Source organism: Bacillus sp. FSL K6-1560, assembly GCF_038592935.1.
GTDB classification, from domain to species: Bacteria; Bacillota; Bacilli; order Bacillales; family Bacillaceae; genus Bacillus; species Bacillus subtilis.
The window spans coordinates 3,255,955-3,717,327 of sequence record NZ_CP151946.1 but is presented as its reverse complement, the minus strand read 5'-3'; the positions used below and the strand labels follow the sequence as shown (position 1 = coordinate 3,717,327).

Sequence of the window (461,373 nt, the reverse complement as noted above, 5' to 3'; positions counted from 1 at the left end):
AAGAAAACGAAACAAACCGTCAAAACAGACAAAGTGGAAATTCATACAAGCGGTGACGGAACGATTCAGGTGAAAAACGGCGTAAGCCCCATTTACGAGTTTTTCGATCATCACCGGCAAACCCCTCTGGAAAAGGCGTTATGGATTCTCTCCGCTGTTGTGCTCTTATTTGTCATCATGTTTGTCAGTTATACGTTTTACTTGAGAGCCACATTGAAAAAACGAATTTTTAAGGAGAGAAGAAGCCTTGGGTAATACGCTGTTCTTTATCTCGCTAAGTTTAATATGGGTTATGCTTCTCTACCACATGTTCCTCATGCAGGGCGGGTTTCGCCACTATATGACCTTCGAACGGAATATCCCAAAGTGGAGAGAAAACATGAAGGAACTGCCGAAGGTCAGCGTCCTCATCCCGGCGCATAACGAAGAGGTTGTGATTCGGCAGACGCTGAAGGCCATGGTCAACCTTTATTATCCGAAGGACCGGCTGGAGATTATCGTCGTTAACGATAATTCATCAGACCGGACGGGTGATATCGTCAATGAATTTTCAGAGAAATACGATTTCATCAAAATGGTGATTACGAAGCCGCCAAATGCAGGAAAAGGAAAATCCTCTGCACTTAACTCAGGTTTTGCCGAATCAAACGGCGATGTGATCTGTGTGTATGACGCCGACAACACGCCTGAGAAAATGGCCGTGTATTACCTCGTGCTCGGCCTGATGAATGACGAAAAGGCAGGCGCCGTGGTAGGGAAATTCCGCGTCATCAATGCGGCAAAGACGCTGCTGACGAGGTTTATTAATATCGAAACGATCTGTTTTCAGTGGATGGCCCAGGGAGGCAGATGGAAGTGGTTCAAAATCGCCACGATCCCAGGCACCAACTTCGCGATCCGCAGAAGCATTATCGAAAAGCTCGGAGGCTGGGATGACAAAGCGCTCGCTGAGGATACTGAGCTGACCATCAGGGTATATAATCTCGGCTACCACATCCGCTTTTTCCCTGCCGCCATTACGTGGGAGCAGGAACCGGAAACATGGAAGGTATGGTGGCGCCAGCGCAACCGATGGGCGCGCGGCAATCAATATGTCGTGCTTAAATTTTTGGCGCAGTTTTTTAAGCTGAAACGAAAACGGATTATCTTTGATTTGTTTTATTTTTTCTTTACGTACTTCCTGTTTTTCTTTGGCGTGATCATGTCGAATACGATTTTTGTTGTGAATTTGTTTTATGATTTGCATTTATCGGTTGGATTTTTGGCAATGATTCTCTGGATTTTGGCATTTTTCTTATTTATGACAGAGGTCATGATTACGTTGAGCATTGAAAAAACAGAAATGAACAAGCAAAACTTTTTTATCGTATTTCTCATGTACTTCACATACTCGCAGGCATGGATTGTGCTTGTTATCTACTCTTTATTTGTAGAAATCAAGCACCGTTTATTCAAGCAAGAGGTCAAATGGTACAAGACAGAACGATACAATCAACATAAAAGCGGGTGACCTTTTTGAAACAAATAATGATTTTTCTCACAAGCTTCATGCTGCTGGCGATGACTGGACAAACGGCTCTTGCCAAAGACGTACAGGTCAGCGGTTCGCTCCTCGGGAAAAGCAGCCAAGAACAAGCCAAACAGCAGGTGCTGACAAGCGAGCTGATTACACTGTATGGATCAAAAGACAGCGCAGAGCTGACGTATCAGATCCCGGCAGGCGCTTCTTCAGGCAATCAGCAATTGGTAATCGAATACGAGGCATCAAATCTTTTAATTTCTCCATCATCGTTAACGGCTGTCATTGATGATGAACCGGTCAAGACGTTAAAGCTTGATGGTGATTCCAAACGGAAAACAGTGAAGCTGAATCTGAATAAAAGCCAGTCTGCGCAAGGCTATCACAACGTATCGTTGAAATTCTACGGCGTAATGAAAGAGGGCGTGTGCGTCAGACAGGATACATCAGGCAACTGGATCAAAATTTATCCGGACAGCCGGCTGACACTTGCTGACAGCAGTGAAGCGAAGGGAACGTCGCTGGACCATTATCCGTATCCTTTCGCCCAATCTGGAAATACAGCGGAAGAAACAGCTATCATCATTCCGGATCATCCAAGTTCAGCAGAAATAGAAGCTGCTGTTAAAACAGAAGGCTTTTTGAAAACGGTGGACAGCAGTGTCAGTATTGCGTATGTCACGGAATCTGAACTGAAAAAAATCGATAAGCCGACGATTGTTATCGGCGTGGACAAGCATTGGAACGGCAAAGTGAAAAAACTGTTGAAACAAGCTGGGCTACAGGCAAAAGGAGAAAACCTTCTGCTTGCGGAGCGGGTGCTGAAAGCAGAGGGCAAACAGCAGCCGGTTCTGTTTGCGCAAGCGGCGTCCGAGGACGCGCTCACTAAAAAAATCAGCGTGATGACAGATCAGACATATACAGGCCAGCTCAGCGGCGATACACTTTCAATCAGCAAGCTTCAGCAGACTGAAAAAAAAGAAAGCGATAAGCTGACCCTTGAGGATTTTGGAGCGGGCGATATCACAATTGGAGCCGACAAAACATCTTCAGCACATTATTTTTATCCGGCTTCGGCTGTTTTAGATGAAAACCAATTGGCGAAGCTGTCGCTTAAACTGAAAAAGTCTGAAACGATTCAAGCCTCAACGGCTGAAAACGAGTCAGCCTCTCAGGCCGCAGAACTGAAAGTGATGATCAACGGCCAGCCGCACTCGGTCCGGCTTGATGAATTAGGAAAAGAAGATAAAAACGGATTCTATCATGTCACAGTGAAAGTGGACCCTAAGCTGCTGCAAAAAAACCGCTACATTGATATTCAGTTCGTCACGACCGGTTTAAAGGAAAACAACCCTTGCAACACCACTGATGAAGAAAAGTGGGTTTTTATCGATAAAAACAGTACATTATCATACGCCATCAAAGGCATGTCTCCTTCAGCGGATTTTCAAGAGTGGCCGCTACCTTACGCCGGAAACCAGGATCAAACAACGTTAATCGTGCTTCCTGACACCGTAAGCCAATCGAAGCTAGAGGAGCTTTCTCTCGTAACGGAATCCTTTGGCAGCGAAGCACAGCATTCATATACTGTAAAGAAATCATCTGACGTTACAGCAAAGGATGCGAAAGGACGAAACCTCATTTTCATAGGGGGGATCAATCAATTTTCTCTTCTGAAGGAGAAATCATCAGATCTGCTTGTACCGCAGGAAAAGAACGGCTCATTTGATGTATCTGGTTTCGAGATGCTGAATGAGACAACAAAACAAGTGGTATTTACCCAAGCATCGGTTTGGGATTCACGCTATACAATGGCTGTCTTTGCACCGTCAAAAGGAGATGGCACGGCTGTCACAAAAGAGATCATCAGTTATCTGAACAGCAACGATGAGTCGGCAACCGTCCTTAATGAAACAAACAGCCAGCAGGTGTTTACAAACCACCAGCAGCTCAAATCGGAAACAAACAGTTCCGATGCAGAACAACCAACACAGGATCATAGCCAGAAATGGATGTATATTGGTGTGCTGGCACTCATTATGTTGATTGCGGCATTGTTCATTTGGATTGCCGTAAGACGCAGAAAAAGAAAGACAGATACAGAATAAAACAGAGGCGATTTTAGCCTCTGTTTTTTTATTTTTGGTAAGTAAATTCCATTTGTGGAACCTGTCATTTTATTTTTTTCTCTCAGCCAATAAGCCTCTTTACAACGTGCGGGAACGGGAGTATGATCTCTTTTAGAAAACAATTCGCTTAATCTGAAATCAGAGCGGGGGACCCAATAGAACGGCTTTTTGCCGTTGGGGTGAATCCTTTTTAGGTAGGGCTAACTCTCATATGCCCGAATCCGTCAGCTAACCTCGTAAGCGTTCGTGAGAGGAGATGAATGAAACCTGTGTTCGATGTTATGGCACAGGGGCATCCGTTTGCCTCTGTGTTTTTTGTTGTTCATTTTTGAATGCAAATCGCATACAGAGACATCATAGCAGAAAGGACTATCAACAACATGTGAGAGCAAGACACTGATGTTTTATTGTTTTAATTGAAAAATGAGAAATTAAAAGGGGAAGACATCGATGTATCATTCAATCAAACGTTTTTTGATTGGGAAACCACTAAAATCCCAAGCAGCTGGAGAGCAAAAACTGACGAAATTAAAAGCCTTGGCTATGCTTTCCTCAGATGCGCTGTCATCTGTTGCATATGGGACAGAACAAATTCTAATCATTTTGGCAACAATCAGTGCTGCCGCATTTTGGTACTCCATTCCGATTGCGGTTGGCGTTCTCATATTACTGCTCGCACTGATTCTTTCATACAGGCAAATTATTTACGCTTATCCGCAGGGCGGTGGGGCGTATGTCGTTTCTAAAGAAAATCTCGGTGAAAAACCGGGATTGATTGCGGGCGGTTCATTGCTTGTTGATTATATTTTAACAGTAGCGGTAAGTATTTCCGCCGGCACGGACGCCATCACGTCAGCCTTTCCTGCATTGCATGATTATCATGTGCCGATCGCTATTTTTCTCGTGTTAGTGATTATGATTTTGAACCTGCGCGGTCTTTCGGAATCGGCATCCATTCTTGCCTACCCGGTTTATCTGTTTGTGGTGGCGCTTTTGGTTCTCATTGCAGTCGGGTTGTTTAAACTCATGACAGGACAAATAGACCAGCCAGCCCATCATACACCGCTGGGCACACCTGTAGCCGGCATTACGCTGTTTTTGCTGCTTAAGGCTTTTTCCTCCGGATGCTCAGCGTTGACCGGGGTTGAGGCCATTTCTAATGCGATTCCTGCATTCAAAAACCCGCCTGCGCGAAACGCGGCAAGAACGCTTGCGATGATGGGGATTTTGCTGGCGATCTTGTTTTCCGGCATCACGGTGCTCGCGTACGGGTATGGTACGGCGCCGAAGCCTGATGAAACAGTGGTTTCACAAATTGCATCCGAAACCTTCGGGCGAAATGTGTTCTACTATGTCATCCAAGGTGTTACATCGCTTATTTTGGTTCTTGCGGCAAATACGGGATTTTCAGCCTTCCCGCAGCTTGCCTTCAACCTGGCGAGAGACCAGTATATGCCGCGAATGTTTACAGTCAGGGGCGACCGCTTAGGCTTCTCAAATGGGATTATCTTTTTAGGCTTTGCCTCCATTGTTCTCATTATCTTATTCGGAGGACAGACGGAGCACTTAATCCCGTTATATGCTGTGGGCGTATTTATTCCATTTACGCTTTCACAAACCGGCATGTGCATGAAATGGATCAAGCAAAAACCAAAAGGCTGGATCGGAAAAATGCTGATCAACTCCTGCGGTGCTCTGATATCGTTTATGGTTCTATCCATTCTGTTTGTGACGAAGTTTAATGTCGTATGGCCTGTGTTAATCTTTATGCCTATCGTCGTTTTGCTGTTTTTTGCGATTAAAAATCACTATACAGCGGTTGGTGAACAGCTTCGCATCGTAGACAAAGAGCCGGAAGAAATCAAAGGCACCGTTGTGATTGTGCCTGTGGCCGGTGTCACCACCGTCGTGCAAAAATCGATTCACTATGCGAAATCACTGTCCGATCAAGTGATCGCCGTTCACGTGTCATTTGACAGAGAACAGGAAAAGAAATTCGAAAAACGCTGGGAAGAGCTTAATAACGGCGTGCGTCTCGTTACGCTTCACTCCTCGTACAGAAGCCTTGTCCATCCGTTTGATAAGTTTTTGGAAACAGTTGAGGCAAAAGCGAAGAAGGAGCAGTTTTCCGTTATGGTGCTGTTTCCGCAATTTATAACGAAAAAACGCTGGCACACCATCCTTCACAACCAATCGGCCTTCCTCCTCAGAGTCCGGCTGTTCTGGAAAAAGGACATAATGGTTGCCACACTGCCGTATCATTTTAAAAAGTAAAGCTCTAGGACCAAGGGAATCACCTTGGTCCTTTTTTGCGGGAAAAGGAGGTATGGCGGTGTATACACAAGGTGCTTTTGTGATCGTATTGAACGAAAGTCAGCAAATTCTGCTGGTGAAACGAAAAGATGTCCCTCTATGGGATTTGCCGGGCGGCAGGGTTGATCCCGGGGAATCGGCTGAGGAAGCGGCAGTGCGGGAGGTATTGGAAGAAACGGGATACAATGCAGCGCTTTCTGCGAAAATAGGTGTTTACCAAAGGCCAAAGTTTCAAGATGAACAGCATCTGTTTTTCGGAAGCATAACAGGCGGACAAGCAGTGGCTGACGGCACAGAGACAGCGGGATTAAAGTGGGTTTCCCAGGGGCGTTTGCCGCTTTTTATGGTGCCGAATCGAAAAAGGCAGATCAATGATTTCAAGAACGGCGCTCAAGATGTAAATGTCACCGTCAAGGATAGAGGGTTGCTCGCGGCGATCGACCTGTTGAAAAGAAGACTTGGCAAGTGATTCAGGTCTCCGGGTTTTAAAGCCTTTCTCCTGTGGTATTGAAAAAAGGAAAAAGGAGGATACGTTATGGCACATAAAACTGCAGGACAAGTAATGACAGAGCTGCTTGAGCAATGGGGAGTTGATCATGTATACGGCATCCCCGGAGACAGTATAAATGAGTTTATTGAAGAATTAAGACACGAAAGAAATCAACTGAAGTTCATTCAAACCCGCCACGAAGAGGTAGCGGCACTGGCAGCCGCAGCTGAAGCAAAACTCACCGGCAAGATCGGAGTCTGTCTGTCAATCGCAGGGCCGGGAGCGGTGCACTTATTAAATGGTTTATATGATGCAAAAGCGGACGGCGCCCCTGTGCTGGCGATTGCAGGACAGGTTTCTTCTGGCGAAGTCGGACGGGACTATTTCCAGGAGATTAAGCTGGAGCAAATGTTTGAGGACGTGGCTGTGTTCAACAGAGAGGTACATAGCGCAGAATCACTTCCGGATCTCTTAAATCAGGCGATCAGGACCGCCTACAGCAAAAAAGGCGTTGCGGTATTGAGCGTGTCAGATGATTTGTTTGCGGAGAAAATCAAACGGGAGCCCGTGTATACTTCACCGGTGTATATTGAAGGGAACCTTGAACCGAAAAAAGAACAGCTCGTCACCTGCGCCCAATATATTAATAACGCTAAGAAACCGATTATCCTGGCAGGGCAGGGAATGAAAAAGGCGAAACGGGAGCTCTTAGAATTTGCGGACAAAGCCGCCGCTCCGATCGTTGTTACACTCCCGGCAAAAGGTGTCGTTCCCGATAAGCACCCGCATTTTCTCGGCAACCTCGGGCAGATCGGAACAAAGCCGGCTTACGAGGCAATGGAGGAATGTGATTTATTAATCATGCTCGGAACATCATTCCCGTACCGTGATTATTTGCCTGATGACACGCCGGCAATCCAGCTCGATTCAGACCCGGCAAAAATCGGAAAACGGTATCCGGTGACAGCGGGCCTAGTCTGCGATTCGGCTCTCGGTCTGCGCGAATTGACAGAGTATATTGAACGCAAGGAAGACAGAAGATTCCTGAATGCCTGCACAGAACATATGCAGCATTGGTGGAACGAAATTGAAAAAGATGAGACAGAGGCAACAACACCGCTTAAACCTCAGCAGGTCGTGGCCCGTCTTCAGGAAGCGGCAGCTGATGATGCGGTGCTCTCTGTCGATGTCGGCACTGTGACAGTCTGGATGGCGCGTCATTTCAAAATGAACGCGAACCAGGATTTCATCGTCTCCAGCTGGCTTGCGACAATGGGCTGCGGCCTGCCGGGAGCGATCGCCGCAAGCTTGTCCGAACCGGAACGCCAGGCGATCGCCGTTTGTGGTGACGGGGGATTTTCCATGGTCATGCAGGATCTTCCGACCGCTGTCAAATATAAGCTCCCGATCACAGTCGTCATTTTAAACAACGAAAATCTTGGCATGATTGAGTACGAGCAGCAGGTCAAAGGCAATATCGACTATGTCACAAAACTTCAAAATGTCGACTATGCCGCATTTGCAGAAAGCTGCGGAGCAAAAGGCATCAAAGTGACCAAAGCGGAAGAGCTTGCGCCGGCATTCCATGAGGCGCTGCACTCTGACCAACCTGTTGTTGTGGATGTCATGATTGGAAACGAACCGCCGCTGCCTGGCAAAATCACCTACGGGCAGGCGAAAGGCTTTAGCAAGTACATGCTGAAAAACTTCTTCGAAAACCAAAAATTTGAAATGCCGTCACTGAAGAAAAGTTTGAAACGGTTATTCTAAAAAAACAGAGGCCCCAAAAGGCCTCTGTTTTTTTGTTGGAAACAAACGTATTTTCAGCTATAACATGTTTGAATTCATAAAATGATCGGTGTATGTATTAGGAACTGATTTCGCCATACTCGAAACAGACAAAAGGGCAAATGCATCTTGTTTCAAAGGAAGATGCATTTGTCCTTGCATGCTTATTCTTATCAAATCTTACAGAGCTCTTCTCAGTATAGGGTTATTTCTCTTTTTTCTTCAGCCCGAAAAAGAAAGGAAAAGCAGAACCGACCAAGAAGGTGCCGAATAAAAACATGCCGCCGATAAACACGTGAAAATTCGTGTGTCCGGCTGTAAACGCGGTGATCAAGGAAATGACACTGAGCACGATCATGGCAATGCCGGGCGCGACTCTCATTTTTCCCTTGGATTTATGGGCAGCAACAGAACATAAAATGCCGATAACAATAGGAACAATCCACAAATAAAACAGAATAAATACTGACATCATCAAAACTCCGATTTTTCTTCTATCATAACAAATTTCTGTCAAAAAGGGTATCAATGAGCTTTTGCGAAAAAATAAAAACCGGCTTTAGAAGCCGGTTTTTTTATCGAAACGTATCTACAATTAAAAACACATTCAAAGCAACGATCAATACCGCAATCAGCCAAGACACCACTGTGACCCATTTGGCGTTGATCAGAGAACCCATGATCCGTTTATTGCTTGTAAACATAATAAGCGGAATGAGGGCAAAGGCGATCCCGAAGGACAGCACGACTTGGCTCAGTACGAGAGCGGTCGTCGGATTAACACCTGACGCGATGATCAAGATCGGCGGAATGATCGTGATAAAACGCCGTACATACAGCGGAATGCGGTAGTTGATAAATCCTTGCATAATCACGTCGCCTGAAAGTGTGCCGACAGACGAACTGGATAGACCGGCAACGAGCAGCCCGATCCCGAATAAAGCCGCAGACATAGGGCTGACAAGATGTCCGAATTGCTGAAATGCGACGTCGAGATCCTCAACAAACAGGCCGTTTTTGAAGAATAATGCGGCAGCCACAATCAGCATACTTGCATTAATAGCCCCTGCAATCAGCATCGCTATTAAAATATCAATAAATTCAAACCTAAATATTTTTTTCCGTTCTGCATCAGTTTTGCCAACCACCCGCCGCTGTGTAAGGGCAGAGTGTAAATAAATGGCGTGCGGCATAACAGTTGCGCCAAGAATACCCGCTGCAAGAAGCACACTGTCGGTGCCATGAAACGCCGGGACAAAAAGGCCCTTCATCACTGACACGGCATCAGGCTTTGCGAAAAAGGTTTGCAGCGCAAAGGCGATCACGACCACAAACAGCATACCGGCAATACCGGCTTCAAGTGAGCGATAACCGCGGCGCTGAAGCTCCAATATCGCGAAAGAACCGATCGCAGCTATAATAGACGCTTCAAGCATCGGAATGCCGAACAGCAAATACAGTCCCAGAGCCGCTCCGATAAATTCCGCCAGATCAGTAGCGATAATGACCAGCTCGCCCTGAATCCACAATCCGATCGAGACAGGCTTCGGGAATTCTTCACGGGCAACCTCAGGCAAATTTTTGCCTGTCGCAATACCGAGTTTGGCGGATAGGGATTGAATTAAAAGGGCCATGATATTAGAAAATAAGATCACCCATAAGAGCATATATCCGTATTTAGAACCCGCCGAAATATTCGTTGCGAAGTTGCCGGGATCAATATAGGCAATGGCTGCTATAAAAGCAGGGCCGAGAAAAGGGAGCAGCCCTCTGAATCCTCTGATTTTCCCGTCAAGCGCATCTTGGACGGCTTTGGAACGGGGAGATTGTGCTGTGATGTCCTTGTTCATCATGTCTCACCTGAATTCTGTTTGTTTTTGCCGTACAACAAAGAGTTTCCTTGAGGCAAATTATTTTATCTACATCATATGACCATCCCGGTTTCTTGTCAACCGAAAATGTTCAAAATACACTTCTGAATTTTTCCCTGTTATGTAACATGATATGTAGGGATTCGGGATAAGGTCCCATATAAAAAGACATCGTTTCAGTTCGAAACGATGCCTTCTGTATCTAATGAGTCTAGGCTTCCTTCCGCAGCCCGCGGAATATAAGGCCCAGCAAGAATACGAAGATGGCTGCCCCGATGATGGCCGGGAAAATAGCAAAGCCGGCGAGGCTCGGTCCCCATGTGCCAAGAAGTCCGTGCCCGATCCAAGCGCCGATCAGCCCGGCAATCATAGAGCCGAAAATTCCTCCCGGCAGCCGGTTTCCTACAATGGCGCTCCCAATTAATCCGATAACAATAGCAACAACTAATGAAACCAAAAAGCTAAGCATCATGATCACCTCTCATAAATGATTTACCAATCAATAACCGCTTCTGATCATTTCGAAACACCTAAAAGCATATTCCTTTATGACCCTGTTTTAATCTTTCTCTGCACACTGCCGTCAGCTAAATGAACAATGACCTCAGTGCCTTTATGCGCCGCGATTTCCTTTGCCCGTTCAATCGCTTCTTTCTTTGTATCCTTGATTTCAGACACGCGTTTGGCGCCCTCGGCTTTGACTGCCCAGCCTTTTTTATGCTTAATAACATGTTCTGCTTTGTTCATGAGCTCGGGGCCGCTGCCGCTGCTTGGATCAGCATCGCGTTTTGTCTCATCATCATGCGTCAGGAAATCATCAATTTCATCTGTAGAGGCGTTTTCCACCCATTCCTTCGCTTTGCTTGTCGCAATTGGAATCGCGCGCCCTTCCTCATAGCCTTCATCAATCATCGCATTCGCAATGTCTATCGCCTTTTTTCTCACCGGCTTCTCAAGGTTTTTTAATGAAGCAGGATAATCCTTCATCGACCAAGGCATGTCCATCACTCCTTTTCCTTTTATAAAAATGGTACCCGCAGGTGAAAAATAAAAACGCATCCGAAAAAATGAAGGTATACTATATAGTAGAAAAAACGGAAGGGAAGTGCGGATTGGGTGCCAACAGAACGAAAAGAAGACTTACATCAGCAATTAAAAGAGATAGAGAAATGGGAAAAAGATCAGCAAAAAGTCTGGTTTTGGGAAAAGCTCAGCCGTCTCCCGTTTCAGCTGCTGGACAAGCTGACACCGGAATTCATCCAGAAAAAGATCGGCAAGCTCTTGGATGAGGTCGGCAGCTTTGTTCAAACAGGCGGACAGTACCTGACATCTGAAAAACAGATTATCAGGATGTTTCAAAAGAAACTGCCGGGGGAGATCTTTGAATCGCTGGAGGACATCCGGAAAGCTCCTCTTCCTGTCATGGATGAAATTGCGGAAGGAATGGGCAAAAACAGAACCAACGCAGCAACCGTTCAAGGCGCGACAACCGGTGTGGGCGGCGTGTTTACGCTGGCGGCAGACATTCCGGCAGTGCTTGGCTTATCACTAAAAACATTACAGGATATCGCAGTCGCATACGGCTATGACCCAAAGGAGAAAAAAGAACGCGTCTTCATTGTGAAATGCCTGCAGCTGACGTCGGCTGATGTTGTCGGCAAAAGATCGATTTTGCAGGAATTAAAACACTACGATCAAGACCGTACATATAAGAATGTCGCTTCTCAAATCCAAGGCTGGCGAGAAGTCGTTTTGGGCTATCGAGACACGTTTGGCTGGAAAAAACTTTTCCAGATGGTGCCGGTTGCCGGAATGGTTTTTGGCGCCGCTGCCAATCGCTCAACATTAAACGACATTACCGAGACAGGCATGATGCTGTACAAAAAGAGGCGCATTCTTGAACGACTGAAAGAAACAGAACGAGAGATGGAATAGTAGAAAGCAGACGGACACCGCGATCCGCCTGCTTTTTTTAGTGGAAACATACCCAATGTGTTTTGTTTGTTTAAAAGAATTGTGAGCGGGAATACAACAACCAACACCAATTAAAGGAGGAATTCAAAATGGCAGACAATAACAAAATGAGCAGAGAAGAAGCAGGTAGAAAAGGCGGAGAAACAACAAGCAAGAACCATGACAAAGAATTCTATCAAGAGATTGGTCAAAAAGGCGGAGAAGCCACCAGCAAAAACCATGACAAAGAATTCTATCAGGAAATCGGCGAAAAAGGCGGAGAAGCCACTAGCAAGAACCATGACAAAGAGTTCTATCAAGAAATCGGTGAAAAAGGCGGAGAAGCCACTAGCGAAAACCATGACAAAGAATTCTATCAAGAAATCGGCCGAAAAGGCGGAGAGGCAACAAGCAAAAATCATGATAAAGAATTCTACCAAGAAATCGGCTCAAAAGGCGGAAACGCCCGCAACAACGACTAATCAAAAGCATAAAGGCAGACAACCTGTAAATAAAAAAGCGATCCGGCACATCAGCTGGATCGCTTTTTTTTTGGAATCTTCTCAATTTATGCCACTATTGCGATACAATAAGTGAAAAAGGGGTTTTCGCTAATGTCCAAGATGCAAAACTTGCTCGCCATCGCAAATGAAGTCAAAGAAAAGCACGCCAATTTTTCAATCTCAGAGGTCAACGACCACTGCGTGCGCCTTGCGGTGTTTACGGGAGAATATGACTGGCACCATCACCCTGACTCAGACGAATTGTTTATTGTTCTTGAAGGGGAGCTGCTGATCGATTTTAAGGACAAAGAAACCGCGGTGCTCAAAGCAAATGACAGCCTGCTGATCCCTAAAGGCACGGTTCACCGCACACGCTCTTACGTCAGAACGGTAAATCTCTGTGTGGAGCATAAACAAGCCGAAACCGTCATCATAGAGGAGCAGCCATGCTAATCAAAAAGATGATATGTGAAGTGGACGCTGCAAACGCTGAAGCATTTGCAAAAGCGCAGTCACTGTGGGGAGCATTATCGCATATAAGCGGCTTTATCAAACAGGCCGGCGGCTGGCGAAAATCGATAGACGAGCCGCTCACCGCAGAAATCATCAGTGTATGGGAAAACAGAGAAGCCTATGATCATTTTATGGAGAACGAACATGACAGCATATACGAGGAAAACGATCAGAAGGCTGTAATTCTTTCGATAGAGGTGACGGTGTACGAAGAGGATAAACCGTTCGTTCAAGATCTGTTACATAACCCTGATATCCGGTACGAACCAAACTGGACGGTTCTGAAGGCATAATCAAAGCCCAAAACATCATGTTTTGGGCTTGTCTCTTTACTCGCGTCCCGGAAGTGTATTATGAACATAAGGCGGTGCTGGTTTTAACTCCGGTTTTTCTCCAAACGTTTTTGCCTCTTTCACATATTCAAAGGCTTCTCCGTCCGGCGCTTTTTCATTTAGCCAGTTTTGCTTGGCGCTTTCTTCGCCTTCAGAGAAATTGATAAGCTGATGTGAGAACTCTTGTTTTTCGAGCGCTTTCGGGAAGGTACCCGGGACAACCGGACCTTCCTGTGCTTCTAATTCTTTAATGGCGGCAAGCCATTGATTTTGGTGCATTGTGTCACGCGCCAGCAGGAAGCTAAGCATATCTTTGACGCCTTTGTCATCCGTCATTTCAAACAGGCGTGCGACCTGCAGACGGCCCTGAGATTCCGCATTCAGGTTGGCGCGGAAGTCTGCCAGCAGGTTTCCGCTTGCTACGATATAACCGCCGCTCCAAGGTACGCCTGTACTGCTTTCCGGCATGGCGCCAAGTCCTGATACAATCGCATGGTGAGGGTTCATGCCGCCTAGGATGGAGCCGATGACCGGATCTTCAGCAGCTTTTTCCTGCTGATCAAGAGGGGCATCCTCAAGAAGTCTGGCAATCATCGTTGCGATCATTTCAACATGCCCGAGCTCCTCAGTTGCCGTATCCATCAGCAAGTCCTTGTATTTTTCATTTCCTCTTGTGTTCCAGCCTTGAAATAAGTACTGCATGGCAACTGAAATTTCTCCGAATTGCCCGCCTAAAATTTCTTGCATTTTTTTAGCGAATAATGGATCTGGACGATCTGGTTTAGCAGGATGCTGCAGCATTTTTGTGTGCTTAAACATGTACCCATCTCCTTTTTCGTTTATCTCTTTTTATATTTCCGATCGATAGAAAGATAAACGAAAAACAGCGTATCGAGATGGGAACTATGAATCTTTTCGCAGCTCCAACAGTTCCCGGATCAGCTCCCGGCCAAAGATGGGCTCATACTGCCGGTAAACAGGGTCAAGACGCTTCATCCATTCTTGTTTCTCTTTATCTGACAGCTCATAAATATGTATAGCAGAATTCTTTTTGATTTCTTCCAGCTGCTCCTTGTTCATTTGTTCGGCATACGTTTCATTCCACTCCGTCGTCTCCTTCATCGCTTCAGTCAAAATGCGTCTTGTTTCTGGTGTTTGCGCCTTCCAGAAGTGTTCATCAGTCATGACAGCGTAGCCGAGGTAACCGTGGCTGCTTATTGTCAAATAGTCCTGAACATTATAAAATTTTTTAGAATAGATGTTTGAAATTGTATTTTCTTCGCCATCGACTACATTGTTTTCTAACAGCTGAAAGGTAGAATTGAAGGATTCCTGATGAGGTGTTGCGCCAAGCAGCTTGAACTGATCCTCAATCACATCGCTTTGCATAATGCGCAGATCCTGCCCTTTTAAATCATCCGGTGTTTTGACCGGCCCTTGATTTGTTGTGATTTGCTTAAAGCCGTTCGTCCAATAGGCCAGTCCTTTTAATTGGTTTTTCTTTAGAGAATCAAACAGCTGTGTGCCGATGCTTCCGTTCAGCCCTTTTTTGACGGCGTTGTAATCTGTAAATGCATACGGCAGATCAAGCACTCCCCATTCAGGCGAGAGTATGCCGAGCTTCGATGTGGAGGGGGCGATAAATTGAACATCGCCGTTTTGCAATGCTTCAATTTCTTCAATGTCCGAGTACAGGCTTCCATTCGGAAATACTTCTATTTTTATTTTCCCGCCTGATTTTTCGTTCACCAGATCAGCGAATTTATTGGCGGCCAGCCCTTTTGGCGTATTTTCAGCAACCACGTGGCTGAATTTAAACACGATTTGATCCTGCAGGCCTTCCTGGTCGTCATCATAAACAATCTTTTTATTGCCTGTATGATCATGGAATCCGATAAATAAAGCGGTTGCAATTCCAGCGATCATCAGTGCGAGACATGCAAGCAAACTCTTCATGAAAAGCCCTCCCCTATGTTAAGGATAATGGGGGCAATGACATTCGTAAAGACCTGAAAGGAGAAGCTGATGAACAAAAAGAAGCTCTCAATCCGTTGGAAAATCACGATCTTATCCTATATACTCGTCATTTTCTCCTTTTTGATCGGCGGCATTGTGCTCATCGGCAACATTCAGCATACAGAGGAGCGGGAGCTGAAAAAGCGGCTGATGAATACGGCCCGGACGGTGTCAGAGATGACAGAAGTGAAAGAAGCCTTGGCGCGAAAAAAACAAACAGAAGCTGTTCGCCATGCGGTTGAAGAAATCAGGATGATTAATGAAGCAGACTATATTGTCGTCATGGATATGAATCACATCCGATATACGCATCCTGTCAGCACAAGCATCGGCAAGAAATCAGAAGGTGCAGACGAGGAGGCAGCGTTTGCGGAGCACATTTATTTCTCTGAAGCAAAGGGCGAGCTCGGCACGGCGGTTCGCGCTTTTTATCCGGTTAAGGATCAAGACCTGAATCAAATAGGCGTGGTGCTTGTCGGAAAAACGCTGCCGGGGATCGCTGACATCCTGCTTCATTTAAAGCGTGATATCGCCTTCATCGTTGTGCTGACACTCGGCTTTGGCCTTGCTGGTTCCTTTTTGCTGGCCCGCCATATCAAAAAACAAATGTTTCAGCTTGAACCCCATGAGATTGTCCGAATGTATGAAGAACGGACAGCGACGTTTCACTCGATGAATGAAGGGGTGATCGCCATTGACAATCGTCTCATTATTACGATTTTCAATGAAAAAGCGAAACAGATCTTTGAAGTGCAGGGGGATCTGATCGGCAAGGTGATTTGGGAGGTACTCAAGGATTCGCGCCTGCCCGAAATCGTGGAGCGGAACAAAGCGGTTTATAATGAAGAAATTCGTGTCAGCGGAAAAGTCATCATGAGCAGCAGAATTCCGATCGTCATGAAGAAAAAAGTGATCGGCGCCGTTGCGATTTTTCAGGACAGAACGGAAGCGGCCAAGATGGCAGAGGAATTGACTGGTGTCAGAAACTTTGTGGAGGCGCTCCGTGTCCAAAACCATGAGCATATGAATAAGCTGCACACGATCGCCGGCCTCATCCAGCTGGGGAAATCTGAAAAAGCCTTGCAGCTTGCATTCCAGGCGTCAACTGAGCAGGAAAATGTGACTGAATTTCTGCACCGCTCGATTCAAAATGACGCTGCGGCAGGCCTTCTTTTAAGTAAAATCAGAAGGGGAAGAGAGCTCGGCATTGCTGTTCATATAGATGAAAACAGCAGTCTTCAGCAATTTCCCGAGCATGTTGATCAGCATGATATTGTGGTGCTTTTGGGGAATCTGATTGAAAATGCCTTCGGCTCATTTGAAACCGTTCAATCTGAAGACAAACGAATTGACATTAGTATCGAACAAACAGATGATATCCTCGCTATTTTAATAGAAGATAACGGCTGCGGAATTGATCCGGCACATATGCCTCGCCTTTACGACAAAGGTTTTACGGTCAATAAAACTGGCGGCACAGGCTATGGCCTGTATCTAGTGAAACAAATCATAGACAAAGGATCGGGCACGATAGAAGTTGATTCACATGCGGGGCAGGGGACATCTTTTTCTATCGTTTTTCCAATGAAGGGGGAGGAAGCACAGCATGGCTCGTAAAGAATGGAAGGTTCTGCTCATTGAAGACGATCCGATGGTTCAAGAGGTCAATAAGGATTTCATTACAACTGTTAAAGGCGTTACTGTCTGTGCAACGGCAGGAAACGGAGAGGAAGGCATGAAGCTGATTAAAGAAGAACAGCCAGATCTCGTCATTCTCGATGTGTACATGCCGAAAAAAGACGGCATCAAGACCTTGCAGGAGATCAGAAAGCAAAAGCTTGAAGTGGATGTCATTGTCGTCTCCGCTGCAAAAGACAAGGAAACGATCTCACTCATGCTGCAAAACGGGGCGGTTGACTATATCTTAAAGCCGTTTAAGCTTGAGCGAATGAGACAGGCACTCGAAAAGTACAAGCAATATAAACAAAAAATCGAAGCGAATGATACGCTGTCCCAGGAACAGCTCGATGCGATCCTGAATATTCCGCAGCAGGCCGTACAGGATCTGCCGAAAGGGTTGAATCACTTCACGATGAATGAAGTCACTGCTTTTTTGAAACAGCAAACCGCATCCCTTTCTGCTGAAGAGGTTGCCAAGGCGCTCGGCATCGCCAGAGTGACAGCCAGACGATATCTTGATTACTTAGAAAAAACCGGGATCATCAAATTGGACGTTCAATACGGCGGAGTCGGCCGGCCGGTCAACCGCTACGTGTTAAAAGGATAAACCTGAGACCAAAAAGACCAAAATGTCCGTTATGATCATAAACTTCCCCAGACTGTATGAAAACGCTATCATTCTAGTAAGAAAGACACAAAAGGCGAATAGGACAGGGGGATGAAGGATATGAAACTGTTTAAAAATTTAACAGTTCAGGTCATAACCGCGGTCATCATCGGGGTCATTGTCGGGCTGGTCTGGCCGGATGTCGGCAAAGAAATGAAACCGCTTGGTGATACATTTATCAACGCTGTTAAAATGGTGATCGCACCAATCATTTTCTTCACAATCGTTCTCGGGATTGCAAAAATGGGCGATATGAAGAAGGTTGGAAAAGTAGGGGGAAAAGCGTTTATCTATTTCGAGGTTGTCACCACCCTCGCACTCATTATCGGTTTATTTGTCGTCAATATTATGAAGCCGGGTGCGGGTCTTGATTACAGCAAGCTTGAAAAAGGAGATGTATCACAATACACGCAAAATGGCGGTCAGGGAATCGACTGGATTGAATTTATTACACACATTGTTCCGTCCAACATGGTTGATGCCTTCGCAAAAGGGGACATTTTGCAGGTCTTATTCTTTTCTATTCTTTTCGGAGTGGGTCTTGCGGCATTAGGCGAAAAAGGAAAAAGCGTCATTGATTTCTTCGACAAGGTTTCTCACGTTTTTTTCAAAATTATCGGCTACATTATGCGTGCCGCGCCAATCGGGGCATTCGGGGCGATGGCGTATACAATCGGACACTTCGGGCTCGATTCCATCAAACCGCTGGCAAGCTTAATGATGTCTGTTTATATTACGATGTTCCTGTTCGTATTTGTTGCTTTAAATATCATCTGCAAGCTTTACGGATTCAGCCTGTGGAATTACCTTCGCTTCATTAAGGATGAGCTTTTGATCGTGCTTGGCACAAGCTCTTCCGAATCGGTGCTTCCGCGTATGATGGATAAAATGGAGCGCTACGGCTGTTCCAAATCCGTTGTCGGGCTTGTTATTCCGACGGGCTATTCGTTTAACCTCGACGGCACATCCATCTATTTATCAATGGCGACTGTCTTTTTGGCACAGGTGTTTGGAGTAGACCTCAGCATCGGCCAGCAAATTACGATTATCCTCGTTCTGATGCTGACATCGAAGGGAGCGGCAGGTGTGACGGGAAGCGGATTTATCGTCCTTGCCTCAACGCTGTCAGCGCTGCAGGTCATTCCGCTGGAGGGGCTTGCACTCCTGCTCGGGGTCGACCGTTTCATGAGTGAAGGAAGAGCCATTGTGAACCTGATCGGAAACGGAATCGCCACGATCATTGTTGCCAAAAGCGAAAATGAATTTGATGAAGCAAAAAGCATAGAGGCTGTTGAAGGCATGAAAAAAATGAAAACAGCAGTCTGAAAAAAGAACGGCCCATCCATGGGCCGTTTTTTTAATTGTTTAAGAATTATTAAGGTAAGGACAGAGACCTCAGCATTTTTTTGTTATATAATTTACAAATGGATACTATATTGAATGAAGGACGTTTGTCCTAACAGGAGTGTATAAATGGCCGCTTTAGTTAAATTTTTTCAGCACCCGGGAGTAAGGCGTTTCTCCATCTTTGTCGTGTTAACTGGTGTGTTATATCTATTTAAGAGCATGATCAACTTAATATTGCTTACCTTCATTTTCACATTTCTAATGGATCGTTTGGAGCTTGTCGTGCGGCAGTTTGTAAGCCAGTTCTTCCGCGTGAGCCAGCGGGTTGTCATTACGTTTCTTTACATGTTGCTGGCTGTGCTGCTTACAGTCGGGGGCTTTGTGTTTTATCCGGTCGTCGCGGCGCAGATCCAGCAGCTGGTAAAGCAGATTAAACATATTGCGTATCATCCTGACAGCATCCCTTTCTTTGATGAGATCACCAGTGTCTTCGGAGATATTAACATCAGTTCATATGTCAAAGAGGGCTTCAATGTAGTGTATACGTATCTGGCCGATATCAGCACATTCGGCTTGCAGGTCGTGATGGCGCTCATTCTTAGCATGTTTTTCTTATTTGAGAAAAAACGGCTTTCTGAATTCATGGCGAAATTTAAAACGAGCAAACTTAGGGTCTTTTATGAGGAGATTGCTTTTTTCGGAAGCAAATTTGCAAGAACGTTCGGCAAGGTGCTCGAGGCTCAATTTATCATTGCGCTCGTCAACTGTATTCTGACGTTTATCGCGCTTTGGATTATGCATTTTCCGCAGCTGTTTGGGCTTTCGATTATGGTGTTCTTCCTTGGATTGATCCCTGTAGCAGGCGTCGTCATTTCCCTGATTCCGCTCAGCATTATCGCCTACAGCACTGGCGGTGGAATGTATGTGCTCTACATTGTCCTTGTCATATTCGCCATTCATGCGATCGAAACATATTTCTTAAATCCGAAGCTGATGTCGGCGAAAACAGAGCTGCCAATCTTTTTCACCTTCACAGTACTCATTTTCTCTGAACACTTCTTCGGCATTTGGGGTTTAATTATCGGGATTCCGATCTTTGTGTTTCTCCTTGATATTCTGGATGTCACCAACAAGGAAGATAGGTCTAAAGGACCCCGAGAGAATAGCGATAAAAAGTAGTTTAAAATCGAATAATGAGTGTGCCTCGATCTGCCGGCCTGCCTGTTCAGGGCATGGAATTAAGACTCGGAATCGGAGCTTGGCATTGCCTTGCACAGTGGTGAACACAACAGGTGACAATGCTTGTCATCAGTACGGAAACTGAAAAGAACAAACAGTCGGAGCAAACGCTCATCATCGGTTTAACCAAACATTTGGAAGCAACAAATGCTATAATACAAACAGTGCCTAATGTTGGGCACTGTTTATTTTTTGTCGAAAAAGGAGGAAGGCTTTATGGCTGAGCCGATTTTACATATTGAAGGCCTCGATAAAAAAATTGGGTCTAAACAGATTTTAAAACAGATCAGCATGGACGTCATGGAGGGTGAAATCATCGGCCTTCTCGGTCCGAATGGTTCCGGAAAAACAACACTCATCCGTATCATCGTCGGGCTGTTGAAACAAAACAGCGGAAGCGTGACAATCAGCGGATTCCAGCATGATACAGAGTTTGAAAAAGCGATGGAAGCGGTTGGAGCGATTGTTGAGAACCCTGAGTTCTATCCGTACCTGACAGGCTGGGAAAACCTCAAGCACTTTGCGAATATGCACAAAAAAATAGCGGATGAACGGCTTGATGAAGTGGTGGAACGTGTCGGGCTGACGTCAGCGATTCATGATAAGGTGAAAACCTATTCCCTTGGGATGCGCCAGCGTCTGGGAATCGCCCAGGCAATTCTTCACCGGCCGAAGCTTCTCATTCTAGATGAACCGACAAACGGCCTCGATCCTGCGGGGATGAAGGATTTTCGGGATCATATTAAGGAACTCGCAGAAATGGAAGGAACAGCTGTCCTGTTCGCCACTCATTTATTGCGCGAGGTTGAAGACTTGTGCGACCGTGTCATCATCATTCAAAAAGGTGAGATCAAAGCGGAAGTCAGCTTACAAGGAACCGATCAAACCACAGAAAAAGCGATTATAGAAGTGCAGCCGCAAGAAAAAGCGCTCAATTGGCTGACAGGCAATCAATATCAAGCTGAGAGCCAAGACGGGACGATTGTAGTTGAGGTGGCAAAAGAAAACATACCGGAGCTGAACCGATCACTTGTCGGACAAGATCTGAATGTATTTTCCATTACGCCTTACACGCAGTCACTGGAAGACGAATTTATAAAAGCGACAACAGCTCATCAAGAGGAGGGAGAAGAGCTTGTCTAAATTAATTTGGAATGAACATATGAAACTTTTTAATCGGAAGGTCACTTTGGTTTCTCTTATCCTGATGGCTGTCTTTCAATTCTTCATGGCATTGATCATTAAACGGATTGTCATCAGTGCCGGAACAGATGAAAACTTCATCGGCTATTTATCGTATACACCGAGCCTGAACATTTTGCTGCAGGCTTTAACGATCGTAATTGCAGCAACAATTGTTTCGATGGAATTTGATAAAAAGACGATCAAATTTTTGCTCATTCGTCCGGTTAAACGCCAAAAGGTCTTTTGGTCAAAATTAATCACAGTCGTGATGGTCAGCTTCTATTTGTATTTGGCATACTACATTCTGGCATTATTATTCGGTCTCGTGTTTTTTGGCACATCGGTGACTGCGGAATCAAAGACATTGCTGGTCAACACCTTGGCGCTGATCGGGTCAAACTGGCTTGAAGCTGTAATGATGGGATTATTCGGGCTGCTTTGTTCTTCGCTGTTCCGCAATAGCGCGGTAGCAGTTGTTGTTTCTTTTGTCGTTTTATACGGAGCGAGTACACTTGTTCAGCTCATGAAGTTGTTTGAAAACAAGTGGGGCAGCTTTTTGCTTTTTGCGAACACTGACTTTACGCAATACAGAAGCGGAGAGACAGCGTTGTTTTCAGGCATGACGCCATTGTTTTCAATTGGAATTCTCATCATACATGCCATATTCTTCATCGTTGTTGGCTGGTGGTGCTTCTGTAAACGGGATGTTCGGGTCTAAAGGCAAGGAATGACATTTTTGTGAAAAAGCTCACGTAAATCAATATCATTTGATATTTTGGTTTATACTAAAGGTACTGACGGAGGTGTCTCGATTGAGGAACTTTATTACCGCTTTACCGATCGTATTGCTGCTTGGATTCTCATTTGTGTCATTCATGTTTCAGTTTGAACATCTTGTTTATTTCAGGCTCGCGCTTGGGTTGTTTTCTCTCGTGGGACTGTACATGATATATAAAATGAAGACGGGCATCCGCTATTTTATCATCTATCTGTATGCCAGCTGGATTGTGTTGGCCGCAGTGACCGCTTTTGAAGAGCCGATTTTCTCAAGCTTTTTCTTTGGCGGCCTGGTGATGACGATGGGTTACCTGACATATATGCTGATTTATCTCGGCATGAAACAAGACCGGGATGCAAATCCTGTGTAATCGCGCTGTTCCCTTGGGGAACGGCGTGTTTTTCTATACTGGGCAAAAGGTTAACAGTTGCGGAAAAATGGCAGGAAATCTATAATACATATTAAATTTATCGGAATTAAAACTGGGGGGCTGCCGGATGTCATTATTTATACAAAACGATCAACAGCGGCAATGGATGGAGAAAATCGGACGGATTGCGGATGAATTTCAGCAAACAGCTGCTGAAGATGACGAACAGGGACGTTTTCCTGCAGAGAAAATACAAAAACTGCGTGATGCTGGGTATACAGCATTAACATTGCCGGCATCTCATGGCGGAGGGGGCATTTCTGTTTACGATATGCTCTTGTTTCAAGAACGGCTTGCACGGGGAGATGCTCCGACGGCTCTTAGCATCGGCTGGCATTTGAGCGTGATCGGGGAGCTTGGAGAAGGCAACAGCTGGGATGAAGACGTATTTGCATTTGTTGCCAAGGAAGTCCAAAACGGAGCCGTCATTAACAGGGCGGCGACTGAAGCGAAAACCGGAAGCCCGACAAGAGGAGGGCGTCCCGGTACACACGCCGTCAAAAAGGATGGCAAATGGGCAGTGAACGGGAGAAAAACCTTTACGACGATGTCACAAGCTCTGGATTATTTTTTAGTAACCGCATGGATTGAGGACAAACAAACAACAGGCGTGTTTCTCATTCATAAAGATGATCCCGGCTTGTCGATTGAAGAAACGTGGGATATGATGGCGATGCGGGCGACTGGGAGCCATGACCTTGTACTGAACGAAGTAATGCTTGATGAGAATAAGCTGGTGGAACTGCTTCAAGGGCCTCGTGGAGCTAAGCCGAATGGCTGGCTGCTTCACATTCCTGCGATTTATCTTGGTGTGGCTCAAGCTGCTCGTGACTATGCAGTGCAATTTGCATCTGAGTATTCTCCAAACAGCTTGAATGGACCGATCAAGAATGTCCCGGCCGTACAGCAAAGAACAGGCGAAATGGAGCTTGAACTGCTCAATGCCAGACACTTTCTTTTCCATATCGCTCAATTGTATGACGATCCGGTGCGGCGTCCACACTTGACCAGCGAGCTCGGTGCGGCGAAACATATCGTCACAAACGCTGCGCTGTCTGTTGTTGATAAAGCGATGAGAATTGTCGGGGCCAAAAGCCTGGAACGAACCAACCCGCTTCAGCGCTATTACCGTGATGTGCGCGCCGGTCTTCACAACCCGCCGATGGATGACGCCGTGATACACAAGCTGGCAGCTGAAGCGTTTGAGTCATAAAAAAAAGAGCCTTACCGGCTCTTTTTATGTATTGTTTTGCTCTTGCAGATTTTTTTGATGCTTGCGGTCGATCCTGTCATAAATAACGTTCATCAGCTTTGGATTGCCCATAATCGCCTCTTTGTTTTCCTGGATCAGCTGTTGGTAAGTTTTCACTTTACGCTTCGGCATGCTCCGGCGCCCTCCTGACATGTTTGTATTCACTTTCTAACTCCGTCAGCGACAATTCATACAGATGACGCTTTGACTTTTTGTATATACCATTCTGTATTAACAGATGAATGAGCTGTTTTTTTCTGATTTCTGCAGACTGAGGTGTCATTGTGTCACCAACCTCCAATCAAACGATATTGATAATCATTATCAATTAACTTCAGTATACAATGTCCGCAATAGCCTGTAAAGATGAAAAGAGTCCTATTCTTGGCCAATTTACAAACATTCAACAAATCGACAAAAAGTTTCCCGGGCAATAATTTGCTGTCGAAATATTCCGCTTCATTGAACGCACCCTGCTATTTTTCATGTTTTGAACCATACTATGTAATAGAATGGAGGCTGGTATTCAATGGAGCGGACAGAAAATCTGAAAAAGGGAGAAAAAGGGGCGCTCCTCAATATTTTTGCATATGTCATCCTTGCTGTTGTAAAGCTAGTTATCGGGATTCTATATCATTCTGAAGCGCTGAGAGCAGACGGGTTAAATAATGGAACAGATATTGTTGCGTCAGTAGCGGTGCTGATAGGATTGCGGATTTCTCAAAGACCGGCAGACAGCGATCATCCATACGGCCATTATCGGGCTGAAACAATTTCGTCTCTTGTTGCGTCTTTTATTATGATGGCAGTCGGCATTGAAGTGTTAATCGGCGGAGGAAAAGCGATTGCGGGCGGCACAACGGAAACGCCAAATCTTATCGCGGCATGGACGGCGTTAGGCAGTGCTGTGTTTATGTATGGCATCTATTTATATAACAAAAGGCTGGCAGCGTCCATTAAAAGCTCTGCCCTGATGGCAGCGGCAAAGGACAGCAGGTCAGACGCTTTTGTAAGTGCCGGCGCGTTTATCGGTGTTTTTTCGTCCCAGCTGAAGCTGCCGTGGATTGATCCGGTAACGGCTTTTATCATCGGCATCATCATTTGCAAAACTGCGTGGGATATCTTTAAAGACGCTTCACATTCCTTAACAGACGGCTTCCATTTAAAAGATCTTGAGCCTTACAAACAGACCGTCGGCAGGATCGAAAATGTGCATCGCCTAAAGGATGTGAAAGCGAGGTATTTAGGCAGTACAGTTCATATCGAGATGGTGATTACGGTTGATCCGAAGCTTACAGTAGAAGAAGGCCATGGAGTGGCGGATGAAGTAGAAGACAAAATAAAACATGAACACGATGTCACTCATGTTCATGTTCATGTAGAGCCTGACGACATAAAATAAGGCTGTTTAACGAATTAGCTTATATGTTCAGATAAAAATTCAGTCACTTCTTCAGGCGTTTTGGCATTGGCGCTGTGAAGGTGAGCTGTTTTTTCACCGTTTTTGAAGATAAGCAGGCTGGGAATGCCCATTACTTGGTATTTTTCAGCCAGGTCAGGAAGCTCGTCCTTATTCAGCTCATACCAGTCGTTTTGGTTGTATTCTTCCAAAATATCGCCGATGAACATATTCATGCGTGTGCAGTCTGGGCACCAATCAGCATAAAACTTTACAATGATTTCTTTATCGGATTGAATCAGTTCATTAAATTGTTCGTTTGTTGTGATTTTTTTCATATGTCACATCTCCTTTTCAATGCCATTTTAATATAAAATAAAAAGGAATTACATACAAATGCATTCAACATCAGCATGCCCAAAAATAATTAGATCATTTTCCGGTGAAAATGATAAGATAGTAAAGATGAATTGTAGTGGGGGGAGTATCCATTGAAAACAAGTCTAGGATTAGTGTACGGAGGAAAGTCGGCAGAACATAATGTTTCCCTGCAGACAGCTCTGGCTGTAATCAAAGCGCTAAATACTGAGAAGTTTGATATACATCCGATTTATATAACAGAAAAAGGCGAATGGGTTAGAGGCGCCCGTTTAACTGAGCCTGTTTCAAACGTGAAAATGCTTCAATTTGAGCAAGGAGGCAGTGCTTTTTCTCCAGCTGCCCTGAACCAGGAGATGTTTCCGCAGGAAGCGTCACAGCAAAATGAAGCCATCGACGTCGTATTCCCGCTCCTCCACGGACCGAACGGAGAAGACGGTACGATCCAGGGAATGCTCGAACTGTTGAACATTCCTTATGTCGGCAACGGAGTGCTTGCTTCCTCAGCCGGCATGGATAAAGTTGTCATGAAACATTTATTTGCTCAGGCTGGCCTTGCTCAGGCTAAATACGCAGCTTTCCTTAAGAAAGACTGGACTCGTTCTCCGAAAGAAAGCTGTGAGCAGGTTGAACAGGAATTAGGCTACCCTTGCTTCGTAAAACCGGCGAACCTCGGCTCAAGTGTCGGAATCAGCAAATGCCGAAACCGTGAAGAACTGCAAAAAGCGTTTGAGCTTGCTTTCCAATATGATCGTAAAGTCGTCGTTGAAGAAGGAATTAACGGCCGCGAGATTGAGATCGGCGTTCTTGGAAATGATGATCCTAAATGCTCTGTTGTGGGAGAAATCGCACCGAAGACAGATTTCTACGATTACAAAGCGAAATATGAGGATGGAGATACTGATCTGATGATTCCGGCGATTGTGACTGATGAGGAATACGCTACAATCAGTGATATGGCGATCAAGGCGTTTAAAGCGATCGATGGTTCAGGACTCGTCAGAGCGGACTTTTTCCTGACAGCTGACGGCGAAGTTCTGATCAATGAAGTCAACACAATGCCTGGCTTTACGCCTTTCAGCATGTTCCCGCTGCTCTGGAAAGAAGCCGGAGTGGAATATGCTGATCTGATTGAACAGCTTGTGGAGCTTGCAAAAGAACGCCACGCTGAAAAACAATTGATTAAGCATACATTCTAATGAAGAAGGACACTGCCGGTAAAAGGGCAGTGTTTTTTCCCGTATATACAAAGAAAGAGAGGGACCTTACTTGATTAAGCGAACAGTAAAAAACATTGCCGAAATGGTTAATGGCAGACTAACAAATCCGCAATATGAACAAACAGTCATTCATGGAGTGGCAACCGATACAAGAAAACTGGAACAACATCAGCTCTTCATTCCGCTGAAAGGGGAACGTTTTGACGGCCACTCTTTTGTGGAGCAGGCTTTTGAAGCTGGTGTAGCGGCTGTTCTTTGGGATCGGTCAGTACCAAATCCGCCAGAGAATCACGCCGTCATTTTAGTGGATGATACCCTTACTGCACTTCAGCAGCTTGCAAAAGCCTATTTGCAGGAGCTTGGCACGCGTGTCATCGGAGTAACCGGAAGCAATGGCAAAACGACAACAAAAGATATGATTCACGCCGTATTGGGTACCCAGTACCGTGTCCACAAAACTGGAGGAAACTTCAATAATCATATCGGTTTGCCGCTGACAGTTTTAGCGATGCCTGAAAATACGGAGATCGCCGTATTGGAGATGGGAATGAGCGCCAAAGGAGAAATTGACCTCTTGAGCCGCTTGGCAAACCCGGATGCGGCAGTGATTACGAATATCGGCGAATCGCATATGCAAGACCTCGGCTCTAGAGAGGGCATCGCGGAGGCGAAGCTTGAAATCATTAACGGGCTTAAAGAAGATGGAGTGCTGATTTATATCGGGGACGAACCGCTCCTTCAAAATGCATACAGCTGCCAGACGAAAACGTACGGTACGGGAACGCATAATGATTATCAGCTTCAGGATGTCAGCCAGAGTGAGGAAGGAACCCATTTTACAATCAAAGGGATAGAAAAAACGTTTTTTATTCCGATACTCGGCAAGCACAATGTGATGAACGCCATGGCAGCGATTGCTGCAGGGGCGTATTTTGGCATCGCGCCTGAGGATGCGGCAAAAGGACTGAGCGGCCTAAAGGTAACCGGGATGAGACTTGAACTCATCAAAACAGACAGCGGCCTTTCGATAATCAATGACGCTTATAATGCGAGCCCGACTTCCATGAAAGCTGCAATTCAATTGACAGAAAGCCTTGAAGGCTACGGCAAAAAAATGCTCGTGCTCGGTGATATGCTTGAACTCGGCGATCTTGAAGAAACGTTCCATAAAGAGTGCGGCGCTGTGATCAGCCCTGAGAAAATTGACCGCGTCTTTACGTACGGAAAACTGGGAGCTTTTATCGCGGAAGGCGCCCTGAAACACTTTGAGAAAGACCGCGTCAGCCATTACACTGAGAAAAAAGATCTCCTCCAAGCTGTGAAGGAAAACGCATCAAAAGGCGATTTGATTTTATTCAAAGCGTCCAGAGGTATGAAGCTTGAAGAAATCGTTAAAGATTTAATAGAGAGCCCGCTTTCATAAGAAAATATTTTGCGAAAAAACGCATATTGCATCATAAAATAACATGATATGCAAACACTAATGTATGCCGGCCGAAAATTATGTATATCTGGCCGGCTGCGGCTATGATACAATATATATAGGTTATTTCGCGATACGAACATATTCGTCCGGACTTTTCATCGTGACCCGAAGTTCTCCGCTGGATTCTTGGGAGCGGATGGAGCAGCAGCCGGCATATTCGAGATGCCGATCTGCTTCTCATCTTATTGAAAAACAAATAGTGTAATGGTAAGATAAAACTTAAAGTAATTCGGGCTTTGTATACGGATGGATCCTGTCCTTCTTGTCTAAAGGGCAGTTTTATAAGTGGTAAATCACGACATTACTGAAACAGCAATTAGAAGGAGTTTGAATAATTTGACTATAACGTTTCAAGATTTTAATTTAAGTTCTGATCTCATGAAAGCAATTAATCGTATGGGATTTGAAGAAGCAACACCGATTCAGGCACAAACGATACCGCTCGGACTTTCAAATAAAGACGTCATTGGACAAGCGCAAACAGGTACAGGTAAAACAGCTGCGTTTGGTATACCCCTTGTTGAAAAAATTAACCCCGAGTCTCCTAATATTCAAGCAATCGTAATCGCGCCAACCCGTGAATTAGCCATTCAAGTATCTGAAGAATTGTATAAAATCGGACAAGATAAACGTGCGAAGGTTCTTCCTATTTACGGCGGACAGGATATTGGACGGCAAATCCGGGCGTTAAAGAAGAATCCGAATATTATTGTCGGAACACCTGGACGTCTTCTTGACCACATCAACCGCCGCACCATTCGTTTAAACAATGTAAATACCGTTGTAATGGATGAAGCGGATGAAATGCTGAACATGGGATTCATTGATGATATTGAATCTATCCTTTCAAACGTGCCAAGCGAGCATCAGACACTTCTGTTCTCTGCCACAATGCCTGCGCCGATCAAACGCATTGCAGAGCGCTTTATGACTGAGCCGGAACACGTAAAAGTAAAAGCGAAAGAAATGACGGTTTCTAACATTCAGCAGTTCTATTTGGAAGTGCAAGAACGCAAAAAATTCGATACACTGACTCGCCTTCTTGACATTCAGTCTCCTGAGCTTGCGATCGTATTCGGACGTACAAAACGCCGTGTCGATGAGCTGGCTGAAGCCCTGAATCTTCGCGGATATGCAGCTGAAGGAATTCACGGTGACTTAACGCAGGCGAAACGTATGGTTGCGCTTCGTAAATTTAAAGAAGGCGCAATCGAAGTTCTAGTCGCAACTGATGTTGCCGCTCGCGGACTTGATATCTCAGGTGTTACACACGTATACAACTTCGACGTGCCTCAAGATCCTGAAAGCTACGTTCACCGTATCGGAAGAACGGGCCGTGCAGGAAAAACAGGTATGGCGATGACGTTCATTACACCGCGTGAGAAAAGCATGCTTCGCGCAATTGAACAAACAACAAAACGCAAAATGGACCGCATGAAGGAGCCTACACTTGATGAAGCGTTAGAAGGTCAGCAGCAGGTTACTGTTGAACGTCTTCGCACAACAATCAGTGAAAACAACCTGAACTTCTACATGACAGCGGCAGCTGAGCTGCTTGAAGATCATGATGCAGTAACAGTGGTTGCGGCGGCTATCAAAATGGCTACAAAAGAGCCAGACGACACACCGGTTCGCTTAACAGACGAAGCGCCGATGGTCAGCAAACGCTACAAGAACCAGCGCTCTTCTAAACGCAGAGACGGTCAAGGCGGCGGCTACCGCGGCGGAAAAGGGAAAAGCAACAACCGTTCTTCCTACGATAAAAAGCGTTCAAACGATCGCCGTTCTTCAGGTGACAGACGCCAGAAAAAATCTTACTAATTTGATCGATTCAGAGCCCAAAACATGATGTTTTGGGCTTTTTTATGTTCGCGATTTGTTATTCAGCAAACTTTCAGCTGACGGAAGCCATTTTTCTCTGTATGCTTAAGAATGAAACCTTTCTGTAAAAGAGACGTATAAGTAACGACGAAAAAAAGGGAGGTAGGTATTTTTGAGAGAGCAGCCAAAAAACCAAATCAGTCCAGACGGATTAAAGGTTTGGCGACTTCAAGAGATCATCATATCCGCTGTTTGCTTGCTTATTGTCATTGCAGTTGCAGTGTTAAGCTATTATTTTCATTGGCCGTACTGGATCAGCGGCGTGCTCGGCGCAGTTTGGCTGCTGGGATCGATTGTGACGGTCTTTATCATTCCGAAGGTCCGTCATAAGGTGTGGCGATATGAAGTCCATGAACATGAAATAGATATTCAGTCAGGTATTTTTGTGGTGACACGTGTGATTGTTCCGATGGTCAGAGTTCAGCACGTCGATACGTCACAAGGACCATTATTAAAAAAATACAACCTGGCAACGGTGAAAATTTCCACGGCCGCGACCGTTCATTCGATCCCCGCTTTAGAGATGGAGGAAGCGGATCGGCTGAGAGACTCCATTTCCCGTCTGGCGAGGGTGACTGACGATGATGTCTGAACCGAAACGCCTGCACCCGGCAGCAGTCATTTTGAATTTATGCCATACCATTATTCAAACGATAAAAAATATCATTCTGCCATTCTTTTTTGTGTATATTGTCAATTCAAACCATACTGTCCGTTTTTACGGGGCTATTGCGCTCGGTGTGCTGTTCATCTGGCTTGTAGCGGCAAGCATTATCAAATGGAGAAGGTTTACCTATCGAATTGAAGATGATGAATTTAGAATCGAAGAAGGCTTATTTGTTACGAAAAAGCGATACATATCGATTGATCGGATTCAAACAATGAATACGAGCGCGGGCCTTGTCCAGCAAATCTTTAAGCTTGTAAAGCTGCAAATTGAAACAGCAGGAGGAGGCAAAGAGGCAGAAGCCGTCCTTTCTGCTATTTCTGTTGAAGAAGCGGAACGCATCAAAGAAGCTGTCTTTAAGAAAAAAGCGCAAAGACGAGAAAATGAACTTGATGAAGAACGGCTTGAAGCTGAAGAGGAGTTGGATCAGACCGTTGAGGTGCAAGAGCACTATCGCATGAACGCAAAAGAATTGCTCATGGCCGCTTCTACCTCCGGCGGAATCGGAGTCATTATCTCCGCTGTATTTGCACTTATTTCCCAGCTTGATGAAGTGCTGCCGATGGATTGGTTATTCGATAAATTTTCCTTCCTTCAGCACGCCAGTATTGGTATTTACGCGGTACTCATTTTTATCGGTTTATTTATCGCCTGGATTTTCAGCATCGCGGGCATGATGTTTAGATACGCAAACTTTCAAATCATAAAAAAAGAACAGGAACTGGTGATTTCAAGGGGAATTATTGAAAAACATCAAGTCACGATTCCGCTGCGGAAAATACAAGCCATTAAAATCAAAGAAAATATCATTCGCCAGCTTTTCGGCTTTGTAACGGTGTCCATCGTCAGCGCAGGAGGCGGCGACCGGGAAAAAGAAGAAGGCGCTTTGACCATTCTCTTTCCAATGATTCATAAAAAAAAGCTTCCGCACATGCTCCGAACATTTACACCGGAATATACGCTGGAAGAAAACTGCCGCCGCCTGCCGCGGCGCGCGTTGAAACGCTATTTGTTCCGTTCTGTCATTTTTTCACTCTTTTTGATCATCCCGTTATGTATCTTCTTTCAGCCATGGGGCTATCTGTCAGTGATCCTGCTGCCGATAGAATTGCTCTTCGGCTATCTCGCGTATAAAGAGGCTGCATGGACGATCAACGGGGACCGTCTTCAGCTGACGTCTAGATTTATAGGCAGAACAACCGCCATTGTACTGAAAAAACGAATGCAGGTCTGCAAGTTCAGCCAATCCTATTTCCAAAAGAAAGGCCGCTTGTATACCATTTCTACTTCGGTGAAATCATCGAGCCATATGGAAGAATTAACGGTGAGGGATGTAGGTGAAGAGGATGCAGCCTTCATTTTAAAGTGGTACTCATATGAAAAAGCGGACGGTTAATACCGCCGCTCCAGCGTGTCGGCAAACCCTCGCATTCGTTGTCAGGACTGCGATTCGGTGCTCAATGCGAAGTGGATCAACGGCTAAATTCTCAGGCGTCCTGCCTAAACGCCGTCGTCATCACATCCTGTGAAAGTCCGCTCCTATGCTCGTCCTTCCTAGACTTCAAGGGTTTTCAATCACGCTGAAAAGATGACAAAATCCTAAAATGAAAACCATTTTAGGATTTTGTCAACAATCTGAAGCGGCGGTTAATACCGCCGCTCTTTTTTTTGCACGCATAAAAACGAAAGAAGAAACCCGCCGCATAGTCCAAACAAATGGGCCATCATGTTAATATTGGAGTTGATAAACGACATGAGAATGGCAAATGCGAGCAGTGTGATGATCATTTTGGAATGCTCCTGCCCAATTAACTCATTGCGAAAAAGAACCATAAACAGGTATACGCCAAATAGCCCGAAAATGGCGCCTGAAGCCCCGACATGCACGTAATCAAGCGGCTCTGTAACATAAGTGCCGATATTGCCGATGATGCCGGAGCCGGCGTATACAAGAAGGAAACGCGCTTTTCCCAGCATGCGTTCCAAAGCCGGGGCAAATAAAAAGATGGACATGGAATTAAACAGCAGATGTGTGAAACCGGCGTGCAGCAAAATCGGTGTGATAAGCCGCCACCATTCACCGTTTGCGACACCTAGATTATAGCCTGTGACGGTATCCCTCCATAACACGACTGAATGGGCAGGAAGTGAAAAAAACAGCCAGAGAACAGCTTGCAAAGCCAATATAAAGGTAACAACGGGGTAAAGCCTGATAAATGTTTGAAAATTTTCAGTCCGTATAAACATTCCGAGCCCCTTTTCTTCATTTTGGTATATCTATAGTAACACGTTTATGAGACAAACCATTTAAATAGTACGTACGCAAAGGAGGTTATCATACATGATTTACGGCATTGGGCTGGACATTACCGAGCTTAAACGGATCGCCTCTATGGCTGGGCGCCAGAAAAGGTTTGCCGAGCGGATTTTGACGCGAAGCGAGCTTGACCAATACTATGAGCTTTCAGAGAAAAGAAAAATCGAATTTCTCGCGGGCAGATTCGCGGCAAAAGAAGCTTTCTCGAAAGCATTTGGCACCGGCATTGGGAGACAGCTCAGCTTTCAGGACATTGAAATTAGGAAAGACCAAAATGGCAAGCCCTATATCATTTGCACGAAACTGAGCCAGGCTGCCGTTCACGTATCAATCACTCATACAAAAGAATACGCTGCCGCGCAGGTTGTGATTGAAAGGTTGTCAAGCTAGTCTGCATATTAGGGAAACCCCACTCATATATTTGATAGTGCATTAAGGGAGACAAGTTGTTTGAGGCTTTTATGGTACGCATCTGTTCTGCCTAAACGTGTACCGAGCGTACCGTTAAAGTCAAACAAGCGATTTCTTCCTTTTACATCAATTGAGAAAAAGGGGTTGAAAAAGGTGAGAAAAAGCTTTGTTTTGCTTTTAACGGGACTGCTTGCTGTTCTTATTCTTTCTGCCTGCGGGCAAAAAACACAGCAAGATATTGTGGCCGGGTTAGATGAAAAGGCGAAAGAATACACCTCGTACAAAGCAAAAGCGAAAATGACCATCGAGACAGGGAGTGAGCCTCAAGTATACAATGTGGAAATCTGGCACAAAAAGCCGTCTCTGTACAGGGTTTATTTAGAAAATCCGAAAAAGGACCAAAACCAAGTCATTTTACGAAATGAAAACGGAGTATTCGTTCTCACGCCGTCTTTAAATAAGAGCTTCAGATTTCAAAGCGATTGGCCGAACAACAGCAGCCAGGTTTATCTGTTTGAATCGCTCGTAAAGGATGTTCAAAACGATTCGGATGCAGTTTTCACAGCGAAAGAAAAGAAATACGTATTTGAAACAAAAACAAACTATCAGCATAACAAAATGCTGCCCACGCAAGAAATCACATTTAACAAAAAAGATATGAGCCCGTCATCTGTCAAAGTGATGGATACTGACCGGAAAGTGATGGTCAAAGTAGAATTCAGCAGCTTTGAATTTAATAAACAATTTGATAAAGAATCATTTGACGAAAAGAAAAATATGACTCTTTCTCAAATGGATGTCGCCACAAGCGCGAAGCCTTCCGATACATTTGCGGTCAAAACGCCGCTGGAACTGCCGCTTGGCGTCAAGCTGCTTGAAGAAAAAGATGTATCTACTGAAGACGGGAAGCGCATCATCATGACGTACGGAGGAGAAAAATCATTTACGTTAATTCAGGAAAAAGCCCAGATTGCCAAGGCTTCCTCCTCCGTTACGCTGAACGGCGAACCGGTAAATCTCGGCTACACCATCGGCGCCCTGTCGGATGCATCATTATCATGGACATATGACGGCGTAGATTACCTTCTCTCTTCTAAAGATCTTTCTAAAGAGGAAATGGTGACAGTAGCGAAAAGCATGCAGGGACAATCATCGAAATAACCGCCAAAGGCCAAACATGATTTGGCCTTTTTTTCGTTAGACATCGTTTCCCTTTAGCCTTTAATTTTAGTATGATATGTAAATGATATTGAATAAAAGCTAGGAAGTGTCGTAATGAGCACAAAACCTTTTTACAGAGATACGTGGGCGGAAATTGACTTGTCCGCGATAAAGGAAAATGTCAGCAATATGAAAAAACATATCGGTGAACATGTCCACTTGATGGCAGTTGTGAAAGCAAACGCCTACGGGCATGGTGATGCAGAAACAGCAAAGGCTGCTCTTGACGCCGGTGCTTCATGCTTGGCCGTGGCCATTTTGGATGAAGCGATTTCACTGCGCAAAAAGGGATTGAAGGCGCCTATATTGGTGCTTGGCGCGGTTCCCCCGGAGTATGTGGCAATCGCTGCTGAGTATGACGTGACCTTAACAGGTTATTCTGTTGAATGGCTTCAGGAGGCAGCCCGCCACACGAAAAAAGGTTCTCTTCATTTTCATCTGAAGGTCGATACGGGGATGAACAGACTTGGTGTAAAAACAGAGGAAGAAGTTCAGAACGTGATGGCCATTCTTGACCGCAACCCTCGTTTAAAGTGCAAAGGGGTATTTACCCATTTTGCGACAGCGGATGAAAAAGAAAGAGGCTATTTCTTAATGCAGTTTGAGCGTTTTAAAGAGCTGATTGCTCCGCTGCCGTTAAAGAATCTGATGGTCCACTGCGCGAACAGCGCCGCCGGACTCCGGCTGAAAAAAGGCTTTTTTAATGCAGTCAGATTCGGCATCGGCATGTATGGCCTTCGCCCGTCTGCTGACATTTCGGACGAGATACCGTTTCAGCTGCGTCCGGCATTTACCCTGCATTCGACGCTGTCGCATGTCAAACTGATCAGAAAAGGCGAGAGCGTCAGCTACGGAGCCGAGTACACAGCGGAAAAAGACACATGGATCGGGACGGTGCCTGTAGGCTATGCGGACGGCTGGCTCCGAAAATTGAAAGGGACTGACATCCTTGTGAAGGGAAAACGCTTGAAAATTGCCGGCCGAATTTGCATGGACCAATTTATGGTGGAGCTGGATCAGGAATATCCGCCGGGCACAAAAGTCACATTAATAGGCCGGCAGGGGGATGAATATATTTCCATGGATGAGATTGCAGGAAGGCTCGAAACCATTAACTATGAGGTGGCCTGTACAATAAGTTCCCGTGTTCCCCGTATGTTTTTGGAAAATGGGAGTATAATGGAAGTAAGAAATCCTTTATTGCAGGTAAATACAAGTAATTAACTTACCTAAATGGAGAATTCATAAAACAGCTTTGCTTGAAGAGTGAATAATGGTATCATTATCACTGGATGGATAAAAGAGTCGTATCCGTAAGTTTGGTGGAGGTGTATGTTTTTTGTCTGAATCCAGCGCAAGAACCGAAATGAAAATCAGCTTGCCCGAAAACCTAGTAGCTGAATTGGATGGTGTAGCGATGCGGGAGAAACGAAGCAGAAACGAACTGATATCACAAGCAGTGAGAGCGTATGTCAGCGAACGAACAACTCGTCACAACCGTGATTTGATGAGACGCGGCTATATGGAAATGGCGAAAATCAACCTGAATATTTCTTCTGAGGCTCACTTTGCGGAGTGCGAGGCTGAAACGACAGTTGAGCGCTTAGTCAGCGGAGGATAATCATTTGATTGTGAAACGCGGCGATGTTTATTTTGCTGATTTATCTCCTGTTGTTGGCTCAGAGCAAGGCGGGGTGCGCCCGGTTTTAGTGATCCAAAATGACATCGGAAATCGCTTCAGCCCAACTGCTATTGTTGCAGCCATAACAGCACAAATACAGAAAGCGAAATTACCAACCCACGTCGAAATCGATGCAAAACGCTACGGTTTTGAAAGAGATTCCGTTATTTTGCTGGAGCAAATTCGGACGATTGACAAGCAAAGGTTAACGGATAAGATTACTCATCTGGATGATGAAATGATGGATAAGGTTGATGAAGCCTTACAAATCAGTTTGGCACTCATTGATTTTTAGACATATTTGCAGGTTGCTCAAATAGAGCAACTTTTTTTGTTTTCAAAAAACATAAACGATATAATAGTGAAATAACGAAAAAAATATGTTGTTTTTTATTGGGAGGTAAGCGAATTTGATGTCGAATCAGACTGTATACCAGTTCATTGCCGAAAATCAAAATGAACTGCTCCAATTGTGGACTGACACACTAAAAGAATTAAGCGAGCAAGAATCCTATCAGCTGACTGACCAAGTGTATGAAAATATATCTAAAGAATATATCGACATTCTGCTGCTGTCTGTTAAGGACGAAAACGCTGCTGAAAGTCAAATCAGCGAACTGGCGCTTCGAGCGGTCCAAATCGGACTGTCTATGAAGTTTTTGGCTACTGCGCTTGCTGAATTCTGGAAGCGTCTCTATACGAAAATGAATGATAAGAGATTGCCAGATCAAGAGAGCACGGAATTAATCTGGCAGATTGACCGCTTTTTCAGCCCGATTAACACAGAAATTTTTAATCAATACTCAATCTCATGGGAAAAAACAGTATCCCTGCAAAAAATCGCACTGCAAGAGCTGTCAGCCCCGCTTATCCCGGTGTTTGAAAATATCACTGTGATGCCTCTTGTCGGAACAATTGATACCGAACGCGCGAAACGAATTATGGAAAACCTTCTTAATGGCGTCGTCAAACACCGTTCCCAAGTCGTGCTGATTGACATTACAGGTGTCCCTGTCGTCGATACGATGGTTGCCCATCATATTATTCAGGCATCAGAAGCTGTAAGGCTTGTCGGAGCAAAATGCCTGCTGGCCGGAATCCGTCCGGAAATTGCTCAAACAATCGTCAACCTGGGGATTGATTTATCCCAAGTTATAACTAAGAATACCCTGCAAAAAGGAATTCAAACAGCATTGGAAATGACGGATCGAAAAATCGTTTCATTGGGGGAATAACATTTTGAGACATCCGAAAATCCCGATCTTGAAACTGTATAATTGCTTATTAGTATCCATTCAATGGGAACTTGATGACCAGACAGCATTAACTTTTCAAGAAGACTTATTAAATAAAATATACGAAACAGGTGCTAACGGAGTCGTCATTGACCTGACATCTGTGGATATGATTGATTCATTTATCGCGAAAGTGCTGGGCGACGTCATTACAATGTCTAAGTTAATGGGGGCTAAAGTCGTCTTGACCGGCATTCAGCCCGCTGTGGCAGTGACGCTGATTGAACTTGGAATCGCGCTTGAGGAAATCGAAACTGCGCTCGACTTAGAGCAGGGGCTTGAGACATTGAAGCGGGAATTGGGGGAATAGCGAATGAACGACCAATCCTGTGTAAAAATCATGACAGAATGGGATATTGTGGCCGCCAGACAGCTGGGACGAAACGTTGCGAAAGAACTGGGTTTCGGCACGGTAGACCAGGCTAGAATTACAACGGCTATTTCAGAATTAGCCAGGAATATTTATTTATATGCCGGCAAAGGGCAGATTGGAATTGAACAGGTCGCAGACAGAGGAAAAAAAGGCCTGAAAATCATAGCGGAAGACCAAGGGCCGGGAATTCCTGATATCCGAAAAGTCATGGAAGACGGGTTTTCAACGTCTGGAGGACTAGGTGCGGGACTTCCCGGGGTCAAAAGGCTGATGGATGAATTCAGCTTAAATTCCGTAGCGGGGGAAGGAACAGAGATACAAGCCATCAAATGGCTTCGGTAGGAGGTAAGAACGTGGATTTTAGGGAGGTTATTGAGCAGCGGTATCATCAGCTGCTTAGCCGATATATAGCCGAATTAACAGAAACATCTTTATATCAAGCCCAAAAATTCAGCCGAAAAACAATCGAGCACCAAATTCCTCCGGAAGAAATCATCAGCATTCACAGAAAAGTGCTGAAGGAGCTGTATCCAAGTCTCCCGGAAGATGTGTTTCATTCGCTGGATTTTTTAATAGAAGTCATGATTGGTTATGGAATGGCTTATCAGGAGCATCAAACCCTTAGAGGGATACAGCAGGAAATCAAATCAGAAATTGAAATCGCGGCAAATGTCCAGCAGACGCTGCTCGGAACTAAAGTTCCTCAGGAGGAAGCGCTGGATATCGGCGCCATCAGTGTTCCCGCTAAACAGATGAGCGGTGATTACTACCACTTTGTCAAAGACAAGGAATCCATCAATATCGCAATCGCGGACGTGATCGGAAAAGGCATTCCAGCGGCTTTATGCATGTCCATGATTAAATACGCGATGGACTCTTTGCCGGAAACGGGCATACACCCTTCTCAAGTGCTGAAAAATTTGAATCGTGTTGTTGAACAAAACGTTGATGCCAGTATGTTTATTACGATGTTTTATGCGAATTACAATATGGACAATCATCAATTTACATATGCTTCAGCGGGACATGAACCGGGATTCTATTATTCTCAAAAGGACAACACGTTTTACGATTTAGAGGCCAAAGGACTCGTTCTCGGCATCTCACAGGACTATGACTACAAACAATTCGATCAGCATCTGGAAAAGGGCGATATGATTGTTTTATTTTCTGATGGCGTCACAGAATGCAGAACGGAAAACGGTTTCTTGGAGCGTCCTGATCTGCAGAAGCTCATTGAGGAACATATGTGTTCCTCCGCGCAGGAAATGGTCAAAAACATTTATGACAGCCTCCTCAAATTGCAGGATTTTCAGCTTCACGATGATTTTACGTTAATTGTTTTGCGGAGAAAGGTTTAACGTCTGCCAGACGAGGGTATAAAGCAACTAGTGATTAGTGATTTGAAGGAAAATTTGAGGTGATACGAATGAATATAAATGTTGATGTGAAGCAAAACGAGAATGATATACAAGTAAACATTGCAGGAGAAATTGATGTATACTCAGCCCCGGTGCTCAGAGAGAAGCTCGTTCCTCTGGCAGAACAAGGAGCTGACTTAAGAATTTGCCTGAAAGATGTCAGCTACATGGACAGTACCGGATTGGGCGTTTTTGTAGGGACCTTTAAAATGGTGAAAAAACAAGGCGGTTCGCTGAAACTTGAAAATCTTTCTGACCGGCTGATCCGACTGTTTGACATTACAGGCTTGAAGGACATCATTGATATTTCTGCAAAGTCAGAAGGTGGAGTGCAATGAAGAATAATGTTGATTACATCGAAATGAAAGTGCCGGCCCAACCTGAATATGTTGGAATTATAAGACTGACGCTATCAGGGGTCGCAAGCAGAATGGGCTATACGTACGATGAAATTGAAGATTTGAAAATCGCAGTCAGCGAGGCGTGCACAAATGCGGTTCAGCACGCTTACAAAGAAGATAAAACTGGGGAAGTGTCAATACGATTCGGTGTGTTTGAAGACCGTTTAGAGATTATTGTGGCGGATGAAGGAGACAGCTTTGACTTTGATCAAAAGCAGCAGGATCTAGGGCCGTACACACCTTCGCACACAGTTGATCAATTATCAGAAGGAGGGCTCGGTCTATATTTAATGGAAACGCTCATGGATGAAGTCAGAGTGCAAAACCACTCCGGCGTCACCGTAGCGATGACAAAGTATTTAAATGGGGAGCGAGTTGATCATGACACAACCATCAAAAACTACGAAACTAACTAAAGATGAAGTCGATCGGCTCATAAGCGATTACCAAACAAAGCAAGATGAACAGGCGCAGGAAACGCTTGTGCGGGTGTATACAAATCTGGTTGACATGCTTGCGAAAAAATATTCAAAAGGCAAAAGCTTCCACGAGGATCTCCGCCAGGTCGGCATGATCGGGCTGCTAGGCGCGATTAAGCGATACGATCCTGTTGTCGGCAAATCGTTTGAAGCTTTTGCAATTCCGACAATCATCGGTGAAATTAAACGTTTCCTCAGAGATAAAACATGGAGCGTTCATGTGCCGAGACGAATTAAAGAACTGGGTCCAAGAATCAAAATGGCGGTTGATCAGCTGACCACTGAAACACAAAGATCGCCGAAAGTAGAAGAGATTGCCGAATTCCTCGATGTTTCTGAAGAAGAGGTTCTTGAAACGATGGAAATGGGCAAAAGCTACCAAGCCTTATCCGTTGACCACAGCATTGAAGCGGATTCGGACGGAAGCACCGTCACGATTCTTGATATCGTCGGATCACAGGAGGACGGATATGAGCGGGTCAACCAGCAATTGATGCTGCAAAGCGTGCTTCATGTCCTTTCAGATCGTGAAAAACAAATCATAGACCTTACGTATATTCAAAACAAAAGCCAAAAAGAAACTGGGGACATTCTCGGTATATCTCAAATGCACGTCTCGCGCTTGCAGCGCAAAGCTGTGAAGAAGCTCAGAGAGGCCTTGATTGAAGATCCCTCGATGGAGTTAATGTAATGATCCAGGTTGAAGAAAATGAGCATATTCAAACTCTAGTATATCAACTGAATAAAGAAGGGAAATCGATTTGCGGTGACAGCTTTTTTATGAAAGCTGATGATAAGGAGTTAATTTGCGCGGTTGCTGACGGACTGGGAAGCGGATCACTTGCTAACGAATCCTCTGCAGCCATCAAAGACTTAGTGGAAAACTATGCGAGTGAAGACGTAGAAACAATTATCGAACGCTGTAATCAGGCGATGAAAAACAAAAGAGGCGCTACAGCATCTATCCTGAAAATCAATTTTGAGCAAAGGCAGTTTACGTACTGCTCTGTCGGAAATGTACGGTTTATTCTGCATTCCCCGTCTGGTGAAAGCTTTTATCCTCTGCCGATTTCGGGCTATTTATCAGGCAAGCCGCAAAAATACAAAACGCACACCGCCACCTATGAAAAGGGTTCAAAGTTCATTATACATACAGATGGACTCAACGTACCTGATATCCGCTCCCATTTAAAAAAAGGCCAATCGGTAGAAGAAATATCGAATTCGCTGAAAATGTATACGACATCGAGAAAAGATGACCTGACCTATATTCTCGGACAGCTGTCCTAAAAAACCTGAAAAAGAAGCTGGACATCCGGCTTCTTTTTTTTTGCGGTTGACTATTAATAAGTGCGCTTATTATAATTAATAAGTGAACTTATCATTCTGGGAGCTTATGGATGTGGAATTATGAATACACAGCGATAGCTGATGCGGATGTGGGAAAACCTGGAACTGTTATCAGGAAACAGAAACAATGGATCAATGGGAGACGGGTATTGCATCAGATTCTTTGAAAGGACAATTTCAAAATGGAACGGAAGGAACATTGCTTCTGCAAGGAAAAACAATTCTCTTATGGCTTGAGCATGTGGAGAAACATCGGGCGTTTTCTGTCATGGTCAACATGCCCGCATAGCAATGTAAAAATGGAGTTTTTTCACGTGCTTCAAAAGCAAAAAGAAGATTTGTATATCACATATGGAATTGTATTAGAAGGCGCTGAAGCAAAAAAGTGGGGAGAAATCATTGGGACTGAACTGTCTAAAGACATGCCGACGGCTGTCAGCAGGCTTGTTCACCTTTGCGGAGGAGTGATAAAATGAACACAAATTATTGGATCGGCGTTGTGTCAGAGCAGCATGTATTAAAAGGCGCTGCCGGCGGTTTTGCACAGCTGTGCCATGGAAAAAAAGCCCCGCTCGCCAAAATGAAAGAGGGAGATTGGCTGATTTATTATTCTCCGAGAGACGCATATCCAGACGGCAAACTGCTGCGAAGCTTTACTGCGATCGGCAAAGTAAAAAGCGGAAACATCTATCCGTATCAAATGGCTCCGAATTTTATTCCATACCGATTAGATATAGACTATTATCCATGCCATAAAATCGGTTTTTACGACATTAAATCAAAGCTTGAATTCGTTCAGGAAACCAAGCATCTTGGCTTTTTATTTCGCAGAGGACACTTTGAAATAAGCAAAAAAGATTTTTTGACAATAGCACAAGCGATGGGAGTTAACATAAGTGGAATGGCACTCTAAATTTAGCGGTCCGAACACAAGCCCGGGCTTTTTATTATGGCAGGCCACGCAAAGCTGGCAGAGGAAAGTGGGAAAAGCATTGGCTGAGTTTGACCTGACCCACGTTCAATTTGTTCTGCTGACCTCGTGCAAGTATATGATTGCTCACGGAGAAACCGTCACGCAAAAAAAACTTGCAAGCTTCAGCCAGACCAATATCATGATGGTTTCGGAGGTTGTGCGGACGCTTGAGAAAAAAGGATTTATCGAAAGAAGCAAAAATCCCCAAGATAAAAGAGAGGTTCTCCTGTCTCTTACAGAAACAGGAGGAGAAAAAGTAACAGCGGCTTTGCCAATTGTTGAGAAGATTGATCAAGCCTTCTTTGCAGCTGCGATGAAAAAAGAGAATTTTCTGAGCGGATTACAGGAACTATTGAAACATGAGTAAAGATACGGGCAGCGTCAGCTGTCTTTTTTTATGTGTTTTTTTCGGTTTTTGATACACTAGAGACAGAACGACAAAATTGGAGGCTTTGGTTACATGGAAACGTCAGCCCTTTTAAAACAGCAAATTGCGAAAGAAATAAGTTTATCACAAAAACACGTTGAAAGTGTCATCCGCCTGCTTGAGGACGGCAATACAGTCCCGTTTATTGCCCGGTATCGAAAAGAGCAGACGGGTTCAATGGATGAGGTTCAGATTCAGACGATTTCTGAACGCTGGCAATACATACAAAACCTGAATCAGCGAAAAGAAGAAGTCATCAGGCTGATTGCAGAGCAGGATAAACTGACAGATGATCTAAAAGGTAAAATCGAGCAATCGGTGAAGCTTCAGGAAGTGGAAGACCTTTACCGCCCTTATAAACAAAAACGTAAAACAAAGGCGACAGTCGCCAAAAGCAAAGGCCTTGAGCCGCTTGCCGACTATATCCTGACACTTCCCCAAGATGATCGTCTGGCAGCAACTGCAGACCAATACATCAGCGAAGAAAAAGAAGTGTTCACACGAGAAGAAGCGATTGAAGGCGCCAAGCACATTATTGCGGAACAAATTTCAGACGAGCCGACCTTCAGAAAGTGGATTCGCCAGGAAACCTTCAAAAGAGGAACCATTAAGTCTGCAGCCGGAAAGTCGGCAGACACCGATGAGAAAAATGTGTATGAAATGTATTACGAGTATGAAGAGCCAATTGCAAAAGTCGTTCCGCATAGGGTACTGGCAATGAACCGCGGCGAAAAAGAAGATATTTTAAAGGTGTCAATCGAACCGCCTGCGGATCACATTAAGGCGTATTTAGAAAAACAAATCATTAAAAATCGCTCAACATCCGTAAAAGAGATTTTGCAGGAGACAATTGAAGACAGCTATAAAAGGCTGATCCAGCCGGCAATCGAGCGTGAAATCAGGAAAGAGCTCTCAGAAAAAGCTGATGAACAGGCGATTCATATTTTCTCAGAGAACTTGAGAAAACTTCTTTTGCAGCCGCCGATGAAAGGCAAAACCGTTCTCGGTGTTGACCCAGCCTTTCGAACCGGCTGTAAGCTCGCTGTGTCAGATGAGACTGGAAAAGTCTTGAAAATTGATGTGATCTATCCGCATGCGCCAGTCAACAAAACAAAAGAAGCCCATGAAAAAGTGAAAAAGACTCTTGAGCAGTATCAAGTCGAGATGGTGGCGATCGGAAACGGCACAGCATCCAGAGAAACAGAACAATTCATCGTCAATGTACTGAAAGACATGCCGCGCAAAATTTATTATGTGATCGTCAATGAAGCGGGTGCAAGCGTCTATTCGGCTTCAGAGCTGGCCCGAGAAGAATTCCCTGACCTTAAGGTTGAAGAGCGCAGTGCCGTGTCTATTGCGCGAAGACTTCAAGACCCGCTCGCGGAGCTCGTTAAAATCGATCCGAAGTCTGTTGGTGTCGGACAGTATCAGCATGACGTCAGCCAAAAACGCTTAAATGAATCTCTGCGGTTTGTCGTCGAAACGGTCGTAAACCAGGTGGGAGTAAACGTCAACACAGCCTCCGCCGCACTGCTTCAGTATGTAGCGGGATTATCGAAGTCTGTAGCAGGCAACGTTGTCAAAAAACGTGAGGAAATCGGAAAGTTTTCAAATCGAAAAGAACTGAAGGACATCCCAAGGTTAGGTGCGAAAACCTACGAGCAATGTATCGGTTTCTTAAGAGTGCAGGAAGGGACAGAGCCTTTGGATAGAACAGGCATCCACCCGGAAAGCTATAAAGAAACAAAAGCACTTTTGAAAAAACTCGGACTTTCAACAGAACATATCGGCACGGCGGAATTGAAGGACAAAATCAATCAGCTGGCGCTCTCTGAAACGGCAAAAGAGCTGGGAATCGGCGAAATCACTCTGAAAGACATTTGTGAACAGCTGACAAGGCCGGAACGCGATCCACGCGATGAGGTGCCTAAGCCTTTACTGAAAACAGACGTCCTTCAGCTGGAAGATTTGAAAGAGGGAATGGAACTGCAGGGCACCGTGCGCAATGTAGTGGACTTCGGAGCGTTTGTTGATATCGGAGTCAAACAAGACGGGCTTGTGCATATCTCAAAATTGAGCAATCAATTCGTCAAGCATCCTCTTGATGTCGTATCTGTCGGCGATATTGTGACAGTTTGGGTTGACGGCGTAGATGTACAAAAAGGCAGAGTATCGCTGTCTATGGTAAAATAAAAGCACTGCTTACGAGCAGTGTTTTTTCCTATAGAAATACCAGCATTGATTCAGCAGTTTAATTTGGTAATTATCTTTTTCAAGGAACGCTTTTTGCATCTGCTTTTTAAGCCAATTTGGCATAGGCTCATTCCTCCTCAGCTTTTATCATAAGAGGGACGGTGATTACCATATTGTATGCGAACGGTGAATTGTCCCGTTCAATGTTTTTTAAGTGAGGTGCACTATGGATAATATAGAGCTTCAAAAGCTGACAGAGGATATTTCTAAAACATATTTTAAAAAGCCGTTCCGCCATCAGGCGCTTTTTAATGACAGGCTTAAAACCACGGGCGGAAGGTACCTGTTAACCTCTCATAACATTGAATTGAACAGAAAATATCTGATTGAACACGGCAGGGAGGAGCTGATCGGCATCATCAAGCACGAGCTCTGCCATTATCATCTCCACCTTGAAGGAAAAGGGTACAAGCACAGAGACAGAGATTTTAGAATGCTACTGCAGCAGGTCAACGCGCCGAGGTTCTGTACACCCCTTAAGAAAAAAGCGGAAAACAAAAAAACTTATATGTATATCTGTACGGCCTGCGGCCAACAGTATATAAAGAAGCGCGCCATGAACCCTGACAGATACAGATGCGGAAAATGCCGCGGAAAAATAAAAAGAATTTTTTCGTGAAAAAGGTTGACGAATATGGCAAGCCTATGTTACATTATAAAAGTCGTCACGAGAGATAAATAAAAACATTTACCTCTTGACACTGCAAATCAAGGCTGATATAATAAGTCTTGTCTCATTATTCCACAGTAGCTCAGTGGTAGAGCTATCGGCTGTTAACCGATCGGTCGCAGGTTCGAATCCTGCCTGTGGAGCCATATTGGAGAAGTACTCAAGTGGCTGAAGAGGCGCCCCTGCTAAGGGTGTAGGTCGCGTAAGCGGCGCGAGGGTTCAAATCCCTCCTTCTCCGCCATAAGATTTCGATATAAGTTCTCAACCATCGGCCCGTTGGTCAAGCGGTTAAGACACCGCCCTTTCACGGCGGTAACACGGGTTCGAATCCCGTACGGGTCATTCCATTTCGTTGGGCTATAGCCAAGCGGTAAGGCAACGGACTTTGACTCCGTCATGCGTTGGTTCGAATCCAGCTAGCCCAGCCATTTTTATTTTTGAAATCTAATAGTAAGAGCCATTAGCTCAGTTGGTAGAGCATCTGACTTTTAATCAGAGGGTCGAAGGTTCGAGTCCTTCATGGCTCACCATTTGTCTTTTTGCGGGTGTGGCGGAATTGGCAGACGCGCTAGACTTAGGATCTAGTGTCTTACGACGTGGGGGTTCGAGTCCCTTCACCCGCACTTTATTTACAAAGTGCACGCAAATCGGTTTTACTAGGTTAAGAGCCTACTAAACCAGCACAAACACAATTTAATGATCACGCGGTCGTGGCGGAATGGCAGACGCGCTAGGTTGAGGGCCTAGTGGGTGAATAACCCGTGGAGGTTCAAGTCCTCTCGGCCGCATCTCAATAATACCAAGGGTTTAACCACCTTTGGTATTATTTTTTTGTGCGGAAATACGGCTATGAGAGAAGAGTTGCTCACCAAAACTCACCAGTTACTTAAAGTAATCATCCAAACGGTCGGCAGTTCCTTCTGTTTATTAGGAAAAAGATATCCGTTCATTGTAAAAGAAACGAACCATGCCCTATTCGTTCAAAAAAACTAATGGGTGATACATATTATACATGATTAATATGTATCACCCATTTCTTTCTTGTTCAACAATCGCGCTTGAGGAGAACATAAGCTAATACAACTGACTCGATTTCTAAAGTTGCTCCATTCTTTTTTTAAACAACTCATCCACAACCTGTTTTAAAATCTCGTACGACTGAATTTCCTTGCTCAATTCGTAAATATTAGATAACACAATTAATTCATCTGCTTGATACATTTGTTGGAAATCAATTAGTTCGCGACGAATTGTTTCTCGATCACCCATGATTGTATACCCCAGTCGACTGTGGAGAATTTCTAATTCAAACTGTGATAACGATTCTAGGAAGTTTTCAGTGGGTGGAATAAGCTTACTTAAATTATTTGTATAAATATCAATATACACCTGCAAATGACTTGCAGAAATAAAAGATGCCTCGTCCATAGATTCTGCTGCAATCACATTAATGCAAGCGATCACATAAGGTTCTTGTAAATAAGAAGACGGTTGGAAATTTTCTCGATAAATAGAGAGCGCTTCTTCCATCGAATGGGGTGAAAATTGAGCGCCAAATGCATAGGGTAAACCAAGCTTTGCAGCAATTTCCGCTGAATCCGTTGAGGATCCTAACACAAAAACAGGCACATGCGTTCCAATACCCGGATAAGCGCGAACCTCACCCTGTACACTCTTATCCCCGACAAAACGCAAAATATCATTTACTTCTCTTTCAAAGAAAAACACTCCATTATGGTTGGAACGACGAATCACATCGGCCGTTTTTTGATCCGTTCCGGGTGCGCGTCCTAATGCCAAATCTACACGATTTGGATATAATGTTTCAAGTGTTCCAAATTGCTCCGCTACGATTAATGGGGAATGATTTGGCAACATAATACCCCCTGAACCTACGCGAATGTCTTTTGTATTTGCTAATATATGTTGTACAATTGATATGGTTGCTGCACTTGCATAAGCGTCGTGATTATGATGCTCTGCAAACCAAATCCGTTTATAGCCCATATTATCTACAGCTTTAGCTAATGACACTGCAGAATCAACCCCTTGTTTCATTGTTTCTCCTTGTCTTAATGGAGCAACTGATAAAACAGATATATCAAATTTTTTCATAATTTCACCTCTAAAATAATGAACTTATACAAGATCAATGGAAAAAACATTTTGAAAAATTGTTTCATATTAAATGGTGTCCATTCCTCTTTGATTTGCATGCAAATAAATATATACTTTCTCAAACGATCAATACATAGGCAAAATAAAGTTATTTCACAATTTCACTTTATTTTTAAAGTTTTAAGCAAACATAAAAAAATGTTCAGTGAACAAAATATGTAAAATACATCTTATTTTTCAGAAAGGATACAAGAAAATGATTGATGAAATAGATAAAAAAATACTTGATGAGCTGTCTAAAAATAGTCGCCTTACAATGAAAAAATTAGGGGAAAAAGTACATCTCACTGCACCAGCAACTGCATCAAGAGTAGTAAAGTTAATAGACAATGGCATAATAAAAGGATGTAGTATCGAAGTGAATCAAGTGAAATTAGGCTTCTCTATACATGCTTTTCTTAATATTTATATCGAAAAAATCCATCATCAACCCTATTTAGCTTTTATAGAAACACAAGATAACTATGTAATAAACAATTATAAAGTTAGTGGAGACGGTTGCTATTTGCTTGAATGTAAATTTCCTTCAAACGAGGTATTAGATCAATTTTTAAATGACTTAAATAAACATGCAAACTATAAAGTGTCGATTGTTATTGGTAAATAGTTAACTTTATAAAACGGAGATGTGCGGTCATATAACATGATATATATGCTCTAAAAAAGCCCTAGGTTGGATATGGAATTTACCAAGCTGGGGCCTTTTTATACATTATAATAACAAGCGCATTATTCATCAGACATTAATGAAGTATTATAATGCTTTTTTACTTCCTTAATAGACAAATAAAGCTGATAGTTTCCATACTTCAATAAATCATTCAGAAGGTGATTTAAAACTTCTTGTGAATGAACCGTTACCTTCAGAAGATAACATGCATCTCCCGAAACACGATGAGCTTCGCTAATTTCATTACGAGTAGCAATAAATTTCAATAAATCATCATGCGTATATGCATTCATGAAAAAGAAGACAAAGGCTGTAAAAGAAAACCCCATCTTCAATTCATCAACCACAATCGAATATGCTTTAATGATACCGTTATCCTCCATTTTTTTGATGCGATTGCCTACCGCTTGTCCTGTCATATGAATTTTTTCACCGATTTCTTTCCATTGTATCCGAGCATTTTTATTTAATAATTGGAGAATTTGAAAATCAATTGAATCAATTTGCATAGTAACTCCTTTCACAGTGAAAAAGTTTTACAAAATAGTATTTCATGAGACCATCGAAAATTCAATGGAAATTATATATCCTTATACAGTATAAAAATTTTAAGAGGTGAAAAAATGACAACAGCTTTATTAGTGATTGATATTCAAAATGATTACTTTCCAAATGGGAAGATGGCTTTAACAAACCCAGAGAAAGCAGCACAAAATGCGGCTAAACTACTTTCACACTTTAGAAACACAGGCGCACCTGTCTTTCATGTACAGCATATCACAGAAGGTAACATCGCTCATTTTTTCCATCCAAATACAGAAGGTGTCGAAATTCATGAGTCAGTACGTCCATTAGAGAAAGAGACAGTCATTGTAAAACATATGCCGAATAGCTTTTTCAATACAGATTTAAATGGAAAGCTACAAGAAGAAGGGGTTAAAGAATTAGTTGTTTGCGGTATGATGTCCCATATGTGTATTGATGCAACAGTTCGTTCTGCAGTTGAACATGGTTATGTATGCCAAGTGGTAGAAGATGCTTGCGCAACAACAACATTGCAAATTGAAGATAAAATCGTTCCTGCTGAGCATGTCCATTACGCATTTATGGCCGCATTAAATGGTGTCTATGCAACAGTAAAAACCACAGAGGCATTTTTAAAATAAAAGAATTTCCTGCGCGAACATAACGTCTTTCTTTTCACAAGAAAGATGATTCAACAACTTAAAAAAGGATGTTCAGAAAAATACTTCTGGACATCCTTTATTCATTATCTTTTATTGTTTTTCAGTATCATTATTCCCATCTGATAAAAGATCAAGATGTCCTGTTTTTGATCCATAGTAAGACCATATACAGGGATTGTTTTTGCCATAAATATAGATATTGATGAAGGTTTACATAAAGCACCTAATTGCTTGATTTACTTTAATGTTAGATCCCTCAATAACTCCATTCTCTTCTAATTTCTCTACTCTAGCTGTAGCTGCTGGGCATGTTAAATGTACTCTCTCCCAGATCTTTCATTGAATTCGGCTATTATACATAATTTCTCTATAATTTTTTATCTGTTTGATCTATTTGAACGTTAATTCCTTTCGAAAATAAAGTCAAAGAGTTAAAACACTTTTTTTTATCTATGTATTCGAACACTGCTGATATTATACACTTAACTCTGTCGATCTAAGACAAATAAAAAAAGAAAGTGAGTTGTAAATATGAATATTACACAAATTCGAAATGCAACAATTGTTGTAAAATACGCAAATAAAAAATTTTTGATAGATCCTATGTTAGCAGAGAAAGGTACGTACGCTACTTTCCCTGAAACGATCAGACAAGATCTATTTAATCCTTTGGTGAGTTTGCCAACATCAATTGATAACATTCTGGATGGCGTAGATGCGGTAATTGTTACTCATCTACACCTAGATCACTTTGATGATGTGGCAAAAAACGTATTGCCAAAAAACATCAAAATGTTTGTTCAAAATGAAGCAGATGCAAAAGAAGTAAAAGCAAGTGGTTTCAAAAATGTAGAAGTGCTACATCAAGACACTGTTTTTGAAGGGATCCAATTAGTAAAAACAAAAGGTGAACATGGCAGAGGGGAAGAGTTATTAAACTTAATGGGTGATGTTTGTGGATTAGTATTCAAGCACCCAAGTGAAAAAGTTTTATATGTAGCTGGGGATACAGTTTGGTATGATGCTATCGAAGACGAGATTCATACACATCAACCAGAAATCATTGTGGTTAATGGTGGAGACAATCAAAGATTAGATTTAGGTTCACTCATCATGGGAAAAGAAGACATCTATGAAGTTCACAAGGCTGCTCCTCATGCTAAGATTATATCTGTTCATATGGAAGCTGTTAACCATTGGACACTATCTAGAGAAGAATTAAAAAACTTTAGTAAAGAAAAAGGATTCTCAAGTAATATTTTAGTGCCAGAAGATGGCGAGTCTTACACATTTTAATATGAACACCGACAAATAAATAGAAGAAGCTCATAATTATAAAAACTAATCATGAGCTTCTTCTAATAATGAATATTTTAAATTTTAAATATATCGAAAATCCTAAATATACGGAATAACAAAAATGGAATGTTCCAATGATGACAAAAAAACTTGAAAAGCAACAAAGATGTGTCGTTAGGAGGTAGAATTCATGGTAATGACAAAAAAAGATACAAATATATCAACACAGCAGCCTCTTTGGTTACAAGGTTATATTGATTCACCAGAAAAACAAAACCAACTTTATAAAAAAACATTAAAAATCTTGATTTTTTCACAAATATTTGGGGGAGCAGGACTTGGAGCTGGGATAACAGTTGGGGCGCTTCTTGCACAAGATATGATAGGATCGGAAAATGTAGCAGGAATTCCAACTGCCCTCTTTACTTTTGGATCTGCCGTAGCTGCCCTGCTTATAGGAGCATCCTCACAACGTTTTGGTCGCAGAGCTGGACTTGCAGGTGGTTTCCTTATAGGCGGATTAGGTGCTATAGGTGTGATAATCGCGGCTTTAATTAACAGCGTAGCCCTATTATTTGTTTCTCTTCTTATTTATGGAGCAGGTATGGCTTCTAATCTTCAAGTTCGGTATGCTGGGACAGACCTTGCAAATGAGAAACAACGGGCAACTGCTGCAAGTATGGCCTTAGTTTCTACTACTTTAGGAGCTGTAGTAGGTCCTAACTTAGTTAATACAATGGGGGAATTTGCAGATTCAATTGGTGTTCCCAATTTAGCTGGTCCGTTTATTATGTCAGGAGCAGCTTTTATAATTGCTGGAATTATTCTCTTAATTTTTCTTCGTCCAGATCCGCTGTTTGTATCAACAGCTATTGCGAATGCTGAGAAAAAAGACGATAAAGTACAAATAGGAGGAAGTCTAAAAAATCCTGCTATAGACAAAAAAGGAATAATGGTAGGAGCTGTCATTATGATTTTAGCTCAACTAATCATGACAGCTATTATGACAATGACACCGGTTCACATGGGTCATCACGGTCATGGTTTAAGAGAAGTGGGATTAGTTATAGGACTCCATATTGCAGCGATGTATCTTCCTTCACCATTGACTGGTTTATTAGTAGATAAGTTTGGTCGCACAACTATGGCTATTGCTTCAGGTGCCACACTTCTTGCCGCTGGGTTGGTGGCAGCTATTGCACCGGCAGACTCATTATCATTGCTAATCCTAGCACTAGTATTACTAGGGGTAGGTTGGAACTTTGGTTTACTAACGGGAACTGCCCTTATTATAGATTCAACACATCCATCTCTACGTGCAAAAACACAGGGAACATTCGATGTTTTATTAGCACTATCAGGAGCAGCAGGTGGAGCCTTGTCAGGAATGGTTGTTGCACATTCTAGTTATACAATACTATCAATTTCTGGAGCCGTTTTATCATTGTTACTCATTCCAGTAGTTATTTGGTATTTTAGAAGGATTCAGGAAAAAGCATAAGCTTATATAACTGTCTTTGAAGAACCTAAGTAGACATTACTTTACCGGAACCTCCTTTTTCTATTTATTATAGTAAGGAGTTGACATGGCATTAGTGGCATGTGTATAACTACACAATTATTTGGGATTCAGAGAGCATGTAATGAACGGAAGAGATAATTATTTATCACTTTTATTATTGTACGGTGTTCTTTTGGCATTAAGTTCAGTCAATTTTGGTCTAACTGTTTTCTTTTTGTTTTCATCACCTCTCCATATTATCAACAAACACGAAAAGGATTTTAATGAAAATAAAATGATTAGCGTATGTATCTCTAATTCCCAAAATGAATGAATAGTCCTTTTTAAGATTTACACACAGTTATTCTCCAAGGAAAAATGACTCAATTTTTCGATTTTTTATGTAAATCAAAAAAGAATCATGTTAGAGTAGGTGTGCTGAAAATAATTCAAAAAATTATTTTGAGATATGATTAAAGTAATATTGCCAGAGAGTTTCAATTGGACAAAATTGTAAGTGTTTAATACACTGGGGCTGCAATCAAATATGCACCTAGAATCAATTGCTAAACGGGGGAGTTTATATGAACAACAAGAAAAATATCTTTGATATTGTTATGTACATTATTTTCGGTGTGTTAAGTCTTTTTCTAGTTGCAAAAACTGATTATGGCACTGGAGTTTTAGTGTTTGTTGCAATTTTATACCTCGCTGTTATTGCTTATAAAATTAAGCAAGTATTTAGTAATTCAGATTCTTAAGGTGTAACACAAGGAGGATTTCAATTGAGAAAGAAAAGAGTTATTACTTGTGTTATGGCTGCATCATTGACTTTAGGCTCACTTTTACCTGCAGGTTACGCTTCTGCAAAGGAGGACTCTAAGACAACCCCTTCTTACGAAGAACTAGCTCTACATTACAAAATGAAAAGTGAAAAGATTTCATCGAACAGGAAATTAGTTGAAATTGAGTATGTGAGTGGAAATGAAACTCACAAAGTTCAGATGAACGGAAATGATCATACTGTAAAAGTCGATGGCATAGAACAAAAAGGTTTAAACTTTGAGTATGAGGAAAATGTTGCTAAAAGAACAAATTATGAAAACAATAATTTGAAATCAAATGAATTCACAACACAGGCTGCAAAACCTAAAAAGGGATACCATTATGTGGGGACTTTATCTGGGCATACAAAAGCAGCTAAAAATGCGTTATCAGTTACAATGTCATTAGTCGGTATTGTCCCTGGCTTGGGATGGGGGAGTAAGGCTGCCACTATTTTATTCTCTTATTGGGCAAAAGAACAAATCCCTGATGCGTATTATAAATATGATTTATACGAAAAAGGAGCAATGACTGATAGTTGGTATCAGTATGCTACAGTTCAATTTTTTGAAGATAAAGCTCATAAAAAGAAAATGGGCAAACCTTGGACAAGTACTCCTGCAAAAGTAGATTTACCTAATAGCTAATTTAAAAATCACTTTGTCTTTATAAAGGACAAAGTGATTTTTTGTTATACAGAAGTAAAATCCCTCGTCTGAGGAATCTTGGAAAAACTTGGTTCAATTTTGATATAACATGTTTTTTTCTTGCTAATTTAGTTTTTCTATGTATCGCTACACATTCTAAAAAATAAGATATTAGCCGGACGGTTGATGCCAAGCTCAAAAGTTTATATGGAAGTCAAAGCATAAAAAGGGACGTGTAGTCTTCTTTTTATTTTTGCCAACGTAACAAGTGTGAAAGTAATGATTTGTAGGATCAGTTAAGAAAGGTTTAAGATTAGATATTGAAAAATTTTATATATTTTCAATAAAATACTGGTACTATAATAAATGTATATAGATTGTATGGAGATGTAATTAATTAAAAAGGAGTTTTTTAATTGCGTTGGAGTAAATGGTTCAATGTTTTTTGTATAGTAGCATTGGGATCAATATATGGTTATAAATTATTTACTAACCAAGAAGTCAGTACTACTCGTTTAATAATAGCTTCTGTAATTGTGTTGTGGAATATTGTTGGACTTTTTAGCAAAGAATCAGTAAAACAAGCACAGCAAGCAAATTAAAAGTCATAAAGTTGGGAAAGAAGGATGTTACTTATGTAGTATCCTTCTTTATTATTCCTTGAAAAACGAAACAAATTGGAGATTACAGCTTATATAATCAATTGAAGTCGTTGATTATTTTCATAAACAGGAGATTTAATGCTTTCTGATGAATATTATCGTATGAATGTTGAAGCAAGAGGAAACGTTACTCAAAGATTACAGGAATGTGATGAACACTCCTCTTTATCGCACTCACCTGCCCCAAATTGTTGGGGAGGGGCAGGGACGGAAGATAGAGTATTTTTTCTTCGTAACAAATCGAAAAGGTTGGATAATAAAAAACTTATAATCTAAGGCGGTATATAGTTGTGAAAAAGGCGTTATTTCTTATATTAGACCAGTATGCAGATTGGGAAGGTGTTTACTTAGCATCTGCATTAAATCAAAGAGAAGATTGGTCGGTTCACACTGTTTCTTTAGATCCTATTGTAAGCTCAATAGGTGGTTTTAAAACATCTGTCGATTACATAATAGGGTTAGAACCTGCAAATTTTAATTTGCTAGTTATGATTGGCGGGAATTCCTGGAGTAATGATAATAAAAAACTATTACATTTTGTAAAAACTGCATTTCAAAAAAACATTCCAATAGCAGCGATATGCGGTGCAGTGGATTTTTTGGCGAAGAATGGTTTGCTGAATAATCATAGCCATACAGGTAATTTTGTTTACTTATGGAAAGATTACGAACAATATAAACCGATTAGCAGTTTTGTAGAGAAACAAGCAGTAAGAGATAAAAATTTGGTTACCGCTAATGGAACTGCCCCTATTGAATTTACTAGTCTAATTTTAGAGATGATTGATTTTGACACTCCTGAGAACATAGAGAAAATGATGTATATGAATCGTTATGGTTTTTATCATTTTTGTGATAAATATGGAAATCCATTTGTTGATTAATTTGCTGGAAATGATTTTCCCGAATAGGGGGCTTTGCGATTGAGTTGAATTTCCTAATAAAGCAAAGAAAGATGATTTGAGGTCAAGTTTAACAAATAATGCCATGAACGAAACGGAAATATTAATTTGCAGTTATTTCCGATTCCTGATATAATAAAGAAGAATTATTTTTGTTCGGTGTAAAGGATAGTATGAAGATTGACTTTTCGTCTTGATGATACTTTGGGCAAGGATAGTATATACTGTGTGGTTACACACTAGGAGGCAACAAAAATGGAACAAGGTACAGTTAAATGGTTTAATGCAGAAAAAGGTTTTGGCTTTATCGAACGCGAAAATGGAGACGATGTATTCGTACACTTTTCTGCAATCCAAAGTGACGGATTCAAATCTTTAGACGAAGGTCAAAAAGTAACGTTTGACGTTGAGCAAGGTGCTCGTGGAGCTCAAGCTGCTAACGTTCAAAAAGCTTAATCTTCAATCGTTTATACAAACAGGCTCTTTATATAGGGCCTGTTTTTTTATGTCTATCTCATACTCAATAAAAAACCCTACTCAACGTTCGAGTAGGGAGATGCTACAAGGTATAGAAAAAGATTTAAAACTTCAAAGGTTTGTTTACAGTATAACATACTGGATTGACAATATGCGGAATGTATATAAAATATTAAATTTTTTGTTGAAATATAGATAACTCTTTTTTTCACTAACCTGTTCGTTCATTTAAGTAAGATTAGATGAATTATAAAAATGGTTTCATCTAGATGTTACCAACTCGCATATCTCTTGTATGAAAAGAAGATAAACAATTATTATTCAATGTCGCAGTGGATATCAGAAATTCTTAAAGATAATTGAGGAGATCGATTGTTTTTTCTCCTGGAATAATCACTTAGAGATACCTAAAACAATGAAAGCCCTACCTCTCTTCCATCCTTACGGCTCCTTGTCCGTGCCAGTGTGAATCAGGATACTAAAAAAAGTGACTATTTTATTGAGTTTTTTGGTAAAACTTCAATCTTCGCAGAAGAAATGTAAATAATAAAAATGGATTAGAATGTAGGAATAACAAAAGAGGTCGTTAATGTTCTAAACATAAGTTGGAGAAGATTTGCTTTTCATCATAATATTCTGAAAAATTTCTTAGGAAGCAATACACTATCTAACCAAAACTTTTTATTTGATTTTCAGTGATTCCTTTAATTACTTCCAGTTCACTAATCAAAAATTCATATGCATTATCCAGCATTTTTTTTTCGCTTGCATTAAGTGCTTTTTCTTTCTTCATACGCATTAAATCACGTACAACTTCAGCGCCTTCTTGTATTTCACCTGTTTTTATTTTGTCCGTGTTTATTTTATACCTTTGCTTCCATGGCAGTAACCTATCTGATTCTCCATGCTGAAAAATGTGCATAATGTGTTTTAATGCAAGTATATCGGTAACTGGTCGTATATTCGAACTCAATATTTTACTCGTTGGAATCATAACTGTCATATTACTGATTGACATTCTTATGACATAATACTGTTGTTTTTCCTCTAAGAATTCTTTTTCTTCTATGGCTTCAATTATACCTGCTCCGTGCATTGGATAAACAATGTTATCGCCAATTTGAAACATATCATCCACCTCCATATATGGTATCCTTCTTAAGATTACCATATATGGAGGTGTAATATCAAAATTTTAATAATAACATGATCGAATTTTTGATGTCAATAACTTTTTTGAAAAAACAGATCAAGCAAAAACAATAGGGAACGTGTCGGATTTCCAATCAAGGAAAAGGTCAATTGATCCGTGTATATCCTAAAACTTCGACTAATTAACATAGATCAGTTTTTCATTGAAAATGGGTTATTCCATTTCCTTTAGGAATTCATGACTTGGCTCAATGACATCACAGAAATGATTTGAGTAGAAATAAGAAGGAACGATATTTGTGAAATGTCAGCTAAAAATATTTAAAGCACATGATTAAGTTCTAATTTCTTTATCGATCGTTCTCAAATTTGATATGGATAACGGCCCACTTACTTAATGATGCATTTTCACTTATCTTGCGAACAGAAAAAGGTTTGTGGATATTGAACATTTTGCCACAGAGATTGGCATTATTATCAGGGAAATTGACAACCTTCAAATGGGTATTGAGGTGAGAAGAAAAATAAAGAAAGGAGAGATTATAAATGAAGACCAGAACATAAAGAAGTGAAGGGGAAAGAACAAGGTTAATTGAAAAGCAAACTATATAAAATAGTTTGCTTTTTTTTGTTATGAATTCACTTCTTTTTCTTACTCTTTAATGACGAATAAAACACCGCTAAGAATTAAAAACGAACCTATCCAAAATGTCCCGCCTATTTGTTCTCCAAGCAGAATCCATCCGAGTAAGGTTCCAACTAGAGGCTGAAAAAAGAAAAAGAGGCCTCCACTTGAAGCATTTAATAATTGTAAGCCACGGTTCCACAATAAAAAAGCACAAGCAGTTGAAACAATTCCCAAATACAAAAGACCACCTAGAATTTTAGGGTCATGCAGTTGTGGCGTAAAATCGTGCTAGGGGAGTATCATTAACAGGGACTCCATTTATTAATAGAATAAACCTTATGAATTAATGTCTCATATGAATTTTTTTGTAGGATAATGGCGTCATATTCATCGCTTGTTGAAATTTACTTATAAAATAACTGGTACTGTTAAATCCAACTTGATAAGACACTTCTGTCACATTGGATTCAGGGTGTTGCAGTAATAATAAGCTTTTTTGAATTCGATAATCCATTACATAACGTAATGGTGTCTTATTCAGCATTCGTTTAAAATAACGGCAGCACTCAGAACGGCTCAGTTGGCCAGCTTTTGCAATGTCCTCTAATGTGATTTTTTCAGCATAATGGAGATGGATCCAGTTTAACATTTGTTTCATTCGATGACTTTTTATCATTTCAGATTGATCGTACTCTAATTGAAAACCATTAACGACCAGGTTTTTCCACATTAACGTTAATTGCATCGTAATGTCAATCTCATAGAGCGATGTCTTTTGTTGAATCAATTGATTTATTTTTTTAACAGCATTTAGAATATTTTTTGCCCACTGTTGATTTCCATCCAAAAATAAATAGGGCAAATTGGTTGAAAACATATAGGGCTGAACATAGCTTGAATACAGTTCCTGAGATAAAACGAAATGGGGTGACACATTTAAGCAAATATACGTACAATCCGAGCCTTCCTTTTCTTCTGCCATGTGCAGGCAGCCGCTATTGATAAATAATCCATCCCCTTCGTGAACCTCTATTTTTTCTTCATTTATTTGAAAGAGAGCTATTCCTTTTAGTATCAAAACAAATTGGATTTCATCATGCCAATGAAGCGGAATATAGCCATTTATATTTTGATTGATCCTTGTCTTGTAACAGGCAACTGGTAATTCTACCGTTCGGTGCTCTGTTAATTCTTTTAAATTTTGATCGATCGCAAAATTCTTCATTCTGACTTCTCACCTCAATATATTTATATTTTTTCATTCAATTTGAGTATTTTTTATCATGTTTTGCATTTATTATAACACTATTATTATATTTATTAGTGAGGAGTCATGTATGATTACTTCCAATAGAAAAATGGGATTGTTCTATGTTATAACAGGGGCGACATGTTGGGGAATTGGAGGCACAGTAGCCAAAAAACTTTTTCAAGAATATCAAATTGATGTCAATTGGCTTGTAACGACACGTTTGCTTACGGCTGGAATGTTACTTTTAATGCTGCAATTGTTCAGAAAGGATCGGTCTCAGGTTATTGAGGTTTGGAAAAACAAAGCGTCGGCTGGCCAGCTTCTTATTTTTGGCTTATTGGGAATGCTAGCTGTGCAGTACACATATATGGCATCCATTCAACATGGGAATGCTGCCGTTGCTACATTATTGCAATATTTATCCCCAGTAATCGTCATTATCTACACGCTTTTGCGAAAACAAACGGTTCTTACCAAACAAGATATCATTACTGTTGTACTTGCTTTAGTGGGTTGCTTTTTTTTGTTAACAAATGGTTCAATGTCTCAACTTTCAGTGCCGGCAGCTGCAGTAGTATGGGGAGTTTTATCAGGATTCGCGGCAGCTTTTTATACTTTGTATGCCGTTGGTTTATTAAATAAATTTGATTCTCTTGTCGTTGTAGGTTGGGCTATGATTATTGGCGGTTTTGCATTGGGTTTTATCCATCCGCCATGGCAACTGGATTTTCAACGATTAACTGCTGAGGCGTATGCATATATTTTATTTGTGATATTATTTGGAACAATGATTGCGTTCTGGTTCTTCATAAAAAGCTTGGAAAGCCTCTCTCCCAAAGAAACAAGCCTACTAGGCAGTCTAGAGCCTCTATCAGCTGTTGTAACAACTGTCGTTTGGTTAAAAGCGCCATTTGGTTCTTTTCAATGGATTGGTGCTATTTGTATTATAGGGATAACTTTAATATTGGCTTTAAATAAAGAGCCTTCTATGGAGAGTGAAAAATCGATATTAAAGATTAGGAATCATGCAAATCGGGATATATAGGGGCTTTTTTTGCTTACATGACCGGTCCGACAATGAAAAACACTGGTGGAGTTTGAGCCCTCTCGGCAGTATCAAAAATACCAAGGGTTTTGACGCCCTTGGTATTTTTTCTTCAAGAACCTTCAATTTTTCTTCTCTGATCGAAAAACGTATTACTTTTTTGTAATTGGTATCCAAATTTCACTTTTAAAAGATGGTGATGTTACATCCTTATGCTCGTTCCACAATATTTCTGGACCTTCTATTTGTTCGTAATTTGACGATGGAAACCATTCGGAATAAATGCGTCCCCATACTTCTTGCAGTGTATCCGGAAATGGCCCGATTGATTCGAATACAGCCCATGTTGAGGCAGGAACTTCAAGCCGTGAGAAGTTATCTGGACACCGTTTCGTTGTGGCTGCGCCAATATAGTGATCGAGCTCTCCGTTTTCCTCTGTCCGACCTTCAGAAAAATTCGTGGATGCACTAATGAGGCCTGATGGTGCTACATTAGATAGCTCTTTTAGTTTATTTATTGCTTTTTCATCTAAACTTTCCCACATAGATGCAATTTCCGGATTAATTCCTTTGAAAATAATAGGAACTCTTTTTTTAATGCCAACGATGCGAAATGCCTCTTTTTCTTCAATACGGTAGTTCATTTCATTTCCTCCTTTAATTGTTAGCTGGAAGGTCATTCGTGGATAAGCTTTAAGGGAATGGCCATTAAGTCTGGCTTTTGATGGGTTTATGCCATGTAAATTTTGGAATGCCCGTGCAAAAGAATCTGGTGAGTTATAACCGTACTTTATTGCAATATCAATCACTTTTACATTGCTGTCTTTCAGTTCAAAAGCTGCAAGAGTAAGACGTCTGCGACGAATATATTCCGATAATGAAATACCTGAAAGGAAGGAAAACATCCTTTTAAAATGATATTCAGAGCAGAAAGCAAGCTTTGCTGCCTCTTGAAAATCAATATCGTTAGTGAGGTTTTCTTCAATATACTTTAACGCCCTATTCATACTTTTAAGCAAATCCATTTATTTGGCCTCCTTTAACCAAAGAATAACAGGAGTGAAATGTATTTATCCGACATTCTGTGCACAGTTTTGCAGGATGACTTATATGAAATAAAGTAAGTGATTCACTTGTATTTGTACAGGTTTTATTGAAGCATGCTGTTCATAAAAAGGCATCAATAAAAGATAATTATAATTGTCTTATAAGCAGCACATTCATATAATTGAGTGAAAAAGGATGCGTATCATGCCTATCAATTCTTTTGAAAACTATCCGATGAGCTGGAAGCCATCGATTGATAAAGCTGAAAAGCCTATTTATAAAGCACTTGCAGGGCAATTGGAACAGGATATTTTAAACGGAGTTTTATTACCTGGAACAAAACTTCCTCCACAGCGAGAATTGGCCGATTATCTAGATTTAAATGTGAGTACGATTTCAAAAGCATTTAAAGTGTGTGAGTTAAAAGGGCTGCTGAGTGCGACTGTAGGGAGCGGCACATTTGTATCGTATGATGCGTTGTCGAATGCGTATTTACTTGAGGATACTAAGCCGACACATTTAATTGAAATGGGAGCAATACTTCCAGATCACGCTTCATATGAGCCCTTGTTACTCCAACTGAAAAACATGGTTCAGGAGGAGGATTATGAAAAATGGTTTAGCTACGGCCGGGCAGGCGAAAGCTTTTGGCAAAAAGATGCAGCTGTAAAGCTCATCCAAAGAGGCGGGTTTGAAACATCCGTTGATCACATTTTATTTGCAAATGGAGGGCAAAATGCGATTGCAGCGACTTTGGCGAGTCTTTGTAAGCCTGGAGATCGCATCGGTGTTGACCATCATACGTACCCTGGATTAAAAACTGTTGCATCATTGCTTAGTGTGCAAATCGTACCGATAAAATCAGAGAACGATGAAATGAGTCCGGAGTCACTTGAATATGCGTGTAAAAATGAAAATATTAAAGGTTTGTATTTAATCCCGGATTATCATAATCCGACGACTTCCTTTATGTCTGTTGAGAATCGAAGAATGGTTGCAGACATTGCAAAGAAATATAATCTGTTTGTTATTGAGGATGCATCGTACCATCTTCTTAGCAAAAAGCCGCTTCCGGCACTCGCCTCATTCGCACCGCAACAGGTTATTCATATTGCAAGTTTATCAAAATCGTTAGCGCCAGGTCTGCGTTTGGCTTATGTAGCAGTGCCGAGACAATATAAGGAGCCAATATCAAAGGCGCTTTATAATTTAAATATAACCGTTTCCCCGCTATTAGCTGAACTTACTGCTCGCACGATTGTATCAAATCAATTTGAAGTCTTAATTGAGAGTCATCGTGAACAAACCATTCGCAGAAATCAAATCGTAAACCGATATGTTGCGGGATATACATGTTTAGGTGTTGAAACAGGCATTTTTCGTTGGTTGATGTTACCCGGTAAAATAACTGGCGCTCAATTTGAAGAGTTGGCTGCTCGACATGGCGTGCAAGTGTATGCGGCTGAACGCTTTGTAGTAGGCAATAGTTGTCCTGAAAGGGCTGTAAGGGTTTCTGTCTGTGCACCAAAAACACTTGAAGAGCTTGAACAAGGATTAATGATCCTGAGACGTTTGCTAGACGATCTTACCTAATATTGTTTGCCATACAATTATGACATTGTATGGCTTTTTTGTGCGTGTTATGATGATCCACATCTAGAGGGAGGTTTATACAAAATTGGCTTTTAGAAAGGAAGGTCAGATGATGTTAGACAAGGACAGCGTAAAAGCAATAGATGTTCAAACTGCTTCATTACAGAGCTACATCAGTTCACCAGAAAAACAAAAATCGTTATACAAGCGTACACTATTCGTTGTGAGTATCTCACAAATTTTTGGCGGTGCTGGGCTGGCGGCAGGAGTGACTGTCGGTGCACTTATTGCACAGCAAATGCTTGGCACTGATGCGTTTGCTGGTCTGCCTTCTGCATTATTTACTTTAGGGTCAGCAGGATCTGCATTAATTGTTGGAAGACTTTCTCAACGTTATGGCCGTCGAACAGGTCTTTCAGCTGGCTTTATGATTGGCGGACTTGGAGCAATAGGCGTTATTATGGCAGCAATCATAAATAGTATTTTCTTGTTATTTATTTCGTTGCTTATTTACGGTGCAGGTACAGCCACTAATTTACAGGCCCGTTATGCAGGTACAGACTTAGCAAATCATAAGCAGCGAGCGACTGCTGTTAGTATAACCATGGTTTTTACTACATTTGGCGCAGTGGCAGGTCCAAGCTTAGTGAATGTGATGGGGGATTTCGCTCTTTCTATTGGAGTTCCATCACTTGCTGGCCCTTTCATTTTAGCCGCAGCAGCATATATGTTAGCAGGTGTGGTCCTTTTCATTATGCTTCGTCCAGATCCATTAGTTATAGCAAGAACAATAGAAGCGGCAAATGAAGAGCCTGGTGATAAAGGACATTTGGCGGCAACTGAGCATACAGAAAACAAAAAAGGGATAATCGTTGGGGCAACGGTTATGGTTCTTACCCAAATAGTAATGGTAGCTATTATGACAATGACACCGGTTCATATGAGACATCATGGGCATGACTTGGGGGCAGTAGGGCTTGTTATTGGTTTTCATATAGGTGCTATGTATCTCCCTTCACTGGTTACAGGTGTTCTTGTAGATAGGTTGGGACGTACCGCAATGGCTATTTCCTCTGGAACAACGTTGCTTTTGGCAGGTGTAATAGCAGCATTTGCTCCGGGAGATTCTATGGTTCTTCTCGTCATTGCTCTTTCTTTACTGGGATTAGGGTGGAATTTTGGTTTGATAAGCGGGACTGCCCTTATTGTAGATTCAACTGATACTGCCACACGAGCTAAAACGCAGGGGACAGTGGATGTTCTGATTGCGTTGTCAGGAGCTGCTGGCGGAGCATTATCGGGAATGATTGTGGCAGGTTCAAGTTACCTCGCATTATCACTTATTGGAGGGATTTTGTCCTTATTACTCATTCCGGTGGTGGTATGGTCTAGGGGCCGCTAAAGGGTAGGATTGTTTAATTTACATTAATTTGTTATATTGTTAGATAAAGTATATTGCAGCATCTAATATTCTAACGAACTATAGTTGCTCCATTAAATCTATTATAAAGATTTGACCAGGATTCCTTATAGCTGTGTCACTCACTGCATATTCTTTAATTGAATCACATAAAATGGTTATCGGATTTGAAAAAGGCAGGATTACTCGCTTTAGGTAAAGGAGTCATAACGTTGTTAAAAAGGTTTTCTCTTGTTTTTGTTACACTAATGATGTCTATCGTTGTTGTTTTAGCGGCTGCTAAAGAGTCGCCTGGAGATCATGTCATCTCATTTGATGAACCTATTATCTTGATGATCTCAATTGGAATTGTTGTATTTTTATTTATCCCTCCATTAGTCATGTCCTTTTTTGGCAATTTGGTTGTAAGAATAATATCTGGTGTATACCAATGTTTTATCGTTTTCACTTTTCTGGGGCTCATTCCAATTGGATTTCTTATTCCCAATGGCTTTTTGACAATTCTAGTTTCTATTGCAGGAACTTTAGTCAGTATAGCTAGTGTTGCCGTAACCTTATGCATTGGCAAGAATAAAAAAGATATATAATCATCGAATTGTTATTTTTTCAGATTGTCAGTGAAATAATTATACAAAAAGAGAAGGCTTGTGGGCCTTCTTTTTTTTTGTTGCATCATCCCTACTTTAAGCTTAATCTATTGAATAATAAGAGAAGGAACCTAGAGAAGAATAAAATAAATACCGAGATGTCAAAAATAAAACTGGACTTCATTATTGTCAATTCACGTAAATGTAAAAAGCTTGGAAAGAGAGGAATTCCTTCATGACAAATAGCAGAACGAATCCGAAGGTTGATGAATTTTTAAGTAAAGCGAAAAAGTGGAAGGAAGAATTTGAGAAGTTGAGAACCATCATTCTTGACTGTGAGCTGACTGAAGATTTTAAGTGGATGCATCCTTGTTACACATACAATAATAAAAATGTCGTTTTAATACATGGGTTTAAAGAATATTGTGCGCTTCTGTTTCACAAAGGTGCCCTATTACAGGATACCGATGGAATTCTCATTCAACAAACGGAGAATGTACAGGCGGCGCGCCAGATTCGGTTTACAAATGTTCAGGAAATAAATGAGCTAGAAAACATTTTGAAAGCCTATATTCACGAAGCCATTGAAGTTGAAAAAGCCGGTTTGAAAGTGGAAGTTAACAAAAATATTGAATTGAACATTCCTGAAGAACTTCAAAAAAAATTCGATGAAATCCCTGCATTGAAAATTGCTTTTGAAGCTTTGACCCCGGGACGGCAAAGAGCGTACACTCTTTATTTTTCTCAAGCCAAACAATCCAAAACCCGAGAATCGAGAGTCGAAAAATATGTGCAAAAAATTCTCGATGGAAAGGGATTAAAGGATTAGGCACGCCAAGGTTCAGGCTAAAGGAATAGCATCATAGCGTAATAAGATCCTTTCTATAGAAGAAAAACAAGCATAGTAAGATGCTTGTTTTTCTTAGGACAACATTCACTTACTGCTGAAATGCTTCTTTTGATTAACATTGTATGCCACTAGACAGCGTTATAAAATATTAATGCAACACCTAGAAATAGCTCAATGGCACGGCTCATCACATTTAGAATGCCTAGGAGAACTAATAGAACCGGAAGATTTTTAGCAAGTTACTACACTCCAAACTTTGTTTTTTGTATTAATATACCTTATTAACCATTGTTTTTAGTCAGGTGCAGACAAACGAATACTGATTAATGAATCATCATGATATCGATGATCCGCTTGATTTTTTCATTGTCACCTGTATCAACATACACTGTTTTTCTGTTTTTTATGATATTCTCAGTCACTTCTCGCATGACGCCTTTTTCTACATCATCAGCGGAATCCCAGCGTAAAGGCACATTATATACATGAATCGTGCCATCCCCATTGCCATGATAAGTGACTGATCCATCCACTAAACGAGAACCTGCTAACTGGGTTACATCTTCTGGATAGCTGGCACTTGTATCATCATTAGGATTAATTGGCTCGCCAGCCGAAATATGTCGAACTTTTAATTCATCTATCTCTTGATTAGGTCCGAGTTGAAGCCAAACTCTGGCATATTCGATTTTTTCCGAAGAGTATGCTGCCAATACATTGTCTTCTTTGCTTTTCTCTTCTGCTGAAGAGGTATCATTTGCAGCTTTTGTTGCGGATTCTTCTGATTCTGTTATTGGCTCCGCTTCATCCTTGCGTATTTTGGTGCTCTCTTCAGGCTCAGTGTGTTTTTCGTCAGATTGTACAGCAGAAGCTTGATTTGAAGGTTGTTGTGCTTCTCCATCCTTACTGTCCGTACATCCAGCAAGCAAAATCATAAGCAGCAGGGCAGTATTGCAATAACATATCTTTCTGCGTTTCTTCATTTTTTCATTCCTCTCTATTAATTCAGGTCAGCTTCATATATAAGTTTATGTATCTAAATATTACCATGGAATAGATAGGATGATATTGAAAACTGTTTAAGAAGAGGAAACGATCTTGAATAGCATCGCGAAAACCTAAGAATTTTAAGAAGTTTTGCCCCTTTTTCTTCAGGTATTGAATGTAAAGTGGGATATAAATGCAAACAAAAACGAAATGCCTTATCCGCCCCGTGTCATGGCAGAAAAAGTGGGAGATTTATTAGAGAGGATTTGATAATGGCGGCAGGTAAATGGGTGTTGACTTATATGTCTAAGCGGGAGACTCAAGTCTGCTCGATCGCGTGCAAAATACCAAGGGCCAGCAACCCTTGGTATTTTTATACTTTCATGCATTTTTGAAGTTTACGATAAAGGTCTGCCTTACTTTGCAAATCGCCGTGCAGCTGCAACGCACATGATAACGGCGATATTTACTGCTACGAGTGCCCAGCCCACTTTCTCGTGCAGAATCACTGAGGCAAGCAGCAGTCCAAAAAAAGGCTGGAGAAGCTGGAGCTGCCCAACCGCCGCAATTCCCCCTTGGGCAAGACCTCGATACCAGAACACAAAGCCGATCAGCATGCTGAATAAGGATACATATGCAAGACTGAGCAGTGCGGGAACGCCGATCGCCGACCATGAGTCCGGCGTAAAAAAGAATAACAATGGCAGCATAAGAGGAAGCGACAGAACGAGTGCCCATGAGATCACCTGCCAATTCCCCAGACGCCGTGAAAGCCTGGCCCCTTCTGCATAACCAAGACCGCATACGACAATAGAAGCCAGCATGTACGCGTCGCCAAGCGGGGATGAACCTCCCCCCTGAATGAGGGCGAAACCTGCTACTAGCAAGCTGCCGGCAGCTGAGAAAATCCAGAAGACGGGCCGAGGGCGTTCACCCCCGCGCAGTACGCCGAAGACCGCCGTTGCGAGTGGAAGAAGTCCAATGAAGACAATGGCGTGTGCGGATGTGACATGCTGAAGCGCTAAAGCTGTCAGCAACGGGAAACCAATCACTACGCCAAACGCTACCACTAATAATGAAATGAGGTCTCTTTTGGCAGGATGCTGCTGCCGGAAGATGAGAAGGAGACCTCCCGCCAGTACACCAGCTATCGCAGCACGGCATACGGTGAGGAACAGCGGATCGAAGTCCGACACAGCCAAACGGGTCGCAGGCAGCGAGCCGCTGAAAATGAGTACGCCTATAAAACCATTTATCCAGCCATTTTTTCGTTTGTTCATTACAATCACTCCACATATCTTTCTTGTTCATTGTCTGTATTTTCTTAACAAAACCAGCAGCTAAGGATTACAATGACTATAAACTGGAATTGGCCTTTTTTAAACGGCCAGTTTTCATAAAAAAATGCATACCAGTTAGGAGAAAAACGTGCAAATGGATATCACGCCTTTTTTGAATAGAAATCTGGATAGTCCGCTTTATCAGCAGCTTTATCGGTATTTTAAAGAAAATATGCATCGGGGACGTATTCAAAAAGGAATGAAGCTTCCTTCAAAAAGACTCTTGGCGAATCAGCTTTCCATCAGCCAAACGACTGTAGAACGTGCCTATGAACAGCTCGCTGCTGAGGGCTATATTGTGAGCAAGCCAAGAAGCGGGTGGTTTGCTGATTATCATGATTCTGATTTTGCTTATGATAGAATGCCAAGCACAACACCCATTCAACAAGAAGCAGAAGAAAATAAACAATCGATTGATTTTCATTATGGGAATGTAGATTCTTCTTACTTCCCTTTTTCCGCATGGCGAAAAAGCATGGTCAATAGCTTAGACCAATATGGACACGAGCTTTATCGGCCGGGACATGTTTTAGGAGAGTTTGAGCTGAGAACACTCATTGCAGAGTACCTGTATCAATCTCGGGGTGTTCATTGCGGCCCTGAACAAGTGATTATAGGTGCCGGGAACCCTATTCTGCTGCAAATCTTGTGCCAAGTTTTTGAGCCGAATATTTCTATAGGGTATGAGGATCCTGGTTATCCAAGAGCACGCAAAATTTTTGAAGCCAATCGCATGAATATTGTTCCGATACCAGTCGATGATGAAGGAATCTGTATACAGAAGATCAAAGAACAGCAGCCAAACCTTGTATATGTCACACCTTCCCATCAATTTACGCTGGGAACCATAATGACAATAAACAGAAGAATTCAGCTGCTCAAATGGGCGGCCGAACATCAATCCTTTATCATAGAGGATGATTATGACGGGGAATTTAGGTACACAGGACAGCCGGTTCCTTCTCTGCAAGGGCTTGATCAGCATAACCGTGTCATTTATATGGGCACTTTTTCTAAGTCTCTTTTGCCCTCGCTGCGTATCAGCTATATGATTCTTCCTTCGCCTCTTTTAAAAAAGGGGCATGAAATCACGTCCTTATATAAGCAAACAGTGTCCTGCCACAGTCAGCTAACCCTAGCTGAATTTATAAAAAATGGAGAGTGGCAAAAACACATCAACAGAATGAGAAAACTTTACCGCAAAAAAAGAGCCATTGTATTAGAGGCAGTGCAAAGGGAATTAGGAGAGCATGTCAGAATTCGCGGAGAAAACTCTGGGCTTCGTATCTTACTTGACGTTTATTTGCCATTTGGTGAAAAAGAGTTAATTGAGAAGGCGAAAAAACATGGAGTAAAAATTTATCCTGTTTCTCTTTCTTATCAACATCATCCTCCCACAAAAACGGTCTCGCTCGGGTTTGCAGGGGTTTCTGAATCCGACATAAGAGAAGGCATAAAAAAACTGAAGGCTGCCTGGAAGATATGAGGGAGCTTTCAGTTTAGCAAGACGGCCAAGTGACGACTAAGTGTTGAGAGCTGTTCAATATTTTTTAAGTATATGATGTGAGTGCCAGCAGTCCAGCCCACGATATGTCTGTTTAGCGAAAAACAGAATTTTTTATTTGCTCATCACAGTGCTAAAATAAACAAAATAGACAATTGAAAAAATAGAGGTGTAAGAATGAAGTTAGATGAGTTTACAATTGGCCAGGTCTTCAAAACGAAATCATTAAAAGTATCAAAAGATGATATTATGCGGTTTGCGGGTGAATTTGACCCTCAGTATATGCATGTAGATGAAGAAAAAGCGAGTAAAGGCAGATTTAATGGAATTATCGCTTCCGGCATACAAACACTGGCCATATCTTTTAAACTTTGGATTGAAGAAGGTTTCTATGGAGACGATATTATAGCCGGAACAGAGATGAATCATATGACATTCATAAAACCTGTATATCCGGATGATGAATTGTTTACAATTGTTAAGGTTCTTGATAAGCAGCCAAAGAGAAATGAATTGGGAATACTCACAGTATTGCTATCTACTTATAATCAAAAAGAAGTAAAAGTGTTTGAAGGTGAGTTATCTGTATTGATCAAACGATAACTCAGAAAGCCCGCTTTTCGCGGGCTCGATTGAAGCAGATGGGTGAAAGATGTTAGCGAGTTTCCTTTGAAAAATAAGAGGTTAAAACATCATAAACAATAGGCAAAGAAGTAAATCCCTCATCTTCTAGAAAATGACCTCCGTGCTGAACTTCATATAACGCAGCATCAATTTGTTGTGCCAGATCCTTGCTGAATGAAAAAGGCACAATTTGGTCGTCCTTAGAAGCAATGACAGCACGGTGCTTCGCGGACTCAATGATTGTTTGATGATCAAACGATGCCTGTGTAAATTCATCTAGCATCTTTAAAGTGGGCAATGATTTGGCAAAGCCGGAAACAAGTATGATTCCGCCAAGCTGTTTTCGTAATTGAAGATGTTCCAAAAATCTCAAAATGGCGGGGCAACCTAAGCTGTGCGCAACCAAATACGTATTTTCATGTAAAGTGTGCTGATATAAAGAGAGTGTATCCAGCCAATCCTCAAGTCTTGGCTGGAGCGGATTAGGCATGTTTAAAATGTCTGCTTGGACCCCATCTGCGAGCAGGCGTTTTTTCAGCCAAGGGAACCAATGATTTGTTGAGGAGGCTCCGTAGCCATGAATGATATAGACCTGTTTTGTCATTATTTCCTCCTAAGAAATATTTTCATTCAGTATAAAATTCCTCTCATTGGGAAACAAGTACGCACTTTTTTGTAAGTAGCTTTACATATGAGGCATTCCTTGTGCCATTCCCCATTTACACATTTCATCTATGAGGGGGTACAAAGATCGCCCTCTGTCAGATAACGAATACTCTACTTTCAGTGGGGTTTGAGAAACCTCATACCGATGAATAAGGCCGTCAGTTTGCAATTCCTTAAGCTGTGCGCTTAACATTTTATGGGTGATGAAGGGCATAGCCCTTTTCAGCTCGCCGTATCTCATCGTTTTTTCACACCCTAACTCATAGAGAATTCTCATTTTCCATTTGCCCCCTATAAGAGACAAGGTGTATTCAAATGGGGCTTGTTTACTGCGGCACAGGCTATCCATGTAATCGAACCTCCTTTTTAAGGTATCATATCAGAATAATTCAGGATTTTCGGTGTTGAAGTTTGAGGGCGATTCACGATCTGAAGTGAAAGGGGCCGCTTGCTCAACAGGCGGCACGGTACATGAATGTTCTAAGTCAAAGAGGGTTACCTTACTGTTAATTACTTTATTTAAAAAAACGCATGTTTTTAGCTGAAAATATCTATTATGGTATATTTAAATATAACGAAATATTTGAGAAATGAGGAATGGTATGAATACAACCAAAAAACATAAGAAATTTAAAGCGAAAATGATTCTCCAAATCATCATGGTTATCATTGGAGGAATCATTGCGGCATATGGACTAGAAACAGTGCTCATTCCAAACAGTGTATCTGATGGAGGGGTGACGGGTCTTAGCATCGTTGGTTCACAGCTATTCAACTTGCCGCTGGGGATTTTGATTGCTGTGATTAACATTCCATTTGTCTGGTTAGGATATAAGCAAATAGGGAAAAGCTTTGCATTATTATCAATTATCGGAATCGTATCGCTTGCCGCGGGGACAAGCTTTTTCCACCACACACCCGCAATCATAGAAGGAGATACCCTGTTAATTACCGTTGTCGGCGGGATTATCCTTGGATTTGGAATGGGGCTGGCGCTGCGTAATGGCGGCGCATTAGATGGTATTGACATGCTTGCTGTGCTGCTATCCCGAAAACTGCCCTTCGGAACGAGCGATCTCATTCTATTCTTAAACCTATTTGTGTTTATTTTTGTTTCCACAGTATTTGGCTTACAAGGGGCATTGCTTTCAGTCATTGCTTACTACATTGCATCCAAAGTGATTCATGTTGTGGAGGAAGGCTTAAGCGGCTCTAAAACCTTTCAAATTATTACAACCCAACCTGAATTAATGGTAGAGACAATACGTGATCAATTAGGCCGAAGCGCCACATATAAAGAAGCTTACGGGGGTTTTTCCCACGAGAAATTTAAAGAAATCACATGTGTCATCAACCGTTTAGAAGAAACCAAACTAAAGGAAATTATTAATGATATTGATAAATCCGCCTTTGTCACCGTATATGACGTAGCTGAAGTGAAGGGCAGCAATTTTAGAAATCTTAATCATCACTAAAAAATAGAATGACCTTTTTAACCGTAACTGACATGCCGCGGGTAATTTAATCAAAAACACTTTTTTGAGGCTTGTGGGTGAATAACCGGTGAAGGTCTCAATCATAAATACCAAGGGTATCAAAACCCTTGGTATTTTTTGTATTTTGCTGATTGCTTATTGTATTATGCTTTCCTGTCCGATATCCATTTCAGTTACTGATTTGGGAATGAAATGCTTTGTCCGCCATAAGTGTTGTCCTGGCCATCCTTCCTGCCAAAAACCAAAAGCAAACACAAGCTATATTGCCGTACTCGGTTCAATGTACAATGGGTAAAGGAAAATAAAGAGATTGATATTAATTGAATCAAACATATTTGATGTTCCAAATATAAGGGATTGTTTATATAAATAAAAGTTTATATAATGACGGTGGCGCTAAGGTAACGCGGGGAGCTACTCAGGTTTTCGTTTCGAAGTTTTGATCCTTAAGATATACGGAGCGCTACATATGGAAACGTAAAGGGGAATGTAGAATCATTTGGCGTGTATATAATGATTTGCTTATATATTGATTTGGGAAGGAGGAGCTCATATGACGATTGATGTTGCGGCGATGACTCGTTGTTTGAAAACACTTAGTGATCAAACTAGGCTTATAATGATGAGATTATTTCTTGAAAAAGAATATTGTGTCTGTCAATTGGTTGATATGTTCGAAATGAGCCAGCCCGCCATAAGCCAGCATTTGCGGAAATTAAGAAACGCAGGTTTTGTGAATGAGGAAAGAAGAGGCCAATGGCGTTATTATTCAATAAATGGTTCCTGTCCTGAGTTTGATACATTGCAATTGATCTTACATCAAATCGATCAGGAGGATGAATTGTTAAACCATATCAAACAAAAGAAAACTCAAGCGTGTTGCCAGTAAGGAGGCATTAGAATGACATCAATGATTTTGGCAGTATTCATCTTTTTATTAACTCTAGTATTGGTCATATGGCAGCCGAAAAATTTATCTATAGGGTGGTCAGCCTGTGGAGGCGCAGTTTTAGCTCTAATAGCAGGTGTTGTCAATTTTCATGATGTGTTAACTGTGACAGGGATTGTTTGGAATGCGACCTTGGCTTTTGTGGCCATCATACTGATATCGTTAATTCTTGATAATATCGGTTTCTTTGAATGGGCAGCGCTTCATATGGCTAAGGCTGCAAAAGGAAACGGTGTGCGGATGTTCGTTTATGTATCTCTATTAGGAGCTATTGTCGCCGCGTTATTTGCAAATGACGGTGCAGCTCTTATATTGACACCAATCGTATTAGCGATGGTCAGAGCATTACATTTTAATGAAAAATTAGTTTTTCCTTTTATCATTGCCAGCGGATTTATTGCGGATACCACTTCGCTTCCTTTAGTAGTGAGCAATTTGGTCAACATTGTTTCAGCGGACTATTTTCATATTACGTTTATTGATTATGCATCCAGAATGGTTGTCCCGTACTTGTTTTCGCTGCTGGCGAGCATCATTGTACTTTACCTTTTCTTTAGAAAAAGTATACCAAAACGCTATGATCTGACTGAGGTTAAAAAACCTGTTGAAGCAATTAAAGATCAAAACATGTTCAGACTGTCATGGTATATCTTAGGGCTGCTGTTAATTGGATATTTTGCAAGTGAATTTTTTTCTATCCCTGTATCAGTGGTAGCGGGTAGCATTGCGATCATTTTCTTAATCGCTGCGCAAAAGAGTCCGGCCGTCCATACAAAGAAAGTGGTGAAAGAAGCGCCATGGGCTATCGTATTCTTTTCAATTGGCATGTACGTTGTTGTGTATGGTGTCCGAAATGCCGGATTAACGGATATCCTTTCAGATGTGATTCAAGCCGCAGCTGATCAAGGATTGTTTGCTGGGACAATTGGAATGGGCTTTATTGCGGCGATTCTTTCTTCCGTTATGAATAACTTGCCGACTGTTATGATTGACGCATTGGCTATTGCCGGTACAGATACACATGGGATGATGAGAGAAGCGCTTATTTATGCAAATGTGATCGGTTCAGATTTAGGGCCTAAAATAACGCCGATTGGTTCCTTGGCGACATTATTATGGCTTCATGTCCTTTCGCAAAAAGGTTTGAAGATTTCCTGGGGCACGTATTTTAAAACAGGAATTATCCTCACGATACCCACTTTATTGATCACACTTGCCGGCCTGTATATTTGGCTGCTTGTGATCCATTCATGTTTCTAAAAGGAGAAGGTCAATATGTCAAAGAAAACAATTTACTTTTTATGCACTGGTAACTCTTGCCGCAGCCAAATGGCTGAAGGGTGGGGGAGAAAATATCTTGGGGACAAGTGGAATGTGTATAGCGCTGGAATCGAGGCTCATGGATTAAACCCTAATGCTGTCAAAGCAATGAAAGAAGCGGGGATTGATATTTCCAATCAAACTTCAGATATCATTGATCCGGACATTTTAAACAATGCTGATTTCGTTGTTACTCTCTGTGGTGATGCAGCTGACAAATGCCCAATGACGCCGCCGCATGTAAAACGTGAGCATTGGGGATTTGATGATCCGGCAAAAGCACAAGGTACTGACGAAGAAAAATGGGCATTTTTCCAAAGGGTCCGTGATGAAATTGGTGACCGTTTAAAACAGTTTGCTGTAACTGGGGAATAAAGAATCGATATACTCAGCATTGGGTTTATATAAAGCAATGTGCTGTTCAACAGGTGTCTGCGGGCTGAGTGCAGACACCTGTTTTTATTTGTCTGAGATTCGTAACAGGGAAGTTATTTGCTGGTGACAGAGGAAAATTGATTTTGTGAACAGAATCAAGAAGAAGACGGTGTTTTAAAGGAGTTGTCTGTTTTGCAGGAATTAACAAAAGAAAAGTATAGTAGCTTAAAAACAATGTTTGATGACAAATATTGTCCCACATTTGTCTATTCAATATTAGATCAAACCATTCCGGGAGCTGTTTATGCAGATGATCAAACCTTTCCTAAATCGTTTTTTATAGGAGCTGAATCAGGCATTTATTTTATTGCGGGAGACCAAGGGAATCGGGATTTTCATGATTTCATTGCAGGATATTATGAAGAACAAGTGAAATCATCAAAACGATTTACCTTGTTTTCTTCCAGTGATACATGGGATAGCGTACTGAAACCCATACTGAAAGATGACTTAAACCAAATGAGAAGAGCTGCATTTTCTTATCAACCAAAATCTTTCAAAAAGACTTTGCAACTGCCAAAGGGGCTTGTATTGAAAAGAATAGACGAAGACATCATTTCACACAGCACAGCGTTTAACAGCGCGTATTATGAGGAGTATTGGGATTCTGTCTCACAGTTTGCTTCAAAAGGTTTTGGATTTGCCGTATTACATGGCAATCATGTAGTAAGTGAGTGTACTTCTATATTTTTAGGGCATAATCGAGCGGAAATGGATATCTATACACTTGAAGAATATAGAGGACTGGGGTTAGCTTATTGCGTAGCAAATAGGTTTATAGCGTTTTGTATGGAAAATGGGATTGTTCCTAGCTGGGATTGTGATATCTGCAACAATTCGTCCATTGCATTAGCAGCTAAACTAGGGTTTAAGAAAATAATCGAATACTCTCTTTTTTATTCCGGGAAATCATAAAAAAGAGAAGAGGTAAGAACTCTTCTCTTTACATGAGTAAGCGGTTGGTGAATACCGGTTTTTATTTTATTAAGAATCTAGATTTAATTGCTGGCGAAGTTTCTTCGATAAGTCCTTTCTCGTTTTATCAGTTACAACATGATACCATAAGTGATCTATCTTTTTATCCTCACCTTTTATTTCGATCTGTTTGACATGTTGAACGGCTTCTTTATAAGAGCGTTGAATATCAATCATTTTATCAAGTGTTAAGTTTGTTTGTATATTTTTTTCTAAGGCAGCCAAAATTCCTTGATAGTTTTTTAATGATTTTAATTGTGCTCCTTCGTGAATAATTTGGTTAATGATTTCTCGCTGCCGCTTCTGCCGCCCAAAATCACCGCGAGGATCTTCTTTTCTCATCCGTGCGTATTTAAGGGCAACCTTTCCATCCAGGTGCTGTTCCCCTTTTGGTATATGCACCCCTTCAAGGGTAAAAGGGAAATCATTATTCACTGTGATTCCGCCAATCTCATCTACAATATCTTTAAACCCTTCCATATTGACTTTGATATAATAATTGATTGGAATGTTTAAAAATTGTTCAACGGTTTGAACGGCACCTTCAATACCCTCGTAAGTATATGCTGCGTTCATTTTAATATTGGTATTCTTTGATCGCATAAATACTCTGGTATCACGCGGTATACTTACCATCGTCGATGTTTTCGTCTCTGGATTTAAAGTCAGTACGATCATCGAATCAGGTCGTCCTTTATCACCGGGGCGCTCATCTACTCCCAGCAAAAGAATCGATATAGGATCATGTCCAAGACTAGCATCTTGTTGCTTAGAATCTCTTTGCAGAGGTTCATACATATGGTTGACCGATTTTGCTACGTTTCGGTAAATGCTATAGCAGGTCAGGCCTCCAATGGTTAACAAGAGGGCTAGAACAAACAATAAAATACTCTGCATTTTCAGTTTCCTTCTCCCAATTTTCACTATCAAATTCCTTCCTGATCAAGTTGAATATTTATATGTTGTACTGGTTCTTAACGGTTCTCTAATAAATAATTCTTTTATCTTCGTGATATTTTGTAGTTCATAAAAGATACTTTAAATTTATACTTCAATTGAATCTGAATTGTACCGGTTTGATTGAATCATGAATTGCTTTCATTTCGTATCCGCTTTCCCGGAAATATTTTAATAATTGTTCCAAATACGCCGCGGTAGTCGGCTTTTCATGCATTAATACAATAAGCGGCTCTTTTCCTTCAAGGGTTTTGACTTGCTGAATGACACTCTTAACAAACTCTCCATGAGTGTACTTCCAGTCCTCTGAGTCAACTGTCCAATCCCACAGGTTAAAATGATCACGCTCCACAACATCTCTAAAAGGGCCAGTAATGTAAGGCTTTGACCCGTAAGGTGCTCTTATTAAATGCGTGTTGACTTTGGTTGTTTCTTTAATGTAGTCCAATGTATCGTTCATTTCTGCAGCAAAGCTTTCAGGGGATTTATAGATTTCGGAAACCTGGTGCGTCACGCCGTGAGACCCAACAGAATGACCGTTTTCCGCCATTTTTCTCACAATATTAGGATTTCGCTCGATATTTGGTTTTAACATAAAAAACGTTCCCTTTGCATTGTATTTATGAAGCAAATCCATAATTTTCTCTGAAGCAGCAGGGTTTGGTCCGTCATCAAATGTTAAATAAACGACCTTCCCGATTTCAGCAGGTTTTTTTTGTTCTTTTTTCTGTGCTGAATTTTTGTGTGTTTCTATATGCGCCTGCTCAGAAGCGTTTGTACTTTCTTTTATTGGTTCCTGCTTTGGGCCGGCAAGTGCCTTCCAGGAAATGCATAGTAACGTTACACCTAGAATAATCAATATCCCAAAACCTATTTTTCCTATTTGATTCAACTTACGATCCCTTCTTGGTGAATTTGACACTTTTTCCAACTCCTCAATTGTAGATATCAAAACTAGTTTTCTCGCGAACGAGTCACATAAATTAGAAGGACCAATGGAGACAAAGCCCGGTAAAAATGATGCTCTTTTAATATAGATGAGAGTTATCGCAGAAGTTTGATCAACTTGTAAACAAAATGTCAACAAATGAAGGAATCATTGTTATGTAATATCTTGCAGGTATAAGAAAAAACCTTATTTCAATAGAAATAAGGTTTACTTGAAGGATATGATATAAGAGCGATCGTCAAAAAATCGGGCTGATGAGTTTTCCATAGAAATATACCGGTTTTGTTCATAAACGAGCAGGTTGCTGCCATCTGGACTCCAATATATTTCTGATGGGCTGGTGCCGTGGTATATAGGTTCTGCGTAGAGGACATTTTTCCCTTGCAGCTTTCCTGCATAAGTATTGTCCTTGTCATATAAAGAGTAAGCGATCTTCTTTCGATCATTAGATATGGTAAAAACAGCTACATTTTCGAGCAGAACAGAGAGCTCACTGTTTCTGAGGTCGTATTCGTATAAGGTTTCTCCGATACCTAAAAATACAAATTGGTCATTGTTTAACCAAACAGGTTCACCATAGGGGCTAATCTGCCGCTTATTTTGAATAGTGATGCTGTCACCGCTGATGGTCCCCGTCATAATGCGATATTGTTGCCCTTGTAACATGGTTAGCAGCAAACTACGTCCATCATCTGAAATGGAAACTGCCGTAAGCGAATCCTTTTCATCAACATTCTTCAATGGATACGTTTTGAGGGTTCCGGAATCTATGTTGAATACATTGACCGCAGTCTGGTCACTTTTTGCCGTGTCAATGACAAGATAACAAATGTATTTGCTATTATTTGACCATGAAATATCCTGTACAAAGGCATCCTTGCTAGAAGAAAAGCTGGCTACTTCCTTTTTGTTTCTGTTCGTCAGTGATATTAGATTTAGTGTTATCTTATTTGATGACATCGTTAATCCGGCGATACTTTTCCCGTCGGGAGACAACTTAAGGTTGGAAGTATTGCGGTCAATGCTCTGCAGAGTTTCAGGTTTTTCAAAAGGATAGGAGACATTCTGAAGATGCTGCGCTTTACCTTCCGTTGTGTCATTTCCTTTGAAAAAACCAACTACAGAGTTTGATGAAGACCAGCCAAGCAACTGGTCAGCTTGAGGGAGGCGATATATCTTCTTCACCTGAAAGGAGTCCGACTTCTGATCGTCATCAATCTGGCTCTCTTCCTTGTTTGGAATGATAATGGTTTCAGATCGCTTGCCCATATTATAGCTGGATACAAAAATCAAGGAAATCAATAATATCCCTGACAATATAATAAACCGTTTGTTCTTCATGATCATTTCTCAACCTTCATGTAAGCTAGTTCAATAGTGATGATTGTATGGTTTTCTTCGTAGAACATCTTGATTGTTCCTCCATGTTTTTCGACAATTGTTTTAACTATGCTTAACCCCAACCCTAAACTTCCTTCTTCCGTCACCTTTTGGTTTATTGAATAAAAAGGCTGAAACACTTTTGTGTATTGGTTGTCGTCATATGGATCACTTGGATTTTTGAACATAAAAAGAACCTGATCTCCCGTAACTTTAGCCTGAATCATGATTTCAGAATGAGATAAACTGTATTTGATCGCATTGTCCAAAAGATTAATAAAGAGTTGGCGCACTCTATTCTTTTGACCATACACATAGAGACTGTCTTCTATCTCATAGGTGATCTTCTTTTTATATCGTTCTGCACGAAATTTCATAGATTCGCATACATCTTTCAAAATCGTTCCTGCATCAATCCTATCGAATTGTTCTTTAGAGGTTTCTCTAGATACCTCAAGAAGTTTTATAACCAAATTGTGCAGACGCCGGCTTTCTTCAACAATATGATTCATTCCTTTATCAAAAAACGCCTGATCTGATTCCCCTTTTTGTTTTATGATTTCAGCATAGCCTTGAATAGAAGTCAGAGGTGTTTTCAGTTCATGGGTCATATTGTCAAAAAAACGTTTTTCCTGTTCATTAAGTTCCTTTAACCTGTCCCGATCTTTTTCGATAGTTGAAATTTGATCCCTAATTCTGGTGATCATATCATTGAAATTAACCGTAAGCTGGCCAATTTCATCTTTTCTAGAAAAATGGATATCCACATCCAGCTTTCCCTTTTTGACTTCTGAGGTGGCCTCTGTCAGCTTGACGATTGGAATCGTGATGTGTCTGGAGAGTATATAAGAGAAAAGAAACGCCGCCACAAATATCGCAAGAGCGATATAAAAAATAATATTTAAAATCTCTCCGCTTTGTTTGTAAAGCAAATTAAAATCTTTAGAAAAACGCAATATGCCAACTTTTGCACCATCAATGACAACTGGATAAGAAAAAAACACCTGTGCTTGATTTCGATCATAGGTGATATGATAAGCATTTTTTCCGTTAATTGCTTTTGCTAGGTCCTCGTCAATGCCTTGCGAAAACACTGTTTTATTAGAAGAAGACAACAAAGTGCCATCTACGGTATAAACGCCTACATTGCTTCCTGTTGAATGAGTTAAACTATCCACTATTTCATCAGCCATATCGCCGAAGTATAGTTCATTGTTTTTATAATGATTGATTAAAAATGCTTGATTGATATACATGATGCTGTTTTTTTTTAAGTCTATTAAATCTGAGGTGACAATTTTTTCATTGCTTGACCAAATGACGCTTTTGACCGTTTGATTGAGCACTAGGAAAGAGAGAGAAAAAATCAGAAAAAAACCAATAATAAATTTACCCTTGATCGTCCGTAACACTCTCTACTCCTCCTGTTTCTCGAATTTATATCCAATGCCAAACACTGTTTTAATGAGGTCGCTTGCATCCAGTTTTTTACGGAGTCTTTGGATATGAGTATCTACCGTACGTGTATCCCCGGCAAAATCGTAGCCCCAAACGAATTCCAACAGCTCTGAACGTGTAAAGATTTTTCCACGATGGTCAATCAATGTCTTAAGCAGATCAAATTCTTTAGGAGTCAAATCAACAATGATCCCATCTTTTTTTACTATTCTTTCGTCTGGGATCATCACAATATTTTTTAATTGAATGTGATCCTCATTAGACGATCCTCGATCATTCACGTGGTTAGCTTGTTCAAGACGCCTGAGTATTGTACGAATTCTGGCGATAACTTCACGCAAGTCAAATGGCTTTGTAATATAATCGTCAGCCCCAAATTCCAACCCAAGGACTTTATCAGTGATATCTGACTTTGCGGTGATCATAAGTATAGGGATATTATAGCGTTGGGTCACTTTTTTACAGATATCCAATCCGCTGCAATCTGGCAGCATCCAATCAAGCAGCAGAAGATCGGGTTTGAATTGGTCTAGCTGTTTCATCCCTAAAGCTCCGTTAGATTCAGTACACGTTTGAAAACCTTCCTGCGTAAGCCCGTATGAAAGCAGATCTGCTATTGCTTCATCATCTTCAATAATAAGTATTTTCGTTTTATCCATTATTTCATTCATTCCCTGTTTCATGATTAAATTGAATATATCTATCTTAGAGTCTGCAATATCACTCATTATAGCATCCTTTTTAATAGCGGTTATTCAGAACTTCAGATCAAACTATAATTGGATATATTTTCACCATCGTCAACAAAATCGGGGGAATTGAGCTATCGTTGGATTAGAGGACTATGGTAAACAATTTTAATTGATAAATGAGCTTATTAAAAAGAGATGCGGGTATCTTCTTTATTTATGTATAAGAGCGTTTCCATATCGTTTGATTTTATTGGGGTGTTAAATAGGTAAAACATACCCCGCCAACTGTAACCACTCCGCCTAGCAGAGAGATCAATGTGGGTATCTCGCCGATCCAGATCCAAGATATGATCAAGGCTAAAGCCGGTGTAACATAAAGTGAAAGGGTTGCTTCTGAAGCACCGACGAGTGAAGTGACATATGCTAGTGCGAAGTAAGGAATAACCGTCGGCAATAATCCTAAGTAAACGATAGACAAAGTTGCGCTTATTGAAGCGTTCATCATCTCTTCGCCTAAGCCTGGCAGAAACACAAGCATAGGTATTGTTCCGCCCCAAATGGTGAATGTAACGAATGGAATAAAACCATATTTTTTTATATAGCGGGCTTGAAAAACGAAATAAATACTCTCCGAAAATGCTGCCAGCAGGATGACCAAGATACCGCTCATTGAATATGTAAAGTCTCCCGCCCCAAATGCAATCAATAATACACCCAATAAACTGATCATAGAGCCAAGCCATTTCGTAAATCCAAAATGCTCTTTATAAAACAGGCGGGATAGCATGGCTGAGAAGATCGGTGCCGTAGTAACGAGTAAGCTTGCAACTCCGGCACTAACTGTTTTTTCACCGATGTTCAGCAAAATGTGATAGAGTGCAAATCCTAAAAACCCTAAAAGAAAAATGGCAGGAATGTCTTTCAAGTCGGGTAGGCGCATCTGAGTCAAAACAGCAAAAAGCAATAATGCCATAGAGCCGATTAACAAACGAAATAAAGCAAGGTGTTCTGGTGTGTACCCTTCTAGTCCTGCGCGAATTCCCGGAAAAGCAGATGCCCATAAACAGATCATCAGACTGTTTGAGGTTATCAATTGAACTGTTTTCTTTTGCATATTTCCCACTCCTCTTTACAAAAACCAACCAGTTATTTAATGTGTTTTTATATTAATAAAGATTTGGTGATATGGCTTCAACCAGTTAAACGGATTTTGACCCAACCAATTTATTTTAAGGAGACCGATTCTATGAGCTTTCCAGAAGAAAAAAAGATGAAAAAGCTCCCTAAGTACAGACAAATCGTTCATTTTATTAAAGAGAAAATAGGAAATGGCGAGTGGCCGATTGGAAGCAAGATTCCAAGCCAGCGCACGCTTGCAAAAGATTTTCAGGTAAACCGGAGCACAGTGATTACAGCCTTAGAGGAATTGATGGCCGATGGGCTAATAGAAGGCACAATGGGGAAAGGCACAGTTGTTATCAACAACACATGGACACTGATGGCTAAGAATTCTGCTCCCGATTGGGATCAATATGTCACCTCTGGCATTCAGATGCCAAGCCGAAAAATCGTTCAAGAGATCAATCAATCAGAATCAAATACAGACCTTATACAGCTCAGTAAAGGTGAACTTTCAGCTGAGATTTTTCCTTTGGCTGTTATGAAAGAGATGATGGGGAGGGTATCTCATCACATGGAGGCATTCGGTTATGAAGAGCCAAAAGGTTACTTACCTTTGAGGGAGGCATTAAGCAACTATTTAAAAACCATTGGAATCAACGTCTCATCTTCTTCCATTCTGATTGTCTCAGGAGCGTTGCAAGCCTTGCAGCTGATATCAATGGGGCTGTTACAAAGAGGATCAACCGTTTATCTTGATCAGCCCTCCTACCTTTATTCATTACACGTATTTCAATCAGCTGGTATGAAGCTGACTGGACTTCCTATGGATAATGAAGGACTTTTGCCTGAAAATGTTCATTTAACAAGAGGAGAGCGGGGAAGGGCTATCTTATATACAAATCCATGTTTTCACAATCCGACTGGTATTCTTATGTCTAAAAAGCGGCGTGAAGAGATCCTGGCAGTAAGTGAGAATACACAGCTTCCTATTATTGAAGATGACATTTATCGTGAGTTATGGATCGATGAAATTCCGCCATATCCTATTAAAACAATTGATAAAAATGGACACGTACTGTACATAGGAAGTTTATCGAAAACATTAAGCCCAGGTTTGAGGATTGGATGGATCGTCGGGCCGGAACCGGTGATTGAACGTTTATCTGACATTAAAATGCAAACAGATTACGGATCCAGTTCGCTATCCCAGAGAGTAGCGGCAGAGTGGTTTACTTCCGGCCACTACCAGCAGCATGTAGAAAAGGTTAGGCAGCAATTAAAGGTGAGAAGAGAATTGGCCTTGAGTGTTATAGAAACTCATTTGAAAGATGTGGCGACATGGAATATCCCAAAAGGAGGGTTTTTTGTCTGGATAAAAATATTGCCTTCCATATCAATGAAATTACTTTATACTAAAGCCTTATCAAAAGGGATTCTGCTCAATCTCGGCAGTATCTATGCTCAGGAAAAAGGGAATTATATTCGCTTATCATATGCTTATGCATCTCTTGAAGACCTTCAAAAGGGGATTTATGAGTTGGGTTTAATGATAAAAGAATTGGCAAGCAGGTAACTTTTATATCCTTAAATGGATGTTTCACTAAAAAAGAGATCAAGCCTAATGATCGCTTGATCTGATAATAACAAGGGTTACTAGAATAGACCAAATCATGGTTCGGTCTTAAAATGATCATGTCTCTGAACGAAAAGTCTTTCCGACTTCTCTTCCTAAACCAAAGTAGTGTCTGAAATTATAGATAAGCGGGCTCCATTTGGAAGGGTTGATATGGTTTTCGTCCAGAATGATACTTTCCTCGGCATGAAAATGTAGTGCCTGCGTCTCTACAATTGCGAATGACAATTCATATTCTGGAAGCCGAATGTGTTTCACTTCGGCTTCGATTTGGATAGGGCATTCTTTAATTCGTGTTGGTGATACTGTTTTTGATTGTAAAGGCGTTAACCCTGCTGCCTCGTATTTTTCTTTTTTATATGTAAATCCGAGCTGCTTCTTTAAAGGCGGTATACTCTTTTTTCCGCTATAAGATGAAATTCTTTCAATGTTTTCCCATAATTCCGGGCCAGGCAAGTTTATGACACACTCTTTGTGTCTTTCCAAATTGTCGATGGCTTTTCCTCCCAGTCCTACTCCAAGGATTATATAATGTCCAAGAGCCCAAGAAGAAGACATAGGACTAATATTAGTGGTTCCATCCTCATTCAATGTGGTTAGAAGAAATGTCGAGGTACCATAATACATGATCTTGGGTTTGATTTCCTTAAATCGACGAGTGTCTTGTTTTTTGATGTCCAACGTTTTTTCCTCCTTGTCACGCTTACATTTATATTGTAAAGGATTAACATTTCAACTATCATCGAAATATGAATGTAAGGAGGAAAATCATGAATCCTAATATTGCAAAAATCTCTTCGTTGCTATCAGATCCCTCGCGTTCTTCCATTCTTCTCAGTCTGATGGATGGAAGGATACACCCTGCGGGAGAGCTTGCATATCTCGCTAACATTAAACCTCAAACCGCAAGTTTTCACCTGAATAAATTGCTTGAAGCAAAGCTGATTAGCGTAGAGAAGCATGGAAGACATCGGTATTACAGATTGGCTGACTCAGATGCTGCAAATGTGATCGAACAATTGCTTCATATTGCGCCTAAAGCAAAAGTCAAATCTTTAAAAGAGTCAAAAGAGAAAAAGGACTTGCATTTCGCCCGTACCTGTTATGATCATTTGGCAGGTTATGTGGGCGTGCAAATGGCACATTCATTAGTTGAGCAGGGGATGTTAAAAAAAGTTGATTTAAACTTTGAGGTGACTTCAGAGGGTGCTTTATTCTTTTCGAAGTTAGGCATCAATGAAGAGCAACAACGGAATAAGAGGAGAGCCTTTGCCCGCTGCTGTTTGGATTGGAGTGAACGGCAGCATCATATTGCAGGAGCATTAGGAAACGCCCTATTGGTGCGCATGTTAGAAGAAGAATGGATCGTTCGTATGCCTAAAACGAGAGCGATTAGGATTACACAAAGCGGGAAAATCGCGTTTGAAAAGCACCTAAACGTGAAGATTTAGGACTTTGAAGCGGAAACACCAGATGATGAGGCACGATATCTAGGAGGAGTAAGATTTGTTCTAATCTTACTCCTTCTTCTTATTTTGAAGCAGCTCGATTCCCCATTGCAATAGAGATGCGGTTCCAACTGTTTATTTGATTAATGATGAGAACAAGGTCAACATATTGTTTTTCATCATAATGTTCCCGCACCCGATGATATAGCTCATCAGGAACCCTTTTAGATGGAATGAGCGTGATGTGTTCAGATAGTTCGAGAGCCACTTTCTCTTCAGGTGAGTAAAAATCACATTCATTCCAAGCATGTAAACAGTAAATTCGCTGTTCAGTTTCTCCCATTTTGCGGGCATCGGACGTATGCATATCTATGCAGAAGGCACAGCCGTTCATTTGAGAGACTCTGATTTTGATTAGTTCTCTCGTCGTTCGGTTAATTGAGGATTGTTTCGTGTATTTCTCCATATCCATCATGATTTTCATACCTTCAGGTGCAATCTCATAGTAGGACACTCTTTGACTCATAAGGCAAGACTCCTTTCCATAGAATACCTAGATTGTATACCGGTATTGATCATTTTACCAATGTGCGGTTTGAATGACAGCTGTTTCACCGTCTTTTGGAAAGAAGTTTCTTTGAATAAAAATAAGGGTAGCCAGCAATGATGAGTGGAGCTGCTAATGCAAGCAGTATCCATGAGCCTGATTGGCTGTCTCTAGTGACTCTAATGAATATATAAGTACCGATCAGAAAATATAATAAAGCACCTAGAAACCAATACATGTTCAATCCTCTTTTTCCTTGCTTTTTGGTTGCGCATTTTTGTCTGTCATATGGCTTAATCGATCAGGGTTCTGATTTTTTAATACCTTCTCAGTCCGGATTCCTTTTCTCTTTAATGATAAAATTGTGAGATCAATCGATTTCAATGATGATCATTCCTTCAATGAATAGTAAGTTCCTTATGATTTTAAAGGTAAATTTGAAAAGATAAAACGTACATAGAGGCAGAACGTTCATGTACGTTTGGGCAATGATCACTTATTGGAAACTCTAATGTTTCCCTGCACCTGATATTGTTGTGTTCCTTCTCTTCCTATAAAATGATTGGATACATGTATGTTTGCACGTTGAAATATGGGTTCGATTTTCATGAATCTCTATTCGGTGAAACAGGTAAAGGAAGTGGATAAGGTTTGCTTATAAGGAATCCTTTCAAAGATAAATATTACTCACATGATAGGCGGGCATTAAACATGCTTGCACTCAGAGTGCCGGGCCTGGCTTTTATTCTCATGATCTATATAGCCTCTATCGTGCTGCAATTTGTTTCTGGGGGCTGGTCCATTTTATTGCTTTATGCGTTTACCATATTAATCGCCATTTTTGCTTTGCTTCATTGGCACTCATATCGCTGGGTTAAGAAAAGAGTGATTCTGTATTTCGCGGTACAAGGTTTGATCACCTTTGCACTTGCTAATCTCATGACTGGCTTCTTTATACTTGTGATTATCGGCCTTTATGCATTTTTAATTGGACAAATTATAGGAATGGCAGACAGAAGAAGGACGATTCCCATTCTTTATCTATTGCTGCTGCTGGTCATAAATTCGGCGTTTCACCTTCATAAAGGTGAAGTTTTGCATTTTATTGTTATTGCTGCGCCGATCATGATTGTCATCATCACTTATGCTGCAACATTTTTTGCCCAAGTCGATGAAAAAATAAAAGCTCAATTGACTCTTGAAAGGCTGGAGCTGGCTCATCAGCAGGTAGAACAGCTGACGCTGCAGAACGAAAGACAGCGGATGGCCCGAGACTTACACGATACGCTTGCTCAAGGTCTTGTCAGTTTAAATATGCAGCTGGATGCGATTCATGTTCATCTCGCCAAAGGCAACACAGAGAGAGCGAAGGAAATCATACAACAATCGATGAAAAGAGTGAAAAGCACATTAGCTGATGCACGTTCAGCTATTGACGATCTCCGCAGCAAATCAGAAGAAATCGGTGTTTTAAAAGAAAGAATTACCTCGCTAATGGATCATTTTATAGAGTCGACAGGCATGGCTTGTTTATTAGATTACAGATTGCACCTGGTGCTGGATGTGCGTACAGCTGAAAACTGTTATTACATCATTGGAGAATGCATGACGAATGCGGCAAAGCATGCTGAGGCGAAAACAATCTGGATATCCATTTGGGATGATGAAAAGGGAAGGCTCCATTTAACAGTTAAGGATAACGGCAAGGGATTTGATGTTGAAAAAGGAAAGAAAAAGAGAGGACATTATGGGCTTCTTGGCATACAAGAACGCGTCAGGGCAATAAATGGCCAATTCAATATCAAGAGTACAAAATTGAAAGGAACACAAATTGAGATCACTGTACCAATTCAGGGAGAGATGCAAGATGAATAAGGTTTTAATCGTTGATGACCATCTTGTCGTGAGGGAAGGTCTGAAGCTTTTAATTGAAACGAATGATCAATACACCATTATAGGAGAGGCGGAAAATGGAAAAGTCGCAGTCCGTCTTGCAGATGAATTAGAACCGGATATCATTCTGATGGATTTGTATATGCCGGAGATGAGCGGGTTAGAGGCCATTAAACAAATAAAAGAAAAACACGATACCCCCATCATTATTTTGACTACATATAATGAAGATCACTTAATGATCGAAGGGATTGAATTAGGAGCGAAAGGATATCTGTTAAAGGATACGAGTTCAGAAACCCTTTTTCAAACAATGGATGCAGCGATCAGAGGAAATGTGCTGTTGCAGCCTGATATCCTTAAACGTCTGCAAGAAATCCAATTTGAGCGGATGAAAAAGCAGCGCAGTGAGACGCAGCTGACAGAAAAGGAAGTCATTGTTCTAAAAGCAATTGCTAAAGGTCTTAAAAGCAAAGCGATTGCCTTTGATTTGGGCGTCTCTGAGCGAACAGTAAAGTCCAGATTAACGTCCATTTACAATAAATTAGGCGCGAATTCAAGAACTGAGGCAGTAACGATTGCCATGCAAAAAGGTATTCTGACAATAGACAACTAAACTGCATATTTGAAAATTGCCCAAACGTACATGCCCGAATGTACGTTTTTTTCATTTCATTGTCAACTACAATGAGAAAGAATGTGATCAAGCAATGTGTTGAAAGGAGATTATCATGTCTAGAATGTTATATAAATTAGGAGGATGGGTTGCTCGCCATCGCATAAAAGTAATAGGTGCGTGGATCGTTGTGTTAGTTGTTTCGATAGGGCTAGCCATCACGTTAAAACCAAGTTTTTCTGAGGATATGTCCATACCTGACACACCTTCGGAAAAAGCGATGGGTGTGATTCAGAAAGAATTTCCTCACGGTCCTGATAAAGGGAGCATACGGGTTATTTTCGGTGCTGGTGATGGGGAGAAACTTACTGGGAAGCCAGCAAAAAAAGCAATAGAAGATACGCTCAAAGAAATCAGTAAAGATGATTCTGTTGACTCGATTGCAAGTCCTTTTGTGACAGGGACAATCGCGAAAGATGGCACAGTTGCCTATGCTGATATCAAGTATAAATCATCAGCAGATGATATAAAGGATTACTCTATCAAACACTTAAAAGACAGTTTGAAAATGGCTGATGATGAAGGATTGCAAACTGAGCTAAGCGGAGATGTACCGGGAGCCGAGATGGAGATAGGCGGTGTCTCTGAAATTGTCGGCATTATCTTGGCCTTTGTCGTTTTAGCTATTACATTCGGTTCTTTATTAATAGCAGGATTGCCGATTTTAACTGCGCTGCTTGGTTTAGGTGTAAGCATTGGACTGGTTTTGATTGGGACACAAGTATTCGATATTGCTTCCGTCAGTCTTTCATTAGCCGGAATGATTGGTCTTGCTGTTGGTATTGATTATGCTTTATTTATTTTTATGAAACACCGCCAGTTTTTAGGCGAAGGCATACAAAAGAATGAATCAATTGCGAGAGCCGTGGGAACAGCGGGAAGCGCAGTCGTTTTTGCCGGACTTACTGTTATCGTTGCACTTTGCGGATTAACTGTCGTTAACATTCCTTTTATGTCTGCGATGGGGCTGACAGCAGGGCTTAGTGTACTGATGGCTGTTTTGGCTTCCATCACACTTGTGCCTGCGGTCTTATCGATTGCAGGGAAGCGGATGATTCCGAAATCAAACAAGAAAATAGAAAAACAAAGCACTGAAACAAATGTCTGGGGACGCTTTGTCACCAAAAATCCTATCATGCTAAGTGTATGCAGCATTCTGATTTTGATCGTCATTAGTATCCCATCTATGCATTTGGAACTGGGCTTGCCTGATGCTGGGATGAAAGCTAAGGATAATCCGGATCGCCGGGCATATGACTTGCTTGCCGAAGGCTTTGGAGAAGGATTTAATGGCCAATTAACAATCGTAGCGGATGCCACAAATGCTACAGAAAATAAGGCGGAGGCTTTCGCAGATGCAGTGAAAGAAATAAAGGGCTTAGACCATGTAGCAAGTGTCACCCCTGCAATGCCTAATAAAGAAGGGAACTTTGCTATCATTACTGTCGTTCCGGAAACAGGTCCAAATGATGTCACAACGAAAGATTTGGTACACGATGTACGCAGTTTGCCAGATAAAAACGGAGTAGATTTGCTTGTTACTGGATCGACTGCAGTGAATATTGACATTTCAGATCGATTGAATGATGCGATACCGGTGTTTGCTGTACTTATTGTTGGCTTTGCGTTTGTATTGCTGACCATCGTTTTCCGTTCGCTGCTTGTGCCGCTTGTTGCTGTTGCAGGTTTCATGTTGACGATGACAGCCACTCTTGGAATCTGTGTATTTGTCTTGCAAGACGGGAATCTCATCGACTTTTTCAAAATACCTGAAAGAGGGCCGATACTCGCGTTCCTGCCGATTTTATCGATTGGGATTCTGTTCGGGTTAGCCATGGATTATCAAGTATTCCTTGTCAGCAGAATGCGTGAAGAATATGTAAAAACAAAGAATCCAGTACAAGCCATTCAGGCTGGATTAAAACACAGTGGTCCTGTTGTTACAGCAGCCGGCTTGATTATGATCTTCGTTTTTGCAGGATTTATCTTTGCCGGCGAAGCTTCTATTAAAGCCAACGGATTAGCACTTTCCTTTGGTGTGCTCTTTGATGCCTTTATTGTAAGAATGACACTGATTCCAAGTGTCATGAAGCTGATGGGGAATGCAGCCTGGTATTTGCCGAAATGGTTAGACAAGATGATTCCGAACGTGGATATAGAAGGGCATCAACTGACAAAGGAAATACAGCCGGAAATAGATCATGAACAAAAGAAACAAATCAGTGTGTAATAGAAAAAGCAGATCTTTAATGATCTGCTTTTTTGTTAAATAGTTAAAGTAATAGCATTAAAACCGCAATCCAAATGCATGAATCACAAAAATCACAACAGGAGGGATCAAGAGGGAAGGCAGCAAATTCAATGTTTTGAACTTCTTGATTCCAAGAATGCTTAGACCTGAACTGAGGATGAGTATGCCTCCCACAATTGTGATTTCATTAATAAGGTCTGTATTGATTGCGCTCTCCATTACTTTAGCAAATAAATAGATGGAGCCCTGCCAGGCAAATAATACAATGGCTGCAGCCGCTATTCCAAAACCAAAAGTTGAAGCGAGCACAATGGAGGTGATCCCATCTAACATCCCGTTTGTCAGGAGGTATGTATAATCTCCATGCAAAGCGGCTTCAACAGGGCCCAATATTGACAGCGAACCTATACAAAATAATAAGACCGCAGTAGATAAGCCCTCTGCTAAATTGCTTTTAGAAAATTTGTTCACCAGCTTGTTGAATCGTAATTCTAAATTGATGATCTGGCCTAGCAAACCTCCAATGGCTAAACTCACGATGAATAGAATGGGATATTTACTATCAGGCAAATGCTGTGTAATGGCGTTGATCCCCAGCGCGACTGCAGCGAATCCCATTGCCTGCATCAAAATATCCTGGTATTCATCTTTAATGCCTTTTTTGAATATCCCCCCGATTATGCTTCCTGCAATGATCATCACTGTGTTAAAAATCGTTCCAAACATAAGCTTTCTCCTCCAAAAATCATTCCTGCATAAAAAATAAACCCTCTAGTTAGTAGAGAGTCAAGGGAGATCAAAACCTATTCATGAGGTTATTTGATGGGCAGCAGGATTTCAGTCACGTAATTATCTAGGTTATTCGTAATGCCATAATCAATGAGTGTGATTTCGATTGAATCCCCTGCTACCTCATAATGATGTTCTTCCATATACGCCAGTAATGTTTTGTAGTATGGTTCGGCTTCTGGATGTGACCCTTTAAACCTAATTTGCAGATATTCTCTTGAAGGAAAGATGATTTCTGAAGAAGTTTTTTCATTTTCATCTTCTAGAATCATAAATATACTGGAATATTTGTCAAACTGTTTTGCCCTCACATTTGCTGCAGAAATGGATAAACCGATCTTGCCTATGAATATATCTTCGTTTACATTCAGGTGGGTTCTCAATTCAGCTAACGAATGTTCGATATCATGGCCGAGAACATATTCATGCTGCAAGTAAGCCACACGCATTGCGGGAAGTTTGATTTTTGAAATTTGATGTAACGGCATGTTAACGGCATCTTCTATATGCGTGATGCGCCGGGAGATCTTTCGTTCAATGCGTTCCAATTCTTTCTTTTTGCGATCAATTTCAGCCTGCTGGCTTTTTAGTAAATGAAGAAGAGTGTTTGTATTTTGAGAGTTATAAAAATCAAGAAGCTTATTGATTGGCAGGCCTAGGGCCCTCAAATACTTGATGGTATCCAGCCGCTCAAACTGTTGGGTAGAATAATATCTATAGTTCGTTTGCTCATCTTTATATTCCGGTTTCAAAAGGCCGATGTCATCATAATACCGAAGAGCAGAGATTTTCACATTGAATAACTTTGACACTTCTCCAATCGAAAAAAATTCCTTCATTCTAACAACCTTTCTGTCCCTATGATTGATATACATCCACATTATATAGTACGGCGAGTACTAAAGGTAAAGTTTGCAGCATAAAGAAAAAACTCCTTCTAAAAAGGAGCTTTTCATTCTTCGAAATAAGGATTTACATGGATAAGCACTTCTTCTACATCTGAAAACTGTCTTTTGATTTCATTTCGAATTTCGCGGGCGATGTCGTGTCCCTGCTTAATTGTCAAATCATGATCCAAAGATAAACGGACATCAAGCAATTTATAGTGGCCATGTTCTCGCGCGCGGATTCTATCAATTCGTTTTACTTGATCACATTGAAAAATAACAGCTTTATATTCCTCTATCAGCTCGGGGTCAACACTCTTTTCCATGAGCACATCAACAGACGGCCTGATTAATTCCATTGAAATCTTAAAAATGAGGTAAGCAACGATTGCACTGGCAATGGCATCGGCGTACAACAGATAGGGCCATCCGCGGGTGTTTCCGATGATAGCCAACAGGACGCCGATAAAAGCGGCAAGAGAGGCAACGATATCGCCTTTGTGATCGTACGCAATCGCTATAATCGCTTTGCTGTTCCATTTTTCCCCTTGCTTTATAGAATAACGATATAAGATTTCCTTAGCCACGTACGAAATCAGAGCCGCAAACAATGCGCTGTATTGGGGAACGCTTGGCCCTTTAACAAAGGACAGAATCGCTTCTATGAGGATATAAACGGATACGATCACTAAGATAATTCCTACAATCGCCTCACTAATGACTTCAGCTTTTCCGTGACCAAAAGGATGGTCTTGATCGGGCGGTTTATTGGAAATGCCGATCACTGCCAAGACTGCAATCGAAGCAACGACATCTGCCGCGGAATGTATTCCGTCTGCAAACACGGCTTCACTATCGCCTACCAGCCCAAAAAAGACCTTTCCTGCCATTAAGATCAGATTGGCGATCAATGCAATCAAAGCAACTTTTCTGCTTATTTGTTCTCTTTCACTTGCCATTTTTTCCTCCTATAAAACTGCACAAAAAAATAGGAGTGCTCTATATACGCTCTCCGTATCCTTTCCTGTGTAATCACTTTGCTTATCATACCAATTCAATTTCGAGTGGGTCTATAGCAACGTTGTTTCCTGTTTACTAATAAATAAGGTGACAGAAAAAAAGTTGGAGCTATGCTAAAAGGTCATAAAGCAAACAAATGAGTTCTTATGTAACAACAGTGATGATTCGCTATTAAAATGCTGCCGTCAGTGAAAAATTTCCACCTAATTTTCAAAAACCTATTGACATGAGAAGATCTGTATTTTACTATTATCTCATATTCAAGATATTTTAATTTGAGATATTTGGTCGGAAAGATCAGCGATCAAGCGCATCTCTAAGTGTTCAATCCGTTGTCATTTCTTTTAAACAATATTCAATATGGATTTTTTATAATAAAATATCTCGAATTCGAGATAAAAGGGAGTGTATCGTAATGGCTGAATTTATACAGTTAGTCAATGAAAGACGATCTGCAAGCAAGTTTCTTTCAGGTCATCCAATCACAAAAGAAGACCTCAATGAAATGTTTGAATTGGTTGCATTGGCGCCATCGGCTTTTAATTTGCAGCATACAAAATATGTGACGGTTCTTGACCAGGACGTAAAAGAAAAACTGAAGCAGGCCGCAAACGGACAATATAAAGTGGTTAGCTCTTCTGCCGTTCTCTTGGTATTAGGGGATAAGCAGGCATATCAACAAGCGGCTGATATCTATGAAGGTTTAAAGGTATTGGGGATATTAAATAAGCAAGAGTATGACCACATGGTGCACGACACCGTTTCGTTTTATGAAAACAGGGGAGAACAATTTAAAAGAGATGAGGCGATAAGGAATGCTTCACTTTCTGCGATGATGTTTATGCTGAGTGCTAAGGAAAAAGGCTGGGATACCTGCCCGATGATCGGCTTTGATGCGGAAGCCGTAAAACGGATTTTGAACATAGACGACCAATTTGAGGTTGTCATGATGATTACGATTGGAAAAGAAAAAACAGAGAGCAGAAGACCGCGCGGCTACCGGAAGCCTGTGAATGAGTTTGTTGAGTATATGTAAAGGAGCGGATAAAAATGGCTAAAAAAACGATGGGAATTCATCATATTACAGCGATTGTCGGTCACCCTCAAGAGAACACAGATTTCTACGCAGGAGTGCTTGGGCTTCGTTTGGTCAAGCAAACTGTCAATTTTGATGACCCAGGTACGTATCATCTTTATTTTGGGAATGAAGGCGGGAAGCCGGGAACAATCATTACCTTCTTTCCGTGGGCCGGAGCCCGCCAAGGCGTCATTGGAGACGGTCAAGTTGGTGTGACTTCGTATGTCGTGCCGAAAGGGGCTATGGCATTTTGGGAAAAGAGACTAGAAAAGTTCAACGTTCCATACACCAAAATCGAGCGCTTTGGGGAACAATATGTAGAATTTGATGATCCTCATGGACTGCACTTAGAAATCGTGGAAAGAGAAGAAGGAGAGGCTAATACGTGGACTTTCGGAGAAGTAACGCCCGATGTTGCCATTAAAGGTTTTGGGGGTGCAACCCTATTATCAGCGCAGCCTGACAAAACCGCTGACCTTTTAGAAAACATCATGGGGCTGGAGCGAGTCGGCAAAGAAGGGGACTTCGTTCGTTATCGTTCCGCCGGTGATATCGGAAATGTGATTGACCTTAAGTTAACGCCTATTGGCCGCGGACAAATGGGGGCCGGAACGGTGCATCACATCGCTTGGCGGGCTAACGATGATGAAGATCAGTTAGATTGGCAAAGATATATTGCTTCCCACGGATATGGTGTAACTCCTGTTCGGGATAGAAACTATTTTAATGCCATTTACTTCAGGGAACATGGGGAAATCCTGTTTGAAATCGCAACTGATCCCCCGGGCTTTGCACATGATGAAACACAGGATACAATGGGCAAAAAACTGATGCTGCCTGTGCAATATGAACCGCATCGCACACAAATTGAACAAGGGCTGCTGCCGTTTGAAGTAAGAGAGTTAGATTGATTTTGACACATAAAAAATAAAGAAACATATATTCAATTGATGATTGCTGGATACCGTCAGCAAAGAATTAGATAAAATCAAAGATGAGGAGAGATACAAATGGAAGATGCAGGACTGTTGCTTATTCGTATAATGATTGGTGTGGTGTTTTTGTTTTATGGCACACAAAAATTATTTGGCTGGTTTGGCGGATACGGGATTAAAGGAACCGGACAATGGTTCGAGTCAATTGGGGTGAAACCAGGAAACGTTGCGGCCGCTCTATCAGGTCTTGGGGAGTTAGTAAGCGGAATTCTATTTATTTTAGGCGTATTCCTCCCGCTTGGAGCTGCTATCATAACAATCATTATGTTAGGTGCCATCGTAAAAGTCCATGGAGCGAAAGGTTTTGCGAATGGCGCGGGAGGTTTTGAATATAACCTGGTGCTCATTGCAGTTTCCGTAGGGGTTGCACTCATCGGTTCAGGAGCTTACGCTTTGCATTTTTAATAAGAAAGTATGTAAGAACAGTTGCTGCTTGTCAGTAACTGTTCTTTTGTTTTTACATTTTCCGGAAAGATTGCAGGTACTCTGCAAGGCAAAAAAGCTGATATCATAAATAAAAATCTGTATAGTGAATGATACGTATTGATGAGCTTGGTCATGAAAAACAGACCTATTTGAAGGAGTAAATGGATGAAAGAGATGACAGAATTACATTCATTAGATTCTATAGAAAATTTTATCAAACAGCACAAATTCAGTTTTATTTATATATCAAGGCCTGGCTGTACAGTATGTCACGCAGTTCTGCCCCAGCTCAGAATAGTATTGGATCAGTTTCCAAACATCAAATTGGCGCATATCAATGCTGACGATGTAGCAGAGGTCGCCGGCAGATTTTCAGTTTTCACCGTTCCTGTGCTTCTTTTGTTCATTGATGGGACTGAGTTTCTAAGAGAAGCCCGTTTTGTTCATTTTGAACAGCTTGAACAAAAGCTGAAAAGGGTTTATCGATTATATGAAGGCGAATAAAGAAATAAGGCAAAAAAAAGAACTCAAATGAGTTCTTTTTTTTTGCATCAATTTATTCTTCACTAGGCGAAGAAGGGTTATCAACCTGCCCTTGATCACTTGTATCATTATCACAACTTGCTGAAATAATAATTGAATGAGAAGGAGAGTAATCTCCTAATGTGAAATTGACACCGTAATTTTTGCTGTTCGCAGTATGGCTGTTTTGCAAGTTTTGTCCGATATCTGTATTGGCGTTTTGTGTCATTCCATTTATCGTGAGATTTGAGATATTGATTTGAGATCGCATGCTTCAAAAACTCCTTTCACTCAGAAGTAGCCGTCATAGAGGACGCTGGCAGTCTATTTACTTCTATGATATTGCGTTTTTATATCATTGCATCAACATAATGGTAAAAATAATAGCGAGTGAATGAGTCTCTTTTGAAGATGATCAACCTATCAGCAGAAATAAAGCCGCCTGATAAAGAGGCGGCAGATCGTTATATGTCATCTATGAATTTGATGTATCGTTTTTCGTTTGCCTAAAGGATAAGATGGTCGTTTTTAATGATGAGTAGGAGCCTATAGCAGCGTAGCCATAAAACCAGCCCATAAATACGCCAGAAAAGAGGCTGTGTCGATGGCTTATGAAAACAGAAATGCCAAGGCCTGTTATTAAGGCAACTGATGGTACAAAAGTTTTGGGGATTTTCAATAATATTTTGAGGATTTGGGTTATCAGTATGATGATTGGAATAGCTATCACAGCATCCCAAAAGTTTGTGTGAATAATTGGAAAATCCATACGGCACCTCATGAAGTGTTCATTTCTTATGTTTACGCTAAAAGCTTGGAAAGCAGTTCTTGGACCGCATTTGTAACATGTAGGGCTTGATTGGCGGAGCTTGTTTGGCTTAAAGCATTGGATTCAAAAACCAAACCTGTATTATTCCCTCCGGAACCATCTGTCTCTTTAGAAACAGAGAAAGGGCTGATGGAGAATGCAAAACCGTTATTAAAAACGCTGTTTCCGGATATCGAATGAATATAAACTGGGAATTTCATCATTCATCTCTCCTCTCCGTTATGACTGTTTATACAATATGGTGTGAGAGCAGCAATTGCTTAAACAAAACGGCAAAAACATTCAGTGAGAGACAAAAACCTGCAAAATTCTCCAAGTGCCTTTTGTTAATGCAGTTTTTTAGGGATGTTTTTTTTATTCTTTTTGCCAATTTCATCAAAAATATTCTGATTGCTAGACAAATGGGCTTGTCCGTCCTTATTAATGAAATTCGGGTGAATGAGTTTTTTTAGATCCCTGACAGTTAAAGGTTTGGCGTCATCAGTTAATTCTATTCCTAATTGCCCGTTTGCCTCTAATGTCGCAATTTTGACATCTTGTATAGCCGTAACGCCGTGAAGCCTTAGATGCATTTCAAGCTGATCAACTGTAAGTCTCATCTTCTTTAAGTTTTCGATATGAAGCTGTCCGTTTTCAATAACAACTTTTGCTTTTCCGGTCAACATCTTTTCAATGAAGTTCGATCTCATTTGGATCCATTCTATTACGATGAGTGTTATTGTGAAAATTGCCGCCGCAATTAATGTTTTGAAGAGGCTGTACTTGATGATTGGCTGCACGATAATAGTTCCGATTGAAATCATGACAACCGTTTGAGTTGAAGGCATTTGTGCGATTGATTTCATTCCTGAAACTCTCAGCAAAATGACTCCGGCTACAATGAGAACAAGAGAGATTCCCAAGTGAAATTCATGTTACCACCTGACCAATGATGAATTAGCTTTGTCATGGGACTGGCTTTCCTTCCGGGCAATCGCAATTTAATATATCCGAAAGGCAGTTTTTCATTCTGTCCTAAACCGAACAATATTTTTGGTATAGATGGATATATTAAGCCAAACAATGATAGCAGCAGGAGTTTTTTGGGCGAAACAATCTGGGAAGCGGGGAGCGCCATAAGATGATTGAACTTGAAGTTGTCATTAGAACGGTTGCTAGCTTTGGCTTGCTGTTAATCGCAGAACGAATTTTAGGCAAACAGACAATCTCTCAAATGACGATTTTTGATTTTATTGCGGCGATCACACTAGGGGCGATTGCTGCCGGATTAGCTTACAATACTTCAATAAAACCGCACAATATGGCCATTTCGTTTAGTATTTTTGTGCTAACCATTTTTCTAATTTCGTTTCTGTCGATAAAGAACAGGAAGCTGAGGAAATTTTTTGCCGGAGATCCAACAGTGCTGATTCAAAACGGGAAGATACTTGAATCAAATATGAGGAAAATGCGTTACACACTTGATTATTTAAATCAGCAATTACGGGAAAAAGAAATATTTAATATCGAAGAAGTTCTTTTTGCCATTCTTGAAACGAATGGTCAGCTGACTGTGTTAAGAAAACCGCAATTCCGGCATGTGACCAAACAGGATTTAATGATTGCGGTAAACCAAGAACACAGGCTTCCGATAGAGCTTATTATGGACGGAGAAATCATTGAGAATAATTTAAAGCAGAATCGTTTGACGGAATCCTGGCTTTTGGAGGAATTGCGAAAAAGAGACATAAAGGTGAAAGAGACCGTGTACGCAGTGCTGCTGGGTAATGGGGATATTTGCGTGGATCAATATAAAGACCATATATCAGTCCCTATGGATAAGGAATGAAGGTACAATCAATCTTAAAGCCCCTTATTGAACGCAATGGTTTCAACTGGTCTTGGGTACGAAATGTGCAGAAGCCCGTTTAACAGCTGAATCTGTAACAAATGAAATTCAGTGGCCTCGGGAAGCTGAATGATTCGCTCAATTTCTCCGTAATACCGTTCACGCAGCACTTCCATTTCGGCTGGAAAAACAGGCGTGATCGTTCCTTTGATCAGCAGCTGGGTTTTAGATAGTAAGCGGATCGTTAATTCTTCCTCATACACACCGGGCATTTCCACAATGATAAAATTATCTTCTTCATCTTGATAAAAGTCGTAAACGAGCGTATAGGTGTTGGTATTAAAAAATTGTTCCGGGGCTTTATACTTGAGCACATTTGTCCAAAAGTCATTTTGCTTATATTCATTTGTAATCTCAAGCCACTTTCTCATTTTTTCGAGATCCATCTAGGATCCTCCTTAAATTTGGTTTGAAATCGGTGCAGAAGGGTTTCCAATTTGGTCTTGATCACTGATATCAGTATCGAGGTTCCCAGTATTTAAAAGAGAAGAAGAAGGCGAAAAATCCCCTAGAGAAAAGTTTGCCCCAAAGTATTTGCTGTTCGCTGTATGGCTGTTGTGTACGGTTGGACCGACATCAATATTTCCGTTTTGTGTGACGCCGTTCACCTTAATATTTGCGATGTTAATTTGGTATGGCATAGCGAAACTCCTTTTAATCTAAAATTGGCGGTACTGGAAGAGGAGGAGCATTCATATTGGTAGTATCAGAGTTTCCGAGTTCTGTCTGATCGTTGACATCAGGATCATTTAAGAAGTTTTCCATGATCGATTCTGCAGGTGATGTATCACCGAAAGAGGAGTTGATCCCTTGGGATTTATTATTTGCGGTATGGCTGTTATGCGCGGCTTCACCTATTGTAATTGAACCATTGCCCGAAATGCTGTTGATCTTTAAATAATATAGGTTGATTATTGTAGACGGCATCCCATCACACCCTTCCATCATTCTGTACAGTACATTATGCGTTGCTGCACCCAATTGTTCCTTGCATTTGCGGGCAAAACTCTATCTGGCCCTGGAGTGATGCTCATTAGAAAAAAGAATAAAGTTTGTCACAGCCTGAATGTCAATCTATTCAGCAAATACCTATCAGTGAATGAAAAGCCATTGATGTAATGAATTGATTCAGTTATTCGAAATACATGAGACCCTTTAATAAAGGAAGCTGGCAAACAGGATCAGTTTGAAATCATTGACAATGAAACTAATGCCATGAAATAATACTTGTGAGTAACATTACTTGCGAGTATTATTTTTGGGGGTGGTCCTCGTTGAAAAGTAAAAAAGGACGTAAAGGGGAAGAAAGCCGGAAACGGTTACTCAAAGCTGCCGCTAATGAATTTTCGATTCGGGGATTCCATGACGCGAAGGTAAGTGAAATTGTGAAAAAAGCTGGGTTCACGCAGCCTTCATTTTACCTGTACTTTCAAAGCAAAGAAGCCATCTTTGCCGAGTTAATAACCGATTTTCACTCTCGAGTCAGAAAGCTGACAGAGTCACTTCTTCTGGAAAACGGATTAAACACGGAGGATGTGTCAAAACGGGTACTGCTAGCTGTAGAGACTGTTTTTCAATTTTTGGCTGAGGACAAGGATTTAACCAAGATCGGCTTTTTTCTCAACCCGGAAGCAAAACAAATGAAAAAAGACTTGGCGTTGGTTTTGAAAGAGAACTTAGAAGCAGAACAGCGGCTGGGCTATTTTCACTCTGAACTGGATATGGAAACTGTCGCTGAGTGTTTGGTCGGCATGATTGAACATTTAACCGATTCTTTTTTGTTAACCGGAATCAAAGATCCGGCAAGCCTCGCAGCAGAGGTTGTGAATCTTTTAATATACGGGATGCTTCCGAAAGGGAATGACGTAAGATGATATCTATTATGATGAAAGTCAGTTTGACAGTTTTTATGCTTGCGGGAGGCATCATAAAGGTAAGCTGTGTTCCCTTTCAAGTTGAGCATTGGCGGCATTATCAATATCCATTATGGTTTCTGACTGTTACCGGCATTCTCGAAATAGCCGGGGCACTTTCTATGACAGCGGGAATTTGGAATCGGTATGCAGCGATTGGAGCGGGTGTTCTGTTTGTCGTTCTCATGGCGGGAGCCATTCATGCGCATATGTTCCGAGCAAGACAATCGGTCATCATGGCGATACCAGCGATGATCTGTTTGATTGTTTCTATCATGATCATCATGGGGAGTTACACGTAAGCTTTACACTAATGTTTAAGAACAAGCCCATTTGCAGGAAATCTCCTTTTCTTATCGAATAATAGAAAGTCCAGGAATTAACTGAATCAGTAAAATAGAGATCCATTTCTGCATTATTCGTCCGGCATCAGCTGGGCTTTTTTTATAAAGGAGGAATACAGGATGGCATTCACTTTGGAAGACATGACTGAGGAAGAGTTCGAAACCTTTCGCGGGATGTCCGTGCAAAATTATGCGAAACAAAACATAACGTCAGGAACTTGGACGGAAAAAGAGGCATTTGAGAAATCGGAGCAGGCATATGAGAACATGATTCCGAATGGGCGAGACAGCAGCAATCATTATTTTTGGAACATCACAAATGACCAAGGAGAAAGAATGGGCTGGCTCTGGCTGTATGCTGATCCGTTTCATCCGCAAAAGGAAGTGTTTATCTATTCCTTTGGATTGTATGAAGCCTTTCGCGGAAAAGGACTTGCTCAATTGGCGCTTCAAACGCTTGATGAAAAAGCAAGAGAGCTTGGTGCGGAAAGGCTGGCCCTTCATGTGTTTGCACACAACGAGACAGCCGTCTATCTTTATCAGAAGATGGGCTATGCCATGACCAATATACGTATGCGGAAACAGCTATACTGAAAAAATTCGCTTACGTTACCCAAACACAACATGCCTATCTGGAAGCAGTGGCAGGGTACTATAAGTCATCATTAGAAACATTAAGGTCAGGGGAAGGCTTGAAATATAAAGAAAAAAGGACAACAGCTGTTGTCCTTTTCAATGCCGCTTGAACTTTCTCCCTCAGTCTTTTTTGTCTTGATGATCCAGCTCTTTTATTCGTTTCGTAAGCTCATTGAAAGCCTGATCAAGCTCCTTATACCCTTTATCATTTGGCGTCATAAAACTGAGTTTTCCCAGCACTTCTTGTCTTTCTGTCTCAAGCTTTAAGCGAAGCTCCTCCCGCTCATTTCTTTCTGAAGGAGCGGCGTCATTTAACTGCTTTTCGATGCCGTTGTTTGAGATGACGAGTTTACTGTTTGTTGTTTTTTCGAGAAAGTATCGGTCATGTGAAACCGCCAGCAATGTGCCGCTGTATTGTGACAGTGTTTCTTCCAGTTGTTCGCGTGACGGCAGGTCGAGATGGTTTGTCGGCTCATCTAAAATCAGCACGTCTTTTTCCTCCAGAATATAGGCCATCAGTTTGATCTTTACACGCTCACCCATACTCATATGCTTGATCGGTTCAGTCCATTGGGCAGCTGTAAAACCTAAGTGCCTCATCAGATTTTGAACGTGCCCTCTTGCTTTAAATGTTTCATTCTCAAATAACTCTTCCGGTGTTTGTTCTAAAGGCAAGTCAAACACCTCCTGCGTTAAATAGCCGATGTTTGCAGACGGCGACACCCATACGCTTCCTTCTGCTGTTTCCTGTCCAAGAATGATGTTCAGCAATGTCGTTTTTCCGCTGCCATTGGGGCCTATGATCGCAACCTTTTCGCCGTGCTGAATCGTAAAGTTTGCGTTTTTAAAGAGGGTCCTTTCTCCAAACGCTTTTGTTACATTCTGAACTTCTAAAAAACGTTTTCCTGTTTTGTGGGTTGTATCGATTGAAAAGCGGACTGTATATTCTGGGGTAACGGGTTCCGCCTTTGCTTTTTCCAGCTCTTTTTCAAGCCGCTTCTGCTTGGATTTTATCTGGGCATCCGTACGCTTCGCTTTTACCCGGTGATATTCTTTAAACCCTTCCTTTTTCGTCGATTGAGCATGGGCTTTTTCCGACCAAGAAGCGAGCTCATTCATTTGTGCTTCAATCCGTTCAACCATTTTTTGCTGCTTTTCATATTCACGCTGCTGGGTGAGTCTTTTCTTCTCCCGGAACTTCATATACCCGGAGTAATTCCCTTTGAATTCAATCAGCGTCTGATCCTCAAGCGACCATATTTTTGTTGCGGCTTCGTCTAAAAAATATCGATCGTGAGAAACGAGAATCACAGTGCCGCTATAATGTTTCAGCTGTTGGATGAGAAATTGCAAGCTTTTTTCATCAAGGTGGTTTGTCGGTTCATCTAACAGCAGCAGATCTGCATCCTCTGATAGTCCTTTCGCCAGCCGCGCTTTCAGTTTTTCACCGCCGCTTAACTGATGAAAATCACGAAGAGGCACATGCCATTTCTCTAGTAACTTCTTTTCGGCAGGTGTCTGATCCGCAAAGGAATACGCCGCGGTTTCCTGTTCAACCAAAGCCAGTTTTATATCCTTCCGAAGGATTTGACCCTGTGCAGGGGCTAAGTCATTGTGAATGAGGTGCAGCAACGTAGATTTCCCAGCGCCGTTTTTTCCGATAATCCCAATGATATCTCCTTGCTGAACACTGGCGTTTACATGTTTAAAAACAGTTTGATCCTTTACTTCATAGCTAACGTTTGTTAATGTTACGATCTCTTTCATCCATATCCCTCGCTTTAAAGGGAGAATAAAAAAATCCTCCCAAATGTGTTGGAAGGATTAGCCGTGCCTGTGCATGATCAAATAAGCTATTTTTTATAAATAGCAGTGTCGTATATATAGAAAATGGGCAGACTAATCCTATTTTTTGATTTGAAATATTGATTTCAAACGGTAAAAATAAGATTAGTTAATCATTGTCCACCCATCATCCCTTCTTGTTTTGATTACAAACACTATAGCATATCTTCAAATTCAAAAGCAAAGGTCATTTTCATCAAAAAAACCCCTACTCTCATTTTTGAGGCAGGAGTTTCGAGTGTTATTGATGCTTCGCTTTTCTCACTTTATAAATCACAATCAGCAAAATAAACCAAACCGGTGTGACAAATAAGGAAACACGAGTGTCCTGTGCCAGTGCCAGCACAACCAGAACAAACGCCAGGAACGCAAGAATCAGGTAATTTGTAAACGGATAAAGCGGAAGCTTAAACTTGTTTGTTTTCGCTAATTCAGGTCTTGTTTTGCGGTATTTCATATGGCAGATGACCGTAATCCCCCAAATGTAGATAAAGCATACGGTTGAAATGCTTGTGATCAGGGTGAATACGCCTTCTGGCATGATGTAGTTTAACGTAACACCTATTAAAATCACGATAGCCGAAAAGAATAAAGCATTTCTAGGCACTTTACGCTGAGTCAGTTTCGCCATTGACTCAGGCGCATTGTGATCTTTCGCCAGGGAATAGACCATACGGCTTGTACTGAATACAGCGCTGTTGCATGCTGAAGCAGCGGATGTCAACACAACAAAGTTGATAATACTTGCAGCCCCGACGATGCCAACAGCGACAAATACTTGTACGAATGGGCTTTCGCTGGGATTGATGACATCCCAAGGATAGATGCTCATAATTACGAGAAGAGCCCCGATATAAAAAAGCAGCACACGGACAGGGATATTGTTGATCGCCTTAGGGATTACTTTTTCAGGGTTTTCTGTTTCACCGGCTGTAAGCCCGACAAGCTCAATGCCGACAAAAGCAAACACAACCATCTGGAACGAGAGGATAAACCCATGCATGCCATTCGGGAACAGGCCTCCGTGGCTCCAGAGATTTGTGAAGCTGGACACTCCTGAGCTTGTGGAAAAGCCTTTGAAAATCATCACAAGGCCAATGACGATTAACGCCAAAATGGCAATGACTTTAATCAAAGCAAACCAAAATTCTAATTCTCCAAAAAGCTTGACTGTCGCCAGGTTCATAATCAGTAAAATAATAAGAGCGATTAAGCCAGGCACCCATTGCGGCACACCCGGGAGCCAATATTGAGTGTAGAGCCCGACTGCTGTCAGATCAGCCATCGCAATGGAAATCCAGCAGAACCAATATGTCCAGCCAGTGATAAATGCTGCCATATCGCCTAGGTAGTCTTGTACAAAATCCACAAAAGAGTGATAGTTCAAGTTTGATAACAGCAATTCACCCAGCGATCTCATAATTAAGAAGCAAATGATCCCTGTGATCATATAAGCAAATAAAATCGAAGGTCCGGCAAAATGAATCGATTTGCCCGAGCCGAGAAATAAGCCTGTCCCAATGGCTCCGCCGATGGCGATGAGCTGGATATGCCTGTTTTTCAAGCCTCTCTGCAACGTTTGCTGATTTATATTGTCTTTCGTCATGTCGTCTGTCACTTTATGTGTTCCTCCATTGAAAATTGTTTATTGAGTCAGCAATCTATTTTTAATGATTATTATAACACTAAAATTTCTATCTTTTTTACTAAAAAAGGATTGATGAAAAGAATTTTAATGTGATTTGGACTATTTCCCGAAAAAAGCGGCTCCATTTAGGGAGCCGCTTTTTTATGCTTTTTCAGTTTTTTTCATAAACAGGTAGAGCCCGTAATCTGTCGGTGCGGATGCGTAGCCTGCCTGCCGCAGCATTGCTGTGATATTGCCGCGGTGGTATGTCCCGTGGTTGACAACGTGGGGAAGCAGTTCGGAAACAGTTGTTTCCATGATTCCGCTTGAGGGATTTTGAATCTGGAGTGGCTTATTGAGCTGTTCTTTTTGCTGTAAAAATAGTATATAGCGCTCGGATAACCTCAGAAAAAGGTCTTCCATTTCCTCTATTTCTTTAGCCTCTGTCTGTTCTTTAAGCTGTTCAGCTAAAGCCAAAGCATCGCTCAAGTTTTTGCCGGAAAACACTTCAATCCAGCCGAGATCAGAAAGATAAACATGAGACAATACATGGGATATTGACGGAAACACGCTTTGAATTTCTTGATGGTATACCTCTTTTGGAAGCTCTTTTAATCGGTTGAATATTTGTTGATTGGCCCAGACGTTATATTCATACAATTTGAATGCAAAATCTGACATGTTAAAATTCCCCCTTTCGTGTGTATAGCTTCTATTATACACGAACGTGCGTTCTTATGTAGAGTGCTCGTGAATAAAATTTGTTGACATATATAGTTTAGGGGAATAAACTAATTGACATTGAACATAAAGTTTAGCGGGGTAAACTATAATGAGGAGGGGAAGATATTGAATGAACAAAAGCTATGTCAGGCGATAAACCTGTTTGTGGAAGTCCTGCTTGAAGGGACAGAATTTGTGCATCGTGAAATCAATCAGGATGTCTTCAAGCATATCTCAAGGGAACAGGCAGACCTGTTGAAAATTTTAAAAGTCAAGGGCCCAACATCTCCCGGCAGCCTGGCCATGTACCAAAATGTACATAAGAGCGCGATCTCTAACAGACTGAAAAAGCTGCTCGAAAAGGGATTGGTTCAATGGGGCGACTGTCCGGAAAAAAGTGATAGGCGCTCTAAGCTTATTAACATTACACCCAGTGGTGAACACATACTAGAAGAATTAGATTCTGCCATCTTTAACGCGCTCAAACCGCTGATCGATGATATAGATGAGGAACACTTACATTCCATCATCGAGATATTCACCATTTTAAAAAGCAAATTTAAAGGAGGAGATTCTGCCGAATGAGAGCAATCATCAAATTCAAGTGGGCAATTGCAGCCATAGTATTAGCACTTACCGTCGTTTTGAGTTTGTTTTCTCCGAACTTAACGGAGCTGGCCAATCAAAAGGGGCAGGCCCAGCTTCCCGCTGATGCTGTTTCAGAAAGGGCAAACGCCATTTTAAAACAAGCGGGAGAAGACAATAATTCGATCAGTGTCGTCTTTACATTAGACAACGCTTTAAAGAAAGAAACAGAGAATCAGCTTCGGATAATGATCGATAAAATTAAAAAGATCGACGGTGTAGAAGAGGTAACATCTCCTCTGTCAGCGGAAAAAGAAGTCAAAGACCAGTTGATGTCGAAAGACAAGAAAACCGTTCTCATGCCTGTCACGATTACAGGTTCTGATAAAAAGGCGGAAAAAATTGCGGACGAGATTTATCAAATCGTTCCTGATGATTTGACGGCATATATTACGGGAGCTTCCCTTATCAACCAGGATTTCGCTCACAGCTCAGAGGAAGGGCTTAAGAAAACGGAAGTGATCACAGTCTGCCTGATCATCGGTTTACTGTTGATCGTGTTCCGATCTGTTGTGACGCCTTTTATCCCGATTGTGGTTGTCGGTTTTTCTTATCTGATCAGTCAATCCATACTGGGCATCCTTGTATACAATGTTGATTTTCCAATCTCGACGTTTACGCAAACCTTCTTAGTCGCGATCCTGTTCGGCATTGGAACAGATTACTGCATACTGCTTCTTACACGATTCCGTGAAGAATTGGCAAACGGGCATGATAAAAAAGAAGCGGCGCTTATCGCTTACCGCACAGGGGGAAAAACCTTATTTATCAGCGGATTCGCGGTATTAATCGGATTTTCCGCCTTAGGATTTGCGAAGTTTGCGATTTTCCAATCCGCAGTAGGGGTAGCAGTCGGTGTGGGAATTTTAATGATCATCCTCTACACACTGCTGCCATTATTTATGGTGACGCTGGGTGAAAAATTATTCTGGCCTTCTAAGAAAGTGCTGTCACACAGTGATAACAAACTATGGGCGTTTCTCGGCAGACACTCCGTTGCGCGTCCGTTTCTGTTCATTGTCATCACGGTGGTGATTACGCTTCCGTTCATCTTGACCTATGATGACCAGATTTCATTCGACTCAACTGCAGAAATCAGCAGCGATTATAAATCTATAAAAGCTCTCGAGGCCATTAAGGATGGATTCGGGGAAGGAAAAGCGTTCCCGATCAATGTTGTCGTAAAAGGAGACAAAGATCTTACAACAGCTGATACAATCCCCTATCTAGGAAATATCAGCAAAGCGATCGAGAAAGTTGATCATGTTGACTCTGTGATGACCATTACGCAGCCGACTGGTGAAAAAATCAAAGATTTATATATTGATAACCAGCTAGGATCGGTTTCAGACGGGCTGGATAAGACGGTAAAAGGGATTGCCGATGTCCAAAGCGGATTAACGGATATAGAAAACGGACTGAATCAAATGGCAGGGCAAACCGGCTCGGCCTCAAATGGAGGGTCTGGCGGTTCACTGGGCGATGCGGCAGATGGCTTGGGCAAAATCAATCAGCAGCTGCAGCTCGTGAGCAAACAGATTTCCCAAACCGGCAATACCGCACAGACCGTGCAGCAGCTTACGGCAATCAGCGGACAGCTTGGCCAGATTCAAACCGGTCTTGAACAAGCGAACCAGCAGCTCTCAGGCCAGCAGGCACAAGCCGGAACGCTGACAGAAAGCCTAAAGAAGCTGTCCGAAGGCGTGAGGAACGCAAATCAGGGCCTGACGAAAGTCTCTGACGGTATTACAGCTTCCAGTGATATGTTAGAGGACATGAGCAAAAGTCCAACTGTAAGAGATACAGGCATATTCATTCCTGATCAAGTAATGAAGGACAAAGACTTTAAGAAGTCAATTGACCAGTATTCCTTTGCAGATGGCAAAGGTGTTCAATTAAGTGTCGTTCTGGATTCAAATCCGTACTCAGAACAAGCTATTGCGACAATAAACCAAATCAAAAAAGCTGTCGCAAACGAAGTTGACGGCACTCCTTTGGAGGATGCACAGATCGTATACGGAGGGGTCACGAGTATGAATGCGGACTTAAAGGAGCTGTCCACAACGGACTTCTCCAGAACAATGGTGATTATGATTATAGGCCTGTTTATCGTGTTAACCATTTTGTTCCGCTCAATGATCATGCCGATTTATATGATCGCGTCATTGCTGCTGACGTACTATACGTCGATATCCATAACAGAATTAATTTTTGTAAACGGCTTAGGAAACGCGGGTGTCAGCTGGGCAGTGCCATTCTTCAGCTTTGTCATCTTGATCGCGTTAGGGGTAGATTATTCGATCTTCTTGCTGGATCGATTTAAGGAAGAGGAAGAGGTGCACCTTGGCATTGAGCAAGGTGTCGTCAGGTCAATGAGCAAAATGGGATCTGTCATTATTACAGCTGCCATTATATTGGCCGGTACGTTCGCGGCGATGATGCCTTCAGGTGTCAATACACTGATGCAGGTGGCAAGTGTTATCATCATCGGGCTCTTGCTTTACGGCCTTGTCATACTTCCGCTCTTCATCCCGGCAATCATTGCAACCTTTGGAGAAGGAAACTGGTGGCCGTTCGGCAGGAAGAAAGGAAAAGAATATTCGAGAGAAGAGTGATGAATGGTCATCACTCTTTTTTCATGATCTAAACGACTAACTTCAGACGTGTTACCCAAAAAAGGTCAGACGCAAACGGCGGCTGTACTTAAAAAAAAAGAGCCCGGAAAACACTCACGGGCTCTTTTTTTTATTTCCATTCTGCAATTGTATCAATCGGCAGACGGTAGGAAGCATAGCCTTCGTCTGCTGCTTTTCCGATAGAAAGTAGCATAACCGGTACATAACGTTCTTTATCTAATCCGAAGGTTTCTGCGATGTTTTCTTTATCGTATCCGCCGATCGGGTTTGTATCGTAGCCATGCGCGCGTGCAGTCAGCATCAGCTGCATGGAAACGAGACCTCCGTCAATCAGGATCGTTTCACGGTTGACCTGTGCCGGAAGCTTTTCAAAATGTGCGGTCAGCGCAGCGATTTGTCTGTCTTTGACCTCCTGCGGCATGTAACCAAGTTCCACGGCTTTTGAATAGATTTCTTCTAAGTAGTCTGCATTGTTCATGTCTGCAAATACAGCGATGACAGCAGATGATGTTGTGACCTGTGTTTGGTTAAAGCTGGCAAGCGGTGCGAGCTTTTCTTTTCCTTCCGGGCTGTCAATGACAAGAAAACGCCATGGCTGCGCGTTAACAGAAGATGGGGCAGTTGTTGCTTCCTCTAAGATCTCTGTCATTTCTTCTTTGCTGATTTTTACTGCCGGATCATAGTTGCGAATAGAACGGCGGCCTTTCATAATTTCCATAAAATCGTTTGTTTTGATCATGTTGATACACTCCTCTTAAGCTTCGATATTATCTATATTGTTTCGCATGCGCGCCAGCACATCAATGAGCAGGCGGCGTTCTTCTGCGCTTACATTTGCGAGCATTTCCTTCATGAAACGCTCCTTTTCCTTCTTAGAAGACTCAATTCGCTCTCTTCCTTGGTCTGTTAACCGAACAAGGGTGATGCGGTTGTCCTCAGGCTTGCGCCGCCTTGATACCATGCCTTTGGCTTCCAGCTGTTTCAGGTGTCTGGTAACGGCTGCGCTATCGATATTTACTTTCTTTTGAAGGTCGCTTTGACTGATCTCATCTGCATGATAAAGCAATGTCAGCAATTCCAAACGAGATTGGCTGATGCCCGTGCATGCCTCGAACTTCACGCCAATCACCTTGTTCACGCCTTGCAGCTGATATAAAATCTCGGCTTCCTCTGAACAAAATGACGCCAAAACCCATCCCTTCTTTCCTGTCAAAACTATTAATTGATATATCAATGATTGACACGTCAATTAATATACAACGATTGATTTCATCTTGCAAGCCATTTGCACTCTAGAAAAACCTCCCAGCGCATAAAATTCGCTAGGCTAGAACTTAGATAAAAAGCTGGCCGCTTCTTCAGATGATGCTGGTCACGATGATTCCCTGCATCATTCCCATTTATAGGTGTTCGGAATATCACTTTGCCGAGCCCATGCTCAAGCGGCTTTCACAGGCTGAAAGTTATGATACAATATACAAATGTTTCACAGCTTCAATCCATAGTTGGAGTTGACATCCATTATATAAGGGACTAGGTTGAAGGGAAGGTTTGATAACATGCTGCACAATCCAACTGGAAAAGAACGCTTGGCACTAGCGTTTCTGCTCGGCATGCTTGCTATATTGGGCCCGCTTAATATAGATATGTATTTGCCAAGTTTTCCTGAAATCGCGGAAGATTTATCAGCAAGTGCTTCACTTGTTCAGTTAAGTTTAACAGCCTGTCTGGTCGGACTTACGATCGGCCAGCTGATTGTCGGGCCGGTCAGCGATGCGCAGGGAAGACGAAAACCGCTATTAATCTGTATTTTTTTATTTGCGTTATCTTCTCTGTTTTGTGCACTGTCGCCCAATATAACAACTTTAGTGGCTGCGCGTTTTTTACAGGGCTTCACTGCTTCTGCAGGGCTTGTGCTGTCTCGCGCAATCGTCCGCGATGTGTTTACCGGAAGAGAGCTTTCTAAATTTTTCTCGCTGCTAATGGTTATTACCGCGGTGGCGCCAATGGTTGCGCCTATGACAGGCGGTGCCATTTTGCTTTTGCCGTTCGCAACGTGGCATACAATTTTTCACGTTCTCATGATCATCGGATTTTTACTAGTTCTTCTGATTGCATTGAGGTTAAAAGAAACGCTTCCGCCGGAAAAACGGATTCCAAGCTCAATCGGAACATCCGTCAAAACGATGGGCAGCCTGCTGAAGGATCGGTCCTTTATGGGGTACGCGTTAACTGTCGGATTTATTCACGGGGGAAGCTTTGCATATGTGTCTGGTACGCCTTTTGTATACCAGGATATCTACGGGGTGTCTCCGCAGGTATTTAGTATTCTTTTTGGCATTAACGGGCTGGCGATTATATCGGGCAGCTTTATCATCGGGCGCTTTGGCGGAATCATTCATGAAAAAAGCCTGCTTCGTATAGCGGTCATTACGGCTGTGATTGCGACGGCTGTGCTATTAACCATGACCATGATTCACGGTCCTCTTGCTACATTAGTCATATCCATTTTCATTTACATGATTACGATCGGCATGGTTCTGACCAGCACGTTTACCCTGGCCATGGAAAAGCAGGGGCACCGCGCCGGAAGTGCAAGTGCGCTGCTTGGAATGCTTCCGCTGCTCCTCGGTTCAATCGTGTCACCGCTTGTAGGCATTAATGAGACAACAGCTGTTCCGATGGGGGCGATCATGTTTGTGACAGCTGTCATCGGCTCACTGGCGTTTTTTGGATTAACCAAAGAACGAGTAGGGCAGAATTCATAAAAAAACCTGACATGACGTCAGGTTTTTTGTTTTATTTAGAATAACAACAGCAGGCCTGCAATCGCCGGAGTCAAAAAGATGGCTGATTTCAAAACCACCTTTGGCATGAGGTTGGTGAATTTCGCGCCTACATAGGCACCGCACATTGTCCCGACCAGAACTTTGATCAGCAATACATAATCAACAAAACCTTCTGTGATATATCCGATGCCTCCACCTACAGCCAGAGGGATGATCACAAGCATCGTCGTTCCGACAGAATGGCGAATGGACAGATTCAGCATAATCATTAAACCGATTTGAATAAAAGGTGCCGACCCAATGCCGAATGTGCCGGAAAGAACGCCGGCTGCAATTCCTAAGATGACCGCTCTCGTATACGTTGAAAGAGTGCTTTGATTCACTTGAGCCTTCTCTTTTAAAATAAATAATCTGATTAAAATGAGAATTGCTGATAAAAATAACATTCCAGCCGTCAAATAATGAAGCAAATCAGCCGGAATAAAAGATGTCAGCTTGGCGCCGAAAAATGAGCCAACTGCAGCAAAGCCTCCGACTATTAAGCCAATTTTCATTTGAATGTTGCCCTCGCGATAGTGGCTATATGCCCCTGATAAGCTTGTAAAAGCCATGCCGGCAAGCGAAGTGCCTAAAGCCGTATGAATCGGGATATGGAAAAGAAGCGTTAAAAGGGCAATGACAAAGCCGGCTCCACCGGCGCCAATAAAGCCTAAAATAATTCCTAGAAGAAACATAACAAGAATAATGAGCATATTTTTTCCTCCATTGAAAAGATGTAAAAATGTAATCGTGCGCTATTCTGGCGGAGGTATGGTGTCCTATTGACGAAGAAAAACACGCCGTTTTTTCAGTTGCCAGTAGTCCGTCGACTGTCGTTCAGCAAACATATCGTACCTCAAATTCTGGGATCTGACAAGGCAGTTTGTTGCTTCCCATTACCATCTGTTATATGATTTTGATGAAGAAAAGCCCTTGAATATATTCAAAAGAGGTATTATATATGGACGATTTTAAATTAGATAAGCCGACTCCCTACTACCTGCAATTTTATAACCAGCTAAAAAAAATGATCTTCAACGGGACTTTTAAGCCTGGGGAACGGATAAACGAAACACAGCTGGCGAAAAGCTTTGGCGTCAGCCGCTCTCCGATAAGGGAAGCCATGCGATTGCTTGAGAAAGATGGTTTGTTAAAAGCGGATGACCGAAATGGGTTTTCGATCACGTCGTTAACGGCAAAAGATGTAGATGAGATTTATAAAATCAGAATTCCGCTGGAGCAGCTGGCAGTCGAATTAGTCATAGACGAAGCGGACGAAGAAGAGCTGACCATACTCGAAAAACAGCTTGAAGAAACAGAGAAAGCCATTCACAACGGCACGGAAGATACGGAAATCATTCGTTTAAATCAAAAATTTCATGAGCTGCTGGTTGATTTCAGCCATAACAGACATTTGAAAAATTTGCTTGAGCATGTAAATGACCTGATTCATTTTTGCAGAATCCTTAATTATACCGGCGACCACCGTGCAGAAACGATACTGAGTGAGCACCGCAGGATATTTGAAGAAGTGAAAAAGAAAAACAAAGAAGCAGCCAAACAACATGTACTGGCTCATTTCAATCATGACTGTGAGCATTTGAAGCATGTGCTTGAAGAAGGTAAAGAGAATTGATTTCTATGATCCGGTACCAAGGGGGAGCAGAACCCTTGGTATTTTTTTATGTATTCACCACATATCTGAGAGGCCCCGTTAATAAGATTTTATGATGGTTTGACTAACGAATAATGGGGGTTAAACATGTTTATCCATATCGTCGGGCCTGGTGATTCTTTGTTTTCGATAGGCAGAAGATACGGTGCTTCTGTTGATCAAATACGGGGTGTGAATGGTTTAGATGAAACGAATATCGTGCCGGGGCAGGCTCTGCTTATCCCTCTTTATGTATATACAGTCCAGCCTGGAGATACGCTTACCGCCATTGCAGCCAAAGCGTTTGTGCCATTAGAGCGACTGCGAGCCGCCAATCCGGGTATCAGCCCAAATGCTTTACAAGTGGGAGCAAAAATAACGATTCCTTCGATCTCAAATTACATTGCGGGAACGTTAAGTTTTTATGTGCTCCGAAACCCAGACCTCGATCGAGAATTAATCAATGATTATGCGCCATACTCGTCTTCGATTTCAATTTTCGAATACCATATTGCACCGAACGGCGACATTGCAAACCAATTGAATGATGCGGCCGCTATTGAGACAACTTGGCAAAGACGAGTCACGCCGCTGGCAACAATAACGAACCTTACATCAGGAGGCTTCAGTACGGAGATTGTTCACCAAGTGCTAAACAATCCGACAGCGAGAACCAATCTGGTCAACAACATTTATGACTTAGTTTCCACAAGGGGATATGGCGGTGTCACAATCGATTTTGAGCAGGTGAGCGCCGCGGATCGCGATCTTTTCACTGGATTTTTACGCCAGCTGAGAGATCGACTTCAGGCGGGAGGGTATGTGTTGACGATAGCTGTTCCTGCAAAAACAAGTGATAATATTCCATGGCTGAGGGGCTACGATTACGGGGGGATAGGAGCGGTTGTCAATTATATGTTTATCATGGCTTATGATTGGCATCATGCCGGAAGTGAGCCGGGTCCTGTAGCGCCGATTACTGAAATAAGGAGAACCATTGAGTTTACGATTGCGCAGGTGCCGAGCAGAAAAATCATTATCGGAGTCCCGCTCTACGGGTACGACTGGATCATACCGTACCAGCCGGGCACAGTTGCTTCAGCGATTTCAAATCAAAACGCAATCGAAAGAGCGATGAGGTACCAAGCTCCGATACAATATTCAGCCGAATATCAATCACCGTTTTTCCGGTACAGTGATCAGCAGGGACGGACGCATGAGGTATGGTTTGAGGATGTTAGAAGCATGAGCCGGAAGATGCAGATCGTCCGTGAATACAGATTGCAGGCTATTGGCGCTTGGCAGTTAACGCTGGGCTTTACGCCGGGCCCATGGCTTCTGCGGAAATTTTTTACGATCAGAAAAGTGTAAAAAAAGACACCACAGCTGGGGTGTCTTTTTTTTTGATTAAGTCCAGAGCAGCAGAATAGTTCATTCATTTGTACCTTGCATGGGTTGTGTTCCCATTTTACGATTAGTAGTAGTCTGATCAAACAAAGAGTCAGAATACGATTTGAGAGGGAGTTGTCTACATGAAGACAGTATTGATTTTGAATTTTCCTGCGGAAGGCCATGTGAATCCTACTTTAGGCATTACAAAAGCGTTTTCCGATAAGGGATATGATGTCCATTATATATCCACTGAAAAATATAAAAAACGATTAGAAGCAGCGGGAGCAACGGTCCATCTTCACCGGGATCTGCTGCGAACGACACCTATTCATGTCGGTTCGCCCAATGGCATTCTTGATTTCGTGAAAATCCATATCAAAACGTCATTGGACATTTTACAGATTGTCAAAGACTTATCTAAGAGCATTCAATTTGATTTTGTTTATTATGATAAATTCGGCGCGGGGGAATTGGTGAGGGATTACTTAGATATTCCAGGGGTCTCTTCATCGGCGTCTTTCCTGTTTGGCGAGGAGCATCTGAAAATCCTGCCGCTGCATCCGGAGTCTGGAGCGCCGCTTGAATTGGATCAAGAGTGCGAAGACCTTTTGGCAAAAATGAAAGAAACGTACGGTGTTGCCCCGAAAAACCTGGTTCAATTCATGAACAATAAAGGGGAATTGAACGTAGTGTATACAAGCCGTTATTTTCAGCCAGAAAGTGATCGTTTCGGGGATGAATGTCTATTTATCGGGCCGAGCTTTCCAAAGAGAGCGGAAAAAACAGATTTCCCGATTGAACAGCTAAAAGATGAGAAGGTCATTTATATTTCAATGGGGACTGTACTGGATCATACAGAGGATTTCTTCAACCTTTGTATTGATGCATTTTCAGGCTTTAATGGAAAAGTCGTCATCGCTGCCGGAGAAAAAGCGGACCTGACCAAATTAAAGCAGGCGCCGGAAAACTTTATCATTGCTCCGTATGTCCCTCAGCTGGAAGTGCTGGAGCAATCGGATGTTTTCATTACACACGGCGGAATGAACAGCGTAAACGAAGGGATTCATTTCAGCGTGCCACTGGTTGTCATGCCTCATGACAAGGATCAGCCGATGGTGGCGCAGCGTCTCTCTGAACTCCATGCAGGCTATGTCATCTCTAAAGATGAAGTCAATGCCCAAATATTAAAACAAGCCGTAGATGAGGTTTTGCGCAACGATCAGTATACGGCAGGCATTAAAAAAATCAATCAAAGCTTCAAAGAATGTATGGACATGGAAGAAGTGATGGAGCGGATTGATGAGTTGATTCGCCAAAAAAACAAATAAGAAAAAGAACTCCCGTACCTTGTACGGGAGTTCTTGATTTAAAACTTGATTTTGATTTTTTGAGCATCACTGATTTTCTTATGGTTATGGTCAAAGACGTCACTTGTCGTGATTTCGATCCACTTAATCTCTTTTGTTTTCATCTCAGCATCCGCGGCCTTATCATGAGCATGGCCGCTTGATGCGTTCACAATAAAGCCGAGATTTCCGGACTTTTCGGCGCCGCCTTCCAATTCACCGTTTAACTCTTCAAGATAAATATCTTTGTTCCAATCAAAGGTTTCGCCCGTATTTGTTTTCATCAATGCAATCGGCGCAACATTTACTTTTTTTGAAGAGGTGTTCTTGATATCAACGAAAACCTTAATGAAATCAAACTCTTCATCGTGTGTTAACTCATGAAAGTAATCAATCATGCTGTAGTCCGGGCGCAAGTGGATCAGCTTCATTTCTTTTACTGTTAACTCCACGTCGCCAATCTTATAGGTTTTGTTCACTTGTTTGATATCTTTTAAGACAGCTTTTCCTTTATCATCTGAAAACGTTTGGCCGACCTTAAGCAATGACCGGTCATCAGTTACCTGGGAATTAGGCTGATAATCATCTGTGCTGTCCTTCTGGGATGAAGTGCTTTGCGGCTCAGCTTTTACTGTTTTCTCCCCGCCTGCATGCTGTTTTTCAGTACTGGCGTTTGATGAGCAGCCCGCAAGCATGATAGCAAAAACGAAAATTGAAAGAATTCTTCTCATGATGATTCCTCCATTAAAAAGAGATCCCGTTACTTCATACAAGCAACGGGACACCTTGTATTCTTTTACTTATCGTTAATCTTAATGTTGTATTGTAAAGCCTTGAAGACATTTTTGGCGATTTCTGTATTGTCGATTTGGCCGGCAAATGTCTCACTAGACGGACCGTATGCATAGACGGGCACATCTTCACCGGTATGTCCGCCTGTGGTCCATCCAGTGTGAGAGCGTTTGTTAAAGATGTTCTCGATTGCGTTATCGATATCCAGTACTTCCTTCGATTTTGCCGCTTCTTCAACAGATTGAATTTCGGCTTTTGTTAAAGCCAATTTTTTTTGATCGATATATGTTTTCAACGTTTTTTCAACATCCGCGCCGTCAGCGATTTTTTCTGCCATAAAGTCTGGTGTGCGCTTTGCGGCTTTAATGGGTTCACTGAACCAATTGTAGATGCCGTCCGCACCGATGGAATATCCGCCGGTTGAGTGGTCAGCCGTTGCGACAACCAATGTGTGCTTGTCTTTTTTAGCGAAATCAATAGCCGCCTTATAAGCTTGTTCGAAGTCTTCCATCTCGCTCATGGCGCCGACGATATCATTGTCATGGCCCGCCCAGTCAATTTGGCTGCCTTCCACCATGAGGAAGAATCCGTCTTTATCCTTGTTTAATTTTTTTATGGCTGTGTTTGTCATGTCTTTAAGTGATGGAACATCCTTCGTCCGGTCAATCTTTTTAGGCAGGCCGCCGTCAGCGAATAGGCCGAGAACTTGGCTGTCTTTGTTTTTCAGCATGTCCTTGCGGTTATCCACATAGCTGTATCCCGCTTTTTTGAATTCCTTGATCAAATTACGGTCCTTACGGTCAAAATTGCTCTTTCCTCCGCCTAGAAGGACATCAATTTTGTGCTTGCCGTTGACCATCTCATCAAAATAATCATCCGCAATTGAGTTCATATTTTTTCGGCTGTGGTCGTGGGAACCGAAAGAGGCCGGAGTGGCGTGTGTAATTTCTGAAGTGGCCACAAGTCCTGTTGCTTTTCCTTTTTCTTTCGCAGCTTCAAGCACCGTTTTGGCTTCTGATCCGTCGTTATCCACCGCTATGGCATTATTGTATGTTTTAATTCCCGCAGACATAGCCGTTGCCGCCGCTGCAGAATCCGTTACATTTTGTTCAGGATCATCGGGGTAAGTTGTTTGCTGGCCGACAAGATACTGATCAAAAGCCGTAGGCTCCACAACTTTTGTCTTTTTATTATCCTTTAAGTATCGATAAGCAGACGTATAAGACACACCCATACCATCACCAATCAGAACAATAACATTCTTAATTTCGTCGTGGTTCCCCTTTTTCTTTTCCTGGGCGCTGGCTTCAGGCACACTGCCGCTAGCTAAGCTGCTGAACGCAATTGATGATAAAACCGCGATAGGCAGTAATTTCTTCGGGAATTTTTTCAACTGGATAACCTCCTAAATATAGATGAATCTCAATGACAACCCAATTATATTTTTAAACTGTTAAGCTAGTATTAATCGATTTTAAAGATTGGATTTACAAGAATAATGAACTGCTATCAAGAGAAAGGAAAGAGTGATAGTACTAAAGAAATAAATTGGAGGAATAGATACTGGCCGTGGATAGGCGGACTGAAATCTGCTATAGTCGCATAGAAGCAACCCGCTTACATCTTGAACAATTAAGTATTATGTTGGAAGAGGTATTGTGTAAGCACATGTCTGAGCAGTTCATATGGAGTGGCATCATTTTATTTTAGGAGGGAACAACATGGACGTTTTTTCTGAGTATTTAGCGGGGATTGATGACCCGTTCCACCGAGAAAGAACGGAAGAGGTGTTAACTTGGATAAAAAATAAATATCCAAATTTACATACAGAAATAAAATGGAACCAACCGATGTTTACGGATCACGGTACATTTATTATTGGCTTTAGTGTTTCTAAAAAGCATTTAGCTGTCGCTCCTGAAAAAGTAACGATAGCGCACGTAGAGGATGATATTGTGAAGGCAGGATATGACTACACCGAGCAGCTGATACGTATCCCTTGGAACGATCCAGTTGATTACACGCTACTTGAGAAAATGATTGAGTTTAATATTCGGGATAAGGCAGACTGCTCCACTTTTTGGCGAAAATGAAGGAAAAAGGCATAACATATGAGCTGTATAAAATATGTTACACCTTTTCATTTGTCTATTTTTCGTTTTGATCATCTATTGCTGCTTTTCTTCAAACAAGGTCTTTTCATTGAGCGTAAGCTGGCTCGCAGAATAATGATTACCTTGTTTCCATTTCACTTCAATCGTAATATCATGGCCTTCAAGCTCATGTTCATCTAACCGCTCTAAAAAAGAAACGGACTTTTCTTTTGCGCTTCCATCAGAAAAAGTGCCTCCAGCATAATCATGCATCGGGATTTCCGTGTCAGAACTCAGCAGAACTTCATCATCCTTTTTTACAATCAGTGATTCCAAATAAGTGTTGTCTATTTCAATTGTATCACCGATCCAATAAAGTTTGCCGCTGTATTCATTCGGTGCATCTTCATTTTTTGTGAAAATAGCTTCCCAATTCTGGTCTTTGCTTTCTCCCTGCCAATTCGGATACTCCAAACGAACATGATGAATCAGGTGATAGGAAAAAAAGATCAAGCAGAAAGCGATTAATAGGAATGCCATGAAAATGAGAGGGTATTTATAATGACTGGACATAAAAGACTCCTATTCGTTTAATCAATTACCTTCGAAAATAGAATTTCATCCCGAATCAAAATGCCGTTTTTAGCCACCTCGGGAATCTCCGGCTTGAGTCGGCGCGCTTTTTCAACTGCGTTCGGAAACACTGCAGCGAATTGATAGCCTCTCTTTTGATAAAACGCCATCGCATGTACATTATCATTCGTTGTGATAAGCTTTATTCGTTGACAATGTGCATGTTTAGCCGTCTCTTCAACCTGCTGAAGTAAAGCTGTGCCGATTCCTTTATTTTCAATCATACTATCTAATGAAATAATTTCACAATCTTTCCCATCTATCAAGTATGTAATACAGCCAATGATTTCGCCGCTTTCATTTACTGCGGCAAATCCATCTAATTCATCACACCGAAAAATGCCGCTGGAAATCGCCATCTCGGGTGTACCCCATTGCTTGGCAATAAAATCGGTCAACATATGTTTCGCTATCTCATTGTTTGGGATGATGATCATCATAACACTCCTCTATTGAAAGATTGCATATGTACTATCAATATAAACAATATATAACAAAAAAAATAGATATTGAGGTGACGGCATGGAAATCAGCGATGTTATTTACGGGCACCACCATATAGATGGAGTACTGGAAGAGCTTATCAAAAGCGCTCCTGTGCAAAGATTAAAAGGGATCTATCAAGGCGGAGCAAGCTTTTTAGTCAATCGAAGGTGGAATGTGACCAGGTATGAGCACTCCATCGGCGTAATGCTCCTCATCAAAAAGCTCGGAGGAACGATAGAAGAACAGATTGCGGGTCTGCTCCACGACGTATCACACACAGCTTTTTCTCATGTGGTCGACGTTGTCTTTGAAAATCAAGCAGAAGACTATCATGAAAACATCTTTCAACAAGTCATTGTTCACTCTGAAATCCCGGACATTTTACAAAAACACGGCTATCATACTGAAGAACTTTTATCTGACGATTCAAGGTGGACATTGCTCGAACAGCCCGCACCGGAGCTGTGTGCTGATCGGACAGACTATACGCTGCGTGATATGTACCGATATGGACACATTAGCCTGCACGAAGCGCAAACCTTTTTGGATCATCTTATTGTGAGAAACGGAAGGATGTTTCCTGATAGTATTGAAGTTGCCGAATGGTTTGTCAGTGTGTACTACAAGGAAGTGATTGATTTCTTTTTGAATCCCGTGAATGTATATGGATATGAATACTTAGCGCGAGCATTGAAGGCAGCGCTGCGGCATGATGTCATATCCGCAGAGGATCTCCTGAAAACAGACCAAGAGGTACTGAACATCCTGCGTGCATCAAAAAATGAAGAAGTCCTGAGCTTGCTTACATCTATTCATCCCGGCATACAAGTAATAGAAGATGACATCCAGTACGATTTCCATCAAAAGAAGAAAATGCGCCTAATCGATCCATCCATTTTTCTTGATGGCGAATGGATCAAATCCTCAGATGCTTCTGAAAAGGTGAGGAAAATGGGTGAGGCCGCTTATCAAAAAGCAAAAAAAGGTGTGTATATAAAAATCTTAAATCAGTAAATGCCGCCTGACAGCGGCCTTTTTTCATGTTTGGCTTTGCAAACAAAGGGGAATAGGACAAACTGCGGGAACGCTTTATGAGAATATCAGCGTATTTACATACCATTCGGGGGTATAGTATTATCGAGAGGGCATGTTTTCATTATCTGCGGGCAAAAGTTACAGGAAAAAAATGAAGCAAAGGAGAATGAACATGAAAATCTCTAAAAATGCACTGGGAATTCTGATGTTATCTCTTGTTTTAGTTTTATCAGCATGCGGCAATAACAACAGTACGAAACAAAGCACACATGACAATCATTCAGACTCCTCAACACATGAAGAGATGGACCATTCTGGATCAGCTGACGTTCCAGAGGGATTACAGGAATCTAAAAATCCGAAATACAAAGTAGGCAGCCAAGTAATCATCAATACTTCTCATATGAAAGGCATGAAAGGTGCCGAAGCTACGGTAACAGGCGCCTATGATACAACGGCGTATGTTGTTTCTTATACTCCGACTAATGGGGGACAGCGTGTGGATCATCACAAATGGGTGATCCAAGAAGAAATCAAAGATGCTGGAGATAAAACGTTACAGCCCGGAGATCAGGTGATTTTAGAGGCTTCTCATATGAAAGGCATGAAAGGAGCAACAGCCGAGATCGACTCGGCAGAAAAAACAACTGTATACATGGTTGACTATACATCGACAACGAGCGGCGAAAAAGTGAAAAACCACAAATGGGTCACAGAAGATGAGCTTTCAGCTAAATAATAAAAAATCCTCCTTTTACAAGGAGGATTTTTTTGCTGTCTGAACAGGTCTTGTTAAAGAAATTACAGCAAACAGGACAGCGATGATCACAATTGACCCGCCGCACCATGCTGTTGACACCACAGTACCCGTCTGATCCAAAACAACACCGCCAATGGCTGAGCCAAGGGCAATTCCGACTTGGAGGGCCGATGTGTTAAAGCTTTGCTGAATGTCAGACGAATCAGGTGCAATTTCAATTAAATAGCTTTGCTGAGCCGGGGCGAGGCTCCAGCTCAGAAGACCCCAAATCACCATGACAGGCAAAAAGAAAATCATAGACGATGTAGACAGCGGCAGTAAGAACATAATGATAGCAAAGGAACCGGTCACCAGCAAAATGCTCTTAAAGGAACCAAGCCGGTCAGATAGCGCTCCTCCAAAAGGGCCTCCGCATACGGCAGATATCCCGAAAAGGAAATAACAAATGCTGACCCAGAAAGAGCTCAGGTGAAGAGTCTCTTCTAAAAACGGTGCAAAGTAAGCGTAAAGCGTGTAGTGGCCAGCTAATGTAAACATCGTGACGAGGTGTGAACTCGCGATTTTCAGATTACCGATCGTCTTGAGCTGTTCCCGGAAAGGAATCATTTTCTCCGCCGGTATTCTTTCAAAGAAAATTGAAATAATCAGCATGGAGATCAGCGCCAACAGGCCGATGCCAAGGAACAAAATCCGCCACCCGAAGGAATCGCTGATTAAGATTCCGAGCGGCACGCCTAATGCGATAGCAGAGCTGAAACCCATAAAAATAATTCCGATTGCGCGGGCTCTGTATTCAGGCGCTACAATTTTCGGGGCAATTGTTAAAGAAAGCACAACAATCAGCCCTGTACTCATTGCTGCCAATACCCTAGATACCATCAATGTGGCGAAATTAGGGCTGAAATAGGCGACAAGATTGCTAAGGAAGAAAACAAATAAAGCAATTAAATATAAGCGCTTCCGCTCAATCCTTGCAGTCAATGCCAAAAGCAACGGCCCAGATACTGCATATCCCAGCGCAAACACACTGATCAGCTGTCCGGCTGAAACAATGGAAATGTCTAAATCATTTGCGATCTGAGGAAGAATCCCCCCCACAATTAACTCAACCAATCCGACTGCAATCGTAGAAGCTGCAAGCAGGAAAACTTTGAAATTCATAACAAACTCCTTTACTTAAATGTTTTGATAAATAAAAAAAATCCTGATTACAAAAAATGTCATAAACAAATTTTGTAATCAGGATTTTACGGTTCCTGGTAGACACCCTCAAACCATATTATTGAGGTTATACAAGTGATAATAGCTATTTAATTGATTCGTTTCCGTTGATGAGTGTACCACATTATGAATGAATCTTCCATAGAAAAATTTACAAAGTGATGAACCGGACAAGTGTATGATTATATTTATTTTATAAAAGTATAGACATTTAAAAATAAATGACTATAATAATCCATGTAAGCGTTTTAATCTCAAGGGGGGATAGCAGTTGAAAAAAATATTACTCGCGTGCAGCTCAGGAATGTCTACCAGTTTATTGGTGACAAAAATGAAGGAATACGCACAGTCTATCGGTGAGGAAGCAGAGATTTGGGCTGTTGGCCAGGATAAAGCAAAAGAAGACATGAGAAAAGCGGATGCCGTTTTGATCGGTCCGCAAATGAGCTTTCTGAAAAGCGAACTCCAAAAAGAAGCGGATCAATACAACATTCGGGTTGAAGTCATTGACATGATGGCCTACGGAATGGCAGATGGGAAAAAAGCGTATGAGCAGGCATTGTCCTTAATGGAGAATCAATAATGGAACAGGTGAAAATCACGAACTTAACAGACGAACAAATCAGTTTTCAGCTTATCCTGCACAGCGGCAATGCCCGCAGTTGCATCATACAATCACTGCGCGCCTACAAAGAAGGGAACAAGGATGAGGCGGATGCCCTCATTGCCAAGGCTGAGCAGGATTTATCCGCGGCCCATGACATTCACTTTCAAATGATACAGAAGGAATCCGGCGGAGAAGCACAAGCTTTCTCATTGCTGCTTATGCATGCAGAGGATCATCTGATGTCAACATTATCCATGAAAGAATTAGTGAAAGAGATGCTTGATCTCTTTAAAACCAAGAATCTATAAATAATCGGGGTGGATAGGGTGTTCGAGAAAATCAGCCAATTCCTTGTTCCAATTGCAGGGAGGTTAAACAATAACCGCTATTTGCAAGTACTGCGTGATGCATTTATGCTGGCTTTCCCGCTGACGATATTCGGGTCCATTTTTGTCGTGTTAACGAATTTGCCGTTTCTAAACAAAATCATGAACGCCTCAATGCTTACGTCGTTTCAGTCTCATTTCGGCATTGCCTCCACGGCGACAATGGGCATTATGTCTGTCTTTGTTGTGTTCGGGATAGGCTATTACCTGTCAAAAAGCTATCAGGTCGAAGCTGTATTTGGCGGAGCGATCGCTTTGGTTTCCTTTTTGCTCTTAACGCCATTTATCATTCAGCCAGAAACAGGAGATGCCATTACAGGGGTTATCCCGGTCGATCGTCTCGGTGCAAAAGGGATGTTTCTTGGGATGATTACGGCATTTCTTTCTGGAGAAATCTACAGAAGAATCGTTCAAAAAAACCTGACAATCAAAATGCCAGCCGGCGTTCCGCCTGCTGTAGCAAAATCATTCGCCGCACTTATTCCGGCTTTTATCACATTGACCGTATTTTTGCTGATTAACGTAATGGTGACTCTGTTTTTTAAAACAAATATGCACGACGTCATTTATCACGCAATTCAGGCTCCGCTTGTCGGACTTGGAAGCGGTATCATTCCAACGCTTATTGCCGTGTTTTTCATTCAAATTCTTTGGTTTTTCGGACTGCATGGACAGATCATTATCAACTCCGTGATGGACCCGATTTGGAATACACTGCAGGTAGAAAACCTTTCTGCTTACACGGCGGGAAAAGAAATCCCTCATATTATTTCAAAACCGTTTATGGAGATTTATACAGTAGGGATGGGCGGAACCGGGATGACGCTTGCGATTGTGTTTACCATTCTCATATTCATGAAAAGCAGGCAGATGAAGCAAGTATCAAAACTTGGCCTCGCTCCCGGTATTTTTAACGTCAACGAACCGATTATCTTCGGGCTTCCGATTGTCATGAATCCGATCATTATTGTGCCTTGGGTGCTGGCACCGATGGTTGTTACGCTCGTCACCTATCTGGCTATGTCAGCAGGGCTCGTTCCGCCTCCGACTGGTGTGACAGTGCCGTGGACGGTTCCATTATTCATTAATGGTATCATGGCGACGAACTCAATCATGGGGGGCGTGATGCAGCTTATCAATCTGCTGATTGTCTTCGTGATCTGGTTTCCGTTCCTAAAAGCAATGGATAAATTAAATCTGGCAAAAGAAAAAGAACAGGCTGTGCAGGAGACAGCTGCTCAGTAAAATGATAACAGCATAAAAATGTGACATAAGGGGAGAGAGACTTGGCACAAACAGAACAATATCGTTTTCCAAAGGATTTTTGGTGGGGATCATCCGCTTCAGCAACACAAACGGAGGGTGCCGCCGACAGAGACGGAAAAGGCCAGAATATATGGGATTATTGGTTTGAAAAAGAACCGCATCGTTTTTTTAATCATGTCGGACCCGCAGACACATCCCAATTTTACGACAACTATAAAGAAGATATCAGGCTGATGAAGGAGCTTGGCCACAACTCGTTCCGGATGTCGATTTCCTGGTCACGTTTAATACCAAACGGAACGGGCGAGATCAACGATAAAGCCGCAAATTTCTATAACAATGTCATTGATGAGTTGATCGCTAACGGAATTGAACCATTTGTCAATTTGTTTCATTTCGATATGCCGATGGCGCTTCAAAAAATCGGCGGCTGGGTCAACAGAGAGACGGTTGACGCGTATGAAAACTATGCGAGAACGTGCTTCCGTTTGTTTGGCGGCCGGGTGAAAAAATGGTTCACGCATAATGAACCAATCGTTCCCGTAGAAGGCGGATACCTATATGATTTTCATTATCCAAACAAGGTCGATTTTAAAGAGGCCGTCCAGGTTGGATTTCATACGATGCTATCAAGTGCCCGTGCCATTCAGGCATACAGGGAGATGAAGCAGGACGGAAAAATCGGTATCATCTTAAATTTGACCCCTTCATACCCGAGAAGCAGCCATCCGGCGGATGTGAAAGCCGGGGAAATCGCAGACGCGTTTTTTAACAGATCTTTTTTAGATCCATCTGTCAAAGGCGAATTTCCCAAAGAGCTGGTTGACATTTTGAAGCATGAAGGCTTTATGCCAGATTACAACGCTGAAGATCTTGACATCATCAAAAAGAACACGGTTGACCTGTTGGGAGTGAATTATTACCAGCCGAGACGTGTGAAAGCGAAAGAACATCTTCCGAATCCCGACGCTCCTTTTTTGCCGGACAGGTATTTTGATCCCTACGTCATGCCGGGCCGCAAAATGAATCCGCATCGCGGCTGGGAGATCTATGAAAAAGGCGTTTATGATATTTTGATTAATTTAAAAGAAAACTACGGCAACATCGAGTGTTTTATCTCTGAAAACGGTATGGGGGTTGAAGGTGAAGAGCGATTCAGGGATGAACAAGGCATCATTCAAGATGATTACCGGATTGAATTTATAAAAGAGCACCTCAAATGGATTCACCGCGCCATACAGGAAGGATCAAACGTAAAAGGCTATCACTTATGGACGTTCATGGACAACTGGTCTTGGACAAATGCCTATAAAAACCGATACGGATTTGTATCAGTCAATCTTGAGAAAGACGGAGAAAGAACCGTCAAAAAGAGCGGAAAATGGTTCAAAAAGGTTGCTGAGCATAGCGGTTTCTAGGTTTTCCTAAAGGTCAAGATCTTCCGGCAATCATCATAACGAATAGAGATGACGAAAATCCGCAACATTGATGAAATAGGGAAAAGAACTTATGATATCCGTAAAAGCTTATGTGATATCAGACTCTAACAGCTGCCGGAGGATGCCAATGAATAAATACGAAATTATTGCAAATGAAATGAGAAATAGAATTAAAAATAACGTATATCCGATCGATCAGCCCATTCCTGATGAAGTATCTCTTGCAAAAGAATTTAACTCAAGCCGCATGACGATGAAGAGAGCCTTGGATAATTTAGTTGCCGAGGGTCTGCTGTTCAGAAAACGAGGCCATGGCACGTTTATTATTCAATCTGCAATACAGGATGACCATGTACATGTAGTCAGCAATGAGATTCTCGGATTGACCAACTTGCTGAAAGATAAAAAAATCCAAAGCAAGGTCATTCAGTTTGAAGTGCAATTTCCCACTGAGGAAGTGGCCGCCCATTTGTCTATTGATCAGAAAACACCGGTTTATTATGTCGTTCGGCTGCGAATTGTAGAAGGTGAACCCTATGTATTAGAAAAAACATATATGCCGACTCATTTAATACCGGGCATTAATGACGATGTCCTTCATGATTCGATCTACAATCATATTACAAATGTGCTGCAGCTCAAAATCGCCGGCTCACATCGGAAAATCAGAGCCTGCAAATCTGATCATATTGACCAGCAGCATCTGGGCTGTAAAAAGGATGATCCAATTCTTGAAGTTGAACATGTGGGCTTCTTAGATAACGGCATTCCATTTGAATATTCCTTTTCACGTCATCGGCATGACAAGTTTGTTGTGACTTCTGTAAACATACGGCGCTGATTGCGGAGACAACAAGGAGGCCATCTGCATGCTTGGCGGTATTGAAGCAGGCGGCACAAAGATTGTTTGTGCTGTCGGTAAGGAAGATGGAACAATCATTGACCGAATAGAATTCCCCACAAAGATGCCGGATGAAACGATAGAGAAAGTAATTCAATATTTTCGCCAATTTTCATTACAGGCAATCGGCATCGGTTCCTTTGGCCCCGTTGATAACGATAAAACCAGTCAAACATACGGTACCATTATGGCCACGCCGAAAGCGGGCTGGAGACACTACCCCTTTTTGCAAACCGTTAAGAACGAAATGAAGATCCCAGTCGGATTTAGTACAGATGTCAACGCTGCGGCGCTGGGTGAATTCCTTTTCGGTGAAGCGAAGGGTCTTGACAGCTGCCTGTATATAACGATTGGCACTGGCATCGGAGCGGGGGCTATTGTAGAGGGGAGGCTCCTTCAGGGGCTGTCACACCCAGAGATGGGCCATATTTATATCCGGAGGCACCCGGATGACGTATACCAAGGGAAGTGCCCTTATCATGGAGATTGCTTTGAAGGCTTAGCTTCAGGCCCCGCTATCGAAGCCCGCTGGGGAAAAAAAGCCGCGGATTTATCAGATATAGCCCAAGTCTGGGAACTGGAAGGGTACTATATTGCCCAAGCGCTGGCTCAGTATATTTTGATCCTTGCACCTAAAAAAATCATTCTTGGCGGCGGCGTCATGCAACAGAAACAAGTGTTTTCTTATATCTATCAATATGTACCAAAAATCATGAACAGCTACTTAGATTTTTCTGAATTATCAGATGATATAAATGATTATATTGTACCTCCACGTTTAGGCAGTAACGCCGGAATCATCGGCACGCTAGTTTTAGCGCATCAGGCCTTACAAGCAGAGGCAGCATCCGGGGAGGTGCGATCATGACGCATCCTTTATTTTTAGAGCCTGTCTTTAAAGAAAGACTATGGGGAGGGACGAAGCTTCGTGACGCTTTTGGCTACGCAATACCCTCACAAAAAACAGGTGAGTGCTGGGCCGTTTCTGCCCATGCCCATGGCCCGTCGGCTGTAAAGAACGGCCCGCTGGCAGGAAAGACACTAGATCAAGTATGGCAAGATCATCCAGAGATTTTCGGTTTTCCAGATAGGAAGGTGTTTCCGCTGCTGGTAAAGCTGCTGGACGCCAATATGGATCTCTCCGTGCAAGTCCATCCTGATGATGATTATGCAAATCTGCACGAAAATGGCGACCTTGGTAAAACGGAGTGCTGGTATATCATTGATTGCAAAGATGACGCCGAACTAATTTTGGGACATCACGCAAGCACAAAGGAAGAGTTCAAACAACGAATAGAAAGCGGTGATTGGAACGGGCTGCTGAGGCGAATCAAAATCAAGCCCGGAGATTTCTTTTATGTGCCAAGCGGTACACTCCATGCTTTATGTGAGGGAACCCTTGTCCTTGAAATCCAGCAAAACTCTGATACAACGTATCGCGTATACGATTATGACCGCTGTAATGACCAGGGCCAAAAAAGAACTCTTCATATAGAAAAAGCCATGGAAGTCATAACGATACCGCATATCGATAAAGTGCATACACCGGAAGTAAAAGAAGTTGGTAACGCTGAGATCATTGTTTATGTGCAATCAGATTATTTCTCAGTGTACAAATGGAAGATTAGCGGCCGAGCTGCTTTTCCTTCACATCAAACCTATTTGCTGGGGAGTGTTCTGAGCGGATCAGGACGAATCATAAATAATGGTATTCAGTATGAATGCAATGCAGGCTCACACTTTGTCTTGCCTGCGCATTTTGGCGAGTTTTCAATAGAAGGAACATGTGAATTCATGATATCTCATCCTTAATGAATGGGGGAGTTGCATTTGTTTAAGAAACATACGATCTCTTTGCTCATTATATTTTTACTTGCGTCTGCTGTTTTAGCAAAACCAATTGAAGCGCATACTGTGTCGCCTGTGAATCCTAATGCCCAGCAGACAACAAAAGCAGTGATGAACTGGCTTGCACACCTGCCGAACCGAACGGAAAACAGAGTCCTTTCCGGAGCGTTCGGAGGTTACAGTCATGACACTTTTTCTATGGCTGAGGCTGATAGAATCCGAAGCGCCACCGGGCAATCGCCTGCTATTTACGGCTGCGATTATGCCAGAGGGTGGCTTGAAACAGCTAAAATTGAAGATTCAATAGATGTAAGCTGCAACGGTGATTTAATTTCGTATTGGAAAAATGGCGGAATTCCGCAAATCAGTTTGCACCTGGCGAACCCTGCTTTTCAGTCAGGGCATTTTAAAACACCGATTACAAATGATCAGTATAAAAAAATACTAGATTCTTCAACAGCAGAAGGAAAGCGGCTAAATGCCATGCTCAGCAAAATTGCTGACGGACTTCAAGAGCTGGAGAACCAAGGTGTGCCTGTTCTGTTCAGGCCGCTGCATGAAATGAACGGCGAATGGTTTTGGTGGGGACTTACATCATATAACCAAAAGGATAATGAAAGAATCTCTCTATATAAACAGCTCTACAAGAAAATCTATCATTATATGACCGACACAAGAGGACTTGATCATTTGATTTGGGTTTACTCTCCCGACGCCAACCGAGATTTTAAAACTGATTTTTACCCGGGCGCGTCTTACGTGGATATTGTCGGATTAGATGCGTATTTTCAAGATGCCTACTCGATCAATGGATACGATCAGCTAACAACGCTTAATAAACCATTTGCTTTTACAGAAGTCGGCCCGCAACCAGCAAACGGCAGCTTCGATTACAGCCTGTTCATCAATGCTATAAAACAAAAATATCCTAAAACCATTTACTTTCTGGCATGGAATGATGAATGGAGCCCAGCTGTAAACAAGGGTGCTTCGGCTTTATATCATGACAGCTGGACACTCAATAAGGGAGAAATATGGAACGGCGATTCTTTAACGCCAATCGTTGAATGAATCAGTAATGTACAATAAGAAGGTGCTCAAGAAGTTTCTTGAGCACCTTCCCACTGGATTAAGCATTCATATCGCCTAACCCAGGACTGTGTTCATTCGGTATTTCAGGAAGCACTGGTACGGGAAACCCTGCCGGAGGATCTATTACTTGTAACTCTCCGCCATTTCGGCTTGGAGATTTCCCTTGATAGATTTCACCGATTCTCGTTTCATCCAACCTAAAGTTAAACTGTGCATTATGGTAGCCTAATTCGACATACTTTCTGCACTCAGGATATTTATTAATGTCATAATTCGGTACAGGGAGGAGCTTCGCCCACTCAACGCCCAATGTCTCGAGCGCTTTCGCGAATGCATTCTGGTGAGCATTGTCGCGTACAATCAGAAAAGCAAGTGTTTCGCGGAACGTCTGATTAGAGCTCATTTCATAAATTCTTGTTTTTTGCAGCACACCTGTCGACTCAAGAAGCAGGTTATCCAGCAGGTCAGTAATTAAGTTTCCGTGGTTATACACCCACGACCCGTTCCACGGATTGCCCCCTGCATCAACGGGAAGGGAACTTTGCGCACCAATAATATAATGATGAGGATTAGCATGTTTAACGGCTTCATTAAGTGGTGCTTGATCTGCACCTTGACTGCCGACACCTTCACCGCCTGATTCATCTAATAAAGCATTGATTGTGTTTTGAACCAGTTCAACGTGGGCAATCTCCTCTAAAAAAATGCCGCGAAGCAGATCGCGGTACTGTTTCTGCTTTCCTCTGAAATTAGAGCTTTGGAAAAAAAACTGCATCATTGTACGCATTTCTCCGTAATGACCGCCTAATATCTCCTGCAGGACCTTAGCAGCTGCCGGGTCTGGTTTATCCGGTTTAATGATATTAATCAGTTCCTCTTTGTAGTAATACATAACACGCCTCATTTCTTCTTAAGAGATTTTCTTATATTATTTGTAAGATGAGATAAAATATATACATGAGAAGGGGGGAAAGAAGAGAATAAAAAAATACAGAAAAAGTGTTGACCAAATAAAACAGGCATGGTATATTATTAAACGTCGCTGATGAACAGCTTGAAACAAAACGAAAAACAAAAAAAGTTTTTCTAAGGTGTTTACAAGATTTTAAAAATGTGTATAATAAGAAAAGTCGAATTGAAAAAGATTCGAAAAAACATTTTAAAAAACTTCTTGACTTCACCATCAAATGATAGTATGATAGTTAAGTCGCTTGATAAGCGCCCGTAGCTCAATTGGATAGAGCGTTTGACTACGGATCAAAAGGTTAGGGGTTCGACTCCTCTCGGGCGCGCCATTTAAGATACCACGCGGGTGTAGTTTAGTGGTAAAACCTCAGCCTTCCAAGCTGATGTCGTGAGTTCGATTCTCATCACCCGCTCCATTATTGAATGATCTTTGAAAACTAAACAAGACAAAACGTACCTGTTAATTCATTTTTAAAAATCGCACAGCGATGTGCGTAGTCAGTCAAACTAGGGCCTGTACGACGCAGGTCACACAGGTGTCGCCGCAGGATGCGGTGAACTTAACCTGTGATCCATTTATCGGAGAGTTTGATCCTGGCTCAGGACGAACGCTGGCGGCGTGCCTAATACATGCAAGTCGAGCGGACAGATGGGAGCTTGCTCCCTGATGTTAGCGGCGGACGGGTGAGTAACACGTGGGTAACCTGCCTGTAAGACTGGGATAACTCCGGGAAACCGGGGCTAATACCGGATGGTTGTTTGAACCGCATGGTTCAAACATAAAAGGTGGCTTCGGCTACCACTTACAGATGGACCCGCGGCGCATTAGCTAGTTGGTGAGGTAACGGCTCACCAAGGCAACGATGCGTAGCCGACCTGAGAGGGTGATCGGCCACACTGGGACTGAGACACGGCCCAGACTCCTACGGGAGGCAGCAGTAGGGAATCTTCCGCAATGGACGAAAGTCTGACGGAGCAACGCCGCGTGAGTGATGAAGGTTTTCGGATCGTAAAGCTCTGTTGTTAGGGAAGAACAAGTACCGTTCGAATAGGGCGGTACCTTGACGGTACCTAACCAGAAAGCCACGGCTAACTACGTGCCAGCAGCCGCGGTAATACGTAGGTGGCAAGCGTTGTCCGGAATTATTGGGCGTAAAGGGCTCGCAGGCGGTTTCTTAAGTCTGATGTGAAAGCCCCCGGCTCAACCGGGGAGGGTCATTGGAAACTGGGGAACTTGAGTGCAGAAGAGGAGAGTGGAATTCCACGTGTAGCGGTGAAATGCGTAGAGATGTGGAGGAACACCAGTGGCGAAGGCGACTCTCTGGTCTGTAACTGACGCTGAGGAGCGAAAGCGTGGGGAGCGAACAGGATTAGATACCCTGGTAGTCCACGCCGTAAACGATGAGTGCTAAGTGTTAGGGGGTTTCCGCCCCTTAGTGCTGCAGCTAACGCATTAAGCACTCCGCCTGGGGAGTACGGTCGCAAGACTGAAACTCAAAGGAATTGACGGGGGCCCGCACAAGCGGTGGAGCATGTGGTTTAATTCGAAGCAACGCGAAGAACCTTACCAGGTCTTGACATCCTCTGACAATCCTAGAGATAGGACGTCCCCTTCGGGGGCAGAGTGACAGGTGGTGCATGGTTGTCGTCAGCTCGTGTCGTGAGATGTTGGGTTAAGTCCCGCAACGAGCGCAACCCTTGATCTTAGTTGCCAGCATTCAGTTGGGCACTCTAAGGTGACTGCCGGTGACAAACCGGAGGAAGGTGGGGATGACGTCAAATCATCATGCCCCTTATGACCTGGGCTACACACGTGCTACAATGGACAGAACAAAGGGCAGCGAAACCGCGAGGTTAAGCCAATCCCACAAATCTGTTCTCAGTTCGGATCGCAGTCTGCAACTCGACTGCGTGAAGCTGGAATCGCTAGTAATCGCGGATCAGCATGCCGCGGTGAATACGTTCCCGGGCCTTGTACACACCGCCCGTCACACCACGAGAGTTTGTAACACCCGAAGTCGGTGAGGTAACCTTTTAGGAGCCAGCCGCCGAAGGTGGGACAGATGATTGGGGTGAAGTCGTAACAAGGTAGCCGTATCGGAAGGTGCGGCTGGATCACCTCCTTTCTAAGGATATTATACGGAATATAAGACCTTGGGTCTTATAAACAGAACGTTCCCTGTCTTGTTTAGTTTTGAAGGATCATTCCTTCGAAACGTGTTCTTTGAAAACTAGATAACAGTAGACATCACATTCAATTAGTAACACAAGATATCACATAGTGATTCTTTTTAACGGTTAAGTTAGAAAGGGCGCACGGTGGATGCCTTGGCACTAGGAGCCGATGAAGGACGGGACGAACACCGATATGCTTCGGGGAGCTGTAAGCAAGCTTTGATCCGGAGATTTCCGAATGGGGAAACCCACCACTCGTAATGGAGTGGTATCCATATCTGAATTCATAGGATATGAGAAGGCAGACCCGGGGAACTGAAACATCTAAGTACCCGGAGGAAGAGAAAGCAAATGCGATTCCCTGAGTAGCGGCGAGCGAAACGGGATTAGCCCAAACCAAGAGGCTTGCCTCTTGGGGTTGTAGGACACTCTGTACGGAGTTACAAAAGAACGAGGTAGATGAAGAGGTCTGGAAAGGCCCGCCATAGGAGGTAACAGCCCTGTAGTCAAAACTTCGTTCTCTCCTGAGTGGATCCTGAGTACGGCGGAACACGTGAAATTCCGTCGGAATCCGGGAGGACCATCTCCCAAGGCTAAATACTCCCTAGTGACCGATAGTGAACCAGTACCGTGAGGGAAAGGTGAAAAGCACCCCGGAAGGGGAGTGAAAGAGATCCTGAAACCGTGTGCCTACAAGTAGTCAGAGCCCGTTAACGGGTGATGGCGTGCCTTTTGTAGAATGAACCGGCGAGTTACGATCCCGTGCAAGGTTAAGCAGAAGATGCGGAGCCGCAGCGAAAGCGAGTCTGAATAGGGCGCATGAGTACGTGGTCGTAGACCCGAAACCAGGTGATCTACCCATGTCCAGGGTGAAGTTCAGGTAACACTGAATGGAGGCCCGAACCCACGCACGTTGAAAAGTGCGGGGATGAGGTGTGGGTAGGGGTGAAATGCCAATCGAACCTGGAGATAGCTGGTTCTCTCCGAAATAGCTTTAGGGCTAGCCTCAAGGTAAGAGTCTTGGAGGTAGAGCACTGATTGGACTAGGGGCCCCTACCGGGTTACCGAATTCAGTCAAACTCCGAATGCCAATGACTTATCCTTGGGAGTCAGACTGCGAGTGATAAGATCCGTAGTCGAAAGGGAAACAGCCCAGACCGCCAGCTAAGGTCCCAAAGTATACGTTAAGTGGAAAAGGATGTGGAGTTGCTTAGACAACCAGGATGTTGGCTTAGAAGCAGCCACCATTTAAAGAGTGCGTAATAGCTCACTGGTCGAGTGACTCTGCGCCGAAAATGTACCGGGGCTAAACGTATCACCGAAGCTGCGGACTGTTCTTCGAACAGTGGTAGGAGAGCGTTCTAAGGGCTGTGAAGCCAGACCGGAAGGACTGGTGGAGCGCTTAGAAGTGAGAATGCCGGTATGAGTAGCGAAAGAGGGGTGAGAATCCCCTCCACCGAATGCCTAAGGTTTCCTGAGGAAGGCTCGTCCGCTCAGGGTTAGTCGGGACCTAAGCCGAGGCCGAAAGGCGTAGGCGATGGACAACAGGTTGATATTCCTGTACCACCTCCTCACCATTTGAGCAATGGGGGGACGCAGGAGGATAGGGTAAGCGCGGTATTGGATATCCGCGTCCAAGCAGTTAGGCTGGGAAATAGGCAAATCCGTTTCCCATAAGGCTGAGCTGTGATGGCGAGCGAAATATAGTAGCGAAGTTCCTGATTCCACACTGCCAAGAAAAGCCTCTAGCGAGGTGAGAGGTGCCCGTACCGCAAACCGACACAGGTAGGCGAGGAGAGAATCCTAAGGTGATCGAGAGAACTCTCGTTAAGGAACTCGGCAAAATGACCCCGTAACTTCGGGAGAAGGGGTGCTCTGTTAGGGTGCAAGCCCGAGAGAGCCGCAGTGAATAGGCCCAGGCGACTGTTTAGCAAAAACACAGGTCTCTGCGAAGCCGTAAGGCGAAGTATAGGGGCTGACGCCTGCCCGGTGCTGGAAGGTTAAGAGGAGCGCTTAGCGTAAGCGAAGGTGCGAATTGAAGCCCCAGTAAACGGCGGCCGTAACTATAACGGTCCTAAGGTAGCGAAATTCCTTGTCGGGTAAGTTCCGACCCGCACGAAAGGCGCAACGATCTGGGCACTGTCTCAACGAGAGACTCGGTGAAATTATAGTACCTGTGAAGATGCAGGTTACCCGCGACAGGACGGAAAGACCCCGTGGAGCTTTACTGCAGCCTGATATTGAATGTTGGTACAGCTTGTACAGGATAGGTAGGAGCCTTGGAAACCGGAGCGCCAGCTTCGGTGGAGGCATCGGTGGGATACTACCCTGGCTGTATTGACCTTCTAACCCGCCGCCCTTATCGGGCGGGGAGACAGTGTCAGGTGGGCAGTTTGACTGGGGCGGTCGCCTCCTAAAAGGTAACGGAGGCGCCCAAAGGTTCCCTCAGAATGGTTGGAAATCATTCGCAGAGTGTAAAGGCACAAGGGAGCTTGACTGCGAGACCTACAAGTCGAGCAGGGACGAAAGTCGGGCTTAGTGATCCGGTGGTTCCGCATGGAAGGGCCATCGCTCAACGGATAAAAGCTACCCCGGGGATAACAGGCTTATCTCCCCCAAGAGTCCACATCGACGGGGAGGTTTGGCACCTCGATGTCGGCTCATCGCATCCTGGGGCTGTAGTCGGTCCCAAGGGTTGGGCTGTTCGCCCATTAAAGCGGTACGCGAGCTGGGTTCAGAACGTCGTGAGACAGTTCGGTCCCTATCCGTCGCGGGCGCAGGAAATTTGAGAGGAGCTGTCCTTAGTACGAGAGGACCGGGATGGACGCACCGCTGGTGTACCAGTTGTTCTGCCAAGGGCATCGCTGGGTAGCTATGTGCGGACGGGATAAGTGCTGAAAGCATCTAAGCATGAAGCCCCCCTCAAGATGAGATTTCCCATTCCGCAAGGAAGTAAGATCCCTGAAAGATGATCAGGTTGATAGGTCTGAGGTGGAAGTGTGGCGACACATGGAGTTGACAGATACTAATCGATCGAGGACTTAACCACATTTTTGAATGATGTCACACCTGTTATCTAGTTTTGAGAGAACACTCTCAATTTGTTTGGTGGCGATAGCGAAGAGGTCACACCCGTTTCCATACCGAACACGGAAGTTAAGCTCTTCAGCGCCGATGGTAGTCGGGGGTTTCCCCCTGTGAGAGTAGGACGCCGCCAAGCATTACTTTTATCATCGCGGGGTGGAGCAGTTCGGTAGCTCGTCGGGCTCATAACCCGAAGGTCGCAGGTTCAAATCCTGCCCCCGCAACCAAATATATGGTTAAATAAGGAGTGCCCTAAGGGTGCAACCAAAATAATCTTATACTAATATGGTCCGGTAGTTCAGTTGGTTAGAATGCCTGCCTGTCACGCAGGAGGTCGCGGGTTCGAGTCCCGTCCGGACCGCCATTAATGTAAACGAAACGATCATGTTTTCGTTTTTTTTGTGTTTTCTTTTACTGTATCTTCTGCTTGGTGTCATAGCCAAGCTTTCTTTATATCGGGAACAACTTGGATATTTCAGCAAAATTCGATAAACTAGGAAGAGCACATAAAGGCATAAGCAGGGGTGAAAGGAGATTTTGGTTCATGGATGAATTTCATTTGATACATAGCATTACTCCGCGGACCATTCACCATTCTTCCGTTGAGGTAGGAATAGGAGATGATGCAGCGCTCTACACTGCGAAACACGGCGTTCAGGAAATTGTTTGTGTTGATACTATGGTAGAAGATGTGCACTTCAAATTACACTACTCCTCACCTGAAGATATCGGGTATAAGGCGTTAGCCGTTAATATAAGTGATATTGCCGCGATGGGAGGCATTCCTAAGTTTTATCTGGTATCACTTGCGGTACCTTCAAAATGGACTGAATCTGAAATCAAGGCGATGTATGAAGGAATGAATGAACTGGCGAAACTATATCATATGGATCTGATTGGCGGCGATACAGTTTCTACCGCTGACAAATTAGTCGTTACAGTCACTGTGATCGGTGAAATTGAAAAGGGGCAGGCCTGTTTGCGGAGCTTGGCAAAACCGAATGATATTGTGTTTGTAACCGGTGAAATCGGTTCTTCTGCAGCAGGGCTTTCTTTATTGCTGGAAGAGACTAATCCTCAAAACTCATCTGTGGAAACAGATTACTTTATCCACAGGCATAAACGGCCTGAGCCAAGAGTAAGTGTCGGCAGATTATGCTCGAGTTTGAAGCGGGCAGCTTTAAATGATATTAGTGACGGATTGGCTAGTGAACTGAACGAGATTGCAGAAGCCAGCTGTGTTTCAATTGAAATTGATGCAAGCATGCTCCCAATTCATTCTGATTTGCCTAAGCTTCATCCTAACTGGAAAGAATGGGCTTTGTTTGGCGGTGAGGATTTTGAGCTGACAGGGACGGTTTCAAATGAGGAGTGGGAAGTGTTGGAGCAGGAGTGCGCAGCACGTCAACTTCCCATTACAAAGATTGGCCATGTCAGGGAAAAAACAGAATCTAAAGTGATCCTAAAAACAGATCAAACTTCAATGATCTTAGAGAAAAAAGGATATAATCATTTTAAATAAGACGGGTGACTCGTGTGAAGCAATTAAAATGGAGAACTGTAAATCCAGAAGAAACAAAAGCAATTGCCAAGCTGACGGCATCGTTTGCTAAACCGGGAGACGTCCTGACATTAGAGGGCGATTTAGGTGCAGGAAAAACGACTTTTACGAAAGGTTTTGCGGAAGGGCTGGGAATTACGCGTGTTGTAAACAGTCCGACTTTTACAATTATAAAAGAATATAACGATGGCGTACTTCCTCTTTATCATATGGATGTGTATAGAATGGAAGATGAAAGTGAAGATTTGGGACTTGATGAATATTTTCACGGGCAAGGTGTCTGTCTCGTTGAATGGGCTCATTTAATTGAAGAACAGCTGCCGCAGGAGCGACTGCAAATTGTCATCATAAGAGCTGGTGATGAGGAGCGGGAAATTACCTTTACTGCTGTCGGGAATCGGTATGAAATGCTTTGTGAGGAGTTAAGTAGACATGACAATATTAGCAATTGATACATCAAATTATACATTGGGCATTGCGCTGCTTCGAGAAGACACCGTTATAGCAGAATACATTACATACTTGAAAAAGAACCACTCTGTAAGAGCGATGCCTGCTGTTCATTCATTGCTGAGTGATTGTGATATGGCACCGCAGGACCTTTCTAAAATTGTCGTTGCAAAAGGCCCTGGTTCATACACAGGAGTAAGAATAGGTGTGACGCTGGCCAAAACACTTGCTTGGTCATTAGACATTCCAATTACTGCTGTATCAAGTCTTGAGACACTTGCGGCAAATGGCCGGCATTTTGACGGTCTGATCAGCCCAATCTTTGATGCTAGACGGGGACAGGTGTACACAGGTCTGTATCAATATAATAATGGGCTTTTAGAGCAAGTTGTTCCAGATCAAAATGTGATGCTGGCAGATTGGCTGGAGATGCTAAAAGAAAAGGATCGTCCTGTTTTGTTTTTAGGTCACGACACTTCTATTCACAAGCAGATGATAGAGGATGTTCTTAGATCAAAAGGATTCATTGGAACTGCTGCTCAGCATAACCCGCGTCCTTCAGAACTGGCTTTTCTCGGGAAGGAAAAGGAAGCAGCTGATGTTCATAGGCTTGTCCCGGATTACTTGCGGCTGGCAGAAGCTGAAGCGAAATGGATTGAAAGTCAAAAGTAGGGTGATAGGATGAAAACAAAAGCAGCGGTCAGAAACATGCGGCTTGAAGATATAGATCACGTATACGAAATCGAAGCATCCTCCTTTACGTCTCCTTGGACGAAGGATTCGTTTTATCATGAGCTGCTGGAAAATCCATATGCTCATTATCTCGTGATTGAAAAGGACGGCCATGTTGCTGGGTATTGCGGGATTTGGATTGTGATGGACGATGCCCAAATTACAAATATAGCGATAAAACCAGAGTATCGCGGCCAGTCTTTAGGAGAAACGCTTTTTCGTTCAGCTGTTGAACTGTGCAAAGAAAAAGACGCAAGGCGGCTTTCGCTTGAAGTGAGGGTTTCGAATCATCCTGCCCAAGGCTTATATAAGAAATTCGGGATGCAGCCCGGCGGAATAAGAAAGAACTATTATACTGATAACGGGGAAGATGCGTTAATTATGTGGGTGACGATAAATGAGTGAGCAAAAAGACATGTACGTATTAGGAATTGAAACAAGCTGTGATGAGACTGCTGCAGCTATTGTGAAAAACGGGAAAGAGATCATTTCAAACGTAGTAGCCTCTCAAATTGAAAGCCATAAGCGCTTCGGAGGCGTTGTTCCGGAAATTGCTTCAAGACATCATGTTGAACAAATCACTTTGGTTATTGAAGAGGCGTTTCGCAAAGCTGGCATGACGTATAGTGATATTGATGCGATTGCAGTAACGGAAGGTCCGGGACTGGTGGGAGCGCTTCTTATCGGAGTGAATGCCGCTAAAGCACTGAGCTTTGCACATAACATTCCGTTAGTAGGCGTTCATCATATAGCCGGTCATATATACGCGAACCGTCTTGTAGAAGAAATCGTGTTCCCGGCACTGGCATTGGTCGTTTCAGGAGGCCATACAGAACTGGTTTATATGAAGGAACATGGATCATTTGAAGTCATTGGGGAAACCCTTGATGATGCGGCTGGAGAAGCCTACGACAAAGTGGCGCGGACGATGGGGCTGCCGTATCCAGGTGGACCGCAAATTGACAAGCTAGCTGAAAAAGGGAATGACAATATTCCGCTTCCTCGCGCATGGCTTGAAGAAGGCTCTTACAACTTCAGCTTTAGCGGATTGAAGTCTGCGGTGATCAATACGCTTCATAATGCATCCCAAAAAGGGCAAGAGATTGCTCCTGAAGATTTATCTGCAAGCTTTCAAAATAGCGTGATTGATGTCTTGGTTACCAAAACGGCGCGCGCGGCAAAGGAATATGATGTCAAACAGGTCCTTTTAGCCGGAGGAGTAGCTGCAAACAGAGGCCTCAGAGCTGCATTAGAAAAGGAATTTGCCCAGCATGAAGGGATTACGCTTGTCATTCCTCCATTAGCTTTATGCACGGATAATGCTGCGATGATTGCTGCTGCTGGTACAATTGCTTTTGAAAAAGGAATTCGCGGTGCATATGATATGAATGGCCAGCCCGGCCTTGAATTGACTTCTTATCAAAGTCTCACGAGATAATAGCGTGAGACTTTTTATCTGTTTGTTATTAACAGATAATTCACAATTTATCCACATGTCTGTGAGTAATTATAGAGATATAGATGGATAAAGGGCTGAAGTCGCTGTTAATAAAGTGGATAAATTCAGAATATTTTGTGGATATTGTGTATAAAGCGCTTACTTTGTTTTGCTTATTAGGGTATGTTCTGTGGATAAAAAGCACCTCTAAAAAGAGGTGCTTGACTTTTTTAATCTTCTTCTGTGGATAGTTCTTCCCATTCGGACAAAAGAGATTCCAGCTCCTGATTAAGCTTCTCATTGTCTGCATGGATAGCTTGTACTTTTTCATGGTCCTGATAGACTTCAGGGTCACATAGCAATTCATCATTGCGGCTGATGTTCTCTTCAATGGTTTGAACAGTGGTTTCAATTTCTTCAATCCGACGGAGTCGTTGGCGCTCTTTCTTTTTCCATTCTTTTTCTTCCTCGTAGGAACGTTTGGAGTCAGACTTCACTGTAGCTGGCGTTTTATCAGTTTCCTCTTGCTGATTCATTTTCTCCAATTCAAGCTGCTCTGTTTTTTTCTCTGTATAATAATCGTAATCTCCCAGATACTCCTCTATATGGCTTGAAGAAAGCTCCAATACTCTTGTGGCGATTCTGTTAATAAAATATCTGTCATGTGAGACAAATAACAGTGTGCCTGGATAATCAATCAGCGCGTTTTCGAGAACTTCTTTGCTGTCTAAATCCAGATGGTTCGTCGGTTCATCAAGGATGAGAAAGTTGGCTTTTTGAAGCATCAGCTTAGCTAGAGCCAATCTTGCTTTTTCGCCTCCGCTCAGTGAATGAACTGGTTTCAGCACATCATCTCCGGAGAATAAGAAATTTCCGAGACACGTTCTGATTTCTTTTTCTGGGAGCCCGGGGTACTCGTCCCACAGCTCATCAAGGACACGTTTAGAGGAAGTCAACTCAGCCTGTTCCTGATCATAATAGCCGACACTGACATTTGAGCCGTATGAGATCGTTCCTTGATCTGGTTTTAGGGTGTCTATCAATGTTTTCAGTAATGTCGATTTACCAATTCCGTTAGGGCCGACAAGCGCTGCGCTTTCTCCTCTTGTGAGCATGAATGACACTTCTGTTAAAAGCGGCGGCTGGTTTTCATAGCTGATTGTGAGATCCTGAACACGAAGGACTTCGTTTCCGCTCTGTTTTGTAATATCAAAATGAAAGTTTGCGGATTTTTCATCGCCGAGCGGTTTTGACATGACTTCCATTCGCTCCAGCTGCTTTCGGCGGCTTTGCGCCCTTTTGGTGGTAGAGGCTCTCGCCAGATTTCGGTCTACGAAGTCCTGCAGCTTTGCAATCTCGTCCTGCTGCTTTTCATACATTTTCAGATCTTTTTCATACTGCGCGGCTTTTTGGTCGAGATAAGCGCTGTAGTTGCCGTGATACTTTTTGCTTTCTGCTCTTGATACCTCGTATACCTGGTTTACTACTTTGTCCAAAAAGTAGCGGTCATGCGAAACGATGAGGATGGCGCCTGAATAGCCTTGCAAATAATGCTCAAGCCAGGTAAGCGTATCAATATCCAGATGGTTTGTCGGCTCATCGAGAATGAGCAAATCAGGCTGTGTTAACAGAAGCTTACCTAAAGCCAGTCTTGTTTTTTGGCCTCCGCTGAGGCTTTGAACCTGTGTAGAATCGTCAAAATGGCTGAAGCCGAGACCATGCAGCACGGATCTTACATCCGCTTCATATTGATAGCCGCCTTTATCTTTGAATTCCTGCTGAAGGCGGTCGTAGGTTTTCATGATGCTTTCTAATTCACCCGGGTCAGCTGCCGCCATTTTTTCTTCCATAGCCCGCATTTCCTTTTCCATTGCTTTTAAGTGGTCAAAAACAGTCAGCAGCTCTTCTTTTATGGTAAGCTTAGAATCCAAGCCAGTATGCTGGGCGAGATATCCCATTGTAATATCTTTCGGTTTAATAATTTCGCCCTTCTCATACGAAAGCTGGCCTGCGATAATTTTAAGGAGCGTGGATTTTCCGGCGCCATTTCTTCCTACAATGGCGATGCGATCACGATTTCTGACTTCCAGCTTTATATTGTTTAAAATAGTATCAGCACCAAACGATTTGGACAGCTGATTAATTTGTAAGATCATCATATTATTTCACCTCTGCTATAATAAGTTAAGTGTAGCTTATGAACCAGAAGTCAGCAAACAATACATTGGCCATATAAGACATAGAGAAGAAAATAGTGTATGATCTGTTTAAGGAGCGTTTTAATATGAATGGATTTTCTCATTTTAATGAACAGGGCAGAGCCCAGATGGTGGATATTAGCGAAAAATCTTCGACTGTCCGTACTGCGGCGGCTGTTTCAAGCGTACACATGAAGAATGAGGTGTACGAGAAAATACAGAGTCACGATATCGGCAAAGGAGATGTACTGGCTGTCGCACAGGTGGCAGGCATTATGGCCGCAAAGCAAACGTCGAATATCATTCCGATGTGCCATCCGCTTTCATTGAGCGGGGTAGATATATCGTTTGACTGGAAAATAAAAGAAGTAGAAGTTATACTTCATATAAAAGCACAGGTCAAAACGAAAGGGAGTACAGGTGTGGAAATGGAAGCGCTCACTTCTGCATCGGTGTGCGCTCTTACCGTTTACGATATGTGCAAGGCCCTTGATAAGGGGATGGTCATCGGCCCTACTTTCTTGCTGGAGAAGACAGGCGGGAAAAACGGTGACTTTAAAAGAGAACTATCCGAGTATAATTTGGAGGACCAAAAATGAATAAGGATCAATCAAAAATTCCGCAGGCGACGGCGAAACGGCTGCCGCTTTACTATCGCTTTTTAAAGAATCTGCATGCGTCAGGAAAACAGCGTGTATCATCCGCTGAACTCAGTGATGCCGTAAAGGTTGATTCTGCCACGATTCGGAGGGATTTTTCCTATTTTGGAGCTCTTGGCAAAAAAGGATACGGATATAATGTGGATTATTTGCTGTCTTTTTTCCGGAAAACGCTTGATCAGGATGAGATGACAGACGTCATCTTGATTGGTGTCGGGAACTTGGGAACGGCATTTCTTCACTATAATTTCACAAAAAACAATAACACAAAAATTTCTATGGCTTTTGATATAAATGAGAGTAAAATAGGAACTGAGGTAGGCGGCGTGCCCGTCTATAACCTTGATGACCTTGAACAACACGTAAAAGATGAATCAGTTGCCATTCTTACAGTGCCTGCAGTTGCCGCTCAATCCATTACAGACAGATTGGTCGCATTAGGAATCAAGGGAATCCTTAATTTTACGCCGGCCCGTTTGAATGTGCCGGAACACATTCGAATTCATCATATAGATTTAGCAGTTGAGCTTCAGTCACTGGTTTATTTTTTGAAGCATTATTCAGTTTTAGAGGAAATCGAATAGAGGGAAAGGAGGAGCCCAAATATGCCGATCGGTCCTGGAAGCCTTGCTGTTATCGCAATCGTTGCTCTGATTATCTTCGGTCCCAAAAAGCTGCCTGAATTGGGGAAAGCAGCGGGAGACACACTTCGTGAATTCAAAAACGCTACTAAAGGATTAACGAGTGATGAAGAGGAAAAAAAGAAAGAAGATCAGTAAGTTAGGATGACACGAATGAAAGTGAATCAAATGTCGCTGCTGGAGCATATTGCTGAGCTTCGAAAACGGTTGCTGATTGTAGCGCTGGCGTTTGTCGTTTTCTTTATTGCTGGATTTTTTTTAGCAAAGCCGATTATTGTGTACCTGCAAGAAACAGATGAAGCGAAGCAGCTTACGCTTAACGCGTTTAACCTGACAGACCCGCTTTATGTGTTTATGCAATTTGCATTTATCATCGGCATAGTCTTGACCTCGCCGGTTATTCTTTATCAGCTTTGGGCTTTTGTGAGCCCGGGCCTCTATGAGAAAGAGCGCAAAGTAACGCTCAGCTACATTCCGATCTCTATTTTGCTGTTTTTAGCGGGCTTATCTTTTTCATATTATATTTTATTTCCTTTTGTTGTTGATTTTATGAAGCGGATTTCTCAGGACTTGAATGTCAATCAGGTGATCGGAATTAATGAATATTTTCATTTTCTTCTGCAGCTGACGATTCCGTTTGGACTGCTGTTCCAAATGCCGGTCATCCTCATGTTTTTGACCAGGCTCGGAATTGTGACACCGATGTTCTTGGCGAAAATCAGAAAGTATGCGTATTTTACGCTGCTGGTGATCGCAGCCCTGATTACACCGCCTGAGCTTCTGTCCCATATGATGGTCACAGTCCCGCTTTTGATTTTATATGAAATCAGTATCCTTATATCGAAGGCCGCTTATCGGAAAGCACAGAAAAGCAGTGCAGCCGATCAGGACGTGTCTTCCGGGCAATAATAAAAAATCCATTTCTCATGCGAGAAATGGATTTTCTTTATTTCTGGTTCTTTTTGATTTTAAATGAAAAGGCGAACATCTTAAAAGAAATGCTGATGTTGTAAGCGGCGAACACCATCAGCAGGATGGAGTAAAATGACCACATGCTGCCTGGCGAGCTTGCGGCAAGATAAGTAAAGATGCACCCTACGGCAAAGTAGATCATTCCCCAAACTACCGGGTTTCTCATAAAAATAATCCTCCAATAATCAATTGCATTTGTGTGCTCTGCTGTTCAAGGTAATTCCGAACAGGCTCAAGCTGCATGATGACGACGAATGTATTCATCATTAAATGGGCGAAAATCGGCACCCATATCCGTTTTGTTCTCGCATATAAAAAGGCAAAGGTAAAGCCCATTGCTGTATATAGAAGGAGATGCTTCAAATCAGCGTGAACAATACCGAAGATAACCGAGCTGATCAGTCCTGCGAAAAAGAAATTCGTTTTTTCGTACAGCGTGCCGAAAATGATTTTTCTGAAGATGATTTCTTCTAATATAGGCCCGACGATGGAAGAAACGATAATCATGAGCGGGACTGCCTGAATGACATCCAGAATCGCTTGTGTATTTTCTGATTCTCTTCCGATGCCAAAAACATAATATTCAATAGAGCCTGCTATTCCTTGAGAGAAAAGGGCAATGAAAAAACCGGCTATCGCCCAAAGGATAGAAAGTCCGATTGAGTCCTTCTGTCCGTTTCGCAGCGTTTCTTTCGGAACGGTTCTCAGAATGAGCAGAACAACAACGAGACAGGCGATAAAGCTGATAACGGACCATAATCCTTGTGCATGCAGCATATTTTCATCTGTAGGCTGTCCTCCGGCATAACCGAATTTAAATAACAAGGGAATCGCGATTAATGCGGAAAACTGCATGATGATATATGTCAAAATAATAAACCAATACTGTTTTCTCAAATGGTATGTACTCCTTTGTTAAGTGGGTTTCGTTCATCTACAGCTATTGTAACATAATCGGTACGGGGGTGAAAAAGCTAACGGAAAAGGGAGCGGAAAAGAATGATGTAAGCGTGAAAAATTTTTTATCTTATCACTTGAAATTGGAAGGGAGATTCTTTATTATAAGAATTGTGTTAGCACTCTTTAGTGCTGAGTGCTAAAATTACATATTCATACTATTGAGGAGGTTATTACATTGTTAAAGCCATTAGGTGATCGCGTTGTCATTGAACTCGTAGAATCTGAAGAAAAAACTGCCAGCGGAATTGTGTTGCCGGATTCTGCAAAAGAAAAACCGCAAGAAGGCAAAATCGTGGCAGCTGGTTCAGGTCGCGTGTTAGAAAGCGGAGAGCGCGTTGCTTTAGAAGTAAAAGAGGGCGACCGCATTATCTTCTCAAAATACGCAGGTACTGAAGTGAAATACGAAGGTACTGAATACTTAATCTTACGTGAAAGCGACATTTTAGCTGTTATTGGCTAATTCTTAAATAAACAATATTTAAAACATTTGAGGAGGTCTTGTAAACATGGCAAAAGAAATTAAGTTTAGTGAAGAAGCTCGCCGCGCAATGCTTCGCGGTGTCGATGCACTTGCTGATGCTGTTAAAGTAACTTTAGGACCAAAAGGACGCAACGTGGTTCTAGAGAAAAAATTCGGTTCTCCGTTAATCACAAATGACGGTGTAACAATCGCTAAAGAAATCGAGCTGGAAGACGCGTTTGAAAACATGGGTGCTAAGCTTGTTGCTGAAGTAGCCAGCAAAACAAACGACGTTGCCGGTGACGGTACAACAACTGCAACAGTTCTTGCGCAAGCAATGATCCGTGAAGGCCTTAAAAACGTAACAGCAGGCGCTAACCCTGTAGGCGTGCGTAAAGGGATGGAACAAGCTGTATCGGTTGCGATCGAAAACTTAAAAGAAATTTCTAAGCCAATCGAAGGCAAAGAGTCTATCGCTCAGGTTGCTGCGATCTCTGCGGCTGATGAGGAAGTCGGAAGCCTTATCGCTGAAGCAATGGAGCGCGTAGGAAACGACGGCGTTATCACAATCGAAGAGTCTAAAGGCTTCACAACTGAGCTTGAAGTTGTTGAAGGTATGCAATTCGACCGCGGATATGCGTCTCCTTACATGGTAACTGACTCTGATAAGATGGAAGCGGTTCTTGACAATCCTTACATCTTAATCACAGACAAAAAAATCACAAACATTCAAGAAATCCTTCCTGTGCTTGAGCAGGTTGTTCAGCAAGGCAAACCATTGCTTCTGATCGCTGAGGATGTTGAAGGCGAAGCACTTGCTACACTTGTTGTGAACAAACTTCGCGGCACATTCAACGCAGTGGCTGTTAAAGCTCCTGGCTTCGGTGACCGCCGTAAAGCAATGCTTGAAGACATCGCTGTCCTTACTGGCGGAGAAGTCATCACAGAAGATCTTGGCCTTGACCTGAAATCTACTCAAATCGCTCAATTGGGACGCGCTTCTAAAGTTGTCGTTACTAAAGAAAACACAACAATCGTTGAAGGCGCTGGCGAAACAGACAAAATTTCTGCCCGCGTGACTCAAATCCGCGCTCAAGTGGAAGAAACAACTTCTGAATTCGACAGAGAAAAATTACAAGAGCGTCTTGCTAAACTTGCTGGCGGCGTAGCTGTCATCAAAGTCGGCGCTGCGACTGAAACTGAACTGAAAGAGCGTAAACTTCGCATCGAAGACGCCCTGAACTCAACTCGCGCAGCTGTTGAAGAAGGCATCGTATCCGGTGGTGGTACAGCGCTTGTAAACGTATATAACAAAGTCGCTGCAGTTGAAGCTGAAGGCGATGCTCAAACAGGTATCAACATCGTGCTTCGCGCGCTTGAAGAGCCAATCCGTCAAATCGCGCACAATGCTGGTCTTGAAGGATCTGTCATCGTTGAACGCCTCAAAAACGAAGAAATCGGCGTAGGCTTCAACGCTGCAACTGGCGAATGGGTAAACATGATCGAAAAAGGTATCGTTGACCCAACAAAAGTTACACGCTCAGCTCTTCAAAACGCTGCGTCTGTAGCTGCAATGTTCTTAACAACTGAAGCCGTTGTCGCTGACAAGCCAGAAGAAAACGCTGGCGGCGGAATGCCTGATATGGGCGGCATGGGCGGTATGGGCGGCATGATGTAATCATAGCCTCTGAAACCCAATAAAAATGGGATTTCTAGACTCTTATATACTCTGAAAATAACCGAAGAGTAACAAAAGGGTAACATTTTCTTGAATAAGGGTCTAAATTAGAGGTTTTCCATGAGTTCTTTGAACTTTTGGGAAGCCTCTTTTTTCATCTCTTTAGTCACATGCAAATAAACATTTTTTGTTGTGTCTTCATCCTTGTGTCCTAATCGTTCCATTATTTGTGGAAGACTTACTCTTGCTTCAGCTAATAGAGTGTATGGGTATGAAATAATAAATGAGGTGTAAGTTTAGGATTTAATTCTGCTATTTTCAACAAGCGTCTCATACGGTTCTATATTTTAGGACGCCATATTTTATTTAAAAATCCAGGTCAGGTCAAAAATCGAACAAACATACTGCCTGGATTAGATATTAGGGGGGAGGAGGATACATAGTGGTTTCTCCCTCTCTACATGCTTGTAGGAAAAGGTACGAATGGGAGTTATCAAGTAGACGCTTGAAGTACCATTATCTGCTATGTCGGAGTGGTTGTTACAGCTGATTGTCGAGCCTGCAAAAGGTAAAGCTGTAAAGAAACCAGACCAACTATTGGGTAAATATCATTAAAGGAGTTGGTAAGGGAAAAAGGAACATGTCTGTTGCTTCCTTAGCCGGGTACTTGTTAAGACATGGTATAGCTGATCCTATAGTATACGAAAAGAACGTAAAAAATAAGATCTTAAAAGTGTTAGTTATTCTGGTCAGTTCTCTAAATACTAATTACCAATATACTATAAAATGTAGAGAAAGAAATGATCCCTCTATTTATTCAGAGGGATCTCTTTTTGACTACATTTTGATCATGAAGCATATGTAACAGTATATTATCTTATTTTAATTTTTAACAATAAGGGATTAAAAATTTCTTATTCAACAAACGGACCATTTAATGGAATAAGGAAATGATAAAATAGGAGAATTGACTGTTTAAGCTCTAAAAAACGGTCTACTTGTGGCTTTGTAAAAAAGTTGATCATTTAAAACAAAGTTTGTTTAAAAAGCCTGTTTTTCAGGATTCTTCTCTTTAACTATAGGGCAGGTTGTTACTAAGAAGTGCTATAATATTATTAATATGGTTCAAGGGATGATAGATATTAAGGGGGGGGTTATTGTGGATTTATTTAGTATTCAAGTTAATGAGGATAAACTGCATCCTAATTTTTTAAATGTATCTAATGATCCAGATTTAGTAAAAGTGCTAAGTTCCTGGGCAATGGGTTTTCAGGATAGAGATCACAAGTTTGTAAAGGAGTTTCAGACCACATTTAATACTTCTTTCTGGGAGCTTTATCTACATGCTTGCTTCAGTAATTTAGGTTTCAAAATAGACTATTCTTATTCTTCACCTGATTTTGTTATTAAAACTAGAAAGCAAAAGTTAGAGATGGTTATCGAAGCTGTAAGTACTAGACATGCTGAAGATGGTACGCCTGAATACGAAAGAATAAATGCGATAGATAATTTGTATAAAAAAGGAAAAATCGATACTGAATACCATAAAGAAATTGTCCATTTAGCAACAGAACGTTTAGCTAGCAGCATAAGCAACAAGGCTAATAAATATTATAAAACCTATTCTAAACTTGATCATGTTAAAGGAAAGCCATTTATCCTTGCAGTAGGCTCATTTGAACAGCCGTTCTTTTACCTGCAAGGCATAGGCGCAATACAAAGAGTACTATATGGCCTGGTAAATGCTGAGTGGAGAGGGAATGTTCCATATTTTGAATACTCCGATAATATATTAAAAAGAAAGAATGGTAAAAAGATTCCAATAGGCTTATTTAATGATCAGAAATATAGTTATATCAGTGGGATATTATTTAGTTCTGTAGCTTCGATAGGAAAAGTGAGAGCACTTTCTCTAAATAAAAAAAAGAATGTGTTCTTTAATACTTATACTTATAACGATTATGATACAAAAGGGCAAATAAAGACTACTCCTCATAAAAAGTACAAAGAATCTTTGTTAGACGGGCTATCGCTATATCTGAACCCATATGCAGATAACCCCATAGATCCAACAGAATTTGACAGCAATGATATAGCTATAGTACATAGTAATGAATTAGCTAAATTAAAGCACGGTTTCGTTTATTCAAGAACTGTTTATGATATATCGGAGAGATAAATTCGAGGAATAGGATTGTCCATGATGGGGCAGATATCACTCTTGAGGCCATTAAGGAAACATCGAAAGTGATTTCCCTTTTAGAAAAAACATCAAAAGTGTTAATCGGTAAAATAATTGATGACAAATATGATAGGTCTGAATTTGAATACTTTGATTTTTAATTTTTAGCCGTTCAAATTTTGTAAGTATTTATCAAAGAATAGTTATTTCTCATGTATAAGTTGCAAATATTGCGTCAATTTTAAATAAATTCCTGAATTTATTAAATTTATTTTAGAAATCGGGAGTCTGTTTTAAAGAAAAATTCTTTTACTATGATCGATCTTTTTTCAAAATGCGGGTTTCTTCTATTTATCTAAATAAACGTTTGAAACACTTTTTTTATCAAACTTTATTCTAAACCAACACTACGGTTATTATTTTTCATTGAGGGGGATTTAAAAGATGGAATTTAACTTTCTTGAACTACAAGAAAAAAGAAATTTAATATCCCTAGAAATACCAAGTAAAAAAGATTATTTTTTTGATTTGTTTCAGCTTGAAAATAGCTTTGTAAGTAGGGTTGATGTTATTCAAATAGCTAATACCTTTTTTATGGAATCGGTGCAATTAATTACAAATGCTGTATCATTATTTGAGAAAGGATATTTTGATAGTGCTTATTACTCTTTAAGACAATCACTTGAAACTGCACTTACAATGGTCTATTTATCGGATCTTGAAGGAGATAAAAGAGAAAAGGAACTCCTGAAATGGAAGGAAAAGAGTAGATTTCCGATGTATAAGGCTATGATTGAATTATTAGAAAAGCAAATGGCAATATTTTCGGATGTAAAAGAAACAATGACCGATTATTTTGATGAAATGGAACGAACTAAGAAACACCTTAATAAATATGTTCATAAGCAAGGATTTAATACTTTTTATGTTTCTAGAAATCATTTTTTTAATAAAGAAAGAAATAAAACTCTTATCATTGAAGAGTTTGAGTTTTTCATAGAACGATGTATCAGTGCAATAACAGTATTCAGACTGTGTATTGATCCTTTGCCTGTACTATTAATGGATGAAGAGATCTATTCACGAACAGAAGTATTTATGTCAGATGCTTTTTCAAGTGAATTTATTGAAAAATACATTGGTATCAATAACCTAGAAAATTATAAACGAACAAATATTTATAAAGATACTTATGATTATTTTATAAAATTAGAAAAAAGACTACCTGCTGTTTTAGACGTTACGAAAAATAGATATATTGATAAAAGAAAAACAGATGAAATTATATCACAGACTCATTTACTAAGAAATATAGAAATACAAGCAGTTGTTATAGCAATGATGTCGGAAAAGGTCACAAGAATTATGCTTTCTGACTTCACTATAGAGTCTTTTTTTACAAATACGAAGTCAGTTAGAGAAGGTTTGGGGTTATCTTCGGAGAAATACTTGGAGTTACAAAATCGGGATATGACTGTATTAAACTTTCCTATAGATAATGCGTTTATAAGTACAATAAATGTAGGAGGGGATAATTTCTTCATAGAGCATAATCAAGAGTTTGATTTTGAAGAATTTGAGGAATTTAAAACCAAGGCGAGAAATAGATTTAATGAGATTGTAACCCAGTAAAATAAGAGACGTGGTTATGAAACGTGATGGCTTTATATGCTATCCAATTGCACGAACTGGATCAAATGAAAGGAAAGTGGAAAAGATATGTTTCCATTATGTGATTTGTATGGACTATTCATATGTAAGAGAAGCAGCCATTAATTTTTATAATGAGATTAATGGTGAATACTTAAATTTCGATGAAAAATATCATTTCTTTTATGACGAAACCAATAACATAAGAAAGTATAGTATTAAAAATGGAAAACTAAGTTACGATAAATCTGCAGACTTCGTACTTGGTGGAATAGTATTAAGTTCAAGTTTGATAGATATTAATAATAATTTTCGCTTATTTAAGGAACAAGTTGATATTGAAAACGGCACTGAATTGAAGTTAACAAGACTATCTACTGGAAAAAGGGATTTTCTTGGGTATTTATCTTCTACAAAAGTTACTGCATTTTTTGACTTTTTATTAAAAGAAAATATTTATGTGCATTACGCAGTCTTAGATAATTTCTTTTTTTCTTTAGTAGATATAATCGATTCTAGTGTTTTTATAACTGTATTAAATGTTGATCCCAATTTTTTAAAAACCTTATTATATGTTTATGCTTATAAAGATACGAGTGGATTTTTATCTATATTATGGAAATATGGTTATCCTAATATATATAATAAAAATGTTGAGTCATTTTGTTTAGATTTAATTAAATGGTTAGATACTGTAGAAGGAGTACCAGAATTCTATTCAAATTACATTGATTATTTAAAGAAATTCCTGTTCCTTACTAAAGACACAAGGGAGTTAGTTTTTCTTCAGGGCAATCCTGAAAGAATATTAATTGAAAATTACGTTGAATTGTACACTCGACCAATATATATGTTTAAAAACTCTTTCCATACTTTTGATTCAGAAAAAAATATCGAAAAAATAATAAAGATTGACCCTATTGTCTTATACGGGGATAGATTGAGTAATTTTGAGTTTATTAATAAGTCTGAAGATAATATATTTATACAATTATCAGATGTATTCGTTGGATTATTGGGTAAAATGCTTATTTTCTTAAATGAGTTAGACATTGATGATATACTCGAAGTAAAGGGTAAGTTAAATAAGGTTCAGAGTTTTAATTTAGAACTATTATCAGAATTACTATTAAGTTCCTTTCAAAAGAATCCGGTATTTAAAAACTTCCCAACAAATTTAGATATTTATTACAAAACCAACCTATTAATAGGCTATAAAAGTTAACTTTTTTAGAGGAAATATATAAATATATTAATGTTTAATTTAACAATCGGGCGATTTATTGGAATAAGTATGAGTTATTTTTGACCACTAACTGTATATAAGTTAAACATGCTACAAATTAGTGGAAATATGGGCGGTATGATGTAATTAAACTGTGAAAACCCTTGATATACCAAGGGTTTGACCGTTGATGATTTCATCTGAACTGCTCATTGCATTCTATCAGAAAGGCCTTATCAGTTTACTCAGCTGATAAGGCCTTTTTTGTTTATAAATAGAGAAGGTGTGAGAGCGTTTTTCTAAGATGGACCTCACACTTTCCTTACTACAATGTGATTTCACTATTTCCTTGAAGCACCATTGCCAGTTCTTCCACCTCTCCCCGCATCCCAATCGCAGGCTCCCACGAATCAATCAAACGAATCACACTTTGAATAGCTTCAATCGCTTTCGTTTTCTCTCCTTTACTGTACAACAACTGTGCCATCCCATAATAATAATAGATCAACTCAACCTGATTGGCGTTATGTTTGTCATAGAGCATCTGCTCAAAAGCTCCTTCCGCTTTCTCAAATTGACCACACTTCACGTAAGCGACACCCAGATTGAAATAGGCTTCTATCGTTTTTTCGCCGCCGTACGTGGAGCTGATTTCATTTGCCGCTTCGTATAATTGAATGGCTTCTTCATGATGACCTCTCGCAAAGCTTAAGTCACCGCGAACCAATAGAACTCTGTGCTGAATGGTAGGGGAAATCGGTTGATTTTCGATTTCGTTTAAAATGGTCTCTGCTTTTTCATGTTGCCCGTCTTTTAAAAAAAGCCTTGCTTTGAGTGCGTGTCCCCAAACCTTTAGATCATAGGCATCGTGAGCGTCTGATTGTTCCAGAATCCTCAGCCCGGCTTCAATTTGCTGTAAGGCCCTGTCTAAATCATTGACTTCCATCAGAGCCCAGCCTGCTGTGTCGATTCGGAAGTACGCTTCTCGTGTGTGTTGGCCTAAGTGATGGGCGGCGTCGGCCGCTTTGCGTCCGTATTCGATTCGCAGGGGCAGGTTGATTCTGCTTAGAAAGTGGCTAATGCGGGTGATGAGTTCGATTAGGATTTCTTTTTGATCGGTTTCGCTTGCCCATTTGATGACCTTTAAGATGTTTGGCCATTCTCTTTTCATCTGATCTAAGTTCCGTCCCAGCAGGTAGCTCCAATAGATAGAGTTGGGCTGTTCCCGCTTTAAATGGGTTTCGGCATAATCAACATAATAGTGCGCCCAGCGATTGCGGGCTTCTTTTTCATATTCGTGCTGTTCGGACAAGTGCTGTTCTCCGTAAGCGACAACGGTTTGGTGCGCTAAGTATTGTGTCCTGCCTTGGCTTCGTTCCGGCTGAATCAGCGCATAAGACCGCATTTGTTCCATAGCGTAATGAAAACGGCGGGCGTCTAATCCGGCTGCTGCCGCCAGGCTTTTCTCATCTGGCGGCTTGCTGAAAAAGCAAAGCGTCTGCCATAGCTTTCGCGTATCTTCATTGCATCTGTCCCAGGTGCGGCCAAAGAGGAATTCAAACAATTCCAGCAGTGAGTAGCCTGCTTTTCCAAGCTCATGAATCAGCTGCTGAGCGGGGATGTCATCGTCTGACATATAGGCAATGCTGAGTGCCATGGCTTTCGGGTTTCCGGCAGTCGCTGAAATGAATTCGTTTTTCAGGTCAGATGATAGATGTAACAGCTGCTCCAGCTTTTCCCGTTTATTTTGAATGTTGCATGTTTGTAAGCATCGGTGCACTTCTTGCTGAAAAAAATCCAAGGCATCTGTTTGGTCAAGGCCGCTCAGCTGAATAGCTGTCATTTCTCCGAAGCTTTCCCGATAGGTTTGCTTTACGTTTTCCCGCGCTGTGAGGAGAACTTTCACGCCTTGCGGAAGGCTGGTGATAAATTCATGAATGTCACGTTCTGCAGTATCAATGCTGTCAACGATCAGCAGGATCGGTTTTTCTCTAGTGTAATTAGCTAACGCATTGCGGACGACGAACCGTTTTTCATTGATTGATTTATCGATTTGTTCTGTGCGCCCGAGCTGATAGGCGATCGTATTTAAAAAATCGCTAAAGCTCAATCCTTTCCAATCAGCGCTGACCCAGATGATGCTGTTGAATGCGGGCCAATCTGAAGTATCGCCGACACAGGAATAGGCGGCTTCAAGAGCGACTGTGGTTTTTCCCATGCCAGCCCAGCCGGTGATTAAACAGACTGGTGACGGAGAAAGCATCCATTGCCGTATTGCTTCCATATCAAAGCTGCGCCCGATAAAGCGTCCGGACCAGCGTGAGGGTAAATTATGAGTGATAGGCTGTTCTGTAAGCGCATTCGTTTCTTGGCTTGGTTTATCATGAAACAGCCGTTTTACTACATTTTCAATTTCGTCTTCACTCGGAGCCCCGAATAATCCGTCTTTTCGCAGTATTTTCGCTTTTTTCAAACAGGATGCTGCCCATACAGGCAATGCGGGTTTGATGACTGGGATAGTGGTGGCTTCCAGCAAGTCGGTCAACCACTCGATATCCAAGTCGGTCTTTTCGAGAATGATCCAGATCATTCCGAACAGTTTTCCGTCGTCGATTCTTCCGGGAATGTAGTTTGCCCCCATCTGTCCGATCCAGCTTTTGATCGTGTTTGAGGAGACTCCCAGCTGGAGTGCGATTTTATCTATGTAAGACTGTCCTGTTTTTTCATTCTTTTTCCTTCTGACTTTATAATCAGGATGAAGTTTTAGCGTTTTGACGCCAGGTGCCAGCAGTTGTGCAAATTGTTTTCGGTTTTCAAGTTCAGCCATAAGCCTGCACCTCCTATTAGTACTATTTTATCAATCCAGCGTTTTTTGTATATGAAAAAATAAAAGTACAGTGCCGCTGTCCTTTTATACAGCAGGAAAGGCTGTTGAACGTGTTGAAAAGCAGATAAAATGGGGGCAGTAACAGAGAAAACAAAAATGTATGCACTTACATTTTATTTTCTAAAGAAAGGAACTTGCCAAATGACTCACACAGTACCTCAAAACATGAAAGCGGCTGTTATGCACAACACAAGAGAGATCAAAATTGAAACATTGCCTGTGCCTGATATCAATCATGATGAAGTGTTGATTAAGGTGATGGCTGTCGGAATTTGCGGATCTGATCTGCATTACTATACAAATGGCCGAATAGGCAACTATGTTGTGGAAAAACCATTTATCCTTGGGCATGAATGTGCGGGTGAAATTGCCGCTGTCGGATCATCTGTCGATCAATTCAAGGTGGGAGACCGCGTCGCTGTAGAACCGGGTGTTACGTGCGGACGCTGTGAAGCGTGCAAAGAAGGGCGCTATAATCTTTGCCCGGATGTACAGTTTTTGGCTACACCGCCGGTAGACGGCGCGTTTGTCCAATATATTAAAATGCGTCAGGACTTTGTTTTTTTAATCCCAGACTCACTTTCTTATGAAGATGCTGCTTTGATCGAGCCGTTTTCTGTCGGCATCCATGCGGCGGCCAGAACGAAGCTACAGCCCGGATCAACGATTGCGATTATGGGGATGGGCCCTGTTGGGTTAATGGCTGTTGCCGCAGCTAAAGCATTTGGGGCAGGCACAATCATTGTCACCGACTTAGAGCCGCTGCGGTTAGAAGCTGCGAAAAAAATGGGAGCGACTCACATTATTAATATACGTGAACAGGATACACTTGAAGAGATTAAAACGATCACGAATGATAGAGGCGTTGATGTTGCTTGGGAAACAGCAGGGAATCCAGCGGCATTGCAATCCGCACTGGCTTCTGTGCGCCGGGGCGGAAAATTGGCGATTGTCGGTTTGCCTTCACAGAACGAGATTCCGCTCAACGTGCCGTTTATTGCGGATAATGAGATTGATATTTACGGGATCTTCCGTTATGCCAATACGTATCCAAAGGGAATCGAATTTCTTGCTTCAGGCATTGTGGACACGAAGCATCTAGTAACGGACCAATATTCGCTGGAGCAGACGCAAGATGCGATGGAGCGGGCGCTTCAATTTAAGAATGAATGTTTAAAAGTGATGGTGTATCCAAATCGCTGAGTGAACAGGGAGGATCTTCGTATTCTCCCTCTTGTTTACTGGAAATGAAAACGGATTCTTGGGGTGGGAAATGATGATTGAAACAGAAAAAGTAACGGCAATGAAAGTGAAGCATCAGTCAAAATCCAGTACCGGACTGTCCTGGTTTGAACGAATCGGTTATGGATTCGGCGATATGTCGTATAATATTATCTTTCAGTTTGTAAACGCATACTTATTATTCTATTATACAGACGTCGGCGGCATTCAGCCTGCGGTGATCGCAACTTTGTTTCTTGTTGTGCGTGTGCTGGATGCTATTTTTGACCCGATCATGGGATTGATTTTAGATAAAACGAATACAAGGTGGGGAAAAGCAAGGCCATATTTGCTGTGGGTGGCATTTCCTTTTGCGCTATTCACGTTCTTATGCTTCACGACGCCTCATTTCGGAGAGACGGGGAATATGGTATATGCGTACATCACCTATATTTTGCTTGGGATGTCCTTTAGTATGCAAACGATCCCGGTGAACAGCTTAACGGGGCGGATGACGAATTCTGTGGAGGAACGAACGGTTCTGACAACAACCCGGATGATTTTGGTGTATATCGGCATTCTTTTATCCATTTCCTGTGCGACACCGCTTGCAACTGCTATCGGAGGAGAGGATCAGGCGTTTGGATTTCAGATGACGGCGCTCATCTATGCGGCTGTCAGCATCGTTTTGAATCTATTTAGTTTCTTTACTGTACGGGAGCGAATTCAGCCTAAAAAGAGAAAAAAACAAGGGATCAAAAAGACGTTATCCGTTTTATTCCGAAATAAACCCTTGCTTATGTTAATTTCATCATTTTTGGCTTTTGCGATCGGGTTTAATATTAAGCTCAGCACGATGGTGTATTATTTTACGTATAACGTCAACCATAAAGAGTTCGTGTTTATGGGCACCGTTTTATTTTTCGGGGCAGCGCTGATCAGTAATTTGTTTATTCCTTTCTTTTCTGAGAAGTGGGGCAGAAAACAAGTCATGATCATCACGGCAGCTCTATCGCTTATTTCTTATGCCGGCCTGCATTTTACGCCGTATTCTTCAATTCCACTCATTTTCATTTGGCTTTTCGCTTCGGGATTTTTCACAACGCCTTTAAATACGCTTGCTTGGGGAATGGTTGCGGATTGTGTCGATTATGCGGAATGGAAAACCGGAATTCGCGCGGATGGTGTGGTGATTTCGAGCATGAGCTTTATCAATAAGCTGGGTGTGGCGTTGGCCGGGTCATTTTCGGCCATCTATTTAGGAATCGCCGGGTATGTGGCGAATACAGACCAGACAGTTGCGTCATTGAATGCGATTAAAAATATGAATGCTTTGATTCCGGGATTTTTCATTTTGCTATCTATTATTCTTATCGCCTTCTATCCTTTAACGGAAAAAAGATATAAACACATCATCTCTGAGCTGGAGCAAAGGTCTGCGAGATAAATATATGTAAAATTTTTAATATTCAATGTTGTATTTATGGCAGAAAGTAATATACTGAGACTGTAATCTAGACTTTATAAATGAGTGTGATAATATGCGTAGTCATTCTGTAGTTTGTATTGGGGAATTGTTGATTGATTTCTTTTGTACCGATGTTGACGTTGATTTAATGGAAGGGCGCCAATTCCTGAAAAGTGCCGGGGGTGCACCGGCGAATGTGTCAGCAGCGATTGCCAAGCTGGGCGGAGACGCCGCTTTCAGCGGAAAAGTAGGAAAGGATCCGTTTGGGTATTTTCTCAAGCAAACATTGGACGCTGTACATGTCGATACCTCTATGCTGGTGATGGATGAGAAAGCGCCTACAACGCTTGCTTTTGTTTCATTAAAACAAAATGGAGAGCGTGACTTTGTTTTTAATAGAGGCGCGGACGCTTTGTTTACGCTGGAGGATATTGACCAGGAAAAACTAAACGAAGCGAAAATTCTTCATTTCGGCTCTGCGACGGCACTGTTATCGGATCCGTTTTGCTCAGCCTATTTACGGCTGATGTCGATTGCGAAAGACAATGGACAGTTTATTTCGTTTGACCCTAACTACCGTGAAGATTTATGGAGGGGAAGAGTCTCAGAGTTTGTAAGTGTTGCGAAAAAAGCGATCGCTGTAAGTGATTTTGTGAAAGTCAGTGACGAGGAGCTTGAGATTATAAGCGGTGTGAAGGATCATGAAAAGGGAGTTGCGATCCTTCATGAGATCGGAGCCAACATTGTCGCTGTGACACTTGGGAAAAGCGGAACGCTTCTTTCCAATGGAAAAGACCGTGAAATCATTCCAAGCATTCCTGTGACATCAATTGACTCAACAGGGGCGGGAGATGCTTTTGTCGGTGCGGCTTTATATCAATTGGCAAATACGGATCAGATTCAATCTGTAGATGCTGATTTTGTGAAACTGCGTGAGATTGTGGCGTTTGCCAATAAGGTCGGAGCTCTTGTGTGCACTAAAATTGGAGCGATTGATGCACTGCCGAGCTTGGATGAGATCGAAGTTTCTTTGTAAATCATTGAAGATGTTTCTTGAAAGTCTTTGGACTTTTGGAGGCATCTTTTTTTATTGCTTACATTTTTGTTCGGGTAAAAAGTTGTGTATTTTTTGTTTGAAATGTCATTTTTTATTAAAAAAGTGAAACTTTTAACGATAATAAATAGTATATGTAACAAGGGTTACCGAATTAGCTTTAGGAGGAACGATATAATGAGTATAATTGGAAGATTTAAAGATATTATGTCTGCGAATATCAATGCTTTATTGGACAAGGCTGAAAATCCGGAGAAAATGGTAGATCAATATTTAAGAAATATGAATAGCGATTTGGCTAAGGTTAAGGCAGAAACAGCAGCTGTTATGGCCGAGGAGCAGAGAGCAAAAAGAGAATATCACGAATGCCAGGCGGATATGGAAAAGATGGAAAGCTATGCAATGAAGGCGCTGCAAGCCGGGAATGAGAGCGATGCGAGAAAATTTCTTGAAAGAAAAACATCTTTGGAGTCAAAGCTTTCTGAGCTGCAGGCGGCGAATCAAATTGCTGCAACCAATGCCGCACAGATGAGAAAGATGCATGACAAATTGGTATCTGACATTGGAGAGCTGGAAGCACGTAAAAATATGATCAAGGCGAAGTGGGCAGTAGCGAAAACGCAAGAAAGAATGAACAAACTGGGCGCTTCTGTTTCAAGTACAAGCCAATCAATGTCTGCATTCGGCCGAATCGAGGATAAAGTAAATAAGGCACTTGATCAGGCCAATGCAATGGCTGAACTGAACAGCGCTCCGCAGGATGATATGGCTGATCTGACTGCAAAGTATGACACTGGCGGTTCAAGCCAGATTGATGATGAACTTGCGGCGTTAAAAGCGAAAATGATGCTCGATAAGTAATACATAGGAGGCCGCAGCTCTCGGCTGCGGCGTCATTTTATCATAAGATGTGAGAGGGAACGGTAATGATAATATCTTATAAGTGTCCGAACTGCGGCAGTGATATGGCATTTGACAGTGAAACCGGCTCGTTATCCTGCAGCAGCTGCGGAAGACAGGACAATATTGAAAGCCTTCCGAAAGAAAACATTGCGGCACGGTTTTCTGATGATGAAGCAAAAGAATATCAATGTGAAAACTGCGGTGCCGTTTTGATCACGGGAGCTGAAACGACAGCAACGACGTGCAGCTTCTGCGGAGGTGCTGCAATACTTGCCGATCGTTTATCAGGACATTTGGCGCCGGCGAAGGTCATTCCATTTACAATCAGCAAGCAAGAAGCGGAGCAGGCATTTCGAAAGTGGTGCAAAAAAGGCCTTCTGACACCAAGAGGTTTCATGTCTGCCGATCGCATTAAAAGCATCACCGGCATGTATATTCCGTTTTGGATGTTTGATTTAAATAGTGAAGTACAGGTGAGAGCAAACTGTACCAGGGTCCACCGGTATGAAGAAGGGGATTATATTTGCACGGAAACAGAGCACTTTGAAGCGTTTCGTGATATCAATCTCGATTATTTGAAAATCCCTGTCGATGCCTCTGAAAAAATGAAAGACGAATTAATGGACAAATTGGAGCCTTATTCATACGAAGAGCTGAAGGACTTTCAAACGGCATATTTGGCCGGTTATATTGCGGAAAAGTACAATTATACCGATGAGGAGCTTTTTCCGAGGGCAAAAGAGAAAATCAGCAGTTATATAGATTCATACATCCATTCTACTTTTTCCGGATATACGTCAGTCAATGTGAGGGAAAAACATATTCACACGAAAAACGTGAACAGCTTTTACGTTTTGCTTCCTGTTTGGATGGTCAGTTACGATTATGAAAGAGCGGAGCATATCTTTGCGATGAACGGGCAAACAGGAAAGGTTGTTGGAAAGCCGCCGATCAGTCGAGGAAAAGTGGCGGCATGGTTTAGCGGAATAGCAGGCGGGACATTTCTTGCGTTGAAGCTCGTCTCATTGATGATGGGAGGCGGATTTTGATGCGTGGATTTTTTGGAAAAGCGATCTTTGTTGTGCTGGCTGTTTTCATCATGATGCCTTTACTGGGTATCGAAGCGGCAAGAGCCTCTGAATCGCAGCAGCATGTGTACGATCGCGCTCATCTATTGTCAAAAGCGGAGATCGGAAAACTTGAATCTCTCTCGGCAGAGCTGGGTGCAAAGAGAGACACTGATTTCATCATTATTACGACCAAAAGCACAAACGGTGAAGATATTGCAGACTATACCGGCGATTTTTATGATCGTTACGGAAAAGGCAGTACAGCCATTCTGACCATTGATATGACAAACAGAGAAGTGTTTATCGCAGGCTTCAAAAAAGCCGAACAGTATTTGGACAACAGCAGGCTCAATAGCATCAGAAATACGATTTCATCTGATTTATCCAATGAAAATTATTTTAAAGCTTTTGAGACATATATTCAGCTTTCCTATAAAGATATGGGCATAAAACCGGGAGTAAACCCCGACAACATATTCTTTACATGGTGGTTTCAGCTGATTGCTGCCATCGCAGTCGGGGGAATTGCGGTTTCAATCATGCTTTATCATGCAGGCGGCAAAGTAACGGTTAATGGAAATACATATATGGATCAGCGTACGTCTGATGTGATTGATCAATACGACACTTATATTAGAACGACTGTAACAAGAGAAAGAAAACCATCAGATAAAGACAGCGGCAGCGATGGCGGTGTTACGAAAGGCGGCACGTCATACAGTGGAAGCCGGGGCAGTTTTTAAATGTAAGAAATAGAGAAAGGGAGAGGCGTAATGTCGTTTTTCAGAAATCAATTAGCGAATGTAGTAGAGTGGGAAGAATTTAGAGATGATATGATTTTTTATAAATGGAACAATCGTGAAATCAAAAAAGGGAGCCGTTTAATCATTCGTCCCGGACAGGATGCTGTCTTTTTGAACAATGGGCGGGTTGAAGGAGTCTTTCAAGATGATGGCGATTATGATATTGAATCAGAAATTATTCCATTCCTTTCAACGTTAAAGGGCTTTAAGTTTGGCTTTAACAGCGGCATGCGAGCTGAGGTGCTGTTTGTCAATACGAAGGAATTTACCGTAAGATGGGGAACAAAACAGGCGATAAATATTCCGGCAGCGGGAATGCCAGGCGGGATGCCCATTCGCGCAAACGGCACATTTAATTTCAAGGTGCAGGACTATATCAGCCTGATTGATAAAATCGCTGGCGTGAAAGATCAATATTTTGTAGAGGATATTAAAACCCGTATCATTTCTATTCTGGATCAGCTTCTCATGAAGTGGATCACAAGAGAAGGGAAAGATATGTTTAATCTTCAAGCAAACGCTTTTGATATTGCCAAGGGAATTCAAGAGGACTTAGATATGCAATTAATAAGCGACGGGATGACGGTCACTGGTTTTCAAATCATGAGCTTTAATTATCCTCAAGAGGTTCAAGATATGATTACAAAGAACGCTTCCTACGGTATGGTTGGGGATGTGAACAGATACCAGCAAATATCAATGACGGATGGAATGGCATCCGGAAAGATGAGCGGAGGCGGAGCGGCTTCGGATATGGCTGGAATGATGATGGGGATGAATATGGCCAATCAGATGATGAACCAAATGAATCAAAATCAGCAGGCACAGTCATCAGGCCCACAGTCAACTGGCAGCGGAAGCAAACCGAATTTCTGTCCAAACTGCGGAACAAAAACGGGCGAAGCCAATTTTTGTCCGAATTGCGGCCAGAAGCTTGTATAAGAATCATACAGTGAAAAGTCCGGAGTGATCAGCGCTCGGGACTTTTTTATTTAGGAGAATAAGCGTTACCTATTGCTTGCTCCTGAACAGGCCATTTTCGAGCACCCGCTTGGATAATTCCCAGCAGCAATTGACGACGTTCCTTTATTGAATTGACGGCAATTTGAAATGTTTGCTTTGATAAAGCCGGTATGCCTGATTGTTGAAGCTTTGAGATGTCTGGTTCCGGTGGCGCTTGTTCTGCAGGATGGATATAGGCAGTATGAACGGTATCCAGATAGTTTTTGATACTTGAGCGCGCTTCTTTGATATGAAGCTGATTCGGCTGATATTGTTCAGGAATTCCGTATTTGAAAATGGTTAGAGCCTCATCCAATACAGCAACAGCTATAATGGATGATTCCTGATGCTGCGTGCTGTGGTAAAAATGAAGGATGGGGAAGGCGTTATGCTGAGCGGTCAGCTTTCCCAGTTCTGATGAGGCAGCGACAAGAAGAAAATCAATGTCGTGAAAATCTTTGCCATTCCATGCATTATGGACGATTTCTGTTCCGTCATGCCCTAGACTTAATACACTTTGGGCAAAGGAGCGTTTTTGATTAACCGCACTCAAGACGGAAATCAAATACGTGACAGAAAACGTGATGGTAAGCAGTCCTTGAGCTGTTTCAATAATCGTGACAAGCTTCCATAGGCCTCCGTTCGGAGCGAGGTCGCCATTTCCTAATGTAAACATGACATAGCCGGAAAAATAAATTCGGTCTGACCAGGAAGCCGGTTCTTTTGATTGAGTTTCCATAAGTGAGTGAGGGTCACTCGAGTAAATCAAAACCCACCCGCCCCAAAATAGACTGATCCATATCACTAACGTCAGGCATAACAGCAGAGGACCAGCCATACTTAGAACCTTTGCGTGGTCACCGCTGATTCTGCGGCAGCCCTTCCACAGCCAGGCAGACAGGCATCTTGTGATCGGGCCTGCACCGCTCTCTAACCATAACGTGGTCCATAAAAAATCAATCATCCCCGCTGTCAATAATAAAAGGCCTGCAATGATATAACCCTCATTCATTTTGGTTGCCTCCCTTAAGTCAGCCTTCTTTTATTTTCTTCTCTATTTCCTTTTATCCTGAGTCTGAAACAATTGAACGAATGTTTGATTTTACAGAGAAAAATAGGTGAAGTTACCCAACACTTACTCATTTAACGGTATGAACAGAAAATCACAGGATTTTTAACTTGATTCACACATTTTCATGAAGAAAAACGTTCATTTTCCCCTTGAATTGGTGATTTTCCTTTTATAGAGTAAAAAATTTTCAGAAATTTATATTGACTGAAAGCGTTTTTGTAATTATGATAATATCAGATATAACAAAAATATAACTATCATATCACTACAATTGAACTATCAAGTGACTATTAAATGCCAAATGAACAAGGTTATGCACAAAGAAATGACCATTGCTCTTTTAGCGAGAAATGAAATCGCTTCCATTGGGACTGACATGCTAAGAAGAAGGGAAGGTTATGAGGTTATTGGATAAAAACATGAACAACTATTTTCTGAAGCCTGCTTACGAAATGTGAGGAAGGCAGCAGCCCTGGAATGAGTTTTTGACATACGCATTTTGAAAAAGACTGGGGGAAACAGTATGAATAAACAAGGCAATCAAATGTCATTTTTACGTACAATTATTTTAGTCTCCACTTTTGGCGGGCTTCTTTTTGGCTATGATACCGGTGTGCTCAATGGAGCTTTGCCGTATATGGGAGAGCCGAATCAGCTTAATCTCAATGCCTTCACAGAGGGCCTTGTCACCAGTTCACTTCTTTTTGGAGCGGCCCTGGGTGCTGTGTTTGGCGGCAGGATGTCTGATTTTAACGGCCGCCGCAAAAATATTTTGTTCCTCGCTGTTATATTTTTTATTTCAACGATTGGGTGTACGTTTGCACCAAATGTTACGGTCATGATTATTTCCCGTTTTGTGCTCGGTATTGCGGTTGGGGGTGCATCCGTAACGGTGCCTGCCTATTTAGCAGAGATGTCTCCTATGGAAAGCAGGGGACGGATGGTGACGCAGAACGAATTGATGATTGTATCAGGACAGCTTTTGGCCTTTGTTTTTAATGCGATCCTTGGAACAACAATGGGAGACAACTCCCATGTGTGGAGGTTTATGCTGGTCATTGCGTCACTTCCAGCCTTGTTCCTGTTTTTCGGCATGATCAGAATGCCCGAGAGTCCCCGCTGGCTTGTTTCTAAAGGAAGGAAAGAAGATGCTTTGCGTGTATTGAAAAAAATCAGGGATGAAAAACGGGCAGCAGCTGAGCTGCAAGAAATTGAATTCGCTTTCAAAAAAGAAGATCAGCTTGAAAAAGCAACGTTTAAAGATCTTTCAGTCCCATGGGTGCGGCGTATTGTGTTTATTGGATTAGGGATTGCGATTGTACAGCAAATTACAGGTGTGAATTCGATTATGTATTATGGGACTGAAATTCTAAGAAATTCCGGTTTCCAAACGGAAGCCGCTTTAATCGGAAATATTGCGAATGGTGTGATTTCGGTATTGGCAACATTCGTCGGAATCTGGCTGCTGGGAAGAGTGGGGCGCCGGCCGATGCTGATGACAGGCTTGATCGGTACGACAACAGCGTTATTGCTAATCGGGATATTCTCACTTGTACTTGAAGGATCACCGGCACTTCCATATGTAGTCCTGTCATTAACGGTCACATTTCTTGCTTTTCAGCAGGGCGCCATTTCACCAGTGACTTGGCTGATGCTATCTGAAATTTTCCCGCTTCGCCTTCGCGGACTGGGAATGGGTGTTACGGTATTCTGTCTGTGGATGGTGAATTTTGCAGTCAGTTTCACGTTTCCAATATTGCTGGCAGCCATCGGGCTGTCCACAACGTTCTTTATCTTCGTTGGATTAGGAATTTGCTCTGTCTTGTTTGTGAAGAGGTTTTTGCCGGAAACGAAAGGGCTTTCGCTTGAGCAACTGGAGGAAAACTTCCGCGCTTATGATCACAGCGGGGCAAAGAAGGATTCTGGGGCTGAAGTGATTGGATAATTTAAAAAAGAATCCGCACCCGAGTGCGGATTCTTTTTGGTTTCAAATTAGTTAGGTCTGACAAGGATTTTGACTTGGCTTTTCTCTTTAATAAGAGCCCCGAAGCCTTCCTCGATCAAATCATCTAGTACGATTTTTTTCGTTACGAGTTTGTCGGCTGAGAAATAGCCTTCTTTCATTAATGACAATACAGCCGGGAAGATGTCGCGGTATCCGATAATTCCTTTTACTGTACGTTCTTTGATTACGATATCGTTCGGATGGATTTCAGCACCTTTTTCCCAAATGCTGACGATGACGGTTTCACCGGCAATTGTAGTGGACTGGATGGCTTGTCGTAACACCACTGGGACACCAGTGACTTCGAATGCTACGTCAACACCGCCTCCTGTACGTTCTGCAATCTCAGCGACTACATCGTCTGTTTTAGACGGATCAACGATGATCGCGCCAAGCTCCTCAGCTTTTTGCTGGCGTTCAGGAGAAAGCTCAACAGCGTAAATATCAGTTGCACCGGCAGCCTTTAGCGCTTCAATGACAAGAAGTCCGATCGGGCCGCAGCCGAATACAGCCGCTTTGTCGCCTGCTTTGAGTTTGCTTGAGCGGACAGCGTATAGAGCAACTGCAGAAGGTTCAACGAGCGCGCCTTGTTCATATGATAATTCATCAGGAAGTTTGAACAAAAGCTCTTCATCTACAGAGACGTATTCAGAGAAACCACCGCCTCCGCCGGCTAAGCCGAGGAATCCCATTTGTTCATCAAGGTTGTAGGCGCCTTGGTGGCCGTGTGTAGCAAAAATCGGCTCGACTACGACGCGGTCTCCAACTTTATAATTTTCAACGCCTTCTCCGACTTCGACAACTTCACCGGAGAATTCATGCCCCATTGTGACAGGTGCCGTTTCATTTGTTAATGGATGCGGTTTGTCAACCGGAATAAAGATCGGGCCGCCCAGATATTCGTGTAAATCACTTCCGCAGATGCCGCACCATTTGACTTTGATCTTTACTTTTCCCGGCTCCGTTTTTGGCTCTTCGATATGTTCAATACGGATATCCTTTTGGTTATGCCATCTTGCTGCCTTCATGGATTACCACTCCTATAGCTTTTGATGTGAGTAATTCCGCACCGGTCAATATGAACTGTTCACAAAATCGCCATTTTTAAAACCAAAAAAGAAATGAAATTTTTATATAATATAATCTACGTTTTTTTGAAAAAAGAAACTTTGAAGAAAAAAGGGTCTCGCACACTCTTTTTTCTTTATATGAGAGTATCAATCGTTTACATAGCTATGAATTTGGTTTGAACAATACGGTAATGGTTCGTTCATATTGAATGCGACAACTACTCTATCAATAATTATAACGCTAATACTGCTATTATAATAGGATAATCTTCCATGGTTTAATTTAACAGAGGTAACTTTTTTGACTTTGTAACATTACTGTAAGGATATTGAAATAAAAAATAGCTGGTTGATCGTGTATAATCTTCCTAGATGTTAACAAACAGGGGGACGAAATGTTGAAGAAAGTCATTTTAGCCGCTTTTATCTTAGTAGGAAGTACTTTGGGAGCTTTTAGTTTTTCATCAGATGCCAGTGCGAAACATGTGAACGGAAATATTACTTGGTATAATGGAGTCGGGAAAAAAGGCTCTTCAGGTAAGAAACTTGGACATTGGGATTGTGCGACCAAAATCGGATTTGATGTTCCTAGAAACGGGACAAAAATCAGAGCTTATGCAAAAGCGAAGCCTAAAAAAGTGATTACGGTTTATAAAAATGATGTTGGCAGAATGCCTAATGCAGTGCTGGATGTTAGCCCTAAAGCGTTTAAAGCGCTTGGATATCCATTAAGCAAAGGTAAAGTAGCGGGGCATTACAGCTATTAATGTACATATATAATCTGGAAAGCAAGAAGTCACATTCTTGCTTTTTCTATTGGTGGAGATAAAAGATGAAAAAAAGAATCATATTATTGTTAGCAGTGATAATAGCGGCAGCTGCCGCGGGAGTTGCGTTTTATGTTACAAAGGATAAAGGCCATGAGAAGGCTGCTGATGTTTCAGTCAATACCGAAAGCGGTGATGAGCTGCTGGTTTCAATTACAGATACGGATCTGCTGACAAGATATTATGAAAATGACAAGGTGATCCATGAGGAGAAGCTGACCAGCTATCCGGCATTTGCCTTGGATCAAAAACAGCAGGTGCTCTATTATACGGGCAATAATGAACAGAATGAAATGAGGCTTTTTAAACTGGATCTAAAGTCTAATAAAAAGACGGTGCTTTATAAAGGCGCGGAGAGTGCGGACAGTTTGTTTTTATCAAAGGACCGTTCAACCATCTATTTCCGCTTAGGAAAAGCGGACGAAAGCAATTTTCGGATCGCCGCTTTTGATCTGAAAACGAAAAAGTACAAAAATCTTTATCCTGCCGCTAATGATCAGGATAACACCGTTAGCAGCTTCTTTTATAACCAAAAAAACGATTCATTTGCATTGCTTCATTATTCTGTAGAAGAAGACTACAAGAAAACAGATGAAGCAAACGAAAAGGGCATCGACCCTGAACCGACAACGATTCATTTTGCGGAAGGCCGTCAACATAAATTTAATGAGCTGAAAAGCCTGAACCAATTTATCAGCGATATTGCTGTTTCTGATGATGATAAACGTATTTTATTCACATCATATACGCAAAAAGGAACGGAGCAAACCGCTTCTATTCAAATGCTCAATGCGGATACGAAAAAATATGAAAGCATCATCTCAAATCAGAAATCATTTAAGCTGTTAATTGACGCACAGCCTCAGTTTTCTAAGGATGGGAAGAACATTTATTTTCTTGCCGAAGCCAAGGGGGCTAAAAAGCTGAAGGACGAAACAGGGCGTGAAGCTAAGGTGCGGACGATTTATTCCTATAGCCTTGAAAATAAGACCTTCAAAAAAGTATGGGAAAATCCGAACGGCATCATCAACAGCTTTTCTGTGATTAACTAATAAAGACCACTCGGCATGAGCTGAGTGGCTTTTTTAATGGATGAGGTGCAGGGCTAATGATCCGAGCCATTTAAAGATATGAATCATAGGGACCGACAAAAACAGAAGTTCAACATAGAAGTTCATTGCAACATTCAGCTTTTTGAACGCAGCTCTTTTTTTCAAGTCTTTTTGCTGCTGGTTTGAGATCACGTTATCCCTCCTCTTATATCCATATTATACCATTAAAACAGACAAAAAAGCCCTAAACGTTTACAGTTTTGGGCTTCTTTCTTCGTATTTGGCCTCTTGCAATAAGAGGCTTTTATTCTGAAATATAGAATTTTGTCTCCGTTCGGGGTTTGTTTGCTTGCAGGAGACTGCATTTGTTATAGGGAAGAACTAGCTTGTTTTCGTTTGGCTGTTGTTTTGGAGATTCACTAATGAACGGATGCCGTCGACCATTTTACTTCCGCACAAAGGGCACAATGGCGTATCACTGCTGGCGAAGTTTTTTCGGGTCCAGCCATTACAGTCTTCTTTTGTGCATTCCCAAGTACTCACATCTTCTTTTGGCAGCGGTTCTTGATTTCGTTTGTTATAGTAAGACATAAAGTCACTTCTTCCCTCATGTATTTTACTGCACATTTCCTATTGTCTCATACTTTTCCCTAATCTCCTAATTCCTTTTTCTTTATGACTTTCCAATAACCCCATCTAAAAAGGAGAGGAGTGTGCTGTTAAAAGCATCTGGCTCTTCTAAAAACGGGCAATGGCTGCTTTTAGAAAAGGTAACGAGTGTCGCGTTTGGAATATTGCTGCGCAAGTGTTCTCCAGCTGCTGTAGAGAAAAATTTCTTGTCTTCCCCGAAGCACAGCAATGTCGGCACATTGATGTTTTGGAGGGTGCCCCGGTAATCAGCGGCCGTTTGGTTAAATAAAATTGTGCTAGAAATGGCAGCCGGCTGTTTGAGGATTTCTGCCAGCATCCATTCTGTTTCGGTCTCGGCAGGCGGTTCTGCGAACATATTCTGGATGAAGCTTTCGTAGAAAGGCAGCGGGTCAGTTTGAATGGCGTGCATCGCTGTTTTTAAGCCGTCAAAATCAAATGGACCGTGTTCCCAGCCCTCCCATTGATAGTCGGAAGCGGATTGATCGATGATCACAGCGGCTTGAATGTTATCATTCCCAAATTGATTGAGATAATCCCATACGACAAAAGCGCCCATTGACCAGCCGGCAAGAATGACATGGTCAAGCTCCATTGCATTTAGAAATTCCCTTATGTCACGGGCATATTGGGAAATGGTGTGGCCGTGAAGCACTTTGTCAGATTCGCCGTGTCCTCTAAGATCAAGACGAATACATTGATAATTGGCAGAAAGCGCCGAAAATTGTTTGTGGAAAAATTGTCCGCTCATCAGCACCCCATGTATAAACAGGATCGGCGTCCCGCTCCCGTGTGTCTCATAGTAAAGGCGTGTCTGATCTTCTAATATGATGTATGGCATGTTTCTCCTCCTTTAGTTTCCATCATGAGTATGGGTGGCTGCTGTTGAGCTGATGGTGGCAGCTGTCGCGGCTGCCTGCTGCGCTTGAATGACTGTTTCGATAGCGGTGTATAGTCCTGATTCCATCAGCAGATTTTTCTCCATATGCTCACTGAGATAGAGGCTGACAGCAATTTTAAAATTCATTTCCTTTTGCCATTTAAAAGCTTTTTCCTGGTTTAATTCGTCAGTGATGCACAAAACCGTTTTGATATCTGGCTCTTCCAGAAATGTGAGGAGAGCAAGGTCTGGATAATGATAATCCTTTGGTTTTTTGACAGATTCAGTGATCGATTGATATATCTGTTTGCAAGCGGAAACAAGCATTTCGGGCTCTTTTTCACTTTGCAAGGCCAGAATATGGCTGACCTGATGTAAGTATTGTCCTTTTTTAAAGCCGTTGGATGCCAGCAGCTGATAGCATGTTTCCGCCTTCTGTAGCGCCTGCAAACCTTCTCCGTTTTCTCCAAGCAGTACGGCAAGCGGAACATTCTGAGTTGAAGTGAGGAAATAATGATTTTTCTTCATCTGCTGATAAACAGCTAGCCCCATGTTCATCTGTTCTTTTTGGTTTGTCGTTTCAGATTTGCCGGTGAGCAAGATCAGAGCGGAAAGGTATGTGAACATATCCCGCTTATATCCTAGCTTCACCATTTCATTGTATACATCGATGAAAGTATGAAATGTTTGTTTTGCCTTATGCTGAAAATGAATGTCCAGAATAGATGCAACAGTAAAGCGGTGGTGTGAATTGAGTGTTGAGAAGCTGCCGATGTTTGATTTGATATAGCTGCTCAAATCATAAAAGCGCTGAAAATCAAACTCTCTTTTATTCACAATATATGCAGAAGAAATGAGCATTAATATCTGATCGTGTGAAACTTTCCATTTTAATTTTGATTTTAATTCAGCATAAATGGAAATGTATTGCTTTATTTTTTCATGTAGGTTGTGTGTCAGCATAAAAAGCAGCTCCTTTTTGCTGTTTTTACGTAATACGATAAATAGGACCAAAGGTTTCATAAAGAAAAACTTGCCTGCTAGAGGCAAGTTTGTCGGATTATTTATGGGGATCTGTTATATCCATCGGTCTCATCATGTCATAGTCTTCATGCTCTAGAATATGGCAATGCCATACGTATCGTCCGCTGTACGGACCGAATGTCGCCGCGATTCTCAGGACTTCACCTGCATGCGCTTGAATGGTGTCTTTCCAGCCCTTTTCACTTGGCGGCGGCGGGACAGCCGGACCGGTATAGGACAATTCCCCGCTTTCTTGATAACGGGCGATATCAAACGGCCGCCGGTCTAATACACGGAAGGAGACTAGATGCAGGTGAATCGGATGTGTTCCGCGTGTTGGGTTGATAATGGACCATATTTCAGTTGTGCCGACTTTTGGTGCTTCTGTGACGGGATCGTGCCAGCGTTTGTTATTAAGCAGAAGGACGGGTCTGCCGTATTCGTCCTGGGTGCCTGCCAGTTTTAACGTTCTGATGTTTTGTATTCTTTCATGCTGTACCGAAGGGTATGAGGCGAGGTACTTCGGCTTTCTGCTTTCGTCTTTTTGTGCCAATGGTTTTGTGACTCTGAATTGCATGATATTCGCATCTGTTTCAGGATTGACGTCACCGCCGCAGCCCGCGCTGTTTGCCAAAATGATCGATTCTCCTTCATATGCTGTGAAGTCAATGATGATATCATAACGTTCAGCAGGCGCAAGGCTGAAAGAATTCAGTTTAACAGATCGCGGCAGGAGCCCTCCATCTGAACCAACCTGAATAAACTCTCCGCCATTATCGAGTGACAGATTATAGGTTCTTGTATTGGAGGCGTTGATGACACGGAATCGGTATTTCCTTGGCTCGACTTCCAAGTATGGCCATACCTTCCCGTTGACGAGTATGGTTTCTCCGCAAAAAGCCGGAACGATTGAAGGATTAGGCAGTGACGGAGAAGGGTTTTCCGGTGCGCTCGGATAAAACAAAGAACCATCCTCATTGATCGTGCGGTCTGTGATAAGAAGCGGCACATCGTATTCGTCTGAAGGCAGTTTTAAGCGTTTTTCCTTTGGGTCATGAATGATATAAGCACCGACAAGTCCGGCATAGACATTTAGCCTGGTGAGCGCCATGGCGTGATCGTGATACCACAATATAGCCCCGCGCTGCTGGTTTGGATAATGATAAACCTCTCTTTTGAAATAAGGTCCTGTTTGTTCAAAGTCTTTGGAAAACCAAGCCTCCGGATACCCGTCACTATCATCTGGCGTGACGCCGCCGTGTAAATGAACAACAGTCTTTACCTCGGGCTCTTCATGCTGGCTGTCACTGTGATGAATGGTGTGATCAATCGGAAGGAAATGCGTGGAAGGAAGGTTATTCATCCATTTTACATATACGTTTTCATTTCTTTTAACCTCAATGGTCGGCCCCGGAAATAAGCCGTTGTAGCCCCACAGGCGGGTTGGAGGGAGATCGCGATGGAGCTGATGGGTGCATTCCTCCATGGTGACTTCGTAGTATGTTTTTTCTTTTGATTGCTGTACTGGCTTTAGTGTATCTGGGATTGGGAGAGCATCCACAAATTTTTCAAGTGTCATTTTCATCTTTCCTTATCTAAATTTTCCAAATTGGTACTATAGTTAATGACAATAAGGACGTGATGGTTACAAAAAATCTTCGTGCTGCAGACCGCCCGAAGAAGAAAATAACAAAATCCTAAACGGCAGGCCGTTTAGGATTTGATCAGCATTAAGGCAGGATATCGGGCTGCTGCTGTGTGACTGGGTTGGCAGCCGCTTTCTCGCTCACCTTGCGTTTTCTGAACACAAGGTAAGAAATCAGAACGATTCCCGTGATGACGCCTGTCAGCAGCAGCTCGTCTCTCATGGAATCAATAAACGCCATGGACACTAAAATTCCGCAAATGGCGAGGATGGTCAAGTAGGTTAGGAAAGGGAAGAGCCACATTTTGATCTTCAATGCTTCTGGGTTTGTTTTTTCGAGTTTTTTCCGCATTTTCAGCTGGGAAACTGCGATGACAAGATAGACGAGTAAAGCGATTGCGCCTGATGAGTTGACTAAGAATAAAAAGACGGTATCCGGTGAAAAATAGTTCATTACGACCGCGATATAAGAGAAAAATGTCCCGGCCACAATGGCTTGTACGGGAACGCCTTTTTTGCTCAATTTCATAAAACGGCGCGGCGCTTCGTTTCTTTCTGCAAGTGAATACAGCATTCTGGATGTGGTGTACAAACCTGAATTCAGGCAAGAGAGTACGGCTGTGAGGACGATAAAGTTCATAATCTGTGCGGCTGCGGGCACTCCTATATGCTCAAGTACAGCGACGAAAGGGCTTTCTAAAATATTTGCTGAATTCCATGGCAACAGCGCCACGACAATGGCGATTGAGCCCACGTAAAAGACGATGATGCGCCATACAACGGATCTGGTGGCTTTTGTCACAGATTCGATCGGGTTGGATGTTTCCCCTGCTGCAATGGCAACGATTTCAGTTCCCATAAAAGAGAAGATGACAACGACAATGCCGAGCAATACGGAGCTGATGCCCTCCGGGAAAAATCCGCCTTTGCCTGTAAGATTCGAAAAACCGACTGGCTCACTGCCCGGTGCAAAGCCAAAAATAAAGGCAAAACCAACGATTAGAAAAGCAATGATAGTCACAACTTTAATGAGGGAGAACCAATATTCAAACTCACCGAAAGACTTAACGGAGTAGACGTTTGTCAGGGTGAGCACAATGGTCAAGATCAAACTTGTCAGCCACAGCGGAATATCATGGAACCAGTATTGAATAATGCCAGCACCGGCAATGGCTTCGATCGCGATGACGATCACCCAGAAAAACCAGTACAGCCAGCCGATTGTAAATCCTGCCCACGGTCCGATGGCGTCGTGAGCGTATTGAGAAAACGATCCGCTCGTCGGGTTTACGGCAGACATCTCACCGAGCATTCTCATAATAAAAATCACCAATAATCCGGCTAACGCGTAAGAAACAACGGCACCCGGACCGGTCGAGTGAATCACTGAACCGCTGCCTACAAATAGGCCGGCTCCGATTACACCGGCAATCGAAATCATTGTCATATGGCGGGTCTTTAATTCCTTTTTTAATCCTGATTGAGACTGGTTCATAAGTTACCTCCTTTTAAAATGCAATCATTACTGAATATTATGATAATTGAAACTCTATCATAAATATACAGTTTGTCGAAAATTCGTGTAAGAAAATATACCAGCTTATTTCAAATTTGTAGTGTTTTGTTTGCGCTTTCAGCGAATGTGTGGAAAAAATGTTTCGTTTTTTATTTGCTGTGTGATTTTGTGTACTATTTACAATTCGATAGAATGCGAGAAGTGCTGGTATTATTGGATCTGATGGGCTTTTTGGCGGAGCAAATAAATTGGATGAGAGAAAAAGTGTTCCATCGTCACTATTTTTCTGTGGCGGGTGAATCATGTTTCTGTAGACCCACTGCGGATCAGCTTTGTAAGATAATAATAGGAAAATGTGAGCGGGGAGGAGGTTTTGTATGGAGAGATATGATGAACTGAAAAAGGGAGAATCCGGAGCGCTGGTCAGCATTGCCGCGTATCTAGTTCTTTCCGCAATTAAACTGATCATCGGTTATCTTTTTCACTCGGAAGCACTTACGGCAGACGGATTAAATAACACAACTGACATTATTGCTTCTGTTGCTGTGCTGATTGGCCTGCGCATCTCTCAAAAGCCTCCTGACGAAGATCATCCATACGGCCACTTTCGAGCGGAAACGATTGCATCGCTTATCGCATCGTTTATTATGATGGTTGTCGGCCTGCAAGTGCTGTTCAGCGCCGGAGAATCTATTTTTTCTGCTAAACAAGAGACGCCGGATATGATTGCGGCTTGGACGGCAGCGGGCGGGGCAGTCCTGATGCTGATCGTTTACCGGTACAATAAAAGGCTGGCCAAAAAGGTGAAGAGCCAGGCGCTCCTTGCTGCGGCTGCTGATAATAAATCAGACGCATTCGTCAGTATCGGCACATTTATCGGCATTGTAGCTGCTCAATTCCATCTTGCTTGGATTGATACGGTCACTGCGTTTGTGATCGGTCTGCTTATTTGCAAGACCGCATGGGATATCTTTAAAGAGTCATCTCACTCTTTGACAGATGGATTCGACATAAAGGACATTTCCGCTTATAAACAGACAATCGAAAAAATCTCCGGTGTGAGCCGTTTAAAAGACATAAAAGCAAGATACTTGGGCAGTACGGTTCATGTTGATGTGGTGGTTGAGGTATCGGCAGATTTAAATATTACGGAAAGCCACGATATAGCCAATGAAATTGAGCGGAGAATGAAGGAGGAGCATGCGATTGATTATTCGCATGTTCATATGGAGCCTTTAGAACACAAATAATTGAGCTTCCTGCCACAGGAAGCTTTTTTGTGTGTTTTGGCCAGCTTTATTGGAAACAATTTGCTAGAATCGTTTTTTTATACAGATTGCTTTTTGTGGTAAAGTTAGGTTACATTATGATGAATTTTGTAGATGATTAGGAGGAAAAGAATGGCATATCAAGAAGACCTGCATCCTTTGCTGGGGAAAGCAGTTGAACATATTAATAGAGTAATGGTTGGAAAACGAGACATCGCCATACTCAGCTTAGCAGCCCTTCTTGCCAAAGGGCATGTGCTGCTTGAGGATGTACCCGGAGTCGGAAAAACGATGATGGTCCGCGCGCTGGCAAAGTCAATCGGCGCTGATTTCAAAAGAATCCAATTCACTCCGGATTTGCTGCCATCTGATGTAACAGGGGTATCTATCTATAATGCGAAAACGATGGAATTTGAATATCGTCCCGGCCCGATTATGGGAAATATCGTGCTAGCCGATGAAATCAACCGTACCTCTCCGAAGACACAGTCGGCTTTGCTCGAAGCGATGGAAGAGGGGAGCGTCACGGTAGATGGCCATACGATGCAGCTTGCCGATCCGTTTTTTGTGATGGCAACGCAAAACCCGGTCGAATATGAAGGAACCTATCCTTTGCCGGAAGCCCAGCTTGACCGGTTTTTATTCAAACTTCGGATGGGTTATCCGTCCTTTAATGAAGAGCTTGACGTCTTATCTCTTCAGGAAAAAAGCCATCCGATTGAGACGCTTGAGCCGATTATTGCAAAAGAAGACTTCATCCGTTTACAGCGGGAAGTGCAAAATGTCCGTGCTGATGACAGCATTAAGGAATATATCGTTGAAATCGTGCAGAAAACGAGACAGCATCCTTCTGTTCAATTAGGCGTCAGCCCGCGCGGCTCAATCGCCCTCATGAAAGCGGCACAGGCATACGCGCTGCTGCATCATCGCGACTATGTCATACCGGATGATATTCAATATTTAGCTCCTTTCACGCTGCCGCACCGGATGATGCTTCATCCTGAGGCAAAATTTGAAGGGATTCAGGCAGAAGCGATCGTAAGGGAGATCATGTCAGCTGTGAAGGTGCCGGTTCAAAGGTCGTCGGTCCGCTGATGAATAAGAAATGGCAATGGCTCGTATATGGTTGGAAGCTGATTATATTAACTTTATTGACGGCTGCTGTTTTTTCTTATGCGATGTTTCAGGGCGGCTTTGTCAGCTGGTTTTTGTTTTACGCGTTTCTCCCTTTTGTCTTGTATGCCGGGCTGTTGGCCTTGTATCCGCTCCGTTCTTTTCAGGCTTCAAGGCAAATGGATAAAACACAATTGCATGCGGGGGACAGGCTGGGCGTAACGGTTACGCTGAGAAGAAAGCTGCCATTTCCCCTGATGTATATGGTGATTGAAGATTGCCTGCCAGAAGGTATCGAGTCATTAAATCGAGACGGAGCCGCGGCCAAACGGCTCGTTTTTCCTTGGTTTAAACGGAGCATAACGATGTCGTATGAATTAGCTCGGGTACCGCGCGGAGAGCATCACTTTCATTCTGTCAGGGTGCGAACCGGGGATGTTCTTGGCTTGATTGAAAAAACTGCATTTTTTGAGCTGGATGATACCCTGTTTGTTTATCCATTCTATCAGCGTTTTTCCTATCAGGTGAATGAGAGGCATCAGGAAGACGGTGTAAGCGGTTCTTCTCCAATTCATGAGCACCATTCCTCAGTCGCAGCAAGTGTGCGGAATTATCAGCCGGGAGACCGGTTTGCTGCGTTAGATTGGAAGACATCTGCACGGCGGAGCCAGCTGATGACGAAGGAATTTGAGCCTTCTCGCAGCAAAAATCTGTTTCTGCTGATGGACCGTTTTTCCTCAGACGCATTTGAAGAGGTCGTTTCAGTGACAGCTTCGATTCTTCATTCTGTTTTAAAAAACGGCGCGGGCGCTGGCCTGGCTTCCATCGGGAAGGAAAAAAACATTTTCCCTATTCAGGAAGGGGATCAGCATTTTAAGCACATGCTTCGGCATTTAGCCATCGCTCATTGTGATGCGGCAGACCCGATAAGCCGATATGCACGGGAAGAGCTGGGAAAGCCATCTGTTCGCCAAGCTGATCAAGTTGTTGTCACGGGACAGTTAACGGAAGATATGCTGCACCTCGCAGAAATAGGAGGCGGCCGGGTTACGGTGATACTGGCAAAAGAGAAAGATGCTGTGCTCTCTCAAGCTGAAAATGCCATGATTGAACGCATGATGAAACGCCAAATCAGAGTTCGGGTCATGAGGGGCGGGCGAGTTTCGCGTGTTGTTTAGAAAGAGAGGTGACTGGTTCACATGCCGCACGATGATCACAAGGGAAGCCGTTTGAGCTTGCTGTTATTTTATTTTCTGGCTTTTTTATTGCTGTGGGAGTGGCTCAGGCCGCTTGACAGTTTTACTGAAACGAAACATACAGGCTTTTTTAGTGTCTTTATCGGTTTGACGTTTCTGCTGACTTTTTTCAGGATGAGGTGGTTTGTCACAGTTCCTTTTTGTGTCATATTTACATTGATCTCGATACACATCCTGTTTTATCAAGGATCTATATTCGACTTGAGCTGGGTCAGCTCTTTTTTGCAGGATGTCTATCTGAATATCACGCTGATTCAATCAGGGCAATGGAATGACATGATTCCTTCATTTCGGACCCTGCTGTTTTTTGTGCTACTGTGGCTGCTGGTCTATCTCCTGCATTATTGGGTGATTTACCAGAGAAGAATTTTGTTTTTCTTTTTGATGACAGTAGCGTATATTACGATTCTTGATACCTTTACGCCATATGATGCCACTTTTGCCGTCATCCGTATCGTGCTGATCGGCTTCTTTATGCTGGGCCTTTTATACTTGGAACGCATTAAGCTGATGGAAAGAATCACACTGCCAAAAACATCTGTCCTGAAATGGTTTCTTCCTTTATCTGTATTGGTTTTGGCTGCAACGGGATTCGGACTCGCCGCTCCAAAATCAGAGCCGGCCTGGCCTGATCCGGTGCCTTTTCTTAAAAAAATCACTCATCAAGACCGCGTGTCTGCAGGGGAAAGCAAAATCGGATACGGGAATCATGATGAATCACTCGGCGGCCCGTTCCAGCAGGATGCTACACCTGTTTTTACATGGCAGGGAAAAGAGCGTACGTATTTCCGTGTGGAAACGAAGGACACGTATACCGGAAAAGGCTGGATTGAAACAGACACAGGCATGTCGTATCAGCTTAGCAATGGAAAAGTTGAAAATCTGTGGTTTGACCATAAGGTTGCGACAGAGCGCCGCACCGTCCGTGTAAAAGTCGATAAGCACTACGGGTATAACCATTTGATGTATCCGATTGGTGCGGAAACCATTCAGCCAAAGCAGGCTGTCTCACTTGAAATGAACGGCAACACGGAGCAAATTTCTCCGATCAGTGAACAAGCCGGTGAAATCAGAAATATGGGGAATTATACTGTAACGTACAATTCCCCGGTCTATAAGCTGGATGAACTGAGAAAGGTAAAAGTGAGAAAAAACAGTGAGGAGTACACATTCAGCGATCGCTACATGCAGCTTCCAGATTCACTGCCAGAGCGGGTGAGAACCCTTGCGATCAAACTGACTCAGGATCACGACAATATGTTTGATAAGGTGAAAGCGGTTGAGGACTATTTAGGGTCAAATGCGTTCACATATGAAACAGAAAACGTGACCATTCCGAAGAATGATGAAGATTATGTCGATCAATTTCTCTTTGAAACGAAAATGGGTTATTGTGATAACTTTTCTTCCGCCATGGTGGTGCTCTTGCGCTCGGCCGGCATTCCGGCCCGCTGGGTAAAGGGTTATACGTCCGGCGAATACAAAGAAGCAGGGAACAAAAATGGCAGCATTTACGAAGTGACAAATAACAATGCCCATTCCTGGGTAGAGGTGTATTTCCCGGAACAGGGCTGGGTTACATTTGAGCCGACTAAAGGGTTTACAAATCCGGCTCAATTTACTTCTTCTGACACAAAGGACTCCGGCAGTGATAACAGCAGCTCGCCGAAGAAAGCACAAGAGAAACAGAAAGAAGAGAAAAAACAGCCGCAAAAAGAAGAAAAACAAAAGGAAAAACGGGAGCCAGCTGTTTCTAAAAAGCCGTCCGCTTCGCATACTAATGCCGATGCGGGCTTGTATGCAGCGCTTGCGGTTCTTGCAGTCCTCCTGGTGGCAGCTGTATTGCTGTATGTTTTCCGCTCGTTATGGATTCCTGTTTTCGCCGTGAGGAAATTGAAGCGGCGCAGCGATCAGCACGCGTTTTTTGAGGCATATGACGCGCTGCTGAAACAACTGAAGAGAAAAGGGCTGCCGAAACGAGGCAGTGAAACGCTGCGTGATTATGCAAAACGAATCGATGAAAAATACGACATAGAAGACATGTCAAAGCTGACATTAAGCTATGAAAGGGCGCTTTACAGAAATGAAGATTCTTCAGCGCTTTGGAATGATTCCAGAGAGTTATGGGAAAATTTAATTAAAAGAAGATGGTCTTGACCGCTTATCAACGTGTTGTTAGAATTAGTGAATATTATCGGAGTCTGGGAGCGAGTTGGCCTGACTCCGGCAAACGGCCTTGCCAAAGAGGGCGGAGCGAGCTTCATATCTGTCCTCGTTTTTTTCTGTGTCAAAAAACTTAGAGGAGATTAGGTGACAACCATGACAAAGTTAGTGAATGAAATGATTCTTGTCCTTGATTTCGGCAGTCAGTATAACCAGCTGATTACACGCCGTATCCGTGAATTCGGTGTTTACAGCGAGCTGCATCCACATACATTGACGGCTGAAGAAATTAAAAAAATGAATCCAAAAGGAATTATTTTATCCGGCGGTCCAAACAGTGTGTATGATGAAAACTCTTTCCGCTGTGACGAGAAAATCTTCGAGCTTGATATTCCTGTTTTGGGAATTTGCTACGGCATGCAGTTGATGACTCATTACCTTGGCGGTAAAGTTGAAGCAGCAAGCCAGCGTGAATACGGAAAAGCAAATATCCGCATCGAAGGCACACCTGATTTGTTCAAAGATCTTCCAAATGAACAAGTGGTTTGGATGAGCCACGGTGATTTGGTTGTAGAAGTTCCTGAAGGCTTCACTGTTGACGCGACAAGCCATCACTGCCCGAACTCAGCAATGAGCAAAGCGGACAAAAAATGGTACGGCGTTCAGTTCCACCCGGAAGTGCGCCACTCTGAATACGGCAATGATCTTCTGAAAAACTTTGTATTCGGTGTTTGCGAATGCGAAGGCGAATGGTCAATGGAGAACTTTATCGAAGTCGAAATGCAAAAAATCCGTGAAACGGTCGGAGACAAACAGGTTCTTTGCGCGCTAAGCGGCGGCGTTGATTCCTCTGTTGTTGCTGTTTTGATTCATAAAGCGATCGGCGACCAGCTGACTTGTATCTTTGTAGACCATGGTCTTCTCCGTAAAGGCGAAGCTGAGGGTGTTATGAAAACATTCAGCGAAGGCTTTAACATGAATGTGATTAAAGTAGACGCAAAAGATCGATTCTTAAACAAACTAAAAGGCGTTTCTGATCCTGAACAAAAACGCAAAATCATCGGTAATGAATTCATTTACGTGTTTGATGATGAAGCGGACAAGCTCAAAGGCATCGACTACCTTGCACAAGGTACGCTTTACACAGATATCATCGAGAGCGGTACAGCAACGGCGCAAACGATCAAATCTCACCACAATGTCGGCGGACTTCCTGAAGACATGCAGTTTGAGCTGATCGAGCCGTTAAACACGCTCTTCAAAGACGAAGTGCGCGCGCTTGGCACAGAGCTCGGCATTCCAGATGAAATCGTATGGCGTCAGCCGTTCCCAGGACCGGGACTCGGAATCCGTGTTCTTGGCGAAGTAACAGAAGAAAAACTTGAAATCGTTCGTGAATCAGATGCAATCTTGCGTGAAGAAATTGCAAATCACGGCTTAGAGCGTGATATCTGGCAATACTTCACTGTTCTTCCTGACATCCGCAGCGTTGGTGTTATGGGTGACGCAAGAACATATGATTACACAATCGGAATCCGTGCCGTTACATCAATCGACGGCATGACATCTGACTGGGCGCGTATCCCGTGGGATGTGCTTGAAGTCATTTCGACACGTATCGTAAACGAAGTGAAGCACATTAACCGCGTGGTGTACGATATTACAAGTAAGCCACCTGCGACGATTGAGTGGGAATAAGTAAATAACAATGAGAAAAACGTCCCTTTTTCAAAAGGGGCGTTTTTTTTGTTAACTTTTTGAAACCGTTTCGACAATTTTTGTATCTAACAACATAGGAGGTGGATAAGGTGAAGGAAGAAAGATTGATTACAAAGGCGAGAAAAGGAAATGCTCGGGCCTTTGAAAAGCTTATGCTGGCACATCAGGAGACTTTATATAAAACAGCTTATCTCTATTTAAGAAATAAAGAAGATGCACTTGATGCTGTACAGGAAACAGCTTATAAAGCTTTTATCAGTATAGAAAAACTAAAAGAGCCAAAGTATTTTTTAACGTGGCTTACTCGAATATTGATTCATACCATTTTTGCCATGAATAAAAAGAAAGGAGATTTGGTTCCGTTTGAGAAACATCATGATGCTGGAACTAATCAAGCAAATATTGAGGAATACATAGACTTGCGAAATGCGATTGATTTACTTGATGAACATGTTCAGTTAACAATTCAGCTCTATTATTTTCAAGATTATTCGATTTCAATGATAGCTGAACAAACAGGAATGGCAGAAGGCACAATTAAAACCCATTTACATAGAGCGAGAAAAGCATTGAAACAGGAGCTGGAAAAGGAGGATCAAAACAAATGGACAAACACCAAATGAAGCAGATGTATGATGACATAGCAGTGCCAAAGAAAGCACTCAAAAAGGCAATACATCAAGCTGTCGTTCGTGCTGAAAATGAAAGTAACACAAGGCGCCGTTTTAAATGGGCACGAACTATTACAAATGGAATGGCTATTGCTGCTGTGGTATGTATATTGTATTTATCATCTGGTCTTTTTCTTCCCTCTGTAAACAAAGCGATGGGGAGCATACCCATTGTCGGACAAATTTATAAGGATTTTCAAGATAAAGTTGGTCTATCATTGTTTAAAAGCAATTTGGTCACAGCTTTAAATGAAAAAGCAGACTCCAGGGGAATCACTGTTTCTGTAAACAGCTCCTATTACGATGCCGGACAGCTTGTTTATAACTTCACTGTTGATAACTTCCACTCTGATGAAAAAGAGATCATGTATGATGTCGACGAAACGAGTTATAGCGACAACTTTTCAATCAACTACGATTCCTTAATGCTTAAAAAATTAAATAACAAGCAATACGCAGGACAATTAAGGATTTATACAAATGGTACTGAAATAAAAAATGGGGAAACCGTGCCCTTTGTAATTACTCATATCAATGAAATACAGGGAAATTGGAGATTCAAACTGCCTATTACCAAAAAGAATGCGGGTTATTTAGAAAGCTCAAAAATTATATCGGCTTATCATAATCGTTATCAATTTTCCAATATTCAAGTGGAAAACGGGAAACTTGGATCTGTCCTTCAATTTACAATCGATTATCAAGGCATAGCAAAGCATGATACGGTTGAAATTAACGAAGTTAAAGATGATTTAGGAAACACATATGAGATGTCAGCATCAAACATCGAACTTGGAGACCGCATAAAGGTAAACGAGAGAACGGTAAGAGCAAAAGGACAAACACAGTTAGAATCACCAATCAATCCAAAAGCGAAAAAGCTAACATTAATTGCAGATATTAGATCTGAGGCTGAGGGTAGTGAAATCGTCCCGCTTAATGCAGGGATGCCGTATCGTCTTTCGGAAACAAAGCATCAAAACATAGGGATAGAAATCAATAACATTAAACAAGAGGGGAGGGAAGTATTGGTTCATTACCGTTTCACTGGAGTTGATACTTCAAATATGTCAAAAGATGACTTAGTGAATATAGGTGAAATGATTGGCCTTGGTGATATGAAAAAAATGCAATCATGGTCTGATCCAATGGCTTATTATGAAGAAGGTTATTATTTGAAATGGAATAAAGCTGAAGTGAAGAATATGGACACAGCCGAAATGGTATCAACTTTTGAACTGGATGACGCTTATCTTGATAAGCTGTCTTTAAAGCATTTTGAGTTTAATGAATACGGTCTGTATATTGATAAAGGCGTTTTAAATGACCTGATTCAACTAAAGCCATTCTCGTTTACTGTACCAGTGCATCAGGTGAGTCAGCCTTCAAGATAAAATAATCATAAGTTGAAAAGCCGTATGAAGTCATGCATACGGTTTTTATCATTGTTGCCAATTTAGTCAATAGACGAATAAACCAATTTTTTTAATAAGTAATGTTCGTTGTTTATATTGTCAATTCAAAATGAAGTTGGTACAATAGACACAGAAATCAAATAAGATGAATTCGTATAATCGCGGGAATATGGCTCGCAAGTCTCTACCAAGCTACCGTAAATGGCTTGACTACGTAAACATTTCTTTCGTTTGATATAAATAAAACACGTTTATTTATTCAAACTGAAATCCGTCTGTAGTCAAGCGTCCCAAAATGTATTGGGGCGTTTTTTATTTGGCGTTTTCAGGACAGAATAAATAGCAAAGAGTGAAGGGAGTCAAATAGCTTGAAAACGTTTTTTCAGTTTGATGAGCTGGGCACCAGCTATCGCAATGAAATCATTGGCGGATTAACGACTTTTTTATCTATGGCATATATTTTGTTCGTCAATCCGATTACGCTTGCTTTGGAGAGCGTGAAAGATTTTCCGGAGGCGCTGAGAATTGACCAGGGTGCAGTCTTTACGGCGACAGCGCTGGCGTCTGCAGCAGGCTGTATCTTAATGGGATTAATAGCGAGATATCCGATTGCCATCGCGCCGGGTATGGGGCTGAACGCGTTTTTTGCGTTTTCTGTTGTCCTTGGTATGGGTATTTCATGGCAGGCAGCTTTGTCTGGTGTTTTTATTTCAGGTCTTATTTTCGTTGCTCTTTCTTTAACAGGTTTTCGTGAAAAAATCATCAACGCCATTCCGCCTGAGCTGAAATTGGCAGTCGGTGCGGGGATCGGCCTGTTTATTACATTTGTTGGATTACAAGGTTCAGGAATCATTACAGCGAATCCTTCTACGCTCGTCACGATCGGAAACATTCACAGCGGTCCTGTGCTGTTAACGATTTTCGGTGTGATTGTCACGGTTATTTTAATGGTGCTTCGCGTGAACGCAGGCGTGTTTATCGGGATGCTGTTAACAGCGGTAGCCGGCATGATTTTCGGTTTGGTTCCGGTTCCGACTCAAATTGTCGGCAGTGTGCCAAGCCTTGCGCCGACTTTCGGACAAGCGTGGATTCACCTCCCGGATATTTTCTCTGTACAAATGCTGATCGTTATTTTAACATTCTTGTTTGTCGGATTTTTTGATACAGCTGGTACACTTGTTGCTGTGGCGACACAAGCTGGTTTAATGAAGGAAAACAAATTGCCGCGTGCGGGCCGTGCGCTTTTAGCTGATTCATCTTCTATTGTGATCGGTGCCGTGCTTGGTACGTCTACAACAACTTCTTATGTGGAATCAAGCTCAGGTGTCGCTGCGGGTGCCCGGTCAGGGTTTGCCGCAATTGTAACAGGGATTCTCTTTTTACTGGCTACGTTTTTCTCTCCGCTCCTATCAGTCGTTACATCAAATGTAACAGCTCCGGCGCTTATTATTGTTGGTGCATTGATGGTGGCGCCGCTTGGCAAAATCGCTTGGGATAAGTTCGAAGTGGCCGTTCCTGCTTTCCTTACCATGATCATGATGCCGTTAACGTACAGCATTGCGACTGGTATTGCCATCGGGTTTATTTTCTATCCGATTACAATGGTGTGCAAAGGAAAAGCCAAAGAGGTTCATCCAATCATGTACGGGCTGTTTATCGTATTTATCCTGTACTTTATCTTCTTAAAATAAGGAATGAAAAACCAGCTGCACAGGCAGCTGGTTTTTTTGTTGCAAAAGATAAAACCATTTCATACGATATACCGTCATGTAGATGTGCCGCCATGCTTTACTTAAATGGAAATGACTTGACTGTTCAGGAAGGCTTCGGTACCTTATATAAGTGTTTTATTTTCTTGCTGAATGGTATTCCGCCGTATTTTTTTGATAGGAGTTGCTGACATGACGGAAGAAAGAAAAGAAACGTTTGAAGAAGAAATTAACCAGAGTGAAAGAATAGATGCAGATGAAGAACCGCTATCGAGAATGTCCAGAAAGGCGAGCCGGCAAAGCAAGCAGAAGCAAAAACAAAAGCAGAAACCGCGCCAGGAACGCGGTGAATCAACTGTTAAAGACAAGCTTGCGTCTGTTTGGGCAGCCATCAACAGATATTGCGGATTTGCGTTCTCGATTTTAAAATCTCCGGCGAAAACTGTCGTAACGGATTGTTTTTCTCATTATAAATACGGTCTGATTTCAATGCTTATATTCAGTATCATTTTTTCAATTGGGAATTGGTTTCAGTTAAAGGCAAGCTGGAATCGGCCGCTCGGTTTCGGAGAACGCCATCATGCTTTCTATGACGGGTTTTTAGTTGTTCTTGTGTATTTGCTGATCTTTTTCGCGGTAATGGTCTTTGCTATATGGGCTGTCTCCCGCTATATGATGAAGCAGAAGGTGACGTTCAGAGAAGCAGCTGCCGTATTGGGTTCATTGCTTGTACCGGTAATTGCTGTTTCAATCCTTTGGCTGATCTTTGCGATCGTAAATATCCCAATGCTGACAGTACTGTTTACGGTGCTGATCTTGTTTTCCATCTTTTTTATCATCGCGCTGTATGTACAGCGTGTGTACCAGGCGGCACAAGATGCACCAATTGATTATATCTATTGTGTATTTGCAGTGGTTGCGATAGCGCTGCTGTTTACGGCAGTGACTTGGCCGTTTATTTCTGAATATTTTACGGCGTCGCTGATTCCGCTTTAATGAAAAAACCGGCTAATCCTAGCCGGTTTTTTTATGTCACACTTTTTACAAATATATCTAAAAAACATAGTTGATTTGTAGGATTAACCCGTGTATGATGGGGAAAATGCTGAAAACGTCCAGCGCAAAAACCTTTATGTTTAAGGAGGATGATGGACATGGCTGATGTGCTTCGCCGAGCAATTAACCAAAAGAAGCAATTTTTAAAAACCAAATTACTGCTCTCGGAATTTTATCAAGGAAGAGGGGAACAGCTTGCTGACTACACGCTGAGTGAGCTTGAGAAAGAATACAAGTCCCTTCAGAAAATGAAAAAAGAGATCTGACAATAGATATAAAGAGGTGAGTCTGCTGAAAAGCGGGCTTTTTTGTTTTGATTTTGAAAAGGCGAGAAAGAGGGTAAACTACTACTGTTCAACACATAAAAGCATGTCGAAATATTTTGCTTAAACTTACGGGCGAAGCTGATTGTAAACGGCTCATTTCTCTAGTAGAATATGAATGCTTTGTGCAAGCTGAAGAGTAGGGGGATGAATAAAATGATGCAAACCATCTTATCAAATGGGATAGCCATGGTTCTCATAATTCTCATTATTAATATTGTCTATGTGTCATTTTTTACGATAAGAATGATTTTAACGCTGAAAGGACAGCGTTATTTAGCGGCCGGCATCAGTACGATTGAAATACTGGTTTATGTGACAGGGCTGAGTCTGGTGCTCGATAACTTAGACCAGATTCAAAATGTGATCGCGTACGCGCTCGGTTACGGTCTAGGCGTAATTGTCGGCATGAAAATAGAAGAAAAATTGGCGCTTGGCTATATTATGGTCAATGTGATTACGAAGGAGCTCGATCTTGATCTTCCGAAGCAGCTCCGTGAAAAAGGCTACGGCGTGACAAATTGGGTGGCAGGCGGGCTTGAAGGCGACCGCACAGCCCTTCAGATCCTGACGCCGAGAAGATATGAACTCCAGCTATATGATACGATTAAAACACTTGATTCAAAAGCCTTTATTATTGCGTACGAACCAAAAACAATCCACGGCGGCTTCTGGGTCAAAGCGGTGAAGAAGAGGAGAATTAAAGAATAATGGCAAAGCCGAAGAAGAAAAAGTTTGAAGTGACAGAGCAGCAAACGATCGATGCGGTGCTTCAGCAAATGAAAGAAGAAGGATATCTGCCTGTAAGGCGAATGGAAGAGCCTATTTTTATGGAAAAAAAGGAAAATGGGTCAATTCAGATCGTTCCGTGCGGGAAAAAAATCGTATTTGAAGGGAAATTGATCTAAAACACGAACATTAGTAGAATGAATTTTTGTATCGTTCGATAATATCGTTGACATTATCCATGTCCGTTGTTAAGATAAACATGAAATCAAAACACGACCTCATATAATCTTGGGAATATGGCCCATAAGTTTCTACCCGGCAACCGTAAATTGCCGGACTATGCAGGAAAGTGATCGATAAAACTGACATGGATATATCGCAGAAGCGAACGACTGACGATACATGTACCATGCCCGGTTTGTATTGCTTCCTCATAAGTGCAATGCAGAGCGGGTATTTTTTATTTTCTGAAAACAAAAGCATTAGAAGGTGGGGAACAGAATGCAGCCGCTAGTAGGAATCATCATGGGAAGCACTTCCGATTGGGAGACAATGAAACACGCATGCGACATACTTGACGAACTCAATGTTCCGTACGAAAAAAAGGTCGTTTCCGCTCACCGGACGCCTGATTTCATGTTTGAATATGCTGAAACTGCTAGAGAAAGAGGCATCAAGGTGATTATTGCCGGTGCCGGAGGAGCGGCGCATCTGCCAGGGATGACGGCTGCGAAAACAACACTGCCAGTCATTGGAGTTCCGGTTCAGTCCAAGGCGCTGAACGGAATGGATTCACTTCTTTCCATCGTCCAAATGCCTGGAGGCGTGCCTGTTGCGACAACATCCATCGGCAAAGCGGGTGCTGTGAACGCAGGCCTGTTAGCGGCGCAAATTTTGTCAGCATTTGACGAAGACCTTGCCCGTAAGCTGGATGAGAGAAGAGAAAATACAAAACAGACAGTGTTAGAAAGCAGTGATCAGCTTGTCTAAACAAATCATCTATCCGGGAGCTGTAATCGGCATTATCGGCGGCGGCCAGCTTGGGAAAATGATGGCTGTGTCCGCCAAACAAATGGGGTATAAAGTCGCGGTCGTTGATCCGGTGAAAGATTCGCCGTGCGGGCAGGTTGCGGATGTCGAAATTACCGCTCATTATAATGACCGTGAAGCGATTCGAAAATTGGCTGAAATCAGCGATATCATCACATATGAGTTTGAAAACATCGACTATGATGCGCTGCATTGGCTGAAAGATCATGCGTATCTCCCGCAAGGAAGTGAGCTGCTGCTCATTACCCAAAACCGTGAAACAGAGAAAAAAGCAATTCAATCCGCGGGCTGTGAAGTCGCACCGTACAGCATCGTCAAAACAAAGAATGAATTGACACAGGCGGTACAAGAGCTCGGGTTACCCGCAGTTCTGAAGACATGCCGCGGCGGGTACGACGGCAAAGGCCAATTTGTGATAAAAGAAGAGGCGCAAATGGAGCAGGCAGCCGCTCTGTTAGAACACGGAACTTGCATTCTTGAAAGCTGGGTTTCTTTTAAAATGGAACTGTCGGTGATCGTCGTCAGATCGGTAAACGGTGAAATTTCAACGTTTCCGACAGCTGAAAACATTCACCACAACAATATTCTTTTCCAAAGCATCGTGCCCGCACGGGTAGAGAAAGGGATTCAGCAGAAGGCTGCTGATCTCGCAGTTAAGCTTGCAGATGAGCTTAACCTTGTCGGACCGCTTGCAGTTGAGATGTTCCTGACAGAGGACGGAGAGCTTTTGGTCAATGAACTGGCGCCAAGACCGCACAATTCTGGGCATTATACGCTGGACCTTTGCGAGACGAGCCAGTTTGAGCAGCATATCAGAGCGGTATGCGGGCTTCCGCTTGGGAAGACAGATTTGCTGAAGCCGGGCATGATGGTGAATCTTCTCGGCGATGAAGTGAAGCTTGTTGAGGAAGACCCGGAGCTTTTAAAAGAGGCAAAGCTATATATATACGGAAAACATGAAATCAAAAAAGGCCGCAAAATGGGGCATATTACATTTATGAAGCAGCCTGAAGACGAATGGATTCAGGAGATCACAAATAAATGGATGAATAGAGATGGAGGACAAGCAGAATGATCGAACGTTATTCAAGACCTGAAATGTCCGCGATTTGGACGGATGAAAACAGATTTCAAGCATGGCTGGAGGTAGAGATTCTTGCCTGTGAAGCGTGGGCGGAGCTTGGCGTCATTCCGAAAGAAGATGTAAAAGTTATGCGTGAGAACGCATCATTTGACATCAACCGCATTTTAGAAATCGAACAGGACACGCGCCATGACGTTGTCGCTTTTACGCGCGCCGTTTCCGAATCACTGGGCGAAGAAAGAAAATGGGTGCACTACGGATTAACGTCAACTGACGTTGTTGATACGGCTCTTTCCTACTTATTAAAACAGGCAAACGATATTTTGCTCAAGGATCTTGAGAGATTTGTTGACATTATTAAAGAAAAAGCGAAAGAACATAAATACACAGTCATGATGGGGCGCACGCACGGCGTACACGCTGAGCCTACAACTTTCGGCTTAAAACTTGCGCTTTGGCATGAAGAAATGAAACGTAATCTTGAGCGCTTCAAACAAGCGAAAGCAGGCATCGAGGTTGGAAAGATTTCTGGCGCTGTCGGCACATATGCGAACATTGATCCATTTGTTGAACAATATGTCTGTGAGAAGCTCGGATTGAAAGCAGCACCGATTTCCACTCAAACCCTTCAGCGTGACCGCCATGCTGACTATATGGCAACACTTGCTTTGATTGCGACAAGCATCGAGAAATTCGCTGTGGAAATCCGTGGACTGCAAAAGAGTGAAACACGTGAAGTAGAGGAATTTTTCGCGAAAGGGCAAAAGGGTTCATCTGCAATGCCGCATAAACGAAATCCGATTGGCTCTGAAAACATGACAGGCATGGCGCGCGTAATCCGCGGCTACATGATGACAGCTTACGAAAATGTTCCATTATGGCATGAGCGCGATATTTCTCATTCTTCAGCAGAACGAATTATTCTTCCGGATGCGACAATTGCGCTGAACTACATGCTGAACCGCTTCTCCAACATCGTGAAGAACTTAACGGTCTTCCCGGAAAACATGAAACGCAACATGGACCGCACTCTCGGCCTTATCTATTCTCAGCGCGTGCTGCTTGCTTTGATTGACACAGGCCTGACTCGTGAAGAAGCCTATGATACAGTGCAGCCGAAGGCAATGGAAGCGTGGGAAAAACAAGTGCCGTTCCGCGAGCTTGTGGAAGCGGAAGAGAAAATCACGTCACGTCTTTCTCCGGAAAAAATTGCTGACTGCTTTGATTACAATTACCATCTGAAAAATGTTGATCTGATCTTTGAACGTTTAGGTTTAGCATAGAAGAAGCTTTTAGCGGCTTCTTCTAAGCCGCCGCAGTTTGAAAATTCCCAACATTCGGGTTAGGAGGCCTTCCGTGAATATTGTGAAGAATGAACTTTTATACGAAGGAAAAGCAAAAAAGATCTACAAAACCGATGACGAAAACACGCTGTATGTCGTGTATAAAGACTCCGCCACTGCCTTTAACGGCGAGAAAAAAGCAGAAATCAGCGGGAAAGGGCGCTTAAATAACGAGATTTCAAGCTTGATTTTCAAACATCTTCATACAAAGGGCATTAACAATCACTTTATCGAGCGCATTTCTGAAACAGAACAGCTCATTAAAAAGGTAACGATCGTGCCGCTTGAAGTCGTGGTCAGAAATGTTGTGGCAGGAAGCATGTCCAAACGTCTCGGCATTCCAGAAGGCACGGAGCTTGAGCAGCCGATTATCGAGTTTTACTACAAGGATGACGCGCTGGGTGATCCGCTCATCACAGAAGATCATATTTGGCTATTGAAAGCGGCGACTCCTGAGCAGGTAGAAACCATTAAGTCCATTACAAAAACAGTAAATGAAGAGCTTCAAAGCATTTTCGACGATTGTCATGTCAGATTAATAGATTTCAAGCTTGAATTCGGTTTAGATGCAGAAGGGCAAGTGCTTTTGGCGGATGAAATTTCTCCTGACACATGCCGATTGTGGGATAAAGACACGAACGAAAGGCTGGATAAAGATTTATTCAGACGCAATCTGGGAAGCTTAACCGACGCATACGAAGAGATTTTCAAAAGACTGGGAGGCATTCATCATGTATAAAGTAAAAGTTTATGTCAGCTTAAAAGAAAGTGTACTAGATCCACAAGGGAGCGCTGTCCAGCATGCCTTGCACAGCATGACTTACAACGAAGTTCAAGATGTGCGCATCGGGAAATACATGGAGCTTACCATTGAAAAATCTGACCGTGATCTTGACGTGCTAGTGAAAGAAATGTGCGAAAAACTTCTTGCGAACACAGTGATTGAAGATTACAGATATGAGGTTGAGGAGGTAGTCGCACAGTGAAATTTGCGGTGATTGTGTTACCCGGCTCCAACTGTGATATCGATATGTATCATGCTGTAAAGGATGAGCTCGGCCATGAAGTGGAATACGTCTGGCATGAGGAAACAAGTCTTGACGGCTTCGACGGCGTGTTAATTCCGGGAGGATTTTCTTACGGCGATTACTTAAGATGCGGCGCCATCGCCCGATTTGCGAATATTATGCCAGCTGTCAAACAAGCAGCGGCTGAAGGAAAACCTGTTCTTGGCGTCTGTAACGGATTCCAGATTTTACAGGAGCTTGGGCTGCTGCCAGGCGCAATGAGACGCAACAAAGATCTGAAGTTCATTTGCCGTCCGGTTGAATTGATTGTTCAGAACGACGAAACATTATTCACAGCTTCCTACGAAAAGGGAGAATCGATTACAATCCCGGTTGCCCATGGTGAAGGGAATTTCTACTGTGATGACGAGACGCTTGCTACATTAAAGGAAAACAATCAAATTGCTTTCACATACGGCTCTAATATTAATGGAAGTGTCAGCGACATTGCCGGTGTCGTGAATGAGAAAGGCAATGTATTAGGCATGATGCCTCACCCTGAGCGCGCGGTCGATGAACTGCTTGGAAGCGCCGACGGTCTTAAATTGTTCCAGTCTATCGTGAAAAATTGGAGGGAAACTCATGTCACTACTGCTTGAACCAAGTAAAGAACAAATAAAAGAAGAGAAACTGTATCAGCAAATGGGTGTCAGTGATGATGAGTTTGCATTGATAGAATCCATTCTTGGAAGATTGCCGAACTACACAGAAATCGGAATTTTTTCTGTCATGTGGTCTGAGCATTGCAGCTATAAAAACTCAAAGCCGATTCTGCGTAAATTCCCGACAAGCGGCGAGCGTGTGCTGCAGGGGCCGGGGGAAGGCGCCGGAATCGTTGATATCGGTGATAACCAAGCGGTTGTGTTCAAAATTGAATCACATAACCACCCATCAGCTCTCGAGCCTTACCAAGGCGCTGCGACTGGCGTAGGCGGAATTATCCGTGATGTATTCTCAATGGGTGCACGCCCAATCGCTGTATTGAACTCTCTTCGATTTGGTGAACTGACTTCACCACGCGTGAAGTACTTGTTTGAAGAAGTAGTAGCGGGTATTGCCGGATACGGCAACTGTATCGGCATCCCGACAGTCGGCGGAGAGGTGCAGTTTGACAGCAGCTATGAAGGAAATCCGCTCGTCAACGCCATGTGCGTCGGTTTAATCAACCATGAAGACATCAAAAAAGGCCAGGCGAAGGGTGTCGGCAACACAGTAATGTACGTAGGAGCGAAAACAGGGCGTGACGGCATCCACGGCGCTACGTTTGCTTCTGAAGAAATGTCAGACTCGTCTGAAGAGAAGCGTTCTGCTGTCCAAGTCGGCGATCCGTTTATGGAGAAGCTTTTGCTTGAAGCATGTCTGGAAGTCATCCAATGCGACGCCTTAGTCGGCATTCAGGATATGGGAGCTGCCGGTTTAACAAGCTCAAGTGCAGAAATGGCAAGTAAAGCCGGTTCTGGCATTGAAATGAACCTTGACCTGATTCCTCAGCGAGAAACAGGCATGACCGCGTATGAAATGATGCTTTCTGAATCACAAGAACGGATGCTTTTGGTTATTGAGCGCGGACGTGAGCAGGAAATCATCGATATTTTTGACAAGTATGATCTTGAAGCGGTTTCTGTCGGACATGTGACAGATGATAAAATGCTTCGCCTGACACACAAAGGAGAGGTTGTGTGCGAGCTGCCTGTTGATGCCTTGGCAGAAGAAGCACCGGTTTACCATAAGCCTTCTCAAGAGCCTGCTTATTATCGCGAGTTTTTGGAAACGGACGTTCCGGCTCCGCAAATTGAAGATGCGAATGAAACGCTGAAGGCCCTTCTTCAGCAGCCGACGATTGCGAGTAAAGAGTGGGTTTATGATCAGTATGACTACATGGTGCGCACGAATACAGTTGTCGCTCCTGGGTCTGATGCTGGTGTTCTCAGAATCCGCGGAACGAAAAAGGCGCTGGCGATGACGACAGACTGTAACGCGCGTTATCTCTATCTTGATCCTGAAGTCGGAGGGAAAATTGCTGTCGCTGAAGCAGCCCGCAACATCATTTGCTCAGGCGCAGAACCGCTTGCGGTCACAGATAACCTTAACTTCGGAAACCCGGAGAAGCCGGAAATCTTCTGGCAGATCGAAAAAGCGGCAGACGGCATAAGCGAAGCGTGCAATGTTCTCAGCACACCGGTTATCGGCGGTAACGTATCTCTTTATAACGAATCAAACGGCACGGCGATCTATCCGACACCAGTTATCGGCATGGTTGGCTTAATTGAAGATACAGCACACATTACAACACAGCATTTCAAACAAGCGGGAGATCTCGTATATGTGATCGGTGAAACAAAACCAGAGTTTGCCGGAAGCGAGCTGCAAAAAATGACAGAAGGCCGTATTTACGGCAAAGCGCCGCAAATCGATCTTGATGTAGAGCTGTCTCGTCAAAAAGCACTGCTTGACGCGATTAAAAAAGGCTTCGTTCAATCTGCGCATGATGTGTCTGAAGGCGGCTTAGGCGTAGCGATTGCGGAAAGTGTCATGACGACTGAAAACCTTGGCGCTAATGTGACTGTAGAAGGGGAAGCGGCATTATTATTCTCTGAATCTCAATCCCGCTTCGTCGTTTCAGTGAAAAAAGAACATCAAGAAGCGTTTGAAGCAACTGTCAAAGATGCGGTTCATATTGGTGAGGTAACAGCTGACGGAATTCTGGCGATTCAAAACCAAGACGGACAACAAATGATTCATGCGCAAACGAAAGAGCTTGAACGCGTATGGAAAGGAGCTATCCCATGCTTGCTGAAATCAAAGGCTTAAATGAAGAATGCGGCGTTTTTGGGATTTGGGGACATGAAGAAGCCCCGCAAATCACGTATTACGGTCTCCACAGCCTTCAGCACCGAGGACAGGAGGGTGCGGGCATCGTAGCGACTGACGGTGAAAAGCTGACGGCTCACAAAGGCCAAGGTCTGATCACTGAAGTATTTCAAAATGGCGAACTCAGCAAAGTAAAGGGAAAAGGCGCTATCGGGCACGTTCGGTACGCAACGGCTGGAGGCGGCGGATACGAAAATGTTCAGCCGCTCCTCTTCCGTTCCCAAAACAACGGCAGCCTGGCGCTTGCTCATAACGGAAATCTTGTCAACGCCACTCAGCTGAAGCAGCAGCTCGAAAATCAAGGGAGCATCTTTCAAACCTCTTCGGATACAGAGGTTTTGGCTCACCTGATCAAAAGAAGCGGACACTTCACGCTGAAGGACCAAATTAAAAACTCGCTTTCTATGCTGAAAGGCGCCTACGCGTTCCTGATCATGACCGAAACAGAAATGATTGTCGCACTTGATCCAAACGGGCTGAGACCGCTATCCATCGGCATGATGGGCGACGCTTATGTGGTCGCATCAGAAACATGCGCATTTGACGTCGTCGGCGCAACGTACCTTCGCGAGGTAGAGCCGGGGGAAATGCTGATCATTAATGATGAAGGCATGAAATCAGAGCGTTTTTCCATGAATATCAACCGTTCCATTTGCAGCATGGAGTACATTTATTTCTCCAGACCAGACAGCAATATTGACGGTATTAACGTACACAGTGCCCGTAAAAACCTTGGAAAAATGCTGGCTCAGGAATCCGCAGTTGAAGCTGACGTCGTAACCGGGGTTCCGGATTCCAGTATTTCTGCGGCGATCGGCTATGCAGAGGCAACAGGCATTCCGTATGAGCTCGGTTTAATCAAAAACCGCTATGTTGGCAGAACGTTTATTCAGCCGTCCCAGGCTCTGCGTGAGCAAGGCGTCAGAATGAAGCTGTCTGCGGTGCGCGGGGTTGTAGAAGGCAAACGCGTCGTGATGGTGGATGACTCTATCGTACGCGGAACAACTAGCCGCCGGATTGTCACGATGCTTAGAGAAGCGGGTGCGACAGAGGTGCATGTGAAAATCAGTTCACCGCCGATCGCTCATCCGTGCTTTTACGGCATTGATACGTCCACACATGAAGAATTAATCGCGTCTTCGCACTCTGTTGAAGAAATCCGTCAGGAAATCGGAGCCGATACCCTCTCATTTTTGAGTGTGGAAGGGTTGCTGAAAGGCATCGGCAGAAAATACGATGACTCGAATTGCGGACAGTGTCTCGCTTGCTTTACAGGAAAATATCCGACTGAAATTTACCAGGATACAGTGCTTCCTCACGTAAAAGAAGCAGTATTAACCAAATAAAACTTGAAAATGACATAAAGGCAGCGCAGTTCGGCTGCCTTTCTCTTTCTGCCCTCGTTCGGGGAAATATTTTGAAAAGCGCCTTAAAGGAGTGAATAGGATGTCTGAAGCATATAAAAACGCAGGAGTTGACATCGAAGCCGGATATGAAGCTGTAAAACGAATGAAAAAACACGTGGAGCGCACGAAACGGCTTGGCGTTATGGGCAGCCTTGGCGGTTTTGGCGGCATGTTTGACCTGTCTGAGCTTTCTTATCAAAAACCAGTTCTCATTTCGGGAACGGACGGTGTCGGCACAAAATTAAAGCTCGCTTTTTCCATGGATAAGCATGACACGATTGGCGTGGATGCTGTTGCAATGTGTGTCAATGACGTGCTGGCACAAGGTGCAGAGCCGCTGTTTTTCCTCGATTATTTAGCGGTTGGCAAAGCGGACCCAGTGAAAATTGAACAGATTGTACAAGGTGTGGCGGAAGGCTGTGAGCAATCAGGTTCAGCCTTAGTCGGCGGTGAAACGGCTGAAATGCCGGGACTCTATACAGCTGATGAATACGATATTGCCGGTTTCTCAGTCGGAGTGGCAGAAAAGGACGAAATCGTGACTGGAGAAAACATCGAAGAGGGCCATCTGTTGATCGGCCTCAGCTCCAGCGGCCTTCACAGCAACGGCTTTTCCCTTGTCAGAAAAGTGCTTCTGGATGATGCGGAGCTGGACCTCGATACAACATATGAGCCGTTTGAACGCCCGCTTGGCGAGGAATTGCTTGAACCGACGAGGATTTACGTGAAGCCTGTGCTTGCCGCGGTCAAAAGCGGAAAAATCGACGGCATGGCGCACGTGACAGGCGGAGGATTTATTGAAAATATTCCGCGTATGCTTCCGGAAGGCTTAAGTGCGGAAATTGATCATGGCTCATGGCCGATCCCGCCGATTTTTTCTTTCTTGCAAGAGTACGGCCAGCTAAAGGAAGAAGACATGTTCAACGTCTTTAATATGGGTATCGGTTTTGTTTTGGCTGTCAAAGAAGAGCATCTGACAGATGTGATCGGAACGCTTGAAAGCCATGGCGAAAAAGCCTATTTAATCGGGCGTGTGAAAAAAGGTGAAGGCGTCACATTCGGCGGTGCGGCACTTTCATGAAAAAGTTTGCGGTATTTGCATCAGGAAACGGTTCAAACTTCGAAGCCATCGTCACGCGTTTGAAGGAGGAGAACTGGGATGCGTCAGCAGCGCTCCTCGTTTGCGACAAACCGCAGGCGAAAGTCATCGAACGGGCGGAAGCATTCCACATTCCATCCTTTGCATTTGAGCCGAAGTCTTATGAAAACAAGGCTGCATTTGAAAAAGCCATTATTGAACAGCTTCGTCTTCACGAGGTTGAATTGATTGTTCTTGCCGGCTATATGAGGCTGATCGGTGATACGCTCCTTCAAGCATATGGAGGAAAAATCATTAACATTCACCCGTCGCTTCTTCCGGCGTTTCCTGGAATCGACGCAGTCGGACAGGCATACCGGGCGGGTGTGAAGGTGGCCGGAATCACCGTGCATTATGTCGATGAAGGAATGGATACAGGTCCGATCATCGCTCAAAAGGCAATCGAAATTGATGAACATGATACATTGGAAACAATCGAACAGCGGATTCACAAGCTTGAGCATAAATGGTATCCGAGTGTGATTAAACAGCTATTAGGATTAAATAACAGAGGTGAAAAGGCATGACCATTAAACGTGCGTTAATCAGTGTTTCAGATAAAACAAATCTTGTTCCTTTCGTAAAAGAACTGACAGATCTTGGCGTTGAAGTCATCTCCACAGGCGGAACGAAAAAGCTTCTTCAAGAAAACGGTGTGGATGTGATCGGAATTTCTGAAGTGACAGGCTTCCCTGAAATTATGGACGGCCGGTTAAAAACCCTACACCCGAATATTCACGGCGGCCTTCTGGCGGTTCGCGGCAATGAAGAGCATATGGCGCAGATCAATGAACACGGGATTCAGCCGATTGACCTCGTTGTCGTCAACCTCTATCCATTTAAAGAAACGATTTCTAAAGAAGACGTCACGTATGAAGAAGCGATTGAAAATATCGACATCGGCGGACCTGGCATGCTGCGTGCGGCATCAAAGAACCATCAGGATGTCACGGTTATCGTCGATCCGGCCGATTACAGCCCAGTGCTAAATCAAATCAAAGAAGAAGGCAGCGTATCTCTTCAGAAAAAACGCGAGCTCGCGGCAAAGGTATTCCGTCATACTGCGGCATATGATGCACTGATCGCTGACTATCTGACAAATGTTGTCGGTGAAAAAGAACCAGAGCAATTCACTGTGACATTTGAGAAAAAACAATCGCTTCGCTATGGAGAAAACCCGCATCAGGAAGCAACTTTCTATCAAACAGCTCTTCCTGTCAAAGGCTCCATTGCGCAAGCAGAACAGCTTCACGGAAAAGAGCTTTCTTACAACAACATTAAAGACGCGGATGCGGCAGTTCAAATCGTTCGTGAATTCACTGAACCGGCTGCGGTTGCCGTGAAGCATATGAACCCGTGCGGCGTGGGAACAGGAAAAACGATCGCCGAAGCGTTTGACAGAGCGTTTGAAGCGGATAAAACATCTATCTTCGGCGGCATTATCGCGCTGAACCGTGAAGTGGACAAGGCAACTGCCGAAGCGCTTCACAACATTTTCTTAGAAATCATCATTGCGCCTTCATTCAGCCAAGAAGCGCTCGACGTCCTGACTGCGAAGAAAAATCTCCGTCTGCTGACGCTTGACGTATCTGCTGCTGTTCAAAAGGAAAAACAGCTGACATCCGTTCAAGGCGGGCTATTGATTCAAGATTTAGATATGCACGGCTTTGATGATGCTGAGATCAGCATCCCGACAAAAAGAGAGCCGAATGAGCAAGAGTGGGAAGACTTGAAGCTTGCTTGGAAAGTCGTGAAGCATGTGAAATCAAATGCGATCGTTCTCGCAAAGGACAACATGACAGTCGGCGTGGGAGCAGGCCAAATGAACCGCGTCGGATCGGCAAAAATCGCAATCGAGCAAGCAGGGGAAAAAGCGAAAGGCAGCGCGCTCGGATCTGATGCATTTTTCCCAATGCCGGATACTGTTGAAGAAGCGGCAAAAGCGGGCGTTACGGCTATCATTCAGCCGGGGGGATCTGTGCGTGACGAGGATTCCATCAAAAAAGCGGATGAATACGGCATTGCCATGGTATTCACCGGCATCAGACACTTCAAACATTAAGGGGATGAAAACGACGTGAATGTATTAATTATCGGTAAAGGCGGAAGAGAACATACGCTGGCGTGGAAGGCAGCGCAAAGCAGCCTCGTCGAGAATGTATTTGCAGCTCCTGGAAATGACGGCATGGAAGCTTCCGCACAGCTTGTAAACATTGAGGAAAGCGACCACGCAGGGCTTGTCTCGTTTGCAAAAGAAAACCAGGTCGGCCTAACCATTGTCGGCCCTGAGGTTCCTTTAATTGAAGGTCTGGTGGATGAATTCGAAAAAGCGGGTCTGCGCGTGTTCGGCCCGTCAAAAGCCGCGGCGATCATCGAAGGAAGCAAACAGTTCGCTAAGGACTTAATGAAGAAATACGACATTCCGACCGCAGAATACGACACGTTTACATCCTTTGATGAGGCGAAGGCATATGTGCAGGAAAAAGGTGCTCCGATTGTGATAAAAGCAGATGGACTTGCAGCTGGAAAAGGCGTTACTGTGGCTATGACAGAGGAAGAAGCAATTGCATGTCTGCATGACTTTCTTGAGGATGAAAAGTTCGGTGATGCGAGCGCGTCCGTTGTCATTGAAGAATACCTTTCTGGTGAAGAATTTTCTCTAATGGCCTTTGTCAAAGGAGAAAAAGTGTATCCAATGGTGATTGCCCAGGATCACAAGCGTGCGTTTGACGGAGACAAAGGCCCGAATACGGGCGGAATGGGCGCTTACTCTCCAGTTCCGCAAATTTCGGAAGAAACGGTTCGCCATGCTGTAGAAACGATCGTGAAGCCGGCCGCAAAAGCAATGGTACAAGAAGGCCGTTCCTTCACTGGCGTTTTGTACGCTGGATTGATGCTTACTGAAAACGGCTCGAAGGTCATTGAATTTAATGCCCGTTTCGGCGATCCGGAAACACAGGTCGTGCTTCCGCGCATGGAATCTGATCTGGTACAGGTGCTTCTTGATCTTTTAGATGATAAGGAAGTTGACTTAAGATGGAAGGATACCGCTGCTGTTAGTGTGGTGCTTGCTTCTGAAGGATATCCGGAAAGCTACGCAAAAGGCACGCCGATCGGCAGCCTTGCTGCGGAAACTGAGCAGGTCGTGGTCTTCCATGCCGGAACGAAAGCAGAAGGCGGAGAGTTCGTTACAAACGGGGGGCGCGTCGCCAATGTGACAGCTTTTGATGAATCGTTTGAAGCGGCTAGAGACCGAGTGTACAAAGCGGTTGATGAAATTTTCAAACCGGGACTCTTTTTCAGAAAAGACATTGGGGCACGCGCTTTAAAGGCTGCTCAAAAATAACTGAGGAAAACCCGCAGATTAGCTGCGGGTTTTTTGTTATCAAAAAGCGGGATGGCAGCTGGAAGAAGAAAGGACAACGAGCGTGGTCGGTTTTCCATGGGCCATAGAGGCGTCAATAAAATCCTCAAGCGTATGTACCGATTCAGTCACGACCTTTGTCACATAGCTGTACATACCCGTGATGCGGTGATTTTCTGCTACATCAGGATGCGATGTTGCAAAGGCGGCGTAGTGCTTGCAGCTTTTCGGCTCCATGAGAATAAAAGCGGTGACATGCTTGTTTAGTTTTTCGTAACAGATATTCGCGCTGTACCCGGTAATCACGCCTTTATCTTCCAGCTTCCTGACACGCTCCGCCGCGCTTGGCGAACTGAGTCCGACAAGCTTTCCCAGCTCAACCATCGTTAATCTGCCGTTTCGCTGCAAATGCGAGAGAATCTGAAGGTCTGTATCGTCCATTTGTCCGGCTCCTTTACATATTTAGGCGAATGAATGAAAATTCCTTTGATCATAAGGCAATGCTGTTGATTTAACTTCATTGTAGCATATGGATGCCGTCTTATTTTTTCTATAATAAAGCCATCAATCAGAGAGGAGGCATCATGTTGCCAGAATTACAGCGCTCTATTACTTGGATACAAGGGACGGCGTTAACGATTGGGGCGGTTTTAGGATGCGGGATATTAATTTTGCCGTCTGTTACCGCGGATACGGCCGGTCCGGCTTCTTTATTTGTCTGGGTATTCATGTCTTTTTTATCTTTTCTTCTCGTCGGCACGCTGGCACGGCTTGTGAAAATTGCGCCTAGTGCGGGAGGAATCACGGCTTATGTGCAGCTGGCTTTTCGAAAAAAAGCCGGAGCGATTTTGGGCTGGATCATGTTAGGGTCCGTTCCGATTGGCGTTCCCATCATCGCTTTGACTGGCGCGCATTACGTCAGTTACGTCACAGAGGCGGCCGATTGGCAGGTTACATCGATTGCTGGTTGTATGCTGGCTATATCTATTTTGCTTCATATGAAAGGGATTCAACTATCAGCAAACATCAGTACACTCGTCATATGTGTCATCGTATTTCTGCTTGTCACTTCTATTGCTGTGTCATTGCCACACGTCACGATAGCAGAATTCAAGCCGTTTCTTCCGCATGGCTGGTCTGTTGCTGGATCTGTTTCTGTTATGATTTTTTTCTCTTTTGTAGGCTGGGAAATGATTACTCCATTGGCTGAGGAATTTCATCGCCCTGAAAAAGATGTCCCAATCAGCTTGTTCTTGGGAGCGTCTTGTGTGGCAGGGCTGTATATCATGCTGTCATTTGTGACGGTGGGGACTCATTCATATGGAGAGAATGGAGAAATTGCATCGCTCGCCATGCTCATCTCAAAAGGAGCAGGGGAAAGCGGTGTATACGTCACGGTATGCTTAGCGCTGTTTATTACATTCGCCACCATCCATGCCAATATTGCTGGTTTTTCAAGAATGGTGTACGCATTGGCGAGAGAGGGGCACATACCCGTATTTTTTGGAAAACTCAGTGCGACAAAACGTACGCCTATTCGCGTTTTGACAGCGATGGCCGCAGTGTTTGGCTTAGTGCTTGCGGCGCATGGTCTGTTTCAAATCGATTTGACGACTCTGTTGAAAGGGCCGAGCGCGGCTTTTATCGCATCTTACATATGTACAATGGCGGCAGCACTGAAACTGCTGGGCAGGAGAGATATAGGCTGGTGGATGGCGCTCGGGGCATTTGTCGCGTGCGCGGTGATTTATTCATTCAGCGGCTGGGCACTGCTTTATCCGGCAGTGCTGGCAGCTGCAGGATATTTCTATATGAAAACAAAGGGTGGGCATAAAAAAAAGCTTGATCACGTTTTGTGATCAAGCTTTTCCATTTATCCGTTTTGATGCTCGTTATTTCCAGAATCACTGTGTTGAAACATGTAGGTCACAGGACAGAAGCGCAAGATTCCCGAACCCGCTTTCATGGCCCCCATAAAGATGTAAAAGAGATGCATTCTGCACCAAGGTTTTTTCGTAAACTTTGCACTGGCGGCTGACATAATCGTCAATCCGCAGGCGATTCTGAACACGGCATTGATGAGACTGATGTTTGGCTTCAAGGAAATCCGCTCCTTTTACTTAAAAAAGTTTTTTAACCGAACCTTCAAAAATTTGTAACGTTTTTATCGTGCGTGATGAGGAAGGATGTGATACCATGAGTCTAATACATGTAAAGGAGAGTATGTGAATGTCCGAACGCACCTTTAACTGGAAAAACAAAGACATCAGGGCACAGGTTGATGTTGTAGACTCAAAGCTGCTTCCAACGCTCCTTTTACGGAATGCTCTCGTCTTAAATCCATATGTAAAACAATGGCTGAAAAAAAACATTTGGATTTATCAGGACCGCATTGTTTATGTGGGTCATGAACTTCCGAATAGAGCCGAAGAAATTCATACGATTGATTGTGAAGGAAAATACATTGTGCCAGGTTATATTGAACCGCACGCACATCCTTTTCAAATATATAATCCCCAAACACTGGCGGAATATGTGTCTCAATACGGAACAACGACATTCGTGAATGATAACTTATTTTTGCTTTTGCAAAGCGGAAAAAAGAAAGCGCTTACGATTTTGAATGAACTCAAAAAGCAGCCTGTCCAGTATTTTTGGTGGTCACGCTATGACCTCCAGACCGAGGTTCTGAACGAGGACCACGTCCTTCCATTTGACGTCAGAAAACAGTGGATTGAACATCCGGATGTGATTCAAGGCGGAGAAATGACCGGGTGGCCTCGCTTGGTAGATGGTGATGATTTAATGCTCCACTGCATGCAAGCTACAAAGAAACAGAGAAAACGCATTGAAGGGCATTTTCCCGGCGCTTCTGATAAAACGCTTACAAAAATGAAGCTGTTCGGAGCGGATTGTGATCATGAAGCGATGACAGGTGATGAAGTGATGAGAAGGCTGGAACTGGGCTATTATGTTTCCCTTCGGAACTCTTCCATTCGCCCTGATGTAAGAAAAATCTTGCAGGAGCTGCATGAGAAGGGCTTCCGCTATTATGACCACTTCTTTTACACGACAGATGGCGCAACCCCGAATTTCTATAAAGGCGGCATGACAAACGAGCTGATTCGCATCGCTTTAGAAGAAGGCGTACCTGCAATCGACGCCTACAATATGGCATCATTTAATATCGCAAAGTATTACCAAATGGATGATTATTTAGGAGTTGTCGGACCGGGTAGACTGGCATCGCTCAACATACTGGAAGATCCGTTAAATCCGAATCCCGTGACTGTTCTGTCAAAAGGGACCATTCTGCGTGAAGACGGCTGTGATTCGAAGGCGTTTACAAAGACGGACTGGCACAAAGGCGGTCTTGTCCCGCTTGAGCTTTCATATGATATGACGATGGATGACTTGCAGTTTTCTATGCCGATGGGCGTGAAAATGCGGAATGCGGTTATTATGGAGCCATATATGATTGAGATCGACAATTCGATGGAACAGCTCTCATTTGACCATGATGAAAGCTATTTGACAATGCTTGATAAACATGGAAAATGGCGTGTGAATACGATGATAAAAGGGTTTGCCTCAAGCGTGCAGGGATTTGTAAGCTCCTTTACGACGACGGGCGACATTGTCGCGATTGGAAAAAATAAAGCGGATATGCTGCTCGCTTTCGCCCGGATGAAAGAAATAGGAGGAGGAATTGTTTTAGCGGAGAACGGAAACATTTTGCATGAAATCCCGCTTGCGCTGTGCGGCTGCGCCTCTTCGGAAGCGTATGAAGACGTGCTTGAGAAGGAACAAAAGCTGAGAGATCTTTTGACTGAAAGAGGCTATGAGTTTTGCGATCCTATCTATACGCTGCTCTTTTTGCAAAGTACGCACCTTCCGTATATACGCATTACGCCAAGAGGAATCTTCGACGTCATGAAAAAAACTGTACTCTTTCCATCGATAATGCGTTAAAATATAAAAGAGCAGGGAGCCGACATATGAAAAAATGGATGACAGTTTGCGCGCTGTGTTTCGTGTTTTTTCTGCTGGTATCCTGCCAGCAGAAGGATGCTGGCCCGGATACTGCAAAGAAGCTGAAAGCTCCTTTAACGGGGCTAAAGACTGAACAGAAGGTGACTGAACGCCGGCCTGTTGCTGTTGTGGTGAACAATCACCCGAAGGCGAGGCCGCAGTCGGGTCTGTCTAAAGCCGACATTGTCATAGAAGCGCTAGCCGAAGGGCAAATCACAAGATTTCTGGCCATTTTCCAAAGCCAGATGCCTGAAACTGTCGGACCTGTGCGGAGCGCGCGGGAATATTTCGTCACTCTCAGCAATGGCTTTGACAGCATATTTGTCCATCACGGCTGGAGTCCCGGCGCCAAAGAGCAGCTGGAATCTGGAGTTGCCGATTATATGAACGGATTGGATTTTGACGGAAGCTTATTTTGGAGAGCTGATTTCAGCAAGCCGCCCCACAATTCCTATACGTCTTATGATTACATAAAAAAGGCGGCGGAACAAAAGGGTTATAAGCTGAAGCAGGAAACAAATCCGCTGCTGTTTCAAACATCAGATGCAAAACCTGCAAATGAATCTTACAATGTTCGGGTAGATTATGGAACAAATAACGTTACAAATCTTGTCGAATACAACTATGATAAAAAAGCTGAATCTTATACAAGAAGCTCTGATGGTGTCATAACGACAGACCGGGAAACCGGAAAGCCGGTTGCAATGCAAAATATTTTCATTGTTGAAGCCAGCCATCATATTATTGATCAAGATGGAAGGCGGGACATCGACTTGGAATCAGGAGGAAAAGGTCTGTTGTTTCAGCACGGAAACGTCATTGAAACAGACTGGAAACAAGTGAATGGCAGAATTGTGCCGGTAAAAGACGGCAAGTGGCTTCCGTTTGTGCCAGGAAAGACTTGGATCAATATCGTACCTGATCTTGATGCGGCTTCCATTAGTAAAGGAGAAGGTGTGTAACGATGCAAATCGATAAATTACGCGGCAAAGAGCTGGACCAGTTATTTAACTCGATCTTATCGCTGAAAGACCTGGAGGAATGTTACCGATTCTTCGATGATCTATGCACAATTAACGAAATTCAATCGCTGGCTCAGCGCCTTGAAGTGGCGCGCATGCTTCGCGAAGGAAACACGTATCATAAGATTGAAACAGAAACAGGCGCTTCCACGGCTACGATTTCCCGTGTGAAACGCTGCTTAAATTACGGAAATGACGCTTATGAAATGGCGCTTGACCGTGTGAAGGAAACGGAAACTGAGTCTTCTTCAAAATAACATAGAACCGCCCTGCCGTTCGGCAAGGGCGGTTTCTTTATGAAACAAATTGATGGATCAGGTTGTCGATATCGATGATACTGCCATCCTCTTTCCGATAGACAACATGCTCCTTGGAAAAGTGAATCGGCGAATTAATCCCTGCTGCGGCTGCGAGGTTAAATAGTCCCTCGCGCAATGAAATAACGTAGTTGCAGACACGATGCTGTTTTTCCTCAACGCTCAGTGCTTTTTGCAATTTCGGATCTGTCGTCGCCACACCTGCCGGACAGGTGTTGGTGTGGCAGACGAGAGCGCGGATGCAGCCAACGGAAAACATCATGCCGCGTGCGATGTTGACAAAGTCAGCGCCGAGGGCTAAGGCGACCGCGATTTTATCAGGAGTCAGGAGCTTTCCGGAAGCAAAGATTTTCAGCTGGCTGCGCAAGCCGTACTGTTTAAGAAGCGTGTCAACAATAGGCAACGCTGTCATAATCGGAAGGCCGACTGTATCCGCGAGCTCGTAAAAGGAAGCTCCGGTACCGCCTTCACTTCCGTCGATCGTGATAAAATCCGGATGCTTTCCGCTTTTCTGCATATGAGAGAAAAGCTCATGCAATTCTTCAGGATGCCCTGCGACCAGTTTGATGCCGACTGGCTTTTGTCCGACATCTCTAAGTTTTTCAATAAAGTCGAGCATTTCAGGAGGGTTTGAGAATTCATAAAAGCGGTTCGGGCTGTCAATCGACTTTCCAGGTTCGACATTCCGAATATCTGCCACTTCCTCTGATACTTTGGCGCCGTCCACATGGCCGCCGCGGGTTTTCGCTCCTTGTGCCAGCTTTAGCTCAAACGCTTTAATTTGGCCAATCCTGCTTTTTCTTTTAAATTCCTCCCACGAAAATTCCCCGTTTCTTTTGCGCACGCCGAATAGGCCCGGTCCGATTTGGCAAATGATATCGGCGCCGCCCTTTAAGTGATACTCAGACAATCCTCCTTCACCTGTATTCATCCAGGTGCCGCCTGCCTGATGGAGCCCTTTTGAGAGCGCCGTAACAGCCCGTTCTCCAAGAGAACCGTAGCTCATGGCGGACTGGCCGACTAAGCCCTTCACATAAAATGGCTTCTCGCATGTATGCTCGCCAATCACCTGTACATCATCAGGATGGAGAAAATACGGGTCTGCCTTGATATGTTCGGCATGCTCCTTGCGTTTGAATAGATTGTCAGCATCCATTTTATAGATTTGGGTTTCAATTTTTGGCGTTTGATTTACGTGCATTTCTTCCCTTTGTTTTGGAAACATAGCGTTACGGATATAATAGCCAGGTTTATCAAAATCTCTTACAGATCCAAAGCCCATCATTCTGCTTTTGTATTTGCCGGAGATGACGGTTTGCTCATATTCCTTTCGTGAAAATGGCTGCTCTTCATTGTCATTGCTGTATAAATACTGTCTGAGCTCCGGCCCGATTTTTTCAAGGATATACCGAAACCTTCCGATGACGGGATAGTTGCGAAGAATTGAGTGCTCCTGCTGTTTTTCATCCTTTATGTAGATCCAGGCAAACAAGACGATCGGGATAGCGATGATCCCAATGATAAATGCGATGAGTGCTATTATGATGGTTTCCATCTCTCAGCCTCCCTTTTTATGTAACCATTTCCACAGTAGAACACTTTCCAAACAATAGCAGAAGGAATCTGGTGAAAAATGTGTGCTCCTGCCGATACAGGACTCACCATGCAGGTACTGCCATATGCTCTCTTTTTTTATGAAAATAGAATCAAAACACCTTTTTCAGTGAATAACGAGATTAACGGCTTTTTCCGTTTTTCCGCGCTATGTGAATTTGTTATAATGTTTAAATGGTAACAAACGAATGGAGGAACGTATGACGTGTACGATGTAACAGAGTGGAAGCATGTCTTTAAACTCGATCCAAATAAAGATTTGCCTGACGAACAGCTGGAGATTCTTTGCGAATCAGGAACGGATGCGGTCATTATCGGAGGCAGTGATGGTGTGACAGAGGATAATGTCCTGCGGATGATGTCTAAGGTAAGACGGTTTTTGGTACCGTGTGTCCTTGAGGTATCAGCGATTGAAGCGATCGTTCCCGGCTTTGACTTATATTTTATTCCGAGTGTATTAAACAGCAAAAACGCGGATTGGATTGTCGGAATGCACCAGAAAGCCATGAAGGAATACGGAGAACTGATGTCTATGGAAGAAATCGTGGCGGAGGGCTACTGCATCGCAAATCCAGATTGCAAAGCCGCGGCACTGACTGAAGCGGACGCCGATCTGAATATGGATGATATTGTCGCCTATGCGCGTGTGTCGGAGCTGCTGCAACTGCCGATTTTTTATTTAGAATACAGCGGCGTGCTTGGAGACATAGAAGCTGTCAAGAAAACGAAGGCTGTATTGGAAACGTCCACCTTGTTTTACGGCGGCGGCATCAAGGATGCGGAAACGGCCAAGCAGTACGCAGAGCATGCGGACGTGATCGTTATAGGTAATGCTGTGTATGAAGATTTTGACAGGGCTTTGAAAACAGTAGCGGCTGTGAAAGGCGAGTAGTAAATTGTACGGATTTGGTTTATGATAGAACATATGTTTTGTATAGGCGGGTGAACAAATTTTGAATTATATTAGCAATCAATTACTAAGCGGTTTAAACCCCGTTCAGCAGGAAGCAGTCAAAACAACGGACGGGCCTCTTTTGCTGATGGCGGGAGCGGGAAGCGGAAAGACGCGTGTCCTGACACACAGAATTGCTTATTTAATGGCAGAAAAGCATGTGGCGCCGTGGAACATTCTAGCGATCACATTTACAAATAAAGCGGCACGCGAAATGAAAGAACGTGTGGAAAGCATCCTTGGACCCGGCGCGGACGATATCTGGATTTCCACATTCCACAGTATGTGCGTGCGGATCTTGCGCAGAGATATCGACCGGATTGGGATCAACCGAAATTTCTCCATCCTTGATACGGCTGACCAGCTTTCAGTGATCAAGGGGATTTTGAAGGAGCGCAATCTTGATCCGAAGAAGTTTGACCCGAGAAGCATCCTCGGTACGATCAGCAGTGCAAAAAATGAATTGACCGAACCGGAGGAATTCTCTAAAGTTGCCGGCGGCTACTACGATCAGGTGGTCAGCGATGTATATGCTGATTATCAGAAGAAGCTATTGAAAAACCAGTCGCTCGATTTTGACGATTTGATTATGACGACGATTAAACTGTTTGACCGAGTGCCGGAAGTGCTTGAATTTTATCAGCGCAAATTCCAGTACATTCACGTTGATGAGTATCAGGATACGAACAGGGCGCAATACATGCTCGTTAAGCAGCTTGCCGAGCGTTTCCAGAACCTTTGCGTTGTGGGGGATTCTGATCAGTCAATCTACAGATGGCGCGGCGCGGATATCACCAACATTCTTTCATTTGAAAAAGATTATCCGAATGCAAGCGTGATTTTGCTAGAACAAAACTATCGTTCAACGAAACGGATTTTGCGCGCGGCTAACGAGGTCATTAAAAACAACTCTAACCGCAAACCGAAAAATTTGTGGACGGAAAACGATGAAGGCATCAAGATTTCCTATTATCGCGGTGATAATGAGTTCGGTGAAGGACAGTTTGTGGCCGGCAAAATTCATCAGCTTCACAGCACAGGCAAGCGGAAGCTGTCGGATATCGCCATTTTATACCGGACAAACGCGCAGTCCCGTGTGATTGAGGAAACGCTTCTCAAAGCGGGTTTGAACTATAACATTGTCGGCGGCACAAAGTTCTATGACAGAAAAGAAATTAAAGACATTCTTGCGTACCTGCGCCTCGTATCCAATCCGGATGACGATATCAGTTTCACGCGCATTGTCAATGTGCCGAAGCGCGGAGTCGGCGCGACATCACTTGAAAAAATCGCTTCGTATGCGGCCATAAACGGCTTGTCCTTTTTCCAAGCGATTCAGCAGGTTGATTTTATCGGCGTCAGTGCCAAAGCGGCAAACGCGCTTGACAGCTTTAGACAGATGATTGAAAACCTGACCAATATGCAGGATTACTTATCCATTACAGAGCTGACAGAAGAAATTCTTGATAAGACGGAATACAGAGAAATGCTGAAGGCTGAGAAATCGATCGAAGCCCAAAGCCGTTTAGAAAATATCGACGAGTTCCTGTCTGTTACGAAAAACTTTGAACAGAAAAGTGAAGACAAGACACTCGTTGCGTTCCTGACAGACTTGGCGTTAATCGCAGATATTGATCAGCTCGATCAGAAGGAGGAAGAGTCAGGCGGCAAGGATGCAATCACGCTGATGACACTGCACGCCGCGAAAGGACTGGAGTTCCCGGTTGTTTTCTTGATGGGGCTTGAAGAAGGCGTCTTCCCGCACAGCCGTTCACTCATGGAGGAAGCGGAAATGGAAGAAGAACGCCGCCTTGCGTACGTTGGGATTACAAGGGCGGAACAGGAGCTTTATCTGACCAATGCTAAAATGCGCACCTTGTTTGGCCGGACAAATATGAACCCGGAATCTCGCTTCATTGCTGAAATACCGGATGATTTATTGGAAAACCTAAATGAGAAAAAAGAAACAAGAGCGACGTCTGCGAGAAAAATGCAGCCGAGACGCGGCCCTGTTTCACGCCCGGTATCCTACGCCAGCAAAACAGGCGGCGACACCTTGAACTGGGCAGTCGGAGATAAGGCGGGCCATAAAAAATGGGGAACAGGAACTGTCGTCAGCGTAAAAGGCGAAGGAGAAGGGACGGAGCTCGATATTGCCTTCCCGAGCCCTGTCGGCGTGAAACGCCTGTTAGCAGCATTTGCTCCTATTGAAAAGCAGTAATTGAAGAGGAAAGGAAGAAGCAGATGGACAAAGAAACAGCGAAGCAGCGGGCAGAAGAACTGCGCCGCACCATCAACAAGTATAGCTATGAATATTACACCTTAGATGAACCGAGCGTCCCAGATGCCGAATACGACAGATTGATGCAGGAGCTGATTGCGATCGAGGATGAGCACCCAGACCTCAGAACGCCTGACTCTCCTACGCAGCGCGTCGGCGGAGCCGTGCTTGAAGCGTTTCAGAAAGTCACCCACGGCACACCGATGCTCAGTCTGGGCAATGCCTTTAATGCTGATGATCTTCGTGATTTCGACCGCCGTGTGCGCCAAGCCGTCGGCGACGATGTGGCGTATAATGTGGAGCTGAAAATAGACGGTCTTGCTGTTTCTCTCCGTTATGAAGACGGCTATTTTGTCAGAGGAGCCACCCGAGGTGACGGAACGACGGGAGAGGATATTACGGAGAATCTGAAGACGATTCGCAATATCCCCCTCAAAATGAACCGTGAGCTGTCGATCGAAGTGCGCGGCGAGGCGTATATGCCGAAGCGTTCGTTTGAAGCACTCAATGAGGAACGGATTAAAAATGAGGAAGAGCCGTTCGCCAATCCGCGAAATGCCGCGGCAGGATCTCTTAGACAGCTCGATCCGAAAATTGCAGCGAAACGAAACCTCGATATCTTCGTCTACAGTATAGCGGAGCTTGACGAGATGGGTGTGGAGACGCAAAGCCAAGGGCTTGATTTTCTCGACGAACTCGGATTTAAAACGAATCAGGAACGAAAAAAATGCGGCGACATAGAAGAAGTCATTACGCTGATCGATGAGCTTCAGGCGAAGCGCGCTGACCTGCCGTATGAAATAGACGGCATTGTTATTAAAGTCGATTCCCTCGATCAGCAGGAGGAGCTCGGTTTTACGGCGAAAAGCCCGCGCTGGGCCATCGCGTATAAGTTTCCTGCTGAAGAGGTCGTGACGAAGCTTCTCGATATCGAATTAAATGTCGGCAGAACGGGTGTGATCACGCCGACCGCGATTCTTGAGCCGGTAAAAGTTGCCGGCACAACGGTCTCAAGAGCATCCCTTCATAACGAAGATTTAATTAAAGAGAAGGACATTCGGATTTTGGATAAGGTTGTCGTCAAAAAAGCAGGCGATATCATCCCGGAAGTTGTGAATGTCCTCGTTGAACAGCGCACAGGAGAAGAAAAGGAATTCAGCATGCCGACGGAATGTCCTGAATGCGGCAGTGAGCTCGTCCGGATCGAAGGAGAAGTGGCGCTTCGCTGCATTAACCCTGAATGTCCGGCGCAAATCCGGGAAGGGCTGATCCATTTCGTTTCCCGCAATGCCATGAACATTGATGGGCTCGGCGAACGAGTGATCACACAGCTGTTTGAGGAAAACCTTGTCCGCAATGTGGCAGATTTATATAAGCTGACGAAGGAACGAGTCATCCAGCTCGAGCGCATGGGCGAAAAGTCCACTGAAAACCTGATCAGCTCCATCCAAAAATCAAAAGAAAATTCGTTAGAGCGCCTGCTGTTTGGGCTTGGCATCCGTTTTATCGGATCAAAGGCCGCAAAGACGCTTGCCATGCATTTTGAAAGCTTGGAGAACCTGAAAAAAGCCTCTAAAGAGGAACTTCTCGCGGTAGATGAAATCGGTGAAAAAATGGCTGATGCTGTGATCACCTATTTTCATAAAGAAGAAATGCTTGAACTCTTGAATGAACTTCAGGAGCTGGGCGTAAACACGCTCTACAAAGGCCCGAAAAAAGTAAAAGCAGAGGACAGCGACTCTTACTTTGCTGGTAAAACAATTGTTCTGACAGGAAAGCTGGAAGAGCTGTCAAGAAACGAAGCCAAAGCGCAAATCGAAGCGCTGGGCGGAAAGCTGACTGGAAGCGTCAGCAAAAACACAGACTTAGTCATCGCCGGAGAAGCGGCGGGAAGCAAGCTGACAAAAGCACAAGAGCTGAACATTGAAGTGTGGAATGAAGAACAGTTAATGGGAGAGCTAAAGAAATAAGAGGAGTGTTTTCTATTGAAAAAGACGTTGGCATTGGCGGCAACGGCGGCAGTATTAATGCTGTCTGCCTGCTCGTCAGGTTTTGGGGGGGAGAAGGAGGAAGAGATTACGCAAAAGACGGCGAAATCGTCAGAAAAAGCGATTGTCCCGAAATATAATATCTCTGACTCCTATTACAAAATGGTGCTGCCGTTTAAGGCAGGCAAAGCGCGCGGCTTAACAACGGAACAGCTGAACACTAGGCTGGACATTGACGAGTTTGAAACAGGGCTGATGCGTCTTGCCCAAGATTCTTTCTCGACTGACGATTATCTGTTCCAAGAAGGACAATATTTAGATGAGGATACAGTATTAAGCTGGCTGGCACGGAAAAAAACGGGCTCTGATTTGAAAAAAGCCGAAAAAGATGATAAAAACTTCAAAAATGAAGGCTTGAACCCGGCGCTCCCGAGCTCTGGTTCAACAGAAGAAAAGAACGAAAGCAGCCCGATTTATTTAGCATCCATGCTTGAGCACGATTATTTAGTCAGAAAGGACAAGAATTCTATCCAGCTTGGCGGCGTCATGATCGGACTGGCGTTAAACTCCGTGTATTACTATCGTGAAAAAACTGGCGACCCGCAAAAAGAAGTGGAGATTAAGGACAGCACGCTTCGCCAGCAGGGAGAAAAAATTGCACAGGAGGTTATTAACCGCCTCCGCAAAAAAGATAACTTGAAGAATGTGCCGATTACCGTCGCGCTCTACAAGCAGGCGTCAAAAACATCGATTGTGCCGGGGAACTTCATCGCCAAAACAGAGGTCAAAGCAGGCTCTACTGATATCTCAAATTGGGATGACATCAATGAAAAATATGTATTCTATCCGGCAGATACAACCACAGCAGAAAAATACCCGGATGACACCGAGGTCTTTAAGCGGTTCAAAAACTCAATTGAAGAATATTTCCCGAACTATACAGGCGTTGTCGGTACAGCGCTGTATGAAAATGATGAAATGAAGAAAATGAAGATTGACATACCAATGCAATTCTACGGAAAAAGTGAAGTTGTCGCGTTTACCCAGTTCTTAACGGGTGAAGTGATGGACTACTACTCTAAGAGCTCAGTTGATGTCGAAGTCAATATCACGTCCTCAGACGGACAGGAAGCGGTCATTATCCGCAATGCCGGAGATAAAGAGCCGACTGTTCACATTTATGACTGATAGAAAACCCTTGTGCCATATTGGCACAAGGGTTTTTATGTTATAATTAACAGGAAAAGGGAAAATATTTCCGCTTCTGCCGAAACACAAACCAAGGGGAGGTATGTTGATGCTGGAAATCGTGTGAAAACAATCATTATCAAATCTATAGCAATGAAAGGATGTTAGACGTGCATAAAGATATCAAAAAAATATTTCATGAAGAGCAGGTTTTGGCAGAAGCTGCAGCGAGATACGGTTTCTCAAAAGATCAGGTGCGTTTTCTGGCTGATGCGGAAAACTATGTATATGAATGTATGAAAGACAATCAACCTTATATTTTAAAGATTACCCATACGATTCGGAGATCTTCTGATTATATAATGGGAGAGATGGAATGGCTCCGTCACCTTGCAATAGGGGGAATTTCAGTAGCCAAACCGCTCCCGTCGCTGAACGGAAAAGACGTAGAAGCAGTGCCGGACGGAAACGGCGGGTCATTTTTATTGAGAGTGTATGAGAAAGCGCCAGGGCAAAAAGTGGATGAATCGGACTGGAATGAAACGCTATTTTATGAGCTTGGCAGATACACAGGCAGCATGCACAGCCTGACAAAAAGCTACAAATTGAGCAATCCCGCTTTCAAAAGACAGGAATGGGATGAAGAGGAGCAATTAAAGCTGAGAAAATATGTGCCTGAAGATCAGATAAAGGTGTTTCAGCAAGCCGATTCTTTGATGAATGAACTGCGGAGGCTCCCGAAAAGCCAGGACAACTACGGCTTGGTGCATGCGGATCTGCACCATGGCAATTTTAACTGGGATCATGGCAAAATCACGGCATTTGATTTTGATGATATCGGCTACAACTGGTTTGTTAACGATATTAGTATTCTTCTCTACAATGTCCTGTGGTATCCTGTTGTGCCATATGATGATAAAGCTGCGTTTACAGAAGAATTTATGACGCATTTTATGAAAGGGTACTGGGAGGAAAATGAGCTTGACCCTGCATGGCTGATGATAATACCTGATTTCCTCCGCCTTCGCCATATGCTGATTTACGGATTGCTGCATCAGATGTTTGACCTTAACACAATAGGAGAAGAAGAAAAAGAAATGCTGGCCGGTTTCAGAAGAGATATAGAGAATGGCACGCCGATTACAGCATTTGATTTTTCAGCACTGGTGTAGATAGAAAAAGCCAATGGGATTCCAGTCCCATTGGCTTTTATAATGTATCACACTTCACGCCGACTACGCCTTCAATGGCTTTAATGTCATAGTAGACGTCGGTCGTGTATCTGTTTTTATGGACGCGGACCTTCACTTCCATAATTGGAAAATCCTTTTCGCCTAGGTCGTCGATCCGAACGGAGTGTGCTTTGATATCTCTTCTTTTCATTTCTTTTAAAATCTCTGTCATTTTGTCTTTATCAGAAAGTGACATTCTGATGCGGATGTCTTTTTCCTGCAGGCGGTCGGGGCCGATTTTTCTGACCACCCATGGGAGAAATTCCACGCTGATCAGGATGAACAGAAGACTGGCAAACGCTTCTTTATAAAAACCGGCTCCCGTAGCAAGCCCGAGCCCCGCTGCCCCCCAGATCATGGCCGATGTCGTCAGGCCGGAAATGACATCATTGCTTTTTCGCAGGATGACACCGGCGCCGATAAACCCGACGCCGGAGATGATTTGTGCCGGCAGACGAAGCGGATCCATCATGATGCGGTAGTATTTAGGGAAATGATATGCCGCATTAATACTGACGATCGTCAGCATGCATGAGCTGACTGCGATGACAATACAGGTTTTTAATCCGAGCGGCTTATTTTTTAATTCGCGTTCAAGCCCGATGACCATGCCAATCAATGTGGCAATGCCCAATTTCAATAAAATATCAGGATCAATATACCAGCTCAACAGCAAACTTCCCCCTTCTCTATGGTGTTTTTAAATAAATATGATTTTCTCACAGTATTTATAGCAAAACAAGGGCACAAAAGCCACCAAGCTGCGCTTGATGGCTTATTGCTTACTTTTTGCGTTTTAACAGCTTTTCCATGACACCGAATAATCGGTAAGAGGCTTTTGCAGGACGTTTTGTGATCATGCTGACAATGATGCCGGCAATCATACTGAGAATAAACCCAGGGATGATTTCGTACACACCGGTTGATTTTGCCAGGCCGGTTGTAATCCAGATCAACACGGTCGCAGCCCCGACAATCATGGCAGCAAGCGCGCCCCATTCGTTCATTCGCTTCCAATACAGACTGAGCAGAATCGCAGGTCCGAAAGCTGAACCGAAGCCGGCCCAAGCGTATCCGACCAAATCAAGAATGGTGCTGTTCGGGTTCAATGACAAGAGTACGGCGATAACGGCAATGACTAAGACGGACAATCGCCCGATCATGACCAATTCTTTATCAGAAGCTTTTCGTCTGAAAAATGACCGGTATAAATCCTCTGTTACAGCACTTGCTGTAACCAAGAGCTGTGAGGAAATCGAACTCATGATGGCAGCCAAAATAGCTGACAATAAGAACCCTGTAATTAATGGGTGGAACAAGATTTTAGAGAAGATAATGAAAATCATCTCCGGATCTTTTACAGCAACTCCGAATTTATGGGCGTATGCAACACCGATTAAACCCGTCAGCACGGAACCTAGAACTGTAATGATCATCCAGCTCATGCCGATTCGGCGTGCAGGCTTCAAATCTTTAATGTTTTTGATCGCCATAAATCGGACAATGATATGAGGCTGGCCGTAGTAGCCCAAGCCCCAGGCTAAATAGGAAATAATGCTAATGACGCTCGCGCCTTTAAAAATATCCAATAAGTGTGGGTTAACAGCGCCGATTTCATGGAGAGTCGGAGCAACGCCGCCCACATGGGTAAAAGCAACGATCGGCACAAGCACTAGTGCTGCAAACATGATCGCACCCTGCACGAAGTCAGTCAGACTGACAGCAAGGAAACCGCCAAACAGTGTGTATAATACGACAACTGCGGTGGTCAGAAACAAGCCTAATTTGTAATCCGCACCAAAAGCAGATTCAAACAGCCGTCCGCCAGATACCATACCGGAAGAGGTATACAATGTGAAAAAGATCATGATGATCAATGCAGATACGATTTTCAGCAGTGATGAAGAATGCTGGAATCGTTTATCAAAGAAATCAGGAATCGTAATCGCATCATCCGCCGCTTCCGTATAAGCACGCAGCCTTGGAGCCAGCAGCAAGTAATTTGAGTACGCCCCGATTGTAAGACCTAAAGCAAGCCATAAGGTGGACAGCCCTGTCGCAAACATCGCGCCGGGAACACCCATCAGCATCCATCCGCTCATATCGGCCGCGCCGGCAGACAAAGCAGTAACGAATGGTCCGAGGCCTCTTCCTCCAAGCATGTAATCATTGATGTCAGTGGTTTTCTTGAATGCATACCAGCCGATTAACAGCATGGCAATAAAGTAAATTCCTAAAGATATAATAATTTCAATACTCACGTTTTACCCTCTCTTCATTTCTAATAATGTTGCATCACCTCTCAAATTGATGGTGCCAGTTAAGCAGCCTGGCGTAAGTGCAAAACAAAAGAAATTCTTTTGCGGGTGCACTTGGTAACTTAACCTAACAAAGTATTCCCGGCCATTCAAGCGATGAAACATTGATCATAAGCTGGAAATACCGTTGCAAACCTAGAAGGGAATAAAGAATAAAACGCTTTCAAAAAATAATTAAAGTAAAAATATTCAGAAAAATATTTCGTTTCTCCTTCGCCTCATTTTAGTATAAAATATATAGGGTATTGTTTCGAAAACACAGGCCTGTCTCAAGGCGTTTTGTTGCTTTAAAGGGCTTGTTTTTGATATGATCAGTATTATATGACTTAACGGAGAAATATGTGGAGGTGGATCATATGTCACGAATTTCAATAGAAGAAGTAAAGCACGTTGCGCACCTTGCAAGACTTGCGATTACTGAAGAAGAAGCAAAAATGTTCACTGAACAGCTCGACAGTATCATTTCATTTGCCGAGGAGCTTAATGAGGTTAACACAGACAATGTGGAGCCTACAACTCACGTGCTGAAAATGAAAAATGTCATGAGAGAAGATGAAGCGGGTAAAGGTCTTCCGGTTGAGGATGTCATGAAAAATGCGCCTGACCATAAAGACGGCTATATTCGTGTGCCATCAATTCTGGACTAAAGGAGGGACACAAGAATGTCATTATTTGATCATAAAATCACAGAATTAAAACAGCTCATACATAAAAAAGAGATTAAGATTTCTGATCTGGTTGATGAATCTTATAAACGCATCCAAGCGGTTGATGATAAGGTACAAGCCTTTTTGGCATTAGATGAAGAAAGAGCGCGCGCATACGCGAAGAAGCTTGATGAGGCGGTTGACGGCCGTTCTGAGCACGGTCTTCTTTTCGGTATGCCGATCGGCGTAAAAGATAATATCGTAACAAAAGGGCTGCGCACAACATGCTCCAGCAAAATTCTCGAAAACTTTGATCCGATTTACGATGCTACTGTCGTTCAGCGCCTTCAAGACGCTGAAGCGGTCACAATCGGAAAACTGAACATGGACGAATTCGCCATGGGGTCATCTACAGAAAACTCAGCTTACAAGCTGACGAAAAATCCTTGGAACCTGGATACAGTTCCCGGCGGTTCAAGCGGCGGATCTGCGGCTGCGGTTGCTGCGGGAGAAGTTCCGTTTTCTCTTGGATCTGACACAGGCGGCTCCATCCGTCAGCCGGCTTCTTTCTGTGGCGTTGTCGGATTAAAACCTACATACGGACGTGTATCTCGTTACGGACTGGTCGCATTTGCGTCTTCATTAGACCAAATCGGACCGATTACACGTACGGTTGAGGATAACGCGTTTTTACTTCAAGCGATTTCCGGCGTAGATAAAATGGACTCCACGAGTGCAAATGTGGACGTGCCTGATTTTCTTTCTTCATTAACTGGCGACATCAAAGGACTGAAAATCGCCGTTCCGAAAGAATACCTTGGTGAAGGCGTCGGCAAAGAAGCGAGAGAATCTGTCTTGGCAGCGCTGAAAGTCCTTGAAGGTCTCGGCGCTACATGGGAAGAAGTGTCTCTTCCGCACAGTAAATACGCGCTTGCGACATATTACCTGCTGTCATCTTCTGAAGCGTCAGCGAACCTTGCACGCTTTGACGGCATCCGCTACGGCTACCGCACAGACAACGCGGATAACCTGATCGACCTTTACAAGCAAACGCGCGCTGAAGGTTTTGGAAATGAAGTCAAACGCCGCATCATGCTTGGAACGTTTGCTTTAAGCTCAGGCTACTACGATGCGTACTACAAAAAAGCGCAAAAAGTGCGTACGTTGATTAAGAAGGATTTCGAGGACGTATTTGAAAAATATGATGTTATTGTTGGACCGACTACACCGACACCTGCGTTTAAAATCGGTGAAAACACGAAGGATCCGCTCACAATGTACGCAAACGATATCTTAACGATTCCGGTCAACCTTGCCGGCGTACCGGGAATCAGCGTGCCATGCGGATTAGCAGACGGACTTCCGCTCGGCCTGCAAATCATCGGAAAACACTTTGATGAAAGCACTGTATACCGCGTTGCTCATGCATTTGAACAAGCGACAGACCATCATAAAGCAAAACCTGAACTGTAAGGGGTGAAAAGAATTGAACTTTGAAACGGTAATCGGACTTGAAGTCCACGTTGAGTTAAAAACAAAATCAAAAATTTTCTCAAGCTCTCCAACGCCATTCGGCGCGGAGGCGAATACGCAGACAAGCGTCATTGACCTCGGATACCCGGGCGTCCTGCCTGTCCTGAACAAAGAAGCCGTTGAATTCGCAATGAAAGCCGCTATGGCGCTCAACTGTGAGATCGCAACGGATACGAAGTTTGACCGCAAAAACTATTTCTATCCTGACAACCCGAAAGCGTATCAGATTTCTCAATTTGATAAGCCAATCGGCGAAAACGGCTGGATCGAAATTGAAGTCGGCGGCAAAACAAAACGCATCGGCATCACGCGCCTTCACCTTGAAGAGGATGCCGGAAAGCTGACGCATACAGGCGACGGCTATTCTCTTGTTGACTTCAACCGTCAAGGAACGCCGCTTGTTGAGATCGTATCAGAGCCGGACATCCGCACGCCGGAAGAAGCGTACGCGTATCTTGAAAAGCTGAAATCCATCATCCAATATACAGGCGTTTCTGACTGTAAAATGGAAGAAGGCTCACTTCGTTGTGACGCCAATATCTCTCTTCGTCCGATCGGCCAAGAGGAATTCGGCACAAAAACAGAATTGAAAAACTTGAACTCCTTTGCGTTTGTTCAAAAAGGCCTTGAGCATGAAGAAAAACGCCAGGAGCAGGTTCTTCTTTCGGGCGGCGTCATCCAGCAAGAAACTCGCCGTTATGATGAAGCAACGAAGAAAACCATTCTTATGCGTGTCAAAGAGGGATCTGACGACTACCGTTACTTCCCAGAGCCAGATCTAGTCGAGCTCTACATTGATGATGAATGGAAGGAACGCGTAAAAGCAAGCATTCCTGAGCTTCCGGATGAGCGCCGCAAGCGTTATATCGAAGAGCTTGGCTTGCCTGCATATGACGCGATGGTTCTGACGCTGACAAAAGAAATGGCTGATTTCTTCGAAGAAACCGTTCAAAAAGGCGCTGAAGCTAAACAAGCGTCTAACTGGCTGATGGGTGAAGTGTCAGCTTACCTAAACGCAGAACAAAAAGAGCTTGCCGACGTTGCCCTGACACCTGAAGGCCTTGCCGGCATGATCAAATTGATTGAAAAAGGAACCATTTCTTCTAAGATCGCGAAGAAAGTGTTTAAAGAATTGATTGAAAAAGGCGGCGACGCTGAGAAGATTGTGAAAGAGAAAGGCCTTGTTCAGATTTCTGACGAAGGCGTGCTTCTGAAGCTTGTCACTGAGGCGCTTGACAACAATCCTCAATCAATCGAAGACTTTAAAAACGGAAAAGACCGCGCGATCGGCTTCCTAGTCGGACAGATTATGAAAGCGTCCAAAGGACAAGCCAACCCGCCGATGGTCAACAAAATTCTGCTTGAAGAAATTAAAAAACGCTAATAAAAAAGCAGCCCTTAGAGGCTGCTTTTTTATGGTCAAATTGAGATAAAGACAGAGATGAGGGCCCGAAGTCTTTCAACTTCTTTGTCGTTGGTTCCGGTCAAATTGGACAGCATGCCTTTAATAATCGGCTTGCGCGGTTTATCCTGAGTCAATTCTTCCTCGATAACATCAAGTGACACGGTGATATCCTCGGGCAGCGTGCTGTTTTCTTTCACTTTCTGAATGTCCTCAAGCAGCTGGTCTTTCCCCGCAGGCATCGGGTTGAAAATGTCTTTTGGCACAATCGGATTGAGTGCTGAGCGGCTCAGCCCCTGTACAAGATCATCCAGTCTCTCGATGATAAAGGCTGAGATTTCTTCTGCACCGATATTAAGCTCACTGTTAAATACCATCACATTCATATAGGAATGCACGATGCCTCTTGCCATGATGGACAGATCTGCGACGTACGGCTCGATTCCTTTTCCATAGGACGACAGCAAGGCGTTCCGGTACAGCTTATCCGTCTCCATGGTTACTTTGTAAAAGTATTGCTTGATTTCTTGATTTTCCGGAATGATATTTTCGGTAAGCAAAAGTACGATAAAATCTTTATGATCACGAAAATCCTCAAATTGAGCGCCAATTTGTTTTTTCAAAACTTCTTTAGGCGGCTTTCCAGCAAGATCTTCTTCTATATTTTTCATTTTGTTCATAGACATACCGATATAATATTCACAGGCAGATAACAGCAGCGCTTCTTTCGATTTGAAGTGCAAATAAAAAGCGCCCTTCGAAATGCCGCATTCACTGGCGATTTCTTGGATCGTCGTAGCTGCGAATCCTTTTTTCGCAAATAAACGAATGCTGGTTTTTATGATTCTCTCTTTTTTTTCATTCATGACGTGCTTCCCCTTAATCCTTGAAAAATTTAGTAAAATTTTCTGGTATATGAGTTGACGTTGTTGCGTTATAACGTTTAGTATTATATAGAATGACCAGTCAGTCAATAAAAAATGTAATGGAGGATATGATGAACCACGTTATTAATTTCGTTCTGAAAAACAAATTCGCCGTATGGCTGATGACGATTATTGTAACGGCAGCCGGCTTGTATGCGGGTATGAATATGAAGCAAGAGTCTATTCCTGACGTGAATATGCCTTACTTGACGATCAGCACGACATATCCGGGTGCGACACCAAGCCAAGTGGCTGATGAAGTGACCAAACCGGTTGAACAAGCCGTGCAGAACTTGGACGGTGTCAGCGTTGTGACGTCGACGTCCTATGAAAACGCATCGTCGGTCATGATTGAATATGATTATGAGAAAGATATGGACAAAGCGAAAACAGAAGCAGCTGAAGCGTTAGAAAACGTCAGCCTGCCTGATGACGCGAAGGATCCGGAGATTTCACGCTACAGCTTGAACTCATTCCCGATTCTGACGTTAAGTGTGTCCAGTGATAAAGATAACCTGCAAGAGCTGACGAAAAAAGTGGAGGACAGCCTCGTTTCTAAGCTTGAAGGCATAGAAGGCGTTGCGTCCGTCCAAGTATCGGGCCAGCAGGTGGAAGAGGTTGAATTCTCTTTCAAAGAAGACAAACTGAAGGAATACGGCCTTGATGAAGATACTGTGAAGAAAGTGATTCAAGGTTCAGATGTGACAACTCCGCTTGGATTGTACACATTCGGAAATGAAGAAAAATCTGTCGTCGTCAGCGGCGATATTGAAACAATTAAAGATTTGAAGAATATGAGAATCCCGACGGCATCAGCTTCAAGTGCAGGCAGCAGTGCAGCATCTCAAGCGGCGGCGCAGAGTGCACAGGCAGCCCAAAGCGCACAAGCGGCAGCACAGGCGCAGCAAAGCGCAAGCACAGCAGTGCCGACGGTCAAGCTTTCTGACATTGCTACAATTAAAGATGTGAAAAAAGCTGAATCCGTTTCACGCACAAATGGCAAAGACAGCATCGGCATCAACATCGTCAAAGCAAACGATGCGAATACGGTAGAGGTTGCCGACAATGTCAAAGCTGAGCTGAAGAAGTTCAAAGAAGACCATAAAGGCTTCAATTACAGCGCAACTCTCGACATGGCGGAGCCGATCACACAGTCAGTTGACACGATGTTAAGCAAAGCCATCTTCGGTGCTATTTTTGCGATTGTGATTATTCTCTTATTCTTAAGAGATATCAAATCAACATTAATTTCGGTTGTTTCAATTCCATTATCATTGCTGATCGCACTCCTTGTGCTGCAGCAGCTTGATATCACATTGAATATTATGACGCTCGGCGCAATGACCGTTGCCATCGGACGTGTAGTCGATGACTCCATCGTTGTCATCGAGAACATTTATCGCCGAATGAGACTCAAAGACGAGCCGCTCCGCGGAAAAGCCTTGGTTCGTGAAGCGACGAAGGAAATGTTTAAACCGATCATGTCATCAACGATTGTGACAATTGCGGTATTCCTGCCGCTCGCACTTGTAGGCGGACAAATCGGTGAGTTGTTTATTCCGTTTGCCTTAACGATTGTTTTTGCGCTTGCCGCATCCCTGGTGATTTCAATCACGCTTGTGCCGATGCTCGCACACAGCCTGTTCAAAAAATCATTAACCGGTGCGCCTATTAAAGCGAAAGAACACAAACCTGGCAGACTTGCAAACATCTATAAAAAAGTATTGAACTGGGCGCTGAGCCACAAATGGATCACGTCTATCATCGCTGTTCTGATGCTCCTTGGAAGCTTGTTCCTTGTACCGTTAATCGGTGCCAGCTACCTGCCGTCCGAGGAAGAAAAAACGATGCAGCTCACATACAGCCCAGAACCGGGTGAAACGAAAAAAGAAGCCGAAAATGAAGCTGAAAAAGCGGAAAAAATCCTGCTTGACCGCAAGCATGTCGATACGGTTCAGTATTCATTAGGCTCTGGCAGCCCGCTTGCCGGAGGAGATTCTAACGGTGCGTTATTCTATATCAAATATGAAAGCGACACACCTGACTTTGATAAAGAAAAAGATAACGTTCTGAAGGAAATCCAAAAGCAATCTGACCGCGGAGAATGGAAGTCACAGGACTTCAGCTCTTCAGGCAATAACAACCAATTAACATACTATGTGTATGGCGATTCTGAAAACGATATTAAAGACACGGTTAAAGACATTGAAAAAATCATGAAAGATGAAAAGGATCTGAAAAACGTAAACTCAGGCCTTTCCAGCACATATGATGAGTACACATTTGTCGCTGACCAAGAAAAACTAAGCAAACTCGGTTTAACTGCGTCTCAAATTTCTCAGGCCTTAATGTCACAAACATCGCAAGAACCGCTCACAACTGTGAAAAAAGACGGCAAAGAGCTTGATGTGAACATTAAGACAGAAAAAGACGAGTATAAGAGTGTGAAAGATTTAGAGAATAAAAAGATCACTTCCGCGACTGGCCAGGAAGTCAAAATCGGCGATGTGGCAAAAGTGAAAGAAGGATCAACATCAGATACCGTGTCAAAACGTGACGGAAAAGTCTATGCGGATGTCACAGGTGAGGTTACATCTGACAACGTCACAGCCGTATCAGCTGCTATCCAGAAGAAAATCGATAAGCTTGACCATCCTGATAACGTATCGATTGACACAGGCGGCGTATCAGCGGATATCGCTGATTCCTTCACGAAGCTCGGTTTAGCGATGCTGGCAGCAATAGCGATCGTTTACCTTGTGCTCGTGATTACCTTCGGCGGAGCACTAGCGCCATTTGCGATTCTGTTCTCATTGCCGTTCACAGTCATCGGTGCCCTGGTCGGACTTTACGTATCAGGTGAAACGATCAGTCTGAACGCCATGATCGGTATGCTCATGCTGATCGGTATCGTTGTCACGAATGCCATTGTCTTAATTGACCGCGTGATTCATAAGGAAGCGGAAGGCCTGTCTACGAGAGAAGCGCTCCTGGAAGCCGGCTCTACACGACTCCGTCCGATCCTGATGACAGCCATTGCGACAATCGGCGCCTTGATTCCATTAGCCCTCGGCTTCGAAGGCGGAAGCCAGGTCATTTCAAAAGGACTCGGCGTCACGGTTATCGGCGGTTTAATCAGTTCAACGCTTCTGACGCTCTTGATCGTGCCAATCGTATATGAAGTATTGGCGAAGTTCCGCAAGAAAAAACCGGGAACGGAAGAAGAGTAAAAAAACTAAAAGCCTCAGCTCTGCTGAGGCTTTCAGCTTGTTGAAAAACTCTCGCATTCGTTGTCAGGTCTGCGCGTCGGTGCTCACGAATTCTACATTCGCTCCGCTCCAATGCTCCCCCTTCCTAGACTACAAGGGTTTTCAATCAAGCTGAAAGAATGTTAAGGATGACAAAAGCTCAAAACAAGAATCAGTTTTGAGCTTTTGTGCGTTTTCACCTGTAAGATTATGTACATTTTGTTGCGATTTTTTTAACTCATAGTATAATTAAAGGTTGTTAGTGTAAAAATGGATCGGATACTCTTAAGTAGGATGATGAGATAATGAAACGTGCACGCATAATATACAATCCGACTTCAGGACGGGAGATCTTTAAAAAGCATCTTGCCCAGGTCCTGCAAAAATTTGAACAAGCCGGCTATGAAACCTCCACCCATGCGACGACATGCGCAGGAGACGCTACACACGCTGCCAAGGAAGCGGCATTGCGTGAGTTTGACCTGATCATTGCGGCAGGCGGAGACGGAACGATCAACGAGGTCGTCAACGGGCTTGCGCCTTTAGACAACCGTCCGACACTCGGTGTCATTCCAGTCGGCACAACAAACGACTTCGCCAGAGCGCTCGGCATTCCGCGCGAGGATATTTTAAAAGCAGCAGATACGGTCATTAACGGCGTTGCCCGCCCGATTGACATCGGACAGGTCAACGGCCAGTATTTTATCAATATCGCTGGAGGAGGCCGTCTGACGGAGCTGACGTACGATGTGCCAAGCAAACTGAAAACGATGCTCGGCCAGCTTGCTTATTATTTAAAAGGAATGGAAATGCTGCCTTCACTTCGTCCGACAGAAGTCGAGATTGAATATGACGGCAAGCTGTTTCAAGGTGAAATCATGCTGTTTTTGGTCACGCTGACAAACTCCGTCGGCGGGTTTGAAAAGCTCGCGCCGGATTCCAGCCTGAATGACGGCATGTTTGATTTGATGATACTAAAGAAGGCAAACCTTGCTGAATTTATCAGGGTCGCAACGATGGCGCTTCGCGGCGAACACATCAACGACCAGCACATTATTTATACAAAAGCGAACCGCGTGAAAGTCAATGTATCAGAAAAGATGCAGCTGAACCTGGACGGCGAGTACGGCGGCATGCTGCCGGGCGAATTCGTGAATCTGTATCGACACATTCACGTCGTCATGCCGAAGGAGAAAGCGGAACAGCTGGATGACTAAAACTTGGCTTTGTAAGCCAAGCTCAGAATGTTGACAAAATCCTAAAACAGTTTTCGTTTTAGGATTTTGTCATCTTTTCAGCGTGATTGAAAACCTTTGAAGTCTAGGAAGGACGAGCATTGGAGCGTACTTCCGCAGGATGCGGTGACAGCGGCGTTTGAGCAGGACGCTCTAGTTTTTAGCCGCTGGTCTTTTTACGTGAGCACCGAAGCACAGGACTGACAACGAATGCGAAGGTTTGCCTACACGCTGAAACTTGGCTTGAATAGGCCAAGTTTTTCTTTCGCTTAAAACTAGAGGTGATTATAGATGAAAATGAAACCCCCAGTAGAAAAAAACGAATACTATGACGTGACATTTGAGGATTTGACGCACGAAGGAGCGGGCGTCGCAAAGGTTCAAGGATTCCCGATCTTTGTGCCGAATGCCCTGCCCGAGGAAAAAGCGCAAATCAAAGTGACACGCGTCAAAAAAGGTTTTGCTTTCGGACGCTTGATTGAGCTGAAGGAAGAAAGCCCGCATAGAACGGACGCCCCATGCCCAATTTACAAGCAATGCGGCGGTTGCCAGCTTCAGCACATGACCTACGAAGGACAACTCTTGTTTAAACAAAAACAAGTCAAAGACGTCTTGGAACGGATCGGCAAGCTGGACCTGTCCAACGTCACCGTGCACCCGACACTCGGCATGCAAGACCCGTGGAACTACAGAAACAAAGCACAGGTGCCGGTAGGAGAACGGGAAGGCGGACTCGTCGCGGGATTCTATCAGCAAAGAAGCCATGACATCATCGACATGAGCGCCTGCCTGATCCAGCAATCCAAAAACGACGAAGCCGTCCAAGCCGTCAAAGACATTTGCGCAAACTACGGTGTCAAAGCCTACAACGAAGAACGCCACAAAGGCTGGCTCCGACACATCATGGTCAGATACGGCGTTGTTACGGGCGAAATGATGATCGTCTTCATCACACGAACAAACGATTTCCCGCATAAAGCGAAGATCATCGAAGACATCACAGCTCAATTCCCGCACGTCAAATCCATCGTGCAAAACATCAACCCAAACAAAACAAACGTCATTTTTGGCAACGAAACAAACGTCATCTGGGGCGAAGAATACATCTACGACCTCATCGGAGACGTCAAATTCGCCATCTCCGCCAGATCGTTCTATCAGGTCAACCCAGAGCAGACAAAAGTGCTCTACGCCAAAGCGCTTGAGTACGCTGAGCTTCAAGGGGAAGAAACCGTCATTGACGCCTACTGCGGCATCGGAACAATTTCTCTATTTCTGGCAAAGCAGGCGAAAAAAGTGTACGGCGTAGAAATTGTGCCGGAAGCGATTGAAGATGCCAAACGAAATGCAGAATTAAACGGCATCACAAACGCAGAATTTGCTGTTGGAGAAGCGGAAACCGTGATTCCAAAGTGGTATGAAGAAGGCATTACAGCCGATACGCTAGTCGTCGACCCGCCAAGAAAAGGCTGTGACGAAGCCCTCCTGCGGACGATTGTGGAAATGAAGCCGAAGCGGGTGGTGTATGTGTCCTGTAATCCTGGCACGCTTGCGAGAGACCTGCGGGTGCTTGAGGATGGCGGGTACGTGACGCGCGAAGTGCAGCCTGTGGATATGTTTCCGCATACGAATCATGTGGAGTGTTGTTCACTGCTAGTGAGAAAAGATTAAACGAGATGTCACAGTGTCAGAACCCTTCCAACATAGTGGAAGGGTTCTATGTTTGTGTAGGGAATTATAATGTAAATGAGTTAGGAGTGGTACACATGGGCGGCGGTTTATATGGACACAGAAATATTGAAGATGAGCGATTAAAGGAATGGATAAAAACGTGGAAAGCGGAGAATTACATTCATTTTTTTTGTAATTATTACGGAGTCGGAATGAACGCTGAGTTTAAAGACTCTTTGGCTAAGCAAGTTGAACTAGTGATACAAGAGTCTTCAAGTATCACTGTTTCAAAGGATAGATACTTGTTCGATGAAGTCATGAAATATATGACTCCTGAAATGTTTTATTGCTATTTTAGATATGACAGTTCAACTGCTTATTGTGGTAATTATTATGAAGTGTTGATTGAATTTGCTGATGAATTAACTAAGAAAAAGTTAATTATGGGCTATGACTATGTACAAACAGGCGGAATAACATTAGAAAAGAATGGTGAAGTGATAGGACATATTGGTCAAATGAGTGACCTTTTTTGGCACACGTTTTATGACCAGTATATTGTAGAGGATTATGGTGCAATAGAGCATGCGAGAAACAATGGCAAGGATATTACCCTACAAATTTGGAATGACAAAGTTTTTGAAAATACAGAGCAGTTTTACAAATTCATTGAACAGATTTTGTTTGAATGTAATGTTAATCTAGGCTTTGGTTTCAAGATGTCAAGATTTGAAAATGAAAGTAAATTAAAAGGGCATACGTCTAATACTAAACTATGCTTAAGTAATATTGAATTAGAGGAAACCCCCCTAAGATATTTTAACTTTGCTAACTATACTAAGATACCACGACATAAATACTTAGCTTATTATCAGGTTATTGAATTTTTCTTTACAAGAGCCGTCAGGAAAGCGAGGTTTCCTCAACCAAACGAACTCTTAATAGTAAAATACATAGCAACTAATTCAATAACTGAATTAGAAGTAGTTACATGGCTTGACGACATTAAGAGCAGGGGTAAGCACTATACAAAACCTTCGGAGAAATACCCTGCACTTTTTCCTTTGGAAGCTACAGAAATTGTTGAGTCAGTAGCAAAACGGATTTATTTAATAAGGTGTTCGTTGGTTCATTCAAAAGAAGCACCTAATGATGTTAATTTCATACCTAATCTTAATGATGAAATAATAGATAAGGAAATATCACTTATCAAGTATGTTGCAGAGAAAGTATTGTATAAATGGAGTAATGCTCCTGAATAGTCGAGGGTATAATTATGGCAAATCCATTTTCAAACAAAAAGAAAGTCCGTGTATGTCGTAACAATAGAGACAATGTAAAGTTATGGATGTCCCTATTTCTACTGGTAACTGACGCAATTCTCCGATGTGGTATTCTCGTTTAATTCTTGAGACAATGATAGAAGTTTATCAATCTTGGTCTCAGCGGATGAAAAGATTAAATGAGCCATTTTACCTGAAAATTTGGCTCTATAATCCGAATTTTATTTATTCACAATAGGTTGTCGCTTTTCGTGTGTGCTTAAATTATTACGGCAATACATATAATAGTTTAAATTTTTATATTAGATGGGTTTATAAAAAAATAGCCCAGCAGAGAGAGCTGAGCTATTTTTAAATTTATAGACCGAAGTAGTTTATTACAAATTCTTTATCGTCCTCATCTGTAGGCAATATCCCTAAATTTTGATATTTCCAAACATCTCGTCTTTGAAGGTCATCAAGTTCAGAGGATAAAACATCATCATAATTATAATCAATTGAAAACTTTCCGGTGTTTTCTAATTTTAAAGTGAGATTAGTCCAAATATCTTGGTTGCCTAGTTTAAATTCTTCTTTTAGTTCTTCAAATAGCTCTTGAAGTTCAATTAGCAGTTGATCGTAAATCTCTTCGCTCACATCAAAGTGTTCAGGTATATAATGAGAAAATACATAATCACTGTTATTTGGTGTTGTAAAATAAAAGTATATATCCGCTGAGTCATCAAGTATTTCAGCATATAAAACGATCTTTTCCCATTGCGAAGGAATCATTTCATTTAGATGTTCAGCAATCTTTTGATATAGTTCACCCATTTTTTGAGTTTCCATTAGATTAACCCCCAGCTTTATTCTTAATGATTGTTCTAACAGGTTCTTTATCCCCAACTTTATATACAACAATAAATTTAGAAGGTCTTAAAGAATCACCCTCATAAATGTTGTTAATTTTAACTGTCACTTGTTTCGGTGGTTTTTGACTTAAAGCTTTAGACCACACTTGCTCCATGTTGTACCATTTCCCGCCGCTCCTATTAATCTGAGAATTCATCGGCACGATATTGTCGAACTGGCCTGAGCCTTTGAATTGGGTGGCGATTAAATGGCCTCCGTCATCGTCGGGCCTTCGGTCTTGGGGCTTTCCAGCATTCGTCTGTGCATATTGGTTTCGTTTTGCTTCTCCCAGCTGTAAGTCTGCTTTGACACTTGTAATTCTACCATAGTTGTCAGTCGTGTATGTGTAGCCTTCTTTTGTTTTGTAGATGATATTGGGCTTCAGCACTTTCTTTCTGCTCCATCTTGCGAAATGCTCGCCGTATTTGACTGTTACCGGCGGTACATGTGGCGCTGGAGTTCGTCTTCCGCTTGATGACGTTCCGTATGGTTTCGGAAGGATGACCTTGGCGAATTTCTGAAGTCCCTCTTTAAGTGTGACCCCGTTGACTGCGTTATAAGGAACGCCCGCCGGAACTAAGTCGTGACGCGGATGATACGGGAGAATATCAGCTAGAGTGAGATCTCCGATTTGATTTAACTTGGTTTTGACGTGTTTTTTTGATCCTTCGATGCCTGTGTTTACTTTTTGTTTGATGTGATCAACGGTTTGTTTTGTGACTGTTATGGCTTTTTGGGCTGTTGCAGATTTGCTTGCTGTTGTTTTGACTTTGGTCGTCACTTTGGCGGCTGTGCCAGTTTTTGAGACGGCTCCTACGCCTTTTGTGCCGACAATTGATGTGACAACAGTGCCAACCGCATATGACACCCATCTTGCTCTTGAGTAGGTGTCACCATTCACCATGTCTTTTTGATACGATTCTTCGATTGCCGCTGAAATGGCTTCATACGTTTTGATCGGGTGAGCCATCGCTCCGGTAATCGCTTCAACGGTTCCTCCCGGATCTGTGACCATATCCCACAGGCCTACGACCGCGTCTTTCCCGGAATTATAAAGGCCGACGGCAACCCCTTTGAAGCCTGCTTCAAACTCACGCGTGTTTTCAATTTGGGTGAAATATCTCTGTTGTTCTGCTGTCAGATTTTCATAGCCGATCGTTTTTGCCATTTCGTAGAATTCATCGGCATCTGCATAATCGTAGTTTTTCAGTCTTTCTTTTAATTTTTCAATCTCGCGTTCCTTCGCTTCCTCTTTCTTAATCTTCAAGTAAGCCTCTGTCCGCTTTTCAATGTCGCCTTTTTTCTTATGTATGTCACTCTCACGGTACGCTTTGGCGTTGTAGTGGATGGGTGTAGCGTTTTTGCCTTTGCCCGTTGCTTCTTGGAGCTTTTGGAAGTCGGATTTGATGAATTGTTCGTTTGGTTCTGACAGGGCGTATTCAGTCTGCAGATCTTCGTCCAAGGCGTCCAATTTTTCCAGTGTTTTTTTGCGTTTGTCGTTGGCATCGGCCAGCTCGTCTTTGAAGGTTTCTGTTGAAAACAGGTCGAGCGGGAGGATGTCGTCGATATCGTTTAAGATGTCTTTCATCGCTTTTTTCTGTTCAGACATGATAGATTTTGATTTTTTATTTGCATTTGCCAGTTCGTGCTCCAGGAAGGATTCTTCGATGTATGCGTCTGAGAGGCCTTTGTCCTCGGCGGCTCCGGCGATACTATTGAAAAATGCGATTTTCATGTCGATGTAGTCGATCCATTGGTCGGTGACGCCGACGTGGTCGTGGTAGAAGGCTTTGATATTGCTGGCGCCTTTACCTGAGAATTCACTGTCACTGAGATCAGCGACGCTTTTTAATGCTTTTCTCAAATTAACCATTTGCGTTCTTAGTTCTTTGTACTCTTTTGCACGGTCTGTCGCTTCTGAAAGCAGTGTTTTCGCTTCAAATACTTTCATGACCATTTCCCTTCTTTTGTTCACTCAATATCAAAATTTTACCACGGTGCGGGATGGGGGTGGGGGTGAGAACGTGTTTTGGTGGAAAAATGAGTCATTTGGCATGTGTCTTTATTCGTGGAGGGATTGGCGGAAACATGGTCGAAATGATATTGATTGCTACACATTTTTTGGAAGTTTGTATTCTATATTGTTTTTTAAGGAGCATGTTGATGACGAAAAAACGGATTACATTTGGTTTATTAGTTTTAATGGTATGTGTCATCCTGTTTGTTCTGTATGTTCAGTTACGCAATAAAGACAGTATTCCTGTCCAATCTTCCGCCATCCACCCCGAAGAAGACCGCATCTTTTTTATCTACTCCAATCCTTTCATAAAAGAAAGCGTGCTGCTTTCAACCTCAACAGGCGAACGGTTTAACAGGCGTACGTTTAAGGTGGCGGATGTTCCTTATATTCAAATGAAGTCATACAAATCCACAGACCTTGTATTATTGGCGGAACACGAGCCTTTTTACTACACGCTGGAGAAGGATGCGATCAAAGAGCATCCGCTTTCAGATCCATTTGCGTTTTGGCATGAGGGGAAGGATGTGTCTGTTAAGGCCTATAATGTTGATACGACGGGGAATGAGATCCGCATAAATGATAAAAAAATGAAGAAGGAATATACCCTTACCTTGCCTTCGCTTGTCACGATGGGGGTCAGTGATGAGAACTATATTTATATCATTCAAAGCATGGCTATTTACGTGATTGACAGAAAAACAGAGGAAATGATTGAGACCCTGAGCTTAGCCTCATACGCTGATCAATTCGCAGACTCGAAGGAATTTATTGTTGCGAGCTCGGAGCATGAATTGACTGTGATTGAAAAAGGGACATGGAAGGCGACATATATTGCGTATCCTGAAGATCTTGAATATGCAGATACTGTGTATTATGACAAAGAAAGCGGCAGTTTTTACGTTACGTACGAGGACAAAAAGGGTGAGGCGAACTTGCTGGAGTATGGGAAGGAATTTTCTTTTCATACATATAGTTTGAATTTCCCTTATATGGAAGCAAAGTTTAAGGGGAATCTATTGTATATAGTTGCCCAGGAAGAGCATAAAAAGGGCATCGGCGGGTATGTGGGTGTGTTTGATATCCATTCTAAGAAGATGCTTTATCAGTTTGATTTGCCTGAGGAACAGGTGAAGGTGCAGGATTTTGTTGTGGTTGACAATAAGTGAATACGTATATGAAATAGAATGACAAAGACCCTTGCATAAAGGGTTCTTTTTTACGAAGAAAAACAAATTGACAGGATGAAAAAACAATTTCTTCCTTCTGTGTTGTTTTCAAAATTTGGGATTGATAGAATATGACATATCTCATAGAGAAGGAGGGAAGCCGTTGAGTCAAGCCATACCGTCTTCGCGTGTCGGTGTTAAGATTAATGAATGGTACAAGATGATTCGCCAGTTCAGTGTTCCGGATGCTGAGGTTCTGAAAGCGGAGGTTGAGCAGGACATTCAGAGGATGGAAGAGGATCAGGATTTGCTGATCTATTATTCTCTGATGTGTTTCCGGCACCAGCTGATGCTGGATTATTTGGAGCCGGGACAGCCTTACGGGAATCGCCCTACAGTGACAGAGCTTCTTGAAACGATTGAGACCCCTCAGAAAAAACTCACAGGCCTTTTGAAATATTACTCTTTGTTTTTCCGCGGCATGTATGAATTTGATCAAAAAGAATATGTTGAAGCCATCGGGTATTATCGCGAGGCGGAGAAAGAACTGCCGTTTGTGTCAGATGAAATTGAGAAAGCGGAATTCCATTTTAAAGTGGCCGAAGCGTATTATCACATGAAGCAAACCCATGTGTCGATGCATCATATTCTTCAAGCCTTAGACATTTATCAAAACAATCCCCTATACAGCATTAGAACGATACAAAGCTTGTTTGTGATCGCCGGCAATTATGATGATTTCAAACATTATGATAAAGCGCTCCCGCATTTAGAGGCGGCGCTAGATTTGGCAATGGACATTCAAAATGACAGGTTTATCGCCATTTCTCTATTGAACATCGCGAACAGCTATGACAGATCAGGAGACGATCAGATGGCTGTAGAACATTTCCAAAAAGCGGCGAAAGTAAGCAGAGAGAAAGTGCCTGATCTGCTTCCGAAAGTCTTGTTTGGATTAAGCTGGACATTATGTAAAGCGGGCCAAACACAGAAGGCGTTTCAGTTCATAGAGGAAGGATTAGACCATATCACAGCACGTTCTCACAAATTTTATAAAGAATTGTTTCTGTTCTTGCAGGCTGTGTACAAGGAGACTGTTGACGAACGAAAAATTCATGATCTTTTAAGCTATTTCGAAAAAAAGAACCTGCACGCTTACATTGAAGCATGTGCCCGGAGTGCTGCCGCTGTTTTTGAAAGCAGCTGTCACTTTGAACAAGCCGCTGCGTTTTATCGGAAAGTGCTGAAAGCCCAAGAAGATATTCTAAAAGGAGAGTGTTTATATGCCTATTAAGAAAAAAGTGATGATGTGTCTGGCTGTTACTCTAGTTTTGGGAAGCCTGTCGTTTCCAACCCTGACAAACTCCGGCGGAATTAAGGAATCAACAGATCGAAATACGACGTTTATCGATCATTCCCCTTACAAACTTAGTGATCAGAAGAAAGCCCTTAGCTAGGGCTTTTTCTTGCTTTACGGAAGACGTTCCATTTTCCACATCGCGGCATTCCTTCTATTTCTAACGCAAGACACTCGAAACAACCAAACCATTTGAGGTATAATGGATAAAGTGAATAACAGTATTTAGATTGATATATATGAAAGAGAGTGGAACATCATGGGCCGTAAGTGGAACAATATTAAAGAGAAGAAGGCGTCTAAGGACGCAAATACGAGTCGGATTTATGCGAAGTTTGGCCGTGAGATTTATGTGGCGGCGAAACAGGGCGAGCCTGATCCGGAATCCAACCAGGCGCTGAAGGTTGTGCTTGAGCGTGCGAAGACTTACAGCGTGCCGAAAAACATCATTGAACGTGCGATCGAGAAGGCGAAGGGCGGAGCGGAAGAGAATTACGATGAGCTTCGTTATGAGGGCTTCGGGCCGAACGGATCAATGATTATCGTTGATGCGCTGACGAATAATGTAAACCGTACGGCGCCGGAAGTGCGTGCGGCGTTCGGGAAAAACGGCGGAAACATGGGTGTGAGCGGATCTGTTGCTTACATGTTTGATGCGACGGCTGTAATCGGTGTGGAAGGCAAAACTGCTGACGAAGCGCTTGAAATCCTGATGGAAGCGGATGTTGATGTACGTGACATTTTAGAAGAGGATGACAGCGTGATCGTATATGCTGAGCCTGATCAATTCCATGCGGTGCAAGAGGCGTTTAAAAACGCGGGTGTCGAGGAATTTACAGTAGCGGAGCTGACAATGCTTGCGCAAAGTGAAGTAACGCTTCCGGATGATGCAAAGGAACAGTTTGAAAAATTAATTGATGCATTAGAAGATTTGGAAGATGTTCAGCAGGTATATCATAACGTTGATTTAGGTGAGTAAGGAGTGAGCAGGCTGTTATGGCCTGCTTTTTTTGTCCCGGAAATTGTTTTAGCTGTATGTAGGCGGCCGCCTATACGATCTATAAGATATTCTCATACTCTGGACTGTAACCTATGTGAAGGAGAGAGTGAATATGACTGATACAAGACATATGTATGGCGGACCTGGTTTTGGTCATTATCAGGGCTTTGGTATTGGCCACCCGGGTTATGGCATGTATGGAGGCCACCCGGGCTTTGGCATGTATGGAGGCTACCCAGATCACGGCATACATGGAGGTGTCGGCGGCTATCCGGGATATGGAACGTACGGAGGATACGGAGGATCCGGCGGTTACCCAAGCGGCGGCTATGGAGGCTCTCCGGGAACTGTAAATTATCCGAACATGCACCATGAAAATGATGGCCATCACCACTATTATCACCATCATCATGATGGAAAAGATAATCTTCATCACCATCATCACCATGTTGGAAAGGATAATTATCATCACCATCATGATGGTCATTATGGCCACCATCACCACCATATGGGCCACTGGGGAAAAGACGGTTATAAATAAAGAAGATGATGGTATAAAGAGGACACTCTTGCAGATCAAGAGTGTTTTTTATCTTTTTTTCTTGACTGTTCAGTCTGGAAACTGGTAACATTTGTTTCAGGAGGTGATCGTTTTTTGGGGAGGAATAAAGAATTTGATACGGCACTTGTTCTTCACAGGGCGATAGAGGTTTTTGGAGAGTATGGCTACGAAGGAACGTCTCTTCAGGGTCTGCTCTCTCATTTAGGCATTGCGCGCCAGAGCTTGTATGATACGTATGGCACGAAGCGTGATTTGTTTTTGTCCGCGGTGAAATCGTATCTTGAAGGGAAAAACGCTGCAGTTATGGAAAGGCTTGAAGCGCCAGGATCTGTAAAGGAAGCCATTCGTGATATTTTTCAGGAGGGTGTCAATGCCCTGAGGGATCCGGAACGGGCGAAGGCGTGCTACATTATGAACAGTGCGATTGAACAGATCCCGCATGACCCTGAGCTTGCCCGGTATTTTGAAAGACAATTCAAGCAGCTTGAGGACGCTTTTTATCAGGCGCTTTTAAGGGCGAAGGATCAAGGAGAATTGAATGGCGAAGATCCTGATATATCTGCGCTCGCCCGGTACCTGAATCAGAGCAGGCTGTCACTGACATTTATTGCAAAAGTGACGGCAGATATGGATCGGCTTCAGGACCATGTTGACGTGAGTTTATCAGTGCTTGATTAACATGTGGTAAAGGATTCTTTGCCCATGTATGTACTTTTTGGACTGAATAGTCTAGAAATAAAAATGAGGTGATGATGAATGTTGATGAATGAGTTTGAAAAAGCATGTGAAACATTGAGAAAGTTTATGGCTTATATGCTTGAGAAGGACATGAAGAGCTGGACGGAGCTTTGGGATGAGAATGCTGTATTTGAGTTCCCTTATGCGCCGGAGGGATCACCAAAAAGAATAGAAGGAAAAGCGGCCATTTACGATTATATTAAAGATTATCCTAAGCAGATTCATCTTTCTTCATTTACCGCTCCGACAGTGTACCGTTCAGCAGATACGAATACGATGATTGCGGAGTTTCAATGTGACGGCCATGTGGTTGAGACTGGGCTGCCTTATCGCCAAAGTTATATCAGTGTCATCGAAACGAGAGATGGCCGCATTGTGCGTTATAAGGATTATTGGAATCCGCTTGTTGTAAAAGAGGCCTTTGGAGGATCATTTTTGCAAACAGAGGAGAGTGGGAAATGATGAGACAGAATCCGATTTTAATCACGGGCGGGACTGGCACAGTCGGCAGCCGAATCGCCAGCCGTTTAATAAAGCTGGGATACAGAGTGCGTATTGCAAGCCGAAAAAAGGGCGCGCTTGCAAGTGCGGAGTATGTGTATTTTGATTGGAAGGATGCCTCCAGTTTTACGCCTACTCTAGAACAGGTAAAAGACATCTATCTTGTTGCTCCGGTTGGTGTACTTGATCCGGCTCCCTATGTGCTTCCCTTTTTAAAGGAAGCAAAGCGTCTCGGCGCAAAGCGGGTAGTGATGCAAAGTGCGTCTGTTGTCTCCGAGAACGGTCCCGTGTTTGGCGCGCTTCACCAGGCAGTGCGCGAGTTTCCAGAATGGACGGTGCTGCGGCCTTCATACTTTATGCAAAATTTCATCAATGTCCAGCATCGCATGTCTATTCAAACGGAGGGCCGCATCACAACGGCTTCGGGTGAAGGAAAACTTGGGTTTATTGACGCTGATGACATCGCAGAAACAGCCGTCAGGGCTTTGATTGATGATGTTCCTCATCAAACACATCATATTCTGACAGGTCCCGAGGCGCTGAGCTATGCCGAAGCGGCGGAGATCATTGGAGCTGCGGCGGGACGCCGGGTGGAGCATGTCAGCATTTCTCGTTCCGAGCTGCAGCATAAAATGGAGGCAGGAGGTTTGCCCGCGGATTATGCCCATTTTATGGCGAAGCTTGATGAGGCAATCAGCCATGGTGCGGAACATCGGGTAACGGATACAGTGAAGCGTGTGACGGGAAAAGAACCTCGTTCGCTGTCAGAGTTTGCGGCTGCTCATGCTGTGTATTGGAAACACTGATCTCATTTTGGACTGAATAGTCTAGAAAGACCTTCGGCGCTTCCGAAGGTCTTCTTATTGAAAAAGCTAAGTCGTGTTTTAGTCATAATCATGCCTCCTGCCTCATACCTATTAAGGTCATTGTTTTTGAGAAAGGAGGAGCCGGAATGAAGGATATGCAGCCGTTTACGCCTGTCAAATCATATACGCCCTTTCACAGCCGTTTTGATCCCTGTCCGCCTATAGGGAAGAAATATTACAGAACGCCCCCTAACCTTTATATGACCTTTCAGCCTGAGCACATGGAGCAGTTTTCGCCGATGGAGGCTTTGAGGAAAGGCACCCTTTGGAAGGATCTCTATGATTTTTATGAAAACCCTTATCGAGGGGGAGACGCACATGGCAAAAAAGGTTGACGCCGAATATTATCGTCAGCTTGAGCAAATACAGGCTGCTGATTTTGTGCTTGTTGAGCTGAGTCTTTATTTAAATACACATCCTCATGATGAAGATGCGCTGAAGCAATTCAATCAATATTCCGGCTATTCAAGGCACTTAAAAAGACAGTTCGAATCCTCTTACGGACCGCTTCTGCAGTTCGGAAACAGCCCCGCGGGCAAGGATTGGGATTGGGGAAAAGGGCCATGGCCGTGGCAAGTATAAGGAGGAATGCCTGAATGTGGGTGTATGAAAAGAAGCTGCAATACCCTGTCAAGGTCAGTACGTGCAACCCGACGCTGGCGAAGTATTTGATTGAACAGTATGGCGGAGCGGACGGCGAGCTGGCCGCGGCTCTCCGGTATTTGAACCAGCGTTATACGATTCCTGATAAGGTCATCGGCCTTTTAACAGATATCGGCACGGAGGAGTTTGCCCATTTGGAAATGATTGCGACCATGGTCTATAAGTTAACGAAAGACGCCACACCGGAGCAGCTGCGTGAAGCCGGGCTTGGCGATCATTACGTCAATCACGACAGCGCGCTTTTTTATCATAATGCGGCGGGCGTGCCGTTTACCGCGAGCTATATCCAAGCGAAGGGCGATCCGATTGCCGATTTATACGAAGATATTGCCGCAGAAGAAAAGGCGCGGGCGACGTATCAATGGCTGATTGATATTTCGGATGATCCTGATTTAAACGATTCCCTGCGTTTTTTGCGTGAGCGTGAAATCGTACACTCTATGCGCTTCAGAGAAGCGGTTGAAATTTTAAAAGAAGAACGGGATAAAAAGAAGATTTTCTAATAGGCAGATTGGCCTCTCTTTCATACACCCTTTTACATACAGAGAAAATGGTCTGTTTTTGCAGTTTGGTCTGCATTATAATCAAGGTGTGTGTGCAAGCTTACTTTTTGATTGGGAGGCCTTTATGTCAGCTTTTAAGATTGAGAACGAAACGATTGCAAATGGATTTTACGCGTGTCCGGCCGTCTATGAGGATGCAGAATCGATTACCGGGTTGCTCGTCCGAACAGCTGAATGGCTCCGGGATCGGGGTTCTAACCAATGGAGCGGACTTCTCAAAGGGCAAGATATACATGATATCACGGGGTCAATTGAAAAGGGACATGTGTTTGTGTTTAAAAAAGATGAAGAGCTTGCGGCTGTCGTGATGCTGCTGCCTGAACCGAGCGAGTGGGACCGGACGCTTTGGGGAGACGATGGGCATGAGAAGTCCATTTATTTGCACCGCCTCGCAGTAAGCCGCCGGTTTGCGGGACAGGGGCTTGGAGCCCGCGTCCTTCAGTGGGCGGAGACGGGCATACATTTTCCGGGAAAAACACGGATCCGGCTTGACTGTGTCGCTGATAGCGACGCCCTGCATTCCTTTTATCGGCGTATGGGATATGAATTCATGGGTGCTGATGCGTCCGGATATCATTTGTTTGAGAAAGAGATTTCGGCAGAATAAGCGTCCTTTGCAGGGGGCTTTTTTGTCTTTTCTAAAAGGGAGGGCAGGCGATGTTGTGGCCAATTTATTTGTGACAGGGATTGTGACGGCTTGTCTGTTTGCTGGCGTATCCGTTTTGATGCGGATGAGATTTCCTGACAAAAGTCGGCCGGAATGGATGTTGGCCGGGCTGATCGTCCTTGGTGTGTTTGTGATCTGGTACAGCCTCGTGTATGTACGCGGCTGGGAAGGGGCTGCGCTCGGAATGCTTGGATTCAATGTCATTTTCGGAGCCATTGCCGGATATTTGATCGATAAGGCCATCCGGCGTTACAGGAAAAGATAAGGCTGCTGCCGTCTCTCATCATGTCGAAATTTTCACAGAACGGCAGGAATTTTCTTTCGAAAGGAGAAATACATATTACTTTAAAATGAAAGCGTTTTCCGAAGCGGGAAGGTGATGTTGATGATACACAGTGTGACAAATGGGCTGAATCGTTTTTGTACGTGGGTGATGAGACTGGCCTATTTGAATGTGCTTTGGATTTTGTTTTCTCTTGCAGGCCTGGTTGTGTTTGGGCTGATGCCCGCTACTGCCGCGATGTTTACAGTGGCGAGAGAATGGGCGAAGGGGAATACAGATGCCCCGGTGTTTTCTGTCTTTTTTCGGACGTTTAAAAAGGAATGGCGGGCATCACAGATCCTCGGGCTTATCGTTGTGACGGCTGCCCTGTTTCTGTTTGCGGATATGCGGATAGCGGCTCAGATGGACCAGCCTGTGCTCGTCAATGTATTCCTGAGCATTAGTTTGATTTTCGCGTTTGTTGTGCTGTATGTGTTCCCGGTATTTTCTCATTTTGACGTAAAAATCAGAGAGGTGCTGAGCATCAGCTTTATCATTGCCTTCAGCCGTCCGGCGGTGACGCTTTTGATGGCGGCGGGCGCTGTCGGTGTGCTTTGTCTCGTTCTGTTTCATGTCACGTTTCTATTGTTTTTCAGCGGGAGTTTACTCAGCCTGATCTTAACGAAGCTGTCCTTTAAAGCGTTTCGGTCAATGGATCAGCGGCAGGAGAAAGAAAAGGCGGCATGAAGAAAAGAGTTGCTGGCTGGTACAGGCGGATGAAGATTAAGGATAAGCTGTTTGTGTTTCTATCGTTGATTATGGCCGTGTCTTTTCTGTTTGTATACAGCGGGGTCCAGTATGCCTTTCATGTGTATGATGAGCAGATTTACCGCAAGTCCTCGGAGGTGCTTCGGATGTCTTCCGAAAGGATCGAAGACGAGCTGAAGAAGATAGAGGATGTGTCATATGAAATCATTACAGACGAACAGATTCAGCGCATCCTGAGCATGCAAAATCGGGATGATACGTATGATCAATATCAAATGAAGCAGGAGCTTTGGGATCAGCTTGCGGGATATGCCAGCGATGAAAAGTACATCGATTCCATTCATTTGATTGATGCCCGCGGCTCAGAGTATTCAGCCGGAAGCAGTTCTTCAGATCTTTTGCAGCAGGAGCAGGAAGAGGTATTTAAGCGAGCGAAAGCGAAAAATGGAAGAAATCTTTGGATGACGCTCGGCGGGTCAGATCCTGTCCTGATTTCAGCACGGCAGATCAGGTCCTATCACCAGCTGAGTCTGAACGGCTTGGGCATGGTGCTGATCCAAGTCAATGTAAAACAGATGATTCGTGATGTGCCGCAGGATTGGGGCGATTCAGTCGGAGACATTATGATTGCTGACCAAGGCGGGAATTTGGTGTATACGGCACATGCATCAGCGCATGTTCCTGAGGCAGCAAAAGAGACGCTGAAGCACCCCGGTTATGACTTGATAAAAAAGAATGGCAAACGTTACTTTATTTCTTATCTTCAATCATCCTACCAAAATTGGAGCTACTATAACGTTATCCCCTTTGATCAGATGTTCGCGAAAATTTCCTTTATGAAAACAGTGATCGGCACATGCTTTCTCCTCTTTTTCTGTGTGGTTTTGCTTTTCGGAAGGAAAATCGCCAACAGCATCACGGAGCCGATTGAACAGCTTGTGACCGCGATGAAATCGGTACAGCACGGCGGTATTGAAGCAGGTGTGTCGCTTTCTCTGCCGGAACATACACAGGATGAGGCCGGCATGCTGAACCGCCATTTTACTGTCATGATGAAACGGATTAATGAGCTGATGGAAGAAAATGTGGAAAAACAGCTCATTATTAAAGAAACCGAATTGAAAGCACTGCAAGCCCAGATCAATCCGCATTTTTTATATAACACGCTCGAGTCCATCAATTGGCTGGCCAAGGCGAATCAGCAAAAGCAAATCTCAAAAATGGTGGAATCGCTCGGTTTTCTTCTGAGAAACAGCATACATATGAAAAAGGATATCGTGACCATTCAGGAGGAGGCGGACATTTTACGTCACTATATGACAATTCAGCGATTTCGATTTGAAGAGCGCCTGAATTTCACGTTGGATATTGACGATGAGGTGAAGCATTGCCTCATTCCGAAACTGACGCTCCAGCCGCTTGCGGAAAATGCGATTCAATACGCGCTTGAACCCTTTACAAGGCCATGCGCCATCCGGATTCAGGCCAAAAAGGCAAAGGAATGTGTCTGTATTACGGTCGAAGATAACGGTCCTGGCATGGATGGACGGATTCTTGAATCAACGGGCGGAAGAGGAATCGGACTTTGGAATATTCGCGAGCGCATCAGCCTGACATTCGGAGAGCCATACGGCTTGCGGATTCATAGTGAGCATGAAAAGGGGACGAGGATTGTGATCACAATACCGTGCCGAAATGAGGTGGTGTGATGTATAAAATACTGCTGGCTGATGATGAGAGGATTATCCTTGATGGAATGGCAGGAATCATTGAGTGGGAGTCGCTTGGCGCCTCATTGATCGGTAAAGCGCAGAACGGACATGAAGCATATGAAAAGATTGTACATAAGCAGCCGCATATCGTCATCACAGACGTCAAAATGCCCGGTATGGACGGGCTTGAGCTGATCAAAAAGGTGTCAGCCATCAGTCCGTCGGTGCAATTTATCGTCCTGTCCGGGTTTGGAGAGTTTGAGTACGCAAAGGAAGCCATGAAATATGGGGTGAAGCATTATTTGCTGAAACCCTGCAATGAACAGCAGATTATCAGCTCGCTGGAGGAAATCATTGCTGAGCTGAAGCGGCAAGATGTGCACAAAAAGAAAACAGCCCATCTGAAACACGAGCTGGACCATATCCGTTCCTTTGCAGCCGATCAATACTTGGAAGGCTTGATCGCCGGTGTGGCCCAGCTGTCTCCGCCGCCATCACTTGCCGGAAAAAAGATCCGCCTCTTGATCTTAAAAGGGGAACAATCTATTGATGCCGCAGCCAGAGAGGCACTCGGATCGGCACTGACAGCGGTTTGCAGCAGCGGAGAATGGACCGTACTCGCCGTAGAGGAGAACGCCGCTGAAAAGGCGGCGGAGGTTTTTGCAACCCGCAAGATGGCCATCAGTCAGGCGGGAGAACTCCGGCACGCGGGGCAGCTGTTTCGTGACACAGCTGAAGCGTCTGGTGACCTGCATGGGAGCGCAGTGATTTCGAAAATGATCAGGCTTATTGCCGACGAGCTCGGAAATCCGAATCTGTCCTTAAAATGGGCGGCGAAGGATATGCTGTTTATGAATCCTGATTATCTCGGGAAATTATTTAAACAGGAAACAGGCGAGAAATTTTCCCAATACGTTACACGTGTGCGTCTTGAGCATGCGATGAAGCAGATGAAAATGAGGCGGGACGCGAGTGTATCAGAAATTGCTGAAGAAATTGGGTTTGGCGATAATCCGAAGTATTTCAGTCTTGTTTTTAAAAAATATACCGGTCTGACACCGTCAGAATTCAGAAGAAAACAGGGAGGCGCTTCCGCAGGATAGCCATCTCTGTTTTTTTGACTTTCGCCACTGTTTTTTGAGTGTTTCGCCCTATCCGAACGCTTTAAAATAAAATGTAAGCACTTACATTAAAGGGGGGATTGGTTTGAAGAAGATTTGTTACGTGCTGTTATCCCTTGTCTGCGTCTTTTTGTTCAGCGGATGTTCAGCAGGTGAAGAGGCCTCGGGAAAAAAAGAAGACGTTACACTCAGAATCGCGTGGTGGGGCGGGCAGCCAAGGCATGATTATACAACAAAGGTAATTGAACTTTACGAGAAAAAGAATCCGCACGTCCATATTGAAGCGGAATTTGCGAACTGGGATGACTACTGGAAAAAGCTCGCGCCCATGTCTGCCGCCGGCCAGCTTCCTGATGTCATTCAAATGGATACCGCTTACTTAGCCCAATACGGAAAGAAGAACCAGCTGGAGGATTTAACGCCGTATACAAAGGATGGAACGATTGACGTCAGTTCAATCGACGAGAATATGCTGTCGGGCGGAAAAATCGACAATAAGCTATATGGATTTACGCTAGGTGTCAACGTGCTGTCTGTGATTGCCAATGAAGATTTGCTGAAAAAAGCCGGTGTGTCTATCAATCAGGAAAACTGGACGTGGGAGGATTACGAGAAGCTGGCGTATGATCTTCAGGAAAAAGCCGGTGTCTACGGTTCCAACGGAATGCATCCGCCTGATATTTTCTTCCCTTATTATTTGCGCACAAAGGGTGAGCGCTTTTATAAAGAAGACGGCACTGGCCTCGCGTATCAAGATGATCAGCTGTTTGTCGATTACTTTGAGCGGCAGCTGAGGCTGGTGAAAGCGAAAACGTCCCCAACACCTGATGAAAGCGCACAGATTAAAGGGATGGAAGACGATTTTATCGTCAAAGGCAAATCAGCGATTACATGGAACTACTCCAATCAATATTTGGGCTTTGCCCGGCTGACAGACTCGCGGCTGTCTCTCTATCTGCCTCCGGAGCAAATGAAGGAAAAGGCGCTGACATTGAAGCCGAGTATGCTGTTTTCCATTCCGAAAAGCTCTGAGCATAAAAAAGAGGCAGCGAAATTTATTAATTTCTTCGTGAATAATGAGGAAGCGAACCAGCTGATTAAAGGCGAGCGAGGCGTTCCAGTCTCCGACAAGGTGGCGGATGCGATTAAACCGAAGCTGAATGAGGAAGAAACCAACATCGTGGAGTATGTAGAAACCGCGTCAAAAAACATCAGCAAAGCCGATCCGCCAGAGCCTGTGGGAAGCGCGGAGGTCATCAAACTGCTGAAGGATACGTCAGATCAGATTCTGTATCAGAAGGTATCGCCGGAAAAAGCCGCCAAAACGTTCCGGAAAAAGGCCAATGAGATATTAGAGAGGAATAATTGACGGGAAATGGGGCCGACGCAATGAAAAAAAGCCGGAGTATAAGAAAAGACAATCTGGCGGGATATGCTTTTATTTCTCCGTTTATCATCGGGTTCCTATGCTTTACGGTGATTCCGATGGGGGCGTCCCTGTTTCTGTCCTTCACGAGCTATGACTTGTTTACGGCGCCGAAATGGATCGGGCTCGACAACTTTAAGGAAATGTTTACGGGTGACGAAAAGTATTGGCAGTCTCTGAAGGTGACGTTTACGTATGTGCTTGCCGGGGTTCCGCTCCGCCTCGGCTTCGCGCTTTTTATCGCTGTCATTTTAAACAATGCAGCAAAAGGAACGGCCATTTACAGAACGCTCTTTTATCTGCCTTCGATCATCGGCGGAAGCGTCGCCGTGGCGATTATGTGGCGCAATATTTTTGGCAATGACGGGGTCATCAATGCGCTGCTGTTTTTTGTCGGGATTGACCAAAAAATTCTTTGGTACCAGAATCCGACAAGTGCGCTGTGGACATTGATTCTGCTGTCCGTCTGGCAGTTCGGGTCGTCAATGCTCATTTTTCTGGCCGGGCTGAAAAACATTCCGTCTTCGTATTTGGAAGCGGCAAGTGTGGATGGGGCAAATCGGGTGCAGCGTTTCTTCAAGATCACGCTTCCGATCCTTACACCGATTATTTTCTTTAATCTTGTGATGCAGACGATTTCTGCTTTTATGACATTTACACCTGCCTATATCATTTCGAAGGGCGAGGGCGGGCCGCTTGACGGGACACTTCTCTATTCGCTCTATTTGTTCCAGCGTGCGTTTAACTATTTTCAAATGGGCTACGCATCGGCGATGGCGTGGGTCATGCTTGTCATTGTCGGGCTGATTACGCTCATATTGTTTAAAACATCATCATATTGGGTTCATTACGAGTCAAAGGAGGAATGACGGATGGAGCCGGTCAACGAGCCTGTCAGAAAAGCCCCGGTTTTAGAAAGAAAAAAAGCCGGTCGCGTCAGTCCCAAACGCATACTGTTCCATGTTTGTACGGCAACGCTGGCGGTGTTGCTGCTGTACCCGGTCATTTGGCTGTTTGTCAGCTCGTTTAAAGAAAGCGCCAGTATTTTTACAACCTCACATTCTCTCATTCCAGACCCTTTTATTCTCAGTAACTATGCTGAAGGGTGGAAGGGCATTGCGGGACAGCCGTTTCTGACGTTTATTAAAAACTCGGCGATTATTGTCGGGCTGTCAACAATCGGTGCCGTCCTGTCATCGGCTGTCATTGCGTACGGATTTGCGCGTATTCCGTTTAAGGGAAAAAAAATTTGGTTTGCGTGCATGATGGGGACGTTAATGCTGCCTCATGAAGTGTTGATGATTCCGCAGTATATCATGTTTGCGAAATTAGACTGGCTGAATTCCTTTAAACCAATTGTCGTTCCGCAATTTTTCGGGCATGCGTTTTTTATCTTTCTGATGATCCAGTTTATCCGGACGATTCCCGAGGAGCTGGATGAAGCCGCGCGAATCGACGGATGCGGACGCTTTGCCTGCTTTTGGCGGATCATTCTCCCGCTGATTGCTCCCGCGCTTGCGACGTCTGCGATTTTCTCCTTCTATTGGAAGTGGGAGGAGCTGATTCAGCCGCTCTTGTATTTGAATAAGCCGGAGCTTTACCCTGTTTCACTTGCGCTGAAGCTTTTTCTCGATACAGAGTCGGCTTCGAACTGGGGCGCGATGTTTGCCATGTCGGCCGTCTCGTTATTGCCTGTGATTCTTGTTTTCTTTTTGTTTCAGAAATATATCGTTCAGGGCATCAGTACGACCGGATTAAAATAAAAAGGAGTGTTGCAGATGGCACAGCTTATCTTTGATGAAGAAAAGGTGACGTCCGTCATTGACCGGGTCGTGAAACGGACATTTCAGATGGATTTTGCGTGGGATTGGCCGGGCGGCGTCGCGTTTTACGGTGTGGCGGAGGCCTATGAAGCGACGGAAAACGAGGAATATATCAATCTGTTAAAAACGTGGGTGGATGAACAGCTGGAGGATGGGCTGCCGCCGCTTTCGATCAACGGAGTTTCCATTGGGCATACGCTTTTGTTCCTCCACAAGGTGACAGGTGATGACGTGTATTTGGAAACAGCGGCCGAGATGGCGGAATATGTGCTGCATAAGGCGCCGCGCTTTGGCGAGGGTATCCTTCAGCATACGGTGAATGCGGCAGAATACGTATTCCCTGAACAGGCATGGGCGGATACGCTGATGATGGCTGGGCTGTTTATGCTGAGAATCGGGCGGGTCATGGAGCGTGAGGATTATTTTGAAGACGGCCTGCGCCAGTTTCACGGACATGAGGATGTGCTTCAGGACCCTGTCACGAATTTGTACTACCACGCCTGGGACAACAAAGCGCAAAATCATCTGTCGGGGATTTATTGGGGCAGGGCGAACGGCTGGGCGGCACTCACGATGGCAAAGGCGCTCCCGCTTATTGAGGTGACACATCCTTCCTTTATGATCATCGACGGATCGCTCAGAGACCAGCTGAGCGCGCTTGTCCGGCTTCAGGATGAATCAGGGCTGTGGCATACGATTTTGGATGATCCGGATTCTTATCTGGAGGTTTCGGCATCAGCGGGTATTGCTTCTGCTCTGATATCGAGCGGAAAGCTGTATACAAAATATGTGCAGAAATCGCTTGCCGCCATTTTGGATGCGGTGGAAGAGGACGGACGGGTCAGCAAGGTATCGGCCGGGACAGCCGTCATGAAAAATGCCGAAGGATACAAACAGGTGCCTTACAAACGAATACAAGGATGGGGGCAGGGACTTGCGCTGACGTTTCTTGCTGATGTTTGGAAAACGAAAAAACGCGTGTATCAGTAAAGACAGCGGCGGGGGGAAAGGGATGAAAAAACAGCCTCAACAGAAGGAACGGGTTTCTCGCTGGAAGGGAACGTATTTCAAAAGAAACTTTGTCTTCATTTTGCTGATTGCCTGTATTCCCGGATTGCTGACTGGCGGCGCAATCTACTTTCTTTCGATCGACAAGGTGGAGAAAGAGCTGCAGAGATCGCATGAAACACAGGTGGCGCGTGAGGTCAGCCGAATGGATGAGAAGCTGGGAGTGCTTGAACTGGCACTCACCCAGATGGCCTACGATTCTTCACTGATGAACGGATTGGCCGAGAGGGATTTGGAGAAAGACTTTACGTTCTCCTATCAATTAACGAAAAAGCTGTTTCTTTTGCGGGACCAGCAGCCGCTGATCGAGCAGGCTTCCATCTTTCTGAACAGCCCCCGGCCACTTGTGCTGAGCCCTGAATACAGCGCTTTGACAGAACAGGAGGCGCTTCGCAAGTATCGCTCGCTGCTTGCCTCAGACCACAGCATTTATTGGAAACGGTCGGGAAACCAAGCGATGCTGATCCAGCTCATTCCGGGCGCGGCGGAGAAACCGTTCGGCGCGATCATGCTGGCGGTTGATCCGAAAGAAATGGAATCAATCCTGCAAAGCTTGTCCCCCTATCCTGATGGCAGTGCGCTGCTTTTAGATCAAAATCAAGAGGTGCTGTTTCATGAAGGGGAAAAAGATTTTGAAAAGACTTTACTTCAAGAGATAAAAAAACAGCCTGCTGAGAACGGCCATTTTCAGTTGGAATGGGAAGGCAAGGTGTATTCTGTCTCCTTTGGAGAAATGAACCGGATGCATCAGCAATGGAACTTTGTGTCAGCGGCGCCTCTTTCAGCTATTACAGCGCCGATGGTGTTTTTATCAAAAGTGATCATCGTGATGCTGGTCATTTGCATCGGTTTGGCGGTATGCATGACATGGTATGCATCAAAAAAAATCTATCGTCCCATTCAGCATTTGCTTGGCTTGTTTACCGGAGGAGAGAAGAAAGTATGGCAGGCGTCCGGGCAGGATGAATTCAAGTGGATTGAAAAGAGATGGCAGGATCTATCCCTTGAAAGCCGGAAGCTCCAAGAGCAGCTCCTGCGGCAGACGCCCCATATGAAAAAGAGTTTTTTGCAGCACCTCTTGCAGGGGGATTTTTACTATGACAACGAGGACAGTCTCAGATCTCGGATGGAGGAGGCCGGCTGGAACATCGGCGAAAACGTGTTTCATGTGCTGGATCTTCAATTGACAGGACTCCGCTGTGAAAAAAGCATCTTCTGTTGCGATGATGAACAGCTCGCTGTGTTTACACTGACTAATATTGCTGAGGAATTGGCGGATAAACGCGTTTTTCAGTTCTCCATACTTGATATCGGCCGGCTTTCTATCACCGTTCTTGTGATGAAAACAAACAGCTCTGATCTGAAGGCGTATATAACGGAGCTGGCACGCCAATTTGGGGATGTAACCGGACTATGCCTGACCTCGACATTGAGCAGCGAGACGGAGCGTGTCACGGAAATTCCTTCTTTATTTCAGAATGTGAAAAGCGGCAAATCCTGCAGGCAGTTTGCCAACCGGAATCAGGTCATTGATTTGCAGGCCGACTTCCCTCAGGATGAGCAGTTCGCTCCTTATTACCCTTTTGAACTGGAAAAACAAATTGTTCAGGCTATCCGGCTGGAAAGAAAACAGGAGGCCGAGGAACTGATTCGTGTATGCATGGAGGAACTGGCGGAAAAGGCGGCTATAGACAGGCATGTGCACTCCGCCCTGATTCAGCTGTTTTCCCGCATTCAGGAGGATATTTTGCATTCCGGGCTCAATCCCAGCGAACTATTTCAGCACCGGAATCCGTTTCTTGATATTTCAGAATTGCGCGAACCTAATGAAGCGGCGGCCTGGCTGATGGATGCAGTGGTGACGCCTTACCTTTCCAAGCTTGAGGGCAGAAAAAACAGACAGCAAAAGCAGCTGGCAGAACGTGTGATTGCGATGATTCACGAACAGTATATGGCGGATATTTCATTGGAAAGCTGTGCCGATGCGCTTGGCATGAATTCATATACGTTAAGCAAGGCATTTAAGCAAGTGACCGGCATTAATTTTATCGATTATGTGACCCAGATCAGAATCGAAAAGGCGAAAGAACTGCTGGTCAATACGAATAAAAAAATTCATGACGTGTCAGAAGAAGTCGGCTACCGCCACAATTACTTTAACCGGATTTTTAAAAAACAGGTCGGCATGCCGCCGGGTGTCTTCAGGCAAATGTATCAGGAAACGCCGTGAAAGGAGAGAACATGTGATGAAGAAACCAATTCAAGTATTTTTAGCGGGAGATTCCACTGTGAGTGACTGCCCGCCTCATGAAGCGCCGATGGCGGGGTGGGGGCAGGTATTCGGGCAATTGTTTTCTGAAGAGGTAGTGGTACACAATCATGCCAAAGGAGGAGCGAGCACCAATTCTTTTGTGGAGGAAGGAAGGCTTCAAGCAATTGCCGAACGCATCACACAAGGCGATTATTTGTTGATTCAATTCGGCCACAATGACCAAAAACCGCGGGGGACGAAGCCGTACTCCACATTTCAGCAGTTTCTTACCTTGTTTGCAGATACGGCACGCGAAAAGGGCGCGCATCCTGTGTTCGTCACATCGGTGCAGCGCCGCCGCTTTGATGAAAACGGACGGATCGAGCATTCCCTCGGTGAGTATCCCGATGCGATGAATGCACTGGCGAAGGAGCTCGATGTACCTGTGATTGATCTGCTTGCGAAAACAAAGGTGCTGTATGAAGCATACGGGCCGGAGGAGTCGAAGCGATTGTTCGTTTGGTTTCAGCCGAATGAACATCCGAATTACCCGGACGGCATTGAGGACAATACGCATTTTTCGGAAAAAGGTGCAATGGAGGTTGCGAAGCTTGTGGCAGAAGGCATTGAAGAGCTCGGACTTCCGCTTAAGGACCACCTTGTGAGCCGGGAGGGAAAAGAACATGTATAAGGAAGGCGCGTGCCTGTACCGCAATCCGCTCCGGTCTAAAAGCGATGTGAAGGACTGGCGGATGGAGGGAGGCGGAAAGATCTCATTTGACGATCACAGCTTGCACCTGTCACATGTTCAGGACGAAGCGCACTTTGTCTTTTGGTGTCCGGAAACCTTTCCAGACGGCATCATTGTGACATGGGACTTCTCCCCGATCGAGCAGCCGGGATTGTGTATGCTGTTTTTTTCTGCTGCGGGAATGGGAGGCGAGGATTTGTTTGATCCAAGTCTCCAGAAAAGAACGGGAAAATACCCCGAGTATCATTCGGGGGACATCAATGCGCTCCACCTGTCGTATTTCCGCAGAAAATACGCGGAGGAAAGAGCGTTCCGCACCTGCAATTTAAGAAAAAGCCGCGGTTTCCACCTCGCCGCAATGGGGGCCGATCCGCTGCCTTCTCCAGACGACGCTGATTCTCCGTATCGTATGAAGCTGATCAAAGACAAAGGCTATGTGCACTTTTCAATCAATGGTCTGCCCATTCTTGAGTGGATGGACGACGGCAGCACATATGGGCCTGTGTTAACAAAAGGAAAAATCGGGTTCCGGCAGATGGCCCCCATGAAAGCCGTTTACAGGGATTTTGCCGTGCATCAAGCGGTGAGAAGATGAAGACGACTGTAACGGATGCGCTTTATGCAGGCTGCGAAGCGGTGGTGAAAATAGCATGGCTCAACGGGCTGTGGCTGTTGTTTACACTTTTGGGCGGCGTTCTTTTCGGATGGGCGCCGAGCACAGCCGCGATGTGTGCCGTTATAAGGAAATGGCTGATGGGGCAAAAGGATGTCCCGATATTTCCGTTATTTCTCGATACCTATAAAAAAGAATTTCTCAAGGTTAATGCGATCGGATTGGCGTTTTCGGCTCTTTTGATCATATTGTCTGCCAACTATCATTATTTTTCTGCCAGTACGAATTGGCTGTCCTTTGCCGTAACAAACTGCACGCTGCTTGCAGGGCTTTTGTATATCATCGCGCTGATGTATGTGTTTCCCCTTTATGTGCATTACCAGCTCCCGCTTCGCAAATATATTCCGCAGGCACTGCTGTTTGGCGCCATGAGACCGCTGACAACCGGCTGTATGCTGATCGGGTGCGGATTTGTCCTTTATTTGCTTTATACGCTTCCTGGCCTGATCCCATTTTACGGCCCGTGTTTATTTGGGCTTGTGTTGATGTTTTTTGCTCTAAGGGGATTTCAAAAGACGGAGGCCCAGCACCATCAAGCCGGGTAACAAAAAAGTGACAAATACGCAAAAAAGTGCAGTGTCCGAAATAGGCAGATGCAAAAAAGTGAAATTGAAGACAGCACACACAGCGCATAAAATCCAATTTAAGTAAGCGCTTACAGATAAATGAGAAGGAGCTGTCTGATGATTACACGAAGGAAACGCATGTTTACCGCTGTTACGTTGCTGGTCTTGTTGGTGATGGGAACCTCTGTATGTCCTGTGAAAGCTGAAGGGGCAGCGCGGCAGATGGAAGCGCTGAACCGGGGGCTCGTAGCGGTCAAGACGGACGGGGGCATTTTTGTCAGCTGGCGGTTTCTTGGAACCGAAAACGCATCTGTTTTGTTCAATGTGTACAGAGACGGGCAAAAACTGAATGCTGCGCCTGTCAAAACCACGAACTATGTGGATAAAAACGGATCGGCGGGCTCAACGTATACGGTTCGTGCTGTTGTAAACGGTACCGAACAGCCGGCTTCTGAAAAAGCCTCCGTATGGGCGCAGCCGTATCATTCCGTCCCGCTGGATAAACCGGCTGGCGGCACGACGCCAAAGGGTGAAGCTTACACGTACAGCGCTAATGACGCAAGTGTTGGCGATGTGGATGGTGACGGGCAATACGAGCTGATCCTGAAATGGGACCCGTCTAACTCAAAAGACAATTCACAGGATGGCTATACGGGTGACGTGCTGATTGACGCGTATAAACTGGACGGCACAAAGTTATGGCGGATCAATCTCGGCAAAAACATCAGAGCGGGCGCGCACTACACCCAGTTTATGGTGTATGACCTTGATGGTGACGGAAAAGCGGAAGTGGCAATGAAAACGGCAGACGGGACAAAAGACGGCACGGGCAAAGTAATTGGAAATGCCAATGCAGATTACAGAAATGAACAGGGGCGTGTGCTTTCAGGCCCTGAATATCTCACTGTGTTTCAAGGTTCAACCGGGAAAGAGCTTGTCACCGCAAATTTTGAACCGGCGCGCGGCAATGTGTCGGATTGGGGAGACAGCTACGGCAACCGTGTTGACCGTTTTCTCGCCGGCATTGCCTACCTTGATGGACAGCGGCCGAGCCTGATCATGACCAGAGGGTATTACGCTAAAACCATGCTAGTTGCCTATAACTTCAGGGACGGAAAGCTGTCAAAGCTTTGGACGCTGGACTCCTCAAAGTCAGGAAATGAAGCGTTTGCCGGACAGGGGAATCACAACCTGAGCATCGCGGACGTTGACGGGGATGGAAAAGATGAGATTATTTTCGGCTCAATGGCTGTTGATCATGACGGGAAAGGCATGTACTCGACCGGCTTAGGCCATGGGGATGCCCTCCATACAGGAGATCTTGATCCGGGCCGGCCGGGGCTTGAGGTGTTTCAAGTTCATGAGGACAAAAATGCAAAATACGGCTTATCTTTCCGGGATGCTGCAACCGGAAAAATCCTTTGGGGCGTTTATGCCGGCAAGGATGTAGGCCGGGGAATGGCTGCTGATATTGACCCGCGTTATCCGGGACAGGAGGTGTGGGCAAACGGTTCTCTCTACTCAGCGAAAGGGGTCAAAATCGGAAGCGGGGTTCCGTCCTCGACCAACTTCGGCATCTGGTGGGACGGCGATCTGCTCCGGGAACAGCTGGACAGCAACCGAATTGATAAGTGGGATTATCAAAACGGCGTATCGAAAAATGTGCTGACTGCATCAGGCGCAGCGGCTAACAACGGCACAAAAGCAACACCGGCGCTTCAGGCTGATCTGCTCGGTGACTGGCGCGAGGAAGTGGTGTGGAGAACGGAGGACAGCAGTGCTCTGCGCATTTACACGACGACCATTCCTACTGAGCACAGGCTGTATACGCTGATGCACGATCCGGTGTACCGGCTTGGCATCGCCTGGCAAAATGTCGCCTATAACCAGCCGCCGCACACAAGCTTCTTTTTAGGAGACGGCATGGCGGAACAGCCAAAACCAAATATGTATTCGCCTTAACTGAAAGGGGGAAGGAACGGGCTGCGCGCAGCCCGTTCCCATCAAATGAAACCAAAAAAGAGGCAAATGGAATACTTGACCAGAGGTTTGATTGCGGTAAAGACAGATCAGGGCGTGTTTGTCAGCTGGCGTTTTCTCGGAACAGATCATGAGACGACGGCTTTTCACCTTTATCGGGATGGAAAGCGGATCACCCGCGATCTAATCGCTGAAAGCACTAATTTTCTCGATCAAAATGGAACGGCTGACTCTGTTTATCAAGTGGCGGCTGTCAATAAAGGACGGGAAGAAAAGCTTTCCAAGGAAGCTCGTGTTTGGCAGGAAAATGTCCTGGAGGTTCCGCTTGCCAAACCGGAAGGCGGTGTGACGCCGGACGGAAAGCCGTACACTTACAGCGCCAATGATGCCAGTGTCGGGGATATAGACGGGGATGGAGAATATGAAATGATCCTGAAGTGGGACCCATCCAATTCAAAAGACAACGCTCATGACGGTTATACCGGGGAGGTGCTCATAGATGCCTATAAACTGGACGGCACCTTTTTGTGGCGCATCAACCTCGGCAGAAACATCAGGGCGGGTGCTCATTACACGCAATTTATGGTGTATGACCTGGATGGTGACGGAAAAGCAGAAATCGCCATGAAAACAGCTGACGGCACAACAGACGGGAAAGGACATATCATCGGTGATGAGCATGCCGATTTTAGAAACGAACAGGGCAGAATTTTGTCCGGTCCGGAATATTTGACGGTGTTTAAAGGAGAAACCGGTGAGGCGCTCACGACCGTGGAATATGAACCGCCCCGCGGCAAGCTGGAGGATTGGGGAGACGGCTATGGAAACCGGATGGACCGTTTTCTCGCCGGGATCGCTTATTTGGATGGGGAGCGGCCGAGCCTTGTAATGGCGCGCGGCTACTATACGAGAGCCGTGCTCGTGGCATACGATTTCAGAAACGGAAGGCTCAAAAAACGCTGGGTATTTGACTCCAACCGTCCGGGACATGAAGCGTACGCAGGACAGGGGAACCACAGTTTAAGCGTGGTGGACGTCGACGGAGACGGAAAAGATGAAATCATATACGGCGCAATGGCTGTCGATCATGACGGAACCGGCCTGTACTCAACGGGGCTCGGGCACGGAGACGCGATGCATGTAGGGGATCTGGACCCGTCACGAAAAGGGCTTGAAGTGTTCCAGGTGCATGAGGACGCCACGAAGCCGTACGGACTGTCGCTGCGAGATGCCGGAACCGGTGAGATATTATGGGGCGTCCATGCTGGAACTGACGTTGGCCGGGGCATGGCGGCTCATATTGACCCAAGCTACAAAGGGTCGCTCGTCTGGGGAATTGATCCGCCGGGCAATGATGGCATGTCGTATGGGCTTTTTACGAGCAAAGGCGAAAAAATCAGCGACAAAGCACCCGCTTCAGCCAATTTCGCCATCTGGTGGGACGGTGATTTGGTCAGAGAACTGCTTGATCATGACTGGGACGGAACGATTGGCAGGCCAAAGATTGAAAAATGGGATGCTGAAAACGGCTGTCTGAAGACGATATTTCAGCCGGCCGGCGTGCTGTCCAACAACGGCACGAAAGGAAACCCGGTTCTTCAGGCCAACCTGTTCGGAGACTGGCGGGAAGAAGTGATATGGAGAACGGAAGACAGCAGCGCGCTCCGTATCTATACAACGACACATCTCACCCGCCACCGCTTTTACACGCTGATGCATGATCCGGTTTACAGGCTCGGCATCGCCTGGCAGAATACCGCCTACAACCAGCCGCCGCACACGAGCTTTTACCTCGGAACGGGAATGAAAAAACCGCCGAAGCCCGCCCTGTACATAGCGGGAAGTAAAGCGGAGGCGCCGCTGTAGGAGGACTAAGGAATAAGACGCAAAGGCTGAACGCTACGACAAGATGATTAGAGAACGGGCAGGACGAACCAATGCTCAAGCGCTGTACGCACCGGTCTTTTTCAAGGGAAGAGCTATCCGTGATGGAAGCTGTATAAAAAACGAGGGGGAATGAAAATGGCAAATCATATTTATCTTGCCGGCGATTCGACTGTTCAAACATATGGAGACAGCACAAATCAAGAGGGCTGGGGGCAGTTTCTCGGCTCGCATTTGCCGGAGCATATTCAAGTGATCAACAGAGCGATCGGGGGAAGAAGCTCGAAAACATTTGTGGAAGAGGGCAGGCTTCAGGCAATCCTTGATGTGATTGAGCCGGATGATTGGCTGTTCGTGCAGATGGGCCATAATGACGCGTCGAAAAATAAGCCGGAGCGCTACACCGAGCCCTACACTACTTATAAACAATATTTAAAGCAGTATATCGCAGGCGCGCGGGAAAAAGGCGCCCATCCGCTTCTCATTACCCCCGTAGCCCGCTTTCATTACGAAAACGGCGTGTTTTTGAACGATTTTCCAGATTACTGCATTGCCATGAAGCAGACGGCTGAAGAGGAAAATGTCCAGCTCATTGATCTGATGGAGAAAAGCCTTGCTTTCTTTACTGAGAAGGGCGAGGAAAAAGTATACACCTATTTTATGATTTCAGAAGGGATTAACGATTACACGCATTTTACAAAAAAAGGCGCAAATGAAATGGCGAAACTTGTGGCAAAAGGCATAAAGGAGCTCGGCCTGCCATTGACAGAATCGATCATCAAAGAAAGGTGAAAATATGATGAGAAAACTGTATCATGGCGCTTGCTATTATCCGGAATTATGGGATGAAGAGACGATTCAGCAGGACATTGACATCATGCGTGAAGTTGGCGTAAATGTTGTGCGGATCGGCGAATTTGCCTGGTCTGTCATGGAACCTGAAGAAGGAAAAATTGACGTCGGTTTTTTCAAAGAAATCATCGCCCGGCTGTATGATAGCGGGATCGAAACGATTATGTGCACGCCGACGCCTACACCGCCGATTTGGTTCTCACATGGCCGGCCCGAACGCATGCATGCCAATGAAAAAAGAGAGATCATGGGGCATGGCTCCCGTCAGCATGCCTGTACGAACAACCCGTATTTCCGAAAAAAAGCCGCCATCATCACCACAGCCATCGCCAAGGAGCTTGGCCGGCTCCCGGGGCTGATCGGCTGGCAGCTAGACAATGAGTTTAAATGCCATGTTGCAGAATGCATGTGTGAGACATGCTTGCGCCTATGGCATGACTGGCTCAAAAATTGCTACGGGGTAATTGAGCGCTTGAATGAAGCTTGGGGAACCGATGTGTGGAGCGAGACCTATCAGACGTTTGAGCAAGTCCCGCAGCCGGGACCGGCCCCGTTTCTGCATCATGCCTCTCTACGCACTATGTATCAGATGTTTTCGATGGAGATGATCGCTTCGTTTGCGGATGAACAGGCCAAAATCATCCGCTGCTATTCAGATGCGCCGATCACGCATAACGGATCAGTCATGTTCAGCGTGGACAATGAGCGAATGTTTCAGAATCTCGATTTTGCCTCCTATGACACGTACGCTTCGCAGGAAAACGCCTCTGCCTTTTTATTGAACTGTGATTTATGGAGAAATCTGAAACAAGGGCGCCCGTTTTGGATTTTGGAAACGAGTCCGTCGTATGCCGCCTCGCTTGAAAGCTCCGCTTACCCGCACGCAGACGGGTATTTGCAGGCCGAAGCCGTATCGTCCTACGCCTTAGGGAGCCAGGGGTTTTGCTACTGGCTATGGCGACAGCAGCGTTCAGGCAGCGAGATTTCCCACGGTTCGGTTCTCAGTGCCTGGGGCGAACCCACCATTGGCTACCAAAATGTGCTGGCGGTTGAGCGGGCAAGAAAGGAAATCGAGCCTGTTATTCTATCGACTGAACCCGTTCAAGCCGAGGCGGCGATGACTTACTCTGACAGATCAAAAGCATTTATTAAAACTGAGCCTCACCGGGGACTCCGGCATCGTTCGCTTGTGACGCATTTTTATGAACGTATTCTCAACACGGGGATTCACCGTGACCTTATTCCGGAAGGCGCTCCACTGGACGGCTATCGCTTGCTGTTTACGCCATTTGTGCCGTATTTGTCTTCTGAATTTATCAAAAAAGCTTCGGCATTCGCTGAAGCGGGCGGCATCTGGATCACCGGGCCGCTGACAGGAGGGCGCACATGCGAGCATACCATTCATACCGATTGCGGACTTGGCGAACTTGAGAAAACGTCAGGGATCAAAACACTTTTTACCTTTCCGATGAATGAGAACGTGAATGCAGGAAAAGCGTTTGGCATCACGGCGCCGCTCGGACTATGGAGCGCGGTGTTTGACACAGAGAGCGGAAACACCCTTGGCACGGTTGAAGCAGGACCGGGGGCGGGCCATGCTTTTCTGACGGAACGGAATTACGGCGAGGGGAAAATTGTCATGCTGGGCTCGCTTCCATCCGGGAAAGAAGGGGATGCGATGCTGGAGGCGCTTGTCAGGCATTACGCCGCTGAGGCAGCCATTTCTGTCCGCTCGGATGTAACACCCGGCACGATCGTTGCCCCGCGCAAAGGCGATAACGGCCTTGTGTGGATCATCGTGAATATGGATGGAAAAGGAGGAAGTGTGACACTGCCGGAAGCGGGAACAGATCTGTTGACGAACCGTTTGGAAAAGGCGGGGAGGCTGGCGGTCGGACCGCATGAATACCGTGTGATTCAATTTGACAATCACAGCTGATTCTTTGCATCGAATCAGCTTTTTTCTATGGAGGGAGAGACCGATGAAAAAGATCAAATGGTTATCAGAACAGCCAAAGTTGACAAGCGGCGTGACGTGGGGCGTGCCATGGAAAAAAGGAGAATTAAAAAAGGGAGACCGTCTGGCGCTTATGAATGAAAACGCGGAAACGCGATATGTGCAAAGCGAACCGTCGGCCTATTGGCCGGACGGGAGCATCAAGTGGACGAAGCACGCGGCGGTGTTTGGCGGTCAGGAAAACCAAAGCTTTACAGTTCGCAAAAGAGAAGTGCCGCAGCCAACTGAATCGCTCAGCATTCTTGAGACAGAGCATGACATCCAAGTGAATACAGGAGCACTCGTTTGTACCATTCATAAAACAGGATCTGATTTCATTCAATCATTGCAGATCAACGGAAAGCCGATCGCCGCAGGCGGGAGGCTCGTTGCAATAAGAGAAACGAGAAAAGAGTCGGCGGCGGAAACGGTTTTTTTGCATGAAAGGTCTGTCAGCTTTATCAAACGGGCGGCGATTGAGCAGAGTGGTCCTGTCAAAGCAGTAGTCAAAATCGAGGGAGTGCATGTGCTCCATAAAACGAATGAAGAATGGCTGCCGTTTGTCATCCGATTGACGTTTTATGCCGGGCTGTCTGAGATCGGCCTTGTGCACACGCAGCTGATTGACAGGAGCGGTAAACAAGAATTCATAAAGGGGCTCTGCATCGAATTTGCCCTTTTTTTGGAGGGAGAGCCGTACAACCGCCATTTCCGCTTTGCGGGAGAGAAAGGGATGTACAAAGAACCCGCCCAGCTGTTTGGCACACGTAAATTCAATGAACGATATCCGCTTTATGAAAAACAAATCAATGGCGAAATGCTGTCTCCAGATGAAGAGCATAAGGAATGGTTTGCACATGGCACACAGAATACGGTTTGGGACGATGTCAAGCTCGTGCAAGATTCCAGCGATCATTACAGCCTGTCAAAACGGACCGGAAAAGATTATGCGTGGGTTGGAATGCTGCATGGCAGCCGGGCGAAGGGGCTTTGCTATGCGGGCGGCGAAAATGGCGGTGTGGCTCTCGGCCTGCGGTATTTCTTTGAGAAATATCCTTCAGCACTGGAAATCACAGGTCTTGCCGGCAGCCGCCCCAAAATGACTATCTGGCTTTGGCCTCCGGACGGCGAAGCGATGGATTTGCGGCATTATACAGGAAACACCCACGTGGCCAGCGCGTATGAAGGCTTTGATGAAATGCGCTCTGATCCGACAGGCATTGCGAACACAAATGAAATCAGCCTGGCGTGCTTTTCGCACATGCCGTCTGACGAAGTCCTCAATGCGCTGGCTGACAAATGGCAGGCGCCGCCGCTCATTGTATGCGAGCCGGACGTCTATTACGAATCAAAAGCACTCGGAGTATGGAGCATCATTGACACATCCCATCCGCTCAAAAAAGAGCTGGAAGAACAGCTTGATGCGGCCTTTCTGTTTTATAAGAAGGAAGTAGAGCAACGCAGATGGTACGGTTTTTGGCATTATGGCGATGTCATGCATACGTATGACCCGATCCGGCATATGTGGCGGTACGATCTCGGCGGATACGCATGGCAAAACAATGAGCTCGTTCCGACCCTATGGCTGTGGCAGGCGTTTTTCCGCTCAGGCAGAGAGGATATCTTCCGAATGGCAGAAGCCATGACCCGCCATACGAGTGAAACGGACAGCTTTCACCTCGGTGAATATGCCGGGCTTGGCTCACGGCATAATGTTGTACACTGGGGATGCGGCTGCAAGGAAGCGAGAATCAGCATGGCCGGGCTTCATAAATTCTATTATTATCTGACGGGTGATGACCGGACGGGAGATCTTTTGACAGAAGTGAAGGATGCCGATTATGCCCTTGTCAAAACCGATCCGATGCGCGCTTTTTACGAGAAAGGCAAGCACCCGACTCACGCCAGAACGGGACCGGACTGGGCGGCGTTTTGCTCGAACTGGCTGGCGGAATGGGAGCGGACCGAAAATTCGGAATATCTCAAAAAAATCGAAACGGGAATCAACTGTCTGAAGCGGCTGCCGCTCCGCTTATTATCTGGCCCGACATTTGAATATGATCCGGCGACCTCGATGCTTCATCATATGGGAGACGGCATTGCGGGCGGATATCATATGATCATTGCCTTCGGCGCGCCGCAAGTGTGGATGGAGCTGGCTGAGCTTCTTGATGACTGGGAATGGGAGGATATGCTGAGTGAATTCGGCGAATTTTACACACTCAGTGATGAGGAAAAACGAAAAAAAAGCGGAGGCGCTCTTCATGACGGGCATTTTCACTGGCCGATGTTCGCCGCCGGTATGACAGCCTACGCCGCAAGAAAAAAACAAGATCCTCATCTCGCCGCCAAAGCGTGGAATCTTTTGCTAGAAGATAAGCTCAGCCATACGCCGCTTCCGATCAAACCGGAGCGCATCGAGACATGGACGCAGCTAGAGGAGCTTCCATGGGTGACAACGAACACTGTCTCTCAATGGTGTTTAAATGTCATAGCGGCGCTGGAACTGATCGGAGATTCCCTTCCGGCAAAAAAAGAAACATCGGGCAAAAAAGGATAACAGCCGGAATTTCATAGGAGAAATGGTGCAAAAAATGAAGATTGCAAGAATTTATGTAAGCGCTTTATATTGAGAGGGGCAAAGGGGAAATGCAAATTGAAAAAAGGGGGACTTACGCAACATGAAAATAAGAATGCGAAAAAAATGGATGGCCTTGCCGCTTGCTACCATGGTGATCGCCGGATGCAGCCATTCGGAAACATCCAATTCAGCAAGCGGTTCGAAAGATACGATCAAAATTATGGCGCCGCTTTTATCGCCGGAAAGCCCGAGTGATAAAAGCCCTTCATTAAAAGCGCTCGAAAAATACACAGGCAAAGAGATTAAGGTCACATGGGTGCCTGATTCATCCTACAACGACAAATTCAACATCGTCATGGCTTCAGGAGAGATGCCTCACGCGATTGTCATTAAAGATAAGTCAGCCGGCTTTATCAAGTCTGTCAAAGCAGGGGCGTTTTGGGAACTGTCTCCTTATTTAAAAGACTACAAGAATTTAAGCCAGGCAGATGAAAAGATTTTGAAGAACAGCTCGGTGAACGGCGAGGTGTACGGAATCTACAGAACGAGGGATCTGATCAGGGCGTGTATGATCATCAGAACCGACTGGCTGAAAAATGTCGGTCTGGATATGCCGGAAACGCTTGATGATTTCTATGAAGTGCTGAAAGCCTTTAAGGAAAAAGATCCTGACGGAAACGGCAAGGATGATACGTACGGCATGGTCGTGCCGAAATGGATGGGACTCGGCAACGGAAGCCCATGGGATGTTCTGCAAATCTGGTTCGGCGCTCCGAACCGCTACGGTGTTGAAAACGGAAAGCTGATTCCAGATTTTACAACGAAGGAATACATGGATGCGCTCACGTTTTTTAAAAAGCTCTATGATGAGGGCTTGATCAATAAGGATTTTGCTGTCATGGATTCTGCGAAGTGGAATGATCCGGTTGTAAAAGGAAAAGCGGGTGTCATCGTTGATACAGGCTCAAGAGCGTCTCAAATCCAAAGTGCGATGGAGGAGGCGGATGAGTCGAACAAGGATATCATTGATATCGTCGGCTCGCTTGAGGGACCGAATGGCAAGCGCACCTTTCCGACATCTGGTTATTCAGGCATGATCACGATACCAAAATCAAGCGTCAAAACCGAAAAAGAGCTGAAAGAGGTGCTGTCCTTCCTCGATAAGATGAATGATAAGGAAGCGCAGATTCTCACGAACAACGGAGTAAAGGGCCGCAATTACGAGCTCAAGGACGGCGTATTCACCTCACTTGAAAAAAACAACAAATCTCTCCTGTATGAGCATGAAGGCTTGGCACAGTTCAGCATGTCGATTCCGAAAAGCGAGTATTACATCGAAGACCAGAAAACAAAGCTTTTTCAGCATCGCAAGGACATCATAACCGAAGGAGAAAAAATAGCCGTCTTTAACCCGGCTGAGTCGCTTGTATCTGATGTCTATACCCAAAAAGGAGCCCAGCTTGACAACATCATCCTCGACGCGAGAACACAATTTATCATTGGAGAAATTGATGAAAAAGGGTTCGCTGATGCAGTGGAGCTTTGGAAAAAAAGCGGCGGCAATGACCTGATGAAGGACTTGAACAAATTGTACCAATCGTCAAAATAAACCGATGCGCCTGCCTTTCGGCGGGCGCCCCGGTAACACGAAAGGAGAACAGATATGGAAACAGTGCCGAAGAAGGGAGATTCACCTGTTCTCACCGCTGGAAAAGGCATCAGCTGGATGGCTGCGCTCAAACGGGACAAATGGCTTTATCTTCTTCTTATTCCCGGTCTGCTTTATTTTTTGATTTTTAAATACTTGCCGATGTGGGGCGTGCTGATCGCTTTTAAAGACTATTCGCCATATCTTGGCTTCTGGAAAAGCGAATGGGTCGGTTTTGATTATTTCAAAGACTTTTTTATGAATCCGGATTTTTTCCGGCTGCTGCGCAACACCCTCATGCTGGCGAGCCTGGATCTTTTGTTTGCCTTTCCCGCGCCTCTCATTTTAGCCCTGCTTTTGAATGAGGTAAGAAAGGCCGCGTATAAAAGATGTATCCAAACCTTCATTTACGTACCCCATTTTGTATCATGGACAATTGTGGTCAGCATCACCTTCGTTTTCTTTACTGTCGATACAGGTGTGATCAACAAAATGATCATGAGCCTGACAGGTGAGCAGATTTCTTTCTTGTCGGATGCAGACTGGTTCCGGCCGATGATTGTGATGCAAAGCATTTGGAAGGAAACAGGCTGGGGAACGATTCTATTTTTGGCAGCGCTCGCTACGGTTGATCAAGAGCAGTATGAAGCGGCCATCATGGACGGAGCGGGGCGGTTCAGGAGAATGTGGCATATTACGCTGCCGGCGATCAGAAGCACCATTATCGTTTTGTTGATTTTAAGAATCGGCAGCTTTTTGAATCTTGGCTTTGAACAGGTGTATTTGATGACGAACTCACTCAACCGCAGTGTGGCTGACATCTTCGACACGTATGTGTACATGATGGGGATTACCCAAGGGGCATATAGCTACAGCACGGCGGTCGGTTTGTTTAAATCAGTTGTCGGGATTATCTTGATTTTTGGCGCCAATTACATTGCGAAAAAGTTTGATCAGGAAGGATTGTTTTAGAGGAGGGAGAGGTATGGCTGAAATTCACACGATGCACAACACCAAAGCCGGACGGGTGTTTGACGTCTGCAACATTCTGTTTCTCGGCGGTGTCGGCGCGATTACCATTTTGCCGTTTTTATATATTATCGCCGGTTCCTTTGCGACAGAAGCGGAACTCGCCCAGCGGAGCTTCTTTATTTTCCCGAAAACCTTTACACTTGATGCTTACAAGTATGTGTTTTCGACACCGACGTTCCTTCGAAGCATGGGCGTGTCCATCTTCATCACGGTGGTTGGGACGGCTGTACAGCTGTTTTTCACCTTCACGATGGCATATCCGCTGGCGAAGCGGCATGTGAAGGGACGGAATCTGCTGTTGAATCTGGTGATTTTCTCCATGCTGTTTTCAGGCGGCATGATTCCGACGTACCTTGTCGTAAAATCACTTGGCCTTTTGGATACGTATTGGGCATTGATTTTGCCGATGGCGATTAATCCGTTCAACCTTATTATTATCAAAAACTTCTTTCAGCAGCTGCCGCGCGAGCTGGAGGAATCAGCAAAAATTGACGGCTGTTCCGAAATCGGCGTCTTCTGGCGGATCGCCCTGCCACTGTCAAAGCCAGTTATTGCGACCTTTGCGCTGTTTTATGCGGTCGGGATTTGGAATGATTTCTTCCACGCTCTCTTATATATCAATGACAGTGCAAAATGGCCGCTGCAAATGGTGCTTCGCCAAGTCACAATTTTATCGGATTTAACGGCGACCAATGGTGATACGATGCAAAATGCAGTTCCGCCGGAGCAGGGAATTAAACTCGCTGTCATTGTCATTGCGACGCTGCCGATTTTGGCGGTCTATCCATTTTTACAAAAACACTTTGCAAAAGGAATGCTGATCGGTTCGGTGAAAGGCTGAGAAAGGGAGTGTTTCATATCAGTACATTAGATCAGATTAAGATTGCCTATATCGGCGGGGGGTCCCAAGGCTGGGCCAGAAGCCTGATGAGTGATTTGTCGATTGATGAACGGATGTCAGGCACGGTGGCGCTCTATGATCTTGATTTTGAAGCCGCTCAGAAAAATGAAGTGATCGGCAATCACAGCGGGAACGGCAGATGGAGATATGAGGCTGTTTCTACTTTGAAAAAGGCGTTATCAGCCGCTGATATCGTCATTATTTCCATTTTGCCGGGATCACTGGATGATATGGAAGTCGATGTCCACTTGCCTGAGCGCTGCGGTATTTATCAGTCTGTAGGTGATACTGTCGGGCCCGGAGGGATCATCAGGGGCTTGCGTGCTGTGCCGATATTTGCGGAAATTGCCCGGGCAATAAGAGACTACGCACCTGAATCATGGGTCATTAATTATACAAACCCGATGTCTGTCTGTACAAGAGTGCTGTATAAAGTGTTTCCCGGAATCAAAGCGATTGGCTGCTGCCACGAGGTATTCGGGACGCAAAAGCTATTGGCGGAAATGGTCACGGAAAGGCTGGGGATAGAGGTGCCGCGGCGTGAGGATATCCGCGTTAATGTGCTCGGCATTAACCATTTTACATGGATCACAAAAGCCTCTTACCGCCATATTGACCTGCTGCCTATATTCCGTGAATTCAGCGCGCACTATGGGGAATCAGGATATGAGCTGGAGGGGGAAAGCTGGAGGGACAGCGTCTTTTGTTCGGCACACCGTGTTGCGTTTGATTTATTTGAAACGTATGGCGCCATCCCTGCTGCGGGAGACAGGCATCTGGCAGAGTTTCTTCCCGGCCCATACCTCAAACAGCCTGAAGTATGGAAATTTCATCTCACACCTATATCATTCAGAAAACAAGACAGAGCTGAGAAACGACAAGAAACAGAACGGTTGATCGTGCAACAACGGGGCGTTGCTGAGAAAGCTTCGGGAGAAGAAGGCGTGAACATCATAGCGGCTCTTCTCGGATTGGGTGAACTCGTCACAAATGTAAATATGCCGAATCAAGGCCAGGTCTCAAACCTTCCTATACAAGCCATTGTCGAAACAAACGCATTCATCACAAGGAACCGTGTCCAGCCGATTTTTTCCGGAGCCCTTCCGAAAGGTGTGGAAATGCTGGCGGCTAGGCATATATCCAATCAGGAGGCAGTGGCGGACGCAGGTTTAACAAAGGATACTGGCCTCGCGTTTCAAGCTTTCCTCAATGACCCGCTTGTCAGGATTGACCGCAGTGATGCAGAGCAGCTTTTCAATGACATGCTCCAATGCACCATGCAACGTTGAGCGGAGCTTTTCCGGTTTAGAAAAGAAACCATTGACCATACTGATAGTATAATCAAGAAGTAGGTGCTATCAATATGGGAGATTATTTAAGTGTTGCGGTAGAATTGGTCTGCGGTTTAGGCATTTTATTTATTATCTTAAAGCTTCTCGGGAAAACCCAATTTTCTCAAATTACGCCGTTTGACTTTATTTCTGCTTTAATTTTAGGAGAATTGGTCGGAAATGCCGTCTACGATCATGATATCAAAATAAAAGAAATCATTTTTGCTTCGCTGCTGTGGGGCGTGCTGATTTATGTTATTGAATTTATCACGCAAAAAATGAAATCATCGCGAAAGTTCTTGGAGGGTGAGCCGAATATCGTCATCCGCAAAGGAGAGCTTCAATATAAAGTAATGAAGAAAAATAAGATAGACATTAACCAGCTGCAAAGCCTATTGAGGCAAGCGGGGAGTTTTTCGATCCAAGAAGTAGAATATGCGATTCTTGAAACAAACGGGATGGTCAGCGTGCTTCCAAAATCAGACTTTGACAAACCGACAAATAAGGATTTGCAGATTCCTTCGAAGTCCGTTTCTCTGCCGATCACGTTAATCATAGATGGAGAGATTGTGCGGGATAATTTGAAGGAAGCAGGTGTGGATGAACAGTGGCTGAAACAAGAATTGAAAAAGAAGAACATTGATAAGACAGAGGACGTGTTATTTGCAGAATGGCATAAAAATAAGCCGCTGTATACTGTAACGTACGAACAAAGCAGATCAACATGACTCTTAGAAAAAAGCTTGCAGCAAGGCGCAAGCTTTTTATTGATTGTATGTCCCTTGTTTGACAGCACGTACATGGTACATGCTCACTTCAGTGCTGATCAGATAGTCAGGCTTTGGTTTGCCTTTGTTTGCTTTATGGCCGGCGATATGCGCATCGCTTTTTTCCCATTGCTTCCAGTGATCCTCTGATTCCCAGCGAATCATGACAACAACTTCTTCATCACCGCGGCGCACATTTTTCTCAAGCACTGTCACATCAATTAAACCTTCTTGTTTTTCAATGATTCCTTCAGCGCTGAAACGTTCTATGACTTTATCTGCAAAGCCTTCTTTAACCGTCATTTTTCTCAACTGTACAAACATTTGTCTCACTCCAATCATTCTCACATATGAATAATTGTAAATGAAATTCATTCTCAATGTCAAAGAAAGCGCAGGGCGGAATCGAACCGCCGTGCGCAACAGTTTATTCTTTTAATAAAAACACATTTCCGTCTTCGTCCTTAAATTGAACGAAGGTGCCCCACTCCATTTGATTGGGCTCACCGAGAAATTCTACACCGTTTGTCTTCATTTTCTCGTATGTACCAAAGATGTCTTCGCATTCAAACACAATAGAAGCCTTCATTTGCTCTGAGCCTTTCATCATGGCTTTCGGGTAAATGACTAAACGAGTCTCGGCCCCTTTTGGCGCAACCTCCAGCCAGCTTGCTTCAGGTCCCATTGGGTGGTCCGCTGCAATATCAAAGCCTACCTTCTCTGTCCAAAATTGCTTCGCTTTCTGCTGGTCCTCGACATATACAGCAACAGTGCCAATTTGTTTGATCATAGGGAAACCTCCAAGTTGAAAAGATAATAATACTATAACCTGTTTACGGCCGAAGTAACATAAAAAAATCAGCCGGGAAACCGGCTGATTTTTAAAATGAGCAGCTTACAACATCGATGTGATTTGTGTCTAAGGCGAAATAAACCCAGCGGCGACGTGAGGAATCCCAATAAAAGCCGCCGACGGATCTTCTGCCAAGGATGATCGGGTAAAACCAAAATGAGCGGCCATTGGTTAACCAAACATAGGTAAATCGGAAAAGGCAAGGACGAATGGTGATTGGTTCAACTAACAAAACGGCTCCTTGAGAACCCTGCGGTTTTGGGGGTTTCGCTGGTATTTGGGAAGGAGGAGGTCCCTGCGGCGCACCGCCGAAGCCTGGGCTGGCACCGCTGCCAATACCAGGGCCGGAGCCGCCGCCGAAGCCCGGAACAGCGCCACCGCCAATACCAGGGCCGGAGCCGCCGCCAAAGCCTGGAACAGCGCCACCGCCAATGCCAGGGCCGGAGCCGCCGCCGAAGCCCGGAACAGCGCCGCTGCCAATGCCAGGCCATGGATATCGGTATTCATATTCAAAAGCAGGCCAAGGCTCATAAAAATGCCCCGCAAACATATAAGGATCAACATAATACATGTGATAACGTCCTTTCTCATTGTAAACTGTACATTGCAGTTTATGCGGGCGGACTCTTATTGGTGCATTCGCCTAAGGATATGAAGCAGGAATGCTCTCAGAGAGCAGAATCATTTGATTTTTCTCTAGTCTTATTCACAATTCCGATTTATCATTTTATAATGAAAGTGCTTCTATTACGAAAAAGGAGACAGACCGTGAATATCGATCAATTATTATATCAATATATCATAGACAACACTGCGGATATTACTGAGAAATGGTTCAGTTTGCGTTGCCAGCTAAAAGGCGAGCTATATTCCGCCAGCCATTTAAGTGAAGAAACGAAAACACTTTTAACCGAGCAGCATACATTTACCAATATAACAATCGCAAGCGCATTTCTGGAGGATCAAACCGATTTTCAAGAAAACATGACAAAATGGGCGCAAAACGTTGCGAAAAACAGGGTAGAGCAGGATGTTCAAGTTCATGAGGTCGTAGAAGCCATATCCAATTCAAGAATTTCATTCTGGGACGCAGTCGTCACATTTATAAAAGAGAATCAGGAGATTGTGACAAATGAGGATGCAGACCGATGGAACCGCATTGTGAATCAGTCGTTCGATAAGCTGATTATTGAATTCTCCGAGCAGTACCAAAAATTCATGCTGATGAGGCTCACATCTCAGCAGGAATTGATCTCAGAGCTTGGCTGCCCGGTTATTTCCATTGCCGATGGAATCGGGATATTGCCGCTTATCGGCTCCATTGATACAAAACGGGCACAGGTCATTTTAGAAACAGTGCCGGTCCGCTGTGTCGAGAGAAAAATCACAAGCCTCGTCGTTGATCTTTCGGGTGTTCCGATTGTGGATACCATGGTGGCTCAGCAATTGTACAACCTGTCTAAAACGCTTTTCTTATTAGGCGTCAAAGCCGTATTTTCAGGGATTCGCCCGGATGTGGCCCAAACATCGATTCAATTGGGGCTTGATTTTAGTGAATATGAAACGTACGGCACGCTGAAGCAGGCATTAGAAAATATGGGTGTCCGCTGTATTGTTGAGGAATTGGAAGAAAACAAATAGGAAGTTTCCAGGCATATGATTGTCCGTCACCGGTTGATCATATGCCTTTTTGATTTGAACAGAAATCACCATTGATTTATCAAAAAAAACATAATATTATAATTCTTATAAGAATACTGTGAATTAAAACCTATTCAACAGGGGGGAAGGTCTTTTGGTTTCTAAATCAACGATTGATCCGGAAGTGATTGAAAAAATCATCAGCTCGCTGGAAACACTCGATTTCGGCACGGTTCAGATTACGGTTCATGATTCTCAGATTACCCAAATTGAGAAAATAGAAAAGCACCGTTTTTCGCTGAAAAGGAAAGAATCAAAATGATAATGTAAAGGGCGTTTGTTTTCATTAAATTCTCCTTAAAACATATACATATTTCATCCAATTTTTATATAATAGACCTTTAAGATCATTTTTTAGGAGGATTTTTGACATGCAAGCTACGGTTCACGAGAGTAAGCAATCGATCATGCAACGCATTTTGACAGTCTTTGTCTTCACTTTGCTGATCGCGACTGTCGGCCTTTTTATCGGCCAATTTGTTCCTGTCGCTTTGATGCTGCCGCTTTCTATTCTTGAAGTGGCGATGATTATTCTGGCCTTCTGGATGTGCAGAAGAAAAGCGGTCGGGTATGCGTTTGTATATACATTCGCGTTCGTTTCCGGCATTACCTTATTTCCGATCGTCAGCCATTACGCTTCCATCGCCGGCGCCTATGTCGTGCTCGAAGCCTTTGGTTCTACATTTGTCATTTTTGCCGTCTTAGGCACAATCGGCGCAAAAATGAAGAAGGATTTATCCTTCCTGTGGTCATTTCTGCTGGTTGCGGTGCTCGCACTCGCAGTGGTAGGGATTTTCAACATTTTCAGCCCGTTAAACTCAGCGGCGATGATGGCGTATTCCGTGATCGGAACCATCGTCTTTTCCCTTTACATTTTGTATGATTTGAACCAAATCAAACACCGCCACATTACGGAAGACTTGATTCCGGTTATGGCGTTATCGCTGTACCTTGACTTTATCAACTTGTTCATCAACCTGCTCCGCTTCTTCGGCATTTTGAGCAGTGATGATTAATGAAAAAGCGCCTGTCTTTGGATAGGCGCTTTATGAATGCAAGTGATCAGGTAACAGTTAAACAATGATTGAGTCTAGTCCTCGCTTAATTCTTCTTACACCCTTTTCAATTTCCTCAAGGCTCAGATGGCCGAAGCCAAGCAACCATTTTGAATTATGGCTATGAGATCGTCTAGTATAATCATTTGCCGGATAGATATGAACCCGTTCCTTTTTTAGTGCCTGCTGAAACTTGTCACTCGGATGATCATACTGAAAGTCGACCGCTAAATGAAGACCTGTGCTTTCCCCCATAATGCAAATGGATGAAAATTCTCTCTTCAGCATTTTTGTTAACAGGTTATTTTTTTGCTTATATATCTTATTGGCTTTTCTGATCTGACGGTCAAGGTGGCCCTGTGAAATAAATTCAGCAAGTGCTTTCTGCTCGAAAAGGGAAGAATGCAGGTCGCTGTACCATTTTTCTTTTCTGCATTGTTCAATCAGTTCATCGGGCAAAATCAAATAGCCGATGCGAAGAGCGGGCGACAATGTTTTACTGAATGTGCCAATATAAATCACACGGTCCGGATCAAGTTCATAGAGCGAACTGATAACGGGGCTAGTATAGCGAAATTCACTGTCATAATCATCTTCTACAATATAAGTGTTATGGTGCCTCGCGTATTGAATTAATTCAATTCTTCTTTGAATCGGCAGTGTTCCGCCAAGTGGAAATTGGTGGGATGGCGTCACATAGATCAGCTTTGGGGCTTCTTTGAATTTCAGATGTTTGGTGACTGCACCCAGCTGGTCTACTTCAAGAGAATACATAGAGCAGTTCTTTTGGTTGAATATTCGGTAAATATCAATTGAACAAGGATCTTCTAAGCAAATTGAATCACCAGGATGAACCAAGGCATGAGACAAAATAGAAAGTCCTTGTGCGGCCCCATTTGTAATAATGATGTTTTCACTGGAGCAGCAAATTCCTCGTTTTAAATAGAGATAATCGGCTAAAGCCTTTCTCAATTCATACAGTCCCTCAGGTTTGCCATACCCGAATAACTGCTTTGGACTGTTTTTCATTGTTTCACTGTACACCTTTTGCCATTGAATTCTCGGAAATAATTGCAGGTCGGGCATTCCCGTTTTGAAATCTACAATATCCCCTGTATCAGTATGACAGGGATTAGTGAGAGTAGCAGTTTTTTGGTCTTTTATATTCTTACGTTTTGCACAATCTAATAAAATACCTTTGGATATAAAGCTCCCGGCCCCCTGCCGGCTTTCAATGTATCCTTCGGCATATAGCAATTCATAGGCCGAAATGACAACATTTCTCGATATCTTTAACTCTTTGGAAAGTTCCCTTGTTGAAGGGATTTTCCATCCTTCCTTTAGGCGGCCCGATAAGATTTCTTGTCTGATTTGGATGTAAATCTGTCTTGTAAGCGGTACTTTTGAGCTTTTATTTACCTACGTAAAATGGTACTGTTAATTTTTTTGGTAATGGACCTATAATTGTAAATACTACCATGATATATTAATTACGCAAGTGAGAGGTTGTTTAACAATATAAGGAAAAAGGAGTGTTGGAGTGACAGTATTTAATCGTTATATTAAGAAAATAATCAATGGGAAACACCTGAACAGAGAAGAAGCCTATCAATGTATGAAACACATATTGGAAGACGATTACAGTACAGTGCAAATAGGAGCGCTGCTCACCTCGCTTACGCTCAAAGGGGAAACAAAAGATGAGATAATTGGTTTTATCCGTGCGATACGGGACAAAATGATTCCCTTTGAAAGGACTAAAGAAGTACTTGATACATGCGGAACAGGCGGTGACGGCAGCAATTCGTTTAATGCATCAACGACAGCCTCCCTGATTTCTTCTTCCGCAGGCATACCCGTAGCCAAAAATGGAAACAGGTCTTCTACCAGCAAATGCGGAAGTGCTGATTTATTAGAAGCGTTAGGACTCAATATAGAATTGCCCGCAGTACAATCACAGCAACTGTTAGAATCAACTGATTTTACCTTTTTATTTTCTCAATTCTTTCATCCGAAACTTAAAAAACTGGCGTCCGTCAGGAAGAGTCTGACTTTTCGAACTTGTTTTAATTTAATTGGGCCTTTATGCAGTCCGGCAAGGCCTGAAAGACAGCTGTTAGGTGTGCCCGATCCAAAGCTGATCCCATTTTTCGCAGACTTATTACTGGAATCAGGGGTGAAAAGAGCTTTAATTGTCAGCAGTATGGATGGATTTGATGAAATCAGTGTGTCAGCCCCTACTTCTATTTGTGAGATAGATCACAAAGAAACGAAGGAATATATCATTCATCCGGAACATTTTAATGTGTACAGGAGTAATGCCGAAGTGGTCAGCTGTGATAGTTTAGAAGATAGCGTCCAGGCTTTTTACAGTGTGTTAGGTTGTCAGCAATCGGCCATTACTGATTTTTGCATTATGAATGCCGGGGCCGCGCTATATCTTGGTGGGAAAGCTGACAGTATAAAACAAGGTACTGAGCTGGCACGAGAGCTGCTAATCTCAGGTAAAGTGAAAGAACATTTCTTCCTTATTAAAAATGAGAGTCAGCGTTTGACAGAAGGAGAGCAGCTACATGAACATGTTAGACGAAATTATTGAATACAAGTATTCCGAAGTGAAAGAAAAGAAAAAATGCAAGCCTGAGTCGGAATTAATAAATATGATTCAGACTGCCAGGAAAACGAGAGACTTTTATCAAGCGATCCAAAAACCGAATATTTCTCTTATCGCCGAAGTGAAGAGAAAATCTCCTTCAAAAGGATTGATTCGGAAGGACTTTGATCCGCTCAAACTAGCCCGGACATATGATAAAAGCGGAGCAAGCGCAATTTCGGTGCTCATCGATGAAAAGTTTTTTGGAGGCAGTGCGAAGTATTTGAGAAAAGTCGCTAACGACCCCGATATTACAATACCAGTTATGTACAAGGAGTTTATTGTTGATCCCTATCAAATCTATGAAGCGAGAGCAAACGGAGCAGACGCTGTATTAATCATTGTCAGAGCGATAGATCAAACACTGTTATCAGAGCTTATTCAATTGGCCTACGACTTAGATATGGATGTACTTACAGAGACGTTTACACCGGAAGAAGTCACAAAGTCCATTGAAGCAGGCGCTAAAATTATCGGGATAAATAACCGTGATCTGCAAACTTTTGAAGTGGATCTGGAGAAATCAAAGGTAATGAAAAAACGAATTCCTGATGAGTATCTAGCTGTTAGTGAAAGCGGTATCTTAACAAGGCAGGATGTACTTGCAGCACAGGAATTGGGGTTTGACGGGATGCTCGTCGGAGAAACCATTTTAAGGGCTGACAGTGTAGAAGAGAAAGTGAAGGAATTAACAAACTTTTGAGCTAGGGGGAGACGAATGTGAATGGTTTATTCGGTGAATATGGAGGAGCATACGTAGCTGAAACACTTGTCAGCAATTTAAATGAATTTGAAAGAAGCTTTGAAAGGCTGATGGCTGACAGTACTTTTATTGACGATTATCATGCGTTGCTAAGAGAGTTTGTGGGAAGACCCACCCCACTTACATATTTAAAGCAGCTCAGTACAGCATCCAAAGAAGGGCCTGCCATTTACCTGAAAAGAGAAGATTTGACTCATACGGGAGCTCACAAAATTAATAATGCACTCGGACAGGCGCTTATGGCCAAAAAATTAGGAAAAGAGAGAATTGTTGCCGAAACAGGTGCAGGCCAGCACGGTGTGGCTGTTGCAACAGTTTGTAGTTTTCTCAATCTTAATTGCGTTATTTATATGGGGGCATACGATGCGGAGAGACAGCGTATGAATGTCCAGCGGATGAAGCTTTTAGGAGCTGATGTAAAACTTGTCCATCACGGGACAAAAACGTTAAAAGACGCAATTAATGAAGCGATTCGCGATTGGGTTTCTTACGCAGATACGACTCATTATTTGTTAGGTTCAGCGGTAGGACCACATCCTTTTCCATCCATTGTCCGCCATTTTCAATCGATCATTGGAAAGGAAGCGAAAGAACAGATGATACAGGCGATCGGGGGGCTGCCGGATTATGTCATTGCCTGTGTCGGCGGAGGAAGCAATGCAATTGGCATGTTTAGCGCTTTTCTTGAGGAATCCGATGTGAAACTGATTGGCGTTCAGGCAGGCGGAGCGGGTCTTGAGAGCGGACATCATGCATCGCCATTGCTGGTCGGGAAAAGCGGAATCGTTCAAGGAATGAAAACGTATGTCCTGCAGGATAACGATGGACAAATTCTTGAAACTAAAAGCATAGCACCCGGTCTCGATTATCCCGGAGTAGGTCCGGAACACAGTTATTTAAAAGATTCGGGAAGAGTGGAATACACGTCTGTTAACGATCAGCAGGCATTGGATGCATTCCAGCTATTATCCAGAAAAGAAGGAATTATACCTGCACTTGAGTCTTCTCATGCTGTAGCCAAGGCAGTGGAACTTGCTAAACAATTAACGGGAGACAAAACCATATTGGTGAATCTTTCGGGGCGAGGCGATAAAGACTTGGAACAGGCGCTTTCGGCTATCGAAACTAGGCAAAAAGAGGGGGCTTCCTTATGATACAGCATAAAGTTGAAGAGATGTTTCAAGATTTGGAGAGGAAAGGGCAAAAAGCGCTGATTCCATATATTCCAGTTGGATATCCTCGTTTAGATGAAACCTTAGATTATATTGAGTGCATCAGTAGGGCTGGAGCCGATATGATTGAATTGGGTGTTCCATTTTCTGATCCGCTTGCGGACGGACCCGTCATCCAGGAAGCGGCGCAGATAGCACTTCAGCAGGGGGTTACTCTTCGAAAATGTTTGGAAACTGTAAAAGCTGTTCGTGCCAGCGGAAATACAATACCTATTGCGTTGATGGGCTACTGTAATTCATTCTCTGCTTATCAATTTGAAACGTTTGCCGCAGACGCTGAAGAAGCAGGAGTGAACGCCTTGATCATCCCTGATTTGCCGCCAGAAATGGCCGAATATTGGGTTAATTGTGCAAGCAAGCACCATATTGACATTATTTTCTTCATTGCTCCAACAACAACGGAAGAACGGATCGAGGTTATTTCTAAAGCCGGATCAGGTTTTATCTATTGTATTTCCGATCTTGGTGTAACAGGTGAAAGAGATAAGGTACCGATCGCTTTACCAGAGTTTATAAATCATCTCAGGGAAAAAATTAAGCTTCCTTTAGCAATTGGTTTTGGCATATCAATACCGGATCATGTCAGAGAAGTCAGTTCATTTGCTGATGGTGCCATTGTAGGGAGCGCGCTGATCAGGCTGATAAAAGAAACACCCAAGGATGAGCGGCTTCAAGCTGTATCCGTATTTATATCTAATTTAAAAGAGAGTACAAAATCAGTCCATTTGAATAGATGAGGTGAGATTGTTGAGTGTAGTCAAAATCTGCGGCATCAAAACGATGCTAGAAGCAGAAGAAGCTGTTGCGGCTGGAGCACAGGCTGTTGGGTTCGTTTTCTCTGCAGAAAGTAAACGGTACGTTACGCCCCAGCAAGCGCGGGAGATCATTCAGACGCTGCCCCCATTTGTATCCGCTGTTGGCGTTTTTGTAAATGAAAATCTAACGATAGTTAATGAAATTACTGCCAGCTGTGGAATGACATTTGCCCAGTTGCACGGTGAAGAGCCGCCTGAATATTGTGAACAGGTGATTTGTCCCGTGATTAAAACCATTAAAGTACGGTGTGAACAGGATTTACACGCATTCAGCCTTTATAAACCGCATTCATTTTTGCTGGACAGCTATGTGAAAGGAAGTCAGGGAGGGACAGGACAAACCTTCAATTGGGAGTTAGCCAAAGATGTTTCCAGCAGGCAGCGTGTGATACTGGCCGGAGGGCTGACGCCGAACAATATAACGGAAGCACTGGAAACTATTAAACCCCATGGGATTGATGTAAGTAGCGGTGTCGAAACCGGCGGCAAAAAAGATTTTTATAAAATGAGAGAACTGATCCGGCAATGCGGGTACTACCAAAACGTGAGGTTAGGAGAGAATGCGTCATGCTGCAGCCAATAATCATTGGATTTGGAAGATCGGGAAGAGATCTGCATTTGCGATGTTTACGGAAGGCTGCGGCATCAGAGGAAGCTGAAGACTTGTTTCATCAACAGGTCATCGTAATCGATCCGTATATTAAAAACAAATCGTTCGAAGATGTGGCGTTTTGCGGGAGTCTTCAAGAGGCGGCTGGACTTCGGCCATCAATCTGTCAGGATGCTGTTCTGCATATTTGCACTCCGCCATCGGCACATATTTCTGTCATTAAGGAAGCTGCTTCGGCCGGGTTTAGACATATGATTGTGGAAAAGCCGCTTACGGATGATGTTGGTGAGATTGATGCGCTGATCAAATCAGTAGAAGAACATCAGCTTGATGTTATCGTTGTCGCGAATTGGCTGTCCAGCCGATTAACCGCTAAAATTCAAACATTTTTAGAGCAAAAAACGTTTGGGAACCTGCAAGCTGTCTATCTGCAGCAGGATAAACCGAGATTTTGCCGTACACTTGAAAACTCATCACATGGCAATGCATTTGATATTGAGGCACCGCATCAAATGGCGCTTGCGTGCTTTTTACAAGGAGCCGATGCTGAAGTCATCGCTTCGGAGACAAAAGATATGGTGATCGGCCAGCAACGGTATATGCGCCTTGGCGGAGCGGAAGCTGTTCTTAAGCATGCGAATGGTAGCCGTACATATATTGCATCGAATTTAACATCATTCGTTAAACAAAGAACCGTTAAAATTCAATTCGAGCAATATACGCTTCTAGGGCATTTTCCGCCTGATGGAAGCGACAGCTATTCAAACATTTCTATATATAACAGTGCTAACGAAATGGTTCATTCAGAATTAATTTATGATGACCCTTTAAGTTTATGTTTTATTGAATACTATCAATATTTTCACGGTATCTCTCAAATAAAACCAGTTAGTGATATTTATTTCAATCAAAAGATCATCCAATTACTTGAGGAAGCTAAAGCTAAAAGCGAGATAAAATTACATACAAAAGGAGCAGTCATATGACAGTAAAGAAAGACATGAGGATTCCATTTTTCTCTGGGAAAATTTCTTTCCACAAGCGTTGGGGCCTAATCTCAGAGAGACTGGACGAAGTCATTTCAGAAGGTAAATTTATTGACGGAGGTGCTGTCCGCTCTTTTGAAGCAGCTATACAGAATTATACAGGCGCAAAACATGCCGTAGCAGTGAATAACGCAACAGACGCACTGCAAATCATTTTAAAGGCAGCGGGCATTCAGCCTGGCGATGAGGTGATTGTACCTTGCTATTCCTTTTTTGCCTCGGCTTCGAGTATTGCGAATGTAGGCGCCACTCCAGTGTTTACAGACATTGAGCCTGAAACGTACAATATTTGCCCTGAACAAATTGAAGAAAAAATCACTCCAAACACAAAAGCAATTATGGTTGTTCATCTTTTTACACAAATGGCTGATATCAAAAAGCTGAAAGAAATTGCAGAAAAACACAATCTGATTCTGCTGGAAGATAGTGCCGAGGCGATTGGTATGAAAGCTGAATGTATCCATGCCGGCCTTCACGGTCTGGCGGGTGTCCTATCCTTTTTCCCAACAAAAACGCTGGGCGGAATTGGCGACGGGGGCATGATTTTAACCAATGATGATGAGTTTGCTAAAACCTGTCGTTTACTTAGGCATCACGGCAAACTGGGGACAGAGTATTATCATGACATCATCGGTTATAACAGCAGAATGGATGATATTCAAGCAGCGGTCTTAGAGGAGAAATTAAGATATTTGCACGAAGATATTGTCCGCAGAAAAAAATTGGCAGAAGGATATGATGAAAGACTGAAAGAGCTTCATCCCACGGTGACGACGCCAACAGTTGTGGAGAAACCATATAGTGCTGTCCATGTTTATTATGTGTATTTAATAGAAGCTGATAACAGAAATGAACTTGCAGCTTATTTGCAAAAAAGAGGAATAGAAACAGAGGCTTATTATCCGTATCCGCTTCATCTGCAGCCATGCTTTCAATATCTCAATTATACACATGGAGACTTCCCGCATGCTGAGAGAGCGTCAACTCGTGCGTTAGGCCTTCCGCTATACCCAGATTTAACCGAAGATGAGCTTGATTATGTGTGTGATGTTATAACAGACTTTTACGAGGGTGGAGGCAGCTTATGATACAGCCATATCAAAACTATCAGTTGAGATATAAAAATGAAAAAGAAAGAATAAAATCTATCGTTTACGAAGCGGGATTGAAAGATCAGTTTATTTTAAAGGAAAAGGTCGCTCGCCTTGAAGAAAAAATAAAAGGATATACAGGTGCTCCTTATGCAACAGCAGTATCGAACGGCACTTCTGCCTTGATCATCATATTGAAAGCACTTGGTGTCAAACCCGGTGTGGACGTCCTGACGCCGGCATTCTCCTTTATCGCGACAGCGAGCTGTATTTCTCTTCTCGGCGGAAACCCGATTTTTGTCGATATCGATAAGGAAACAGGAATGATTGATCCTGATGATGTTAAGCGAAAAATAACACCTTCGTCCCGCGTCATCATTGCTGCACATTTATTCTCTGTCATGGCTGATATGAAAAGATTGAGAGACATTGCAGATGAGCATGGACTGTTTTTGGTCGAAGATAGTGCTGTCGCGCTCGGGGGAACTATAGATGGCGTATCAGCGGGGCTATTGGGTGACATCGGCCTGTACTCGTTTTTCCCTGCAAAACCGATCGGGGGGATTGGTGACGGGGGCATGATTGTCACCAAGGATGATGAATTAGCAGCAAGATGCAAAATGCTGAGAAACCATGGTCAAGAAGAAGGCAAACGGTTTTATCACACTTTAATAGGCTATAACTATCGAATGGATGAACTAGTAGCCGACTTTATTTCACAGCGGCTGGAACAGTTGGAGCAAATCATAGAAAAACGAGGTGAACTTGCGGAACTGTATCATAAAGAGCTGGCACCTTCCGCAACTTATGTATCCTTGCCACCAAAAACGGAGTATCAGCGAGTATACTACACATATCTTGTACAAGCTGAATACCGTGATGAGCTTCAGTCATTTTTAGAAGAGAAAGGCATTGAGACTGTTGTTTTTTATCCTCTTGCCATTCATGAGCAAAAAGCTTATCAGCATTTGGGTCATCAGCCAGGAGATTTCCCAAATGCGGAGCAATTCGCAAGAAAGAGCTTAGCGTTTCCTTTGTATCCTGAGATGAGACATACCGACGTGCGACAGATCACAGAAAGGGTGAATGAATTTTATGCGGCTAAGCAACATCAGTCTTAGCGGGATAGCGGATGAAGCTGCCCAAACGCTTGATATGCAGATTAAAGCTCATCAAATGCTGGGGTGGCAAAGCATTGAGCTCCGGTCTATTCAAGGTTTATCTATTGCTGAACTTGACGAGGCTGCCTTCAATGATGTGGTTTCTTTGATACAGTCGCATGAAATGAAAGTAACCGCTTTTTCTTCAAAAGTGGGAAATTGGGAAAGGCCAATTACATTCGATAAGGAAACTGAAAAAGAAGAACTAAAAAGAATAGCTGAACGCATGCACCGTCTGAAAACACGTTACGTTCGGATTATGTCTTATCCAAATGACGGATTAGAGCCACAGGAATGGAAGGAAAAAGTAATCGCTCGCGTCAAAGAGCTGACAACATTAGCGGAGCAGGAAGACATTATTTTGCTGCATGAGAACTGTGCCGGCTGGGGCGGACAAAGTGCAGAGAATACAATTGAATTAATCACATCCATAAACAGCCAAGCATTAAGGCTATTGTTTGATATCGGAAACGGCATCACTTACGGCTATGACAGCTTATCCTTTTTAAAGGCTGTTTATCCTTATGTGGAGTATGTTCATATGAAAGACAGCTTGAGTGATGGTCAAAACATCCATTTTACCTTCCCAGGAGCCGGTGAATCGAAAGCGGCGGAGTGTTTGGCTTATTTAGCAGATCTGAATTATAAAGGTGTCATATCGATTGAACCGCATATTCATCTGATTCCTCATCTTGGTGAAGTTCCGGGGAATGAGAACGATCACTTTGCTTCATATATTAGATATGGAAGAGAAATGGAACAATTGGTCAGGTCGATCATGAAAACAGGAGTACACAATGGCTGAATTATTCACTGAATATTATGTTAATTTATTGACGGATTTGCTGAATATCGACACGACAACTCCGATGGAAACAGGAGTTGCCGGACACCATGAATACGCGTTGAAACGTTATGCAGAAGCTGCTTCACACTTAGGGTTTAAACCGGTTTATTTTGCTCCTCCGATGGAAGAAGATATTCTCAGATCTGAAATACCGGGGGCTGTAAAAGAGATGTATGCAAAAATGGGCGATGCTTTTTTAAGCTCGCAGCCCAATCTGGTTATGGAACTGGGGTATTCACATGAACGAGAAGCAACCATTATGTTCAATTTTCATATCGATACAGTTGAAGGATACGGAATGACAAGCTATCGAAATGAGAGCTTTTTTGGCCGGGGAGCCGTTGACATGAAGGGACCGGCAGTTGCTCTGTTGGCGGGACTGCAAGCGGCTCTTGAGGAAGCACCCTCTCTTACCGGAAATATGAAGGTGATCATCCAGGCTGTCTCCGGAGAAGAGGGAGGTGCAATGGGAGTGTATGGGACAAAGCTTCTTTGTGAAAGAGGATACGTTGGCGCGCTGAATGTATTTATAGAACCAACGGAGCGTTTATTTTTCGATCATTCTACAACGTCAATGACCGCACAAATCACTGTTGATGGAAACGATTCAACCGACGATGCCCCTGCTGTAGGTCATAATGCCACCTTGGTTTTAGGATTCCTCGCTCAGTTTATGACGAAGGCGCTATCAAAGCGCTTAAACAATACGGATGCAAAAATGTGCCTTTCCGGTTTGCATACAGGCCGCATGCATAACAAGGTGTATGGATCAGGGGTTCTTAAGTGGAATTTCGCCTACTCTTCAATGGAGCAGCACAATTTAATTGAAAAGCTTGTAGAAGATAGCTATTCCGAAGCGATGAAAGCCTTTGTTTTGCAATTTGCCGATGTTCCTGATGCTGCAAAAACTGTGAGAGAAATAGACAGTATATGTACCTTAACGTGGGTAAAGAAGGAACTCCCAGTATTAAATAATAAGAATGAAGCAAAAAGAGCTTTACTCGAGGAATCTGGCTTGAAGCTGCTTCCCGGTCATATGCAATCAAAAGCGTTTACTTGTGATGCAATGTGGGCGCAAGGTGACGGAATGTATACTGTTGTATATGGACCAGGCAGCCTGGAAATCAATAATGCACATGGAAAAAATGAATATATCGAAAAGGCTGAATTGGAGAAGTTCAGCATGGACATCAAAAATCTGATTTTACATGTTAATGAGAAAACAAAGAAACGGGTGCTCAAATGAACTTTTATACATTTAAAGAAGATCAGTTATCTGAGTTTGTCAAAAATACTTTTATTCATCACGGTTTGCGAGACGATCATGCTGAAACTGCTGCTAAAGTACTGGCATACGCCGATTTAAACGGATTCTCAACACACGGAATCGCAAACTTGGAGAAAATTTACTTAACAAAAATTCAAAACGGCGATATGAATCCTAAAGCCGAAGTGCAGCATGTCATCGACCATCAGGCGATTTCGGTTTTAGACGCTCAGCACGGCATTGGGCTCGTCGTTGGTGATACGGCGATGAAAATCGCAATTGAAAAAGCGAAAATGTTCGGCGTCGGGATCGTAACCGTCAGAAACAGCTCTCACTTCGGTAGTGCAGGCTATTACAGCCATAAAGCATTACAAGAAAATATGCTAGGTTTTTCTATGACCAATTTAGGCTCACAAGGAGTGGCTCCGCCGATGGGCGGGACGGTAAATATGCTTGGTACAAACCCCATCAGTGTAAGCGCACCTTCACAAGAACTGCCGCCATTCTTATTAGATATGAGTACGACTGTTGCAGCTACTGGAAAAATAAAAGAAGCAGCGAGACAGGGGCGGTCTATTCCTGAGGGATGGCTGATCAACAAGGAAGGCCAAACGACAACAAATCCGCATGACTACCTTAATGGACAAGGGTTTATCCAGTTCCTTGGCGGGAGACCGGAAATGGGAGGAAACAAGGGATACGGCTTATCGATTTTAGTAGATATTTTATGCGGACTGCTTTCGGGGGCGGATATCGGTCCTCATTCCGGTGTATTGTCGGAAAAAGGGGCTGGAGAGAATGACTACAATGTCGGCCATTTCTTTATGACAATTAATATAGATGCATTCGTTCCAATCTCACAATTCAAACACCGTATGGAACAAATGCTAAGCACGCTAATGGCTTGTCCGACAACACAAACAGCGGATCAAGTCATTTATCCGGGTTATCTTGAAGGGGTGAGGAAGAAGGAGAACATTACGGTGGATGAAGTGATATTTGGTTCTTTAACCAACTTATCGAAACAGGCGGGAATCAGCATACCAGAATATGCACAGGCTTCAAAAGTCTATTCTTAATAAATTGGGGGATAACATTATGAAAATCGGGATCATTGGATTGGGCGTCATATCAAAATATTATGTAGAGGCCATTAAACAGTTAGACTCATTTACACTGTCAGCGGTATGCGATATACAAAAAGAAAAAATGAGTCCTTTTCCTGAGGCGGAGCACTACACAGATTACCGAACGTTTTTAGAAAAGGCCGATATTGACGGTGTTGTCATTAATGTTCCGAATCACATGCATTATGACATTTGCCGCTATGCATTGGAATGCGGTCATCATATTTGTTGTGAAAAACCGCTAACAATTGAACTGAAAGATGCTGACCGTCTGGCTGAACGTTCTCAACAAGTACAGAAGACACTTTTTACAGCATTCCACAGACGGTACAATATCAATTTTCTAAATGAGATGAAAAAAATAAACCTATCACAAATCAAAAGCGTAAAAGCCCGTTATTTAGAAAATATTAAAGAACACGCCGGAAGTGACAGCTGGTATCTCGAACCGGACCAATGCGGAGGTGGATGTGTTGCTGATAACGGACCGAACGTATTTGATACGCTATCTTATTTCTTGGGCAAGCTTGATGTAACAGGTGCACAAATTTGGAACAATGCGAATGACATTGATGTACAAGCTGTTATTCAATTGAAAAATGGTGACGGCGTACAGGCACAAGTGGAGCTTGATTGGGAATTTCCTCATGGAGAAAGAAAAGATGTTGATATTACGCTGCAAGACGGTACAACGATTCATATTGATATGCTGAAAGATTTTGAAGTGTTTAAATCCTCTCTCTATCATGAGTATGAAGAAATTTTAAAAGATTTCAAAGCCAGCATCGCTGCCGGAAATTGCTTCGGAGAAAGCGGTCAAGATGCTGTCCGGCTTGTACAAGAAGCGTACAGCTTTGGAAGAGTAACCTTATAAGGGAGCTAAACAATGAAGATTGCAGCTATAAAACGGACCGTAACCGGACGGTTTGTGAAACTTTTATTTCATAAACAGGATAAACGAAACATGGTTTTAGAAAACTTTCAAACTAGATGTATCAGAGAAAAAGAGATTCATGAAATTGTGACAACTGATCAGAAAGCATATGAACCCGGACAGCTAGTAGGAAGGATCGGTTTCTTAGGATTTGCTGAGATGGACACAGGCGGGGTCATACAGAAGGGTGATCGTGTGTATATCAATGAAACGTATCTTGGCGTTGTTGCCGGATTTGATGCTTGTCATTTTCCGAATCACTATAACATTATAATTCAGACGGATCTTCTGCTGTCAGCAACTGATATTGATCTGTCTGTAGAAGAAGAAATCCGTTTTGTGAGTTCGGGATATCGAACAATATGAATAAGGAGCCAGTATTCCAGATTCGTATAACAGAAGATGTACGAACCGCTTTTCCGAATCTAATTATTTTTGCTGCTGACATTCAGGTAGGCAATCTCAAAAGAGAGACGGAAGAAGTCATGAAAGTGCTTTGGAAGAAAGAACATGCACAGTGGCGGGGGAAGACAAAGCAGGATGTAAAACAAACGGATGTAATCAAAGCATACAATGCTTTTTTTGAATCAATCGGACTTCAGACGAAAAAAACACCTCCGTCCGTTCAAAATATGATTCAGCGATTTTTACTGAAAGATCAATTAGTTAAATATCCGAAAATTAATCCTATTGTCGACGTTTTGAACGTGGCTGCGGTGCAAAGCTTGATTCCGTTGGGAGCATTTGACTTGGATAAGATCAATGGTGAGATGAGACTGGATGTCAGCTCTGCCGGTGAATCATTTTTACCGGTGAATTCTGACAATGAAATTCGCCTGTCAACAGGCAGTCTTGTGATAAGGGATGACAGCAGAATCCTATCCCAATTTTGCTATAGAGACAGCGATTATCAAAAAATAACGGATCAATCTACCAAGATTCGCATTATGGGGTGCCGTGTAGAAGGAGTTCGTGACATAGATGTGATCCAGGCTGTTAACGAGACAATCCGTATTTTAACCACTTTATATGAAGATTGTGCAATGATTTAACTCATTTATTTTAGGAGGGATGCGAAATGGAAATGTTGGAAAAAATCAAGCACAAGCAAGCCTCAATCGGCATTGCTGGTCTTGGATATGTAGGGCTTCCGCTAGCTACTGCTTACGCTGAAAACGGTTTTTCTGTCATGGGAATTGACAGTGATTCGGAAAAAGTGAAACTCATCAATCAAGGAATCAATTATATAGACGGTATTGACCTTGAAAAGGTCGTAGCAGACGGCCGGTTAAAAGCTGTAGATCACTATGAAGAGGTTAACAAGCTTGATGTAATGATCATATGCGTACCGACTCCGCTTGATCAAAACCAGCAGCCTGACATTTCATATATTGTCAATGTGATGAACCATGTCAAAAAACGATTGAAAAAAGGCAGCCTCATTATATTAGAATCCACAACCTATCCGGGAACAACCGAAGAAATTATTCATCAATCCGTAACGGAAGAAGGCTTCATTGTTGGAGAGGACATCTACATTTGCTTCTCGCCTGAAAGAATTGATCCAGGTAACCTAAGTTTTACAATCAAAAATACAACAAAGGTAATCGGAGGAATTACGCCGAAATGTCTGGAACGGGGACAATTACTGTACAGCCACATTATTGATACCGTGTTTCCGGTTTCTTCCCCGCGAGTTGCCGAAATGTCAAAGCTGCTGGAAAACACATTCCGAAGCATTAATATCGCTTTTATCAATGAAATGGCACTGATGTGTGAGAAGCTTGAAGTGAATATATGGGAGGTTATAAAGGCGGCCTCTACAAAGCCATTCGGGTTTATGCCGTTTTATCCCGGCCCGGGGATCGGAGGGCACTGTATTCCGCTTGATCCGATGTATCTGTCCTGGAAAGCAAGAGGAGAAAATTTTTACAGCCGTTTTATTGAAACAGCGCAGGAAATCAATAAACAAATGCCTCAGCACATTGTAAGTAAAATCAGCGAAATCTTGAACGAAGAGAAAAAATGCCTGAATGGCGCTTCTATTTTGCTGCTGGGGATGGCATATAAGCCGAATGTAAGTGATTGCAGAGAATCACCGAGTCTAGATGTATATGAGTTGTTAACAGAAATGGGTGCAAAGGTCAGTGTGAATGAACCGTTTTGTGAGAATATTTTTGACCGGAATGGAGCTAAAATGGATAACAGGCCGCTTCATTACAGCCAATTTGCTGAATATGACTGTGTGGTGCTATTAACACCACATTCTATGTACGATCCGGATCTGCTGACATCTTCAGCAAAGGCCCTTCTTGATACAAGAAACTTGACTGATGGTATTCATCAAGACCATGTTTATGTCATCGGCAGCCCAGTAAAGAAAAGAAAGGGGAAGCAGCTTCTCCCAAATTAAAAAGCAAAATTCCACTTTAAGATGATACGAATCACAAGGAGCTGGCTTTTAAATGGATCTATTAGTTTCTTGTGAATTGGACCTGTAACAAACTAATTTTACATGCTATGTTTAACAAAAATGTTAGGTGGAGTATGATGAAAAATCAATTAAGCGCATATATTTCCCTGGGAACGGCCATGGCAATCGTCGGCAGCTCTGTCGTCGTAGGAAAACTCATGGTTGAGCGTATTCCTGTCTTTCTATCCTCGGGACTGCGTTTTTTGCTGGCTTCTGTCGTATTGCTCACGCTGCTGTTTTGCATTGAAAAAGGGTTTCCGGCTTTAACGAAAAAAGATGTGCTCGTTTTGCTGGTGCAATCATTTACAGGCGTGTTTTTGTTCAGTATTTGCCTGCTGTATGGGGTTCAATATACTACGGGAACGGAAAGCGGCATTTTGACAAGCACAACCCCCATGGTGATCGGTATTTTATCCTTTTTCCTGCTTAGAGAAAAAATTGAGAAAAAGACGCTGATCGGCATTTTGCTGGCGGTTTGCGGCGTAATGGCGATTAATTTGTTTGGAGCGGGGAGCAAAGACGGGACGCCGCACGCCTTATTCGGGAACATGCTGATCATTGCTGCAGTCATTGGCGAAGCGTTGTTTACATTGATGGCCAAGCTGCTATCCCCGCATATTTCGGCACTGGCGATTTCGACCTTCGTATCGCTCTTCGGCTTCCTGTTTTTTCTCCCGTTTGCTTTGTTTGAGGCCTCTTCATTTGATTACAGCGTGCCGACTGTTTTGGATTGGTCGTATGTGCTGTATTACGCGCTTTTTGTCACTGTTTTGGCGTTTTACTTATGGTATAGCGGGGTGACGAAGGTGCCGGCGGGTGTATCGGGCATTTTCACATCCGTTCTTCCGGTCTCCGCTGTCATTTTGTCAGGCGTGATATTGAAGGAGCCGTTTGAGTTTGTGCATTTCATCGGCATTGCATGTGTCATCGGCGGCATATTTGTGACGGTCATAAAGAAAAAACAGCCGGATGCGTATCCGGCTTCAGAAGAAAAGACGCTGTAGCCTGTCCAGATCGGACGGGTTTTTTAGTCTTTAAACACGCTCAGCCTTTCAAAAAGATCACCAAGCATCTTTACGAACATGCCTTTTTCCTCGTCGCTGTAGTTTTCCATGACAGCGGATATTTTGCTGAAATGGCCGGGCAGAAATTGCTCAAGGCGTGCTTTGCCTTCCGTTGTCAGTTCAATGCTGATTTTTCGTTTATCCTCTGTGTGATGCCTGCGGCTGACAAAACCGTCTCTCGCCAGCCCGTCCAGCAGGCCTGTAATTGTTGCTTTCGTGACATTTGACCGCTTGGCAAGCTCTGTCGGACTTAACCTATGATCCTTGGCATCAAAGAGCAGCATCAGGATTTTGAATTTTCCTTCTGAAAGCCCTCGGCCAGCAAAGTAATGCTCCATCACATGATTCATTTTTTTTGAAATATCAAATAGAGATAAAAACAATTCAAGAGAGCCGGCGTCAATATTGGCATACGTTTCGGCGTGCTCTGTTATATGCTTATATTTCGGTAAATGTTTTAATTCCATCGCAAGTAGCTCCCGTACATTCGTTGTGACACGATTATAAAGGAGGGAAAACCATAACGCAACTTGGCTTGGAGATGATTGACAGATTTTCTTGGGACATAGTAAGGTAATATAGTTAGGCGCCTAACTAATACATATAGAGCTGAAAAGGTGGTTATTGATATGAAACATATGTTAATTGCAGGAGGCGGCATCGGCGGCTTGTCAGCGGCCATTTCTCTCCGTAAGGCAGGGTTTTCCGTCACCTTATGTGAAGCGGCTTCAGAAAACCGAAAAACAGGTGCGGGAATTCTTCAGCCGCAAAACGCAATGGCCGTCTTGAAAGAATTGGGCGTGTTCGAGGAGTGCTGTAAGCATGGCTTTCAAACAGAGTGGTTTAAAACGTTTGATGCACAGGGGAATCTCCTGTTTACAGTCAGCGAATCCTTTTTAGACGATACACTGCCGGGACGCAATAATATCCTGCGCAAAACGCTAAATGACATTCTCATGAAGCATGCCGAGGCGGCGGGTGTAGACATTAAGTGGGGGAAAAAGGTTGTCTCTTATGAAGAAACAGCTGAAGCGGTCACTGCCGTATGTGAAGATGGAGAAAAGCTGCAGGCTGACATTCTGGCGGGCTTTGACGGCATTCACTCCGTTGTTCGCGATAGAATGCTGCAAAAGGAAACAGAAAAAGAGTACCTCGGCATGGGGGCGTGGCGCTTTTATATCGAACTTCCCGATTTTACATTTAAGGACGCGACATTGATGTACAGAAGCGGAGACACACAAATTGGCGTCGTGCCGTTGGCGGAACACGCTGGCTATGTCTTCGTCCTCCAGCCTTGCACGAGCGATTACTGGGATGAGGAAGATACCCGGTTTGATAGAGTAAAAGAGGTTCTTTCTGGTTATCCGGGGCTTGATTTTGTCACAAAGCACATGTCAAAACAGCATCCTGTCATCTTTAACAAACTGGAGCAGGTCGCCGTGCAGGAGCCATGGCATAAAGGCCGCGTTGTCATCGGAGGAGACGCCGCCCACGCCGGCGCGCCGACCCTGGCGCAAGGAGCGGCAATGGCGATCGAGGATGCCATCGTCCTCGCCGAAGAACTCCAAAACCACGCCGACCACGAAACAGCATTACAGGCGTACTACAAAAGAAGAGCCCCACGAGCGCTCAAAGTCCAGAACCTATCATCGGAAATCGTCCGCCGCGGGCTGAAAGGAGAGCCGGGAGCGGAAGAACTGATTGGGGAATGCTATGCGGTGTTGAGGGAAGGGTATTAAATAGGAAAAGTCCAGAAAGTGATTTCTGGACTTTTTTATTCTTGCTCTGTTTTATTCCTTATCCGCTCAATCACCTCATGCAGTCCCTCAGGCTTATAAAACTCCACCGGTGAACTGCCTTTCTCAAACGAAATCGTCTCGGCTTCAATCAGCGCGACATAGCGCCCGTTTACTTTTGCGAGATGAATGGAGTCGCCAAAATCCGCTAGCAATCCCTTAATCTCTGTTTCTCCGACTTTCATTTTCAGTTGGGCCTCTGGCGTGTGCTCGATGATTTGGGCGGAGGCTTCGATGACTTGATGGGTGTCGAGGCGCTCTTGGATTTCCCGTTTTTCGCTTGCTTCCCAAATTTCAATGTCGTGCTCGAACTGCTTGAGTTCTTCGCTGTTGTCTTCAAATGTCTCGTAGACGTGCTCCTGCACCATGTTCATGACCTGATTTTTCATGATTTCCGGCATCGATTCTCCGTACTCGACGAATTTCAGAAAGTCCTCAAAATAGCGGGCGTGCGAGGCCTGGTGGATTTTCAGCTCACCTTCCTCGACCATTCCTTCCTCTGGCATGTACGGGTATTGGATGCTTTTCATGTTTTTTGTCGTGATCGCCATTTCGACTTTTTTAATGAGAGAAGACGCGTCAGAGATGCGGGCGACCTTCGGCTCAAAATCACATTTCATAATAAAGACAAATGACTCGTCAAAGTATTTTCTCGGTACGGCCGAAGCGACGAGAAACACGCCGCCGCGAACCGCGCTTGTGTCAAGGTACGTGCGGACGAACTGCTCACTCAGCTCATTGAAGTCTTCTTTTGTTTCCGCCAGACGCGCACGGTTGAACATGTTGTAGTTTGGGTTGGAATCAAGCTCGTGGCCGGGCTCAACGATAAAATGGCCGATTTTCGTCGGCACCTGCTCGGACTGCGGATGGCGGTCGGCTTTCCGTTTGACGATTTTTTTCAGTTCCCCGTCGAGAAAGTCCTTCAGCTCGCTTTCTTCAAATTCGCCCGTATCAAGGGTCTGGAAGTGCTTGAACTGCTTGTTCGCCTGCTCATCTTTGCCTTCCACCTGTATGACATAAAAGGATAAAAAACGAATTTCAAAATCCATATATAAACTCACCTTATTCGCGTATTGTACAGCTTCTCAAGTATAGAAAAAACAGCAATCATGCGTCAATTGGGAGAACGGAATAATCATGACCATGAAAGGGAAATGTAGTCAAATAGAAGGCATCTCATACGGAAAGGAATGGTTCGATGAAGGAAACAAGCCCGATTCCTCAGCCGAAGACGTTTGGACCGCTCGGCAATTTGCCTTTAATCGATAAAGACAAGCCGACGCTTTCGCTGATCAAACTGGCGGAAGAACAGGGCCCGATTTTTCAAATCCATACACCCGCGGGCACGACCATTGTAGTGTCCGGCCACGAATTGGTGAAAGAGGTTTGTGATGAAGAACGGTTTGATAAAAGCATTGAAGGCGCCTTGGAAAAGGTTCGCGCATTTTCCGGTGACGGATTGTTTACGAGCTGGACGCATGAGCCTAACTGGAGAAAAGCGCACAACATTCTGATGCCAACGTTCAGCCAGCGGGCCATGAAGGACTATCATGAGAAAATGGTCGATATCGCTGTTCAGCTCATTCAAAAATGGGCAAGGCTCAACCCGAATGAAGCAGTCGATGTCCCCGGAGATATGACCCGGCTGACGCTCGACACCATTGGGCTATGCGGGTTTAACTACCGCTTTAACAGTTACTACAGAGAAACGCCCCACCCGTTTATCAACAGCATGGTGCGGGCGCTTGATGAAGCGATGCATCAAATGCAGCGGCTTGATGTTCAAGATAAGCTTATGGTCAGAACAAAGCGGCAATTCCGCCATGATATTCAAACGATGTTTTCGTTAGTCGACAGCATTATTGCAGAGCGCAGATCGAATGGAGACCAGGATGAAAAAGATTTGCTCGCCCGCATGCTGAATGTGGAAGATCCGGAAACGGGTGAAAAGCTCGACGACGAAAATATCCGCTTTCAAATTATTACGTTTTTGATTGCCGGCCATGAAACAACGAGCGGCCTGCTTTCCTTTGCGACCTACTTTTTATTGAAGCACCCTGACAAACTGAAAAAGGCGTATGAAGAGGTCGATCGGGTGCTGACAGATGCAGCGCCGACCTATAAACAAGTGCTGGAGCTTAAATACATACGGATGATTTTAAATGAATCACTGCGCTTATGGCCGACAGCTCCGGCTTTCAGCCTTTATCCAAAAGAAGACACAGTCATTGGCGGGAAATTCCCGATCACGACGAAAGACAGAATTTCTGTGCTGATTCCGCAGCTTCATCGTGATCGAGACGCTTGGGGAAAGGACGCCGAGGAATTCCGGCCGGAACGGTTCGAGCATCAGGACCAAGTGCCTCATCATGCGTACAAACCATTCGGAAATGGACAACGGGCCTGTATCGGCATGCAGTTTGCCCTTCATGAAGCCACACTTGTGCTGGGGATGATTCTAAAATATTTCACACTGATTGATCATGAGAATTATGAGCTTGATATCAAACAAACCCTAACACTTAAGCCGGGCGATTTTCACATCAGGGTTCAAAGCCGTCATCAGGAAGCCATTCATGCAGACGTCCAGGCAGCTGAAAAAGCCGCGTCTGATGAGCAAAAGGAGAAAACGGAAGCAAAGGGCGCATCTGTCATCGGTCTTAACAACCGCCCGCTTCTCGTGCTGTACGGCTCAGATACCGGCACCGCAGAAGGCGTCGCCCGGGAGCTTGCTGACACTGCCAGTCTTCACGGCGTAAGGACAGAGACAGCACCTCTGAACGACCGGATTGGAAAGCTGCCGAAAGAGGGAGCGGTTGTCATTGTGACCTCGTCTTATAATGGAAAACCGCCAAGCAATGCCGGACAATTCGTGCAGTGGCTTCAAGAAATCAAACCGGGTGAGCTTGAGGGCGTTCATTACGCGGTATTTGGCTGCGGCGACCACAACTGGGCGAGCACGTATCAATACGTGCCGAGATTCATTGATGAGCAGCTTGCAGAAAAAGGCGCGACTCGGTTTTCTGGGCGCGGGGAAGGGGATGTGAGCGGTGATTTTGAAGGGCAGCTTGACGAGTGGAAAAAAAGCATGTGGGCAGACGCCATTAAGGCATTCGGACTGGAGCTTAATGAAAACGCCGATAAGGAACGAAGCACGCTGAGCCTTCAGTTTGTCAGAGGGCTGGGCGAGTCTCCGCTGGCTAGATCGTACGAAGCCTCTCACGCATCCATTGCCGAAAATCGTGAACTCCAGTCCGCAGACAGCGATCGAAGCACTCGCCATATCGAAATTACATTGCCGCCGGATGTTGTATATCAAGAGGGCGACCATCTTGGCGTATTGCCAAAAAACAGCCAAACCAATGTCAGCCGGATTCTCCACAGATTCGGTCTGAAGGGAACCGACCAAGTGACATTGTCGGCAAGCGGCCACAGTGCGGGGCATCTGCCATTGGGCCGTCCTGTCAGCCTGCATGATCTTCTCAGCTACAGCGTCGAGGTGCAGGAAGCAGCCACAAGAGCGCAAATACGTGAACTGGCGGCATTTACAGAGTGTCCGCCGCATAGGCGCGAATTAGAAGAACTGTCAGCAGAGGGTGTTTATCAGGAGCAAATATTGAAAAAACGAATTTCCATGCTGGATCTGCTTGAAAAGTATGAAGCGTGCGACATGCCGTTTGAACGATTTTTAGAGCTTTTACGGCCGTTAAAACCGAGATATTATTCAATTTCAAGCTCTCCAAGAGTGAATCCGCGGCTAGCATCGATCACAGTCGGTGTCGTGCGCGGCCCTGCGTGGAGCGGCCGTGGCGAATACAGGGGCGTGGCTTCAAATGATTTAGCTGAGCGCCAAGCCGGTGATGATCTCGTGATGTTTGTACGCACACCAGAATCTCGGTTTCAGCTTCCAGAAGACCCTGAAACGCCAATCATTATGGTCGGACCTGGCACAGGAGTCGCGCCATTTCGCGGTTTCCTTCAAGCCCGCGAAGTTTTAAAGCGGGAGGGGAAAACGCTCGGTGAAGCTCATCTCTATTTTGGATGCAGAAACGATCGTGATTTTATATACCGTGATGAGCTTGAGCAGTTTGAAAAAGACGGAATTGTCACTGTCCACACAGCCTTTTCCCGCAAAGAAGGCATGCCGAAAACGTATGTCCAGCATGTCATGGCTGACCATACAGAAACGTTAATATCGATCCTTGACCACGGAGGCAGGCTTTATGTATGTGGTGACGGCAGCAAAATGGCCCCGGATGTGGAGGCGGCACTGCAAAAGGCGTATCAGTCTATTCATGGCACCGGGGAGCAAGAAGCGCAAAACTGGCTGAGACATCTGCAGGATACCGGTATGTACGCTAAGGATGTCTGGGCAGGGATATAGATAAAGAAGACTGGAGACATCCAGTCTTTTTTGCCCTTTAGAAAAAATGGTGATCGCGCTAAACATTGATGCATACAATAACTTCAGTCCGCCGGAAGGGCGGGCTGTCTGCAAAACCTATTTTTCGTTTTTGCTAGTTTATGTTATTCTTATACTCGGTATCTATTTCTTTTTTCAAAGGCACACATGACAAAAGAAATCCTTTTTTTATTTCTGAGAAAAAAATGTGAAACGAAATGAAGGTTTCTTTCGTCCAGTGATTGGTTTCCAAATGGTTGTAATAAAAATGATATGGTGCGAAACATAAATATTCCGGCTTGCCGCGGTGTATTTCTTGTTGTGTGATGCCTTGATTTTGTTTGGAAAGAAGGAATTGGAAGGCAGGATATAAAGAGCAGGTAAATATGAATGAAGAACTTAAAGTGTTTAAGAAAGTAGAGGTTGCCATGAAGAAACTTTTTTCTTACAAACTTAGCTTTTTTGTGCTGGCTGTTATACTGTTTTGGGCAAAAACGTATTTATCCTACAAGACTGAGTTTAATCTTGGGGTAAAAGGCACAACTCAGGAGATCCTCCTGATATTTAACCCATTCTCAAGCGCCGTCTTCTTTTTAGGACTGGCTTTGCTGGCGAAAGGGCGTAAATCAGCCATTATTATGCTGATTATCGATTTCTTGATGACATTTGTGTTATATGCAAATATTTTATTCTATCGTTTCTTTGACGATTTCTTGACGTTCCCGAACATTAAACAGTCCGGAAACGTTGGAAACATGGGAGACGGGATTTTCAGTATCATGGCCGGTCATGATATTTTCTATTTCTTAGATATTATCATTTTGATTGCGGTATTGATCTGGAGACCTGAATTAAAAGAATACAAAATGAAAAAACGCTTTGCATCTTTAGTGATCCTTTCTGGGATCGCACTGTTTTTCATCAACCTGCACTATGCGGAAAAAGACCGTCCGCAGCTGCTGACAAGAACGTTTGACCGCAATTATATCGTGAAGTATTTAGGTCTGTACAACTACACCATTTATGACGGTGTGCAGACGGCTCAAACAGAAACGCAACGGGCCTATGCAAGCAGCGATGATTTAACAAGCGTCGAGAATTACACGACGTCTCATTATGCGAAACCAAACGCCGAGTACTTCGGCTCTGCCAAAGGCAAAAATATCATTAAAATTCACCTCGAAAGCTTCCAGTCATTCCTGATTGACTACAAGCTAAACGGTGAAGAGGTGACGCCTTTCTTAAATAAACTTGCGCACGGCGGGGAAGATGTGACGTATTTTGATAACTTCTTCCATCAGACAGGCCAGGGAAAAACATCTGATGCCGAGCTGACAATGGATAACTCGATCTTCGGTCTTCCTGAAGGCTCCGCGTTTGTGACGAAAGGCGAAAACACTTACCAATCGCTTCCTGCGATTTTAGACCAGAAGGAAGGCTATACAAGCGCCGTCCTGCATGGTGATTACAAATCGTTCTGGAACCGTGACCAGATTTACAAACATATCGGATATGACAAGTTCTTCGACGCAAGCACGTATGATATGTCAGATGAAAATGTGATTAACATGGGACTTAAGGATAAGCCGTTCTTTACAGAATCGATTCCAAAGCTTGAGTCTCTTAAACAGCCGTTTTACGCGCATTTGATTACTTTGACAAACCATTATCCGTTTAACCTGGATGAAAAAGACGCGTCTCTTAAAAAAGCGACAACTGGCGATAACACAGTTGACAGCTACTTCCAGACAGCGCGTTACCTTGACGAAGCGCTTGAGCAATTCTTCAAGGAGCTGAAGGAAGCCGGCCTGTATGACAACTCAGTCATCATGATTTACGGTGACCATAACGGTATTTCTGAAAACCATAACCGAGCGATGAAAGAGATTCTTGGAAAAGAGATCACAGATTATCAAAACGCACAGAACCAGCGTGTGCCGCTGATGATCCGCGTTCCTGGCAAAAAAGGCGGAGTGAACCATACGTATGGCGGCGAAATTGACGTCATGCCGACACTTCTGCACTTAGAAGGAATTGATTCTCAGAAATATATCAACTTTGGTACTGATTTATTCTCTAAAGACCACGACGATACGGTGGCATTCAGAAACGGAGACTTCGTAACGCCGAAGTACACATCAGTCGACAATATCATTTACGATACGAAGACTGGTGAAAAACTGAAAGCGAATGAAGAAACGAAGAATCTGAAAACAAGAGTGAACCAGCAGCTGAGCCTTTCAGACAGTGTCCTGTACAAAGACTTGCTGAGGTTCCATAAACTAAATGATTTCAAAGCCGTTGATCCGTCAGACTATCATTACGGCAAGGAGAAAGAAATCAAATAAGATGAAAAAGAGCCTTGAGCGGGCGCATTGCCTTCGCTCAAGGCTCTTTTTTTTGGTTATACAACCAACTTGAAAAAATAGATTCCATTTGGTCACCAAGGCTGGCTTTCTCTCATATCATTACAGTAGATTTTGAAACCGGATTGAAATCGGACAAATTATCGGGGAAATGCCTTGATAGATTGTGAAGATATACCAGGTTTCGAACTCAATATTCATAGAGATGAGGGGTAGAGATGAAAGCGGTCATTCTCTGCGGCGGAAAAGGAACGAGAATGAGTGAAGTCACGAATGACATTCCTAAACCGCTCGCCATGATAGGCGGCAAACCGATTCTATGGCATATTATGAAAATTTATCAGTACTACGGAGTAAACGAGTTTATTCTGCTGTTGGGCTATAAAGGAGAAAAAATCAAGGAATACTTTCTCGACTATGAATGGAAGCACAACAGTCTAACACTCGACAGCTCTACGGGAGAGGTTCAGATGCTGGGGCAGCCTGAAACGTGGAAAATTACGTTTTTGGAGACTGGGGAAGATACGCTGACAGCCGGAAGAATCTTGCAGGCGAAAGACTATATCGGTGATGAAACATTTCTGCTCACCTATGGGGACGGGCTGGCCAATATCAATCTTTTCCATCTCATCAGCTATCATCAGACAAAAGGTGCTGCCGCGACTGTCACCGGCATTGACAAAGTCTCGCAGTTTGGCACCTTGACGGTTGAGGACGGCATGGCGAAAACATTTTCTGAGAAGACATCAAGTGACGGAATCATCAACGGCGGATTCTTCGTTCTCAGTCCAAAGGTTTTCGAGTATTTGCCGAAGGACGGGAACGCGATGTTCGAAGATGAACCGCTGAAGAACCTTGCCAAAGACGGGGAGCTTGCTGTGTACCGCCATTATGGATTTTGGACGGCCATCGATACGTATAAAAATCTTTTAGAAGTCAACAAAATGTGGAATCAAGGACAACAAGTATGGAAGGTATGGTGAATCGATTTGAGTTTCTGGAAAAATAAAAACGTATTTGTCACGGGATGCACAGGTCTTTTAGGAAGCTATTTGGTGAAAGAGCTGATCGATCAGGGCGCAAATGTTACGGGGCTTGTCAGGGATCATGTGCCTCAATCCAATCTTTATCAGGGAGAACATATCAAGAAAATGAACATCGTGCGGGGCTCTCTAGAGGACTTGGCTGTGATTGAACGCGCGCTTGGCGAGTATGAGATCGACACTGTCTTTCATCTCGCTGCACAAGCGATTGTCGGCGTAGCAAACCGCAACCCGATTTCTACCTTTGAAGCGAATATCCTCGGCACCTGGAATATTCTCGAAGCCTGCCGCAAGCATCCGTTAATTAAGCGGGTCATTGTCGCTTCAAGTGATAAAGCTTACGGCGATCAAGAAAACCTTCCATACGATGAAAACATGCCGCTGCAAGGCAAGCACCCGTACGACGTCTCAAAAAGCTGCGCAGATCTGATCAGCCACACCTATTTTCACACGTACGGGCTTCCGGTCTGCATTACGCGCTGCGGAAACTTATACGGCGGCGGAGATTTGAACTTCAATCGCATCATTCCTCAGACGATTCAGCTTGTGCTGAACGGGGAAGCGCCGGAAATCCGAAGCGACGGCACCTTTGTACGGGATTACTTCTATATTGAAGACGCCGTTCAGGCTTATCTGCTTCTTGCAGAAAAAATGGAAGAAAACAATCTTGCCGGAGAGGCCTTTAACTTCAGCAATGAGATCCAGCTGACCGTACTTGAACTGGTAGAGAAAATATTAAAGAAAATGAACAGTAATCTGAAACCTAAGGTGCTGAATCAGGGAAGCAATGAAATCAAACATCAATATTTATCCGCGGAAAAAGCAAGAAAGCTGCTGAATTGGACACCGGCCTATACTATTGATGAGGGACTTGAAAAAACGATTGAGTGGTATACGGAATTCTTCAAAAAGTAATGTGAAACGAGGTGAACAAGACTGTGACCAGCGCGTATTGCACCGTTTTATCAAAAGGAAGATTATATCAGGCAGTCGCTTTGTTTAAGTCGTTAGAGCAAGTTGATCAAGACAGTCCCATTTTTATACTTTGCATGGATGAAGATACGCACCGCGTGTTACAGAAGCTGAAGATGAAGCAGCTGAACCTTGTGCCGGTGGCCGCTCTTGAAAATGAATTGCTGCTGAAGCTGAAGGAAACTAGAGATCAAAGTGAGTATTGCTGGACGATGAAGCCGATCTTTCTGCAAGCTGTGCTGAACAGCAATCCCGGGCTGGAGCGTGTGACGTATATTGACGGGGACCTGTTTTTCTATGCAGATCCATCGCCGATTTTTGAAAACCAGCCGGACTGCTCGGTGCTGCTTTCACGGGGGGATATTGTAATCCCTTCTTTTGAGAAAGAGCAGATTGACATGCTGCAGCGTCTTTTAGGCAGATATAATTCCGGATTTATCAGCTTCAAGCATGATGATGCAGGCACGGATTGCTTGGAGTGGTGGAAGGAACGCTGTCTTGAGGAATGCAAAAATGCACCGGGTGAAGGGAAATTCGGTGATCAGGGCTATTTGGATTATATGTCTGAGCTGTTTCCGAATGTGTGTGACATTACGACACCCGGCGTGAACATCGGCCATTGGAATTATGGGCAGCATACGTTTTCCTGGAAAGATGGCCGGATCGTGCTGGAGGATGGCAGTCCGCTGATCTTTTATCATTTCAGCGGATACCGCATCGTCAGCATCAATGAAATCAAACAGATTCATGAAACAACCCGCACAGATCTGCCGTTTGTGCATGAACTGTATCAAGAGACACTGCCGCATATCATTCAGCACATGAAAACGTTAGACCCTGAATTTAACGGTTTTGCTTCAAAAGATGACAACAAATAAATGAGTAAATACAGGAAGTGAAAATGAAGTGAAAGCAAGCGTTATTATTCCTGCATATAATTCAAAGGAGCGCCTTTACAACAGCCTTCTGTCATTAAACCAGCAGGAGTGCGATGAAGAATTCGAAGTCATTGTAGCGGACAATGGCTCTGAGGACGGGACGCTCTCAATGCTTGAGTCATTTCAAGCTGATTTTCCGCTGATCTTTACACGGATTAAAGAAAACAGGGGCATTGCGTACGGACGAAATCAGGCGCTTCGCAATGCCAGAGGAGACATCCTGATTTTCCATGACAGTGATATGCTTGCGGCAAAGGACCTTGTGGCAAAACATATAAAAGCCCATGAGAACGAAGAGAATCTCGTCGTGTGCGGGTTGTTTTGGAAACGGATCTACAGTTTTTATTATGAACGGTTTGAAGAAGAACATAAGGAACAGCTCGCAAAGCTCACAGATGAAATGCCGAAGAAAGACAAACAAAAGCTGCTGGAGGAAGCAGACATTAAAAACGGAAGCTTTCTTGATAAAAGCTTTGACCTCGATACCGACTTTATAGACGTGCTCAAGAAGATTTTAGATGAGTACGGCGATGACTTGAAAGGCTATCATATGCCATGGCGCTTTTTTATCACGAATAATTCCTCTGTGAAACGCAAGCATGTGGTTGACCTCGGTTTATTTGACGAAGGCATTGTGAGGTACGGGTTTGAGGATTATGACCTCGGGATCAGGCTTCATCAGGCCGGATTGACCTTCAGGCTTCGCCGCGATATTGTCAGTGTTCATCAGGAGCATCCAAGCAATTGTAAATCTGTAGATGATATTCGGGCCAACATTGCCTATATGTGCGATAAATACAATAACATCCGCTCCTTAGACGTTCATCTCGCTTTTAATGGACCGTTCCCGCCTGACATGACGAACAGAATCATGACTGATATTCAAAAGCTGCTGGAGTCTCAGAAATATGATATGCTGCTGAATCTGTTTCTTGAGCTTCTGCATGTTGTTAAAGAGCGCAACATTGATCCAGATTGGCGAAAGAAAGCCCCAAGGGTGACGGCAAAAAGCTTTGATTTACAAACTGTCCGCAAGCTTCTGCCAAAAGCGAAGAAAAAGCTAGGCGTAAACGATTTCGCCAACGCACTGTATGCGCTTGTCAACGATTTGCTGCACGTGGATCTTAGATCATTGGATGTGGTATAAGTGAGTACATTTCATTTTTCAACGATAGTGTCAAGGACACATATCTTTAAGCTCATGCCTATGATTCATTCTCTCCATGAGTATTGCAATGATTTTCATTTATATGTGCTGTGTGTCGACCAGAAAGCGTATGAATTGCTTCAGCACGTGCCATGGGAGCATGTAACCTTTGTGCAGCTGCATGAAATGGAAGACCCGGAGCTGCTGAAAGCGAAAAGCAACAGAACGTTTCATGAATATTGCTGGACGTTAAAGCCCGCCTTTTTGTTTCATGTGATGAGCAAGTGGGATGACGCTGAATACTTTGCCCATATGGATACGGATCTATTTTTCTTTTCTGATCCGGCGCGTATTTTTGCAGAAAACCCAACGGCGTCTCTGTATTTGACTGATCATCGTAATTCGCCGCGCTTCATGTCCTACTACGACCGAACCGGACGCTTTAATACAGGCTTTGTCGGTGCCGGTAATACAAAGGAAGCATATGAAGCGGTGTGGCAGTGGAGACAGGACTGTATTGAATTTTGCACGGTCGAAATGGATACGGAACGAAAGACATATGGTGATCAAAGATATGTGGAGAAATGGCCGGCGCAGTTTAAAGGTGTTCATGTTGTCAAATCAATAGGAGCCAATACAGCGCTTTGGAATATCGAAAACTATAAGGTCGGGCAAAAGGACGGCCGCGTGTATATAGATGAAACGCCGCTGATTTTCTATCATTTCTCTGGGTTTACGCTGGTGACAGAAAAAGAGTTTAATCTTTGCTGGTACTACCGGATTGAAGACGAAGCGACAATTGAGATGATTTATATGCCCTATATATTAAATCTGAAAAGATGGATTGATGAAATACAGTCGGCGTTTCCGGACTTTGCGGATGGCTTTATCCCGAAGCACGCAGTGCCTGACACTCATTTTATCCAGCTGGATTAAAAAACCCTGCCGCCTGGCAGGGGTTTTTTCAGCTATGCCATTCTCTCAGCTTCTGGTCACTTGGCAATAGGAAGGCAAGGATGCCGAGAACAGGGAGAAAGGCAATGGCGATCATCGTCGGGGTCAGTCCCGCGGCGTCAATCAGAGCGCCCAGCGCCACAGCGCCGATCGCGCCCATCCCGAAGGCAAGCCCGACGGTTAAACCGGACATTGTGCCGATTTTTCCAGGAACTAGCTCCTGTGCGTAGACGACCGTTACAGAAAAGCTCGACATCAGAACCAAGCCAATCAATGCGAGCACGCCATAGGCGAGAACCGGTCCGGCAAATGGAAGCAAGATCGCCAGCGGCGCCGAGCATAACAGCGAACCGAGGATAACGAAGCGTTTTCCAAAACGGTCTGCAAGCGGGCCGCCGAGAAACGTGCCGATTGCGCCGAACAGCAAGAAGACAAAAATATAGCTTTGTGCCTGCTGAATGCTTACGTGATAGGTATCCATCGCGTAAAACGTGTAAAAGTTACCGATCGCACTCGTATACCAAGAACGAGCAAAAATGAGAAATATAATAATAATAAGAGCAGATACAACAGATTTGGTGATGGCCGTGTTTTCAGCCGTTTTCTTTTGTTTGCCTGATTTCTGGGCAAGGCTGCCGAGACGTGAGGCGTACCATTTCGCAATATACATGAGAAACATAACAGCAAGCGCGGCGACAAGCGTGAACCAAACAGCGCCGAATTGCCCGAGCGGTACAAGGATCAGCGCGGTGATCAGCGGCGCCATCGCCTGGCCTGAGTTTCCGCCCACCTGATAAATCGACTGGGCGAGCCCGCGTTTTGTGCCGGCGGCCATATACGCCACACGGGAGCCCTCCGGGTGGAAAATGGCCGAGCCTAATCCAATGAAAAACACACAGCATAGGATCGTTATGAATGACGGGGCAAATGCAAGGCCCAAAATGCCAAGCATGCTGGCGGTCAAACCGACTGGCAGCGCATACGGCCGCGGTCGTTTATCGGTATACCAGCCGACAACAGGCTGCATGACGGATGACACCATGTTTAATGTGAAAGCGATGATGCCGAGCTGTGTAAACGTCAGGCTCATGGAGCGTTCCAAAATAGGGAACATGGCCGGAATCACAGCTTGAAGCGAATCGTTGAGCATATGGCAAATTCCGATAATAATCAAAATCGGATACACCGTGGTGCCTGGTTTTTGAACTGTTTTTTCTTTTAACGGGGCGGCAATAGCCAATTGAGTCTCCTCCTTACATATATAACCAAAGCATACCACCATATTATTCATAAGGTGAAGAATTTATCAAGAGGAAAAAAGATTCTTATGAAAGAAATACCGTCAGCCTGATTAGGAGCTGACGGTATTTTCGATATTCAAAATGTGATATAGCTCTTCAAGCTTACGAATCTCATAGGTTGGTATGACCTCTGGCACATTCGGCTTCATGTCAGGGTTCATCCAACAAGTATCAAGTCCGGCGAGCTGTCCGCCTTTGATATCAGCAGTCAGTGAATCCCCAATGATTAATGTGTGCTCTGCTGAAAATTGAGGAATCCGTTCAAATACGTAATCGAAATATTCCTTCATCGGCTTTTGGAAGCCTGTGTCTTCAGAAACGAAAATGTCCTTGAAGAATGGAAATAATCCTGAATCACGGAGACGCTTATATTGTGTGTGAGACACGCCGTTTGTCACGATGTACAAATCAAACTGTTGCTGCAGATTTGAGATGAGATCAAATGCACCGTCAATAAGCTGATGTCCTTCTTCAAGAAAGCGGCGGTATTTTTGCTCAAGTATGGTTCCGTCAGTCTCATAGCCGTATTCTTTAAGCAAAGCGGAGAAACGTGTGTTTACGACTTCATCCCGTGTCATCTTACCTTCTTCAAAGGCTCTCCAGAGACCTTGATTGATGGTTTTATACTGCGCCTTCATGTCATTTGTTAAAGGAATGTTCTGATCTTCAAACAGCAAACGCAGGGCTAAAGCTTCTGCCGCTTGAAAATCAAGGATGGTATCATCTACATCAAATAATAAAGTGCGGTACCGTTTCATCTGTGTGTCTCCCTTTCTCATGCGTACTCAAAGTATAGCACATAAAAAAAGGAAAAAGCCGGCGGGTGAGGCACCGCCGGCTGAAAAGAGATTATTTGTTTAATAAGCTGTGTTTTCTCGAATATAGGAAGTAAATCAGTGTTCCGACAGCGATCCAGATGACAAATGAAAGCCATGTGACGCCGGGAAGGCTGTACATGAACCAGAGGCAGATGCCTGCGCTGATAATCGGCACAACCGGAACGAACGGCACTCTGAAGGACGCCTTGATTTCAGGATGTTTCTTTCTTAGCACAATGACAGCAATAGATATGACCGTAAACGCGGCAAGTGTTCCCATGTTCACCAGATGGGCCAGCGTTCCGAGGTTAATAAAGCCGGCGATTCCCGCTGCAACGATCCCTGTCAGCCATGTGTTGCGGAACGGGGTTTTAAATGACGGATGAACCTTTGCGAACAATCCAGGCAGAAGGCCGTCTCTGCTCATGGCAAATGTCAAACGAACCTGAGCGTACAGCAAAGCGAGCATCACCGTCGTAATCCCGATAATCGCACCGACAGAAATAATTCCGGCAACAGCGTCCTGTCCGACGAATTTCAGCGCAAAGGATACAGGATCTCCGACATTCAATTTGGCATAAGGCATCATGCCTGTCAGCACAAGCGATACCGCGATGTACAGAACCGTACAGACGGCTAGAGCTGAAATAATGCCGACGGGCATGTTTTTTTGCGGATTTTTCACTTCCTCTGATGCGTTAGAAACCGCGTCAAACCCAAGGTACGCGAAGAATACAGTGGCAGCGCTAAGTATGACGCCTTTCATCCCGAATGGCATAAAAGGAGACCAGTTATCCGGTTTCACATAGCCGATGCCGACAATAATGAACAATAATATGATCGCGATTTTCATCAGTACGATGACGTTGTTAAAGCGTGTGCTTTCCTTGACGCCTCTGCTGACAATCGCAGTGATGAGGAGAATGATCACCGCAGCCGGAAGGTTAAATACGGCGCCCGGCGTGCTTCCCGGCGCTCCTGTCAGTGCAGCCGGAATATGAAGATTGAAGCCGGCAAGAAGTGATTGAAAGTATGAAGACCAGCCGGTGGCAACCGCCGACAGTGCAATGACATATTCAAGCATGAGATCCCATCCGATCAAAAAGGCGAGCAGCTCTCCAAGTGTCACGTATGAGTATGAGTACACGCTTCCCGAAATCGGAATGGAAGACGAAAATTCAGCATAACAGAAAGCAGCCAGCGCACAGGCGAGCCCCGCTAAAATAAACGATATGATGAGGGCGGGACCTGCACCGGTCGCTGCCACTGTTCCTGTAATGACAAAAATCCCTGTACCGATGACACAACCGATACCGAGCAAGGTTAAATCAAATGCGCTTAACGTACGGGCAAGGCTTTTTGACTTGCTCTGCGCACTCAATGTTTCAAGCGGTTTTTTTCTAAATAATGAACTCATCAAAAGTTCCTCCTAGAAATATTCAAAATATTCTAATCATTATATGCAGTTCTTGTTGTATTATATTGTCGAAATTTGACTCAGTCAATAAAATATTTTTCTGCTTTAAATGATAGAAGCAAAACAGCGTTGTCGTATCATAGGATAGTAATTTTTACTAATCGTATATTCAATTTTATGCAAGATGAACCGATAGAAAAAATAGATTCGCCCATATTTTGATTTGCGGTTATAAAGGAGATGCTGACCATGTTTCAATATGAAGAGTTGAATAAACAGTTTATCGGCGGGAAATGGCAGGAGGGCAGCAGCCCAAATGTATTGGAAAACAAAAATCCTTATACTCAAAAAACATTCACAACATTCCGTAAAGCGACTGCTGACGATGTAGATGAAGCGTATCGGGCAGCGGCGCTGGCAAAGAAAAAATGGGATGCGGTCAACCCGTTTGAGAAAAGAACCATTTTAGAAAAAGCCGTCACGTATATTGAAGAAAATGAAGAAGCCATTATTTATTTGATTATGGAGGAGCTAGGCGGTACAAGGCTCAAAGCGGCTTTTGAAATCGGACTTGTCAAAAACATCATGAAGGAAGCGGCAACGTTCCCAATCCGCATGGAGGGGAAAATTCTTCCGTCCACAATAGATGGCAAGGAAAACAGATTATATCGCGTGCCGGCAGGCGTTGTCGGTGTCATCAGCCCGTTTAACTTCCCATTCTTTTTATCTATGAAATCAGTGGCGCCTGCACTCGGAGCCGGCAATGGCGTTGTGCTAAAGCCGCATGAGGAAACGCCGATTTGCGGCGGAACATTGATCGCGAAAATTTTTGAGAACGCGGGAATTCCAGCGGGGCTGCTGAATGTTGTTGTCACAGACATTGCTGAAATCGGCGACAGCTTCGTTGAGCATCCAGTGCCGCGGATCATCTCATTTACCGGTTCTACGAAAGTCGGCAGCTACATCGGACAGCTTGCGATGAAGCATTTTAAAAAGCCGCTTCTTGAGCTTGGCGGGAACAGCGCCTTCATCGTACTTGAGGATGCAGATATAGAATATGCGGTCAATGCGGCGGTGTTCAGCCGATTTACACATCAAGGACAGATTTGCATGTCAGCCAACCGCGTGCTTGTTCATTCTTCTATTTATGACAAGTTCCTTGAGCTGTACCAGGCAAAAGTGGAATCGCTGAAAGTCGGCGACCCAATGGACCCTGATACGATTATCGGGCCATTAATCAACAGCAGACAGACGGACGGGCTGATGAAGACTGTAGAGCAAGCAATTGAAGAAGGCGCTGTACCAGTGAAGCTTGGTGGATTTAACGGGACGATCGTGGAACCGACGATCTTAAAAGACGTCAAACCGTTCATGAGCATTGCCAAGGAAGAGCTGTTCGGACCAGTCGTCTCCTTTATGAAGTTTGATTCAGAAGACGAAGCGGTGGATATCGCAAACGAAACCCCGTTTGGCTTGAGCGGTGCCGTACATACGTCAAATCTTGAGCGCGGCGTGGCATTTGCGAAACGCATTGAAACAGGCATGATTCACGTCAATGACACGACCATCAATGATGAACCGAATGTAGCCTTCGGCGGTGAAAAGCAATCAGGCCTCGGCCGTTTAAATGGTGAGTGGAGCCTCGAAGAATTTACAACGCTGAAATGGATCTCGGTCCAGCACGAAAAACGCAGCTTCCCTTATTAATGAAAAGGAGTGAATGGAATTGACCATAAATACGGAAAAAGAAACCGCAGATATTCTGGACGCATTTATCAAAGTAGCCCCTTATTTAAACAGCCTGGTTCAGGATGATATTACAATCGGCATTTATGATACGGAAAAACTGCTCGTGAATATACCGGCCAAAACCTTTTCGCTGAACGTAAAAGCCGGCGATCCGCTGCAGGAAGGGGATATCATCACAGATGCCATCCGAAGCAATCAGAAGAAGACGAGCATGGTTCCGAAAGAATTGTTCGGCTTCCCATTGATCGCGCGTGCCATCCCGCTGCACGACGAGAATGGAAGAGTCATTGGAGGCGTCGGCCTCGGAACGAGCCTTGAGGAGTCGTCAAAGCTGCATGATGTCGCGGAAAGCTTATCAGCTGTCGTTGAACAAACAGCCGCGGCTATTTCCGACATTTCTGAATCAATTAACGGGTTTTCAACTCAAATGTCGGGCATTTCCTCTCAGGCGAAAAAAGTAAGCGAAAGCGCCGGTGAAATCGCCGATATTTCAGTAACTGTTAAAGGCATCTCTGACCAAAGCAATCTGCTCGGCTTGAACGCCGCGATCGAAGCGGCAAGAGCAGGGGAGTCCGGAAAAGGCTTCTCTGTCGTCGCAGATGAGATCAGAAAGCTAGCAACGCATTCAAAAGAAAATGTCGGCCAAATTGACCAGATTACGAAAAAAATCCACAGCCTGCTGAAAGGGCTGGAGGAATCCATTGAGTCGATTAACCAGCATACAGACGGACAAGCCGCTGCTGTTGAACAAATTTCCGCCACAATGCAGGAGATTTCAGGAAGCGCACAGCATCTTGCAAAAATGGCCGAAAAAGCGCTTGAGGAAGAGTAAAAGACCGGGGACAAATGTCCCCGGTCTTTTTCTATCCTGCATTTCCATGAAATTCGTCTGACGTTTTACTAGTTTTATTCCAGCGGCTGATTTAAAATGTACACATGAACTTACGTGAGGATTGATAGGAACCATGAGCATATTAAAAGCGGAAAATCTTTATAAAACATACGGAGATAAAACATTATTTGACCATATCTCCTTTCATATTGAAGAGAATGAGAGAATCGGATTAATCGGGCCGAACGGAACAGGAAAATCAACGCTGCTGAAAGTGATTGCCGGCTTGGAATCTATCGAAGAAGGAGAAATCACGAAATCCGGAAGCGTGCAGGTCGAATTTCTTCATCAAGACCCGGAGCTGCCTGCGGGGCAAACAGTGCTGGAGCATATCTATTCCGGTGAATCGGCTGTGATGAAAACCTTGCGTGAATATGAAAAAGCGCTGTATGAACTGGGGAAAGATCCCGAAAATGAACAGCGCCAGAAACACCTGCTGGCAGCACAAGCGAAAATGGACGCAAACAATGCATGGGATGCAAACACCTTGGCAAAAACCGTATTGTCTAAGCTGGGCGTCAACGACGTAACAAAACCGGTCAATGAGCTCTCAGGCGGCCAGAAAAAACGGGTAGCCATTGCCAAAAACTTAATTCAGCCCGCTGATCTGCTCATTTTGGACGAGCCGACAAACCATTTGGATAATGAAACGATTGAGTGGCTTGAAGGGTATTTAAGCCAATATCCCGGCGCCGTCATGCTGGTGACGCACGATAGATATTTCCTAAACCGTGTCACCAACCGCATTTATGAGCTTGAAAGAGGCAGCCTCTACACGTACAAAGGCAACTATGAAGTGTTTTTAGAAAAACGCGCGGAACGGGAAGCGCAGGCTGAGCAAAAGGAAACGAAGCGGCAAAACCTGCTGCGCCGCGAGCTGGCCTGGCTCAGACGAGGAGCGAAAGCCCGCTCCACAAAACAAAAGGCGAGAATTGACCGGGTAGAGTCGCTTAAAGAGCAGAAAGGCCCTCAGTCATCAGGTTCACTCGATTTTGCCATTGGCTCGCACCGTCTCGGAAAACAGGTTATTGAAGCGGAGAACGTCATGATCGCTTATGACGGCCGCATGCTCGTCGACCGTTTTAATGAACTTGTCATACCAGGTGAACGGATCGGGATCATCGGGCCGAACGGCATCGGGAAAACAACGCTGTTAAATGCCCTTGCCGGCCGTCATACGCCGGACGGAGGCGATATTACGATCGGACAGACGGTCAGAATCGGCTACTATACTCAGGATCATAGTGAAATGAACGGTGAGTTAAAGGTCATTGACTATATAAAAGAAACGGCGGAGGTCGTAAAAACGGCAGATGGCGATATGATTACAGCTGAACAAATGCTCGAGCGTTTCCTCTTCCCGCGTTCGATGCAGCAGACGTATATCCGCAAGCTGTCCGGCGGGGAAAAACGCCGTTTATACTTGCTTCAGGTTCTCATGCAGGAGCCGAATGTCCTGTTTCTCGATGAGCCGACGAACGATTTGGATACTGAAACATTAAGCGTTCTTGAGGATTATATTGACCAGTTCCCTGGCGTCGTCATCACCGTATCCCATGACCGCTATTTCCTTGACCGCGTCGTCGACCGTTTGATTGTATTTGAAGGAAATGGCGTCATTTCCCGCTTTCAAGGCTCCTATAGCGACTATATGGAGGAGTCAAAAGCGAAAAAAGCGGCCCCAAAACTGACAGCTGAGGAAAAAACGGCTGAAGCCGAGCCGAAGAAAAAACGGAAAAAGCTTTCTTACAAAGACCAGCTGGAATGGGACGGCATCGAAGATAAAATTGCCCAGCTGGAAGAAAAGCATGAGCAGCTCGAAGCTGACATCGCCGCAGCAGGCAGTGATTTTGGCAAAATCCAAGAGCTGATGGCCGAGCAGGCGAAAACTGCGGAAGAGCTTGAGGCTGCGATGGACCGCTGGACAGAATTGTCCCTCATGATCGAAGAACTGGAAAGCTAAAAAGCGTGGCCGCAGCAGGCCGCGCTTTTTTTCACATAATGGACAAAAACGAACCGGCCTGCTTATGTTAGGATAAAATTGTGTGTCAGCGGCACATGGAAAACTAACGGAGATGATGAAGTATGACATGGGCGATCGTGATGTTAATTCTCATGAGTCTGGTGAAAATCGTATTAACCTGTCTTCCTACAGGCGTCATAGAATGGCTGCTCGGCAAATTTGAAGTGCACGCCAAGCTGAGTGGCGAAAATGCGAGTCTCTCTCTAGATGGAAAACGCCTCGAGGGTGCAGAGAAGCAGAAAGTGATTGATCAATTTAACGAAGCTATCTTCCTGGAAAAATATTATATCTATCCAGGTGATGAAGAGCGTTATTTACATCCGGAAAACGGCGGCACGCCGCTGGTGATAGATACAAAAAAAGGAAAAAAAGACGTGAAGCTGTTCGTGTACCGCTATGACGACCATATCGACGTCGTGAAACAGTACAAGAAGAAAGTGATCGCGTATCGAGTGCTTTCTGAAAGCCTTCAAAAAGAGTCTCTGTCAGTGGCGGGAAGTTTAGCTTAAACAGGAAAGTGAAAGACGGGTGCTTTATGCTACTCGTCTTTTTTATTGTTTTTTAAAACTTAACGTTTACGTTAAGGTTCAAAAGGTGTATAATGGTAACAGAAACGGCGAAGGGGGATTTACCTTGGAATGGATGAAGATTGATCAAGTGGCCAAAAGAAGCGGACTGACAAAGCGGACCATCCGGTTTTATGAAGAAATCGGCTTGATTCCGGCGCCGAAACGGACAGACGGCGGTGTAAGGCTTTATTCAGAGGATGATATGGAGGAGCTTGAGAAAGTCATCAGCACAAAAGAGGTGCTCGGTTTTTCCCTTCAGGAGCTTCAGCATTTCATGGAAACCAGCCGCCAGCTAGAGTTAAACAAAGAGGGGTATTTGTTGTCACTGGATCCTAAGGAACGGAAAGAAAAACTGGAGGAAATTCAGGAAACCCTGAATCACCAGCTGAGTTTGATTGATGAGAAAATCCGCACATTCCAAAGCTTTAAAGAACGCCTGCAAGGCATGAAAGGCAAAGCGGAACGCGCCATTCAATCAATCGAATGAAAAGTTTGTTAAACGCTATTTTTGTAGCGTTTCTTTTAATGGAATAAAGATGGAGGTTAGGTCAAATGGATAAGACAACACAAGTGAATCAGAAAACGGGTTTGCTCAGCCAGCCAAAAGCGGTATGGGCTGTCGCATTTGCCTGTGTGATTTCCTTTATGGGAATCGGGCTGGTCGATCCAATTCTTCCGGCCATTGCCGCACAACTACATGCTTCACCTAGTGAAGTATCACTCTTGTTTACAAGTTATTTGCTTGTAACCGGATTTATGATGTTTTTCTCAGGAGCCATTTCCAGCCGCATCGGCGCGAAATGGACATTAATTCTCGGACTTATTTTTATTATTGTGTTTGCGGGGCTTGGCGGCAGCTCAAGCTCAATCGCTCAGTTAGTCGGCTATCGCGGCGGCTGGGGATTAGGGAATGCTTTGTTTATTTCAACAGCGCTTGCGGTCATCGTTGGTGTATCAGTCGGAGGAAGCGCCCAAGCGATTATTTTGTATGAGGCTGCGCTCGGTCTCGGGATTTCCGTCGGGCCGCTTGCAGGCGGAGAGCTTGGAAGCATTTCATGGCGCGCACCGTTTTTCGGAGTATCTGTCCTGATGTTTATTGCGTTAATCGCGATTTCTTTCATGCTTCCGAAATTGCCGAAACCGGCGAAACGCGTCGGTGTGTTTGATGCGATGAAGGCGCTAAAATATAAAGGCCTTTTAACAATGGCGGTATCGGCATTCTTATACAACTTTGGATTTTTTATTTTGCTTGCTTATTCTCCGTTCGTTCTGGATTTAGATGAACACGGTCTTGGATATGTCTTCTTCGGCTGGGGCCTTCTGCTGGCGATTACGTCAGTCTTTACGGCGCCGCTCGTGCACAAAGCGCTGGGCACAGTGCGTTCGCTCGTCGTTCTCTTTATCGCCTTTGCGGCTATTCTCGTTATTATGGGGATCTGGACAGACCATCAGACTTTGATTATTACATGTATCGTTGTCGCTGGTGCTGTTCTCGGTATGGTGAATACGATCATGACAACCGCTGTGATGGGTTCTGCGCCGGTTGAACGTTCAATCGCGTCTTCAGCCTACAGCTCAGTCCGCTTCATCGGCGGCGCGCTCGCTCCGTGGATTGCAGGAATGCTGTCAGAGCACTTCACCGCAAGCACACCATATACAGTAGGCGGGATCGTCGTTTTTGTCGGCATGCTTGTCCTTCTCATGGGACGTAAACATCTTGCCGGAATTAAGGCGGGTCATTAAAAAGGAATAGTTATTCCTGTCAAGTAGGCAGGAATAAAAAGGTTTTAAACGACCTGAGTCCTATATGTACATGACGGGCTCAGGTCGTTTAATTTCTATTGGAATCACGATATTAAAGTACCTTTTACACGTCTGTAACTATTGCTCCCTTTCAGTTTCCGGGGGCATCGTTCAGGATATTTTTAATCCTGGGCTTCCAATGTTTTCTCCGAAGGCATTCCAATCTTTCCACCACTTATAAAAGCCACCTCTTGAGACTTTCATGACCTCGCATATTCCCCAGCGGCCATCTCTTGTATAATGGGAACTTCAGGATTTACCTACAGGTCTTTTCTTTGGGGATCCTTGGCTTACCTCTTCTTTCCTCTAAAGCAGCTTTTACCCAACAAAGCCTATGGAGGTATTGAATTCCTACGACGATGTTTGTACCTTTCTCTTCTTCATTCAAAATCTCTGTGCCAATCTTTCTCTTAAACGAGATTTCACCATAAGGTTATTCCCTTAAAAACATTAAAAGCTTTTTAAATCAATCTATCTGAAGAAGGGAATTATATCACTCGTGAGGTTCTATTTAATTTTTATAACAAGAGAACGTTCTGGGGGTTTAATGAGTTTATTTAACTATTTTTTCTCTTGTATTTTTATATTTATGGGAAATATATATTGAGGGAGATTACATTTTGTAGTAGAATACTATTGGAAAAAGGAGGTGTAATTAACTGAAAAGGTATATTTTTATTTTTATTTCCATATTATCCATTATAATATTACTATTTTTCATTGATTTAAATCAATCCCAAGGGAGTAAAGTGCTAAGAAAAAAGGGGCAAGAAACAAAAGATTATAAGACTCAACAAGTCGAGTCTTGGGGATTAAGGCTAATTGGGAAGAATGAAAAAATAGAGAAAAAATCCAACATATCTATAGCCATTCTTGATAGTGGAATAGATTCAAATCATGAAGATTTAAAAGGTGTTGTAAAGAAAGAATATAATGCTCTTGAACCTAGTAAAGGTGTTATCGAGGATAAGTTTGGCCACGGAACTGCAGTAGCTGGAATCATAGCTTCTAATGATAATAAGATTGGTACATTAGGAATAGCTCCCTATGCAGATATTTATTCGGTCAAAGTATTGGATGATAAAGGACGTGGTAGTGTAGAGTCTATTGTTAAGGGGATTGAATGGTCAATAGATAATAATGTAGATATTGTTAACATTAGTGTTGGATTGAAAAAAAGTGATCAAAAATTAAAAAGAGTTATAGATGAGGCTAACGAAAAGGGAGTTATTGTAGTAGCTGCTGCTGGAAATAATTATGGATTAAATGCTGATTATCCTGCAAGATATCAAAATGTAATTTCAGTTGGAGCTATAAATAAAAAAATGAAAAGAGCAAAATACTCTGCAAGGGGAAAAATAGATTTTGTTGCTCCAGGTGAAGATATTCTTACAACTTCTCCTAAGGATAATTATATCAATGTTAGTGGAACATCCATGGCAACTCCTTTTGTTAGTGGAGTTATTGCTAATATAATAATGCAAGAACCAGTTAAATATAGTAAAACAAAGAGCCGCTTTACTTCCATTTATAAAACTTTAAAAAAATACTCAACGCCTTATTTATCTGAAAAGTCAGATATGAAATCTTTGGGGAATGGCTTAATTAGTCTAAAAAAGGAGACGAACAATGAAAAAATCAATTAAATTTATAGCGATTTCACTAATATTCGCCATAATTGTATCTATTATCCCTGAAAAAAATGTAGCGAGTGCAGGTGCTGAAACACCAGTAGAGATTACAAATGAAGACCTACAAAGAGCATTGGTGGAAAATGGAGATATAGTGGATCCGGATTCAGTTGAAATAGTTAAAAATAATGAAGACACGATTAAAGCTGAAGTGGACGTCCAAACAGATGATTTCGGAATTGATCAAGATTTAGATGGGAGTGACTCAGAATCACTGATTGATGAAGATTTAGATGAAAGTAGTTCTGAAACAGTAACTGCAGAAGTTGATAAAGAGGACGCGACAGCTATTGTAACATCTGTGGAAAAAGATGAAGATGGAAAAGATATCGAAAAAAAATATGAAGTTGATATCGAAGAAGCTGATGGCGATGATATTGTGGCTACTTTCAAAGACCTTGATACCAATCAAGTTTATGATGTAAATACTAAAGAAGCACAAGCGTCTTTCGCTTTTTTAGTTCCAATTGCTGTTGTAGTTGGTGGCGCTTTAGTTGAGCATTTGGTTGCTGCTTCTTTGGCTATAGTTATAGCGGGTGTAACGTATACTGTTGCTACTAAAGTAAGAAGCAAATTAAAGAAAAAGAAAAAGTACTATTATTATGCTGCGACTCTAAATAAGAATAAAACAAATATGTATATTGGACCAGCACTATCGAAAAAACAAGCAGTTTCTAGACTAAGAAAGGGAGACGTATGGTCAGTTTCTAAAAGCAAAGCAAAAAATGTTGCACAAACTGCGGGCGGTGGAAGAAAACCTGTTGGCCCAGAAATTCATAATAAGAAAGATGGTAAAATAAAGAAGGGTACTTATTATTATCATTACCATACATACAATAGAAAAGGCGGACATTCATTCTATTGATATGGGGGTATGCGGTTGATAATTTTTTCGAAAACAGATAATTAAACGATTTGAAAGTACTAATATTCCATTAGCTCTTAATATTAAACAAGCTAGTCAAGTCTTAATTGATAAATATAATGCAATTGAATTTAATAAAGAAGAAATCGCCGACTTAAAAAAGATCATATAGTTAATTTTAAGAAAATAATAAAATGTTTTGCTATTCAAGACGAAGCTTTATTAAAAAGTTTACGAAGTAAAAGAGAAGAATTTGAAGTTCAGGAAACCATCTCTGAGTCTCGCCATGAAAATATTCAAAGAAGTGAGTACAATAATAATAAGGATTACAGAAGAGCTTTAATGTGGGAATCAATTCAAAATGGTAAAAGAGTAAACAAAATTTTTGAAAGTAAAGATGGTAACTATATTAGTAATTTTACAGTACAAGGTAATGTAGAAAAAATTGAGAAAGAATTAGTGTTTATTAGAGGGATTCTTGAAAAAGAAAAAAATAACTAATCAAAAATTTCAATATTACTTAGATACACTAGTTGACCTAAAATATATTTTAGTAAATAGTTGACAAGGCATTAGTTTTTTGGCACATTTATTTTGCACAATGGATTAATGTCTATTTTATGAATAGTTGATGTCATTAATTTATATTATAGTATTAAAACAGGAAGGAAAAGAGAAAAAATGACTCAATTTTATTACCTAGCTGCAAAAAAACCATTAAAAACAGGTTTTTTTGGTCATACAAAAGCTACAACTAATAAAGGTCATCCAGTAAGGACAGGGCCTGAGGCAGCTGGTATTTATGTTGAAGAAATCGGAAATGTTTCTAATAATCTCACTTTACCTTATCAAGTACAAATTCATGAATATTTAGGCACTTTTGCAATGGACAAACCAGTACCTACAGAGTTAGATTTAAAATGTTTAGAAACGCTCTATCAATACATACACAGCGTCATGAAAAACAGCTTTTCGGTTGAATGGTTCACCGCATGGGCTGATGAGGAAGACTTTGAGCTGTCTGCCAAAAGAGAGCTGACACTTGATGAATTCACATCTCCATTGCAGCTCATTTTAAAAGACAGAGAGCTCCTGAGAATCGTTCAGAAAAAATGGCAGTAAAAAAACCCGCCCTTTAGCAGGCGGGTTTTTTTATAAATTAAAGCACTTTCGTCGTCCAAGACTCGCAGTTCCACGTTTCTGTCGCAATATCCATATAAAAGTCTGGCTCGTGGGAAATGAGCAGAATGGAGCCTTTATATTCTTTCAGGGCGCGCTTGAGCTCTTCCTTGGCATCGACATCCAAGTGGTTTGTCGGCTCATCGAGCACCAGCAGGTTTGTTTCTGAGTTGATTAGCTTGCACAATCTGACTTTCGCTTTTTCGCCTCCGCTTAATACGGAGACGCGGCTTTCGATATGCTTTGTCGTCAGTCCGCATTTTGCCAAAGCGGCACGGATTTCATACTGCGTATAAGAAGGGAATTCGCTCCATACTTCTTCGATGCACGTATTGTTGTTTGTTTCCTTGACCTCTTGCTCGAAATAGCCGGTATAGATGTGCTCACCGCGTTCTACAGAGCCTTCGAGCGGCTGGATTTCGCCAAGCAAACTTTTCAGCAACGTCGTTTTTCCGATCCCGTTTGCGCCGTAAAGGGCGATTTTTTGGCCGCGCTCCATGCGGAGGTTGAGCGGACGGGACAGCGGGGAATCGTAACCGATCACGAGATCCTTTGTTTCAAAAATCAGCTTGCCTGACGTTCTCGCCGGCTTAAAGTGGAATTCCGGCTTTGGCTTTTCTGCCGCAAGCTCGATCATATCCATCTTATCGAGTTTCTTTTGGCGGGACATCGCCATGTTTCTCGTGCTGACGCGCGCTTTGTTGCGGGCGACGAAATCCTTCAGCTCTGCGACTTCCTGCTGCTGCTTTTTATAGGCCGCTTCAAGCTGTTGTTTCTTCACCTCGTAGACTTCCATAAACTGATGGTAGTCGCCGACATAGCGTGTCAGCTCTTGATTTTCAACGTGATAAATCAGGTTGATGACACTATTCAAGAACGGAATATCGTGGGAAATCAGGATGAACGCGTTCTCGTATTCCTGCAGGTAGCGTTTCAGCCATTCAATATGCTGTTCATCAAGATAGTTGGTCGGCTCATCGAGAAGCAGAATTTCCGGCTTTTCAAGGAGCAGCTTAGCGAGAAGGACCTTTGTGCGCTGTCCGCCGCTCAAATCGGTGACATCTCGCTCTAAACCGATATCGCTCAAACCGAGACCGCGGGCGATTTCTTCCACCTTGGAATCAATGACATAAAAATCATTGTTTGTCAGCGCGTCTTGAATGACGCCGACTTCTTCAAGCAGCTTCTCGAGCTCATCGGGATCAGCCTCGCCCATTTTGTTGTAAATCTCGTTCATTTCCTCTTCCATCGCAAATAAATAATGGAACGCGTCTTTCAGGACGTCTCGAATGGATTTTCCTTTTTCCAGCACTGTATGCTGATCCAGATAGCCGACACGGACATTTTTTGACCATTCGACTTTTCCCTCATCAGGTTCAAGCTTTCCGGTAATAATATTCATGAAGGTTGATTTTCCTTCACCGTTTGCGCCGATCAAGCCGACGTGCTCGCCTTTTAACAGGCGGAAGGAAACGTTATTAAAAATGGCCCGGTCCCCGAAGCCGTGGCTTAAATCCTTTACAGATAAAATACTCATGTTTACACCTCTATCGTTATCAAACACGCACAATCGGCGTGTAATATTCACCCTTTTGATTATAAAGGAGGATTCGGAATGTTGAAAGGTATAGGAAAGAAAAAGAAAAATTGCGTTCCGGGCGAGGTTTTGAGATACTATGGAATAGATTTCAGGAATTGAGGAGAACAAAATGACGCAAACTTGGCCATTTTTACATAATGCACAATCATTTATACAAGAGAATTGGAATGCTTCCGGCTTTCAAACGCCAACCCCTGTTCAAGAGCAGGCAGCCCAGCTGATCATGGATGGAAAGGATGTCATTGCAGAATCGCCGACAGGCACAGGGAAGACGCTGGCGTATTCGCTGCCGGTCTTGGAGCGGATCAAACCAGAGCAAAAGCATCCGCAGGCGGTGATTTTAGCGCCTTCCCGTGAGCTGGTGATGCAGATTTTTCAGGTGATTCAGGATTGGAAAGCGGGCTCAGAGCTGCGCGCGGCTTCCTTAATCGGCGGGGCGAATGTGAAGAAGCAGGTCGAAAAGCTGAAGAAACATCCGCATATCATTGTCGGCACGCCAGGCAGGGTATTTGAACTGATTAAAGCAAAGAAACTCAAAATGCATGAAGTGAAAACGATTGTACTTGATGAAGCGGATCAGCTTATCCTGCCGGAGCATCGCGAGACGATCAAACAAATTATTAAAACGACATTAAGAGACCGCCAGCTTCTATGTTTCTCTGCCACGCTTAAAAAGGAAACAGAGGATGTGCTCCGCGAATTGGCGCAAGAGCCTGAGGTGTTGAAGGTGCAGCGAAGCAAGGCGGAGGCAGGGAAAGTGAAACATCAATACCTGATTTGCGACCAGCGCGACAAAGTGAAGCTGCTACAAAAGCTGTCTAGACTTGAAGGCATGCAGGCACTCGTATTTGTGAGAGACATTGGCAACCTGAGTGTATATGCGGAAAAACTGGCATATCACCACGTTGAACTCGGCGTTTTGCACAGTGAAGCGAAAAAAATGGAGCGGGCAAAAATCATTGCCGCATTCGAAGACGGAGAGTTTCCTCTTTTATTGGCGACTGACATTGCCGCACGCGGTTTAGACATTGAAAACCTGCCATACGTGATTCATGCTGATATTCCAGATGAAGATGGCTATGTCCACAGATCAGGACGAACAGGCCGGGCCGGAAAAGAAGGCAACGTGCTGAGCCTTGTGACAAAATTGGAGGAATCTAAGCTGAAAAAAATGGCGAAGAAGCTTGGTGTTGAGCTGAGTGAAGCTGTGTATGCAGGCGGAAAACTGAAGACGAAATAAAAAGAAGGGCGAAAAGCCCTTTTTTTGTTGTAAAATAATAGAAAAAGTTTCGCGCAGGGGGTGGGAAGGTGGTTTCAATAGACAGGTTTCAAGCAGTGAAGGAGTCAGAGCTGAAAATTCTTGAAAGCTGGTTTGAGAATGAGGATACCAGACGGAGAATGGATGGGATGCTGCCATTAGATGAGTGGTATGCACGAGTAAATAAAGATAAACACGATACTGTCATCATGGCGTATGATGGACAGCTGCCGGCAGGGATGGTCGTTATTGAGTTCGGGGAGAAGCGGACATATATTGGATTGATCGTCAATCCTTTGTACCGGCTTCAAGGGTACGGAAAACGGATATTGCAAAAGCTGATGACCGAACCTGATTTTACTAGCGTGCGGGAATGGGTGGCATGCATTGAAGAAGACAATCGAATCAGTTTAGCTTGCTTTCAAGCAGCAGGATTCACTTTGGAAGATACAGAACCTGATGAAGATGGTTTTCTTACGCTGATTCTTCGCAGCTGATCTCATCGAAACATAAAAGGAGGGCAAAAAGCCCTCCCGTTTTCATCTTCATTCAGCTCGGATCACTGACCTTGATCAGCTGTTTCCCTTTATTTTCTCCCTTAAATAAACCGAGAAACGCGTCAGGAATGTTTTCGAAGCCTTCTGTGATGGTTTCCTCGTAATGGAGTTTACCAGCCTTCAGCCATTCGGCCAGCTGTTTTGCTCCCTCAGAAAAACGATCGGAGTAGTCGCTTACGATAAAGCCTTGCATCAGCGACTTCGTTTTAATGAGTTTTGATTGGACACGAGGGCCCATGTCATCTGCTTCGCTTTCTGCGTTATAGGAAGAAATGGCGCCGCACACCGGAATGCGGGCAAATTCATTGAGCAGATTCATCACCGCGTCTGAAATCGGTCCGCCGACATTGTCAAAATACACATCGACACCGTCAGGACAAGCGTTTTGAAGCGCTTTTTGGATATCATCCGCTGTTTTGTAATTGATGGCTTCGTCAAACTGAAGCTCCTGTTTTAAGTAGTCGATTTTTTCATCAGAGCCCGCGATACCGACAACTCGAGCGCCTTTGATTTTGGCAATTTGCCCGACTGTTGAACCAACGGCTCCCGCAGCTCCGGAGACAACCACGGTTTCGCCTTCCTTCGGGCGTCCGATGTCCAGCAATCCGAAGTATGCTGTTAAGCCGGTCATTCCCAAAATGCCGAGATAGGCCGAAGCGGGAGCAAGGCTTGTATCAATTTTTCGCAAGGCAGACTCGCTCACAGCGGAAAATTCCTGCCAGCTGAGATTTCCGATGACGATATCGCCTTTTTTCAGATGATTCCCGTCTGACACAACTTCAGCGATAACCCCGCCAGAAAGCGCTTCATCCAAGGCGAACGGCTCAACATATGACTTCGTATCCTGCATACGGCCGCGCATATAAGGGTCAACCGAAACATAAAGCGTTTTGACAAGCACTTCCCCTTGCTTGGGTTCAGGAACCGGAATGGTTTCAAAGCGAAAGTCTTCATGAACAGGAATACCTTGTGGACGTCTTGCTAATTGAATTTGCTGCTGAGATGCTGTCATTTTCATCCTCCTATCACTTGGTTGACACCACTGTAACATGGACAGGAGAGGAAATACAAAAGGTAAGCTGGCATACAAAAAAGGAGAGGGGGCTCCTCTCCTTTTCATTTCGCCCGTAATTTCGGGCACAGTCCCGTCGGCAGGCACATTGGCTTCTGGTCGATCGGGCTTCTCATGATGCAGCATTCCAAGCCGAAGACTTCACGGAAAAATGGCTGGGTGAACACATCTTCCGGTGTTCCGGCGTTGTATATTTTTCCGTCCAGCACACTGATTAGATAGTCAGCATATTGAGCGGCTTGGTTTAAATCATGGAGCACCATGACAACGGTGCGGCCATGGTCGCGGTTCAGCTTTTTCAGCAGTTCAAGCACTTCAATCTGGTGTGAGATGTCTAAATACGTGGTCGGCTCATCAAGCAAAAGCAAATCAGTGCCTTGCGCAAGTGCCATTGAAATCCAGGCTCTTTGTCTTTGGCCGCCTGAGAGGGCATCCAGCGTCCGATCCTTCAGTTCAATCATGCCCGTTGCTTCCAGCGCCCACTCTACCATGTCATGATCCTCTTGGGTATGCTTGGATAACAGCTTTTTGTGAGGATGTCTGCCAAAATAGCATAATTCCTCTACCGTCAATCCTTCAGGAGCCTGAGGAGATTGTGGAAGAATGGCCAGTTTTTTTGCGACTTCTTTTGATGGCTGGCGGTGGATGTCTTTTCCTTCTAGTAGCACTGTACCGCTTTTCGGGGCCATCAGCCTGGCGAGCGATTTGAGGATTGTTGATTTACCGCAGCCATTAGCGCCGATGAGCGCAGTGATTTTTCCTTCTTCTATCTTTAAGTCGACTCCGTCAATAATCACTGTACTGTCATATGAAAGAGTGAGCTGGTCTGCAGCCAGTTTTCCCATGGTATCCTCTCCCTACTGTTTCCTCGCTTCGAATTTCAATAAATATAAGAAATAAGGCGCGCCGATCACGGCTGTCAGTATTCCGGCAGGTATTTCAACCGGAGGCATGATGCCGCGCCCTAACGTATCTGCAATTAATAATATAATAGCACCAATCAATGCCGATGCAGGCAGTAAATATTTAGCTTTTTCTCCGGTAAGCCGTCTGGCGATATGCGGAGCAAGCAAGCCGATAAAACCGATTGAGCCGACGACGGCTACACAGCTTCCCGCCAGCGCCACCGCGGTGAAAATCAGGATGAATCTCAGCCGGTTTGCGTTTTCTCCGAGACCCTGTGCAAGCTCATCCCCGAGTGACATAAGATCCAGCTTCGGTATGAGTATGCAGACGATCGGAAAAAGAATTAAAAGCCATGGCGCAAGCAGCTTGACTTCTTCCCAGTTTCTTCCCCAGAGGCTTCCTGTCAGCCAAATGAGTGCAGCATTCACGTCGCCCGGAAACTTGACCATCATATATTGCATTCCGGCGTGGCAGACCGCGCCTAAAGCAATGCCTGATAAAGCCAGTGAAGAGGGCTGAATGCTCTTTTTTCGGGCTATCATTAATAATAGTACAGCAATAATGGCGGCTCCGGCAAATGCGGAGAACGGAAGCACGTATACCGGCGACTCAGGAAAGATGAGAATCACAGCCATCGCCGCAAGTCCGGAGCCTTTTGAAATGCCGACAACGTCCGGGGAAGCGAGCGGATTTCGGATCACACCCTGTAAAATCGCTCCGGCAGCGGCAAGCCCTGCACCGGCCAAAATTGCTAATATGATGCGGGGAAGGCGATATTGCTGGATGATAAATTCAAAGGAATGATCCAGTCCCAGCAGATTCGTCACTACCGCATCAGGTGAAATGTATAATGCACCGATTCCCATGCTGATGACGGACAGAACGATCAAAATCACGGCCAATATGAGTATCGCCAGTAAGGGGCGTTTTTGTTTTCTGGTTGTTTTCTTCATTTCAGGTTTCGCCCTTTCCTTGCCAAATATAAGAAAAACGGCGTTCCGATAATCGCGGTGACAATGCCGACCGGTGATTCATAAGGAAATGCAATCCATCTGGCCAGAACATCTGCGTACACCAGCAAAATGGCACCGAACAGTGCCGAAAACGGAAGCACGTATTGATAATGTTCTCCGATCAGCTTGCGAACAATATGCGGGACGAGCAGCCCGACAAAGCCAATCGGCCCGGCGACGGCTACGGAAGCGCCGGAAAGGATTAAAATAATCAAACTGATCAGAATCCGGATGCCGTTCATATTTTGTCCAAGCCCTTTTGCTGTTTCGTCTCCGAGACCGAGAACAGAAACAGAACCGGAAAATACGAGGGCAAGCCCGATGCCAATGACAGAAAACGGAGCGATGGTTATGACATCCTGCCAGTTGCTGCCGTCGATTGCGCCTGTCATCCAGTACAGAACATCCTCACCTGACTCATTTAAAATAATGATGGCCTGTGTCATAGAGGAGAGGAACAAATGCACGGCCATTCCTGACAGCGCCAGCTTAACAGGTGTCATTCCGCCGGATGAGGCAATCATATACACAATCGCGCCGCCTGCTGCCGCACCCGCAAAAGCGAATATAACAGATGAATAGGGCGATGCCGGCAGAATGACGAGAGAAGCAACGACAAAAAGCGATGCACCCGCATTCACACCGAAAATTTGGGGTGAAGCCAGAGGATTTCTGGTCATAGCCTGCATCAGCGCCCCTGCTACAGCTAGGCTGGCGCCGACAAAAACGCCGATTAATGTGCGGGGAAGGCGAAGAGTGGAGATGATGAGCTGTTCCTTTGAACCGTCCCATACAAAAAGATATTTCAATGAATCTATGATGCCGATGTCTGAGGCTCCTACTGAAAGATTCAGCCCAAGCCCAAATATAAAAATAATCAGTGCAATGATGAACATCATCAGTCTTGATGATGAGCGCCGTTTGGCTGAATGATACAACAGTCTCACTTCCTTACTGCGTCTGGTTGCAAAAACGAAGAAGCAAGGATTTCCCCTCGCTTCTCATTTGTCCTATTTATTATACACTTTTTTAAGCACATCTTTGGCGCTTGTTTCACTAGACTTGATGCCTCTGAATCTTGTCCAAGTGTCACGGTCCGCATCATAGACTTGTCCATTTTTCACCGCTTTGAGATTTTTCCAGAGCGGGTTCGTTTTCCACTCATCTACAATGGTTTTGCCTTCGTTGGCTGAGATGAACAAAATATCAGGATCGATTTTGCTCAATTGCTCGAGGCTGACCTCTTGATAGGCGTTATCTGACTTCACGGCGTGTGTAAAGCCGAGCATTTTAAAGATTTCTCCGTCATAGGATGATGATGTATGAAGCTGGAAGGAATCCGCTCTTGCAACGCCGAGAACGATGTTGCGGTTTTCATCTTTCGGAAGTTCGGCTTTTAGATCGTTGATGACTTTTTTGTGCTCGGCAAGCTTTTCTTTTCCTTCATCTTCTTTATTTAATGCTTTAGCAATGGTCGTAAAGCTGTCGATCGTTTCGTCATATGTCGCTTCACGGCTTTTTAATTCAATCGTCGGAGCGATTTGTTTCAGCTGTTTATAAATGTTTTTATGGCGCTCAGCGTCAGCGATGATTAAATCAGGCTTCAAGGAACTGATAACCTCAAGATTGGGTTCGCTGCGTGTGCCTACAGATGTGTAATCAATGGAGCTGCCGACAAGCTTTTTAATCATATCTTTTTTGTTGTCATCGGCGATGCCCACCGGCGTAATGCCGAGATTGCGAACGGCATCCAAGAATGAAAGCTCAAGCACAACCACCCGCTTAGGTGTGCCGCTTACTGTCGTTTTTCCTTCTTCGTCATGGATCACTCTGGAATCCTTAGACTCGCTTTTGCCGCTTCCGTTGTTATTCTGGCTTGATGAACAGCCAGATACAATGAGGCAGGCGAGCAATAAAACACTCATGATGGCAATCAACTTGTTAGAATAGGTGCGCATGTCATTCTTCCTTTTTTCAGATTTAGTAATGAGAATCATTATCACATGTAACACTATAATAGCATGGCTTATCATGTCAATATTTTTTTAGTAAAGAAAGCTGCGTTTTTACTGCTTTCTCATGAAAGCATCATCAGACACAAATAAGTGGTATGCAGCGTTACCGTGTCTTCGAGACAAAAACGCATGGGCGTTGGCTTTAGAGGTTTCGAACATATCAGCAGTGACATAAGGAAGGAGAGTGCTGAGATAACCGGACAATTTCTTTTCTATTTCATCTGTTAGTGCAAATTCAATGTCGCCGATATTCATGATAATCGAGAAAACAAAGTCGATATCGATATGAAAATGTTCCTCGGCAAAAACCGCAAGCTCGTGAATTCCTGGTGAACATCCGGCACGCTTATGGAAAATCTGTTTGACTAAATCACTCACAATCCAAGCATTGTATTGCTGTTCTGGTGAAAAGTATTGCATTAGACATACCTCCTGCTCGTACGGATAAAGGCAGCGTTTCATGGTCGTGTGCTCCGTGCAGCGGCTTCTCTTTAATTTTGATTTTTCTGAAAATAGGTCCCGTTCCTATCACTTTACCATGGACGGAAAACAAATAGCTACTACCATTCCTCCTGTTTTTCTCTTTAATGTTCTGGAATCTGTTTCAGGTACAGACGATCGGGTATGAAAGAAATATAGAAAACATGAAGGAGGAATATCGACATGAAACCAGTTGTAAAAGAGTATACAAATGACGAACAGCTCATGAAGGATGTAGAGGAATTACAGAAAATGGGTGTTGCGAAAGAGGATGTATACGTCTTAGCTCACGACGATGACAGAACGGAACGCCTGGCAGACAACACGAATGCTAATACGATCGGAGCCAAAGAAACAGGTTTCAAGCACGCGGTGGGAAATATCTTCAATAAAAAAGGAGATGAGCTCCGCAATAAAATTCACGAAATCGGTTTTTCTGAAGATGAAGCCGCTCAATTTGAAAAACGCTTAGATGAAGGAAAAGTACTTCTCTTTGTGACAGATAACGAAAAAGTGAAAGCTTGGGCATAAAGCAAGGAAAAAACCAAAAGGCTATGACGGCCTTTTGGTTTTTTTGCGGTCTTTGCGGTGGCATTTTGCAGAATGCCGCAATAGGATAGCGGAACATTTTCGGTTCTGAATGTCCCTCAATTTGCTATTATATTTTTGTGATAAATTGGAATAAAATCTCACAAAATAGAAAATGGGGGTACATAGTGGATGAAAAAAGTGATGTTAGCTACGGCTCTGTTTTTAGGATTGACTCCAGCTGGCGTGAACGCAGCTGATTTAGGCCACCAGACGTTGGGATCCAATGATGGCTGGGGCGCGTACTCGACCGGCACGACAGGCGGGGCAAAAGCATCGTCCTCAAATGTGTATACCGTCAGCAACAGAAACCAGCTTGTCTCGGCATTAGGGAAGGAAACGAACACAACGCCAAAAATCATTTATATCAAGGGAACGATTGACATGAACGTAGATGACAATCTGAAGCCGCTTGGTCTAAATGACTATAAAGATCCGGAGTATGATTTGGACAAATATTTGAAAGCCTATGATCCTAGCACATGGGGCAAAAAAGAGCCGTCGGGAACACAAGAAGAAGCGAGAGCACGCTCTCAGAAAAACCAAAAAGCACGGGTTATGGTGGATATCCCTGCAAACACGACGATCGTCGGTTCAGGGACTAACGCTAAAGTCGTGGGAGGAAACTTCCAAATCAAGAGTGATAACGTCATTATTCGCAACATTGAATTCCAGGATGCCTATGATTATTTTCCGCAATGGGATCCGACTGACGGAAGCTCAGGAAACTGGAACTCACAATACGACAACATCACGATAAACGGCGGCACACACATCTGGATTGATCACTGTACATTTAACGACGGTTCGCGTCCGGACAGCACATCACCGAAATATTATGGAAGAAAATATCAGCACCATGACGGCCAAACGGATGCGTCCAACGGCGCTAACTATATCACGATGTCCTACAACTATTATCACGATCATGATAAAAGCTCCATTTTCGGATCAAGTGACAGCAAAACCTCCGATGACGGCAAATTAAAAATTACGCTCCATCATAACCGCTATAAAAATATTGTCCAGCGCGCGCCGAGAGTCCGTTTCGGGCAAGTGCACGTATACAACAACTATTATGAAGGAAGCACAAGCTCTTCAAGTTATCCTTTCAGCTATGCATGGGGAATCGGAAAGTCATCTAAAATCTATGCCCAAAACAATGTCATTGACGTACCGGGACTGTCAGCTGCTAAAACGATCAGCGTATTCAGCGGGGGAACGGCTTTATATGACTCCGGCACGTTGCTGAACGGCACACAGATCAACGCATCGGCTGCAAACGGGCTGAGCTCTTCTGTCGGCTGGACGCCGTCTCTGCATGGATCGATTGATGCTTCTGCTAATGTGAAATCAAATGTCATAAATCAAGCGGGTGCGGGTAAATTAAATTAAGAAAGTGAAAAACACAAAGGGTGCTAACCTTTGTGTTTTTTAATTAATTAAAATGTTTATTAACTTAGTTAAGGAGTAGAATGGAAAAGGGGATCGGAAAACAAGTATATAGGAGGAGACCTATTTATGGCTTCAGAAAAAGACGCAGGAAAACAGTCAGCAGTAAAGCTTGTTCCATTGCTTATTACTGTCGCTGTGGGACTAATCATCTGGTTTATTCCCGCTCCGTCCGGACTTGAACCTAAAGCTTGGCATTTGTTTGCGATTTTTGTCGCAACAATTATCGGCTTTATCTCCAAGCCCTTGCCAATGGGTGCAATTGCAATTTTTGCATTGGCGGTTACTGCACTAACTGGAACACTATCAATTGAGGATACATTAAGCGGATTCGGGAATAAGACCATTTGGCTTATCGTTATCGCATTCTTTATTTCCCGGGGATTTATCAAAACCGGGCTCGGTGCTAGAATTTCGTATGTATTCGTTCAGAAATTCGGGAAAAAAACCCTTGGACTTTCTTATTCACTGCTATTCAGTGATTTAATACTTTCACCTGCTATTCCAAGTAATACGGCGCGTGCAGGAGGCATTATATTTCCTATTATCAGATCATTATCCGAAACATTCGGATCAAGCCCGGCAAATGGAACAGAGAGAAAAATCGGTGCATTCTTATTAAAAACCGGTTTTCAGGGGAATCTGATCACATCTGCTATGTTCCTGACAGCGATGGCGGCGAACCCGCTGATTGCCAAGCTGGCCCATGATGTCGCAGGGGTGGACTTAACATGGACAAGCTGGGCAATTGCCGCGATTGTACCGGGACTTGTAAGCTTAATCATCACGCCGCTTGTGATTTACAAGCTGTATCCGCCGGAAATCAAAGAAACACCGGATGCGGCGAAAATCGCAACAGAAAAACTGAAAGAAATGGGACCGTTCAAAAAATCAGAGCTTTCCATGGTTATCGTGTTTCTTTTGGTGCTTGTGCTGTGGATTTTTGGCGGCAGCTTCAACATCGACGCAACCACAACCGCATTGATCGGTTTGTCCGTTCTCTTATTATCACAAGTTCTGACTTGGGATGATATCAAGAAAGAACAGGGCGCTTGGGATACGCTCACTTGGTTTGCGGCGCTTGTCATGCTCGCCAACTTCTTGAATGAATTAGGCATGGTGTCTTGGTTCAGTAATGCCATGAAATCATCCGTATCAGGGTTCTCTTGGATTGTGGCATTCATCATTTTAATTGTTGTGTATTATTACTCTCACTATTTCTTTGCAAGTGCGACAGCCCACATCAGTGCGATGTATTCAGCATTTTTGGCTGTCGTCGTGGCAGCGGGCGCACCGCCGCTTTTAGCAGCGCTGAGCCTCGCGTTCATCAGTAACCTGTTCGGGTCAACGACTCACTACGGTTCTGGAGCGGCTCCGGTCTTCTTCGGAGCAGGCTACATCCCACAAGGCAAATGGTGGTCCATCGGATTTATTCTGTCGATTGTTCATATCATCGTATGGCTTGTGATCGGCGGATTATGGTGGAAAGTACTAGGAATATGGTAGAAAGAAAAAGGCAGACGCGGTCTGCCTTTTTTTTATTTTCACTCCTTCGCAAGAAAACGGATTTTGAAAAATGAGAAAATTGCCTGTGAAAAATGGTATGATCTAGGTAGAAAGGACGGCTGGTGCTGTGGTGAAAAAGCGGTTCCATTTTTCCCTGCAAACAAAAATAATGGGGCTGATTGCGGCTCTGCTGGTCTTTGTCATTGGTGTGCTGACCATTACGTTAGCCGTTCAGCATACACAGGGAGAACGGAGACAGGCAGAGCAGCTGGCGGTTCAAACGGCGAGAACCATTTCCTATATGCCGCCGGTTAAAGAGCTCATTGAGAGAAAAGGCGGACATGCGGCTGAGACGCAAGAGGTCATTGAACAAATGAAAGAACAGACTGGCGCGTTTGCCATTTATGTTTTGGACGAAAAAGGAGACATTCGCAGCGCCTCTGGAAAAAGCGGATTAAAGAAACTGGAGCGCAGCAGAGAAATTTTGTTTGGTGGTTCGCATGTTTCTGAAACAAAAGCGGATGGACGAAGAGTGATCAGAGGAAGCGCGCCGATCATAAAAGAACAGAAGGGATACAGCCAAGTGATCGGCAGCGTGTCTGTTGATTTTCTGCAAACGGAGACAGAGCAAAGCATCAAAAAGCATTTGAGAAATTTGAGTGTGATTGCTGTGCTTGTACTGCTGCTCGGATTTATTGGCGCCGCCGTGCTGGCGAAAAGCATCAGAAAGGATACGCTTGGGCTTGAGCCGCATGAGATCGCGGCTCTATATCGTGAGAGAAACGCAATGCTTTTCGCGATTCGAGAAGGGATTATTGCCACCAATCGTGAAGGCGTCGTCACCATGATGAACGTATCGGCGGCCGAGATGCTGAAGCTGCCCGAGCCTGTGATCCATCTTCCTATAGATGACGTAATGCCGGGAGCAGGGCTGATGTCTGTGCTTGAACAAGGAGAAATGCTGCCGAACCAGGAGGTAAGCGTCAACGATCAAGTGTTTATTATCAATACGAAAGTGATGAATCAAGGCGGGCAGGCGTATGGGATTGTCGTCAGCTTCAGGGAGAAAACAGAGCTGAAGAAGCTGATCGACACATTGACAGAGGTTCGCAAATATTCAGAGGATCTCAGGGCGCAGACTCATGAATTTTCAAATAAGCTTTATGCGATTTTAGGGCTGCTTGAGCTTGGGGAGTATGATGAAGCCATTGATCTGATTAAAGAGGAATATGCGATGCAAAATGAACAGCATGATCTTTTATTCCATAACATCCATTCGCAGCAGGTGCAGGCCATTTTGTTAGGGAAAATAAGCAAGGCATCGGAAAAGAAGGTCAAGCTGGTGATTGATGAGAACAGCTCACTCGCGCCTCTTCCTGCACATATCGGCTTGTCCCATCTTATTACGATTATTGGCAATTTAATTGATAACGCTTTCGAAGCTGTAGCGGAGCAAAGCGTGAAGGAAGTTTTGTTTTTTATCACGGATATGGGCCATGACATTGTCATTGAAGTATCAGACACAGGGCCCGGTGTGCCGCCAGAGAAAATAGAAGCTGTGTTTGAGAGAGGCTATTCTTCAAAGGGGATGAGGAGAGGCTACGGTCTGGCCAATGTGAAAGACTCAGTGCGTGAACTGGGCGGCTGGATCGAACTGGCGAATCAAAAAACTGGCGGGGCGGTATTCACTGTGTTTATACCGAAGGAGAAACAAAGGGGGAATCCATTTGATTCACATCGCGATTGCGGAGGATGATTTTCGAGTTGCGCAAATCCATGAGAGATTGATTAAACAGCTTGATGGATTCAAGATTATCGGCAAGGCGGCTAACGCAAAAGAGACATTGGCGCTTTTGAAGGAACACAAGGTTGATTTGCTTCTGCTGGATATTTATATGCCGGACGAGCTTGGGACCGCGTTGATTCCTGATATACGAAGCCGATTTCCTGAAGTGGACATTATGATTATCACAGCGGCAACAGAAACCCGGCATTTGCAGGAAGCGCTAAGAGCAGGAATTGCCCACTATTTGATCAAACCCGTAACGGCTGACAAGTTCAGGCAGGTGCTGCTTCAGTATAAAGAAAAAAGGAAGCTGCTCATGTCTCAGCCGGAGGTCAGCCAATCCATGATCGACCATATTTTTGGGAACAGTGTGAAGACAGCTTTGCCGGCAGAGGATTTGCCGACTGGCATTAATTCGATTACACTGCGAAAAATTAAGGAAGCGCTTCAGACTGCGTCAGAAGGATTGACAGCGGAGGAACTTGGGGAAAAAATGGGGGCGTCACGAACAACTGCCCGCCGTTATGCCGAGTACCTTGTGTCAAAGGAAGAAGCAAGAGCCGAGCTTGAATACGGGATTATCGGCAGGCCGGAGAGAAAATATTATTTGGCGGCGGATTAGATATGAAAAAATCTATAATCCTATTGATTATTCTATTGATCTTTATGCAGGGTGATATCAGGCAGGCGGCTGCGCCGCGCCTGCCGGACGGGCCGATAGAAATTGTCGTCCCTGCCGAACCTTCTGGCGGCTGGGATGTCACAGCGCAGGCGATCCAATCAGTTTTGAGGCAGAAGCAGATCGTGAAGGGAGATGTTCATATCGTCTATAAATCCGGCGGCGGGGGAGAGAAAGGCTGGAAATATGTCAACAAAAGCAGCAAACAAACCATCAGCATGACGTCCAGCCTAATATTGAGCAATGATCTTCTCGGGCAAAGCAAATTAAAAATGTCCGATTTTACGCCGCTCGCCATTCTCTCCAAGGAATGGCAGACGGTTGCATTGCCAAAAGGATCAGCGTTAACAAATGGCAAGGATGTGCTGAATGAGATCAACATGCATCCCGGCAAGGTGAGAATCGGCTTTGCCCCGGGGTTTGGCAATGATGATCAGCTCTCGTTCGTCAGAGCGGCAGATATGTACGGCATTGACCCGTTTGACATTCAATTCTCACAGTATGACAGCAGCGAACAGCTCATTCAGGCGCTGATCAGACATGAGATAGAAGCGGCTTCCATGACACTTTCTGAAGCGAAACCATATGAACGAAACGGCGATATCACGTTAGCCGCTGTAACGTCTGATAAAAGACTTCCCGGTTTTCCAAATGTACCGACGTGGAAGGAGCAGGGAATCCCGTTTGTTTTTTCTCATTGGAGAGGGATTTTGGGCCCGAAAAATATGTCTGAGGAAGAGATTTCTTACTGGGATCAAGCGCTAAAGAAGGTCACCTCCTCACCTGAATGGAAGCGGAAAATAAACGAACAGGACTGGGAAAGCTTTTATTTGAACAGCAGGGAAACGAAACGGTTTTTAGAAGAGCAATCTGCTTTTTATCAAAGCATCATGACAGGAAATTAAGATCCCGGCATCCCGGGATTTTTTTCATGCCGAAAATTGATCAAAAAGAACAAAACGGTTTTAAAAAATTAAAAATACAAAAAAACCAAATTATTTACTTGCGGTTGGTTTTCCCATACGATGGCAAAAAGGTAAGACAAAAAGGGGAGTAAGGGAGAAAAAAATGTAAGCGGATTCATTTAAGGGGGAATGGATGTGTTAGCAATCTTAGGCTTTCTCATGATGCTTGTGTTTATGGCATTGATCATGACAAAACGGCTTTCTGTTTTAACAGCATTAGTTTTGACGCCGATTGTGTTTGCGCTTATCGCCGGATTTGGATTTACTGAAGTTGGGGACATGATGATTTCGGGGATTCAGCAAGTCGCGCCGACTGCGGTCATGATTATGTTTGCGATCTTATATTTTGGAATTATGATTGATACAGGCCTGTTTGATCCAATGGTTGGCAAAATTTTAAGCATGGTCAAAGGAGACCCTTTAAAAATTGTTGTCGGGACAGCGGTTCTTACAATGCTCGTCGCCTTGGACGGAGATGGCTCGACAACGTACATGATTACGACAAGCGCCATGCTTCCGCTCTATTTGCTGCTAGGCATCCGGCCAATTATCTTGGCAGGAATCGCGGGAGTCGGCATGGGAATCATGAACACGATTCCATGGGGCGGTGCGACGCCGAGGGCGGCGAGTGCGCTGGGAGTTGATCCAGCTGAGCTAACAGGGCCGATGATTCCTGTCATTGCAAGCGGGATGCTTTGTATGGTGGCGGTTGCGTATGTGCTTGGAAAAGCGGAACGAAAGCGCCTTGGTGTGATTGAACTGAAACAGCCAGCTAATGCCAATGAACCGGCGGCAGCGGTTGAAGATGAGTGGAAGCGGCCGAAGCTTTGGTGGTTCAATTTATTGTTAACGCTTTCTTTAATAGGATGTTTAGTATCGGGTAAAGTCAGTTTAACCGTACTGTTTGTCATTGCGTTTTGTATTGCACTGATTGTGAATTATCCCAATCTCGAGCATCAGAGACAGCGCATCGCGGCGCATTCCAGCAACGTGCTGGCTATCGGTTCAATGATTTTTGCCGCGGGGGTGTTCACGGGGATTTTGACAGGCACGAAAATGGTTGATGAAATGGCGATCTCACTCGTGTCCATGATACCGGAACAAATGGGCGGATTGATCCCAGCGATTGTTGCCTTAACAAGCGGTATTTTCACATTTTTGATGCCGAATGACGCGTATTTCTACGGGGTGCTGCCGATTTTATCAGAAACAGCTGTCGCATACGGTGTGGATAAAGTGGAAATTGCCAGAGCCTCTATTATCGGCCAGCCGATTCATATGCTGAGTCCGCTTGTGCCATCCACTCATTTGCTTGTCGGACTCGTCGGAGTTTCTATTGATGACCATCAAAAATTCGCATTGAAATGGGCGGTTCTCGCAGTGATCGTCATGACGGCTATCGCTCTATTGATCGGTGCGATCTCTATTTCCGTATGATAATTCAGGCGTAATGACACACACTAACGGCATATAACATTCCGGAGGTGTCATTATGAGTGATCCTTATATGCCGCTGACTTCAGTCAGAAGCGGAACGGGGTTCGAAGCGGCAAAAGGGGTGCACGGCCTGACTGTGCAAATTGCGAATGTCTATTTTATTCAGCTGCCTTCTGAACCTCACTCATTTGTTTTAATTGATGCCGGCATGCCTCAATCAGCCGGCATGATTGTCAATGAAGCCAAACAAAGATTCGGTGAAGGGTTTCAGCTGAAGGCGATTATCCTTACACACGGGCACTTTGACCATATTGGGGCAATCGAAGAGATCCTTGAGCATTGGGATGTGCCTGTTTATGTCCATTCTCGGGAAATGCCCTATGTAACAGGTAAAGAGGATTATCCTCCGGCTCGTCCTGACAGCAAGAGCGGGCTGGTCGCCAAGCTGTCGCCGCTGTTTCCGCGGCACTCCATCGATATTTCCTCACATGTCCAGGCACTGCCGGAAGACGGTTCAGTCCCTTTTCTTGACGAGTGGATGTGGATTGCGACACCAGGACACACGCCGGGCCATATTTCGTTATTCCGCGATGACGGCCGCGTGCTTGTGGCAGGTGATGCTGTTATTACAGTGGAACAGGAGAAAATGGCTGACGTCTTGATACAAAAACAGGAGCTTCACGGTCCGCCGGCTTATTTCACGCCTGACACAGAGACGGCCGCTGAGTCCATTCTGAAGCTGGCCGGTCTTGAACCGGAAGCGTTATTGACAGGGCACGGCATACCGATGACCGGCAAAAACTTTCGAAGTGACTTAACTGAATTGGCAAATCGGTTATCGTCTATTTGACACCCGCACCACGCGGGTGTTTTTTATTGTTTTCCAGGAAGTTGCAGAAAAATCATTTGTCTTGCCGCTTAAAAACGATACAATGAAAAGCATGAAGTGATGTGAAGGGGAGAGTTTGTTGGAAGAAAAAGAAATACTCTGGAACGAAGCGAAAGCGTTTATTGCCGCATGCTATCAGGAATTGGGAAAGGAGGAGGAAGTGAAAGACCGTCTCGAGGACATTAAAAGTGAAATTGACCTGACCGGGAGCTATGTACATACGAAGGAAGAGCTAGAGCACGGAGCGAAAATGGCTTGGAGAAACAGCAACCGCTGCATCGGCAGATTGTTCTGGAATTCGCTGAATGTTATTGACAGACGAGACGTCCGGACGAAGGAGGAAGTGCGTGACGCCCTCTTTCACCATATTGAAACCGCCACCAATAACGGCAAAATCAGACCGACCATTACGATTTTCCCTCCGGAAGAGAAGGGTGAAAAGCAAGTCGAGATCTGGAATCATCAGCTGATCCGGTACGCTGGATATGAGTCAGACGGAGAAAGAATCGGCGACCCGGCTTCCTGTTCCCTGACAGCAGCCTGCGAAGAGCTCGGCTGGCGCGGAGAGCGAACGGATTTTGACCTGCTGCCGCTCATTTTTCGCATGAAAGGCGACGAACAGCCTGTCTGGTATGAGCTGCCTCGTTCACTTGTGATCGAGGTTCCAATCATACATCCGGACATCGAGGCGTTTTCTGATTTGGAGCTGAAGTGGTACGGCGTGCCTATCATCTCTGATATGAAGCTTGAGGTCGGGGGCATTCATTATAATGCCGCGCCATTTAACGGCTGGTATATGGGCACGGAGATCGGAGCGAGAAACCTCGCAGATGAAAAGCGGTACGACAAGCTGAAAAAAGTAGCGTCCGTGATCGGCATCGCCGCTGATTACAATACGGATTTATGGAAGGATCAAGCGCTAGTTGAATTGAATAAAGCAGTGCTGCACTCGTATAAAAAGCAGGGTGTCAGCATCGTTGACCATCATACAGCGGCAAGCCAGTTTAAACGGTTTGAAGAACAGGAGGAAGAAGCGGGCAGAAAGCTGACGGGGGACTGGACGTGGCTGATTCCGCCAATTTCACCCGCTGCCACTCATATCTTCCACCGATCCTATGATAACTCAATCGTTAAGCCGAATTACTTTTATCAAGATAAGCCTTATGAGTAAACAATAGAAAATCGATGATGGCCTTCAAGGCTGCGGGATTCAGTCACAGAGATGTCGGTAACCTTTGAGAAAGGGCTTCCGTTCTTTACAGCCTCAACAAACGATTGCAGGGCGTTTTCCGGACCCTCTGCCAAAATCTCGACACGCCCGTCATCACGGTTTTTGACCCAGCCGGCCAGTTTTCGCTTATCAGCTTCCATTTGAACAAAATAGCGAAAGCCCACACCTTGAACCCGGCCGTTTACAATGATTCGGTATTGAAGCATGTAAAAACCACCTTTTCTTTTTATGATAATCAATCATTTTACAACCTGTAAAGGGGATGTGTTTGTATGAAACCAGAGCGCTATTCAGTTCTTTCTCTTAATCTGGGAAAACCGCAGACGCTTGAATATGACGGAAAGAAAATCGAAACCGGCATCATGAAGCGGCCGGCTGAATCAGCCGTCATGCTGTATCGGGAGAATTTTGAAGGAGACGGACAGGCGGACCTCGTCAACCACGGCGGACCTGATAAGGCTGTCTGTGTCTACCCGGCGGAGCATTATCCGTTTTGGGAAGAGTTCCTCTCAAGACCGCTGTCAAATGCCGCATTTGGAGAAAATCTGACGGTCGCGGGCCTGACTGAGGAGAATGTTTGCATCGGGGATGTGTTCAGGCTTGATGAAGCTGTTGTTCAGGTCAGCCAGCCGCGCCAGCCGTGTGTAAAGCTGGCGAAAAAGTTTGGTGTAAAAGAAATGGTGCTGAAGGTCCAGCAAACCGGCTATACAGGGTTTTATTTTCGTGTGCTGGAGGAGGGCAGGGTGTCTCCCGGCGCGAACCTTGAATTGCTGTCCAGAGGAGAGAAGGGCATCTCCGTCCAGTTCGCCAACCGCATCAACTACCATGATGCAAAAAATCTCACCGCCATAGAACTGATTTTAAGTGAGGCTGCACTATCGGAAAGCTGGAGAGCGTCCTTTATGAAAAAAAAGGACAGGCTGCTGCCGGTTGAATAGAAAAAAGCCGCGCATATCAACGTGCGCGGCTTTGCCATATTTAAGATTGTTTTTTCTTTGTTTCAAGCAGGTTGGCAAGAAAATAGGTTTTATAGCTTTGAAGCTTTCTTCCCTCATGGTGCGTGATCCCCTGCTTTTTTAGTTCTGCCACATACCAGCCTTTACTGCCGTAATGCATGTCAGAAAACTCCTTTCCCTATCTGATTTCGAAACGATTGGCATTGTAACATCTATAAAAAGATGCTGAAAAGAGATGCGGGGAAAACTGAGCCTTTCGCACTAGATGTACGAATGTTCTTCTGTATGTATATGCGGAGCAAAAGCCGAATATGATTTAATGGCCGGTTAGTTTGATCATGACAACGCCAAATGTCATAATGGCGAAAACAATGCCGATATATGTGAGCATCCCGTTTTTTTTCTTAACGCCGTAAACGGTCATAATGATGCCTTCAATGAAAAAAATGATGCCGAAAATAATAAACCACATGCAGATAAAGGCTCCTTTCACAGACATAATAGTAGTGTAGCATATCTGAAAGAGCCGGGCTGTGACAATATCAAGAAAGCCGGGCGCATATCGCCCGGCTCATGTTTTATTGTTTATCAACCAATTTGACCAGAAGCTGTGCCAAATGTTCTTTCTCATCTTCGTCTGCAACGCTCCAAAGCTCTTGCAGCAGCATTTCTTCACCGTTTTGCGGCTCTTCATGCTTTGCGAGGTAGTCTCCCAGGATCCAAGCGCTTTTCACAAGCTTGCCGTCATCCAATCCCAGCTTTTTGCCTCGGTTGACTTGTTTTTTCAGGTAGCCTTTAAATTCCTTAAAGTCTTTTAAAATGTCTTCTTTTATTGTGCCATGCATCGCGTTCATTTCGTTTTCAATTTGGATTTTTTCTTGATCTCTGTTCATTGCAAGACCTCCTCGTGCAGAATAATGATGTTTTACCTGCTATTGGAGGAGGTTAAACCTGCCGGAAGCCCGGAATGTGTTTTACAGTTTCGTCAGGATAATCGGTTCATCTTTTGTGATGACGATCGTGTGTTCAACTTGGGCAACCATGCTTTTATCCGGCGTCTTGAACGTCCAGCCGTCTCCAGCTTCAACAATCGTTTCTGCTTTCGTTGAAATAAACGGTTCAAGCGCGATGACTGTGCCATTTTTGAACAGTGCGTTATCAAACGGATCATAATAGTTCATGATGTGGTTCGGCGCTTCATGCAGGCTTCGGCCGATTCCGTGGCCGGTCAGGGTTTTGATGACGGTAAAGCCTTGAGAGCGTGCTTCATGATAAACGGCTCTTCCGATCTGGTTTTGGCGCTTGCCCGCTTTTGCCTGCTGAAGCCCCTTTTGAAATGCGTTTTCCGCGCATTGGCAAAGCTTATGAAGGCGTTCTTCTCCTTCACCGAGCACAAATGAGATGCCTGTGTCGGAATAGAAGCCGCCAAATTCAGCGGAGATGTCGATGTTGACAAGGTCCCCTGCTTTTAAAATTTTGGATGTGCTTGGTATGCCGTGAGCCACTTCATCATTTACGCTGATGCATGTCACGCCGGGAAAATCATATTCCTTCTCAGGAGCTGAAACGGCGCCGTGCTCATCAAGCACAGCTTTTCCGATAAGGTCAAGGTCTTTTGTGCTCATGCCGGGCTCTGCCTTCCGCTTCATTTCTTCACGCGCAAGCGCGACGATTCTTCCGATTTTTTTCAGGCCTTCTAATTCTTGATCGTTTGTTACAATCATCTGTCATTCCCGCTTTCTTTTTAAATAATCTAGATTAAGCTTACCACAACTGTCTTAAAAATAGGAAACACACGGGCCTGGGAAAAAAGAAATACCCCCGGGAAAATTGGTATAGATCACTAGATATCTTATATGGTATATTTGAAAAAAAAGGGTATGAGGGGGATGGGTATGCTTTCATTTTTACAAAAACTCGGGAAGTCATTTATGCTCCCGATTGCAGTTCTGCCTGCGGTTGGAATTATCCTTGCGCTTGGCAGAGAGGATGTTTTTAATATCCCGTTTGTCTATCAAGCGGGGACGGCGGTTTTTGATCATCTGCCGCTTATTTTCGCGATTGGAATTGCCATCGGCATTTCAAAGGACAGCAATGGGGCCGCGGGTTTATCAGGGGCGATATCGTATCTGATGCTTGACGCGGCAACAAAGACAATTGATAAAACAAATAACATGGCGGTGTTTGGAGGGATTATTGCCGGTTTAATTGCCGGTTACACCTATAACCGCTTCAAGGATACCAAGCTGCCTGAATATCTTGGATTCTTCAGCGGCAGACGGCTTGTGCCGATTATAACAGCCATTATTACGATCATTTTAGCGGGCATATTCGGAGTCGTCTGGCCGCCGATTCAATCGTGTATAAACTCATTTGGAGAGTGGATGCTGGGGCTCGGCGGCATCGGGGCAGGCATATTCGGCCTATTCAACAGGCTGTTAATTCCGCTTGGCCTTCACCATGTGCTGAACAATATTTTCTGGTTCCAATTCGGAGAATATAACGGAGTGACAGGGGATCTGGCGCGCTTTTTCGCGAAAGATCCGACAGCGGGCACATATATGACCGGATTCTTCCCAATCATGATGTTCGGTCTTCCGGCGGCGTGTCTGGCTATGGTTGTGACTGCGAAGCCGTCTAAACGGAAAGCGACGGCTGGAATGATGATTGGATTTGCTTTAACAGCGTTTATCACAGGGATTACGGAGCCGATTGAGTTTGCATTTATGTTTTTATCTCCGCTTTTATACGCTGTTCACGCGGTCTTAACCGGGTTATCTTTATTTATCGTCAACTGGCTCGGCATCCGCTCAGGTTTCTCTTTTTCAGCTGGAGCTATCGATTATGTGCTCAGCTATGGAATCGCAGAAAAACCGCTGCTTCTGCTTTTGGTAGGTATATGCTATGCGGCAGTATACTTTATCGTGTTTTATGTACTGATTAAGGCTTTGAATTTAAAAACGCCTGGACGGGAAGACGATGATGTAGATGAAGTGCTGGATGAAAATACTGTTCAGGATGTAAATGAAAACATCATGCTGAAAGGGCTCGGCGGAAAAGAAAACCTTCAAACCATTGATCATTGCGCCACAAGGCTGCGACTGACTGTGAAGGATACCGCTTTGGTGGATGAAGCGCTACTAAAGAAAGCAGGCGCAAAAGGGGTTGTCAAATCAGGCGGGCAATCGGTTCAAGTCATTATTGGCCCGAATGTGGAATTTGCGGCGGAAGAATTGAGGGCTGCTGTCAAATAAAAAAGCGGAGAGGGCAACCTCTCCGCTTTTTCTTATTTATCTTCGTTATCCTTTGACGTTTCGGAAGAATCTTCGTCATGTTTTGTGTAATCATAATCAGAAGGATTCACCTTCTTAAAACCTTTCGGCTCGTAGAACCGCAGCAGGTCTCCGTTTATGATTTTATCGGACATTTCAAGTTCCTTCTTGACGAGCGAGTCTTCTGACTTGTCGACTTCGGATTCATCGAGTTCTTTTCCGGTTTTCGTGTCGTAATACTTACCGGATATTTTCGTGTACTTCGGTGAAATAAAGTCTCCGTTTCGGAACGGAATCACTTCACGGTGTTCTTTCGATAAAATATCAGAACCGGACATCAGATAGTCCTTCGTATCCACTCCGAGCAGATGCAGAATAGTAGGAGCCACGTCAACGTCTCCGGCATATTTATGAACTTTCTCGCCCTTCACGCCGGCAGCGTGGATAAAGAGCGGCACCCGTTGAAGCTGGGCGTTGTCGTAATCAGTGATTTCATCCTTGCCAAGCACTTTCGCCATCGCTTTATTGTGGTTTTCAGAGATGCCGTAGTGGTCTCCGTACATCACAATAATCGATTTATCATATAACCCGTCTTTTTTCAGATCATTGAAGAATTGTTCAATGGACTGATCAAGGTAATGGGCTGACTGGAAGTAGTTATCGACGACAGAGTCACCAAAGTCTCCAGCCGGGAAGTCTGTATCCCCCTCATCCATTCCGAATGGGAAGTGGTTAGACAGGGTAATGAACTTCGTATAGAACGGCTGCGGCAGGCTTTCGAGCAGCGGCATTGATTCTTTGAAGAACGGTTTGTCTTTCATGCCGTAGTTTTTCGTGTTTTCTTCGTTCATGTCATAGTAAGCAGAATCAAAGAATTTATCAATGCCTTCCGCTTTGTACATTTCGTTACGGTTCCAGAACGTCTGCGTGTTCCCGTGGAAAGTAGCAGATGTGTAATTCTTAGACTTCAGAATCGCCGGAACGGATTGCAGCGTGTTTTGTGCTTTGTTTACGAAAACTGAACCTTGAGCCAGCGGGTACAGAGAGTTTTCCATCATAAATTCAGCATCAGATGTTTTACCTTGTCCCGTTTGGTGGAAAAAGTTATCAAAGTAGAACGTTTCGTTATCATGTGCCAGTTTATTTAAGAACGGTGTCACTTCTTTGCCGTCAATTTTATAGTCGATAATAAATGACTGCAAAGATTCAAGTGAAACGTAAATGACGTTTTTTCCTTCCGCTTTGCCGAAATACACGTTATTCGGCACATCGTAATTGGCTTTCATGTAGTTTTCCACTTCCGTCACGTCGCTGGAATCGGCAAGCGCGCGCTGGCTGTTGGACTTGATATTCTGTACAGCGTCATAAATCGTGAAATTGTATGTTCCCAAGTATTTCACAAGATAGTTCCGGTCGAATGATCTTGTCAGCAATTCAGGACGGTCTGATTCCGCAACTGCCAGGTTGATCAAGAACACAAGAATTGAAGACGCAAAAATAATCCGGAACGATTTTTTGCTAGACGTTTCGGCAGGCTTGTTTACTTTGATCGCCAAGATGATCAGGATGATCGTATCGATAAAGTAAAAGGCGTCAGTCGGTCTCATCAGCGAAAATGCGCTGTCACCGAGTTGGCCGCCGTTTGTTTTAGCCTGCATAATGACCGGAATTGTAATAAAATCATTGAAAAATCTGTAGTACACAATGTTTGCGTACAGTAAAAAAGACATTAAAAAATGAATCACTATAATGGCTGTCTGCTGTAATTTTTTCTTGAACAAGAGTCCAAAGCCAAGAAAGAACAAGCTTGAGCTAAGAGGATTCACAAAAAGCAATATTTTTTGTATCGTGTTGTCTATTCCCAAGTTGAAGTTCAGGACATAACCGACATACGTTTTGATCCATAACAGGACGACCGCGATTAAGAAGAAGGCCAGTCCTCTTTCTTTTATAAATGTTTTCATTGTTACACTCCTTTTTTCCGATCCAGTTCGAGCGAAACGATAGAAAAAACGAACGTATCCAATATAACACGAATCAGCAGATTAGAAAAGTGAAAATCGTATGATGGAGAAAGTGGCGAAAAACGCCGTCGAATCAACGTTTCGCTTTGATATTACCAAATGTAAAACAAGGTATCTTTCTAGAAATAAAGGAATAAAATGGTGCTTTGAGAATTGTATGATAAAATATAAGGTATAGATAAAAAGAGGTGAAATGATGGATTTTTCCCATATTGTGTCTGAAGATAAAATTAAGCGCGCCATCAAAGACGGGGATTTTCAAAACCTCCCGGGAATGGGAAAGCCGCTGCCGAAGGATGACGCGGCACACTTGCCGGAATCGCTGCGCATGGGCTATCGTATTTTGAAAAACGCGGGAATGGCAGAGGACGAGGGCGCGCTCAAAAAAGAGCTTATGACCATCGACCATTTAATCGAAAAGTGCTATGACGAAAAAGAACGCGAGCAATTAATCAGAAAAAAATCTGAAAAACAATTGCTGCTTGATAAGCTTGTCGACAAAAAAGGCATGTTTTCAAAGCCAGCATCCGCTTTTTATAAGAATAAAGTATATGACCGGCTTGGACGAAACAGACCTTCTTCCAGCTGATTTGTCTTGTCTGCAGGATGGCGTTTGTTAAAAGCCATCCTTTTTATGGTCCAAGTTCTATGTTAAAAGGTTTATGTTTTTCCATCTATGGGAAATGACCCATAAACGAAAAAAGGGTGATGGGATGGAACGACTATTAGTATGGATAGAGCATATATCTGATTGGCTGTGGGGTCCGCCGCTAATCATCCTGCTGACGGGGACGGGGTTGTATTTCACTATTTTGCTGAAAGGTTTTCAATTTCGCTATCCTTTATACATTTTCAAACAGACAATCGGCAGCGTAGGAAAAAAACCGAAGGGAGAGGGCACAGTCACACCGCTTCAGGCATTGACCTCAGCCCTCAGTTCAACGATCGGTGCAGCGAACATTGTCGGTGTGCCCGCCGCTATTATGTTTGGAGGACCAGGAGCGGTTTTTTGGATGTGGCTTATTGCCTTATTTGCCATGGCGATTAAGTTTTCTGAAAGTGTTCTTGCTGTTCATTACAGAGAAAAAAATGAGCAGGGTGAATACGTCGGGGGACCGATGTATTACATAACAAAAGGGCTCCGCATGAAATGGCTCGGCGTATTCTTCTCTGTTGCGCTGATTGTGGAGCTGATCCCGAGCATTATGGTTCAGGGAAATTCGGTTTCAGTCTCGCTTGCCGAGACGTTTTCTTTCAATAAAATATACGCAGGAATCGGAATTGCGTTTTTGATCGGCTTAGTGGTGATAGGAGGGGTAAAGCGGATCGGAAAAGTAACAGAGTTTGTCGTACCTCTTATGGCAGGGGCATACGCGGGAGCCGGTCTCCTGATTGTTCTCATGAATCTATCATCAGTGCCGGCGTTTTTCTCTCTCGTTTTTTCAAATGCGTTTACCTCTTCTTCAGCAGTTGGAGGGTTCGCAGGTGCTGCGTTGGCGGAAACCGTTCGCTGGGGATTTGCCCGCGGGCTTTATTCTAATGAAGCCGGAATGGGAACAGCCCCGATTGCACATGCGGCAGCAATGACTGATCATCCTGTGCGGCAAGGGTTTTGGTCTGTGATCGGCATTGTCATTGACACCTTGATCATCTGCACGACCACCGCTTTTGTCGTTCTTGCATCTGGTGTCTGGACAGGGAAGAACGCCTCAATTGATCCGGCAGCACTGACGACGGCTGCATTTCAGCATTATTTCGGTTCTGGCGGAGGGTACTTCGTTTCGGTTTCCCTAGTCTTCTTTGTCGTATCAACCATTATGGTTGTCATTTTTTACGGCGTAAAGCAAGCTGAATTTCTGTTCGGGCGGCTGGCAGGACACGTGATCAAATTCGTTTATTTAGCGGCTATTATCATAGGTGCCGCAGGCGGAGCAAAAGCCATTTGGGGCTTTTTGGACTTAGCATTGGCTTTTATTCTCGTTCCAAATGTGATTGCGCTGTTGTTATTGAGCAGAAAGGTAAAAGCGCTGTACACCGAATTCTTTACATCTGAACAGTACTACCTGAAAGATATAAGAAAAACAAAACAGAATCCTGTTTATCAAACAAAAGAAGCTAAAAATTCCTAGTGCTTTGCTTTGGCGCTGAACAACGCTTTGCTTTTTATGATCAAATAAATGAGTAAAGGCAGCAAAAGAGAAATCACTACATTAATGATTGGTTTGATTCTGTTAAAGTCGATTAGCTGATTTGTATTTAAAAAGAACCAAAAGCCGCATACGACTGAGAACATGCCGGTTGGTGTATACATGGCTTTCGGGTCGATTTTTGAGTGTAAAAACGAAAGGCCGTATACCACGATATATAGGGAACCTGCTATCTTCACCATAATGACTGGAATCCAAAAAGCCGCGATGATCAGGTCTGAGCGATCCAGAAAATCCGTAATGCGGATCTGCCTGATGACCATATAAGCAGGATCAAAGAAAGTAGATGTCAGGTTGGGACCAAAGACAGAAATTGAAGAAAATAACATCACGGCCAGCAATAAAGCGCCCAGCAGTATCGCGAAAATGGTGTATTTTAGCGGGACGCTCCGGTTTGAGAAGAGAAGCGGAAGGATAATCAATTCCCCCATTGTCCCAAACGCGTAATAGCCTGATTGAAGGTATGGGATTAGACCTTCAAAAACAGGTGTCAAGTTTTGAAGCTCAATTTGTGTGGCCAGCGTAAATGGAAGGAACAAGACCAGGATGCCGAATGGAAATAGGAATATCTGCGCCATTCTGGTCAATGTTTCTTTTCCCTCTCTGGCAATACAGATCGCCACAAAGATAATAACACCGCCAAGAACAGCCATTGGTGTTCTCGGGAGAAATAAAATGTTAATCAAATTGATGAAAAAACGGATGTCATGAGCATTGATTAACAGGAAATACAAAGAAAACAGTAAAATGATAATCCGGCCTGCGATTGGTGAGGAATCGCTCAGCAGCTCATAGATATTTTTATCCTGATGCTTTTTCATCAGCCTATGCATGAGCCAGAGTGCCGGAATCACGATGACAACGCCGAGGATGTAGCTGTGCCAGGCATTTTGTTTTGCTGATTCGATCATGAGAATCGGAGCATGCTTTAATCCGACCGCTAACGTATACAGAGCTCCGAAAAATAATCCTTGGTATGCAGAGGTCTTGTCCATAAAGCACATCCTTTCTGTCATGTTCAAAACGGAATATATTTAAACAGGTGCCCCAGCCGCGGAAGCAGGGGATTCACTCTCATATAAATCCATAGAAAAGCACTTCCTGCAATCAGCAGGCTGAAGGCCCATTTTGTTAGATTGTTAGCGGAACGAAAATTCTTCCATTCATATGCGTATATGGCAATGCACACAATCAATGTCTGTACGATATAGCTGATCATGCTGACGCACCTCCATTAATGGCTGATCGTTTTGTATAGGACACCGCCCTGCTCAATCGTCACAATTGGGACGACGTGAACCTCCATATCCTTATATACCTCTTCCCATTCCTTTTTCAGCAGATTCTTCGTGGTTGCCGTGCTTCTGATGGTCCTGTCTTGAAAGCCGGCCGGGTCCGCCTTTAGCTTTTGCAAACGATGAACGGTGCTGATCACGTCCTTCTTTATGGTTCTGTTTAATGCTTTTTGAATGATGTAATACTGGTCAGTTTCTCTCGTCTCATAGGTTGATTGGTTTTCCATAATAATTCCTTTGGCTCTGATCTCAATTGTCATTGACAGCTTTCCGTTTTTTTCAGCGGCATGAAAGTATGCATTAGACTTTTGAAGCTGAATGGATGCTTGTCCCATTTGATTCGGCAGGTCTACTATGAATTCTGGCTGGCGGGCTTGATTCAGCAACATTAGGGCTGCTGTCATGTGTTCATCTTTGAAAATATCCATCAATCTGTCCTTTTTAAAGATCGCAAGCCCGTCAATTTTCAAATTAGATTTGCCTTTCCCTCCAGGTTTTGTTTTAGATGCAGAGATGACCGGTGCATACGGATCACTGCCTATTTCTACTAGATCAGACATGAATCTGCTTAAGAAAACGGGGCGGCTCGTTGCGATAATGGCCAGCTCCCGAATCATTTCCGCCGGAAACTGTTCAAGCTGAACATCGGTGTTTAAAATGTCCCGCGCTTCTCCCCGGCTGACTAAAATGAGCGCCGTTAATCTGTTCTGCGGATTTCGCGTTAAAATATCAAAGACTGGGGCAACGCCGTCTCTCGCCATATCCTCTCCAATAATGACTGTACGTCTGTGGGACGTATTGATTGTCCGTGACAAGGAGGTTTGCAGCTTGTTGTTCGCTTCTCTGATCGTAGTGCCGGAAGCTGAATCAACATACCATGTTTTTGAACCGGCAGTTCCGCCGCCGCCCCCTGTTTGTCCGCCTAATTGACCGACCAAGGGAATCTGCATGGCCACTCGATACTGATCTTTTTTCTTATCAATGGCTGAGCTGACAACAAATGCAATGTCATTGATTTCTGTCCGGTCCCAGCACCCCGTTAGAAGGATACAAATGAGAAGCGGCAAAACACACTTATATATTGTTTTCTTCATCTTTTGGGTCCTCTCTTTTCGCTCCCTTCTGTCCGTTGCCGCGCGAATACGTGCCCGGCCTTCTGGTCATCGTCCACCAAGGCGCCCTGACAAAAATATCTTTTACTTCATCTCGTTTAAACGGAGAAATCCCGGATAAATAAGGAATGCCGAAAGATTGCAGCTTGCATAAATGAAGCACTAAGATAATCGTGCCGAGCATAATGCCGAATATCCCAAAAATACTTGCCAAAAACATAAGCGGGAAACGAAGCATCCTGATGGAGATAGCTAAGTTAAACCGCGGAATTGTAAATGACGCGATCCCTGTTAACGATACGATGATCACCATGGGGGCAGACACAATTCCCGCTTCAACAGCGGCTGTCCCAATGACTAGGGCCCCGAGAATACTGACGGTCTGGCCGATGGTTTTCGGCAGGCGCACTCCCGCCTCACGGAGAGCCTCAAAAGAAATTTCCATAATCAATGCTTCTATGATGGCGGGGAAAGGAATCGGTTCACGCGCGGAGGCCACACTGAACATTAAGTTTGTCGGCATTAAGTCCTGATGGTATGTAATAACGGCAACATAAATAGCCGGCAAATATAAAGCAACGAATAAAAACATATAGCGAAGCCAGCGGATTAAGTTAGACATCAAATAACGCTCATAGTAATCTTCACTGGCCTGCATAAGCTGCCAAAACGTAATCGGGCCTGTTAAGACAAAGGGCGTATTATCTGTGAAAATGGCAAATCGGCCTTCGAGAAGCTGGGCGGCGACGGTGTCCGGCCTTTCTGTGTATTGCAGCTGGGGGAATGGCGAGTACGTGTCGTCTTCGATAAATTCTTCAATATATCCGCTTTCTAAGACAGCATCAATCTTTATCTTTTTGATTCTTTTTTTTGCTTTGTCAATGACCTTTGGATCGGCAAGCCCGTCAATATAGGCCAAGACAACATCGGTTTTGGTTTTCGTGCCGATTTTAAATGAGATCATTTTAAGCTGAAACGTTTTGACGCGAAACCGCACAAGAGCGGTATTGACCCTGAGGCTTTCAGTGAAGCCCTCTCTTGACCCTCTGATGGTCGATTCTGTTATCGGCTCTTCAATGCTTCTTCTTTGTCCGCCTTTTATATTTAAGATCAGGCCTTTTGAGTGCCCGTCGGCAAATAAAACCGCGTTCCCCTCAATGATGGATGCAGCCACTTTGCTCATACTCGTTTCTATTGCAACACTTGAAATTGATAGAGTATTTTGCAGCGCCTCTTCATGTTCATTTATTTGTTCCGTCAAATGCATTAAGAAAGGGCGGAGTGCGTGATCCTGAATATGTTCAGATTTTACAATTCCTTCGATATAAACAATAAATCCGCACAGCCCGTTTCCAAAGTCAAATTGTCTAAATACGATGTCTGAGCAGTCTTCTGTTAATAAGGTCAGATTATCGAGGTTTTCCTTCAAATTGGGAGAGATCGGCCTGTCCTGATTGTCTTCAAGCTCTTTGATGAGCTGAAGCGCTTTGTCGCGTTTATTCATAGAGACTCACCCTGCTTTTTAATGTCACAATAAGTGCTTGTGACTTTTAGGGTAACCTTGTCTGTTTCATATATTCCAGACTAGGATGAAAGCGCTATAAAAAAGTGTTGACTACCTGTATATACAGGAATACAATATGATTATAAGTTGTATATACAAGTTATAAAAACGGATACGGAGGGGTTGGCATGGGGGAACTGAACAAATCGGCACGTCAGATTGTCGAAGCAGTCGGCGGTGCTGAAAATATTGCAGCGGCAACTCATTGTGTTACACGTTTGCGTTTTGCTTTAATAGATGAAAGCAAGGTTGACCAAGAGATGCTTGATCAAATTGATGTGGTAAAGGGATCATTCTCGACAAACGGACAGTTTCAGGTCGTAATCGGCCAGGGAACTGTCAACAAAGTATATGCTGAACTGGTCAAGGAAACGGGGATTGGCGAGTCAACAAAGGATGAAGTGAAGAAGGCCTCAGAAAAAAATATGAATCCTTTGCAGCGTACTGTGAAAACGCTTGCAGATATTTTTATTCCAATATTGCCTGCGATTGTCACGGCGGGTCTTTTAATGGGGATCAATAACATTTTAACGGCGGAAGGCATTTTCTTCAGCACAAAATCGATTGTGCAGGTTTATCCGCAGTGGGCGGATCTTGCTAATATGATTAACCTGATTGCAGGCACGGCCTTTACGTTTTTGCCTGCGTTAATCGGATGGTCTGCCGTCAAGCGGTTCGGCGGCAATCCGCTTCTCGGCATTGTGCTCGGAGTTATGCTCGTGCATCCTGATTTGCTGAATGCGTGGGGATATGGCGCGGCAGAACAAAGCGGAGAGATCCCGGTATGGAATCTATTCGGCCTAGAGGTGCAGAAAGTCGGCTATCAGGGCCAGGTGCTCCCAATTTTGCTTGCTTCTTATATGCTGGCGAAGATTGAGGTATTTTTAACAAAACGCACACCTGAGAGCATACAGCTGCTCGTTGTCGCACCAATTACGCTTCTCTTAACAGGATTTGCCTCTTTTATCATTATCGGCCCGATTACATTTGCGATCGGTAATGTACTGACTTCAGGGCTTATCTCGGTGTTTGGTTCTTTTGCCGCACTGGGCGGTCTGTTATATGGCGGTTTCTACTCAGCGCTCGTGATTACCGGTATGCATCACACGTTTCTTGCAGTCGACCTGCAGCTCATCGGTTCAAAGCTCGGCGGCACCTTTTTATGGCCGATGCTGGCGCTTTCTAATATCGCACAAGGTTCGGCCGCTCTAGCCATGATGTTTATCGTGAAGGATGAGAAACAAAAAGGCCTCTCCCTCACATCAGGGATTTCTGCTTATCTTGGCATTACAGAGCCTGCCATCTTTGGGGTGAATCTGCGATACAGATTCCCGTTTATCATTGCAATGGTCAGCTCTGGCCTGGCCGGAATGTATATTTCTTCTCAAGGTGTGCTGGCAAGCTCCGTCGGTGTCGGCGGCGTGCCGGGGATTTTCTCAATCATGAGCCAGTACTGGGGCGCGTTTGCAATCGGGATGGCTATTGTATTGATCGTGCCGTTTGCCGGAACATACGCGTATGCGAGATTCAAACATAAATAACAAATGGGGAGCGGGACGTGTTGAACGTTCCCTTTTCCCGTTTTCAATTTAAATATGGTGGTGGAAACAGATGAAAACAGAACAAACGCCATGGTGGAAAAAAGCTGTGGTTTATCAAATTTATCCGAAAAGCTTTAACGATACGACAGGAAATGGTGTCGGCGATCTGAACGGCATTATTGAAAAGCTTGATTACTTAAAAACACTTCAGGTGGATGTGCTTTGGCTGACGCCGATTTATGATTCTCCGCAGCATGATAATGGGTACGATATTCGTGATTATTACTCGATTTATCCTGAATACGGAACGATGGAGGATTTTGAGCGGCTAGTGTCCGAAGCACATAAAAGAGACCTGAAAGTCGTCATGGATCTTGTTGTCAATCATACGTCAACAGAGCACAAATGGTTTCGCGAGGCGATCTCTTCAATAGACAGCCCGTACCGTGATTTTTATATATGGAAAGACCCGCAGGAAAACGGTTCTCTTCCGACAAACTGGGAATCGAAATTCGGCGGCTCGGCATGGGAGCTTGACGAAGCATCGGGCCAATACTATTTGCATCTGTTTGATGTGACGCAGGCTGATTTGAATTGGGAAAATGAAGAGGTCAGAAAGCATGTCTATGACATGATGCATTTTTGGTTTGAAAAGGGAATAGACGGCTTTAGGCTTGATGTCATCAACCTGATTTCTAAAGATCAGCGCTTTCCGAATGCGGAGGAAGGCGACGGCCGCTCTTTTTACACTGACGGGCCGCGGGTGCACGAATTTCTGCATGAAATGAACGAAAAGGTGTTTTCACATTACGACAGCATGACGGTCGGTGAGATGTCTTCAACAACCGTAGACCACTGTATCCGGTATACGAATCCTGACAATAAAGAACTTGATATGACATTCAGCTTCCATCATCTCAAGGTTGACTATCCTAACGGCGAAAAATGGGCCTTGGCGCCGTTTGACTTTTTGAAGCTGAAGGAGATCCTATCCGACTGGCAAATGGAGATGCACGCAGGAGGGGGATGGAACGCTTTGTTCTGGTGCAATCATGATCAGCCGCGCGTTGTATCAAGATATGGAGATGATGGCGCATATAGGGTGAAATCGGCGAAAATGCTTGCTACGGCCATTCATATGATGCAGGGCACGCCTTATATTTATCAGGGCGAGGAGCTGGGGATGACGAATCCGAAGTTTACTGACATAAGCTCCTATCGGGATGTCGAATCGCTGAACATGTATCACGCCTTTAAGGAAAAAGGAATGGCTGATCAAGAGATTACAGCCATTTTACAGGCGAAATCCCGTGACAATTCCAGAACCCCCGTTCAGTGGGATGCTACGGAAAATGGCGGTTTTACAACGGGCACACCATGGATACCGGTTGCAGGAAATTACCGGGAAATCAATGCTGAAGCGGCGCTGAGGGATCAGAATTCGGTGTTTTACCATTATCAAAAATTGATTCAGATTCGCAAAATGTATGACATTGTGACAGAGGGTACGTATGAGATAATTGCAAAGGATGACCCGAACATTTTTGCGTATCTCAGACACGGCAGCAATGAAAAGCTGCTCGTGATCAATAATTTTTACGGGACAGAGGCGGCCTTTACACTGCCGGACTCTTTAGCGCCTGACGAATGGAAGGCAGAGGTGCTGTTGACGAACGATGAAGCAAGGGAAGGGCTTCAGAACATGACGCTTCGCCCGTATGAGTCCATTGTTTATCGTTTAACGAAACCGTGTTAAACTAAGCTGGGTGGTCCATAATGAAGGTGAATAAATTCATCACAATTTATAAAGACATCGCACAGCAAATTGAAGGCGGCCGATGGAAAGCGGAGGAGATTCTTCCGTCTGAACATGAGTTGACCGCACAGTACGGTACATCAAGAGAAACGGTCCGAAAGGCGCTTCATATGCTCGCGCAAAACGGTTATATCCAGAAAATCAGGGGAAAAGGCTCCGTCGTGCTCAATCGTGAAAAAATGCAGTTTCCCGTTTCGGGCCTTGTCAGCTTCAAGGAGCTCGCGCAAACGCTTGGCAAAGAAACGAAAACAACTGTACACAAATTCGGGCTGGAGCCTCCGTCAGAGCTGATCCAAAAACAGCTCCGGGCCAATCTGGATGACGACATCTGGGAAGTCATCAGGTCTAGAAAGATTGACGGGGAACATGTGATTTTGGACAAGGATTACTTTTTCAGAAAGCATGTCCCTCACTTGACGAAAGAAATTTGTGAAAACTCCATATATGAATATATAGAAGGAGAGTTCGGTCTTTCGATCAGTTACGCCCAAAAAGAAATTGTCGCCGAGCCGTGTACGGACGAGGACAGAGAGCTGCTCGATTTACGCGGCTATGACCATATGGTCGTGGTGAGAAACTACGTCTTTTTGGAGGATACCAGTTTGTTTCAATATACGGAAAGCAGACACCGTCTCGACAAATTCCGATTTGTTGATTTTGCGCGGCGGGGGAAATGAGAGAGGCGCCTGCCTGCGGCAGTGCGCTTTTTTTGTTTGGTATCAAAATTGATACTATCCAACAAAAATGTGCGTACTTTTACTTTTTATCATAATGGCTACAATAGAGATGAGAGTAACCTAAAGGAGAGGTGTTTTACATGGCAGATCTAAAGAAACAAATTCTGGATGCATACAATTTCAGGCATGCGACTAAGGAATTTGACCCGAATAAAAAAGTGTCAGACAGCGATTTTGAATTTATTTTAGAAACAGGAAGACTGTCTCCGAGCTCACTCGGCCTTGAGCCTTGGAAATTTGTCGTCGTCCAAAATCCGGAATTCCGCGAGAAGCTTCGTGAATACACATGGGGCGCGCAAAAGCAGCTGCCGACCGCAAGCCATTTCGTCCTGATTCTTGCGCGTACAGCGAAGGATATCAAATATAATGCGGACTACATCAAACGTCATTTAAAAGAAGTAAAACAAATGCCGCAAGACGTGTACGAAGGCTATTTAAGCAAAACAGAAGAATTCCAGAAAAACGATTTGCATTTGCTTGAAAGTGACAGAACATTGTTTGACTGGGCATCAAAACAAACCTATATCGCGCTTGGCAACATGATGACTGCCGCTGCGCAAATCGGTGTTGATTCCTGCCCGATAGAAGGCTTCCAGTACGATCACATTCACCGTATTCTTGAAGAAGAAGGCCTTCTGGAAAACGGAAGCTTCGATATTTCTGTGATGGTGGCATTTGGCTACCGAGTGAGAGACCCTCGTCCGAAAACAAGATCTGCTGTTGAAGATGTTGTGAAGTGGGTTTAAATAAAGAAAGCTGCTCGCTTAGCGAGCAGCTCTTTTTTATGCCTGATTCGCTCTATCCTGTTTTCTCCTCTGATGTAAGTACAATGCCGTTCCGAGTGCGCTGATCAGAAATCCGGCCAACAGGATCGAGTACATGGATGTGGCTGTGTCCGGAAGCAGGCCGCCAGCCGGACCGTCTGTTCCTGATCCGCCCGAACCGTTTCCTCCAGAGCCGTTAGTCGGTTGAGTGCCGGGAGGCGTATCATTTCCTCCGTTTCCGTCAGTTGGCTGTTTTCCGCCTGGTTTGTCGGAGCCGCCGCCATGATTGCCGTCATCACCGCCTGTCGGTTGATCTGACGGGAATGCAGGCGGTTTGTTGTTCTCTCCGGAATTTAAGATCGTGTATTCACTGAAGTGGTTTGTATATCCTGTTACCATATCATCATCAACTGATCCGTTATCTGTCTTTATGAAAGCTTTCTTTTTCCTGTCGACATGATAAATGGCAGGGTTATGGGCTTCTTCAATATCAAACATGCGAAGCGAAAGCTGAACGGGCTCCTTGAATGATTTTATTTCTTTTCCTTTTTGCTTCAATGTAAAGTCATATACATCTGCCAGTGACACATCCAATTCTCCCGTCGACTTGATTCCGATTGCAGTGTCTGCTGATTTAAGGTTCGCCATTGGCATCTTCATGCTGTACCAGTAGTTGAACACCGTCAATGAAGGATCTGATTCTCTTTCTTTCAAAAGTTTGACCTGATCTTTTTTCATTTTAAGATTGATAGGCTTCTCTTGAGATCCTTCATGTGTTCCATAATAGACAAACGGCGTGTTGGCATTTTTAGCGTAAATCGCAAATTTGTCTTCATCAAGTGTCCAGCTGCCGTCCTCCTGCTTTGTCGGCAGGAATACTTCTTTGATCCGTCCTTCAAGCTTAGGAGAGACCTTGTTTCCTAGTTTTTTCAGCTGTTCGGTGAAAATCTCATAATCAACGTAGCCAAGGTCTTCACCATGGGAGGCTTCTGTAAAGACAGAATATCCGTCTCCTCCGGCACCGACAAAATTATTTGTTGCCACGCGGTAGGTATCATCCGTATTTATAGCAACTTTGTCTCCGTTAGGCGATTCAATTTTCACTTCTAACACACGGTGTCCAGGTTCGTTGTTTAATGTAAAGGTATATTCGATTCCGGCCACCTGAGGGAAAGCGCCGCCGCCATTTTCCACATTGCTTAAGCCTTGTTCAAGGGCTTCTTTAATTTGTTTTCCGGTTAAATCGGCCACGTAAAGCGTATTGCCGAACGGCATCACGTTGAGCACATCGCCGAGTGTAATATCCCCTTTGTCAATGCCGGCTCTGATGCCGCCGCCATTTGTTATCGCTATTCTGGCGCCGGCTGCTTCTTTCGCTTTTGCCAGCATACCGTCCGCAATGAAGTTTCCGAGATTTGTTTCCTTCGTGCGCACATGCTCACGCTGGCCGTCAAGCGCCACATCCGTATAGCCGACTTTTTCATTTTTCACGTCTTCTAATTCACTTTTGAACTGATCAAGCTCTTGTTTTGCTTCTGCGTTTTCTTCTGTATGCTCATCAATTGGCAGCACGCTCAGATTTGATTTGTCTGTTTGCACAACGCCATTTTCATCAAACGCGACATCAACGCGCCCCAAGAATTGGCCGTATTCTTTTGCCTGCGCCACGATCGTCGGTTCTTCGCTGTTCACGACCTCCATTTTGTCAACGAGGGTGTGAGTGTGTCCGCCGATGATCAAGTCAATGCCTTTTACTTTTTTGGCTAGCTCAAGATCACGGTTATGACCGATATGGGTTAAAGCAATAATTTTATTTACCTTTTCTTCTTCCTGAATCGCTTTGACGGTGTTTTGTGCTGTTTCAAAGGCATCATTGAATACGATGCTTTTGCCCGGGCTTGATGTGGTGGCTGTATCTTCTGTTGTCAGGCCGAATACGGCGACTTTCTCCCCGTCAACGTCTAACAGAATGTAAGGATGGATGCCGGCCTCTTTCTTTTCACCTGCGGTAAAGGTTTGCGGCTTTTTGACAAATGATTTCAGCTTGGGCTCATTTGACATATCTACGTTTGCGCTGACAATCGGAAATTCCGGCGCTTCAAAGTGATAGCGGTTCGCTGGATCAACGGTTGCGCTGTTTCCGCTTAGAAAATCAGAAAGCACTGTCGGGCCTTTATCAAATTCATGGTTCCCGAAGGTCATGGCGTCATAGCCCATCATGTTCATCATTTTCAGATCGGCCAAACCGTTCCATTTTGTAAAATACAGATCGCCGGAAAACACATCTCCCGCATCAAGGAGAATGTTGTGATTTGTTTCGCTGCGTACTTCGTTGATTTTCGTCATTCGTCTCGCTGCATCATCGAGATGGGCGTGCGTATCATTGGTGTGCATGACGGTCAGATCCCACAGTCCGTCTTTAGGAGGATCTGGATTTGAATCATCATCGAATTGCAGCTTATACACACCATAGCCTTCATTCGCAGACTTGCCTACATAAGCGACATCGTCTGCTTTATCGGCAAATGGCTTCGCCAAAAGCGAGGATTCAAACGTCAGATTCGTGCCGGAAACAGGCGCGATTGACCAGTTGTTGTCTGCCTTTGGATTGACTGTTTTATGTTCAATAATGTAATCCATCAGCACCTGCCTATTTTCAACTGCAGAGCCGTGGACAATTTTATCGCTCGTCAGATGAGGGAACCCGCCGCCTCCGGACGCCCGATAGTTATTGGTGACCACGAGAAATTCCTGGCTTGGGCTGATCGGCTTGCCTTCATAGGAAAGATTGATGATACGGGATGAATCCGCATTGATCACTTTTCCGTTCTCATTGTATTTAGCCGGTTTTGTCACATCGACCTGATATGTGACACCGTCAATCACGTCAAAATTATAGGAGCGGAAATTCTCGTTCAGCAAGGCCTGGTCGCCGCCTTTAGCTGGATCAATTTGATTGAATTGGCCTGCTGACATCTCCAGCCAGTCCTTGACCTCGCTGCCTGTCAGCTTGACGATTTGAACAGTATTATCGTAAAGATACAAGTCACCGACATTTTTAATCGCAAGATCTCCGGCTGGAATGTTTGTATAGTAATTGGCTCCGTTTCTGCCGCCTGCTTTAAACGGCGCTCCAGCGGATAAAATCGGCAGGTTCTTGTACTCGGTATCCTTCATTTCTTTTTCGGCATACCATTTTTGCGCGTCAGTCACGATCTGAATGGAAGGATCATCTTTGACCTGTGCAAAGAAGCTGTTAATATCTGCTTCGGTTTTGCCGACTGGCTTTCGGACATACTCCAGTGTGTTTTGGTGTGTTTGCTGAATGGTGTTTGTAACGGTTTCGTTTCTTGATGTGACGTTGCCAGCAATAGATTCAATACTTCCTTTGGAATCTGCTACCTTCCATGAGCCGTCCGCCTTTTCAAGCTTGAGGTCAATCACGCCTAAATATTTGCCCCAGCTGCTTGGCATGACGACAGGAATGCCGTTAATTGTTCCTTTTTCCACATCGAATTGAGCAACACTCGCATACTCGGCGGAAGGAAAGAGTCCGTGCTGATGGCCCGAGATAATCGCGTCAATGCCTTTCGTTTTGGTGGCAAGGTCAAACACGGCGTTTTCTGCGCCTGATGATTGCACCTGCTTTTCAATGCCGGTGTGGGCGAGGGCAATAATGACATCTGCGCCTTCCGCCTTCATTTTCGGGATCGTTTCATTGGCGGATTCTACGATATCCTGCACCTGAACTTGCCCCTCGAGATTCTTTTTGTCCCATGTCATGATTTGCGGCGGGACAAAGCCTATGTAGCCGACTTTTACTTTCTGCTCATTACCGTTTTCATCAATGAGGGTTTTTTCATTAATCACATACGGCGTATAACGGTTTTCGCCGCTAGTTGTTTTGACGTTGGCATTTACAATCGGGAAATCGGCTCCTTTGATTGTGCCGTCGAGAAAGTCGAGCCCGTAGTTGAATTCATGATTGCCAAGCGTTCCGGCGTCGTATTTCAGCGCATTCATGACGCTGATAATCGGATGGGTTTTCGTGCCGGAGATAATGTCGTCTTTTTGATATTTCACCGCGTATTCACCCAGCGGATTCCCTTGAATCAAGTCGCCGTTATCCACAAGCAGGGTGTTAGGGTTTTGCTCGCGGTGCTTTTGGATCAATTGCGCTGTTCTCGCCAGACCGAAATCCGCCGTTTCTTTGTCGCTGTAGTAATCGTAATCCATCATGTTGGCATGAATATCAGTCGTAGCCAAAATACTCAGATGCACCTGAGGAGCCGCGCTTTCTTCTGCATGAATGGGTGGTGTTGGGAGGATTAGGCTAAGTATCATAATTGGGGGCAAAAGAATACGGAGAATGTTTTCGACGTGTGTTCGTCTTTTCTGTATTCTCACCAGTTCTCCACCTTTCAACGAAATTTGTGTTACAGCTCCTATTGTAAGAATATTTTGTAACTATTTGTAGGTGTTTCTTTATGATTATTGTAAAAGGGAGAAAAATGAGTATTATGTAGCAGTATCAAACGACAAATACTGGGCATTTATGCTTATCGTTTGTCACAATCGCGGAATGTTTATTTTAGTGTGGCTGGGGTAGAGTGTTTTATGTAGACATCTAAAGCGGGAGGTTATGAATCATGGGGAAAAAAATTGCAGTTGTTTTAACAGATTATTTTGAGGACAGCGAGTACACTGAGCCTGCGAAAGCCTTTAAAGAAGCGGGACATGAACTGACTGTCATCGAAAATGAAAAAGGAAAAACAGTAAAAGGCAAGCAGGGAAAAGCGGAAGTGACGGTTGACGCGTCCATTGACGACGTAAATCCTTCAGACTTTGATGCGCTTTTGATTCCTGGAGGATTTTCGCCAGACCAGCTTCGCGCTGACGATCGTTTCGTCCAATTTACAAAAGCGTTTATGACTGACAAAAAACCGGTATTCGCCATTTGCCACGGCCCGCAGCTTTTAATCAATGCGAAAGCGCTCGACGGCCGAAAAGCGACGGGCTATACGTCCATTCGTGTTGACATGGAGAACGCCGGTGCCGACGTTGTGGACAAGGAAGTGGTTGTTTGCCAGGATCAATTGGTCACTAGCCGCACACCGGACGATATACCGGCATTTAACCGCGAGTCATTGGCATTGCTTGAGAAATAAGAAAAAACGGACGCTCTTGGGCGTCCGTTTTTTTGTTGCTTAGGCTTGAGCACCTGTCAGTTTCTTGTACCTGTAATACAAGAAAGCAGCTGCAGCCGTTCCGATGACCGCAATGCCGAAGTCGAATATGAAAATATGGGCGATGCCCCCCGCTTTTGCGATAAGCCCTGTTGCAATCGGCAGCAGAATGGATGCAAGACTTGAAGCGGTCGCTACAATTCCGGTAACGGTTCCTTTTCGCTTCCAGAAAAGCTCTGTCATTAACGTAATGGTAATTTGAAACACACCCGCAGTTGAAAAGCCTAAGAAAAAGGCAGTGATGTCCAGCACAACTGGGATATGAACGGTCAGCATGACTGCGAGGGTACATAAAGTAATAATAGGATATAAGAGCGTTATGAAGACAGGTTTGACCCATCTGTTCAGCAAAACGGCTAATAATAAAACAGATGCCAGAGATCCTATACTATAATAGCTCAGCAATTGAACGGATGCTGATTCAGCTAAACCGGCTGCCTTTTGCGCGTAGCTCGGGAGCCAGATTTGAGAAACCGTAAATAAAGCCGTGGATGTAAAACCGATGATAATCAGTGCAGTGCCTTCTTTCTGAAAAACGGGTTCAGACAAGAAAACGGGAGATTCCTGTTGGCCGCTATTAGTTGGTTTCTTATGTTTTTTAGGAAACGAAAGCGTTGATAAATAAATAATATTCAGGAGATAGACCGCTGCCGGCAGATAAAAAGCAAATCCGTAAAACATGCTGTGGTCTGCTAAAAATGTGATCAAAAGCGGCAAAAGTGCGGCCCCGACAGACATAAAGGCTTTGACCAAGACATTTGCCGAACCGGAAGCAGACGGAAAGAGCTCGGTTAGGGCCGGATATGTTCCGGCATCCATCGCTGAATTTGCGACTCCGGCTAATAAGGCGAACACAAACGCCAGCTCATAGCTCGGTGATAAAGGAATACCGACTAAAAAGACGGCCATAATTCCTGCAGAAGCGACAACAAGCGGCTTTCTGCCGATTTTATCTGATAGAACGCCGGAAATGCCGTATGTCAGCAGTTTGCCAAACCCGATAGCGGCAATGACATAACTGATGCCAGTCGGATCGGTATTCCACTGTTTTGTTAATGAAGACATATTGGATGCGAGAATGATGTTGACCATCCCCAGAAAGAAGTAGTTGATATACATTCCGGATGCTGTTTTGATAGATGTCGTTTGCATGCTTGTACTCCTTCAAATCTTATTCGAACACTTTGCTGTTTACTGTTCTAAGGAAAATTGGTTTGGGGAAATGATAAAAAAGACTCGCCGAGTTTCCGGCCAGTCTCCATTATTTACGAAGCGAGGCTAATTCTTGAGCAATCGCCTGCATTTCACTTGGGCTGAATGATTCTTTTTTCATCACCATGCTGTGAAGGTACGTGAGGTCTTCAATCTTCTCATCACTGAAATCCTCCGCTTTGATTACGCCGACGTTCAGCATGTTCAGCTTTTGGGAAATCTCTTCAATCATTTGAGTTAATGTTTCTGTATTTGGGCTGGACAAATGGTTCCATCCTTTCTATGCGCAATATAGGTATGTTTTATTCTAACAGAATTCCATCAGAAAAAAACCCTATTCTAAAAGCAGGCTGTTCATTCCAAAAAAGTGAAGACATCAGTTGAAAAGAAAATGAACATCCTACTAAGATATTCATGAAGGTTTCTTTTTAGAGAAATAGGGGCAAAGAATAGGGAGGTTGGACAACATGATAAGCGTGTTATTTGTTTGTTTAGGAAACATTTGCCGGTCTCCGATGGCGGAAGCGATTTTTCGGGACCTGGCAGCCAAAAAAGGATTAGAGGGGAAAATCAAGGCGGACTCAGCGGGAATCGGCGGCTGGCACATCGGCAACCCCCCGCATGAGGGAACGCAGGAGATATTGCGCAGAGAAGGAATCAGCTTTGATGGCATGCTGGCGCGTCAAGTCAGCGAACAGGATCTGGACGATTTTGATTACATCATTGCGATGGACGCAGAAAATATCGGGAGCCTCAGAAGCATGGCGGGTTTTAAAAACACCTCGCATATCAAAAGGCTCTTGGACTATGTTGAAGATTCAGATCTGGCTGACGTACCCGATCCTTACTACACAGGGAACTTTGAAGAGGTCTGCCAATTAATCAAAACGGGCTGTGAGCAGTTGCTTGCATCCATTCAAAAAGAAAAACAATTGTGAGTGAAAGGAGAATTTGCATGAACAACGAACGTTTAATGCTGAAAGGGATATTTCTCGGAGCTGCGGCAGGCGCGGCGTTATCACTGCTCCATAAGCCGACAAGACAGGCGTGCGGCATGAGATGGCTGACATGCAAGCATAAACTTTCACTGTACAAAAGCAACCCAGAGCTGTTAAAAAACACTGTCATCACAAAAGTGGATGAGGCCAAAAAGCTCGCCCAAACGCTTTCAAAGGAAGTCGACTTTGTGAACCAGCAGGTGAAAGAGCTGAAGAAAACAACGCCGCAAGTGATGGAACTCGTGCAAGAAACGAAAGAGCATTTCTCAAAAAAATGATCAAACATGCGAGGTGAGGCGACATGAGTTTTTTGAAAGAGCTTTTCAGCAGATACACCCTTCATGAAGGACAAAGTAAATCAGCGGAGCTGGCGTATTTTTTTCTATTGTCACTGTTTCCGTTTTTGATTTTTATGCTGACGCTCACCGCGTATCTTCCGCTTTCTACCGATGATGTTTTAGGAGTCATAGAACAATATGCTCCCGCCAGTGCGATGTCTCTCGTTGAATCCATTACCCATCAAACCTTAAATAATCGAAATGGCGGTTTGCTGTCATTCGGGATTATCGCCGCATTATGGTCTGCGTCTAATGGAATGAACGCGATCGTCCGGTCGCTAAACCACGCGTATGATGTGGAAGAAAACCGCTCTTTTATCATTGTTCGTCTAACCTCGATTTTTTTGACGATTGCGATGGTATTTACGATTTTAGTGGCTTTGCTTCTGCCGGTATTTGGCAGGGAGATTGGAAGGCTCGCTTCTGACTTTGTCGGTGCGTCGGATCTGTTTTTATCCGTCTGGGCCGCCATTCGCTGGGGTGTCAGCCCGCTTGTGCTTTTGATTGTTTTTTCCGCGCTGTATGTGATTGCGCCGAACAAAAAGCTGTCTCTCCGGTTTGTCATGCCGGGTGCGGTCTTTGCAACTATCGGCTGGATCGTTGTCAGCACATTGTTTTCATTTTACGTCAGCACGTTTGCGAACTATAGCGCCACTTACGGGAGCATCGGGGGAATCATCGTTCTGATGATTTGGTTTTACTTGAGCGGCATTTTAATTATCCTAGGCGGAGAAATCAACGCTCTTTTACATAAACGTAAAAAGCTTCCTGATGAAAATCCCTACCATTAGCGCACCCTATAAACGAACTTCGGTTCAAAAAGAAGTCGGGGGGATATCGTGATGACCAAGCATACGAAAAAAGGCGGAAGCCATAACAAACAAAATTCGAAAAGCAAATCGAGCCATAAAACAAGCGGAAGCGCCAACGGACAAAACGGCTACCATTAGCATAAAAGCCTCCTGACATGATGTCAGGAGGCTTTTTGATTAAGAAGATGAAGAATAGGTTTCAGCCGGTGACCAGCTTTTCGGTTTGCCCAGCACAAGGGCCAGCCACACAGCGCTAAGCGTGAGAGTAATGAAGTAGAACAAGTTTGCGCTTTCAAATGTCTGCATATACCAGCCGCCGGCAACCGGGCCGAGGATGCTGCCGAGACTGAATGTAATGCCGCAAAGCAGGTTTCCCGCCGGCAGGAGATGAGGCGGAAGAAGATCTGTCATATAGCTGATGCCAAGTGTAAAGGTTGATCCGACTGCCATTCCCGCAATAAAAAAGCAGCCGCCGATCACGTAAGGCGAAGGAAATACACCGGCGATGAAAAAGCAAAGAGCCCCAGTCAGTAAAATCACCAGCAGCACATTCCGCCTGCCGTATTTATCGCTGAGGATGCCGAGCGGAAACTGAAAAATAATGCTTCCAATCGCAAATGCGGGAAGGATGATCGCTACTGCGTCTACTGATATCCCCAAACGGAGCGCGTACACCGGAAAGCTTCCGTTCAGCGCCGTTTCCAAAAAGCCATAGCCAAATGTAGGCATAAAGGCAACCCACCCAAACAGCATGGCCTGATAAAATCGCCTGAAACTATTGTCTGATTTGGTTTCATGAGGACTGGTTTCCGGGTATGCATTTTGTAGAAAGAAAACAAAAAGCCACGCAAACAGACTGATGCAGCCGGACACGATAAAAGGAAGCGACGGACTCAGCTTGACAAGCGGCACCATGAACGGGCCTGCGGCAAAGCCAAGGCCAAAGGAAAGCCCGTAAATAGACAGGTTTCTTCCGCGATTTTGTTTTGATGACATGGAGGTCACCCACGTTTGCGTAGAAAAGTGAAGCATGTGGTCGCCGATTCCAATGAACAGGCGAAGCAGGAACCAGACCCAAACTGACTGAAGCCAAATAAATCCGAATAAGCTTAAAATGACAATGCTTCCGCCCATGACGATCAGCGGCTTGAACCCGAGCTTTCTGAGCGGCGCTTCCATAAACGGCGAAGCCAAAAGCACACCGATATACAGCCCGGTCGCGTGCAGGCCGTTGATAGCAGCGGATTCTCCATTTGTTTCAAAAATGATTGAAATGACAGGCAGCAGCATGCCTTGTGAAAACCCGGAAATGGATACGAGCAAGACAAGGATAAAGAAATGAAATCGTGACATCGTGTCAGTTCTCCTTATGTGGAATCTATGTTGATCGTACAATGTTTTCCAAAAGCAGGCAACCTGAAAAAAGCCTATATCAAGCTAAACATTTGCCCTCGTGTAATCATGAAGGTTTTTGTGAAGAATAAAAATAAAACAAGTCATAAAAAAGGAGCTATTTCACCATGAATCGTATCTTTTTTATTTTAGTGGCGGCCGGTGTTCCGCTTTCTGTGATTGGCAGTTTGATGCATTGGCCTTCCGCGGTTCTATTTGCCGTTTATTGCGTGACGATTATCGCGCTTGCAAGCTATATGGGGAGGGCGACAGAATCACTGTCCATCATTGCAGGACCGCGTATCGGCGGTTTGTTGAATGCAACCTTCGGGAATGCGGTGGAGCTGATTATTTCCCTTTTTGCATTAAAAGAAGGCCTGACAGGAATCGTGCTTGCCTCTTTAACCGGTTCAGTGCTGGGGAACCTGTTGCTGGTAGCGGGCCTATCGTTTTTTGTCGGCGGTTTAAAATATAAGCGGCAGGAATTTAATATCCATGATGCCCGCCATAACTCCGGGCTTCTGATTTTTGCCATCATTGTCGCCTTTGTGATTCCGGAGGTATTCTCTGTTGGTATGGGAAACGCCAGCAAGCTCAATTTAAGCATCGGCATCAGCATCATTATGATTCTGTTGTATGTGGCGGCGCTGTACTTTAAACTTGTCACGCATCGGGGCGTTTATCAGCCGAATAATGCCGCTCAGACTGAAGAAGAGGAAGAGCCGGAATGGTCAGGGAAGGTTGCGACGATTGTCTTGTTTGCGGCAACGATTGTGGTTGCATACATATCCGAAAACCTGGTCCATACCTTTCACTCGGTGGCTGAACAGTTCGGGTGGAGCGAGCTGTTTATCGGGGTCATCATCGTGGCGATTGTAGGAAATGCGGCGGAGCACGCGTCAGCGATTATTATGGCCTTCAAAAATAAAATGGACATTGCGGTTGAAATTGCAGTCGGCTCTACGCTGCAGATCGCTATGTTTGTCGCACCGGTTCTCGTCATCTGTTCTATCTTTTTTCCGACAAGCATGCCGCTTGTTTTTACATTGCCTGAGCTCGTCGCGATGGTATCAGCGGTTCTCTTGATGATCGCGATTTCAAATGACGGGGATTCCAACTGGTTTGAAGGGGCGACACTGCTTGCTGCATATGTCATTATGGCGATCGGCTTTTTCCTTCTTTAACCTGAAAAAATGATGGATAACAACAAAGCGGGATGAAAAGACTAAGGGAAAATGCCATAGAAAGAGTGATATGATGAAAAAGCTATTTCATTCCACACTTATCGTGTTGTTATTCTTTAGTTTTTTCGGCGTTCAGCCCATCCACGCGAAAAAGCAGTTTAAGGTTCCTAATTCTGTCGCAAGCATTTCAAAGGAAAACACGTATCCGAATGCTTCACAGGATCAGCCAATGCTTCAGCCGAGCAAGCTGGCAAAGGAATTGCTCGATCATTCTGAGGTGAAGATTGAAAATCCGCATCTCATCAAAATGCTGAATGAATCCAACATATCCGGCACACCGCTTGCAGTAGGGTACCGGGCGACAATATTTCTCGGGAAATGGGCGCTCGGCTATGAATCAAATGAAACAGTCGCAAACTGGGAATATAAAAAAATCAATACAAACCGTGCGGATAACCGTGGCGGGAAAGAAACGGCTGAAATGCATTATGCCCAGGAACAGCAGTACAGAGTGAAGGGCGGCCTGACAGCTAAAGTTCCAAATGCTGAAGATGTCAAAAGCATGATGATGCAAAAAGCAATGAAGAAAACGAACCTTCCGCTTGCATTTGAGACGGTCATTGGGGCTGGCACAAAACGGGATCAGATTTATAAAGTTGCTCCTAAAAAAATCGGTTATTTACATGCATATGCACCGGCTGTGAATGAAAAAGGAAAAGTGACTTACGGAGAAGTGTACTTAGTGCTGAAAGGAAATAAACGAAAACTCGTCGTGAAAAATGTCACGTCACAGGGAATCGGCGCGTGGATTCCGGTTCAAGACCATGTCACGTTTGGCTTTCAGCTTTCTTCACTGCCAAGATAAATAAAAAACTGATTCCAACTCGGAATCAGTTTTTTTGTTTATTGGGTTCTCTCGATTCGGACCGCTTCCTCAAGCATTTGCACATTGTTTTGGTAGAGCTGGCGAACGAGAACCCGTCTGACTGCAAGGCTGGCACTGAAATAATCATCATCTTTCACCATGCCTTTAACCGTAAATTCGACGCCGCGATTGATTTTATTCAATGCGGTGATGCCATGGATTTGAAACGGTTCTGTCGGATTGCCGAATTCATCCCGTTTCAATGAATCACGAAGTTCTTCATTCAGCATGTCACATGCCTCTTCCAACACGCTGTACACGCGGTCCGGATCTTCTTTAAAGCTGATAAGAAAGGATTCGGTAATCCGCATAAAATCAATATTATAGTTCTCTATTTGTCTGACCTCGCCGTTGCTGATGGTGAGCAGCTTCCCGCTCCATTCCCGGATTTGCAGCGAGCGGAGGCCGATTTCCTCCACTGTCCCGTTGAACAAGTTGTTGACGGTGACATAATCGCCTTTGTGCAGCTGGCGTTCATATATTAAGAACACACCAGCCAGCACATCTTTGATCAGCGATTGGGCGCCAAAACCGATCACGATACCTGCTACGCCCGCCCCGGCCAATATCTTGCCGAAATCATGCACAAATAAAGAAATAACGTAAAAAATAAAACCAATTGTCGCCGTATACTGGGTGACAGAACGGACAAGGCTTTCAATCGTTTTTTCCTTTTTTTCTTCAATAAAGTCCGTCCGTTTAAAAAATAGCTGTACCAGCCGGTTGATGATAAAGACACCGATCCAAAGGATAACCGCAACGAGGAGAATATCGACGATTTTATTTTGAAAAATCTCCGTAAGTGTTTCTTTCATCCGCATCTAACTCCTGGCTTGACGTTTTGTGAAGTCTGTATCCTGATAATAACTGTTTTTGACAAGAACATTCGGTCCGAGGCACCGGACATTCGGGCAGTGGCAACTCAGTTCTTTCGCAAGCTTGGTCTCTCTCCACTTTTCATAGGCGGAAGGGAGGCTGTCCGTCTGAATGTTGCCAAGCGGCGGGGTATCACCGAAATCGGTCACGATAATGTTTCCGTCGAAAATGTTCACATTCAGGCGGGATCGGCCGTCAGGGTCATTTCGCACTGTGACGTTTTTCGCCGCGCGAAGCCGGCGAAGCAGCTTTTGATCGTCTTCGTCCGGACTGCAGGCATAAAACGGCAGCGTTCCGAACAGCATCCACGTATTTTCATCACGAATATCCAGCAAGCGGTGAATGGCCTGTCTCATCTCTTTCAGGCTGAGGGATTCAAGAGCGCTTGCGAAATCGCTTGGATACATTGGGTGGACCTCGTGACGCTGACATTTCATATCTTCTGTGATTTGGCGGTGAATATGCTCAATATGCGGAAGTGTTCGTTTGTTCAGCATCGTTTCCGCAGATACCATCACCCCGGCTTCCACGAGCGTGCGGCTGTTTTCGATCATTTTTTCAAAATAGCGCGCGCGCTGTTCGAAGGTCGGTTTTCTGTCCATCATGGCAAAGCCGATTTCAGCAAAATCTTCAACTGTACCCCAGTTATGAGAAATATGTAGCACATCGAGATACGGAATGATCCATTCGTACCGCTCGATGTCGAGGGTCAGATTTGAATTAATTTGTGTCCGCACACCCCGTTCATGGGCATATTTCAATAAAGGAACAACATATTCTTTTACTGATTTCAACGAAAGCATCGGCTCTCCGCCTGTGATGCTGATGGATCTGAGGCGCGGGATTTCCTCCAGCCGTTTTAACAGAAGATCTATTGGCAGAGCATTCGGGTCTTTAGGCTGCAATGTATAGCCTACAGCACAATGCTCGCATCTCATATTGCACAGTGTCGTCGTTGTGAATTCAACGTTTGTCAGCTGCATGTCTCCGTATTGGTCAACATCCATATAGGCTTCCCAAGGGTCAAACTCGGGCGTAATCGGACGCAGCTTCGTGTTTTGTGTCATGACTATCTAACTCCTTTATAAATGGGCATACTAACGCTGCCAACAGTTAATTTTAGACCTGATTTGCCAAGATCGCAAGTAGCGCGGCGATTGAAAAACCGCAAAAAATGAGCTACCATAATAAAAAATGAATGGAGGAACAGAATGGGGAACGCCGTAAACAATAAAGATCAGCAGATTGATTATTTAAAGAACAGACTTGACATGTTTATGAACGTCATCGATTCATTAGACCCTGAAGCAACCGACGTTGAAGATATAGACAGGCTTATCAGCATGCTTGATGACCTGGAAGCCAAATACGAACGTTTTAAAAAAGATTGGGAATAAAACCGCGCGCCCGCCGCGGTTTTTTTATTGGTATAAAGCAACAGTATAAAACAAAGCCCCTATCTGTAAAATAAGAAAAAATGCAGAAGGAGCGCTGGCCATGAAGTGGATGTGTTCAATATGCTGCGCCGCCGTATTGCTTGCCGGAGGTGCAGCACAGGCGGAAGCGGTGCCGAATGAGCCGATTAATTGGGGCTTTAAACGAAGTGTCAATCATCAGCCGCCAGATGCCGGGAAGCAGCTGAACAGTTTAATTGAAAAATATGACGCGTTTTATTTAGGGAATACAAAGGAAAAAACGATCTACTTAACGTTTGATAACGGATATGAAAATGGCTATACGCCAAAAGTGCTTGATGTCTTAAAAAAACATCGCGTAACAGGAACGTTTTTTGTCACCGGGCATTTCGTAAAGGACCAGCCTCAGCTGATCAAACGTATGTCAGATGAGGGCCATATTATCGGCAACCATTCCTTTCACCATCCGGATTTAACGACAAAAACAGCTGATCAGATTCAGGATGAACTTGATTCAGTCAACGAAGAGGTTTATAAAATTACGGGAAAGCAGGACAATCTGTACTTGCGTCCGCCGCGCGGCGTGTTCAGTGAGTACGTACTGAAAGAAACGAAACGCCTCGGCTATCAAACCGTTTTCTGGTCGGTCGCTTTTGTTGATTGGAAAATCAACAACCAAAAGGGGAAGAAATATGCCTACGATCATATGATCAAGCAGGCGCACCCGGGAGCCATTTACCTGCTTCACACCGTATCGAGGGACAATGCAGAAGCGCTGAATGACGCGATTACAGATCTGAAAAAACAGGGCTACACATTTAAAAGCATTGATGATCTGATGTTTGAGAAAGAAATGAGGCTGCCGTCTTTGTAAAAGAGAAAAACCTCTCCTTAAACGGAGAGGTTTTTCTTTATTTTATACATTTAATCAGTGCGGCCCAGTCCAGATCCCCGAAGCCTTTCTCAATCCCGCATTCAAAATGGCTCTTGGCCAGCTCGGCAAGAGGAAGATTTGCAGAAACCTGTTTTGCGGCGGCGAGTGCCAGATTGGTATCCTTCAGCCCTAAAGACATTTTGAAGCCGGCCGGCTCAAATTTCTGCTCGGCCATAATGGTTCCGTAATTTTGATAGACTGGAGAACCAAAGAGCGCGCTGGCGATTTCTAAAAATTGTTTTTGTTCTAAGCCGTATTTCTCCATCATTAAAAAGGATTCAGATAACGCCTCCAGCATGGACACAAGCAAGAAATTGATGCTGATTTTGGCTGCATTTGCCGTCTTGCTTTCTTCGCCGACGTCAAATACCTGCTGGCTCAGACTGTCGAGCAGAGGCTTGGCAGCTTGCTTTGCTTCCGCCGGTCCGGCTGTTATGATACGGAGCGCGGCTTTGGCTGCGGCATCCGGTCTGCCAAGAACAGGAGCGGCGAGAAAAAATTGTCCTTTCTCTGCATGAGCTGCTGCGAGCTTTTCTGAGAACTCAACACTGATTGTGCTCATCGAGATGTGAATGCCGTTCTCTGCTAATCCTTCAAGCAACCCGTCTTCTCCGAATGTCACGGCGCTGACAGAATCATCATCTGCAAGCATAGTAATGACAATATCAGCGGACTTTGCCGCCAGCCGCGGCGTATCAGCTGCCTGTGCGCCTTTTGTGACAAATTCTTCTGTCTTTTGTTTCGTCCGGTTATATACAGTCAATTCGTAGCCTGCTTGAAGAACATTTCGGGCAATGGGCTGTCCCATATTGCCGAGTCCGATGACAGCAATTTTCAATCTGATCACTCCCTGAATATTTTTTCCATTATAAACAATATGAACAGAATATGCATAGCGATCGGCTTACAACAAAAAAGAACAGCTGCTCGCTGTCCTCATTTAAAAATATTGAACCATCCTTTATGTACAAACCAAATCAGCATTCCAATCACAAGCGCGGCCATCAGGCCAAGTACAGCGAAATATCCGTATTTCCAATGCAGCTCCGGCATAAAGTCGAAGTTCATACCGTATACACCGGCAATAAAGGTGAGCGGGATGAAAATGGTTGATACGATCGTCAGTGTCATCATAATCGCATTCATCCGGTTTGAGTTTAGCGTCACGTAGCTGTCACGCAAGTCGGACGTCATGTCACGGTTGGATTCCACAATTTCAGACAACTTTAACAAATGATCATATATGTCGCTGAAGTAGGCTTTCGTTTCCCGCTGCTCTTTCACATGGTCAAGGCTTAAAATCCGATAGAGCAAATCACGCATCGGGATAATCGTCCGTCTCAAATGCAATAGGTCTGTTCTGAGATCAAACACCTCGTTCATCAGCGTTCCATACGTTTTGTGGGGACGGCTTTCTTCAATTTCATTCAGCCGGTCTTCAATTTTATACACGAGAGGAAAATATTCATCAACAAGCTGATCCATGATCATATAAGAAATATGCCCGGGCCCTTTTTTCAATATGTCCGGTGAAGCATACAAACGCTCCCGGACTTTAGCGATACCGGGCGTTTCGTGTAAATGAAAGGTGACGACAAATTTTTCGCCTTGAAAGATATCGACTTCCTCCGTCTCAAGTGTTTCCTTATTCAGCGCATGAATCACGTAAAAACGATAGCCATCATAATGGTCAAGCTTCGGCCGCTGCATATGCTGGAAGCAATCCTCAATGGCAAGCGGGTGAAAATGAAAAAAATCTCTCAATAACGCCGTTTCCGTATCCTCCGGGCCGTAAAAATCAACCCAGTACCATGCAATATCAGGCTGTTCCACTCGTTCGATCGGTATATTTTTCAGCAGCTGATGCTCTGTTGTGATTGCGGTAATGTTGATCATAAACAACCCTCCACCTGCCATTATATCATGCGGTCTTTATGAGAAAAGTATACGGTATTCTCTGCCTAATTCAAGCGGCATGTTATACTGAACAAAAACGGAAAAAGGGTGGATCTCATGTGGAAGGAAAAAGTATCTGTCACGCCTCCGTATCATTTTGACCGCGTGCTGGACAGGCTGTCTTTAGACCCCCTCAATGCTGTTGATCGAGAGGCTAGGGAAGTCCGTGTGCCAATCAGAAATCAAGCGGGGGACGTATGTATTGTAAAGGTACAGGCGTTAGGCCATGCGGGCGAGCCTGAGTTCCTCGTCAGCGGGGAAACGGATCAGGGAGAAATGATGAAGGAAATCAAGCGGATTTTTCAATGGGAAAATCATTTGCAGCACGTTCTGGATCATTTTTCAAAAACGAGCCTGTCCGCCATTTTTGAAGAGCATGCCGGGACGCCGCTTGTTCTGGACTACAGCGTGTACAACTGCATGATGAAATGCATTATCCACCAGCAGCTCAATCTTTCCTTCGCTTACACGCTAACAGAACGGTTTGTTCATGCGTTTGGCGAGCAGAAGGATGGCGTGTGGTGCTACCCAAAGCCGGAAACGATTGCAGAACTCGATTATCAGGATCTGCGTGATCTGCAATTCAGCATGAGAAAAGCGGAATACACCATTGATACATCAAGGATGATCACAGAAGGCACACTCATCTTGTCAGAGCTGCCGCATATGGCGGATGAAGACATTATGAAGAAACTGATCAAAATCAGGGGTATCGGCCCGTGGACTGTGCAAAACGTCCTCATGTTCGGACTTGGCCGTCCCAATTTATTCCCGCTTGCCGATATCGGCCTCCAAAATGCGATCAAACGCCATTTTCAGCTGGACGATAAGCCGGCAAAGGATGTCATGCTGGCGATGAGCAAGGAGTGGGAGCCTTATTTAAGCTATGCGTCTTTGTATTTGTGGAGAAGTATAGAATAATTCATCTGACAATGAAGGAAATCCTGCAAACGTGTTATACTAGAAAGATGTGAAAAAACCATTTCACTTTCTGCCATCTGCAGAAAGCTTTATATAGAAACGGAGAGAACAACGTGAACCAACAAAAGAAACAGGCGCCTGTCGAACTGAAGGTCGGACAAACCTTTCCGCTGACGATTAAGCGTCTCGGCATTAACGGAGAAGGTGTCGGCTATTTTAAGAAAAAAGTCGTCTTCGTGCCCGGCGCGCTTCCTGACGAAGAAGTTGTTGTGCAGGCCACAAAGGTCCAGCCGAAGTTTTCGGAGGGCCGCATTAAGAAAATCCGCAAGGCGTCTGAGCACCGGGTGGCACCGCCTTGCCCTGTTTATGAGCAATGCGGCGGCTGTCAGCTTCAGCACCTTGCATACAGCCAGCAGCTTCGGGAAAAACGCGATATCGTCATTCAGTCTCTTGAACGCCATACGAAGTTTAAAGTTGAAAACATGGAAATCAAAGAAACGATTGGCATGGACAACCCGTGGAATTACCGCAATAAAAGCCAATTCCAGATCGGACGCTCGCAAAGCGGCAGCATCATCGCCGGCTTATACGGCCTTGATTCTCATGATATCGTGCCGATTAAAGACTGTATCGTTCAGCATCCGGCAACGAACAAAACAACAGGCATCGTCCGCCGCATTTTAGAGGACTTCAATGTGTCTGTTTATAATGAAAGAAAACGAAAAGGCGACGTTCGCACGATCGTGACGAGAGTCGGCTTTGAAACAGGCGAAGTGCAGGTCGTGCTTGTAACCGCAAAAGAAACGCTTCCGCACAAGGAAGAAATCGTCAAAGCGATTCAAAAGCGATTGCCAGAGGTCAAATCCATTATTCAGAATGTAAACGGGGCGAAAACTTCAGTGATTTTTGGCGAGAAAACAAAACAGCTCGCCGGAAAAACAGTAATTCAAGAAGTGCTCGGCGACGTATCTTTTGAATTGAGCGCCCGCGCTTTCTTCCAGCTCAATCCGGAACAGACCGTCAAGCTGTATGATGAAGTGAAAAAAGCGGCGCAGCTGACCGGAAAAGAAAAAGTCGTTGATGCGTATTGCGGCGTCGGCACTATCGGCATGTGGGTTGCGGACGGAGCGAAGGAAGTCCGCGGCATGGACGTCATCAAGGAATCAATTGACGATGCTAAGAAAAACGCCAAAAAACACGGCATGGCAAATGCCACATACGTAACAGGAACAGCCGAGCACTGGCTCCCGAAATGGACGAAAGAAGGCTTCCGCCCGGACGTCGTCATTGTAGACCCGCCAAGAACGGGCTGTGACAGCACGTTCTTGGACACGATCAAAAAAGTCAAACCGAAACGCTTCGTCTACGTATCCTGCAATCCATCCACGCTTGCGAAGGATTTGCAGACGCTGTCGAAGGACTATCGCGTGGACTATATTCAGCCTGTCGATATGTTTCCGCAGACGGCGCATGTTGAAGCAGTGGCGAGACTTGTATTAAAATCGTCTAACTAAAATAAACAATACTAATCAGACCTGGATTTCGGTAAAATAAACAATTCCGATTTCCGGGTCTTTTTCATGTGCAGCCCTTGTCCTAACTGTCTTTTCTCAATTTTATCTTCCTTCTCATTCTCGGAGATCTTTATTTTAACTGGCGAAAAGAATTGAAAAAACGTGTTGAAAAGCGGGTGAAAAACAGCGTTATTTAACCTGAAAAATTTCCTTCCAGTATGATTAAAATACATGAGTAAAATGATGTAAAATCATAGATATATTTTTCATAATTTGTAAAATTATATATTGACTTGCAGTTATTACGTGTGAAATATTGATGATAGGAATATAAGGAAAGGTATGGCGTATATCATTTCAAGAGTCATTCGATGTAAAAAGTTGAAACATTGTAATATACGAAAGAGGTGAAAATGATGGCCAACCCCATTTTAAAATGAATAACGTATGAGCACTACAACAATTAAATAATAGTGCCGACGATAACAACTATTACAGTAATACCTACAATGGTTATATCCTTGCGGCAATCATGCTTCATAATAATTTAGATTGACACTTGGCTAAAAAGTATTGCAGAGAAGGAAATGGATAACTAAATGGATAAAGTATATAAAAAACGACCGTTATATAAAAGAAGTTGGTTTCAAACATTTTTGGCATTTTTAGTATCTCAGCTTTATTTTAATTTTGTAGAATTAACGGGATGGGGTCCTAAGTATAGAGAAATGAATGGATTCCCAGCAAACATAGTTGAACTAGATTTCTTTCAAACATATCTTTCATTCTATGATAATCCATGGTTTAATATTATTACTGTTTTCTTGGGAGTTTTCACTATTATACAAATAATTACAGGGATAACAAAGGATATTCGAAATTAAAGCAATAACTTCTGATGCCTTATTTAATGATGAAAGAAAATGAACACTTTCTTAATTATCTTATGAGTGAAGACTGCGACATTTAGTCAGCAGTCTATTTTATTGGTTCTGGATCAGGATTACCGAATTATAACCCTATACAAATATATAGTAGGTTGCCACTTGCTGCGTTGGTTATTTTCTAAATCATGAGCAAATCCCAAATGGTTCAGATTGAAGTTCTTGAATTCTTTTAAATAAGGGTTTATTTTCTCTTCTCATCCTCTTTACTCCATGTGATTCACAAGTGTTAGCAGCTTAAGTAGAGGTTTTTTCATTCTCTTGAGTATTCAGTTATACCACCCCCAACTCAATTTGCTTAATCGAAGTTTATCTCTTGAAATTAGTTTTTCCGCAAATATGATATTGAGATACGGATATGGTGTAGCGTTAAATATCTTATCTTCAATAACAGGGCAATTATTTTGCGTTGGTAATATGGAGAACTCATATGATATTCTATTTAGGTTGGAATTCTTTTTATCCAAAAAGTTCAAAAGTAAGGCCACAAAGAAAGACGAAGGTCAGCGCCAGTGTTAACCACAATATAAAAAATGGTGTAGATAATCATCCCATGTGAAAATGTTCAAAATTTACTATAGATTGATAAGAAATGCTTTCGCATGCGAAAAGAAGCATGGTCAGTTTTTTAATATTGAGATACAGGTATAGCCGTATCCCCTAATGAAAGGATTTGATTTTTGTTATGACAGAAAATTTCTGGCGTGAATTACCACGGCCATTTTTTGTACTGGCACCAATGGAAGATGTGACAGATGTTGTTTTCCGGCATGTAGTAAGTGAAGCAGGCAGACCGGATGTATTTTTTACAGAGTTCACAAACTCAGAGAGCTATTGCCACCCGGATGGGAAGGATAGCGTGCGCGGCCGTTTGACTTTTACAGAGGATGAACAGCCAATTGTGGCCCATATATGGGGAGATAAGCCTGAAAACTTTCGTAAAATGAGTATTGGCATGGCAGAGTTAGGATTTAAAGGACTAGATATCAATATGGGCTGTCCTGTGCCTAATGTTGCGGGGAATGGAAAGGGAAGCGGCCTTATTTGCCGTCCTGCAGTTGCGGCAGAATTAATACAAGCTGCAAAAGCAGGGGGATTGCCTGTAAGCGTGAAGACAAGACTTGGATACACGGATGTGGATGAATGGCGCGAGTGGCTGACACACATTTTGAAACAGGATATTGCGAATCTTTCTATTCATCTGCGTACTAGGGCAGAGATGAGCAAAGTAGATGCGCATTGGGAGCTCATCCCGGAGATTAAGAAACTTCGTGATGAGGTGGCACCAGATACACTTTTGACGATCAATGGTGATATCCCTGACCGCCAAACTGGCTTAAAACTTGCTGAACAATACGGCGTCGATGGAATTATGATAGGGCGCGGTATTTTTACAAATCCATTTGCCTTTGAAAAGGAGCCGAAAGAGCATAGCAGCAAGGAATTGCTTGATCTCTTAAGGCTGCATCTGGATCTTCATGATAAATATTCAGCATTAGAAGCCCGTCCGTACAAGCCTCTTCCTCGCTTTTTTAAAATTTATCTCCGCGGGTTCCGAGGGGCAAGTGAATTAAGAAATCAATGCATGAACACAAAGTCAACAGATGAAGTGCGTGCATTGCTCGACGACTTTGAGAGAAAGTATCTTGATGGGATAGAGTAACTGCAGTGCTTGATTCAAAAAAGGCTAACAAAATAAAGGGATTTTTACACCATTCTTGACTAAAATAAACCTGGATTTTCGGTAAATCCGGGTCTTTTTTGTACGAAGCTTTTACTCAGCCTGTCTTTTCTCTAATTTATTGTAAGAAAATAATGGTATATTGAGTGGAGATATCTTATAAAGGGGGAGAGGAAAATGAAACGGCTATGCATCATCCCCTGCGGCAAGAAAAAAATCTGGGATGTCCAGCCTGATGCCGGGCCGGTAAGAGCAGAGGACGCTTATCTCAGCCCGTTTCATCAGGCGTGCGAGCGGTATGCAAAAATATTTTTCGATGAGTGGGTGATTTTGTCTGCGAAGCACGGGTTCCTCCGCCCTGATGATCTCGTTTCGGGAAATTACGATGTCACTTTTGGCACCGGTCATCCGGAAATCATGACAGCGGACGAGCTGCGCCGTCAATTTCACGAAAAAGGCTTTTCTGATATCGAAGAGCTAGTCATGCTTGGCGGAAAAAAATATCGAAGCGTTCTAAACGCCGTCATCGGAGAGCACCAGCATATCAGCTGGCCGCTATCATCTTACAAAGGCATAGGCTATATGCTCCAAGCGCTGAACCGGGCTGTTGAAGAAAAGCATGAACTGTAGCACATACATATGAAGAAAAGAGTGTGAACATGAAAAAACTTGTGTTTGGCTTGCTTGCCATTGCATTATTCGGATGCGGACTATATATCTATCATGTATGGTTCGGTGATCCATTTTCGAAAAATGCTGCAGAACAGAAGCTAGTCTCTTATGTGAAACAAACCTATCCTAAGAAAGAAATCAAGATCACGAATGGGGTATATAACGCTAAAACCTCTGAATATGTATTCGAAGCAACCTCCCAATCTCATCGCTACCCAATGTGTACGAAGGGATTTCTGCATCCTAAAGTAACGTGCGATGGAATTGAAGAAGCGTATACCGAATCAGTATCAAAACATGTAAATGAAGAAGCAACGAAGGCAATCGAAGCAGATCTGAAAAAAGCGGTTCCTCGACTTATAAAAGCTGATGCTGCTTTGAGTATTGAAAACGGACAGTTCACGTTAGATACAAAATGGAACAAACAGCTGGCTGAAAAAGCGCCTATGAGCATGACGATTCAGTTAGACGCCAGCGGGTTATCAAAAACAGATGCCGCAAAGATGGCGGAAACGGTCAGAAAAACGCTTAATGAAAAGGGATATACATACTCAAACGGCACGATAGACTGTATGCAGAAGGACGGGGACGGCGGTATTGGATATGTCAAATATTCAATTGATTTTCTTTCAAAAGCAGCTATTCAGTCAAACGATGCAGAGGAACTAGGAAGTTAAAAAGATTTCCAAGGAAATAAATACGTCGATCATTGTCAAAGGCCGGGTGATATCCGGTCTTTTTTTGCATGCTGTAAAACGAGACAAATGAATCAGTTTGAGACAAAACGAGACACACGTCTCAAACTGTCTCCAAAGTGAAGACGAGAAGACTGGTTTTACGGGCTCAAAAGACTGGCACACTTCTTGCATTTATAATGGTGAACCCTAAATAGAAGGAGGCGCACAAAATGGAATTGTTAAAACGAGAAGGCTTATCATTAACTGAGGAAAAAGCGCTGTGGATGTACCAAAAGATGCTGGAGATCAGGGGCTTTGAAGACAAAGTGCATGAACTGTTCGCCCAGGGAGTGTTTCCCGGATTCGTTCATTTATATGCCGGTGAGGAAGCTGTGGCTGTAGGGGTGTGCGCTCATTTACATGATGGCGACAGCATTACAAGCACCCACAGGGGACATGGACATTGTATCGCCAAAGGCTGTGATTTGGACGGCATGATGGCGGAAATTTTCGGAAAAGCGACCGGATTGTGCAAAGGCAAGGGCGGTTCTATGCACATTGCGGATCTTGATAAAGGCATGTTAGGCGCAAATGGAATCGTCGGGGGCGGCTTTACGCTCGCATGCGGATCAGCGCTCACGGCTAAATATAAACAGACTAAAAATGTAAGCGTTTGCTTTTTCGGGGACGGGGCAAATAACCAAGGCACCTTCCACGAAGGGCTGAATTTAGCGGCTGTATGGAACCTTCCTGTCGTGTTTGTTGCTGAAAACAACGGCTATGGCGAAGCTACCCCATTTGAGTACGCATCAGCCTGTGATTCAATCGCCGATCGGGCAGCTGCTTATAACATGCCGGGGGTTACAGTTGACGGCAAAGATATTTTAGCAGTTTACCAGGCAGCCGAGGAAGCGATAGAAAGAGCAAGAAACGGCGGCGGCCCGTCTTTGATTGAATGTATGACCTACAGAAACTACGGCCATTTCGAAGGAGATGCCCAAACCTATAAAACGAAGGATGAAAGAGTTGAGCACCTTGAAGAAAAAGATGCCATTCAAGGTTTTAAAAACTACCTTTTAAAAGAAACAGATGCTAATAAGCTGTCAGACATTGAACAGCGTGTCAGCGAATCGATTGAAAAAGCCGTCTCGTTCAGCGAAGACAGCCCATATCCAAAAGATTCGGAGCTGCTGACAGATGTGTATGTGTCATATGAAAAAGGAGGAATGTAAGAGATGGCGAGAGTCATAAGCATGTCAGACGCGATCAATGAAGCAATGAAGCTTGCGATGAGAAAAGACGAAAATGTGCTTTTGATCGGTGAGGATGTCGCCGGGGGAGCGGCGGTCGATCATTTGCAGGATGATGAAGCATGGGGCGGTGTATTAGGGGTCACAAAGGGGCTCGTACAGGAATTCGGGCGCACAAGAGTGCTGGACACTCCGATTTCTGAGGCGGGCTATATGGGTGCGGCTATGGCTGCGGCATCAACCGGTTTGAGACCGATTGCCGAGCTGATGTTTAACGATTTTATCGGCACGTGCTTTGACCAGGTGATCAACCAAGGGGCGAAATTCCGTTACATGTTCGGCGGAAAAGCGCAAGTGCCGATTACCGTCCGCACCACATACGGAGCAGGGTTCCGGGCCGCTGCCCAGCATTCACAAGCGCTGTATGGCCTTTTCACGAGCATCCCTGGACTGAAGACAGTTGTTCCATCCAATCCGTATGATGCCAAAGGTCTTCTGCTTGCAGCAATAGAAGATAATGATCCGGTGTTCTTCTTTGAAGACAAAACGTCCTACAACATGAAGGGCGAGGTGCCGGAAGATTATTATACAATTCCCCTCGGAAAAGCGGATATCAAACGCGAGGGCAATGATGTTACGCTCTTTGCAGTCGGCAAGCAGGTCAATACTGCGCTTGAAGCGGCTGCACAGCTTTCAGAGAGGGGCATCGAAGCCGAGGTCCTTGATCCGCGCAGTCTGTCCCCTCTGGATGAGGATGCGATTTTCACATCGTTAGAAAAAACAAATCGTCTGATCATCATTGATGAAGCCAATCCGCGATGCAGCATTGCCACGGATATTGCTGCGCTTGTCGCTGACAAGGGCTTTGATTTGCTTGATGCGCCGATTAAACGGATTACAGCGCCGCATACACCGGTTCCGTTTTCACCAGTGCTTGAAGATCAATATTTGCCGACACCAGATAAAATTGTCAGCGTCACGCTTGAATTGCTTGGCGAGCCGGCAATGAATTAAAGGGGGAACACAAATGGCGGTAAAAGTAGTGATGCCAAAATTGGGAATGGCCATGAAACAAGGGGAAGTATCGATATGGAATAAAAAAGTAGGCGACCCGGTTGAAAAGGGAGAAAGCATTGCCAGCATTCAATCGGAGAAAATTGAAATGGAGATCGAAGCGCCTGAAAAAGGAACGCTGATCGATATCAAAGTGAAAGAGGGAGAAGAGGTTCCGCCCGGCACAGCGATCTGCTATATCGGGGACGCCAATGAGTCGGTGCAGGAAGAGGCGAGCGCGCCTGTTGCTGAAGACAATATGCCGCAAGCCGTTCAGCCCGTCAAACAAGAAAACAAACCCGCAGCCTCCAAAAAAGATCGAATGAAAATATCTCCAGTCGCCAGGAAAATAGCAGAAAAAGCAGGATTAGACCTAAAACAACTGAAAGGAACTGGACCAGGCGGACGAATCGTGAAGGATGACGTAACAAAGGCTCTTGCTGAACAGAAAAAAGATCAGGCAAAGCCTGTGTCGGAGCAGAAAGCGCAGGAAATCCCGGTGACAGGCATGAGAAAGGTCATCGCTGCCCGAATGCAGGAAAGCCTGGCAAACAGCGCGCAGCTGACGATCACGATGAAAGCTGATATCACCAAGCTTGCCACTCTTCAAAAACAGCTTTCACCAACTGCGGAAGAGAGATACGGCACAAAACTGACGATCACTCATTTTGTCTCAAGAGCCGCCGTTCTCGCTCTGCAAGCTCACCCTGTGCTGAACAGCTTTTATCAAAATGAGCGCATCATCACACATCCCCATGTGCACCTTGGTATGGCTGTAGCCTTGGAAAATGGCTTAGTGGTGCCTGTCATCCGCCATGCTGAAAAGCTATCGCTGATAGAACTGGCTCAATCTATCTCAGAAAATGCCAAAAAAGCACGCGAGGGACGTGCGGGAAGCGAAGAACTGCAAGGATCTACTTTCTCCATTACAAACCTTGGCGCGTTTGGAGTTGAGCATTTCACACCGATACTAAATCCGCCGGAAACAGGCATTCTCGGCATCGGAGCAAGCTATGACACGCCGGTGTATCAAGGGGAGGAGATCGTCAGAAGCACGATCCTGCCACTCAGCCTGACATTTGATCACAGAGCGTGTGACGGCGCCCCTGCCGCTGCATTCCTGAAGGCGATGAAAACATATTTGGAAGAACCCGCAGCATTAATTTTATAGGAAAAGCAGGTGAAAACGACATGACATTAGCCATTATCGGCGGCGGACCTGCAGGCTATGCGGCTGCGGTTTCCGCGGCACAGCAGGGCAGAAACGTGCTGCTTATTGACAAAGGCAAGCTTGGAGGGACCTGCCTGAATGAAGGCTGCATCCCGACAAAGTCTTTGTTAGAAAGCGCAAACGTTCTTGATAAAATCAAGCATGCCGACAGCTTTGGAATCGAACTTCCGGCAGGTGCGATATCAGTCGATTGGAGTAAAATGCAAAGCCGGAAACAACAGGTTGTCAGTCAGCTTGTCCAAGGCGTTCAGTACCTAATGAAGAAAAATCAAATACAGGTTGTAAAGGGAACAGCCTCCTTTCTTTCTGAAAGAAAGCTCTTGATCGAAGGAGAAAAAGGAAAAGAAATCAGAGAGGCGGACCAAGTATTGATTGCCTCCGGATCAGAGCCAATCGAGCTGCCTTTCGCCCCGTTTGACGGCGAATGGATCCTCGACAGCAAAGACGCGCTTTCTCTTTCCGAGATTCCGTCTTCACTAGTCATTGTCGGCGGCGGTGTCATCGGGTGTGAGTATGCAGGGCTGTTCGCCAGATTGGGATCGAAGGTGACCATCATTGAAACAGCGGACCAGCTGATCCCGGCTGAAGATGAAGATATTGCCCGTCTCTTTCAGGAAAAGCTAGAGGAAGATGGTGTTGAAGTGCATACCTCATCCCGGTTAGAACGGGTGGATCAAACGGCCAAAACGGCAATATGGAAAAGCGGTCAGCGAGAGTTTAAAACGAAGGCCGATTATGTGCTGGTGGCGATCGGCAGAAAACCCCGTCTTGACGGATTACAGCTTGAACAGGCCGGAGTTGATTTTTCTCCAAAGGGCATTCCGGTGAATGGGCACATGCAGACGAACGTGCCTCATATTTACGCGTGCGGAGATGCTATAGGGGGCATTCAGCTCGCGCATGCCGCTTTCCATGAGGGCATCATCGCTGCTTCTCATGCTTCCGGAAGGGATGTCAAAATCAATGAGAAACATGTGCCGCGCTGCATCTATACGTCCCCAGAAATCGCGTGTATCGGAATGACAGAACGACAGGCAAGAAGCATATACGGCGATGTGAAAATTGGCGAATTTCCTTTTTCCGCAAACGGCAAGGCGCTCATTAAACAGCAAGCGGAAGGAAAGGTCAAAATCATGGCTGAACCGGAATTCGGCGAAATCGTGGGTGTCTCGATGATTGGCCCGGATGTAACCGAGCTCATCGGCCAAGCGGCAGCGATCATGAATGGTGAGATGACGGCAGATATGGCGGAGCATTTTATCGCCGCCCATCCGACTTTATCGGAAACATTGCATGAGGCGCTGTTAAGCACGATCGGCCTTGCGGTACATGCATAATAAAGGAAAAAGCAGGCGCATGGATATAAGGCGCCTGCTTTTTTTATTGTTGAAAGCGCTTTATTTTTCCCCTACAATAGATGAAAACGGCGTGTAAGGGAGGAGCGATCAAGGAAATGAATTCGGTCCCAAACGATTTGCAAACCTGGAAACGTTTTGTGAAAGACGGTGTGCTTGACGAAGCCCGATTAAGAAAACGGATTGCAGAGTCATGGCATCGCTGCAAAAAAGCTGAGGTCAATCCTTATTTAGAAAAAGGCCCGAAGGTTTTACAGCAAACGGAGCTGGATCAGCAGTCAAAAAAACATTCATTCTTCTTGACGACCGCAAAGCCTTACCTCGAAAAACTGCTGCCTGCCATAAAAGAAATGGAAATGATGGCGCTGTTAATTGATTCAGACGGTGTTGTTTTGGCATTGGACGGCCATTCCCGCGCGCTCTATGAAGCCAAACGCATCAACTTTGTCGAAGGGGCATGCTGGACGGAAACGGCTGTCGGAACAAATGCGATTGGCACGGCACTCCACATTAGCGAGCCGGTTGCGATACAAGGATCAGAGCATTACTCCATTGCTTCCCATCTTTGGAACTGTTCAGCCGCTCCGATTCACCATGAGGATGGCAGCCTTGCGGGTGTGATTGACATATCGTGTCCGGCGGCAGGCGCTCATCCTCATATGCTCGGTATTGCCACTGCGATCGCCTATGCAGCTGAACGGGAACTCGCAGCTAAAAGCCGTGAGAAAGAGCTCGAGCTGATCAGCCGTTTTGGAGAGAGGGCTGCATCCAGTGTGCCGATGGTGCTATGCAATACCAAGCAGCACATCATCAGTGCGAGCATACCGATTCGAACCTCAATACCGGATTGGCAGGGCCGGCACCTGTATGAGCTGAAGGAACGGGGCTACTCAATCGAAAAAGCTGTCACCATAGGAGATGGCGGCACTTGTTTTTATCTTTCGGAACAAAAGAAAAAGAAGGTGTTTCGATTCAATGGAGTGATCGGGCAAAGCGGCCGATCGCAAGCGATGCTGATGAACCTTGAACGTGCAGCTGCGGCAGATGCAACGGTCTGTTTGTCGGGCGAAACTGGTACGGGAAAGGAAGTCGCGGCTCGCGCGCTTCATGAGAACAGTGAGAGACGGCACGGTCCGTTTATTGCTGTCAATTGCGGAGCGATTCCGTCTGATTTGATTGAAAGCGAACTATTCGGATATGCAGAGGGCGCTTTTACGGGAGCGAAACGAAATGGCTATAAAGGCGCCTTTCAAAAAGCGAATCAAGGCACATTATTTTTAGATGAAATCGGAGAAATTTCCCACTCGATGCAGGTTGCGCTTTTACGAGTGCTTCAGGAACGTAAGATAACGCCAATCGGCGGGACGAAAGAAATTCCGGTTGATATCAGAGTTATTGCCGCCACACATTGTGATTTACGCGAGCTTGCCGAAAACGGAAAAATCAGAGAGGACTTGTTTTACCGTCTTCATGTCTATCCAATTGAACTCCCTCCATTACGCGATCGCACCGAGGATATCCCGGACCTCTTTGAGCACTACAAACAGAAGAATCATTGGCCAGGCGAACTTCCTTCTGATTTTTGTAATGTGCTGAAGCAATGGAAGTGGCCGGGGAATATCCGTGAGCTGTTTAATGTGTTTGAACGTCTTTCTATCAGATTTCCGGACGGCCGGCTGAGGGATGAACCGCTACCCGCTTTACTGGAAGCCGCTGGATTGCCGGCCAGCTCTGCAGAAAAAAAGCCGGCTGCTGCCGGCGTGCTTACCTTTCGTGAGCAAATCCAAAAGGATATGATGATCAAAGCGCTTGAATCAGCAAAAGGAAACGTCTCTCAAGCCGCAAAAATCAGCGGGATCCCCCGAAGCACTTTCTACAAACGCCTGAAAAAATTCAACTTGTCCGCTGAATCATAAAGCATACTTCCTTCAGGAAATGGAAACGTTATGTATTGAAGGAGGGTGTTACGATGAATATTCAAAGGGCGAAAGAAATTGTAGAATCTCCCGACATGAAGAAAGTAACATACAACGGCGTTCCTATTTACATTCAGCACGTAAATGAAGAAACTGGAACAGCAAGAATTTATCCGCTTGACGAACCGCAAGAGGAGCATGAAGTGCAGCTGAACAGCTTAAAAGAGGATTAAACAAAAATGGCCCGCTTCATAAGCAGGCCATTTTGTTATCCGCGCGGCGCAAATAAAATAACACAGACACCGATGAGACAAATGAATGCGCCGATCCAGTCATACAGATCAGGTGTTTTCCGGTCAACAAGCCATCCCCACAGGACCGCAAGCACGATGAATACTCCGCCATAAGCGGCGTATACACGGCCGAAAGATGGGAAGGACTGAAACGTCGGAAGAATGCCGTATACAATGAGGATCAGCGCCCCGGCAATTCCGTAGCCGGCTGGCTTTGCCTCTCTCAGCCATAGCCAAACCAGATATCCGCCGCCAATTTCAGCAAGCCCTGCCGCGAGAAATAAAAGAATGGTAATCAGCATCATGAGCACTCCTCAATTTGCATTTATCTTTCATTATAGAGGAGGAGAGCTTTTAAAGCTTCGGATGATTCTCAAATTCCTTCAAATACGCTTTTCGCTGAACCTCTGTAAATTGGCTGATCCAATTGTTTTGAGCCTCTTCATTCAAATGGGGAAGGATATAGCGTTCAACCGCTTCGAAAAACAGCGGATTCGCGATGATGTTCCAGGTCGGGATTAGAACGATTTTGCCGTCTGTTTTCTCGATGATAATATCCTCAAAAAAGATCCCTTTCAAACTGTATTGATGGCGTCCCATATAAAGCCGCTTCACCTCGGAAAACAGTACGCTGCGCTTTCTCGAAAAGATCTCGCCATTAGGTCCGGTCTTTATGCTGAAAATGACATTTCCACGGCTTGTGAAGGCAGGAAAAGCCATAAAGAATGTGATCAATCCATAAATCATCGCCAGTAATCCGCCGCCCAAATAAAGCAGGGCATATTTAGATTCAAACGTGAGAGCTTCAGACACCAGCCAGACGCCCACAATAAAGGCGCCCCCTGTAGCGAGGAACAGCCAAGCCCTTAGAAACATCATGCTTTTTACTTCAATCATGTGCTGCCCCTAAAGCTTCGGATGATTCTCAAATTCCTTCAAATACGCACTGCGTTGGATGTCTGTAAACTGTCCGATCCAATTGCTTTTCGCCTCTTCATTCAGATGGGGAAGGATATAGCGTTCAACCGCTTCGAAAAACAACGGATTCGGAATGATGTTCCAAGTGGGAATGCGAATGGTCTTCTGATCAACGGTTTGGATCAATATATCTTCCTGGAAAATTCCTTTTAGACTAAATTTATGGCGGCTCATCTCAATTTTCTTGATATCAGTAAACGTAACAGATACTTTGTCAGTGAACACTTCTCCATTTTTTCCTGTCTTGATGCGAAAAATGGTATTTCCCCGCGGGGTGAAAGCCGGAAAGAAGATGATAAATAAATATAAACAAAACAAGGTGAACAGAAAGCCAGCAGGAATGGCTAATAGGTAATATTTCGTTTGAAACGTAATACCCATATAAAAGAGCCACAAACATGCTAATCCCATACCGGCAGATCCGACAAAAGCCCATATTCTCAGGAACATTTTGCTTTTGACTTCAATGATTTCTTGGTTTTTCAATGCTTTTCTCCTTTTGTTAATTCAATTCTTATCATTTTGAAATGATTTGATTTACAACATCCTTATGAGCAGGGAGGATAGAAAATTCATTCTGGGTGATGCCTGTGACAAGCCAAGTATGGTGGGCCCCCGGCAGGACAAATGCCATGTCAGCCACTTCAGGAGTGTTATCTTTGCCATATGCCAGACGCATAAGTGTATCCATTTTCCCTTTCCGCAAAGCCAGATCATTTGCAAATCGGGTAACGTCCTCTTGGTGGTCATGTTTTTCAAGGAACTCTTTTAGATATGAAGGGTTGTCTGAAGCGCCCTCCAAGAGTTTTTCAAATTCATTTGATGTCAATGTCACAATCGATTCTCTTTTATCCTCTGTATCTATTATATGTAAAAACTCATCTGTCTTAGCAAGTAACCCTTCACTTGATTCCATTTTTGTAATGCGATGGACTTGTTCATCAAAAAGGAGTTCGTGAGAGTAGGTGCCGAATTTTGATACATGGCAGGACACATTCTGTTCGGCGCCTTGCCCGTTAAATTTAGAAAGCTTCACTGTATAGTCAGCGTCGTTTAATACATGGATAAACGGACAGTACTCGTCCTTTAACCGATATTGATGGTTCCGATATTCCGCTGCATCCTTAGCTAAGAGTGAGCGGCAAGCTGCTTCGAACAAAGCGCCGAGCTGTTCATCTTCTATTTCCGGAAAATAGGCCTGCTTCAAGGCCATCCCCTGTTCAAAAAACCCTTCGCTGTAAAAGCAAAATAAGAGTTCTTCTATGCTAATTGTAAACTGCTTCATTGTTTATTCTCCTATCCAAATGAAAATTTCCCTTTAAGGAAATGGGTTGCGCCGTGTATGAGCGAATCCGCTGTTTTCTTTGCTTTTTCCATTCCTTTTTTCGCGCTGTCTATCCCTTTATGTATCGATTTATTCGCCGCATCTATGCCGTCATTCACTGATTTGACGACTTTGCCGGCCGATTCCAGCCCTTTTTTGGCTGTATCAACGACAGCATGGATCGGTTCTTTCAGCTTTAAGGCTGCTTTTTCGGCAAAACCGGCTGTATATTTGGCGATTTGTTCTCCGACGACTCCGCCAATGTATGAACCTGCTGCCCCAAGAAGGACAGTACCCACAGGTCCTGCAAAGCTTCCGATTGCACCGCCGATGACAGCACCAGCTGTGGCACCGCCGGCAACAAAAATCGTATTATTCACAGCATTCCCGACGGCCTTGGCGTTTTCACGCTTGAGAACTTCGGGTTTGTCCTGGTATTTTGCATAATTTTCAGCAATTTTCACGCCTGCTCCGAATGTTTCGGTCGCACCGGTAATCAGTGTGGCGGTAATGGCATTTCCTTTCGCGAATCTCAAGCCCGTTTTTCCCACATCCTTCAAAGTGGAGCGTACGCCGGCTTCATTAAGAAATCCTTTTGTGTAGCTTCTGACGCTGTTTGAAAAATCCACCGTGTCCTGAGGGAAGTATTTTGTAAACTTTTTATGTACCAAATCTGAAAAAGGACGGTTTGTCTTTTTCAACAAATATTTAGGATTCAAAAGCACTCTTGCCGCTTTTTGATAACGTGAGCTGTCAACGGCCCTGGAAATATCCAAGAGCAGTTTTGAGTGCTGTGCTGTATGCAAGCCGCTTGGCTGTTTCACAAATTTCGTAAGCCCTAATCCGTAATATTTTCCCTGCGTCAGCATAAGGGCGGTTAAGCTTGTCAACGTACCGTATTTGTCGTAGGCATTGTAGAGCTTTCGCAAAATATCATCTTGTTCCACAAATTTATCGCCCGTTTTTCTGATGAAAATCTCATTGTCACTCAGCTTGGTGACGAGCGCCTTTCCTGAGCTCCACGCATCGCCCACTCCGGAAAAACAGCTGCTGTAGCGGGGATCGCATTGCAAAATCATCTGCCCCAGCTCCACATGCAGGTCCTTATATTTGTTTTCCATATCAGTTAATTCAGTGACTACATCATTTGCAAGCTGTTCGAGCTTATCCGGATCAACTGCAATGTTTCCTGACACACCGTTCACCTCCCGAGTTTATGTCTTTCCTCTCTTGCTTTACGCTCCAGTTCTTCCATTCTGGCAATTTCAGCTTTTCGTTCTTCTATTTTGACAGCGGCAGCCTTCAGCTCTTGGCTTGTTTCAAGCAGCTCCTGTTCGAATTGATCGTAGGCGGCTTTCGTTTCCTCGAAATCCTGGTCAAACGAATCTCTTGCTTTGCCCTGCCAAGCATCTCCCAATGCAGATAACCGGGATTCAAGCAGCATTTTGGAGCTTCTGACCTCTTCTGCGGCCGCACTATACTTGTTTGCCAGCTCAATGACTTTATATGAGTCCAACTTTTGTCCCCTGCCTTTTCTAAATTCACGCACAATTGGATGTTTTATATAAATGATTATAAATAATTCGGCATGTATCCGAATCGTACAAAAGAACCTTTTCATAAGAATTGGAAGGGCGTATATTCACTTAAAATTCACAGTTGGTGAGACTTTAAGATTACAAAAAAGGTAAAAAAACCAAATCTCTCAGACATAAGGCAAATGAGAAATTTCCCGCTCTATGGGAAAAAACACTAAAGTTGATCAAATGACCTAAGTGCGCCAAACGTGTTACGGGACGGGCTATCTCATGGTATAAATGGAATTGTAAACGTTATCAAGGAGGTCGTCATATGAAGAAAAAATCATTCTCAATCGTAATAGCGGGCGGAGGGAGCACTTTCACTCCAGGGATCGTACTCATGCTCTTGGACCATTTGGAGGAGTTTCCGATCAGAAAGCTGAAGCTGTATGATAATGATAAGGAGAGACAGGATCGAATTGCAGGCGCCTGTGACGTTTTTATCAGAGAAAAAGCGCCGGATATTGAATTTGCAGCGACGACTGACCCGGAAGAAGCTTTTACAGATGTCGATTTTGTTATGGCGCACATCAGAGTAGGGAAATACGCGATGCGTGCGCTTGATGAGCAAATTCCGTTAAAGTACGGAGTTGTCGGCCAGGAGACGTGCGGGCCGGGCGGGATCGCATACGGTATGCGTTCGATCGGCGGTGTGCTTGAGATATTAGATTACATGGAAAAATACTCGCCTGATGCGTGGATGCTCAATTATTCCAATCCGGCGGCGATTGTGGCTGAAGCTACGAGACGCCTTAGACCGAATTCTAAAATTCTCAATATCTGTGATATGCCGGTTGGGATCGAAGACCGGATGGCGCAAATTCTTGGCTTATCCTCAAGAAAAGAAATGAAGGTCCGCTATTACGGATTAAATCATTTCGGCTGGTGGACATCAATTCAGGATCAAGAGGGCAACGATTTAATGCCGAAGCTGAAGGAGCATGTATCTCAATACGGCTATATTCCGAAAACAGAGGCTGAAGCGGTGGAGGCGAGCTGGAATGACACATTCGCCAAAGCGCGTGACGTGCAGGCCGCAGATCCTGACACACTGCCGAATACGTATTTGCAATATTATTTGTTCCCGGATGATATGGTGAAAAAATCAAATCCGAATCATACGCGGGCAAATGAAGTGATGGAAGGTCGCGAAGCTTTTATTTTCAGCCAATGTGACATGATTACACGTGAGCAGTCCACGGAAAACAGCGAAATCAAAATCGATGACCACGCATCATATATCGTTGATCTTGCCCGGGCGATTGCCTACAACACAGGTGAAAGAATGCTGTTGATCGTTGAAAATAACGGCGCAATTGCGAACTTTGACCCGACTGCGATGGTCGAGGTGCCATGCATTGTCGGCTCAAATGGGCCTGAACCGATTACCGTCGGCACCATTCCGCAATTCCAAAAAGGGCTTATGGAGCAGCAGGTATCCGTTGAGAAGCTGACTGTTGAAGCGTGGGCGGAGAAATCGTTCCAAAAGCTGTGGCAGGCGCTAATTTTGTCAAAAACAGTGCCGAACGCGCGTGTGGCAAGACTCATTCTCGAGGATTTAATGGAGGCCAACAAAGACTTCTGGCCTGAGCTTGATCAAAGCCCGACCCGTATATCATAACTGAAATTCCCCCATTTTCGAATCTGTAATTGTATATAATAGAAAGAAAATGGGGGGATCTGATATGCAGCTCGAAGAACTGATCAATCAGCACTACAGCAAATTGAATGACAACGATTTTCATATTTTAAAATATATATTGAATCATAAGCACACATGCTATCACCTTGGAATCGACGCGCTGGCCAAAGCTTGCAGTGTATCGCGTTCCTCAATTTTACGGCTTGCCCAAAAGCTCGGTTTCAGTGGCTACAGTGAATTTCGCGTCTTTTTAAAGTGGGAAGATCAGCCGGAAGAAGGCGAGAGTATGAGTTTTGAAAAGCTGCTTGATGATATTGAAGCAAATTTGAAGTTCTTAAGGACAAAGGACATGACGGACATGTGCCAGCTGATTGATGAAGCTGACCGCATTTTCGTCTACGGTTCTGGAAATGCGCAAAAGATATGCGCCCGCGACCTGCAAAGAATGTTTATTCCGCGTCATCGCTATCTTATTTTGATTGAAGACACGAATGAATTTAATCTGATGCGCGGGGATTTTAAAGTGAACGATCTGTTTATCATCATTTCTCTTTCCGGAGAAACACCGGAGCTGATTCCTCAGGCAAGAATGCTTTCTGCAAAGGGTATTCCCTTTATTTCCATTACGAATTTAAAAAACAATGTCCTCGCCCAGCTGACTCCGCATAATCTTTATGCGACAAGCAAACCTGTGACATTAAGCGATAAAACGGAAATTGTCGCTTTTGCACCGTTTTTTCTCGTTGGCGAAGCATTGTTCCGCGCATATGTTGATTACAAAGAGGCAGAAAAAAATGACAATGAGTAGCAGGGGGTTCTGGTATGATGCAAAAAATTCAGCGCTTTGGAAGCGCGATGTTTGTGCCTGTTTTATTATTCGCGTTCGCCGGCATTATCGTCGGTATCAGCACGCTCTTTAAAAATAAAACCCTCATGGGACCGCTCGCCGATCCTGACGGTTTTTGGTATCAGTGCTGGTATATCATTGAGCAGGGCGGCTGGACTGTCTTTAACCAAATGCCGCTCTTATTCGCCATTGGCATCCCGGTTGCTTTGGCGAAGAAAGCTCAGGCACGCGCTTGTTTGGAAGCGCTTACTGTCTACCTGACATTCAACTATTTTGTCAGCGCGATATTGACGGTATGGGGAGGAGCATTTGGCGTCGACATGAATCAAGAGGTCGGCGGAACGAGCGGGTTAACGATGATTGCGGGCATAAAAACGCTCGATACCAACATTATCGGAGCCATCTTTATTTCTTCGATTGTCGTCTTTTTGCATAATCGCTATTTTGATAAAAAACTGCCCGATTTTCTCGGCATCTTTCAAGGCTCAACATATATCGTGATGATTTCCTTCTTTATTATGATCCCAATTGCCTTGGCTGTGTCTTATATTTGGCCGATGGTTCAATCGGGAATCGGCTCGCTTCAAAGCTTCCTGGTTGCTTCTGGGGCGGTGGGCGTTTGGATATACACGTTTTTGGAACGGATTTTAATTCCGACCGGCCTTCATCACTTTATTTACACGCCGTTTATTTATGGCCCGGCTGTAGCGGAAGGCGGGATCGTCACGTATTGGGCACAGCATCTCGGCGAATATTCGCAAAGCGCCAAACCGCTGAAGGAGCTCTTTCCGCAAGGCGGATTCGCGCTTCACGGCAACTCGAAAATCTTCGGTATTCCGGGTATCGCCCTGGCTTTTTATGTGACAGCCAAAAAGGAAAAGAAAAAACTCGTCGCAGGGCTGCTGATTCCTGTCACACTGACAGCGATTGTCGCCGGTATTACAGAGCCAATTGAGTTTACGTTCTTATTCATTTCACCTTTCTTATTTGCGGTTCACGCCGTGCTTGCCGCCACAATGTCGACAGTTATGTATATGGCCGGCGTCGTCGGAAATATGGGAGGCGGACTGATTGAGGCGGTGACCTTGAACTGGATTCCGCTCTTTGGCAGCCACGGTATGACATATGTGTATCAAATTTTGATCGGGCTCTCGTTTACAGCAATTTATTTTTTCGTCTTCAGATTTTTAATCCTCAAATTCAATATCGCTACACCAGGACGGGAAAAGGATGAACAGCAGGAAACAAAGCTGTATTCGAAAAAGGAATACAGAGAAAGAAAAAACAAGGATGAAACGGCCTCCGCTGCTGAAACGGCTGATGACACCGCTTTTCTGTATATTGAAGCGCTGGGCGGAAAAGACAACATCACTGAAGTCACAAACTGCGCCACCCGCCTCAGAGTCAGTGTCAAGGATGAAACAAAGGTTGAACCCGACAGCGTATTCCGCGCGCTTGGCGCACACGGCGTTGTCAGGAACGGGAAGGCGTTTCAGGTGATTATCGGATTAAGCGTACCGCAGATGCGGGAGCGTGTGGAAAAAATACTAAATGAATAGGTGAAATTATTTGATCAGTGCGCTGTTTAAAGACAGCGCTTTTTTGTTTGTCATACGTTTGCCACTTATAAGTGCAAGGGATGTTATGTTTCTTAAAAATTGAAACCAATAGGGGGAGTAAAAATGGAAAATTATACAACGTTTTTAGGTCTTTACAAACCTGAAAGCACTGAAAGTATTGAAATTGATTCCAAGCTTGCCGAGAATTTCGAAACGATTGATAGTAAAATTGGGATTGCATTAAGTAATGGAATAACAACTTTTGAAAACTTAAATGAAAGACTCAAAATGTATGAGAACAGATTTGAGTACCTTGATGAACGAAACGTAATGGATTATGGAGCTAAAGGAGACGGGGTCACAGATGATACGCAAGCATTTCATGATGCGATGGCCGAAGGTGGCTATCTCATAAAAGTCCCTGCAGGCGTATTTAGGGTATCTGGCTTGCTCGTTCCTTCGAATACAATGCTGGTTGGAGCGGGTAAAAAAAGGACCATCATCAAGTTATTAGACGATACGCCAGTTGGTCACTCTGTACTCACCAATAGTGATCATACAAATGGTAATGAAAATATCTACATTGGACATTTGACACTGGACTGGAATAAAGATACGCGTCCTGCTGGATGGAAGATCCCTAAGGGGCCCACTTCAAGCTGCTTGCTTTTTGCAAATGTGGATTACTCTTTTGTAGAGCATGTTTTTGCAAAAAATGCCGGCCTTCACGGGTTTGATGCTACAAGCCCTAATTATAACAGACACGGAGAAAATGATGATCCTACCTTTTATCAGCCTGGTGGCTGCAACTTTGTAACCTTCTCATATTGCGAAGCAACAGGCTCTGGCGATGATAATTTCACATGTCACTTTGGAAAGCATACGACTTTCAGTCATTGTCTTTCTTACCATCCGATGGGGTTAAATGATGGGTCTTCAAATACAAACTGTTTTGAAATCGATGATGGCTCTCAGGATGTAATGATTGATAGCTGCATCGCAATTGGAGGAGTTCGAGGATTTGAAATTAAAGCTCATGATTATGCTCCGGCTGCAAAAAGAGTTCAACTTGTGAACTGCCGTGCCTATGAAAATGCAATTAGTTTTTGCATTCGGCATATAGGACACCACACAGCAAGTGATCCTCAATCAGCATCAGCTCATGACGTTCAGCTGGCTAACTGTATCGCATATAACCCTAAGCCGAGTGATCTGTACAAAGGGGCAGGGCCGAATGCATTGCAAATTTCAGGTTACGATGGCGTCAATGTGGTTAATTTTCATGCTATATGCGATGATTCCTCCATTAACTATAAGGGAAATTCAGTCGTAAGCGTGTATTATAAAGGGCGTCTAATCAATTTAAAGAATATAACGATTCGAGGATTTAAAACTGCTGATAATGATCTTTATATTGTAGGTGGCGACAATTCCGTCGGCAAGGTAATGATTGATGGTGTGACATTGATCGATTCAGCCGAAAAGGGTGTTGTTTTTGGGAGCGGTATGTACGAGTCTGTAGTTAGTAATGTATGGGGGCAAAGATCGCCTAAAAATAACAGTGGTACAGTTGGGATTTTTTCTGTTGACCCTGATCTTAATGTTTCTAATTGTGACTTTTCAGGCTACGAAACAGATTTTAAGATTGGCGGCGTTGTGACGCCGTACTTTTTGTTTAAACATAAAGGAAGCGGGATTATTGGCTCTCGTGATTCCCACGCTACTGGAAATAATAATTTTGTAGCTGGATCTGTTCGAAGCAGAGCAACTGGGGCTGCTCAATCTTCTGTGATAGCCTCATATAATACGATCAATCCGAACTCAGACTCAGTTGCTCTAGGATGGGCAAGTGGGAGCACACCATCCTCATCAAACAGAAAGATAGAATTTCATGCAAAAGATGGAACGATTAAGGCTTCAGGAAGCATAAAAAGTTCCCAAACGTTCTCGGATTACGCTGAATATTTTGAGAGCCTAAGCGGTGAAAAAATTCCGGCAGGAACCCTAGTTACATTGGAGGGTGATAAAATTAGACCTGCAAAAAAAGGTGACTTTATGCTTGGAGTTATTTCTGAAACAGCTGGTGTGATACTTGGTGAGTCAAGCTTCCATTGGTCTGGAAGATACCTGAAGAATGATTTTGGCGGGTATATTTATGAAAAACAGAAAGGTGCCAATGGCCAAATCGTCATGGCGCCTATGGAAAACCCTGATTATAAGCCAGATAAGAACTATGCCTCTAGGGAAGAGAGGGATGAATGGAATGTTGTGGGCCTTGTAGGACAGGTTTATGTAAGATGCGACAGCACAGTAGAAGCCGGAGACTTTATTCAAGCGCATAACAACGGAATTGCTACAAAAACGGTATCTCCTAAACAAAGGTGGCAGGTCATGAGAGTCATCAAAGAGTTCGACAAAAGTAAGGGATATGGAGTGGTTTTAGTTTTTATTCGGTAACATTAAAATGTACAGATTCTAAATAGAGTGCTTAACAATGCACTCTATTTAGAGTTTTAATTAGATTTTAGAAATTTTTCACCGCATTTTTATGAGATTATATTCCTCGCAAAAAGGTCTTCATTTTAAAATTTATCTTTTTCATTATTCCTACGCTTCCAGCAATCTTCCTAATTTATCTAAGTCTATCCAGTACCTCAACTTGAGTAGAGTAAAATCTTTGATATTTTTTAATGAACGCAGATCAGCAGTGAATAGCTCTTGAATAAAAGATAAAGTGATTTTGGTTATCGATAAATTCAGTGCTTTTCTATGCTTTCATAACACTTCATGACAGTAAAATTCTTTCATCAAGCCCTATAAACAATTAAAATAAAAAGTACATATTGCTAAAAGGGGTTTGGAGGCTTTTACATGCAAAAGGCTTTGTCGTTTTTAAAACCATATTCATTGCTGGCGGGAATTGCTCTGATTCTTATGTTGACGGAGCTTGCAGTTGAACTGATGCAGCCTTTATTGATTGCAAAAATCATCGACGATGGGATATTGAAGCAAGATCTGCGGCATGTATGGATATGGGGCACGGTCATGATCGGGCTGACCGTGTTATCCTTTGCGGCGGGGATGCTGAATTCCTTTTATGCCGCCCATGTCAGCCAAAGCTTTTCCTATGATACGAGAAAAGGGCTTTTTCAAAAAATCCAGTCCTTCTCCTATTCCACATTTGGACAGTTTTCGTCCTCTTCTTATATCACAAGGCTGACAAACGACGTCACACAGGTTCAAAATATGATTTTTATGAGTTTGCGGTTTATGCTGCGGGCTCCCTTAATGATTGCAGGCGGCATTGTGCTATCGCTTGCCGTTAATGTGAAACTCGGCTTTTTTCTGCTTGTGACCATTCCGATCCTGATCTTGTTTTTGCTATGGGTATTAAGGAAAGGCGGGGCACTGTTCCGCTCAGTGCAGAAAAGGCTGGATCAAGTGAACACCATCATGCAGGAAAATTTAATTGCAATCAAGCTGATCAAAGCGCTGCTTCGCGGCAGCCACGAAGTCAAACGATTTATCAAAGCCAACACAAGGCTGATGGAAAAAACGGTTTCGGCCTTTCAGCTTGTGGAATTCACGATGCCTGTACTGATGCTTTTGATGAATCTCTGCATCCTTTTGATTTTGTGGGCGGGGTCCTACAGTATCACGAGCGGAAGCACTCAGGTCGGCGATGTTGTTGCGATTATTAACTACGCAACACGAATTACGGGCGCGCTTTCGATGTTTCCGTTTTTGATTATGATTTTCACCAGGGCGAAAGCTTCAGGGGATAGAATCGGCGAGGTGCTTGAAACAGAAGGCGATGAGCGGGAGGAAGGCATCATATCTGATCGTTTGTCAGGACGGATTGAGTTTCAGCATGTATCCTTTCGCTATCCTGAAATGGACAGAGAAGCGCTCAGGGATGTCTCATTTTCTGCAAAACCAAGAGAAACGATCGCGATTCTCGGTGCGACGGGCTCGGGCAAGTCCACGCTTTTTCAGCTCATTCCGCGGCTTTATCAGCCGGATTCAGGCCGCATTTACATAGATAAAAAGCCGGTTCAAGATTTTCCGGCTGAAGGGCTGCGCAGGCAAATTGGATATGTACCGCAGGAAGTCCTCTTGTTTTCCGGCACAATCAAAGAAAACATCGCTTGGGGCAAAGAAAATGCTTCACTAGATGAAATAATGGATGCGGCCAAACATGCGCAAATTCATGAAACGATTTTGAAGCTCCCAAATGGATATGACACAGTTTTGGGACAAAGAGGCGTCAACCTGTCCGGCGGCCAAAAACAGCGAATTTCCATTGCGCGGGCACTGATTCGAAAACCGGCTATCCTTCTATTAGATGACAGCACAAGCGCGCTTGATCTGCAAACGGAGGCGAAGCTGCTTGAAGCAATCAGCACATACCATTGCACAACTTTGATCATTACACAAAAAATAACCACGGCGATGAAAGCTGATCAGATTTTGCTGCTTGAGGACGGCGAACTGATTGAAAAAGGCACTCACAGTGAGCTGCTTTCTGCATCTCAGTTGTACAAGCGCATTTACGAGTCACAATTCGGAAGGGAGGGGAGCGAGTCATGCTAAAAGACATCCGCAAGCCTTTCCAATATCCCAAACTGCCAATTGACAAAAAAGAAGGCGCGAAAAAGCGGGCGAAAGCAAAGGATACAAAGGGCACACTGAGACGAATCTGGTCTTACTTGGCTGAAAGAAAAGGACTGCTCATACTTGTCATGCTGATGGTTATCATCAGCGCCATATTCGGGCTCCTTGGTCCCTTTGTGATCGGAAAGGCCATCGACCATTTTATCGTCGGGAAAACGGTCAGCGGCTTGATTCCTGTTTTGCTTCTTCTGCTCGCTATCTATATCATTCAGTCCCTGTCGCTTTGGTTTCAAAACTATTGGATGATTACGATCTCGCAGGGCACGGTTTTCAGAATGAGAAGCGAATTGTTCACCCATCTGCATGAGCTGCCGATTCCATTTTTTGATAAACAGCGGCACGGCGAGCTGATGAGCCGGGTGACGAATGACATCGAAAATGTCAGTTCTACCTTAAACACGTCAGTCATTCAAATTTTGTCAAGTGTGATCACCTTTGTCGGGACGATTGCGGTGATGCTGTACATGAGCCCGCTCCTTACATTGATTACGCTGACCATTATTCCGGTGATGGCAGCGAGCCTGAAATGGATCACCAACCGAACGGGAAAGCTGTTTAAAGAACAGCAGAAAAACCTTGGTGATCTGAATGGGTATATTGAGGAATCTGTTTCAGGCGCAAAGGTCATCAAAGCATATTCACGTGAGAAGCAGATTACTGCTGAATTTCTCGAAAAAAACGCTGCACTCAAGACGTCGGGCTTTTGGGCGCAGACGATTTCCGGGTTTATCCCGAAGGTCATGAACTCTTTGAATAACTTAAGCTTTACAATGATAGCGGCAATCGGCGGTTTGTTTGCGCTGAAAGGCTGGATCTCGATCGGCTCCATCGTCGTCTTTGCCGAGTATTCAAGACAATTTACACGCCCTTTAAACGATCTGGCCAACCAGTTTAATACGATGCTGTCCGCAATCGCCGGCGCTGAACGGGTGTTTGACGTGCTTGATGAAAAAGAAGAGCGCGAGGATGAAAAGAACGCCGTGCATCAGCCCATCCAAACAGGCAGCATTGAATTCCGCGATGTGTCCTTCGGTGACGATAAAGGGCAGCAGACACTGAAGCATTTACAGTTTACCGTGCCTGCAGGGCAGTCCATCGCGTTTGTCGGACCGACGGGGGCGGGGAAGACAACCGTCACTAACCTTATCGCCCGTTTTTACGAGCCTAACGATGGAAAAATTTTAATCGACGGTATAGATATTAAAACCCTTACTAGAGCAAGCCTGAGAAAAAACATGGGGTTTGTTCTTCAGGATTCTTTCTTATTTCAGGGAACGATCAGAGAAAACATTCGCTACGGCAGGCTAGATGCTTCTGATCAGGAAGTCGAAGCCGCTGCAAAAACAGCGAATGCCCATAGTTTTATTGAAAGGCTGCCAAAAGGGTATGACACCGTGCTGACGCAAAACGGTTCGGGCATCAGTCAAGGACAGAAGCAGTTGATTTCTATAGCGAGGGCGGTGCTTGCCGATCCGGTTCTTCTCATTTTGGATGAGGCAACAAGCAACATTGATACCGTTACAGAAGTCAACATTCAAGAAGCGCTCGCCCGTTTAATGGAAGGAAGAACAAGCGTCATCATTGCCCACAGGCTGAACACCATTCAAAGAGCGGACCAGATTGTGGTGCTAAAAGACGGTGAAATGATTGAAAAAGGCAGCCATGACGAGCTGATTCGGCAAAAAGGATTTTACAGTGACTTATATGAAAGCCAATTTGAGAAATAGACCTTTGTCCTGCACAGAGGTCTTTTTTGTTACAGATTTATAGTACTTTTATTTTATTTTCGTAAAATGTAACAAAATTACTTGACGTAAACAAGTTATGTATATATACTAGCTTACATTAAGTAAGTGATAACATTTATCAAGGAGGATAAAATGAATAAATCATTTGAAATTGGCACATTACTTTTAAGAGTTATTACAGGTATTATCTTTTTTGTTCACGGTTTATCAAAGTTTCAGGGAATGGAGGGCACCATCCAATTTTTCGGCAGCATAGGCCTTCCAAGCTTTATGGCGTATGTCATCGCAGCGATTGAACTCATTGGCGGAGTGCTGGTCTTCTTCGGATTGGCTACACGTATTGTCGGTGTACTGTTCGCTCTTACACTGATCGGCGCCATCATCACTGTTAAGCTGAAAGCGCCATTCATGGGCAATGCAGAATTTGATTACCTTCTGCTTTTGACATCCATTCACCTGGCGCTTACTGGAAGTCGATTCCTGGCGCTGGACCCATTTGTGTTTAAAGGAAAAAAGAACGGAAACGTTTCAGCATAAGAAAAGAGGCATGCAGCATGACCAGCATTCATGAGGATACACACATTGGCTATGCCAAACTCACAATTCGCAGTCTGGAGCGTTCGCTTCAGTTCTACTGTAACGTCATCGGTTTTCAAGTCTTAAAAAAGACGGATCGCCAAGCTGAATTAACGGCTGACGGGAAACGCGTACTGCTTATTCTTGAAGAAAATCCGAGCGCTGTCGTCTTGCCTGAACGGTCTGTGACAGGCCTTTATCACTTTGCGATTCTTCTTCCGGACAGGAAGGAACTTGGGATCGCGCTCGCCCGCTTGATTGAACACGGCATTGCTATCGGACATGGGGACCATGCTGTCAGCGAAGCGCTCTACCTGTCTGATCCTGACGGAAACGGCATTGAAATGTATGCTGACCGCCCCCGCAGCACGTGGCAGCGTGATCTGGAAGGAAACTATGTCATGACGACAACCGCTGTTGACATTGAGGGCCTTCTGGAAGAGGCAGGAGATGAGCGGAAAGCATCGCTTCCGAACGATACAATCATCGGACACATTCATCTGCATGTCAGTGATTTGAAAGAAGCAAAGGCGTTTTACACAGATGTACTGGGCTTTGACATTGTCGGAAACTATGCGGGCATGTCCGCCCTCTTCGTTTCAGCCGGGGGGTACCACCATCATATCGGCTTAAACATTTGGGCGGGAAGAAATGCGCCGCCTAAACCGACAAATGCCAGCGGACTAGACTATTACACTGTTGTCCTGCCTCACCAAGAGGAGCTGGTTTTAGTGGCGAACCGAGTCAAACATGCCGGGTATTCGATTGAAGAGACGGAAAACAGTTTTCGTGTGAAAGACCCTGTTTCCGGCGCCTATATTACATTTGTGATTTAACTGCAATCCCCTTGCCGAAAAAACGGCAGGGGGATTTTTTATTTTCCAGAAACTCCTGTCAAAAATGCCCTCAGGCAGGTATGATAAGAAGAGAATTGGGTATCGGGAGTGATGAGCGTGAAGGCTCTTTTTTTTACTAGGATTTTCACCTTAATGGTAAGCTGTTCGGTTTATTTTTTTCTTGTAGAGGATGACAGCTGGTTTGAGTATTTGTTCATCGCTGGCGGTGCAAGTGTATTCTTAGCAAATCATCTCTTATTAAGGGTACAGAAATATGCAATTATTTTTTGTCTAATTGATATTGCAGTTGGCTTTTCGTTCGGTTTCATGTTTCCGGGTACAGGTTTATATATTACATTGCTCAGCCCGGTTGCAGTTACCTTTTTTCTGAAGGGATTTGACCGAAAAACTGTATGGTCTGTCCTGTGTTTTTGTTTTATGATGTGGCTGATTGTTCTATTACGCACATATCATATGCTTGGTGATGAATATGTGATGGATCATTGCATCAGCATGACATTCGTTGTCTTCTGCGGTGTCGTGGGCAAATTAATCCGCAAGCTGTTGGAGGCTCAGGATACGGCAAAACAGCAGTTTCAGGAACTGACGGAGTCCCATCTGGCGCTGTCTGCTGCACATCAGGAGCTCCATTTATATGCGAAGCAAGTTGAAGAGCTGACTGCCATTTACGAGCGGAACAGAATGGCGCGGGAAATCCATGATACAGTGGGGCATAAAATGACGGCTCTTCTTGTCCAGCTGCAGCTTTTGCGTGAATGGCAAAAAAGAGACAGTCAAAAAGCGGATGAGACAGTAGGTGTCTGTGAAACACTTGCCCGTGAAGCGCTTGATGATGTCCGCTTATCAGTACGCACTCTGCAAACTGAAAACGATCCTTCGCTAATCGAATCGCTGAAACAGCTGACAGAGGACTTTTGCAAAAATGCAGGAGTCACAACAGAATTTGCGGTCAGCGGCGATCCTGCAATCATCCCGCTGTCTCTCCATCCGACCCTGATCAGAACGGCGCAGGAAGCACTGACCAATGCCAAACGGCACGGCGGCGCCACAGCTTGTTCAATACAGCTTGCCTGCACCACGGACAGCATCAGCCTTGTCATTAAGGATGACGGCAAAGGCAATCCCGAGGCAGCACTTGGTTTTGGCCTCTTGAATATGAAAAAGCGGGCAGCGGAACATGGTGGAATGATCCGCTTTGAAAGCGAACAGGATCAAGGATTTACTGTGAATGCAGAATTTTCACTTGCCAATAAAAAATGGAGCTTCAGGCCCGTGCAGCAAAAGGAGAGTTTATCATGATTAAGATCATCATTACCGACGATCAGGATATTGTCAGAGAAGGGCTGGCATCCCTGCTCCAGCTCCGAGAAGAGCTCGATGTGATCGCAACGGCGCGAAACGGACAGGAAGCATTCGAAAAGGCGAAAGAGCTGGAGCCGGATATCGTATTAATGGACATCCGCATGCCGGTTTCCAACGGGGTGGAGGGAACAAAATTAATCACAAGCTCGCTGCCCGGCGTAAAGGTTTTGATGCTGACAACCTTTAAGGATTCAGCGCTGATTGCTGAAGCGCTTGAAGAAGGAGCAAGCGGGTACCTGCTGAAGGATATGTCGGCAGATACGATTGTAAAAGCGGTGATGACTGTTCATTCTGGCGGAATGGTGCTTCCGCCGGAATTGACTGCCCAAATGCTGAATGAATGGAAGCGTGAAAAACAACTGAAAGGAATAAATGAGATAGAAAAACCTAAGGAGCTGCTCGGCCTGACCGAGCGCGAAATCGAAGTTCTGGCTGAGCTGGGGTACGGGCTGAATAACAAAGAAATTGCCGAAAAGCTTTACATTACAGAAGGCACAGTCAAAAACCACGTTTCAAATATTATCAGCAAGCTGGCTGTCAGGGACAGAACCCAAGCCGCCATTTACTCGGTCAGATATGGTGTATCTGTCTTTTGACATATGACGTTTTGCATATACACTTCTCTGAAAAGGCCTTTTACAGGCCTTTTTTTCATGCCCTATGTTCTATCTGCCGCTACATGCCGCACGCCTTTCTTTCTTCTACAATGGCAATGGATCAAAAAAGGAGTGAGACGACGTGCTGCAAGCAGAAAATATCAAAAAGGCATATGGGAAAAAAACAATCGTGAAAGGTATTTCTTTTTCCCTCCAAAAGGGGGAGTCGTTCGGTCTGCTCGGGCCAAACGGTGCGGGGAAGTCCACAACCATCTCGATGATTTCCGGCCTTGTGCCGCATGACAGCGGGAACATCACGGTGGGCGGCTATGTCATCGGAAAAGAAACGGCCAAAGCGAAACAAAAAATCGGCATTGTTCCGCAGGAAATTGCATTATATCCGACGCTGACGGCTCATGAGAATCTTATGTTTTGGGGGAAAATGTACGGACTTACGCACGGTGAGGCCAAAAATAGATCGGCAGAGGTCCTTGAATATGTCGGTCTGACTGAGCGGGCTAAAGATAAGATTGAAACATTCTCCGGGGGGATGAAACGAAGAATCAACATCGGTGCGGCTTTAATGCATAAGCCCGAGCTGCTGATTATGGATGAACCTACTGTCGGTATTGACCCTCAATCGAGAAATCACATTTTAGAAACGGTTAAACAGCTCAACGAAACGGGCATGACGGTGATCTATACGAGTCATTACATGGAAGAAGTTGAGTTTTTATGCGACAGGATCGGGATAATTGATCAGGGGGAAATGATTGCGATTGGCACAAAAACTGATTTGTGCAGCCGCCTTGGGGGCGATACCATCATTCAGTTCACGGTCAGCGGGATCAATGAAGCGTTTCTTGTGGCGATCCGATCTCTGGCCCATGTGAATGATGTAACAGTACATGAATTAGAGCTCAAAATTGACATTTCTGCGGCTCATCATGAGAAAGTCGTCACAAGTCTGCTTGCTGAAGCCGCTGCTCATCATATAAGCCTGCTGTCTCTTCAAGTGCAGGAACCGAATCTGGAGCGCCTGTTTCTGAATCTGACCGGCCGCACGTTGCGGGATTGAGGAGGGACGGCCATGAAAAAAAGCATATGGATCGCATGGAAAGATGTGAAAATCAGAATCACGGACAGAAAAGGGTTTATGATGCTTATCCTAATGCCGCTCATCCTAACCTGTATTTTAGGCGCAGCGCTCGGATCAGTTGTTGACGGAGGCAGCCGGATTGATGACATCAAAGTCGGCTACATTCAATCAGACCAGTCAGATGCAGCAAACATGTTTACAAAAGATGTTCTCAAAAAAATAAAGTCAATAAAGGTCACAAAAGTCGGCAGCAAAGACAAGATGAAAAAGCTGATTGATGCAAAGAAAATCGATGTAGGCATCGTTATCCCGAACCATTGGGAAGCCGGCAAAACCTCAGCTGTTGTTAATGCCGCTCCTGATCAAACATTGAAAAGTTCCATCATTGAAACAGCTGCAAGCTCATTTATAGAGCAATATAAAGCGGTAAAGGAAGCCGCGTCAGCCTCAATGGACTACATCAGCAAAACGGAAGCTGTACAGCAAGGAAAACTTGACCCTGCACAGTTTGCAGAAAAGCTGGCAAAGACGCTAGAAAAAGAAACAGGTGACAAGCTTACTATTGCGGAAAAATCTGTGGGCAGCAAAGCCGTTAACAGTTTTCAATACTATTCGGCGGCAATGCTTTGCATGTTTATGCTGTTTCATATCACAGTCGGGGCGAAATCATTTTTACAGGAAAAGGATACGGAGACGCTTGCCAGAATGCTGATGACGCCTGCGCAAAAATCTGTCATTCTCTTCGGAAAATGGCTTGGGACGTATCTGTTTGCCATCATACAATTTTTCATATTTCTGATCGTCACAATCAATGTATTTGGTGTGGACTGGGGCGGTAATCTGCTGTTCGTGAGTGTACTCGGGCTTTCTTACGCCGCAGCTGTATCTGGTATTTCAATGCTGCTTGCGTCGTGCATCAGCGATATGAAAACTGCAGATGCGATAGGCGGCTTCGGCATTCAATTGCTTGCGGTTCTCGGCGGGTCCATGCTGCCGCTGTACCAATTTCCGGACGTCTTGCAGTCTGTATCCAAAGCGGTGCCAAATCGCTGGGCGCTTGACGGCTTTCTTTCTTTAATGGAAGGGGGAGGCTGGGCTGACCTTCAAAAGCCTGTGCTTCTTTTTGCGGCGATCGGCTTTTGTTCACTTGTAATTGGTATCAGACGGCTTCATACAAGATAAGGAGGTACAAAAGGTGAAAAAAATTCTAGCCATTTGCGGCATTGAGCTTTCTCTCATTTTTAAGAAGCCACAGAACTATTTGATCATGTTTGCTGCCCCGCTTTTGCTTACCTTTGTATTTGGGAGTATGCTCAGCGGCAATGATGATAAGGTGCGGCTTGCAATCGTTGATCAGGACGATACGATTCTCTCACAGCATTATATTCGGCAGCTGAAGGCACACGATGATATGTATGTATTCGAAAACATGTCTGAAAGCAAAGCGTCAGAAAAGCTGAAACAAAAGAAAATTGCCGGGATCATCGTCATTTCCCGCTCGTTCCAGACACAGCTGGAAAAAGACAAACATCCTGAACTGATTTTCCGTCACGGCCCTGAGCTGTCGGAAGCGCCGATGGTCAAACAATATGTAGAAAGCACATTGGCAACGCTCAATATTCAGGTGACCGCGGCAAAAACGGCATCGCAGACAGCTGGAGAGAACTGGAAGGCTGCGTATAAAACCGTTTTCGCCAAAAAACATGAAGATACAGTTCCGGCTGTAACACGACAGACGCTCAGTGGTAAAAAAGAGGGTGCGGAAGCAAGTGACACAGCCTCCAGAGCATCAGGGTTTTCCATCCTGTTTGTCATGCTGACCATGATGGGAGCGGCTGGAACCATTTTAGAAGCAAGAAAAAACGGCGTATGGTCCAGATTGCTTACAGCCTCTGTCAGCCGAGCCGAAATCGGTGCTGGGTATGTGCTGTCCTTCTTTGTCATTGGCTGGATTCAATTTGGCATATTGCTTCTCGCAACCCATTGGCTGTTTGGCATCAACTGGGGGAATCCGGCTGCGGTTATGGTGCTGGTGTCGCTTTTTCTGCTGACCGTTGTCGGCATTGGATTGATGATTGCGGCCAATGTCAGAACGCCAGAACAGCAGCTTGCGTTCGGTAACTTGTTCGTCATCGCAACATGTATGGTGAGCGGGATGTATTGGCCGATCGACATTGAACCGAAATTTATGCAATCCATCGCTGAATTTCTTCCGCAAAAGTGGGCGATGAGCGGGCTGACAGAGATTATCGCTAACGGTGCCCGCGTCACAGATATTCTCGGAATCTGCGGCATCTTGCTTGCTTTTGCAGCAATCACTTTCGCAGCGGGGCTTAAGGCGCTACGAGCCTAAAAAACATCTGCCGTTTAGGCAGATGTTTTTTTGCATGTGGGTACATTCGTATGGGTGCAGCCTGAACTGCGGTTAATCCTTATCTATCATAGCTAAAATTGATTCCAGCCAAGAAACGTAATTTTTCTCCCGCTCCAGTGCTTTCGTCAGCACAAGATAGTGGCCGAAGTCCGGTGAAGAAAATGACATCGGCTCTGCTGAAGCCATAAGCTTTTCATAGCTTCCCTGTAAGTCAGAAAGCTTGGCCTGGCGTTTTTGCAGCTGGTCTTTGAACAAATCAGAAGCCTCCTGGCGCGATAGACAAGAAATGAAATAAGCCTTCAGCATAAATTCATCCTTCACCGTCTCGGGTATCGGCTGGTGGCGGATCAGCCAGTCATGCAGCTCCTGCTTTCCGCTGTCTGTCAGGGTGTACATCTTTTTCTCCAGCTTTGTGCCCTGAATCGTTGTCCGGAACGTGATAAATCCTTCATCCGTCAGCTTTTTGAGCTCAGGGTAAATCTGGCTGTGCTTGGCGCTCCAAAACTGGCCGAGCTCCTCTTTAAAATAACTCGTAATATCGTATCCACTCAATTCGCCTTTTCGCAAAAGCCCTAATATGGCGTATTTTAATACTCTCATGCTATCCTCCGTGTCTGGCTGTTTCGCAAAACAGATGAGCCGGTGCTCAACTGTGATTCTAACTGCCTATTCCCCTTATTATAGAAAAGGGAGGAAGGGAACACAACCGGGCTCTTTGGAAATGAAGATAAAAGGTTTGTCAGAAGGTATCCGATTTATCTCCGTCATATAAAAGAGATTTAAATTTAATTTTCAGAAAAAATATTAACCATATTGATTTTTTATGTATAATAGGTAATTGGTGGTATAAACATTTTAAGGGGGAATAAACGTGAAAAAAGTACTTATGGCATTCATTATTTGTTTATCGCTGATTCTATCTGTTTTAGCCGCTCCGCCGTCTGGCGCAAAAGCTGAATCAGTACATAATCCTGTCATTCTTGTTCATGGAATAAGTGGTGCATCATACAACTTTTTCGCTATTAAAAACTACTTAATTTCTCAAGGCTGGCAAAGCAACAAACTGTACGCAATTGATTTTTATGATAAAACAGGAAATAACCTAAATAACGGCCCGCAGCTTGCTTCATATGTTGACCGTGTTTTAAAAGAGACGGGGGCAAAAAAAGTAGATATTGTGGCTCATAGTATGGGAGGCGCCAATACGCTGTACTATATTAAATATTTAGGCGGGGGCAATAAGATTCAAAATGTCGTAACGCTTGGAGGGGCTAATGGTTTAGTGTCATCAACGGCGCTGCCGGGTACAGATCCTAATCAAAAGATCCTCTATACATCTATTTACAGTCTCAATGATCAAATTGTCATCAATAGCTTGTCTCGGTTACAAGGAGCGCGAAACATCCAGCTTTATGGCATCGGTCATATTGGCTTGCTCTCTAATAGCCAAGTGAACGGCTATATCAAAGAAGGGCTGAATGGCGGAGGCCTCAATACAAATTAATATCTTCATAAAAAACCTGCAGTCTCCGTTACGGCAGGTTTTTTGCATTTTTCTAGCAATCTCGTCTGAGAAAGATACACCAATAAGCCAGAGGGGTTTATGACCTTAGTCTATCATGCATACGTCAATTTATGACATCAGGCACTTTTTCAAATAGAGCGGACATGTTAAGGTACAACCATCGATTTCTATCAATTTGAAATAAAAGGAGCGCTGTTATGCAAATTAAAGAAATTTTTATGATCCGCTGCATTTCGTGCTTAAGTGTCGTCTTGCTCCATATCATTTCAATGGTCCTGATGCTTCAGGCAGAAGCTCTTGCAGATATTTCTCACACTGTTGATTCTTTCCGAACACTCCTGATGTTCAGCACGCCCGCTTTTATTTTCATCTCTGAATTTTTACTGGCCCGTTCTTATCCTGATGGGGTGCCTGACGGTTTTTTAAAGAAGCGGGGAAAAGTGATTTTTGTTCCTTTTTTATTTATCGCGGCCATCGATGCGCTGCTGATGACCAGTGCGATGGGGGGAGAGGTAACCTTTCTCGCGTTTGTGCAAAAATATCTGGCGAACGTATTCTTAGGAAACTTTATCGGATACTTCATTCTCGTCATCTTTCAATTTTACATGCTGCATATGATGTTTCATGAGTATTTGAAAAAAGCATCGCCGAAATGGGTGCTGTCTATCTCATTTGTGGTGACAGCCGCTTATTTAGGCTATTTCTCCGCAGCCAGCCCGGCTCCTGCTTCTGAAGAGGGCGGGGCATTTCCGTTCTTCTGGGTTCCGTTCGCAGGCTGGCTTTTCTACTTTTGTCTAGCCTACTATTGCGGAAAAGAATACAAGCGTTTTTTAGCGCTGCTGAACCAATACCGCTGGGTGGTGTACGGCGCCGCAATTGCTTCTGGGGCGCTGGTTGTCACTGTTTCTTATGTCGGTGAAATCGGCATGATCAGCTCGAAGCGGCCTGATATCATGCTGTATTCAACAAGCATGATTTTCCTGTGTTTTCACTTGTTTTCCAAAATGAAGCATGTGCCGAAAATCATGATGTTTATCAGCAACTATTCCTTTTCGATTTATCTGCTTCATGCCTATTTTATGATTATAGGCTACGTGTTGCTTTTGAATATGCCCGAAATTCCTGCCGTACCGGCTGTTCTCCTGCTGTTTGCCGTGTGTACAGCCGGCCCGATTCTGACCTCGTGGGCACTGAATAAATTCAAATACGGGTATTTATTTGTGGGGAAAATTTATCAGCCAAAACAGAAGAAGGTAACAGTCGAAGTGCGTGATCACGCAGGGTGAAAAGCAAGCGGCAGGAGGGCTCCTGCCGCTTGTTGTGTATTAAATCATACAGTATACACAATCTTTTTCTTGTAAAATAAAGGAGAAGAGTGAATAGAAGGGAGAACATTCATGACATCAGTCAATCTAAGCTACCCAATAGGAGAATACAAGCCGAGGGAATCCATATCGAAGGAGCAAAAAGATAAATGGATTCAAGTACTTGAAGAAGTGCCGGCAAAATTGAAGCAAGCTGTAGAGGGCATGACGGACAGCCAGATTGACACACCGTACCGGGACGGTGGACGGACCGTTCGGCAAGTTGTTCATCATCTGGCTGACAGTCATATGAACAGCTATATTCGTTTTAAATTGAGCTTGACGGAAGAGACACCGGCTATCCGTCCGTATGATGAAAAAGCATGGTCGGAGCTAAAAGACTCGAAAACGGCAGATCCGAGCGGCTCACTTTCGCTTTTGCAGGAGCTTCACGGAAGATGGAAGGCTCTGCTCCGCACTCTGACGGATCAGCAATTTAAGCGCGGATTTTATCACCCTGATACAAAGGAGATCATTACCCTGGAGAACGCGCTCGGCCTGTATGTCTGGCACTCACATCACCATATCGCTCATATTACGGAGCTTTCCAGACGAATGGGGTGGTCTTAACGCTTTTGCCGGCGGAAAGCCGGAATACTGATAGCAGCAATCACCAGAAGTGAGATCACAGCAGCCGCTGCATATAAATGATCATAGCCGCTGGCGACACTCGCATGAATGGCGTCGCTTATCGCGGTTTTGACTTCAGGAACGGGAATGCGTTCGATTTGTTCTTGTAAAGAAGAAACATCAGAACTGTCGATCTCCGGCATCATCTGCATCGCCTTTTCTGAATATCCGCTGTCCGATAAGCGGCTGTTGATCTCATCACCTATTTGGTCAAACCCGGCTGTGATAAAACCTGCATAAAGAGTAGGCGCCAAGGTCAGTCCAATTTGTCTTACTAATGAAAGCGTGCCAAGAGCTGTACCCTTATTTGTTTTTGCCGCTTCTGATACAAGGACGTTCAGCGGAGCGCCTAACAGAAAGCCAAAACCGATCCCAGCTGCCACACTTGCGATCACAAACTCCCATTTTTCCGTCACCCAGAGCGGAAATAAAGCAAACCCCGCACATGAGATGATTCCCGAAAGAATAACGGTTTTTACAGGACCTTTTTTGTCGGTAAGCGCTCCGCCAAGCCAAGCGCCGATTCCGGAAGCCAACGCAAGCGGTGTCATCCAATAGCCTGCTTTTGCGGCAGGGACACCCAAATACTGTTCGACATATGACGGGATAAAAATGACTGCCGCCAAGAGCCCCCCGGATAACAAACCGATGATAAGCGTGCGCTGAAACATATGGTTTCGCAGCAGAGAATACGCCAAAATGGGATCGCCTCCTCGCATTTCAACTCTCTTTTCATACGAGATAAGCGCTGCAAAACAGAGTATGCCAAAAATAATACATCCATAAATCTTCGGATTCCCCAAGCTGTGTAAGAGATTTGCCCCGTCAAGGTTCGTCATGCCGTACATCACGGCTAAAATCGACAGGGACAGAAGGAAGATTCCGGACGCATCGAGGCGCTTAGCTTCAGGTGCTTTTGTTTCCGCGATAAAGTATGCGCCGAAAACAACCAATAGCACGGCAATCGGCAAATTAATCAAAAATAGCCAATGCCAAGACCCGGTCCAATCAAGCAGAAAGCTTCCGATATTTGGCCCGAGCACAGCGGCCATCCCGTTCATTGCGCCAAGCAGCCCAAGGGCCTTCCCCTGTTTTTCCTTTGGGAGAGTCGCGAGAATGTGAGAGCTGCCGATGATGAAAATCCCGCCGCCTCCAAGCGCCTGAATCAGCCGCGATATCAGAAAGAGCGGGAAGCTTTGGCTCAAAGCAACAAGCAAAGAACCAAGTCCGAACAGGCAAACCTCAATGAGAAAGAGTTTTTTTCTGCCGTAGCGGTCGGAAAGCTTTCCGACGATTGGCACACTGACGCTAAGACCAAGCGTATAAAGGGTAATGCCCCATGATCCCCAGGAAGGAGAAACGGAAAACGACTCGTTTATCGTTGTTAAGGCAGCTGAAATAATTCCGTTATCTAGCGCAGCCATAAATACACCAATCGTAAACAGGCTGATCGCCCACTTTTGGCCTTTCTGCTCTGTTAATGATTCAGACATATTCATCAACCCCTTTTTTTATTCATTCAAAGTATATTATTCATTTTAAATGAACTAAATGTCAAATAAAAAAAGCCTGCTCCCGCAGTTTGCGGATGACAGACTTTACAGATTTATTCTTTTTTCGCTTTCTCTAATGCTCTTGAAAGGATAGACAGCCCTTCGGAAACAGCCTGCTTTTCTTCAGGGGACAGCAGCTCTAATGAACGCTTCAATTTCAGGTGGCCTTTTTCATACAAACCCCGGAAAATCTTTTTCGCATTCTCTGTCAACTGAACAACTACAGAGCGGCGGTCCTCTTCAGAATGTGAGCGTTTGACAAATCCTGATTTTTCAAGCCGGTCAAGCAGCCCAGTTGTATTGGACAGGGAAGCCCCCATTTTTTCAGCAATGTCGCTCACTTTCAATGTTCCATGGTTGTTTAATAGCATCAGCACCTTCATTTGCGGCATGCTCATATCCAACTTCATCCACTCGGACACATCACCGAGCCCGGCGGACGTTAAGACTTTCATATAGAGCACCCATATTTCCCGTTCCTCCGATGAAAGAATGTTTTCGTTTAATACTGTTGTATCGTGTAAATTATATTCCATTTCATCACTTCCTCATCATTCACTCCTCTTACCATATTACTCGATTTTCACTCCTGAAAGAAAGTGAGCAGAAACCGCATGCGGGACTTTGTCCGAAAAATAACGGTAGTGTATAATGAGTTGGAGATTATTGGGGGAGAGGATCGAACTAGAATATGATTGGAGAGACCATTGCTGATTAAAAAGAATGCTTTATCAATATTAAAAATCGTTTTTCCTATTGCTGTTTTGCTATTTGTTATTTATCAATCGAAAAAAGAACTGACAAATCTGTCATTCAAACGTACGCTCATGGTCATCAACGGACTGGAACGAACTGACTTATTCATGCTTGTGTTGATCGGCTTGCTGGCTGTTGCGGCCATGTCGCTGTATGATTACGTCCTGAAATACTCACTTCGCCTATCGATCACAAACGGAAAAGTATTCAGGGTTTCCTGGATCGCCAATTCATTTAATAATGTGCTGGGCTTCGGCGGTTTAGCCGGCGTCGGGTTAAGAATGATGTTATATAAGGAGCATACGAAAGACCATAAGGCACTCGTGAAAGGAATCGCCTGGCTCACATCATCTATGCTGCTCGGATTATCTGTTTTCAGCATTTTCGTTGCTGCGAGAGTGCTGCCAGTGGATGAAGTGATTCATGAAAAGCCTTGGCTATGGGCGGTCGTTATCGGTTTTGCGCTGATATTGCCGCTATCTTTGGCGGTGTCCAAAATAAAAGACCGCAAAGCTGGGGACGAAGAGAATGCGGATAAAGTGAAAAATCCGATTTTCGCATATATTGGAGCTTCAGTTGTTGAATGGCTCATGGCCGGGACCGTCATCTATTTTGCTTTGTTCGCTATGGGCATTCATGCAGATATCAGGTATGTGTTCGGGGTGTTCGTCATTGCGGCGATCGGAGGAATGATCAGCCTCGTGCCGGGCGGCTTCGGCTCGTTTGACCTTTTATTTTTGCTGGGGATGGAGCAGCTTGGCTATCATCAGGAGGCCATCGTTACTTCTATTGTGTTGTACAGGCTCGCCTACTCATTTATCCCATTTATCTTGGGACTGTTCTTTGCCGCCGGCGACCTGACGGAAAATACAATGAAGCGGCTCGAAACGAACCCGCGCATCGCACCGGCAATTGAGACGACAAACGTTCTGCTTGTTGTTCAGCGTGCGGTATTAGTGAGAATTTTGCAAGGCTCGCTTTCCCTTATTGTGTTCGTAGCAGGTCTGATTGTCTTGGCCTCTGTTTCCTTGCCGATTGACAGGCTGACGGTTATACCGCACATTCCGCGCCCGGCGCTTTTGCTGTTCAACGGCCTGTCCTTAAGCTCAGCGCTCATTCTGCTAATTTTGCCGATCGAGCTTTATAAACGGACAAAACGTTCCTATACGATGGCCATTACAGCGCTTGTTGGCGGCTTTGTGTTCAGCTTTTTAAAAGGGCTTAACATCAGCGCGATATTCGTACTGCCGATGATTATCGTATTGCTTGTGCTATTGAAAAAACAATTTGTCCGCGAACAGGCATCCTATACACTGGGACAATTGATATTCGCTGTGGCGCTGTTTACTGTGGCGCTCTTTAACTACAATCTGATCGCGGGCTTTATTTGGGACCGGATGAAGAAGGTGCTGCGTCACGAATATTTCGTCCACAGCACCTCGCATATTACACATGCAACCATCATGGCGATCATTATTGTGCCGCTGTTCTTCTTGATATTTACAGTGGTCTATCATAAGAGAACGAAACCGATCGGAGAGAAAGCTGACCCTGAGCGTCTTGCTGCGTTTCTCAATGAAAAAGGCGGCAACGCGCTGAGCCATCTTGGTTTTCTTGGAGATAAGCGGTTTTATTTTTCCAGTGATGGGAATGCACTGCTTCTATTCGGGAAAATCGCCAGAAGGCTGGTCGTGCTCGGCGATCCGTCTGGCCAAAGAGAATCATTCCCGCTCGTGCTGGAAGAATTTCTGAACGAAGCGCATCAGAAGGGATTCAGTGTTTTGTTCTATCAAATTGAACGAGAGGACATGGCGCTGTATCACGATTTTGGCTACAACTTCTTTAAACTTGGCGAGGAAGCATATGTAGATTTAAATACATTCACCTTGACTGGGAAGAAAAAAGCTGGCCTTCGGGCAATCAATAACCGCTTTGAGCGGGAGGAGTATACTTTCCATGTGGATCATCCCCCATTTTCTGATGCGTTTTTGGAGGAGTTGAAGCAAATCTCAGACGAATGGCTCGGCTCGAAAAAGGAGAAGGGATTCTCGCTCGGATTTTTTGATCCTTCCTATTTACAGAAAGCGCCGATCGCCTATATGAAAAATGCAGAGGGAGAGATCGTTGCATTCGCAAATGTCATGCCGATGTACCAGGAGGGAGAGATATCGGTTGACCTAATGCGCTATCGCGGCGACGCTCCAAATGGCATTATGGACGCATTGTTTATCCGTATGTTTTTATGGGCAAAGGAAGAGGGCTGCACGTCATTTAATATGGGGATGGCACCCTTGGCTAATGTCGGCACTGCCTTTACATCCTTCTGGTCCGAAAGGTTTGCCGCTGTCATTTTTAATAATGTCAGATACATGTACAGCTTCAGCGGCCTAAGAGCCTTTAAAGAAAAATACAAACCGGAGTGGCGAGGGAAATACTTAGCGTATCGGAAAAACAGATCTCTTTCTGTTACCATGTTCCTCGTTACACGTCTGATTGGCAAAAGCAAAAAAGACTCCGTCTAATAAGACGGAGTCTTTTTTTTATTTCGTTTTTAAGAAGTAGGTTTCAATATCATCAAGCAGGTAGTTTGCGGCTTTAATTCCGCCTGCGGTTGTCCATACGACGTCATCGACTTCATGCGCATTACCTGATTTCACGGCCTTTAGGTTTTTCCATAGTGAACTGCTTGTCCACTGATTGGCCCATTTTTCATTTTCCTTTGCATTATCGGCTTTATAAGTGAAATAAAACAGCACATCAGCATCCATATCAGGAATAGATTCTTTACTGTCAGTTGAGAACGTAAATTGGTCCTTTTGTTTCTTGAACAGTTCTACTTGTTTTTCAGGGCGTTTGAAGCCAAGCTGGTCTAAAATAATCCCTGAGAATGAATCGGTATAATAGATTCTTGATTCACCGGATAAAAAGCGTACGACTGAAACGGTTTTGTTTGTCTGGTCGCCCAGCTTGTTTTTTAAATCAGAAACACGTTTATCAAAAGCGGCAATGACTTCCTTGCCTTTGTCCGCCTTATTCACCGCGTTGGCGTATAGAGTCAGGTTATCCTTCCAGTTCCCGGCCAAAGATTCAGCAAAAACAGTCGGCGCAATCGCATTTAACTGATCATAAATTTTTTCCTGGCGCACTTTGTTTCCAATAATCAAATCAGGCTTTAATTCTGCGATGGCTTCCACATTCGGTTCCGTTTCAAGACCGACGTTTTTAACACCTTTCATGTCATCTTTCAGATAGTCATACCACGGGTCGCCCTTCCATGACTTTACGGCTCCGACCGGCTTAATGCCAAGCGCTAAGAGCGCCTCTGTTCCTTCATTAGTTAAAACAACAATCCGTTTTGGATTGGCGGGGATGTTGTCTGATGTCCCCATTGCATGTTTGACCGTTCTTGTTTTGCTGCTTGACCCCTCGCTGTTGCTTGAACTTTCTGAACTATTACAGGCAGAAAGTACCATAACGGCCATTAAAAATACGAATAGCATGCTGATATGCTTTTTCATCTTTTTCCTCCCAATATTGAAATTCATTATCATTTAGATCATAATAAGCAGTGTTAAGAGTGTCAATCCCTAATTGAGGATTATTCTCAAAAACAAACATTACATAGTAAATAACTAGGAGAATTAGATCATGATCTGCAAAAAGGCATCTTCAAAATGGATTGTGTTAGTATGTCTGATTTTCATTTTATTGGCGGCTGTCTGCGCAAGCGTCGTGTATGGCTATACAGGTACGTCATGGAGACAGGTCTATCAGGCGTTTACTTCCTTCAATGGAACAAATGAGCATGTCATCATCAAGGATGTCAGGCTTCCGCGCGCTTTGGTTGCGACAGTCGTCGGCGCCTCGCTTGCAGCCGCGGGTGCTCTCATGCAGGCGCTCACAAAAAATCCGCTTGCGTCACCGGGGATTTTCGGGATTAACGCCGGTGCAGGTTTTTTTATTGTTGCCGGATCGTTTTTTCTGCATATTCAGTCACCTCAGGCATTAGTATGGAGCTCGTTTCTGGGGGCAGCATTTACCGCCGCGATCGTCTATGCAGCAGGCTCGCTTGGGAGGGAAGGGCTGACGCCAATCAAACTGACGCTGGCGGGAGCTGCCATGGCAGCCATGTTTTCTTCTCTGACACAGGGCTTGCTGTCTGTCAACGAACTCGAGCTTGCCCAGGTGCTTTTTTGGCTGACTGGCTCTGTGCAGGGCCGGAGTCTGGATCTGTTGATGACGATGTTTCCATATGCAGCGGCAGCGCTGGTAATCTGCTTCTTTCTCGGCCAAAAAATTAATCTCCTCGTTATGGGAGAAGATGTGGCAAAAGGACTCGGCCAAAAAACAGGCCTGTTAAAATTTGTGATGGCGCTTTGTGTTGTCATGCTTGCAGGGTCCGCTGTCGCCATTGCCGGGCCGATTTCTTTTATCGGCATCATTATTCCGCATTCTGCCCGCTTTGTCGTTGGTAATGATTATCGCTGGGTTCTGCCATTTTCCGCTGTTTTGGGTGCCATTTTGCTTGTTTGCGCGGATATCGGTGCGCGATATATCATTATGCCTCAGGAAGTTCCTGTCGGGGTCATGACCGCCATCATCGGAATGCCTGTGTTTGTGTACATCGCAAGAAGGGGGGCGAAGCTATGAAACTTCGTTTTGGCGTTACTGCGGCTGAAAAGAAAGCATGGATCGTCTTTTTGGTTTTACTGGGGGTAACAGCTGCTGTACTCATCATAAGCGCTGGTCTCGGACAAAGGTTTATTCCTCCCTGGGATGTAGCAAAAACATTCTTTGGTGCAGGTTCCAAGCTGGATGAACTGATGATCATGTCGTTCCGCATGCCAAGAATTTTGACGGCTTTATGCGCCGGTGTCTGCTTGGCAGCGGCAGGCGCGATATTGCAGGGGCTTGTCAGAAACCCTCTCGCATCTCCGGATATTATCGGAATAACAGGAGGAGCGGCGGTAGCGGTCGTGCTTTTAATGATGTTCTTCTCAGACCGCAGCAGTTCACTTACGATCAGTCTGTCATGGCTTCCAGCAGCCGCATTTATCGGCGCATCGGCTGTCGGGCTCATCGTCTATTTACTGGCATACAAAAATGGCGCCTCCACATTTCGGCTGGTGCTTATCGGAATCGGATTTTCAATGTCGGCGCAGGCGATGACTACCCTGTTGATGATCAAAGGCCCGATTTACCGGGCATCACAAGCCAATGTATATATCACTGGGTCAGTTTATGGGGCAAACTGGCAGCATGTAAAAATAGCTATTATCTTATCTGTCATTCTCTTATTCATTTGTTTTGTCGCGCTAAAAAATATGAATATACAGGTGCTGGGTGAAGATATTGCGGCGGGTGCAGGAAGCGCTGTGCAGCGAAATCGTTTTTTCTTGCTACTTTTGAGTACGGCTCTTACTGGTTGTGCAGTTTCAGTTGCCGGCACAATCGGTTTTGTCGGGCTGATGGCGCCCCATATTGCAAGACGGCTTGTCGGCTCATCTTATGGCGCGCTGCTCCCAGCGTCGGCACTTATTGGAGCTCTGCTCGTTTTAACAGCTGATATCGTCGGCAGAACCTTATTTGCTCCGGTGGAAGTGCCGGCCGGCGTCTTTACAGCGGCTATCGGCGCACCTTATTTTATTTATTTGCTCTATAAAACAAGAAATTCTTGATCGTTACACCCATTTTCTTAAAAAAGAAAATGGGTTTTTTTGATAATGACTGAAGATTCGTAATTATTTTTGCTATACTGACAGAGACATTGATAAAGAAAGGGCGGCAGATGAATGAAAGAAGCAGAGGTATTAAAATATGAAGCATTTACAAGCAGTCCCGGCAAAGGAAACCCCGCAGGCGTCGTTTTGCGGGGAGACGTTTATACGGAAGACGAGATGCAGATCATAGCTGAGCGTGCCGGGTATTCAGAAACCTCCTTTATCCGAAAAAGCGAGTCGGCCGATCTTGAACTCCGTTACTTTACACCTGGACACGAAATGAATTTGTGCGGTCATGCGACAGTTGCGTCTCTTTACGCATTATGTGAGAAAGGAATGCTGGAGAGCGGTAAAACGTACAGCATCCAAACGAAAGCGGGTATCCTGCCTGTGAAGATTTCTGAAAAAGATGGCCGTATTCATATCACGCTTGAACAGGCCTCTCCGCAATTCAAACCATTTACAGGCGATCGGAGAAAACTTGCGGACGCACTGGGTATCACCGAAGAGGATTTTCATGAAGACCTTCCGATTGTGTTTGGCAGCACTGGCATATGGACAGCCATCGTTCCGCTTAAATCATTGGAGGCTTCCAAAAAAATGGTGCCAGATAACAAACAATTTCCGGAAGTGCTAATTGATCTGCCAAAAGCTTCAGTCCATCCGTTTACCTTTGAAACCGTTCATCCCGACAGCGACCTGCACGGACGCCACTTTTCATCCCCGTATTCGGGAACGATTGAAGACCCCGTGACCGGCACAGCATCCGGCGTGATGGGGGCTTATATGAAACATTATGGCAATGCCGAGCAGCATAAATTTATCATTGAACAAGGGCAGGAAATTGGAAAAGACGGAAAAGTGGAGATCGAAATGAACGAAGCCGGCGGCCATGTGAAAGTGAACATGACAGGAACAGCCGTTTACTCAGAAACCCGTATTCTTAAAATCTAATACGGATGATGGTTTACAAAAAGATGCACTTTCCGTTATCATTATGAAATGATAATCATTTTCAATTGCATAGGAAGGTGAGACGGTATGCCTCAAACCGAACAAATACATCAGCATTCAGTACTGCGGGACATCATACGCAGCAGAAGATCAATTCGAAAGTTTAAACAAGAGCCAGTACCTTCAGCAGTCATTCTTGACATGCTTGAAACGGCAAAATATGCGCCAAATCACAGAGTGACAGAGCCATGGAGATTTATTTACGTTTCCAGTGAGACAGGTAAAGCGAACCTCATCAATACATTTGCAGCGTTCTCTATGAAATCCAAGCCGGATATGACAGAGGAAAAGCTTCAAAATTTCAAAAACACACTTGGGCGCGTTCCGGGATTTCTCCTCGTCGTGTTTCAGGAAGATGAAAACGAAAGAGCGCGGGACGACGATTTTGCGGCAACAAGCTCGTTGATTCAAAATCTTCAGCTTCTTGCTTGGGAAAAAGGAATCGGCATGGTTTGGAAAAGCGGAAAAATCCTTTATGACAAAGAAGTCCATCAGGCCTTTGGTTTGCATGATAATGAGCGTTTCGCCGCCATCATACAAACAGGTTATCCTGACGAGGCGCCGGAAGTGAAAAAACGCACACCGATCCGCGACCGGTTCACTGAAATGTAAAAAACCCCTTGTCTCAAACGGAGACAAGGGGTTTTTCATTAACGAGATTTCTTTTTCGCTCTGTTGTCGGCTGCTTTCGCACGCTCTTGCGCTTCGCGGTCATCTGCATCAGCAAGCTCGGTTGAATATTCTTCGTAAACGCCGTCAGTTTCCCTTTTTAATGCATCGGGAACTTGTGGAAGCTTTTGTTTGTTTTTATCACGGTTTTTGTGGATATGATTTCTGCCCATATCAAATTCCCCCTAAAAAGTGATATCAAACAAAGATAGTATTTGGTTTTAAGGGGCTATGTATTCCTACTTCCGCTTAGCAGCTTTTTCCGCTTTTTTAAATTCGCCTGAATAAAGAACTTCCTGCATTTTTTTCAGGTTGGCGCCTTGCTGGTGCTTCTCCCTCTTTTTTTCCATAAAAGGACCTCCTTCAACCATGTTATTCTTAAGTTTGACGCTTCCTGCTGTTTTTATACAGTCTTTCGGTCCGCTATCAGCTGTGAGAGTGCAAATTCAAGATCCGAATATGTAAAACGAAATCCAGAGGTTATCGCTTTTTTAGGAAGAGCGCGCTGTCCTTTCACAATCAAAAGACTCATTTCACCCAATGCTTTTGATAAAAAGAATTCCGGGACGGGGAGCCAGTGCGGGCGGTGCTTCACCCGTGCAATCGCTTTTCCGAATTGCTTCATGTCCACAGGATTGGGTGCGGTGACATTCATTGGGCCTGAGATGCCGGCGTTTTCCACCGCATATCGGATCATCTGGGCCGCATCCTCGACATGAATCCATGACAGCCACTGCCTTCCCGTTCCAATCGTTCCGCCGGCCAGAAACTTATAGGGGAGAACCAAAAGTGGTAAAGCGCCTTTTTCTCCAAGCATCACGCCAAATCTCGCATAAACTGTCCGGATACCCATCGCTTCAATATGCTGTCCTTCCTTTTCCCACAGGTGTGCAGTATGGCTGAGAAAATCCTCATCTGACGTTGCAGAATCCTCTGTGAAAGTTTTCTCAAGGCTTGTGCCGTAAATGCCCACGGCACTGGCTTGGATCAATGTCTTCGGCTTCTCCTTCTGTTTCTGAATAAGCCGCTGCACTTCACGCGTCGCATTGATACGGCTGGAGAGAATGTGCTGCTTCGTTTTTTCTGTCCAGCGGCCAAAAATCGATTTTCCCGCAAGGTTTATCCAGACATCAATATGAGGAAGTTCCTGCTCCGGGGCGGCTCCTTCCGTCAGCCATTGGACATATGTCATATTTTTTTGTTCAGTTTCCCTTGCGTTTCTTGATAAAATATAAACATGGTGTCCCTGGCGGGTAAGAACGCCTGTCAGATGCTGGCCGAGAAAACCGGTTCCGCCCGTCATTGCGATATTCATGAACATCTCTCCTCATCGTTCTAATAAATATACTTTACCTCATTGTAATAAAAGAAAACGCGTTTCAGGCCTGAGAAGGGAGATTAAGATGCCGTTTATTACAAAAATATCAACGCAAAAAAAGAATACGGAACGCTTCAATATTTTTCTGGATGATAAATACGCCTTCAGTGTGGACGCGGATGTGCTCGTGAAATTTGAGCTCAAGAAGGGAAAAGAACTCGATGATCTTGACATCATTGAGATTCAATACGGCGATGAAGTGAAGAAAGGCTTCAACCGTGCGCTTGACTTTTTATCCTATCGAATGCGGTCGACGAAAGAGGTCGAGGACCACTTAAAGAAAAAAGAAACCTCGCCCCCCGTCATTGCGGAAGTCATCCATAGGCTTAACGATTACAAGTACTTAAACGACCAGGAATTTGCCGCAGCCTATGTCAGCACTCACAAAAAAACAAACGGAAAAGGCCCTGATGTTTTGTTCAGAGAGCTAAGAGCGAAGGGAATTGATGACGATACAATTAAGGAGGCGCTAAGTTCCTTTTCCTTTGAAGATCAGACAAGAGAAGCGGTCAAGCATGTTGAAAAGCTTCTCAAAAAAGATAAAAAGCTTTCGACGAAAGAATTCAAACAGCGCGCCCAGCTGCAGCTTCAGCGCAAGGGCTTCTCATTTGATGTTATCAGCGCGGCGATGGATCAGATTGAATATGAAAATGATGAAGACACAGAGAAAGAAGCGCTGCGCCTTCACGCGGAAAAAGCGTTTAGAAAATACCGCTATGACGGCTCATATGAAAGCGCCATGAAGGTCAAACAATTTTTATTCCGCAAAGGATTCTCACTCGATTTAATCGAGCAATTACTGCAGGAAGAGGAGTACTGAAATGGAGAAACGATACAGTCAAATGACACCTCACGAACTCAATACCGAAATCGCATTACTTTCTGAAAAAGCAAGAAAAGCCGAACAGCATGGAATCATAAACGAACTGGCAGTGCTCGAACGGAAAATTACGATGGCAAAAGCATATTTGCTGAACCCGGAAGATTACTCACCGGGAGAAACATATCGTGTGGAAGACACTGAGGACGAGTTTACCATCAGTTATTTAAATGGCGTTTTCGCATGGGGATACAGGACCTCTTCCCCTCAACAAGAGGAAGCGCTGCCAATCTCAGTATTGCAAGAAAAAGAATAAAGCGTAACAGGAGGCTGATGATCAGCCTCTTTTTGTTTGCAGCACATTTACACGAATTCTTAAAGAAAAAATCATTGAATTCACTTGAAAAATCTTTTAAGATGAAACTCGTTGTTTTTTAAAATCAAAGGAGGCGATGACGTTGAGTATCAAAAACCCATCTGTAAAATTTATTATATTTGTTCTTATGATTTGTACATTTTCAATCGGCTATACAGAATACGCGGTGATGGGTATTTTGACGTCGATTGCCAATGACTTTCATATACAGGTTTCATCCGCAGGGCTTCTTGTCACGGCTTATGCGGCAAGCGTTTGTTTGACAGGACCGCTCGTCACCATCATTTCCGTCAAGCTTCCGAGAAAGCCTGTGCTTCTTGGGCTTATGGCGATATTTATCCTTTCAAACCTGATGAGCGCACTGGCGCCGAATTTTGCGGTATTGGCCATTTCAAGAATTTTATCTGCGTCCATTCACGGCGCTTTCTTCGCGATTGCCATGGTATTCGCAAGTGAAATGGTTCCGCCGGAAAAGCGTGCTGCAGCTGCTGCTTCAATGAACGGCGGACTGACAGTGGCTCTAATGCTTGGTGTTCCATTCGGCTCTTATCTCGGAGATGTCCTGAATTGGAGAGCGGTGTTTTCCATCATTACGGCACTTGGTGTCATCGGATTTTTAGGCCTTATGGCTGCCGTGCCGAACAGAAAACCAAAAGTGATCCCAATGCTTATGAATGAGTGGGGGGTTTTTAAACACAAACAAGTGCTGTTTTCCTTCGCGATTACCATTTTAGGCTATTCCGGTGTCTTTATCGCCTACACCTTTATCGAACCCATTTTAAGGCATTCAGCCGGATTCAGCACGGTTGGCATTACAGGTGCTCTCTTTGCGTATGGATTGGGAGGCGTTGCCGGGAATTTCTTTGCTGGAAAAGTACCGCTGCCTTTGCTGACTCGGACGATGATCGGCGTAATGATCGGTTTAATCGGTGTTCTGGCTGTATTTCCTTACATCGCCATTTACCCGGCTGCAGCCATTGTGGCAACGTTCCTATTCGGGGCATGCGCATTCGGCACGCCGCCTCTTCTGCAAACAAAGGTCATTTCCTCATCTGAGGGCGGCACAACCATTGCCGCAGCTGTCAGCGTATCAGCATTTAACCTTGCCAATGCCCTTGGTGCATGGATCGGCGGAATGATTTTAAACGGAACAGGCTCTTATTCCTGGCTGTTTGCAGGAGGTGCGCTTATGACCGCATGCGGACTTGTGCTTTCTACCTTCGCACACTTATCAGAAAAGAAAAGCGTCTACGAATATCAAGTCAATAAAGGGTAAAAACAGCTGCAGTGTATGCAGCTGTTCTTCTTTACCGTTTGCCTGAGGCTCTCATTCTTTCTTGAGGATGCTGATTGATAGATCCGTCAGCACGCTTTGAAGCATAGTCGTCCTTTGCTCTCGGTTCACCCTGAAATTTGTTTTCGTTTTCGTAAGGAAATCCTTTTTCTTTATTTCGGACCATGTCATATCCCCCTAGGTTCGAGATCAAAAAGTTGCGTCTTTCCAGATGAAGACGTAAGGTTAGTATATGGAGAACACCACGTAATAAAGCGTTATTTTTTTCCTGGAGAAAGGAGACTGCACACATGAATATGTACATTGAGAAACTGACTAATCTGCTTCTGGAAAAGAACGAGATGATCAGCTATATACAGGCAAAAACGTGGGTGGAATTGTTATGGAGCGATTTCGAAGCAACCTATGCAAAAGCCGGACACGCCTATCAAGGTGAAAAAATGACTGAAAAAATCGTCACACAATGGATTGAAAACTATGGCGGCCAGCTCCACCTTTTTCAAAGCTCCCGTAACGACGTGAATGATTACTTAAATCAAAGCAGAGGCCTTTTGCACTAAAAACCTGCCGTTAACGACCGGCAGGTTTTTTCATTTTCTTAAAATTACCTTAAAAGGAAGAAATCATAAACAAAACATGTTTCACCAGCCTGTCAATCAGGGAATACCACTTATATCTTGTCAAAATGCGAGGAGGAGCTTTATATGAAAAAGAAACAAGTAATGCTCGCTTTAACAGCTGCCGCAGGACTGGGTTTGACAGCACTTCATTCCGCTCCCGCAGCAAAAGCTGCGCCCCTTCACGACATATCTGTCAGCATGCCATCATCCGATTCTTACATCATAAAAGCAGGAAAGCTGAATGTCCGGACTGAGCCAAATCATAAAGGTGACATTCTCGGCACTGTATCATCAGAACAAAAGGTAAAAGTCGATAGGTTCATAAATGCCGATTGGGCTCAAATTCATTTCAAAGGAAAAAAAGCGTATATTTCAACTCACTTTTTAATGAAAACCGCAAGCCAAGCGAAAACAACGAAACAGACAGCCTTCTATACACCGACGCCCGAAAACGGAAAAGCTAAGCAGCTCTCATCTGGAACAGAGGTGACAATACTCGGGTGGGGATTTAGTGAAAACGGAGGATTTGACTTCACTTGGGCGTTCGTGGATTATGGCGGTGTAATAGGCTATATTCACACAAAGGATTTACAAATGCGATAAAAAGGCAGGCCGAGGCTTGTCTTTTTGCCTATGCATGAAACATTTCTTCTTTCTGCACGTAACAATGAGAAAGGAGATGATGATATGACGGGTTTAGTCGGCGGAGGGCTTATGATCATTGCGGGCATACTGATCAAACTGTTTCCTCCCAAATCGATCAACAGTGTGTATGGATACAGAACGAGACGCTCAATGTCAGATCAAAGATTATGGAATGAAGCGAACCGTTACAGTGCATCATTAATGATCCTGTCAGGCTTGGTGATTGCGGGAATGGGTTTGCTGCTGGGATCAAACTTGTTTATTCTTCAGCTTATTCTGCTGATTGCCGCCTGTGTCATAACATTTATGCTAACGGAGAAAAGGCTGAAAATCATGACGCACAGTCAAGGAGGAGATAGAAGTGGACGGAGTTAAATGCCAGTTTGTCAATACGAACGGAATCACGCTCCACGTTGCAGCCGCAGGACCGGAAGACGGCCCGTTAATTGTCCTGCTCCATGGATTTCCTGAGTTTTGGTACGGCTGGAAAAATCAAATCAAACCGCTTGTTGATGCGGGTTACCGGGTCATTGCTCCTGATCAGCGGGGCTACAATCTCAGTGACAAACCGGAAGGAATTGATTCGTATCGGATTGATACATTAAGAGATGATATCATCGGGCTTATTACGCAATTCACTGATGAAAAAGCAATTGTCATCGGGCATGACTGGGGAGGGGCTGTTGCATGGCATTTGGCCTCCACACGCCCGGAATATCTTGAAAAACTGATCGCGATCAATATCCCGCACCCGCACGTCATGAAAACCGTAACGCCGCTTTATCCGCCGCAATGGCTGAAAAGCTCGTATATCGCATACTTCCAGCTCCCCGATATACCGGAGGCATCACTAAGGGAAAATGATTATGAAACATTAGACAAAGCGATTGGATTATCCGACCGTCCCGCGCTTTTTACATCCGAGGATGTCAGCAGGTATAAAGAAGCGTGGAAGCAGCCGGGCGCACTGACAGCTATGCTGAACTGGTACAGAGCCCTCAGAAAAGGAAGCTTGGCAGAGAAACCCTCTTACGAAACAGTACCTTACCGAATGATCTGGGGAATGGAAGACCGCTTTTTGAGCAGGAAGCTTGCGAAAGAGACGGAAAGGCATTGCCCGAATGGACATCTCATCTTTGTTGATGAAGCTTCCCATTGGATTAACCACGAAAAGCCAGCCATCGTCAATCAGCTGATTTTGGAATATCTTAAGAACCAATAAGCTAAAATTTCTCTCCATCCGTCTGTCATAATGGCAGACTTTTTCTGTGCGTTTTTTTCATAGTCTGTTTTAAACATGACAAAATAACATTAAAAATCATGAATGTCACCATAAAATTGTAACAAAAAACAGGTTTAAACGACTTTAAAAAAAGGAATAGCCTTACTGAAGATTTGTGTAAAACTCCCCTAAGGCAATACTTAAAAAGAATAATAAAAAGAAGGTGCCTTAATGAAGCAAGGATTAATCTCGATTATTATCCCGTCTTACAATGAAGGGTATAATGTCAAACTCATTCATGAATCTTTAAAAAAGGAATTTAAAAACATTCATTATGACTATGAAATATTCTTCATAAACGACGGAAGTGTTGATGACACGCTTCAGCAGATCAAAGACTTGGCAGCGACGTGCAGCCGGGTAAAATATATATCTTTTTCTCGAAACTTTGGAAAAGAAGCCGCAATTTTGGCGGGCTTTGAGCATGTTCAGGGCGAGGCGGTTATTGTAATGGATGCCGATCTGCAGCATCCGACATATTTGCTGAAGGAATTTATCAAAGGCTACGAAGAAGGGTATGACCAAGTCATTGCCCAAAGGAACAGAAAAGGGGACAGCTTTGTCCGCTCACTCTTATCATCTATGTATTACAAGTTCATTAATAAAGCGGTGGAAGTCGATTTGCGTGACGGTGTCGGTGACTTCAGATTGTTAAGCCGCCAAGCTGTGAATGCACTTTTGAAGCTGAGCGAAGGAAACCGCTTCTCAAAAGGCCTTTTTTGCTGGATTGGCTTTGATCAGAAAATTGTATTTTATGAAAATGTCGAACGAAAAAACGGCACTTCCAAATGGTCGTTCAGCAGTCTGTTTAACTACGGAATGGACGGCGTCGTTTCATTTAATCATAAGCCGCTGAGATTATGTTTTTATACAGGCATTTTCATCCTGCTGCTTTCCATCATTTATATCATTGCCACATTCGTTAAAATTCTGACTAACGGTATTTCTGTGCCTGGGTATTTCACCATTATCTCAGCAGTGTTATTTCTCGGCGGAGTACAGCTGTTAAGCCTCGGAATTATAGGCGAATATATCGGCCGAATCTATTATGAAACAAAAAAACGCCCGCATTATTTGATCAAAGAAGCGAATATCCCGAACAAAGACCTGCCTGAAACGAACGAATTAAAAAGCATGCGGCGTCTGACAAAAATGCACTGAAAATACCAAGCGCCATTGGCAGTGCTTTTTTTGCGTGTCTATTATCTTAAAAGCAAGACTGGAGAATTCATATGAAAAGAAAACATATCATGATCTATGCGGCCAGTTTGCTGGTGTCCGTTCTGGCACACGCTTTTTTTGTGAAAGAATGGGCGGAAGGCAGGTATATGACAGGTCCGGGTGACGGGCTTGCGCAAATGATCGTATTTAAAAAATTATTATTTGACCAATATACACACGGGAATTTTTTCTACAATTATTCATTCGGACTTGGCGGCGGCACATTCAGTCAGCTCGGCTATTATTTTTCTGCGTCTTTTCTTTTTCTTGCTGTGTCCGCCGCTGTTTGGCTGTTTCAAGCCGTCCAGCTGATCGGAGAAGCGGATACGCTTTTTTGGGCTGAGTCAGCTGTTTTTATCAGTATTTTCAAATTGAGCTTGATCATCTTTATGTCCGCTTCTGTTTTTCATTATCTTCTTAAGCACAGGGCGGCATCGTTCACGGGAGCCGTGTTATACGGCGTCTCAATTATTTATTTCCGTCACGAAGCGTATTGGGAATTTTTCACCGATACAATGGTTTGGCTTCCGCTGCTTGTGCTTGGCGCAGAAAAAATTATTAGAGAGCGGCGTCCGGCGTGGTTTATCGTTGCGTGTTCGCTGACGTTAATCAACAATTTTTACTTTGCATACATAAACCTTATATTCATCGGAATCTATGTGCTGTTCAGATGGCTGATTAGTTTGGAACCACATGAAGAGAAAAGATGGATTCAAATCAGATTATTTCTCGTTTCAGGCTTCATTTCTTTTGGCATCAGTGCGGCGGCGTTTGTGCCGGTAGTATACGGTTTTTTAAACAACCTGCGCCCTCCATACAGCCAGAAAATAGAGTGGCTCAATTTCGATGATAATATCTTATTTTCGAGCCGGATCATCATTGTGCCGGCCGCTTTTCTGCTGTTTTTGTTTATGATTTCTTTTTACAAAAACCGTGTGTTTCGTCTCTTTGCCGGGTTGAGCCTGCTGTTTATTCTGTTTCATTTCAGTCCGTATGCGGCAAGCGTCTTTAACGGTTTTTCCGCCCCGCAAAACCGGTTTGAATATATTCTGGCCTTTACCATTGCGGGAGCAGCTGCGGCTGGTTTGTCACAGCTGTCTGAATTGAAACGGAAAGAACTGCTCCCGGCCGCAGCTGTCGTCCTGCTTCTTTACTTGTATCATATTCAAAGGTATAAGCTCGATATATGGAAGCCTGCGAATGAAAGTATTCTATTGCTCTTACTCATGACAATCGCAGCCTTGTTTGCTGCAGCTTTTGCGAAAAAACGGGCAAAAATGGCTGTGTACGGTATAATCATTCTTTCTTCGCTGTTTGTCGCCAACTCCTATCAAAAATACGCGCTCTCAGAAGGCGGCGATTTGGATAGTGTGACAAAAGAATATCTTACAAGTGAGGAATACAGAGGGCGGGAATCATCTGAGCTCATCAGACGTTTACAGAAGGAAAACGATGATCCGCTCATGAGAATCGACTGGATGAACGGGGTCCGCAATAATACGCCAATCATTTACGGGTTTAATGGCTTCAGCGCCTATTCCAGCATTTTAAACAAAGATCTGCTGGCCTTCTATTGGAATGATTTAAGCATCGATATGGGCAGGGAAAGCGTCAGCCGTTACGCGTCATTGGGAGACAGGGCGAATTTATACAGCCTGCTTTACGGCAAATATTATATGACCGAAAAAACTAACGAAGCCAGCGTTCCGTACGGCTTCAAAAAGCATTTAGAAACAGAGCATTATGCAGTTTATGAGAATCAGTACATGCTTCCATTCGTCAAAACAGCGGATGCCATATACAGCGAAAGTGAGCTGGACCGATTGCCCGCTCTTGCGAAAGAACAGGCGATGTTGAAAGGAATCATATTAAAAGATCCATCAGGAAAAACGGAGCAGACACCAAAACCGTCCAATTTGATCACCAAGTCGGACATTACCGCCAAACAAGCCCAGTATCAAAACGGGCTGCTAACCGTAACTGGAGAAAACGGAGGAGAGCTGATCATCACCCCGAAACAGCCATCATCCGCTCCGGGAGACTACTATGTCAGCTTTTATTTGAAAAGCAAAGCAAAAGACAGAGGATTTGCGTTAAAGGTAAATGATTATGTCACAACAAGGAAATCGAACAAATCGATATATAAAACCGGAGTAAATAATATAACGGTAAGAGTGCCTAAATCAGGCCATATCTCAATCAATCTTCCGAAAGGAACCTATGAGCTGAGAAACATAGCGCTCTATGAAGAAAATTACCAAACGCTGAAAAACGCTGTAATGCAAAATAAAACAGAGAAAGCAGACAAACTGAATTGGAACAAAAATCGACTGATCTTTGCCTATCATCTGTCAAAAGACCAGTACATCATGCTTCCGATCCCATATGAAAAAGGCTGGGAGCTGAAGATCAACGGAAAAACACAGAAGATCGAAAAAGCGGATTATGCTTTTATAGGCTTCAAGGCGCAAAAGGGAGACAATCACATTGAGCTGACTTACTATCCGCCATACTTCAAAATATCGGCGATCATATCTCTCGTCAGTCTGCTGTTTGCTGTTTTCTATATAAGACGTAAAAAGCCCGGCTCTATATAGAGCCGAGCTTTAATTTTTTCTGAAGTTTTTCTTCGCTGAATATCCATCCCGTATAGGACGAACGAATCGTGAGATCATGGCCGATGTGAACAATTGCGACAAACGGATAATGGCCTTTGCTCCGATAACGCAGGTCGATAAATCTCACCTCATAATGATCTTTAAACGTATCCACTTCCCACCGGTAAACCGGAGAAAAGGACAGAAACGCCGCGATGTTATCATCCTGCTTTGCCGCATGCATTACATCGGTTTCAGGAACAGGCACCCGATTAAATGTATCCAGAATCACTACATGTCCTTCCATGCTTCTTCCTACATAGAAAGCATGTGCTGTCGTCACTGCGATTCGCCATTGCCTGAATTTCATCGTTGGAGAAATAATAATGCTTTCGATCTCATCATGAATCATCTCATGAAGCTTCCGTTTAATTCTAAGCTGCATGATCAGGCGCACCAAATAATAGCCTGCCAATATGATATATAAGCTGAGAAACGTGATGCCGGGACTCCCGCCTGCATACCAAATCGCGATAGCTGCCAGATGGCTGATAAAAATAAACGGATCAAACGTATTAATCAGCCCGAGCGCAACCCATTTTTTCGAAAACGGACGAATGGCTTGTGTTCCATAGGCGTTGAATATATCAACAAAGACATGCAGAACGACTGCCAGCAGTGTCCACAGCCACAGGTGCAGAAAATCGGCCTGAGGATAAAATAAATACAGAATCGCCGGGATGATGACAGACCAAAACAAAACGGCGGGAATTGAATGGGTAAATCCTCTGTGATTCCTTATATAAACAGCATTGTTTTTAAGCTTTAACACAGTATCAATATCCGGAGCCTGAGAGCCCGCAAGCGTTGCGATCATAACAGCGTGAGCCATTGCCGGATCTGATCCGACAACAGGATCAAGCGTCGCAATACCGCCCAGTGCGATGCCCATAACGACATGTGTGCCCGTATCCATAGGTGACCTCCTTGCAGGATGATCCTGCACATTCACTTTGTAAGAAATTCCCCTTTTTCATATACCCAATTTTTAAACTGATTCAATCGTTCTCATATGTTTCCGCTTTTTCTTTATTACTATTTAATGTAACATATTATCGTACTGTGCCCTTAGTGTACAACAAAAAACAGTCTAAAGAAAAGCGGGGCGCGAAAGACTGGGGAGAAACACATATGAACGTACTTGAAGACAAATTAAAACAAAAAGACATACAGCAATTTCGCGATGATTTAATCTCATGGTTTGAACGAGAGCAGCGCGTTCTGCCGTGGAGAGAGGACCAAGATCCATATAAGGTGTGGGTATCTGAAGTGATGCTGCAGCAAACGAGAGTAGAGACAGTGATTCCTTACTTTCTCCGGTTTGTGGAACAATTCCCGACAGTGGAAGCGCTCGCTGATGCTGATGAAGAAAAGGTGCTCAAAGCATGGGAAGGGCTCGGCTATTATTCGCGAGTTAGAAACCTGCAAAGCGCGGTAAAAGAAGTGAAACAGGAATACGGCGGCATTGTCCCTCCAGACGAGAAAGATTTTGGCGGGTTAAAAGGCGTCGGCCCTTATACAAAGGGAGCGGTGCTCAGCATTGCCTACAATAAACCCATTCCCGCAGTTGACGGAAATGTGATGCGTGTCATGTCCAGAATTCTTTCTATTTGGGATGATATTGCCAAACCAAAAACAAGAACGATCTTTGAAGACGCCATACGAGCTTTTATTTCCAAAGAAAAACCATCTGAATTTAATCAGGGCTTGATGGAGCTTGGAGCCTTGATCTGTACGCCAAAATCACCCTCATGCCTGCTATGCCCGGTTCAGCAGCATTGCTCAGCATTTGAAGAAGGCACTGAACGGGAGCTTCCGGTAAAAAGCAAAAAGAAAAAACCCGGGATCAAAACCATGGCCGCGATCGTACTGACTGATGAAGACGGACAAGTGTATATCCACAAACGGCCGTCTAAAGGTTTGCTCGCCAACCTGTGGGAATTCCCTAATCTTGAAACACAAAAAGGGATCAAAACTGAGCGTGAACAGCTCATTGCTTTCTTAGAAAACGAATATGGCATACAAGCTGATATCAGTGATCTGCAAGGTGTAGTCGAGCATGTTTTCACCCACCTGGTATGGAATATTTCAGTGTTTTTCGGTAAAGTAAAACAAGTGTCGGATACCAGCGAGCTGAAAAAAGTAACGAAAGAAGAGCTCGAACAATTTGCGTTCCCGGTGTCACATCAAAAAATCTGGAAGATGGCAGTAGAAGCAGCCGCCATCTCGGCTGCTCCGTAAACCATTCTTAATCGTAAGAGACGCGCGTGCCGTGGCTGTAGTCCGCTTCATTGCGCTTCATTCCGCCGCGCGCTTCAATTTCTTGCGTTAATTCCCGGTATTTTGATTGGCCTTCTTCGTTCAAATAAGGCATAATTTGCTGAAAGGCATGATGAAAATAAGCGAGTTCACTGTTCTTCCAATCTTTTTTGGAAACCATGTTCAATTCGCTCATATCACGTCCGACATACATAACAGAAGACCCCCTTTAAAGTTCTTGCCATTATTGTTTGTGGAAATAAAAGAACTATACGCTACAAGGAGATGAGGAAAAATGGAACAAAATAAATGTGCACTCGTAACAGGAAGCAGCCGCGGTGTCGGAAAAGCGGCCGCGATCAGACTTGCTGAGAACGGCTATAACATCGTCATTAACTATGCACGCAGCAAAAAAGCAGCATTAGAAACAGCGGAAGAAATCGAAAAGCTTGGCGTTAAAGTTCTTGTCGTAAAAGCAAACGTAGGACAGCCTGCAAAAATCAAAGAAATGTTTCAGCAAATTGATGAAACGTTCGGCAGACTTGATGTTTTTGTCAATAATGCCGCATCAGGAGTACTAAGACCTGTCATGGAATTAGAAGAAACACACTGGGACTGGACGATGAACATTAATGCGAAAGCATTGCTTTTCTGCGCTCAGGAAGCTGCCAAGCTAATGGAGAAGAACGGTGGCGGACATATTGTCAGCATCAGTTCATTAGGCTCTATCCGCTATCTTGAAAACTACACCACGGTCGGTGTATCAAAAGCAGCGTTAGAGGCTTTAACCCGTTATCTTGCCGTTGAGCTTTCACCAAAACAAATTATCGTCAATGCTGTTTCAGGCGGAGCGATCGACACAGATGCGCTGAAGCACTTCCCGAATAGAGAAGATCTGCTTGAGGATGCGCGCCAAAATACGCCGGCGGGACGCATGGTCCAAATTAAAGACATGGTTGATACTGTGGAGTTTCTAGTGTCTTCCAAGGCTGACATGATCCGCGGACAGACAATTATCGTTGACGGCGGACGCTCACTGCTCGTTTAAAAATTTTTAAAAAAGAGGAATAGCTATACGATCACCTGCACATTCTAATGACCGTGGAGGTGATAACAATGGCTAACTCAAATAACTTCAGCAAAACAAACGCTCAACAAGTTAGAAAACAAAACCAACAATCAGCTGCTGGTCAAGGTCAATTTGGCACTGAATTTGCTAGCGAAACAAACGCTCAGCAAGTCAGAAAACAAAACCAGCAATCAGCTGGCCAACAAGGTCAATTCGGCACTGAATTCGCTAGTGAAACTGACGTACAGCAGGTAAGACAGCAAAACCAATCTGCTGAACAAAACAAACAACAAAACAGCTAATCACTGAAACAGAAAAAAGCACTTCATCTTCGGGTGGAAGTGCTTTTTTCTGTTTGAAAAACGACAAAACTTGTGGAAGGTCTACAGAATGAGTCAAAGGGTTTGCTTTATGGAGATCGAAATGATTAAAGGAGGAAATGTTTATACTTTCATCAGGCTGAAGGAGGAACCGATGACGGAATTTGAAAAGCTGGTAAGTGAACAGATGAAAACGATGGATAAGCTTCTCGATCTCCAATCAGAGCTCGACCGCTGCAAACAAATTGAGGCGGAACTCCGGCATTTGGAAAGGGATGCAAAGCTGCGTGGGATTCAGGCTGAAATTGCGGTAAAACGGAAACACCTTGCCGATATACAGGATATGTTTCAAAAGCAGACAGAGCAGGTCATTCGTTCATATCGCAGCTCAGAAAAGCCGTCTTCCTTTGTGTAGTGCAGGAATGTGCCATTCCCCGGCCGGAATGGCTCTTTTATTTTCATTTTTCAATTTGTAACGTTATAATAGGTAAAAGACGTTGTCGGTAAGCAAATTTGGACATACTAACTGTAGGGCTTTATAGAAAGTAGGGGAGAAATATGGGCTATCCCAAGGAAGGAGAAACCATTCAAATTCACAGCTATAAGCACAACGGGCTGATTCATAGAATTTGGAATGAGACAACAATCTTAAAAAGTACAGAAATGTGTGTCATCGGAGCCAATGACCGGACGATGGTAACCGAATCAGACGGCCGGACATGGATAACCAGAGAGCCCGCAATCTGTTATTTTCACGCAAGACAATGGTTTAATGTCATCGGGATGCTGAGGGAAGACGGGGTTCATTATTATTGCAACATCAGTTCTCCGTTTGCCTATGATGGCGAAGCAATTAAATATATTGATTATGACTTAGATGTTAAGGTTTTTCCTGACATGACCTACAATATTCTCGATGAAGACGAATATGATGATCATCGGAAAGCCATGAATTATCCAAAAGAAATCGACAGTATTTTAAGAGACTACTTAAATACGCTGCTCCATTGGATTCACCAGCGTCAGGGACCGTTTGCGCCCGAGTTTGTCGATATGTGGTATGAACGGTATCTGCGCTATACAAAATAATGGTTACGTAAAAACCTGTTGCGGGGTACAACAGGTTTTTCACATGGGCTCACACACATCATGATAAAGAGAGAGGGGGAATCAACGTGGGGGTTATGAAACGCTACATGCAATTCGTCAAACCTTATAAGAAGCAAATTTTCGTTACAGTGTTAATCGGGATCGTAAAATTCTCCATTCCGCTTGCTCTCCCATTGCTTCTGAAGTACGTAGTTGACGACATTATTCAAGGAGGCGGCACGGCTAGTGACAAAACAACGTCATTGTTCACGATTATGGCGATCATGTTCGCCTTATTTTTAATTTTGCGCCCGCCTGTTGAATATTACCGGCAATATTTTGCCCAGTGGACTGCCAGCAAGGTGCTTTATGACATAAGAGCTAAGCTGTTTGACCATATACAAAAACTGAGCCTGCGTTTTTACGCGAATACAAGAACAGGGGAAGTCATTTCCCGAGTGATTAATGATGTAGAACAAACAAAGGATTTCGTCATCACAGGGCTGATGAATATATGGCTCGATATGCTGACGATATTGATCGTGATCTCTATCATGCTCACACTGGACGTTAAATTAACGCTGATCTCTATCGTATTATTCCCATTATACGGAATATCAGTGAAGTATTTTTACGGCCGTTTACGAAAGCTGACAAGGGAGCGCTCACAGGCTCTTGCTCAAGTGCAGGGGCATTTGCACGAACGCATTCAAGGCATGCCTGTCATCAGAAGCTTTGCGATAGAAGATCATGAACAGGCTCAATTTAATGAGAAAAACGGTCATTTCTTAGATAAAGCCATCCGCCACACGAATTGGAACGCCAAAACCTTTGCGGTCGTTAATACCATTACAGATTTGGCGCCGCTCATCGTCATAGCGTGCGCCGGGTATTTTGTCATTAATGGACCGCTGACAGTCGGAACAATGGTCGCGTTTGTCGGATATATTGACAGAATGTACAACCCTGTTAGAAGGCTGATCAATTCCTCTACAACTTTGACACAGTCAATCGCATCAATGGACAGGGTATTTGAATTTATTGACGAGCCCTATGAACTCACTGACAAACCAAATGCGATAAAGGCCGATCAGATTCGCGGAGGAGTGGAGTTTCAAAACGTTTCGTTTCAATATGAGAAGGACAAAGAAAATATTCTTCATGATGTATCCTTAAAAGTAAATAGAGGAGAAACTGTAGCTCTCGTCGGCATGAGCGGAGGAGGAAAATCAACGCTCGTCAGCCTGATCCCAAGATTTTATGATGTAACAAGCGGCAGACTGCTGATTGATGGGACGGATATTCGCGATTATGAAGCAAGAAGCCTTCGCAACCAGGTTGGTATGGTGCTTCAGGATACCTTTTTATTTAGTGAAACGATTCGGGAAAATATCGCGATCGGCAAGCCTGATGCCACACTTGAAGAGATAATCGAAGCCGCCAAAGCTGCAAATGCCCATGAATTTATCATGAGCTTTCCAGAAGGATATGAGACCCGGGTGGGGGAACGAGGCGTTAAGCTTTCAGGCGGACAAAAGCAGCGGATCTCAATTGCGCGGGTATTCCTGAAAAATCCGCCGCTCCTCATTTTAGATGAAGCTACATCAGCTCTGGATTTGGAAAGTGAGCATTACATTCAAGAAGCGATGGACAAACTGGCGAAGGATAGAACAACTTTTGTTGTCGCCCACCGTTTATCGACAATCACCCATGCGGATAAGATTGTTGTCATGGAAAACGGGACAATCATTGAAATCGGAACCCATGATGAACTCATGGACTATGAGAGCCAATACAAGCACTTATTTACCATTCAAAATTTGAACTAAAACATCAATCTTATATCCTTTTAACGAAGGATATAAGATTTTTTTGTATATAAAAAAACCCGGCTGTTTAACCGGGTTACTCTTCTGTTTCTATTTCGCAGTCTTTCGGATGATACGTTTGAAAACTTGTGATAAGTGTTTCTAAATGTTCAAGCTGCTCGCGATATTCCACGGCGCTTGCCATAATATTGAGCATGTTGTAATCAATAAGCTCCTCATCCGTATTCTGCTGATTTTTTAAAAATGACTTTGTTAAAAGCTGCTTATACCGGATGCCTTCTTCAACCGCGTCATCATGCGGCTTAATTTTTCCGACAAACCTCATCAAAATCCGTTCGTGCCAGTAAAGCAGGTAATCAAGTTCTTCAGTCAATGTTTCCTGAAACTCTTCCGGCATATGATAGATCTCGTTTTCCAGACGATGCAGCTTCTTCAATGTATCAAGCGCCCGATTTGCAGTAATAATGGCCTGTCTGAACAGGACAAGCTTTCTTGATTTCACATAAGTCGTTTTCTTAAAGTAACTTCTTTCTTCTTTATATAGAAGATATGTCTGATCAAGCTTGATCATTTTTTCTTTCAGTTTTTCAATATCCTCTTTCAAAATCGAATGCTCTGTCGACTGCCGCATGGACAATCTGATCCACTTCATAATTTCTTCGGTGTTTTCGACGGTATTATGAATCAGTTTTGTTTCGTACTTAGGAGGCAAAAACACAAGGTTGACGATAAAGGAAGAAAGCACCCCTAAGATGACTGTGCTTGTTCTGATCAGCGCGAACATTAAAAAGTCGTCACCGGCAGATTCTAATATCGCAATGACTGTTACAAGAGCAATTGAAATTGTATGTTCAATTTTAAGTTTCAGCATGATTGTAATGACAATAACTGCTGTTAACCCGATCATAATCGGGCTGGGTCCGAAAATAAGGCCGAACACTGTGGCAATCACAGCTCCGATGATATTTGCTTGAACCTGGTCAATAATAATGAGAAAAGAGCGGTAAATCGACGGCTGGATCGCAAATATCGCTGCAATTCCAGCGAAAATCGGCGCGGGAAGCCCGATCCACGAAGCCAAATAAAGAGCAAGTGTAATCGCAATCCCGGTTTTGAAAATGCGGGCACCAAGTTTCATTGGTTTGTGCGTGCATTCCTTTCTATAGTAAATTGTGTGACATAGCAAATGGGCTAATCCTTAAAATTCCCGGTTAGTTTATTTGCTAAACAATTAAGTAATATACAGGGATCGATACAAATATTCAAGCTATTTTTCTAGAAAAAGACCAAAATCTTACACGTTGTTTGATTCCATAAAAAAACAGGAGCCCAAAGCTCCTGTTCAAAGTATCTGATTCTAGTTTTTAAGATGTTTAAAAGCATCCTCGACCGCTGCAAGCGTGTCTTTAATATCCTGCTCTGTATGTGCTGTGGTAATAAACCAAGCTTCATACTTAGAAGGTGCTAAATTAATTCCGCGTTCCAGCATCAGCTTGAAAAACGTAGCGAATGTTTCTCCGTCACTCCGTTCAGCCTGCTCGTAATTTTCCACTTTCTCATCAGAGAAGTATACCGTGAGCGCACCTTTTAACCGGTTGACCGTAATGGTGATGCCGTGTGTTTCTGCGTGCTTCAAAATGCCTTCCTCAAGCATAGCGCCAAGGTGATCAAGCTTTTCATACACGCCTTTTTCTTTGAGCACTTCCAGACAAGCGATGCCTGATAGGATGGAAGCGGGGTTTCCTGCCATTGTTCCTGCCTGATAAGCAGGCCCTAGCGGAGCTACCTGCTCCATGATTTCTTGTTTGCCGCCATAGGCGCCAATCGGAAGTCCGCCGCCGATAATTTTCCCGAGTGCTGTTAAATCTGGTTTCACCTGTAAGAGATCCTGCGCGCCGCCATACATAAAGCGGAAAGCCGTAATGACTTCATCGTAAATAACGAGAGCGCCTGCATTATGTGTCAATTCATTTACTTTTTCTAAGAAGCCCTCTTTCGGCTCGACGATACCGAAGTTGCCGACAATCGGTTCAACGAGAACTGCCGCGATTTCACTGCCCCATTTATCAAGAGCCGCTTTATAGCTATCGATATCATTAAATGGTACTGTGATCACTTCGTTTGCAATGCTTTTCGGTACACCGGCTGAGTCTGGTGTGCCAAGAGTAGACGGGCCGGAGCCTGCGGCGACAAGCACAAGGTCAGAATGCCCGTGATAGCAGCCCGCAAATTTAATGATTTTTGTCCGGCCTGTATATGCGCGAGCCACGCGGATGGTCGTCATAACGGCTTCTGTACCCGAATTGACGAATCTTACTTTGTCCATAGCGGGAATGGCTTCTTTGAGCATCTTTGCAAATGTAACCTCGTGTTTCGTTGGTGTTCCATACAATACACCGTTCTCTGCCGCTTTTTTAATCGCTTCTGTAATATGCGGGTGGGCATGTCCTGTAATAATCGGACCGTACGCCGCTAAATAATCGATGTATTTGTTGCCGTCCACATCCCAAAAATAAGCGCCGCTTGCTTTCTCCATTGCAACAGGAGAACCGCCGCCGACTGCTTTATATGATCTAGACGGGCTGTTTACACCGCCGACAATGTGCTGTAATGCCTCATTGTGAAGTTCAATTGATTTTGTATGCAAGAATAAAAACCTCCTATATCTCCATGCGTCCTTTCTATTGTAGCATGCTTCCGAACAAGAACAATGGCTTCGGGCTTCAGATTCAGCTGAGATGGTTGTAATCTGGACAAGAATTGGATACGCTTAATAAAAAAACATCCGGAGGTAACGTAATGACTATAGAAATCGGACAAAAAGCGCCTGATCTTGAGTTAAAAGGCGATCATGGGGAAACAGTAAAATTATCGGATTATAAAGGAAAGTACATCGTGCTTTATTTTTATCCAAAGGACATGACACCGGGATGTACAACTGAAGCATGCGATTTTCGGGACAGTCACGAGAGCTTCGCCGAACTGGATGCCGTCATTATTGGCGTCAGCCCGGACAGCCAGGAAAAACACGGAAAATTTAAAGAGAAGCATAACCTGCCATTTCTGCTTCTTGTAGATGACGAGCATGAGCTGGCGGAAGCGTTTGATGTGTGGAAGCTGAAGAAAAACTTCGGAAAAGAGTATATGGGAATCGAGCGTTCCACTTTTTTAATTGATAAAGAAGGCCGGCTCATTAAAGAATGGAGAAAAGTAAAAGTAAAGGACCATGTAGCCGAAGCGCTTCAAACCCTCAAAGATATGTCGGAAAAGTAAATCTCTATGAGCCTATGCTTACTTTTACCCTGATATCAATTGACAAATTATCGTAGAAAGAGTTACACTAATTATAAACATTACAATGTAAGAATTTTTTTTAGAAGAGAGGTGCATGACGGATGGCTGCACATGAACTAAAAGAAGCCTTAGAAACGTTGAAGGAAACCGGAGTTCGCATTACTCCTCAACGTCATGCGATTCTGGAATATCTCGTTAACTCTATGGCTCATCCAACAGCGGACGATATATATAAAGCTCTGGAAGGGAAATTTCCTAACATGAGCGTAGCGACAGTATATAACAATTTGCGTGTGTTCCGGGAATCAGGTTTGGTAAAAGAGCTCACATACGGTGATGCTTCCAGCAGATTCGATTTTGTGACATCTGATCACTATCACGCGATTTGCGAAAACTGCGGTAAAATTGTGGACTTCCACTACCCGGGCCTTGATGAAGTGGAACAGCTCGCTGCCCACGTCACGGGCTTCAAGGTAAGCCACCACCGTTTAGAAATTTACGGCGTCTGCCAAGAGTGTTCGAAAAAAGAAAATCATTAAAAATAAGCTGACCGCACGAAACGGTCAGCTTATTTTATTTCGACATTTTCTTTTTATTATAAGACTCATCAAATTCTTTTCCTTCTAATCCCTTATCTAAAGTCAGCGGCTCTCGGCAATGCATGCACATATCGACTCTTCCTAAAACCTTTGTCTCTTTTTCACAGCCCGGACAAATGACGCGAACCGCTTTGGTCGAAAGCATTCCGATCCAAAAGTAAACAACCGTGCTGAGACCGATGGATAAAAGTCCAAGTATCATAAACAAACTAGATAGCAAAACTGACTCTTTGAAAAAGATCCCGATGTACATAATGATAAACCCAACGAAAACCAAACTTAACGCAAATGTTCTGATTTTATTAATTTTGCTGGAGTATTTCGCCATGTCCATCCCCCTCTGATTTAACTATAGCACAAACTCGATGGGATTTTCTTCATGTTTTCGGTTGAATTGGAATTTACTTATGGAGACTTACTGTGAAATTGTTTATAATAGTTCAATGTGTTTAGAAAAAAGGAATTTCGTTTTAACCATAGAATTGAATCAAATAGAGAATAAAAAAATTTGAACAATTGCATTGGAGGAATAGTGATGGAAAATCTTCTCCGTCCAATTTACCAAGAAAGAGCAAGTCACCCCAATACATTGGCTGTCATTATGATTGAGAGAAGAAACAAAACATCTTCCTTAACAGATAACTTTGATGCAGCTTTGCTGGTAATTGTAAAGGATGCTGATGATCCAGTTTTTATAAAGCATTATGAATTTGATCATCAAACAGCTTCTTTGCATGTGGTAACAGATTCTCAGATTCAAGAATGGATTTTGCTCGGAACAAATAGAAGAATCATAGATTGGATTGTAAATGGCAGAGTTTTGTTTGACCGTAATGAATACGTAGTTGAACTGATTGACAGGCTGAATACATTTCCGTTTGCCGAACGTAAACTGAAGATCGGACTCGAATACGGCAAATTAATCAGAAGGTATGTTGAAGGGAAAGCTTTTTTTGAAGCCAATCAATTTTTAGATGCCTACAACGCCGTTGTTCATGCGCTGCATCATTTAGCACGTATTGAAGTAATCGACAGAGGATTCCATCCCGAAACCACGGTGTGGAGCCAAGTGCGCCAGATGGAGCCGCAAGTGTACAAGTTATATTCCGAGCTGATTGAAAGTCACGAGAGCCTGGAAAAAAGACTTGAATTATTATTCTTAGCAAATGATTTTCTCATCCATTCCAAAGCCGAGATCGGTTCGGCGCATCTTTTCGAAGTAATGAAAGAAAAAGACATTTGGCAATTCGGTGAGCTTCTTCAACATCATGACCTAAAGCACTTTACCCAAGATCTTGGCGTTATGCTTGATTACTTGACAGAAAAGGGACTTATCAACGTCTGCCAGATAGAAACGAAAGGACAGGCTGTCTATCACCGAGGATATTCTTTTAAAAAAGGTGTTGACTCTGATTCTTGACCGTGTTATATTATTAAACGTCGCTGATGCGCTTCTGAGAAAACAAGCTCACAGCGGCGGGAAAATAAATCAAAAAAACATTTGACAAAAGAAAGTCAAAATGTTATATTAATAAAGTCGCTTCAACAAGAAGTGAAAATGATCTTTGAAAACTAAACAAGACAAAACGTACCTGTTAATTCAGTTTTTAAAAAACCGCACAGCGATGTGCGTAGTCAGTCAAACTAGGGCCTGCACGACGCAGGTCACACAGGTGTCGCCGCAGGAAGCGGTGAACTTAACCTGTGATCCATTTATCGGAGAGTTTGATCCTGGCTCAGGACGAACGCTGGCGGCGTGCCTAATACATGCAAGTCGAGCGGACAGATGGGAGCTTGCTCCCTGATGTTAGCGGCGGACGGGTGAGTAACACGTGGGTAACCTGCCTGTAAGACTGGGATAACTCCGGGAAACCGGGGCTAATACCGGATGGTTGTTTGAACCGCATGGTTCAAACATAAAAGGTGGCTTCGGCTACCACTTACAGATGGACCCGCGGCGCATTAGCTAGTTGGTGAGGTAACGGCTCACCAAGGCAACGATGCGTAGCCGACCTGAGAGGGTGATCGGCCACACTGGGACTGAGACACGGCCCAGACTCCTACGGGAGGCAGCAGTAGGGAATCTTCCGCAATGGACGAAAGTCTGACGGAGCAACGCCGCGTGAGTGATGAAGGTTTTCGGATCGTAAAGCTCTGTTGTTAGGGAAGAACAAGTACCGTTCGAATAGGGCGGTACCTTGACGGTACCTAACCAGAAAGCCACGGCTAACTACGTGCCAGCAGCCGCGGTAATACGTAGGTGGCAAGCGTTGTCCGGAATTATTGGGCGTAAAGGGCTCGCAGGCGGTTTCTTAAGTCTGATGTGAAAGCCCCCGGCTCAACCGGGGAGGGTCATTGGAAACTGGGGAACTTGAGTGCAGAAGAGGAGAGTGGAATTCCACGTGTAGCGGTGAAATGCGTAGAGATGTGGAGGAACACCAGTGGCGAAGGCGACTCTCTGGTCTGTAACTGACGCTGAGGAGCGAAAGCGTGGGGAGCGAACAGGATTAGATACCCTGGTAGTCCACGCCGTAAACGATGAGTGCTAAGTGTTAGGGGGTTTCCGCCCCTTAGTGCTGCAGCTAACGCATTAAGCACTCCGCCTGGGGAGTACGGTCGCAAGACTGAAACTCAAAGGAATTGACGGGGGCCCGCACAAGCGGTGGAGCATGTGGTTTAATTCGAAGCAACGCGAAGAACCTTACCAGGTCTTGACATCCTCTGACAATCCTAGAGATAGGACGTCCCCTTCGGGGGCAGAGTGACAGGTGGTGCATGGTTGTCGTCAGCTCGTGTCGTGAGATGTTGGGTTAAGTCCCGCAACGAGCGCAACCCTTGATCTTAGTTGCCAGCATTCAGTTGGGCACTCTAAGGTGACTGCCGGTGACAAACCGGAGGAAGGTGGGGATGACGTCAAATCATCATGCCCCTTATGACCTGGGCTACACACGTGCTACAATGGACAGAACAAAGGGCAGCGAAACCGCGAGGTTAAGCCAATCCCACAAATCTGTTCTCAGTTCGGATCGCAGTCTGCAACTCGACTGCGTGAAGCTGGAATCGCTAGTAATCGCGGATCAGCATGCCGCGGTGAATACGTTCCCGGGCCTTGTACACACCGCCCGTCACACCACGAGAGTTTGTAACACCCGAAGTCGGTGAGGTAACCTTTTAGGAGCCAGCCGCCGAAGGTGGGACAGATGATTGGGGTGAAGTCGTAACAAGGTAGCCGTATCGGAAGGTGCGGCTGGATCACCTCCTTTCTAAGGATATTTTACGGAATATAAGACCTTGGGTCTTATAAACAGAACGTTCCCTGTCTTGTTTAGTTTTGAAGGATCATTCCTTCGAAACGTGTTCTTTGAAAACTAGATAACAGTAGACATCACATTCAATTAGTAACACAAGATATCACATAGTGATTCTTTTTAACGGTTAAGTTAGAAAGGGCGCACGGTGGATGCCTTGGCACTAGGAGCCGATGAAGGACGGGACGAACACCGATATGCTTCGGGGAGCTGTAAGCAAGCTTTGATCCGGAGATTTCCGAATGGGGAAACCCACCACTCGTAATGGAGTGGTATCCATATCTGAATTCATAGGATATGAGAAGGCAGACCCGGGGAACTGAAACATCTAAGTACCCGGAGGAAGAGAAAGCAAATGCGATTCCCTGAGTAGCGGCGAGCGAAACGGGATTAGCCCAAACCAAGAGGCTTGCCTCTTGGGGTTGTAGGACACTCTGTACGGAGTTACAAAAGAACGAGGTAGATGAAGAGGTCTGGAAAGGCCCGCCATAGGAGGTAACAGCCCTGTAGTCAAAACTTCGTTCTCTCCTGAGTGGATCCTGAGTACGGCGGAACACGTGAAATTCCGTCGGAATCCGGGAGGACCATCTCCCAAGGCTAAATACTCCCTAGTGACCGATAGTGAACCAGTACCGTGAGGGAAAGGTGAAAAGCACCCCGGAAGGGGAGTGAAAGAGATCCTGAAACCGTGTGCCTACAAGTAGTCAGAGCCCGTTAACGGGTGATGGCGTGCCTTTTGTAGAATGAACCGGCGAGTTACGATCCCGTGCAAGGTTAAGCAGAAGATGCGGAGCCGCAGCGAAAGCGAGTCTGAATAGGGCGCATGAGTACGTGGTCGTAGACCCGAAACCAGGTGATCTACCCATGTCCAGGGTGAAGTTCAGGTAACACTGAATGGAGGCCCGAACCCACGCACGTTGAAAAGTGCGGGGATGAGGTGTGGGTAGGGGTGAAATGCCAATCGAACCTGGAGATAGCTGGTTCTCTCCGAAATAGCTTTAGGGCTAGCCTCAAGGTAAGAGTCTTGGAGGTAGAGCACTGATTGGACTAGGGGCCCCTACCGGGTTACCGAATTCAGTCAAACTCCGAATGCCAATGACTTATCCTTGGGAGTCAGACTGCGAGTGATAAGATCCGTAGTCGAAAGGGAAACAGCCCAGACCGCCAGCTAAGGTCCCAAAGTATACGTTAAGTGGAAAAGGATGTGGAGTTGCTTAGACAACCAGGATGTTGGCTTAGAAGCAGCCACCATTTAAAGAGTGCGTAATAGCTCACTGGTCGAGTGACTCTGCGCCGAAAATGTACCGGGGCTAAACGTATCACCGAAGCTGCGGACTGTTCTTCGAACAGTGGTAGGAGAGCGTTCTAAGGGCTGTGAAGCCAGACCGGAAGGACTGGTGGAGCGCTTAGAAGTGAGAATGCCGGTATGAGTAGCGAAAGAGGGGTGAGAATCCCCTCCACCGAATGCCTAAGGTTTCCTGAGGAAGGCTCGTCCGCTCAGGGTTAGTCGGGACCTAAGCCGAGGCCGAAAGGCGTAGGCGATGGACAACAGGTTGATATTCCTGTACCACCTCCTCACCATTTGAGCAATGGGGGGACGCAGGAGGATAGGGTAAGCGCGGTATTGGATATCCGCGTCCAAGCAGTTAGGCTGGGAAATAGGCAAATCCGTTTCCCATAAGGCTGAGCTGTGATGGCGAGCGAAATATAGTAGCGAAGTTCCTGATTCCACACTGCCAAGAAAAGCCTCTAGCGAGGTGAGAGGTGCCCGTACCGCAAACCGACACAGGTAGGCGAGGAGAGAATCCTAAGGTGATCGAGAGAACTCTCGTTAAGGAACTCGGCAAAATGACCCCGTAACTTCGGGAGAAGGGGTGCTCTGTTAGGGTGCAAGCCCGAGAGAGCCGCAGTGAATAGGCCCAGGCGACTGTTTAGCAAAAACACAGGTCTCTGCGAAGCCGTAAGGCGAAGTATAGGGGCTGACGCCTGCCCGGTGCTGGAAGGTTAAGAGGAGCGCTTAGCGTAAGCGAAGGTGCGAATTGAAGCCCCAGTAAACGGCGGCCGTAACTATAACGGTCCTAAGGTAGCGAAATTCCTTGTCGGGTAAGTTCCGACCCGCACGAAAGGCGCAACGATCTGGGCACTGTCTCAACGAGAGACTCGGTGAAATTATAGTACCTGTGAAGATGCAGGTTACCCGCGACAGGACGGAAAGACCCCGTGGAGCTTTACTGCAGCCTGATATTGAATGTTGGTACAGCTTGTACAGGATAGGTAGGAGCCTTGGAAACCGGAGCGCCAGCTTCGGTGGAGGCATCGGTGGGATACTACCCTGGCTGTATTGACCTTCTAACCCGCCGCCCTTATCGGGCGGGGAGACAGTGTCAGGTGGGCAGTTTGACTGGGGCGGTCGCCTCCTAAAAGGTAACGGAGGCGCCCAAAGGTTCCCTCAGAATGGTTGGAAATCATTCGCAGAGTGTAAAGGCACAAGGGAGCTTGACTGCGAGACCTACAAGTCGAGCAGGGACGAAAGTCGGGCTTAGTGATCCGGTGGTTCCGCATGGAAGGGCCATCGCTCAACGGATAAAAGCTACCCCGGGGATAACAGGCTTATCTCCCCCAAGAGTCCACATCGACGGGGAGGTTTGGCACCTCGATGTCGGCTCATCGCATCCTGGGGCTGTAGTCGGTCCCAAGGGTTGGGCTGTTCGCCCATTAAAGCGGTACGCGAGCTGGGTTCAGAACGTCGTGAGACAGTTCGGTCCCTATCCGTCGCGGGCGCAGGAAATTTGAGAGGAGCTGTCCTTAGTACGAGAGGACCGGGATGGACGCACCGCTGGTGTACCAGTTGTTCTGCCAAGGGCATCGCTGGGTAGCTATGTGCGGACGGGATAAGTGCTGAAAGCATCTAAGCATGAAGCCCCCCTCAAGATGAGATTTCCCATTCCGCAAGGAAGTAAGATCCCTGAAAGATGATCAGGTTGATAGGTCTGAGGTGGAAGTGTGGCGACACATGGAGCTGACAGATACTAATCGATCGAGGACTTAACCATATTTTTGAATGATGGCACACCTGTTATCTAGTTTTGAGAGAATAAGTTTTTTCAAAAAAACACTTGATTTTCTCAAGAATACATAGTATAATGTTAAATGTCACTGAAATTGTCTGGTGATGATGGCGAAGAGGTCACACCCGTTCCCATGCCGAACACGGAAGTTAAGCTCTTCAGCGCCGATGGTAGTCGGGGGTTTCCCCCTGTGAGAGTAGGACATCGCCAGGCAGACTTCATTCCGCAGTAGCTCAGTGGTAGAGCTATCGGCTGTTAACCGATCGGTCGTAGGTTCGAATCCTACCTGCGGAGCCATTATTGGAGAGCTGTCCGAGTGGTCGAAGGAGCACGATTGGAAATCGTGTAGGCGGTCAACTCCGTCTCAAGGGTTCGAATCCCTTGCTCTCCGCCACTGATACTTATACATAATTACAATTGAAAGTCTGGGCCCGTTGGTCAAGCGGTTAAGACACCGCCCTTTCACGGCGGTAACACGGGTTCGAATCCCGTACGGGTCATTATATGATGGAGGATTAGCTCAGCTGGGAGAGCATCTGCCTTACAAGCAGAGGGTCGGCGGTTCGAGCCCGTCATCCTCCACCATTATATCATCGCGGGGTGGAGCAGTTCGGTAGCTCGTCGGGCTCATAACCCGAAGGTCGCAGGTTCAAATCCTGCCCCCGCAACCAAATTTCAAAATGGTCCGGTAGTTCAGTTGGTTAGAATGCCTGCCTGTCACGCAGGAGGTCGCGGGTTCGAGTCCCGTCCGGACCGCCATTTAATTACTTAGGCTCGGTAGCTCAGTTGGTAGAGCAACGGACTGAAAATCCGTGTGTCGGCGGTTCGATTCCGTCCCGAGCCACCACCTATGCCGGTGTAGCTCAATTGGTAGAGCAACTGACTTGTAATCAGTAGGTTGGGGGTTCAAGTCCTCTTGCCGGCACTGTTTTTTCAAAATTTAATGTGGAGGGGTAGCGAAGTGGCTAAACGCGGCGGACTGTAAATCCGCTCCCTCAGGGTTCGGCAGTTCGAATCTGCCCCCCTCCACCATTTATAGGGGCATAGTTTAACGGTAGAACAGAGGTCTCCAAAACCTCCGGTGTGGGTTCGATTCCTACTGCCCCTGCCAAATTTATGACATCTTGAGATTATGGCGGTTGTGGCGAAGTGGTTAACGCACCAGATTGTGGCTCTGGCACTCGTGGGTTCGATTCCCATCAATCGCCCCATATTATCATTGGGCTATAGCCAAGCGGTAAGGCAACGGACTTTGACTCCGTCATGCGTTGGTTCGAATCCAGCTAGCCCAGTCTCACTTTTTATATCAACTGCATATAATGTATTAAGTCCATTTAAAATGCGGAAGTAGTTCAGTGGTAGAACACCACCTTGCCAAGGTGGGGGTCGCGGGTTCGAATCCCGTCTTCCGCTCCAATTACGGCGGCATAGCCAAGTGGTAAGGCAGAGGTCTGCAAAACCTTTATCCCCGGTTCGAATCCGGGTGTCGCCTTCTTATTGCCGGGGTGGTGGAATTGGCAGACACACAGGACTTAAAATCCTGCGGTAGGTGACTACCGTGCCGGTTCAAGTCCGGCCCTCGGCACCAATTTTACTTACATGGTAAGTTGAATTGGTGTTTGTGTTTTATCATTATAACTAATCATATTAATGATCTACATAAGTAGATCATTTTTTTAATGCTTTGATTTATCATAACAAGTTAAGTTCCGAGGCCTATTATAAAGCGGCGTATAGCTCGTCTTTCAACACTTTTATTTTATATTTCCATAAAAACTTTTTTGAAATACGTTGACACTTTATGAGATCCATGATATATTTATATTCGTCGGTTAGATACGACGTAAAACTTGCCGGTGTGGCGGAATTGGCAGACGCGCACGACTCAAAATCGTGTTCCTTCTGGAGTGTCGGTTCGACCCCGACCACCGGTATACTGAAAAACCCGTTTCTTAACAGAAACGGGTTTTTATTTTTTATTAAAGAAAAGGAGCCGAGGCTCCTTTTTATACTTACTCAGCGTATTGGTCTAGGATCTCTTCTAGCACCTCTTCTAGCTCTTCTGTATCTTCAAGCTCTGATTGGCTGAAACGGACGCGTACAAGCTGTTCTCCGTCATTATACATCTCTTCCAGCCACCCTCGGAGTCCTCTTGCTCTGCGGTCGACTTCGAAAATGATTTCCAAACCGTCTTCGTCTAAAAGGAAAATGAGTTCTAATTCATCAAGCATCTGACGATAATATCCGGAAGTCGGAACGAATTCGAATTCTTGAACGAACGGAAGACGACGCTGGAAGTAGGGCGCTTGTTCGCAGTCTGCTTCGTTAAGATGGAAGCCCAGATTTTCGATTGCTTCAAGCACATTTTCAATCCAAGGGTGCGCTTCAACGAAAATGCGGTCATGATCGGATTTATCGATACCGCCTTGAATGTCAAGGTCTGTCACCACGGCAACCTCTACTTTCCCTGCAGTGATCGGCGTATCTAGAGGCAGAGTGAATGTGAACGGAAATTGATGCTCTTCACCAGGCTGTATGGTAAATGAACCAGTGACCCGGAAAGAATGAATTGTAGCGTATTTCCGGTGCTCTTCATCGTCTTTTACAATGACATACCGTGTGCTAAGCTGTAAATCGATATAACGGATGTCCTGAGCGATTTTTCCGCCTTTGACATGTACCGTTCCCTGTACTTCTTCTCCTGGAAAATATGCGTCTTTTTCTAAAATTGTATCTACTTTTGCAGCTCCAATTCCGGCACTTGCCGCAAGTTTCTTAAAAAATGACATGTTAGATCTTCCCCTTTTTCTTTTTTCTCAACAGATATACGCAAGAAGGAGGAAAAAAGATTCGTTTGATTCATACTTTTTTCCTATTATTCGTCTCGGCCTAGGGACAGACTAAGAATAATATTAAAAATAAAGGAGTGGATGGAAGTGAATAAAGAAAATTTGGTTGCAGATGAATTACACAGAATGTTTTTGGCTGGTGAGCTGCAAATCACAGTAGAGGAGGATATAAACAATATTTCCGAAAGGCTGAGAAACGGCGATCTCAGTTTAGACCGATTAAGCGGTGAAGACGCGTTTATAAAAGAAACGGTAAATGAGGCTTTAAGAAGAGTGGAGCAATAAAAAAGAGACGGCATCTCATCTTTGAGATCCCGTCTCTTTTTGTGGTCTTTGCTGTAAGATAAATCTAATCGATTTGATTTGGAATTGCTCACCCGAGCCATCCCTTTTCTAACAGAAGATCTGACAGTTCATCATGGAGATAAACAGTTGTATCTAATTGATCATGCAATGCTCTTCTGATGTGGGGATTTTCGGCTTCTGTTATTGCGACAGTGTATTTGTTAATGCTGGTTTTTATTGTTGTTAACAAATCAAGAATATCTTTGGGACAAAGACTTTGTTCAATGGGAAACCACCCCCTTTGTTTTTTTAGCAGCTCCTGATAAGAAAGTATTTGGCTTTGTTTCTTGCTTCTATACAAAATGCTATAATAAGCAACAAATTTTGTTGGGGGGTGTGATGATGAAGCAGATTATTGCGATGGGGGGCGGGGGTTTTTCGATGGAGCCGGATAATTTGTCCCTCGATCAATATATCCTCAATCAATCAAAACGAGAGCAACCTCGTATTTGTTTTTTGCCGACGGCGAGCGGAGATTCCCAAAACTATATTCAGCGGTTTTATCATGCATTTCAAACACTGGATTGTGTGCCGTCTCACTTATCTTTGTTTAAGCCGCCATCAACAGATTTAACTTCTTTTGTTATGGAAATGGACGTGATTTATGTTGGCGGGGGAAATACGCGGAATTTACTTGTGTTATGGAAAGAGTGGGGGCTTGACCAGATTCTTAGGGAAGCATGGAAGAACGGTGTGGTTTTAGCTGGATTAAGTGCCGGTGCGATCTGCTGGTTTGAAGAAGGGGTGACGGATTCAGCCGGACCGCTGACAAGTTTGAAAAGTTTAGGTTTTTTGCAAGGGAGCTTTTGTCCCCATTATGACGGGGAAAAGGATCGGAGACCGGCATACCACCAGCTGATATCTAACAAGTTCTTATGCAGTGGCTATGCAGCGGATGATGGGGCTGCTCTCCATTTCATAAATGATCAGCTGTTTCAGACTGTGAGTTCAAGGTCGGATGGAAAGGCATATCGGGTGATGATGGCTGAACATGAAATAGCTGAAATCCCGTTGCCGGTCAAATATTTAGGGTGAAATTGGCTGAATATTATCTATATTCCTCTTTTTTTCAGATTGATTTTATGATAAGATGAGTGCGAAATCAATAGTTACTGGGGGTGCCCGCTTTCGGGCTGAGAGAGAAGGTAAGCTTCTTAACCCTTTGGACCTGATCTGGTTCGTACCAGCGTGGGGAAGTAGAGGAATTGTTTTTGTTATTGTCTTGCTGGGCAATAATATGTTTCTTTCTGACTGTAACCGGGTTCATTTATATGAATCCGGTTTTTTGTGCTGGTTATGGGCTTGATTTTGTCCTTTCAAACATAGAAAGGGGAAGGAAAAGTAATGCAAAACAATTCAGTGCAGCAAGCCAACATTTCCATTATGTCGAGTTTTTCAGGCAGCAAGAAGGTATACGTGGAGGGTTCTTCTTCGGACATCCAAGTGCCGATGAGGGAGATTGCATTGAGTCCGACGACGGGATCGTTCGGCGAAGAGGAAAACGCGCCTGTGCGTGTCTATGATACAAGCGGACCGTATACGGACCCTGAAGTAACCATTAATATTCAAGAAGGATTAAAGCCGCTCCGCCAAAAATGGATCACAGAGCGCGGTGACGTGGAAGAGTATGAAGGCCGGGCTATAAAACCAGAAGATAACGGTTATAAAAAAGCAAATCCAAACGTAAGCTACCCAGGATTAAAGCGGAAACCGCTGAGGGCGAAGGCAGGTCAAAATGTCACTCAAATGCACTATGCAAAAAAGGGGATCATTACACCTGAGATGGAATTTATCGCCATTCGTGAGCATGTGTCTCCTGAATTCGTCAGAGACGAGGTAGCCAGCGGCCGGGCGATAATTCCTTCAAACATTAATCACCCTGAAAGTGAGCCAATGATTATCGGCCGGAATTTCTATGTGAAGATTAATGCGAATATTGGGAATTCAGCGGTTACGTCATCCATTGAAGAAGAAGTGGAAAAAATGACGTGGGCCATACGCTGGGGAGCGGATACGATGATGGATCTTTCGACCGGAAAAGATATTCATACGACGCGTGAATGGATTATCCGCAATTGCCCCGTGCCTGTGGGAACTGTTCCGATTTATCAGGCGCTTGAAAAAGTAAACGGCGTAGCGGAGGATTTAACGTGGGAGATTTATCGTGATACGCTGATCGAGCAGGCAGAGCAGGGAGTGGATTATTTTACGATTCACGCGGGTGTTTTGCTTAGGTATGTACCGCTGACTGCAAAACGGACAACTGGTATTGTGTCACGCGGGGGAGCGATTATGGCGCAGTGGTGTCTGGCTCATCATCAAGAAAGCTTTTTATACACACATTTTGAAGAAATCTGTGAGATTATGAAAACGTACGATATTGCTTTCTCACTTGGGGATGGTTTGCGTCCCGGATCAATTGCTGATGCCAATGACGAAGCGCAGTTTGCTGAATTAGAGACGCTTGGAGAGCTGACGCAAATTGCCTGGAAGCATGATGTTCAGGTGATGATTGAGGGTCCTGGACATGTTCCGATGCATAAAATCAAAGAGAACGTCGATAAACAAATGGACATTTGTAAAGAAGCGCCTTTTTACACATTGGGGCCGTTGACAACGGATATTGCTCCGGGATATGACCATATTACTTCAGCGATCGGAGCGGCGATGATCGGCTGGTATGGGACAGCAATGCTTTGTTATGTAACGCCGAAGGAGCATTTGGGGCTGCCAAACCGTGATGATGTTCGTGAAGGAGTCATTACATATAAGATCGCTGCGCATGCGGCAGACCTTGCAAAAGGGCATCCCGGAGCGCAAATCCGGGATGATGCGTTATCGAAAGCCCGTTTTGAATTCCGCTGGCGGGATCAGTTTAATTTATCTCTTGATCCGGAGAGAGCCCTTGAATACCATGATGAAACCCTGCCTGCTGAAGGAGCAAAAACCGCTCACTTTTGTTCCATGTGCGGTCCGAAATTTTGCAGCATGAGAATTTCACAGGATATTCGGGATTATGCGAAGAAAAACGATCTCAGTGAAGCAGAAGCCATAAATAAAGGATTAAAAGAAAAAGCAAAAGAGTTTGTCGATACGGGAAGCAATTTATATCAATAAATAAGATGAAGATGGAGAATGCTCCATCTTCATTTTTTTAGAAAAACAGAGAGCGTCGAAGCGGAGGAATACTCTGTTCAAAGCGGAAAACATTTTCTGGATCATATTTCGTTTTGACACGGCGGAGTCGTTCAACGTTTTCGCCGCAATATGTTCTTGGCCAGTTTCTGATTTTGATATCTGGCCAATTTACGTAGTCTCCCATCGTTTAACTCGAAAGTCCGGATCATCCCGTGTCACGATACGTCCGGTCAATTTTGTCTTTTCCACACACCCACATCTCTTTCTCTCGTATTCTAGTTTCTCTAGCTTATGCGTCAGGGGATAAGAGTGTATAAGGAAAAAGCGGGGATGCAATCTGATATAGTATCAATACCCTCAAAAAATAGTTGACAGGTCGGTATTGTATGAATTAACATGGTCAGTACAAATTTTTCAAATTTATCGCGCTGATCGGGACACCGAAGGCTCTTATCTTTTAGATAAGGGCCTTTTTTGTATGAAAAAGGAGGGATTATTGATGGGAGTCAAAAAAGGAAAGGGGAGAAAACGATTCAGGAAGCGAAAAACCTACGGGAATCAGATTTTGCCGCTTGAGCTGCTGATTGAAAAAAACAAACGAGAGATTATAAACAGCGCGGAACTCATGGAAGAAATTTATATGAAGATTGATGAGAAGCGTACGCAATGTGTAACTAAATATAAAAAAACCCGCTGACTACAGCGGGTTTTTGCATTTCTCCATTAAGCATCTTTTTTAATCGGCAATCCAAGGCCTTCTGCCACGCGTTTTCCGTATTCAGGATCCGCTTTGTAGAAGTGCTCGATTTGGCGCAGCTTGATTTCTTCTTTTTCTACCGGCTTCATAGCATTAACGATATTTTCAACAAGGCGGGTACGTTCATCTTCACTCATTAAACGATACAGATCACCGGCTTGAGTGTAGTGATCGTTGTGATCGTAGCTTACGCTGTCAGCGATACCTTGTACCGGATATGCTGCTTGCTTATCCTCAGGTGACTCTTTTGGACCGCCGAAGCTGTTAGGCTCGTAATACACAGATCCGCCGCCGTTATCATCAAAACGCATTTGCCCATCACGCTGATAATTGTTTACTTTGTTGCGTGCGCGGTTGATTGGCAGCGCTTGATGGTTTGCACCGACACGGTAGCGGTGTGCATCATGATAAGCAAACAGTCGGCCTTGAAGCATTTTATCAGGAGAAACATCAATACCAGGCACGAGTGTTCCAGGTGAAAATGTCGCTTGTTCTACCTCTGCAAAGTAGTTTTCCGGATTTCTGTCTAGAACCATGCGTCCGACCTCGATTAACGGGTAGTCTTTTTGAGACCAAACTTTTGTGACATCAAACGGATCGAAACGATACGTATTTGCATCTTCTAAAGGCATGATTTGCACATATAGTTTCCATGCAGGATAATCACCGTTTTCGATTGCGTTGAAAAGGTCTTCTGTATGGTAATCAGGGTTTTCACCGGCAATTTTTGCTGCCGTATTGACATCAAGGTTTTTCACGCCTTGTTCTGTTTTAAAGTGATATTTAATCCATACGCCTTCACCTTCGGCATTTGTCCATTTGAATGTATGGCTTCCGAAGCCGTGCATGTGGCGAAGTGTTGCAGGAATTCCGCGGTCAGACATCAGGATTGTCACTTGGTGAAGTGACTCTGGTGAAAGTGACCAGAAATCCCATACAGCCGTAGGGTTTTTTAGATGTGTTTTTGGATCTCTTTTTTGTGTATGGATAAAATCAGGGAACTTAATCGCATCGCGGATAAAGAATACAGGCGTATTGTTGCCGACGATGTCGTAGTTTCCTTCTTCAGTATAAAATTTAACAGCAAATCCGCGCGGATCGCGAACTGTGTCAGCAGAGCCAAGTTCACCGGCAACTGTTGAGAAACGGATGAACAACGGTGTGCGTTTGCCGACTTCAGAAAGGAAAGCGGCTTTCGTGTATTTTGTTACGTCGTTTGTCACTTCAAAATATCCGTGTGCGCCTGCTCCTTTGGCGTGAACAACACGTTCAGGAACACGTTCTCGGTTGAAATGGGCCAATTTTTCGAGTAAATGTACATCTTGAATTAAAGTTGGTCCGCGAGAACCGGCAGTCATTGAGTTTTGATTATCTCCAACCGGAGCGCCCCAGCTAGTTGTCAGTTTATTTGAACTCATGTTATCACCTCTTGGAATTTATAAGAACATAATATCATCTCTAAGTAAAAAGTCAATATTATTTTATAATTATTATAAAATAGTTATCTCTATTAATCGATATCTAGTATCGAAAGTGTTGAAAAACCTTGTTGTAACAGCTTTTTATGACACTTAATAATTTTTGGAGAAATAATTTTTCCTTCTCTATTTGCGAAACAAGCAGAGTAAGTGATAAACAAGGATATCAAAAATCGTATTTAAAAAAGAGTTGACATATCGGAATAATTTGAATTAACATGTTATTCAAACAAAAAAACAATTGGGCAGCTGATCGGACCGCCGAAGGCTCTCATCTCTACAAGAACAGAGATGGGGGCCTTTTTGTTTTTTTGAAGGCGGGGTTGGCAGAAAGAGAGGGATAAAAGTGGCTGTGACCATCAGCATCAAAGAAAAGGCATTTGTTCAAGAGGGCCGCAAAAACACGGTCTTAGAGAACATAGAATTATCAATCGCACCAGGCGAATTTCTAACGCTTATCGGACCGAGCGGGTGTGGAAAAAGCACCCTGTTAAAGATTATTGCAGGGCTTGATTCTGAATATGACGGGAGTGTGGAAATTAACGGCCGCAGCGTAACAGCTCCGGGTATTCAGCAAGGATTTATTTTTCAGGAACACCGCCTCTTTCCTTGGCTGACTGTTGAGCAGAATATTGCAGCCGACTTGAATTTGAAGGACCCAAAAGTCAAACAAAAGGTGGATGAACTGATCGAGATTGTCAGATTGAAAGGATCGGAAAAAGCATATCCGCGCGAGCTGTCAGGCGGCATGTCACAAAGAGTAGCCATCGCCCGGGCCCTTCTGCGGGAGCCTGAGGTGCTACTTTTAGATGAACCGTTTGGTGCACTCGACGCTTTTACAAGAAAACACCTGCAGGACGTGCTGCTGGATATATGGAGGAGGAAAAAAACAACGATGATTCTCGTGACTCATGATATAGATGAATCTGTTTATTTAGGAAATGAGCTTGCGATCCTTAAGGCCAAACCGGGGAAAATCCATAAGCTGATACCCATTCACCTGGCGTATCCGCGGAACCGGACGACTCCGGATTTCCAAGCGATCAGACAGAGAGTGCTGTCGGAATTCGAGAAAACAGAAGATTTGGAGTACGCAGAAGGATCAGGGATATAGAAAGGGCGGAAGCGGAAATGAAAAAAGGACTCATTGTATTGGTTGCCGTTATTTTTCTGCTCGCAGGCTGTGGAGCAAATGGAGCCAGCGGTGACCACAAACAATTGAAGGAAATTCGTATTGGTATTCAGCAAAGCTTAAGCCCGCTTTTGATCGCAAAAGAAAAAGGCTGGTTCGAAGATGCATTTGAAAAAGAAGGCATCAAAGTGAAATGGGTGGAGTTTCAAAGCGGTCCGCCCCAATTTGAAGGCCTTGCGGCAGACAAACTTGATTTTTCTCAAGTCGGTAATTCGCCTGTGATCGCTGGACAGGCGGCAGGCATTGACTTTAAAGAAATCGGTTTGTCTCAGGACGGCTTGAAAGCAAACGGCATCCTTGTCAATCGAAACAGCGGCATTCAAGACGTTAAGGGCTTAAAGGGGAAGAAAATTGCAGTCGCCAAAGGCAGCAGCGGGTTTGATTTTTTGTATAAAGCGCTTGATCAAGTGGGGTTGTCAGCTAACGATGTGACAATTATTCAGCTTCAGCCTGATGAAGCAGCTTCCGCATTTGAAAACGGATCTGTTGATGCCTGGTCCATTTGGGAGCCGTACTTGTCCTTAGAAACAATGAAACACGGAGCAAAAATCCTTGTGAACGGAGAAAGCACAGATTTATATTCACCGGGTTTTACTTTAGTAAGAACAAAGTTTTCAGAAGAGCATCCAGACGAAGTGGTCCGTTTTCTGAAGGTGTTTAATAAAGCCGTTGTATGGCAAAAGGAACATCTGGGTGAAGCAGCGGACTTATATTCTGACATTAAAGATCTCGATAAAAAGGTCGTCGAAAATGTGCTGAAAAATACTGAACCTCTGAATGAGGTCATCAGTGACGACATTGTAAAAGCGCAGCAGGAAACAGCAGATTTTCAATTTCGAACAAAGGCGATAGATAAGAAGATTGATGTGAAGGATGTTGTCGATAACAGTTTTATCAAAAAAGCATTAAAGGAACATTCCTCAGGAGGTGATCAATGATGAAAGCAGAGGCTGCGGGCTCGCTGCCCAAAACGAATGCGGAAGCGGTGCGAAAAAAGCCCGGAAGGAAGAGATACGGCTTTATGAAGGGGCTTTTACTGCCCGCTGTCATCATTGCCATCTGGCAGGTCATCGGCGGGCTGGGGATTGTGTCCGCTACAGTGCTGCCTACACCTGTTACGATTGTTCTGACCTTTAAGGAGCTTATTTTGTCCGGCGAACTGTTCGGCCATCTGCAAATCAGCATTTATCGGGCGGCGCTTGGTTTTTTGCTTGGCGCAGGGCTTGGATTGATGATCGGGATTTTGGCCGGATTCTCCAAACGGACGGAGCTGTATCTTGATCCGTCGTTGCAAATGCTTAGAACCGTACCTCATCTGGCCGTCACGCCGCTGTTTATTTTATGGTTCGGATTTGACGAAGTATCTAAAATTTTGCTGATTGCGCTCGGTGCCTTCTTTCCTGTCTATATCAATACGTTTAACGGCATCCGCGGGGTTGACGCGAAGCTGTTTGAAGTCGCCCGGGTGCTTGAATTTAAATGGCATCAGCAAATATCCAAAGTGATATTGCCGGCAGCCCTGCCCAATATATTGCTAGGCATTCGCTTATCGCTCGGCATTGCATGGCTCGGGCTCGTTGTGGCAGAGCTGATGGGCTCAAGCGCGGGAGTCGGCTATATGATCATGGATGCGAGACAGTTTTCACAAACGAATAAAGTCTTTGCAGGGATTATCATTTTTGCAGTGGTTGGAAAGCTGACGGATTCCTTCGTCAGGCTGCTTGAACGAAAGCTGTTAAAGTGGAGAAACAGCTACGAAGGATAAAAGATATAAGGGGAGATGAATATGGAAATTCTTTGGTTTATACCGACTCATGGAGACGCGAGATATTTAGGATCTGAAAGTGATGGACGGACTGCGGATCATCTTTACTTTAAACAAGTCGCGCAGGCGGCAGACAGGCTGGGATATACAGGAGTTCTTCTGCCGACGGGAAGATCGTGCGAGGACCCGTGGCTTACAGCGTCGGCACTGGCAGGAGAAACAAAGGACTTAAAGTTTTTAGTCGCGGTAAGACCTGGTTTAATGCAGCCTTCTCTGGCAGCCAGAATGACGTCCACTCTAGACCGCATTTCAGACGGCCGGCTGCTGATCAACGTTGTGGCTGGGGGCGATCCGTATGAGCTGGCAGGCGATGGCCTGTTTATCAGCCATGATGAGCGCTACGAGGCAACAGACGAATTTTTAACCGTTTGGCGGAGACTTTTGCAGGGAGAAACGGTTTCCTATGAAGGAAAGCATATAAAAGTGGAAAACAGCAATCTGCTTTTCCCGCCGCAGCAAGAGCCGCATCCGCCCATCTATTTCGGTGGTTCGTCACAGGCTGGGATTGAAGCTGCCGCAAAGCATACAGACGTGTACTTGACATGGGGTGAGCCGCCTGAACAAGTAAAAGAAAAAATAGAAAGAGTCAAAAAGCAAGCGGCAAAAGAAGGGAGATCCGTTCGATTTGGCATTAGGCTGCATGTCATTGCCCGTGAAACTGAACAAGAGGCATGGGAAGCGGCAGAGCGCTTGATCAGCCACTTGGATGATGACACCATTGCCAAAGCGCAGGCAGCTTTGAGCCGTTACGACTCTTCAGGCCAGCAGC

At 44.2% G+C, this 461,373-nt stretch carries 441 protein-coding genes, 27 tRNA genes, 6 rRNA genes, 10 pseudogenes and 5 riboswitches (2 of these 489 cut by a window edge); of the genes and pseudogenes, 351 read left to right on the top strand and 133 right to left on the bottom strand.

Annotated elements, in window-relative coordinates:
* The 6 genes and pseudogenes from NYE22_RS19830 to NYE22_RS19805 form a co-directional block, all read left to right on the top strand.
* Positions 1 to 255, top strand: a pseudogene (locus tag NYE22_RS19830) (DUF2334 domain-containing protein); it begins 1,455 nt to the left of the window's first position.
* Positions 248 to 1,510, top strand: a complete 1,263-nt coding sequence (locus NYE22_RS19825; RefSeq protein ID WP_342412081.1) for a glycosyltransferase family 2 protein — start codon at positions 248 to 250, stop codon at positions 1,508 to 1,510. Before NYE22_RS19830 ends, NYE22_RS19825 begins: the two are co-directional and overlap by 8 nt.
* A gap of 5 nt (positions 1,511 to 1,515) precedes the next feature.
* Positions 1,516 to 3,627, top strand: a complete 2,112-nt coding sequence (locus NYE22_RS19820; protein WP_163117840.1) for a cellulose biosynthesis cyclic di-GMP-binding regulatory protein BcsB — start codon at positions 1,516 to 1,518, stop codon at positions 3,625 to 3,627.
* Positions 3,628 to 3,762: 135 nt separating this feature from the next.
* Positions 3,763 to 3,906, top strand: a riboswitch (cyclic di-AMP (ydaO/yuaA leader).
* A gap of 192 nt (positions 3,907 to 4,098) precedes the next feature.
* Positions 4,099 to 5,922, top strand: a complete 1,824-nt coding sequence (gene kimA, locus NYE22_RS19815) for a potassium transporter KimA (protein WP_003234374.1) — start codon at positions 4,099 to 4,101, stop codon at positions 5,920 to 5,922.
* Positions 5,923 to 5,980: 58 nt separating this feature from the next.
* The gene (mutT, locus tag NYE22_RS19810) at positions 5,981 to 6,430 is read left to right on the top strand and encodes an 8-oxo-dGTP diphosphatase MutT (RefSeq protein ID WP_163117841.1); all 450 of its coding nucleotides are present in this window, start codon (positions 5,981 to 5,983) and stop codon (positions 6,428 to 6,430) included.
* A gap of 66 nt (positions 6,431 to 6,496) precedes the next feature.
* A complete protein-coding gene (locus tag NYE22_RS19805; RefSeq protein ID WP_021481718.1) occupies positions 6,497 to 8,221 on the top strand; it encodes a pyruvate oxidase in 1,725 nt (574 codons plus the stop codon).
* On the opposite strand, the pseudogene NYE22_RS19800 reads toward NYE22_RS19805, so the two are convergent.
* The 5 genes and pseudogenes from NYE22_RS19800 to NYE22_RS19780 form a co-directional block, all read right to left on the bottom strand.
* Positions 8,213 to 8,416 (bottom strand): annotated as a pseudogene (locus NYE22_RS19800) (hypothetical protein). The gene NYE22_RS19805 and the pseudogene NYE22_RS19800 overlap by 9 nt on opposite strands.
* Positions 8,417 to 8,444: 28 nt before the next feature.
* Entirely contained in the window at positions 8,445 to 8,711 is a 267-nt protein-coding gene (locus NYE22_RS19795; RefSeq protein WP_342412791.1) for a hypothetical protein, read from the bottom strand.
* Positions 8,712 to 8,814: 103 nt separating this feature from the next.
* Complete coding sequence (locus NYE22_RS19790; protein WP_032680356.1) at positions 8,815 to 10,092, bottom strand: Nramp family divalent metal transporter; 1,278 nt, start codon at positions 10,090 to 10,092, stop codon at positions 8,815 to 8,817.
* A gap of 229 nt (positions 10,093 to 10,321) precedes the next feature.
* Entirely contained in the window at positions 10,322 to 10,579 is a 258-nt protein-coding gene (locus NYE22_RS19785; RefSeq protein WP_003246519.1) for a GlsB/YeaQ/YmgE family stress response membrane protein, read from the bottom strand.
* Between the two features lie 77 nt (positions 10,580 to 10,656).
* Positions 10,657 to 11,109, bottom strand: a complete 453-nt coding sequence (locus NYE22_RS19780) for a DUF2188 domain-containing protein (RefSeq protein WP_326153854.1) — start codon at positions 11,107 to 11,109, stop codon at positions 10,657 to 10,659.
* Between the two features lie 117 nt (positions 11,110 to 11,226).
* On the opposite strand from NYE22_RS19780, the gene NYE22_RS19775 reads away from it, so the two are divergent.
* From NYE22_RS19775 to NYE22_RS19760, 4 genes are all read left to right on the top strand, one after another.
* Positions 11,227 to 12,045: an EcsC family protein gene (locus NYE22_RS19775; protein WP_015715265.1), complete on the top strand. Its 819-nt coding sequence runs from the start codon at positions 11,227 to 11,229 to the stop codon at positions 12,043 to 12,045.
* A 128-nt stretch (positions 12,046 to 12,173) separates the two neighbouring features.
* Positions 12,174 to 12,545: a glucose starvation-inducible protein GsiB gene (gsiB, locus tag NYE22_RS19770; RefSeq protein ID WP_003246542.1), complete on the top strand. Its 372-nt coding sequence runs from the start codon at positions 12,174 to 12,176 to the stop codon at positions 12,543 to 12,545.
* Between the two features lie 132 nt (positions 12,546 to 12,677).
* A complete protein-coding gene (locus NYE22_RS19765; protein WP_003246564.1) occupies positions 12,678 to 13,019 on the top strand; it encodes a cupin domain-containing protein in 342 nt (113 codons plus the stop codon).
* Positions 13,013 to 13,372, top strand: a complete 360-nt coding sequence (locus NYE22_RS19760) for a YdbC family protein (RefSeq protein WP_342412080.1) — start codon at positions 13,013 to 13,015, stop codon at positions 13,370 to 13,372. Before NYE22_RS19765 ends, NYE22_RS19760 begins: the two co-directional genes overlap by 7 nt.
* Before the next feature lie 36 nt (positions 13,373 to 13,408).
* Here the strand turns inward: NYE22_RS19760 and NYE22_RS19755 are convergent, their stop codons facing one another.
* Together NYE22_RS19755 and dctB are read right to left on the bottom strand one after the other, a co-directional pair.
* The gene (locus tag NYE22_RS19755) at positions 13,409 to 14,230 is read right to left on the bottom strand and encodes a manganese catalase family protein (protein ID WP_024572055.1); all 822 of its coding nucleotides are present in this window, start codon (positions 14,228 to 14,230) and stop codon (positions 13,409 to 13,411) included.
* Between the two features lie 84 nt (positions 14,231 to 14,314).
* On the bottom strand, positions 14,315 to 15,367 hold the full coding sequence (gene dctB, locus NYE22_RS19750) for a C4-dicarboxylate TRAP transporter substrate-binding protein DctB (protein WP_169037949.1): 1,053 nt from the start codon (positions 15,365 to 15,367) through the stop codon (positions 14,315 to 14,317).
* A 69-nt stretch (positions 15,368 to 15,436) separates the two neighbouring features.
* Between dctB and dctS the strand changes: the two genes are divergently transcribed.
* The 8 genes from dctS to NYE22_RS19710 all read left to right on the top strand — a co-directional run bounded on the left by dctS (position 15,437) and on the right by NYE22_RS19710 (position 23,966).
* On the top strand, positions 15,437 to 17,044 hold the full coding sequence (gene dctS / locus NYE22_RS19745; protein ID WP_033883548.1) for a two-component system sensor histidine kinase DctS: 1,608 nt from the start codon (positions 15,437 to 15,439) through the stop codon (positions 17,042 to 17,044).
* Complete coding sequence (gene dctR / locus NYE22_RS19740) at positions 17,034 to 17,714, top strand: two-component system response regulator DctR (RefSeq protein ID WP_003234347.1); 681 nt, start codon at positions 17,034 to 17,036, stop codon at positions 17,712 to 17,714. The genes dctS and dctR overlap by 11 nt, the downstream gene beginning before the upstream one ends.
* Positions 17,715 to 17,834: 120 nt before the next feature.
* Positions 17,835 to 19,100: a C4-dicarboxylate transporter DctP gene (dctP, locus tag NYE22_RS19735; RefSeq protein ID WP_003246626.1), complete on the top strand. Its 1,266-nt coding sequence runs from the start codon at positions 17,835 to 17,837 to the stop codon at positions 19,098 to 19,100.
* 147 nt (positions 19,101 to 19,247) lie between these two features.
* Positions 19,248 to 20,300: an AI-2E family transporter gene (locus NYE22_RS19730; RefSeq protein WP_003246523.1), complete on the top strand. Its 1,053-nt coding sequence runs from the start codon at positions 19,248 to 19,250 to the stop codon at positions 20,298 to 20,300.
* Positions 20,301 to 20,576: 276 nt separating this feature from the next.
* Positions 20,577 to 21,503 carry an ABC transporter ATP-binding protein gene (locus NYE22_RS19725; protein WP_003246573.1) on the top strand — a complete coding sequence of 309 codons (927 nt, stop codon included), beginning with the start codon at positions 20,577 to 20,579 and terminating at the stop codon, positions 21,501 to 21,503.
* Positions 21,496 to 22,263 carry an ABC transporter permease gene (locus NYE22_RS19720; protein ID WP_015715273.1) on the top strand — a complete coding sequence of 256 codons (768 nt, stop codon included), beginning with the start codon at positions 21,496 to 21,498 and terminating at the stop codon, positions 22,261 to 22,263. Before NYE22_RS19725 ends, NYE22_RS19720 begins: the two co-directional genes overlap by 8 nt.
* Positions 22,264 to 22,357: 94 nt before the next feature.
* Positions 22,358 to 22,693, top strand: coding sequence for a hypothetical protein (locus NYE22_RS19715; protein ID WP_003225151.1), 336 nt, complete (start codon positions 22,358 to 22,360; stop codon positions 22,691 to 22,693).
* A 127-nt stretch (positions 22,694 to 22,820) separates the two neighbouring features.
* The gene (locus tag NYE22_RS19710) at positions 22,821 to 23,966 is read left to right on the top strand and encodes an acyl-CoA dehydrogenase family protein (protein ID WP_003234334.1); all 1,146 of its coding nucleotides are present in this window, start codon (positions 22,821 to 22,823) and stop codon (positions 23,964 to 23,966) included.
* Between the two features lie 24 nt (positions 23,967 to 23,990).
* Here the strand turns inward: NYE22_RS19710 and fbpB are convergent, their stop codons facing one another.
* Complete coding sequence (gene fbpB, locus NYE22_RS19705; RefSeq protein ID WP_010886410.1) at positions 23,991 to 24,170, bottom strand: Fur-regulated basic protein FbpB; 180 nt, start codon at positions 24,168 to 24,170, stop codon at positions 23,991 to 23,993.
* Positions 24,124 to 24,288 (bottom strand): Fur-regulated basic protein FbpA, encoded by a 165-nt coding sequence (locus tag NYE22_RS19700; protein ID WP_003225157.1) that lies wholly within the window; start codon positions 24,286 to 24,288, stop codon positions 24,124 to 24,126. The genes fbpB and NYE22_RS19700 overlap by 47 nt, the downstream gene beginning before the upstream one ends.
* Before the next feature lie 246 nt (positions 24,289 to 24,534).
* Between NYE22_RS19700 and NYE22_RS19695 the strand changes: the two genes are divergently transcribed.
* Positions 24,535 to 25,407: a cation diffusion facilitator family transporter gene (locus NYE22_RS19695; RefSeq protein WP_014475869.1), complete on the top strand. Its 873-nt coding sequence runs from the start codon at positions 24,535 to 24,537 to the stop codon at positions 25,405 to 25,407.
* A gap of 14 nt (positions 25,408 to 25,421) precedes the next feature.
* Here NYE22_RS19695 and NYE22_RS19690 read toward each other — a convergent pair whose 3' ends face one another.
* Positions 25,422 to 25,742, bottom strand: coding sequence for a thioredoxin family protein (locus tag NYE22_RS19690; protein ID WP_003234326.1), 321 nt, complete (start codon positions 25,740 to 25,742; stop codon positions 25,422 to 25,424).
* Between the two features lie 153 nt (positions 25,743 to 25,895).
* Here NYE22_RS19690 and NYE22_RS19685 point away from each other — a divergent pair, with 153 nt between their 5' ends.
* The 5 genes from NYE22_RS19685 (at position 25,896) to NYE22_RS19665 (ending at position 32,432) form a co-directional block, all read left to right on the top strand.
* Complete coding sequence (locus tag NYE22_RS19685; RefSeq protein ID WP_014475870.1) at positions 25,896 to 26,981, top strand: D-alanine--D-alanine ligase; 1,086 nt, start codon at positions 25,896 to 25,898, stop codon at positions 26,979 to 26,981.
* A 70-nt stretch (positions 26,982 to 27,051) separates the two neighbouring features.
* The gene (murF, locus tag NYE22_RS19680) at positions 27,052 to 28,425 is read left to right on the top strand and encodes a UDP-N-acetylmuramoyl-tripeptide--D-alanyl-D-alanine ligase (protein ID WP_124048499.1); all 1,374 of its coding nucleotides are present in this window, start codon (positions 27,052 to 27,054) and stop codon (positions 28,423 to 28,425) included.
* Positions 28,426 to 28,824: 399 nt separating this feature from the next.
* Positions 28,825 to 30,309, top strand: coding sequence for an ATP-dependent RNA helicase CshA (cshA, locus tag NYE22_RS19675; RefSeq protein WP_003246685.1), 1,485 nt, complete (start codon positions 28,825 to 28,827; stop codon positions 30,307 to 30,309).
* Between the two features lie 172 nt (positions 30,310 to 30,481).
* A complete protein-coding gene (locus tag NYE22_RS19670) occupies positions 30,482 to 30,961 on the top strand; it encodes a PH domain-containing protein (RefSeq protein WP_003234318.1) in 480 nt (159 codons plus the stop codon).
* Positions 30,951 to 32,432: a PH domain-containing protein gene (locus NYE22_RS19665; RefSeq protein ID WP_342412079.1), complete on the top strand. Its 1,482-nt coding sequence runs from the start codon at positions 30,951 to 30,953 to the stop codon at positions 32,430 to 32,432. The genes NYE22_RS19670 and NYE22_RS19665 overlap by 11 nt, the downstream gene beginning before the upstream one ends.
* Positions 32,433 to 32,683: 251 nt before the next feature.
* On the opposite strand, the gene NYE22_RS19660 is transcribed toward NYE22_RS19665, so the two are convergent.
* A complete protein-coding gene (locus NYE22_RS19660; RefSeq protein WP_041850724.1) occupies positions 32,684 to 33,283 on the bottom strand; it encodes a rhomboid family intramembrane serine protease in 600 nt (199 codons plus the stop codon).
* A gap of 94 nt (positions 33,284 to 33,377) precedes the next feature.
* Between NYE22_RS19660 and acpS the strand changes: the two genes are divergently transcribed.
* From acpS to NYE22_RS19565, 19 genes are all read left to right on the top strand, one after another.
* Positions 33,378 to 33,743 (top strand): holo-ACP synthase, encoded by a 366-nt coding sequence (gene acpS / locus NYE22_RS19655; protein ID WP_015252768.1) that lies wholly within the window; start codon positions 33,378 to 33,380, stop codon positions 33,741 to 33,743.
* A 165-nt stretch (positions 33,744 to 33,908) separates the two neighbouring features.
* The gene (locus NYE22_RS19650; protein WP_120028577.1) at positions 33,909 to 34,925 is read left to right on the top strand and encodes an outer membrane lipoprotein carrier protein LolA; all 1,017 of its coding nucleotides are present in this window, start codon (positions 33,909 to 33,911) and stop codon (positions 34,923 to 34,925) included.
* Between the two features lie 114 nt (positions 34,926 to 35,039).
* A complete protein-coding gene (gene alr, locus NYE22_RS19645) occupies positions 35,040 to 36,209 on the top strand; it encodes an alanine racemase (protein WP_015252766.1) in 1,170 nt (389 codons plus the stop codon).
* Positions 36,210 to 36,324: 115 nt separating this feature from the next.
* Positions 36,325 to 36,606, top strand: a complete 282-nt coding sequence (endB, locus tag NYE22_RS19640; RefSeq protein ID WP_003225183.1) for a type II toxin-antitoxin system antitoxin EndoAI — start codon at positions 36,325 to 36,327, stop codon at positions 36,604 to 36,606.
* 4 nt (positions 36,607 to 36,610) lie between these two features.
* A complete protein-coding gene (ndoA, locus tag NYE22_RS19635; RefSeq protein ID WP_003156187.1) occupies positions 36,611 to 36,961 on the top strand; it encodes a type II toxin-antitoxin system endoribonuclease NdoA in 351 nt (116 codons plus the stop codon).
* A 115-nt stretch (positions 36,962 to 37,076) separates the two neighbouring features.
* The gene (rsbRA, locus tag NYE22_RS19630) at positions 37,077 to 37,901 is read left to right on the top strand and encodes an RsbT co-antagonist protein RsbRA (protein ID WP_009966610.1); all 825 of its coding nucleotides are present in this window, start codon (positions 37,077 to 37,079) and stop codon (positions 37,899 to 37,901) included.
* 4 nt (positions 37,902 to 37,905) lie between these two features.
* The gene (gene rsbS, locus NYE22_RS19625) at positions 37,906 to 38,271 is read left to right on the top strand and encodes an RsbT antagonist protein RsbS (RefSeq protein ID WP_003225190.1); all 366 of its coding nucleotides are present in this window, start codon (positions 37,906 to 37,908) and stop codon (positions 38,269 to 38,271) included.
* Between the two features lie 3 nt (positions 38,272 to 38,274).
* Entirely contained in the window at positions 38,275 to 38,676 is a 402-nt protein-coding gene (gene rsbT / locus NYE22_RS19620; RefSeq protein WP_003225192.1) for a serine/threonine-protein kinase RsbT, read from the top strand.
* 11 nt (positions 38,677 to 38,687) lie between these two features.
* Positions 38,688 to 39,695 carry a phosphoserine phosphatase RsbU gene (gene rsbU / locus NYE22_RS19615; protein ID WP_014478900.1) on the top strand — a complete coding sequence of 336 codons (1,008 nt, stop codon included), beginning with the start codon at positions 38,688 to 38,690 and terminating at the stop codon, positions 39,693 to 39,695.
* Positions 39,696 to 39,763: 68 nt separating this feature from the next.
* Entirely contained in the window at positions 39,764 to 40,093 is a 330-nt protein-coding gene (gene rsbV, locus NYE22_RS19610; protein ID WP_014475877.1) for an anti-sigma factor antagonist RsbV, read from the top strand.
* Positions 40,090 to 40,572 (top strand): anti-sigma B factor RsbW, encoded by a 483-nt coding sequence (gene rsbW, locus NYE22_RS19605; protein ID WP_021481702.1) that lies wholly within the window; start codon positions 40,090 to 40,092, stop codon positions 40,570 to 40,572. Before rsbV ends, rsbW begins: the two co-directional genes overlap by 4 nt.
* Positions 40,538 to 41,326: an RNA polymerase sigma factor SigB gene (gene sigB / locus NYE22_RS19600; RefSeq protein WP_003246715.1), complete on the top strand. Its 789-nt coding sequence runs from the start codon at positions 40,538 to 40,540 to the stop codon at positions 41,324 to 41,326. Before rsbW ends, sigB begins: the two co-directional genes overlap by 35 nt.
* Positions 41,326 to 41,925, top strand: a complete 600-nt coding sequence (gene rsbX / locus NYE22_RS19595) for a phosphoserine phosphatase RsbX (protein ID WP_021481701.1) — start codon at positions 41,326 to 41,328, stop codon at positions 41,923 to 41,925. The genes sigB and rsbX overlap by 1 nt, the downstream gene beginning before the upstream one ends.
* Positions 41,926 to 42,035: 110 nt before the next feature.
* Positions 42,036 to 42,152: a hypothetical protein gene (locus NYE22_RS19590; protein WP_120027795.1), complete on the top strand. Its 117-nt coding sequence runs from the start codon at positions 42,036 to 42,038 to the stop codon at positions 42,150 to 42,152.
* A complete protein-coding gene (locus NYE22_RS19585) occupies positions 42,113 to 42,274 on the top strand; it encodes a hypothetical protein (RefSeq protein ID WP_003246653.1) in 162 nt (53 codons plus the stop codon). Before NYE22_RS19590 ends, NYE22_RS19585 begins: the two co-directional genes overlap by 40 nt.
* On the top strand, positions 42,225 to 42,461 hold the full coding sequence (locus NYE22_RS19580) for a hypothetical protein (RefSeq protein ID WP_321541295.1): 237 nt from the start codon (positions 42,225 to 42,227) through the stop codon (positions 42,459 to 42,461). The genes NYE22_RS19585 and NYE22_RS19580 overlap by 50 nt, the downstream gene beginning before the upstream one ends.
* Positions 42,458 to 42,898, top strand: coding sequence for an EVE domain-containing protein (locus NYE22_RS19575; protein ID WP_003246529.1), 441 nt, complete (start codon positions 42,458 to 42,460; stop codon positions 42,896 to 42,898). Before NYE22_RS19580 ends, NYE22_RS19575 begins: the two co-directional genes overlap by 4 nt.
* A complete protein-coding gene (locus NYE22_RS19570) occupies positions 42,882 to 43,325 on the top strand; it encodes a MarR family transcriptional regulator (RefSeq protein WP_014475883.1) in 444 nt (147 codons plus the stop codon). The genes NYE22_RS19575 and NYE22_RS19570 overlap by 17 nt, the downstream gene beginning before the upstream one ends.
* 93 nt (positions 43,326 to 43,418) lie before the next feature.
* Complete coding sequence (locus tag NYE22_RS19565; protein ID WP_124073397.1) at positions 43,419 to 45,578, top strand: Tex family protein; 2,160 nt, start codon at positions 43,419 to 43,421, stop codon at positions 45,576 to 45,578.
* Positions 45,579 to 45,587: 9 nt separating this feature from the next.
* Here the strand turns inward: NYE22_RS19565 and cmpA are convergent, their stop codons facing one another.
* Positions 45,588 to 45,701, bottom strand: a complete 114-nt coding sequence (gene cmpA, locus NYE22_RS19560) for a cortex morphogenetic protein CmpA (protein WP_003225207.1) — start codon at positions 45,699 to 45,701, stop codon at positions 45,588 to 45,590.
* A 103-nt stretch (positions 45,702 to 45,804) separates the two neighbouring features.
* On the opposite strand from cmpA, the gene NYE22_RS19555 reads away from it, so the two are divergent.
* From NYE22_RS19555 to NYE22_RS19520, 8 genes are all read left to right on the top strand, one after another.
* Entirely contained in the window at positions 45,805 to 46,257 is a 453-nt protein-coding gene (locus tag NYE22_RS19555; RefSeq protein ID WP_003234309.1) for a SprT family protein, read from the top strand.
* Positions 46,258 to 46,379: 122 nt separating this feature from the next.
* A tRNA-Asn gene (locus NYE22_RS19550) sits at positions 46,380 to 46,454 on the top strand.
* A gap of 4 nt (positions 46,455 to 46,458) precedes the next feature.
* Positions 46,459 to 46,549, top strand: a tRNA-Ser gene (locus NYE22_RS19545).
* A 29-nt stretch (positions 46,550 to 46,578) separates the two neighbouring features.
* Positions 46,579 to 46,650: transfer RNA gene (locus tag NYE22_RS19540), tRNA-Glu, on the top strand.
* Positions 46,651 to 46,661: 11 nt separating this feature from the next.
* Positions 46,662 to 46,736, top strand: a tRNA-Gln gene (locus NYE22_RS19535).
* 26 nt (positions 46,737 to 46,762) lie between these two features.
* A tRNA-Lys gene (locus NYE22_RS19530) sits at positions 46,763 to 46,838 on the top strand.
* An 11-nt stretch (positions 46,839 to 46,849) separates the two neighbouring features.
* Positions 46,850 to 46,931 (top strand) — tRNA-Leu (locus NYE22_RS19525).
* 81 nt (positions 46,932 to 47,012) lie between these two features.
* Positions 47,013 to 47,096, top strand: a tRNA-Leu gene (locus NYE22_RS19520).
* 307 nt (positions 47,097 to 47,403) lie between these two features.
* On the opposite strand, the gene NYE22_RS19515 is transcribed toward NYE22_RS19520, so the two are convergent.
* Positions 47,404 to 48,423 (bottom strand): LLM class flavin-dependent oxidoreductase, encoded by a 1,020-nt coding sequence (locus NYE22_RS19515; protein WP_342412078.1) that lies wholly within the window; start codon positions 48,421 to 48,423, stop codon positions 47,404 to 47,406.
* A 259-nt stretch (positions 48,424 to 48,682) separates the two neighbouring features.
* Between NYE22_RS19515 and lrpA the strand changes: the two genes are divergently transcribed.
* The gene (lrpA, locus tag NYE22_RS19510; RefSeq protein WP_003246601.1) at positions 48,683 to 49,093 is read left to right on the top strand and encodes a transcriptional regulator LrpA; all 411 of its coding nucleotides are present in this window, start codon (positions 48,683 to 48,685) and stop codon (positions 49,091 to 49,093) included.
* Between the two features lie 122 nt (positions 49,094 to 49,215).
* Here lrpA and lrpB read toward each other — a convergent pair whose 3' ends face one another.
* Positions 49,216 to 49,665 (bottom strand): transcriptional regulator LrpB, encoded by a 450-nt coding sequence (gene lrpB / locus NYE22_RS19505; RefSeq protein WP_003234258.1) that lies wholly within the window; start codon positions 49,663 to 49,665, stop codon positions 49,216 to 49,218.
* A gap of 114 nt (positions 49,666 to 49,779) precedes the next feature.
* Here lrpB and NYE22_RS19500 point away from each other — a divergent pair, with 114 nt between their 5' ends.
* From NYE22_RS19500 to cspC, 8 genes are all read left to right on the top strand, one after another.
* Positions 49,780 to 50,322, top strand: a complete 543-nt coding sequence (locus tag NYE22_RS19500; protein WP_003234256.1) for a cysteine hydrolase family protein — start codon at positions 49,780 to 49,782, stop codon at positions 50,320 to 50,322.
* 552 nt (positions 50,323 to 50,874) lie between these two features.
* A complete protein-coding gene (locus tag NYE22_RS19495; RefSeq protein WP_003234254.1) occupies positions 50,875 to 51,639 on the top strand; it encodes an MBL fold metallo-hydrolase in 765 nt (254 codons plus the stop codon).
* A 193-nt stretch (positions 51,640 to 51,832) separates the two neighbouring features.
* Positions 51,833 to 53,143, top strand: a complete 1,311-nt coding sequence (locus NYE22_RS19490) for an MFS transporter (protein ID WP_342412077.1) — start codon at positions 51,833 to 51,835, stop codon at positions 53,141 to 53,143.
* Between the two features lie 584 nt (positions 53,144 to 53,727).
* A complete protein-coding gene (locus NYE22_RS19485) occupies positions 53,728 to 53,904 on the top strand; it encodes a hypothetical protein (protein WP_009966645.1) in 177 nt (58 codons plus the stop codon).
* Between the two features lie 24 nt (positions 53,905 to 53,928).
* Positions 53,929 to 54,615, top strand: coding sequence for a hypothetical protein (locus tag NYE22_RS19480; RefSeq protein WP_021481687.1), 687 nt, complete (start codon positions 53,929 to 53,931; stop codon positions 54,613 to 54,615).
* A 416-nt stretch (positions 54,616 to 55,031) separates the two neighbouring features.
* Positions 55,032 to 55,217, top strand: a complete 186-nt coding sequence (locus tag NYE22_RS19475) for a hypothetical protein (protein WP_009966647.1) — start codon at positions 55,032 to 55,034, stop codon at positions 55,215 to 55,217.
* Positions 55,218 to 55,567: 350 nt separating this feature from the next.
* Positions 55,568 to 56,161, top strand: coding sequence for a type 1 glutamine amidotransferase family protein (locus tag NYE22_RS19470; RefSeq protein WP_021481685.1), 594 nt, complete (start codon positions 55,568 to 55,570; stop codon positions 56,159 to 56,161).
* Positions 56,162 to 56,434: 273 nt separating this feature from the next.
* Entirely contained in the window at positions 56,435 to 56,635 is a 201-nt protein-coding gene (gene cspC / locus NYE22_RS19465; protein WP_013351108.1) for a cold shock protein CspC, read from the top strand.
* 688 nt (positions 56,636 to 57,323) lie between these two features.
* Here cspC and NYE22_RS19460 read toward each other — a convergent pair.
* The 3 genes and pseudogenes from NYE22_RS19460 to NYE22_RS19450 form a co-directional block, all read right to left on the bottom strand.
* The gene (locus NYE22_RS19460) at positions 57,324 to 57,785 is read right to left on the bottom strand and encodes a CarD family transcriptional regulator (RefSeq protein WP_276354646.1); all 462 of its coding nucleotides are present in this window, start codon (positions 57,783 to 57,785) and stop codon (positions 57,324 to 57,326) included.
* Positions 57,786 to 58,460: 675 nt separating this feature from the next.
* A pseudogene (locus tag NYE22_RS19455) lies at positions 58,461 to 58,697 on the bottom strand (DMT family transporter); the annotation flags it as partial.
* An 82-nt stretch (positions 58,698 to 58,779) separates the two neighbouring features.
* Positions 58,780 to 59,661, bottom strand: coding sequence for a helix-turn-helix domain-containing protein (locus NYE22_RS19450; RefSeq protein ID WP_342412076.1), 882 nt, complete (start codon positions 59,659 to 59,661; stop codon positions 58,780 to 58,782).
* Positions 59,662 to 59,773: 112 nt separating this feature from the next.
* Here NYE22_RS19450 and NYE22_RS19445 point away from each other — a divergent pair, with 112 nt between their 5' ends.
* Complete coding sequence (locus NYE22_RS19445) at positions 59,774 to 60,733, top strand: DMT family transporter (protein ID WP_342412075.1); 960 nt, start codon at positions 59,774 to 59,776, stop codon at positions 60,731 to 60,733.
* Positions 60,734 to 60,885: 152 nt separating this feature from the next.
* On the opposite strand, the gene NYE22_RS19440 is transcribed toward NYE22_RS19445, so the two are convergent.
* Positions 60,886 to 61,758: an AraC family transcriptional regulator gene (locus tag NYE22_RS19440; protein ID WP_342412074.1), complete on the bottom strand. Its 873-nt coding sequence runs from the start codon at positions 61,756 to 61,758 to the stop codon at positions 60,886 to 60,888.
* Positions 61,759 to 61,984: 226 nt separating this feature from the next.
* Between NYE22_RS19440 and NYE22_RS19435 the strand changes: the two genes are divergently transcribed.
* The 4 genes from NYE22_RS19435 to NYE22_RS19420 all read left to right on the top strand — a co-directional run bounded on the left by NYE22_RS19435 (position 61,985) and on the right by NYE22_RS19420 (position 66,209).
* The gene (locus NYE22_RS19435; RefSeq protein WP_342412073.1) at positions 61,985 to 63,373 is read left to right on the top strand and encodes a PLP-dependent aminotransferase family protein; all 1,389 of its coding nucleotides are present in this window, start codon (positions 61,985 to 61,987) and stop codon (positions 63,371 to 63,373) included.
* A 109-nt stretch (positions 63,374 to 63,482) separates the two neighbouring features.
* Positions 63,483 to 64,775 (top strand): MFS transporter, encoded by a 1,293-nt coding sequence (locus NYE22_RS19430; protein ID WP_124048524.1) that lies wholly within the window; start codon positions 63,483 to 63,485, stop codon positions 64,773 to 64,775.
* Positions 64,776 to 65,005: 230 nt separating this feature from the next.
* A complete protein-coding gene (locus tag NYE22_RS19425) occupies positions 65,006 to 65,380 on the top strand; it encodes a hypothetical protein (protein WP_032727150.1) in 375 nt (124 codons plus the stop codon).
* A gap of 235 nt (positions 65,381 to 65,615) precedes the next feature.
* Positions 65,616 to 66,209 carry a YdeI family protein gene (locus NYE22_RS19420; protein WP_069322394.1) on the top strand — a complete coding sequence of 198 codons (594 nt, stop codon included), beginning with the start codon at positions 65,616 to 65,618 and terminating at the stop codon, positions 66,207 to 66,209.
* Positions 66,210 to 66,553: 344 nt separating this feature from the next.
* Here NYE22_RS19420 and NYE22_RS19415 read toward each other — a convergent pair whose 3' ends face one another.
* Together NYE22_RS19415 and NYE22_RS19410 are read right to left on the bottom strand one after the other, a co-directional pair.
* The gene (locus tag NYE22_RS19415; RefSeq protein WP_342412072.1) at positions 66,554 to 67,213 is read right to left on the bottom strand and encodes a hypothetical protein; all 660 of its coding nucleotides are present in this window, start codon (positions 67,211 to 67,213) and stop codon (positions 66,554 to 66,556) included.
* Between the two features lie 420 nt (positions 67,214 to 67,633).
* Complete coding sequence (locus NYE22_RS19410; RefSeq protein WP_161986434.1) at positions 67,634 to 68,497, bottom strand: DMT family transporter; 864 nt, start codon at positions 68,495 to 68,497, stop codon at positions 67,634 to 67,636.
* Positions 68,498 to 68,651: 154 nt separating this feature from the next.
* On the opposite strand from NYE22_RS19410, the gene NYE22_RS19405 reads away from it, so the two are divergent.
* The gene (locus NYE22_RS19405; RefSeq protein WP_038827565.1) at positions 68,652 to 70,043 is read left to right on the top strand and encodes a PLP-dependent aminotransferase family protein; all 1,392 of its coding nucleotides are present in this window, start codon (positions 68,652 to 68,654) and stop codon (positions 70,041 to 70,043) included.
* A 195-nt stretch (positions 70,044 to 70,238) separates the two neighbouring features.
* The gene (locus tag NYE22_RS19400) at positions 70,239 to 70,664 is read left to right on the top strand and encodes a MaoC family dehydratase (protein ID WP_121591456.1); all 426 of its coding nucleotides are present in this window, start codon (positions 70,239 to 70,241) and stop codon (positions 70,662 to 70,664) included.
* Between the two features lie 52 nt (positions 70,665 to 70,716).
* On the opposite strand, the gene NYE22_RS19395 is transcribed toward NYE22_RS19400, so the two are convergent.
* Both NYE22_RS19395 and NYE22_RS19390 read right to left on the bottom strand, forming a co-directional pair.
* Entirely contained in the window at positions 70,717 to 71,289 is a 573-nt protein-coding gene (locus NYE22_RS19395) for an alpha/beta hydrolase (protein WP_103803545.1), read from the bottom strand.
* An 81-nt stretch (positions 71,290 to 71,370) separates the two neighbouring features.
* Positions 71,371 to 71,700, bottom strand: a complete 330-nt coding sequence (locus tag NYE22_RS19390) for a winged helix-turn-helix transcriptional regulator (RefSeq protein ID WP_128740051.1) — start codon at positions 71,698 to 71,700, stop codon at positions 71,371 to 71,373.
* A gap of 253 nt (positions 71,701 to 71,953) precedes the next feature.
* Between NYE22_RS19390 and NYE22_RS19385 the strand changes: the two genes are divergently transcribed.
* The 5 genes from NYE22_RS19385 to NYE22_RS19365 all read left to right on the top strand — a co-directional run bounded on the left by NYE22_RS19385 (position 71,954) and on the right by NYE22_RS19365 (position 76,466).
* A complete protein-coding gene (locus tag NYE22_RS19385) occupies positions 71,954 to 72,826 on the top strand; it encodes a YitT family protein (RefSeq protein ID WP_029317361.1) in 873 nt (290 codons plus the stop codon).
* 574 nt (positions 72,827 to 73,400) lie between these two features.
* Positions 73,401 to 73,736 (top strand): metal-responsive transcriptional regulator AseR, encoded by a 336-nt coding sequence (gene aseR / locus NYE22_RS19380; RefSeq protein WP_021481666.1) that lies wholly within the window; start codon positions 73,401 to 73,403, stop codon positions 73,734 to 73,736.
* A 12-nt stretch (positions 73,737 to 73,748) separates the two neighbouring features.
* Entirely contained in the window at positions 73,749 to 75,056 is a 1,308-nt protein-coding gene (locus NYE22_RS19375) for an arsenic transporter (RefSeq protein ID WP_120027821.1), read from the top strand.
* Positions 75,057 to 75,071: 15 nt separating this feature from the next.
* Positions 75,072 to 75,491: an arsenate reductase (thioredoxin) gene (arsC, locus tag NYE22_RS19370; RefSeq protein WP_041336952.1), complete on the top strand. Its 420-nt coding sequence runs from the start codon at positions 75,072 to 75,074 to the stop codon at positions 75,489 to 75,491.
* Positions 75,492 to 75,674: 183 nt separating this feature from the next.
* Complete coding sequence (locus NYE22_RS19365) at positions 75,675 to 76,466, top strand: GNAT family N-acetyltransferase (RefSeq protein ID WP_120027822.1); 792 nt, start codon at positions 75,675 to 75,677, stop codon at positions 76,464 to 76,466.
* A gap of 69 nt (positions 76,467 to 76,535) precedes the next feature.
* On the opposite strand, the gene NYE22_RS19360 is transcribed toward NYE22_RS19365, so the two are convergent.
* The 6 genes from NYE22_RS19360 to NYE22_RS19335 all read right to left on the bottom strand — a co-directional run bounded on the left by NYE22_RS19360 (position 76,536) and on the right by NYE22_RS19335 (position 83,076).
* Positions 76,536 to 77,423, bottom strand: coding sequence for an LCP family protein (locus NYE22_RS19360; protein WP_031315636.1), 888 nt, complete (start codon positions 77,421 to 77,423; stop codon positions 76,536 to 76,538).
* A gap of 154 nt (positions 77,424 to 77,577) precedes the next feature.
* Positions 77,578 to 78,405, bottom strand: a complete 828-nt coding sequence (locus tag NYE22_RS19355) for a polysaccharide deacetylase family protein (RefSeq protein WP_031315635.1) — start codon at positions 78,403 to 78,405, stop codon at positions 77,578 to 77,580.
* Positions 78,406 to 78,639: 234 nt separating this feature from the next.
* Entirely contained in the window at positions 78,640 to 79,779 is a 1,140-nt protein-coding gene (locus tag NYE22_RS19350; protein ID WP_021481660.1) for a hypothetical protein, read from the bottom strand.
* Positions 79,776 to 81,224 (bottom strand): HAMP domain-containing sensor histidine kinase, encoded by a 1,449-nt coding sequence (locus NYE22_RS19345; protein WP_032727142.1) that lies wholly within the window; start codon positions 81,222 to 81,224, stop codon positions 79,776 to 79,778. Before NYE22_RS19345 ends, NYE22_RS19350 begins: the two co-directional genes overlap by 4 nt.
* A gap of 3 nt (positions 81,225 to 81,227) precedes the next feature.
* Positions 81,228 to 81,929, bottom strand: coding sequence for a response regulator transcription factor (locus NYE22_RS19340; RefSeq protein ID WP_024572364.1), 702 nt, complete (start codon positions 81,927 to 81,929; stop codon positions 81,228 to 81,230).
* A gap of 280 nt (positions 81,930 to 82,209) precedes the next feature.
* Entirely contained in the window at positions 82,210 to 83,076 is an 867-nt protein-coding gene (locus NYE22_RS19335; RefSeq protein WP_064671987.1) for an EamA family transporter, read from the bottom strand.
* A gap of 132 nt (positions 83,077 to 83,208) precedes the next feature.
* Between NYE22_RS19335 and NYE22_RS19330 the strand changes: the two genes are divergently transcribed.
* Positions 83,209 to 84,657, top strand: coding sequence for a PLP-dependent aminotransferase family protein (locus NYE22_RS19330; RefSeq protein ID WP_049140460.1), 1,449 nt, complete (start codon positions 83,209 to 83,211; stop codon positions 84,655 to 84,657).
* A gap of 117 nt (positions 84,658 to 84,774) precedes the next feature.
* Here the strand turns inward: NYE22_RS19330 and NYE22_RS19325 are convergent, their stop codons facing one another.
* Positions 84,775 to 85,398, bottom strand: a complete 624-nt coding sequence (locus NYE22_RS19325) for a flavin reductase family protein (protein ID WP_342412071.1) — start codon at positions 85,396 to 85,398, stop codon at positions 84,775 to 84,777.
* A gap of 89 nt (positions 85,399 to 85,487) precedes the next feature.
* Here NYE22_RS19325 and NYE22_RS19320 point away from each other — a divergent pair, with 89 nt between their 5' ends.
* Positions 85,488 to 86,168, top strand: a complete 681-nt coding sequence (locus tag NYE22_RS19320) for a winged helix-turn-helix domain-containing protein (RefSeq protein WP_003244115.1) — start codon at positions 85,488 to 85,490, stop codon at positions 86,166 to 86,168.
* A gap of 79 nt (positions 86,169 to 86,247) precedes the next feature.
* On the opposite strand, the gene NYE22_RS19315 is transcribed toward NYE22_RS19320, so the two are convergent.
* The 3 genes from NYE22_RS19315 to NYE22_RS19305 all read right to left on the bottom strand — a co-directional run bounded on the left by NYE22_RS19315 (position 86,248) and on the right by NYE22_RS19305 (position 87,096).
* Positions 86,248 to 86,691, bottom strand: a complete 444-nt coding sequence (locus NYE22_RS19315) for a carboxymuconolactone decarboxylase family protein (protein WP_342412070.1) — start codon at positions 86,689 to 86,691, stop codon at positions 86,248 to 86,250.
* An 85-nt stretch (positions 86,692 to 86,776) separates the two neighbouring features.
* A complete protein-coding gene (locus NYE22_RS19310) occupies positions 86,777 to 86,956 on the bottom strand; it encodes a hypothetical protein (protein ID WP_010886421.1) in 180 nt (59 codons plus the stop codon).
* Positions 86,953 to 87,096 carry a hypothetical protein gene (locus NYE22_RS19305; RefSeq protein WP_014478971.1) on the bottom strand — a complete coding sequence of 48 codons (144 nt, stop codon included), beginning with the start codon at positions 87,094 to 87,096 and terminating at the stop codon, positions 86,953 to 86,955. The genes NYE22_RS19310 and NYE22_RS19305 overlap by 4 nt, the downstream gene beginning before the upstream one ends.
* A gap of 267 nt (positions 87,097 to 87,363) precedes the next feature.
* Between NYE22_RS19305 and ydfH the strand changes: the two genes are divergently transcribed.
* The 3 genes from ydfH to NYE22_RS19290 all read left to right on the top strand — a co-directional run bounded on the left by ydfH (position 87,364) and on the right by NYE22_RS19290 (position 91,511).
* Positions 87,364 to 88,587, top strand: coding sequence for a two-component system sensor histidine kinase YdfH (gene ydfH / locus NYE22_RS19300; protein WP_342412069.1), 1,224 nt, complete (start codon positions 87,364 to 87,366; stop codon positions 88,585 to 88,587).
* Entirely contained in the window at positions 88,580 to 89,221 is a 642-nt protein-coding gene (gene ydfI, locus NYE22_RS19295; RefSeq protein WP_163117783.1) for a two-component system response regulator YdfI, read from the top strand. Before ydfH ends, ydfI begins: the two co-directional genes overlap by 8 nt.
* 115 nt (positions 89,222 to 89,336) lie before the next feature.
* The gene (locus NYE22_RS19290; RefSeq protein ID WP_342412068.1) at positions 89,337 to 91,511 is read left to right on the top strand and encodes an MMPL family transporter; all 2,175 of its coding nucleotides are present in this window, start codon (positions 89,337 to 89,339) and stop codon (positions 91,509 to 91,511) included.
* A 57-nt stretch (positions 91,512 to 91,568) separates the two neighbouring features.
* Here NYE22_RS19290 and NYE22_RS19285 read toward each other — a convergent pair whose 3' ends face one another.
* The 3 genes from NYE22_RS19285 to mneP form a co-directional block, all read right to left on the bottom strand.
* Complete coding sequence (locus NYE22_RS19285; RefSeq protein WP_015252719.1) at positions 91,569 to 92,258, bottom strand: DUF554 domain-containing protein; 690 nt, start codon at positions 92,256 to 92,258, stop codon at positions 91,569 to 91,571.
* 89 nt (positions 92,259 to 92,347) lie between these two features.
* The gene (locus tag NYE22_RS19280) at positions 92,348 to 93,160 is read right to left on the bottom strand and encodes a MerR family transcriptional regulator (RefSeq protein WP_342412067.1); all 813 of its coding nucleotides are present in this window, start codon (positions 93,158 to 93,160) and stop codon (positions 92,348 to 92,350) included.
* A 113-nt stretch (positions 93,161 to 93,273) separates the two neighbouring features.
* Positions 93,274 to 94,167, bottom strand: a complete 894-nt coding sequence (gene mneP, locus NYE22_RS19275) for a manganese transporter MneP (protein WP_014478979.1) — start codon at positions 94,165 to 94,167, stop codon at positions 93,274 to 93,276.
* Positions 94,168 to 94,643: 476 nt separating this feature from the next.
* On the opposite strand from mneP, the gene NYE22_RS19270 reads away from it, so the two are divergent.
* The 4 genes from NYE22_RS19270 to NYE22_RS19255 all read left to right on the top strand — a co-directional run bounded on the left by NYE22_RS19270 (position 94,644) and on the right by NYE22_RS19255 (position 97,231).
* Positions 94,644 to 95,264 (top strand): nitroreductase family protein, encoded by a 621-nt coding sequence (locus tag NYE22_RS19270; RefSeq protein ID WP_342412066.1) that lies wholly within the window; start codon positions 94,644 to 94,646, stop codon positions 95,262 to 95,264.
* A gap of 14 nt (positions 95,265 to 95,278) precedes the next feature.
* Positions 95,279 to 96,217 (top strand): ring-cleaving dioxygenase, encoded by a 939-nt coding sequence (locus tag NYE22_RS19265; RefSeq protein WP_077671256.1) that lies wholly within the window; start codon positions 95,279 to 95,281, stop codon positions 96,215 to 96,217.
* Between the two features lie 99 nt (positions 96,218 to 96,316).
* Positions 96,317 to 96,706, top strand: coding sequence for a DoxX family protein (locus NYE22_RS19260; RefSeq protein WP_014475946.1), 390 nt, complete (start codon positions 96,317 to 96,319; stop codon positions 96,704 to 96,706).
* Between the two features lie 186 nt (positions 96,707 to 96,892).
* Positions 96,893 to 97,231 (top strand): thioredoxin family protein, encoded by a 339-nt coding sequence (locus NYE22_RS19255; RefSeq protein WP_014475948.1) that lies wholly within the window; start codon positions 96,893 to 96,895, stop codon positions 97,229 to 97,231.
* 52 nt (positions 97,232 to 97,283) lie between these two features.
* On the opposite strand, the gene NYE22_RS19250 is transcribed toward NYE22_RS19255, so the two are convergent.
* From NYE22_RS19250 to NYE22_RS19235, 4 genes and pseudogenes are all read right to left on the bottom strand, one after another.
* The gene (locus tag NYE22_RS19250) at positions 97,284 to 97,520 is read right to left on the bottom strand and encodes a spore germination protein (protein ID WP_003244342.1); all 237 of its coding nucleotides are present in this window, start codon (positions 97,518 to 97,520) and stop codon (positions 97,284 to 97,286) included.
* 204 nt (positions 97,521 to 97,724) lie between these two features.
* Positions 97,725 to 98,018 (bottom strand): hypothetical protein, encoded by a 294-nt coding sequence (locus tag NYE22_RS19245; protein WP_072175202.1) that lies wholly within the window; start codon positions 98,016 to 98,018, stop codon positions 97,725 to 97,727.
* A gap of 32 nt (positions 98,019 to 98,050) precedes the next feature.
* Complete coding sequence (locus NYE22_RS19240) at positions 98,051 to 98,281, bottom strand: spore germination protein (protein WP_038827548.1); 231 nt, start codon at positions 98,279 to 98,281, stop codon at positions 98,051 to 98,053.
* A gap of 123 nt (positions 98,282 to 98,404) precedes the next feature.
* Positions 98,405 to 98,991: pseudogene (locus NYE22_RS19235) on the bottom strand (DUF421 domain-containing protein).
* 207 nt (positions 98,992 to 99,198) lie between these two features.
* Between NYE22_RS19235 and NYE22_RS19230 the strand changes: the two are divergent.
* The gene (locus tag NYE22_RS19230) at positions 99,199 to 99,906 is read left to right on the top strand and encodes a DUF421 domain-containing protein (RefSeq protein WP_342412065.1); all 708 of its coding nucleotides are present in this window, start codon (positions 99,199 to 99,201) and stop codon (positions 99,904 to 99,906) included.
* Positions 99,907 to 99,920: 14 nt separating this feature from the next.
* On the opposite strand, the gene cotP is transcribed toward NYE22_RS19230, so the two are convergent.
* Genes cotP through NYE22_RS19215 form a run of 3 tightly spaced genes read right to left on the bottom strand, consistent with a single transcriptional unit; the run spans position 99,921 to position 100,893 of the window.
* Positions 99,921 to 100,352, bottom strand: coding sequence for a spore coat protein CotP (cotP, locus tag NYE22_RS19225; RefSeq protein ID WP_342412064.1), 432 nt, complete (start codon positions 100,350 to 100,352; stop codon positions 99,921 to 99,923).
* A gap of 12 nt (positions 100,353 to 100,364) precedes the next feature.
* On the bottom strand, positions 100,365 to 100,607 hold the full coding sequence (locus NYE22_RS19220) for a spore germination protein (protein WP_014475957.1): 243 nt from the start codon (positions 100,605 to 100,607) through the stop codon (positions 100,365 to 100,367).
* A 13-nt stretch (positions 100,608 to 100,620) separates the two neighbouring features.
* Positions 100,621 to 100,893: a spore germination protein gene (locus NYE22_RS19215; protein WP_021481644.1), complete on the bottom strand. Its 273-nt coding sequence runs from the start codon at positions 100,891 to 100,893 to the stop codon at positions 100,621 to 100,623.
* A gap of 347 nt (positions 100,894 to 101,240) precedes the next feature.
* On the opposite strand from NYE22_RS19215, the gene NYE22_RS19210 reads away from it, so the two are divergent.
* From NYE22_RS19210 to NYE22_RS19200, 3 genes are all read left to right on the top strand, one after another.
* Positions 101,241 to 101,840, top strand: a complete 600-nt coding sequence (locus tag NYE22_RS19210; RefSeq protein ID WP_342412063.1) for a TetR/AcrR family transcriptional regulator — start codon at positions 101,241 to 101,243, stop codon at positions 101,838 to 101,840.
* A complete protein-coding gene (locus NYE22_RS19205; protein WP_342412062.1) occupies positions 101,837 to 102,181 on the top strand; it encodes a DoxX family protein in 345 nt (114 codons plus the stop codon). The genes NYE22_RS19210 and NYE22_RS19205 overlap by 4 nt, the downstream gene beginning before the upstream one ends.
* A 162-nt stretch (positions 102,182 to 102,343) precedes the next feature.
* A complete protein-coding gene (locus NYE22_RS19200) occupies positions 102,344 to 102,817 on the top strand; it encodes a GNAT family N-acetyltransferase (RefSeq protein WP_163117777.1) in 474 nt (157 codons plus the stop codon).
* 162 nt (positions 102,818 to 102,979) lie between these two features.
* Here the strand turns inward: NYE22_RS19200 and vmlR are convergent, their stop codons facing one another.
* The 3 genes from vmlR to dinB all read right to left on the bottom strand — a co-directional run bounded on the left by vmlR (position 102,980) and on the right by dinB (position 107,012).
* Positions 102,980 to 104,626, bottom strand: a complete 1,647-nt coding sequence (gene vmlR / locus NYE22_RS19195) for an ABC-F type ribosomal protection protein VmlR (protein WP_032727127.1) — start codon at positions 104,624 to 104,626, stop codon at positions 102,980 to 102,982.
* A gap of 319 nt (positions 104,627 to 104,945) precedes the next feature.
* Positions 104,946 to 106,322 carry an amino acid permease gene (locus NYE22_RS19190; protein WP_014475969.1) on the bottom strand — a complete coding sequence of 459 codons (1,377 nt, stop codon included), beginning with the start codon at positions 106,320 to 106,322 and terminating at the stop codon, positions 104,946 to 104,948.
* Between the two features lie 171 nt (positions 106,323 to 106,493).
* Positions 106,494 to 107,012: a damage-inducible protein DinB gene (gene dinB / locus NYE22_RS19185; protein ID WP_038828173.1), complete on the bottom strand. Its 519-nt coding sequence runs from the start codon at positions 107,010 to 107,012 to the stop codon at positions 106,494 to 106,496.
* A 168-nt stretch (positions 107,013 to 107,180) separates the two neighbouring features.
* Between dinB and NYE22_RS19180 the strand changes: the two genes are divergently transcribed.
* Together NYE22_RS19180 and NYE22_RS19175 are read left to right on the top strand one after the other, a co-directional pair.
* On the top strand, positions 107,181 to 107,639 hold the full coding sequence (locus tag NYE22_RS19180; protein ID WP_021481637.1) for a MarR family transcriptional regulator: 459 nt from the start codon (positions 107,181 to 107,183) through the stop codon (positions 107,637 to 107,639).
* A complete protein-coding gene (locus tag NYE22_RS19175; RefSeq protein ID WP_342412061.1) occupies positions 107,636 to 110,314 on the top strand; it encodes an MMPL family transporter in 2,679 nt (892 codons plus the stop codon). The genes NYE22_RS19180 and NYE22_RS19175 overlap by 4 nt, the downstream gene beginning before the upstream one ends.
* Before the next feature lie 130 nt (positions 110,315 to 110,444).
* Here the strand turns inward: NYE22_RS19175 and NYE22_RS19170 are convergent, their stop codons facing one another.
* Together NYE22_RS19170 and NYE22_RS19165 are read right to left on the bottom strand one after the other, a co-directional pair.
* The gene (locus NYE22_RS19170; RefSeq protein ID WP_003234135.1) at positions 110,445 to 111,074 is read right to left on the bottom strand and encodes a nitroreductase family protein; all 630 of its coding nucleotides are present in this window, start codon (positions 111,072 to 111,074) and stop codon (positions 110,445 to 110,447) included.
* Between the two features lie 15 nt (positions 111,075 to 111,089).
* Complete coding sequence (locus NYE22_RS19165; protein WP_072557150.1) at positions 111,090 to 111,584, bottom strand: MarR family transcriptional regulator; 495 nt, start codon at positions 111,582 to 111,584, stop codon at positions 111,090 to 111,092.
* A 310-nt stretch (positions 111,585 to 111,894) separates the two neighbouring features.
* On the opposite strand from NYE22_RS19165, the gene NYE22_RS19160 reads away from it, so the two are divergent.
* A complete protein-coding gene (locus NYE22_RS19160; protein WP_015382899.1) occupies positions 111,895 to 113,103 on the top strand; it encodes a Bcr/CflA family efflux MFS transporter in 1,209 nt (402 codons plus the stop codon).
* Between the two features lie 35 nt (positions 113,104 to 113,138).
* On the opposite strand, the gene NYE22_RS19155 is transcribed toward NYE22_RS19160, so the two are convergent.
* Positions 113,139 to 113,876 (bottom strand): sulfite exporter TauE/SafE family protein, encoded by a 738-nt coding sequence (locus NYE22_RS19155; RefSeq protein ID WP_041336928.1) that lies wholly within the window; start codon positions 113,874 to 113,876, stop codon positions 113,139 to 113,141.
* A 248-nt stretch (positions 113,877 to 114,124) separates the two neighbouring features.
* Between NYE22_RS19155 and NYE22_RS19150 the strand changes: the two genes are divergently transcribed.
* From NYE22_RS19150 to NYE22_RS19140, 3 genes are all read left to right on the top strand, one after another.
* Positions 114,125 to 114,799: a GntR family transcriptional regulator gene (locus tag NYE22_RS19150; RefSeq protein WP_021481633.1), complete on the top strand. Its 675-nt coding sequence runs from the start codon at positions 114,125 to 114,127 to the stop codon at positions 114,797 to 114,799.
* Positions 114,800 to 114,925: 126 nt separating this feature from the next.
* Positions 114,926 to 116,188, top strand: a complete 1,263-nt coding sequence (locus NYE22_RS19145) for a glycoside hydrolase family 18 protein (protein WP_046160108.1) — start codon at positions 114,926 to 114,928, stop codon at positions 116,186 to 116,188.
* Between the two features lie 161 nt (positions 116,189 to 116,349).
* Complete coding sequence (locus NYE22_RS19140; RefSeq protein WP_003234124.1) at positions 116,350 to 117,537, top strand: glycosyltransferase; 1,188 nt, start codon at positions 116,350 to 116,352, stop codon at positions 117,535 to 117,537.
* A gap of 38 nt (positions 117,538 to 117,575) precedes the next feature.
* Here NYE22_RS19140 and NYE22_RS19135 read toward each other — a convergent pair whose 3' ends face one another.
* Positions 117,576 to 118,286, bottom strand: coding sequence for a membrane lipoprotein lipid attachment site-containing protein (locus NYE22_RS19135; protein ID WP_249852543.1), 711 nt, complete (start codon positions 118,284 to 118,286; stop codon positions 117,576 to 117,578).
* Between the two features lie 65 nt (positions 118,287 to 118,351).
* Entirely contained in the window at positions 118,352 to 119,740 is a 1,389-nt protein-coding gene (gene phoB, locus NYE22_RS19130) for an alkaline phosphatase PhoB (protein WP_017695992.1), read from the bottom strand.
* A 328-nt stretch (positions 119,741 to 120,068) separates the two neighbouring features.
* On the opposite strand from phoB, the gene fra reads away from it, so the two are divergent.
* The gene (gene fra, locus NYE22_RS19125; protein WP_072173543.1) at positions 120,069 to 120,440 is read left to right on the top strand and encodes an iron chaperone frataxin; all 372 of its coding nucleotides are present in this window, start codon (positions 120,069 to 120,071) and stop codon (positions 120,438 to 120,440) included.
* Between the two features lie 75 nt (positions 120,441 to 120,515).
* Here fra and NYE22_RS19120 read toward each other — a convergent pair whose 3' ends face one another.
* Complete coding sequence (locus tag NYE22_RS19120; protein WP_015715330.1) at positions 120,516 to 121,013, bottom strand: YdhH/YoaO family protein; 498 nt, start codon at positions 121,011 to 121,013, stop codon at positions 120,516 to 120,518.
* 17 nt (positions 121,014 to 121,030) lie between these two features.
* On the bottom strand, positions 121,031 to 121,513 hold the full coding sequence (locus NYE22_RS19115; protein ID WP_342412060.1) for a GNAT family N-acetyltransferase: 483 nt from the start codon (positions 121,511 to 121,513) through the stop codon (positions 121,031 to 121,033).
* 82 nt (positions 121,514 to 121,595) lie between these two features.
* Here NYE22_RS19115 and NYE22_RS19110 point away from each other — a divergent pair, with 82 nt between their 5' ends.
* Together NYE22_RS19110 and NYE22_RS19105 are read left to right on the top strand one after the other, a co-directional pair.
* Positions 121,596 to 122,573: an HD domain-containing protein gene (locus NYE22_RS19110; RefSeq protein WP_342412059.1), complete on the top strand. Its 978-nt coding sequence runs from the start codon at positions 121,596 to 121,598 to the stop codon at positions 122,571 to 122,573.
* A 133-nt stretch (positions 122,574 to 122,706) separates the two neighbouring features.
* A complete protein-coding gene (locus NYE22_RS19105; protein ID WP_342412058.1) occupies positions 122,707 to 123,333 on the top strand; it encodes a YdhK family protein in 627 nt (208 codons plus the stop codon).
* A 15-nt stretch (positions 123,334 to 123,348) separates the two neighbouring features.
* On the opposite strand, the gene pbuE is transcribed toward NYE22_RS19105, so the two are convergent.
* The gene (gene pbuE, locus NYE22_RS19100) at positions 123,349 to 124,515 is read right to left on the bottom strand and encodes a purine transporter PbuE (protein ID WP_095252690.1); all 1,167 of its coding nucleotides are present in this window, start codon (positions 124,513 to 124,515) and stop codon (positions 123,349 to 123,351) included.
* A gap of 55 nt (positions 124,516 to 124,570) precedes the next feature.
* A riboswitch (purine riboswitch) is annotated at positions 124,571 to 124,670 on the bottom strand.
* A gap of 176 nt (positions 124,671 to 124,846) precedes the next feature.
* On the opposite strand from pbuE, the gene NYE22_RS19095 reads away from it, so the two are divergent.
* The 8 genes from NYE22_RS19095 to gmuG all read left to right on the top strand — a co-directional run bounded on the left by NYE22_RS19095 (position 124,847) and on the right by gmuG (position 132,093).
* On the top strand, positions 124,847 to 125,158 hold the full coding sequence (locus NYE22_RS19095) for a PTS sugar transporter subunit IIB (RefSeq protein WP_014112863.1): 312 nt from the start codon (positions 124,847 to 124,849) through the stop codon (positions 125,156 to 125,158).
* Positions 125,158 to 125,490 carry a PTS lactose/cellobiose transporter subunit IIA gene (locus tag NYE22_RS19090; protein ID WP_021481624.1) on the top strand — a complete coding sequence of 111 codons (333 nt, stop codon included), beginning with the start codon at positions 125,158 to 125,160 and terminating at the stop codon, positions 125,488 to 125,490. The genes NYE22_RS19095 and NYE22_RS19090 overlap by 1 nt, the downstream gene beginning before the upstream one ends.
* A gap of 18 nt (positions 125,491 to 125,508) precedes the next feature.
* Positions 125,509 to 126,813 carry a PTS cellobiose transporter subunit IIC gene (gene celB, locus NYE22_RS19085; protein WP_342412057.1) on the top strand — a complete coding sequence of 435 codons (1,305 nt, stop codon included), beginning with the start codon at positions 125,509 to 125,511 and terminating at the stop codon, positions 126,811 to 126,813.
* A gap of 41 nt (positions 126,814 to 126,854) precedes the next feature.
* Positions 126,855 to 128,252 (top strand): 6-phospho-beta-glucosidase GmuD, encoded by a 1,398-nt coding sequence (gene gmuD / locus NYE22_RS19080; protein WP_282627533.1) that lies wholly within the window; start codon positions 126,855 to 126,857, stop codon positions 128,250 to 128,252.
* A 148-nt stretch (positions 128,253 to 128,400) separates the two neighbouring features.
* Positions 128,401 to 129,114: a transcriptional regulator GmuR gene (gmuR, locus tag NYE22_RS19075; RefSeq protein WP_032727116.1), complete on the top strand. Its 714-nt coding sequence runs from the start codon at positions 128,401 to 128,403 to the stop codon at positions 129,112 to 129,114.
* Between the two features lie 28 nt (positions 129,115 to 129,142).
* Positions 129,143 to 130,042: a fructokinase GmuE gene (gmuE, locus tag NYE22_RS19070; RefSeq protein WP_072173541.1), complete on the top strand. Its 900-nt coding sequence runs from the start codon at positions 129,143 to 129,145 to the stop codon at positions 130,040 to 130,042.
* Entirely contained in the window at positions 130,039 to 130,986 is a 948-nt protein-coding gene (gene manA, locus NYE22_RS19065) for a mannose-6-phosphate isomerase, class I (RefSeq protein ID WP_072173540.1), read from the top strand. The genes gmuE and manA overlap by 4 nt, the downstream gene beginning before the upstream one ends.
* Positions 130,987 to 131,004: 18 nt before the next feature.
* The gene (gmuG, locus tag NYE22_RS19060) at positions 131,005 to 132,093 is read left to right on the top strand and encodes a mannan endo-1,4-beta-mannosidase (RefSeq protein ID WP_101501911.1); all 1,089 of its coding nucleotides are present in this window, start codon (positions 131,005 to 131,007) and stop codon (positions 132,091 to 132,093) included.
* A 58-nt stretch (positions 132,094 to 132,151) separates the two neighbouring features.
* On the opposite strand, the gene NYE22_RS19055 is transcribed toward gmuG, so the two are convergent.
* Positions 132,152 to 133,006 carry a manganese catalase family protein gene (locus NYE22_RS19055; RefSeq protein ID WP_021481617.1) on the bottom strand — a complete coding sequence of 285 codons (855 nt, stop codon included), beginning with the start codon at positions 133,004 to 133,006 and terminating at the stop codon, positions 132,152 to 132,154.
* A 326-nt stretch (positions 133,007 to 133,332) separates the two neighbouring features.
* Between NYE22_RS19055 and NYE22_RS19050 the strand changes: the two genes are divergently transcribed.
* The 12 genes from NYE22_RS19050 to tsaD all read left to right on the top strand — a co-directional run bounded on the left by NYE22_RS19050 (position 133,333) and on the right by tsaD (position 142,520).
* Positions 133,333 to 133,409, top strand: a tRNA-Arg gene (locus NYE22_RS19050).
* 13 nt (positions 133,410 to 133,422) lie between these two features.
* Positions 133,423 to 133,496: transfer RNA gene (locus NYE22_RS19045), tRNA-Gly, on the top strand.
* A 160-nt stretch (positions 133,497 to 133,656) separates the two neighbouring features.
* Positions 133,657 to 135,206, top strand: a 16S ribosomal RNA gene (locus tag NYE22_RS19040).
* Between the two features lie 170 nt (positions 135,207 to 135,376).
* Positions 135,377 to 138,304 (top strand): 23S ribosomal RNA (locus NYE22_RS19035).
* 55 nt (positions 138,305 to 138,359) lie between these two features.
* Positions 138,360 to 138,475 (top strand): 5S ribosomal RNA (gene rrf / locus NYE22_RS19030).
* The 16S, 23S and 5S rRNA genes sit together here with 4 tRNA genes alongside, the layout of an rRNA operon.
* A gap of 14 nt (positions 138,476 to 138,489) precedes the next feature.
* Positions 138,490 to 138,566, top strand: a tRNA-Met gene (locus NYE22_RS19025).
* A gap of 60 nt (positions 138,567 to 138,626) precedes the next feature.
* Positions 138,627 to 138,703 (top strand) — tRNA-Asp (locus tag NYE22_RS19020).
* Positions 138,704 to 138,883: 180 nt separating this feature from the next.
* Complete coding sequence (gene thiL, locus NYE22_RS19015; protein WP_342412056.1) at positions 138,884 to 139,861, top strand: thiamine-phosphate kinase; 978 nt, start codon at positions 138,884 to 138,886, stop codon at positions 139,859 to 139,861.
* 14 nt (positions 139,862 to 139,875) lie between these two features.
* A complete protein-coding gene (gene tsaE, locus NYE22_RS19010; protein WP_163117645.1) occupies positions 139,876 to 140,352 on the top strand; it encodes a tRNA (adenosine(37)-N6)-threonylcarbamoyltransferase complex ATPase subunit type 1 TsaE in 477 nt (158 codons plus the stop codon).
* On the top strand, positions 140,333 to 141,022 hold the full coding sequence (gene tsaB / locus NYE22_RS19005) for a tRNA (adenosine(37)-N6)-threonylcarbamoyltransferase complex dimerization subunit type 1 TsaB (protein ID WP_163117647.1): 690 nt from the start codon (positions 140,333 to 140,335) through the stop codon (positions 141,020 to 141,022). The genes tsaE and tsaB overlap by 20 nt, the downstream gene beginning before the upstream one ends.
* 9 nt (positions 141,023 to 141,031) lie before the next feature.
* Entirely contained in the window at positions 141,032 to 141,487 is a 456-nt protein-coding gene (gene rimI, locus NYE22_RS19000) for a ribosomal protein S18-alanine N-acetyltransferase (protein WP_014476001.1), read from the top strand.
* Positions 141,480 to 142,520 (top strand): tRNA (adenosine(37)-N6)-threonylcarbamoyltransferase complex transferase subunit TsaD, encoded by a 1,041-nt coding sequence (gene tsaD, locus NYE22_RS18995; RefSeq protein WP_163117649.1) that lies wholly within the window; start codon positions 141,480 to 141,482, stop codon positions 142,518 to 142,520. The genes rimI and tsaD overlap by 8 nt, the downstream gene beginning before the upstream one ends.
* 230 nt (positions 142,521 to 142,750) lie before the next feature.
* Here tsaD and NYE22_RS18990 read toward each other — a convergent pair whose 3' ends face one another.
* Entirely contained in the window at positions 142,751 to 144,679 is a 1,929-nt protein-coding gene (locus NYE22_RS18990; protein ID WP_063335593.1) for an ABC-F family ATP-binding cassette domain-containing protein, read from the bottom strand.
* Between the two features lie 125 nt (positions 144,680 to 144,804).
* Here NYE22_RS18990 and moaC point away from each other — a divergent pair, with 125 nt between their 5' ends.
* Genes moaC through tatC form a run of 4 tightly spaced genes read left to right on the top strand, consistent with a single transcriptional unit; the run spans position 144,805 to position 146,927 of the window.
* Positions 144,805 to 145,317, top strand: coding sequence for a cyclic pyranopterin monophosphate synthase MoaC (gene moaC / locus NYE22_RS18985; protein WP_046380818.1), 513 nt, complete (start codon positions 144,805 to 144,807; stop codon positions 145,315 to 145,317).
* On the top strand, positions 145,314 to 145,961 hold the full coding sequence (locus NYE22_RS18980; protein ID WP_003234073.1) for a redox-sensing transcriptional repressor Rex: 648 nt from the start codon (positions 145,314 to 145,316) through the stop codon (positions 145,959 to 145,961). The genes moaC and NYE22_RS18980 overlap by 4 nt, the downstream gene beginning before the upstream one ends.
* Before the next feature lie 21 nt (positions 145,962 to 145,982).
* Complete coding sequence (gene tatAY, locus NYE22_RS18975) at positions 145,983 to 146,156, top strand: sec-independent protein translocase protein TatAY (RefSeq protein WP_003234072.1); 174 nt, start codon at positions 145,983 to 145,985, stop codon at positions 146,154 to 146,156.
* Positions 146,157 to 146,162: 6 nt separating this feature from the next.
* On the top strand, positions 146,163 to 146,927 hold the full coding sequence (tatC, locus tag NYE22_RS18970) for a twin-arginine translocase subunit TatC (RefSeq protein WP_015252680.1): 765 nt from the start codon (positions 146,163 to 146,165) through the stop codon (positions 146,925 to 146,927).
* A 37-nt stretch (positions 146,928 to 146,964) separates the two neighbouring features.
* On the opposite strand, the gene NYE22_RS18965 is transcribed toward tatC, so the two are convergent.
* A complete protein-coding gene (locus NYE22_RS18965; protein WP_003225680.1) occupies positions 146,965 to 147,156 on the bottom strand; it encodes a YdiK family protein in 192 nt (63 codons plus the stop codon).
* On the bottom strand, positions 147,153 to 147,887 hold the full coding sequence (locus NYE22_RS18960) for a type II CAAX endopeptidase family protein (RefSeq protein WP_015252679.1): 735 nt from the start codon (positions 147,885 to 147,887) through the stop codon (positions 147,153 to 147,155). Before NYE22_RS18960 ends, NYE22_RS18965 begins: the two co-directional genes overlap by 4 nt.
* A gap of 238 nt (positions 147,888 to 148,125) precedes the next feature.
* Here NYE22_RS18960 and groES point away from each other — a divergent pair, with 238 nt between their 5' ends.
* Positions 148,126 to 148,410, top strand: coding sequence for a co-chaperone GroES (gene groES, locus NYE22_RS18955; protein ID WP_003155970.1), 285 nt, complete (start codon positions 148,126 to 148,128; stop codon positions 148,408 to 148,410).
* Positions 148,411 to 148,456: 46 nt separating this feature from the next.
* Positions 148,457 to 150,088, top strand: a complete 1,632-nt coding sequence (gene groL / locus NYE22_RS18950; protein WP_021481338.1) for a chaperonin GroEL — start codon at positions 148,457 to 148,459, stop codon at positions 150,086 to 150,088.
* 107 nt (positions 150,089 to 150,195) lie between these two features.
* Here groL and NYE22_RS18945 read toward each other — a convergent pair.
* Positions 150,196 to 150,437 (bottom strand): annotated as a pseudogene (locus tag NYE22_RS18945) (tyrosine-type recombinase/integrase); the annotation flags it as partial.
* Between the two features lie 810 nt (positions 150,438 to 151,247).
* On the opposite strand from NYE22_RS18945, the gene NYE22_RS18940 reads away from it, so the two are divergent.
* The 3 genes from NYE22_RS18940 to NYE22_RS18930 all read left to right on the top strand — a co-directional run bounded on the left by NYE22_RS18940 (position 151,248) and on the right by NYE22_RS18930 (position 155,145).
* Positions 151,248 to 152,267 carry a hypothetical protein gene (locus tag NYE22_RS18940; RefSeq protein WP_017697430.1) on the top strand — a complete coding sequence of 340 codons (1,020 nt, stop codon included), beginning with the start codon at positions 151,248 to 151,250 and terminating at the stop codon, positions 152,265 to 152,267.
* 447 nt (positions 152,268 to 152,714) lie between these two features.
* Positions 152,715 to 153,902, top strand: coding sequence for a hypothetical protein (locus NYE22_RS18935; RefSeq protein ID WP_277709292.1), 1,188 nt, complete (start codon positions 152,715 to 152,717; stop codon positions 153,900 to 153,902).
* 16 nt (positions 153,903 to 153,918) lie between these two features.
* Positions 153,919 to 155,145: a DUF3800 domain-containing protein gene (locus tag NYE22_RS18930; protein ID WP_277709293.1), complete on the top strand. Its 1,227-nt coding sequence runs from the start codon at positions 153,919 to 153,921 to the stop codon at positions 155,143 to 155,145.
* 325 nt (positions 155,146 to 155,470) lie between these two features.
* On the opposite strand, the gene gutR is transcribed toward NYE22_RS18930, so the two are convergent.
* Positions 155,471 to 157,972, bottom strand: a complete 2,502-nt coding sequence (gene gutR, locus NYE22_RS18925; protein ID WP_342412055.1) for a glucitol operon transcriptional regulator GutR — start codon at positions 157,970 to 157,972, stop codon at positions 155,471 to 155,473.
* Positions 157,973 to 158,173: 201 nt separating this feature from the next.
* Here gutR and gutB point away from each other — a divergent pair, with 201 nt between their 5' ends.
* From gutB to NYE22_RS18890, 7 genes are all read left to right on the top strand, one after another.
* On the top strand, positions 158,174 to 159,235 hold the full coding sequence (gutB, locus tag NYE22_RS18920) for a sorbitol dehydrogenase (protein ID WP_038827707.1): 1,062 nt from the start codon (positions 158,174 to 158,176) through the stop codon (positions 159,233 to 159,235).
* 73 nt (positions 159,236 to 159,308) lie between these two features.
* Positions 159,309 to 160,700: an MFS transporter gene (locus NYE22_RS18915; RefSeq protein ID WP_038827703.1), complete on the top strand. Its 1,392-nt coding sequence runs from the start codon at positions 159,309 to 159,311 to the stop codon at positions 160,698 to 160,700.
* 94 nt (positions 160,701 to 160,794) lie between these two features.
* Positions 160,795 to 161,757: a carbohydrate kinase gene (locus NYE22_RS18910; protein WP_032726742.1), complete on the top strand. Its 963-nt coding sequence runs from the start codon at positions 160,795 to 160,797 to the stop codon at positions 161,755 to 161,757.
* A 195-nt stretch (positions 161,758 to 161,952) separates the two neighbouring features.
* Complete coding sequence (locus NYE22_RS18905; RefSeq protein WP_342412054.1) at positions 161,953 to 162,636, top strand: PspA/IM30 family protein; 684 nt, start codon at positions 161,953 to 161,955, stop codon at positions 162,634 to 162,636.
* Positions 162,637 to 162,701: 65 nt separating this feature from the next.
* On the top strand, positions 162,702 to 163,727 hold the full coding sequence (locus NYE22_RS18900; RefSeq protein WP_153257297.1) for a TFIIB-type zinc ribbon-containing protein: 1,026 nt from the start codon (positions 162,702 to 162,704) through the stop codon (positions 163,725 to 163,727).
* The gene (locus NYE22_RS18895) at positions 163,727 to 164,491 is read left to right on the top strand and encodes a YgcG family protein (protein WP_015252670.1); all 765 of its coding nucleotides are present in this window, start codon (positions 163,727 to 163,729) and stop codon (positions 164,489 to 164,491) included. The genes NYE22_RS18900 and NYE22_RS18895 overlap by 1 nt, the downstream gene beginning before the upstream one ends.
* Before the next feature lie 30 nt (positions 164,492 to 164,521).
* Complete coding sequence (locus NYE22_RS18890) at positions 164,522 to 165,493, top strand: SPFH domain-containing protein (protein ID WP_003234032.1); 972 nt, start codon at positions 164,522 to 164,524, stop codon at positions 165,491 to 165,493.
* Positions 165,494 to 165,539: 46 nt separating this feature from the next.
* Here the strand turns inward: NYE22_RS18890 and NYE22_RS18885 are convergent, their stop codons facing one another.
* Complete coding sequence (locus tag NYE22_RS18885) at positions 165,540 to 166,565, bottom strand: potassium channel family protein (RefSeq protein WP_072173429.1); 1,026 nt, start codon at positions 166,563 to 166,565, stop codon at positions 165,540 to 165,542.
* Positions 166,566 to 167,148: 583 nt separating this feature from the next.
* Between NYE22_RS18885 and iolT the strand changes: the two genes are divergently transcribed.
* Positions 167,149 to 168,570 carry a myo-inositol transporter IolT gene (gene iolT, locus NYE22_RS18880; RefSeq protein WP_282627526.1) on the top strand — a complete coding sequence of 474 codons (1,422 nt, stop codon included), beginning with the start codon at positions 167,149 to 167,151 and terminating at the stop codon, positions 168,568 to 168,570.
* Between the two features lie 47 nt (positions 168,571 to 168,617).
* Here iolT and bdhA read toward each other — a convergent pair whose 3' ends face one another.
* Positions 168,618 to 169,658, bottom strand: a complete 1,041-nt coding sequence (gene bdhA, locus NYE22_RS18875; RefSeq protein ID WP_003234015.1) for a (R,R)-butanediol dehydrogenase — start codon at positions 169,656 to 169,658, stop codon at positions 168,618 to 168,620.
* A 437-nt stretch (positions 169,659 to 170,095) separates the two neighbouring features.
* Between bdhA and walM the strand changes: the two genes are divergently transcribed.
* Positions 170,096 to 170,467 (top strand): cell wall metabolism protein WalM, encoded by a 372-nt coding sequence (gene walM / locus NYE22_RS18870; protein WP_003234013.1) that lies wholly within the window; start codon positions 170,096 to 170,098, stop codon positions 170,465 to 170,467.
* Positions 170,468 to 170,532: 65 nt separating this feature from the next.
* Positions 170,533 to 171,579, top strand: a complete 1,047-nt coding sequence (locus NYE22_RS18865) for a PD40 domain-containing protein (RefSeq protein WP_064671847.1) — start codon at positions 170,533 to 170,535, stop codon at positions 171,577 to 171,579.
* 33 nt (positions 171,580 to 171,612) lie between these two features.
* On the opposite strand, the gene NYE22_RS18860 is transcribed toward NYE22_RS18865, so the two are convergent.
* The 7 genes from NYE22_RS18860 to NYE22_RS18830 all read right to left on the bottom strand — a co-directional run bounded on the left by NYE22_RS18860 (position 171,613) and on the right by NYE22_RS18830 (position 177,595).
* On the bottom strand, positions 171,613 to 171,771 hold the full coding sequence (locus tag NYE22_RS18860; RefSeq protein ID WP_342412053.1) for a hypothetical protein: 159 nt from the start codon (positions 171,769 to 171,771) through the stop codon (positions 171,613 to 171,615).
* Between the two features lie 189 nt (positions 171,772 to 171,960).
* Positions 171,961 to 172,170: a cold-shock protein gene (locus NYE22_RS18855; RefSeq protein WP_003234008.1), complete on the bottom strand. Its 210-nt coding sequence runs from the start codon at positions 172,168 to 172,170 to the stop codon at positions 171,961 to 171,963.
* An 82-nt stretch (positions 172,171 to 172,252) separates the two neighbouring features.
* Positions 172,253 to 173,068 (bottom strand): alpha/beta hydrolase, encoded by an 816-nt coding sequence (locus tag NYE22_RS18850; protein WP_070548646.1) that lies wholly within the window; start codon positions 173,066 to 173,068, stop codon positions 172,253 to 172,255.
* Between the two features lie 12 nt (positions 173,069 to 173,080).
* Complete coding sequence (locus NYE22_RS18845) at positions 173,081 to 174,070, bottom strand: DUF4003 domain-containing protein (RefSeq protein ID WP_342412052.1); 990 nt, start codon at positions 174,068 to 174,070, stop codon at positions 173,081 to 173,083.
* Positions 174,071 to 174,167: 97 nt separating this feature from the next.
* The gene (gene cotA / locus NYE22_RS18840) at positions 174,168 to 175,709 is read right to left on the bottom strand and encodes an outer spore coat copper-dependent laccase CotA (protein WP_029317398.1); all 1,542 of its coding nucleotides are present in this window, start codon (positions 175,707 to 175,709) and stop codon (positions 174,168 to 174,170) included.
* 151 nt (positions 175,710 to 175,860) lie between these two features.
* Entirely contained in the window at positions 175,861 to 177,270 is a 1,410-nt protein-coding gene (gene gabP / locus NYE22_RS18835; protein WP_014479049.1) for a GABA permease, read from the bottom strand.
* Positions 177,271 to 177,307: 37 nt separating this feature from the next.
* Positions 177,308 to 177,595, bottom strand: coding sequence for a hypothetical protein (locus NYE22_RS18830; RefSeq protein ID WP_064671848.1), 288 nt, complete (start codon positions 177,593 to 177,595; stop codon positions 177,308 to 177,310).
* Between the two features lie 73 nt (positions 177,596 to 177,668).
* Here NYE22_RS18830 and mneS point away from each other — a divergent pair, with 73 nt between their 5' ends.
* The 24 genes from mneS (at position 177,669) to purD (ending at position 204,018) form a co-directional block, all read left to right on the top strand.
* Positions 177,669 to 178,541: a manganese transporter MneS gene (gene mneS / locus NYE22_RS18825; protein ID WP_015382984.1), complete on the top strand. Its 873-nt coding sequence runs from the start codon at positions 177,669 to 177,671 to the stop codon at positions 178,539 to 178,541.
* A 150-nt stretch (positions 178,542 to 178,691) separates the two neighbouring features.
* Entirely contained in the window at positions 178,692 to 179,654 is a 963-nt protein-coding gene (locus NYE22_RS18820; protein WP_069837334.1) for a MoxR family ATPase, read from the top strand.
* A complete protein-coding gene (locus NYE22_RS18815) occupies positions 179,654 to 180,850 on the top strand; it encodes a DUF58 domain-containing protein (protein WP_070548648.1) in 1,197 nt (398 codons plus the stop codon). Before NYE22_RS18820 ends, NYE22_RS18815 begins: the two co-directional genes overlap by 1 nt.
* Positions 180,851 to 180,871: 21 nt before the next feature.
* Positions 180,872 to 183,085: a DUF4129 domain-containing transglutaminase family protein gene (locus tag NYE22_RS18810; protein WP_085186976.1), complete on the top strand. Its 2,214-nt coding sequence runs from the start codon at positions 180,872 to 180,874 to the stop codon at positions 183,083 to 183,085.
* A 162-nt stretch (positions 183,086 to 183,247) separates the two neighbouring features.
* The gene (gene guaA / locus NYE22_RS18805) at positions 183,248 to 184,789 is read left to right on the top strand and encodes a glutamine-hydrolyzing GMP synthase (protein WP_342412051.1); all 1,542 of its coding nucleotides are present in this window, start codon (positions 183,248 to 183,250) and stop codon (positions 184,787 to 184,789) included.
* Positions 184,790 to 184,899: 110 nt separating this feature from the next.
* Positions 184,900 to 185,433, top strand: a complete 534-nt coding sequence (locus NYE22_RS18800) for a sigma-70 family RNA polymerase sigma factor (RefSeq protein ID WP_017695646.1) — start codon at positions 184,900 to 184,902, stop codon at positions 185,431 to 185,433.
* Positions 185,415 to 186,875, top strand: coding sequence for a DUF4179 domain-containing protein (locus tag NYE22_RS18795; RefSeq protein WP_153257300.1), 1,461 nt, complete (start codon positions 185,415 to 185,417; stop codon positions 186,873 to 186,875). The genes NYE22_RS18800 and NYE22_RS18795 overlap by 19 nt, the downstream gene beginning before the upstream one ends.
* 152 nt (positions 186,876 to 187,027) lie before the next feature.
* Positions 187,028 to 187,129, top strand: a riboswitch (purine riboswitch).
* Between the two features lie 135 nt (positions 187,130 to 187,264).
* On the top strand, positions 187,265 to 188,587 hold the full coding sequence (pbuG, locus tag NYE22_RS18790) for a hypoxanthine/guanine permease PbuG (RefSeq protein ID WP_041851234.1): 1,323 nt from the start codon (positions 187,265 to 187,267) through the stop codon (positions 188,585 to 188,587).
* Positions 188,588 to 188,797: 210 nt separating this feature from the next.
* Positions 188,798 to 189,601 carry a hypothetical protein gene (locus tag NYE22_RS18785; RefSeq protein ID WP_342412050.1) on the top strand — a complete coding sequence of 268 codons (804 nt, stop codon included), beginning with the start codon at positions 188,798 to 188,800 and terminating at the stop codon, positions 189,599 to 189,601.
* Positions 189,602 to 189,759: 158 nt separating this feature from the next.
* Positions 189,760 to 189,927 carry a Fur-regulated basic protein FbpA gene (locus NYE22_RS18780; protein WP_003244066.1) on the top strand — a complete coding sequence of 56 codons (168 nt, stop codon included), beginning with the start codon at positions 189,760 to 189,762 and terminating at the stop codon, positions 189,925 to 189,927.
* A gap of 213 nt (positions 189,928 to 190,140) precedes the next feature.
* Entirely contained in the window at positions 190,141 to 190,695 is a 555-nt protein-coding gene (locus NYE22_RS18775) for a DUF5698 domain-containing protein (RefSeq protein WP_009966729.1), read from the top strand.
* Positions 190,695 to 190,892: an NETI motif-containing protein gene (locus NYE22_RS18770; RefSeq protein ID WP_003219403.1), complete on the top strand. Its 198-nt coding sequence runs from the start codon at positions 190,695 to 190,697 to the stop codon at positions 190,890 to 190,892. Before NYE22_RS18775 ends, NYE22_RS18770 begins: the two co-directional genes overlap by 1 nt.
* A 79-nt stretch (positions 190,893 to 190,971) precedes the next feature.
* A riboswitch (purine riboswitch) is annotated at positions 190,972 to 191,073 on the top strand.
* A gap of 141 nt (positions 191,074 to 191,214) precedes the next feature.
* Positions 191,215 to 191,703, top strand: a complete 489-nt coding sequence (gene purE, locus NYE22_RS18765; RefSeq protein ID WP_003244134.1) for a 5-(carboxyamino)imidazole ribonucleotide mutase — start codon at positions 191,215 to 191,217, stop codon at positions 191,701 to 191,703.
* Positions 191,696 to 192,838, top strand: a complete 1,143-nt coding sequence (gene purK / locus NYE22_RS18760; RefSeq protein ID WP_342412049.1) for a 5-(carboxyamino)imidazole ribonucleotide synthase — start codon at positions 191,696 to 191,698, stop codon at positions 192,836 to 192,838. The genes purE and purK overlap by 8 nt, the downstream gene beginning before the upstream one ends.
* Positions 192,835 to 194,130: an adenylosuccinate lyase gene (gene purB, locus NYE22_RS18755; RefSeq protein WP_014476028.1), complete on the top strand. Its 1,296-nt coding sequence runs from the start codon at positions 192,835 to 192,837 to the stop codon at positions 194,128 to 194,130. The genes purK and purB overlap by 4 nt, the downstream gene beginning before the upstream one ends.
* A gap of 73 nt (positions 194,131 to 194,203) precedes the next feature.
* On the top strand, positions 194,204 to 194,929 hold the full coding sequence (gene purC / locus NYE22_RS18750) for a phosphoribosylaminoimidazolesuccinocarboxamide synthase (RefSeq protein ID WP_342412048.1): 726 nt from the start codon (positions 194,204 to 194,206) through the stop codon (positions 194,927 to 194,929).
* Positions 194,922 to 195,176, top strand: coding sequence for a phosphoribosylformylglycinamidine synthase subunit PurS (gene purS, locus NYE22_RS18745; RefSeq protein ID WP_003219409.1), 255 nt, complete (start codon positions 194,922 to 194,924; stop codon positions 195,174 to 195,176). The genes purC and purS overlap by 8 nt, the downstream gene beginning before the upstream one ends.
* Positions 195,173 to 195,856 (top strand): phosphoribosylformylglycinamidine synthase subunit PurQ, encoded by a 684-nt coding sequence (gene purQ / locus NYE22_RS18740; RefSeq protein WP_003243954.1) that lies wholly within the window; start codon positions 195,173 to 195,175, stop codon positions 195,854 to 195,856. Before purS ends, purQ begins: the two co-directional genes overlap by 4 nt.
* On the top strand, positions 195,840 to 198,068 hold the full coding sequence (gene purL / locus NYE22_RS18735; protein ID WP_049140793.1) for a phosphoribosylformylglycinamidine synthase subunit PurL: 2,229 nt from the start codon (positions 195,840 to 195,842) through the stop codon (positions 198,066 to 198,068). The genes purQ and purL overlap by 17 nt, the downstream gene beginning before the upstream one ends.
* On the top strand, positions 198,044 to 199,474 hold the full coding sequence (gene purF, locus NYE22_RS18730) for an amidophosphoribosyltransferase (RefSeq protein ID WP_003233947.1): 1,431 nt from the start codon (positions 198,044 to 198,046) through the stop codon (positions 199,472 to 199,474). Before purL ends, purF begins: the two co-directional genes overlap by 25 nt.
* Before the next feature lie 100 nt (positions 199,475 to 199,574).
* Complete coding sequence (gene purM, locus NYE22_RS18725) at positions 199,575 to 200,615, top strand: phosphoribosylformylglycinamidine cyclo-ligase (protein ID WP_021481302.1); 1,041 nt, start codon at positions 199,575 to 199,577, stop codon at positions 200,613 to 200,615.
* Complete coding sequence (gene purN / locus NYE22_RS18720) at positions 200,612 to 201,199, top strand: phosphoribosylglycinamide formyltransferase (protein ID WP_021481301.1); 588 nt, start codon at positions 200,612 to 200,614, stop codon at positions 201,197 to 201,199. Before purM ends, purN begins: the two co-directional genes overlap by 4 nt.
* Positions 201,196 to 202,734, top strand: coding sequence for a bifunctional phosphoribosylaminoimidazolecarboxamide formyltransferase/IMP cyclohydrolase (purH, locus tag NYE22_RS18715; RefSeq protein WP_161986709.1), 1,539 nt, complete (start codon positions 201,196 to 201,198; stop codon positions 202,732 to 202,734). The genes purN and purH overlap by 4 nt, the downstream gene beginning before the upstream one ends.
* 15 nt (positions 202,735 to 202,749) lie before the next feature.
* Positions 202,750 to 204,018 (top strand): phosphoribosylamine--glycine ligase, encoded by a 1,269-nt coding sequence (gene purD, locus NYE22_RS18710; protein ID WP_041851230.1) that lies wholly within the window; start codon positions 202,750 to 202,752, stop codon positions 204,016 to 204,018.
* 39 nt (positions 204,019 to 204,057) lie between these two features.
* On the opposite strand, the gene NYE22_RS18705 is transcribed toward purD, so the two are convergent.
* Positions 204,058 to 204,477, bottom strand: a complete 420-nt coding sequence (locus tag NYE22_RS18705) for an Lrp/AsnC family transcriptional regulator (protein ID WP_015252648.1) — start codon at positions 204,475 to 204,477, stop codon at positions 204,058 to 204,060.
* A gap of 143 nt (positions 204,478 to 204,620) precedes the next feature.
* On the opposite strand from NYE22_RS18705, the gene NYE22_RS18700 reads away from it, so the two are divergent.
* Complete coding sequence (locus NYE22_RS18700) at positions 204,621 to 205,895, top strand: amino acid permease (RefSeq protein ID WP_160244179.1); 1,275 nt, start codon at positions 204,621 to 204,623, stop codon at positions 205,893 to 205,895.
* 14 nt (positions 205,896 to 205,909) lie between these two features.
* On the opposite strand, the gene NYE22_RS18695 is transcribed toward NYE22_RS18700, so the two are convergent.
* Positions 205,910 to 206,137 (bottom strand): DUF2892 domain-containing protein, encoded by a 228-nt coding sequence (locus tag NYE22_RS18695; protein ID WP_003233931.1) that lies wholly within the window; start codon positions 206,135 to 206,137, stop codon positions 205,910 to 205,912.
* A 128-nt stretch (positions 206,138 to 206,265) separates the two neighbouring features.
* On the opposite strand from NYE22_RS18695, the gene NYE22_RS18690 reads away from it, so the two are divergent.
* Genes NYE22_RS18690 through NYE22_RS18680 form a run of 3 tightly spaced genes read left to right on the top strand, consistent with a single transcriptional unit; the run spans position 206,266 to position 209,347 of the window.
* On the top strand, positions 206,266 to 208,008 hold the full coding sequence (locus tag NYE22_RS18690; RefSeq protein ID WP_342412047.1) for an adenine deaminase: 1,743 nt from the start codon (positions 206,266 to 206,268) through the stop codon (positions 208,006 to 208,008).
* A 26-nt stretch (positions 208,009 to 208,034) separates the two neighbouring features.
* The gene (locus NYE22_RS18685) at positions 208,035 to 209,030 is read left to right on the top strand and encodes a DUF3048 domain-containing protein (RefSeq protein WP_342412046.1); all 996 of its coding nucleotides are present in this window, start codon (positions 208,035 to 208,037) and stop codon (positions 209,028 to 209,030) included.
* Positions 209,031 to 209,032: 2 nt separating this feature from the next.
* Positions 209,033 to 209,347 carry a YerC/YecD family TrpR-related protein gene (locus NYE22_RS18680; RefSeq protein WP_003219429.1) on the top strand — a complete coding sequence of 105 codons (315 nt, stop codon included), beginning with the start codon at positions 209,033 to 209,035 and terminating at the stop codon, positions 209,345 to 209,347.
* 37 nt (positions 209,348 to 209,384) lie between these two features.
* Here NYE22_RS18680 and NYE22_RS18675 read toward each other — a convergent pair whose 3' ends face one another.
* Positions 209,385 to 210,962 (bottom strand): FMN-binding glutamate synthase family protein, encoded by a 1,578-nt coding sequence (locus NYE22_RS18675; protein WP_064671860.1) that lies wholly within the window; start codon positions 210,960 to 210,962, stop codon positions 209,385 to 209,387.
* 264 nt (positions 210,963 to 211,226) lie between these two features.
* Here NYE22_RS18675 and NYE22_RS18670 point away from each other — a divergent pair, with 264 nt between their 5' ends.
* From NYE22_RS18670 to NYE22_RS18650, 5 genes are all read left to right on the top strand, one after another.
* A complete protein-coding gene (locus tag NYE22_RS18670; protein WP_070548660.1) occupies positions 211,227 to 211,913 on the top strand; it encodes a heptaprenylglyceryl phosphate synthase in 687 nt (228 codons plus the stop codon).
* Between the two features lie 61 nt (positions 211,914 to 211,974).
* The gene (gene pcrA, locus NYE22_RS18665) at positions 211,975 to 214,194 is read left to right on the top strand and encodes a DNA helicase PcrA (protein ID WP_003233919.1); all 2,220 of its coding nucleotides are present in this window, start codon (positions 211,975 to 211,977) and stop codon (positions 214,192 to 214,194) included.
* 23 nt (positions 214,195 to 214,217) lie between these two features.
* Complete coding sequence (gene ligA / locus NYE22_RS18660; RefSeq protein WP_103803675.1) at positions 214,218 to 216,224, top strand: NAD-dependent DNA ligase LigA; 2,007 nt, start codon at positions 214,218 to 214,220, stop codon at positions 216,222 to 216,224.
* A gap of 15 nt (positions 216,225 to 216,239) precedes the next feature.
* Positions 216,240 to 217,430 (top strand): CamS family sex pheromone protein, encoded by a 1,191-nt coding sequence (locus NYE22_RS18655; protein WP_174223605.1) that lies wholly within the window; start codon positions 216,240 to 216,242, stop codon positions 217,428 to 217,430.
* A 161-nt stretch (positions 217,431 to 217,591) separates the two neighbouring features.
* Positions 217,592 to 218,602: a phosphotransferase enzyme family protein gene (locus tag NYE22_RS18650; RefSeq protein ID WP_080344163.1), complete on the top strand. Its 1,011-nt coding sequence runs from the start codon at positions 217,592 to 217,594 to the stop codon at positions 218,600 to 218,602.
* 37 nt (positions 218,603 to 218,639) lie between these two features.
* Here the strand turns inward: NYE22_RS18650 and NYE22_RS18645 are convergent, their stop codons facing one another.
* A complete protein-coding gene (locus NYE22_RS18645; RefSeq protein ID WP_010886431.1) occupies positions 218,640 to 219,338 on the bottom strand; it encodes an MgtC/SapB family protein in 699 nt (232 codons plus the stop codon).
* Positions 219,339 to 219,444: 106 nt separating this feature from the next.
* The gene (opuE, locus tag NYE22_RS18640; RefSeq protein ID WP_003233905.1) at positions 219,445 to 220,923 is read right to left on the bottom strand and encodes a proline transporter OpuE; all 1,479 of its coding nucleotides are present in this window, start codon (positions 220,921 to 220,923) and stop codon (positions 219,445 to 219,447) included.
* A 413-nt stretch (positions 220,924 to 221,336) separates the two neighbouring features.
* On the opposite strand from opuE, the gene gatC reads away from it, so the two are divergent.
* From gatC to gatB, 3 genes are read left to right on the top strand one after another with little or no spacing between them, the layout of a single operon-like run.
* Complete coding sequence (gene gatC, locus NYE22_RS18635) at positions 221,337 to 221,627, top strand: Asp-tRNA(Asn)/Glu-tRNA(Gln) amidotransferase subunit GatC (protein ID WP_003219442.1); 291 nt, start codon at positions 221,337 to 221,339, stop codon at positions 221,625 to 221,627.
* Positions 221,628 to 221,642: 15 nt separating this feature from the next.
* On the top strand, positions 221,643 to 223,100 hold the full coding sequence (gene gatA, locus NYE22_RS18630; RefSeq protein ID WP_095252640.1) for an Asp-tRNA(Asn)/Glu-tRNA(Gln) amidotransferase subunit GatA: 1,458 nt from the start codon (positions 221,643 to 221,645) through the stop codon (positions 223,098 to 223,100).
* Between the two features lie 13 nt (positions 223,101 to 223,113).
* Positions 223,114 to 224,544, top strand: a complete 1,431-nt coding sequence (gatB, locus tag NYE22_RS18625) for an Asp-tRNA(Asn)/Glu-tRNA(Gln) amidotransferase subunit GatB (protein ID WP_003219444.1) — start codon at positions 223,114 to 223,116, stop codon at positions 224,542 to 224,544.
* On the opposite strand, the pseudogene NYE22_RS18620 reads toward gatB, so the two are convergent.
* Positions 224,531 to 225,428 (bottom strand): annotated as a pseudogene (locus tag NYE22_RS18620) (TetR/AcrR family transcriptional regulator). The gene gatB and the pseudogene NYE22_RS18620 overlap by 14 nt on opposite strands.
* Positions 225,429 to 225,559: 131 nt before the next feature.
* Between NYE22_RS18620 and srfP the strand changes: the two are divergent.
* The 4 genes from srfP (at position 225,560) to NYE22_RS18600 (ending at position 232,904) form a co-directional block, all read left to right on the top strand.
* Entirely contained in the window at positions 225,560 to 228,718 is a 3,159-nt protein-coding gene (gene srfP, locus NYE22_RS18615) for a surfactin resistance protein SrfP (protein ID WP_342412790.1), read from the top strand.
* Between the two features lie 323 nt (positions 228,719 to 229,041).
* Entirely contained in the window at positions 229,042 to 229,953 is a 912-nt protein-coding gene (locus NYE22_RS18610; protein ID WP_003233894.1) for a diacylglycerol kinase, read from the top strand.
* 309 nt (positions 229,954 to 230,262) lie between these two features.
* A complete protein-coding gene (gene rlmD, locus NYE22_RS18605) occupies positions 230,263 to 231,642 on the top strand; it encodes a 23S rRNA (uracil(1939)-C(5))-methyltransferase RlmD (protein WP_342412045.1) in 1,380 nt (459 codons plus the stop codon).
* Between the two features lie 95 nt (positions 231,643 to 231,737).
* Positions 231,738 to 232,904, top strand: a complete 1,167-nt coding sequence (locus NYE22_RS18600) for a hypothetical protein (protein WP_276354810.1) — start codon at positions 231,738 to 231,740, stop codon at positions 232,902 to 232,904.
* A 378-nt stretch (positions 232,905 to 233,282) separates the two neighbouring features.
* Here NYE22_RS18600 and NYE22_RS18595 read toward each other — a convergent pair whose 3' ends face one another.
* The gene (locus NYE22_RS18595; protein ID WP_033885029.1) at positions 233,283 to 233,753 is read right to left on the bottom strand and encodes a TIGR01741 family protein; all 471 of its coding nucleotides are present in this window, start codon (positions 233,751 to 233,753) and stop codon (positions 233,283 to 233,285) included.
* Positions 233,754 to 233,757: 4 nt separating this feature from the next.
* The gene (gene yeeF, locus NYE22_RS18590) at positions 233,758 to 235,767 is read right to left on the bottom strand and encodes an LXG family T7SS effector deoxyribonuclease toxin YeeF (protein ID WP_276354808.1); all 2,010 of its coding nucleotides are present in this window, start codon (positions 235,765 to 235,767) and stop codon (positions 233,758 to 233,760) included.
* 212 nt (positions 235,768 to 235,979) lie between these two features.
* Here yeeF and NYE22_RS18585 point away from each other — a divergent pair, with 212 nt between their 5' ends.
* The 34 genes and pseudogenes from NYE22_RS18585 (at position 235,980) to NYE22_RS18420 (ending at position 271,273) form a co-directional block, all read left to right on the top strand.
* Entirely contained in the window at positions 235,980 to 237,002 is a 1,023-nt protein-coding gene (locus NYE22_RS18585; RefSeq protein WP_342412044.1) for a hypothetical protein, read from the top strand.
* 163 nt (positions 237,003 to 237,165) lie between these two features.
* On the top strand, positions 237,166 to 238,296 hold the full coding sequence (rapH, locus tag NYE22_RS18580; RefSeq protein ID WP_276354805.1) for a response regulator aspartate phosphatase RapH: 1,131 nt from the start codon (positions 237,166 to 237,168) through the stop codon (positions 238,294 to 238,296).
* Positions 238,286 to 238,459, top strand: coding sequence for a phosphatase RapH inhibitor (locus tag NYE22_RS18575; protein WP_276354803.1), 174 nt, complete (start codon positions 238,286 to 238,288; stop codon positions 238,457 to 238,459). Before rapH ends, NYE22_RS18575 begins: the two co-directional genes overlap by 11 nt.
* A gap of 159 nt (positions 238,460 to 238,618) precedes the next feature.
* A complete protein-coding gene (locus NYE22_RS18570; protein WP_003233863.1) occupies positions 238,619 to 239,338 on the top strand; it encodes a YebC/PmpR family DNA-binding transcriptional regulator in 720 nt (239 codons plus the stop codon).
* A 133-nt stretch (positions 239,339 to 239,471) separates the two neighbouring features.
* Positions 239,472 to 239,900 (top strand): hypothetical protein, encoded by a 429-nt coding sequence (locus tag NYE22_RS18565; protein WP_064671874.1) that lies wholly within the window; start codon positions 239,472 to 239,474, stop codon positions 239,898 to 239,900.
* Between the two features lie 114 nt (positions 239,901 to 240,014).
* The gene (locus tag NYE22_RS18560) at positions 240,015 to 240,599 is read left to right on the top strand and encodes a TetR/AcrR family transcriptional regulator (protein WP_276354801.1); all 585 of its coding nucleotides are present in this window, start codon (positions 240,015 to 240,017) and stop codon (positions 240,597 to 240,599) included.
* Between the two features lie 78 nt (positions 240,600 to 240,677).
* Positions 240,678 to 241,121 carry a nuclear transport factor 2 family protein gene (locus NYE22_RS18555; protein ID WP_019712804.1) on the top strand — a complete coding sequence of 148 codons (444 nt, stop codon included), beginning with the start codon at positions 240,678 to 240,680 and terminating at the stop codon, positions 241,119 to 241,121.
* Positions 241,118 to 241,986: pseudogene (locus tag NYE22_RS18550) on the top strand (NAD-dependent epimerase/dehydratase family protein). Before NYE22_RS18555 ends, NYE22_RS18550 begins: the two are co-directional and overlap by 4 nt.
* Before the next feature lie 126 nt (positions 241,987 to 242,112).
* On the top strand, positions 242,113 to 242,361 hold the full coding sequence (gene cotJA / locus NYE22_RS18545; protein ID WP_003219489.1) for a spore coat-associated protein CotJA: 249 nt from the start codon (positions 242,113 to 242,115) through the stop codon (positions 242,359 to 242,361).
* Positions 242,345 to 242,608 carry a spore coat protein CotJB gene (cotJB, locus tag NYE22_RS18540; protein WP_003219491.1) on the top strand — a complete coding sequence of 88 codons (264 nt, stop codon included), beginning with the start codon at positions 242,345 to 242,347 and terminating at the stop codon, positions 242,606 to 242,608. The genes cotJA and cotJB overlap by 17 nt, the downstream gene beginning before the upstream one ends.
* A gap of 14 nt (positions 242,609 to 242,622) precedes the next feature.
* Positions 242,623 to 243,192 carry a spore coat protein CotJC gene (gene cotJC / locus NYE22_RS18535; RefSeq protein WP_003233850.1) on the top strand — a complete coding sequence of 190 codons (570 nt, stop codon included), beginning with the start codon at positions 242,623 to 242,625 and terminating at the stop codon, positions 243,190 to 243,192.
* 124 nt (positions 243,193 to 243,316) lie between these two features.
* Entirely contained in the window at positions 243,317 to 243,859 is a 543-nt protein-coding gene (locus NYE22_RS18530) for a GNAT family N-acetyltransferase (protein ID WP_161986700.1), read from the top strand.
* Positions 243,860 to 243,881: 22 nt separating this feature from the next.
* A complete protein-coding gene (locus NYE22_RS18525; RefSeq protein ID WP_032677446.1) occupies positions 243,882 to 244,184 on the top strand; it encodes a YesK-like family protein in 303 nt (100 codons plus the stop codon).
* Between the two features lie 114 nt (positions 244,185 to 244,298).
* Positions 244,299 to 244,928 carry a YesL family protein gene (locus tag NYE22_RS18520; RefSeq protein ID WP_003233844.1) on the top strand — a complete coding sequence of 210 codons (630 nt, stop codon included), beginning with the start codon at positions 244,299 to 244,301 and terminating at the stop codon, positions 244,926 to 244,928.
* Positions 244,925 to 246,658 (top strand): two-component system sensor histidine kinase YesM, encoded by a 1,734-nt coding sequence (yesM, locus tag NYE22_RS18515; RefSeq protein ID WP_072173405.1) that lies wholly within the window; start codon positions 244,925 to 244,927, stop codon positions 246,656 to 246,658. Before NYE22_RS18520 ends, yesM begins: the two co-directional genes overlap by 4 nt.
* A complete protein-coding gene (yesN, locus tag NYE22_RS18510; protein WP_106073988.1) occupies positions 246,658 to 247,764 on the top strand; it encodes a two-component system response regulator YesN in 1,107 nt (368 codons plus the stop codon). Before yesM ends, yesN begins: the two co-directional genes overlap by 1 nt.
* Positions 247,765 to 247,867: 103 nt before the next feature.
* Positions 247,868 to 249,151, top strand: coding sequence for an ABC transporter substrate-binding protein (locus tag NYE22_RS18505; RefSeq protein ID WP_161986699.1), 1,284 nt, complete (start codon positions 247,868 to 247,870; stop codon positions 249,149 to 249,151).
* Positions 249,148 to 250,077, top strand: a complete 930-nt coding sequence (locus NYE22_RS18500; RefSeq protein WP_003233835.1) for a sugar ABC transporter permease — start codon at positions 249,148 to 249,150, stop codon at positions 250,075 to 250,077. The genes NYE22_RS18505 and NYE22_RS18500 overlap by 4 nt, the downstream gene beginning before the upstream one ends.
* A 3-nt stretch (positions 250,078 to 250,080) precedes the next feature.
* Positions 250,081 to 250,971, top strand: a complete 891-nt coding sequence (locus NYE22_RS18495) for a carbohydrate ABC transporter permease (RefSeq protein WP_161986698.1) — start codon at positions 250,081 to 250,083, stop codon at positions 250,969 to 250,971.
* Positions 250,972 to 250,986: 15 nt separating this feature from the next.
* Complete coding sequence (gene yesR / locus NYE22_RS18490) at positions 250,987 to 252,021, top strand: rhamnogalacturonyl hydrolase YesR (RefSeq protein WP_161986697.1); 1,035 nt, start codon at positions 250,987 to 250,989, stop codon at positions 252,019 to 252,021.
* Positions 252,022 to 252,043: 22 nt separating this feature from the next.
* Positions 252,044 to 254,329, top strand: coding sequence for a transcriptional regulator YesS (gene yesS, locus NYE22_RS18485; protein WP_342412043.1), 2,286 nt, complete (start codon positions 252,044 to 252,046; stop codon positions 254,327 to 254,329).
* Between the two features lie 13 nt (positions 254,330 to 254,342).
* Entirely contained in the window at positions 254,343 to 255,041 is a 699-nt protein-coding gene (gene rhgT, locus NYE22_RS18480; protein WP_125121412.1) for a rhamnogalacturonan acetylesterase, read from the top strand.
* Complete coding sequence (locus tag NYE22_RS18475) at positions 255,034 to 255,696, top strand: YesU family protein (RefSeq protein ID WP_161986696.1); 663 nt, start codon at positions 255,034 to 255,036, stop codon at positions 255,694 to 255,696. Before rhgT ends, NYE22_RS18475 begins: the two co-directional genes overlap by 8 nt.
* The gene (locus tag NYE22_RS18470; protein WP_021481258.1) at positions 255,693 to 256,319 is read left to right on the top strand and encodes a YesL family protein; all 627 of its coding nucleotides are present in this window, start codon (positions 255,693 to 255,695) and stop codon (positions 256,317 to 256,319) included. Before NYE22_RS18475 ends, NYE22_RS18470 begins: the two co-directional genes overlap by 4 nt.
* 120 nt (positions 256,320 to 256,439) lie before the next feature.
* On the top strand, positions 256,440 to 258,302 hold the full coding sequence (rhgW, locus tag NYE22_RS18465) for a rhamnogalacturonan lyase (RefSeq protein WP_342412042.1): 1,863 nt from the start codon (positions 256,440 to 256,442) through the stop codon (positions 258,300 to 258,302).
* 45 nt (positions 258,303 to 258,347) lie between these two features.
* The gene (rhgX, locus tag NYE22_RS18460; RefSeq protein WP_161986695.1) at positions 258,348 to 260,186 is read left to right on the top strand and encodes a rhamnogalacturonan exolyase; all 1,839 of its coding nucleotides are present in this window, start codon (positions 258,348 to 258,350) and stop codon (positions 260,184 to 260,186) included.
* Positions 260,187 to 260,342: 156 nt separating this feature from the next.
* Complete coding sequence (locus NYE22_RS18455) at positions 260,343 to 260,996, top strand: rhamnogalacturonan acetylesterase (protein WP_161986694.1); 654 nt, start codon at positions 260,343 to 260,345, stop codon at positions 260,994 to 260,996.
* A gap of 7 nt (positions 260,997 to 261,003) precedes the next feature.
* Positions 261,004 to 262,995, top strand: a complete 1,992-nt coding sequence (gene yesZ, locus NYE22_RS18450) for a beta-galactosidase YesZ (RefSeq protein WP_342412789.1) — start codon at positions 261,004 to 261,006, stop codon at positions 262,993 to 262,995.
* A 43-nt stretch (positions 262,996 to 263,038) separates the two neighbouring features.
* Positions 263,039 to 265,612, top strand: coding sequence for a hypothetical protein (locus NYE22_RS18445; RefSeq protein WP_342412041.1), 2,574 nt, complete (start codon positions 263,039 to 263,041; stop codon positions 265,610 to 265,612).
* Between the two features lie 121 nt (positions 265,613 to 265,733).
* On the top strand, positions 265,734 to 267,242 hold the full coding sequence (locus NYE22_RS18440) for an extracellular solute-binding protein (protein WP_169038060.1): 1,509 nt from the start codon (positions 265,734 to 265,736) through the stop codon (positions 267,240 to 267,242).
* Between the two features lie 54 nt (positions 267,243 to 267,296).
* The gene (locus tag NYE22_RS18435) at positions 267,297 to 268,253 is read left to right on the top strand and encodes a sugar ABC transporter permease (RefSeq protein WP_015482931.1); all 957 of its coding nucleotides are present in this window, start codon (positions 267,297 to 267,299) and stop codon (positions 268,251 to 268,253) included.
* Between the two features lie 13 nt (positions 268,254 to 268,266).
* Positions 268,267 to 269,154 (top strand): carbohydrate ABC transporter permease, encoded by an 888-nt coding sequence (locus NYE22_RS18430; RefSeq protein WP_003242715.1) that lies wholly within the window; start codon positions 268,267 to 268,269, stop codon positions 269,152 to 269,154.
* A gap of 8 nt (positions 269,155 to 269,162) precedes the next feature.
* Positions 269,163 to 270,503 (top strand): alpha-galacturonidase LplD, encoded by a 1,341-nt coding sequence (lplD, locus tag NYE22_RS18425; RefSeq protein WP_077671635.1) that lies wholly within the window; start codon positions 269,163 to 269,165, stop codon positions 270,501 to 270,503.
* A gap of 74 nt (positions 270,504 to 270,577) precedes the next feature.
* Positions 270,578 to 271,273 carry a DUF421 domain-containing protein gene (locus NYE22_RS18420; RefSeq protein WP_032726686.1) on the top strand — a complete coding sequence of 232 codons (696 nt, stop codon included), beginning with the start codon at positions 270,578 to 270,580 and terminating at the stop codon, positions 271,271 to 271,273.
* 36 nt (positions 271,274 to 271,309) lie between these two features.
* On the opposite strand, the gene hmoA is transcribed toward NYE22_RS18420, so the two are convergent.
* The 3 genes from hmoA to NYE22_RS18405 all read right to left on the bottom strand — a co-directional run bounded on the left by hmoA (position 271,310) and on the right by NYE22_RS18405 (position 272,736).
* A complete protein-coding gene (gene hmoA, locus NYE22_RS18415) occupies positions 271,310 to 271,636 on the bottom strand; it encodes a heme-degrading oxygenase HmoA (protein WP_003243958.1) in 327 nt (108 codons plus the stop codon).
* Positions 271,637 to 271,739: 103 nt separating this feature from the next.
* Entirely contained in the window at positions 271,740 to 272,102 is a 363-nt protein-coding gene (locus NYE22_RS18410) for a VOC family protein (protein ID WP_003233803.1), read from the bottom strand.
* A gap of 91 nt (positions 272,103 to 272,193) precedes the next feature.
* Positions 272,194 to 272,736, bottom strand: coding sequence for a hypothetical protein (locus NYE22_RS18405; RefSeq protein WP_031315514.1), 543 nt, complete (start codon positions 272,734 to 272,736; stop codon positions 272,194 to 272,196).
* A gap of 197 nt (positions 272,737 to 272,933) precedes the next feature.
* On the opposite strand from NYE22_RS18405, the gene NYE22_RS18400 reads away from it, so the two are divergent.
* From NYE22_RS18400 to NYE22_RS18390, 3 genes are all read left to right on the top strand, one after another.
* Complete coding sequence (locus NYE22_RS18400) at positions 272,934 to 273,806, top strand: STAS domain-containing protein (protein WP_029317447.1); 873 nt, start codon at positions 272,934 to 272,936, stop codon at positions 273,804 to 273,806.
* A 154-nt stretch (positions 273,807 to 273,960) separates the two neighbouring features.
* Complete coding sequence (locus NYE22_RS18395; protein WP_003244522.1) at positions 273,961 to 274,128, top strand: YezD family protein; 168 nt, start codon at positions 273,961 to 273,963, stop codon at positions 274,126 to 274,128.
* A gap of 109 nt (positions 274,129 to 274,237) precedes the next feature.
* Positions 274,238 to 274,882, top strand: a complete 645-nt coding sequence (locus NYE22_RS18390; protein WP_342412040.1) for a Bax inhibitor-1 family protein — start codon at positions 274,238 to 274,240, stop codon at positions 274,880 to 274,882.
* 57 nt (positions 274,883 to 274,939) lie between these two features.
* On the opposite strand, the gene NYE22_RS18385 is transcribed toward NYE22_RS18390, so the two are convergent.
* Positions 274,940 to 276,007, bottom strand: coding sequence for a PLP-dependent aminotransferase family protein (locus NYE22_RS18385; RefSeq protein WP_342412039.1), 1,068 nt, complete (start codon positions 276,005 to 276,007; stop codon positions 274,940 to 274,942).
* Positions 276,008 to 276,461: 454 nt separating this feature from the next.
* On the opposite strand from NYE22_RS18385, the gene trpD reads away from it, so the two are divergent.
* The 16 genes and pseudogenes from trpD to NYE22_RS18305 form a co-directional block, all read left to right on the top strand.
* Entirely contained in the window at positions 276,462 to 277,520 is a 1,059-nt protein-coding gene (gene trpD, locus NYE22_RS18380; protein WP_342412038.1) for an anthranilate phosphoribosyltransferase, read from the top strand.
* A complete protein-coding gene (gene trpC / locus NYE22_RS18375; protein ID WP_128740110.1) occupies positions 277,495 to 278,277 on the top strand; it encodes an indole-3-glycerol phosphate synthase TrpC in 783 nt (260 codons plus the stop codon). Before trpD ends, trpC begins: the two co-directional genes overlap by 26 nt.
* 17 nt (positions 278,278 to 278,294) lie before the next feature.
* Positions 278,295 to 279,491 carry a tryptophan synthase subunit beta gene (gene trpB / locus NYE22_RS18370; RefSeq protein WP_029726645.1) on the top strand — a complete coding sequence of 399 codons (1,197 nt, stop codon included), beginning with the start codon at positions 278,295 to 278,297 and terminating at the stop codon, positions 279,489 to 279,491.
* Complete coding sequence (gene trpA / locus NYE22_RS18365; protein ID WP_128740111.1) at positions 279,488 to 280,306, top strand: tryptophan synthase subunit alpha; 819 nt, start codon at positions 279,488 to 279,490, stop codon at positions 280,304 to 280,306. Before trpB ends, trpA begins: the two co-directional genes overlap by 4 nt.
* A gap of 10 nt (positions 280,307 to 280,316) precedes the next feature.
* A complete protein-coding gene (locus NYE22_RS18360; RefSeq protein WP_128471733.1) occupies positions 280,317 to 280,967 on the top strand; it encodes a phosphoribosylanthranilate isomerase in 651 nt (216 codons plus the stop codon).
* Positions 280,952 to 281,980, top strand: coding sequence for a Gfo/Idh/MocA family oxidoreductase (locus NYE22_RS18355; RefSeq protein ID WP_342412037.1), 1,029 nt, complete (start codon positions 280,952 to 280,954; stop codon positions 281,978 to 281,980). The genes NYE22_RS18360 and NYE22_RS18355 overlap by 16 nt, the downstream gene beginning before the upstream one ends.
* Positions 281,977 to 283,128, top strand: a complete 1,152-nt coding sequence (locus NYE22_RS18350; protein ID WP_342412036.1) for a DegT/DnrJ/EryC1/StrS family aminotransferase — start codon at positions 281,977 to 281,979, stop codon at positions 283,126 to 283,128. The genes NYE22_RS18355 and NYE22_RS18350 overlap by 4 nt, the downstream gene beginning before the upstream one ends.
* Complete coding sequence (locus tag NYE22_RS18345) at positions 283,125 to 284,252, top strand: DegT/DnrJ/EryC1/StrS family aminotransferase (RefSeq protein WP_029726650.1); 1,128 nt, start codon at positions 283,125 to 283,127, stop codon at positions 284,250 to 284,252. The genes NYE22_RS18350 and NYE22_RS18345 overlap by 4 nt, the downstream gene beginning before the upstream one ends.
* Positions 284,227 to 285,096 (top strand): sugar phosphate isomerase/epimerase family protein, encoded by an 870-nt coding sequence (locus tag NYE22_RS18340; protein WP_342412035.1) that lies wholly within the window; start codon positions 284,227 to 284,229, stop codon positions 285,094 to 285,096. The genes NYE22_RS18345 and NYE22_RS18340 overlap by 26 nt, the downstream gene beginning before the upstream one ends.
* The gene (locus NYE22_RS18335) at positions 285,089 to 286,384 is read left to right on the top strand and encodes a M20/M25/M40 family metallo-hydrolase (protein ID WP_128740114.1); all 1,296 of its coding nucleotides are present in this window, start codon (positions 285,089 to 285,091) and stop codon (positions 286,382 to 286,384) included. Before NYE22_RS18340 ends, NYE22_RS18335 begins: the two co-directional genes overlap by 8 nt.
* Positions 286,381 to 287,484 (top strand): Ldh family oxidoreductase, encoded by a 1,104-nt coding sequence (locus NYE22_RS18330; protein ID WP_029726653.1) that lies wholly within the window; start codon positions 286,381 to 286,383, stop codon positions 287,482 to 287,484. The genes NYE22_RS18335 and NYE22_RS18330 overlap by 4 nt, the downstream gene beginning before the upstream one ends.
* 19 nt (positions 287,485 to 287,503) lie before the next feature.
* On the top strand, positions 287,504 to 288,406 hold the full coding sequence (locus NYE22_RS18325; RefSeq protein ID WP_029726654.1) for a Gfo/Idh/MocA family oxidoreductase: 903 nt from the start codon (positions 287,504 to 287,506) through the stop codon (positions 288,404 to 288,406).
* Positions 288,407 to 288,418: 12 nt separating this feature from the next.
* Complete coding sequence (locus NYE22_RS18320; protein WP_029726655.1) at positions 288,419 to 288,832, top strand: hypothetical protein; 414 nt, start codon at positions 288,419 to 288,421, stop codon at positions 288,830 to 288,832.
* The gene (locus NYE22_RS18315) at positions 288,829 to 289,518 is read left to right on the top strand and encodes a phenylalanine--tRNA ligase beta subunit-related protein (RefSeq protein ID WP_342412034.1); all 690 of its coding nucleotides are present in this window, start codon (positions 288,829 to 288,831) and stop codon (positions 289,516 to 289,518) included. Before NYE22_RS18320 ends, NYE22_RS18315 begins: the two co-directional genes overlap by 4 nt.
* Before the next feature lie 26 nt (positions 289,519 to 289,544).
* Positions 289,545 to 290,879 (top strand): nucleotide sugar dehydrogenase, encoded by a 1,335-nt coding sequence (locus tag NYE22_RS18310; protein ID WP_029726657.1) that lies wholly within the window; start codon positions 289,545 to 289,547, stop codon positions 290,877 to 290,879.
* 134 nt (positions 290,880 to 291,013) lie between these two features.
* Positions 291,014 to 291,943: pseudogene (locus NYE22_RS18305) on the top strand (DMT family transporter); the annotation flags it as partial.
* A 23-nt stretch (positions 291,944 to 291,966) separates the two neighbouring features.
* Here the strand turns inward: NYE22_RS18305 and yetL are convergent.
* Positions 291,967 to 292,470 carry a transcriptional regulator YetL gene (gene yetL, locus NYE22_RS18300; RefSeq protein ID WP_021481246.1) on the bottom strand — a complete coding sequence of 168 codons (504 nt, stop codon included), beginning with the start codon at positions 292,468 to 292,470 and terminating at the stop codon, positions 291,967 to 291,969.
* Between the two features lie 162 nt (positions 292,471 to 292,632).
* Between yetL and NYE22_RS18295 the strand changes: the two genes are divergently transcribed.
* Complete coding sequence (locus tag NYE22_RS18295) at positions 292,633 to 293,742, top strand: FAD-dependent oxidoreductase (protein ID WP_342412033.1); 1,110 nt, start codon at positions 292,633 to 292,635, stop codon at positions 293,740 to 293,742.
* Between the two features lie 35 nt (positions 293,743 to 293,777).
* Here NYE22_RS18295 and NYE22_RS18290 read toward each other — a convergent pair whose 3' ends face one another.
* On the bottom strand, positions 293,778 to 294,848 hold the full coding sequence (locus NYE22_RS18290) for a DUF3900 domain-containing protein (RefSeq protein ID WP_029726663.1): 1,071 nt from the start codon (positions 294,846 to 294,848) through the stop codon (positions 293,778 to 293,780).
* Positions 294,849 to 294,997: 149 nt separating this feature from the next.
* Here NYE22_RS18290 and cypD point away from each other — a divergent pair, with 149 nt between their 5' ends.
* From cypD to NYE22_RS18255, 7 genes are all read left to right on the top strand, one after another.
* Positions 294,998 to 298,183 (top strand): bifunctional P-450/NADPH--P450 reductase, encoded by a 3,186-nt coding sequence (gene cypD, locus NYE22_RS18285; protein WP_342412032.1) that lies wholly within the window; start codon positions 294,998 to 295,000, stop codon positions 298,181 to 298,183.
* A gap of 446 nt (positions 298,184 to 298,629) precedes the next feature.
* Positions 298,630 to 300,549 (top strand): lipoteichoic acid synthase LtaS1, encoded by a 1,920-nt coding sequence (gene ltaS1, locus NYE22_RS18280; RefSeq protein ID WP_003243930.1) that lies wholly within the window; start codon positions 298,630 to 298,632, stop codon positions 300,547 to 300,549.
* A gap of 236 nt (positions 300,550 to 300,785) precedes the next feature.
* Positions 300,786 to 301,550 carry a glucose-1-phosphate cytidylyltransferase gene (locus tag NYE22_RS18275; protein ID WP_029726884.1) on the top strand — a complete coding sequence of 255 codons (765 nt, stop codon included), beginning with the start codon at positions 300,786 to 300,788 and terminating at the stop codon, positions 301,548 to 301,550.
* A 6-nt stretch (positions 301,551 to 301,556) separates the two neighbouring features.
* Entirely contained in the window at positions 301,557 to 302,525 is a 969-nt protein-coding gene (locus NYE22_RS18270; protein ID WP_003233783.1) for a GDP-mannose 4,6-dehydratase, read from the top strand.
* Positions 302,526 to 302,548: 23 nt separating this feature from the next.
* The gene (locus NYE22_RS18265; protein ID WP_174223585.1) at positions 302,549 to 303,460 is read left to right on the top strand and encodes a putative nucleotide-diphospho-sugar transferase; all 912 of its coding nucleotides are present in this window, start codon (positions 302,549 to 302,551) and stop codon (positions 303,458 to 303,460) included.
* Between the two features lie 28 nt (positions 303,461 to 303,488).
* Positions 303,489 to 304,667, top strand: coding sequence for a glycosyltransferase family 2 protein (locus NYE22_RS18260; protein WP_342412031.1), 1,179 nt, complete (start codon positions 303,489 to 303,491; stop codon positions 304,665 to 304,667).
* Entirely contained in the window at positions 304,668 to 305,603 is a 936-nt protein-coding gene (locus tag NYE22_RS18255; RefSeq protein ID WP_342412030.1) for a hypothetical protein, read from the top strand.
* A gap of 28 nt (positions 305,604 to 305,631) precedes the next feature.
* Here the strand turns inward: NYE22_RS18255 and NYE22_RS18250 are convergent, their stop codons facing one another.
* The 3 genes from NYE22_RS18250 to NYE22_RS18240 all read right to left on the bottom strand — a co-directional run bounded on the left by NYE22_RS18250 (position 305,632) and on the right by NYE22_RS18240 (position 309,157).
* Positions 305,632 to 306,861 carry an MFS transporter gene (locus NYE22_RS18250; RefSeq protein WP_213419643.1) on the bottom strand — a complete coding sequence of 410 codons (1,230 nt, stop codon included), beginning with the start codon at positions 306,859 to 306,861 and terminating at the stop codon, positions 305,632 to 305,634.
* 111 nt (positions 306,862 to 306,972) lie between these two features.
* Positions 306,973 to 307,680 carry a YjjG family noncanonical pyrimidine nucleotidase gene (locus NYE22_RS18245; protein ID WP_326354373.1) on the bottom strand — a complete coding sequence of 236 codons (708 nt, stop codon included), beginning with the start codon at positions 307,678 to 307,680 and terminating at the stop codon, positions 306,973 to 306,975.
* A 91-nt stretch (positions 307,681 to 307,771) separates the two neighbouring features.
* Positions 307,772 to 309,157 carry an amino acid permease gene (locus NYE22_RS18240; RefSeq protein WP_326354374.1) on the bottom strand — a complete coding sequence of 462 codons (1,386 nt, stop codon included), beginning with the start codon at positions 309,155 to 309,157 and terminating at the stop codon, positions 307,772 to 307,774.
* Positions 309,158 to 309,406: 249 nt separating this feature from the next.
* Between NYE22_RS18240 and yfmT the strand changes: the two genes are divergently transcribed.
* The 10 genes and pseudogenes from yfmT (at position 309,407) to NYE22_RS18190 (ending at position 319,788) form a co-directional block, all read left to right on the top strand.
* Positions 309,407 to 310,864: a benzaldehyde dehydrogenase gene (gene yfmT / locus NYE22_RS18235; protein WP_014479141.1), complete on the top strand. Its 1,458-nt coding sequence runs from the start codon at positions 309,407 to 309,409 to the stop codon at positions 310,862 to 310,864.
* Positions 310,865 to 310,877: 13 nt separating this feature from the next.
* A complete protein-coding gene (locus NYE22_RS18230; protein ID WP_003233767.1) occupies positions 310,878 to 311,738 on the top strand; it encodes a methyl-accepting chemotaxis protein in 861 nt (286 codons plus the stop codon).
* A gap of 133 nt (positions 311,739 to 311,871) precedes the next feature.
* Entirely contained in the window at positions 311,872 to 313,761 is a 1,890-nt protein-coding gene (locus NYE22_RS18225) for an ABC-F family ATP-binding cassette domain-containing protein (RefSeq protein ID WP_043940066.1), read from the top strand.
* Positions 313,762 to 313,883: 122 nt separating this feature from the next.
* The gene (locus tag NYE22_RS18220; RefSeq protein WP_041333804.1) at positions 313,884 to 314,330 is read left to right on the top strand and encodes a YfmQ family protein; all 447 of its coding nucleotides are present in this window, start codon (positions 313,884 to 313,886) and stop codon (positions 314,328 to 314,330) included.
* A 124-nt stretch (positions 314,331 to 314,454) separates the two neighbouring features.
* Positions 314,455 to 314,877 carry a MerR family transcriptional regulator gene (locus NYE22_RS18215; protein WP_014479143.1) on the top strand — a complete coding sequence of 141 codons (423 nt, stop codon included), beginning with the start codon at positions 314,455 to 314,457 and terminating at the stop codon, positions 314,875 to 314,877.
* Positions 314,878 to 314,942: 65 nt separating this feature from the next.
* The gene (locus tag NYE22_RS18210; RefSeq protein ID WP_003233759.1) at positions 314,943 to 316,133 is read left to right on the top strand and encodes an MFS transporter; all 1,191 of its coding nucleotides are present in this window, start codon (positions 314,943 to 314,945) and stop codon (positions 316,131 to 316,133) included.
* 809 nt (positions 316,134 to 316,942) lie between these two features.
* Complete coding sequence (locus NYE22_RS18205) at positions 316,943 to 317,839, top strand: S8 family peptidase (protein WP_021481227.1); 897 nt, start codon at positions 316,943 to 316,945, stop codon at positions 317,837 to 317,839.
* Positions 317,823 to 318,749, top strand: coding sequence for an SAR2788 family putative toxin (locus NYE22_RS18200; protein ID WP_021481226.1), 927 nt, complete (start codon positions 317,823 to 317,825; stop codon positions 318,747 to 318,749). The genes NYE22_RS18205 and NYE22_RS18200 overlap by 17 nt, the downstream gene beginning before the upstream one ends.
* 342 nt (positions 318,750 to 319,091) lie before the next feature.
* Complete coding sequence (locus NYE22_RS18195; RefSeq protein ID WP_021481224.1) at positions 319,092 to 319,250, top strand: hypothetical protein; 159 nt, start codon at positions 319,092 to 319,094, stop codon at positions 319,248 to 319,250.
* 384 nt (positions 319,251 to 319,634) lie between these two features.
* Positions 319,635 to 319,788: pseudogene (locus NYE22_RS18190) on the top strand (hypothetical protein).
* A 120-nt stretch (positions 319,789 to 319,908) separates the two neighbouring features.
* On the opposite strand, the gene NYE22_RS18185 reads toward NYE22_RS18190, so the two are convergent.
* Positions 319,909 to 321,465, bottom strand: coding sequence for an ABC-F family ATP-binding cassette domain-containing protein (locus tag NYE22_RS18185; protein ID WP_014476110.1), 1,557 nt, complete (start codon positions 321,463 to 321,465; stop codon positions 319,909 to 319,911).
* Between the two features lie 172 nt (positions 321,466 to 321,637).
* On the opposite strand from NYE22_RS18185, the gene NYE22_RS18180 reads away from it, so the two are divergent.
* Together NYE22_RS18180 and NYE22_RS18175 are read left to right on the top strand one after the other, a co-directional pair.
* Complete coding sequence (locus tag NYE22_RS18180; RefSeq protein ID WP_342412029.1) at positions 321,638 to 322,768, top strand: DEAD/DEAH box helicase; 1,131 nt, start codon at positions 321,638 to 321,640, stop codon at positions 322,766 to 322,768.
* A gap of 68 nt (positions 322,769 to 322,836) precedes the next feature.
* On the top strand, positions 322,837 to 323,283 hold the full coding sequence (locus tag NYE22_RS18175; protein WP_021481220.1) for a GNAT family N-acetyltransferase: 447 nt from the start codon (positions 322,837 to 322,839) through the stop codon (positions 323,281 to 323,283).
* A 52-nt stretch (positions 323,284 to 323,335) separates the two neighbouring features.
* Here NYE22_RS18175 and NYE22_RS18170 read toward each other — a convergent pair whose 3' ends face one another.
* The 6 genes from NYE22_RS18170 to NYE22_RS18145 form a co-directional block, all read right to left on the bottom strand.
* On the bottom strand, positions 323,336 to 324,355 hold the full coding sequence (locus NYE22_RS18170; protein WP_029317502.1) for an NADP-dependent oxidoreductase: 1,020 nt from the start codon (positions 324,353 to 324,355) through the stop codon (positions 323,336 to 323,338).
* 104 nt (positions 324,356 to 324,459) lie between these two features.
* Positions 324,460 to 325,260 (bottom strand): Fe(3+)-citrate ABC transporter ATP-binding protein YfmF, encoded by an 801-nt coding sequence (gene yfmF, locus NYE22_RS18165; protein ID WP_003233737.1) that lies wholly within the window; start codon positions 325,258 to 325,260, stop codon positions 324,460 to 324,462.
* Between the two features lie 12 nt (positions 325,261 to 325,272).
* Complete coding sequence (gene yfmE / locus NYE22_RS18160; protein ID WP_021481218.1) at positions 325,273 to 326,274, bottom strand: Fe(3+)-citrate ABC transporter permease YfmE; 1,002 nt, start codon at positions 326,272 to 326,274, stop codon at positions 325,273 to 325,275.
* On the bottom strand, positions 326,271 to 327,272 hold the full coding sequence (fecD, locus tag NYE22_RS18155) for a Fe(3+) dicitrate ABC transporter permease FecD (protein ID WP_014476116.1): 1,002 nt from the start codon (positions 327,270 to 327,272) through the stop codon (positions 326,271 to 326,273). The genes yfmE and fecD overlap by 4 nt, the downstream gene beginning before the upstream one ends.
* 72 nt (positions 327,273 to 327,344) lie before the next feature.
* Positions 327,345 to 328,292, bottom strand: a complete 948-nt coding sequence (gene yfmC / locus NYE22_RS18150) for a Fe(3+)-citrate ABC transporter substrate-binding protein YfmC (RefSeq protein WP_046160190.1) — start codon at positions 328,290 to 328,292, stop codon at positions 327,345 to 327,347.
* A 108-nt stretch (positions 328,293 to 328,400) separates the two neighbouring features.
* Positions 328,401 to 328,769, bottom strand: coding sequence for a YfmB family protein (locus NYE22_RS18145; RefSeq protein ID WP_003233730.1), 369 nt, complete (start codon positions 328,767 to 328,769; stop codon positions 328,401 to 328,403).
* A gap of 243 nt (positions 328,770 to 329,012) precedes the next feature.
* Here NYE22_RS18145 and NYE22_RS18140 point away from each other — a divergent pair, with 243 nt between their 5' ends.
* The 10 genes from NYE22_RS18140 to nosA all read left to right on the top strand — a co-directional run bounded on the left by NYE22_RS18140 (position 329,013) and on the right by nosA (position 339,302).
* Entirely contained in the window at positions 329,013 to 329,360 is a 348-nt protein-coding gene (locus NYE22_RS18140; protein ID WP_003233729.1) for a general stress protein, read from the top strand.
* A 189-nt stretch (positions 329,361 to 329,549) separates the two neighbouring features.
* On the top strand, positions 329,550 to 330,812 hold the full coding sequence (locus NYE22_RS18135) for a pectate lyase (RefSeq protein ID WP_038829543.1): 1,263 nt from the start codon (positions 329,550 to 329,552) through the stop codon (positions 330,810 to 330,812).
* A gap of 126 nt (positions 330,813 to 330,938) precedes the next feature.
* A complete protein-coding gene (locus tag NYE22_RS18130) occupies positions 330,939 to 332,375 on the top strand; it encodes an anion permease (RefSeq protein WP_015383080.1) in 1,437 nt (478 codons plus the stop codon).
* A 127-nt stretch (positions 332,376 to 332,502) separates the two neighbouring features.
* Positions 332,503 to 334,131, top strand: coding sequence for a two-component sensor histidine kinase CitS (gene yflR, locus NYE22_RS18125; protein WP_064671899.1), 1,629 nt, complete (start codon positions 332,503 to 332,505; stop codon positions 334,129 to 334,131).
* Positions 334,103 to 334,783 (top strand): two-component response regulator CitT, encoded by a 681-nt coding sequence (gene citT / locus NYE22_RS18120; protein ID WP_014479151.1) that lies wholly within the window; start codon positions 334,103 to 334,105, stop codon positions 334,781 to 334,783. The genes yflR and citT overlap by 29 nt, the downstream gene beginning before the upstream one ends.
* Before the next feature lie 2 nt (positions 334,784 to 334,785).
* Positions 334,786 to 335,745, top strand: a complete 960-nt coding sequence (locus NYE22_RS18115; protein ID WP_103803341.1) for a tripartite tricarboxylate transporter substrate binding protein — start codon at positions 334,786 to 334,788, stop codon at positions 335,743 to 335,745.
* A gap of 26 nt (positions 335,746 to 335,771) precedes the next feature.
* Entirely contained in the window at positions 335,772 to 335,897 is a 126-nt protein-coding gene (locus tag NYE22_RS18110; protein WP_257475330.1) for a hypothetical protein, read from the top strand.
* Positions 335,898 to 335,940: 43 nt separating this feature from the next.
* Positions 335,941 to 337,242, top strand: coding sequence for a citrate transporter CitM (citM, locus tag NYE22_RS18105; protein WP_003242978.1), 1,302 nt, complete (start codon positions 335,941 to 335,943; stop codon positions 337,240 to 337,242).
* 55 nt (positions 337,243 to 337,297) lie between these two features.
* Entirely contained in the window at positions 337,298 to 338,092 is a 795-nt protein-coding gene (locus tag NYE22_RS18100; protein ID WP_015383086.1) for an MBL fold metallo-hydrolase, read from the top strand.
* Between the two features lie 118 nt (positions 338,093 to 338,210).
* Positions 338,211 to 339,302 (top strand): nitric oxide synthase, encoded by a 1,092-nt coding sequence (gene nosA / locus NYE22_RS18095; protein WP_044052598.1) that lies wholly within the window; start codon positions 338,211 to 338,213, stop codon positions 339,300 to 339,302.
* Here nosA and NYE22_RS18090 read toward each other — a convergent pair.
* On the bottom strand, positions 339,293 to 339,568 hold the full coding sequence (locus NYE22_RS18090) for an acylphosphatase (RefSeq protein WP_003233709.1): 276 nt from the start codon (positions 339,566 to 339,568) through the stop codon (positions 339,293 to 339,295). The genes nosA and NYE22_RS18090 overlap by 10 nt on opposite strands.
* A gap of 66 nt (positions 339,569 to 339,634) precedes the next feature.
* On the opposite strand from NYE22_RS18090, the gene NYE22_RS18085 reads away from it, so the two are divergent.
* Positions 339,635 to 340,300, top strand: coding sequence for an MOSC domain-containing protein (locus NYE22_RS18085; RefSeq protein ID WP_014479155.1), 666 nt, complete (start codon positions 339,635 to 339,637; stop codon positions 340,298 to 340,300).
* 40 nt (positions 340,301 to 340,340) lie between these two features.
* Here NYE22_RS18085 and NYE22_RS18080 read toward each other — a convergent pair whose 3' ends face one another.
* From NYE22_RS18080 to map, 4 genes are all read right to left on the bottom strand, one after another.
* On the bottom strand, positions 340,341 to 340,478 hold the full coding sequence (locus NYE22_RS18080) for a YflJ family protein (protein ID WP_003239885.1): 138 nt from the start codon (positions 340,476 to 340,478) through the stop codon (positions 340,341 to 340,343).
* 156 nt (positions 340,479 to 340,634) lie between these two features.
* A complete protein-coding gene (locus NYE22_RS18075; protein WP_003244572.1) occupies positions 340,635 to 340,790 on the bottom strand; it encodes a hypothetical protein in 156 nt (51 codons plus the stop codon).
* Positions 340,791 to 340,896: 106 nt separating this feature from the next.
* Positions 340,897 to 341,211: a DUF3243 domain-containing protein gene (locus NYE22_RS18070; RefSeq protein WP_163135802.1), complete on the bottom strand. Its 315-nt coding sequence runs from the start codon at positions 341,209 to 341,211 to the stop codon at positions 340,897 to 340,899.
* Positions 341,212 to 341,292: 81 nt separating this feature from the next.
* On the bottom strand, positions 341,293 to 342,042 hold the full coding sequence (gene map, locus NYE22_RS18065) for a type I methionyl aminopeptidase (RefSeq protein WP_003233698.1): 750 nt from the start codon (positions 342,040 to 342,042) through the stop codon (positions 341,293 to 341,295).
* Between the two features lie 171 nt (positions 342,043 to 342,213).
* On the opposite strand from map, the gene nagE reads away from it, so the two are divergent.
* Positions 342,214 to 343,572 carry an N-acetylglucosamine-specific PTS transporter subunit IIBC gene (gene nagE, locus NYE22_RS18060; protein WP_014479158.1) on the top strand — a complete coding sequence of 453 codons (1,359 nt, stop codon included), beginning with the start codon at positions 342,214 to 342,216 and terminating at the stop codon, positions 343,570 to 343,572.
* 32 nt (positions 343,573 to 343,604) lie between these two features.
* Here nagE and ltaS read toward each other — a convergent pair whose 3' ends face one another.
* Positions 343,605 to 345,554: a lipoteichoic acid synthase gene (gene ltaS / locus NYE22_RS18055; protein ID WP_003233694.1), complete on the bottom strand. Its 1,950-nt coding sequence runs from the start codon at positions 345,552 to 345,554 to the stop codon at positions 343,605 to 343,607.
* Between the two features lie 100 nt (positions 345,555 to 345,654).
* Here ltaS and NYE22_RS18050 point away from each other — a divergent pair, with 100 nt between their 5' ends.
* The 3 genes from NYE22_RS18050 (at position 345,655) to NYE22_RS18040 (ending at position 347,743) form a co-directional block, all read left to right on the top strand.
* Positions 345,655 to 345,792, top strand: a complete 138-nt coding sequence (locus NYE22_RS18050; RefSeq protein WP_342412028.1) for a hypothetical protein — start codon at positions 345,655 to 345,657, stop codon at positions 345,790 to 345,792.
* A gap of 18 nt (positions 345,793 to 345,810) precedes the next feature.
* Positions 345,811 to 346,203 (top strand): DUF1992 domain-containing protein, encoded by a 393-nt coding sequence (locus NYE22_RS18045; protein WP_003233692.1) that lies wholly within the window; start codon positions 345,811 to 345,813, stop codon positions 346,201 to 346,203.
* Between the two features lie 124 nt (positions 346,204 to 346,327).
* Positions 346,328 to 347,743, top strand: coding sequence for a sodium:alanine symporter family protein (locus NYE22_RS18040; RefSeq protein ID WP_015252561.1), 1,416 nt, complete (start codon positions 346,328 to 346,330; stop codon positions 347,741 to 347,743).
* On the opposite strand, the gene NYE22_RS18035 is transcribed toward NYE22_RS18040, so the two are convergent.
* From NYE22_RS18035 to NYE22_RS18020, 4 genes are read right to left on the bottom strand one after another with little or no spacing between them, the layout of a single operon-like run.
* Positions 347,740 to 348,816 (bottom strand): endospore germination permease, encoded by a 1,077-nt coding sequence (locus NYE22_RS18035; RefSeq protein WP_029726872.1) that lies wholly within the window; start codon positions 348,814 to 348,816, stop codon positions 347,740 to 347,742. The genes NYE22_RS18040 and NYE22_RS18035 overlap by 4 nt on opposite strands.
* 23 nt (positions 348,817 to 348,839) lie before the next feature.
* The gene (locus NYE22_RS18030) at positions 348,840 to 349,040 is read right to left on the bottom strand and encodes a hypothetical protein (RefSeq protein ID WP_003233686.1); all 201 of its coding nucleotides are present in this window, start codon (positions 349,038 to 349,040) and stop codon (positions 348,840 to 348,842) included.
* Between the two features lie 15 nt (positions 349,041 to 349,055).
* Positions 349,056 to 350,210: a Ger(x)C family spore germination protein gene (locus NYE22_RS18025; RefSeq protein WP_032726657.1), complete on the bottom strand. Its 1,155-nt coding sequence runs from the start codon at positions 350,208 to 350,210 to the stop codon at positions 349,056 to 349,058.
* Complete coding sequence (locus tag NYE22_RS18020; RefSeq protein WP_153257327.1) at positions 350,191 to 351,732, bottom strand: spore germination protein; 1,542 nt, start codon at positions 351,730 to 351,732, stop codon at positions 350,191 to 350,193. Before NYE22_RS18020 ends, NYE22_RS18025 begins: the two co-directional genes overlap by 20 nt.
* A 188-nt stretch (positions 351,733 to 351,920) precedes the next feature.
* Here NYE22_RS18020 and treP point away from each other — a divergent pair, with 188 nt between their 5' ends.
* From treP to NYE22_RS18000, 4 genes are all read left to right on the top strand, one after another.
* Positions 351,921 to 353,333: a PTS system trehalose-specific EIIBC component gene (gene treP, locus NYE22_RS18015; protein ID WP_161621424.1), complete on the top strand. Its 1,413-nt coding sequence runs from the start codon at positions 351,921 to 351,923 to the stop codon at positions 353,331 to 353,333.
* A gap of 70 nt (positions 353,334 to 353,403) precedes the next feature.
* The gene (gene treC / locus NYE22_RS18010; RefSeq protein ID WP_342412027.1) at positions 353,404 to 355,089 is read left to right on the top strand and encodes an alpha,alpha-phosphotrehalase; all 1,686 of its coding nucleotides are present in this window, start codon (positions 353,404 to 353,406) and stop codon (positions 355,087 to 355,089) included.
* Between the two features lie 20 nt (positions 355,090 to 355,109).
* Positions 355,110 to 355,826, top strand: a complete 717-nt coding sequence (gene treR, locus NYE22_RS18005; RefSeq protein WP_342412026.1) for a trehalose operon repressor — start codon at positions 355,110 to 355,112, stop codon at positions 355,824 to 355,826.
* Positions 355,827 to 355,966: 140 nt separating this feature from the next.
* On the top strand, positions 355,967 to 356,632 hold the full coding sequence (locus tag NYE22_RS18000) for an NAD(P)H-dependent oxidoreductase (RefSeq protein WP_014476144.1): 666 nt from the start codon (positions 355,967 to 355,969) through the stop codon (positions 356,630 to 356,632).
* A gap of 36 nt (positions 356,633 to 356,668) precedes the next feature.
* Here the strand turns inward: NYE22_RS18000 and NYE22_RS17995 are convergent, their stop codons facing one another.
* Positions 356,669 to 361,057: a multifunctional 2',3'-cyclic-nucleotide 2'-phosphodiesterase/3'-nucleotidase/5'-nucleotidase gene (locus NYE22_RS17995; protein WP_342412025.1), complete on the bottom strand. Its 4,389-nt coding sequence runs from the start codon at positions 361,055 to 361,057 to the stop codon at positions 356,669 to 356,671.
* 242 nt (positions 361,058 to 361,299) lie between these two features.
* Here NYE22_RS17995 and yfkM point away from each other — a divergent pair, with 242 nt between their 5' ends.
* Entirely contained in the window at positions 361,300 to 361,818 is a 519-nt protein-coding gene (gene yfkM / locus NYE22_RS17990; RefSeq protein ID WP_003233673.1) for a general stress protein 18, read from the top strand.
* Positions 361,819 to 361,857: 39 nt separating this feature from the next.
* On the opposite strand, the gene NYE22_RS17985 is transcribed toward yfkM, so the two are convergent.
* The gene (locus NYE22_RS17985; RefSeq protein WP_003243812.1) at positions 361,858 to 363,048 is read right to left on the bottom strand and encodes an MFS transporter; all 1,191 of its coding nucleotides are present in this window, start codon (positions 363,046 to 363,048) and stop codon (positions 361,858 to 361,860) included.
* 109 nt (positions 363,049 to 363,157) lie between these two features.
* Positions 363,158 to 363,373, bottom strand: a complete 216-nt coding sequence (locus NYE22_RS17980) for a DUF1128 domain-containing protein (RefSeq protein WP_010330293.1) — start codon at positions 363,371 to 363,373, stop codon at positions 363,158 to 363,160.
* A gap of 202 nt (positions 363,374 to 363,575) precedes the next feature.
* On the opposite strand from NYE22_RS17980, the gene yfkJ reads away from it, so the two are divergent.
* The 3 genes from yfkJ to NYE22_RS17965 are packed head-to-tail and all read left to right on the top strand — an operon-like array spanning position 363,576 to position 365,235.
* Positions 363,576 to 364,046, top strand: coding sequence for a protein-tyrosine-phosphatase (gene yfkJ / locus NYE22_RS17975; protein WP_003243480.1), 471 nt, complete (start codon positions 363,576 to 363,578; stop codon positions 364,044 to 364,046).
* A gap of 17 nt (positions 364,047 to 364,063) precedes the next feature.
* Entirely contained in the window at positions 364,064 to 364,384 is a 321-nt protein-coding gene (locus tag NYE22_RS17970) for a hypothetical protein (RefSeq protein WP_003233665.1), read from the top strand.
* 23 nt (positions 364,385 to 364,407) lie between these two features.
* Positions 364,408 to 365,235 carry a YihY family inner membrane protein gene (locus NYE22_RS17965; protein ID WP_014479170.1) on the top strand — a complete coding sequence of 276 codons (828 nt, stop codon included), beginning with the start codon at positions 364,408 to 364,410 and terminating at the stop codon, positions 365,233 to 365,235.
* 198 nt (positions 365,236 to 365,433) lie between these two features.
* Here the strand turns inward: NYE22_RS17965 and NYE22_RS17960 are convergent, their stop codons facing one another.
* Positions 365,434 to 366,609 (bottom strand): MFS transporter, encoded by a 1,176-nt coding sequence (locus tag NYE22_RS17960; RefSeq protein WP_003243008.1) that lies wholly within the window; start codon positions 366,607 to 366,609, stop codon positions 365,434 to 365,436.
* A 167-nt stretch (positions 366,610 to 366,776) separates the two neighbouring features.
* Here NYE22_RS17960 and cax point away from each other — a divergent pair, with 167 nt between their 5' ends.
* A complete protein-coding gene (cax, locus tag NYE22_RS17955; protein WP_003242902.1) occupies positions 366,777 to 367,832 on the top strand; it encodes a calcium/proton exchanger in 1,056 nt (351 codons plus the stop codon).
* Positions 367,833 to 367,902: 70 nt separating this feature from the next.
* Complete coding sequence (locus tag NYE22_RS17950) at positions 367,903 to 368,697, top strand: YfkD famly protein (RefSeq protein ID WP_003233657.1); 795 nt, start codon at positions 367,903 to 367,905, stop codon at positions 368,695 to 368,697.
* A gap of 38 nt (positions 368,698 to 368,735) precedes the next feature.
* Here the strand turns inward: NYE22_RS17950 and mscC are convergent, their stop codons facing one another.
* Entirely contained in the window at positions 368,736 to 369,578 is an 843-nt protein-coding gene (gene mscC, locus NYE22_RS17945; protein WP_010886444.1) for a mechanosensitive ion channel protein MscC, read from the bottom strand.
* Positions 369,579 to 370,700 carry a radical SAM/CxCxxxxC motif protein YfkAB gene (gene yfkAB / locus NYE22_RS17940; protein ID WP_141949822.1) on the bottom strand — a complete coding sequence of 374 codons (1,122 nt, stop codon included), beginning with the start codon at positions 370,698 to 370,700 and terminating at the stop codon, positions 369,579 to 369,581.
* A 144-nt stretch (positions 370,701 to 370,844) separates the two neighbouring features.
* On the opposite strand from yfkAB, the gene NYE22_RS17935 reads away from it, so the two are divergent.
* Both NYE22_RS17935 and pdaA read left to right on the top strand, forming a co-directional pair.
* Positions 370,845 to 371,030, top strand: coding sequence for an SE1561 family protein (locus NYE22_RS17935; protein ID WP_003223132.1), 186 nt, complete (start codon positions 370,845 to 370,847; stop codon positions 371,028 to 371,030).
* Positions 371,031 to 371,130: 100 nt separating this feature from the next.
* Complete coding sequence (gene pdaA / locus NYE22_RS17930) at positions 371,131 to 371,922, top strand: delta-lactam-biosynthetic de-N-acetylase (protein WP_342412024.1); 792 nt, start codon at positions 371,131 to 371,133, stop codon at positions 371,920 to 371,922.
* A gap of 37 nt (positions 371,923 to 371,959) precedes the next feature.
* On the opposite strand, the gene NYE22_RS17925 is transcribed toward pdaA, so the two are convergent.
* Positions 371,960 to 372,820: an NAD(P)-dependent oxidoreductase gene (locus NYE22_RS17925; protein ID WP_103803348.1), complete on the bottom strand. Its 861-nt coding sequence runs from the start codon at positions 372,818 to 372,820 to the stop codon at positions 371,960 to 371,962.
* Between the two features lie 98 nt (positions 372,821 to 372,918).
* On the bottom strand, positions 372,919 to 373,878 hold the full coding sequence (gene corA / locus NYE22_RS17920; protein WP_003233650.1) for a magnesium/cobalt transporter CorA: 960 nt from the start codon (positions 373,876 to 373,878) through the stop codon (positions 372,919 to 372,921).
* 117 nt (positions 373,879 to 373,995) lie between these two features.
* Here corA and NYE22_RS17915 point away from each other — a divergent pair, with 117 nt between their 5' ends.
* From NYE22_RS17915 to NYE22_RS17860, 12 genes are all read left to right on the top strand, one after another.
* Positions 373,996 to 374,859, top strand: a complete 864-nt coding sequence (locus tag NYE22_RS17915; protein ID WP_342412023.1) for a DNA-3-methyladenine glycosylase — start codon at positions 373,996 to 373,998, stop codon at positions 374,857 to 374,859.
* A gap of 113 nt (positions 374,860 to 374,972) precedes the next feature.
* Entirely contained in the window at positions 374,973 to 376,373 is a 1,401-nt protein-coding gene (gene rlmD / locus NYE22_RS17910; RefSeq protein ID WP_077671658.1) for a 23S rRNA (uracil(1939)-C(5))-methyltransferase RlmD, read from the top strand.
* A 599-nt stretch (positions 376,374 to 376,972) separates the two neighbouring features.
* Positions 376,973 to 377,257, top strand: a complete 285-nt coding sequence (locus NYE22_RS17905) for a YfzA family protein (RefSeq protein ID WP_021481197.1) — start codon at positions 376,973 to 376,975, stop codon at positions 377,255 to 377,257.
* A 745-nt stretch (positions 377,258 to 378,002) separates the two neighbouring features.
* Positions 378,003 to 378,980 (top strand): tRNA-dihydrouridine synthase, encoded by a 978-nt coding sequence (locus tag NYE22_RS17900; RefSeq protein ID WP_021481196.1) that lies wholly within the window; start codon positions 378,003 to 378,005, stop codon positions 378,978 to 378,980.
* Between the two features lie 195 nt (positions 378,981 to 379,175).
* A complete protein-coding gene (locus tag NYE22_RS17895) occupies positions 379,176 to 379,628 on the top strand; it encodes a DUF6884 domain-containing protein (protein WP_172850221.1) in 453 nt (150 codons plus the stop codon).
* Between the two features lie 29 nt (positions 379,629 to 379,657).
* Positions 379,658 to 380,347, top strand: a complete 690-nt coding sequence (locus tag NYE22_RS17890; protein WP_038829505.1) for a hypothetical protein — start codon at positions 379,658 to 379,660, stop codon at positions 380,345 to 380,347.
* Between the two features lie 230 nt (positions 380,348 to 380,577).
* Positions 380,578 to 381,579: an acetoin:2,6-dichlorophenolindophenol oxidoreductase subunit alpha gene (acoA, locus tag NYE22_RS17885; protein WP_342412022.1), complete on the top strand. Its 1,002-nt coding sequence runs from the start codon at positions 380,578 to 380,580 to the stop codon at positions 381,577 to 381,579.
* 3 nt (positions 381,580 to 381,582) lie between these two features.
* Positions 381,583 to 382,611 carry an acetoin:2,6-dichlorophenolindophenol oxidoreductase subunit beta gene (gene acoB, locus NYE22_RS17880; protein ID WP_015252545.1) on the top strand — a complete coding sequence of 343 codons (1,029 nt, stop codon included), beginning with the start codon at positions 381,583 to 381,585 and terminating at the stop codon, positions 382,609 to 382,611.
* A 13-nt stretch (positions 382,612 to 382,624) separates the two neighbouring features.
* On the top strand, positions 382,625 to 383,821 hold the full coding sequence (gene acoC, locus NYE22_RS17875) for an acetoin dehydrogenase complex dihydrolipoyllysine-residue acetyltransferase (RefSeq protein ID WP_014479180.1): 1,197 nt from the start codon (positions 382,625 to 382,627) through the stop codon (positions 383,819 to 383,821).
* Between the two features lie 20 nt (positions 383,822 to 383,841).
* Positions 383,842 to 385,218 (top strand): acetoin dehydrogenase complex dihydrolipoyl dehydrogenase, encoded by a 1,377-nt coding sequence (acoL, locus tag NYE22_RS17870; RefSeq protein WP_101501769.1) that lies wholly within the window; start codon positions 383,842 to 383,844, stop codon positions 385,216 to 385,218.
* 116 nt (positions 385,219 to 385,334) lie between these two features.
* Positions 385,335 to 387,152: an acetoin dehydrogenase operon transcriptional activator AcoR gene (acoR, locus tag NYE22_RS17865; protein ID WP_014479182.1), complete on the top strand. Its 1,818-nt coding sequence runs from the start codon at positions 385,335 to 385,337 to the stop codon at positions 387,150 to 387,152.
* A gap of 53 nt (positions 387,153 to 387,205) precedes the next feature.
* Positions 387,206 to 387,385, top strand: coding sequence for a small acid-soluble spore protein H (locus NYE22_RS17860; RefSeq protein WP_003244276.1), 180 nt, complete (start codon positions 387,206 to 387,208; stop codon positions 387,383 to 387,385).
* Between the two features lie 35 nt (positions 387,386 to 387,420).
* On the opposite strand, the gene NYE22_RS17855 is transcribed toward NYE22_RS17860, so the two are convergent.
* The 6 genes from NYE22_RS17855 to NYE22_RS17830 are packed head-to-tail and all read right to left on the bottom strand — an operon-like array spanning position 387,421 to position 391,263.
* A complete protein-coding gene (locus NYE22_RS17855) occupies positions 387,421 to 387,750 on the bottom strand; it encodes a YnfA family protein (RefSeq protein WP_010886445.1) in 330 nt (109 codons plus the stop codon).
* Positions 387,751 to 387,799: 49 nt separating this feature from the next.
* Positions 387,800 to 388,342 carry a YfjD family protein gene (locus NYE22_RS17850; RefSeq protein ID WP_342412021.1) on the bottom strand — a complete coding sequence of 181 codons (543 nt, stop codon included), beginning with the start codon at positions 388,340 to 388,342 and terminating at the stop codon, positions 387,800 to 387,802.
* A 9-nt stretch (positions 388,343 to 388,351) separates the two neighbouring features.
* A complete protein-coding gene (locus NYE22_RS17845; RefSeq protein WP_003244496.1) occupies positions 388,352 to 388,909 on the bottom strand; it encodes a YfjD family protein in 558 nt (185 codons plus the stop codon).
* Between the two features lie 31 nt (positions 388,910 to 388,940).
* Positions 388,941 to 389,708: a hypothetical protein gene (locus NYE22_RS17840; protein ID WP_003243767.1), complete on the bottom strand. Its 768-nt coding sequence runs from the start codon at positions 389,706 to 389,708 to the stop codon at positions 388,941 to 388,943.
* An 11-nt stretch (positions 389,709 to 389,719) separates the two neighbouring features.
* Positions 389,720 to 390,943: a hypothetical protein gene (locus NYE22_RS17835; protein ID WP_014476173.1), complete on the bottom strand. Its 1,224-nt coding sequence runs from the start codon at positions 390,941 to 390,943 to the stop codon at positions 389,720 to 389,722.
* Between the two features lie 5 nt (positions 390,944 to 390,948).
* Complete coding sequence (locus NYE22_RS17830; RefSeq protein WP_003243177.1) at positions 390,949 to 391,263, bottom strand: WXG100 family type VII secretion target; 315 nt, start codon at positions 391,261 to 391,263, stop codon at positions 390,949 to 390,951.
* A 335-nt stretch (positions 391,264 to 391,598) separates the two neighbouring features.
* On the opposite strand from NYE22_RS17830, the gene glvA reads away from it, so the two are divergent.
* The 13 genes from glvA (at position 391,599) to lnrN (ending at position 408,640) form a co-directional block, all read left to right on the top strand.
* The gene (gene glvA, locus NYE22_RS17825; RefSeq protein WP_014476180.1) at positions 391,599 to 392,948 is read left to right on the top strand and encodes a maltose-6'-phosphate glucosidase; all 1,350 of its coding nucleotides are present in this window, start codon (positions 391,599 to 391,601) and stop codon (positions 392,946 to 392,948) included.
* A 64-nt stretch (positions 392,949 to 393,012) separates the two neighbouring features.
* Positions 393,013 to 393,777, top strand: coding sequence for a MurR/RpiR family transcriptional regulator GlvR (glvR, locus tag NYE22_RS17820; protein WP_014476181.1), 765 nt, complete (start codon positions 393,013 to 393,015; stop codon positions 393,775 to 393,777).
* A gap of 14 nt (positions 393,778 to 393,791) precedes the next feature.
* Positions 393,792 to 395,375, top strand: coding sequence for a PTS maltose transporter subunit IIBC (gene malP, locus NYE22_RS17815; RefSeq protein WP_043940075.1), 1,584 nt, complete (start codon positions 393,792 to 393,794; stop codon positions 395,373 to 395,375).
* 123 nt (positions 395,376 to 395,498) lie between these two features.
* A complete protein-coding gene (locus NYE22_RS17810) occupies positions 395,499 to 397,832 on the top strand; it encodes a peptidase G2 autoproteolytic cleavage domain-containing protein (RefSeq protein WP_049140601.1) in 2,334 nt (777 codons plus the stop codon).
* A gap of 414 nt (positions 397,833 to 398,246) precedes the next feature.
* Positions 398,247 to 399,968, top strand: coding sequence for an ABC transporter ATP-binding protein (locus NYE22_RS17805; protein ID WP_077671667.1), 1,722 nt, complete (start codon positions 398,247 to 398,249; stop codon positions 399,966 to 399,968).
* Positions 399,962 to 401,776, top strand: a complete 1,815-nt coding sequence (locus tag NYE22_RS17800) for an ABC transporter ATP-binding protein (RefSeq protein WP_342412020.1) — start codon at positions 399,962 to 399,964, stop codon at positions 401,774 to 401,776. The genes NYE22_RS17805 and NYE22_RS17800 overlap by 7 nt, the downstream gene beginning before the upstream one ends.
* A 153-nt stretch (positions 401,777 to 401,929) precedes the next feature.
* Positions 401,930 to 402,334 carry a DoxX family oxidoreductase CatD gene (catD, locus tag NYE22_RS17795; protein ID WP_003244204.1) on the top strand — a complete coding sequence of 135 codons (405 nt, stop codon included), beginning with the start codon at positions 401,930 to 401,932 and terminating at the stop codon, positions 402,332 to 402,334.
* A 17-nt stretch (positions 402,335 to 402,351) separates the two neighbouring features.
* On the top strand, positions 402,352 to 403,209 hold the full coding sequence (catE, locus tag NYE22_RS17790) for a catechol 2,3-dioxygenase (RefSeq protein WP_187002134.1): 858 nt from the start codon (positions 402,352 to 402,354) through the stop codon (positions 403,207 to 403,209).
* Between the two features lie 117 nt (positions 403,210 to 403,326).
* A complete protein-coding gene (locus NYE22_RS17785; protein WP_032726624.1) occupies positions 403,327 to 404,529 on the top strand; it encodes a sensor histidine kinase in 1,203 nt (400 codons plus the stop codon).
* On the top strand, positions 404,526 to 405,188 hold the full coding sequence (lnrK, locus tag NYE22_RS17780; protein WP_032726622.1) for a two-component system response regulator LnrK: 663 nt from the start codon (positions 404,526 to 404,528) through the stop codon (positions 405,186 to 405,188). The genes NYE22_RS17785 and lnrK overlap by 4 nt, the downstream gene beginning before the upstream one ends.
* Positions 405,189 to 405,330: 142 nt before the next feature.
* On the top strand, positions 405,331 to 406,266 hold the full coding sequence (lnrL, locus tag NYE22_RS17775; protein WP_342412019.1) for a linearmycin resistance ATP-binding protein LnrL: 936 nt from the start codon (positions 405,331 to 405,333) through the stop codon (positions 406,264 to 406,266).
* 12 nt (positions 406,267 to 406,278) lie between these two features.
* Positions 406,279 to 407,469, top strand: coding sequence for a linearmycin resistance permease LnrM (gene lnrM / locus NYE22_RS17770; RefSeq protein ID WP_321541442.1), 1,191 nt, complete (start codon positions 406,279 to 406,281; stop codon positions 407,467 to 407,469).
* A gap of 13 nt (positions 407,470 to 407,482) precedes the next feature.
* Complete coding sequence (lnrN, locus tag NYE22_RS17765; protein WP_342412018.1) at positions 407,483 to 408,640, top strand: linearmycin resistance permease LnrN; 1,158 nt, start codon at positions 407,483 to 407,485, stop codon at positions 408,638 to 408,640.
* Between the two features lie 72 nt (positions 408,641 to 408,712).
* Here lnrN and padR read toward each other — a convergent pair whose 3' ends face one another.
* Positions 408,713 to 409,261, bottom strand: a complete 549-nt coding sequence (padR, locus tag NYE22_RS17760; RefSeq protein ID WP_003233588.1) for a transcriptional regulator PadR — start codon at positions 409,259 to 409,261, stop codon at positions 408,713 to 408,715.
* Between the two features lie 271 nt (positions 409,262 to 409,532).
* Here padR and estB point away from each other — a divergent pair, with 271 nt between their 5' ends.
* From estB to bstA, 3 genes are all read left to right on the top strand, one after another.
* Complete coding sequence (gene estB / locus NYE22_RS17755) at positions 409,533 to 410,165, top strand: esterase EstB (RefSeq protein ID WP_342412017.1); 633 nt, start codon at positions 409,533 to 409,535, stop codon at positions 410,163 to 410,165.
* A 218-nt stretch (positions 410,166 to 410,383) separates the two neighbouring features.
* Positions 410,384 to 411,472 carry an acyltransferase family protein gene (locus NYE22_RS17750; RefSeq protein WP_038428639.1) on the top strand — a complete coding sequence of 363 codons (1,089 nt, stop codon included), beginning with the start codon at positions 410,384 to 410,386 and terminating at the stop codon, positions 411,470 to 411,472.
* A gap of 111 nt (positions 411,473 to 411,583) precedes the next feature.
* Entirely contained in the window at positions 411,584 to 412,120 is a 537-nt protein-coding gene (gene bstA, locus NYE22_RS17745) for a bacillithiol transferase BstA (RefSeq protein WP_342412016.1), read from the top strand.
* Here bstA and NYE22_RS17740 read toward each other — a convergent pair.
* Together NYE22_RS17740 and NYE22_RS17735 are read right to left on the bottom strand one after the other, a co-directional pair.
* Positions 412,117 to 413,673, bottom strand: coding sequence for an MFS transporter (locus NYE22_RS17740; protein WP_182094233.1), 1,557 nt, complete (start codon positions 413,671 to 413,673; stop codon positions 412,117 to 412,119). The genes bstA and NYE22_RS17740 overlap by 4 nt on opposite strands.
* Before the next feature lie 113 nt (positions 413,674 to 413,786).
* Positions 413,787 to 414,269 carry a MarR family transcriptional regulator gene (locus NYE22_RS17735; protein ID WP_003233577.1) on the bottom strand — a complete coding sequence of 161 codons (483 nt, stop codon included), beginning with the start codon at positions 414,267 to 414,269 and terminating at the stop codon, positions 413,787 to 413,789.
* A gap of 171 nt (positions 414,270 to 414,440) precedes the next feature.
* Here NYE22_RS17735 and mprF point away from each other — a divergent pair, with 171 nt between their 5' ends.
* Complete coding sequence (gene mprF / locus NYE22_RS17730) at positions 414,441 to 417,011, top strand: bifunctional lysylphosphatidylglycerol flippase/synthetase MprF (RefSeq protein WP_070548722.1); 2,571 nt, start codon at positions 414,441 to 414,443, stop codon at positions 417,009 to 417,011.
* Positions 417,012 to 417,029: 18 nt separating this feature from the next.
* On the opposite strand, the gene NYE22_RS17725 is transcribed toward mprF, so the two are convergent.
* Positions 417,030 to 418,007 (bottom strand): iron-siderophore ABC transporter substrate-binding protein, encoded by a 978-nt coding sequence (locus tag NYE22_RS17725; protein ID WP_070548723.1) that lies wholly within the window; start codon positions 418,005 to 418,007, stop codon positions 417,030 to 417,032.
* Positions 418,008 to 418,137: 130 nt separating this feature from the next.
* Between NYE22_RS17725 and NYE22_RS17720 the strand changes: the two genes are divergently transcribed.
* From NYE22_RS17720 to NYE22_RS17705, 4 genes are all read left to right on the top strand, one after another.
* Positions 418,138 to 419,139 (top strand): iron ABC transporter permease, encoded by a 1,002-nt coding sequence (locus tag NYE22_RS17720; protein WP_070548724.1) that lies wholly within the window; start codon positions 418,138 to 418,140, stop codon positions 419,137 to 419,139.
* Positions 419,136 to 420,167 (top strand): iron ABC transporter permease, encoded by a 1,032-nt coding sequence (locus NYE22_RS17715; RefSeq protein ID WP_342412015.1) that lies wholly within the window; start codon positions 419,136 to 419,138, stop codon positions 420,165 to 420,167. Before NYE22_RS17720 ends, NYE22_RS17715 begins: the two co-directional genes overlap by 4 nt.
* 114 nt (positions 420,168 to 420,281) lie before the next feature.
* Complete coding sequence (locus NYE22_RS17710; RefSeq protein WP_125121377.1) at positions 420,282 to 421,163, top strand: PhzF family phenazine biosynthesis isomerase; 882 nt, start codon at positions 420,282 to 420,284, stop codon at positions 421,161 to 421,163.
* An 87-nt stretch (positions 421,164 to 421,250) separates the two neighbouring features.
* Positions 421,251 to 421,835 (top strand): nitroreductase, encoded by a 585-nt coding sequence (locus tag NYE22_RS17705; protein WP_342412014.1) that lies wholly within the window; start codon positions 421,251 to 421,253, stop codon positions 421,833 to 421,835.
* Positions 421,836 to 421,873: 38 nt separating this feature from the next.
* On the opposite strand, the gene NYE22_RS17700 is transcribed toward NYE22_RS17705, so the two are convergent.
* The 3 genes from NYE22_RS17700 to NYE22_RS17690 all read right to left on the bottom strand — a co-directional run bounded on the left by NYE22_RS17700 (position 421,874) and on the right by NYE22_RS17690 (position 423,207).
* Positions 421,874 to 422,065: a YfhD family protein gene (locus tag NYE22_RS17700; protein WP_003233561.1), complete on the bottom strand. Its 192-nt coding sequence runs from the start codon at positions 422,063 to 422,065 to the stop codon at positions 421,874 to 421,876.
* Positions 422,066 to 422,131: 66 nt separating this feature from the next.
* Positions 422,132 to 422,242 (bottom strand): YfhE family protein, encoded by a 111-nt coding sequence (locus tag NYE22_RS17695; protein ID WP_003223230.1) that lies wholly within the window; start codon positions 422,240 to 422,242, stop codon positions 422,132 to 422,134.
* 53 nt (positions 422,243 to 422,295) lie between these two features.
* A complete protein-coding gene (locus tag NYE22_RS17690; RefSeq protein ID WP_282627466.1) occupies positions 422,296 to 423,207 on the bottom strand; it encodes a TIGR01777 family oxidoreductase in 912 nt (303 codons plus the stop codon).
* A gap of 88 nt (positions 423,208 to 423,295) precedes the next feature.
* On the opposite strand from NYE22_RS17690, the gene recX reads away from it, so the two are divergent.
* The 3 genes from recX to NYE22_RS17675 all read left to right on the top strand — a co-directional run bounded on the left by recX (position 423,296) and on the right by NYE22_RS17675 (position 425,742).
* Positions 423,296 to 424,090, top strand: coding sequence for a recombination regulator RecX (recX, locus tag NYE22_RS17685; RefSeq protein WP_029726844.1), 795 nt, complete (start codon positions 423,296 to 423,298; stop codon positions 424,088 to 424,090).
* A 1-nt stretch (position 424,091) separates the two neighbouring features.
* A complete protein-coding gene (locus NYE22_RS17680) occupies positions 424,092 to 424,406 on the top strand; it encodes a YfhH family protein (RefSeq protein ID WP_049140592.1) in 315 nt (104 codons plus the stop codon).
* Positions 424,407 to 424,548: 142 nt separating this feature from the next.
* Entirely contained in the window at positions 424,549 to 425,742 is a 1,194-nt protein-coding gene (locus NYE22_RS17675; RefSeq protein WP_003243500.1) for an MFS transporter, read from the top strand.
* Between the two features lie 31 nt (positions 425,743 to 425,773).
* Here NYE22_RS17675 and NYE22_RS17670 read toward each other — a convergent pair whose 3' ends face one another.
* Positions 425,774 to 425,926 carry a small, acid-soluble spore protein K gene (locus tag NYE22_RS17670; protein ID WP_003223241.1) on the bottom strand — a complete coding sequence of 51 codons (153 nt, stop codon included), beginning with the start codon at positions 425,924 to 425,926 and terminating at the stop codon, positions 425,774 to 425,776.
* A gap of 124 nt (positions 425,927 to 426,050) precedes the next feature.
* On the opposite strand from NYE22_RS17670, the gene NYE22_RS17665 reads away from it, so the two are divergent.
* From NYE22_RS17665 to NYE22_RS17640, 6 genes are all read left to right on the top strand, one after another.
* The gene (locus NYE22_RS17665; RefSeq protein WP_003243789.1) at positions 426,051 to 426,320 is read left to right on the top strand and encodes a YfhJ family protein; all 270 of its coding nucleotides are present in this window, start codon (positions 426,051 to 426,053) and stop codon (positions 426,318 to 426,320) included.
* A 144-nt stretch (positions 426,321 to 426,464) separates the two neighbouring features.
* Entirely contained in the window at positions 426,465 to 426,983 is a 519-nt protein-coding gene (locus tag NYE22_RS17660) for an SH3 domain-containing protein (protein WP_085187167.1), read from the top strand.
* Between the two features lie 84 nt (positions 426,984 to 427,067).
* Positions 427,068 to 427,400 carry an SdpC immunity protein SpdL gene (gene spdL / locus NYE22_RS17655; RefSeq protein WP_003242803.1) on the top strand — a complete coding sequence of 111 codons (333 nt, stop codon included), beginning with the start codon at positions 427,068 to 427,070 and terminating at the stop codon, positions 427,398 to 427,400.
* Positions 427,387 to 428,247 carry an epoxide hydrolase EphM gene (gene ephM / locus NYE22_RS17650; RefSeq protein WP_014479220.1) on the top strand — a complete coding sequence of 287 codons (861 nt, stop codon included), beginning with the start codon at positions 427,387 to 427,389 and terminating at the stop codon, positions 428,245 to 428,247. Before spdL ends, ephM begins: the two co-directional genes overlap by 14 nt.
* Before the next feature lie 231 nt (positions 428,248 to 428,478).
* Entirely contained in the window at positions 428,479 to 429,468 is a 990-nt protein-coding gene (locus tag NYE22_RS17645; RefSeq protein ID WP_003244113.1) for a glycosyltransferase family 2 protein, read from the top strand.
* Between the two features lie 71 nt (positions 429,469 to 429,539).
* Positions 429,540 to 432,125, top strand: a complete 2,586-nt coding sequence (locus tag NYE22_RS17640) for a YfhO family protein (RefSeq protein WP_169038026.1) — start codon at positions 429,540 to 429,542, stop codon at positions 432,123 to 432,125.
* Here NYE22_RS17640 and NYE22_RS17635 read toward each other — a convergent pair.
* Complete coding sequence (locus NYE22_RS17635; RefSeq protein WP_014476212.1) at positions 432,118 to 433,101, bottom strand: metal-dependent hydrolase; 984 nt, start codon at positions 433,099 to 433,101, stop codon at positions 432,118 to 432,120. The genes NYE22_RS17640 and NYE22_RS17635 overlap by 8 nt on opposite strands.
* Before the next feature lie 215 nt (positions 433,102 to 433,316).
* Between NYE22_RS17635 and mutY the strand changes: the two genes are divergently transcribed.
* On the top strand, positions 433,317 to 434,426 hold the full coding sequence (mutY, locus tag NYE22_RS17630) for an A/G-specific adenine glycosylase (RefSeq protein ID WP_015252513.1): 1,110 nt from the start codon (positions 433,317 to 433,319) through the stop codon (positions 434,424 to 434,426).
* Positions 434,427 to 434,433: 7 nt separating this feature from the next.
* Here the strand turns inward: mutY and NYE22_RS17625 are convergent, their stop codons facing one another.
* Entirely contained in the window at positions 434,434 to 434,658 is a 225-nt protein-coding gene (locus NYE22_RS17625; RefSeq protein ID WP_003233542.1) for a hypothetical protein, read from the bottom strand.
* Positions 434,659 to 434,739: 81 nt separating this feature from the next.
* Here NYE22_RS17625 and fabL point away from each other — a divergent pair, with 81 nt between their 5' ends.
* From fabL to NYE22_RS17600, 5 genes are all read left to right on the top strand, one after another.
* Complete coding sequence (gene fabL, locus NYE22_RS17620; protein ID WP_077671679.1) at positions 434,740 to 435,492, top strand: enoyl-[acyl-carrier-protein] reductase FabL; 753 nt, start codon at positions 434,740 to 434,742, stop codon at positions 435,490 to 435,492.
* A gap of 68 nt (positions 435,493 to 435,560) precedes the next feature.
* Positions 435,561 to 435,815, top strand: a complete 255-nt coding sequence (sspE, locus tag NYE22_RS17615; RefSeq protein WP_014476214.1) for a gamma type acid-soluble spore protein SspE — start codon at positions 435,561 to 435,563, stop codon at positions 435,813 to 435,815.
* A 172-nt stretch (positions 435,816 to 435,987) separates the two neighbouring features.
* Positions 435,988 to 436,248: a YgaB family protein gene (locus NYE22_RS17610; protein WP_031315502.1), complete on the top strand. Its 261-nt coding sequence runs from the start codon at positions 435,988 to 435,990 to the stop codon at positions 436,246 to 436,248.
* A gap of 143 nt (positions 436,249 to 436,391) precedes the next feature.
* Positions 436,392 to 436,922: a DUF402 domain-containing protein gene (locus NYE22_RS17605; protein ID WP_003223272.1), complete on the top strand. Its 531-nt coding sequence runs from the start codon at positions 436,392 to 436,394 to the stop codon at positions 436,920 to 436,922.
* Between the two features lie 86 nt (positions 436,923 to 437,008).
* Positions 437,009 to 438,751, top strand: a complete 1,743-nt coding sequence (locus NYE22_RS17600; protein WP_009966836.1) for an ABC transporter ATP-binding protein — start codon at positions 437,009 to 437,011, stop codon at positions 438,749 to 438,751.
* Positions 438,752 to 438,827: 76 nt separating this feature from the next.
* On the opposite strand, the gene NYE22_RS17595 is transcribed toward NYE22_RS17600, so the two are convergent.
* On the bottom strand, positions 438,828 to 439,889 hold the full coding sequence (locus tag NYE22_RS17595; protein WP_003233537.1) for an aromatic acid exporter family protein: 1,062 nt from the start codon (positions 439,887 to 439,889) through the stop codon (positions 438,828 to 438,830).
* 219 nt (positions 439,890 to 440,108) lie between these two features.
* Positions 440,109 to 441,398, bottom strand: coding sequence for a glutamate-1-semialdehyde 2,1-aminomutase (locus tag NYE22_RS17590; protein WP_015715541.1), 1,290 nt, complete (start codon positions 441,396 to 441,398; stop codon positions 440,109 to 440,111).
* Between the two features lie 152 nt (positions 441,399 to 441,550).
* Here NYE22_RS17590 and bcp point away from each other — a divergent pair, with 152 nt between their 5' ends.
* Entirely contained in the window at positions 441,551 to 442,024 is a 474-nt protein-coding gene (gene bcp, locus NYE22_RS17585) for a thioredoxin-dependent thiol peroxidase (RefSeq protein ID WP_024572676.1), read from the top strand.
* Between the two features lie 122 nt (positions 442,025 to 442,146).
* A complete protein-coding gene (gene perR / locus NYE22_RS17580) occupies positions 442,147 to 442,584 on the top strand; it encodes a peroxide-responsive transcriptional repressor PerR (protein ID WP_003223285.1) in 438 nt (145 codons plus the stop codon).
* Between the two features lie 34 nt (positions 442,585 to 442,618).
* Here perR and NYE22_RS17575 read toward each other — a convergent pair whose 3' ends face one another.
* The gene (locus NYE22_RS17575) at positions 442,619 to 442,972 is read right to left on the bottom strand and encodes a YgzB family protein (RefSeq protein WP_014113119.1); all 354 of its coding nucleotides are present in this window, start codon (positions 442,970 to 442,972) and stop codon (positions 442,619 to 442,621) included.
* 207 nt (positions 442,973 to 443,179) lie between these two features.
* Between NYE22_RS17575 and NYE22_RS17570 the strand changes: the two genes are divergently transcribed.
* The 20 genes from NYE22_RS17570 to NYE22_RS17475 all read left to right on the top strand — a co-directional run bounded on the left by NYE22_RS17570 (position 443,180) and on the right by NYE22_RS17475 (position 450,954).
* Positions 443,180 to 444,064, top strand: a complete 885-nt coding sequence (locus NYE22_RS17570; protein WP_015715543.1) for a nucleotidyltransferase-like protein — start codon at positions 443,180 to 443,182, stop codon at positions 444,062 to 444,064.
* Positions 444,065 to 444,357: 293 nt separating this feature from the next.
* A 16S ribosomal RNA gene (locus NYE22_RS17565) occupies positions 444,358 to 445,907 on the top strand.
* A gap of 170 nt (positions 445,908 to 446,077) precedes the next feature.
* A 23S ribosomal RNA gene (locus NYE22_RS17560) occupies positions 446,078 to 449,005 on the top strand.
* Positions 449,006 to 449,117: 112 nt separating this feature from the next.
* Positions 449,118 to 449,233 (top strand): 5S ribosomal RNA (rrf, locus tag NYE22_RS17555).
* 9 nt (positions 449,234 to 449,242) lie between these two features.
* A tRNA-Asn gene (locus NYE22_RS17550) sits at positions 449,243 to 449,317 on the top strand.
* Positions 449,318 to 449,322: 5 nt separating this feature from the next.
* Positions 449,323 to 449,414, top strand: a tRNA-Ser gene (locus tag NYE22_RS17545).
* 34 nt (positions 449,415 to 449,448) lie between these two features.
* A tRNA-Glu gene (locus NYE22_RS17540) sits at positions 449,449 to 449,520 on the top strand.
* Between the two features lie 9 nt (positions 449,521 to 449,529).
* Positions 449,530 to 449,605 (top strand) — tRNA-Val (locus NYE22_RS17535).
* A 9-nt stretch (positions 449,606 to 449,614) separates the two neighbouring features.
* Positions 449,615 to 449,691, top strand: a tRNA-Met gene (locus NYE22_RS17530).
* Positions 449,692 to 449,702: 11 nt separating this feature from the next.
* Positions 449,703 to 449,779, top strand: a tRNA-Asp gene (locus tag NYE22_RS17525).
* Positions 449,780 to 449,791: 12 nt separating this feature from the next.
* Positions 449,792 to 449,867: transfer RNA gene (locus tag NYE22_RS17520), tRNA-Phe, on the top strand.
* Positions 449,868 to 449,872: 5 nt separating this feature from the next.
* A tRNA-Thr gene (locus NYE22_RS17515) sits at positions 449,873 to 449,945 on the top strand.
* Positions 449,946 to 449,967: 22 nt separating this feature from the next.
* A tRNA-Tyr gene (locus tag NYE22_RS17510) sits at positions 449,968 to 450,052 on the top strand.
* 5 nt (positions 450,053 to 450,057) lie between these two features.
* Positions 450,058 to 450,131, top strand: a tRNA-Trp gene (locus NYE22_RS17505).
* A gap of 24 nt (positions 450,132 to 450,155) precedes the next feature.
* Positions 450,156 to 450,231: transfer RNA gene (locus tag NYE22_RS17500), tRNA-His, on the top strand.
* A 9-nt stretch (positions 450,232 to 450,240) separates the two neighbouring features.
* A tRNA-Gln gene (locus tag NYE22_RS17495) sits at positions 450,241 to 450,312 on the top strand.
* 49 nt (positions 450,313 to 450,361) lie between these two features.
* Positions 450,362 to 450,436: transfer RNA gene (locus tag NYE22_RS17490), tRNA-Gly, on the top strand.
* A 5-nt stretch (positions 450,437 to 450,441) separates the two neighbouring features.
* A tRNA-Cys gene (locus tag NYE22_RS17485) sits at positions 450,442 to 450,512 on the top strand.
* Positions 450,513 to 450,519: 7 nt separating this feature from the next.
* Positions 450,520 to 450,608 (top strand) — tRNA-Leu (locus tag NYE22_RS17480).
* A 264-nt stretch (positions 450,609 to 450,872) separates the two neighbouring features.
* A tRNA-Leu gene (locus NYE22_RS17475) sits at positions 450,873 to 450,954 on the top strand.
* A gap of 78 nt (positions 450,955 to 451,032) precedes the next feature.
* Here NYE22_RS17475 and spo0M read toward each other — a convergent pair.
* Positions 451,033 to 451,809 carry a sporulation control protein Spo0M gene (gene spo0M, locus NYE22_RS17470; protein WP_124073063.1) on the bottom strand — a complete coding sequence of 259 codons (777 nt, stop codon included), beginning with the start codon at positions 451,807 to 451,809 and terminating at the stop codon, positions 451,033 to 451,035.
* A 141-nt stretch (positions 451,810 to 451,950) separates the two neighbouring features.
* On the opposite strand from spo0M, the gene NYE22_RS17465 reads away from it, so the two are divergent.
* Positions 451,951 to 452,154: a hypothetical protein gene (locus NYE22_RS17465; protein WP_071576329.1), complete on the top strand. Its 204-nt coding sequence runs from the start codon at positions 451,951 to 451,953 to the stop codon at positions 452,152 to 452,154.
* 88 nt (positions 452,155 to 452,242) lie between these two features.
* Here NYE22_RS17465 and NYE22_RS17460 read toward each other — a convergent pair whose 3' ends face one another.
* A complete protein-coding gene (locus NYE22_RS17460) occupies positions 452,243 to 452,515 on the bottom strand; it encodes a spore coat protein (protein WP_080478397.1) in 273 nt (90 codons plus the stop codon).
* Between the two features lie 41 nt (positions 452,516 to 452,556).
* Between NYE22_RS17460 and NYE22_RS17455 the strand changes: the two genes are divergently transcribed.
* On the top strand, positions 452,557 to 453,249 hold the full coding sequence (locus NYE22_RS17455; protein WP_169037378.1) for a Type 1 glutamine amidotransferase-like domain-containing protein: 693 nt from the start codon (positions 452,557 to 452,559) through the stop codon (positions 453,247 to 453,249).
* Between the two features lie 69 nt (positions 453,250 to 453,318).
* Positions 453,319 to 453,426: riboswitch (TPP riboswitch) on the top strand.
* A gap of 132 nt (positions 453,427 to 453,558) precedes the next feature.
* On the top strand, positions 453,559 to 455,331 hold the full coding sequence (gene thiC / locus NYE22_RS17450; protein ID WP_342412013.1) for a phosphomethylpyrimidine synthase ThiC: 1,773 nt from the start codon (positions 453,559 to 453,561) through the stop codon (positions 455,329 to 455,331).
* Positions 455,332 to 455,368: 37 nt separating this feature from the next.
* Here the strand turns inward: thiC and NYE22_RS17445 are convergent.
* Positions 455,369 to 455,539: pseudogene (locus tag NYE22_RS17445) on the bottom strand (BBE domain-containing protein); the annotation flags it as partial.
* A 312-nt stretch (positions 455,540 to 455,851) separates the two neighbouring features.
* On the opposite strand from NYE22_RS17445, the gene senS reads away from it, so the two are divergent.
* Positions 455,852 to 456,049: a transcriptional regulator SenS gene (gene senS / locus NYE22_RS17440; RefSeq protein WP_342412012.1), complete on the top strand. Its 198-nt coding sequence runs from the start codon at positions 455,852 to 455,854 to the stop codon at positions 456,047 to 456,049.
* A 26-nt stretch (positions 456,050 to 456,075) separates the two neighbouring features.
* Here the strand turns inward: senS and katA are convergent, their stop codons facing one another.
* Positions 456,076 to 457,527, bottom strand: a complete 1,452-nt coding sequence (katA, locus tag NYE22_RS17435; RefSeq protein ID WP_014476225.1) for a catalase KatA — start codon at positions 457,525 to 457,527, stop codon at positions 456,076 to 456,078.
* Between the two features lie 406 nt (positions 457,528 to 457,933).
* On the opposite strand from katA, the gene NYE22_RS17430 reads away from it, so the two are divergent.
* The 4 genes in view from NYE22_RS17430 to ssuD are tightly spaced (at most 21 nt apart) and all read left to right on the top strand, a layout consistent with a single transcriptional unit that may run on beyond the window.
* The gene (locus tag NYE22_RS17430) at positions 457,934 to 458,701 is read left to right on the top strand and encodes an ABC transporter ATP-binding protein (protein ID WP_103803952.1); all 768 of its coding nucleotides are present in this window, start codon (positions 457,934 to 457,936) and stop codon (positions 458,699 to 458,701) included.
* 17 nt (positions 458,702 to 458,718) lie between these two features.
* On the top strand, positions 458,719 to 459,717 hold the full coding sequence (locus tag NYE22_RS17425) for an aliphatic sulfonate ABC transporter substrate-binding protein (RefSeq protein WP_014479237.1): 999 nt from the start codon (positions 458,719 to 458,721) through the stop codon (positions 459,715 to 459,717).
* Positions 459,714 to 460,544 carry an ABC transporter permease gene (locus NYE22_RS17420; RefSeq protein ID WP_014479238.1) on the top strand — a complete coding sequence of 277 codons (831 nt, stop codon included), beginning with the start codon at positions 459,714 to 459,716 and terminating at the stop codon, positions 460,542 to 460,544. The genes NYE22_RS17425 and NYE22_RS17420 overlap by 4 nt, the downstream gene beginning before the upstream one ends.
* 21 nt (positions 460,545 to 460,565) lie before the next feature.
* Positions 460,566 to 461,373, top strand: partial view of an FMNH2-dependent alkanesulfonate monooxygenase gene (gene ssuD / locus NYE22_RS17415; RefSeq protein WP_003245787.1) — the 5' portion only. 323 nt of this gene lie beyond the right edge of the window; 808 of the gene's 1,131 nt are visible here — the first part of the coding sequence; the start codon lies at positions 460,566 to 460,568; its stop codon lies beyond the right edge, outside the window.

What these genes read in the sequence shown, in the direction of transcription:
- NYE22_RS18230 (WP_003233767.1), top strand. Translation starts at nt 310,878, where the DNA reads ATGGAATTGACCATAAATACGGAAAAAGAAACCGCAGATATTCTGGAC.
- catD (WP_003244204.1), top strand. Translation starts at nt 401,930, where the DNA reads ATGAATAAATCATTTGAAATTGGCACATTACTTTTAAGAGTTATTACA.
- NYE22_RS19320 (WP_003244115.1), top strand. Translation starts at nt 85,488, where the DNA reads ATGAATCCTAATATTGCAAAAATCTCTTCGTTGCTATCAGATCCCTCG.
- NYE22_RS18320 (WP_029726655.1), top strand. Translation starts at nt 288,419, where the DNA reads ATGAAGATTGCAGCTATAAAACGGACCGTAACCGGACGGTTTGTGAAA.
- fra (WP_072173543.1), top strand. Translation starts at nt 120,069, where the DNA reads ATGGACGTTTTTTCTGAGTATTTAGCGGGGATTGATGACCCGTTCCAC.
- yesN (WP_106073988.1), top strand. Translation starts at nt 246,658, where the DNA reads ATGTATAAAATACTGCTGGCTGATGATGAGAGGATTATCCTTGATGGA.
- NYE22_RS19730 (WP_003246523.1), top strand. Translation starts at nt 19,248, where the DNA reads ATGGCCGCTTTAGTTAAATTTTTTCAGCACCCGGGAGTAAGGCGTTTC.
- NYE22_RS17950 (WP_003233657.1), top strand. Translation starts at nt 367,903, where the DNA reads ATGATGAAAAAGCTATTTCATTCCACACTTATCGTGTTGTTATTCTTT.
- NYE22_RS18905 (WP_342412054.1), top strand. Translation starts at nt 161,953, where the DNA reads ATGAGTATAATTGGAAGATTTAAAGATATTATGTCTGCGAATATCAAT.
- NYE22_RS17935 (WP_003223132.1), top strand. Translation starts at nt 370,845, where the DNA reads ATGGGGAACGCCGTAAACAATAAAGATCAGCAGATTGATTATTTAAAG.
- purH (WP_161986709.1), top strand. Translation starts at nt 201,196, where the DNA reads ATGACCATTAAACGTGCGTTAATCAGTGTTTCAGATAAAACAAATCTT.
- dctP (WP_003246626.1), top strand. Translation starts at nt 17,835, where the DNA reads ATGAAACTGTTTAAAAATTTAACAGTTCAGGTCATAACCGCGGTCATC.
- NYE22_RS19695 (WP_014475869.1), top strand. Translation starts at nt 24,535, where the DNA reads ATGGAGCGGACAGAAAATCTGAAAAAGGGAGAAAAAGGGGCGCTCCTC.
- NYE22_RS19115 (WP_342412060.1), bottom strand. Translation starts at nt 121,513, where the DNA reads ATGATGATCATCATCCCAAACAATGAGATAGCGAAACATATGTTGACC.
- NYE22_RS19090 (WP_021481624.1), top strand. Translation starts at nt 125,158, where the DNA reads ATGGAACAGGTGAAAATCACGAACTTAACAGACGAACAAATCAGTTTT.
- NYE22_RS19805 (WP_021481718.1), top strand. Translation starts at nt 6,497, where the DNA reads ATGGCACATAAAACTGCAGGACAAGTAATGACAGAGCTGCTTGAGCAA.
- yeeF (WP_276354808.1), bottom strand. Translation starts at nt 235,767, where the DNA reads ATGAAAGTATTTGAAGCGAAAACACTGCTTTCAGAAGCGACAGACCGT.
- NYE22_RS19220 (WP_014475957.1), bottom strand. Translation starts at nt 100,607, where the DNA reads ATGCCATACCAAATTAACATCGCAAATATTAAGGTGAACGGCGTCACA.
- NYE22_RS18885 (WP_072173429.1), bottom strand. Translation starts at nt 166,565, where the DNA reads ATGAATGAGGGTTATATCATTGCAGGCCTTTTATTATTGACAGCGGGG.
- cspC (WP_013351108.1), top strand. Translation starts at nt 56,435, where the DNA reads ATGGAACAAGGTACAGTTAAATGGTTTAATGCAGAAAAAGGTTTTGGC.
- NYE22_RS18310 (WP_029726657.1), top strand. Translation starts at nt 289,545, where the DNA reads ATGGAAATGTTGGAAAAAATCAAGCACAAGCAAGCCTCAATCGGCATT.
- NYE22_RS18570 (WP_003233863.1), top strand. Translation starts at nt 238,619, where the DNA reads ATGGGCCGTAAGTGGAACAATATTAAAGAGAAGAAGGCGTCTAAGGAC.
- NYE22_RS17705 (WP_342412014.1), top strand. Translation starts at nt 421,251, where the DNA reads ATGCCTCAAACCGAACAAATACATCAGCATTCAGTACTGCGGGACATC.
- NYE22_RS19315 (WP_342412070.1), bottom strand. Translation starts at nt 86,691, where the DNA reads ATGAGTCAAAGAGTGTCCTACTATGAGATTGCACCTGAAGGTATGAAA.
- NYE22_RS19435 (WP_342412073.1), top strand. Translation starts at nt 61,985, where the DNA reads ATGCCTATCAATTCTTTTGAAAACTATCCGATGAGCTGGAAGCCATCG.
- vmlR (WP_032727127.1), bottom strand. Translation starts at nt 104,626, where the DNA reads ATGAAAGAGATCGTAACATTAACAAACGTTAGCTATGAAGTAAAGGAT.
- tatC (WP_015252680.1), top strand. Translation starts at nt 146,163, where the DNA reads ATGACACGAATGAAAGTGAATCAAATGTCGCTGCTGGAGCATATTGCT.
- NYE22_RS19420 (WP_069322394.1), top strand. Translation starts at nt 65,616, where the DNA reads ATGACAAATAGCAGAACGAATCCGAAGGTTGATGAATTTTTAAGTAAA.
- trpA (WP_128740111.1), top strand. Translation starts at nt 279,488, where the DNA reads ATGATACAGCATAAAGTTGAAGAGATGTTTCAAGATTTGGAGAGGAAA.
- yfmT (WP_014479141.1), top strand. Translation starts at nt 309,407, where the DNA reads ATGTTTCAATATGAAGAGTTGAATAAACAGTTTATCGGCGGGAAATGG.
- moaC (WP_046380818.1), top strand. Translation starts at nt 144,805, where the DNA reads ATGAATGGATTTTCTCATTTTAATGAACAGGGCAGAGCCCAGATGGTG.
- kimA (WP_003234374.1), top strand. Translation starts at nt 4,099, where the DNA reads ATGTATCATTCAATCAAACGTTTTTTGATTGGGAAACCACTAAAATCC.
- NYE22_RS17985 (WP_003243812.1), bottom strand. Translation starts at nt 363,048, where the DNA reads ATGCAAACGACATCTATCAAAACAGCATCCGGAATGTATATCAACTAC.
- NYE22_RS19580 (WP_321541295.1), top strand. Translation starts at nt 42,225, where the DNA reads ATGTGGAGAAACATCGGGCGTTTTCTGTCATGGTCAACATGCCCGCAT.
- NYE22_RS18520 (WP_003233844.1), top strand. Translation starts at nt 244,299, where the DNA reads ATGTTGATGATACACAGTGTGACAAATGGGCTGAATCGTTTTTGTACG.
- NYE22_RS18115 (WP_103803341.1), top strand. Translation starts at nt 334,786, where the DNA reads ATGAAAAAATCTATAATCCTATTGATTATTCTATTGATCTTTATGCAG.
- purM (WP_021481302.1), top strand. Translation starts at nt 199,575, where the DNA reads ATGTCTGAAGCATATAAAAACGCAGGAGTTGACATCGAAGCCGGATAT.
- NYE22_RS18325 (WP_029726654.1), top strand. Translation starts at nt 287,504, where the DNA reads ATGAAAATCGGGATCATTGGATTGGGCGTCATATCAAAATATTATGTA.
- acoB (WP_015252545.1), top strand. Translation starts at nt 381,583, where the DNA reads ATGGCGAGAGTCATAAGCATGTCAGACGCGATCAATGAAGCAATGAAG.
- NYE22_RS17595 (WP_003233537.1), bottom strand. Translation starts at nt 439,889, where the DNA reads ATGAAACTTGGTGCCCGCATTTTCAAAACCGGGATTGCGATTACACTT.
- NYE22_RS19725 (WP_003246573.1), top strand. Translation starts at nt 20,577, where the DNA reads ATGGCTGAGCCGATTTTACATATTGAAGGCCTCGATAAAAAAATTGGG.
- NYE22_RS19175 (WP_342412061.1), top strand. Translation starts at nt 107,636, where the DNA reads ATGAGAGCAATCATCAAATTCAAGTGGGCAATTGCAGCCATAGTATTA.
- NYE22_RS18045 (WP_003233692.1), top strand. Translation starts at nt 345,811, where the DNA reads ATGGATTTTTCCCATATTGTGTCTGAAGATAAAATTAAGCGCGCCATC.
- rsbW (WP_021481702.1), top strand. Translation starts at nt 40,090, where the DNA reads ATGAAGAATAATGTTGATTACATCGAAATGAAAGTGCCGGCCCAACCT.
- NYE22_RS19415 (WP_342412072.1), bottom strand. Translation starts at nt 67,213, where the DNA reads ATGAAGAAACGCAGAAAGATATGTTATTGCAATACTGCCCTGCTGCTT.
- rsbV (WP_014475877.1), top strand. Translation starts at nt 39,764, where the DNA reads ATGAATATAAATGTTGATGTGAAGCAAAACGAGAATGATATACAAGTA.
- acoL (WP_101501769.1), top strand. Translation starts at nt 383,842, where the DNA reads ATGACATTAGCCATTATCGGCGGCGGACCTGCAGGCTATGCGGCTGCG.
- NYE22_RS17670 (WP_003223241.1), bottom strand. Translation starts at nt 425,926, where the DNA reads ATGGTCCGAAATAAAGAAAAAGGATTTCCTTACGAAAACGAAAACAAA.
- cotJB (WP_003219491.1), top strand. Translation starts at nt 242,345, where the DNA reads ATGGCAAAAAAGGTTGACGCCGAATATTATCGTCAGCTTGAGCAAATA.
- NYE22_RS19340 (WP_024572364.1), bottom strand. Translation starts at nt 81,929, where the DNA reads ATGGATAAAACGAAAATACTTATTATTGAAGATGATGAAGCAATAGCA.
- NYE22_RS19265 (WP_077671256.1), top strand. Translation starts at nt 95,279, where the DNA reads ATGGCTAAAAAAACGATGGGAATTCATCATATTACAGCGATTGTCGGT.
- treR (WP_342412026.1), top strand. Translation starts at nt 355,110, where the DNA reads ATGAAGGTGAATAAATTCATCACAATTTATAAAGACATCGCACAGCAA.
- NYE22_RS18440 (WP_169038060.1), top strand. Translation starts at nt 265,734, where the DNA reads ATGAAAATAAGAATGCGAAAAAAATGGATGGCCTTGCCGCTTGCTACC.
- NYE22_RS19240 (WP_038827548.1), bottom strand. Translation starts at nt 98,281, where the DNA reads ATGATGAAATTCCCAGTTTATATTCATTCGATATCCGGAAACAGCGTT.
- NYE22_RS17805 (WP_077671667.1), top strand. Translation starts at nt 398,247, where the DNA reads ATGCAAAAGGCTTTGTCGTTTTTAAAACCATATTCATTGCTGGCGGGA.
- map (WP_003233698.1), bottom strand. Translation starts at nt 342,042, where the DNA reads ATGATTGTAACAAACGATCAAGAATTAGAAGGCCTGAAAAAAATCGGA.
- alr (WP_015252766.1), top strand. Translation starts at nt 35,040, where the DNA reads ATGAGCACAAAACCTTTTTACAGAGATACGTGGGCGGAAATTGACTTG.
- yesR (WP_161986697.1), top strand. Translation starts at nt 250,987, where the DNA reads ATGGCACAGCTTATCTTTGATGAAGAAAAGGTGACGTCCGTCATTGAC.
- NYE22_RS18775 (WP_009966729.1), top strand. Translation starts at nt 190,141, where the DNA reads ATGATGCAAACCATCTTATCAAATGGGATAGCCATGGTTCTCATAATT.
- NYE22_RS18530 (WP_161986700.1), top strand. Translation starts at nt 243,317, where the DNA reads ATGTCAGCTTTTAAGATTGAGAACGAAACGATTGCAAATGGATTTTAC.
- rlmD (WP_342412045.1), top strand. Translation starts at nt 230,263, where the DNA reads ATGAAAATGAAACCCCCAGTAGAAAAAAACGAATACTATGACGTGACA.
- recX (WP_029726844.1), top strand. Translation starts at nt 423,296, where the DNA reads ATGCCGTTTATTACAAAAATATCAACGCAAAAAAAGAATACGGAACGC.
- NYE22_RS17800 (WP_342412020.1), top strand. Translation starts at nt 399,962, where the DNA reads ATGCTAAAAGACATCCGCAAGCCTTTCCAATATCCCAAACTGCCAATT.
- pbuE (WP_095252690.1), bottom strand. Translation starts at nt 124,515, where the DNA reads ATGAATTTCAAAGTTTTCCTGCTTGCAGCTTCTACGATTGCAGTCGGA.
- NYE22_RS19495 (WP_003234254.1), top strand. Translation starts at nt 50,875, where the DNA reads ATGAATATTACACAAATTCGAAATGCAACAATTGTTGTAAAATACGCA.
- iolT (WP_282627526.1), top strand. Translation starts at nt 167,149, where the DNA reads ATGAATAAACAAGGCAATCAAATGTCATTTTTACGTACAATTATTTTA.
- NYE22_RS17690 (WP_282627466.1), bottom strand. Translation starts at nt 423,207, where the DNA reads ATGAATATCGCAATGACGGGCGGAACCGGTTTTCTCGGCCAGCATCTG.
- cypD (WP_342412032.1), top strand. Translation starts at nt 294,998, where the DNA reads ATGAAGGAAACAAGCCCGATTCCTCAGCCGAAGACGTTTGGACCGCTC.
- tatAY (WP_003234072.1), top strand. Translation starts at nt 145,983, where the DNA reads ATGCCGATCGGTCCTGGAAGCCTTGCTGTTATCGCAATCGTTGCTCTG.
- NYE22_RS18315 (WP_342412034.1), top strand. Translation starts at nt 288,829, where the DNA reads ATGAATAAGGAGCCAGTATTCCAGATTCGTATAACAGAAGATGTACGA.
- yfkAB (WP_141949822.1), bottom strand. Translation starts at nt 370,700, where the DNA reads ATGACACAAAACACGAAGCTGCGTCCGATTACGCCCGAGTTTGACCCT.
- NYE22_RS19335 (WP_064671987.1), bottom strand. Translation starts at nt 83,076, where the DNA reads ATGCAAAAGAAAACAGTTCAATTGATAACCTCAAACAGTCTGATGATC.
- NYE22_RS19400 (WP_121591456.1), top strand. Translation starts at nt 70,239, where the DNA reads ATGAAGTTAGATGAGTTTACAATTGGCCAGGTCTTCAAAACGAAATCA.
- NYE22_RS18350 (WP_342412036.1), top strand. Translation starts at nt 281,977, where the DNA reads ATGACAGTAAAGAAAGACATGAGGATTCCATTTTTCTCTGGGAAAATT.
- NYE22_RS19790 (WP_032680356.1), bottom strand. Translation starts at nt 10,092, where the DNA reads ATGATGAACAAGGACATCACAGCACAATCTCCCCGTTCCAAAGCCGTC.
- lnrM (WP_321541442.1), top strand. Translation starts at nt 406,279, where the DNA reads ATGAAAAAAAGCATATGGATCGCATGGAAAGATGTGAAAATCAGAATC.
- dctS (WP_033883548.1), top strand. Translation starts at nt 15,437, where the DNA reads ATGAACAAAAAGAAGCTCTCAATCCGTTGGAAAATCACGATCTTATCC.
- NYE22_RS18455 (WP_161986694.1), top strand. Translation starts at nt 260,343, where the DNA reads ATGGCAAATCATATTTATCTTGCCGGCGATTCGACTGTTCAAACATAT.
- NYE22_RS18575 (WP_276354803.1), top strand. Translation starts at nt 238,286, where the DNA reads ATGCCTATTAAGAAAAAAGTGATGATGTGTCTGGCTGTTACTCTAGTT.
- NYE22_RS17905 (WP_021481197.1), top strand. Translation starts at nt 376,973, where the DNA reads ATGGATAAAGTATATAAAAAACGACCGTTATATAAAAGAAGTTGGTTT.
- bstA (WP_342412016.1), top strand. Translation starts at nt 411,584, where the DNA reads ATGACATCAGTCAATCTAAGCTACCCAATAGGAGAATACAAGCCGAGG.
- NYE22_RS17860 (WP_003244276.1), top strand. Translation starts at nt 387,206, where the DNA reads ATGAATATTCAAAGGGCGAAAGAAATTGTAGAATCTCCCGACATGAAG.
- NYE22_RS18680 (WP_003219429.1), top strand. Translation starts at nt 209,033, where the DNA reads ATGCAAATCGATAAATTACGCGGCAAAGAGCTGGACCAGTTATTTAAC.
- rimI (WP_014476001.1), top strand. Translation starts at nt 141,032, where the DNA reads ATGAAAACAAAAGCAGCGGTCAGAAACATGCGGCTTGAAGATATAGAT.
- NYE22_RS18025 (WP_032726657.1), bottom strand. Translation starts at nt 350,210, where the DNA reads ATGAAGAAAACAATATATAAGTGTGTTTTGCCGCTTCTCATTTGTATC.
- senS (WP_342412012.1), top strand. Translation starts at nt 455,852, where the DNA reads ATGGGAGTCAAAAAAGGAAAGGGGAGAAAACGATTCAGGAAGCGAAAA.
- yesS (WP_342412043.1), top strand. Translation starts at nt 252,044, where the DNA reads ATGAAAAAACAGCCTCAACAGAAGGAACGGGTTTCTCGCTGGAAGGGA.
- NYE22_RS18000 (WP_014476144.1), top strand. Translation starts at nt 355,967, where the DNA reads ATGGCAGATCTAAAGAAACAAATTCTGGATGCATACAATTTCAGGCAT.
- NYE22_RS19055 (WP_021481617.1), bottom strand. Translation starts at nt 133,006, where the DNA reads ATGTATTACTACAAAGAGGAACTGATTAATATCATTAAACCGGATAAA.
- NYE22_RS19405 (WP_038827565.1), top strand. Translation starts at nt 68,652, where the DNA reads ATGGATATCACGCCTTTTTTGAATAGAAATCTGGATAGTCCGCTTTAT.
- NYE22_RS17890 (WP_038829505.1), top strand. Translation starts at nt 379,658, where the DNA reads ATGAAAAAACTTGTGTTTGGCTTGCTTGCCATTGCATTATTCGGATGC.
- catE (WP_187002134.1), top strand. Translation starts at nt 402,352, where the DNA reads ATGACCAGCATTCATGAGGATACACACATTGGCTATGCCAAACTCACA.
- NYE22_RS19590 (WP_120027795.1), top strand. Translation starts at nt 42,036, where the DNA reads ATGTGGAATTATGAATACACAGCGATAGCTGATGCGGATGTGGGAAAA.
- NYE22_RS18795 (WP_153257300.1), top strand. Translation starts at nt 185,415, where the DNA reads ATGGACAAACACCAAATGAAGCAGATGTATGATGACATAGCAGTGCCA.
- NYE22_RS17750 (WP_038428639.1), top strand. Translation starts at nt 410,384, where the DNA reads ATGCAAATTAAAGAAATTTTTATGATCCGCTGCATTTCGTGCTTAAGT.
- NYE22_RS18245 (WP_326354373.1), bottom strand. Translation starts at nt 307,680, where the DNA reads ATGAAACGGTACCGCACTTTATTATTTGATGTAGATGATACCATCCTT.
- NYE22_RS19665 (WP_342412079.1), top strand. Translation starts at nt 30,951, where the DNA reads ATGATGTCTGAACCGAAACGCCTGCACCCGGCAGCAGTCATTTTGAAT.
- yfmF (WP_003233737.1), bottom strand. Translation starts at nt 325,260, where the DNA reads ATGGGAAAACTGGCTGCAGACCAGCTCACTCTTTCATATGACAGTACA.
- NYE22_RS17915 (WP_342412023.1), top strand. Translation starts at nt 373,996, where the DNA reads ATGTGGAAGGAAAAAGTATCTGTCACGCCTCCGTATCATTTTGACCGC.
- NYE22_RS17970 (WP_003233665.1), top strand. Translation starts at nt 364,064, where the DNA reads ATGAACAACGAACGTTTAATGCTGAAAGGGATATTTCTCGGAGCTGCG.
- NYE22_RS17725 (WP_070548723.1), bottom strand. Translation starts at nt 418,007, where the DNA reads ATGAAAAAGCATATCAGCATGCTATTCGTATTTTTAATGGCCGTTATG.
- mutY (WP_015252513.1), top strand. Translation starts at nt 433,317, where the DNA reads ATGAACGTACTTGAAGACAAATTAAAACAAAAAGACATACAGCAATTT.
- NYE22_RS17840 (WP_003243767.1), bottom strand. Translation starts at nt 389,708, where the DNA reads ATGAAGCAGTTTACAATTAGCATAGAAGAACTCTTATTTTGCTTTTAC.
- NYE22_RS19215 (WP_021481644.1), bottom strand. Translation starts at nt 100,893, where the DNA reads ATGCCGTCTACAATAATCAACCTATATTATTTAAAGATCAACAGCATT.
- NYE22_RS19205 (WP_342412062.1), top strand. Translation starts at nt 101,837, where the DNA reads ATGATATCTATTATGATGAAAGTCAGTTTGACAGTTTTTATGCTTGCG.
- yesZ (WP_342412789.1), top strand. Translation starts at nt 261,004, where the DNA reads ATGAGAAAACTGTATCATGGCGCTTGCTATTATCCGGAATTATGGGAT.
- yfmE (WP_021481218.1), bottom strand. Translation starts at nt 326,274, where the DNA reads ATGAAGAAAACAACCAGAAAACAAAAACGCCCCTTACTGGCGATACTC.
- NYE22_RS18090 (WP_003233709.1), bottom strand. Translation starts at nt 339,568, where the DNA reads ATGCTTCAATACCGAATCATTGTAAACGGCCGGGTTCAAGGTGTGGGC.
- mneP (WP_014478979.1), bottom strand. Translation starts at nt 94,167, where the DNA reads ATGGCAAGTGAAAGAGAACAAATAAGCAGAAAAGTTGCTTTGATTGCA.
- guaA (WP_342412051.1), top strand. Translation starts at nt 183,248, where the DNA reads ATGACAAAGTTAGTGAATGAAATGATTCTTGTCCTTGATTTCGGCAGT.
- acoA (WP_342412022.1), top strand. Translation starts at nt 380,578, where the DNA reads ATGGAATTGTTAAAACGAGAAGGCTTATCATTAACTGAGGAAAAAGCG.
- NYE22_RS18180 (WP_342412029.1), top strand. Translation starts at nt 321,638, where the DNA reads ATGACGCAAACTTGGCCATTTTTACATAATGCACAATCATTTATACAA.
- NYE22_RS19360 (WP_031315636.1), bottom strand. Translation starts at nt 77,423, where the DNA reads ATGCAGAGTATTTTATTGTTTGTTCTAGCCCTCTTGTTAACCATTGGA.
- NYE22_RS19140 (WP_003234124.1), top strand. Translation starts at nt 116,350, where the DNA reads ATGAAGACAGTATTGATTTTGAATTTTCCTGCGGAAGGCCATGTGAAT.
- NYE22_RS19760 (WP_342412080.1), top strand. Translation starts at nt 13,013, where the DNA reads ATGCTAATCAAAAAGATGATATGTGAAGTGGACGCTGCAAACGCTGAA.
- perR (WP_003223285.1), top strand. Translation starts at nt 442,147, where the DNA reads ATGGCTGCACATGAACTAAAAGAAGCCTTAGAAACGTTGAAGGAAACC.
- NYE22_RS18185 (WP_014476110.1), bottom strand. Translation starts at nt 321,465, where the DNA reads ATGAGTATTTTATCTGTAAAGGATTTAAGCCACGGCTTCGGGGACCGG.
- gutR (WP_342412055.1), bottom strand. Translation starts at nt 157,972, where the DNA reads ATGGCTGAACTTGAAAACCGAAAACAATTTGCACAACTGCTGGCACCT.
- lrpA (WP_003246601.1), top strand. Translation starts at nt 48,683, where the DNA reads ATGATTGATGAAATAGATAAAAAAATACTTGATGAGCTGTCTAAAAAT.
- NYE22_RS18085 (WP_014479155.1), top strand. Translation starts at nt 339,635, where the DNA reads ATGAAACCAGAGCGCTATTCAGTTCTTTCTCTTAATCTGGGAAAACCG.
- NYE22_RS18225 (WP_043940066.1), top strand. Translation starts at nt 311,872, where the DNA reads ATGAGCATATTAAAAGCGGAAAATCTTTATAAAACATACGGAGATAAA.
- NYE22_RS19500 (WP_003234256.1), top strand. Translation starts at nt 49,780, where the DNA reads ATGACAACAGCTTTATTAGTGATTGATATTCAAAATGATTACTTTCCA.
- NYE22_RS18445 (WP_342412041.1), top strand. Translation starts at nt 263,039, where the DNA reads ATGAAAAAGATCAAATGGTTATCAGAACAGCCAAAGTTGACAAGCGGC.
- cotJC (WP_003233850.1), top strand. Translation starts at nt 242,623, where the DNA reads ATGTGGGTGTATGAAAAGAAGCTGCAATACCCTGTCAAGGTCAGTACG.
- malP (WP_043940075.1), top strand. Translation starts at nt 393,792, where the DNA reads ATGATGCAAAAAATTCAGCGCTTTGGAAGCGCGATGTTTGTGCCTGTT.
- NYE22_RS18770 (WP_003219403.1), top strand. Translation starts at nt 190,695, where the DNA reads ATGGCAAAGCCGAAGAAGAAAAAGTTTGAAGTGACAGAGCAGCAAACG.
- NYE22_RS18410 (WP_003233803.1), bottom strand. Translation starts at nt 272,102, where the DNA reads ATGATCAAACAAATTGGCACTGTTGCTGTATATGTCGAGGACCAGCAG.
- NYE22_RS19390 (WP_128740051.1), bottom strand. Translation starts at nt 71,700, where the DNA reads ATGGATAGCCTGTGCCGCAGTAAACAAGCCCCATTTGAATACACCTTG.
- NYE22_RS19460 (WP_276354646.1), bottom strand. Translation starts at nt 57,785, where the DNA reads ATGTTTCAAATTGGCGATAACATTGTTTATCCAATGCACGGAGCAGGT.
- NYE22_RS18965 (WP_003225680.1), bottom strand. Translation starts at nt 147,156, where the DNA reads ATGAGAAACCCGGTAGTTTGGGGAATGATCTACTTTGCCGTAGGGTGC.
- NYE22_RS19485 (WP_009966645.1), top strand. Translation starts at nt 53,728, where the DNA reads ATGAACAACAAGAAAAATATCTTTGATATTGTTATGTACATTATTTTC.
- lnrK (WP_032726622.1), top strand. Translation starts at nt 404,526, where the DNA reads ATGATTAAGATCATCATTACCGACGATCAGGATATTGTCAGAGAAGGG.
- NYE22_RS18810 (WP_085186976.1), top strand. Translation starts at nt 180,872, where the DNA reads ATGCCGCACGATGATCACAAGGGAAGCCGTTTGAGCTTGCTGTTATTT.
- NYE22_RS18430 (WP_003242715.1), top strand. Translation starts at nt 268,267, where the DNA reads ATGGCTGAAATTCACACGATGCACAACACCAAAGCCGGACGGGTGTTT.
- NYE22_RS18210 (WP_003233759.1), top strand. Translation starts at nt 314,943, where the DNA reads ATGGATAAGACAACACAAGTGAATCAGAAAACGGGTTTGCTCAGCCAG.
- NYE22_RS19785 (WP_003246519.1), bottom strand. Translation starts at nt 10,579, where the DNA reads ATGCTTAGCTTTTTGGTTTCATTAGTTGTTGCTATTGTTATCGGATTA.
- NYE22_RS18130 (WP_015383080.1), top strand. Translation starts at nt 330,939, where the DNA reads ATGGCTTCAGAAAAAGACGCAGGAAAACAGTCAGCAGTAAAGCTTGTT.
- NYE22_RS18910 (WP_032726742.1), top strand. Translation starts at nt 160,795, where the DNA reads ATGCGTAGTCATTCTGTAGTTTGTATTGGGGAATTGTTGATTGATTTC.
- NYE22_RS17645 (WP_003244113.1), top strand. Translation starts at nt 428,479, where the DNA reads ATGAAGCAAGGATTAATCTCGATTATTATCCCGTCTTACAATGAAGGG.
- NYE22_RS17680 (WP_049140592.1), top strand. Translation starts at nt 424,092, where the DNA reads ATGGAGAAACGATACAGTCAAATGACACCTCACGAACTCAATACCGAA.
- NYE22_RS18915 (WP_038827703.1), top strand. Translation starts at nt 159,309, where the DNA reads ATGATTGAAACAGAAAAAGTAACGGCAATGAAAGTGAAGCATCAGTCA.
- NYE22_RS17700 (WP_003233561.1), bottom strand. Translation starts at nt 422,065, where the DNA reads ATGGGCAGAAATCATATCCACAAAAACCGTGATAAAAACAAACAAAAG.
- NYE22_RS18565 (WP_064671874.1), top strand. Translation starts at nt 239,472, where the DNA reads ATGACTGATACAAGACATATGTATGGCGGACCTGGTTTTGGTCATTAT.
- NYE22_RS19150 (WP_021481633.1), top strand. Translation starts at nt 114,125, where the DNA reads ATGGACGATTTTAAATTAGATAAGCCGACTCCCTACTACCTGCAATTT.
- NYE22_RS19700 (WP_003225157.1), bottom strand. Translation starts at nt 24,288, where the DNA reads ATGACACCTCAGTCTGCAGAAATCAGAAAAAAACAGCTCATTCATCTG.
- NYE22_RS19375 (WP_120027821.1), top strand. Translation starts at nt 73,749, where the DNA reads ATGACATCAATGATTTTGGCAGTATTCATCTTTTTATTAACTCTAGTA.
- dinB (WP_038828173.1), bottom strand. Translation starts at nt 107,012, where the DNA reads ATGTCAGATTTTGCATTCAAATTGTATGAATATAACGTCTGGGCCAAT.
- NYE22_RS18675 (WP_064671860.1), bottom strand. Translation starts at nt 210,962, where the DNA reads ATGGAAACCATCATAATAGCACTCATCGCATTTATCATTGGGATCATC.
- NYE22_RS18930 (WP_277709293.1), top strand. Translation starts at nt 153,919, where the DNA reads ATGAAACGTGATGGCTTTATATGCTATCCAATTGCACGAACTGGATCA.
- rsbX (WP_021481701.1), top strand. Translation starts at nt 41,326, where the DNA reads ATGATCCAGGTTGAAGAAAATGAGCATATTCAAACTCTAGTATATCAA.
- NYE22_RS18035 (WP_029726872.1), bottom strand. Translation starts at nt 348,816, where the DNA reads ATGGACAAGACCTCTGCATACCAAGGATTATTTTTCGGAGCTCTGTAT.
- gabP (WP_014479049.1), bottom strand. Translation starts at nt 177,270, where the DNA reads ATGAACCAGTCTCAATCAGGATTAAAAAAGGAATTAAAGACCCGCCAT.
- NYE22_RS19230 (WP_342412065.1), top strand. Translation starts at nt 99,199, where the DNA reads ATGATTGAACTTGAAGTTGTCATTAGAACGGTTGCTAGCTTTGGCTTG.
- purL (WP_049140793.1), top strand. Translation starts at nt 195,840, where the DNA reads ATGTCACTACTGCTTGAACCAAGTAAAGAACAAATAAAAGAAGAGAAA.
- NYE22_RS19755 (WP_024572055.1), bottom strand. Translation starts at nt 14,230, where the DNA reads ATGTTTAAGCACACAAAAATGCTGCAGCATCCTGCTAAACCAGATCGT.
- mneS (WP_015382984.1), top strand. Translation starts at nt 177,669, where the DNA reads ATGGAGAGATATGATGAACTGAAAAAGGGAGAATCCGGAGCGCTGGTC.
- NYE22_RS18345 (WP_029726650.1), top strand. Translation starts at nt 283,125, where the DNA reads ATGATACAGCCATATCAAAACTATCAGTTGAGATATAAAAATGAAAAA.
- NYE22_RS19565 (WP_124073397.1), top strand. Translation starts at nt 43,419, where the DNA reads ATGGAAACGTCAGCCCTTTTAAAACAGCAAATTGCGAAAGAAATAAGT.
- NYE22_RS19445 (WP_342412075.1), top strand. Translation starts at nt 59,774, where the DNA reads ATGATTACTTCCAATAGAAAAATGGGATTGTTCTATGTTATAACAGGG.
- tsaB (WP_163117647.1), top strand. Translation starts at nt 140,333, where the DNA reads ATGACAATATTAGCAATTGATACATCAAATTATACATTGGGCATTGCG.
- NYE22_RS19290 (WP_342412068.1), top strand. Translation starts at nt 89,337, where the DNA reads ATGTCTAGAATGTTATATAAATTAGGAGGATGGGTTGCTCGCCATCGC.
- NYE22_RS18700 (WP_160244179.1), top strand. Translation starts at nt 204,621, where the DNA reads ATGTTGCCAGAATTACAGCGCTCTATTACTTGGATACAAGGGACGGCG.
- hmoA (WP_003243958.1), bottom strand. Translation starts at nt 271,636, where the DNA reads ATGTTTGTACAGTTGAGAAAAATGACGGTTAAAGAAGGCTTTGCAGAT.
- gmuE (WP_072173541.1), top strand. Translation starts at nt 129,143, where the DNA reads ATGCTTGGCGGTATTGAAGCAGGCGGCACAAAGATTGTTTGTGCTGTC.
- NYE22_RS18080 (WP_003239885.1), bottom strand. Translation starts at nt 340,478, where the DNA reads ATGCATTACGGCAGTAAAGGCTGGTATGTGGCAGAACTAAAAAAGCAG.
- NYE22_RS18020 (WP_153257327.1), bottom strand. Translation starts at nt 351,732, where the DNA reads ATGAATAAACGCGACAAAGCGCTTCAGCTCATCAAAGAGCTTGAAGAC.
- NYE22_RS18470 (WP_021481258.1), top strand. Translation starts at nt 255,693, where the DNA reads ATGAAGACGACTGTAACGGATGCGCTTTATGCAGGCTGCGAAGCGGTG.
- bcp (WP_024572676.1), top strand. Translation starts at nt 441,551, where the DNA reads ATGACTATAGAAATCGGACAAAAAGCGCCTGATCTTGAGTTAAAAGGC.
- NYE22_RS19260 (WP_014475946.1), top strand. Translation starts at nt 96,317, where the DNA reads ATGGAAGATGCAGGACTGTTGCTTATTCGTATAATGATTGGTGTGGTG.
- NYE22_RS18900 (WP_153257297.1), top strand. Translation starts at nt 162,702, where the DNA reads ATGATAATATCTTATAAGTGTCCGAACTGCGGCAGTGATATGGCATTT.
- NYE22_RS18890 (WP_003234032.1), top strand. Translation starts at nt 164,522, where the DNA reads ATGTCGTTTTTCAGAAATCAATTAGCGAATGTAGTAGAGTGGGAAGAA.
- NYE22_RS19245 (WP_072175202.1), bottom strand. Translation starts at nt 98,018, where the DNA reads ATGGATTTTCCAATTATTCACACAAACTTTTGGGATGCTGTGATAGCT.
- gatC (WP_003219442.1), top strand. Translation starts at nt 221,337, where the DNA reads ATGTCACGAATTTCAATAGAAGAAGTAAAGCACGTTGCGCACCTTGCA.
- NYE22_RS19170 (WP_003234135.1), bottom strand. Translation starts at nt 111,074, where the DNA reads ATGATCAAAACAAACGATTTTATGGAAATTATGAAAGGCCGCCGTTCT.
- lrpB (WP_003234258.1), bottom strand. Translation starts at nt 49,665, where the DNA reads ATGCAAATTGATTCAATTGATTTTCAAATTCTCCAATTATTAAATAAA.
- NYE22_RS18420 (WP_032726686.1), top strand. Translation starts at nt 270,578, where the DNA reads ATGGGAGATTATTTAAGTGTTGCGGTAGAATTGGTCTGCGGTTTAGGC.
- NYE22_RS18600 (WP_276354810.1), top strand. Translation starts at nt 231,738, where the DNA reads ATGGGCGGCGGTTTATATGGACACAGAAATATTGAAGATGAGCGATTA.
- NYE22_RS18075 (WP_003244572.1), bottom strand. Translation starts at nt 340,790, where the DNA reads ATGTGGTTTATTATTTTCGGCATCATTTTTTTCATTGAAGGCATCATT.
- NYE22_RS18330 (WP_029726653.1), top strand. Translation starts at nt 286,381, where the DNA reads ATGAACTTTTATACATTTAAAGAAGATCAGTTATCTGAGTTTGTCAAA.
- nagE (WP_014479158.1), top strand. Translation starts at nt 342,214, where the DNA reads ATGCTTTCATTTTTACAAAAACTCGGGAAGTCATTTATGCTCCCGATT.
- treP (WP_161621424.1), top strand. Translation starts at nt 351,921, where the DNA reads ATGGGGGAACTGAACAAATCGGCACGTCAGATTGTCGAAGCAGTCGGC.
- aseR (WP_021481666.1), top strand. Translation starts at nt 73,401, where the DNA reads ATGACGATTGATGTTGCGGCGATGACTCGTTGTTTGAAAACACTTAGT.
- NYE22_RS18030 (WP_003233686.1), bottom strand. Translation starts at nt 349,040, where the DNA reads ATGATCAGCTATATCGTACAGACATTGATTGTGTGCATTGCCATATAC.
- NYE22_RS18140 (WP_003233729.1), top strand. Translation starts at nt 329,013, where the DNA reads ATGAAACCAGTTGTAAAAGAGTATACAAATGACGAACAGCTCATGAAG.
- gutB (WP_038827707.1), top strand. Translation starts at nt 158,174, where the DNA reads ATGACTCACACAGTACCTCAAAACATGAAAGCGGCTGTTATGCACAAC.
- NYE22_RS18865 (WP_064671847.1), top strand. Translation starts at nt 170,533, where the DNA reads ATGAAAAAAAGAATCATATTATTGTTAGCAGTGATAATAGCGGCAGCT.
- NYE22_RS17605 (WP_003223272.1), top strand. Translation starts at nt 436,392, where the DNA reads ATGGGCTATCCCAAGGAAGGAGAAACCATTCAAATTCACAGCTATAAG.
- NYE22_RS17610 (WP_031315502.1), top strand. Translation starts at nt 435,988, where the DNA reads ATGACGGAATTTGAAAAGCTGGTAAGTGAACAGATGAAAACGATGGAT.
- NYE22_RS18100 (WP_015383086.1), top strand. Translation starts at nt 337,298, where the DNA reads ATGAGTGATCCTTATATGCCGCTGACTTCAGTCAGAAGCGGAACGGGG.
- NYE22_RS18585 (WP_342412044.1), top strand. Translation starts at nt 235,980, where the DNA reads ATGACGAAAAAACGGATTACATTTGGTTTATTAGTTTTAATGGTATGT.
- gmuR (WP_032727116.1), top strand. Translation starts at nt 128,401, where the DNA reads ATGAATAAATACGAAATTATTGCAAATGAAATGAGAAATAGAATTAAA.
- NYE22_RS19515 (WP_342412078.1), bottom strand. Translation starts at nt 48,423, where the DNA reads ATGAAAAAATTTGATATATCTGTTTTATCAGTTGCTCCATTAAGACAA.
- NYE22_RS18815 (WP_070548648.1), top strand. Translation starts at nt 179,654, where the DNA reads ATGAATAAGAAATGGCAATGGCTCGTATATGGTTGGAAGCTGATTATA.
- NYE22_RS18405 (WP_031315514.1), bottom strand. Translation starts at nt 272,736, where the DNA reads ATGTATTATGTTGATCCTTATATGTTTGCGGGGCATTTTTATGAGCCT.
- walM (WP_003234013.1), top strand. Translation starts at nt 170,096, where the DNA reads ATGTTGAAGAAAGTCATTTTAGCCGCTTTTATCTTAGTAGGAAGTACT.
- NYE22_RS19410 (WP_161986434.1), bottom strand. Translation starts at nt 68,497, where the DNA reads ATGAACAAACGAAAAAATGGCTGGATAAATGGTTTTATAGGCGTACTC.
- trpC (WP_128740110.1), top strand. Translation starts at nt 277,495, where the DNA reads ATGAACATGTTAGACGAAATTATTGAATACAAGTATTCCGAAGTGAAA.
- NYE22_RS19330 (WP_049140460.1), top strand. Translation starts at nt 83,209, where the DNA reads ATGAGCTTTCCAGAAGAAAAAAAGATGAAAAAGCTCCCTAAGTACAGA.
- NYE22_RS19110 (WP_342412059.1), top strand. Translation starts at nt 121,596, where the DNA reads ATGGAAATCAGCGATGTTATTTACGGGCACCACCATATAGATGGAGTA.
- acoR (WP_014479182.1), top strand. Translation starts at nt 385,335, where the DNA reads ATGAATTCGGTCCCAAACGATTTGCAAACCTGGAAACGTTTTGTGAAA.
- NYE22_RS19280 (WP_342412067.1), bottom strand. Translation starts at nt 93,160, where the DNA reads ATGAAGGAATTTTTTTCGATTGGAGAAGTGTCAAAGTTATTCAATGTG.
- yfkJ (WP_003243480.1), top strand. Translation starts at nt 363,576, where the DNA reads ATGATAAGCGTGTTATTTGTTTGTTTAGGAAACATTTGCCGGTCTCCG.
- NYE22_RS18845 (WP_342412052.1), bottom strand. Translation starts at nt 174,070, where the DNA reads ATGCTGACACACAACCTACATGAAAAAATAAAGCAATACATTTCCATT.
- manA (WP_072173540.1), top strand. Translation starts at nt 130,039, where the DNA reads ATGACGCATCCTTTATTTTTAGAGCCTGTCTTTAAAGAAAGACTATGG.
- NYE22_RS18145 (WP_003233730.1), bottom strand. Translation starts at nt 328,769, where the DNA reads ATGCAATACTTTTCACCAGAACAGCAATACAATGCTTGGATTGTGAGT.
- glvA (WP_014476180.1), top strand. Translation starts at nt 391,599, where the DNA reads ATGAAGAAAAAATCATTCTCAATCGTAATAGCGGGCGGAGGGAGCACT.
- NYE22_RS19585 (WP_003246653.1), top strand. Translation starts at nt 42,113, where the DNA reads ATGGATCAATGGGAGACGGGTATTGCATCAGATTCTTTGAAAGGACAA.
- NYE22_RS18220 (WP_041333804.1), top strand. Translation starts at nt 313,884, where the DNA reads ATGACATGGGCGATCGTGATGTTAATTCTCATGAGTCTGGTGAAAATC.
- NYE22_RS18110 (WP_257475330.1), top strand. Translation starts at nt 335,772, where the DNA reads ATGCCGAAAATTGATCAAAAAGAACAAAACGGTTTTAAAAAATTAAAA.
- NYE22_RS18650 (WP_080344163.1), top strand. Translation starts at nt 217,592, where the DNA reads ATGTTAGACGTGCATAAAGATATCAAAAAAATATTTCATGAAGAGCAG.
- NYE22_RS17735 (WP_003233577.1), bottom strand. Translation starts at nt 414,269, where the DNA reads ATGGAATATAATTTACACGATACAACAGTATTAAACGAAAACATTCTT.
- NYE22_RS19145 (WP_046160108.1), top strand. Translation starts at nt 114,926, where the DNA reads ATGTTTATCCATATCGTCGGGCCTGGTGATTCTTTGTTTTCGATAGGC.
- acoC (WP_014479180.1), top strand. Translation starts at nt 382,625, where the DNA reads ATGGCGGTAAAAGTAGTGATGCCAAAATTGGGAATGGCCATGAAACAA.
- NYE22_RS17900 (WP_021481196.1), top strand. Translation starts at nt 378,003, where the DNA reads ATGACAGAAAATTTCTGGCGTGAATTACCACGGCCATTTTTTGTACTG.
- NYE22_RS19690 (WP_003234326.1), bottom strand. Translation starts at nt 25,742, where the DNA reads ATGAAAAAAATCACAACAAACGAACAATTTAATGAACTGATTCAATCC.
- NYE22_RS18335 (WP_128740114.1), top strand. Translation starts at nt 285,089, where the DNA reads ATGGCTGAATTATTCACTGAATATTATGTTAATTTATTGACGGATTTG.
- purS (WP_003219409.1), top strand. Translation starts at nt 194,922, where the DNA reads ATGTATAAAGTAAAAGTTTATGTCAGCTTAAAAGAAAGTGTACTAGAT.
- yfkM (WP_003233673.1), top strand. Translation starts at nt 361,300, where the DNA reads ATGGGGAAAAAAATTGCAGTTGTTTTAACAGATTATTTTGAGGACAGC.
- srfP (WP_342412790.1), top strand. Translation starts at nt 225,560, where the DNA reads ATGAACCACGTTATTAATTTCGTTCTGAAAAACAAATTCGCCGTATGG.
- NYE22_RS18200 (WP_021481226.1), top strand. Translation starts at nt 317,823, where the DNA reads ATGAAAAAATCAATTAAATTTATAGCGATTTCACTAATATTCGCCATA.
- NYE22_RS18830 (WP_064671848.1), bottom strand. Translation starts at nt 177,595, where the DNA reads ATGATTCACCCGCCACAGAAAAATAGTGACGATGGAACACTTTTTCTC.
- NYE22_RS19160 (WP_015382899.1), top strand. Translation starts at nt 111,895, where the DNA reads ATGCTGCACAATCCAACTGGAAAAGAACGCTTGGCACTAGCGTTTCTG.
- treC (WP_342412027.1), top strand. Translation starts at nt 353,404, where the DNA reads ATGAAAACAGAACAAACGCCATGGTGGAAAAAAGCTGTGGTTTATCAA.
- dctB (WP_169037949.1), bottom strand. Translation starts at nt 15,367, where the DNA reads ATGAAGAGTTTGCTTGCATGTCTCGCACTGATGATCGCTGGAATTGCA.
- acpS (WP_015252768.1), top strand. Translation starts at nt 33,378, where the DNA reads ATGATTTACGGCATTGGGCTGGACATTACCGAGCTTAAACGGATCGCC.
- glvR (WP_014476181.1), top strand. Translation starts at nt 393,013, where the DNA reads ATGCAGCTCGAAGAACTGATCAATCAGCACTACAGCAAATTGAATGAC.
- NYE22_RS18295 (WP_342412033.1), top strand. Translation starts at nt 292,633, where the DNA reads ATGAAACATATGTTAATTGCAGGAGGCGGCATCGGCGGCTTGTCAGCG.
- NYE22_RS18980 (WP_003234073.1), top strand. Translation starts at nt 145,314, where the DNA reads ATGAATAAGGATCAATCAAAAATTCCGCAGGCGACGGCGAAACGGCTG.
- NYE22_RS18685 (WP_342412046.1), top strand. Translation starts at nt 208,035, where the DNA reads ATGAAAAAATGGATGACAGTTTGCGCGCTGTGTTTCGTGTTTTTTCTG.
- NYE22_RS18050 (WP_342412028.1), top strand. Translation starts at nt 345,655, where the DNA reads ATGATGGAGAAAGTGGCGAAAAACGCCGTCGAATCAACGTTTCGCTTT.
- NYE22_RS19350 (WP_021481660.1), bottom strand. Translation starts at nt 79,779, where the DNA reads ATGATCATGAAGAACAAACGGTTTATTATATTGTCAGGGATATTATTG.
- sigB (WP_003246715.1), top strand. Translation starts at nt 40,538, where the DNA reads ATGACACAACCATCAAAAACTACGAAACTAACTAAAGATGAAGTCGAT.
- NYE22_RS18495 (WP_161986698.1), top strand. Translation starts at nt 250,081, where the DNA reads ATGGAGCCGGTCAACGAGCCTGTCAGAAAAGCCCCGGTTTTAGAAAGA.
- NYE22_RS19795 (WP_342412791.1), bottom strand. Translation starts at nt 8,711, where the DNA reads ATGTCAGTATTTATTCTGTTTTATTTGTGGATTGTTCCTATTGTTATC.
- NYE22_RS19450 (WP_342412076.1), bottom strand. Translation starts at nt 59,661, where the DNA reads ATGAAGAATTTTGCGATCGATCAAAATTTAAAAGAATTAACAGAGCAC.
- dctR (WP_003234347.1), top strand. Translation starts at nt 17,034, where the DNA reads ATGGCTCGTAAAGAATGGAAGGTTCTGCTCATTGAAGACGATCCGATG.
- NYE22_RS19780 (WP_326153854.1), bottom strand. Translation starts at nt 11,109, where the DNA reads ATGCCTTGGTCGATGAAGGATTATCCTGCTTCATTAAAAAACCTTGAG.
- NYE22_RS17455 (WP_169037378.1), top strand. Translation starts at nt 452,557, where the DNA reads ATGAAGCAGATTATTGCGATGGGGGGCGGGGGTTTTTCGATGGAGCCG.
- NYE22_RS19660 (WP_041850724.1), bottom strand. Translation starts at nt 33,283, where the DNA reads ATGTTTATACGGACTGAAAATTTTCAAACATTTATCAGGCTTTACCCC.
- NYE22_RS18195 (WP_021481224.1), top strand. Translation starts at nt 319,092, where the DNA reads ATGTGGGAATCAATTCAAAATGGTAAAAGAGTAAACAAAATTTTTGAA.
- NYE22_RS17660 (WP_085187167.1), top strand. Translation starts at nt 426,465, where the DNA reads ATGAAAAAGAAACAAGTAATGCTCGCTTTAACAGCTGCCGCAGGACTG.
- purB (WP_014476028.1), top strand. Translation starts at nt 192,835, where the DNA reads ATGATCGAACGTTATTCAAGACCTGAAATGTCCGCGATTTGGACGGAT.
- tsaD (WP_163117649.1), top strand. Translation starts at nt 141,480, where the DNA reads ATGAGTGAGCAAAAAGACATGTACGTATTAGGAATTGAAACAAGCTGT.
- NYE22_RS19490 (WP_342412077.1), top strand. Translation starts at nt 51,833, where the DNA reads ATGGTAATGACAAAAAAAGATACAAATATATCAACACAGCAGCCTCTT.
- NYE22_RS17425 (WP_014479237.1), top strand. Translation starts at nt 458,719, where the DNA reads ATGAAAAAAGGACTCATTGTATTGGTTGCCGTTATTTTTCTGCTCGCA.
- NYE22_RS17570 (WP_015715543.1), top strand. Translation starts at nt 443,180, where the DNA reads ATGGAAAATCTTCTCCGTCCAATTTACCAAGAAAGAGCAAGTCACCCC.
- yesM (WP_072173405.1), top strand. Translation starts at nt 244,925, where the DNA reads ATGAAGAAAAGAGTTGCTGGCTGGTACAGGCGGATGAAGATTAAGGAT.
- yfmC (WP_046160190.1), bottom strand. Translation starts at nt 328,292, where the DNA reads ATGCGCACCTATTCTAACAAGTTGATTGCCATCATGAGTGTTTTATTG.
- NYE22_RS17635 (WP_014476212.1), bottom strand. Translation starts at nt 433,101, where the DNA reads ATGGATACGGGCACACATGTCGTTATGGGCATCGCACTGGGCGGTATT.
- bdhA (WP_003234015.1), bottom strand. Translation starts at nt 169,658, where the DNA reads ATGAAGGCAGCAAGATGGCATAACCAAAAGGATATCCGTATTGAACAT.
- sspE (WP_014476214.1), top strand. Translation starts at nt 435,561, where the DNA reads ATGGCTAACTCAAATAACTTCAGCAAAACAAACGCTCAACAAGTTAGA.
- gatA (WP_095252640.1), top strand. Translation starts at nt 221,643, where the DNA reads ATGTCATTATTTGATCATAAAATCACAGAATTAAAACAGCTCATACAT.
- NYE22_RS17855 (WP_010886445.1), bottom strand. Translation starts at nt 387,750, where the DNA reads ATGATGCTGATTACCATTCTTTTATTTCTCGCGGCAGGGCTTGCTGAA.
- NYE22_RS17640 (WP_169038026.1), top strand. Translation starts at nt 429,540, where the DNA reads ATGAAAAGAAAACATATCATGATCTATGCGGCCAGTTTGCTGGTGTCC.
- NYE22_RS17810 (WP_049140601.1), top strand. Translation starts at nt 395,499, where the DNA reads ATGGAAAATTATACAACGTTTTTAGGTCTTTACAAACCTGAAAGCACT.
- padR (WP_003233588.1), bottom strand. Translation starts at nt 409,261, where the DNA reads ATGAGAGTATTAAAATACGCCATATTAGGGCTTTTGCGAAAAGGCGAA.
- NYE22_RS19135 (WP_249852543.1), bottom strand. Translation starts at nt 118,286, where the DNA reads ATGAGAAGAATTCTTTCAATTTTCGTTTTTGCTATCATGCTTGCGGGC.
- NYE22_RS18385 (WP_342412039.1), bottom strand. Translation starts at nt 276,007, where the DNA reads ATGCCCGACCTGCAATTATTTCCGAGAATTCAATGGCAAAAGGTGTAC.
- NYE22_RS19765 (WP_003246564.1), top strand. Translation starts at nt 12,678, where the DNA reads ATGTCCAAGATGCAAAACTTGCTCGCCATCGCAAATGAAGTCAAAGAA.
- NYE22_RS17710 (WP_125121377.1), top strand. Translation starts at nt 420,282, where the DNA reads ATGAAAGAAGCAGAGGTATTAAAATATGAAGCATTTACAAGCAGTCCC.
- rhgW (WP_342412042.1), top strand. Translation starts at nt 256,440, where the DNA reads ATGAGAAGGAGCTGTCTGATGATTACACGAAGGAAACGCATGTTTACC.
- NYE22_RS19105 (WP_342412058.1), top strand. Translation starts at nt 122,707, where the DNA reads ATGTTTTCATTATCTGCGGGCAAAAGTTACAGGAAAAAAATGAAGCAA.
- cotP (WP_342412064.1), bottom strand. Translation starts at nt 100,352, where the DNA reads ATGGATCTCGAAAAAATGAGAAAGTGGCTTGAGATTACAAATGAATAT.
- NYE22_RS19575 (WP_003246529.1), top strand. Translation starts at nt 42,458, where the DNA reads ATGAACACAAATTATTGGATCGGCGTTGTGTCAGAGCAGCATGTATTA.
- NYE22_RS18135 (WP_038829543.1), top strand. Translation starts at nt 329,550, where the DNA reads ATGAAAAAAGTGATGTTAGCTACGGCTCTGTTTTTAGGATTGACTCCA.
- cotJA (WP_003219489.1), top strand. Translation starts at nt 242,113, where the DNA reads ATGAAGGATATGCAGCCGTTTACGCCTGTCAAATCATATACGCCCTTT.
- NYE22_RS17850 (WP_342412021.1), bottom strand. Translation starts at nt 388,342, where the DNA reads ATGATTGAAGTAAAAAGCATGATGTTTCTAAGGGCTTGGCTGTTCCTC.
- NYE22_RS17695 (WP_003223230.1), bottom strand. Translation starts at nt 422,242, where the DNA reads ATGGAAAAAAAGAGGGAGAAGCACCAGCAAGGCGCCAACCTGAAAAAA.
- NYE22_RS18855 (WP_003234008.1), bottom strand. Translation starts at nt 172,170, where the DNA reads ATGTCTTACTATAACAAACGAAATCAAGAACCGCTGCCAAAAGAAGAT.
- NYE22_RS18390 (WP_342412040.1), top strand. Translation starts at nt 274,238, where the DNA reads ATGCAAGCTACGGTTCACGAGAGTAAGCAATCGATCATGCAACGCATT.
- pdaA (WP_342412024.1), top strand. Translation starts at nt 371,131, where the DNA reads ATGAAGTGGATGTGTTCAATATGCTGCGCCGCCGTATTGCTTGCCGGA.
- thiL (WP_342412056.1), top strand. Translation starts at nt 138,884, where the DNA reads ATGGATGAATTTCATTTGATACATAGCATTACTCCGCGGACCATTCAC.
- NYE22_RS17960 (WP_003243008.1), bottom strand. Translation starts at nt 366,609, where the DNA reads ATGTCACGATTTCATTTCTTTATCCTTGTCTTGCTCGTATCCATTTCC.
- NYE22_RS19255 (WP_014475948.1), top strand. Translation starts at nt 96,893, where the DNA reads ATGAAAGAGATGACAGAATTACATTCATTAGATTCTATAGAAAATTTT.
- NYE22_RS17715 (WP_342412015.1), top strand. Translation starts at nt 419,136, where the DNA reads ATGAAACTTCGTTTTGGCGTTACTGCGGCTGAAAAGAAAGCATGGATC.
- NYE22_RS18610 (WP_003233894.1), top strand. Translation starts at nt 229,042, where the DNA reads ATGAAACGTGCACGCATAATATACAATCCGACTTCAGGACGGGAGATC.
- NYE22_RS19710 (WP_003234334.1), top strand. Translation starts at nt 22,821, where the DNA reads ATGTCATTATTTATACAAAACGATCAACAGCGGCAATGGATGGAGAAA.
- purE (WP_003244134.1), top strand. Translation starts at nt 191,215, where the DNA reads ATGCAGCCGCTAGTAGGAATCATCATGGGAAGCACTTCCGATTGGGAG.
- NYE22_RS19200 (WP_163117777.1), top strand. Translation starts at nt 102,344, where the DNA reads ATGGCATTCACTTTGGAAGACATGACTGAGGAAGAGTTCGAAACCTTT.
- ltaS1 (WP_003243930.1), top strand. Translation starts at nt 298,630, where the DNA reads ATGAAGAAACTTTTTTCTTACAAACTTAGCTTTTTTGTGCTGGCTGTT.
- NYE22_RS17720 (WP_070548724.1), top strand. Translation starts at nt 418,138, where the DNA reads ATGATCTGCAAAAAGGCATCTTCAAAATGGATTGTGTTAGTATGTCTG.
- NYE22_RS18435 (WP_015482931.1), top strand. Translation starts at nt 267,297, where the DNA reads ATGGAAACAGTGCCGAAGAAGGGAGATTCACCTGTTCTCACCGCTGGA.
- NYE22_RS18780 (WP_003244066.1), top strand. Translation starts at nt 189,760, where the DNA reads ATGGCTGATGTGCTTCGCCGAGCAATTAACCAAAAGAAGCAATTTTTA.
- purF (WP_003233947.1), top strand. Translation starts at nt 198,044, where the DNA reads ATGCTTGCTGAAATCAAAGGCTTAAATGAAGAATGCGGCGTTTTTGGG.
- NYE22_RS19155 (WP_041336928.1), bottom strand. Translation starts at nt 113,876, where the DNA reads ATGCTCATTATTCTTGTTATGTTTCTTCTAGGAATTATTTTAGGCTTT.
- NYE22_RS18040 (WP_015252561.1), top strand. Translation starts at nt 346,328, where the DNA reads ATGGAACGACTATTAGTATGGATAGAGCATATATCTGATTGGCTGTGG.
- NYE22_RS17740 (WP_182094233.1), bottom strand. Translation starts at nt 413,673, where the DNA reads ATGTCTGAATCATTAACAGAGCAGAAAGGCCAAAAGTGGGCGATCAGC.
- spdL (WP_003242803.1), top strand. Translation starts at nt 427,068, where the DNA reads ATGACGGGTTTAGTCGGCGGAGGGCTTATGATCATTGCGGGCATACTG.
- NYE22_RS19285 (WP_015252719.1), bottom strand. Translation starts at nt 92,258, where the DNA reads ATGTTTGGAACGATTTTTAACACAGTGATGATCATTGCAGGAAGCATA.
- NYE22_RS17575 (WP_014113119.1), bottom strand. Translation starts at nt 442,972, where the DNA reads ATGGCGAAATACTCCAGCAAAATTAATAAAATCAGAACATTTGCGTTA.
- NYE22_RS18290 (WP_029726663.1), bottom strand. Translation starts at nt 294,848, where the DNA reads ATGGATTTTGAAATTCGTTTTTTATCCTTTTATGTCATACAGGTGGAA.
- NYE22_RS18355 (WP_342412037.1), top strand. Translation starts at nt 280,952, where the DNA reads ATGCTGCAGCCAATAATCATTGGATTTGGAAGATCGGGAAGAGATCTG.
- NYE22_RS18275 (WP_029726884.1), top strand. Translation starts at nt 300,786, where the DNA reads ATGAAAGCGGTCATTCTCTGCGGCGGAAAAGGAACGAGAATGAGTGAA.
- NYE22_RS18070 (WP_163135802.1), bottom strand. Translation starts at nt 341,211, where the DNA reads ATGAACAGAGATCAAGAAAAAATCCAAATTGAAAACGAAATGAACGCG.
- NYE22_RS17665 (WP_003243789.1), top strand. Translation starts at nt 426,051, where the DNA reads ATGAATATGTACATTGAGAAACTGACTAATCTGCTTCTGGAAAAGAAC.
- NYE22_RS18785 (WP_342412050.1), top strand. Translation starts at nt 188,798, where the DNA reads ATGACGGAAGAAAGAAAAGAAACGTTTGAAGAAGAAATTAACCAGAGT.
- fabL (WP_077671679.1), top strand. Translation starts at nt 434,740, where the DNA reads ATGGAACAAAATAAATGTGCACTCGTAACAGGAAGCAGCCGCGGTGTC.
- NYE22_RS17625 (WP_003233542.1), bottom strand. Translation starts at nt 434,658, where the DNA reads ATGTATGTCGGACGTGATATGAGCGAATTGAACATGGTTTCCAAAAAA.
- cax (WP_003242902.1), top strand. Translation starts at nt 366,777, where the DNA reads ATGAATCGTATCTTTTTTATTTTAGTGGCGGCCGGTGTTCCGCTTTCT.
- NYE22_RS18850 (WP_070548646.1), bottom strand. Translation starts at nt 173,068, where the DNA reads ATGCCATACATCATATTAGAAGATCAGACACGCCTTTACTATGAGACA.
- NYE22_RS19555 (WP_003234309.1), top strand. Translation starts at nt 45,805, where the DNA reads ATGGATAATATAGAGCTTCAAAAGCTGACAGAGGATATTTCTAAAACA.
- NYE22_RS18475 (WP_161986696.1), top strand. Translation starts at nt 255,034, where the DNA reads ATGTATAAGGAAGGCGCGTGCCTGTACCGCAATCCGCTCCGGTCTAAA.
- cmpA (WP_003225207.1), bottom strand. Translation starts at nt 45,701, where the DNA reads ATGCCAAATTGGCTTAAAAAGCAGATGCAAAAAGCGTTCCTTGAAAAA.
- thiC (WP_342412013.1), top strand. Translation starts at nt 453,559, where the DNA reads ATGCAAAACAATTCAGTGCAGCAAGCCAACATTTCCATTATGTCGAGT.
- cotA (WP_029317398.1), bottom strand. Translation starts at nt 175,709, where the DNA reads ATGACACTTGAAAAATTTGTGGATGCTCTCCCAATCCCAGATACACTA.
- NYE22_RS18340 (WP_342412035.1), top strand. Translation starts at nt 284,227, where the DNA reads ATGCGGCTAAGCAACATCAGTCTTAGCGGGATAGCGGATGAAGCTGCC.
- gsiB (WP_003246542.1), top strand. Translation starts at nt 12,174, where the DNA reads ATGGCAGACAATAACAAAATGAGCAGAGAAGAAGCAGGTAGAAAAGGC.
- NYE22_RS17465 (WP_071576329.1), top strand. Translation starts at nt 451,951, where the DNA reads ATGGAAGTGAATAAAGAAAATTTGGTTGCAGATGAATTACACAGAATG.
- NYE22_RS18820 (WP_069837334.1), top strand. Translation starts at nt 178,692, where the DNA reads ATGGCATATCAAGAAGACCTGCATCCTTTGCTGGGGAAAGCAGTTGAA.
- corA (WP_003233650.1), bottom strand. Translation starts at nt 373,878, where the DNA reads ATGATCAACATTACCGCAATCACAACAGAGCATCAGCTGCTGAAAAAT.
- NYE22_RS19395 (WP_103803545.1), bottom strand. Translation starts at nt 71,289, where the DNA reads ATGACAAAACAGGTCTATATCATTCATGGCTACGGAGCCTCCTCAACA.
- NYE22_RS17420 (WP_014479238.1), top strand. Translation starts at nt 459,714, where the DNA reads ATGATGAAAGCAGAGGCTGCGGGCTCGCTGCCCAAAACGAATGCGGAA.
- NYE22_RS18555 (WP_019712804.1), top strand. Translation starts at nt 240,678, where the DNA reads ATGTTGATGAATGAGTTTGAAAAAGCATGTGAAACATTGAGAAAGTTT.
- ydfI (WP_163117783.1), top strand. Translation starts at nt 88,580, where the DNA reads ATGAATAAGGTTTTAATCGTTGATGACCATCTTGTCGTGAGGGAAGGT.
- NYE22_RS19385 (WP_029317361.1), top strand. Translation starts at nt 71,954, where the DNA reads ATGAATACAACCAAAAAACATAAGAAATTTAAAGCGAAAATGATTCTC.
- NYE22_RS17965 (WP_014479170.1), top strand. Translation starts at nt 364,408, where the DNA reads ATGAGTTTTTTGAAAGAGCTTTTCAGCAGATACACCCTTCATGAAGGA.
- spo0M (WP_124073063.1), bottom strand. Translation starts at nt 451,809, where the DNA reads ATGTCATTTTTTAAGAAACTTGCGGCAAGTGCCGGAATTGGAGCTGCA.
- NYE22_RS19270 (WP_342412066.1), top strand. Translation starts at nt 94,644, where the DNA reads ATGGCTGAATTTATACAGTTAGTCAATGAAAGACGATCTGCAAGCAAG.
- NYE22_RS18595 (WP_033885029.1), bottom strand. Translation starts at nt 233,753, where the DNA reads ATGGAAACTCAAAAAATGGGTGAACTATATCAAAAGATTGCTGAACAT.
- NYE22_RS18895 (WP_015252670.1), top strand. Translation starts at nt 163,727, where the DNA reads ATGCGTGGATTTTTTGGAAAAGCGATCTTTGTTGTGCTGGCTGTTTTC.
- katA (WP_014476225.1), bottom strand. Translation starts at nt 457,527, where the DNA reads ATGAGTTCAAATAAACTGACAACTAGCTGGGGCGCTCCGGTTGGAGAT.
- NYE22_RS18240 (WP_326354374.1), bottom strand. Translation starts at nt 309,157, where the DNA reads ATGAGTTCATTATTTAGAAAAAAACCGCTTGAAACATTGAGTGCGCAG.
- NYE22_RS18170 (WP_029317502.1), bottom strand. Translation starts at nt 324,355, where the DNA reads ATGACAGCATCTCAGCAGCAAATTCAATTAGCAAGACGTCCACAAGGT.
- NYE22_RS19250 (WP_003244342.1), bottom strand. Translation starts at nt 97,520, where the DNA reads ATGCGATCTCAAATCAATATCTCAAATCTCACGATAAATGGAATGACA.
- NYE22_RS18705 (WP_015252648.1), bottom strand. Translation starts at nt 204,477, where the DNA reads ATGGACGATACAGACCTTCAGATTCTCTCGCATTTGCAGCGAAACGGC.
- NYE22_RS18990 (WP_063335593.1), bottom strand. Translation starts at nt 144,679, where the DNA reads ATGATGATCTTACAAATTAATCAGCTGTCCAAATCGTTTGGTGCTGAT.
- NYE22_RS17895 (WP_172850221.1), top strand. Translation starts at nt 379,176, where the DNA reads ATGAAACGGCTATGCATCATCCCCTGCGGCAAGAAAAAAATCTGGGAT.
- mscC (WP_010886444.1), bottom strand. Translation starts at nt 369,578, where the DNA reads ATGCGGATGAAAGAAACACTTACGGAGATTTTTCAAAATAAAATCGTC.
- rsbT (WP_003225192.1), top strand. Translation starts at nt 38,275, where the DNA reads ATGAACGACCAATCCTGTGTAAAAATCATGACAGAATGGGATATTGTG.
- ltaS (WP_003233694.1), bottom strand. Translation starts at nt 345,554, where the DNA reads ATGAAAACATTTATAAAAGAAAGAGGACTGGCCTTCTTCTTAATCGCG.
- NYE22_RS18690 (WP_342412047.1), top strand. Translation starts at nt 206,266, where the DNA reads ATGTCCGAACGCACCTTTAACTGGAAAAACAAAGACATCAGGGCACAG.
- yetL (WP_021481246.1), bottom strand. Translation starts at nt 292,470, where the DNA reads ATGGAATTAAAACATTTACCGAAATATAAGCATATAACAGAGCACGCC.
- NYE22_RS19430 (WP_124048524.1), top strand. Translation starts at nt 63,483, where the DNA reads ATGATGTTAGACAAGGACAGCGTAAAAGCAATAGATGTTCAAACTGCT.
- arsC (WP_041336952.1), top strand. Translation starts at nt 75,072, where the DNA reads ATGTCAAAGAAAACAATTTACTTTTTATGCACTGGTAACTCTTGCCGC.
- NYE22_RS18935 (WP_277709292.1), top strand. Translation starts at nt 152,715, where the DNA reads ATGGAATTTAACTTTCTTGAACTACAAGAAAAAAGAAATTTAATATCC.
- ligA (WP_103803675.1), top strand. Translation starts at nt 214,218, where the DNA reads ATGGACAAAGAAACAGCGAAGCAGCGGGCAGAAGAACTGCGCCGCACC.
- rhgX (WP_161986695.1), top strand. Translation starts at nt 258,348, where the DNA reads ATGAAACCAAAAAAGAGGCAAATGGAATACTTGACCAGAGGTTTGATT.
- purN (WP_021481301.1), top strand. Translation starts at nt 200,612, where the DNA reads ATGAAAAAGTTTGCGGTATTTGCATCAGGAAACGGTTCAAACTTCGAA.
- NYE22_RS19120 (WP_015715330.1), bottom strand. Translation starts at nt 121,013, where the DNA reads ATGTCCAGTCATTATAAATACCCTCTCATTTTCATGGCATTCCTATTA.
- groL (WP_021481338.1), top strand. Translation starts at nt 148,457, where the DNA reads ATGGCAAAAGAAATTAAGTTTAGTGAAGAAGCTCGCCGCGCAATGCTT.
- NYE22_RS19440 (WP_342412074.1), bottom strand. Translation starts at nt 61,758, where the DNA reads ATGGATTTGCTTAAAAGTATGAATAGGGCGTTAAAGTATATTGAAGAA.